The organism is Nocardia sp. NBC_00416 (assembly GCF_036032445.1).
Taxonomy (GTDB): domain Bacteria; phylum Actinomycetota; class Actinomycetes; order Mycobacteriales; family Mycobacteriaceae; genus Nocardia.
In genome coordinates this window covers 5,755,020-6,216,392 of the sequence record NZ_CP107932.1, presented here as the reverse complement: position 1 = coordinate 6,216,392, position 461,373 = coordinate 5,755,020, and the positions used below count along the sequence as shown (strand labels likewise).

Genomic DNA, 461,373 nt, shown 5'->3' with positions numbered 1-461,373 from the left:
CCTGCGATCCGGCCAATCCGTACGGCGCCGCCCTGCCCTGGCCGAAGACCGCGGGCGAAGCCGGCCACCGTCCGGGGCGCAAGGCAGGCGCCCTGGTCGTGCTGGTCGACGGCGATCTGGTCCTGTATTTGGAACGCGGCGGGAAAACGCTGCTCACCTGCACCGAGGATCCCACCGCCCGGCAGGCCGCGGCCGGGGCGCTGGCCGGGTTGGTCCGCACCGGCCGGATGGACTCGCTGGTCATCGACCGGGTCGACGGCGAATCCGTGCACGGCAATACCTTCGCCGCCTTCCTCACCGAAGCCGGGTTCGCCTCCACCCCGCAGGGCCTGCGCCTGCGCCGTCGCCCATGACCCTTTCCCCGCACACCGCATGGAGCGCCGACGTGGAGACCCGGGGTCACCAGGGCCCCGACCGGGCGAAAGCGAGGCCACAGACACATGCCCGAAGGTGATGTCGTCTTCCTCGCCGCCGGCCGGTTACGGGCCGCGCTCGACGGCACGACCCTCACCCGCAGCGACTTCCGCGTGCCCCGGTACGCGACCGTCGACCTGCGCGGCCAGGTCGTGGACAGTGTGGGCAGCTACGGCAAGCATCTGTTCATCCGCACCGACACGGTCAGCGTGCATACGCATCTGAAGATGGAGGGCAGCTGGCGGGTGTTCCACTGCGGCCAGCGCTGGACCAAGCCGCGGGTCGCCGCGCGGGTCGTGCTCGGAACCGCCGAGACCGAGGCGGTGGGGTTCGACCTCGGGCTGGTGGAGGTGCTGCGTCGCGCCGATGAGCACACCGCCATCGACCATCTGGGCCCCGACCTGCTGGGCGCCGGTTGGGACCCGGCAGCGGCCGTGGACCGGCTCATCCGCGACCCGGACCTGCCGATCGGGCTGGCCCTGCTCGATCAACGAAATCTCGCCGGGATCGGCAATATCTACCGCAGTGAGATCTGCTACCTGCGTCGCATCCACCCGGCACGCCCGGTCGGCGAGGTCGCCGATCTCCTGGCACTCGTGCACGAGGCGCATCGGGTATTGCACCGGGCCGCGCATCAACCGCCGTGGCGACCGCTCGTCTACGGCCGTGCCCGGCTCCCGTGCCAGCGCTGCGGCACCACGCTGCGGGTCGACCTGCTGGGTGAGACCGCCCCGCGCCACGACCGGGTGAGCCGCCGGGAACGCGGAATCTACTACTGCCCGAAATGCCAGGTCCCACCAGCGTGAACGCCTACGCTGTCGCAGGTGGGCCGCCGCCTTCTCTGTGACGGCCGCCATGGGCGTGGTAATGATCGGCCGCTTTCCGACGACACACGGGTACCGCACTGGAAGCAGGTCCCATGAACACCCGAACCGTCCACTTGGCCGCCGTCACCGGCAAGCTGCTCTCCGCAGTGCTGGCCATAGTGGCCACCGTGGTGTTCTGCTATTTCCTCCTGCACCCCGCGGCGACACGGCAGGCGCCGGCGCCGGCGCAGCTCGGACCGGCCGCCACTACCGCACCGCCGCACCTTCCGGCCGCACACTGAGCGGCCGGTCGGCGGGCCCGCAGCGTCAGCCGCCGGGCGGGACCGGTTCCAGGATCTCGGGCCGCGGCTCGGGAGCGGCGATGCGCAGCGCGTCGGCGGCGGCGTCGTCCGGCTGGGTCTGCGAACGGACCTCGGCGTCCACCCGAGCCAGATAGGTCCCGATCTCGCGATCGGTCTCCGCATCGCTCCAGCCGAGTACCGGGGCGATGAGGCGGGCGACCTCCTCGGCGCATTCGGCGCCGCGGTGCGGGTACTCGATGGAGATCCGGGTGCGCCGCGCGAGGACGTCGTCCAGATGTAGCGCGCCTTCGGCGGCCACCGCGTACACCGCCTCCACCCGCAGGTAGGACGGCGCGGCGCCGATCGGCTGCCGCAGATCGGGACGGTCGGCGGCCAGGGCCATGACCTCGTCGATCAGCGAGCCGTACCGGTCCAGCAGATGCTTCACCCGGTACGGGTGCACCCCGTACTCTTCGGCGAGCGTCACGGTCTGGTTGACCAGCGCGAAATACCCGTCGGCGCCGAGCAGCGGGACTTTCTCGGTGATGGAGGGCGAGACGCGGACCGGGATGTCCTGTGCGGCCTCGTCCACCGCGTCGTAGGCCATCACCCGGTAGGTCGTGTACTTGCCGCCGGCGATCGCCACCAGTCCGGGCGCGATCCGCGCTACCGCGTGCTCCCGCGACAGCTTCGAGGTCTCATCGCTCTCCCCGGCCAGTAGTGGCCGCAGGCCCGCGTACACACCGTCGATATCGGCATGGGTCAACGGGGTGACCAGCACTTCGTTCACCCGGTCCAGCAGGTAGTCGATATCGGCTTTGGTGGCGGCCGGGTGGGCCAGATCGAGATTCCAATCGGTATCGGTGGTGCCGACGATCCAATGCGCGCCCCACGGGATCACGAACAGCACCGAGGTGGTGGTGCGCAGGATGATCGCGGCGTCGCTGATGATCCGGTCGCGGGGAACGACGATGTGCACGCCTTTGGACGCCCGCACATGGAACCGGCCCCGCTGCTGCGACAGCGCCTGCACCTCGTCGGTCCACACGCCCGCCGCGTTGATCACCACATGCCCGCGGACCTCGCCGGTGGTTCCGTCCTCACTGTCGCGTATCTGCACCCCGACCACCCGGTCGGCTTCCCGCAGGAAACCCACGACCTGGGTGGAGGTGCGGATCACCGCGCCGTAGTGGGCGGCGGTGCGGGCCACGGTCATGGTGTGACGGGCGTCGTCCACCACTGTGTCGTAGTAGCTGATCCCGCCGATCAGCGAATTTCCGCGCAGACCGGGCGCCAGCCGCAATGCGCCGTGACGCGACAGATGGCGTTGTCCCGGAACGGATTTGGCCCCACCCATGGTGTCGTAGAGGAACAGTCCCGCCGCGACATAGGGCCGTTCCCAGGCGCGCCGGGTGAGCGGGTAGAGGAAGCGAAGCGGCTTCACCAGGTGGGGCGCCAGCCGCGACATCGACAGTTCGCGTTCCTTCAACGCCTCGCGCACCAACCCGAATTCGAGCTGTTCGAGATACCGCAGGCCGCCGTGGAACATCTTCGACGACCGGCTGGAGGTACCCGAGGCGAGGTCCCGCGCTTCCACCAGCGCCACTTTCAGCCCGCGGGTGGCGGCGTCGAGCGCGATCCCGGCGCCCACGACACCGCCGCCCACCACGATCACATCGAAATGGTCCTTGCCCAGACGGTCCCATGCGGCTCGACGCTGATCGGGTCCGAGAAACTGCGATCCCGGCTGTATGGTCACTTTCCCTCCTCGCGAGCAGGTACATGCGGTTCGCGGAGGCCGAAGCGAAGGCGGAGGCATCGCATCATCGGTTCCGACTCCTGGAGTACGTCATCGATCGGGTCAGCTGTGGGTTTGCGCGTTCGATCTACAGCCTAAGGGGAATCACCCGGCAAACGTCGGCAGGGAGACACCCGTCACGGGACCACGGAATTACGTTAGCCTCCTGCCATGCGCTATGTGGCCGCCGTCGACCAGGGCACGACCTCGAGCAGGTGCATCCTGTTCGACCGGCAGGGACAGATCGCGGGCGTGGCCCAGCGGGAACACCAGCAGATCTTCCCGAAGCCGGGCTGGGTCGAACACGATCCGGAAATGCTGTGGCGCAATACCGAATTCGTGCTCGGCGCGGTATTGGACGAAGCCGGGCTCACCGCGGCCGATATCGCGGCGGTCGGGGTCACCAATCAGCGCGAGACCACCATCGTGTGGGAGCGCGATACCGGTCGTCCGATCCACAACGCCGTCGTCTGGCAGGACACCCGCACCGACCGCCTGTGCACCGAACTCGCCGGGACTCACGGCGCCGACCGGTACGCCGACCGCACCGGCCTTCCCCTGTCCACCTATTTCTCCGGGCCGAAAGTGCGCTGGATCCTGGATACCGTGCCCGGCGCGCGGGAGCGCGCCGAGGCCGGGGAACTGTGTTTCGGCACCGTGGACAGCTGGCTGCTGTGGAAACTGACCGGCCGGCACATCACCGATGTCACCAACGCCTCCCGCACCCTGCTCATGGATCTGCGCACCCTCGAATGGGACGAACAGATCTGCGGGGAGATCGGTGTGCCGACCGCCGTCCTCCCGCAGATCCGGAGCTCCTCGGAGGTGTACGGGGAGATCAGCGCGGGACCGCTGGCGGGAGTGGCGGTAGCGGGAATCCTCGGCGATCAGCAGGCCGCGATGTTCGGCCAGGCCTGCCTGGCGCCCGGCGAGGCCAAGAACACCTACGGCACGGGCAACTTCATGCTGCTCAACACCGGCACCACTCCGGTCTTCAGCGAACACGGCCTGCTCACCACGGTGTGCTATCGGCTCGGCGACCAGCCGCCCGTCTACGCGCTGGAGGGATCGATCGCCGTGACCGGGGCCCTGGTCCAGTGGTTCCGCGACAATCTCGGCATCATCTCCGCGGCGCCGGAGATCGAAGACCTGGCGCGCACGGTCGACGACAACGGCGGCGCCTATATCGTCCCGGCGTTCTCCGGACTGTTCGCCCCGCGCTGGCGGCCCGACGCCCGCGGAGTGATCGCGGGCCTGACCCGATTCGTCACCAAGGCCCATCTCGCCCGCGCGATCCTGGAATCGACCGCCTTCCAGACCCGCGAGGTGATGGATGCCATGCGCGCCGACGCCGAAGCCCGGTCACTGGATCTGGCGGCGACGGCGCTCAAGGTCGACGGCGGGATGGTCGCCAACGATCTGCTCATGCAGTTCCAGGCCGATATCCTCGATCTCCCGGTCGTGCGCCCGATGGTCAACGAGACCACCGCGCTCGGCGCCGCCTACGCGGCGGGCTTGGCGGTCGGTTACTGGCCGAGCACCGACGATATCCGGGCCAACTGGACCGCGGACAAGACCTGGACGCCCACCATGTCCGCCGCTGATCGCGAGTCCCGGCTGGGCGACTGGAACAAGGCGGTGGAACGCACCTACGACTGGGCCGAATGAACCGGGGTCAGGTCCGCGGCTCGGGCCAGGCGCGTCATCGCCTCGGCGAGGACCTCCGGGGCGGCGGTGGTGAAACACATCCGCATGGCCCGCTCATACGGGTTGCTCACCGCGAAAGCCCGTCCCGGTACGAAGGCGACACCCGCGTCCAGCGCCCGGGGCAACAGTTCGGAGGTGTCGGTATCGTCGGTGAACTCCGCCCAGACGAACATTCCCCCGGACGCTTCCGAACACCGCAACCGGTCACCGAAGTGGGTGCGCGCCGCGTCGACCAGGGCCGCGGCTCGGGTCGCGTAGACACCACGGACCGTGTCGAGATGACCGGTGAGCCAGGCGGTATCGGCGAGTAGCTCGGCGGCGATCTGCTGGGTGAGTGCCGAACCACACAGGTCGGCACCCTGCTTCAGCAGTTCAACGGCCCGGCACACCCGCTCCGGGGCCACCATCCAGCCCACCCGCAGGGTCGGCGCGATGATCTTCGATGCCGAGGACAGCCGGATCACCGCGCGCGAATACGACGCCACCGGTAGCGGTGCGGGCCGGTCGAAGAACAGGTCGCCGTAGGGATCGTCCTCGATCACCCAGAACCCGTGCTCCTCGGCCAGCGCCGCGAGTGCCTGCCGCCGGCGCGGGCTCATGGTCACACCGCCGGGATTGTGGAAATTGCTCACCGTGTGCACGACGGCCGGCCGCTCCCCACGGGCGATCGATTCCGCGAGCAGATCGACCCGCATGCCCTCATCGTCCAGCGGCACCGCGGCAATGCGCGCACCGGCGGCCCGGAAGACCTGCAGTGCGCCGACATAAGCCGGGTCCCAGCGCGCCGGGGTCCAGTAGCACGTCCGCGAGCAGCGATAGCGCCTGCTGCGACCCGTGGGTCACGAAAACCTCCGAGACCCCGACGGCCCGGCCCAGCCGGGCCGATTCCCGCTGTGCGAGCACCTCGCGCAGCGGACCCCACCCCGGCGATTCGGTGTACTGCAATACCGTGTGGGCGCCCAGGGCCGCCTCGGCCGCGGCGGCGATCCGCGCGCCGGGCATGAGTGCGGCGTCGGGCAGACCGCCGGCCAGACTGACGATATTCGGGTCGGCGGTGAGTTTCAGCAGGTCGCGAATGGCCGAGCTGGTGAGGCCGGCCAGCTTGCCGGCCAGCGGCGGTTCGTGATGGGACATGAGGCCTCCGGGGATATCACCTGGTAGTTATCCCGATCATCCCATGAATTACCACGATATGGCATTGTGATTTCACATTGTGAGATCAGCCCCGGTCCGCGATCACCCACAGCACGGTCTTGCCGTCCCGATCCACCGTGGTCACCGTCTGCTTGTACACCGTCTTCTTGCCGCTCGGCTGCAACTCGATGAGGTCCACATCGAAGGAGGCGGGGGCACGTTCGGTGATCCGGACACAATGCTCGGTCCCCGCCGGGATATGCGTATCGATTGCGTCCTGAATCGTCTCCGCCGAGGAAATCGCCGGCGAATCCGCCGCGACGTACTCACGGGCACCGACACCGCTGCGCTCCACATAGAACTCGTGCTGGAATCCGAGGATCGCCCCCGGACCGTTGGCCGTATCCCCGACGCCGTCGCCCACGGTCACCCCGCCGTCCTGACTCGCCGGACAGCTCAGCGCGGAACTCGGGTCGGCGGCCGGTGCCGCCGACGGCCCGTCGTCACTGCTGCTGACCACGACGATGGCGACCCCGACGGCGATGAAAGCGACCAGCACCGCCGCCACCGTGACGATCCGGCCGACCGGGACACTGCGGCGCGGTTTCGCCGACAATGCGCCCGCCACGGACTGCGGAGTGAGTTTCTGCGCGATCGGATCGCTGTCCCAGGACAATCCCCCGGCCCGGGGCCGCGGCGCCGTCTGGTCGGCGCCACCGGACTGGTTCGGCGCCGACCAGCGCGGGGGTTCCGGCGTGGTCGCGTGCCGGACCGTGGTCTGATCCGATTCCGGGGCGCGTTCGGCTCCGGGTGTCTTGCGCGGCACCGGGTCCGGCGGGATCTGATGCCGGACCGTGGTCGAGTCGGTCTCCGGTGCCGCCGGGGCCGGCCGCACCAACGGGCGGGAGGGCGGTGCCGGACGAGAGACCGGAGTGGAACTTTCCGGCGCCCGGTACTGGGGCGGCGGCGGAGGCACCGGCGGCGACTCCGCAGGTGCGGGGCCCGATCCGCCCGCCGGGCGCCAGGTCAGCCCCGAATCCTGCGGGCGCGGCTCCGGTTTCCAGCCCGATACCGGTAATTCGCCCGTCGGCGGGCCGAACCCGGACACCGGTGGTCCGAACTCCCCGGTGGGGGGTCCGAAATCCGCCCGATCGGGTTCGCGCTCTCTACCTTCACCCTCGCCGGTCACAGCCCATCCCTTCCGAGACACGCGGGTGGGGCGGCCGTGTTCGACCGCCCCACCCGGCAAGATTTCACTCGTGTCAGTACTGGAGTGAACCACCCCACTGGGTGTTGACACCAGCGAGATTGATCGTCTGCTCCGGGTAGTTGCCCGGCGGCAGCAGCGGCGGCGGAGGCTGAATCTTGGACGCGGCGTCCAGAGCGGCGGCGCCGCCCGGCTGCTGGGCGATCCAGTGTTCGACAGCCGCTTTCGCCGTGTTCACCGGTGTCGTATCAATTGTGTGATCGAGCCGGTTGTCCGGCAACCCGTTCCCACCGGTGAAGGTCGAAACGTTGATGGTGTTCTCGTCGACGAACTCCACCGAGATACCGGCCTCGCCCGTACCGGTCGGGGTACGGAAACCGGCGGTACCGACATATCCCGACTGGTTGGAGAAGTGGTGGGTGTTGGCGAAGCTCCCCGGAGCCAGCGACCCGCCGTCGAGCGCGGCGCCGATCTCCATATGCGGGCCCTGCATCTCGACGACCGGCGCCACGGGCGCCTCGTCCAGACTCGGCGCCTGCCACTGCGGGGTCTGCGGCTCGATCAGGGTATCGGTTTGCGGTTCACCGGGCTGCGCGTCGCCCCCGGCGGCCGGCGGCGGCGCGGGCTTGTCACCCGGCTGCGCGGGCGGCTGCGGGCCCTGGGGCGTATTCGGCGAGATCGCCGGCTGCGCCGGTGCGGGCTGACCCGGCACGGGCAGCGGCGCCACGCGCGGCGTGGTGACACCCGGCTGCGTGGGACCCGTCAGTCCTTGTTCGCCCTGGCCACCCTGCTCCGGGGTGGTGACACCGGGCTGGCTCGGGCTCGGCGTGGGGCTGGCGCCCGGCTGATCCTCGTTGTTCTGCACACCCGGCTGACTCGGAGTGGTCTCCGGTCCGCCCTGGTTCTCGTTCGTACCCGGCTGCGAAGGCGCAGGCGCAGGCGTCGTCGGCGTGGCCGGCTGATCGGTCGGAACGGCCCCCGCCGGCGACGCGAAAATGGCCATGGCCGCAGCAGTCGCAAGAGGCAGCGAAGTGCTCGCCACCGCCCGGCCCGCCCGGTTCGGCTTACGATGTTTCACTATTCGCCCAATCCCTTTCCCAGATGCGGCGCCACCTGCGGTCCGCGTCCAGTTCTGTCTCATCCGAGACACGAACTCCAGCGGGTGACCCGAATGGGCCGTTCGCTGTCCGAGTCCGAAAGGACGAACCCCCCGGCACCAAACCTCGCGACCGCCCGCCGATCGCATCTCTGCCTGGGAAGTGAACCATACTCGAGCAGTTCCGGCAATGTGACGAAAACTCACCACCGGCAGGAACACTCAGGGGTGAAACACGAATGAAAAAGCAGTGACGCGATCAGGAACTCCGGCTCGATTCCAGCGAGGCAATTCCTCCACGAAAACCTTCTCCGGATAACCGGCATCCCCGGTCGAAGCCCGCCCGGTCCCGGAACAAGATTTCGAAAGCCACCGACCGACAGGAATAACAACCCCGACCCTCCGAATGATCACCCCCGAGGCCGGGGTTGACAAGGGCTCCGACCGACCCGCCGAAGGCGGGGCAAACAAACACGGTCGGGGCCCGCCCCGGTTCTGGAGCGACCAGAGGGAGGGAGCGCAGCGACCGACCGGCGGGAGTGAAGAACCGGGGTTGACGAGGGCCCCGACCCGCGCCGCCGCAGGCGGCGCAAATAAACACAGACCTTCACGAGCTGGTCAATCTCCCACCTCCACCGCTAGGCCGCGTTTCATAAGCCCGATGGTGTGGGATGGAACCCGTTGTCCGGGTTGAGAAGTTGGTGATGTGGCGAGGTCTCCGGTAGTTGGTTGAACGACCAAGCACAACCGGAAACCAACCGGAGACCTCGTGAACAGCGTAACGGCAACGTGCCGTGCGGATCTGACTGATGCTCAGTGGGCGAAACTGAAACCGCTACTACCTGCTGGTATGAAGCCGGGTCGGCCACCGCGGTGGTCGAAACGCCGGTTGATCGACGGGATCCGGTGGCGGATCCGGACCGGCAGCCCGTGGCGTGATATTCCGACAACGTATGGGCCGTGGCAGACGGTGTACGGGTTGTTCCGCCGCTGGCAGCGTGACGGCACGTGGGAATCGATACTGACCGCGCTGCAAGCCCACGCCGACGCGGGCGGCGAGATCGAGTGGACGGTGAGCGTGGACTCCACGATCGCCCGTGCGCACCAGCATGCGGCGGGTGCCCGCCGCGACTTCGACGGTCAGGTCGAACCGGCGGGTGGTTTCGACGACGAACCCGCTGACCACGGTCTGGGACGGTCGCGGGGTGGGTTCACCACGAAGCTGCATCTGGCCGCCGACCAGGGCCAGCGGCCGTTGGCTCTGGTGATCACACCTGGTCAGTGGGCCGATTGCCCGCAGTTCACGACGGTGCTCGGCGAAATACGGGTGCCGCGACTCGGGGTCGGTGGCACCCGGTCGCGACCGGATCGGGTCCTGGCCGACAAAGCCTATTCCTCGGCGGCCAACCGTGCTTACCTGCGGCAACGCGGGATCAAGGCAACCATCCCGATCAAGGCGGACCAGGCAGCGCATCGCGTGGCCAAAGGAAACGCTGGCGGCCGGCCGCCAGCGTTCGACCCGAACCTCTACAAACTGCGCCACGCCGTGGAATGCACGATCAGCCGCCTCAAACAGCACCGCGCAGTCGCCACCCGCTATGACAAACTCGCTGTCCGCTACCTGGCCACGGTCCGCGTCGCCGCAATCAACCTGTGGTTATCCGGCCACGACTTATGAAACGCGGCCTAGGGCCACGACGAGTCGGCACCGACAACGCAGCAGTGCCGTTCGATGCCTGCACGACTTGCGCCCGCAAATCCCGTTTCTTCCGGACGGCCGGTGCGCCCCGGTTCCGGAGCAACACCGCAACCGCCCCTGTCAGATGGTCGGCCTATGTGGTCGGGGCCCGCCCCGGTTCTGGAGCGACAGAGCGAAGGAGCGCAGCGACTGAGCGCAGGAGTGAAGAACCGGGGTTGACAAGGGCCCCGACCCGCCCCGCCGAAGGCGGGGCAAACAAACACAGTCGGGGCCCGCCCCGGTTCTGGAGCGACAGAGCGAAGGAGCGCAGCGACTGAGCGCAGGAGTGAAGAACCGGGGTTAACGAGGGCCCCGACCCGCCCCGCCGAAGGCGGGGCAATATATACAGCTCACCCCAGATCGTCGTGGCGCATGAGCTGGCGGGCCGCCTCCATGACCGAGCCGGTGAGCGACGGGTACACCGAGAACGTCTGCGCCAGATCGTTCACCGTCAGGTTGTTCTGCACCGCGAGCGCGATCGGCAGGATCAGCTCCGAGGCGATCGGGGCGACCACCACTCCGCCGATCACCACACCGGTCGCCGGCCGGCAGAAGATCTTCACGAAACCCCGGCGCAGGCCCGACATCTTCGCTCGCGGATTGGTGTTCAACGGCAGCATCACCGTGCGCGCCGGGACCTCGCCGTTGTCGATGGCGGTCTGACTCACTCCCACCGTCGCGATCTCCGGGCGAGTGAACACCGCTGACGCGACCGTTTTGAGCCGGATCGGGCTGACCCCTTCTCCCAGCGCGTGGTACATGGCGATCCGGCCCTGCATGGCGGCCACGGACGCCAACGGCAGCAGACCCGTGCAATCGCCGGCGGCATAGATACCGGGGACCGCTGTCCGTGAGACACGATCGACCCGCAGATAGCCGCCGCGGTCGAGTTCGACACCGGCTCGATCCAGGCCGAGGTCACCGGTGTTCGGCGTCGATCCGACGGTCATCAGCGCGTGCGACCCGGATACGGTGCGGCCGTCGGACAGGGTCACCAGCACCCCGTCGTCCGTGCGCTCCACTTTGTCTGCGCGCGCGTGCTTCACCAATTCCACCCCGCGTTCGGCGAACGCGTCCTCGAGCACGAGCGCGGCGTCGGCGTCCTCCCCCGGCAGCACCCGATCCCGGCTGGACACGAGGATCACCCGCACGCCCATTTCCGTGTACGCGGAGACGAATTCGGCACCGGTCACACCGGAACCGACCACTACCAGGGTCTCGGGGAGTTCCGCGAGATCGTAGAGTTGACGCCAGTTGAGGATCCGCTCTCCGTCCGGCTCGGCCCCGGGCAGGACCCGCGGTGACGCGCCGGTCGCGAGCAGCACTACTTCGGCCTCGACGATCTCCTCGGCTGCATCGGGAAACGACACCTCGACCCGATGTGTCGACCGCCCCGATCCCGGTCCGGCCAATCGGCCCCGGCCCGGCAGTACGCGGACCCCTGCCGCCTGCAACTTGGATCGGATATCGGAGGACTGCGCCAACGCCAGCGCCTTCACCCGCTCGTTGACCTCGGGCAACCGCACCTCGGCCTGGCTCGGGTCGAGCGTTATCCCGAGGTTGCGCGCGCGCCGCAGGTCGGTCCGCACACCGGTCGAGGCGATGAAGGTCTTCGACGGCACACAGTCCCAGAGCACACACGCTCCGCCGATGCCGTCGGAGTCGATCAGCACGACCTGCGCCCCGTGCTGGGCCGCGACCAGCGCCGCCTCGTAACCTGCGGGTCCGCCACCGATGATCGCAATGCGGGTCATACGTTCCCCTGTCCTAATCACCCGCGCCCGGCGCGGCAGCTACGCGGCCCTCACTCGCCGCGTCAAGCCTAATAGGTGCTGCTGGGCGCAGCCCATCCGCAGTCCGCGCATGGCCGGAGCGAAGGCGGAGGTACGCACTATCGGCACAGCCGGGCGCAGCCCGATCCACAGTCGCGCATGGCCGGAGCGAAGGCGGAGGTACGCACTATCGGCACAGCCGGGCGCAGCCCGATCCACAGTCGCGCATGGCCGGAGCGAAGGCGGAGGTACGCCTAATAGGTGCTGCTGGGCGCAGCCCATCCGCAGTCCGCGCCCGCCCGCAACAGCGCGTCGACCGCGCCGAAGCGCATCCCTGAACGCGTTTTACGACGCCCCGTACCGGTGAGAGCCGCCACACAACTAAGCTGCCGGTGTGCCGATCTACGCTGCCTACGGGTCCAATATGGATTCGACCCAGATGCTCGAGCGCTGTCCGCACTCCCCCATGTCCGGGACGGGCTGGCTGGAGGGCTGGCGCCTCACGTTCAGCGGGGACGACATCGGGTGGGAAGGTCCGCTCGCCACCGTCGTGGAAGAACCCGGATCCCGGGTCTTCGTCGTGCTCTACGACGTCTCCACCGAGGACGAGCAGCGGCTGGACCGTTGGGAGGGCTCGGATTTCGGCATCCACCGCAAGATCCGCCTCCGCGTCACCCCCAGTCCCGGCAGCGGCACCCAGCCGATCCTCGCCTGGCTGTACGTATTGGACGCCTACGAAGGCGGCCTCCCCTCGGCGCGATATCTGGGCGTGATGGCGGACGCGGCGGAGAAAGCCGGGGCCCCAGAGGAGTACGTGCACGCGCTGCGCACCCGCAACAGCCGCAATGTAGGACCCGGGAACAACTTCAGCTGAGCGGGCGGGTCGCGTCCGGGGGCCGATCCCGGACGCCGCCGTTCAGGACAGTTGCTGCCCCGCCTGCAACACGATGTTGGTGAATGTCCGCACCCCCACCGCCAGCGCGCGTTCGTCGATATCGAACGTCGGCTGGTGCAGGTCCAGCTGGGGCCCTTCTCCCGACCAGACCCCCAGCCGGGCCATCGCGCCGGGTATCTCTTCCAGGTACCAGGAGAAGTCTTCGCCGCCGCCGGACTGTGGGGTGTCGGCCAGGGCATCGGCGCCCACGGCGCGTACGGCGTCGCTGAACATCCGTACCGAGTGCTCGTCGTTGACTACCGGCGGTACACCGCGCCGATAGTCGAGTTGGTAGCGGACACCGGTCGGGGCGAGCAGGCTGCCGACGATTTCCCGGACCAGCGGTTCGAGCAGCGCCCAGGTGGCGTGGTCGCCGGTGCGGACGGTGCCGGTGAGCATGCCGGTCTGCGGGATCGCGTTGGGTGCTTTGCCCGCGCTGACCGCTCCCCACACCATGACCGTGCTGGTGCGCGGATCGATCCGGCGGGTCAGCAGTCCGGGCAGGCCGGTGATGACAGTGCCGATGGCGTAGACGAGATCGCTGGTCAGATGCGGGCGTGAGGTGTGCCCGCCGGGCGAGTCCAGGACCAGTTCCACGGTATCGGCGGCCGAGGTGATGGCGCCGACCCGGATCCCGACCCGGCCCGCTTCCAGCCGCGGGTCGCAGTGCAGGGCGAACACCCGGTCCACATCGGTCACCGCGCCGGCGGCGACCATGTCCAGGGCGCCGCCGGGCATGACTTCCTCGGCGTGCTGGAAGATCAGCCGCACCCCGACCGGCAGGTCGAGGTCGGCCAGCGCGAGCGCGGTGCCCAGCAGGATGGACGTATGCGCGTCGTGACCGCAGGCGTGCGAGACGCCGGGCACCGTGGAGGTGAAGGGGCGGCCGGTGAACTCCTGCAACGCCAGCGCGTCCATATCGGCGCGCAAGGCGATACGCGGCGCGTCGTCCGGACCGAAATCGCAGATCAAACCGGTACCGCTGGGCAGCACCCGGAACGACAGACCTGCCTTCGTCAGCCAGGTGCCGACGAACTCGGTGGTCGCGAACTCGGTGCGGGACAGTTCCGGGTTGGCATGGATATGCCGCCGCCAATTAACGAGATCGACCGTGTGCTCGGCCAGCCACGCCGTCACCGCGTCCTGTCCGTCTCGCACCGAACGGCCGGATGTGCTCACCGAATGTCCTCCTGTCGTAGAACGAGCAGCTGTCAACCACTTATCTCCACGTGCGCGGGTCACCTGTACACGTAATCGTCCGCGACTGTCGTCGCGGTACATGCCGGCGGTTCCGCTCGACCCGGGGGGAACGGCCGTAACCTCCAGTTTCGCACCGTGGCCGGATCTGTGCGCGACGGCGTCCGCGCGACGCGCCCACGTCTCGGTCCGCGGTGCGGGTATCGCGGACCTCGCCCGCCCGGTCCGCGCCGCTAGTTCGCGGCGAACGCCAGGTTATCGGGAGTGGTCGGCACCGCCAGTCCGGCCAGGACCGGGGCGTGCAGGGACCGTTTGATCGCGGGCAAGCTGGGGGTCCGGTTGACGGCCAGCGCCGCCGCCCGCTCCACCGCGGCGCCGCGCAGCGCTGCGGCGTCCACGGTGTCGTCGACGATTCCGGCGGCCAGGGCCTCGGGACCGCCGAATCGGTGTCCGGTGGTCATCGCGGCGACCGCGACCTGGTTGGTCAGCCGACCGCTCAGCAGGGCGTTCATCCCGGTGGTGAACGGCATGCCCAGGTGCACTTCGGGTAGGCACCAGAACCCGCGGTCGGCGCGCATCACCCGGAAATCGTGCGCGGTCGCCAGCATGGCGCCGGCGCCGAACGCGTGCCCGTTGATCGCGGCGACGGTGGGCAGCGGAAAGGCCAGGATCCGGCTGAACACGGTGTGCACGCGATCGAGGTAGCCGTGCATCCGGTCGAGGTTGGCGAACAGCCAGTCGGTGTCGAGACCGTTGCTGAAGAACTTCCCGGTGGCGGTCGTGACCAGCGCGGCGGGCCCCTCGCTCGCCTCCACGGTGTCCAGCAGCGCGTGTGTCTCGTCTATCCACTCGTGGCTGAAGCGGTTCTCGCTGTCGGTCTGGCCCTCATTGCCCAGCGACAGCACGAATACGTTCCCATCACGTTCCAGGTACGGCATCACTGCAGCGTATCGACTGCGCGCGGGCCCGGTGTCGGCGGCAGCCGCCGGAGCCGCCGACGGCGCAGGCGGTTCGGGCGGGCCTGGGGCGCGGGAGGCCATACACTGACCGCCATGCTTGCCGAAGAGGCCGCTGCGGAGATCGCGGCCCGGACGTCAGTGGATCGACACCGGGTCGCGGTGGTGCTGGGTTCGGGCTGGCAGGACGCCGCCGCCGAACTCGGGACCCCGAACGCCGAGATACCCATGCCGGAGCTGCCCGGTTTCGCCGCGCCCACCGCCCAGGGCCATATCGGGAGGGTGTTGTCGGTGTCGGTCGGCGATACCGATGCCCTCGTGCTGATGGGGCGCCAGCATCTCTATGAGGGGCACACGCCCGACGAGGTGGTGCATCCGGTGCGCACCGCGGTGGCCGCCGGTGCGCGGACGGTGATCCTGACCAACGCCGCCGGCGGTATCCGGCCGGGCCTGCGGGTCGGCGAAGCGGTGCTGGTGCGCGATCATCTGAATCTCACCGGCACGACCCCGTTGAGCGGGCCCTCCTTCGTCGACCTGGTGGACGCCTGGGATCCGGAGTTGCGCCGGCTCGCCCAGCAGATCGATCCCGAACTCACCGAGGGTGTGTACGCCGGGCTCACCGGCCCCCAGTACGAGACGCCCGCCGAGATCCGCATGCTGGCCACCATCGGCGCCGACCTGGTCGGGATGTCCACGGTGCTCGAGGCCATCGCCGCCCGCGCACTCGGGGCCCGGCTGCTCGGTGTCTCACTGGTCACCAATCTGGCGGCCGGGGTCACGGGGGCGCCGCTGACGCATGCCGAAGTGCTGGCCGAGGGGCGCGCGGCCGCGCCGCGTCTGGGCAAACTGCTGCGCGGACTGCTGGAGCAGCTGTAGATGCTGACTTTCGGGACGGCGGGACTGCGCGGGCCGCTGGGCCCCGGCCCGGACGAGATGAACGTGACCACGGTGGCTCGGGCCACCGCCGGACTCGCGGCCTGGCTGCGGGATCGGTGTCTGGGCGGCGGCCGGGTGGTGGTGGGGCGCGACGCCCGGCACGGATCGGCGGAGTTCGCCGAGGTCACCGCGGAGGTGCTGGCCGCGGCCGGGTTCGTGGTGATCCGGTTGCCCGAACCGCTGCCGACTCCGGTGACCGCCTACGCCGTCCGCGCGCTGGACGCGGTGGCGGGCGTCCAGATCACCGCCTCCCACAACCCGCCCGCCGATAACGGCTACAAGGTGTACGTCGACGGTGGCGCGCAACTGCTGGCCCCGGCGGATACCGAGATCGAGCAGCGGATCGCGGCGAGCACCGAGCCGATTCCGCGCACACCCGTGGAAACGTCGGGCGGCGATGTCCTGTCGCGCTATCTGGCCCGGGTCGCCCAGTTACCCCAGCTGTTGGGCGGATCCGGCGAGCGCGCCGATATCCGGATCGCGTTCACTCCGCTGCACGGTGTCGGCGGCGCGACCGCTGTGCACGCGCTCGGCGCCGCCGGTTTCTCCGATATCCACGCGGTCGCCGAACAATTCGCGCCCGACCCCGATTTCCCGACGACCCCCTTCCCGAACCCCGAGGAACCGGGCGCCGCGGATCTGCTGTTGCGGCTGGCCGAGCAGGTGGACGCGGACCTGGCGATCGCGCTGGATCCCGACGCCGACCGGTGCGCTCTGGGCGTCCCCACACCCGAGGGATGGCGCATGCTGCGCGGCGACGAAACCGGGGTGCTGCTGGCCGATCACGTGTTGCGCACCGCCCCGGCCGACGCGCTGGTGGCCACCACGATCGTCTCCTCGCGACTGCTCTCCCGGCTCGCGCCGGCCCGGGGCGCCCGCTACGCCGAAACCCTTACCGGCTTCAAATGGCTGGCCAGAGCGGGCGACGGTCTGGTCTACGCGTACGAGGAGGCCATCGGGCACTGCGTGGACCCGGCGACCGTACGCGACAAGGACGGTATCTCCGCGGCCGTGCTGGCCGCGGATCTGGTGTCACAGCTGCGCGCCCGCGGCCGTACCTTGATCGACGAGCTCGACGAGCTGGCGATCCGTTTCGGCGTGCACCTGACCGACCAGGTCTCGCTACGACTGCCGGATCAGCGGGCGGCGGCCGAGGTGGTGAACGCACTACGCGCCGCGCCGCCCGCGGAACTGGCCGCGACACCTGTCGACTACGTCGATATGTCCGCGCTCCGGGGCCGGATGCGCACCGACGCCCTCGTCTTCACCGGTGACGGTGTGCGGCTGGTCATCCGGCCCTCGGGCACCGAACCGAAGCTCAAATGCTATCTGGAGGCAGTGCAACCGGTTTCCGGCCCGTCCGGTCTCGCCGCCGCCGGAAAGGCTGCGGAGGAAAGGCTTTCGGAGCTGCGCGACTACTGCCGGACTCTGGCCGGCTGACCGTTCAGCGCGGCCCGAACTGCCGGTCCCCCGCGTCCCCGAGTCCGGGCACGATATAGGCGTCGGCGTTGAGCCGGTCGTCGATCACGGCCGTCACCAGCCGCACCGGGTATCCCGAACCCGCCAGCGCGGCGATACCTTCGGGCGCCGCCACCACACATACCGCGGTGATGTCGGTCGCGCCGCGGCCGGCCAGCAGCCCCAGTGTGTGCAGCATGGATCCGCCGGTGGCCAGCATCGGGTCCAGCACCATGACGGGGGTCGAAGACAGGTCGTCGGGCAGCGATTCCAGATAGGGCACCGGCTGATGTGTCCGCTCGTCGCGCGCGACACCGACGAATCCCACCTGCGAGTCCGGGATGAGGTCGGTGGCGGCGTCCACCATGCCCAGTCCGGCCCGCAGCACCGGCACCAGCAGCGGTGGACGGGCCAAGCGCACGCCCTGGGTGGGCGCGACCGGGGTGGTGATGTCGAAATGCTCCACCGCAGCGTCGCGCAGCGCCTCGTAGACCAGCAGCCTGGACAGATCACGCAGGGCGGCCCGGAAAGCCGGGTCGGGTGTGCGCTCGTCGCGGAGCGCGGTGAGCAGTATCGCCACGAGCGGATGATCCAGGGTGTGCGTGCGCATGAGGGAACGATAAAGTCGACCATGCGTATACCGCCGCCTCGCCGGGACTTTTCGCGAGTTCGATTTTCGCGGAACCGTGTGCGAAGCCGGTGCGTCGAAACCGGTAGATGACATACTCTGCCCGTTAACGAAGTCGATGGGGGAACCACTGATGGTGAACATCTCAGCCGATGCCGACGGCATCGCGGCCTACGGCGCCACCGCCGGAGTAATGGCCGCCGAACTCGCGGCGGCGGGGACGGGAGCATCCGGTGCCGGGCCCGCGATCCTGGGACCGATATTCGGTCTGGTCGGCGGTGATTTCCTGGCGGCCTACACTGCCGCGCACGCCGGTCATCTGGCGACGATCGGGCAACTGTCCGCGGTGCTGGGCACGATGGGCGGGGCGGCGGGCGTCGCCGCGGTGAGTTACGCCGAGGCCGATATCAGCACCGCGGCCGCCCTGCGCGGTGCCGCCGGGGAGTGACCCGGTGATCGATATCAAATCGCTGGCCGAGCCGATTCTCGAGCTGCTGGCCAGCTTCGGTACCGGAGTGCTGGCGACCGGCGGCCCCGGTGATTCGCTGCGCGCGGCCTCCACCGCCATCGACCAGGTGCACGCGCTGGGGCGCACGGGCATCAATCAGATGAACACCGCGTGGGACGGAACCGGCGCGGATGCCGCGACCTCCAAGGCCCTGCGGGTGCAGACCTCGGCCGCGAGCATCTCCGATCGCGGCAACGAGATGGCCACGGTGATGGGCCAGGCCGCGGCTCATGTCGAGACCGGCAACAAGGATCTGACCGCGATCGCGCAGTCGTTCGTGAACACCGCGACCGCCGCGGCGCCCACACTGGGCACGCCGGCGGGCCTGTCGCTGCTGGTCGGGTCCGCGATCGACCATCTGGGGCAGGCGCTGGGCGTCGTCGGCAGGGTGCAGAACGACCTGCAGACCCAGACCGCGTCGATGAACGAACTGACCCCGCCGCCGCCCACTCCCGCCGCGGCGAGTACCGCGCCGGTGAGTACCCAGGCCATTTCGACCGTGACCTCCGGCCTCAGCAATGTCGCCGGCGTGGCCGGTTCGATGATGAGCACCGCGATGTCGAGCCCGAGCGGCGCCACGACCAAGACGAGCGCGGGAACCCCCAGCAAAACGTCGACCTCGACCGGCGCCGCGGAGGGCGAGGGCGTGAAGGTCACCCTGCCGGACGGCAGTGTGGTGGAGGCGCCGAACGAGAAGGCAGCCACCGCGGTGAAGGCGGCGATAGGAACCCTCGGCACGCCGTATGTCTGGGGCGGCAACAGCCCCGGTTCCGGGTTGGACTGCAGCGGGATGACGAAGTACGCCTACGGCGAGGCCGGTGTGGAACTGCCCAGGCTGGCCCACGAACAGGCCAACGGCGCCACCCCGGTATCGCCCGGTGATCTGATGCCCGGCGATCTGGCCGTATGGGACGGCCATGTGGCCATGGTCGTCGGCAACGGACAGTTGATCGAAGCCGGCGATCCGGTGCAGATCAGTTCGGTGCGGACCGAGAACAGCGGGATGGAGTTCCTCGGGTTCTACCGGCCGACGGAATGAACCGTCCGTACCCGCCGGCACCCGCAGCGGGAGCCATCCGATCATGACGAGTGGACAGAATATGAGTGAGCAGCAGGTTCCCGAGGTGCCGAATGTCACGATGGCGGCGAGCCGCAATCGGGCCGGCACCCTATCGGTACGCGCCACCGACCAGGGCATGCCGGTGGAGATCAAATTCGAGCGCAGCGAATACCGTTACGGCGCTCGCGCACTCGCCGACGAGATCCTGCGGTTGACCCACCGCTCCACCATCGCGGCCAAGGCCAAACGCCGGGAAATGCTGGCGGAGAACGGAATGCCCGAGGACATCCTCGACCAACTGGGCCTGCCGACCCGCCGCCAAGCCGTGGACGAACTGGACCGAATGGACGATGACGACACCGGCCCGACGAGCTGGATGAGGCCGGTATGAGTCGCCGGCCCTCGCGGCACCGATACGACGCACACCCGCTCGGATCCAGGAGGCACGCATGAGCGCGGAAATGGACGCCCTGGTCGCCGGGGCCACGCAGAAACTGGAGGCGCTCGAAGCGGCGCTGTACGGACTCAAGCAGGTCCGTGGCCGGTTCACCACCGAAGACGGAATGGTGAGCGCCGAGGTGAACAGCGACGGCGCGCTGGTGAGTCTGCAGCTCACCGAGGCCGTGACGACGCTGCCTCCCGCCGAAACGGCGCAGCTCATCATCTGGGCCTGCCGGCAGGCCGCCGAAGACGCCGGGGGTCAGCGCTCGGAGGTCGTTGCCGCACTGAACGAATCGTTCGCCCCGGCGCAGGAGGCAGGGGCGGGAAGTGGGCCGGACGGCGCCTGATCGCGAAACGCATCAGGCGTAGATCGGCCGGACCCGCGGCTGCGTGTGGATTGCAGCCGGGCGTACCTCCGCCTCCGCTCCGGCCATGCGCGAACTGCGTACCTCAACCCCCGCTCCGGCCATGCGCGAACTGCGTACCTCAACCCCCGCTCCGGCCACGCGCGAACTGCCTACCTCAACCCCCGCTCCGGCCGCACGCGAACTGCCTACCTCAACCCCCGCTCCGGCCATGCGCGAACTGCCTACCTCAACCCCTGCTCCGGCCGCGCGCCAAATGCCTACCTCAACCTCCGCCACGACCGTGCGCGGACCAGGGGTAGGCCCTGCCGTGCTGGACATATTAGGCTTCCCCATATGGCTTCTGGAGACATCGTCCCGATCGAGCTCGGTTTGACCGACGGCGATCTTGTCACCCTGTGGGCACCGCGCTGGCGTGACGGTGACGACGAGTGGGAGGCGTTCCTAGGACACGAGGACGCCCTCTACGGCTTCGAGTCGGTGGCCGAGCTAGCGGCCTTCATCCGGACCGACTCCGATAACGACCTGGTCGAGCATCCGGCCTGGAAGGTCGTCGCGGGTTTGTCGGCCGCCGAACTCGAGCCCGACGACAACTACTCGTTCGATCTTGTCGGGGTGCCGGAACTGGCCGCCGGTGATCCGGATGTGGACACCATCGCCGAGCTGGAAGACACCCTGGCCATGGTGCGCAATATCGGCGAGGTCTGCGAGCTCGAGACGGTCACCAAGTTCTTCGGCTCACACCCGTCGCTCAGCGCGCTGGCCGGTGGCACCCATATGTTCGCGGGCCGCGAGGGTCTGGAGCTGTGGGATCGGATCGGCGCCGCGGTCGCCAAGAGCTGGGACGACGTCCTCGACGCCATCGATTCGGTGGTGCGCGTCCCGGAGGTCGACGCCGCAGCGGTCGCGCTGGCCGAAGCCGAGTTGCTGGCCGCCGAGGAGAACGAGGTCGACGCCGACGACGCGGCCGATACCGACGACGACAGTGATTTCGAGCCCGTCGACCTGGACGAGGACGACGACTCCGAAGACGACGACGACGCGGAACTCACCTTCTGGGAGGAGGTCGGGATCGACCCTGTCAAGATCGTGACGGCCGATACCGAATACTTCACCCTGCGCTGCTATCTCGACGACGAGCCGATCTTCCTCGGGGCCACGAAGGCCATCTCGGTTTTCGGCAGCGAACGCGCGCTGGCACGCTACCTCGCCGACGATCACGAACACGATCTCGCCCGGGTGAGCACCTTCGCCGAAGTGCAGACCGCGGCCATCGACGGATCGCTCGAGGTCGAGGTCACCGAGGAGAACGTCTACGTCCTGCCCGGCCTGGCCGATGATCTGGCGACGGGGCCGGAAGCGGTCGACACCGAGCAGCTCGATCTGGTTCTGGAACTTTTCTCCGATGCCGCCGACTACGCCGACGACAACGCGGTGGAACAGGCGCTGGCCAAATCGACACCCCTCGGCTGGTACATCTCGTACCTGCTGAACCCGGACCCGACCCGGATGGCGCCCAATCCGCCGTTCGATGCCGAGTCACGCGCCTGGCGGGAACTCGAACGCAATTTCGAATCCCGGCTCACTCCGCGCTGACCTCGCAACCCGCTCCGATACCGCACCGGCGGCAGTGAACGGGCTCGTCCCTGGCGCGCCAGGTCTCGATGTGGACACACCGCGCACATTTTGTCGATAAACCGGCACCGACTGGGCAAACTGTCTGGCCAGCGGGGTTTGTCGTTGCGCAGCCGCTGCCGGTTCATCCCGCATGGGGTGACACGCCGCCGCACCCGGCGGATGTACGAAGGAGGACGCATGCCGACCGTGCGGATCGATCTGGACCAGGACCTGCTGGCGGCCGCCGGCGCCATCATGGGTACCGCGAACAGTAAGGCGACCATTCACGAGGCGCTGCGCCGGATCGTGGTGCACGAGCGGCAGCTGCGGCATTTCGAGCGTCTCGCCGCGTCTGCGCTGACTCGTTCCCCGCAGCCCGCGGTCGTCGACGGCTGACCCCGCCGGAATTCTCGGGAGTCGCCCGGCCGGGCCGGACCCACCGACACTGTCGGTACCGACTGGCATGATCCGGACGCACGGAGTCTGGAGGGGGAGCCATGCCGGTACCGATCACCGATCTGCCCGTGGCACAGCGGCCGCGAGAACGGCTGCGAGCGCTCGGACCGCAGGCGCTGAGCGACGGTGAGTTGCTCGCGCTGTTACTCGGTCAGGGCCGCCGCGGGGAGAGCGCCCTGGAACTCGCCTTTGCCCTGCTCACCGAGTTCGGCGGGGTGGCCGGTCTGGCGTCGGCCCGGCCGGAGGAGTTGCTGCGACAGTCCGGGGTGGGTGTGGCCAAGGCGGCGTCGATCACCGCCGCGTTCCAGCTCGCCGCCCGGTCCCGCGTCAGCACACAGACTGCGGCGCCACTGTTGCGGGCCGAGGATGTGGCGCGCGCGGCGGGCCCGCTGTTCGCCGGGGCGCGGGTGGAGCGGCTGCTGGTACTGGTCTGCGACGCCCGCAATCGGCCGCGACAGCGGGTCTTCGTCGCCGAGGGCGCGATCGACGAGGTCGCCGTGCCGGTCCGCGAGATCTTGAATACGGTATTGCGCCACGACGGCCGCGCCTTCGCGCTCGCCCACAATCACCCGTCCGGCGACCCGACTCCCAGCCCGGACGACCGTCGCGCCAGTACCCTGCTCGCCGCGGCGGCGCGAACCGTCGGGCTGCGGTTCCTGGACCATGTAGTGCTCGCGGGCGAGAGTTGGCGGCGGGCCGCCCCATGGGAGGAGATGCTGCTGTGAATGCGCCGCCGCTCAGCGCGGTTCGGCGGCCGCCTCGGGAGCGATCGCGGACCCGTCCCGCCCGCGGCGCCGGACAGCGGCGAGGCGGGAACCGATCAGACCCTGCCTGGGCGCGAACAGATAGACCACGGTGAACACGACACCCTGGGCCAGCACGATGGTCGCGCCGGAAGCGGTGTCGGCGTAATAGCTCACGTACAGACCGATGACCGCGCAGACCGCCGAGAGGGTCGGGGCTATCACCAGCATCCGCCCGAAACGCTCGGTGAGCAGGTAGGCGGTCGCGCCGGGAATGATCAGCATCGCCACCACGAGGATCACGCCCACCGCTTGCAGGGCCACCACCGAGGTGAGCGCGAGCAGGCCGAGCAGCGTCGCGCCCAGCACCCGGGGATTGAGACCGAGAGCGTAGGCGTGGACGGGGTCGAACGCGTAGAGGGTGAAGTCGCGTCGTTTGAGCACGAGTGCGAGGAAGACCAGTGCGGCCAGCCCGGCGATCTGGATCAGCTCTTCGCGGCTCACACCCAGCAGGTTGCCGAAGATGATGTGGTTGAGGTCGGTATTGCTGGGTGTCACCGAGATGAGAACCAGGCCGAAGGCGAACAGCGTCGTGAACACGATGCCGATCGCGGCATCCTCTTTCACCCGGCTGGTATCCCGGACCAACCCGATCAACGCGACGGCCAAGAACCCGAAGACCACCGCGCCGACCGCGAACGGCACCCCGGCGATATAGGCGAGCACCACGCCCGGCAGCACCGCGTGGGAGACCGCGTCCCCCATCAGGGACCATCCCACCAGCACCAGCCAGCAGGACAGCAGACCGCACACGGTCGCCGCGACGACGCTGGCGGTCAGGGCCCGCACCATGAAGGCGTAGCGCATCGGTTCGAGAAGGAATTCGAGCAGGTCCATCGGATTCACCGCTGTCCGATCACGTCGAGCCCGAAGGCGAGCGCGAGATTCTCCGGCCGCAGCGCCTCCTCGGGAGCCGCGTGCACGAGAACCCGGCGCATCAGCAGTACGGCCTCGTCGGCCAGTCCGGGCAGCGCGTGCAGGTCGTGGGTGGAGATCAGCACGGTCGCGCCGTCGGCGGCCAGCTCCCGCAACAGCCCGGTGATCGTCGCCTCGGAGCGTTTGTCGACCCCGGCGAACGGCTCGTCGAGCAGCAGGATCCGGGCGCCCTGCGCGATCCCCCGGGCGACGAACGTACGTTTGCGCTGGCCGCCGGAGAGCCGCCCGATCTGGCGGTCGGCCAGATCGGTCAGGTCGACCCGTTCCAGCGCCTCGTCCACCGCGGCGCGGTCGGCGCGGCTCGGCCGGCGGGTGAACCCCATCCGGCCGTAGCGACCGGTGGTCACCACATCGCGCACCGAGAGCGGGAACGACCAGTCGACGGCTTCGTTCTGCGGCACATACCCGACCGCCCCGGCCTTGCGGGCGACCACCGGTTTGTCTCCGCCGATCCGGACCGTGCCGCGGTCCGGGGTGATCATGCCCATGAGGGTTTTGAACAGGGTCGATTTCCCGGACCCGTTCATTCCGATCAGCGCGCAGACCCGCCCGGCGTCGACGGTCAGCCGGACCTGGTCGAGTGCCTGTACTTCGCCGTAGTAGACGCTGACGCCGTCGACGTCGATCGCGGGGACTGTCATGGCCTGCTCCCGGTGAGTGCTGCGGCTATGGTCTCGGCATCGTGCCGGATCAGGTCCAGATAGGTCGGCACCGGACCGTCGGACGCGGACAGCGAGTCGACGTAGAGCACACCGCCGAAGCGCGCGCCGGTGGCTTCGACGACCCGCTGCATCGGGGCGTCGGAGACGGTGGATTCACAGAACACCGCCGGAACCTCGTGGTCACGGACATATTCGATCACGCGGGTGATCTGCTGCGGGGTGGCCTGCTGTTCGGCGTTCACGGGCCAGATGTAGTACTCCGAGAGCCCGGCGTCGCGAGCCAGGTAGGAGAAGGCGCCCTCGCAGGTCACCAGGGCGCGCTGGCGGCGCGGCAGGGCACTCAGATCGGCGACGAGTTCGTCGTGGACCAGCTGCAGACGTTGTTTGTAGTGTTCCCCGTTCGCCCGGAACGCCGCGGCGTGTTCGGGAGCGAGCCGGGTGAAGGCGGCGACCATATTGTCCACATAGGTCCGCACGTTCAGCGGTGACATCCAGGCGTGTGGATTCGGTGTGCCCGCGTAGGCGTCGGAGGTGATCGGCACCGATGCGACACCGTCGCTGACAGTGACGTGCTCCGCGTCGATATCGGCGACGAACTGGCCGAACCAGGCCTCCAGGTTCATCCCGTTGTCGAGGATGAGATCGGCTTTGGCGGCCCGTTTGATATCGCCCGGGGTCGGTTCGTATCCGTGGATCTCGGCGCCCGGTTTGGTCAGCGACTGCACGTCGAGGTGCGCACCGGCGATGTTCGACGCGATATCGGCGAGCACGGTGAAGGTGGTGACCACCACCGGCTTGCCGTCGCGCGGAAGATGGAACGACGCGCAGGCGTTCAGCGCCACGGCCGTCACACAGACCGCGAACACGGCGGCGACCCGGAGAAACACCCGCATTCCGAACCACCGCCTTCCAGTCAGAATCGTAAGTTCGGTTACCCGAATTATCAAGTTCGTGTGATGGAACCCAAATAACCGGGAAAACAAAACCGCCCCCGTGCCGGGCACGGGGGCGGTGCTGTGGACGACTACGGACTCAGCGCGCGAACAGCAGCGCCCGCTTGACTTCCTGGATGGCCTTGGTGACCTCGATCCCGCGGGGGCAGGCATCGGTGCAGTTGAAGGTGGTGCGGCAGCGCCACACACCGTCGACCTCGTTGAGGATGTCCAGGCGCTCCCGGGCGGCTTCGTCACGGCTGTCGAAGATGAAGCGGTGCGCGTTCACGATCGCGGCCGGGCCGAAGTAGCTGCCGTCGGTCCAGTACACCGGGCACGACGTGGTGCAGCAGGCGCACAGAATGCACTTGGTGGTGTCGTCGAACCGAGCGCGGTCGGCCTGGCTCTGGATCCGCTCGTAGGTCGGCTCGTTACCGGAGGTGATCAGGTAGGGCTTCACCGCCCGGAACGCGTCGAAGAACGGCTCCATATCCACAACCAGGTCCTTCTCGACCGGCAGGCCGCGAATGGGCTCGACGGTGATGGTGACCGGCTTGCCGTTCTTCGGCAGCATGTCCTTCATCAAGACCTTGCAGGCCAGCCGGTTCACCCCGTTGATCCGCATCGCGTCGGACCCGCACACACCGTGCGCGCACGAGCGACGGAAGGTGAGAGTGCCGTCCAGGTAGGACTTGATGTAGATGAGGATGTTCAGGAACCGGTCCGTCGACAGGGCCGGCACCTGGAACGACTCCCAGCGCTGCCCCTCACCGTCCTCCGGGTTGAACCGGGCCACCTTGACGGTGATCATGGTCGAGCCCTCGGGAACCGGCGCCGGGTTCGCGGCCGACGCTGCGGGATTCTCGGCTACAGCGGTCATCAGTACTTACGCTCCATCGGCTCGTAACGGGTCTGCACCACCGGCTTGAAGTCGAGCCGGATATCCGAGAGGAGATCCGCGCCTTCCTTGTAGGCCATCGTGTGCCGCATGAAGTTCACGTCGTCGCGATCCGGGTAGTCCTCGCGGGCGTGGCCGCCGCGCGACTCCTTGCGGTTGAGCGCGCCGACCACCGTGACTTCGGCCAGTTCCAGCAGGAAGCCCAGCTCCAGGGCCTCGAGCAGATCGCTGTTGTAGCGTTTGCCCTTGTCCTGCACCGTGATCCGCGCGTAGCGCTCCTTGAGCGCGTGCACGTCGGTGAGGGCCTGCTTGAGGGTGTCCTCGGTGCGGAACACCGAGGCGTTGTTGTCCATCGACCGCTGCAGTTCGGTGCGGATATCGGCGACCCGCTCGTTGCCGTGGTCGGACAGGATCAGCGACAGCCACTCCTGCACCATCTGAGCCGGGGTCTCCGGCATATCGACGAATTCGGCGCGCAGGGCGTACTCCGCGGCGGCGATGCCGGCGCGGCGGCCGAACACATTGATATCGAGCAGCGAGTTGGTGCCGAGCCGGTTCGCGCCGTGCACGGAGACACAGGCGCACTCACCGGCGGCGTACAAACCGGGCACGACATCGGTGTTGTCCTTGAGCACCTCGCCGTGGATACGGGTGGGGATACCGCCCATCACGTAGTGGCAGGTCGGGAACACCGGCACCAATTCCTTCACCGGATCCACACCGAGGTAGGTGCGGGCGAACTCGGTGATATCGGGCAGTTTCTCCTCGAGCACGTCCGCGCCGAGGTGGGTCACGTCGATGTAGACGTAATCCTTGTTCGGACCGGCGCCGCGACCCTCGAGCACCTCGAGCACCATCGAGCGGGCGACGATATCGCGTGGCGCCAGGTCCTTGATGGTGGGCGCGTAGCGCTCCATGAATCGTTCGCCGTCGGCATTGCGCAGGATTCCGCCCTCACCGCGCACGGCCTCGGAGATGAGGATGCCGAGTCCGGCCAGGCCCGTCGGATGGAACTGGTGGAATTCCATGTCCTCGAGCGGCAGCCCCTTGCGGAACACGATCGCCATACCGTCGCCGGTCAGCGTGTGCGCATTGGAGGTGGTCTTGTACATCCGGCCCGAACCGCCGGTCGCGAAGACGATCGACTTGGCGTGGAAGACGTGCAGCTCGCCGGTGGCCAGCTCGTAGGCGACGACACCGGTCGCGACCTGTCCGCGGTCGGTGTCGGTGAGCACCAGGTCCAGCACGTAGAACTCGTTGTAGAACTCGACGTCGTGCTTGACGCAGTTCTGGTAGAGCGTCTGCAGGATCATGTGACCGGTACGGTCGGCGGCATAGCAGGCGCGCCGCACCGGAGCCTTGCCGTGGTCGCGAGTGTGACCGCCGAACCGGCGCTGGTCGATCTTGCCCTCGGGCGTCCGGTTGAACGGCAGGCCCATCTTCTCCAGGTCGAGCACCGCGTCGATGGCCTCTTTGGCCATGATCTCCGCCGCGTCCTGATCGACCAGGTAGTCACCGCCTTTGACCGTGTCGAAGGTGTGCCACTCCCAGTTGTCCTCTTCGACGTTGGCCAGGGCCGCACACATGCCGCCCTGGGCCGCGCCGGTATGGCTGCGGGTGGGGTACAGCTTGGTCAGCACCGCCGTCCGCGCCCGGGGGCCGGCCTCGATAGCCGCACGCATACCCGCACCGCCGGCGCCGACGATCACGACGTCGTAGCGGTGTTCCTGAACAGGTCGAGACTCGACTGCGCCGCTGCGTTCACTGTTCTCACCTGCGGCGTCGGTTCGTTCGCTGCGCTCACTCATGCGAGGGGGCCCGTTCCTAACTGATATTGGGGTCGAAGGTGAAGATGACGTAGGTGCCCACGCCCATGATCAGGATCATCGACAGCACCAGCAGGGTGTTCAGCCAGAACCGGGTCGAATCCTTGCGCGAGTAGTCGGCGATCACGGTGCGCACACCGTTGCCGCCGTGCAGCTGCGCCAGCCACAGCATGGCCAGATCCCAGATCTGCCAGAACGGGCTGGACCAGCGGCCGGCGACGAAGGCGAAGTTCAGCCGTTTCACGCCGCCGTCGAGCAGCAGCATGATCGCCATATGGCCGAAGACCAGCACGATGAGCGCGAGGCCGGAGAACCGCATGAACAGCCAGGCGTACTTCTCGAAGTTGCCGCTGGAGTGCGAACGCGGGGAGCGTGGAAGGTCCAGGCTCGCCGGGCGGTCGTGGGACTTGCCGAGAACAGGTGCGGTCATGGTCTCAGTGCTCCGTCAACAGTAGGTAGAACATACGGCCGATCGAGGGCACCAGGAGCACGACCAGGAGCCCGATGATGCCCCAGAGCATCTGCTTCTGATAGCGGGGCCCGTTGGACCAGAAGTCCACCAGGATGACTCGCACACCGTTGAGCGCGTGGAACAGCACGCAGAAGACCAGGGCCATTTCCATGAGCGCGACGATCGGGGTCTTGTAGATCGCGATCGCGTCGTCGTACATTTCCGGGCTGACCCGTACGAGCGCGGTGTCCAGGACGTGCACGAAAAGGAAGAAGAAAACCGTGACACCGGTGATCCGGTGCAGGGCCCAGGACCACATTCCGGGGTCGCCTCGGTACAGCGTTTTGCGCTTCGGCTGAGCCGGAGCTTCTATCGTGGCCATAGAGTTTCGGTGCCTCCAACATCGTTGATGGACCCGGTCACAGATCCCGGCACCGGTGTGGCGGGCCGGAAATTCGGTGGCGCACCAACCCGCGGCCGACAAGGACCTACTCCGGGGCCGCTGTCGATGGGCTCGCCGCCGCCGAACCTGAACCGATCTGTTCTGGACTCTAATCCTCTGACAATCGGGGAACTAATTCGGCGTGCCGCGCGTTTCGCCCAGATCACACAGGTTAGGTTTACCTTTGTAGGGCCGCGGAGGGCTTGTGCGGCGGGTCCGTCGCGCCCTCTGCCACCCTCCGATAGAACACCGCCGGGGAGTGCGCTTGTTCCGCAAACCTTTGCCGTGCAGCGCATTTCACAATCTCGACGGGAGACCTACGCATGGCGCGCGAATTAGCCCGGGCACGCGGACCCTCCCTGCCGAAGTCGCCATTGTGCGCGGCGGCAATGTGCAAAATGTCTCAGTCCACGAGGCCAAGTTACTCCAGAGTAGCCGAGAGATCGCCTCCGGACGAAAGAGTTTCCGGTGATATCCCGGAATTCCCGGAGGCGCCCCGTTGTCCGCCCATCTCGTGGCGACCCCGAGGCCGCCGATCCACCGGGTCGCCGGACAGCTCCGAACCACCCGGCGAGCGCTGCGACCCGCCACGATGGAACGGACGGGGATCAGTCGCCTTCGTGGATCGACTCGACCCGCAGGCGCACGGCTTCGTAGTTGAAGACCGTCTCGACGATATCGCCGGTCACCCGACCGAGCAGGGCCTGGCTCGCCAGCGCGCTCTGGGGGTATTCGCCGACCGCGGGATCGGCCTCGTGGTCGGGCACGATCTGGTACTCCAGCCGCACCTCGACCTCGTCGTACGCGTTGAGCTTGGACAAGAGCAGTTTCGAATACACCATGACGATGAGGAACTTCGGAAGCGTCATTCGGCACCTTCCTGGTGGCTGATACCCGGGCCGGAGGGCCGGGCACCCTACATATCTCCGGGTGGAGCGACGTGTTTCACATTGTTCGGAGACGACCGCGCGGACCGAGGCGCGCCGGGCGGGTCCGTACGCGAAGCTGGGGCCGGAACAGATCGGGCCGATCACCGACAGCGGGAGCATGTATGGATATCGACTGGAACCTACTTCGCACCAGCGCACATGAGGCGATGCGGCGAGCCTACGCCCCGTACTCGCGTTTTCCGGTAGGTGCGGCGGGTTGGGACGGGCGGTCGATCTCGGTCGGCTGCAATGTGGAGAACGTGTCCTACGGGCTGGGGTTGTGCGCGGAATGCGTACTGGTCGGCAACAACCGATCCGCGGGCGGCGGGCGCCTCATCGCGGTTTCGGTCTGTGATTCGCGCGGGGAGGTCCTGCTGCCCTGCGGTCGCTGCCGCCAGGTGCTCTACGAGTTCGGCGGAAAGGAACTGCTGGTGGACCATCCCGGCGGGCCGAGGCCACTGAGCCGGCTGCTGGCCGACGCCTTCGGGCCGGACGACCTCGCCGCCGGCCGGACCTGACGGCCGCGCCTCGCGCCGCCGTCCGTGCTGCGAGCAGCGCACGGTCGTCCGGCGAGGACGTCCGGCGCCGCGTCCGAGCGGACGGTCGCCGTGCCGGTGCGACGACCCATGGAATCCCGGCGCCGTCCGGCGGGTTGGTCCGGGTATGACAGTTCCCCTCTCCGTCCTGGACCTGGCCGCCGTCGCCGCCGACGGTTCACACCGGCAGGCCCTCGCCGACACCCTGACCGTCGCCCGCGAAGCCGAGCGACTGGGGTACCACCGGTTCTGGGTGGCGGAGCACCACGGCATGCCGGGGATCGCGAGTTCGGCGCCGCCGGTGCTGATCGCCGCGGTCGCGGCCGCGACCGAGCGGATCCGGGTCGGGTCCGGCGGGGTGATGCTGCCCAACCATTCCGCGCTGGTGGTGGCCGAACAGTTCGGCACCCTGGTGGCACTCTACGGAGACCGGATCGACCTGGGCCTGGGCCGGGCGGCCGGCACCGACCCGCTCATCTCGGCCACCATCCGGCGCGGCGCCGCGGCCGAGGCGGTCGAGGATTTCCCCAAGCAGGTGGTGGAACTGCTCGCCTATTTCGGGACCATCCCGCCCTTGCGCGGCGGTCAGGGGGACCGGATCCAGGCCGTGCCCGGCCACGGCGACTCCCCCGACATGTGGCTGCTCGGATCCAGTGACTTCAGCGCCCGGCTGGCCGCCATGATGGGGCTGCCGTTCGCATTCGCCCATCATTTCGCGGGTGGCCGCAACACCCCGCTGGTATTCGACCTGTACCGGAGCGAGTTCCGGCCGTCGGAAGTATTGCAGGAGCCGCGCTCGATGCTGGCCGTGGCGACCGTGATCGCCGATACCGCCGAGGAGGCCCGTCGCCGGACTCTTCCGCAGAGTCTGGTCCAGCTGTGGATGCGCACCGGCCAGCTTCCGCGGCGAATCCCGACGCTCGCCGAGGCGGAGGCCTACCAGTGGACCGACGCGGAGAACGCCTTCGTCGACGACCGCAACGCCGACCAGGCGATCGGCACGCGCGACCAGGTACGGGACCGGCTCGACACCCTGGTGAAGGACACCGGGGCGGACGAGATCATCGTCGCCCCCACGGGCCCGACGGTGCAGCATCGCCTCGACACCCTGCGCGCCCTGCAGGATTGAGCCCCGGGCCACCGTGAACCGGATCCCCGGGCCACTCGTGTAGCCCCGGGTGATCAGCGCATGCGCGCTCCCGCACCGCCCGGGCAGGGCGGGCGGGCCGGGACACGCCGGGTCCGGCGACCGACGGAGGACGGCACGGCCCGCCGAAACCGTCACGGCGGGCGCAACGCTGCGAGACTGGGGGCGTGAGGGCATACGACGCGGTATCGATCATCGGGGCGAAGCGGGACGGCGACGAACTGTCCGACGAGCAGATCGATTGGGCCATAGCCGCTTTCACCCGGGGCGAGATGGCCGACGAACAGATGGCGGCGCTGGCCATGGCGATCGTGCTGCGCGGGATGAACCGCCGCGAGACCGCGCGCTGGACCCGCGCCATGATCGATTCGGGCCGGCGGCTGGACTTCACGGATCTGCCCCGCCCGACAGTCGACAAACATTCGACCGGCGGTATCGGCGACAAGATCACCCTGCCGCTGGCCCCGCTGGTCGCCGCCTGCGGCGCGGCGGTGCCGCAGCTGTCCGGCCGCGGACTGGGCTACACCGGTGGAACGCTGGACAAATTGGAGTCGATCCCCGGGTGGCGGGCCGATATCGCACCCGCCCGGATGCGGGAGATCCTCACCGACCCCGCCGCGGGCGCCGTGGTCTGTGCCGCGGGGGCCGATCTGGCGCCCGCCGACAAACGCCTGTACGCGCTGCGCGACACCACCGGCACCGTCGAATCGATCCCGCTGATCGCGAGTTCGATCATGAGCAAAAAGATCGCCGAGGGCACCGCCGCCCTGGTGCTCGACGTGAAGGTCGGTTCGGGCGCCTTCATGCGCACCCGCGAGGAGGCGCACGCGCTCGCCACCGCCATGGTGGATCTGGGCGCCGACGCGGGCGTGGACACCGTCGCGCTGCTCACCGCCATGGACACCCCTCTGGGCCGTACCGCGGGCAATGCGCTCGAGGTCGCCGAGGCGGTCGAAGTGCTCGCCGGCGGCGGACCGGCCGATGTAGTGGAACTGACTCTCGCGCTGGCCCGCGAAATGGTCGTGCTGGCCGGTCTGGACACCGATCCCGCCGACGCGCTCGCCGACGGCCGCGCCATGGACCATTGGCGGGCCATGATCCGCGCCCAGGGCGGCGACCCCGGCGCGGCGCTGCCCATCGCCGCGCACACCGAGACCCTGTCCGCGCCCGTCTCCGGCACGCTCAGCCGTCTCGATGCGCGGGGGGTCGGTATCGCCGCCTGGCGGCTGGGCGCGGGCCGGGCCCGCCAGGGCGACCCGGTGCAGGCCGCCGCCGGGATCCGGATCCACGCCGTCCCGGGCGACCGGGTCACCGCCGGCGCGCCGTTGCTCACCCTGTACACCGACACTCCGGAGGCTTTTCCCGGGGCGTTCGAGGCCTTGGCGGACGCGGTCGCCGTCGGCACGGAGCCCGACGCCCTGCCCGCCGCCCGGCCGCTGATCCTCGATCGGATCGGCACGCAACGGCACCGGGACCGGTCTCGCGCCGAACTCCCGTGGACCCCGCACGGGCATTCCGGGCACCCGGCCGCCGGGTCTCACCACCACGCGCACCACCCGCATCCAGCCGCTGACCACGGGAAGAATTCGGGGTGAGCGGCAGCGGAAGAGGTGGAACCTTTCCGGGCGTCCGGCTGACCGGCGCGACATTCGGCGATACCGTCGATACATGACCGGACCCTTGCCGCTTGATCTCGCCACACTGCGCCGGGCGCCGAAGGCTCTGCTGCACGACCACCTCGACGGCGGGCTACGTCCCGCCACCGTGCTCGAGCTGGCCGCGGACTGCGGTTACGACCGGCTGCCCGCGGCCGACGCCGAATCGCTGGCGCGGTGGTTCCGGGACGCGGCCGACAGCGGATCGCTGGAACGCTATCTGGAGACCTTCACCCATACCGTCGCGGTGATGCAGACTGCGGCGGGTCTGCGTCGGGTCGCCCGCGAATGCGCCGAGGACCTCGCTGCGGACGGCGTGGTCTACGCCGAGGTGCGCTTCGCCCCCGAACAGCATCTGGAACAGGACCTCACCCTCGACGAAGTGGTCGAACACGTACTCGCCGGCTTCGCGGCGGGTGAGGCGGCGGCCGCCGCGGCCGGGACGCCGATCGTCGTGCGCTGTCTGCTGACGGCCATGCGGCACGCCGCGCGGTCCCGGGAGATCGCCGAGCTGGCGGTCCGCTTCCGCGATCGAGGTGTCTGCGGGTTCGATATCGCGGGCGCGGAGGCCGGTTACCCGCCCAGCCGGCATCTGGACGCTTTCGAGTACATGCGGGTCAACAACGCGCATTTCACGATTCACGCGGGTGAGGCGTTCGGTCTGCCGTCGATTCACGAGGCGCTGGCCTTCTGCGGTTGCGAACGGCTCGGCCACGGGGTGCGCATCGTCGACGATATCGAGGTGCCCGGCGCGATCGAGGAAGCCCGGCTGGGCACCCTGGCCGCCTACGTCCGCGATACCCGGGTGCCGCTCGAGCTGTGTCCATCGTCGAATGTCCAGACCGGTGCGGTGCCCTCGCTCGACAAACATCCCTTCGACCTGCTGGCGCGGCTGCGGTTCCGGGTGACCGTGAACACCGACAACCGGCTCATGAGCGATACCACCATGAGCCGGGAGATGCTGAAACTGCACCAGACCTTCGGGTACGGCTTGAGCGACCTGGAGCGCTTCACCATCAACGCGATGAAGTCGGCGTTCATCCCGTTCCCGGAGCGCCTGCGGATCATCGACGACATCATCAAACCGGGATACGCCGTGCTCCTGGGCTGAACCGACGGAACGATCCAGGAAACCGGTCGGTCCGTAAACCGCCGGTGGGAGCACTGTGGCGCACGTCTCGCGGGCCGGGATTCTAGGCTCGGCGTCGATGTACAAGAGGGACCTACACCAGCGCACCGCCCATCGTCTCGGCTCGGTGCTCACCGCCGTGGTCGTCGCGGCCGTGCCGTTCACCGTCTGCGGGCTCGCGACAGCGCAGCCCCCGCCGCCCACCACGACTCCGTTCGCCACCCCGGTCACCGACAGCTGCCCGCAGAAGGCGCTGCCGCCGCCGGCGATCGATGCCTCCGAGGTTCCCGAACCGGGTGCGGCCGCTCCGGCCGCGCTACCCGTCCCCGATGCCCCGGTCGGCGGCAAACGGCTCGCCGAATGCGGTGTGGTGCTGCCGACCGGCGCCCCCGCGCTGCCCGCGGATATCTCCGCGACCGCCTGGATGGTCTCGGATCTGGACACCGGCGCGGTGGTCGCCACCAAGGATCCGCACGGACGCTACCGCCCCGCGAGCACGATCAAGGTGCTGCTGTCGATCGTCGCGCTGCGCACGCTGGACCTGGACAAGGTCGTCGTGGGCACCCAGGCCGACGCCGATGTGGAGGGCACCCGGGTCGGCATCGGCCCGGGCGGTCGCTACACCAACAACCAACTGCTGCACGCCTTGGTCATGGCATCCGGTAACGACGCCGCGCACGCGCTGGCCGCACAACTCGGCGGAGACGAGGCCGCGATCGCGAAGATGAACGATCTCGCCGCGGCGCTGCACGCCTACGACACCCGGGCGGCCACCCCCTCCGGGCTCGACGGCCCGGGGATGAGCATCTCGGCCTATGACCTGTCGCTGCTGTTCCGCGAGGCCATGTCGATACCGCTGTTCGCGGAGATGATCGGCACCGAGCAATTCGACTTCCCCGGCTTTCCACCCGACCCGAAGGTGCCCGGCGATCCGGATCATCCGGGGTTCCCGATCGCCAATGACAACGGCCTGCTCTACAACTATCCGGGCGCGCTGGGCGGAAAAACCGGCTACACCGACGACGCCCGGCAGACCTTCGTCGCCGCCGCCCAACGCGACGGACGCAGGCTCGCGGTGACCCTGCTGCAGGCCGACGTGCTGCCGATCCGGCCCTGGGAGCAGGCCGCGCGCCTGCTCGACTACGGTTTCGCGCTGGGCCCGAGCGCCGCGGTCGGCGAAATACCCGGTGACGACTCGGAATCCGCGCTCGGCGCAGCGGAATTGGCGGCGCCACCGCAGGACGCCGTCGCATATTCGGCCCAGTCGCAGGGCAGCGGCCAGTTCGAGGACCTCTGGATGCTGCTCATGGTCGGCGGGCTGATCCTGGTCCCGATCCTGCTGGTGAGCACCTGGCATATGCGCACCCGTCACCGCTGACCGGTGTTCCGTTCCGCCGCTGTGGTGGGGCGCACCCGGAACCCGGGCGCCCCACCCGGTCAGACCGGGACGAAGAAGTCGCCGACCCGCTTACGGACTTCGGCGCACCGGAAATCCAATTCGTCGGCACTGTCCGCCGTGACGAAAACCAGTCCCAGCGCCACCGAATCCATCATGGATCGTGTGGTCGGGTACGTCCTGCCCGGCTCCGCCGCCATCCGCACCTGGAGCACGCCGGGAAGGCCCGCCATCTCCGCGTCGGCTCCACCCAGATACCGGGCCTGCCGATCGATGCTCAGCAACACCAGTGCACCGTGCCCGGCCAACGAATAGCCCACGCCGCGCCCCGGCACCTCGGCGCGCAACCCGAAGCGTTCCGCGATGTATTCGCACTCGCGGTGGACCTGCGAGTTCCCGGTGAGCGAAAAGGTGTGCTGCGGATGGCCTATCCCGTGCGCGCGCGCCCCGAAATCGATCAGGCGCGGGCCCAGCGTGCCGGACATGATCTCCATATGCGCGGGCCCGACCCACACCCCCAGGGCATCGAGCACCCGCGTCGCGTAATCGGCCAACTCACCCACCACCGGGTCGTCGTGGCCGATCCAGCGACCACGGTCGTAGACGAAATCACCGGAATCCGATACCCATTTGTCGTAGACGCTGACGCACAGGAGTTCGTGACCGCTGGGAGTGGAGAAGGTGTCCACCGCGTATTCCACTCGCGGAGCCGGGTACATCTGCTGGATCAGCGCGGCCGAGGCGCCCCCGAAAAGTCCGGCGCTGTCGGTGATCGCGCACACGGCGTCGGTCAGCCGTTCCGGGGCATCCACCAGCCGGACGCCGACAGAGGCCGCACCCCGTGCGGGTTTGACCACCAACTTCCGGCCCGCACGCAGTTCCGCCACCGCTTCCGCCGGTACCGCGCGGTGTCCCACCGGGACGGCCCTGGTCGTCAAGGTGGGAACCCCGGCAGCCGCCAGAGCTTCGAACATGTACTGCTTATCCCATCTTCGCATCGGCAGGGCCGTATCCCCGGCGGGGCAGTCCGGGATATCGGCGCGCAGCCGATCGCACAACTCCACGCCGGGTTCGGAGCCGGCGATGACATACTTCACCGAACGCTCCACACACATTCGGAGTAGCAGCTCGTAGGAAGATCCGAAATCAGTGGCGAAATCGAGTGCGCCCGGGGTTGGCGTCGGGCGGAATCCCGATACCAGCGCCTGATCGGTGTCCAAGAGGATCGTCTCGATCCCGTACTGTTCGAGCACCGGGGGATACAGCTTTCCCGAACTCACGGGATCTACGATCAAGACCGAATTATCCGACACGATCCGGACTCCTATCCTTGGCCATTCCTGCCACTACCGCCACCGCGCCCGCGGCGAACGAGATCTGGATGACGAGCGTCCAGTACAGCGCACTGTCGTGCAGGGCCCCGAAAGCTCCGATTCCCGGCCCCACCGCGAACCCGATCGACTGGGCGGCCGAAAGATATCCCTGATACCTGGGGTTTTCCGACGGGGTCGATATATTCGCTATCGACGCGCTCGCCTGCGGGATGAAGATCGCCTCCCCCAAAGAGAACAGCACGAAGCCGAAAATACATATGGTCCAGCTGGCTCCCGCACCGCATACGGCGAGCCCGAGACCGGCGACGAATATGCCGAGCCCCAGCGCATAATTCCATTTCAGCTTTGCCGTCACGGAACTTATCGGCAACTCGAAGAAGATAATGAAAATCGAATTGACGACGAGCAGCAGACTGTAGAGCTTCCCGCCGTCGGATATCCGCTCGACCGACAGCGGGATCCCGCTCATACTCTGCGCATAGATTCCCATCGCCGTCCCGAAGACGATGACGACTGCCCAGAGCCGGGACGTGCGGGAGCCGCCGTATTCGGCGGCCGGGGCGAGATCGGCGGCGAGATCCGTCGTCGATACCGCGTGCTCCCGGACCGCCGCGCGCGACTCGGCGGCACGGAGCCGCGGGCGCTCGGTCAGCAGGAACGCGGCGGTACCCAGCGACCCGAGCGCGGACAGGGAGAACAGCATCGGGAAGTTGTTCTCTCCCACCGCCGCCACCGCGATCGGAGCGATCGTGACGCCACTGCTGAGGAAGATGCGGTGAAAGGCGACCACTGTCACGGTGTTGCCCTCGTAGCTCGACCCCGTGACCAAGGCCGCCGCCGGCCCGGAGAACGACTGCGTCAGCGCGACGCTGAACGACGCCAGCGCGATCGCCGGCACGGGGTCCGCGGCCGACATTCCGAGCAGGTACAGCAGCGGCGCATTGAGCACGGAACCGGCGATGAGCACATCGGTCGATCCGAACCGGGTGGCGAACCATCCACCGGCGACCGATCCGAGCACGCCGGCGAAACCGGCCGAGAACAACGCCAGGGAGAGCGCCGAGGCGCTCAGCCCCATGGATTTGTAGAACAGCGTGGAGAACAGCGCCAGGAAACCCACGGATCTACTCAGGAAGGTGGTGATGGAGATGATCCACACTTCCGCGGGAAACGATAGCGGTCTCCGCTTGTCGATTACCGCGACGGCCAATGGATACACCGCCCCGCACAGGCGATTCTGCGCACTGCCGCCAGTACAGGGCACCGGGTCGATGCCACGGATTCCACCGGTCCTCCTCTACCGGCAGCGTGCGAATGCTTCGTACCCGGTCCATCTCCGGTATCGGCTGCCGTGGTTCGGACCATAAGGGAGGGAGTGACAGCCGAACATCCGTCATTTCGAACTGAAACATCCGTATTCGGCCGGATTCACGAAAATCGATATGTGCTTGCGCGACAGCGCGTTCGGATTCCCGAAAGCAATAATTCACCCTGCGTCAATTCGCCAGCATATCGCAGTCCGAGCCGGTCGGTGAGCCCCCGCGTATACCCCCGCCCGCGTCCGCGGCCTGGAGTGCCGGCCCGCCCAAATCCGACTGCCGTGGGAACAACTATTCGCGCCGACGCCCGCGCCGACGCGTGATTCCCAGCGCGACGAGGGCACCCGCACCGAACAACGCCGCCGCGGTCCCCGCCCCCGGCCGCGCGGCGGTCTGTATTCGCGGCCGGATCACCGCCGGCCCGGGTACCGGCACCGAGAGCAACTGCTCGTTCTCCCGCGCGGTCGCCGCCCAGGCGGTGGCGAACAGGATGATCCGGTACACCACGTAACTGAACACCATGATGCCGATCACGGATCCGAAGGCCGCGCCCGCCGGACTGCTCAGCACCGACCGCATATAGAAACCGGCGATGTTCTTGAAAACCTCGAATGCCAGTGCGGCCAGCGCCGCGGCCCTGGCCGCACTGCGCAGGGTGACCGGTTCCCGCGGCAACCGGGCGATGATCCAGGCGAACAGCGCCCACGACGCGGCCAGCGCGAGCACGGTGGACAGCAGCCACAGCAGCCATCGCACCCCGGGCATCTCCTCGAGCCCCAGCCGTTCGAGCAGTTGCACCCCGAGCCGGCTGGAGGCCAGCGCCGAAAGCCCCAGCGAGACCACCAGCGCCAGGAAAAGCCCCAGCAGCGCACCCAGATCCGACAGCTTCGTGCGCAGCCAGTTGTCCCCGCCGGAGGGCTGCTCCCACTGCTCGGTCAGCGCCTTGCGCAGGTTCGCCATCCAGCCGAGTCCCGAATACAGTCCGGTGAGCAGACCCAGCACACCCACGGTCCCGCGGGAGCGCACCGCGGAATCGATCAGGTCGTTGAGCTGATCACCCATCTCGCCGGGAATGTTCTCGACGACCTTGTCCTGCAGTTCACCCAGCAGTTCGGCATTGCCCGCGAGGACGAAACCGGCGATCGCGAAGGCGATCATCAACAGCGGGAACAGCGACAGCACAGTGAAATACGTGATCCCCGCGGCGAAGTAGTCACCGCCCTGGCTCTGATATCTACCGCCCGCCCGCACCATATGGTCGAGCCAGGGCCGCCGTCCGATCATGCGCTGGACGGCGGCTTTGCCATTGTCGATCACCTGCACGGTTCGCGCCCCTCATCGCCACGCGCACGGCTGAGCGACCGGTGTCAGCGAGTCAGGAAACCGACCCGGTCGTAAACCTGTGCGAGAGTGTTGCCGGCGATCTCGCGCGCACGCTCGGCTCCCGTGGCGAGAATGCGATCGAGTTCACCCTGATCCGCCATGTACTCTTCCACTTTCGCACGCAATGGCGTGACAAATCCGGTCAGTGCGTCGGCGACGTCGGCTTTCAGATCTCCGTAGCCGCGGCCCGCGTAATCCTTCTCCAGCGTCACGATCGGGGTCTCGGTGAGCGCGGACAGGATCACCAGCAGGTTGCTGACACCCGGTTTCGCGTCCACGTCGTAGCGGATCTCGCGTTCGGTGTCGGTGACCGCCGAGCGCACCTTCTTCGCCGTCACCTTGGGGTCGTCGAGGAGGTTGATCAGGCCCGCGTCCGAGCTGGCCGATTTGCTCATCTTCGCGGTCGGGTCCTGCAGGTCGTAGATCTTCGCGGTGCCCTTCACGATATGGGCCTCCGGCACCACGAAGGTTTTCTTGAACCGCGTATTGAACCGTTGGGCGAGGTTGCGGGTGAGCTCCAGATGCTGGCGCTGATCCTCCCCCACCGGCACCTGATTCGGCCGGTACAGCAGGATATCGGCGGCCATCAGCACCGGATAGGTGAACAGGCCGACGGTGGTGTTCTCGGCGCCCTGCTTCACCGATTTGTCCTTGAACTGCGTCATCCGGCTCGCCTCGCCGAACCCGGTGATGCAGTTCAGCACCCAGGTCAGTTCGGCGTGCTCGGGCACCTGCGACTGCACGAACAGGGTGGACCGCTGCGGGTCGATGCCCAGGGCGAGCAGCTGCGCCGCGGCGGCCCGGGTGCGGTGCCGCAGTTCCTTCGGATCCTGCGCGACCGTGATCGCGTGCATATTGGGGATGAAGTACAGCGCGTCGTAATCGTCCTGCATGGTGACCCAGTACTGCAGAGCACCGAGATAGTTCCCGAGGTGGAACGAGGCACTGGTCGGCTGGATACCGGAGAGCACCCGTTGTCTACGCTCCCCGGCGGCCGGGGTCTGGGCAGGACTGGACATGCCCCGATTTTCGCATGCGGTTCAAGCCGAATTTCGCTCCGCCCACTTGCGCGGATCGATTCCGGGCATACTGCGCTTCCCGTCGCGGGCGAGGCGCTGCTCCTGCTCGGTGATCAGCCGGTACACCGGCGCGCTCGGTCCGTTCAACGCGGTTTTCACCGGCCGCGGTACCAGTATCGACGGCACACCGTGCGCGTTCCGCACCGATACCGCCAGCCCGCGATAGGCGAGCTCGTCGGTACGCTTCCAGTCGATCCCGTACATCCGGCGGATCCGCGCCGGCAGACTGCCCTGCACCAGCAGGTAGTACGCCGAACTGACCTGTCGCGCCGGCGGGCGTTGCGGGTAGGGGACCTCGTGCCCGCACAGATAATTGCCCACCTTGCGCGCCTCGTCGGTGAGGAACAGCTCTCCGGAGGCGAGGTAGCTGTCGAAGTACGCGCGGAACGTCTGGTAGTCCGCGGGCGCGGCCCGGCGCGGCATCCCGAACAGCTCGCCCCAGCGCACGTAGTCCTGGTAGAGGTCCTCACGCTCGGTATCGCTGAGCCGGTGGACCAGCAGGTCGTACATGACCTCGGCCGATTCGAAGGTGAACGCCATGGTCATGAAGCTCAGATGCGGGTCGTAGGCCGAGTAGGCCGTACCCGCCGGGTGCCGCGCCCCTGCGTCCTCCGGCAGCCGCCCCACCACCTTCGCGTGCTTCTTGCCGGTGAACTCCAGCGCCCGGTCGGCTTCGGCCCGGGTCCCGAAGAACACGGCCTCGAACAGCTTCCCGGTGAGCGCCAGCCGGGTGTAGGGCGTGTCCCGGTGCTGGGTGGATTCGGCCGTTCCCACGTACAGCAGCGGGTTGACCGCGCCGATCACCAGGGCGCGCAGCCCGTAGGTCAGGCCGACCGCGCGCTTGCGCATCACCCGCCGGATCATCGAATCGTCGGAGAAGTATCCGGTGTCCACGGCCATGGCAGCCTCCTGGTCCAGCTCCACATCGAGCACTGCGCACCCGACGCATCTGGCAATAGCATCCACCAGTTGCCTAATTCTGGCAAGACGGACCATCCAATTCGCCCAGGCGGCGCGCCGAGCCGGCATTTCTGTGTCGTTGCTCAGCAAGATCGAGATCGGGGATCGGACGTTGAGCCAGGGAGTTGCGGCGTCCCTTGCCCAGGCCATGGGCACAACCCTCGACGAGGTACTGGGCAGTGCAACGATAAAGCGAGCTGATGAGGCCGTGCTGGGCGATCTGCGTTCGGCCATCCGGCGCTTCGATCTCCCGGATGGTGCCGCTGTCGAACGTCACTCGCAGCCCTTCCGTTGCGGATGCCTTCGGAGAATGTGCTACCCGCCTGCGCTGGTTCTGCACATCCGCTGTGCAAGAACTGTGCAAGTTCTTGTGCGTGTCGCCGAAGGCCTGCGCAGCCAGATCAGCAGCGAGCAGCCCTTTCGGCCACAACACGAAATAGATGGCATCATCGCCCGATACCGCGCCGCCCACCCGGAGTCGCGGGATGCGCACTGACTCCGAGTGCCTGCGGCATGCACAACCCTGGGTCCCGATCACCGCACTCATGATCACTCGCCACGCCGACAGCGAACTGGTGGTCCGCTGCCCCGAATCACTGCACTGTCTGCGCGGCGCACCCGTCACCGACGGGCAGATCGCACCGCACTTCCGCAATGTGCCCGGTCTCTGCCCCTGGATCGGCGTCCGCGTCCACACCACCGCGCCCAGGTGCGGATGCCGTCCCTTCATCACCACCCGCCAATTGCGCATTGTCCTGCGCGGCGGAAGACCATGGGGCCCGATGTCCTCGATCGGCTGCCCCGGCGGATGCCACGTGTTCGCGCCGATCCAGGCCGGGCGTATCGGACCGCACAGCTACCGGCCTTGCCCATGGATCGGCATCGGAGTCGTCGACAAGGGACTTCACCCACCGATCCTGGACCCGCAGGACTACCGATGAGCCGGACCGGAAACGGCCCCGAGCATCTACTCGTCCGCGCTGGTCGAGCCCAGTCGGCCGTAGGGAACCAGGTAAGAGGTATCGGCGTGGCTCTGCCAACCGCGCTCCGTCGGCTTCAAATCGGTTGTGCGCGACGCCGCCGGGTCCCGCGGCCACGGCTCCCGCAGGTGCATCTGGATATCGCCCTGGATGATCTGCGCCAACTCCATCGCGAACCCCTCGGCGGTGACGCTGCCGGGTTCGGTGGGATCGAGCGCCGCGCTGGTGCCCGCCTCGGGGACACTGATCCGCACCCACCCGCTCGGCTCGGGACGGCCCAGCAGGTCACGCAGCGTCGGCCAGGAGCCCTGGTATTCCGTGCTGATCTCGACTGTGACACCGAGGGAACGCTCGATGTCGGAAGCGAGTAGACGCGCCCCGCGAACTGCTTCGTCAACATCCATCTCTGCATCCTGGCAGCTTCGTCACGGCACCACACATTGATTCAGTGGCGTGATGTAGATCGTCCCATCAGGGGCGGTGTGCAGCGCATCGACGTGCAGAACGTCACCGCTGTTGTAGATGTTCTTCCCGTTGATATAGCGGGGCTGGCCGAAATGCAGCATGTCGTCTTTGTTCTGTTGCTGAATTTTCGTGACAGGTGAGCCGTTGACGAACAACTGCCATTCATATTCTCCCGGCCGATGACTCAGGTCGGTGATGAACCACCACCATGTGTAGTAGCCGATGGGGTCACCGTTGTAGGGCCTCACCTCCGATTCGATCGTCCCGTACCCGGTGCCGATCTGATAATCGAGGCAGGTCGGCGGGCTCGCATCAGCTGTACCCGGAGCCGAGAGAGAACCGACCAGCGCACAGGCCGCCACGATCGCTACCAGCAAGAATCTCTGGAGACCGACGGTAAAACCTTGCCGGGGCCCGGCAGCGGTCCACGGCGGCCTCGTCCGATCCGCAGCGGGCTTCACCGCGTACGCGGCCGGCGAGCCCGCCGCCTGCCGAACTGGTTCGCTGAACGATCGGAGCAAATCATCGGACTTCGTTCTTCGATCCCTGGAACGCATAATCGTCACCCCTGTTGAAGAGCAGCGGAAGCTGCTCGATCCCCGTACTCCCCGCTATCGGCTCCTGTGAAGCCGTACAGAACCGGAAGTTGCTCTGTCACAGGTCTTTGACGCGCGGTTGCCAGGGCAGGTTCCGCGGATCGCGAAGAAATCGCAGGTGACCGGTGCGCACGCCGAACCGAGGAAACACCGCGCGCCGTGGGCAACCACTGACACCATGCGGGAAACTGTAAGGCTCCCCCATGCACGGGTTCGGCCGGCACACTGCGATCATCGACGGATGGCAGCGCAGCGCACCTATGGCGGGATGTCGGCGGAGGAACGGCGCGCCCAGCGACGTTCCGCATTGCTCGACGCGGCGTTGGAAATCATCGGCACGCAGGGCTCGAGCAAGCTCACCGTGTCCGGGATGTGCACCGAGGCAGGTCTCAACGAGCGGTATTACTACGAGAGCTTCGCCGGCCGCGACGATGTGCTCACCGCGCTGATCGACGGGATCGCCGAGGAACTGGTGGTCGCGATCGCCGCCGCCCTGCAGACCGCCGGCAAGGACTCCCGGGCCAAGGCGCACGCCGCGATCACCGCGGGTATTCAGCTGCTCACCGACGACCCCCGCAAGACCGAGGTCACCATGGTCGCCGCGATGGCGACGCCGGAACTGCGGGCGCGGACCACCGAAACCATTCGCGTGTTCGCCCGGCTGGTGGCCAGCCAGGGGATCGAGTTCTACGGGGTCACCGATCCCGCGCCCGACCCGGTGATCGATTTCCGGGCGACCTACCTGGTGGGTGGGCTGGTGCAGACCCTGACCGGCTGGGTGCGCGGGGATCTGCCGATCAGCCGCGAGAAGCTGATCGAATACACCACCGATGTCTTCGTGCTATTGGGTGAGGATTTCGCGCGGCGCGGCGACTGATTCCGCCCACGCCGTGCACGTCCGCTGCCACCGAAGCACGCCAGCATCTATTCGCCGGTTACAGCTGGACGGGCACAGGGGTCAACCCGTCCGGGGCGCCCTGCAGCACCACCCGGAACACCACCTCGCGCGTCACCCAGAACTGCGCGTATTCGCCGACCACGGTGTCGAACCATTCGCGTTCCTCGGGCGCGTCCGCGAGCAACTGCTCCGCGTCGCGGACGGCCACGACATAGCCCGGCGCCTCCCCCAGCAGTTCCTCGAGGTCGAACAGGCATTCGTCGAACGAGTCCTTGTTCGGCCGGAAGTAGTACGGGAACTGCAGCGCGGCGGCGAACTCGTCGAACAGCGCGGACAACGTCCGCATCCGGCTGCCCCGCAGCTCGCGCACCTGATACTCGGCCGGCGCCTCGAAGCGGACCCGGCTGAACTCCGCCGCGTCCACGTCCGCCGCCGCGATGGCGGGGAAGGGCCCCTCGTAGGCGATGATGTCGGTGTAGAGCGGAAGGGCCAGGAAATCGCCGAGTTCGACGGGTTCGGGCATCAGCGCATCCTCGTGAAAGTGTCGTAGTGGTCGCCGGTGTACCAGGCCGAACCGTCGCTACCGGTGACGATCCGTTCGGCGTCGCGGGACTGTCCCTGTTTCTTCGGGTTCACATCCCACTCCTGGTATCGGATCGTCTTACCCGAACCGTCCGCGGCAGGCAGCCTACCCTCACGGTTTCCGAACGTGATCCCGCCCTTGGTTCCGGGTGCGTTCGCCGAATCCGGCCAGCGCCCCGCGTCGATCTCGGCGAGCGTCGTGTACGCCCGGTCGGGCACCCCGGAAACCTTCGAGACCACCGGAGCGTCGGTCGCGGTTGTCCGGCCCGGAGCAGGCTTTCCGGTGATCGTCGTGGAAGTGACGGCTGTCCCCGATACCGGCGCCGCGACGGCGGCACTCCCGTCCTCGCCACCCTGGGTACTCAGCAGCGCGATCACGATCGCCACCACGACGGCGCCCACTGCCGAGAGGATCTTCAGAACTTTCGCACGCACGCGCTTCCCCTTCATCGATACTGGACGGTCACCGGAGCGTGGTCGGACCACCGTTGCGCATAGGTCGCGGCACGCTCGGCCACCGCCTGCTTCGCCCGCTCGGCGGCCGCCGGTGTCGCCAGCTGGTAATCGATCCGCCACCCGGTGTCGGTGTCGAACGCGCGCCCACGATAGGACCACCAGCTGAACGGACCATCCCCCTCCGGGTGCAGACCGCGCACCACATCCACATATCCGGCGGCCAGCTGCCGGTCCAGCCAGGCCCGTTCGGCAGGCAGGAACCCGGACTTCTTCAGATTGCCCTTCCAGTTCTTCAGGTCTCGTTCGGTGTGCGCGATATTCCAGTCCCCCGCGATGACGAAAGCACCGGTGCGGGTGGCCATCCGGGCGGCGAGTTCGTCTAGGAACCGGTACTTCTCGGCCTGCCGGGGCGTATCCGCCTCGCCGGTATGGACATACACGCTCGCCACGGTGACCTCGTCGAACTCGACCTCGATATACCGCCCCGTCGCGATGAATTCGCTGTCCGGGTCGACACCGATCCGCACCGATCGCATCGGCCGCCGGGACAGCACTCCGACCCCCGCCCGGCCCTTCGACCCGGGTTCGGCGTGCGCCAGCTCCCAGCCCTGCTCCAGCGCCGGCGCGAGCGCGGCCGCGACCTGGGCGTCGTCGGCCCGCGTTTCCTGGAGGCAGACGATATCGGCCTCGGTCCGGGCCAGCCAGGCCAGCAGACCTTTGCCGGCGGCGGCCCGGACGCCGTTGACGTTGACGGTGGAGAGGATGTACGGCACGAACCGACCGTACAATGACGTGTCACCGCCACATGCCAGGAAGGGGTGACGACACCGATGTCAGGCACCTCCGCAGCCACACCACCGGAGCCGGTCGCGGCTCTGCATCTCGGATCGGGCGCTCCGCTGCTGTTACTCCACGGTGTGATGCTCTCGCCGCATTGTTGGGAGCGAACCGCCGTGCGGCTGGCCGCCCGCTGCGAGGTCTTCGCGCCCGCTCTCGCCGGGCACTGGGGCGGACCGGAATTCGTGCGGGACCGCTATTCGGCCCACACCCTCGCCGACCATCTCGAAGCCCAGCTCGACGATCTCGGTTGGCGCACCTGCCATATCGCCGGCAACTCGCTGGGCGGCTGGCTCGGCTTCGAATTGGCGCGCCGTGGCCGGGCCCGCACTCTCACTGCCATCGCGCCGGCCGGCGGCTGGAAAACCCCGTCCCCGACGCAGATCCTCGCGGGAGCGAAGATCATGCCGATGATCCCGATCCTCGAGATCGCCCGCCGGCTGGGCGATTCGCCGGTGCGGAGCCGAATCGTCCGGTGGGCCATGGCCCATCTGCTGACGAAGAACACCCGGGCGGTGCCGCCCGCGGAGGTCTCGGCCGTGATCCTGGCGGCACTGCACTGTCCGGCGCTGACCGACCTGACCTTGGGAACCCTTCGCGGACCGTCGTTGGCGGATATGTCGGACCTGACGACCCCGATCCGGTTGATCCTCGCCGATTCCGATCGCGTCCTCCCTCCGGCCGTGCACGGCCGGAGGTTCCTGCGCGAACTACCCGCCGGGGCGGATCGGATCATGCTGAACCGAGCGGGCCATGTACCCATGCTGGAGGATCCCGAGCGGGTCGCGAATCTCATCGCCGAACACATCTACGCCAGCCGAGATCATCTGCGAGCGGTCTGACGACGGCTCGCTCCGGAGCGGGCCGGGCGATCGCACCCGCTCCGGACGGCGCGCCCTCAGCCGCCGAGGATCCCCTTCGCCACATGGGTCACCTGGATCTCGTTGCTGCCCGCGTAGATCATCAGTGATTTCGCGTCCCGGGCCAGCTGCTCGACCCGGTATTCCGACATGTACCCGTTGCCGCCGAACAGCTGCACCGCCTCCATCGCCACCTCGGTCGCGACCTCCGACGAATACAACTTCACCGCCGAGGCCTCCGAAAGACTCAGCGGTTTTCCGGCCTTCCCGCGTTCGATGATGTTGAAGACCATGTTCTGCACGTTGATCCGGGCGACCTCCATCTTCGCCAGTTTGAGCTGGATGAGCTGGAACCGGCCGATCTCCTGACCCCACAGTCTGCGGTTGCGGGCATAGTCGGTGCACAGTCGCAGGCATTCGTTGATCACGCCGAGAGCCATGAACCCGATGCCGACCCGTTCGGCCACGAAACTGGACCGGGCGCTCTCCCGTCCGTCGCCGCCGCGGTGCTCCTCGGTTTCGCCGAGCAGGCGGTCGCGGCCGAGCCGGATGTTGTCGAAGAACAGTTCCCCGGTCGGTGAGGCGTGCAGGCCCATCTTCTTGAACGGTTTGCCCTGGGTGAGACCCGGCATGTCCTTGTCGAGCACGAAGGTGAGTACTTTGCGGTCGCGGGCCGGGGTCCCGTCGCCCTCGTCCAGTTTCGCGTAGACCACCAGGGTGTCGGCGAACGGCCCGTTGGTGATGAACGTCTTCTGGCCGTTGAGGATGTACTCGTCGCCGTCTCGGCGGACACAGGTCTTCATCCCGCCGAACGCGTCGGACCCCGAATCCGGTTCGGTGATCGCCCAGCAGGCGATCGTGCGGAGGCTGAAGATATCGGGCACCCAGCGTTCCTGCTGGGCGAGGGTGCCGCGGGACAGGATGGTGGCGCCCCCGAGCCCGGTGCTCACCCCGAGTGAACTGCACAGTCCCATGCAGACACCGGAGAGTTCGCTGGTCACCACAGCCATCATCGACTGCTGGTCGAATGCGCCGCCGGACCGGTCCTTGCCCTCCGCGGCCGGCTTCTCGCCTCCTTCCGCGGCCGCCCGCTTGGCGGCCAACTGCTTGTTCAGGCTCTCCTCGGCCAGGGCGCCGATACCGAAATCCGCGTAGAGCTTGCGCAGGATCGGATAGGGCAGCATCTCCCCGCTGTCCAGCGCGTCCAGGTTGGGACGCACTTCCTTATCGATGAACGTCCGCACCGCGTCGCGGACCATCAGGTCGGTATCGGACCATTCGAACATCGTCGTCCTCCGGTATCACCAGCTGTATTACGGCGTAAACCACCGAGCGAGCGCTCTGCCGCACCCACCTTGTCGACACCCTGCCAGCTCTTCGCGCACCGCGCTGGAATCCAGCGAAATCCCGCTCGCCGAACTCGGGCCCGGCACCCTTCCCCGGCTCGGAGATCCACCATCGAGGAGGACCACCCGACCGAGGGTCTACTCGACCCGCGGGCGCTCCGGCGGCCGCCGAAGACGGCAGGCCCATGGCGGCGACCTGGACGAACGTGCGATCCCGGGCTTTCGCGGACCCCGACCGTTGCCCGCGATCCGACCAGCACTCGCCGAGCCGATCAGGCCGGATGGGGCTCATGGACACGGAAGGTGCGCCGGTACTCGGCCGGTGTCACGCCGATGATCGCACCGAAGTGGCGGCGCAGATTGGTCGCCGTGCCCAGCCCGGTCCGCTCGGCGATCCGCTCGATTCCGAGATCGGTCGACTCCAGCAGCGACTGCGCATGAGCGAGCCGCTGATTGAGCAACCACCGCATCGGAGTGACACCGGTGGTCTCCCGCATCCTGCGGTGCAACGTGCGCGGACTCATCTTCGCCTCGGTCGCGAGCACCTCGACGGTGAGCGGCTGCTCCAGGTTCGCGGTCGCCCACTGCAGAACCTGCCCGAGATCGTCCTCGCCGCGGGCGGGTACCGCCAACTCCACGAATTGCGCCTGTCCGCCCGAGCGGTGCGGCGGGATCACCATCCGGCGGGCCAACCGGTTGGCGACGGTGGCGCCGAGATCATTGCGGACCAGGTGCAGGCACAGATCCACGGCGGCTGTCATCCCGGCGCTGGTGAGGACGTCCCCGTCGTCGACGTAGAGAACAGAGTCGTCGACGACGACGCCCGGATAGCGCTCGGCGATCGCCGCCGCGTGCTCCCAGTGCGCGGCGACCCGGCGCCCGGTGAGGATTCCCGCCGCCGCCAGCGCGAAGATCCCGTCACACAACCCCACCATGCGGGCCCCGCCGGCGTGTGCCGCGGCCAGGACTTCGACCAGTTCGGCGGGGATCGGGTGACCCGTGGCGACGTGGTCGTGCGCCACCGACGGCACGATGACGGTATCGGCGGCGAGCAGTTCGGCGCGACCGTGCTCGGCCCGCAGGAAGGTACCGAAACCCATTTCGTGAGTGCGCGGTTCGGCGGTCACCGAGCAGACCTGCAGCGTGTACCAGTTATCGGCGAGATCGGGTTGCGCAGTGCCGAAGATCGAGACGGCGACACCCAGTTCGTAGAGATCCCACGGATGCAGATAGCCAGGGGACACGGCCAGCGCGACGGTGTGTGCGGTCACGAGCCGAGTGTATGGCAGTAATCGTTCGCCAGTAGGCAGCCCTGCCACTCGCTGTGGCGATCCCGGCGACACGGCTCGATGCCGCAACGAGCACCCGGCCACCGCGGAACGGCTCCACCGGCCGATATCGGCCCACCGGCCGGCGGTCCCGACTTCCCGGTCCTGGTGAGCGGACACAGCCGAAGACGCGATACTGGAGGGCATGCTACGCGGCGACGGACCCCGATGAAGCCCAAAGGCTACTGGGAAGTAGAACTCGAACCACCCGCGGGTGCGAGGTTGTGGTTGCGGGCCGTCGTCGCCGCCGCCGATCAAGCCATTCAGAACTGCGCCGACCTCCTGGCCACCGGTAACGCCGACAAAGCCGAAAAAACCGAGAACATGCTCGATATGTTCAACAAAGAGGGACTCGTCAAGTCGAGCGACCATTCCGTAATGGCCGAGCAATACGAGACAAAGGCGTCAGATATCGATGGCGTGCGGAAAGATCTGGAAAAACAGCACGATGAAGTGAACCTCACGGCCAATACCACGTACAACACGTCCAGCGCCGCTTTCGGAGCCATCAAGCAGGACGTGAACGACCTCAAAACAGAGTTGGAACGCGTCTATCCACTGAACGAGGACGGACTCATATCGAGCACCACCGAGTTCGGCCTGTCCGGACTCGTACTCGATACAGTGGACAACGTCTACGGCGAAATGGAGACCGCGCTGGACCAGGTCGACGAGCAGGCGCGCCAGATCGACACCAGCACGCCGTCCCCGGGGCCCGGCGCAGGATACACGTCGCCCGGTGGATACTCACCGGCGTCGTACGCGAGCTCGGGCGGTGGCGACTCCCAATACGCGGGCACGGCCACGGACGAGGACTACGCCCGCTACACCGGCAACTCGACTGTGGACGCGGCTATCGAGGGCGCACTGGACGCGCTGGGAATTCAGGACCCGGAGGCGCGGGAGAAATGGAAGAACGGATATCTCGTATTGATCGAGCGAGAGTCCAGCAACGATCCCAACTCCATCAATAATTGGGACGATAACGCCGCCAAGGGACAGAGTTCGCGTGGCCTGACCCACACCATCCCGGCGACTTTCGAGGCTTATCACGTCGCCGGTACGTCGAGCAATATTTACGACCCCGTCGCGAATGTCGCGGCGAGCATGAATTATGTGATGGACGTCTACGGCGTGACCGCGGACGGCAGCAATCTCCAGCAAGAGGTACAGCAGGCCGATCCGAAACGAGATCCGAAGGGCTACTGAGGCACACAACCGACGCGGGTTCGACGACTATGCAGGACACAATTCCCGGAGACGGGAAAAGCGTCGGCAGTCGGCCGCCGGGATACCGGTTACGGTGCCGAATCGGCGGGCGCGGATCGACGAGGACGCCGAAGCCACAATGATCGGCAATCCGCTGGGTATCTGTATCGACCGATTGCGGCAGCGGCCGCGCGGCGGCCCATCGACTGTTGAGCAACCGCACCCGAGGACGAGCCTCGCACACAGGAAAGCGCCGGAGCGCATTTCCTGAGCGCGAGGCCACACGGTCTCGGACGCGTCGCCCGTCACCCCTCGGAGCGGGCGGCGGAGCCGCGGTCCCGAGAGCTGAAAGGCGACGCCGCGGGCCGGACCCCACGATGCCGAAGCGGCGCGACTATTTCAGCGCGCGCGCCAGGTTCGCGTCGAGCGCCGCGAGGAACTCCTCGGTGGTCAGGTAACCCTGATCCCCACCGACCAGCGCCGCGAGGTCCTTGGTCATCTGACCGCCTTCGACCGTCTTGATGACGACATCCTCGAGCGTCTGCGAGAAACCGATCACCTCGGGGGTGTTGTCCAGCTTGCCCCGGTGTTCGAGGCCGCGGGTCCAGGCGAAGATCGACGCGATCGGGTTGGTCGAGGTCGGCTTGCCCTGCTGGTGTTGGCGGAAGTGCCGGGTGACCGTGCCGTGCGCGGCCTCGGCCTCACAGGTCCGGCCGTCCGGGGTGAGCAGCACCGAGGTCATCAGACCGAGCGAGCCGAAGCCCTGCGCGACCGTATCGGACTGCACGTCGCCGTCGTAGTTCTTGCAGGCCCAGACGTAGCCGCCCTCCCATTTCATGGAGGAGGCGACCATATCGTCGATCAGCCGGTGCTCGTAGGTGAGACCGGCCGCTTCGAACTGGGTCTTGAACTCGGCCTCGAAGACTTCCTCGAAGGTGTCCTTGAACATGCCGTCGTAGGCCTTCAGGATGGTGTTCTTCGTCGACATGTAGACGGGGTAGTTCTGCTGCAGCCCGTAGTTGAACGAGGCGCGGGCGAAGTCCTCGATGGACTTCTTGAAGTTGTACATGCCCATCACGACGCCGCCGTCTTCCGGCATCTGCACGACCTCGTGCACGATCGGCTCGCTGCCGTCCTCCGGGGTGAAGGTGAGGGTGACGGTGCCGGCCTCGAAGACCTTGAAGTCGGTGGCGCGGTACTGGTCGCCGAAGGCGTGGCGGCCGATGATGATCGGCTTGGTCCAGCCGGGGACCAGGCGTGGAACGTTGGAGATGATGATCGGCGCACGGAAGATGGTGCCGCCGAGAATGTTGCGGATGGTGCCGTTGGGTGAACGCCACATCTTCTTGAGACCGAACTCTTCGACGCGGGCCTCGTCCGGGGTGATCGTCGCGCATTTGACGCCCACGCCGTGCTCTTTGATGGCATTGGCGGCGTCGACGGTCACCTGGTCGTCGGTTTTGTCGCGGTACTCGATGCCGAGGTCGTAGTACTCGAGGTTCACGTCGAGGTACGGGTGGATCAGCTTGTCCTTGATGAACTGCCAGATGATCCGAGTCATCTCGTCGCCGTCGAGTTCTACGACGGTACCTTCAACCTTGATCTTGGACATGGATCTTCGTGTCCTCCTAAGACTGGTGCCCTCATTGCACGGCCAGGCGAACACGCTTGTGAGCGGACCCCAGCTGTCCAACAGACAACGTATACATCTCGCGTTGTCCACGAGACGTCTGGTGTAACCAAGACGAGCGTACTGCTTGGGGTGGTCCCGCGGTGCAGCCAGCCCCGGTGGTGAGATCTCACACGGTGAACCGCGCCACAAGATTACCCGGTACCGGCATATACCGATTTCTATCCCTCGCGACCGCCCCGCTACCATGTTGAGCAGGTCATGAGCGCCAGCGCCAAGCCCCGGCTCGCTGGACGGCAACCCTCCTGATGCGGTGGGGTGCTCCGGGTGATGACCGGGCCCCCGAAAGCCGGGAGCAAGCGCACGTCAGGAGGTCATCGATTGTGCCGGTTTCCGGCCGCGGTGATCGCGGCGTTCTCACGATTCGACGAGAAACCCCCCATTCTCTGGAGCACGATATGACCGATGGCAGTACCCCCGGCCCGACCGATGTCCGAGCGACCGGCCGCAGACCGATGGTCGCCGTCGGCGGCGCCGTTTCTCGCCCAGCCGGGTCCTCGGCGGCGATTCATACGCTCCGGGTATCACGACGCAACCCGGTAGGCGCGACGGAAATCATCGCGTGAAGGTGGGCACCGAACGAACCACGACCCGGTCGGTGGCGCAGTTACCACCACCCGACGGCACTCTCGGCGTCATCGATATCGGCGGTCTGACCCTGGAGAACGGCGCCCGGCTGCCGGAGGTCCGGCTGGCGGTACAGCGCTGGGGGGAGCTGTCACCCGCCCTGGACAATGTGGTGCTGATCGAGCACGCGTTGACCGGGGACTCGCATGTCATGGGCCGGGCCGACGCCGACCATCCGCAACCCGGGTGGTGGAACGGGATGGTCGGGCCGGGAGCGCCGATCGACACCGACGAATGGTGCGTCGTCGCGACCAATGTGCTCGGCGGCTGCCAGGGCAGCACCGGTCCGGCGTCCCGGGCGCCGGACGGCGCGACGTGGGGCTCACGGTTTCCCGACATCTCGATCCGCGACCAGGTGAACGCCGAGCTGAAGCTGTTCGACGTGCTCGGTATCGACCGCCTGTCCGCAGCGATCGGCGGGTCCATGGGCGGCATGCGCGTACTGGAGTGGATGCTGCTCGCACCCGAGCGTCTGGCCGCCGCGTTGATCCTCGCGGTCGGCGCGCGCGCCACCGCCGACCAGATCGGCACCCAGACCACCCAGATCGCGGCGATCACCAGCGACCCGGACTGGCAGGGCGGCGACTACCACGGCACCGGCCGGGTTCCGCGGGCCGGTATGGGCATCGCGCGGCGGATCGCCCATCTCACCTACCGCACCGAGGTCGAACTGGACAGCCGGTTCGCGAACAGTCCGCAGGACGGTGAGGACCCCTGGGACGGCGGCCGGTACGCGGTGCAGAGCTACCTGGAATACCAGGCCGAGAAGCTGAGCCGGCGTTTCGACCCGGCCACCTATGTGCTGCTGAGCGAGGCGATGAACCGGCACGACATCGGCCGCGGCCGCGGTGGTGTCGATGCGGCGATGAGCTCCACCGCGGTGCCGTGCATCGTGGGCGGTATCGATTCCGACCGCCTGTACCCCCTGCACACACAGCGGGAACTGGCCGAGGGACTGCCCGGCTGCCGGCATTTCGAGGTCATCGCCTCCCGGGACGGCCACGACGCGTTCCTCACCGAGGCCGCGGCGATCGGAAAATTGCTCACCCAGACGATGAACCTGGCCCGCGCCGACCACTGACGCCGCACCACCACCGTCGCGGCAGCGCGGTCAGCCCACGCCGAGGGTGTTGATGGTCGCCGCGAGGAACACGATCGAGCCGCCCAGCAGCGTCAGCGCGCCGACATCGAACGGCCTGCTGCGCACCGCGAGCAGACCGACCCGCACGGTCGGCAGGCACAACCGGAACGCAGCCGCGATCAGAGTCGCGCCGCCGAAGAACAACGCGCCACGGCGCCAGCGGTCCTGAGCGACGAAGACCACCGCGATCAGCACCACCACGGCCACCACGACCATCGGCAGGTGGCAGCGGAGGAAACCGGCCCAACGGCTGCCGGTGCCGGGATCGTCGGCGGTCGTAGTCTCGGCGTCGGTCACGGTGGCGATTGTTCCAGATCCTGCCCGCCCCGGTAGCGCTGGTCCCGGACGACACCGCGAGGCCGGCTACGCGTCGGCGCTGACGGCGCCGCCCGGGACGGAACCGATCCGATCAGCGCAGCGCGGCCAGTTCGGCTTGCACCTTGTCCCGGTGCTGGGCGCGCAATGCCTCATGATGCGGGCTGCGCCGCACCACCAGGTAGGCGATGCCCAGCACAGCGAACCAGATCGGGGTCACCAGCAGGGCCTGCAATGTGTCGGTCTCCTGGGTGAGCGCCCAGACCAGGAACACGAAGAACGCGAGCACCGCCCAGACCATCGGGACTCCACCGGGGAGTTTGAACGTCGACGCGGCATGCAGCTGCGGCCGGCGCTTCCGGTAGACCAGATAGCTGACCAGGATCATCGTCCACACGAACATGAAGCACAGCGACGAGATGGTGGTGACCACCGTGAAAGCCTCGACGATCGACTGCCCGGCGTAGAGCAGCACCACCCCGATCAGCAGGAACGCGCACGAGAAGCGCAGCGCGTTGGCCGGGACGCGGCGCGGGGACAGCTTCCCGAACAACGCGGGAGCGTCACCGTCACCGGCCAGGCCGTACACCATCCGCGAGGTCGAGTAGATACCCGAGTTCGCGCTGGAGGTGGCGCTGGTCAACACGACGAAATTGACCACGCTCGCCGCGATGCCGAGCCCGGCCAGCGAGAACATCGCCACGAACGGGCTGGCATCGGCCGACACCTCCCGCCACGGGGTCACCGCGCAGATCACGATCAGCGCACCGACGTAGAACAGCAGCACCCGGACCGGGATCGAGTTGATCGCGCGGGGCAGCGTGCGCTGCGGCTCCTTGGCCTCGGCGGCGGTGGTACCCACCAGTTCGATGCCGACGAAGGCGAAGACCGCGATCTGGAAGCCGGCCACGAATCCCATGGGTCCGGTCGGGAAGAAACCGCCGTCGTTCCACAAGTTGGCCAGCGCGGCCGTGCTCCCGTTATCGCCGGTGAAGCCGGTGATCACCATGACCAGACCGGTCACGATCAGCGCGCCGATGGCGATCACCTTGATCAGCGCGAACCAGAACTCGGTCTCACCGAACGCCTTCACCGTCGGCAGGTTCAGCACCAGCAGGACGGCGATGCAGACCAGCGCGGGAATCCACAGCGGCAGGTCCGCCCACCAGTACGAGACGTATCCGGCGATCGCCACCACATCGGCGATACCGGTGACCACCCAGCAGAACCAGTAGGTCCAGCCGGTGAAGAACCCGGCCCACGGGCCGAGCAGGTCACCGGCGAAATCACTGAACGATTTGTACCCGGAGTTCGACAGCAGCAACTCCCCCATCGCCCGCATGACGAAGAAGAGGAAGAAGCCGATGATCATGTAGACGAGGATCACCGAGGGACCGGCCAGCGAGATCGTCTTACCCGACCCCATGAACAGGCCGGTGCCGATGGCTCCGCCGATCGCGATCAGCTGGATATGTCGATTCGCCAGCTGACGGCTCAGTTCCTCCGGGCCGCCGCCGGGACCGCCCACTCCGGACGCGTCGTCGCCTGAACCCCCTTGGCCTTGCAGCACGGCCATATTTCTCCCTCCGGAACCAATCGGACAGCCCATTCGACCATCAACCGGGGATCGGTGCAGAGTGGGCGGGCCTACGGTACGCCGGACCAGGCGCGGGCCCTGCAGGCCGTCGCGTTGCAACTGGTCGTCACCGACCCACCGGAGGAAGCAGCGGGCGAACCGGCGGGCAAACGACGTCGGCATCTCTCTTTCGCCGGTGTCATGCACGCCGAACGCAATCTCGCTGAACGGTCGGAAGAACTACTACGCGAGGAACGTGGTATTCAAGCCGTCGGTCGGTGACCGCGCCTCTTCGGGCACCTGATTGACTGGTCCGCTGTGTTCCGATTGATGTTCCATGAGCCTCGCATACCGGGCAATACCGGCAATGCCATTCGGCTCGCCGCCGGGACCGGCAGTGAGCTGCATCTGATCGAACCGCTGGGCTTCGACATGTCGGAGGCCAAGCTGCGCCGGGCGGGGCTGGACTATCACGACCTCGCCTCGGTGACCGTGCACCCCGACCTGCCCACGGCGTGGGAGCTGTTGCGGCCCGAGCGGGTGTTCGCGTTCACCACCCGGGCCACCACCTCCATGACGGAGATCTCCTACTTGCCCGGCGACGTGTTGTTGTTCGGCGCGGAACCCTCCGGGCTGCCCGCGCACGTACTCGCCGACGAGCACATCAGCGGCGAGGTGCGCATCCCGATGCTGCCGGGGCGGCGGTCGATGAATCTGGCCAACGCGGCCTCGGTCGCGGTGTACGAGGCGTGGCGGCAGCACGGGTTCCCGGGCGCGGTCTGACCGCGGCGCGATGCTCGCCACCCACAGCCGCAGGGCGTCGTCGGCAGAGTGCCGACCAGCGGGCCTTTCCGGCTGTTCGGCTCGATCACCGCGTGAACCGTGGTGGGCACGGCTCAGTGCTGGTCGGCGGCCGGCCCGTCCGGCTCGCCTGCCGATTCGGCACCGGACCCTGCGGGCTCGCTCTCCGTCTCCACAGACTTGCTCTCCTTCTGCACAGGCTCGCTGACGGCGCTCGCGGTCGTGTCCTCGGCGTCAGCGGTCGTGTCCTCGGCGTCAGCGGTCGTGTTCCCGGCGTTCACGGACGTGTCTCCGGCGCGCACGGTTGCATACCTGGCCCCAGGAGACTCGTCGCCGGCCGCCACGGTCTTGTTCTCGGATCCCGCACCCCGCGAGGCGCGACGGCGGAACAGTCCGACGACCGCCCCCACGATTGCCCCCAGGATCGCGAGAAACGCCAGCCACGGCAGCGCCCGGCCCACGAACACGACCGCGTCCTGCAGCCAGTCGAACAGCGAATTCCAGCCGTCCACGATGCCGTCCCAGAAGTTGGACGGGCCGGTGTCGCCGGTGACCTCGGCCGGGCTGCTGATATCGATGGTCAAGGTGGACAGGGAGATCTGGTCGTCGAGGTAGCGGCGCTGCCCGGTCAGGCTGTCGAGTTCGGCCTGCCGGTCGGCGAGAGCTCCCTCGGCGGCGATCAGATCGGCGGTGTTCACGGCCCGGGCCATGAGATCGCGGAGCCGGTCCACCGAAGCACGCAGGGCGGTGATGCGGGCGTCGAGATCCTGCCACTGCAGAGTGACATCGTCACGGTTGGTGCTGATCTGGGTCAGTTCGCCGAGATCGGCGAGACCGTCGATGAACGCGTCGGTATCGGCGGCGGGGATGCGAATGATGAGATCGGCGTGCGGTTCGGTGTCGGCGGTGCCGGGATTCTCGGTGCGCTGATCGATCCGACCGTCGAGATCGGACACCCGGTCGGCGAGGGTCTGCGCGGCGGCGACAGGGTCGGCGGCGGTGAGATCGACAGTGCCGGTGACGACTTCCTTGCGGGCGATGGCCTGGTCGGCGGTATCCGGCGCGGGCGAGGGAGCCTGTTCGCGGCTCGGCGCCTTCTGGACCCGGATACCCGGGGCGGTGGCGGGAGCGGGTGCGCCGCCCTCGAAGGACATCGAGTGATCCCCCGAGGCGGAGCGGGAATCGTCCCCGCATCCGGCGAGCAGAACCGATCCGCACACAACCACGAACAACACGCCGAGCTTTCGCATGCTGGCAGCGTAATGGTCGATTTCGGGATCAGTAACCCGAATGCTCGTGTTTTCGGCGCGCCTGAAACACAGGCCGTTTCCCCAGTGGTCCCCTCCGAGGTTCGCAGAACTCGCATCCGCAGGTCGCTGCTCTTTCCGGATGGTCAGCATTCATGGTCGGGGCCCGCCCCGGTTCTGGAGCGACCAGAGAGAGGGAGCGCAGCGACCGACCGCCGGGAGTGAAGAACCGGGGTTGACAAGGGCCCCGAACCGCGACGCCGAAGGCGGCGCAAACAAACACAGTCGGGGCCCGCCCCGGTTCTGGAGCGACCAGAGAGAGGGAGCGCAGCGACCGACCGGCGGGAGTGAAGAACCGGGGTTAACGAGGGCCCCGACCCGCGACGCCGAAGGCGGCGCAAATAAACACAGACCTTCACGAGCAGGCTCCTCCTTGTCTTTTTGTCCGAGGGCCCGCACCGAGTCGTCTGAAGGCCCGCGCCGAGTCGGCACCGTTTCGCAGCGGTCCAGCCGAGTCTGCAACACTTGCTTCCGCAATTCCTGCTTCCGGATGGCCAGCATTCACGGTCGGGGCCCGCCCCGGTTCTGGAGCGACCAGAGAGAGGGAGCGCAGCGACCGACCGGCGGGAGTGAAGAACCGGGGTTGACAAGGGCCCCGACCCGCGACGCCGAAGGCGGCGCAATAGATACAGCTCAACGGAAGTCGCGGGAGCGGGAGCCGATGCGCATGTCCAGGCGGCGCAGGTGTTCGGCGTAGATGCTCACCGCGCCTTCCGCGTTCTGCACCCGGCCGCGGATCAGCAGGGCCGAGGCGCCCTGGGCCGTCCGCCGGTAGCGGGTCCACAGCCCGGCCGAGCACACCACGTTCACCATGCCGGTTTCGTCTTCCAGGTTCAAGAAGGTGACCCCGGCCGCCGTGGCGGGACGCTGCCGGTGGGTGACCGCCCCGCCGACCAGTACCCGGGTGCCGTCGGGCACCGAGAGCAGACCGGCCGCCGGGATCACTCCGAGCGCGTCCAGTCGCGGCCGGAGGAATTGGGTGGGGTAGCTGCCCGGCGAGACCCCGGTCGCCCAGACGTCCGCTGCGGCGTGTTCCAGTTCGCTCATACCGGGCAGCACGGGCGTGGTGGTCGAGGCGCCGGTTCCGGGCAGCCGATCGGATCGTTCGCCCGCGGCCGCTCCGGCCGCCCACAGCGCTTCGCGCCGCGAATAACCCAGGCAGCCGAGCGCACCCGCCGTGGCCAGGGATTCCGCTTGCGGGACGGTCATCTCCACCCGACCGGTGAGGTCGAGGAAGGAGGTGTAGGGCCCGGCTTCGTCCCGGGCCGCCACGATCTTGTCCGCGAGGTCGGCGCCGATGGCGCGCACCGCAGCCAATCCCAGCCGCACCTCGGTGCCCCGCTGCTCCAGGGTGGCCTCGGCCGCGCTGGCGTTGATATCGGGGCCGTGCACCGTGACTCCGTGCCGGCGTGCGTCGGCGACCAGTGACTGCGGTGAATAGAACCCCATGGGTTGCGCCCGCAGCAGTCCGGCGCAGAACGCCGCCGGATAGTGCAGTTTGAACCACGCGGAATAGAACACCAGCGATGCGAAGCTCTGCGAATGACTCTCCGGGAAACCGAAATTCGCGAAGGCGCGCAGTTTCTCGTAGATACGTTCGGCCAGTTCACCGGTTATGCCGTGCAGATCCCGCATTCCCTGGTACAGCCGGCCGCGTAGCCGTTCCATCTTCTCGGGGGACCGTTTCGAGCCCATCGCCCGTCGCAGCTGATCCGCTTCGGCGGCGGTGAATCCCGCGACGTCCACTGCCATCTGCATGAGCTGTTCCTGGAACAGCGGCACTCCGAGCGTGCGTTCGAGCGAATTCCGCAGCGCTTCGTGATCGAAGGTGACCTCTTCCAGTTCGTTTCGGCGGCGGATATACGGGTGGACCGAACCGCCCTGGATGGGGCCGGGCCGGATCAGCGCCACCTCGACTACCAGATCGAAGAATTTCCGCGGTTTGAGCCGCGGCAGTGTCGCCATCTGCGCACGCGATTCCACCTGGAAGACTCCCACCGAATCCGCCCGGGACAGCATCTCGTAGACGGCGGGTTCGGTGAGGTCCAGGGTGTGCAGTTCGACCGTCACGCCGATGTGTGCACGGACCAGGTCGATCATGTAGTGCAAGGCGGACAGCATGCCCAGGCCCAGCAGGTCGAATTTCACCAGTCCCGCTGCCGCGCAATCGTCCTTGTCCCACTGCAGCACACTGCGCCCGGGCATCCGCGCCCATTCCACCGGGCACACATCGGCGATGGGCCGGTCGCAGATCACCATTCCACCGGAGTGGATGCCCAGATGCCTCGGCAGACCTTCGATATCGGCGGCCAGCGCCAATACCGGTTCGGGGATATCGGTGCCGGTTTCCGATCCGACCCCCGTCCATCGGCTCACCTGACGACTCCAGGCGTCCTGCTGGCCGGGTGCGAAACCCAGTGCGCGGGCGGCGTCGCGGACCGCGGATTTCCCGCGATAGGTGATCACATTCGCTACCTGCGCCGCGTTCTCCCGACCGTATCTGCGGTAGACGTACTGGATCGCTTCTTCGCGGCGATCGGATTCGATATCGACATCGATATCGGGCGGGCCGTCGCGTTCCGGGGAGAGGAACCGTTCGAACAGTAATTTGTTGCCGACCGGGTCCACATTGGTGATGCCGATGGCGTAGCAGACCGCGGAGTTGGCGGCCGATCCCCGCCCCTGGCACAGGATGTCGTGCTCGCGGCAGAAGCGCACGATATCGTGCACCACCAGGAAATATCCCGGAAAACCGAGCTGCGCGACGATCGCGAGTTCGTGCTCGATCTGGCGGTAGGCCGCCGGATTCGCGGGTGGCGGGCCGTAACGATCGGCGGCGCCGCGATAGGTCAGTTCCCGCAACCAGGAGTTCTCGTCGTGTCCCTCGGGCACATCGAACGGCGGCAGGCTCGGCGCTATCAGCCGCAGATCGAACGCGCATTCGCGGGCCAGCAGCACCGAATTCGATACGGCTTCCGGGAATTCCGCGAACAGCCGGGCCATCTCCGTGCCCGAGCGCAGATATCCGCCGCCGGCCGGGGCGAGCCAGCCGGCGATATCGTCGAGACTGCGCCGGGCCCGGATAGCGGCCAGGGCGGCGGCGCGTCGCCCGCGGTCCGGGGTCGCGAAATGCGCGGCGGTGGTCGCGACCACCGGCACTCCGGCCCGTTCCGCTATCGCGGCCAGCGCGGTGTTGCACTCGTCGTCGACCGGAAGACCGTGCCGGGTGAGTTCCACGGCCACCCGGTCCGGCCCGAATCGCTCGCACAATTCCCGCAGTGCCGCCTCGGCGCGCAGGGGGCGGCAGCCGGCGCGCAGATCCTGTTCCAGTGCCCGCCGCACCCGCCCTTTGCGGCAGCCGGTGAGTATCTGCCAGTGCCCGGCCGCGGCGGCGGCGAGCGTATCGAGGTCGTAGCGCAGGATCCCTTTCTCGCCGGCCGCCATATGCGCCGCCGCGAGTTGCCGGGACAGCCGTCGATAGCCTTCCTGCCCGCGCGCCAGCACCAGCAGATGTTCGCCGTCCGGATCGGGTTCACCCGTGCGGGGCGCCGAATCGGTGTGCCGGGAGCCGGTTTCCACGAGGGTGAGTTCTGCCCCGTACACGGCGGCGATCCCGTGTTCGGCGGCCGCTTCGGCGAAGCGCACCACTCCGTAGTAGCCGTTGTGATCGGTGAGTGCGATCGCCGACAATCCGAGCCGCGCGGCTTCGGCGACCATTTCCTCCGGTTGCGAGGCCCCGTCCAGGAAACTGAACGCCGAATGCGCGTGCAGTTCCGCGTAGGGCACGACCGGACCGGTCGGCGGGTCCACCGGTTCGGGCGTGTACTCTCCGCGGCTGTTGCTCCAGGCCGGGGCGTCACCGCCGTCGCCGGGGTGTTGTCCGGGCGCGGGCCGCCCGGACAGTACCCGCTCCATCTCGGCCCAACTCGGTGGGCCGTTGCTCCATCCCATCCGCCGAGTCAGCAGGCCACCCGCTCGGTGGACTGGGCGTCCAGCAGTATCGCCACATGGTCCACCCCGGCGCGGATCACTCGCCCGTAGGCGTCGTCGGCGAGTACGTTCGCGTGTCCGCGGGCCAGCGCCAGCTGCATCCGCGCCGCGTCGAAGTCGCCCACCAGTCGATGACTGTCGGCCAGACTCAGGTACAGCGACGGCAGGAACCCCAATAACCCTTCCCCCAGCGGAATGCCGGGTACGAAGGCCGAGTCGAGCGCCCGGGTGTCCCAGAGCAGCGCGTCCTCGGCCGTGTCCTGGATATCGGCCAGATGGTGGGCGACCACACTCCGGTAGAGCGGTTCCCCGTCCGTTCCGAGCTGGTCCCACAGTAGGTGCAGCGCTTGCCGCGCCGCCTCCCGATTCGCGCCGCCGAGCCGCACCGCGGCATAGATATCCGCCATCCGATCGTCCGTCATGGGCCAAGTATCGCACATATGTTCGAATATCGAGAGGCGGAATCGAACCTGTTTTCGAACACGAAACGACCCTGGCGCCGTTTCTTACTTTGGAGTAAGTTCGGGCCAGAAGACCTGCACAAAGGGGCTGTTCATGAGCGAATCCGGGACCAAGCGCGACCTCACCGGGCGGCACGTCCTCATCACCGGCGCCTCCTCCGGTATCGGTAGAGCCGCGGCGCTGGCGGTGGCGGACAAGGGCGCGGTGGTGTTCCTGCTCGCCCGGCGCGAGGACGAACTCACCGCGGTCGTCGAGGAGATCCGGGCCGCGGGAGGTACCGCCCACGGTTACCCCTGCGATATCACCGACTCCGAGTCGGTAGAGATCACGCTCGGCAAGCTGCTGGGCGAACACGACCGGGTGGACATGTTGGTGAACAATGCCGGCCGCTCCATCCGCCGGGCCATCCACCGCTCCACCGACCGGCTGCACGATTACGAACGCACCATGGCCGTGAACTACTTCGGCGCACTGCGGCTCACCCTGGCGCTGCTACCGCAGATGCGGGAGCGGAAATTCGGCCATATCGTCAATATCAGCAGCGCGGGCGTGCAGGTCGCCACGCCGCGCTACTCCGCCTACCTGGCCAGCAAGGCGGCGCTGGACAAGTTCGCCGAGGTCGCCGCCGTCGAGACCATGGCCGACGGCGTCACCTTCACCACCATCCACATGCCGCTGGTGCGCACCCCGATGATCGCCCCCACCGGGAACCAGGGCCGGGCCGAGTCGCCGGAATGGGCGGCCGCGACGATCGTCCGGGCGCTTACCGAACGCCCCCGGCGCATCGATGTCCCGGTCGGCACCCTGGGCGAATTCGGCGCGCTGTTCGCCCCCCGGCTGCGCGACCTGGTCCTGCACCGCTACTACCGGATGATCCCCGATTCCGCCGCCGCCCGCGGCGAACGGGCCGAGCCGGACGTGGCGCCGCACCTCACCGTGGTCGGCGATGCCGAGCCGGCACCCGATGACGACACCGGCGAATACGACACCCGGCCGCGGCGCGACACCTCCGCCGCGCGGCGCTCCGGCCCGCTGCCCCGCGCGGGAGCACGCGCGATCCGCGGCACCGGAACAGTACTGCGCCGCGCCGCCCGCTGGGTTCCGGCGACGCATTGGTGAGCCCGGACGATTCTCGAACAGAGGCGATTTCGATCGTGCGCAATGAGCAGGACGCCGTACTGGACGCCGTACTCGAACTGGTCGCGTCCCGCGGCGTCACCGAAACGACGCCGCGCCGCGTGGCCGACCGGTCCGGAGTCGACGGGAAAACGTTGCGCCGCGACTACGGCAGCCAGTACGGCCTCCTCATGGCGGCGGCCAAAGCGCTCGAACTACGCCGGGATCGCCGTCTCACGGCGGTCACCGCGGATCGCGAACCCGTCTCCGTGGCCGACCGGCGCGCCTATCTGGAGGATGTGTCGCGCGCGCTTCTCGAACCGGTCGATCACCGGGAACTGCTGGTGGGCACCGAACTGGTGTCCGGCGCCCGCCTGGTCCACGGCATGGAGGCCGAGGCGGCCGGCGCCGGGGCGCAGCGCCGCGCAATCGTCGCCGCGGCCCTCGCGCGGGTAGGGGTGACCGAGCTCGAAATAGAAACGGAACGCCTGGTCACCCTGCTCAGCGGCCTGGCCTTCGAGCTGGTCTATCCGCACGGCGGCGGGAGCGATACGGCCGATCGCGTACTGCGGCACCATATCGCCACCCTCGTGACCTGACGCGCGGATCGGCTCAGAGGTCGAAGACCCGGTCGCCCGGCGGCAGCGGCCGGAACGCCGTGGAGATCTGCTCGACCAGCTGCCAGGGGCGATCGCCGTCCAGCGAGGACTTCCCATTGGTCAGGATCGCCCCGCTGAGACCGCGCGCGGGGTCGGCCCAGCCGTACTGTGTGGTGAAACCGCTACGCCCGAAATGCGACTCGGTATCGCGCCCGAATTTCGAACGGTGCCCGCCCAACTCGTACCCGGCGCGGCTCACGTGCCCCGCCACACCCGGCGCGCGCGGCGCGGGCCGCACGGCATCGCGCAAGGTGTCGGTGCGCATGATCCGGACCCCGTCGAGTTCTCCGCCGCGCGCGAGTATCTCGTAGAACCGGGAGAGCTCGGCGGCGGTCGTCACCAGATTTCCCGACGGCAGCTCGGCGGTGAGGAAGGCCCGGTTCGAATCCCGGTTCACCGCGTCGGGGGCGAACCCGCCGCCCAACGCCCTACCCGCGAGGAACGATGCGATCTTCGACGGCGGCGGCCCGGTCTTCACGCTCGGCACCACCGCGTCCACCTCCTCGGGCCGGACCCCGAGATTCGTCCACCGGAACCCCAGCGGCCCGAGCACCCGTTCGGCGAGGTGATCCCGGATCCGTTTCCCGGTGGCCCGCCGCACCAACTCCCGCTGGATCAACCCGCTGGTCAGCGCGTGATACACGCGGAAGCGTCCGGGCGGATAGCTCGGTTTCAGGTCGGCCAGACCGCGCAGACAGAGTTCCTCGTCGAACACCATCTCGTGCCCGCGGTAGGGCCGGGTGACGAACGGGACGCCGGCGGAGTGGGTGAGTACCTGGCCGATGGTGATGGCGGCCTTCCCGTTGGCGGCGAATTCCGGGATGTAGTCGCTGACCGGATCGTCGAAACCGAACGCGCCGTCTTCGATCAGCATGTACATCACCGCCGCGGAAACACCTTTCGCGGTAGAGAATCCGCAGAACGGCGACTCCGTGGTCACCGGAATGCGCTCGGCCTCCGGATCGTCGCCGGGCGCGTTCCCCCAGCCGTGGCCGATCGCCCGGTTCAGCACGACCTTCCCGTTGCGGCGTAGGCAGACCTGGATGGCCGGGGTGGCGCCCACCCGGTACCACTCCCGCACCGACGCCCAGATCGATTCGATGTCCGCCCCGGTCGGTCCGTGGTCCACGGGATCGTCCTCCGGACCGACAGAGGTGATGTCGTCCAGTTCGGCGGCGACCGGGACCAGGAGCGCGGTATCTGCCTTCATCAGCCCCAGGGTAGCTACGCCGCCGCGGTGGCGACGGCGAGCGAACCCGCCCGGCGCGACCGGCGGACCCCGCCCGGCGCGCCGACCACGCACCGCCCGTGACCAGGCAGTCCGATGCCGCCCGCGCATCGTGACCGAGATCACCGACCGTCCGGCCTGCGAATTATGCTCTGATCGATGCGAAGCAACTGCTTGTTCCTTCGTCGAGAGGTGGCCATGACATCGATGACCACGCGCCTGTCCCGGGCCCATATCTGGCTGTTGGCTCTCTCGTCGATGGCGGTCGCGCTGGTCATCGCCGCCATGGCCGCGCTGTACACGGCTCTCCCCGAGATCGCCGCCGATACCGGCGCCACCCAGCAGCAGCTCACCTGGGTGGTCGACGGCTACACCCTGGCCCTGGCCTGCCTGGTCCTGTTCTCCGGAGCTCTGGGCGACCGGTTCGGCCGCCGGATCATGATGGTGCTCGGACTGGTGGTGTTCGCGATCGCGTCCGCGCTGCCGCTGCTGCTGGACTCGCCCGACTGGATCATCGGCTCGCGTGCCGTCGCCGGCGTCGGCGCGGCGCTGGTCATGCCGTCCACGCTCTCTCTGCTGACCGGCGGATTCCCGGCCGAACGACGTGGAGTGGCAGTCGGATTGTGGGCGGGCGTGGTCAGCGGCGGCGCCGTGCTGGGAATCCTCGGATCCGGCCTGCTGCTGCAGATCTGGTCCTGGCAGGCGATCTTCCTGGCGATGACGGTGGCCGGGGTGGTGCTGGCGATCGCGGGCTGCACGGTTCCGGAATCCATGGACGACACCCGGCCGCCGCTGGACTTCTGGGGCGGCATCACGGCCTCCATCGCCGTCGGCGCCATCGTGGTCGGGGCCATCGAGGCGCCGGTGCGCGGCTGGACCGATCCGCTGGTGCTGGGCCTTTTCGGCGGCGGTGTCCTGGCCGCGGTCGGGTTCGCGACGGTCGAGCTGCGGGTGCCGAATCCGCTGCTGGACGTACGGCTGTTCGCCGACCGCGGGTTCGGTAGCGGCGCGGTGAGCGTGGGCGTGCAGTTCCTGGTCGCCTTCGGTTATTTCCTGCTGTTCGTCCAGTACATGCAGCTGATCTTCGGATATTCGCCGCTCATGTCGGCGATCGCGATGGCGCCGATGATCGCACCGCTCATCGGCATCTCGGTCGTCGCCCCGCGGCTGGCCGAACGATTCGGTCTGCGCCTGCCGACTTTCATCGGCCTGGCGTGCGTCGGCAGCGCGTTGATCCTGGTTTCCCGGATCGCGGTGGACAGCACCTATATAGATGTGCTCTGGCCGCTGCTGATCCTGAGCACCGGCCTCGGTCTGTGCACCGCCCCCGCGACCGCCGCGATCATCAACGGCACACCGCCGGAGAAGCACGGGGTGGCGTCCGCGGTGAACGACGCGTCCCGCGAAGTGGGCGCGGCCATCGGCATCGCCATCTCCGGCAGCATTCTGGCCGTGGGCTACGCGGACCGGATCGCGCCCGCGCTGCCCAGCCTCCCCGAAGCCGCCCGGGGCCCGGTCGGCGATTCGCTGGCCGCGGCGCTGCAGGTCGCCGAGCGGGCCGGCCCAGCCGCCGACCCGCTGGCCGATTTCGCCAAGGAAGCCTTCGTGCACGGCGCCCAGCAATCCGCGCTAGCCCTGGGCATCCTGACCGTGGTGATGGCCTTCGTCCTGGGCGCGTGGGCACCCGGCCGCAAACCCGCATCCGATCGGTCTGCCGACACCGATTCCGCGCTGATGAACCGATAGGGTCCATCACCATGCCGACCCCGAACATGTTCATCGTGTACGTCGCCGACGCGACCGCCTCGGCCCGTTTCTACTCGGATCTGTTCGATATGTCGCCGAAGTTCGAATCTCCCCGGTTCATCACCTTCGACCTGGGCGGCGGCGTGGACCTGGCACTGTGGAGCGGCCACGCCGAACAGCAGTCCCCGGCCGATGCCCGCACCAGCGAGGTCTGCCTGAACGTGCCCGGCGGCCCGGCGGCGATCGACCAGCGGTTCGACGAGTGGGTGGGCCGGGGTGTGAAGGTGGTCCTGGAACCGCACGACGCCGTGTTCGGACGCACATTCCTGGTCGCCGACCCGGACGGAAATCTGATCCGCGTCGCACCCGTGGACTGACCGCACCTGAAGACGCCCGCCCGCCGGACCTGAAGTCCGGGCGGCCGGGCGTTGTCCCCTCATCCGGTGGTACCGCACAGCGAAGCGGAACCGGGTGGTCGGCGGCTATCCGGCCGGTACCTGCACCGTATCCGCCGAACCCTCGTCGGCGGCGTCGGACCGCGCGGGTTCGGTGGCGGTTTCGGCGGCGTCCGCCACCGTGCTGTCGGCGGGTTCCGCCGCGGCTTCAGCGGCGGCCACCCGGGATTTGCGCCAGGCGAACACGGTCAGCGCGACCGCTACCACCGCGATCACCACATAGCCGATCGTCCGGGGCGCGCCCTCGATATCGAAGTATTTGAACAGCGTGCGGGCGTTGGTGAGCACGAGCAGGCCGCCGACGCCGGTGCCGAGCACCCCGGGGGTCACCCGGCTCACCAGCCACGCGGCAACGGGAGCGGCGATCACGCCGCCGAGCGCCAGTCCCGCGATGATCAGCAGGTTGTCGAAGAAGTCCGAGCCGAGCCCGAGCAGGAAGCCGACGCTGGCCGCCGCCGAGACGATGAACTCCGAGGCGCTCACCGAGCCGATCACCGTGCGCGGCGCGCTCCGCCCGGTGGTCAGCAGAGTGCTGGTGGTGACGGGGCCCCAGCCGCCGCCACCGCTGGCGTCGATGAAGCCGCCGAACAGCCCGAGCGGGGTCAGGAATTTCGCGGAGTGCGCGGTCTTCTCCGAGGCTTTGAATTCCACCGGCGGCCGTGACGAGAACCGGACCACCAGGAAGACACCGATCGCGAGCAGGATTCCGGCGGTGACCGGTGCGGCCGCTTCGGTGGAGATCCGGGACAGCACCGTCGCGCCGAGGAAGGCGCCGACACCGCCGGGCACACCGAGCCGGAGCACCACCTTCCAGTCGATGTTCCCGAACTTCCAGTGCGACGCCCCGGACGCCAGCGTGGTGGCGACCTCCGCGAAGTGGACGGCGGCACTAGCGTGCGCGGCGCTGGTACCGCTGAGGACGAGCAGGGTGGTGGCGGTGACGCCGAAGGCCATACCGAGCGTGCCGTCGACGATCTGTGCGCCGAGACCCACGAGGGTGAAAATCAGTAACTTGATCATGACGGTGTGCTCCCGAACCTGGACCGGAGTTCGAGGCTACGACGCGATCGCCGATTCGACACGGGTTGCGATCACCGTGAACGCAATACTCCCGGCCTGCCGGACAGCAGGTCGGTGGCGCGGAAATGAGGCGACACGGGCCCTTCGGTGGTGAACATCGGCCGCCATGACCGACCGGACTTTCCGTCAGATCGTTCTCCGCGAGCGACCGGCCGCCGACGCCTTTGCCGAAGACATTAGACCCTTCCCTGTATTGGCAAACGGTGCGGCCCTGGTGGAGGTGGTGTGGCTCGGTATCGACGCCACCCAGCGGACCCGTACACCGTGGCCCGCCACAGCGGGTCGTTCGGCGTGAATCCGGCTTCTACAACCACCACACGGAGTTCCCGACCGCGCTCACCCAGCTGGCGGGTTGGGTGGCGGCGGGCGAGCTGTGTTGGGCAGCGGACATCGTCGAAGGTCTCGCCGATGCCCCCGCCGCCCTGCAACAGTTGTTCACGGGGCCGACCTCGGCAAGCAGCTCGTCCGGGTGCGCCCGGACGAGCGGTAACCCGGCCGCATCCTCAGTGCCCGATTCTCACTGCCCGGCGCCCGGTTCCGGCCCGGGCACAGCCGGATTCAGTACTGCGACTGCGGACGCCGGATGATCGCCCCGGACCCGACCCCGCCGAGCAGCGACATGATGCACAGGCCCGCGATCAGGTTGATCACGGCTGTGGCGATCTTGGCGTCCAGTCCGGCGACCAGGGTGAACGGCAACAGTGTCGCCAGCGCGGTGACCAGCCCGGTGATCCAGTAGAAGAACTGCATCGGACTGGGCATCAGCGCCAGCAGCAGATTGAGCAGCCCGGTCGCCGCGATCGCGGCCGCGCCGCCGGCCAGGGCATACGACGTGGTCGACACGGTTCCGTAAGCGCCCGCACCCTCGGGCGAGAGAACCGAGATGTTCAAGATGCCGCGAACCAGCATGATCAGGACCACGATCACCAGCGCGACGACCACGGCCGTGCCGACCCCGCCCGCCCACAGCCGACCGAGGTTGATCTTCGGCTCGTTCGACTGCCGATCCGGCTGGTCGGCTTGGTGCCCGTACTCCACCTGGTGCCCGTATTCCGGCTGATGCCCGTACTCCGGTGGCTGCCCGTACTCCGGCGGCTGCGATCGACCACTCTGCTGCCGGGGATAAGCCTCCGTCCGGGGGTATTGCCGGTGAGGGTCCTGGCGCCCGTAGTTGTGCGGCGGTTCCGTCATAGGCCGAAAGTACCCCGTATAGGCGAGCCGACCCACCCGAATCGAACGCGCATGTCGCCCACCGGGAGATTCGGACCAGGTCTGTGGTCGATGCGGCCGCTATCAACGTTCTTTCCACACATTCACCGTGAGTTGCGGCCCGCCATCGGGTGGGCTAACCGACGGCGACGGGATCCGTGCAATTGATTCGCTTGTGATCGGAGCCGTCGACCGTGCACAGCTGCAGGGTGACGTAGTTGGCCGACCACTCGCGGACGAAGGTAAGGGAAGCACCCGCGCCACCCCCGACGTACTTATCTTCCACGATGCCGCCGTTCGACTTCTTGCGGATGTAGCCCATGACCCCGTACCCGTCCTTCTTGGCGTCTTCGATATGGAATTCGTATCGCCCCGTGCCCACTTTGCGCCAATAGCTCCCCTCGCAGCCCCCGCCGCAGGCCCAGCTGGCATTCGCATAACCAGCGGTGCCGACCAATGCCACCGCAGTGAGTGCACACACTATTGCGCCTCCGAACATATTCCGCTTCATGATCAGATACCGTTCCTCTGCCCGGAATTGCCAATACTTATGGACGACAATATTGTTCGCCGCAACGCTCATATATTGCTGTGACAGGCTAACAATCTGCCGTTACGAGTACCCCGAATACCACCGGGAATTGACAGTCCGTTGATCATTGCCTCGACACCCGTCACAGAACTGGAAGCCCAGGCAGACGACCTGCTCCGAGGAAGTCATCGATGTCCGGCCCATGTCGTAGCGACAGGCGGGGCAACAGGCTCGGCGATGGATTGCGGCACGAGTAGTTCAAAACTGGTCAGTCTCCGTAGGCGATCAGCCGCCTATTGGTTCCCGCCGACCCCGTGGTTCAGCCGATGTAACATTCAGCGGCTCGTGCCCGAAGATCAATTGACACAGAGGGAGTTCCATGAGAAACACTGTTTTTGCCGCCGCACGAGTCGCCGCCGCCGGCTTGGCGGGCCTGTCGGCCGTAGCGATCATCGGTTCCGGCGCCGCCCAGGCGGCGCCGCAGGATTGCACCGTCCAGCGAGATATTTTCGGTGCGTCGGCGACGTGCCGACCCGACGGGGGAAGCAACTACGTCTTGCACGTCGACTGCGTCGGTCTCTATGCCAGCGGCCCGTTCCCGATGTACGGTGTCGGCCCCTATCCTGTTCTCAGCTACCCGTTCACACCCGAAGGCCAGCGCATAACCACCGGCTGCACTGGTGTGGGTCCCGGCGTCGTCGCCATAGCCACCAATGCTTACGTCGAGATCTATCGCGGCTAGGAATCGGGCACCGAAGTCGTCACCTCCTGAACCTGACCGATGGCCGGCTTGTCCGGTCGCCGGTCGGTTCCGCCGGTGATTGCACAGAACCGTAGTACCGCACACCCCCGTAACCTGTGCGCCACCACAGCTGTCCTGGCCGCGACACGGCGAGCCGACCACTGGTCGTGAGCCGCGCCGGGAGCGAGTCCACGGTGACAGCCCACGACCAGTGGTCGATACGCGCCTGGGGTGATTTACTTCTCGATCAGCGAATCCACCCTCGACCCGACGCCGAACTCACGCATGGACCCCGCGTCTATCCCGACAGGCTGTTGACGAAGCACCACAGGCCGATGATTTCGTTAGCGTTGCAGAGGCTGTCGGAAACCGGCTCGGACGCAGCCGGAGCAGGCGACTCCAATACCAGGGGGCGGCCGTGGCGGCACCGCCGCCGATAAGCGTCGCGGTGCCGATCAGGGCGCCGACGAAGATTCCACGCAATGCGGACATTTGAAACTCCTAAGAGGTGGTTGGTGAATGCATTCCGGTGACGCGGGCTGACCTTCTTCGCAGAAGGGCGTGGCACTGCGCGCCGAGTTGGGGGGCAGCGATCAGAAAGTGCATTCGGTCTGCCGGCCTGCCCAGCCGCCCTTCAAAAATCTGACGACTACGCAGAACACATCTGCCGACGAGGAACCCACCGAGGTCGCGGACGACGTCGCAGCAACAGGTGCGGCCACGGATTCCGCGGCGGCCGAACCCACCGGCGCGACACATCCCGCGAACATCAAGGCGCCGAAGGTGATACGAGAAACTCGAGGCATTTTTTAACGCGACTTCCGCAGAAGGATGCAGGCCCGCCGCTACGGACCCGCTGTCTCATCGACAGCTGCGTGCGACGTGTTGCACACTCACCTTTCATTTCCCGAAGGCTGAATCCGTTCGCCGCGCATGCGACTCGACCAGCGGACCCCGCGCGGTCATACAAGTTCTCCACGGCAGTTCCAGCTGCCCGGCCGAAACCGTGTCTCAGGCCTGACCACGATCGCACAGACCGTCATCCAGATCGGACATATCGAGGACAAAGCGATAGCGGACATCGTTACGCAGGAGGCGGTCGAGCGCCTCGTTCACGCGGGCAGAGGGCAGCAGTTCGATATCGGCGGCGATGCCCTGGGCGGCGCAGAATTCCAGCATGGCGGCCGTCGCGGGTCTGCCACCGCTGCCCGCGGAACTGAGCCTCTTGCGGCCGATGAGAAGGTCGATGACCTCCACGGTGATCGAGCCGAGGTGGCCGAGGTGACTCAGTGTCCCGTCCATAGCGACCGAGCGCAGATAAGGGCTGAGGTCGTGCGGGGCCGAGATCGTGTCGATGACGACATCGAACCGATCGCGCACGCCGGCAAGCTGTTCCGGGTCCGTGGAGACGATGAGATCGTGGGCACCGAGGGCCCGGGCGTCGTCCATCTTGTCCGGTGAACGGCTGAAGACCGACGTTTCGGCGCCACGCGCCACTGCCATTTTCACCGCGAGATGCCCGAGACCGCCCAACCCGGCCACGGCGACACGGGCCCCCGGGCCCACTCCGAGCGCGTTCAGGGGTTCCCAGACGGTGATCCCGGCGCACAGCAGCGGAGCCGCACCAGCGGGTTCGAGGCCGGCAGGCAGATGGTAGGCGAACCGGTCGCGGACGACGTACTCGCGCGAGTAGCCGCCCACCGTCGTGGAACCGTCTCTCGCGTCGACTCCGCCATAGGTCAGGGTCGGAAAGGCGTGGCAGAAGTTCTCCTGACCGGCCCGGCACATGGCGCAGTCACCACACGAGTCGACGATATTGCCCACCGCCACCGAGTCGCCCACGGTGAACTCGGTGACCGCCGGGCCGATCTCGGTGACGACACCGGTGAACTCGTGCCCCGGCACCAGGGGCGCGCCACCGGCCCCGTCGTGCTCGCGGACCGCGTGCAGATCGGTATGACATACACCGCAATAGTCCACGCGGACCGCGAGATCGTCGGGACGCAGGTCGCGTCGTTCCAAGAGCGTGCGCCGCAGCGCCGTCGGCGACCCCATCGCCTGCCAACCGAACGTTGTTCGCATAACCACTCCTCCAAACAGACTGTTCTGTCTATATCCAGGGTAGGGGCGCGCATACGAATCGGCAAACTAACTGTTCCGTTTGCTAGGTTGGACACCATGCCCGAGCAGCCCCAGACATCGCGCGGCGCGGCGACGCACCAGCGCATCCTCGAGGTGGCCACCCAGGAATTCGCCGAGCACGGGATCGCCGGCGCCCGTATCGAACGAATCATCACCGGCGCTCGGACGAACAAGGCGCAGCTGTACGCCTACTTCGGCAGCAAAGAACGGCTTTTCGACGCCATCTTCTTCGGCTCGCTGGAACGGATAGTGAACGTCGTCCCGATCGACGCCGCCGACCTGGCCGACTGGGCAGTTCGCCTCTACGACGAGTACCTCGAGCGCCCGGACCTCATCCGTCTCGCCACCTGGGCTCGGCTGGAGCGACGCCCGACCGGTCACCTCGTCGACGAACCCGACCGCCTCGACGACAACAAACTGCGGGCGATCGCCGACGCGCAAGCGGCCGGACTGGTGCGCCGGGGCGACCCGTTCGACATCATGGCCATGGTCATCGCCATGTCCATGGCATGGTCACCGGTCAGCAACGTCTACGCGGCCACCGCGCAGGAACCCCCGGAACTACATGAGCAGCGGCGCGCCCTGCTCCGCCACAGTGTCCAACGCGCCATGACGCCCGACTAGGCACCGGATTCGGCGGCATCGCCGCGCCGCTCAGTCGCGCCGCCCGAAGCGGAGCAGGTTGTTGTTCGGATCCATGAGCGCGAATTCCCTGATAGGTCGAAAGAAGGCCGATGTGGCCCCGCGCACCGCCATCACGCCACCAATGGGAGGTGCGCAGGCCCGCGTACGCTCCAATCGGGGCCCGACCGGACCGCAGATGCGATCGTCGACTGCGTCGGTGAACAGAGCCAGGACGGTAGCGCCATCGGCTCCTGCCCGACGCGTGAGTCCGGCATCACTCAATCATCGAGCGGAGGCGGACGGTTGTATGCGTCTATAGCCGCCTTCGCAGTCGAAGACTCCTGCATCACCAGTTCCCACGGACCGGTATTGATCTCGAAATTCTTGCCGAACCCCACCCATTTCCCGGCCATCCGGTTGCCGGTCAGCTCCACCAGCAATTGGATGGAGCCGTGATAGCGCGCGCCCCGGTAATAGCCCTGTGGGGCAGTGCGCTCGCTCCAAACACCTGTGGCGATATGCCCGTCCACGGTCAGATCCATTTCCAACGACGAGGGTGAGGACCCCGGCAGGCTGCGAACGGTGAGACGGTCGTCGTGCTGCAGGATGACGATGTAGTGGGCCGCAGTGAACGTCGCGTCCCGGCCGCTCGAGTAGTACTCGTACCGCGACAGCCACACCCCGGCGTAGTTTCCCGGTGGGCGCGGGCGGACCCCACCCGCGCTCGCGTACTGGTCCAAGGACACTTCTCCTATAACTGATTCGACCTCCCGTCCGCCGTCATCGGCTACCGAAAGGCTGCGGCCCGCCATGACCGCACCGAAGCCGAGCGTCTCGATCGGCAACCCCATCACCTTTTCCAGCGCCCGAGCGTGCACGGGACGCGGATTGGCGGTATGGCCGGCTTCCCACCGCTGCACCAATCGCTTGGTCGCACTGACACAACCCGCCTCGCGTAGCGCGCGAGCCAGATCGTCCTGACTCATCAGCCGGGCGTTCCTGGCTGCTCGCAACGCCGTGTTGGGTCCCGTCCTCATGCGCAAACGATAACGGTTCAGACGCCTAAATGTCGCCCCCTTTCGGAACCTGATCGACGCCCCTTTCGACGTCGTTTTCCAAGGCCCCGAACGTCAAGCTTCAGGTGCCCGCCGACGAGATGCGCCGTATACCCGGCTTCCTCGGCGTCGGGTTCATTCCGGGCAATCGAGCGAAGGAGCGAGAACGCAGTGGAACGACAAGAGCTTCGCGGGCCGAACAGCGGGCCGTGGATGGATATTCAGGCGCCGGGCACACCTGTGGAGGACCGGTCGTGAAGCGGGCGGTGGCGCTGCTGCATACCGCCCACGCCCCAGCCGAGTTCGAAGCACTGGTCCAGCAGAACAGCTTGCAGATCGTCTACACGGTGAGAACAGATGCCCGGGCCGCGCTGGCAGCCCTGATCGCTGTCCAGTACGCGCTGGAACGCGTCGCCGAGGCGGTGGTGATTCCGCACCTGGGGTCACTCGAGCCCGACGCGCCTTGGTGGGTGATAACGGGAGTAGCCGAACTGATCACCGGAGCACGGACGTATCCGAGGACGACTCCGCGCACCGCGTTCGGAGCCGAGTCGTGATCTGGAGTCCGCCCCTGGCCGTGCTGGCGGCCCTCGGAATCGTCGTCTTCGTGATGGCGGTGACCCTGCCCAGACCTCCGGACTGACCGCGATCGCCCCAACGCAGCCTGCTCCGGACTCAGGACGCCGGAGCGGGCTGCTGCGTGCCCACTGTCGAACCGTCCGCGCTCCCGACCCGGCCCCGCCACCTGAAACAGCCCCTACCTGCGGCATAGCAGTGCCCCTAGTGGGACTCGAACCCACACTGGCGGATTCAAGGTCACTGAGCCGAATAGTCGCATTTCACTGGATCATTGGTGGTTGTTGGCATCGCGGCGCGACCTGCGGACCCACCCGTCGCTGACGTTGCGCTGGCTAGTTGGACTTGTCATGGCTGCGAACTCGTTGCGGGCTGGAGCTGTTCGCGTTCGATCAGTTCCGCGCATGCGTGTTCCACTCCAGTCATGCCGGTAGGTTGTATCTCCGTGCGCCCCCGTCTTCTTCAGGAGATGTCGTGATGACGAACTTCGCTGGTTTGATCAAGCAGTTGACCAGCCAGCCTGTCGAGCGAGAGTGGTTGGAGTTCAAGTCCAATCTCGCCGATCCGGAACAGATCGGCCAGTACATCTCCGCCTTGTCGAATGCTGCGGCACTTCATGCCGTGTCCAAGGCGTACCTGGTTTGGGGCATCGAAGACAAGACACACACAGTGATCGGCACGTCCTTCGACCTGGAGTCGGCCACGAAGGGCAACCAGTCCCTCCATCTCTGGCTGATTGGTGGACTGTCACCAGATCCTGGGGTCAAGTACATGTCTGGAGAAGTAGACGGGAAGAAGGTCGCGGTCCTCGAAATTCCGCCAGCATGTCAGTACCCAGTTCAGTTCCTTGGCACCGCGTACATTCGAATCGGCAGTCACAAGAAGAAGCTGAACGATCACCCGGCCCAGGCCAAACAGCTATACCAGGCGCTCGAGGCCACACCGTTCGAAGGCAGGCTGGCGGCGGAGGGACTGACAGACGAACAGGTACTGGCGTTATTCGACCATGACGTCTATTTTCGGCTGCAGCTGAAGGACGTACCCGCACGGCGGGATCAGATCATGTACGCCCTCGAGGTCGACAAGCTCGTCGTCCAGGATGGCACTGGTCTGTTCAGTATCACCAACCTCGGCGCCCTATTGTTCGCCAAGCGTTTGTCGGACTTCCCATCCCTCGCCCGCAAAGCGCCTCGCGTCATCAAGTACAAGGGGAAGAGCAAGGTCAATGCGGAGCGGGAGCTGGAAGGCGGCCGGGGATACGCGTGCGGCTTTGAGGGCGTGACGGAATTTATCGACAACCTGCTGCCAACCAATGAGGTGATCGAGCAAGCCTTGAGGCAAGAGGTCAGCATCTACCCTGATGTAGCGATACGGGAGATCCTTGCCAACGCACTAGTTCATCAGGACTTCTCTGTCACCGGAGCCGGACCGATGGTCGAGGTCTACGACGATCGGATCGAGATCACAAACCCCGGCGAGCCCCTCATTGATCCGGTGAGGTTCATCGATGCTCCACCCAGGTCTCGAAACGAGCAGCTCGCGCGCATGATGCGACGCTGCCACCTGTGCGAAGAACGCGGGAGCGGATGGGATCGCATCGCGTTCCATATTGAGGTCTACCAGCTTCCCGCCCCCCTGATCCGGGTGACCGAAGGTCACACCTCAGTCACGATGTTCGCTCACCGGCCGGTCAAGAAGATGAGCCGCGACGAGCGAATACGAGCAACCTACCTGCATGCCTGCCTTCGGTCGGTTCAGTCCGAGCGTCTGACGAACAAGAGCTTGCGCGAGCGGTTCGGGCTACCTGAGCGTGCTGTCAGCACAGTCACCAGCTACATTCGCGAGGCTGTTGAGGCAGGGGTTATCGTGCCGTTCAATCCCTCCGCCGGGAAGAAGAACATGCAGTACGTCCCTCTCTGGGCGGCGGCCGAAACGGACAGTGACAGCTAGTCAGCATGCACCTCTGGACTCTATTTCAGGAACCTTACGCACCTACCGCAGATCTGACCCCTGACCTGGGGGTTTCTTTTTCAGATCTAAACCGCGTCACGCAAAGTGAGCCATGGTCCTGCTGGATGGTGGCCTGCGCACACCCGGGCTATCTCCCCCGACCATCGCGGGTCCGAAGCGGGTGGCGCCAGAGTGCCGCCGACGCGCCGGTATGCCGGTCCCAACGAGCCTGCGAGGAGGGGCGTTGCGTCGTAGCGTGGCGGCGGCACGCATGCGCCGCCGCTCTCGAGGTGCGGAGGCTGGCGTTAGCGGCAGGACGGTTTCAAACGCTGGTGTTTGTGCTGGCCTACACCGCAATCAGGTTCGCGAAGTCGTTCAGCGGATGCTCGGGCACAGGTCGGCAACTCTGACGCTCGATCTGTACGGCCATCTTTTCGACGACGATCTCGGCCCGGTGGCGGACTCGATGCATCGGGGCGCTCTGGCTGCCGCGGACTCGCTGCGGACCGAGCAGGGCTCAGACGCCGACACGACGGAAGAAACAGCCCCCTACCTGCGGCATAGCAGTGCCCCCAGTGGGACTCGAACCCACACTTGGCGGATTTTAAGTCCGCTGCCTCTGCCAATTGGGCTATGGGGGCGTGCGGACCACACACTACCGACTCGTACACCCGTACCGGAATACCCGTGAGTGGGAGTCACACCGTGGGGTCTGTCTGAATAGCCTGGCAGGCCTCGACGAGCACATCCGCCGCGAGCAGTCCGGATTCCTCCGCCGCCTCCCGGACCTCGTCGGAGAGGTCGTAGTCGGTGGTCACCGCCAGCAGTGCCAGTTGCAGCGCCTCCCCCAGCTGGCCGAGACGGCGGGCGATCGCCGCCTCGTCCATCTCGGTGCCCATGTTCTCCCAGCCCACCGGCTGTACCCCGTGGATGCGGTAGCGGCGCAGCGTGTCCTCCCCGAGGACCTTCATGAAGTCGACCGCAGAGGCCATGCAGCGGTTGTTCGCGACCCGGTATTCGGTGCGGTCGGCGATCTTCTCGATCAGCACCGCGACGATGGTCGCCGCGGTGAACATGCCGTCGCACACCCGGGCGGGCGCGGCTTCGGGCGGGCCGGGCGGGGCGGTGGCCAGGCCGGTGGTCACCGCGTCGATCCACTCCACCACCAGGTCGGTACCCGACGCGTCCGGCGCGGGTCCGCGGAGGAGCGGGTCCTCCCGGCGCCGGAACCACCGCCACGATAGAGGCATCGCGATCACTCCTGTTCGGAAACGGACCTACCGACCAGCGAATGCCGTCGGCCGTATGCGAAGTACATCACCAAACCGAGCAGCATCCAGACTACGAAACGCAGCCATGTCTCTACCGAGAGGTTCACCATCAGCCACAGGCAGGAAAGGACCGCCAGAATCGGCACGAACGGGACGAACGGGACGCGGAAACCACGCGGCAGGTCCGGGCGGGTGCGGCGGAGTACGACGACGCCGATGGAGACCAGCAGGAAGGCGAACAACGTGCCGATATTGACCATTTCCTCGAGGGTGCCGAACTCGACGAAACCGGCCAGCAGCGCGCACACCACGCCGACGATCACAGTGATCCGCACCGGCGTGCCGCGCTTGCCGGTCCGGGCGAGCACCCGGGGGGCGAGGCCGTCACGGGACATGGCGAACAACACCCGGGTCTGACCGAGCAGCATCACCATGACGACGGTGGTCAAGCCGGCCAGCGCGCCGATGGAGATGATGTTCTTGGCCCAGGTCGCGCCGTTCAGCGCGAAGGCGGTGGCCAGGGTGGCGTCCTCGCCGGCGAGGTCGGTGTAGGGGACCATGCCGGTGAGCACGATCGAGACGGCGACATAGAGGATGGTGACCACGATCAGCGAGCCCAGGATGCCGCGCGGCAGGTCCCGCTGCGGATTCTTGGTCTCCTCGGCGGCGGTCGCGACCACATCGAACCCGATGAACGCGAAGAAGACGAGGCTGGCCGCGGCCAGCAGGCCGTACCAGCCGAAGTCGCTGCTACCGGCACCGGTCGCCCAGGAGAACAGCGATTGCGTGATCCCCGGGTCTTCCGATCCGGGCACCGATTCCGGGATGAACGGCGTCAGGTTGTCGGAATCGAAGAAGGTCAGGCCGACGACGATCACCAGCAGGATCACCCCGACCTTGATCGCCACCGCGATCATCGAGACACGGGAGGACAGTTTGGTGCCGAGCGCCAGCAGGGTGGTGAGCACCGCGATCAGCAGCACCGCGCCCCAGTCGAACGTGACCGCGCCGCCGATCTCCACCACGGCCGCACCGCGGTCGAACACCTGGCCGAGATACTGCGACCAGCCTTTGGACACCACGGCGGCCGCGAGTGCGAACTCGAGCAGGAGGTCCCATCCGATGATCCAGGCGACCAACTCACCGAAGGTCGCGTAGGAGAAGGTGTAGGCGCTGCCGGCGACCGGGACGGTGGAGGCGAATTCCGCGTAGCACAGCGCCGTGAGACCGCAGGCGATCGCGGCGAACACGAACGCCAGCGATACCGCGGGCCCGGCGACGTTACCCGCGGTGCGGGCGGTGAGAGTGAAGATACCGGCGCCGATGACGACGGCTACACCGAAAATCGCCAGATCCCACGAGGTGAGTTCTTTGCGCAGTTTCGTTCCGGGTTCGTCGGTGTCGCGGATCGATTGCTCGACGGATTTGGTGCGGAACAATGAGCTGCGTCTGGTCGGGCTCGTCACTGCGGCCTCCTCGTGATTCCGGCGCGAGTACCGGGAACGCTAGTGCACTCCCGACATATAACGGGTTATCCACGACGACAGCGCCGCAATCACCGCGCCCGCCACGATCGCCACCAGACCGGTGATCCCGAAGTAGGCGAACTCGTCGTCCGCCGAGTAGAAACGCGCCAGCACACCGGACAGCGTCGTACCCAACGCGATCGACAAGAAATAGAGCGCCATCATCTGCGCCCGGAAATGCTCGGGCGCGAGCTGGGTGCTGACCGCGAGGCCGATCGGGGAGATCAGCAGTTCCGAGATCGCGAACACCGCCATGATGACCAGCACCGCGAGGGCGGGCACCGATCGGCCGGTGCTCCCCGACAACGGTACGAACAGCAGGAACGCGATGCCCATGCCGGCGACACCGAGGGCGAACTTGCGCGGTGTGGTCGGCGCCCGATCGCCCAGCCTGGTCCACATCAGCGCGAACAGCGGCGAGAGCGCGATGATCCACACCGGTTCCACCGAGCCGATCCAGTTCGACGGCGCCGTCCAGCCGAAGATGTTCCAGTCCATCCGCTCATCGGAATACACCGCGAGCACGGTGAAGATCTGCTGGAACAGCGCCCAGAACACGACGTTCGCCAGGAACAGCGGAAGGAACGCCCACACCCGGCTGCGCTCGATGCTGGTCACCCTGCGGTGGGTGAGCATAACGGCGAAGTAGGCGGCCGCGGCGAGGATGATCAGGCCGGTGGTCACATCGGGCAGGTTGTCCACGGTGACCAGCCCGGTCACCACCACCAGCACGATCACCGCGACCGCGGCCACCAGCAGTCCGACGAGTGGCCCGGCAGCCTTACGAGGCAGCGGATCGGGCACCTCGCGACCGGCGGTGCCGAGGTTGCGCCGGAACACCACGTACTGGGTCAGGCCGAGCGCCATCCCGACCGCGGCCGCGCCGAAGCCCGCGTGGAAACCCCAGCTCTCCTGGAGCAGACCGGTGAGCAGCGGTCCGACGAACGAGCCGAGATTGATCCCGAGATAGAACAGCGTGAACCCGCCGTCGACCCGCGGGTCGCCCTTCGGGTACAGCGTGCCCAGTAACGCGGACGCGTTCGATTTCAACGCACCGCTGCCCAGCGCGACCAGGACCAGCCCCACACCCACCCCGGACAGTCCCGGGAGCAGCGCGAGCGCGATATGCCCGGCCATCACGACGACGCCGCCGTAGAAGACGGTCCGTTCCATCCCGATCAGCCGGTCCGAAACCCAGCCCCCGATGATCGTGCAGAGATAGACCAGGCCGCCATAGGCCCCCACCAGGCCGATCGCGACGTCCTTATCCAGTCCCAGACCGCCATCGGTGGTCTCGTAGTACAGGTAGTAGCCGAGAATGGTGAGCATCCCGTAGAAGGAGAAACGCTCCCACAGTTCGACGCCGAACAGGTTGACGAGTCCGATCGGGTGACCGAAGAAAGTCCGGTCGGCGACGTCTGATGCTTCGGACATGATCAGACTGTGCCACGGGCCCGGCCCGGCGCGTGGCATCCCGCACCGAACCGATACCGGGCGTTCAGGAACAGCCGGACCTCGGTAACGGCCTCGTCGCGGCAGGCCCGGTCAGGCGATCGACAGGGCGATTCCGTCCAGGATGTCGTGTTCGCTGACGACCAGTTCGGTGATGCCGGCCCGCCGCGCCAACTCCGCCGCCAGTACCTCGGTGATCACCGCGCCGCCGCCGATGACATCGACCCGGCCCGGATGCATGGGGCCCAGCGCGGCGCGCTCGTCGTGGTTCATTCCGATCAGCCGGTCGCATACCGCGTTCAGTTCCGGCAAGCCGATGCGCGCGAGATGCGTTTTCGCCGAATCGTATTCCGGCAGGTCCAGTGCGACGGCAGCGAGCGTGGTCATAGTGCCCGCCACCCCGACCCAGGTGTGCGCGCTGTCCACCGGCACGTGGGTGAAGGCCTCGCCGAGCCGTTCGGCCGCGAATTCGCGGGCCGCGCCGACCTGCGCGGCGTCGGGCGGATTCCCCTGCAGGCATCGTTCGGTCACCCGCACACAGCCGATATCGGCGGAGAACGCCGCCCGCACGCCGTCCCCGTCGCCGACCACGAGTTCGGTGGAACCGCCCCCCAGGTCGACCACGACGAACGGCCCGTCCGCCGCGGACAGCTCACCGACCGCACCGGCGAAGGACAGCCGGGCCTCCTCGTCACCGGTGATCACCTCGGCCTCGGCTCCCGGCACCACTTTTCCGAGTTCGGCCCTGGTCATCGCGAAGAAATCCGCCCGGTTCGAGGCGTCCCGGGTCGCGGAGGTGGCGACCATCCGCACCCGGCGCACCCCGTGCTCGGCCATGAGGGCCGCGTAGTCGGCCAGCGCGACCCGGGTGCGTTCGATCGCCTCCGGATTCAGCCGCCCCGTCGCGTCCACGCCCTTGCCGAGGCGCACGATCCGCATCTCCCGATGCACATCGGTCAACGTCGCATCCGCGCCGATATCGGCGATCAGCAGGCGTATCGAATTGGTGCCGCAATCCACGGCAGCGACCCTGTCCGTCAAAGCGCCTCCTTCGAAGAAGGTAGATGTGGTCCGCGAAGGCGGCGGAACAGATTCACGATTCCGCTTCCGTCGCCGCGTATTCCGGCCAGTCCGCCGGGATCGCGCTCCCCCGCAGCCCGTTCGCGGCCGCCAGTGCGACCGCCTCGTCACCGAGTGGATTGACCCCCGGCCCCTTGGCCAGCGCGTGCGCGATCAGCACGTGCAGACATTTCACCCGGTCCGGCATACCGCCGCCGGTGAAATCGGTGCCCAGCGATTCGATCTCGTCCCGTTCGGCCAGATAACTCTCGTGCGCCGCGCGGTAGGCGGCGGCGAGTTCGGTGTCCCGGGCGAGCCGGTCGGTCATCCCCTTCATCACCCCCGCGGACTCCAACCGGCTGGCCTCCGCGGTCAGCCGTGGATCGGTGAGGTAGTAGAGGGTGGGAAAGGGTGTGCCGTCGGGCAGTTTCGGCGCGGTCTTGACGACCGCCGGGAGACCGTCCGGGGTCCGGTAGGCGATGGCGAGCACCCCGCGCGGGGCGCGGCCCAGTTGTTCGGCGACGATCTCCAGATCTCGGTCGTCGGGTGTACTCACCTGGGTCCTTCCGGTTGCGGCGCGGGCTGTTCGGAGTTCGGGGGCGGCGCAGAAATGCTGCGCCACAGATCCGTGTACCACGGATCGGGTTCGTGCTCGGGCGCCTGCGGATCGGGGACGGCGGGCACCTCGATCCCCGGGACCTGCACGATATAAGGGGTTTCGCCCGGCATCACCAGCCGCAACCGGTCCCGGGCCTCGGACCGGATGTAGGCCGGGTCCTCCTGCTGGGAGCGGCGGTCCTTCAGCCGGGCGATATCGTCCACGAGCGTCCGGCGCTCGGCGGCCAGCTGATCGGCCTCGGCGCGCTGCGTGAAATAGGTCCGCATCGGGACGGCCAGGGTCATCGCCAGCGCGCACACCACCATCGCGAGGATGATCGCCTTACCCGCGGAGAGCCCGAGAATGGTCCGCTCCGACCAGTCCCGCACGCCGTCGGACCGGACCTTGGGACGACGGGCGGTGCGCCGCACCCGTTCCGCACCACCCTGCACTTCGGCGGCGGGGCGCCGGGTCGGCTCGCGCGACGTGCGGCGGTTGCCCCGTCCAGCGGGACTGGTACCGCGCGCACGCCGCTCCGACATCGACCTCAGTCCTCGAAGGTGAACCGCGGGAAGGCCACATCCCCGGCGTAGCGGGCCGAATCGCCGAGTGCGTCCTCGATCCGCAGCAGCTGGTTGTACTTCGCCACCCGCTCGCTGCGGGCCGGGGCCCCGGTCTTGATCTGTCCGCTGCCCACGGCGACCGCCAGATCCGCGATCGTGGTGTCCTCGGTTTCACCCGACCGGTGCGACATCATGGTCTTGTACCCGTTGCGGTGCGCCAGTTCGACGGCGTCCAAGGTCTCGGTGAGCGTGCCGATCTGGTTCACCTTCACCAGCAGCGCATTCGCCGCGCCCTTGGCGATACCGTCCTCCAGCCGTTCGGGGTTGGTGACGAACAGGTCGTCGCCGACCAGCTGCACCTTGTCACCGATCTCATCGGTGAGCGCCACCCAGCCGTCCCAGTCGTCCTCCGACAGCGGGTCCTCGATGGACACCAGCGGGTACGCGGCCCGCAGCTCGGCGTAGAACTTCGTCATCTCCGAAGCCGACCGCGCGGACCCCTCGAACTGATAGGCGCCGTTGGAGTAGAACTCGGTGGCGGCGACGTCGAGCGCCAGCGCGACGTCGCGGCCCAGTTTCAGCCCGGTCTTGGCGACTGCCACGCTGATCAGGTCCAGCGCCTCGCGCGTGCCGGCGACGTCGGGCGCGAACCCGCCCTCGTCACCGAGACCGGTGGCCAGGCCCTTCTCTTTCAGGACCGCCTTGAGCGCGTGGTAGACCTCCGCGCCCCAGCGCAGCGATTCCTTGAACGTCGGCGCACCGATCGGCGCGACCATGAACTCCTGCACATCCACCCCGGTGTCGGCGTGCGCGCCGCCGTTGAGGATGTTCATCATGGGCACCGGCAGCACATGCGCGTTCGGACCGCCGAGGTAGCGGAACAGCTCCAGACCCGACGACTCCGCGGCCGCCCGCGCCACCGCGAGGGAAACCCCCAGCAGCGCGTTCGCGCCGAGGCGCGATTTGTCCGGCGTGCCGTCGAGGTCGAGCAGCGCCTGGTCTACTGTGCGCTGTTCGACGGCGTCCAAGCCGATGACCGCCGGGGCGATCTCGTCGAGGACCCCCTCGACGGCCTTCTGTACACCCTTGCCGTTGTAGCGCTCTCCGCCGTCGCGGAGTTCCACGGCCTCGTGCTCGCCGGTGGACGCGCCGGAAGGCACCGCGGCGCGGGTCAGGGTGCCGTCGTCGAGGGCGATCTCGACCTCGACGGTGGGGTTACCCCGAGAATCCAGGATCTCGCGAGCTCCGACCTGTTCGATGATGGCCACGAAAACAACACTCCTTCGGCTGCTGGCACGGAAGTGATCAGGGAAGAGCCGTGCGGTTGCGAGCCTAATAGGCGCGCTCGCACCCAGTCCATCCGCCGCCCCGGAGCGTGCCCGCGGTTCCCGGCCGATCAGGCGCGCCGGCCGACGCTGTAGGCGGCGGCACGGTCGCGGACCACCTTCATATAGCTCTCCGACCTGTTGTAGGTGAACAAGGCCCGACTCCACCCATCGGCGGTGCGCAGCGATCCCCCGCTCACGCACAGATACCTGGCCGCGGTCAGCGCGGCGTCGTCGATACTGTGCGGATCCGCGACACCGTCCCCGTTGGCGTCCACGCCCCATTTGCGCCAGGTCTCGGGAATGAACTGCATCGGCCCCACCGCCCGATCGAATACCGGGTCACCGTCGAGCCGGCCGCCGTCGGTATCGCGGATCTCCGCGACCCCCGGCGACCCGTCCAGCGGAATCCCGATGATCGACGGTTCCACCAGACCGTCGTCGCGCACCTCGGCCCCGCGATGGCGGCCGTGGTCGCTCTCCACGCTCCCGATACCCGCCAGCGTGGTCCAGCCGATCCCGCAGTCGGGTCGCGACCGCGCCATCACCGCCGCCGCGTACCCGTACGCCTCCAGCGCCGCTACCGGTATCTCCAGCGCATCGGCGTGATCGGAGGCCCACCCGTTCAACTGGGCGGCGGCCCGGCCGGGGGCGTCGATATCGATCACCGGGACAGGCGAACCAGGACCGGGCGGTATCCCTTCGGGTATGGGCACCAGATCCTCGCCACCCCCACACCCGGTGAGCAGTAACGCGACGATCGAAGCGACGAGGACGCCGAACCTGCGGGAACGCACGTCTTCCATCATCCAGACCCGCGCCGCGACGTCCGGCTCGATGGCCCGCGAAACGGGCCGGATCCGCCCGCGCGACAGCCCTGGTCAGCGGTTACCGCCCCACGCTCGGCACTGGCGCGAGGTCGTGGTTGCAGTACGATTCCGCCAGATCGCAATCACGAGGGGGCCGCAATGCGCCGACCGGAACCCGGTGTGCTGCGCGGGATCCGCGCCACGCTGGCAGCGGCACTCGTCTTGTCGAGCGTCGCGGGCTGCGGGTCGGTGGTGTCCGGTGCGGCGGTCCGCGCCGAACCGGACCTGTCGGGACTCGATGTGGGGAACTACCCGACGGAACCGGTCGATTTCGGGGCGGCCGCGGACCACGAGTCGGCGCGATACCGCGAGGGCCAGCGGCTCGGCGATTTCGCGGCCCTCCCGTTCGAAATCGATCCGGGCTATGTGAACCGCAACACGGGAACGGGCGGGCCCGTGGTGTTGGACCGCCGGGATATGGAAGCCCTGGTCGTCAACGACACTTTCGACCAGGTCGCCGCGGATCTGGTCGCGGGCTGGGTTCACACCTGGTCGACCGCCGGCGACCCGGGAAGCAGACAACAGCTCAGTGTCGCGGTGTTGATGTTTCCCGACACCGCGCGCGCCGAATCCGTCGCCGCGGGGCTCGAACACGACGATTTCACGTTCAATACCGACAACCGGCCCGTGCGGCTGCCGAAATACCCGCAGTCGAAAGCGCATCGGCGGCCCGGGCACGCCTCGCTGGGCAGCTGGACCCCGCACGATCGCTATGTCGTCTTCGTCGAATACGACGATGGGTCCGGGAAGACCGAGCTGCCGGGCATGGTGCAGCGCACCGAATCCCTGCTCGATGTCCAGCTGCCCCTGCTCGACCAGTTCGAGCCCACACCGGCCGAACAGCTGGACGAGATCGCGCTCGACCCCGACGGACTGCTGGCGCTGACCCTTCCGAAGAGCGCGCGAACGATCGCGATGTACGGCCCGCCGGACGCGTTTCGCGGCCGGGGCGCGGTGTACGCGTTGAACGGGACAACGAACCTGGAGTTCCTCGGCACCGGCCGGGTCACCGGCATCGCCCTCGGCGAATCGGTGGTCATGCGCAGCGAGACGGTCCAGGGAGCACAGGCGCTGTGGGAGAACTTCCGTCCCGTCGCCGACGAGCCGGCCGCGAGCCGGGTGATCGAGTCGCCCGCGGGAATCGACGGGAAGGTCGAGTGCTTCAGCAGGAAAGTCCCCGCGTACGAGAGCCCGTCGACTTTCTGCCTACTCCAGACGGGACGATACTTCGCGCAGGTGGAGGGCGGACAGATCCAGGATCTCCAGCAGAAGACCTCGGCGCAGTACGCCCTGCTGCTGCACGGCTAGGGGAAGCGGAATTGCGGACAGCGCAAACCCTCGGACCCACCGCGCCGGGCAAGCGAATACTCCTCCTATTTCTGGTGATCGCCGCAGCCGTAGCCGGCACCGCGTGCGGTGACACGGTCACCGGCCGCGCCGCGCCCGGGATGACACCGGTGGATCCGAGCGCACTCGATGTCGGGCTGTTCGCCACCGAACCCGCCGCGTTCGCCATGGAGATCGACACCACCGCCGATGTCTACTCGCTCGAGGCGCGGCGGATGCTCGAATTCCTGACCTCACCGCACGAAGTCGACCCGGATCTGCGCTATCTGAACGAGACCCAGCTGATCGTCCACGGCACCAGCGCCTCCCTGCTACCGGAGGAGTTCACACCGATCTCCGAGCAGAACTATCTCGTCGCCGGTGTGATCACTTCCCGGGAGAACCTCAGCCCGCGAAACCCGAAGGCGGGCCTGGTCGCCCTGCTGAGGTTCGGCAACGAGGACTACGCCCGCGCGGCCGCCGCCGGATACAACGCGGTCTCCGACCAACACTCCCCCGGCCGGGAGAAACTGGCGATAGCGGGCCATGACGACGCCTTGGCGGCCAGGGTGGCGACCCGCGATCGCGGGCAGGTCTTCGCCGTGCAGGGCCCCTACGTCGTGGCCGCGACCTTCTCGGCGCCCGCCGATCAGGCGGACCTGATGGCCGATCGGATGAAGGCGCTGCTCGATCTGCAGCTTCGGGCCGTGCGAGACCTCACGCCGACACCGCCCGATGACATCCTCGACCTGCCCACCGACCCCGAAGGGATCATGAGCACAGCGTTGCAGCCGGAGTATCCGGGCAGCGCCGCATTCAACGATCTGGCCGGCGCCTACTCCCCCGCGGCGCATCTCCATTTCGAGTTCGACGGGGGAGTCGTCGCGGACTACACGAGATACGGGGTGGATCTGGTGGCCCGGAACGAAGCCACGGTCTATCGCGCCGCGTCCACCGAGCAGGCATTCGCGTTGCAGGCGACGCTGTCCCGTCCGGCCGAGTACGACGAGGAGATCCCCGGGCCACCGGGTATCGCCGATGCCCGATGCGTCCAACGGGCGGCCTCCTCGAATATGCACGACCGGTTCTACTGCGTGCTCGTGTACGAGCGCTACGTGGGCTTCGTCGACTCCTACGGGATCGGCGATCTACCGTCGCCGGAGTTGTACCAGGCCGCGGCCGCCCAGTACGCCGTGCTCGCGAACAGCAGGCCGTCCGGATGATCGCGCCACATACGGCCGAGACGAGGCCCTCGACACGGGCGGGGCGTACCGCACCCGTGGGCCGCTACGACGACGGCTCGCCCGCCGGGCGGTCGCATGGACGAGGAGGAACGAATGGCGTTGCCGTCCGGTGCCGTTGTCGGCGGCTACCGACTGATCCGGCTGCTCGGCAGCGGCGGTATGGGTGCGGTGTATCTCGGCCAGCATCCGAGTCTGCCGCGCCAGGACGCGATCAAGATCCTCGACGAGGACCTGTCCGGCGATCCGGAGTTCCGGGCACGATTCGAGCGTGAGGGAGATCTGGCCGCGGGCCTGGATCATCCCAATATCGTCCCGGTCTACAACCGCGGCGAGGAGGACGGGCGGCTCTGGATCGCGATGAAATTCGTACCGGGCACCGATGCGTCCGAGGAAGCCCAGAAGGGCCCGGCGATCATGCCGCCGCGCCGCGCCCTGCACATCATCTCGGAGGTCGGCAAGGGCCTCGACTACGCCCATCGCCGGCGCCTCCTGCACCGTGACATCAAACCCGCGAACTTCCTGCTGTCCAACGCCCCGGACGACGATGAGGAACGGGTGCTGCTGACCGATTTCGGTGTGGCGAAATCGGTCGAGGACAGTCAGCACCTCACGGCCACCGGAAAATTCATGGCGACCGTGGCCTACGCGTCACCGGAGCAGTTGCTCGGCGGCCAGGTCGACCACCGCTCCGATATCTACAGTCTCGGATGCTCGTTGTATCGGCTGCTCGCCGGACAGAACCCCTATCCCTCCACGGTGCCGGCCGTGGTCATGATGGGGCACCTGAACGAACCACCACCCCAGATCTCGGCGATCCGCCCGGACCTGCCGCGGGCACTGGACCATACCTTCGCCCGGGTGCTGGCGAAGAACCCCCGCGAACGCTATGGCACCTGCCGCGAATTCGTCGCCGACGCGGCGGCCGCCATGACCGGCCGGAGCCGGTATCCCGGGTTCGGCGCGACCACGCCGGTGGTCGCGGCTCCGCCGACGACCTCCACCGGCTATTCACCCCCCGGTCCGAACCCACCGCCCGACCAGGAGACTGTTGTCACGCAACCTCGTGACGGTTACCCGGCCACCGGACCGAGAGCACAGGGTCCGAAGCGCAAGCGCCGACGCGGGATGCTGATGTCGGCATCGAGCGCGGTGGTCGTCCTGCTGGCCGTAGCCGCCGGGGCATACCTGGTATCCAACTCCGGCGGCGCCGCACCCGGCGGTCCCGACCTCGCTCGTGTCCGCTCCGCGCACCCCGAGTTCGCCGGAAAGACCGTCGCCGCCTTCAACTACGGAAATTCACTGTTCTCGGTCGCCCTGGACGGTTCGCCGCAGGCAAATTTCCTGCGCGACATAGGGTTCCGCTACAGCGACGGATTCGCGCCGCTACGAAATGAAGAATCGCCGCGCAAACTTTCGCGGACGAGCTTCCCGCTACCGGATGTACTGGACGTCGTCATTATCGCCCGGGCCGACAGCGGCGCCGGAAACGGCGGGCTAGGGGGTCTGCCCACCCCGTTTCTGAATACGACGGCGAAGATCGTCGTCCTCGACGATGTATCCACCGTCCAGGCATTCCAGGTGTGGACCGAACAATCACCGAACACTGTGACCGAAAATATGGTGCCCGCGATATCGAAGGTTGTGAGTTGACCACGAGGGGAATCCGATGAGGCGGATGCCGAGATACTTGTCGAGCGCCGTTTGCGTCATGGCCGCTCTCCTGGCTGTGAGCTGCGGAATCGGCGGCGAAGAAAACGCCGGAGAGCCCGGGATCGACGTCGCGGCGCTGCAGACGGGCAATTACCGGACGACCCCGCGGACGCCGGAACAGCTGCGCACTCCGGCGAATATCGATATCCAGGAGGCGCTGCGACTGGGCGAACACGTACCGCTGATAATGGACACCAGTCCCACACTCGTCTTCACCCGGGTGAAGTATCAGAAGAAACACTTCACCCGATTCGATCCGCCCGATCTCGTACCGGATTTCGCCACCGCGGCAACGGGTTTCGTCGCGGGCTGGGAGACGATAGGGCAGCGCCGGGAAGACGAACTCCAAGGCCGCGCCGTCGATCTGACGGTTATGCGATTCGCGACACCGGCTCAGGCCTCTGGAGCGGCGAAAGCCCTCGCCGACGGAATATGGCACAGCCGATATCCGCCCGTCGGTACGATTCCGATTCCCGGTTACGCCGACGCGTACGGTCAGGCACGCCAGTACGGTGCGATATCCGCCGCGGCGGCGCGCGACGAGTTCGTGCTGTGGGCCTATATCGGTGCCGGCGTGGACATTCCCCCGAATCCCGCCGATCTCACCGGGCTCGCCGCCGAGGTTTTCGATTCCCAGTTCGCGAGTCTGCGGGACTACGCGCCGACTCCGGAAGCGGAACTCGCCGATCTCCCGGTCGACCGGGACGGAATCCTGACCTATGCGCTGCCCCCATCGGACGGGGTCGCCGAAGCGGTGATGAGCCCGCGTACCGCGCTGCACCTGATCCAACGGCCCGATCTCACCGGGCGAGCGTTCGAAGACGCACGGGTGGACCTCGTCGTACACGGCGAGACGGAGATCTATCGAGCCGGCGACGCACGGGCAGCGGACCGATTGCACGCCTACTTCGTTTCACAACTCGGTTCCGAATACCGACCTGTGGACAACCCGCCCGGACTGCCGGACGCCCACTGCGTCGATGACCCCGATACGACCGCATCGTTGAAATGCCTCTTCACCGTCGGCCGCTACTCGGTGATCGTCGCGGGCACGCAGATCCAAGATCTGCATCAGCGGGTTTCGGCGCAGTACAAGCTACTCGATCTCGCGCACTGATACGGAAAAAGTTGTGCCCCAAGCAGTCTGCTCGCTTGGGGCACAACCGGGGAAGTCGGTGGAACGAGGAGGCCCGGCAGGCCGAGAACCTCTCGCGCCCCGGTTCACATCCAGCGGCTGGCGTTCGTCTTATCGGTCGTGGTCATATCGATCGCACCGTCCCGGACGATATCGGACAGGCGCTGCATGATGTCCAAGAGGGCGACATGCGCATCGTCCCAGCGCTTCTGCTTCGCGAGGTAGGCCGTCTGAGCGTCGCCGCCCCAGCTCGCGACCAGACCGTTGACGTAACCCTGCAGTTCGTCATGAGTTTCCTGCAGCCGGCCCCGCGAGGTGCCGAGATCGCCCGACAGGGTCATCAGCTGGGCTTCGGAATAAGAAATAGGCGCGTCTGACATTATTTCTCCTTGTCGATATAGGTCGGTAGGCGGTGCCTAGATCTTCAGGCTGGAGCCCGAACCCAGGTCGGCGGAAGCGCCCGCGGAGTTGAGTGCATCCTGGTTCGCCTGCTCGGTCGCCGTGTAGCCCTTACCGTTCTCACGGATCAGGACGGCGATTTCCGCCAGCACATCGTGCAACTGCTTCGACTGGAGGTCGTAGTCGTCCATGACCTTCCGGAAGGTGCCGGCCGCTGAGCCCTTCCAGTTCCCCTGTGTGCCCGCAACCAGATTGCGGACATTTCCGAGCTCGCTGGCCAGCGCGCCGTTCACGGTCTCGACATGCTTGGCCGCGGTCTCCATCGCCGCAAAATCGGTAGTGACTTCGCCCGCCATGGGTCCTCCTTCTCGACTGTTCGGATCCGGACCCCCTGCGTCCGCAAACGGTCCGAACTTGCCTTCATGATGATTGGACGCGATTCCCGCCCAATCGGTTCCATAGGATTTCGGAAATATCCCGGCCGGAGGTCATCGCGTGACATCCAGCGAGTTCGCGAGGTCTTCACAGATATGTGAAATCGAGTCTTGCCCCCCTGTCTGGTACTGGCATCCGATACTGATCTGGATGCTGTGCTCGACGATAACATGCCAGTCAACGGTCGATCCGTCGTCCGGATGCTCGGAATAGGCCAGGCCGGGGCGGCCGGCGAAGACCACATCGCGGCGGATCGGAGAGACCGATCCAGCTGGGCGCCCAGCGATTTGAGCCTCCAGTGTGGCGGCGATCCGGTCGTAGCCGACATCGGGAGCCACGGGCTGCTGGGTCACCGTGATACGCGCGCGCAAACCCATGTCCGGGACCAATTCCAGGCGCCGGTCGGTGGCGGCGGACGGATCCTTCACCCGCCAGCCTTCCGGAACGGTGAGCTGGAGGGCACCGAAAGTCGATGGGCCCGAACCGGGCTCGGGGAGCTGCGCATCCGCGGGCCCGGCGGTAGTGGTCGGTGCGGAAGCGACGGCCTCGGCATCGTCGCCCGAGAGCCGGGCGATTCCGATACCACCGGCGATCAGCACAGCGACGGCGAGCACCGCCGCGGCCCCGATATAGAGCGGAGTCCTGGAGCGCGGCGGCCGGGAGGCGGCGGCGCGTTCGCGCAGTGGCTGTAGCCATTCGGCGTCCGATTCGGCCGGTGGCAGGGTGGGCCGTTGCGCGGCAGTTTCGTGCTGGCGCACCCGCACCAGATCGGTACCGGCCACCACCAGCAACTCGGCGTTACCGCACCGATCGGCGACGACGGCCGCGATCAGATTGAGGAAATCGGCATCGGTCCGGCCGACGACGATCACCGAGTTCACCCGGCCGCCGTGACGGAGCCGGTCGAGCAACGCGCCGAAAGCCGTCACTCCGTCGTCACCGGCACTGATCTCGGCGGCGGCGAGAGCGGGTTCGTGCTCGCAGTACTCCAGGCGCGGCCCGTTCTCCGCGGGAACCACCGTGGACGCGGTGGTCGACAACGGACCGAACTCCAGAACCACCGTACGCACATCGCGAATCCGCTGACTCACTGTGACCGCCCGGACTGCCGTGGTCTGTAACGTCACGTGACTGCTGTACCGGAGGGCTGCGGATTCGAGAACTGCCAGCCGATGCTGATCCCATTCGGTCGGGTGCACGACCGCAAGAGCCGCACACGGCGCGGTGATTCGCAGCTGATCGAGGGTATGGCCGACTACCGCTGCCAGCGCGTCCCCCGGTGTCGGCAGCGCGGGGTCGTAGGCGATGCGGTCCGCGGTGATGAGCTGGACCGGGGATACCGCGATCGACGGCGGCGCGAGCGGTTCACCCACCACGAGACTGCGGCCGTCACCGCTCGGCACCACCGAGGGCGTGAGGTCGGTGTGTGTATTCGCGCTCCACGCCCACAGCCGGGTTTCGGTCAGCGCGATCTCGACGGACGACATTATTGTGTCGGCATCCACGAGGTCTGGATGAGCTCGTTGCCCGAACGACCGACCAGGGTGCCGCGACCCGGCGGCATCGCACTCGCGCGGACATTCCCGAGCAGACCGCCCTCCTCACGGCTACCGCTCATGATCAGACCAGGTGTGGCCAGGTCGCGCATGCGGGAGATCACCGGCTCGTACAACGCCCGTCCCGCACCGCCGGAACGGCGCGAGATGATCAGGTGCAGGCCGATGTCCTTGGCGTGCGCGAGATAGTCGAGGATCTGTGCGAGCGGGTTGCCGCTCGATCCGCTGGACACCAGGTCGTAGTCGTCGACGATCACGAACAGATCCGGACCGGTCCACCAAGAGCGATCGCGCAGTTCCTGCGGGGTGACGTTCGGACCGGGCATCCGGGTCCGCAGCAGCGCGGCGAGATCACGCATATTCGTGGTCAGGCCCTCGGCGCCGGTCGCGTAGGCGGCCAGCCGATCCTGATCGAAGTAGCCGAGCATGGTGCGCCGGAAATCGACCAGGATGAGCGCCGCCTTGTCCCGGGCGTTCGATTCGACGATGCCGCTGACGATATTGCGCAGCAGTGTCGATTTACCGGATTCGGTGTCGCCGAAGATCAAGAAGTGCGGGTTGTCGTCGAAGTTGAGGAAGACCGGAGCCAGCTCGGATTCGTTGATACCGATCGGGATCGCGACATTGCGGCGGTCCGCCGGGCCCTGCCAGGGACCGATAGCGCGGACGAATTGTTCGCGATCGAGCTGTTCGGGCAGCATCCGGACCTGCGGGGCGGGACGACCGGGTGTCATCTGCTGGAGTCGCGCGACCGCGTCGGCGACACCACGACTGATGTCCTCGGGATCCGAGGACCCGTCGACGCGCGGGAGCGCGGTGAGCATGTGCAGGCTCTCCGGGGTCATACCCCGGCCCGGGCGGCCCTGCGGGACCAGCGCCGCGACCTTACGGCCGAACTCGGAGTCGGCCGGATCGCCGAGTCGCAGTTCGAGACGGGTGCCGATCTGATCCTTGAGCTGGGGGCGGGCCTCCATCCAGCGGGAGAGCGCGATCACCACGTGGACGCCGTAGGACAGCCCCTGGACCGCGAGGTTCATGATCGCCTGTTCGAGCGGTTCGAAATCCTGGCGGATCGAACCGAATCCGTCGATCACCAGGAAGACGTCGCCGAAGGGGTCCTCGTGGGCGCCGGTAGCGGCCTGGCTGGCCGCCGGATCGCCGGCACGCAGCCGCCGGAACTCCGACATGGACTCGATACCGAGCTGCCGAAACCGCAGTTCGCGGGTGCGCACAATGGTGGTCATCTCGGCGATGGTGCGGCGCACCTGGTCGTGGTCCAACCGGCCCGCCACCGATCCGACATGCGGCAGGCCCTGGAGACTGGAGAGAGTACCGCCGCCGAAGTCCAGGCAGTAGAACTGCACCTGCTCTGCGGTGTGGGTCAGCGACATCGCCATGATCAACGTGCGCAGCATGGTCGATTTACCCGACTGCGGACCGCCGACCACCGCCACATTGCCCCGTGCACCGGACAGATCCACCACCAATGGATCACGCCGCTGGTCATACGGACGGTCGACGATGCCGATCGGCGCGCGCAGGCTGGCCTGGGCATTGTATTCGCCGGTGAGGATCGACCGCGGGACGAGCTGATCCAGCGGCGGCGCGGAATCCAGGGGCGGCAGCCAGATCTCGTGGGCCGGGCGGCCGTGCCCCCGGATGCGGGCGACCAGCATGCCGATATTGGAGATCTGTTCGCCGTCCTCCACCAGGGGTTCGGGATCGTGCAGCGGCTCGGGGGCCAGCGCGACCCGGTCCACAGCGCGGAATTCGACGTGCTTGGCCAGGAAAGGGCGTGCGGTGATATCGATTTCACCGGCTCTGGTCGCGACCGCGATATCCCGCTGGGGACCCCCGCCGACGTAGGGCCCCGAGACATAGGACGCCTGGAAGCGCTGGATCTCGCCGGAATCGGATTTCAGATAACCGCCGCCGGGGTTGTTGGGGAGGTTGTACGCATCCGGTACACCGAGCACCTGACGGGACTCGTTGGCGGAGAACGTCTTCAGGCCGATCCGGTAGGAGAGATGGGATTCCAGGCCTTTGAGCTTGCCCTCCTCCAGACGCTGCGACGCGAGCAGCAGATGGACATGCAGCGAACGACCGAGCCGGCCGATCATCACGAACAGTTCCGCGAAATCGGGGTGCTGGGTGAGAAGTTCGGAGAATTCGTCGAGGACCACGAACAAGGCCGGCAGCGGATCCAGATCGGCGCCGGCGGCCCGCGCCTTCTCGTATTCGGAGACGTTCGCGAAGTTCCCGGCCTGGCGCAGGACCTCCTGGCGCCGGTTCATCTCACCGGCCAGGGCGTCGCGCATACGATCGACGAGGTCGGCCTCCTCTTCCAGGTTGGTAATGACGGCCGCGACATGCGGCACACCGTCCAGACCCAGGAAGGTCGCACCACCTTTGAAGTCCACCAGTACCAGGTTGAGCTGGTCCGGCGAATGTGTGGCGAGCAGGCTCAACACCAGGGTGCGCAGAAATTCGGATTTACCGGAACCGGTCGCGCCGATGCACAGACCGTGCGGACCCATGCCGGCTTCGGCGGCCTCCTTGATATCGAGAACGACGGGCAGGCCGTCGGCGCCGACGCCGAAGGGGACTCGCAGGCGCTCCCGGCCGTAGCGGGGCCGCCACGCGCTCTCCGGATTGAACGAGCCGATATCGCCCAGGCTCATCAACTGAGCCCAGGTGTTGATGGTCTCCCCCTCGGTGACCTCGACATCGCTGCTGCGCTGGGTGGCCGCGCGATACGGGGCGAGCCGACGCGACACCTGCTGGGCCTGTTCCCGGCTGATCCGGTCGATGACCGCGAAACGCTCCTGGTTGCCGGTGGCGCCACGCCCGAGGCATTCGCCGTTGCGGATTGTGAGGCCGATACCGCGGGAGACCGCCAACCGGGGCGCGTAACCGCAGAGGTCGATAACGGTGACCCCTTCGTATCCGGATTCGCGCAGCTGATCGTCCTCGGCCTCGAGCAGGCCGCCGTCCACCACGATCACCACGTGCACCATGGCGGAGTTGGTGGGCTGGTTACGGGAGTAGCGGACCCGGTTGCCGAGAATCGGGGCCAGCCCGGCCATCGCCTCCCGGATCGATCCGAAGAACATGCGCTGGGTGCCGACACCGTCCTGTGCGTCCGGATGCTGGGTATGCGGCAGCCATTTGGTCCACTCCCACTCCGGGCTGGTGTCGGGTCCGCAGACGATCGCGGTGAGCACCTGATCCGGCCCGTGGAACATGGCCAGCTGGACCAGCATCGCGCGCGCCATATCCCGGGCCTGGGCCCGGTCGCCGTCGAGCGCGATGGTGGCGAAACCCTTCACCGCGATCGCGGTGGGCAGATCCGGCACCGTGGAATGAGCACGGACGAAGCGGCGTAGCGAGACCGCGGCGATCGGTTCGAGTTCCTCCACCGGTCCGGTCTCCGGCGCGACCAGGCGGGTGGCCAGCCGCTGTCCGCCGATGCCGATGCGGACATGACAGAAGTCCTTGTCGGAGGGACGGCGCTCCCACATCCGGGACGTGCCGGCGAGCATCCAGACCAGCCCCGGTTCCGGATGACTCCACTCCACCGCGGACCGCTGCTCGGCCGCCGTCACGCCGACATCCTTCCGGACCTGGTCGAGATAGCGCAGATAGTCCTTACGGTCCTCGTTGGCCTCGGCGGCCTTGGCGCCCTTGCCGTTGCCCTGCCCGGCGAACATGCCGACCATCGAGACCATCATCATCATCGGGAACATCAGCGACATCGGGTTCGACGCGATACCACCGCCCTGGGTGAACATCAGCGCCATCATCCCGACCATGCCGAGGATCATCACCACCGGCATGAGCTTGGCCAGCAGATTTCCGGGGGTTACGCGGGGGATCTCGGGGGGCGGTTGCAGGCTGACCTCGCCGCCGGGAGTTCGCGGAAGCTCGCGACGCGCACGCCGCTGGAACCGGACAGTGGTCATCGAGCGAGATCCCCCTTGTGGCAATGCGATGTTCGGGCTCAGTGTAGAGGCAAGCTCGAACATGTCGTACAGTTCGACCTGCATTCTGCTGGCCGTGACGGGGGCACGCAACCCGCGATCTGCTTGGGAGAATGCGGGAAACCAGCAGGGTAGCGAAGAACTTGGGGGAAGCGTGACGCATGCGCGACTCGACCATATGGAGGAAGATTCCTCGCGGGGTATAGTCCGCGCACCGGATCTCACCAGGGTCACCATTCTGGCCAAACACACCCAGGTCGATATGGCCATTCCGGTCGATGTCCCGGTTGCCCTGGTCATTCCGAGCGTCGTCGACATGATCGCCGCCCACAGCCGGACCAACGACTTCGATAATCAGGGCGAACGCTACGAGCCCGCGGATTGGGTACTGGCCCGGATCGGCCAGCCACCGCTGTCGAACTCACTCAGCCTGGGGGAACAGGGTGTGCGCGACGGCGAACTGCTGATGCTGGAGAACTCCGCGAACACGGCGCCGACTCCGCTGTTCGACGACATCATGTACAACGTCGCCGTCGCCGACTCCGAACATTTCCGCGGTTGGAATCCCGAGACGGCGCGGATCACCGGATCGGTCCTGGCGGCGCTCACCGTGCTCGCGGGCTGCACCGGACTGCTGGCCGCGCCGGACGCGATGCCCGGCTGGATCACCGGAGCGATCGCACTGGGTGTGGCGGTGTTGTTCGTAGTCGCGGCGATGGTACTGAGCCGGGTGTACGGGGATCCGAAGACTTCGCTGGTGCTGGGCGGTTGCGCCCTGCCGCTGGCATTCACCGGCGGCATGCTGATCGTGCCGGACCACTACGACTGGGCCCACCTACTGCTCGGCGCCACCCTGCTCGGCGCCACGGCGATCCTGGCCTGGCGGGTCACCGGGGTGGGCCTCGGCCTGTTCATCGGCGCGGGCACCGTCGCGCTCTTCGCGATCCCCTCCGCACTGGTCGGACTGCTCGCCGCGCAACCGATGAAAGCCGTCGGCGCTGTGGTGGCGGCCGTCGGACTCGGCGCGCTGTCGCTGGCGCCGCGAATCTCTATGGCATTGGCGAAACTTCCGCTGCCGCCGGTGCCCTCCCCGGGTACGCCGATCGACCCCACCGAGGACGATCCCGACGACCACCGGGCCCTCCCGACCCTGGACGCCCTGCACGCGAAGTCCGCCCGGGCGCGCACCTATTTGAGTGGGTTGGTCACGGCGACAGCGCTTGTCACGGTGGTGGGCGCGCTGCTGGCCGCGGATCCGTCCTACGGCGGGTTCTACTGGCAGGGCATCGCGCTGGCGCTGGTGTGCGCAGCGGTTCTCATGTTCCGCAGCCGCACCTATGCCGGTGCCGAACAGGCGGTGATCCTGATCGTGGGCGGGGCCGCGATCCTACTGGCCATGCTGGTGGCGATGGCTTTCGTCGCCGACCTCCCGCTGGCCGCGTTCGGGGTTGCCATGGTCATGCTGATCGCGGCGCTGATCCTCGGCATCATCATCCCCAATCAGTCGGCGACCCCACCGATGCGGCGGGCCGCCGAACTGATCGAATACGGCTTCGTGGCCGCCGTGCTGCCGCTCGTGTTCTGGGTGACCGACCTCTACTCTCTCGTCCGCGGACTGTGAACCGGGGGGTCCGCGCCGCGGCGATGGCCGCGGCGCTCGGTATGAGCGCGTCGCTGGGGTTGGGATATCCGGTCGCGTATGCCGACCGGCCCGCACCCGTGGACCCCGGTCAACTCCCGGCGGGCGATCCGGCGAAACCCGCTCAGGCGACGGAACGCAAGGCCAATACCGCCTGCAACAACACTGTCGCCGGCGGCGGCGGACCGACGGTGCCGCCCGCCCAGGCGGGCCTCGATCTCACTCGGGCATGGCAGTTCTCCGAGGGCGCGGGGCAGGTGGTCGCGGTGATCGACACCGGCGTCGCCCGCCACCCGCGGCTGCCCGGTCTGCGCCCCGGCGGGGATTTCGTGGCCAACAGCGGTGACGGCACCGAGGACTGCGATGCGCACGGAACCATCGTGGCCGGCATCATCGGGGCCAGCCGACTGCCGGACGAAGGGTTTTCCGGAGTCGCCCCGGCGGCGACCGTTCTCACCATCCGGCAGACCAGCGATAAATATGTGAAGGCCGGCAGCAACAGCACCAAATCGCCGGAAGACCTCTCCAAAGAGGGATACGGCAATGTCGCCACCATGGCGCAGGCCGTTCGCCGAGCCGCCGACCTGGGGGCGACCGTTATCAACATCTCCGAGGTCGCCTGCAGTTCCAGCCCGATCTCCGACAGTTCGCTCGGCGCCGCGCTGGACTACGCGGTCCATCAGAAGAACGCGGTGGTGGTCACCTCGGCGGGCAATACCGATAACGACAATTGCAAGGGCAACACCGCGATCCAGGATCCGCTGCACCCCGCGGCCGACCCGTGGGGCAACGCCACCGTCAATGTCACTCCGGCCCGCTACGACGATCTCGTCCTGTCGGTCGGCTCGATCAACGCCAACGGCGCGCCCTCGGAGTTCACCGTGCCCGGGCCCTGGCTGAGTGTCGCCGCGCCGGGTGAGAACATCGTCTCCCTGGATGTGCACAGCGGCGGAGTCATCAACGGCACGGTCAATGCCCAAGGCGCACAGCAGACGATCAACGGCACCAGCTTCGCGGCCCCCTACGTTTCCGGGGTGGTCGCGCTGGTCCGCTCCCGGTTCCCCGAACTCTCCGCGGTCGAGGTCATGAAGCGGATCCAGGCCACCGCGCACGCGCCCGCCGAAGGCTGGAACTCGTATGTGGGATACGGCGCCGTCGATCCCATCGCGGCCCTGACCAACGAGGTTCCCGACGAACTGCGACCCAAGCAGCCGAATCCGGCGATCAGCAAACAGCTCGCTGTCCCCGCGCCGCCCACCCCGCCGGACCATACGGCGCGCAATGTGGCGCTCATCGGAAGCGGAATCATCGGCGGCAGCCTGATTCTCGGCTATCTGGCTTCGTTCCCCGCCCGCCGCCGCTTCGGAGTCGGCGAAGACGACGCCTGATCGGGCGATCCGAACCGCACAACCGGGAAGTCCGGCCGCGACCGGCCGGGCGAGGCTACTTCGAAGCCACCGGTTGCGCGGCCGGTGCCGGGTCCGGCGCGACCCCGTCGTGCGCTACTAGTGCTTCTTCCCGCCCCAGACTCGGTCCGGACGCCAGGAGGCCGACTATCGGCCAGGGCGCGGGCTCGGCTTTCTCCGGCATCCCCAGCGCCTTCGCGGCGTCGGCGTTCTTGATGCCGTAGCGCACGCCGGTATCGGCTATATAGAAGACGCTGTCCTTACGCTGGCTGTCCGGCTCGATACCGGTGGTCTGCACATACGCGCCCGTACCGGGCGCCAGGTACGCGGAGTCCACATTCTGTCCCGAGCCGTCCGCCTGCGCCAGCGGAACCAGTTTCGCTTTATCCGCCATCGGCAGGCTCACCCCGGTGATCACCTGCAGTTCCGCACGGGTACCGGTGTTCTCCCCGGCCTCGGGGATCGGCTTCCAGGACAGGCAGCTCACCGGCTGATCCTTGGCTTCGAGAACGCTGGGCGCGGTCTGCGGGTAGGTCTGCACGTGCAGGACGTCCAACAGTTTCGCCCCGGTCCGCTCGGACTGGTCGATCGCGTAATCGGTGGAGGACTGCGGGGTCGAGTTGCGGATGATCTCGGCGGTCAACGGGGAGATCTCCTGCAAACCGTCGGCGAGTACCACGTAGTTCACGGTGGTCGAGCCGCCCACCTGCACAACGTCACCGATGCGGTGACCGCTGATCTCGTACCCGGGCGTGCCGCCGGGATCGGCGAAGGTCTGCCGTTCGATGGCCGGCACCTCGGGAATCGAATTGATCAGGCCCTCGCTCACCGGCCGCGGTGCGACACCGGTGATGTCGAGGGCGTCGGTAACCGCGCGGTCGTTCATATCGACGCGGGCGCGTTTCCTGTCGTAGATCAGGTAGGTGTGGTGCTCGCCCTGCACCAGCAGGGCCTTGCCCGGCTCCATGACCGACGCCTTCGCGCCCAGCTCGAGACCGCCCGCCAGTACCGAGGTGGTCCGGTCCTGGCTACCGTCGATCTTCATATCGTCGCAGATGGTCCACTGCCGGCCGCCGCCCGCGGCGTCGAAGTGGATCGAGCCGGGCGCACCCGGAATACCGATCAGCTGGCCCCTGGCCTTCTTGCCGATCTCGGCTTCCTTCACGATCGAGGCGTCCGGGGCCTCCCCCGCGGCCAGCCGGGCCGAGGCCAGATTCAACGCCGGATGCACCACGTCGTTCAGCACCACATAGACAGCGCCGGATTCCTTGCCGATGAGGATCGTATTCTTGTCGATCTTGTCCTGCGGCCGCAGCAACGCCAGCACCCCACAACCCGCGAGAACCACCACGGCCAGCACCAACCCCACCACATAGGCGCGCACCTGGGAACGCATGGGATCGTGGAGCATCCGCACGTCCCGCCGCACCAGCGCATGCTCCATGCGGCGGACCAGAAAGTTGTAACCGCTGATCTGCCACCTGGTTGTGGGCTTTGAAGGCATCGTCTTCCCCCGAACTGTGCTGGTGCTCGCCGAACACAGTACAGTTCCCGGGGACGTAGTTCAGCTCGGCCGCCGATAATCGGCCGACACCGGGTACCTGGGGGCTCAGATGGCCGTTGCCGCTGCTGTGGGGCGCAGGCGCAGCCTGCTTTTCGGGCGTATCTCGATGCGTAATCTACTCGTCGCACAGGTATTCGCGCTCGTCACAGGCACTGTCGCGCTCATCGCCGGGACGAACGCGTGGATCGCGCTGGGGGTCGCGCTCGTCGCCGGGGCGATCCCGCTGATCCCGATAGGCCGCCGGGTACTGCTGGATTGGGTCGGCACCTGGTGGAACTACCGGGCGCGTCGCGAGTACAGCATCGGTGACAGCAACGACTTCCGCGGACCCGACGACCGATCGCTCGGTCTCTACTGGGACGAGAGCCGCGTCGTCGCGGTCGTCGAGGTGCTGCCGCCGCGCGGCGGGCTGACCCGGATCGACCGCGCCGCGGTGCACGCGTCCCACCTGCTGCCCATGGCCGAACTGGCGGTCTGCCTGGCCCAGCACGATATTCTGCTCAGCGGTATCGACATCATCAGTCACGGCCATCGCAGCCGCTCCGGAACTCCGGCCGGCGCCATCTACGAATCCTTGCTGGGACCACTGCCGGCCACGGCGCATCGCACGGTCTGGCTGGCGATCGGATTCGATATGGTCGACTGCCCCGGCGCCGCGAATCGCCGTGGTGGAGGCGACGAGGGAGCCGCGCGTTCGGTGACCATCGCGACCCAGCGGATCGTGCGGACTCTCGACGACGCCGGTTGCGGTTCCCGCGTGCTGACCGCGTCGGAGATCCGGTCGGCCGTGCGGCAGGTGATCCACGGATCCGACGCGCGTGAACTCACCCATCGCTGGCGGCACGCCGAACTCGGCAACAGTGTGAACATCGGCGCCGCCATCGACCCGAAACAGCTGGGCTCGGAGATCCTTTCGCAACTGTGGGTGGCCGAATCCCGCGGGACCACGGTCGCGGTGCGGCTGCGTCCCGGGAGCACGGCCGACACCGTGCACGTCGGCGCGGCCTGGCGGTCGACCCTGCGGGAACTTCCGGAGAAGACGAAAACCAAGGGCATGGTGTCGATGCACGGCCGGCACCGCGACGCGCTGCTCGCGCATCTGCCGATCGGCGTGCCCGATGTCGAGGATATGGTGCCGACCGCCGAATACCCGATCGAGGTGCTGGACGCACTGGCCCTGCCGTCGTCGGGATGCGGCCAGCTGATCGGCTCGGACGACGAAGGCAACGGGGTGGCCCTGCGACTCGTCGGCGCCGGGGTCTCGGCGGTGTACGTCGCGGGCGAACTGTATCTCGCACAGCAACTGGTCTTCCGGGCGCTGGCGGTGGGCGAACGGATCCTGGTGCGCACCGACCGGCCGCAGGCCTGGTACCAGCTGATCGAAACGATCGGAAATCCGGAACGGCTGATGCTGGCCGTGGAAATGCACCAGTCGGACGCCATGTTCACCGCGACGGTGGTGGACGGGGTGCTCGCACCGGCGCCACACGCCGGTATCACCACGATCTATGTCACGGGGGACCCGATGGGCTGGCCGGCCACCAAACCGGACCTGTCCATCCAGCAACCGGGGGCGATCGGCAACCGGGTGGTGCTGCGCACGGCCACCACCCAGATCCCACTCAATCTGGTCTCGATTCCCCGGGAGCACACCTACATCGGCGAACCGCGGACACGGCAGCAGGCCGCGCCACCGGCCGGGCCGGCGCAGGGTCAGGTTCGCCAGCCTCAGCGGTGACGGTCGCTCCCCCGCACCTCAGCCCGGGTAGGGGTCGGCTGTGCGTGCCGTGCGCAGCGCCCGTCCCCACCAATCCAGCTGGGTGAGCATGCGCTCGGCGGCATCGATGGCAGCGCCGTCGCCGGTGTTCCCGTTCGCGTCGAATTGTTTGCGCGCGCGGTGGAAACTCACCGATTCGCGCACCGAGACCATGTGGATCTCGGCCACCACCTGACGCAATTGCTCCACGGCCCGAAGCCCGCCGGCGAGCCCACCGTAGGAGACGAAACCGATGGGCTTGGCACGCCATTCGTGTTTCGCGCTGTCGAGCGCGGTTTTCAGCGACGCCGGATATCCGTGGTTGTATTCCGAGGTCACCACGGCGAAAGCGTCCGCGGCGGCCAGCCGGTCCCGGAACCGGGCGGTTTCCGGTGTTTCGGTGAGGTCCGGCGGGAGCGCACTGTCCAGCAGGTCGAGCACGCCGGTGTCGAATTCGGGACGAGCACGGGCGGCGCGTACGAACCAGTCGGCGACCACGGGTGCGAACCGTTCGGGCCGGACGCTGGCGACGATCACCTCGAGTCGGAGCGGCGTATCCACCGCACGAGACTAGCCCGCGGCCGGGCCGCGGGCCGGCGTCACGGCAGGTCGAAGGGCAGGGCGACCCCGGCGTGGACTCGGCAGTGGGCGCAGGTCTCGGCATCGGGGATCGCGGCGACCGCATTGTGGACGAGTTCCTTGAAGGGCCCGATATTGCGTTCGAACTCGGCGAACACCTCCGCGGCGCGCACGCCTTCGCCTTCGGTGACGCCGGCATCCAGGTCGGTGACCAGGGCGATCGCGGCGTAACACATCTCCAGTTCGCGGGCGAGTACCGCTTCCGGGTAGCCGGTCATATTGACCAGCTCCCAGCCCTGGGCGGCGAACCACCGGCTCTCGGCCCGGGTGGAGAAGCGCGGCCCCTGGATCACGGCCATGGTGCCGTGTGGATGAACGTGGACGGCGCTGTCCGCGGATTTGATCGCGACGGCGCGCAGGTCGGTGCAGTAGGGGTCGGCGAAGGAGACGTGGATGCCGTTGCTGTCGAAGTAGGTCTGGGCGCGGCCGGAGGTCCGGTCGACGAGTTGGTCGGGGATGACCACGGTGCCCGGCCCCCAGTCCGGGCGGAGACTGCCGACGGCGCACGGCGCGAAGATCCGGCGGACGCCGAGCGAGCGCAGGGCCCACATATTCGCCTGGTAGGGCACGGTATGCGGGGAGTATTCGTGGCGTGTCCCGTGTCGCGGCAGAAAGGCGACCGGGCGGCCCTCGACGGTTCCGACGGCGATCGGCGCGCTCGGGTCGCCGTACGGGGTGCGTACCGTGACCGAGTCCGTCGCGCCGTCGAAGAAGTCGTAGAATCCACTACCGCCGATAACAGCCAGCGCGGGCCGCTCCTGGGAAGTCATGGGGCCGATTCTTCCGCGTCCGGCCCGTGATCGCACAGGCGAGGGGTCGTACCTGACAAGCGGCGCCGTCCCATGTACCCTCGGGGGGTATGAACGGTCCTCTCGACCGGTGCAGAGGAGACAAGCGGTGACTTCCAACCCCACCCCGGCGCAACCCGGCGGCACGCCAGCGGCCGGCGAGACGGGCCACGATCACGCAAGCCACGGCTACATCACCGCGAAGGACGACTACCTCAAACGCCTGCGCCGGATCGAGGGCCAATCGCGCGGCCTGCAGCGGATGGTCGAAGAGGAGAAGTACTGCATCGATATCCTCACCCAGGTCGCCGCCATGACCAAGGCGTTGCAGGCGGTCGCCATGGGACTGCTCGAGGATCATCTGAGCCACTGTGTGGTCGACGCGGCGGCCGCCGGCGGCCCGGAGGCCGAGGCCAAGATCAAGGAAGCGACGGACGCGATCGCGCGCCTCGTCCGCTCCTGACCTCGGCCCGGCCGCCTTCCCGACCGGCCCTAGACCAAGGGCCGGAATTCAGGACCGCGCGATGAGCAGCGGCGCCAGCGCACGCAGTGCGGCGAGATAGTCATCGCCCAGCGCCTGGAGGGCGAGATGGTCGGCGCCCGCTTCGATATGAGCGCGGGCCTGTGTGGCGACCTGCTCGGCGCTCCCGTGGACGGCCAGCGCGTCCAGCAGGCGGTCGCTGCCCGGTTTCGCGAGATCCTCGTCGGTGTAGCCGAGACGCCGCAGGTTGGTGGTGTAGTTGCGCAGGCCGAGGTACATCTCCACCACGCCGCGACCGGTGGCGCGGGCGCTTTCCGGATCGGTGTCCACGACCAGCTTCTGCTCGGGGACCAGCAGTGCGTCACCGACGATCTCGCGCGCCTGCGCGGTGTGTTCCGGTGTGGTGAGGTAGGGCAGCGCGCCCGCGGTGCGGTCCGCGGCCAGTTTCAGCACCTTCGGCCCCAGCGCGGCGAGCATCCGGCCCGATACCGGGACCTTCGCCTCGTCCAGCTCGTCGAGGTATTCGACGAGCGCCTCGTACGGAGAACGGTAGGGGGCGTTGGATTCGGGATGGCCGGCGCCGATACCGAGCACGAAACGCCCCGGGAAGCGCCGCTCGATCCGGTGGAAGGATTCCGCGACCTCCGCGGCGGGCGCGGTCCAGATATTGACGATACTGGTCCCCACCTTCAGCGTTTCGGTGGCGGCCAGCAGATCCTCCACGACCGGGAGTTCGGACTCGGGGGACCCGCCGAGCCAGAGCGCGCCGTAGCCGAGCCGCTCGAGTTCCGCGGCCGCGTCAGGAGTGAACAACTTGTAGTAGCGCCATACGCCGTACTTTCCGAGTTCGATCGTCATGACTACCGCAACCTTGTCGTCGGGGGATATTGTTCCGGCACCGACCATATCCCCGGCCGGGCGCCGAACCGGGCAGCCGCCGCGCCCCCGACCTGTATTCCGCTATCCCCCACAGCAGTCACCGGCGGGGACGGACCGCACTTCCCGGGTCTGCGCGTTGCGCGCAGCGAGCTCCGATTCGGCCGGATAGTCGACCGCGACGAGGCTGAGCCCGTGTGCCGGCGCCACCGTGACCGAACTCGATCGGGTTCGCTCCCCGAGCAGCCCCGCGACCCACTCCGGCGTCCGCCGCCCCTCCCCCACCGCGAGTACGGCGCCCACCAGGCTGCGCACCATCGACCAGCAGAACGCGTCCGCGCTCACATACGCGTCGAGACGATCGCCCTCGCGCACCCAGTCGTAGCGCTGGAGTTCGCGAATTGTGGTCGCGCCCTCCCGGCGGCGGCAGAAGGCCGCGAAATCGTGCAGACCCAGCAGGGCGTGCGACGCCACCCGCATCGCTTCGAGATCGACCGGGCGGCAGCCCACCACGCTGCTGGCGGACAGCGGATCCGCGCCGTAGGGAGCCGTCGTGAGGCGGTAGACGTAATGGCGGCGTACCGCCGAGAAACGCGCGTCGAATTCCCCGGGAGCCGTTCGGATTCCAGTGATCCGCACATCCTTGGGCAGGAATTTCGCCATTCGATGGACCAGTTTGTCCGCGTCCACCTCCGCCGCGGTATCGAAATGGGCGACCTGCCCCTCGGCGTGCACGCCGGCATCGGTGCGCCCCGCGACCGTCAACTGCACCGTTTCCCGCAGCACCTTCCCCAGCGACTCTTCCAGCACCCCCTGGACGGTGCGGAATCCCGGCTGCCGGGCCCATCCCTGGAACTCGGTGCCGTCATAGGAGATATCCAGCCGCAACCGTGACGTCGGCGGGTCCGGCTCCGGACGCATCCCCGATTCGGCGGCAGACCCGGCCGAATCGGCCGTCCCGGCGGTCGCGCCGCGTTCATGTTCGCTCACCAGATACTCCTCCGGAAATGGGGCGAGCCCGCACGCCCCGGAGGGCGGCGGGCTCGTCGACGAACCGTGGACACGGTGACCGGGTCCACGGCAGGCGGATTACGCCTTGTCGTCGGCCTTCTCTTCGGCCGCGGCTTCCTCGGCCGGAGCCTCCGCCGTCTCGGCGGCGGTCTCGGTCTCGGCCTCGGCGGCGGTCTCGGTCTCGGCCTCGGGGGCCTGCTCCTCGACCTTCTGCGACGCGGCCACCCGGCGAGCGCGATCGGCCTCGCTGGTCACGGTCTGTTCCCGGACCAGCTCGATGATCGCCATGGGCGCGTTGTCACCCTTGCGGGGCAGGGTCTTGACGATCCGGGTGTAGCCGCCGCTGCGGCCCTCGAACGACGGACCGATCTCGGCGAAGAGATCGTGGACGACGTCCTTGTTCCGGATCACCTTGAGTACCTCGCGGCGGTCGGCCAGCGTACCGGCCTTGGCCTTGGTGACCAGTTTCTCGGCGTAGGGGCGCAGCGCCTTGGCCTTGGCCTCGGTGGTCGTGATCCGACCGTGCTCGAAGAGCGCCGTGGCCAGATTGGCGAAGATCGCCTTCTGGTGCGACGCCGACCCGCCGAAGCGAGCACCCTTCTTGGGCTTGGGCATTGTGGGTTCTCCTTGATTAAGGCCGTTCCGGGGCGCCTACCCCGCCGGGCCTAGAGCTGTTCGGTTTCGGCGTAGTCCTGCTCGCCGCCGTCGTTATCGCTGAAAGTGCCGCTGTCGGACCAGGTTCCGGTGCTCGCGTCGTAGCCGACCACGCTCGACGGATCGAACGAGGCGGGGCTGTCCTTGAGCGAGAGGCCGAGCGCGTGCAGCTTGACCTTGACCTCGTCGATGGACTTCTGGCCGAAGTTGCGGATATCCAGCAGATCCGATTCGGTACGCGCCACCAGCTCGCCGACGGTGTGCACACCCTCGCGCTTCAGGCAGTTGTAGGAGCGGACCGTCAGGTCCAGGTCCTCGATCGGCAGCCCGAAGGAGGCGATGTGATCCGCCTCGGCCGGGGAGGGGCCGATCTCGATGCCTTCGGCCTCGACGTTCAGCTCACGGGCCAGGCCGAACAGCTCGACCAGGGTCTTGCCCGCCGAAGCGAGCGCGTCCCGCGCACTGATGGAGTTCTTGGTCTCCACGTCCAGGATGAGCCGGTCGAAGTCGGTGCGCTGTTCGACACGGGTGGCCTCGACCTTGTAGGTCACCTTGAGCACCGGCGAGTAGATCGAATCCACCGGGATCCGGCCGATTTCCGCACCGGTCGCCTTGTTCTGCACCGCCGGGACATAACCGCGACCGCGTTCGACGACGAGCTCGATCTCGAGCTTGCCCTTGTCGTTCAGGGTGGCGATATGCATATCCGGGTTGTGCACGACCACGCCCGACGGCGGCACGATGTCATCGGCGGTGACGGCCCCCGGGCCCTGCTTGCGCAGGTACATGGTGACCGGCTCGTCCTCCTCCGAGGACACGACCAGGCCCTTGAGGTTCAGGATGATGTCGGTGACATCCTCCTTCACCCCGGGCACGGTGGTGAACTCGTGCAGAACGCCGTCGATGCGGATGCTGGTCACCGCGGCCCCCGGGATCGAGGACAGCAGGGTGCGCCGCAGCGAGTTACCGAGGGTGTACCCGAAACCCGGCTCGAGCGGTTCGATGGTGAACTTCGACCGGTTGTCGGCGACGACCTCTTCGGTGAGGGTCGGACGCTGGGAAATCAGCATAGGATCAATCCTCCTGTTTTGGGCGCCCGCTATTTGACGCCTCGTCTAGGGGTTGTGCGGGCCGTCGCGGATCGGCGGCCCGCACCAGCGGCGCAACTTCACGCCGAGTAGAACTCGAAATTACTTCGAGTAGTACTCGACGATCAGCTGTTCCTGCAGCGGTACATCGATCTGAGCGCGCTCCGGCACGGAGTGCACCAGGATGCGCAGCCGGCCCGGAAGAACCTGCAGCCAGCCGGGGACCGGGCGGTCGCCCACGGTCTCCCGCGCGACCTGGAACGGCAGGGTCGCCAGCGACTTCTCCTTGACATCGATGATGTCGTACTGGGTCACCTGGAACGAAGGCACGTTGACCTTCTTGTTGTTCACCAGGAAGTGGCCGTGGCTGACCAGCTGGCGGGCCTGCCGGCGGGTACGGGCCAGACCGGCGCGGTACACGACGTTGTCCAGCCGGGTCTCGAGCAGGCGCAGCAGGTTGTCACCCGTCTTGCCCTTGAGGCGGTTGGCTTCCTCGTAGTACCGGCGGAACTGCCGCTCCATGACGCCGTAGGAGAAGCGGGCCTTCTGCTTCTCCTGCAGCTGGAGCAGGTACTCGCTCTCCTTGATGCGCGCGCGGCCGTGCTGGCCGGGCGGGTAGGGGCGACGCTCGAAAGCCTGGTCACCGCCTACCAGGTCGACGCGCAGGCGACGCGATTTGCGGGTGATGGGTCCGGTGTAACGGGCCATTGTGCTCTACCTTCCTTCCCGCTTAGACGCGACGCCGCTTGGGCGGACGGCAGCCGTTGTGCGGCTGCGGAGTGACATCGGAGATCGTGCCGACCTCCAGGCCGGCGGCCTGGAGCGAACGGATCGCGGTCTCGCGGCCCGAACCCGGGCCCTTGACGAATACGTCGACCTTCTTCACACCGTTCTCCTGCGCCTTGCGGGCCGCGTTCTCGGCGGCCAGCTGCGCGGCGAACGGGGTCGACTTGCGCGAACCCTTGAACCCGACGTGACCGGAGGACGCCCAGGAGATGACGTTGCCGGCCGGGTCGGTGATGGACACGATCGTGTTGTTGAACGTGCTCTTGATATGCGCGTGACCGTGCGGGACGTTCTTCTTTTCCCTGCGGCGCGACTTCTGGCTCTTCTTCGGGCCGGAGGCCCGTGACTTCGGAGGCATCGCTTATCCCCTACTTCTTCTTGCCGGCGACGGTGCGCTTGGGACCCTTACGGGTACGCGCGTTGGTCTTGGTGCGCTGGCCGTGTACAGGCAGGCCACGACGGTGGCGCAGACCCTGGTAGCAGCCGATCTCGATCTTGCGACGAATATCGGCCTGGACCTCACGACGCAGGTCGCCTTCGACCTTGAGGGACGAGCCCTCGATGTAGTCACGCAGCTGCGAGACCTGCTCGTCGGTGAGATCCTTCGAGCGCAGATCCGGGCTGACGCCGGTGGCGGCCAGGATCTCCTTGGAGCGGGTACGACCGACGCCGTAGATGTAGGTCAGTGCGATCTCCATGCGCTTCTCGCGCGGGAGGTCGACGCCCATGAGACGTGCCATCTGGCATTTCCTTAATTGTTGCGGAGGTCTGCTCCCTGTCCGTCCCCTCGTCTGGTGGGGCCCCGGCCTCCGTTCCGGGGGTAGGCACGCACACTTTCCGGAGAGATCCCGGATGAATCCTCAGTGTGCGGCTGGAGCTGGGAGTTCTTCTGTGTGCCAGTCCGAACCGCGTTCGGTGCTCGGCGCCGGTGTCAGCCCTGCCGCTGCTTGTGCCGCAGGTTGTCGCAGATCACCATGACCCGGCCGTTACGCCGGATCACCTTGCACTTTTCGCAGATCTTCTTGACGCTCGGCTGAACCTTCACGTCCGTCCAATCTTTCGTGTGGTCCACACCACGGGGGTGTGAACACAGTTGACCCCGGTCGGGTACGACCGGGGAAATCTCGGAGAGCGAGCCGGGGCCCACTCGTTCACTTGTAGCGGTAGACGATCCGACCGCGGGACAGGTCGTACGGTGACAACTCGACGACGACCCGGTCCTCCGGCAGGATACGGATGTAGTGCTGCCGCATCTTGCCGCTGATATGCGCGAGGACCTTGTGCCCGTTCTCGAGTTCGATCCGGAACATCGCATTCGGCAACGGCTCGACAACCCGCCCCTCGACCTCGATGGCCCCGTCTTTCTTCGCCATATCCTCCGCGATCCCGGTTACACTCAACCTGGTCTGATTGCCTGGTACTGCCCGGTGCACCGGCCGAAGCACGCGAGTGCTCACCGCAGGACGGCCCACACTGCACTGCAGTGATGACCACAACCGATCGCACACGAACAGGCGGCGCTTTGATACACCGCCTGGCCAGCTTACCGGTAGGTATGGGATCGGGCAAAAAGGGGTACTCCGCGCGACGCGTCACGCGGCCCCGGCCCGAGTCCCGGCGCTGAGTCGAATGGGACTTGTCGCGTAAACTGGCCGCTGACCGAGGACGACCATTCCAGGAGGGGACCGGTGAGCCGCAGTAACGACGGCCTCCCCATGCTGCCACCGTGGCTGGCCGATACCGAAGTCACCGGGGTCGGCCAGGGGAATTTCCGCAATTACGAGCCGCCGCCCGTCCAGAACCTCCCCCAGGACGAGGTCATCCCCGAGACCCCGGAGCCGCCGGACGGTTTCTTCAGCCGTCGCGGCCGCGACGAGGAGCGCGCCTCCGACGACGACAGGAAAAAGGGTAAGGGTTGGTTCCGCAACAAGAACAGGGACCAGCCCTCGCTCGAAGATCGCGTCGGGGAACTGCTGCCGAACAGCAACGGCCCGCGGCCGTCGCAGCGCAACGACTGGGCCGAGGGGACCCAGCGGCACGAATGGGCGACGCCACCCGCTGATACGCCCGATGCCGCCGAACCGGCCCGGCAACCGGATCCGTTCCAGCAGGAAGTTCGCGGCGTCCCGCCCGGGCAGTTCCCGCCCGGTGACCGGTCGGGCCCCATGGTTCCCCCGCCACCCGCACCGACCGGGCCCGCCCCGGCCCCGCAGTGGGGTCCGGACGGAGGTCCCCATCCGGGCCCGCAGTGGGGTCCCGGCGGAGATCCCGGGCAACCGAACCTCCAGGAACAGCAGCGCCCCGGACCGGATCCGAGCCGGCAATCGAGCCCTCGTTTCGACGACGTCGGCGGGTACACCGGCCAGCCGGCTCCGGCGCCCGGCCTCCCGGATCTGCCCGTACGGCATCCGGCCGACCCGGGGCCGGAATTCGACCGGCTGCGCCCCCACCATTCGATCCCGCCGCAGCCCGGCCCCGAGCCGGCGGCGAACACCTCCGATTCGATCCCGCCGCAACCCGGCCCCGAGCCGGCGACGAACACCTCCGACGTGCCCGCGTGGATGAACGCGCCGGTCGAAGGCGCCGCCACCACGTCCCCCGCTCGGCCGCCCCTCCTGCCACCGCCGCCACCGCTGCCGGACGCGCCGCCCACCGGCGGCTCGGACACCGGCGCCACGGGTACCGACGCGAACCCGACCGCCCAGCAGCCGCTGCGACGCCTGCCCGATCTGCCGCCGGCGCCGACGGAATTCCCGGCCGCCACCGAAGCCGCCGGCCCCGACGCCTCGGCGCCGCCGGCCACTCCCCCGCCCGCTCCCGTCACGACTCCGGCTCCCGGCCCGGCCGACGCTCCCGATCCCTTCGTCGCACCGGTGAGCGGCCCCCCTGCCACCGCGCCGGAGAGTGCGCCCCCGGCGCACCCCGAGCCCGGGCCGCCGGAGAGCATGCGCGCGCCGGAGAGTGCTCCGCACTCGTACGACAGCTTTTCGACCGGCGTCGGCGACTCGGTACCGCCCGACTTCCACGCCCCGGCTCCCCACGACGGCGGCCCCCGGCGGCAGGCGCCGGAAGCCGCGCCCCCGGCCCCTGCCGAGGGCGCGCCGGGGCAGCAGTGGCGGGCGCCCGAGCAGGAACGGCCCCAGCCGCCAGGTCCCCAGTACCCCGGACAGCAGCAGTCGTGGCAACAGCCCCCGGGGCCGGCGGGTCCGTTCCGCGGGCCGGCGGGTCACGGCGGGCCCGGCCCCGGTCAGCCGCCCCCGAACAACCCCGCTGGGCCGCAGTGGCAGAACCAGCCGCTCACCCCGCCACAGCAGCAGGCCGGCGCGCCCCCGGCCTGGCAGCAGCAGGGCAGGCCGCCCGGGCAGCAGTGGCAGCAGAACCCGGGGCAGTTCGGCGCGGCGGGCCCCGGCGGCGGACCGTCGCTCGACGATGTCTCGGTACGACGCGCGAAGAAGGCATCCGGCCAGGGCTGGCGCAAGGTGGTGCACCACGCGTCCGGCGGCCGGATAAATCCGGGCATATCCGCCGAGGAGCGGCGGCTGCAGGAGTTGGTGGCGCGGATCCGGCAACCGGTGCGCGGCGACTACCGGATCGCGGTGCTGTCGCTGAAGGGCGGTGTCGGCAAGACCACCACCACGATCGGGCTCGGCTCGACCTTCGCGTCCGTGCGTGGTGACCGGGTGATCGCGGTGGACGCGAACCCCGACTTCGGCACGCTGTCGCAACGGGTTCCGCTGCAGACTCGGTCCACGGTGCGCGATCTGCTGCTCGATCCGGCTATCGAGCGCTATTCGGATGTGCGGCGGCACACCTCGCAGGGGACCAGCCGGCTGGAAGTACTTGCCAGCGAGCGGGATCCGGCCGCGTCGGAAGCATTCAACGAGGACGAGTACCGGGCGGTGGCCCGGATCTTGCAGCGGTTCTACAACATCATCCTCACCGACTGCGGTACCGGTCTGATGCATTCGGCGATGGCCGGGGTACTGCAACTGGCGCATTCGCTGGTGCTCATCTCGCCGACCGCGATCGACGGTGCGCAGAGCGCGTCGGCCACGCTGGACTGGCTTTCGCTGCACGGCTACCACCATCTGGTGCAGAACGCCGTGGTGGTGATCAACTCGCCGCGCGACGGCTCGCCGAATATCGATGTGCAGCAGTTGCGGCAGTACTTCCTGTCCCGCTGCCGGGCCGTGCACATGATCCCGTTCGACCCGCATATGTCCGAGGGCGCGGAGATCGATCTGGTGCGGTTGAAGAAAGAGACCAAGCGCGCGTACGTGGAATTGGCGGCGACCGTGGCCGACGATTTCACGCAGAGCTACCGGCCACACCAGGGCGGGTGAATCCCGCGCTCGTATCGGGCGCGGGTAGCGGACCCCGTGGCCGGCCGTGGCGGCGGCCGGTCACGGGGTGCTCACCACTCCGGCAGTCGTCGCCTTCCAGCCAGTACGTCGCCGACCAGCGCGTCGTAGGCATCGGCCAGTTCGGCCAGATGATGCCAGGCGCCGTGCAGGAGTTCGTCGTCCGCGTCCAGGGTCATCAACGCGTGGTGGGCGCGGACCGCGGATTCGGCCAGCCGATCGATGATCGCGCCGACGGTCTCGGTGTGCAGGGTGACACCGAGCCGGTGCTGCGGAACATTGCGTCCCACCCAATCATCGATCGCCAGCACCAATTCCATCCGGCGCCGTTCGATCTCGACCAATCGGTCGGGATCGGTGACAATCGATCCGCCGCGGCCCACCAGCCTTCGCTCGTGGAGTACGGCCAGATCACGGGCATACCAGAGCAGCTGACCCCCGACGACCCGGTGGCCGCGCGCCGCGCGCACCAGTAAGTCCGAATTCGGCAGCGGACCGGGAGACCCGGTCTGCGCCAAGGGATCAGCGACGCGCTGGGCGCCGGGAAGAGCCATTACGACTGTTGTATCCGAACCTGTCACGGTTGCCTCGCCGTTCATCGCCGCACAACACCGGGTCAGTACGTTGATTACAATAAACCGCGAAAGGCTACTGTCAAGCGATAAAGGCCCCCCTGGACACGAAAAGCGTACACTTCGTTATCTGGAGACCACCCGAGGAGCACGATGGCGGACGGTCCGACGTATCGGCGGATCGCGGACCACCTCCGCGAGGAGATACGAGCAGGCAAGTGGCAGCCGGGGAATCGCTTGCCCAGCCACACCGAACTCGCCGAGCAGATGAAGGTTTCGCTCACCACGGCACGCAACGCGATCCAGGTGCTGGTCGCCGAGAATCTCGTCTATACGGCCACTTCCCGGGGCACCATCGTCCGCAGCCGGGAAGTGCTGGAATCCGTGGTCACCGACCATATCCGCCCGGATCGACCGCGGGCCGGCCACGATATCTTCGAGGAGATCGCGCGCGCCGCGGGCCGCGTGCCGACCAAGGAATTCAGCGCGCGGATGGAACCTGCGGACCAGCGTGTCGCGCAATGGCTGGGCATCCCGGTGGATTCGTGGGTACTGGCCCGGACCGTCGTACAGTTCCTGGACAACGAGCCGTGGTCGTGGGAGGTGAGTTTCTATCCGCGAGATCTGGCCGAGGCCACCGGGATCGATTCACCGCACGATATCGCCGAGGGAACGACACGCCGCCTCGCCGACCGCGGTCAGGGCGAGACCGCGTACCGCGACTCGCTCGTCGCACGTCCGGCCGGCGCGGAGGAGGCGGCGATACTCGGCGTCGCCATCGGCACCATCCTGCTGGACCACCTGCGGGTCGGCGCCAACCACCAGCGCGTCACCCGGGTGACGCGCCATCGCTCCATCGCGGCCAGTAACCGGCTGGCCTACGAACTCGGTGATTCCGGCGGAACAGCGGTGATCCGAGGTGTGCTGGATCAGACCGATCGGTCCGAGATATGGTTTTAGCTCATGACGGTGCAGATTCGTCCGGCCGCCTGCCATGACCTGGACCTGATCTGCCGCCTGCGGCTCCAACGCTCCTCGTGGCTGGCCGCCCGCGGCTCGGACCAGTGGTCGACGGCGGCTTCCGGGCTCTCGATCGACTATTTCGCGTGCGCCGTGCGCCGAGCCGTATCCGACTGGGAAACCTGGATCGCCGAGGTGAACGGGGAACCCGCCGGGACCATCACCATCAACGACCGCGCGGACCGGGAGTTGTGGACCATGGCCGAACTGGCCGATTCGCTGATCGTGCACTATCTCATCGTGGATCTGCGCTACGCGGGACACAGTGTCGGACAGCATCTGCTGGCCCATGCGGCGGCACTGGCGCGCGCGCACGGACGGCACTGGGTGCGGCTGGACGCCTGGACCACCAACTACGAACTGCACGCCTACTATCAGCGCGCCGGGTTCCGGCTCGCCCGGATCGCCGACCCGGACAACCGGAGTCCCTCGTGTGCGCTGTTCGAACGGCATGTCGACCGGTGGCTGGTGGACGACGGCGGTGTCGGCGGGTTCCCGATGACGCCGCTCGCGCGCTACCCGATCGTCCTGCCCGCGCTCGGCTGAGCGCGGGCGCCACCGCACCGGAGGGTCACAGCGGATCCAGATGAGCGATATGCACCATCTCGATACCGCGGCTGCGCGATACCAGGGTGCCGCGACCGGGCGGCAGTTTGCCGGGGCGCACATCCCCGATCAGTTTACCCTCGTCCTTGGATCCGCTCATGATCAGCGTTTCCACGGACATGTTCTTCATGGTGCCCAGGATCGGGTCGTACAGGGCGCGTGACACCCCGCCGATCCGCCGGGTGACCACGAGGTGCATACCGATATCGCGGGCCTGCGGCAGGAACTCGATCAACGGCTGGAACGGGTTGGTGCTGCCGGCGGCGACCATATCGTAGTCGTCGACCACGATGTAGATCTCCGGTCCGCTCCACCAGCTGCGATCCCGCAACTGCTGCGGAGTGATATCGGATCCGGGAATGCGCTTGGCCAGGTAGGCGGCGACTTCTTTGATCATCGGAGCACAGGTCTGCGAGGAGGTGGAATATCCGGCCAGCTGGTCGCCCTCGATGACCCCGAGCATGGTGCGGCGGTAGTCGATCATGATCACCCGGGCCGTTTCGGCGGTCGAGTTCTCGGTGATGCCCATGACGATATTGCGCAGCAGGGTGGTCTTACCGCATTCGACATCGGCGAACGCCATGAAATGCGGTTCGGCGTTGAAATCCATGACCAACGGCTGCAGTTCGGACTCGCCCAGACCCACCACGATCCGGGTCGCACTGGATTCGATGCCCTGCGCGCGCGCCTGGTCGAGCAGGTCGGCCCGCTCGAACTTCAGCGGCAGCATCCGGACCTCGGGCGCGCGGCGGTTCGCGTACAACTGCGCCAATTCGGTGCGCGCCCCGGTCACCCCCTCCGCGACATTGCCGGCATCGGAGTTGGAGTCCAGCCTGGGCAGTGCGATGAGCATGTGCAGATGGTCGGCGGTGAGGCCCCGGCCCGGCCGCCCCACCGGCACCTGATGGGCTACCCGGCGGCCCATTTCCGAATCGGTGGGGTCGCCGAGACGCAATTCGATCCGGGTGCCGATCTGATCCTTGATCACCGGCCGGATCTCGGCCCAGCGCGAAGCGCCGATCAGCAGGTGGATGCCGAACGAAAGACCCTGCCCGGCAATGGCATTGATCTGCGGCTCCAGGACGTCGAATTCCTCCCGCATCGCCATCCAGCCGTCGATCACCAGGAACACATCGCCGAACGCGTCCTCGGGGAACGGGTCGGTGATGCCCTGTTGCAGAGCGGCGAACTTCCGGCGGCGATATTCGGCCATGGACTCGATGCCGTGCTCGGCGAACCGCTCTTCACGCTGACGCATGAGCGAGGTGAGTTCGGCGATGGTCCGGCGGACCCGGTCGCCGTCGAGCCGCCCGGCCACCGAACCGACATGGGGAATCCCGACGAGACCGGTCATACTGCCGCCACCGAAATCCAGGCAGTAGATCTGTACTTGTTCGGGGGTGTGCGTGGCGGCGGCCGCCATGATGATGGCCCGCAGCGTCGTCGACTTACCTGACTGCGGACCGCCCACCACCGCGACATTGCCCTGCGAACCGGCCAGATTGATGGTGAGCACATCGCGGCGCTGCTCGTACGGTTTGTCGATGACGCCGATCGGCATCCACAACTGGCCGTGCCGATTGACCGGCGACCGCCAATCGGGCTCCGGCAGCAGCATATCCACCGTGGGCGACTCGTCCAGCGGCGGCAGCCACACCTCGTGGGCGGGCCGGCCGTGCCCGGTCAGCCGCTTCACGACGACGTCGAGCAGGGAGTCCGGTACGCCCTCGCCCTCCAGGGCGGCGGCCGACATCTGCGAGGGCGGTGGCGGCAGTTCGAGCAGCGGATTCCCCGCGGCCGGCGACGCCTGGTCGTCCACCGGGATCTCGGGCAACTCGACCGGCGCCGCGGTGAACATCGCCGGGCGCTGCCGGGCGAGCGGGCTGCCGTCCTCCCCGGTGACCGTCCCGTGGGGCGCCTCGTACTGACCGGAAACATAGCTGGCGTTGAAACGCAACGGGTCGGAGGCGTCGCTCTTCAGGTAGCCCGAGCCGGGGACACTGGGCAGATGGTAAGCGTCGGTGATACCCAGCACGGCCCGCGACTCGTTGGCCGAGAAGGTACGCAGGCCGATCCGGTACGACAGATGGGATTCCAGGCCGCGGAGTTTGTTCTCCTCGAGTCGCTGCGAGGCCAACAACAGATGGACGTGCAGCGACCGGCCGAGGCGGCCGATCATCACGAACAGTTCCGCGAAATCCGGTTTCTGTGACAGCAGTTCGGAGAACTCGTCGACGACGACGAACAGGGCCGGTAGCGGGTCCAGCGGAACACCGGCGGCGCGCGCTTTCTCGTAATCGGTCACATTGGCGTAGTTGCCGGAGGACCGCAGCAGTTCCTGGCGGCGGTTCATCTCACCGGCCAACGCGTCTTTCATACGGTCGACCAGGGAGAGTTCCTCTTCCAGGTTGGTGATCACCGCCGCGACATGCGGCAGCGGATCGAGACCCAGGAAGGTCGCGCCGCCCTTGAAGTCGACCAGGACCAGGTTCAGCGCGTCGGGAGAATGGGTCGCCACCAGCGAGAGCACCAGCGTGCGCAGGAATTCCGATTTACCCGAACCGGTCGCGCCGATGCACAGACCGTGCGGACCCATACCGTTCTCCGCGGACTCCTTGATATCGATCTCGACCGGTGTGCCGTCGGGAGTGATGCCGATCGGCACTCGCAACCGTTCCCGGGCGGTACGCGGACGCCACACCCGGGCCGGGTCGATCTGCGCGGCGTCGGAGATCTTCAGCAAGGCCATCAGTCCGGGGTCGGCGGTGGTGCCCTCGCCCAGACTCACGATCTGCGCCGCGGTCGCCAACCGGTATCGGGCCAGCGCCCGCGAAAACGATTCGGCCTCGGCGGTGCTCACCTCGTCGGCCGTGGCGAAACGCTCCACCCCGGCCGCGCTCTTCGCCGAGACCTCGGCGTCCGCACAGACCAGTTGCAGGCCGCGCCGCGCCGCCAGACCGGTCTCGGGGGCGGTGAGATCCAGTACGGTCACCGAGTCCAGGCCCGATTCGGCGACCAGCCGCTCATTGCCGCTGACGTAGCCGTCGTCGATCACGACAACCAGGTGCAGCCGCCCCTGGGTCGGCTGCGGGTTGCGCATGAAGCGGCCCCGCTCGATCAGTTCGGCCGAGAGCGCGGTCTCCAGCTCACCCAGCGACTGGTACATCATCCGCACCGTGCCCATACCGTCGCGCTGGGTCGGATGCTGCAGATGGGGCAGCCATTTCGCCCAGGACCAGATCGGTGCGTCGGGGTCGCTGCAGACCACCGCGATGGCCAGGTGGTCCGGGCCGTGGAACGTCGCCAGTTCCATGAGCATGGCACGCACCAGGGTGTGCGATTCGCCGGGATCGCCACCGATGTTGATAGCCGGGAAGGCGCGCAGCGACACCGCGGTCGGCAACCGGTGCACCACCGAGTGGGTACGTACGAACCGGCGCAGCGCCACCGTGGACACCGGCTCCAGATCCTCGAGCGGGCCGGTTTCCGGGCGGGCGAGTTTGGTGGCGAGGCGGTGACTGCCCACCCCGACCCGGACATGACCGAAATCGGGGTCGTTGGGGCGGCGCTCCCACATCCGGCGAGTACCCACCAGCGACGGCAGGTCGGCGGGTTCGGGGTGGCTCCACTCGAGCGATTCGAGCTGTTTGCCGCCGGTGCGGCGCACATCCCGGCGGACCTGGTCCAGATACCGGAAGTAGTCCTTACGTTCCTCGTTGAGTTCGACCGCGCGTTTGCCCCCACCGCCGCGGAAGCCCGCCATCATGCCCACCATCGACATGATCATCATCATCGGGAACATCATCATGAAGGGGTTGGCGAGCAGGTTCCGGCCCATCATGGCCATCATCCCGATCATCCCGACCACCATGACCACCATGACCACCGGCATGATCTTCGTCATCAGTGGCGCCGGGACGGCGCGCGGAACCTCCGGGGGCGCGGTCAACGCCACCTCACCGCCGGGAGCCCGGGGCGGGGCGATACGGGGGCGGCGCACGAAGCCTTCGGTAGCCATGGTTCCTTCTTCGATCGGCGACGAACGGTGGGTGCGGGGCCGCGCTAGGGGTCCAATTCCCCGCCCAGTTCACGCCGCGGCCGCCGGAACGGATACGCCACCGCGGCGCCGATGGCGAGGCCGGACAGGCAGATCACCGACCCGGCGATCGCGATCCAGCGCTGGCGCGGATCGGGACCGGGCGGATGGACGGGGGCCGCGATCGGTGCGGCCGCTGCTGCACCGACACCGACCGGTTCGACCGGGAGTTCGGCGGTCAGCGCGGCCAGCGGATCGATCAGCCCGTGCCCGATCCGGTCGTCGCGGCCGGTGCCCGGACCGTGCGCGGTGCGGGTGATCCGGTCCATGACCTGACCGGCGGTGAGCTCGGGAAAACGCGAACGGACCAGCGCCGCCAAGCCGGCCACATAGGGCGCGGCGAAACTGGTGCCCTCCACGGAGCGGATCCCCTCGGTGGTCTGCACGCCGTTGACCAGCCCGGTAGCACCCGGTTTGCTGTCCAGCGAGACGATATCGCGGCCGATGGCGGCCACCTGCACCCACGGTCCGTTCAGGGAGAGTTCGGAGACCTGGCCGGTCGGGTCCACCGACCCCACCGCCAGCACATACGGCGAGAACCAGGCCGGACTGGCCACCGTGGAGACCGCGCCCCAACCCGAACCCGAGTTCTGGCTGCGGCAGGCGCCGTCGCTCTGCAGGTTTCCGGCCGCGGCCACCACCACCACATTGCGGTCGAACGCGTATTTCACCGCGGCCCCCAGGGTGCCGTCGGCGGTATCGAGTCCGGCCTGGGTACAGGCCACTTCGGAGATATTGATGACGGTGGCGCCCATATCCACGGCCCGGACCACCGCGCCGGCCAAGGTGAAGACCGTGCCGTACCCCTCGGGGCTGATCTTGCCGGGCGCGTCGCGGTTGTTGTTGTCCTTCTTCTCGTACGCCAGGCTCAGCTGGCGGATCGCCAGGATCTCGGCATCGGGCGCGACCCCGGAGAAAGCATCGCCGGGAGCCGGCTGCCCGCCGATGATCCCGGCGACCAGAGTGCCGTGCCCGTCGCAGTCGACGGTGCCGTCGGTATCGGAGACATAGTCACCGCCCGCCTGCAGCCGAGGCAACCGGGGATGCCGGTTCACCCCGGTATCGATAACGGCGACCTTCTGCCCGGCGCCGCGGCTGAACTGCCACGCGGCCGGCAGGTCGAGGACCTGCTGGGCCATCGGCGGTTCGGACGGCGGCGCACCGGTGAGCAGGGGTTCGGCGCAGATCGCCCGTTGTTCGGTGGGTTCGAGCGGGGCGGGCCTGCCGCTGATCGCCTGCGCCGCCCCCAGCGCACCCGGGTCGATCGCGGGCTGCGGTACGGCCGAGACGACCGGACCGGGCAGCACGGCCGTCGCGCCGAGCACTCCGGCGGCGCACACCAGCCGCAACAGTCCACGACGCAGCGGGCGAGCACTCATATGCTCAGGTTCCTGGCCATACCGTAGACGCCCATCACCCAGAGCACCAGCGGGATCACCGCCACGATCAGCGCATATTCGAAGAGTTCGATCCCCCGCCGAACCACCGGAGTCACCTCGATATGCGGCCCGATCACGCCGAATCCGATCACGCCGAGAGTGAAGGCCAGCAGAATCGCCGCGCAGCCCAGGATGAGATCGCTGTCGCCGAGGGACAACCCGACGATCAGCGCCACGAGGGTCACGCACGCGCCGCCGATCAGGGTGGCGGCTTGAGTGATATCGGCGAAGGAGCGACCGCGCAGCGACAAGATGACCGCGGTGATGACCGCCAGCGCGATGCCCTGCCAGCGGTAGGAGCCCAGCGGATCGGCGACCCCGAATGCACCGATGACCGTGCTCGCGGTGCAGGCGACGATCAGGCCGGTCTGGAATCGATTGGCCGCGCGGGCACGTTCGCCGAGGCCGGCGGCCGAGGGCAGCGCGGTGGCGCCGATCGCGCCGATACCTTCGATGGTCGGACGCGGTTCGTGATCCGCCGGATCGATGGCGGCGCCGGCGGTCGGCACAGGCGGGATCGGCAACCGGGCCGCGAGGGCGGCCAGCCGCGGCACCGCCGACAGGAGCATGATCCCGGCCACCAGCAGTCCGGCCGCCACCTTCGGTAGGCCCGGATGCCAGATCAGGTAGATCACCGCGGTGGTCAACGCGATCACGGCAGCGGCCGCGGCGCCGGAGAACAGGGTCGCGGCCACGCCGGTGAGCCGATAGCCCAGGATCGCCGCCACCAGCACGACCGAACTGCCCAGCAGCAGATGCGGACTGCCCAGGGCGCCCGGCACCAGCAGCCCGGCGCCGCCGAACAAGAGCATCAACCCATCGGCCGAAAGCCAGGAGGCGGTGAGTTCGTCGCGGTACCTGCGGGCGGTGATCCCGGCCGCGACCAGCGCGGCGAGTCCCGAGCCGAGCAGCGCGAAAGCCGGTGTGAGCGGGTCGCCGGACCCACGCGATACGGCCAGCACCAAGAGCGTGGTGAGAACGGTGAGCGCCGAGGCCACCAAACCCATCCAGCGGGCGGCGTTCCCGGACCAGCCGGTGAACTCCTCGGCGGTCAGCCGGGACACCGCGTCGATCACATCGTCGAACAGCGCGGGCGCTTCCTTGGCGCTCACCGACCGCAGGACCAGCAGTTCACCGTCGTAGACCTCGGCCTCGGTGAGGGTGCGACTCGGCGCGATCGCCTCCCGGCCCAGCCGGGCCAGGGTCCAGTGCTGGGCAGCGAGCGGACCCGAGTCCTCGTCCTCGTCCGGTAGGTTCGGGCTGCGCGATTCGATCAACGCCACCAGGTCGCCGATGAAACCGGCGATCGGAACCGTCGCGGGCAGGCCCACATCGACCTGGGTGTTCCCGCCGATGACCGATACCCTGCACAATTCCGGTTCCTGCGCTCGACTCGCGCTGAACGAATCGACCGGTGTACTCATCGCCGCACCCACATCCCGATCAGCTTTTCCGGCCCTGGTTGCCGACTATCCATCTATCCGCCACACACTTTTCATATTCCGACAAGCAGGGAACCGCGGAACACGGTCTGCGTGAACAACTTCAGCACTGGTCGTGAACTCTCGCTCGGAGGACTTCGTGTCGCGGTCTCCCGACAACTCCCACCCAATGTAACGGAGCGCCGAGGCAGGCGCGATCGGTAGTCTGGTATCCAGATAACGTTCTCTTTCGGCCGACCCAAGAATTCGGGGAGCGACTGCAATGACCGGCAACCGCCAAGCCCAACGCGCATTCGACGCCGGAGTTCTGTCGCTCGGATTGTCCATCGAAGGCCAGGAGTCCGCGCGCGACCTCGAGTACGCCAAGCTGGCGTTCCAGCGGGCCACCGAATGGGATCCGGGGATGTGCGACGCGTGGCTGGGCCGGGCGGCCGCCGGCGAACTCACCAAAGACGTCCTGTTCAATCTGTACAAGACCAGTGACAGCACCATCTACCGCGAGCAGCGCCGGGTGGGCCTGCGCCCCCGGGAGCTCGCGGGCCGATTCCAGCCGGGGCTCTACATCGATTACCCGCTGTCCAGTAAGACCGAGATCTCGCTGGCCTGGGCCGCTCAGCTCATCGCCGACAAGGATTTCGACGAGGCCGAGCGCGCGCTGGACCACGCGGACGAATACCGGAAAGGCCAGCTCAGCGACCCGGAACGCGAGTCCGACAACCGGATCGCCGCCTATGTGCGCGGGGTGTTGCACTACACCACGCAGCGCTGGCCCGATGTGATGACGGTGCTCGCTGCCTCCGCGGACTGGGACGACCCCTATCTGGCGGCCGGCGCGCATGTCATGGTCGGCACCGCCTGTGCCCAACTGGGCCTGTTCGCCGAATCGATCCGCCGCATGCAGGCCGCCGAACAGGGACCGATTCCGGCGGCCCGCTCCACCGCCATGTTCTGCCGCGGGCTGTGCCTACGCGAAACCGGCAGCGAAGCCGAGGCCCAGGCGCTGTTCGAGAAGGTGTACTCGCAGGCCCCGGATTTCGACGCCAACGCTTCGGCGATGCGCGACCGCACATTCCGGGTCACGGTCACCAATCGCGAAGTGATCGCGGCGCGCACCGATAAATGGGACCCTGCCTCCTCGCCGACGATGGAGCAGATGAACCGGGCCGAAGTGCAGGACCGGGCCAAGGAGACGCTGACCGATGCCCGGGCCGAGCTGGATGCCCAGATCGGGCTGGCCTCGGTGAAAACCCAGGTCGCCAAACTGCAGTCCACCGCGCAGCTGGCCAAGATCCGGGCCGGGAAGGGTATGGCCAGTGCGCCGCGCGGCCAGCATCTGGCGTTCACCGGACCTCCCGGCACCGGTAAGACCACCATCGCCCGGGTGGTCGCCAAGATCTACTGCGGCCTGGGCCTGCTGCGAACCGAGAAGATGATCGAGGCCAAACGCGCGGATTTCGTCGGGGAACATCTGGGCAGCACCGCCATCAAGACCGGCAAGCTGATCGACAGCGCGATGGACGGCGTGCTCTTCATCGACGAGGCCTACACCCTGATCCAGACCGGTCTCTCGGGCGGCGACGCATTCGGCCGGGAAGCAGTCGATACGCTGCTGGCCCGGATGGAGAACGACCGTGACCGCCTGGTGGTCATCATCGCCGGATACGACGGTGAGATCGACCGGCTGCTGACCGCCAACGACGGCTTGGCCTCCCGGTTCGCCAAGCGTCTGCAGTTCCCCTCCTACAGCGCCACCGAACTGGGACAGATCGCCGAGGTCATCGCGAAGAAACGCGATTCGGATGTGTCCGAGGAAGCACTGAAAGTGCTGATCCGAGCGTGCGATCACCTGTACGCGATGGAGAGCACCGACCAGAGCGGGCAACCCCGCCGCGGGGTGGATATGGCCGGTAACGGCCGGTTCATCCGCAATGTGATCGAGGCGGCCGAGGAGGAACGGGAGTTCCGGCTGGCCAACGACGAATCACTGGATCTCACCGAGATCGACGAAGCGGTGCTGCGGCGTATCGAGGAACCGGATATGCGGCTCGCGCTGGGGACCGTTCTGGATTCGCTGAACATCGGCTGGACCGAGCAATAGTTTCGGCGCCGCCCGTCGGCGCCGCCCGTCGGCGCCGCCCGTCGGCGCCGCCCGTCGGCGCGGCGGGTCCGCGTGCGGTCCGGAATCAGCCTTCGGTCAGCGAATCGTGGCTGACCAGGGCTTCCTTCGAATCCAGGTTGGGCCCGGGGACGAGCTGACCGACGATCGCCCAGGGCGCCAGATGTGGTGTGCTGCCCAGTCCCAGCACCTCCGCGGTAGCCGGGTCCGGTACGCCGTAGCGGATCCCGTTGTCCGCGACGTAGAAGAGGCTGCCGCGCCGTGGGCTCCCGGGCTCCAGGCCGGTGATCTGCACATACTCACCATGTGTGGGCGCGAGATACACCTGGTCGACCCGGTCGCCGCTGCTGTCGGCGGTGGCCAGGCGCACCGGTGCGGCGGACTCCGCGATCGGCAACCGGCTTCCGATGAGCAGCCCGGCGGTGGCCCGCTCCGCCGGACTCTCGCCGGCTCCCTTCCCGGCCGGCGCGGTACCGGGCGATTTCGCCCAGGTGATGCAGGTGACCGGTCCGTCCTCCGGTTCGACCACCTGCGGGATCTGCGACGGGAAATCGTCGATCGGCAGGCGGCGCACCACCGGAACCTGGTCGAGCACATCCGGCGGGACTACCGCGACCTGACTCATACCGTGTGAGTCGGCGTAGCGGATCACCTCGGCGGCGAAGGGGGATACCGGTTGCACGCCGTCGGTGAGGACGACATACATCTCGGGTCCGGCGTCCTCGGCCATCCCGGCCACCGAGATGATGCCGCCGATCGGAACATCGGCCAGCGGCCCGGGGCCCGGCTCCCCCGCCCGATCGATGGGCGGCGCCTGCAGTGCGGGCACCTGGGTGGTGGCGCCGAGGAATCCGGTTCCGACCGGTCGCGGCCGATGGGCGGGCAGGTCGAGCGCACGCGACAGCACCGAATCGTTCGGATCGACTTCCGCGCGTTTGCCGTCGTAGATCAGATAGGTTTTGTCGTCCCGGCGCACCAGCAGCGCTTCGGAGGGATCGGCGGCGCGGATACGGTCGGTCAGTTCGGGCCGGCCCGCGACCACCGTGGTGGTGGCCCCGGCGGCCGAGGCCGCGCTACCGCCCGCGGACAGCTCGATCGTCTCGCACAGCGACCAGTGCGAATCCGAGCCCTGCGCCGAACCCGGCAGGGCGGCGGGCGCACCCGGGATTCCGAGCAGGGGGCCGCGGGGCAGGCTGCCCAGTTTGTCGTCCTGCACCGCGTGCGGTTCGGCGTTGCTGCCCGTGATCAGCCGCGCGGAGGCCAGGTTGAGCACCGGGTGCAGGGTCTGGCTGCCGTCTTCTTTGTTCACCACGACGTAGAGCGCGCCACTGGATTTTCCGGAGACGATGAGCGCATCGCCGATCGCGCCCTGGGGGCGCAGGAGCGCCAGAATGGCGGAACCGGCGACGATCAAGATGCCCAGCACCAGCCCGACCAGCAGCGAGCGGATCTGGGATCGCATGGGATCGTGCAACATCCGCACATCGCGCCGGACCAGCGCGTGGTCGAGACGACGCAACAGAAAACGGTACCCGTTGACCTGGGCACGGGTGGTCAGCTGTGCTGGCACTCAGGACTCCATGAGCTATCGACCGCGATCTCTTTCGACACGGTACCGTAATTCCCGATGGTTACGTCGGCCCGAATCGGTGGAATCCCTGGTGGCTCACCGATGAGCGCATGCCACCGAGGCAGGGACAAACAGTTGTGAACGAGACTATGCACGCCGGACCGGACGTCGCCGAATTCCCAGAACCGACGGTTTCTCAGGATTTGACAAATGTTCGCCGATCGGCCTACGACACATTGCGGGATCCGGAATTCTGGTTGTTCCGGATTTTTCCACTCCGGATCGTCGTTCCGGGAATTCTGTTCGCGGCGTTCGTCGCCTGGATCGTCCTCGTGTTCAGCGATTCTGTCTGGTACTCGCTCGGGGCCGGCGCCGCAGTCGGGGCGATCGCCCTGATACCGATCGGCGGCCGCACCCTCGCCGCGCGGATCGCCGGCGGCCTCGGCCGCCGCGGGAAGATCACCGCGGAGCGGCTGGAACAGGCCGCGGCCTTCGATGTACCGCTGCCCGAGGGCGGCGGTTACGGAGTGCGCTGGGACGGCGACCTGCTGCTCACCATGCTGCGCATCGATCCGCCGCCGGACACTCTCACCCTGCTGCGCCCCGGCTCGCTCGATACCCAGCAGCTCCTGCCGCTGCCGGAGATCGCGCGCTGCCTGGATCAATTCGACCTGACGCTCGCGGGCATCGATGTGGTGAGCACCGGCGCCCGCACCGCCGGCACCGGTGTCGCCGCCCACCTCTACGACCGAATTCTCGGTCCGCTGCCGGCCATCGCACATCGCACCTGCTGGCTGGTACTGCGATTGGATCCGCTGGCCAACGCCGAGGCGGTGGACAACCGCGGTGGCGGTGGCACGGGGGCGCTGCGCGCGGCCATCATCGCCACCCGCCGGGTCGCCAATCGCCTGGCCGCGCACGATATCGCGGCATCGGTGCTCACTGCGGCGGAGATGAACACCGCGGTTCGTGACCTCACCCACGGTTTCGCCGTGGACCAGCTCACCGAAACCCCGAAATGGCTGGAAGCCCAGGGGCGGCATCTGTCGCAGTACCAGATCGGGGCCGATATGGTGGGCCCGCGCGGGCTGGCGGATGTCTGGGCCGTGCCCAGCCTTTCCACCACCGTGACCCTGCGGCTGCGGCCCGGTATCAACCGCAACGATCCGCACACCGAACTCGCCGATACCGTCGTGCTGAACGCGGTGGTCCGGTTCGACACCGTCGAACCCCCCGAACAGCCGCCGCTGGCCGGCCTGCGCGAGCTCTACGGGAACCAGCTGCGCATCCTGCTCGATACGCTGCCGGTCGGCTATACCGGCCGCTGGGGCCGGGAGGTCGCCTACCGCGGCACCCTGGCCGCGCTCACCGAGTTCACCGTTCCCACCGCCGGGTGCGGGCAGCTCATCGGCGCCGACGACGAAGGCCAGGGCATCGCGGTACCGCTGATCGGCGAGGGGACCCGGCAACTCGAAGTGATCGGCACACTCGACCTGGCCCAGCAGGTGATCCTGCGGGCCACCGGTCTCGGCGCGCACGCCATCGTGCACACCGCCCGCCCCGAGGCCTGGCAGACCATGGTCCGCAATCTCGACGCCCCGCAGATCCTCTCCATCGCGCCGCGCGCCGCGGGCGCCAGCTACCACCCGCCCGGTCCGCCGCCCATGCCGACCGCGCCGTATCCGAGTACCACCGTGCTGGTATTCGACGGCGTCCCACCGGTTTCCCACGCAGGCGGCGCGACCATCGTGCACGTACGGCAGCCCCACGACCCGCCCGGATCGGTCGACGCGGATGTATCGCTCATCCAGGACCCGACGGCGCCGAACCGGGTCACCGTCCGCACACCGGCCGTGACGACAACGGTGAACATGGTCACCACCCGGGAAGAGATGCACTACATCGGGGAATCGCTCGCCGCTCGGTGAACGAGCTGTCGCGGACCGCCACCCGCGCCGGGCCGCGAACCGTCCCGCGTGACCGCGGACCGCACCCGGACGATCGAAACGGCCGGCTGGATCCTCATCCGATCCAGCCGGCCGTTCGCCGAATTGCGCGATCCGGGCCGTCAGCCGAAGGCCGCGAAGCCGTCGCCGATCTTCTTATCGGTCTCGAGCGCGCGATGCAGCGCGTTCTCCACCGCGGCGGCGAAAAATATCGCTTGCCCTTCGCCGCTGCCCGGAACCCCACCCGGCCCGGTCGCCACCGAGATCGCCGGGAACCCGCGCCGAAACATCGGCATATACGCCGAATTCCCTGCTCGTGCCGATAATCTGGCGTGCGTGTACGAACCGACGGGGAACCCCGCGATGACGCGGATCGACCTGAACCAGGACCCCACATCGGTCAGCGCGGATCTGCGCCTGGAATACGCCGGTAGACCGTTCACCGGCGAGGCGGTCGAAGAACTCGCCCCGGGACAGCTGCTCTCCCAGGAGTTCTACGTCGACGGCATCCGGCACGGCAGCAGTCGGGAATGGTGGCCCGACGGCCGGTTGAAATCGGAAGGCGAGATCTGTCGCGGGCGACCGCACGGCGTATTCCGCCGATGGCACCCCAACGGACAGCTCGCCGAAACGTGCCTCTTCGACGACGACGGACAGCTCGAGGCCGTCCGAGCCTGGGACCCCGCCGGCCGTCCTCGGTGAACCCGGCTGCCGGTCATATCCGCTGCTGTTCGTCCCTGATCACCCGGATCATCTGTGCGATCTTCGAATTGACAGTCCCACCAACACTGTCGCGTCCGCAGCGGAGGCGACCGGTACCTGCTGCTCGCGCAGCACATACCGGCCGTCGTCCGCCTCCCCCGCATCAGCGAATCGGTTGAACTCGACCAGGGCAGCCCGGAACGAATCCGGCCTGATGGAGATGTGAACAGGGTCTTCCCCGCTGGTAGCGAGCGAGAACCTCCGCGGTGCGACGGCGGCCGCGCCAGCGACGTGCCGCCACCGCCCGAGCGATGCGCCCCCGGCCCGGGGTGCGATCGAACCTCAGGGCAGGATCGACCGGTATGCGAGCCCTGCTTCAGCGCGTGACCTCGGCCCGGGTGACCGTCGACGGCGAGATCGTCGGCCGGATCGATCCGGCCGGCAGCGGAGTTCGGCACGGTCTGCTGGCCCTCGTCGGTGTCACCCACACCGATACCGAGACGATCGCCCGCGCCATGGCCGAGAAGATCTGGCGGCTGCGCATTCTCGAGGGCGAGCGCAGCGCCGCGGACCTGTCGGCCCCGATCTTGGTGGTCAGCCAGTTCACCCTCTACGCCGACACCCGCAAGGGCCGGCGCCCTTCGTGGTCCGCGGCCGCACCGGGGCCGGTCGCGGAACCGCTGGTCGACCTCGTCGCCGAAACCCTGCGACAGTCCGGCGCCACCGTCGCGGGCGGTCGGTTCGGGGCGCAGATGGAGGTCGAACTGACCAACGACGGCCCCGTGACGATCCTGTTGGAACTATGAGATCGACCGTCGACGGATCGGGCTACGGTTGATCGAGGTGGCCGACGTCGCCGCGCAGCCGGCCGCAGGGGACCGGGAATCGGTGCGCCGTGCCCCCCGGACTCCGAACACGACTTCCGGACCGTTGTCTCAGTCGTCGAATTCGGGCGCGGGTCGACCATAGGCGACGGGCCCGACAGCCGGGCGTTCGTGGCGCAGTCGATCCGTTGACCGGACTACTCGGAACGCAGGGTGAGGATCCGCGGTCCGTCCTCGGTCACCGCGACGGTGTGCTCCCAGTGCGCCGCCCGGGTACCGTCGGCGGTCACCACGGTCCAGTCGTCGTCGAGCACCTCGGTCTCGTGCGTACCCAGGGTGAGCATCGGCTCGATGGCCAGAACCGACCCGACCACCAGACGCGGCCCCTTGCCCGGCTGTCCCTCGTTCGGCAGGAACGGATCGAGATGCATCTCCCGGCCGATCCCGTGCCCGCCGTATCCGTCGACGATGCCGTAGGAGCGCCCGTGCTCGGATTCGGCCGCCCGGGTACCGAGCTCGATGGCATGCGAGATGTCGGTGAGCCGGTTGTCCGCGACCATGGCCGCGATACCGGCCACCATGGATTTCTCGGTGGCCTCGCTCAGCAGCCGGTCGGCCTCGGACAGTTCGCCGACGCCGAAGGTCCACGCGGAATCGCCGTGCCAGCCGTCCAGGATGGCGCCGCAGTCGATCGACACCAGGTCGCCGGTGGCCAGCAGTTCCTTCTCGGTCGGGATCCCGTGCACCACACGGTCGTTCACCGACGCGCAGATGGAGCCGGGAAACCCGTGATAACCCTTGAACGACGGGACCGCGCCCGCACCCCGGATCACCTCTTCGGCGACCCGGTCCAGTTCGAGGGTGGACACCCCGGGCGCGGCGGCCGCGCGCACCGCGACCAACGCACGGCCTACGATCGCACCGGCCGCGGCCATGGCGTCGAGTTCACCGGCAGTGCGGAACGGTACGACCTTTTTGCTCTTGCGACCGAAAACCATATCGGGTCAGCCCTCCATCGCCGAAGGATTACCGACGGACCCGGATGCGGGACTATCCGGTCGTGGCATTACGGCCCAACGCCTCCAGGGCACGCGCATTGACTTCTTCGACCTCGCCGATTCCGTCCACCGAGACGACCAGGCCGTCGTAGTAGTTCAGCAGTGGTTCGGTCTCGTCGCGGTAGATCCGCAGCCGGGTCCGGATGGTCTCCTCGTTGTCGTCGGAGCGGCCGCGGGCCAGCATCCGGTCGACCACGGTGTCCTCGGCGACGACGAAGCACAGCACGGCGTCGAGTTCGCTACCCAGATCCTGGAGGATCTTGGCCAGCGCGTCGGCCTGATCCACGGTGCGCGGATAGCCGTCGAGTACGAACCCGCGCGAGGCGTCGGGTTCGGCGACCCGGGACCGGACCATGCGGTTGGTGACATCGCTGGGCACGAGCTCGCCCGCGTCCATATAGCGTTTCGCTTCGAGGCCGAGCGGGGTCTGCTCGCTGATGTTCGCGCGGAAGAGATCGCCCGTGGAGATATGCGGTACGCCCAGCTTCTCCGACAGCAAGACGGCTTGAGTGCCCTTGCCCGCTCCCGGCGGTCCGAGTAGTACGACTCTCACTTGAGGAACCCTTCGTAATTGCGATTCATGAGTTGACTTTCGATCTGCTTCACGGTATCCAGGCCGACGCTCACCATGATGAGGACGGCGGTGCCACCGAACGGCAGATTCTGCGCCCCGCCCGACGATCCGATATCGAGGAACAGATTCGGCAGTACAGCGACCAGACCGAGATAGATGGAGCCGGGCAGGGTGATCCGGCTCAGCACATAGGTCAGGTGATCGGCCGTCGGCTTACCGGGGCGGTAGCCCGGGATGAAGCCGCCGAACTTCTTCATCTCGTCGGCGCGTTCCTCCGGGTTGAAGGTGATCGCGACGTAGAAGTAGGTGAAGAAGACGATAAGGCTGAAGTAGATCGCGATGTACACCGGGTTACCGGGATTCACCAGGTACTTCTGGATCGCTTCCTGCCACCAGCTGGGATCCTGAGCGGTGCTCGACCCGGTGAGCTGGGCGATCAGGTTCGGCAGATACAGCAGTGAGGACGCGAAGATCACCGGGATGACACCGGCCTGGTTGACCTTCAACGGTAGGTAGGTCGACGATCCGCCGTACATCTTGCGGCCGACGACCCGTTTGGCGTATTGCACAGGGATCCGGCGCTGACCCTGTTCGACGAAGATGACCGCCATGATGATCAGCAGCGCGGCCACGCACACCAGGCCGAAGACCAGGCCGCCGCGGCTGTCCAGGATCGATTTGCCCTCGCCCGGGATGCGGGCGGCGATACCGGAGAAGATCAGCAGCGACATACCGTTGCCGACGCCGCGCTCGGTGATCTGCTCGCCGAACCACATGACCAGGGCGGCGCCCGCGGTCATCACCAGGACGATGATGACCATCCCGAAAATGCTGGTGTCGGCGAGAATATCCTTCTGGCACCCCTGCAGCAGCTGGCCGCGCGCGGCCAGCGCCACCAGGCCCGTCGCCTGCAGAATCGCCAGCGCGACCGACAGGTAGCGCGTGTACTGCGTCATCTTGGTCTGGCCGGCTTGGCCTTCCTTGCGCAGTTCCTCGAACCGCGGGATGACGACGGTCAGCAGCTGGACGATGATGCTCGCTGTGATGTACGGCATAATGCCGATTGCGAACACCGACAGCTGGAGCAGCGCACCACCGGAGAACAGGTTGATGAGCTGGTAGATGCCGGCGGAATCACCACCGGAGACCAGGTCGATGCACTCTTGTACCGCCCTGTAGTCGACCCCGGGCGACGGTAGCGCGGCACCGAGGCGGTACAACGCGACCAGCCCCAGCGTGAAGAGAATCTTCCGCCGCAAGTCCGTAGTCCGGAAGGCCGTAACGAAGGCGGAAAGCACAGATCCTCCTGGCGAACGACATGGTCAGGCCATGGAATTTTTCAGCGTGTCCCGGTCGGAAATCGCCGAACCCATGACGGGTCTTGGCAGACAACACTTGAACTCTAACAGTGACGCCGGACGAGCCTGCACTCGTCCGGCGCCGCTGTCGTCGAAATCGGCGAACGTCAGCCCAGTTCGGTGGCGGTGCCACCGGCGGCTGTGATCTTCTCCTTGGCGGAGCCGGAGAACTTGTCCGCGCTGATCTGAACGGCGACGGAGATCTCCCCCTCGCCGAGCACCTTGACCAGCTGGTTCTTGCGGACAGCGCCCGCCTCGACCAGTTCGGCCTTACCGATGGTGCCCCCCTGCGGGAACAGCTCGGCGATGGCGCCCACGTTCACGACCTGGTATTCGACCCGGAACGGGTTGTTGAAGCCCTTGAGCTTCGGCAGCCGCATATGGAGGGGCATCTGCCCGCCCTCGAACGAGGCAGGCACGTTCTTACGCGCCTTGGTGCCCTTGGTGCCGCGACCCGCGGTCTTACCCTTGGAACCCTCACCACGACCCACGCGGGTCTTATCGGTCTTGGCCCCGGGTGCGGGACGCAGGTGATGCAATTTGATGGTCATGTCAGACCTCCTCAACTGTTACGAGGTGGCGCACGACATTGATCAGCCCACGGTTCTGGGCAGTGTCCTGACGGACCACCGACTTGCGGATGCCCCGCAGGCCGAGAGTGCGCAGACTGTCCCGCTGATTCTGCTTGGCGCCGATCGAACTCTTGATCTGGGTCACCTTGAGATCTGCCATCGTCAGACTCCTTGTCCGGCACGGGCACGCAGCATGCCCGCGGGAGCGACGTCCTCGAGCGGCAGACCACGACGGGCCGCGACCTCTTCGGGACGCTGCAGCATCTTGAGCGCGGCAACGGTCGCGTGCACGACGTTGATCGCGTTGTCGCTACCGAGCGACTTGGCCAGGATGTCGTGGATGCCCGCGCATTCCAGCACCGCACGCGCGGCGCCACCGGCGATCACACCGGTACCCGGGGAGGCCGGACGCAGCATGACCACACCGGCCGCCGCTTCGCCCTGTACCGGGTGGACGATGGTGGAGCCGATCATCGGGACGCGGAAGAAGCCCTTGCGCGCTTCCTCGACACCCTTCTGGATGGCCGCGGGAACTTCCTTGGCCTTGCCGTAGCCGACGCCGACCAGACCGTTGCCGTCACCCACGATGACCAGAGCGGTGAAGCTGAAGCGCCGACCACCCTTGACCACCTTGGAGACACGGTTGATGGCGACTACGCGCTCGAGCTGGTTCTTCTCGGCCGCGTCGTTACGGCGGTCGCCGCCCCGGCGGTCGCCACCGCCCCGGCGGTCACCGCGTCCCCCGTCGGGGGCGTTGGAGTTCTGTCCGGCGGGTCCGTTTCCGCCGTGGCCGCGCTGACGTCCCGGCATCAGACGTTCCTTCCGTTCACACAGGTATGTGCAGTCATGGTGGTCATCAGAACTTCAACCCGCCTTCCCGAGCGGCATCGGCGAGCGCCGCGATACGACCGTGGTAGTCGTGGCCACCGCGGTCGAACACCACGGCCTCCACACCGGCGGCCTTGGCGCGCTCGGCGATCAGTTCGCCGACCTTCTTGCCCTTGGCGGTCTTATCGCCCTCCAGCGCCCGCACATCGGCCTCGATGGTCGACGCCGAAGCGAGGGTACGACCGGCGGAATCGTCGATGAGCTGCACGTGCAGGTGCCGCGAGGAGCGGTGCACGATCAGCCGCGGACGTGCGGTGGTGCCTTCGATCTTCTTGCGCAGGCGGAAGTGGCGACGCGTCTTCGACAGCCGCCGGCGAGTGGAAGCATCCTTGCCCAGCGGAATACGCTTGGCCTTCTGATTCTCGGTTTGCGCCATGATCACTTACCCGTCTTTCCGACCTTGCGGCGAACGATCTCGCCGGCGTAGCGGATGCCCTTGCCCTTGTACGGGTCGGGTTTGCGCAGGCCGTGGATAACCGCCGAAATCTGGCCGACCTTCTGCTTGTCGATCCCGGATACGGAGAATTTGGTGGGCGTTTCCACCGCAAACGTGATGCCCTCGGGCGCCTCGATCGGCACCGGGTGGCTGTAGCCGAGGGCGAACTCGAGGTTGCTGCCCTTCTGCTGCACGCGGTAGCCGACGCCGAAGATTTCCATCTTCTTCTCGTAGCCCTGGGTGACACCGGTGACCATATTGGCGATCAGGGTCCGGGTCAGGCCGTGCAGCGAGCGGCTGCGCCGTTCGTCGTCGGGGCGGGAGAGCACCAGGCGGCCGTCTTCCTGCGCGACGCTGATGGGCTCGGCGAGGGTCAGCGACAGCTGGCCCTTGGGGCCCTTCACCGCGATGTCCTGCCCGTTGATGGTCACTTCCACGCCCGCGGGAACCGCGACGGGATCTTTACCGATACGCGACATTGTCCGTACCTCCCCTTACCAGACGTAGGCGAGGACTTCCCCGCCCACTCCCTGCTTGGCCGCCTGGCGGTCGGTGAGCAGGCCGGTCGACGTGGAGATGATCGCCACGCCGAGGCCGCCCAGGACCTTGGGCAGGTTGGTGGATTTCGCGTACACGCGCAGACCCGGCTTCGAGACGCGCCGCAGACCCTGCAGGCTGCGTTCCCGGCTGGGCCCGTACTTGAGGTCGACGACGAGGGCCTTGCCCACGGTGGCGTCCTCGGTGCGGTAATCGGCGATGTAACCCTCACGCTTCAGGATCTCGGCGATATTCGCCTTGATCTTCGAATGCGGGGCCTTCACCTGATCGTGGTACGCCGAGTTGGCGTTGCGCAGACGCGTCAGAAAGTCTGCGATCGGATCGGTCATGGTCATAGTTCGACCTCGACACCTTTCTCGCTGCGGTTCCCATGCAACACCCATGCCACTCCGGCGTGGGCCGTGGGCCTACAGCAATTCGGCTGGTCCGGACGGCAGTCGCCGCCGGATGAGTTCGTATCGCCGGGCCGCCCGCGCAGGGGGCCCACGGGCACAGAAGTGCCCTGGCAACCGGTCTAGTGTAGGAGCTGGCCCGGACTGGACCAAATCGGGGTCGGCGCGAGCCGCCCGGCGAGGTATTCCGGCCCGTCACGAGCACCGGCGTCCGGCGCCCCGGACGTGAACAGGGACCCGAGCCGAAGCTCGGGTCCCTGTTCACGTCAGCGCCCGGAAGGGCTCACCAGGAGCTCTTGTGCACCTCCGGCAGCTCGTCGAGAGCTTCCTCGGGTTCCGGGACGCGTACTTCGGCGGTACCGCCGATCCCGTCGGCGGTGAGCTCCATGTCGATACCGTCGATGTCCTTCTCTCCCACCCGCACCTGGGCACTGGTCGGCGCGTAACCGGTCGCCACCACGGTGTAGGTGCCCTCGTCCAGGTTCCCGAAGGCGTAGGACCCGTCGGGTCCGGTGGACAGCGTCTCGACGACATTGCCCAGTGAATCGGTCAGTGTGACCCGGGCCGCGGCCAGTGGCCGGCCACCGCCGCTCACCACGCCCGCGACTCGCACACCCGGGCGCAGCAGCACTTCGAGGCGTGCCGTTTCACGGGTGGTGACCTGCACCGATACCGCGGTCGGATGGTAACCGGACGCGCTCACGGCGACCGTGAACTCACCTTCGGGCAGACCGGCCAGACCGAAGCCGCCGGACAGATCGGACTCGCCGGCGGCCAGTACCTCACCCCGCATGTCCAGGGCGGTGACCGTCGCGCCCACGACGGGCGTGCCGTCACCGGTCCGCGAGACCGTGCCCATGAGACTGGCCAGTGTGCTGAGCGTGACGTCGTAGGACACCGGGTTGCTGCCCAGAACGGCGGTCGAGGCGTCGGGGCGCCGGCCTTCGGCGGAGGCGATGAGCACATAGGTGCCGGGAGCGGGCGCGGCCAGTTCGTAGAACCCGTCCGTGCCCGAGAGCGCCCGGCCCAACTGCTGTCCGGTGGGCGAGATCAGCGTCAACGTCGCTCCGGCGACCTGCACCCCACGGGCATCTGACACCCGGCCGAACAGGATCGAACCGCTGCCGGCGGGCTGCGGGGTCGGGGTGGCCCGCCCATTGCGTTCTGCCGCGGCGAACGTCGCGGTCGCCGGGGCGGACCGCGGTTCCGGCACACCACCGGTAACCGGTGTCGCGGCTTCGTCCACCACCCGCTCGGCTTCCACCGAAAGGCCCGCGGGCGCGGCCGGTGCTGCTTCGGCCCTGGCGTGCGCCGCGGCCTTCGCGGCCTCGGGCTGCCCGCTCGCGACGGCCGCCGCCGCGGCGCGCTTTGCCGTGGGGATGGTGAGCGCAATGATCGCGGCCGCGGCGGCGACACCGCATCCGATCAGGATGCCGGTACGGAATCCGTTCTCCGTAGGGATGGTGATGCCGCCGCCGAAGGAAGTGCTCATCTGTGCGAGAACCGCGCCGATGGCGGCCGAGGCCACCGAGGTGCCGATGGAGCGCATCAACGTGTTGAAGCTGTTGGCGGCCGATGTCTCGGTGATCGGCACCGCACCCATGATCAGTGCGGGCATGGCGCCGTAGGCGAAACCGACACCGAGGCTGATGATGATGGCACCGATCATCAGGCCCCAGGGCTCGCCCATCAGCGGTACCGATGTGCCGTATCCGGCCGCGATGATGACCGCGCCCAAGATCAGGGTGACTTTGGGCCCGGCCACCGCGGACAGTTTCGCGCTCAACGGCGAAGCGAGCATCATCGTCAGCCCGCCCGGCGCCATCCACAGGCCCATCGCCACCATCGACTGACCGAGACCGTAACCGGTGGCATCCGGCAACTGCAGCAGCTGGGGGAAGATGAGCGCCTGCGAGAACATCGACATACCGATGACGATCGAGGCCGCGTTGGTCAGCAACACCCGGGGACGGGCGGTGACCCGTAGATCGACCAGCGGATCCCGCGAACGCAGCTCCCATACACCCCACAGCAGCAGCACCACGACCGCGGCGACGAACAGCGAGATCGTGGTGGCACTGGTCCAGCCCCAGGTCGCACCCTTGGAGACGGCGAGCAACAGGCAGATCAGTGCGGCACCCAGGCCGAGTGCTCCGAGTGCGTCGAACCGTCCGCGTTCGGCGCGCGGCGGGGTCGACGGGATGATCATGAAGATCAGCACGCCCGCCACCGTCGCGAGCACCGCGACACCCCAGAACAGGTAGCGCCAGCTGCTGTATTCGACGACCGCGGCCGCCAGCGGCAGACCCAGCGCACCGCCGACACCGAGTGACGAACTGATCAGCGCGATGCCCGAACCGAGCTTGGCCGGTGGCAGCAGATCGCGCAAGGCGGCGATACCGACCGGAATCAGGCCCACACCCATCCCCTGCAGACCGCGGCCGATCAGCATCGGCCACAGCGACGAGGACATGGCACAGATCACCGAGCCGATCACGAGTGGGACTACCGATCCCACCAGAACAGGCCGCTTACCGAGCAGGTCACCGAGCCGGCCCGCGACCGGGGTGGTGACTGCGCCGGCCAGCAGGCTCGCGGTCACCACCCAGGTCGCGTTCGAGGGTGCGGTGTCCAGAATCTCCGGCAGCTGCCCGAGCAACGGCATCACCAGGGTCTGCGTCAACGACGCCACGATCCCGGCGAATGCGAGCACCGCCAGTACCGCCGCGGGGCGGACGACGGGTTCGGGTTTGGTCACGAGCGTGCTCCTCGATAAGTGAACGATCGACCGATGTGCATAATACACATAACATGCATGATGCAATCTAACCAATTCGTGGGTGTAAACATTCCGCGGCGCGACATCGATCCGGGGGACTTGCGCGAGCTCGCCGGATCGCCGAGGTCGGCCGGATAGCCGAGGTCGGCCGGATAGCCGAGGTCGGCCGGATAGCTCGGGCACGGATGTAAGTCGACCTGCGAGGCAACGGCGTGGGCCCACTCGTCAAGGCGAGAAGTGAACTCACTCGCGAAGGTACAAGGGTGAGCCTGCTCGCGAAAATGAGTAGTGATCGTGCTCGCGAAGGTCTGTGTTTTCGGCGCCGCCTGCGGCGTCGCGGGTCGGCCTCGCTGGACTCGACACAGGGGTGGTGCGGCCGCTCGCGGAAGGAAACTATTCACGGGCCCGCCGGTGCGGACCAGAGTGCCGAGGGTCCGCGAGGCTGTGCGGTCCCTCGACGGAAGGGCTCCAGCATTTTGCTGGTCAGCGGCTGTGCGCGAGGTCGGTCGCTTGCTGGTGGCCGGTGCGGGGGCGGGGGTACAGCGTCACCGCCGCGGCAAGAGCTATGGCACCGGCGGAGAGGGTGGTGAGGGCGAGCCAGCCGAACCAGCCGACGGCGGCGGCGCCGAAGGCGGTGCCCAGACTGCCCCCGATGAAGTACACGACCATGTAGGCGCTGTTGAAACGGGCCGGGGCGGCGGGGTCGAGGGCGAGCACCGTGCTCTGGTTCGCCACCTGGGCCGCGAAGAGTCCCGCGTCGAAGAGACCGAGACAGACGAGCGTCAGGACGGCATGCGACAGACCGGAGCCCAGGGCCGCCACCGCGGCGAAGGCCAGGGCGAGGCCGACCAGGAGAACTCGGCGTGCACCGACGCGATCGGTCCAGATTCCCGCGATCCTGGTCGCGACGACGCCGAGCAGGCCGGCGAACGCGTACAAACCGATCCGCTCGGGTGAATACGAGAACGGCGGCTGGGAAAGCGCCACCGCCAGACCTGCCCAGACCGCGCAGAACGCGAAGAACCACAGGGCGCCGCGACCGGCCGCCGACCGCAGCACCGGAAACCGCGTGAACAGTCCGGGGATTCCGCGCAACGTGGCGAGATAGCTGCCGGCCGCCGGTTTCCCGCCGGCAGGTAGCGCAAAGCGAGCGATACTCGCCACCGCGGCGCACGCCACCGCGAAGACCAGCAGCATGGCGCGCCAGCCGATCGAGTCCGTCAGCCACCCGCCGACGATCCGTCCCGCGAGGATCCCGGCCGAGATACCGGCGGTCACGACGCCCAGAACTGTGGCCTGCCGCCGGGGTTCCGCGAAACGCCCGGCGACCGCACTCAATTGCGCACCGACCGCGGACCCGGCCCCGATCGCCGCGACGACTGGTCCGAGCAACCAGGGCGAACCCACCACAGCACCGGCGGCCAACGTGACTGTCAGCGAGCCGAATTGGGCCGGGACTACGATCCGCGGCGCGAACCGGTCGACCAGCGGCACCAGCAGCGCCAGCCCCACCAGATACCCGATCGGCCCGCAGGCCAGCGCGGTGCCGATCACCGCAGGCGAGGTGTGCAGCGAATCCGCCACCTCCGCGATTGCGGGGTGCAGCGGGTAGAGGCTCGCCGTGCCGAGCGCGGCCGCGAGCGCCATGAACCACACAACGGGCGCGCGCAGCACCGTGCTCCGGTCGTCGGTTGTCAGTTCGGTTTCCATCGCACCGACGGTAGGAAGATCGAGCCCCCGATTCCGGCGGAAACCGGACACCACCGTCGCGGCCCCCGCCCGGATCTTCAGCTCGCAGACTTCGGTTCCGCTCCGGCCGGCCGACCTCGCCGGAGGTTCTCGGTGAACCTGCGGATGTTCTCGTGCATCTCCGGGTCCGCGTCCGGATGCGGAGCTTCCGCATCGACAACTTCCGCAATGCCGTGAAGTGCCTCGACTACCAACTCGTGAGCCGAGCGCACACCCCAACCCGCGATCTCCGCCACCAGATGGTCTCGGGTGAGTGCCGCGTGCCTGTACTCGCGGCCGATCGACATGGCCATGCGCCCATCGACACCGTGTAGGTGGGTGTGTGGGACAACGTCGTACGCGGGTGCCAATCGCACTGAACCGCTCGGGGAATGGATCAGGCCCACGTTCTTCGCATGCATATCGAGGTTCCCGAGCGCGCCCGCCGGGTACCGTCGGGTCACGATCGAAACGCTCGATGACCAGGGCAGGAGTTCCCGCAAAGTCTGCAATCCAGGTGTCGTGCGACGACAGTCCGAGGACATGAGACAGCCGGGTGCCGTATTCCTCGTCGTAGATGAGGGTCGGATGTTGCTGCACAACCGGCTTCAGAATGTGCGTGGACGGTGCGCCCCCGATCGCTTGCGCCCATCCATCGGAGGTGTGAGCCAGCACGATCTTCGGCTGGACGCCCGCAAGCGAGGTGCTTGGCTTTTGCGCGGTTCGGCTTCGGCGTCAACGGTATGGCGGCGGACAGAACGCGACTGTTGGCTCCATAACGTTCCATCGCGCCAGGAGCGGCCCTGAAGTCGAAGGTCTCTCAGTGGACATGATCGCTATTTCGCGATTCAGAAACGGCCGCCGCCCATACCGCCGCGCAGCATGCTGTTGATCAGGATCCCGCCCAGATCGCGCCGCGCTGCCCCGAACCAGCCAGCGCCCGGCGACCCTCCCAGGTCCGGACGCGGCTTCTACCGCGCGGGACGGCGGGGCACCGGTCGCTCCGGTGCCGAAATGCGAGTGTCGCCGCCCGGGCTTGCCAAGCGACGCTCCAGAGCGGTGAACGCACTTATCACTTCGGGGGACTCGAATACCCGATTCCGGCGGCCGACTGACAGCTGGCGCAGAATTCCCGCTGCTACCAGCCGCTCAACGGCAGTGTTCGCGGCAGGAAAACTACGATCGGTCAGCGACGCCGCCGTGGAGACCGTGAGAATCGGGGCGCCCACCAGTTTGCCCAGCAATAGGTCCAGCGCGGAGTTCGCACGGACCGGCGCCAGCCGGGCCCGCCACGACTGTTCCAGCTCCATGGCTTTCGCCTCGAACAAGGTCGCGTCCCCGGCCGCGCGGGCACATGCTGCGGCAAACCGGGCGACCCAAGTGTTCAAGTCGTCGACAGCCTGCCTCGAATCGGCTCGACCTATATGCCTGAAGCGATTCAGGCCGTCGATATAGCTGTCGCTCCACGTAGCCAGGATCAGCGATACAGGGGCAACCACCCGTTCCACCGCGCCGCGCCTGCGAAGGACGACATGGATCAACGCCCTGCCGGTTCGCCCGTTGCCATCGGCGAATGGGTGGATGGTCTCGAATTGAGCATGGGCTATCGCTGCCTGCGCAACGGCCGGCAGATCGTCTCTGTTGCAGAAATCGATCAGGTCCCGCATCAATTCGGGCACATATTCCGGTGGCGGCGGAACGAATTCGGCCGAGCAGGGATTGAAGGAGCTGCCCCCGATCCAGTTCTGCTCCTCGCGCAGTTGTCCGGCATGTTGCGCAAGCCTGGTGCCGGTCAGCAAGCGCCGATGGATTTCGAGCAGCGCATCTTCGGTGACGGCCTCCCCAGGACCGTTCGCGCTGGTGGCCACCGCCATGGCATCGATATTCGCCAGCACCTCGGCAGCCGTCACATCGGAAGGCTCGCCCTCCAGCTCACGCGCCGCCTCGGCACGCAGCAGTCGGCGCGCCCCGATTTCGAGGCCCTCGATTCGCGACGAGGCGATGGCCTCGGCGCGTAGCAGGAGGCGAGACAGCGTCTCCGTTTCGACCAGCGCCTTCGCCTCTGCGTCGAGGCGAGCGATCGCCACTTCGGCGTCGGCGACATCAGCGGCGGTTTCACTCGCGAGCATGATCGGGCGACCGGCCAATGGGTCGGGCAGATAGGCGCGGTAAACACCGGAGCCGCGGTCGCGCCGCGAGAGTGCGCCACCATCCACGTTGCCGACCCAGCGCTGTTGCAAAAGCTTGGCCATATCACCTCCTTATTAAGGATAATAATACAACCTTTAATAAGGATCGCACCTGTTCAAACTTCCGACGGATGCGACCGGGCAGCGCTCACGGAACTCGATTCAGAAACGGCCGCCGCGGCTGATCCGCCGGGAACCACCCGACCCGCCGAAGGACCCGGCCCGATATCCACCACGGTGACCGGGACCGCCGCCCATTCCGCCGCGCAGCATGCTGTCGATCAGGATGCCGCCCAGGATCGCGCCGGCCTGCGCCGAACCGGCCGGCGCCCGGCGACCCTCCCAGGTCCGGACGCCGGCCTGCGCCTCCTGAAGTGCGCGACCGGCGAGATCGGCGGCGGCGCGGGCGTGGGTGAGCGCGGCGGCCGGGTCGTCGGTGCGCAGCCGCTGCGCCTCGTCGAGGTTGCGCTGGGCTTCCGACAGGCGGGTGCGAGGCGTCGCGTCCACGGCGCCCCGACGGGTGCTGATGAAATCGGCGGCGGTGCGGACCCGAGTGGCCGCGTCACCGACTGCTTGATCCAGACGGCGGGCCAGATCCTCGGCGGCGAGTTTGCGGTCGCCGGCCGCGGCCAGCGCGCGGTCCAGGTCGCCGTCGGCGGCGACCGCGTCGTGGAAGGCGCCCAGCGGGTCGGTTTCGGCGGTACTGCCCGCGCTGTCCAAGACGGTTCGCGCCGCGGCGGCGGCCGTCGCGAGTTCGGGGCCGCCGTGTTCGGCGAGTCCGGCGGCGGCGCGCAGATCACCGCGCAACTCGTCCAGGACCGCGGGCAGACCGGCCCGTGCCTGCTGAATGTTCGCCGCCGCGCCCAGGACGGCGTCGAGCAGGGTGCGGGCCTGTCCGATAGCGCCTTCGGCGGCCCGGATATCGGCGACCGCACCGCCCTGCTCCCCCACCGGTCGGGCGAGTTCCCGGCGACCTTCGCCGACGCATTCGTCGGCGAAGGCGATACGTTCCCGGGCCATGCCGACGTTGTCGCGGATCGGTTCGAGCACCCCGGCCGGATGCGTGGCCGACAGCCGGGTCAGTTCGGCGTCCGCGTCCGGGACCCGGCCGGTGAGATCGACGATATCGCGGGTCAGGGCGTCCAGTCGGGACGAGGCGTTGATCAGCAGATCGCGCATGGCGTCGAATTCGGTGACGCGCGCGTCGAGTTCGGCGTCGGCGTGCCCTGCGGTGGCGATCAGATCGATCAGCAGCGTCCGCTGCTCGTCGGGTGTTTCCGGGATGGCGTCGTCGAGACGCTGCCGAATCGCGAAAGCTTTCGCGGTGGCGGCTTTCGCGTTGTCGAGCGCGGTGCGGAAGGGCAGCACCGCGGTATCCCCGAATTCCCCCGCGGCCAGGTCGAGTTCCTCGGCACTGGTCCGGACCGCATTGTCGATTTCGACGAGGATCTCGTGCGAACGGGCGTGCAACGCCGCCAGCGGTAGCGCGGCGAGCGCGGCGGTGTCGGTGGGGTCGGTCGCCCGGGCCCGGTCGAGTTCGGCCCGGTCGCGGCCGCGCCGGCGGTAACGCTGGTAGAGCAGCAGCCCCGCCAGTGCGAGCACGATCAGCGCGCCGATGAGCAGTACCGGGCCGACGCTCACCCCGCCGCCGCTCATGGCCGAGCCGATACCCACGGCCGCCGCCACACCCGCATCGGCCCATCGGTTGTCGCGCAACGCGGGTTCGACCTGGTCGACGAGTATCCGGTCGACATCGGATTCGCTCACCCCGTCGGGACGCTCACCTTCGAAGGCGTAGGCGCGATCCCGGGTGGCGACGGCGAGCAACAGGTCCCGGTCGCCGAATCCGGATTGCCGGGCGGTCTGCGCGGCCCAATCCTGTGGGCTGTAGCCGGCGAAGTCGCCTACGTAGACCACCCAGAGACGCACCCGGTGATCGGCGTAGAGGGACTCGACGGCCGCGCGCACCCGGTCGGCGTCCGCGCGGGCGAGGACGGCGGCCGAATCGACGACATAGGTGTCGAGCCGGGCGGGCGGTTCCGCCGCGACGCTCGGCGCCCCCGATACACCGGCGAACAACAGTCCGAGCACGAACCACGCGACCCGGCGGAGCGGATACCTCGACGTCGGCATGCCACGAATGTAGCGTGCGCGCGCCTCGGGTACGGCGCAGTCGGACTACCGGAGGCAGCCCTGTTTCCGTCCGGCGAACTGCGCGGATGATCCGCCCGCAAGTTCCCGTCCGCCGCCGGACGGGTGTTTCGTCACAGAATCGCCGTGCACAGCCACCGACACGAATAAGAAACACATTGGAAATTTTGTCTCGATAGCTTCCGGACGCTTGCCCAGATAGCCCCCGGAGGTACCCATGACCGATTTCCTCGCACGCGAAGCAGCCGAGACCCTGACGCGCGCCCTGGGCAGGCGGAGCTTCCTCCGCGCGGCCGCGGCCGTGGGCGCAGTGGGCGCGGCGGCGGCCGCGACCGCCTGCACGGCGGAAACCCCCGCGAACACCGTCTCGACTTCGTCGCCCGCGCTGCCGTTCAGCGGCGGTGTCCCGACCTTGCAACCCGGGCAGGGCGAGATCCCCGGCGACCATTATCTGCGCTCCGAGGTCGATCAAGTCCTGTGGGGTTATGTCCCGAATGTGCACAGCAGCGAAGTGCTGCGGATGAAGTCGGGTGAGACCGTCACCATCGACGCCGTGTCACACGAGGGGATCCTGGAGGACCAGGGTCGCGATCCGGTGGAGTACTTCGGCTCGAAGGGGGTCGCGAAGAACGATGTACTCGCCGACGCGGTCGCCATCGCCGAGAGCTACGACCGCACACCACGCGATTTCGACAAGGACGGCCCGCACGTCGTCACCGGACCGGTGTTCGTGGAGGGTGCGCGACCGGGTGACGTGCTGAAGATCGAGACCCTCGCGGCGGTCCCCCGGGTGCCCTACGGCGTGGTGTCGAGCCGGCACGGCAAGGGCGCACTGGCCCGGACGGCGAACGGCGAAGCACCGGCCGGCATCTCGCTGGCGGAGGTGATGCCACCCGTCGCCGCCGATCGGCGCCCGACCGGCGATCCGCGCGACTACGGCAATGTCTCCACCTTCACCGCCATCGAAGAAGGCTTGGGCGTGATGCCGTTCGGCGACGCGAAGGTGCGCTTCCCACTGCGTCCCTTCATGGGCATGATGGGAGTGGCGTTCTCGCCGGACACCGATCCGAAAGCGGCCGCCGCCAACTCGATTCCACCCACCCGCGGCGGCGGCAATATCGATATCCGGCTGCTCGGCGCCGGTTCCGCGTTCTATCTGCCGGTTTTCGCCGAAGGCGCCCTGTTCTACGTCGGCGACCCGCATATGGCGATGGGCGACGGCGAAGCCGCCCTCACCGCGATGGAGGGCTCACTGCGCGGCACTTTCCGGCTGACCGTCTGCAAACCGGGTTCCGGGGATGCGCCGGAGGTCGCCTACAAGTATCCGTTCGGCGAAACCGACGACGCCTGGATCCCCATCGGCCTCTCCGATCCGGACGGTTCGCAGAACGGCCAGTCGAGCGATCTGAATATCGCCATGCGCCGCGCGGTGGTCAACGCTCTCGACTTCCTGGAACAGGAGAAGGGGATGGACCGCGCCACCGCCTACGCCTACCTCTCCGCCGCGGCGGATTTCACGGTCTCCCAGGTGGTGGACCGCACGGTCGGTGTCCACGGGCAGATCTACAAGAGCCACTTCGCCTGACCGGCGGGGGCCGCGAGCGCCCGCGAACCGGACCTCACCGCACCGGGTCGGCGTGCTGCCGCGCTCCGGTGCCGAGATCGGCCGCCTCGAGCAGGATCCGCAGTAGCTCCGCCGGCGCGTCGCGCATCAGATTGTGGCCTCCCGCCAAGGCGTGGGTGGTCCAGCCGGGGTCCGCGCGCAGCCGTTCATAGGCCGCGGTGAAAGGGGACGGTGTCGCCCAACCGGCGGCGTACACATAGGTCCGGTCACGGATATGGGCGAGGTCGCCGGCCAGCCGCAGGGGCTGGAGCACCGAAGCGAGCGGGTGGGAGGTGGCGCGGGGATCGAAGAACGGGAGCGGGCGAATGGCATCGCCGGATTCCACGACGTCGAGGTACCAGCGATGCTCCTGTTCGGAAGCGAGGTCCCAGCAGGACTCGCCGTTCCCGGGGACCATCGCGTCGACATAGATCAGCGATTTCACGCGGTCCGGTGCGCGATCGGCGGCGCCCGTGATCACCATCCCGCCGTAGCTGTGGCCGACCAGCACGGCGTCGTGGATGTTCTCCGCGGACAGCACGGCGGTGACGTCTTCGATATGGGTGTCCAGGTTCGCTCCGGCGTGCCGGAGGTGGCTGCGCTCACCGACCCCGGTCAGCGTCAGCGGCACTACGCGGTGACCGTGCCCGCGCAGGCGCTCGGTGATTTCCTCGAAGCACCAGCCACCGTGGCACATACCGGGAATCAGTACGAAGGTCGTCATGGTCGTTCTCCTCGTCGCTGTGAGCGGGAATCGATTGCGCTGTCGCGATCACCGACCCGGTCGCGCACAGGAGCACGGTCCAGAGCAGCGGCGCGGTGGTAGCGGTGTGGTCGGCGAGCAGGCCGGCGAGCCAGGGGCCCACGGTCTGCCCGGCGGCGAAAACGGTGGTGCAGGCGGCCAGTGTGGCGGTCCAGTCGGCGGGCGGCGTGTTGTTCTTGACGAGGGCGGTGACCAGCGCGGGAACAGTCATGAAGGTCGCCCCGTAGACGGCCGCCGAGGCCAACATCGCCGGAACGGCCGCGGACCAGAGCGCCAGCGCCGCGCTGCCCGCGAGGAGAGCGAGTACGAGAGCGAGCACCCGGTCGAGCGGTCGGCGGGATATCGGCCGGCTCCAGATGATCGGGCCGGCCAGCACTGCGAGACCCATTGTCGCCCAGGCGATCACGACTTGCACTGTTCCGGCGGCATGCGCGGCGAGGTGCGCGGAGAGGAAGGTTATGTAGGTGATGTAACCGGCCGCGAACAAGAGGTAGGCCAGCACCGTCGGGCGCAGCGGGCGCAGGCGCGCCCGGCCCGACCGGGGCGAAATCGTCTCGTCGTCGCGGGCGGCATGCCAGGAGATCGCCGCCGCCAGGCCCGCGGCGACGCCCGAGCCGAACCACGCCGTTTGCCAATGGTCACCCAGCATCGGCAGTGCGACACCGCTCAGGACGATGCCCAGCCCGGTACCCGCGAAATACACGGTGATCGGGGATCCGGATGCCGCGCGCGCCGCCATCCGCGCGGCGATCACCCCGCCGCTGATGAAGACGGCCGCGCCGGATATCCCGGCGACGGCGCGTAGGGCGAGGAGGAACCGATAGTCGCCGCTGACACCGGTGGCGGCGAGCGAGACGGCGGTGAGGACCATTCCCCACCGGAAGGTTCGCGCGGAGCCGATCCGCCGCGCGACCCGGGTGGTGGCCAGCGCCCCGATCAGGTACCCGAAGCCGTTGGCGGTGGCGAGCACCCCCGCCGCGCTCAGGCTCCACCCGAGATCCTCTCGCATGACAGGTAGCAGCAGTCCATAGGCGAACCTGCCCAACCCCAGTGCCGAAACCGTGCCGAAGGCCAGGCACACGGCCTGCGGAATCGGCCGCGCCACCGCAGTTACACCGGCACTCGCCATGACACTCCTAGATGGAACCGATCAGTTCTATCGAACGATAGCAGTTCATGGAACCAATCGGTACCATCTATTCCATGCCAGTAGCCAAGGGCTCCACGATCGACCCGGCCCGTACCCGTGCCGCCGTGATCGAAGCCGCGACCCCCCTGCTCTACGCCCGCGGGATCGACGGCGTCGGCGTAGCCGAACTCTCGACGCGGCTGGGCATTTCGAAAGAGACGCTGTATCGGCATTTCGGCACCAAGGACGGGCTCGTCCGGGCCGTGCTGGAGGCCCGCAGCGACAAGGTCGTCACCTGGCTGACCGAGGCGGCCGCCGCGGCCGGCGAGGATCCGGCCGCGCGCCTGACCGCGGTTTTCCGGGCACTGGGTGAGTGGTACCGCGAGCCCGCGTTCCGCGGTTGCGCGATGGTCAATGCCGCGTCCCAGCACTACGACCACGCGGTGCGCGCAATCACGGCGCGGCATCTGGACCGCTGCCTGGAGTTGTTCATCGATATCGCCGCCCGGGCCGGTTCTGCCCACCCCGACGTATTGGGCCGCCAGTTGCTCATCCTGATGGAAGGCGCGACGACCCTGGCCGCCTACCAGGGCCCGGACCAGGTCCGCGAGCAGACATGTGACGCCGCGCTTTCCCTGCTCGCCGCCACCGGCCGGGCAGATCCCGCCTGACCGCACCGCGGCGGGATTTCGAACTCGCCGAACTCGTCGAGCGCTCGATCGACGACGCACCTGGATCGCCGCGAAACCCACAGGGGTCCGAGCTGGGCGGACATCCGTTCACGATGATCTCGCTCCGGGTCCGAGCGAGGGAAGTGCCGAGCGGGTCCGCTCGGCACCGCTCGACCCGCGACAATCGATTTCGCCGGTCGAGCGGTGACCCGATCCAGCGGATCAGCGAGTGACGGTCACCCCGACGCCCGCGGGCGCGGCGATCGGTTCATCGATGATGACCGACAGCGTCGAGCCCGGTGTCGCGGCGGCCCGCTCGGCGTACTCGGCGATGTTCTCGCCGAGGCGCTGCTTGGCCTCCGCCGTGAAATTGGGCGGAATCGCCCCCAGGACCGGCCCGAGATTCAGGACGGCGATCGCCCGCGCCTCCACATCGGTGAAGTTCACGGTGACCGCCTGGGACGACGGCTCCACCGACAGCGCGGCGGCCGGCCCGGCGCCGAGACCGAGACAGCCGAGCGTGGCGGCGGCGATCAGCGGGAAATGAAGTCTCACGGAAATGCTCCTTTACGGAATTCGATAGCTCTGCGTAACTCGAACATTCGTCACCCACGGGATGCGGGCGACACATTTCTGGAAGAGATTCGACTCGCTGCATTCAGCGCTTCGAACTCTACGTATCTGTGCACTTGTTCGGTTCGGTGCGTCCTTTCTGCGAATTCCGACGCCGGACGAACGCTCTTTTCCGGATGCGTCGACGACGTCAACCGGATGCGTCGACGACGTCAACCGGATGGGTGGGCGCGGAGTTCCGGCGCCGCGAACAGAACCGCCTCGAATTGCGGGCGGTGGGCGTGATCAGCGATGCCCGGGAAGCGGCTCACTCGACGGTGAATCGATCGGTGAACGGCGAACAGGCCGTGACGGCGCGGGCACGACTCCGGTGCCCGGCCCCGGGAGTATCAGGCAGCGGCGAGTGACGACTCGACGCTCGAATGCCGGATCATCGCGCTAGCGAACCGGTTCCGCGCTCCGCGACCTCGGTCGGGACAGCTACCGATCGAGGTCGGCGCCCGTCGACACGACGGCCGCCCATCACCGTCGGCAGACGCAGATGCTCAGCAGAATTTCTCCCCCGGTGGGCGCTGCCCCACCTGCCGGCAGGGGCACACGCGGCCGCCACCCCGGTAGCCCGAGCAGCCCCACCAGGAGACCGGCGAGGAACAGCGCCACCAACCAGATATCGTCCACCCGCGGGCGCAGCGCGGGCGCGCGAACACCGGCGGCGAGACGATGCACGATGGACGCGTTCGACTCCGCCGACGGTTCGCCTTCGGCAATGACCGAATCCGGCAACGCGGCGGGAGCGGACAGAATCGAGACCTGCGCCGCCCCACGTGGGTCCAGGGCCTGGCCGTCGCGGATCTCGAGCGTCAGCGCCATCACGGCGAGCACCAGCACGAGCAGCCGCACCAACTCCGGTGCCCGCGCGATATGCCTCACAGCCGCGATACTAAACGACGACGAGCCCGCCACGCCCGGTCACCTCTGTTCAGCGCCGGGAACCAATTCGACTACGCCACAACGGCTGCCGCTGTCGGTCCGGAGCCAGATCGTCAGCCCCGGCAGGTCGTTCCCCGGACCTGGAGCCCAGGTCGGGACTCGGCAATCGCGGGATTGCGTCGATACCGCGTGCGCGACCGGTCGCCCCGGAACCATCCGCCGCGACGGAGCACACCGCCGTCGTCCGGCGCAGAGTCCGGGCGCGCGATAGCGCTGACCACCCGTCGGCGCGAGCCTGCATCCCTTCCGCCGATCCCTCTTGTCCCGGTCCGCTCAGAGATAGGACAACGAACGGTACAACTCACCCATAGACATGCATGCCGAATGTATGTAAGTATTGGAGAAATCGACCAGGGAGGAACAATGTCGAACAGCAACGAGCTCGGCCGCAGCGAGGTCGCGGAACTGACCGGCGCCACCATCCGGTACCGCGACACCGGGAGCGGCCCACCGGTGGTCTTCGTGCACGGACTGCTCGTCAACGCGGATCTGTGGCGGCATGTGGTCCCCGCGGTGGCCGCGGCCGGTTACCGCTGCCTCGCCCCGGACTGGCCGCTCGGTTCACATTCGATCCCGGTGCCGGACGCGGATCTCACTCCGACCGGGGTAGCCGACCTCATCGCCGAATTCCTCGAGCACCTCGGCCTCACCGATGTCACGATCGTCGCCAACGACACCGGCGGCGCGATCACCCAGGTACTGCTCGCCCGCAACCCGCAACGGATCGGCCGCGTCGTACTCGCCGCGGCGGACTCCTACGAGAGCTTCCTGCCGCAGCCGTTCACCCTGCTGCCACAGTTCGCCCGTTTCCGCGGGTCGGCCCGGCTCATGACCGAACTGCTGCGCTACCGCGTGATTCAGCGGCTACCGATCGCGCTGGGCTGGTTGTCCAAACGCCCGGTCCCGGCCGCGACGGTCGACTCCTATCTACGGCCCAGCCGCGACTCGGCCGCCATCCGCGCCGATCTGCGGCGTTTCCTGCTGCACGCGCATCGCCGCTACACCCTGGACGCCGCAACCCGATTCGCCTCGGTGACCGTGCCGGTGCTGGCCGTGTGGGCCCGGGAGGACAAATTGTTCCCGGTGTCGTTCGCCGAACGACTCGTCCGCGATCTACCCGACGCCGCCCTCGAGCTGATCGACGATTCCTACACATTGATCCCGGAGGACCAGCCCGAGTTGCTCACCCAGCGGATTCTGGAGTTCACTCGGCTGCATGCCACGCCGTAGCCAGGAGGATCGCTCCCGAACGACCCGGACCGCGCTCGAACAAGCCGGACGCCGGCTGTTCACCGAGCGCGGGTTCGCGGGCACCTCCGCGGAGCAGTTGGTGATCGAGGCCGGGGTCACCAGGGGTGCGTTGCAACATCACTACGGCGACAAACGCGGCCTGTTCCTGGCAGTGCTGGAACAGCTCGAAACCGAGATCACCGCCGAAATCGAGCGCGCTCTGCAAGCGGTGGATCCCGCGGACATCCTCACCGCGACGGCCGTCAGCCTGAACGCCTTCCTCGAGATATGCCAGCGGCCGGAAATGGTCCAGATCGCGCTGTTCGACGCGCCCGCGGTGCTCGGCTGGCAGGCGTGGCGCGAACTCGAGGCCCGCCACGGGCTCGGCCTCATCACCACCGAACTGGAACGCGCCCGCGACGCCGGCCTGATCACCGACACCGCCGTACCGGTCCTGGCCCAACTCGTGCTGAGCGCCGTCTCCGAGGCGGGTCTCATCGTCGCGCACGCCGCGGACAAGGAAGCCGCGCGCACACAGACGCAGCAATCGCTACTGCTCCTCGTCGGCGGTCTGCTCCGCACGTAAGTGGCTCGGGTCTTTGTTTCACACTGTGCGCAACAACGATCACGATCCGGCCGGCGTTGTCCGCGGTTGGGTCGGGATGCTGCCCCCAGGTTCGTACTTGGTGCTGACCCACCTCTACGACGCAGGCCCAGACGACGCCTTGACCCGTATACGAGCGCGTTCCAGGACCGGTATCTGCGAACATTTGGCTCGGGTTAGTTCCGGAGCCGCGAACAGATCACCGGATTCCTCGATTGACCCCGCATCCGGTCGGAGCCATCCCGGAACTGGTCCAACCGGACGAGCGGTGGCCGTGCGGTCCACCTGTGCGGTTCAAGTCGGTGGCAGAGCACCTGATACTGGCCGGCATGCGCCGAAGCCTGGACCCCCGGAGATGAGATAAGGCGGCAACCCCCAGCGGGGGCCGCTAGCGTGACGACCGATCGCGCAGGCCGCGTTACCAGAGGAGCACAGCCCCCCCGGGGGGAGCTTCAGTCTTCCGAGAGCGTCAGCTGTCCTCAAGGGCCCATTTCTGGGCGAAGGTCTCCATCTGTTTGAGGACGAGGCCGAGGGCCTCAAGTTCACCCTCGGGCGGATAGTCGAATTTGGCGAGGACGCGGCGGATCCGGGTGCGAAGTTTTGCGCGGACGGGTTCGCGGGTGAGCCAGTCGATGGAACGGTGTTTGTTGAGATCCTTGACGAGCGCGCGGGCTATTTCAGCCAGGGTGGTGTCGCCGCCTTTGATGAGCTTCTGCATGTCGTTGTTGGCAACGGCGTCGTAGAAGGCGAGTTCGGCTTCGTTCAGGGGCGGGTCGAAGCGTTCGCCACGGCGGGCCTCGGCGAGGATATCCTTGGCAATCGCGGCGATGCGGGCAATCATCTCGGCACTGTCGAGTTGCTGCCGCATATAGTTGTCCATCAGGCCCTCGAGGCGCTTGGCGAAACTGTCGTGCCGGATGACGTTGTGTTTGGTGACCTCGCGCATTTTCTGCTGGATCAGTCGGCGCAGTGCCTCGATCACCAGGTGCGGGGTATCGGATTGCGCGAGTTTCCGGAGCTGGGATTCGTTGAGGTCGGTGATATCGACCCGTCCGATCCCGGCCTGCTCGTAGAGGTCGGTGATGTCGTCGGCGTCAACCACCGAAGCAGCCAGCTGCTGCAGGTAGAGGCGGATCTCGGCGGTGACCGGCCGGCCGGTCGCTTCCCGGTCGGCGGCGTCGAGTTTGATCATCCAGGCCCGGACTTCGCTGAAGAAGGCGATATCGCGGCGCCAGTTGCCGAGGTCCTCGCAGCGTTGGGCGATCTCGCGGCTCGACGCGCAGATGCGGTAGTAGCGGTCGAGACGGGTGGCACTTTCCTTGAAGCGGGTGGACAGGGGTTTGGTGCCGGGGTCGACCTGATTGCCGGGGGTAGCTGGGCTGCGTAGATAGTTCGAGACGATGCGCAGGGTGCGCCGACGGGGTTCGGGAACGGTGGTGTCGGCGAGGAGCTTCTCCCAGTTGCTGGGTCGCAATAGGCCCTTGATGGTGTCGAGTTCGTTCTTGACTTCCGTAATAGCGCGGTCGATTTCGGCGCCGAGGGTTTTGTCCTCACGGTCACTGGCGGAGTATTCGGCCAGGGCCTTGGTGAGGTTCGCGGTGAGCGGGGCGTAGCCGACGAGCAAGCCGTCTTCCTTGCCTCGGAAGCGGCGGTTCACGCGGGCCAGGGCCTGCATGAGATTGGCGCCCTTCATGGGGCGGTCCATGTAGAGGGTATGGATGGGGGGTGCATCGTAGCCGGTGAGCAGCATCGAATGGACGATGAGGAGTTCGAGTTCGTCGTCGGGATCCTTGGCGCGTGCCTGGATGACCTTCTGCTGAGACTTGCGCAGGGCGTGCACCCGCAGATGCTCGGGGTCGGCGAGGTCACCCGAGTAGATGATCTTCATGACGCCCTTGTCGACCTCCTTGTTCACCCACGTCGGCCGCCGCTCGGCCAGTGCGTCGAACAGCCGGACGCAGATTTCGCGCGTCGCGCAGACGATCATCGCTTTGCCTGGTCCGCCGATCTGCGGGCGCATGAGTTCCCGGCGCCGCTCCCAGTGCTCGATCAGATCATCGGCGAGGGTGGCGATGCGTTCCGGGGCGCCGTAGATGGTGTTCATGGTGGCGGCGTAGTGCATGGCACGACGGCGCTCGGCGTCGTCCATCTCCGCGGTGAGGGCATTGGCCTTCTCGTCGATGGTCTCGGGGTCGACGTCGGGCGGGAGGGAGACGTCGATGACGCGGGGTTCGTGATAGACACGGACGGTGGCTTCGTCATCGACGGCGCGTTTGAGGTCGTAGGTGTCGATCTCGTCGCCGAAGACCTCGTAGGTGTTGGCCTCCGCCCGGGTTATCGGGGTTCCGGTGAACGCGATGAAAGTGGCGTAAGGGAGGGCGTCGCGCAGGTGGCGGGCGTAACCGTCGAGGTTGTCGTAGTGGGAGCGGTGCGCTTCGTCGACGATGACCACGATATTGCGGCGATCCGAGAGCCGGGGATGGTCCTTGCCGGCGTCGCGTTCTTCTTTGGTGCGCCCGAACTTCTGCAGGGTCGTGAAATAGATGCCGCCGACACGGTTGTTGGCGAGTTCGGTGCGGAGTTCCTCGCGAGTCGCGACCTGGCGAGGCGCCTGGCCGAGCAGCGTCTGACTGTCCTGGAAGGTGTCGTAGAGCTGATCGTCGAGGTCGTTGCGGTCGGTGATGACGACGATGGTCGGGTTGTTCAGCGACGGATGGCGGGAGACCTGGGCCGCGGTTTCCACCATTTCCTCGGACTTACCGGCGCCCTGAGTGTGCCAGACCACGCCGGCCTGGCCGGTGGAGCGTGAAGCCTCGACGATCGCCTCGACCGCGGCGGTGACGGCGAAGAACTGGTGTGGCTTGGCGATGCGTTTCGTCCTGGTAGTGAAATTGACGAAATTCGCTGTCAGGGAGAGGAAGCGCTCGCGCTCGAACAGGCCGTGGAGCGCAAGAATCAGGGCATCCTGGCCGTCGTAATCGGGAGAGTTGGTGTCGACGCGGCGGCCTTCGTCGTCGACATTCCACGGGGCGAAATGCTCGTACGGGGTGAAAGTAGTGCCGTATTTGGCGGTGATGCCGTCGGAGAGCAGGCACAGGACGTTGTAGCGGAAGGCGAGAGGAAACTCGGCGACGTACGTGGCGAGCTGCGCGTGGGCGTCTTTGAGCGTCGCGTGTTCATCCGCGGCGCTCTTGAGTTCGATGACGACCATCGGTAAGCCGTTGACGTACAAGACGATATCGAAGCGACGGCTGTAGTCACGGTCCATGATGGTGACCTGGTCGACCGCGTGATAGGTGTTCTCGGCCGGCTCGGTGAATTGGACCAGGCGGACCGTGGGGGTTTGTTCGGCGCCGAAATCGTCTGTGTAGGTGAGGCGGATACCGGAGACGAGATGGGCATGGGCCTGCTTGTTCTCGGGGAATGCCTCGGTGGACGACGGGTCGGTGGCGATACGGAGGGCCTCGTCGACTGCGCTCGGAGGGAGGTCGGGGTTCAGGCGCTCGATGGCGGCGCGGAGTTCGTCATGCAGGATCAGATCGTCCCAGGACTTGCGGTACCCGGAGCCGGGCGCGATACCCTTGCCGTTCAAGCACCTCCAGGAGAGTTCCATGAGCTCGTCGAGAGCGAGAAACTCCCAGGTTGACTCGGTCATCTTGTCGCCGATACCGAAGGGGGTATTGCTGGTCATGTCGATGACTCCACGATTCGCTCCGCGTCACGAACGCGCAGCTTGCCGGACATGAGTTGAGGGAGAAGGGTGTCGCGCAATTCTGCCAGCGTGCACGATTCGCGAATTGCTGCGCCGCCTCGCTCTTCCAGGGCGTCGAGCTTTGCTCGTAACGCGGGCCGGTGAGATATTGTGGGGAGAGAAACTTCCAAATTTTCCAATTGCACTCGCCGGAGTTCGGTCTGGCCGGTGCTCCCCTGACCCAAGGCTTCAATGTTTCGCTGTGCGCGCAAGACTGAAAAACCGGCGCAAACCTGGTCAACCTTATCCTGGTCGAATCGAACGATAGTGATGTGCGTGTCGACAGTGGCCTCTTCAGTTCGTGTCCAGAGGGCGACACGACCCAATGTGCCAACGCCGGTCGAATTTATCAGCACATCGTGGCGATTCAGGCGTTTCACAGGGCTCGCCTTTTCTCTCAAAGTCCTCCTAGCAGGCGCCATATTAACCCGCCCATCCCGGATACATTTTTGGTTCAACACGATCAGATCATCGTCAGAGTCGGAATATTTTGGTGCAATACCTCGGGTGATTTTAGATGCAATCTCACGGAGCAGCACCGTCTCTGTTTCATCTTGACCAAGTACGTACTCGAACTCGGCCTCGTTGATCTCACGTGCCGTGGCTGCGATGCGCTCGTTGACCGCGATCTTGTCATCCAGCGCGCATAGCATATCTGAAACTGCACGCTGAGTATAGAAAGGAGGAAGGGCTATCTCCTCAGTCTCTGCGAATCTTGTGTATTGAAATCGAGCTACACCAGTATGTTGGACCTGATGGCGCCACATTGCTCCACTGTTGTACAGGTTCTGCAGGTACCAATATATGTAACGCGGATCAGCCTTGCTTGGGTCGACTCTCAAGAATCGGGCAAAACTTGCGCAACTAGCCTTTCCAGGCAGGCGGGCAAGAATTTCCTCGGTGACAAGCATCGTTCGCCCTGTGGGGCGATCGCGAGATCCACCTGCTGTTTCGATTAGTATGTCATTTGGTTCCAATATTCGCCGGTGCGCAGTTCGCTTTGAGAAAAACCGCACCGGGACAGTGATGTTATTCCCTGTGCGCACCCGAGGGAAATCGGTTCCGCGGATAACATGCACTTCAACGTGGTCGTCTGAGGGTTCTGCTTGACCCCAATCTCCGTCCTTTGTGTCTCGCAGCAATTCCTTCAATAGTACGAAATTTTCCCTAGACATTGATCCTCGCCAGCTGTTCACGCACCAATGCATCCAGCCTTGAGGACTCATCGAAAAGTCCGCTAAGCTCATCCGTTAACCGTGCAAGGCGTTTCTCCACCGGTTCCGCGTCGGGATCCTCCTCCACTTTGACTGTGCCGACATAGGTTCCTGGCGTAAGCACATAGTCGTTCTTAGCGATCTCTTCCAAAGACGCAGTACTACAGAAACCAGGGACGTCTTCGTATGAAAGATGTTTCTCCTTCGCTGACCTTGTACCGCGCCACGCGTGGTATACATCGGAGATCTTTTCGAGGTCCGCATCGGTGAAGACCCGCTCAGTCCGGTCGAGCATGGTGCCCACCGCTCGGGCATCAATGAACAGGACTTCATTGCGGCGGTCTTGGAGCGCCTTAGCCCCCTGTGGCGACTTGTCTTTCGCCATGAACCACAAGCACGCCGGGATAGTTGTGGTCCGAAACAGGTTGCCCGGCAAAGCGACCATGCAAGCTACGAGGTCGGCATCGACCATCGCGGCTCGAATCTCTCCTTCTCCGGACAGTTTGCTGGTCATCGAGCCGTTGGACAGCACCACACCAGCAGATCCACGGTCGCCCAGTTTTGACACGATATGTTGCAGCCAGGCGTAGTTATCACTGGACTTTGGCGGTACACCGAAGCGCCATTTCAGATCACTTGGGCTAGGATTCCAGTTATTGTCGTTGAACGGCGGATTGGCCATGACGAAGTCTGCCCTGAGATCAGGATGTTTGTCGTCCACATTGGTAAACGCCCAGTGGTCGCCGATCCCTTTCGGGTCCAGCCCGTGAATTGCGAGATTCATTTTCGCGAGCCGCCACGTCCGTTCATTTGATTCTTGACCGTATATTGCAAGATCGTGAATGTGGTCTCGCCCTTGACGTTGAAGTACAAATTTTTCTGCTTGCACGAACATACCGCCGGAACCGCAGCATGGATCGTAGACGCGTCCCTTATACGGTTCCAATACTTCGACGATGAGGCGGACTACGCTCGCGGGCGTATAAAACTCGCCGGCTCGTTTCCCTTCCGCGCGGGCGAACCGCTCGAGAAAGTATTCGTAGACCTCGCCGAGCACATCCTGCGCCGGCCGATCACCGTGACCCGTGAAGCGCGCGTCACTAATCAGGTCGACCAGTTCCTTGAGACGCTTTTGGTCGACGTTGTCGCGGTTGAAGATCTTCGGCAGCACACCAGTGAGCGCCTTGTTGGCCTTCATCACCTGGTTCATGGCGTCGTCGATGAGTTTGCCGACGCCTTCCGCGGCGCTGCCGGCGTTCTCGGCGATGTAGTCCCAGCGGGCGGTCGGGGGCACCCAGAAGACATTCTTCTCCGCGTATTCGTCACGCTCCTCGAGGAAGTCCTCGCGGCGGTGCGCGGGGATCTCGGCGAGTTCGGGGTCGGCAGCGAGTTCGGCGCGGCGTTCGGCGAACGCGTCGGAGACGTACTTCAGGAAGACCAGGCCGAGGACGAATTCCTTGTACTGGGCGGCGTCCATCGATCCGCGGAGCTTGTCGGCGGCCTTCCAGAGGATGTCCTGGATTTCCTTGGTGCTGGAAATACCGGGCAGTTCGGCTTGGCCGGTGGCGCGTTTACGCGGGGGCATTGCTCCTTCTTCCTGGGTGTTCGGTGGTGATGGTCGGGTCGATGGTGAGGGTGCCGTCGGCGAGTCCGGCGACGGTGAGCCGGCGCACCTCGGCGAGTACCTCGGCTTGCGCGCGGAGCAGTTGCTCACGCTGTTCGATCTCGGCCAGTACGGCGTCGAAACGCCGCACGTCGTCGGGGCTCAGATCGGGCAGCAGGTAGTCCTCGATGCGGCGGGCCGGACGGACCGCACTCGGACTACGGGCCGTGCCGCGGGCCGCGCCGAGCAAGGCGGCGAGGACACGGGGGGTCAGGGGGGCTCGGGCCTCCGGATTCACCCGCAGCACCCGGGCAGGGAAAGCGGCAATGCGGAAACCGTCGTCCACGAGAAGACCGAGTTCCGGGGCGGTGGTGTAGACGATATCGCCGGGTTCGGTGAGCGTGACGTGCTCGTAGTGGGTGACGAGGGTGATTCGGTCGAGCCGTCGGGCGCCGAGGGGAGTTCGGCCGGTGATCTCGTCCGGGCCGATCACGTAATGGTGCCCGTCCGGGCCGGTGTGCTCCGCGGCGATGCGATGGCCCTTGACCTTGGTCACTCGGCCCTGGGCGATGAGCTTCCCGAGGGTTGTCGGGTCGGGGCGCGGGGTCGCGCGGTGGACCACATGGCCGCGATATCGGCCGTGCGACTCCTCGTGCGTGCGGGCTTGGACGGTGGCCTGCTCCAGTCGGATTTCGGCGTCCGCGATCAGGGCGGGCCGCTCGCGAACATGCCGCGCCAGGATCTCCGAAGTGGGCGGTGCAGTCGGGGTGAGTGGCGCTCCGAAAGCACGATCGAGTTTCTCGATTTCCACGGCCCGTCCGTAGCGCGGGTCGTGTCCGTCCAACCTGCGGGAACCTTCCGCGCGCCAGAGCAGGACATCCTCGGTGAGGCGGGTGCGGACCGGCTCGGTGAGGGGCTCGGAGCTGATATCGATCAGTAGGGCATAGCCTTTCGTCGCGACAACAGGTTCCCGAGTGAGAGTCCAGATCGCGGGACGATATCCGGGCCGGTACGGGAGTAGGCCGCCGGGTAGTGCGATGACCGATTCCACAACCTCGGCCCGCAGCAGCTTGGCGCGGGCCTGTGCTTCGCTGGTACCACGCAGCGCTTCCACCAGGGCGTCGGCCGGGCCCAGTACCACGGCAGTGCAGCCCGGTCCGAGGAGGACAGCGATACGGTCCAGCTCCTGGAGGGCGGTGAGAGCCTTACGACTTTCGCCAGGACGATACGGGAGTTGGGTGACGAGGATATCGGGGTAACCGATGTCCTCGTCGAGGTCGCGACCGATCTGGACGTCGAGCGACACCTCATCGACTCCGGCGAGCAGCAGGCGGCGCCGGGTGACCCGGGCGAGACGCTCGTCGGGTTCTGCGGCAAGGACGGTGATTTCACCGGCATCGTCTGTGCCGCGGATTAAACCGGCCAACAGGTCGCCGGTCCGGGCGTGTGGATCTGCGAGGGTTATCGAGTCGTCGCGTTCTATCCGGGCCGGGAGCTCTGCGAGGTCGATGAGCAACCGCAACAGTTCGGGAACGACAGCGTCGGCGGTGAGATCAGGGAGCTCAAGGCGGGCGCGGTGGGCGAGCAGCCATTCGTAGGCGCCGTGCTCGCTGTAGGCAGCTTCGACCATGTCCTCCGCGAGCACGGCCAGCGGTGCGGTCTGCTCGCCGGCGGCGCGGAGTTCCCGCAGGAGGAACTCGTCCTCGGGGTCCATGCGTTCGGCCCGGCGCAGTAGGCGGTCCGCAGACTGCCGGCGCGTACCGTCCACCGTGTTGTCACACAGTGGTTTCTCATCGAGGTGACGGAGGCAGAGCAAAGCGCCGAGGATCTCGACCGAGTGGAATCGACCGGCCGCCATACTGTGCTGTACTGCGGCAATTCCGTACAGCACGAGTTCGGTGCGCAGCTGTTCGGCGTCGGCATTGCCCAGGCCGGTGGAGGTGAGCCACCGGGCGATCTGTTCGCCGTCGAAGAAAAGACGGTCACCCTGCCCGGTGGCCGGTGCCGGGAAATCGCGGTGCCGGCGCCGCCAAGTGGACACCACCGGCCGCCGAACCCGGGCCATCGCGGCGATCTCGGACATGGACACCAGGACGCGTGTGCCGGCATCCCCGGAGGTTGCATGCTGTCCGCCTGTCATGGTGTCCTGCCCTCCTTTCATGTGCCGATGCTGAGAATACCGCCCTTCAGGTGGTGACAAAGTCCACTACGCTGATAACCCCCTATATCAGATTCTACTAACCCCAACCAGCTGGCTCAGTTCTGCATATGGTCGGTAGCAGCTGATTCGATCAGTTCCGGACTGCGGAAGGACCGCGTCAGCCGGTCGCTCTGCCGCAGTTCCGGAAGATCTTTCTCCACGAGTTTCAGATCTTGGAACTTGCGCGCAGTCACCAGGACCCTGCTCTCCATCGAGCCGACTGCGTCGTTGTATGCCTTCACGGAACTGTCGAGAGCAGTGCCGAGGGTCTCCAGGTGCTTACCCATCGTCGCCAGACGGTTGTAGATCAACGTGCCGAGTTCCTGGATCTCGCGCATATTCGCGTGCAATGCCTCCTGCTTCCAGCCGAATGCGATCGCCCGCAGGGCTGCGATCAGCGTCACCGGAGTGGCGATGAGCACCTGCTTGGCGGCAGCATGTTCGAGGAGATCCCGGTGGTGCTCGAGCGCAGGTGCCAGGAAGGACTCACTCGGCACGAACAGGATCACGAACTCGGGCGAACGCTCGAACTTCGCGTGATAGCCCTTCCCGGACAACGCGTCCACATGTTTCCGCAGCTGTTTTCCGTGCTCGATCCACAACCGCTGCGCTTCGTCCTCGTCGGCGGCCTCGGTAGCGGCGACGAACGCCTCCATCGGCACCTTCGAATCCACGATCGCGTCCTTGCCGCCGGCCATCCTGATCACCATATCGGGACGCTGTGCGGATTCCTCGCCCACAACCGTCACCTGAAGGTCGAAATCGCAGTGTTCGACCATGCCCGCCAATTCGACCGCGCGCTTGAGTTGCATCTCGCCCCACTGTCCGCGGGTCTGCGGCCGCTTCAGCGCCTGCACCAGGGTGCTGGTCTGCATCCGGTTGCGAACACTTTCCTCGGCCAGGCCTTTGATCTCTTGCTGCAATCGCGATTCGATCGAAGTCCGGCTGACTTCGAAATCCTTGAGCTGACGACCCATCTGGGCCAACCCTTCGTGTACCGGTTTGCTGATCGCAGCCAGCTTGGACTCGGCGGCGGAGACCAGCGTTTCCTGCGAACGCGTCAGCAGCTGATTACCCAGGGCCTCGAATGCTTCCTTCTGCATCTGCAGGTTCTGCTCGCTCATCTCCTCGATCTGCTTCCGGAGCGCCTGCTGTGTTGTGGAATCTTCTCGGAGGGAACGGATTTCCGTACGCAAGGCGGTGAGTTCGTTGTCCATCTCCTGGATCCGCACCCGCAGCTGTTCCTCGACGGCGTGCAGGGCTGTCGCCCGCTGCTCGGAATCGCGCAAAGCACGCCGGGTTTCGTCCGCGGCGGGCCCAGCCGATGCGAGTTCGGCGCGCAAACGTTCGACTTCCCCTTCCGCGCGATGCAGTTCGGCGCGCGTGGAACTCAACTCGGACCGCAACTGGCCGAGCTGCTCGTCGAGGCCCTGGCGCCCGGCGGTCATCGTTGCGTTCTCACGCTCCAACCGCTCCGCGCGTTCGGTGGCGCGGTTGCGTTCGGCGCGCAGATCGTCGGCGCGACGTCCGGCTGCACGACTCTGCTCTTCGGCAAGCGTTCGCGCCGTCTCGTTTTCGGCTCGCCGTCTACCGTGCCGGGCGCCGGCGATCAGGTATCCGACGGCGGCGAACAGGACGGCGCCGACCAAAGCGGTAACGATCGAAACGGTGGTGGTCATCAGTGCTCCTCAGAGGGTTTTCAAGTCGAGCTGGTGGCTGTGCGGTGGATCGCGTCGCCGTGACCTGGTTCCCGTGCTTCGAAGGTCGTGACGACAGGCGGAACTGTAGGCAATCAGTTATGGGATTTAGCAAAGAGTACTGATATCAGGGGTTATCAAAGATTTTTCTTGAAACTTCATGAAGTCTGGGCCATCCTCTTCTCAGCGTCACGCTGGCTCCCACACTCGGCGGGGTCCGCTCCCGAAACCCTTAGGAATTCCGATGATTCGAAGACTCGGTGTCGCCCTGCTGGCCATCGGCTGCACTGGAGCGTTCGTTACCGGTCAGGCATCCGCGAACCGCGCGACTCGCTCGTCGACGGCACCCCGGTCGTCGGCGACGACGTGCGACCGGGCTTGTACGTCACCGATGGACCCGGCACCGACGACTACGGGTTCTGCTTCATCGAATGGCTCCCTTACAAGGGCGCCCGCTCCTCCGGGCTCCTCGATATCCAGTCGTACGAGGGGCCGTCCTATGTGCAGCTGAATGCCGGTGATGTCGTCACCGTCGACGGATGCAACTGGACGCTCCAGAGCTGACTTCCACGAGATGCTGCCGGCAATCGGCCAGCAGGCCGGGCGCATTTATTCGGCCGCCCGTCCCGAGTGCGCCCTCGGGACCGATCCCCCACGGACACCTGTCCGGTGTCCGGCCAACCACGTCAGGAGATGAAATATGACCACGAACGTTATGGGAATCCAGGAACACGACGGGCTCGACATCGCGCTCGAAGCCGCCTCGAAGGACGCGGCCGCGTCCGGGGCCCGGGTATTCCCGTGCACCGTGTTCGAACAAGGGAAGCGGACGATGATCTCGACCTCGTTCCCCTTCTCGTTCCTCGCCCGTCAGGTCGTCGCGGAATCCGTGCAGAAAGGCGGCGATCCCAGCAACAAGACCAACCGCCCCCTGATGGCCGATCATGTGAAGACGATCAACGCCTATGTGCGGGAGAACCCCGATGATTACATACTGCCACCGGTCACCCTCAATGCCCGCGAACTGCCCGCGCTGCACATCCCACGTGGAAATATGAAGAATCGCTTGGGGTTCATGGTGATCGACGACAACGTCGTCTTCAATGTCACGGATGGACAGCATCGGATCGCCGCGATCAAGGGTATGGGTTCGGGACGGTCCTCGGTGCCTGGGCTCGTCGATTTGAATGCGGGTTTCGAGGCGCACAGTCTTGCGGTGCTGATCGTCGTCGAATCGGACATTCGCCGCATCCACCAGGACTTTGCGGATGCCGCACAGACCAAGGCAATCCCTTCCAGCCTGCTGGCGGTGTACAACACGCGCGAACCGATCAACGGCGTCCTCGCCGATATCATCGACGGCACCCGCCTCTTCCGTGGCCGCATCGATTCGACCTCCTCGGCGCTGCCGAAGGCGTCGAATGCGGTGTTCCTGCTGAACCAGGTCCGGCAGTTCGTCAAGGAACTGATGTTCGCCGACTATGCGTTGTCGGAGGTCTCGGTGGGCAAGCAGAGTAGCCAGATCATCGGCGAGAAGGCGGCCCGGGACGAATTCGTCGCGGATGCAGTCGCTTTGATCGAGACTCTGTCCGAACACATGGACCCGTGGCGTGAGATCTGCGAGTTGCCCACCACCGGCGGTCCGGCAAACCGCGTCGCGGACTTCCGAACGCATTACATCAACATGACCGCCACCGGCCTCAATGTGATCGGCCGGGTCGCCTACGAGATCCGGAAGAGCCCTGATCTGGAATTGCGCCAGCGGGAATACCAGAGGCTCGCCTCCGAAATCGATTGGCGGCGCCAGGCAACGATCTGGCAGGGCAACATCGTCACCGCGGACGGCAAAGTCGTGACCAACCGTCAGCCGGTCCGTACTGCCGCCGACAAGGTGAAGGCTCAGCTCGGGCTGCCCCCCCCAGTCGTAGTAACCAACGCCGACGTCCCGCGGATATACAGTCGCCGACGCGAAACACGTAATCGGGTCGGTGCCCAATGACCACCCTCGGCACTCTTCGAAACCGGCGGTCCCCGGTCCTTTCGGTCTGGATCGGGGACCCGCTCGGCGAATCGATATCGATGCGACCGGAGCCTGCCCATGCTGGTCCGTGGGTCGGGTCGTCAGACTGCAGGAGCCATAACGTGGACGATGACCGGCTGGTCGTGACCGCCGTTATCGGCGGTCGCCAATCGAAAGATCCCGCCTTCCTTCCACCGGACTACCAGGACGCCGAGAAGTTCGTGCGACGCTACCGACGGGCGAGATTCTTCTGTGGAATCTACCTCGGTGGCTGCGGTTGGCCGCTGGCACACAAGGTGTGCGCGACCAAGAAATCGCACTGGGCGCACCACCCCGGCGGCCCGGTGTGCAATCGCAGCGGACGGGAGGATTCCGCCGACCACCTGTACATCCGCGCGGGCCTGATCAGATTGCTCGGCAAGGGCGGCGACGAGAAGATCACGGAAGAAATCGTGATGGACGGCAAGCAGTGCTCCTACACCCAGATCTCTCGCGGAAAGACGGTGCTCCGGATCCAGTACGCGAATCTTCGCGAAGACCAGTGGGGTTTGGAACATCGCGCGTTGCGGCGGCGCTTCACCAATGTCCATTGGGTGATCGGCCCGAGCGCGTCCAGCACTGCGGAGTTCATCGAAGTACGCAAGGGATGGGTGCTACGAGCGGACTGTCGCACCCGCGGAGGGACTCGGCAAGTACTCGTACGACTCGATGGGAGCGCGGGCAAGCAGGAATGGATACTCCTCTCGGAGTGCGTAATCGATGCGAATGGCCGAGTGACCGGGCCAACGCTTTGGGAGCAACGTGCGTTGCACCAGAAGAAGTTCGAATCGCGGCGGCTTGATCGATCCGCCCCCGTACCTGCCCCGGAGTCGCCGCAAGAGCCGTTGATTCGTGCAGCCTCTGCCGATCAGCCGAACGATGCGACTCTCGCGGAGTCGGTGCGTCCATTTCTGGACCATATGGAAGCGGCGATCGCGCGAGACGATCTCACCAACCTCGAATCCCATCTGGAGGTTCGCAAGCGCGAACTGGAATGGCTCCGCCACAGCGGCCTCACAGCGGAACAAGCGCGACTGAACCGGATAACGACCTGGCGCGTGAATCATTACAACAATGCGATCAGGCAGGCACCCGCTGCGGCAAAACCCGATGCCCGATCAACTCACCCAGCCCAACCCACTCAGTCCATGACTCGGTCCGCTTCGAACCGATGGTCGCCGCCGCCCCCACGTGAACGCACTAACAAGCCCGGAAATCGAAGAGGGAAGGTTGTCCAGGCCACGCCCGCTCCGGGACTGAGCAGACAGCGTGGAACGTCCGGCGAGCAGAACAGGAACAGGAAGCACAGCGAGGCCGGGGTGAAAAGCCAGCCTCCGCTGACTGGTCTCGCGGCAAAGCTCGAGCCGCTGCTGCGGGAGGCCGCGCGCGCCGGCCGCACAGTGCCCTGGGGCGATCTTCCACACCCCGCCGGGCAGAAACACCAGGACATGGCCCGCGCTCTGGCCCGGATGGAACGCCACAATCGCCCAGGAAGCCCACTGCTCACCGCCCTGATCGTCGGCGGCGGAAACAAGGTCCACCGAATTTTCGGCGACGTTTTGGTGAACCTGGGCTACACCCGCATCACCAACGATCTAGGTCTCGACCTCGCGGGTGAAACAGAGCGGGATCGGGTGCATGCATACCATGCCCAACCTCCTCGTCAGCTCCCCAATAGCAGACTGCCGAGGATGAGAGAGTAGCCCGCCCGGGGCTACGGAGGAGGAAGCCACACCGGATTTCTTGCTCACTCATCGACAGGCCTCGGACTCGCTCGGCGCCTGTGCATAGCGTTGTTTGCGCGAATCTGATCACACCCGCCGACGAACACGCAAGAGCACGGACTGGTGAAGTCCGTGCCCTCGCGTGTTGTTCAGTTGAAGACGCTCAGCCCGAGCGTCAGCTCACCAGGAGCTCTTGTGCACGCCCGGCAGCTCGCCGCGGTGCGCCATTTCGCGCAGGCACACACGGCACAGGCCGAACTTGCGGTACACCGCGTGCGGCCGGCCGCAGCGCTGGCAGCGGGTGTAGGCGCGGACGGCGAACTTCGGCTTGCGGTTGGCCTTGTTGACCAGTGCTTTCTTAGCCATGTGCTCAGTTCTCCTTGAACGGGAAGCCGAGGTGCTTGAGCAGGGCACGGCCTTCATCGTTGTTGGTCGCGGTGGTGACAACCGTGATGTCCATACCGCGCGGGCGGTCGATCTTGTCCACATCGATCTCGTGGAACATCGACTGCTCGCTCAGACCGAACGTGTAGTTGCCGTTGCCGTCGAACTGCTTGGGCGACAGACCGCGGAAGTCACGGATACGGGGCAGGGCGATCGAAACCAGCCGGTCCAGGAACTCCCACATCCGGTCGCCACGCAGGGTGACCTTGGCGCCGATCGGCATGCCCTCACGCAGTTTGAACTGCGCGATGGATTTGGTGGCCTTGCGGATCTGCGGCTTCTGACCGGTGATCAGGGCCAGGTCCTCGACCGCACCGTTGATCAGCTTCGCGTCCCGGGCGGCGTCGCCGACACCCATGTTCACCACGACCTTGACCACGCCGGGGATCTGCATGACGTTCGGGTAGTTGAACTCGGTGTTCAGCGCGTCCTTGATTTCCTCGCGGTAGCGCTGCTTCAGCCGAGGCTGCACTTTCTCGGTGGTGGTCATATCAGATGTCCTTCCCGTTCTTACGGGAGATCCGAACCCGCTTGCCGGTTTCTTCGTCGGTGCGGTAGCCGATCCGGGTCGGGTTACCGTCCGAGTCGACGACCATCACGTTGGACACGTGGATGGGGGCTTCCTGGGTAACGATGCCACCCGAGGACGCGCCACGCAGGTTCGCGGAGTTCGCGACGTGTTTCTTGATCCGGTTCACGCCCTCGACCAGGATCCGGTTCTGCTGCGGGAAGGCCTGGATGACCTTGCCCTTGGCGCCCTTGTCCTTGCCCGAGACGACGAGCACGGTATCGCCCTTGTGCACCTTCATGTCAGAGCACCTCCGGGGCCAGCGAAACGATCTTCATGAACTTCTTGTCGCGCAGCTCGCGCCCGACCGGGCCGAAGATGCGGGTGCCGCGCGGATCGTTGTCCGGCTTGATGAGCACGGCGGCGTTCTCGTCGAAACGGATGTAGGAACCATCCGGACGGCGCCGTTCCTTGGTGGTGCGCACCACGACGGCCTTCACGACGTCACCCCGTTTGACGTTGCCGCCCGGGATGGCTTCTTTCACAGTGGCGACGATGACATCGCCGATACCGGCATAGCGGCGCGACGAACCACCGAGAACGCGGATGCAGAGAATCTCCTTGGCACCCGTGTTGTCGGCGACGCGCAGCCGCGACTCCTGCTGAATCACTTCAGCCTCCTAGACCTGGACGTAAAGCACGCCGGATTGCCGACCCGACGGGCATGGTCTGTCACCATCCGAACGCGCGCCTACCAGCGGTTTCATCTGATCGCGTGGATCAACCACCGGGGGTTCGCGGCCGAAACGCGGGCACAGGTCCCGCAGGCAACCGGTCAAGGATAGCGAATCCGCAGTTCGGACCGAAATCGGGGGGCTCGGGGCCCGCCGCGGCGGCGCGGGGCGGACGCCGCGAAGCTCTCGTTCGCAAGTCGACCGTACCGGGTGCCGCGCCTCTCCCGGCGCGACGCCGCGAGAGGGCGCCGGTAGCCTCATGGGGCTGGTTCGCCTACGTGAGGTGCGGGTCCCGCATCGGGGAGAGGTTTCGTTGAAATCGTCGGATCGTCGGTTCGTGCTCGATCGCCGTGGATTCCTGGTCGCCCTGGGGCTGGCGCCCGCCGCCGCATGGCTGGCCTCGTGCGCCGACGCGGAGTCGAAAAAGCTGATCACGGTCGATATGAGCGGTTCCGATCCGGCGATCCGGCCACAGGACGATCTGTACCGGTACGTCAACGGGAAATGGCTGCGTGAATACCAGCTGCCACCGGACAAGACCTCCTACGGCGCGTTCAGCGAGGCCGGCGAACGGACCCAGCAGCAGTTGCGGGAGATCATCGAGGGCATCAGCGACCCGGAGGACGGGTCCGAGGCCCAGCAGATCCGCGACCTCTACGACGCCCGGATGAACCTGGACGAGATCGAACAGCTCGGCCTGACCCCGCTCGATTCGATGTTCGCCGAGATCGACGACGCCAAGGACAAGCCCGCGCTCGCCGAGGTGATGGGCCGGCTGCCGATCGGCGGACTGATCGGCATCGGGGTGAGTATCGATCAGAAGGACTCCACGGCCTACATCCCTTCGATAGGGCAGTCCGGAATCGGTCTGGACGAGCAGTACTACCGCGATCCGCAGTTCGCCGAGGAACTCGCCGGCTACCGCACCTACCTGGAACGGCTGGCCAAGGGCGCGGATCTGCCCGACCCGGCCGGTATCGCGGGGCGGCAGCTGGCGCTGGAGACCCGGATCGCCGCCGCGCACTGGGACAACGTGCGCAACCGCGACGCCGAGGCCACCTATAACGTGTTCGACTGGGACAAGGCCACCGCGCTGGCACCGGAATACGACTGGGCCCCCTGGCTGCGCGGTATCACCGACCGGCCCCGGGACCTGTTCACGAAGGTCGTGGTGAACCAGCCGTCGTTCGTCACCGAGGCGGGCAAGATCTGGGCCGCGACCGATATCGCGATCTGGCGGGACTATCTGAAGCTGGCGGTGCTCACGGCGTATGCCAACGTCTTGCCCAAGGAGATCTCCGACGCCAATTTCGATTTCAACGGCCGGCTCATGTCCGGGCTGAAGCAGCGGCCGGAGCTGTGGAAATCGGCCGTCGGTTCGGTGGACGGCAATCTGAGCGAACAGCTGGGCAAGCTGTACGTGGACAAGCATTTCCCGCCCGAGGCCAAGGAACGGGTCCAGGCGATGGTCGACGATCTGCGAGCCGCCTACCGGGAGAACTTCGCCGCTTCGAGCTGGATGTCGCCCGAGACCCGGAAAGCCTCGATCGAGAAACTGGACAAGATCGGCCTCAAACTCGGCTACCCGGACAAGTGGGTGGACTACTCCACCCTGAAGGTGACCCGCGGCAAGATCATCGAATCACTGCGTGCCATCAACGATTTCGAGGTGAAGCGATCGTTCGACCGGCTGGGGAAGCCGGTGGACAAGACCGAGTGGAGCGCCTCACCGCAGACGGTGAACGCCTACTACTCCGCCACCGGCAACGAGATCGTCTTCCCGGCCGCGTTCCTGCAGCCGCCGTTCTTCGACAAGGACGCCGAGATCGCGGTCAACTACGGCGGGGTCGGTGCGGTGATCGGACACGAGATCGGGCACGGGTTCGACGACCAGGGCTCGAAATTCGACGGCGACGGCAACCAGCGCGACTGGTGGACCCCCGCCGACCGCGCCGCCTTCGACGCCAAATCCCAGCAGCTCATCGACCAGTACAACGCGCTGGTCCCCGAGGGGCTGGCCCCGGAGCAGCATGTGAACGGCGCCCTCACCGTCGGCGAGAACCTCGCCGACCTGCGCGGATTGCAGATCGCCCTGGCCGCCTACCGGATCGCCGAGCAGCGAGGCGGTGTCACGAATCCCGACTACCAGACCATGTTCCGGTCCTATTCGCGGATCTGGCGTTCCAAGATGACGCCGGAGGTCACCGAGCGGCTGCTGGCCGGTGACACCCATGCTCCCGACGAGTTCCGGGTGAACCAGGTGGTGCGCAATATCGCCGAGTTCTACCGGACCTTCGGCGTGGCCGAGAACGACGCGCTCTTCCTTCCGGAGGACCAACGCGTCGGGTTGTGACCCGCCCGCACACCCGAGTAGCGCCGGCGCAGGATGCCGGTACGCACCCAACTTAGCCAAGCCTGTCCTATGCTAGGGCTGCCGCCGCGGATTGCCGAGGTGGCAGCCCTTGCTGAGGAGGATTGTCGACGATGAAGACGGTGCGAATGTCCCGCGGTCGGACACGAGCTGTGTTCGTCGCACTCGCCGGGGTGCTCACCCTGGCACTGGCCGGCTGCGGCGGGTCGAGCGACGGGTCCTCCGGCGAGGGTGTCACCATCGCCCACGCGTACGGCGAGACGGTGATCGAGGGCACCCCGACCAAGATCGTCGCGCTGGGCAACCAGTGGCTCGACACCGTGCAGTCCTTCGGTATCGTCCCGGCCGGCTATATCGACAATGTCGCGACTTTCGCGCGCAAGTCCCCGGCCTGGGAGCCGGAGTCGTTGCAGCAGGCCGAGGCCCTGAACACCGGCGGCGATATCGCCGAGGCGGTCGCGGCGGTGGAGCCCGATCTCATCCTGGCCGATCCGTTCATCGCCGACCGGGGCATGTACGAGAAGCTGTCCAAGATCGCGCCCACCCTGCCCGCGCTCTCCGACAAAGCGGGCGCCCCCTGGACCGACCAGGTGACCGCGCTGGGCAAGGCGCTCGGCCGGGAAGGCGACGCCGACAAGATCATCGCGGACGTCTGGGCCAAGGTCGACGCCGTCGGCACGGCGAACCCCGGCCTGAAGGGCAAGACCTTCCTGAGCACCTGGCTGGCCGGCCCCACTCAGCTCATGGTGCTCAACGATCCCGCGGACGGTTCGGGCGCGCTGTTCAACCGGCTGGGAATGACCATTCCGCAGCACATCCAGGAGCTGCCCGGGTCCAGCGGACGGGTCTCGCTGTCGCCCGAACGGGTCGGCGAACTGACCTCCGATCTGTTGATCGCCGGATACTCGGTGAACCAGGACGCGGCATACCGGCAGCTGCCGGGTTACGCCGATCTGCCCGCGGTCCGCAAGAACTCGGTGGTGTTCCTGGACAACGCCGATATCGGCGCCATCAACCAGCCGACTCCGCTGTCACTGCCCTACATCGTCGACAAACTCGGGCCCGTGCTGGCCAACGCGGCGAAATAGCCCCGCACACCGGTATTCCCGCGGTTCGATCGATACGGAGAAGTGGTTTGTCCACCCTCGTCCACGAGCGTCTCCGGTACGCCCTGCGCACCGGAGTCACCTGTCTGACCATGCCCAACGGGGCGGTACTGCTGAACCCGCCGCACAACAAGAAACTGACCGGCCTGCCTGCGGCGAGTCGCGACGCGCTGAAGACGCTGAACCGGGGCCCGGCACTGTTGTCGCAGCTCGCGACCGACCCGGCCGGCGATGTGGCCGTACTACTGGGCCAGCTCGCCGCCGAGGGCTGGCTGGCGGTCACCGTCGTCGACGGCGACCGCGACCTCTACACCCTCGACCCCTTCACCACGCCCCGGGCCCGGCCCGCGGGCGCGGCACCGGCGCCCGGCGCACTGTCGAAATTCACGATATTGCGCCGGGACACCACCGGTTTCGTGCTCGAACACCCGCTTTCCTGGTGTGATCTGCGGATCGCCGATCCGCGGATCATCGCCGTGCTCGGCGGGCAGGACGCGGCCGAATCGGGCCTCGCGCCCGAAGTCCTCGAACGGCTCGCCGACGACCTGCACTGGGGCGGGTTCACCGCGAACCCGGTCGACGAGCGGGACCGGTTCACGACCCGCAGCTGGAGCGCACCCGATCTGTGGTTCCACCGGCGCAGCACCCTGGGCCCCCGCACGATCACCTGGGAGCATTTCGGCCCCACGAAATGGGCCAAGGACAGCTTTCCGCAACCCGACGCCCGCAAGCCCGCGTATCCGGGCACACCTGTCGCGCTACCGGCGCCCGACCTCGCGGCCCTGCGGACAGCCGACCCCAGCCTGACCACGGTCCTGGAGGATCGCCACTCCTGCCGCGAATACGACGACAGCGCGCCGATCACCCTGGACCAGCTGGCCGAACTGCTGTATCGGACCGCCCGGACCCGGGAGGTGAAACCGGTCGGCCCCGGCGAGGAGCTGCTGTCGCGGCCCTACCCGTCGGGCGGCGGGGTCTACGAGATCGAGGTGTACCCGATCGTGCGCACGGTCGACGGGCTGGACGCCGGTATGTACCACTACAACTCGTTCGAGCACACCCTGCACCGGATCGCCGAGCCGGACTCCGCCGAAGTACGCCAACTCGTGCGATCCACCTCGGCGACACTGGTCGGCGGCGCCGAACCACAAGTGGTGCTCCTGCTGGCGGCCCGCGCGGGACGAGTGATGTGGACCTACGAGCAGGTCGCCTACGCGAGCATCCTCAAACATGTCGGGGTGCTGATGCAGACCGTGTATCTGGCGGGAACCGCGATGGGTCTCGGGGTCTGCGCCCAGGGTTTCAGCGATACGGCCGCGTTCGTGGCGGCCGCCGGGGTGGACGAACTCGAGGAATGTGGGGTCGGCAGCATCATCGTCGGCACGCCGGCCCGGAGCTGACCGGGAATCCCAGCGGGGGCACACTCAGCGGCTCAGCGGCTCAGCGGCTCGCGCGACGGTGGCCGATCCGCCCGGCGCGCGATCCCGAGCCGCCGACGCTCTCGACCGCTCCACCCCGGTGCAGAGCCGATCCGACGGGCTCGGAATCAGCGGCGTTCGGAGACAGCGCGTCCGGAAGGCTGACGCGACCGGAAGGCGTCCGACTTCTATCCGCCGCAACCGATTCGACCGGCTACGTCCGCGGGCACGCCGTTGCTGTGCACGCAATCGAGAGCGGAGCCTCCATCGATCACACGCCAGTGCAGGTGCCCGTCTTGCTCGACGTAGTGAAATAGGTACATGCTCGGCTGGGTCTCACCGTCCGGCACGCTCCGGGCTGTGGCGTACTCGCCGCTGCACCTCGGTTGTTCGAGATCGGCCAGCGGAAATCGCGGACCACCCGTCATGCGCAGCGTGGTTATCAGGTACTCGCGGTCCACGACGGCGCAGGGGTCGGCCGCCGGCACCGCGACCGGAGGATCGGGTACCGCAGGTGGGGGTGCGGGCGCCGCAACCGGAGGCTCGGGCGCACTCGGAGGCTCGGGCGGACTCGGGAGTTCAGGCGCACTCGGAGGCTCGGGCGCAGCCGGGGGTTCAGGCGCACTCGGAGCATCGGGCGGCGCAGGAAGAGCCGGTTCGGTGCTCCCGGCAGCGGGTGTCGAGGCCCGAGCACTTGCGGGGGCGGTGCTCGATGCCGCGGGACCGGAATCCGATGCGCCCGTATCGCTACAAGCCGTGAGAAGCGCGGCGGCGGCAGCAGCCGCCGCGAGAAGGGCAAGCCTGGTCATGGTTTCCTCCCGTACGGGCCGCCCGCGGCAACCCACTACAGGATCATCTCTGCGCGTGTGGTTTTCGTTTCGCCGTCGCCTGCGCCGCGGTCGCCCGGTGAACACCCGTCCACCGGACGACCGCCGCTATCAGTTCCGCGCGGACCAGGCGCTCTGCAGATTCTTCAGGGCATCGGCATCGAGCCCCGAAGCGGCCATCGGGGCCAGATGCTGCTGCTCGGCCCCGGCACCGGACTCCTCTTCCGGCTCCGGTGGATTCGCGACGATCTCGTCCACCGCCGCGGCCAGATCTGCGATGGTGAAGTATTCGAACAGCAACTGCGGCGCGAGCGGCAATCCCGCCTCCCCCGCGCGGGCGGAGAGCTGAATCGCGATAACGCTGTCGCCGCCGAGGGCGAAGAAGCCGTCCTCGCGCCCGACCTCGTCGATCTCGAGGAGTTCGGCCAGCAGGGTGGCGATGGTTCGCTCGGTATCGGTGAGCAGGGTCGCGCCGGTACCGCCGACCGCCGCCACGGGCGCGACCGGCACCCCGTGCCGGATCACCACCTGGCCGGTGTCCCAATCCTCGGGCACCACGCGCAGGTCCGCGACCGAGCGGTCCGGGGCGGTGGCGAAAGCCTCGACCACCCCGGCGAGTGCGTCGGCGAACACCGCGCCGGTGGCCGGTTCGTAGAGATCGGTGTTCACCACCACACGGGTGGTGAGGTCACCGTTGCTCTCCACTGTGTAGTCGAAATGGATATCCATGAACGACACTTCGTAGTGCTTGGCGATACCGGTCATCGTCGTGGTGCCGTCGGCCGTGAAATCCACCGCCTGCGGGCGGTTCCGGAAATGCATCACCACCTGGAACAACGGGTTGCGCGACAGGGTGCGCGGCGGGTTGATCGTCTCCACCAGCCGCTCGAACGGCACCCCCTGCCGGGTGATCGCGTCCAGCGCGGCGTCCCGGACGCGGGCCAGCACTGCGCGCGGTGTCGGGTCACCGGACAGATCGTTGCGCAGGACGACCATGTTCGCGAACAGGCCGATCATCTGGTCGGTCTGCTCGTCGAGCCGGTTGGCGACCGCCGCGCCGATCGGCAGATCGTCACCGGCCCCGAGCGCGTGCAAGGTCACGGCGCTCATCGCTTGGCACAGCATGAAATCGGTGACGCCCGCGCCCTCGGCGTACTGCCTGGCCGCCTGCCAGGTGGTCGCGGGAACCACCCGGGTCGCGCTCACACCGTTGCGGGCGAGCACCGCCGGACGCGGGCGGTCGTGCGCGATCGCGATCTCGTCCGGTATTCCTTTCAGCGTCGCACACCAGTAGTCCAGCAGCTCCTGACCGTAAGCGCTCACCGCGCCCTGTCCGGGAGCCCGATCGAAGACCTCGCGCTGCCAGATGGCGAAATCGGCGAACTGGATGCCCAGTTCCGGCCAGTCCGGCGCCTTCCCGGCCAACCGCGCCCGATAGGCCCGGGTGAGATCGTCGACGAAGATATCGCAGGATTGCCGGTCGGCGATGATGTGATGCATCAGGATCGACAGCACACTGGTGGTGTCGTCGAGCACCAGCAGCCGCACCCGCAACTGGATCTCGGTCCGCAGATCGAAGATGTAGGCGGCATCCCGCGCCAGTTCGTGTTCCAGCCGCTCGGCGGGATCCTCGGCTCCCCCGCGCAGATCCACGACCGGCATCGGCACCGGAGCCGGCGGGGCGATGTGCTGATACGGGGTGCCCTCGTGCTCAGGAAAGGTCGTGCGCAGCGAATCGTGCCGGGCGGCCACATCGGCGACCGCGGCCCGCAGCGCTTCCACGTCCACGGGTCCGTCGAAACGCACCGGGTAGGTGACGTTCTCGCCGTCGATCGCGCCTTCCATCCGGCGCTGCAGCCAGTACATTCGCTGCGAATAGTTGAGCGGAATGTGGTCGGGATGTTCCCGGCGTACCAGGGCGGGCCGCACCACGGATCTGGACGCGGCGGTATCCGGCGCCGGGGAGTCCGATTCGGACCCGGTCTCGTCGAATTCGGCCATATCGTCGATATCGATTCCGAATTCGCGCTGGAACTCCGCGACGATATGCGCGGCCAGACCACCGACGGTCGGAGTGTCGAACGGCACCCGCATATCGATCTCGAGGCCGAACTCCGCCCGGATCATCGAGATGAGCCGCGCCGCGAGCAGCGAATGACCGCCGAGTTCGAAGAACGAATCATCGGCGCCGATCCGCGGCCGGTCGAACAACCGGCCGTACAGTTCGGCGATGCGGCGCTCGGTGGGGGTGCGCGGCTCCCGGAACTCCCGTTCCAGGGCGAGTTCCGGTTCGGGCAGCGCCCGGCGGTCGAGTTTGCCGTGGGTGGTCAGCGGAATCCGGTCGATCACCGTGAACGCCGCGGGCACCATGTATTCGGGCAGCCGGGCGGTGACCCTTTCACGCAGTGCGTCCAGGTCCAGTTCCGCGCCGGGCACGGGCACCGGATAGGCGGCCAGGAACTGACCCAGCGACGGATGGTCGGTGACCACCACCACCGAATGCGCGACATCGGGATGGTTGTTGATCGCGGCTTCGACCTCGCCCAGCTCGATCCGGTGACCGCGAACCTTGACCTGTTCATCGGTGCGGCCGATGAATTCGATCATGCCGTCGATACCGCGCCGGCCCAGATCGCCCGTGCGGTAGAGCCGCTGCCCGGACCGGAACGGATCGGCGACGAAACGCTCGGCGCTGAGACCGGACCGGTTCAGGTAGCCGCGGGCCAGCTGATCACCGCCCAGATAGATCTCACCGACCACGCCGTCGGGCACGAGTTGCAGGGCGTCGTCGAGCAGGTAGAGGTGGACGTTCTGATTCGGGGCGCCGATGGGGACGATCCCGGTGCCCTGCGGGCCCTCGACCGGCATATGGGTGGAGCACACCACCGCCTCGGTCGGCCCGTAGTGGTTGCGCAGACGCGCTTCGAACCGGGCGGTGAACCGATCCGCCACCTCGCCCGGCAAGGCCTCACCGCCCACCGGCAGATGCCGCAACGTGGTCCAGTTGTTGATCTCGGGGAGCATCAGGAAGGTGGCCAGCATCGACGGAACCATGTGCAGCACCGAGACGCCCTGCCGGCTCACCAGATCCGCGACATAGGGAATATCGCGGTAGGCGTTGGGTTTCGGGATCACCACGCACGCGCCGACGTATTGCGTCACGAAGATGTCCATCAGGGAGGCGTCGAAGCTGACCGAGGTGGACTGCAGTACCCGGTCCGCGGGGGTGAGCTCCCATTCGGCGGCGAAACTCGCCAGATGATCGGCGATCGCCGCGTGCGGAACCGGTACGCCCTTCGGACGCCCGGTGGAACCGGACGTGTAGATGACGTAGGCGATATTCGCGGGATGCAGCGGGGCGACCCGGTCGCTGTCGGCCGGATCCGTATCCGGCAGTTGCGCGGCGGCCGCGACGGCGGCGGCATAGGCGCTCTCGGTGAACAGCAGCCGCGGCCGGGCGTCGTCGAGCAGATACTCGATCCGCTCGGCGGGATAGCCCGGGTCGATGGGCAGATAGGCCGCCCCGGATTTGAGGATCGCCCAGGCCGCGATCACGAAGTCCACCGATGTGGCCAGGCTCAGCGCGACGATGTCCTCCGGCCCGACGCCGCTGCCGATCAGCCAGTGCGCCAGCCGGTTGGCCCGCGCGTTGAGCTCGGCATAGCTGAGTTCGATCTCGTCGGACACCACCGCGGGACTGCCGGGTGTCGCGGCGACCCGCGCCTGCAGTTGCGTGACGAGCGTGGTGGGCACGGTCTCGGCGAGCGGCCCGTGCGAAACCTCGAGGACCGCGGCGCGATCCGCGCCCAGGATATCGAGTTCGGAAAGGCGGCGATCGGGGCTCGCCAGTGCGCTGTCGAGGAGCTGGATGTAGTGGTCGAGCAGTTGGTCGACGGTGCGCTCCTCCAGCCGGTCGACCAGGTAGGTCGCCTCGACCCGGGTGCCCGAGTCGTCGGCGACCACCATCAGCCCCAGCTCTTCCTGCGCCACCGCACTGGCGAGCGGGAGTTCCACGGACTCCACCCCGGGCAGGTCGAAACCGTTGACGGTGCCGCGCATGCCGAAGCTGAGCTGGACCAGTTGCGCCAGACCGTCGCGACCGGCCACCCGATCCGGGCCGACCGCGTGCACCACCTGATCGACACCGGCGCCCTGATGCGCGAACGCTCCGGTACAGGCCGCAACCGTGGATTCGAGGAGGGTCGCGAAGGTCGCGTCGCGGTCGGCGGCGGCTCGGATCATCACCGCGTTGCCGAAGTATCCGAGCAGCGCGTCGGCACCGCGGCCGGACCGATTGGTCACCGGTACCGAGATCAGGAAGTCGGCGGCCGCGGTGTAGCGCCGGACCAGTGCCTGGAAACCGGCCAGCAGCACCATGAACGGGGTCGCCGAGCACGGTCGGCCCACGGCGGTGACACGGCCCATGAGGTCGTCGGGCAGCGCCCGCGACCGCGTCCGGGCGTCGCGGCTGTATACCGCGGACGCGGCGCGGCCCGGAAGTTCGAGACGGCCGGGCAACGGGGTGAGCACACCACGCCAGTAGTCGAGGTCGGCGGCCTCGGTCTCGGCGTTGCGCGGACGGACCGCGTCGACGTCGACGTACTGGAATTTCAACTCCGACAGCGCCGCGCCCCGATAGGCCGCATTGACCTCGGCGAAGAAGACCGGCCAGGAATCGTCGTCCCACCCGATGTGGTGCACGGTCAAAATCAGCACATGGTCGTTCTCGCCCGTGCGCGCCAGGCTCGCCCGCAGCGGCGAATCCTGAGTCAGATCGAAGGGCCGGGCGAACTCCCGGCGGGCGAGCACCTCCACCCGGCGCTGCCGCCCCGCCTCGGGAAGTCCGGTGAGATCGTGTTCCTGCCAGGATAATTCGTGATCGGCCCGGGAGACCTGATACGGCTCGCCCGCGTCGTCGACGTGGTAGGTGGTGCGCAGGATCTCGTGCCGGGCGACCACCGTGGCCAAGGCCGAACGCAGCCGCCCGGCATCCAGGTCGCCGCCGAGCCGGTAGGCGACACAGATGTTGAGGGTGGTGTCCTCTGGATCGAGCCGCTGGACGAACCACATCCGGCGCTGCGCATCCGACAGCGGGCCGGGGTCCTCGCCGCGCCGGGCCGGAGCCACCGGCTCGGCGGCCGTTATCGCCTGTTCCTCGAGCCGCTGCTGCAGTAGGCGTTTGCGGCGCTCGAGAATATCGTCTGCCATGGCTTTCCTTCGGAATCAGCGTGAGTGGATGTTCGGATCGGGTCAGGCGCCGACCGAGTCGGCGGCCCGCAGATCGACCGGGGCGAGCGCGTGGATCAACGCCGTCATCACGTCCTGCCAGATCTCGACCAGCCGATCGATCTCGGATTCGGCGAACAGTGCTTCGCTCCAACGCAGTAGCGTCACCAATTGGGGCCCGTCCGGAGTCGGGCCGATGCCCGCGAGCACGTCCACGGCGCAACGCAGACCGAAATCGGGCTCCGGGGCCAGCGGCAGATGCTCGACCAGTCCGGCCTCCGACGCCGGCGTCCACTCGGTGCTGGAGCCCGTCATATCGACCCGGCCGAGGTAGTCGAACAGGATCTGCGGCGCCGGGGCCGCCGTCACAGCGGGATCCTCGGTCAGATACCGCAGCACCCCGTAGTCCAGCCCGTTGTTGGGGATCGCGGCGACCTCGGCGGCCACCGCCTCCAGCAGTGCCCGGACCCGGTCCGGATCCTCGCGTACCGCGGCCAGATCGACCGGTTCGACACCGGCCCCGAAACGGGCGGGGAACATACTGGTGAACCACCCGACCGTATGGGACGTGTCGATATCGGGGCCGAGTATCGCGTCCTCGCGGCCGTGGGCCTCCATCGCGACATAGGCCCCGCCGGACGGGTCCTGACCGCGTTCGGTCCGCCAGGTCGCCAGGGTGACCACCAAGGTCGCGAGCAGGAATTCGCGCACCCCGGCCACCGCGGCGGGGGATTCCAGCAACGCCGCGGTGGTCGCGGCCGGTGTATCGAATCGGAGCGCGCGGTAGGAGCCCCAGCCGTCGGCCGACGGATCGGGGCGGCGGCTGCCGAGCACCGGATCGGGCAGCGCCGACTGTCGTTGCCAGTACGCACGCTGCGCGAGAACTTCCGGCAGCGAAGCGCGCTCACGCAACGCCGCCGCGTATTCGCGGTAGCCGGTGTGCTCGACCGGCGGGCGGAGCGCGGGAACCCGATCCGGCCGCGCCGCCGGATCGGCGGTCAACTCGGCCCAGCTCGCGGCCAGGTCGGCGCTGATCACGTACCAGGACACCGGGTCCACGGCGAGATGGTGCACGGTGAGCAGCAGCAGATCGGTCGTCGCGGGCCGGACGATCCGGGTCGCGCGCACCAGGTTCCCGGCCGGCGGATCGAGCAGTTCAGCGTCGGCCCGGGCCCGGGCGGCCACCGTCGCGGGGAGATCCGCGCCGCCGTCGCACGTGATGAGTATCTCCGCCGCGGAGATCACTCCGGGCTCCCGGGTGTAGAGCTCGTAACCGGTCGCGGTCTCGGTGAACCGGGCGCGCAGCAGATCGTGTCCGTCGAGCAGCGCCTGGAGTACGGCGACCAGCTGCGCGGCACCGATACCGGCGGGCAGTACGAGCAGTGCGCTCAGCGAGAACCGCCGATAACCACCGTATTCGTGCATCCAGGACAGGATCGGGACCGCGCCGACCGCACCGTATTCGGCGACCGCCGACCGGTGTTCGGCGGTATCGCCGCTGTCGATGCGGGCGGCGAGCTCGGCGATGGTGCCCACGCTCAGGATGGTGCGCGGAGTCGTCGCGATGCCTGCCCGGCGCAGCCCGTTCACCAGGGAGAGGGCGACGATGCTGTCGAGACCGAGCTCGATCAGATCGTCGTCGACGCCCGGCCGGGGGCCACCGGTCAGTTCGGCGATCACGGCGCAGATCGCGCGTTCGGTGTCGGTGCGGGCGGCGCCGCCCGCCTCACCGCGGAAAGCTTCGGCCGCGAGCGCCTCGAGCCGCCGCACATCGAGTTTGCCGTTACCGGTCACCGGCAGGGCGTCCACCGCCAGCACCCGCTGCGGCACCATGTACGCGGGAAGGCTTCCGGCGAGCCGTGCGCGCAGATCCCCGGCGTCGAAGTCCGGCCCGGCGCCGATCACGAAACCGACGAGCACCGCACCGCTGGGCCGGCGATACGGCAGCACCGCCGCCGAACGCACACCGGGCAGCGCCGCCAGCGCTGTCTCGACCTCGCCGAGTTCGATCCGGTAGCCGCGGATCTTCACCTGACCGTCGGCGCGACCGAGATAGGCCAGCTCGCCGGACGCCGAGCGCCGCACCAGATCACCCGTGCGATACATACGAGCGCCGAGTTGGTAGGGGTCGGCGACGAAACGCTCCGCGGTACCGCCCGGGCGGCCGATGTACCCGCGAGCCAGTTGCGCGCCCGCGAGATACAGCTCGCCCACCACACCGTTCGGCACCGCCCGCAGCCGGGAGTCGAGGACATAACCGGCCGTGCCGGTCGTGGGGGCGCCGATCACCGGCACGCCGTTCGGGTCGGTCACGGCGGCGACCACCGCCTCGACGGTGGTCTCGGTGGGGCCGTAGCAGTTGTGCACGGCGGTCCCCGACAGCGCCGCGAGTTGCCGCCACAGCGGTGCGCCGATCGCCTCGCCGCCCAGCGCGAGAACCGCGAGCGGCACGTTCCCGTACTCGTCGACCAGTCCGGCCGCCGCCAACTGCGCGAACATCGACGGCGTCGTATCGATCATGTCGAGTTCGTGCCGCCGGATCCCGGCGACCAGCTCTCCCGCGTCACGCATCTCTGCCTGCCCGAACAGATGGATCGCGTGACCGTCGAACAATCCGATCAACGGCTGCCACGAGGCGTCGAAACTCAGTGACCACGCGTGCGCGATCCGCAGCGGCCGGCCCAGCCGGGTGACGGCCGGGCGGTAGACGCGTTCGCGGTGGTCGGCGAAATATGCCGCGAGAGCCCGGTGCGTGCCGACGACTCCCTTGGGTTCTCCGGTGGACCCGGAGGTGAAGATCAGATAGGCGCGTTGGTCCGGATGGACCGGAACCGGGAACGCGGTATCGCCGGGATCGGCTACCGCCGCCGTGGCCATATCGAGCAGATCCGGCAGCTCGCCTATCTCATCGAGCACCTCCACTCCGGCGGTGGTGAGGACCACCCTCGGTGCGGCCTGACGCAGGATCGATTCGATACGCGCGGCGGGGAGTTCGATATCCAGCGGTACGTACGCCGCTCCGGCCGCGAGCACACCCAGCACCGCGATCACGGATTCGGCCGACCGCGGCAGGGCCAGCGCTACCACGTCTTCCGCACCGACACCGCGGGCGATGAGCGCCGCCGCCACCCGCTGCGCGGCCGCGGCCAGTTCGCGATAGGTGAACCGCTGGTCCGCGGTGCTCAGCGCGAGCGCGTCCGGCGTCGCCGCCGCACAGCGCGCGAACAGTTCGGCCACTCCCCCACCGAGGATTTCGGCGGCCGGTTCGACCGGCGGCCGCGGCTGTTCACCTGGGAGGAGCACATCCAGGTCCGCCGAGCGGGCGGTACCGAGATCGGGTAGCCGCCGCAACACTTGTGCCAGCCGTTCGGGCAGGTCGGCGGGTGCGAGATGGCCCAGTAGCGCGGGTACCGCTTCGACGCCGATCGAGAGTTCGCCCTCCAGCAGATAGGAGACGACGGCCAGCGGATAGTGGGTGAGACCCTGCGATTCGATCACCGACCACTCGGTGCCGTCGGCCAGGTTCACCGGTCGCAGCACATCTCCGACCGGCACGTTCTCGAAAACGAACAGGGTGTCGAACAGGCCGCCGCGCCCGGCCGCCCGCTGGATCTCGGACAGACTGAGATAACCGGCGCCGCGCATGGCGACCGCCTCCCGCTGGAGGCGGCGGCACGCGGCGACCACACCGTCTCCCCCGCCGTCGGCGGTATCGAGCCGTACCCGCACGGGAATCGTATTGATGAACAGGCCGATCATCGTCTCGACGCCGGTCAGCTCATCGGGCCGGCCGGAGACGGTGGTGCCGAACACCACATCGTCGCGGTCGGTGAGCCGGCCGAGCACCACCGACCAGGCGTATTGCACCGCGGTGTTCAGCGTGAGGCCGCTGGTTCCGGCCCAGGCCCGCAACCTTTCGGTCTCGGTCTCGGTCAGTTTCAGCACATGCACTTCGGGCACGATGGTGTTGATCGCCGAATCCGCACGCTCGCCGAGGATCAGCGGTTCGGCACCCGCCAGGTACTCGGTCCATCTGGACAGGTCGGCGGCGGGGTCGCGGGCGGTGAGCCAGCCGATGTAGTCCCGGTACGGCCGCGGCGCGGGCAGGCCCCCGGCCGATCCGCCGGCCTGGTAGATCGCGTACATCTCGCGGAAGAACACGCCCAGCGACCACCCGTCCATCAGCAGGTGGTGGGCGGTCAGGATCATCCGGTGCGTTCCGTCGGGAAGGGATACGAACACCACCCGCAGCGCCGGTCCGCGGGCCAGGTCGAAACCGGTGCGCGCCTCCGATTCGGCCAGCGCCTCGTATTCGCGGTGGTCGGCGGTGCGCTCGAACCAGGGCAGCACCACCGAACTCGGCACGATCTGCACGGGTTTGGGCAGGTCCTGATCCCAGAAGGCCGCCCGGAGGTTGGGGTGGCGGATCAGGATCGCTTCGATACTGCGCCGCAGCAGGTCGCCGTCGACCGGACCGGTGATGTGCAGCGCGAACTGCATTGTGTAGAGATCGCCTGCGCCGGCCAGCCGGGCCAGGGAGAACAGCCCCTCCTGCAGCGGACTGAGGGCGAGCACATCTTCGATCTGTGGAACCGGATCGCTCTCGGCCGATTGGATTTTCGTCTTCTCCGACATGAAGGCGACTCCTCAGCCGTTGTCCCGGGAAGCTGCATCTCGCGCAGTTTCGCTCACGCTAGCGACTTAGGTTAGCCTATGCAAAACATCGGTGCCAGCAGTTCTGAAGCACCGGAAGTTCCCACTGCTGACTTCCCACTATCAGGGCCCGATAAATTACGGTAGCCTTACCTAACTCATCAGGCGCCCGGCACAGCGAAGGACGAGTCGCCGTCGCGGACCGCCCCTGACGAGACCTCGCTGCCCGCCGCCTGACACCGAGCGAGCAGATGATGTGGAGGAGCACCATGCCACCCGGACCACGCTGGATCAGGCAGTTTCACAAGCCGAGTTCCCCCGGCAGCCCCCTGTTGCTGATATTCCCGCACGCCGGTGCGGGGGCGTCGGCCTATCGCGCATTCTCCAAAGCCTTCAGCGCGCACTACGAGGTTCTCGTGTTCCAGTACCCGGGCCGCCAGGACCGCGTCCACGAACCCGCACCGGCGACCCTGCCCGAATTCGCGGCCGGCGCCTTCACGGAATTCAGTGATACGGACCGCTACCGCGATGTGCCGATCACGACATTCGGCCACAGCATGGGCGCGGTCGTCTCGTTCGAATTCGTCCGGCTCGCCGAAGCCGCGGGCGTCGGCATCGACCGGGCCTATATATCGGCCGCGGTCGCCCCGCATATCGCGGAAACCAAAGAGCCCGCACCCAAGGACGACGAAGCCCTGCTCGACCATCTCACCCGGCTCGAGGGCACCACCGGCGATGTGATGACCAACCGGGATCTGATGCGGATGACACTGCCCGTCGTCAAACAGGATCATGCCGCCTCCGAGCGCTACTCCTGCACCGACGACGTCCGAATCCAGGCGCCGATCCACGCGATCGGCGGGGACAACGATCCGATCGTCACCCTCGCCGAACTCAACGGCTGGCGCAAACACAGCGCCGAGGTCGATATCACCGTCTTCGAAGGCGGCCATTTCTACCTGAACGACTATGTCGACGAATTGGCTGAATTAATCACGCCCAGAGCGTGATCCATCCACACCACCGCGAGGATCAGAATGACATCGACGGCCGGCCCGGACCGCGATCACATTGTAATTTCCGGAATGGCCGTGGAGGCCCCCGGCGGAATCGATACCCTGAGTTCGTATTGGTCGGCCCTGGCGAATTCACGCGAATTGATCGGCCCCTTCCCCCGTGACCGCGGCTGGCCGATCGAGGAACTGCTGTCACTCGGCGACCGGGAAGGCTGGGGACAGGTCGGCGACGCGGGCGGATTCCTGGACCGGGTCGCGGAATTCGATCCCTCGTTCTTCGGCATCTCCCAGCGCGAGGCCCTGGCCTCCGATCCGCAGCAGCGGGTGGGGTTGCGGGTGGCGTGGCGCGCACTGGAGAACGCCGGGGTCAACCCCGGTGCGCTCGCGGGAGAGGACGCGGGCTGCTATATCGGCGCCTCCCCGATGGAGTACGGGCCCAGCGCCAGCGAAATCAACGAGCACTCCGGTTTCCGGACCGTGGGTTACGGCCAACTGGGTGTGGCCGGGCGGATATCGCATTCCCTGGGCCTGACCGGACCCTCGATGTGCATCGATTCGGCCTGCGCCTCCTCACTGACCGCGCTGCATCTGGCGGTTTCCGCGCTCCGCAACGGCGAATGCGACTGGGCCATCGCGGGCGCGGTCTGCGTGATGAGTTCCCCGATGGGGTTCTACGAATTCGCCAAGAACGGCGCGCTTTCCTCGGACGGGCACTGCCGGGCCTATTCCGACGATGCCTCGGGCACTCTGTGGGGCGAGGGCGCCGTCGCACTGCTGGTCGAACCGGAAGCACGGGCCCGGCGCCTCGGGCATCCGGTGTACGGGCGCGTGCTGGCCAGCTACACCAACCACAACGGCAAAGGCCGTCCGATTCTGGTGCCGCGCGCGCACGCACAGGAGAAACTGGTCCGGCGGACCGTCGAGATGTCCGGGATCGACCCCGCCGATATCGGCATGATCGAAGGCCACGGCACCGCCACCCGCGCCGGTGACGTCGCCGAACTCACCGCACTGCAGAACACCTACGGCGCCGCAGGCGGCGATCCGGTGCTGGGATCGGTGAAATCCAATGCCGGGCACGCGCAGGCGGCGGCGGGAATGCTCGGGCTCGGCAAACTCCTGTTGGCCGGCCGGCACGGCGAAATACCGCCGACTCTCTACGCGGACAATCCCACCACCAAGGTCGACTGGAGCCGATCGAGTCTGCGGCTGGCCACGAAAACGCAACCGTGGCAGCCGAAAGACGATATCCGCTACGGCGCCGTGTCCTCGTTCGGCGCGGGGGGCGCCAATGCCCACGCCATCATCGCCATTCCCGCGCACGAGGAGAACGACAATTTCTGAGTACCAGCTCCCCGACGGGACCGTCCCGGTTCTCGTGTCGGCGCCGACCCCCGCCCTGCTGGCCGCCGAGGCCGCCGATCTGCTCGCCTACCTCGAAACCCGGCCCGGTGTCCCGGTCCAGCGGATCGCGGAGATGATCTTCCGGACCCGGGTGGCCCGCCGCGATCGCGCCCTGGCCATGGTGACCGATACCGCCGGACTGACCGAGGCCCTGCGGGCCGTCGCCGCCGGCGGCGAACATCGCGCCGTCGTCCGCTCCACCGCGCCCGGCCGCGGGATCGCGTTCGTCTTCCCCGGTCAGGGCGGACAGCGACCGGGAATGGGTCGCCTGTTCTACGACCGGGCGCCGGCCTACCGCGCCGAAGTCGATCGCTGCGACACGGTTTTCCGCGAACTGTTCGGCGAATCGCCACTGCACTACCTGCTCGACGAGAACGCGCCCGCCGACGACAGCGCGCGCGTCGTGCAACCGGCACTGTTCGCGCAGATGGCCGGGATCGCGGCCATGTGGCGCGCCGCGGGTGCGGAGCCGGCGGCCGTCATCGGGCACAGTCAAGGCGAGATCGCCGCCGCTTACGTATCGGGCCTGATGACCCTCGCCGATGCCGCGCTCGTAGTCGGCACCCGGGCCCGCGCGGTGGACACCATCTCCTCCGACGACTACGCGATGGCCGTCGTCGCGGCCGACCGGGAAACCTGTGAAGAACTGCTCACCCAGCGTTCCGGCTGGGCGCAGGTCTCGGTGGTGAACTCCCCCACCATGACCGCGCTGTCCGGAGCGCGCGACACCGTCGCCGAGGTGGTGGACGCCTGCACCGAACAGGGCGTCTTCGCGCGGGTGATCCGGGTCAGGTACCCGGCGCATACCAGCATGGTCAACGAATTCCGCGACGAGATCCACAACGCGATCGAGAAACGGCTGGAGAACAGGCACTTCACCCCGGGGAAGATCGCTTGTTTCGGCGCGACCCTCGGCGCGGAGATCACCGCCGATCTGCCGATCGGCGAGTACTGGTTCTGGAATCTGCGCAACCCGGTCCGCTTCGACAAGGCCGTCGCCGCCGCTGCCGCGCGCGAGATCGGGACCTTCGTCGAAATCGCCGAACATCCGACCCTGCAGCTCGCCGTCGAGGAGAACGTGACGGCACTGTCCGACACCGGCGCGCGCGTACTGGGCACCTCACACCGGACCGCCGCCGATCTGAGCGAATTCACCCGCAATCTGGCGGCTCTCGCGGTCGACGCACCGGACTATCGGTGGGAGAGCCTGCGGGTCGGGACCGATACCGCGCCGACGCTGCCGCTGCGGGACTTCCCGCATGTCCGGATGAACGAAGTGCGGTTGTGGCTGCCGTACAACTCGGGTTCGCGGGATCGCGCGACCACCCCGGCCGCGACCGTTCCCACGGCGATCGAGCGCACACCCGAGGCATCGGTCGACCGCACGCCCGAGGTATTCCGGCCGGAACTGGTCGTCGAGCACTGGGTTCGGCTGACCCGCCGGACCATGGCGGCGCCGCGGCGGCTGGGCATCATCGACCATACGGGCGCCCAGGCCGAGCTGGCGGCGGCGCTGTGCGCCGAGGCCGCGAATCACGGCGCCACCGCGCAGGTCGTCGACCCGGCCGCCGGCTGCGGCGATGTCGACACTCTCGTGGTGCTACTGCCCGAGTATCCGGAGCTGACCGCGACGGCCGCCGCGACCGCGACCGCGGATTTCTTCGGCGGCCGCGCCTGGTGGCCCGGACTGTCCGACGCGATCACCGCCTGCTGGCTGGTCACCACCGCCGGTGAGAAGGTCCGCGACGACGATCCGGCGCCACATCCGGTTCCCGCGGCCGCCAGCGCCGGTTTCCGGTGCGCGGGCACCGAATTCCCCGGGGTCGCCTTCGGTCATCTGGACCTCGCCCCCGGCACCGCGGCGGGCGCGATCCTGACCGCGCTGCACACCGCCGGCGAGACCGAACTCGCGCTGCGCGACGGCGGCCTGTACGCGAAACGCTTGCACACCGGCGAATCCGCCGGGGCCGATATCGCACCGGCGAATATCGTCGTCACCGGCGGCACCGGCAGTCTGGGCAGGCAGATCTGCGAGCATTTCGCCCGAGCCGGCGCCACCCGCATCACCCTGGTGAGCCGAACCGGTGAGACCGCCGAGATCACCGCCGCGCTCGCTCCGATCCGGCAGTCGAGTTCCACGCTGATCCGCGTGCGCGCCTGCGATATCGGCGACCCCGCGGCGGTGGCACTGCTGGCCGAGCAGCTCCGCGACGAACCCGTCGATCTGGTGCTGCACGCCGCCGCCGACTACGCCGGTGTGACCGAACTGGAACTCGAGGCGATCACCGCCGAGCAGGTACGGCGAGTGCTGCACGGCAAGGTGATCGGCGTCGAGAACCTGCTGAACGCACTGCCCACGGCCCCGGACTGCCACACGGTGCTGTTCTCTTCGTTCGCGGCCACGCTCGGCGGTCGCGGCAAGATCATCTATGCCGCCGCCAACCGGATGCTCGACGCCTTCGCCCACCGGGCCCGCGCCGCCGGACAGCACTGCGTATCCGTCCAGTGGGGCCAGTGGGCGGCCTATCGCGGACAGAACGACACCGACTCCGCCCAGCTCGCCGCCGTCGGTTATCTACCGATGGCGGCCACGGAAGCCATCGCGCTCGGGCTGAACGGTTTGACCCACAACGCGATCGTCGCCGCCTTCGACTGGGACCGCGGCCGCTCCGTGCTCGACGCCTACGGTTACGGCCCGGTGCTCTCCGAACTGAGCACCCCCGCGCCCGCCGCCCCCGCAGTACCGGTGGCGACTGCCCCGGCCGCCGCGGTGGATATCGGACGCCGCGTCACCGAGGTGCTCACCGAGGTCCTGGGCGCCGAGGACAGCGATGGACTCGACACCACTCGGTCACTGGTGGCACTGGGTCTGGATTCCCTGCAGGCGCTGGAGTTCCGGCGCCGCATCGACAGCGAGTTCGGCTACGATCTGCCGGTCGCCGATCTGCTCGGCGGGGCGACAGTCGATTCCATCTCGAGCAGTCTGGGCGCCCGGCCGAAAGCGGCGTCGACACGGCCTGCCGCACCCACCGCCCCGGCGCGGAGCGTGCAGACCACGGCGGCCCGGCCGGTGAGCCGCCCCGTCAGTGGCACGGAACCCGCCGAGATCGCCGCCACCGCCCGGCAGACCGCCGAACAGGCCGTCCCCCGCAACCTGGACCCGCGTGCCCTGCGCACCGCCCGCCGCGATCTCGATATCGCCGGAATGCGAGCCATGCTGACAACGCTGGCGCCCGCGCTGGACGACGGCGGATTCCACACCGCGGACGAGATCGCCGCCCAGGTGCAGTTCGCCGAGCGGCACCATTGGCTGCTGCGCCGCTGGCTCGACGAGCTGACCGGTGAGGGCTGCCTGGAATACGACCCGTCGCGCGGTTACCGTTCGGCCGCCGCACCGTCCGAACCGGGCAGCGCCGATCTCTACCGGATCTGCGCCGATCTCGGTTACTCACCGCAATTCGCGGACTTCCTGCGGAGTTCGGCCGATAACCTCACCGGTCTGGCCCAGGACCGCGTCCGCGTTCAGGAGCTGCTGTTCCCCGGCGGCGATATGCTCACCGCCGAGGGGGCCTACCGCGAGAACATCATCAGCCACTATCTCAATCTGGCCGCGCGGGAAGCAGTCGCCGGGGTGGCCGCGCGCATCGCCGGGGACCGCGCACCGGTGCGCATCCTGGAGTTGGGCGCCGGCATCGGCGGCACCACCGACGAGGTGATCACCGGATTGTCCGGACTGCCGGTGGATTACCACTTCACCGATCTGTCCACATTCTTCCTCAACGCCGCCCGGGAACGTTTCGCCGCGCATCCCTGGATGCGCTACGGGATCATGGACATGAACGCGGACCTGCGCGGCGCCACCGACCGCTACGACATCGTGATCGGCGCGAATGTCCTGCACAACGCCCTGCATATCGGCGATATGCTGCGCGACCTGCACGATCTGCTGAATCCCGGTGGGGCGGTGGTCTTCGTCGAGGCGTGCAAGGCGAACTACCCGCTGTTGACGTCGATGAAGTTCCTGATGTCGGCGGCCCCCGGCGCCACCCATCCGGGCAAGGACGATATCCGGCAGGGCGCCCGTATCTTCCTGACCGAGGACGAATGGTGTGATCAACTCCGGGCGGCCGGTTTCACCCCGATGCTGGTGTTGCCCGAACGGGATCACCCGATGTTCCTGCTCGATCAGCGGGTGTTCGCCGCTCTCCGCGACTAGCTGATCGCCCGGTCGGTCCGGCGGGCACCGCGACAGCGGCCCGCCGGACCGACCGGGCAGAAGTCGTCCACGGTGGACCAGCAAACCGGCCGGCCGCGGCGGATGACGGGCTGCGCCGGGTCGCGCAGCCTCACGATAGGCACCGGACCGGTACGCGGACCAGGTCCCAGGGGACGGACCGACTAGCGTGCGGCCGAATTCCCCCGGGCCCGCGCCGAGGTCGAGCGGATCCGTTCCGGCTCCGGCCCCAGAATCCGATCCGAAAGCTGCCCGAGGCAGCTCAGATTCGGGAAACCCGGACCCTGCGCCAGACCGGCCAGATTGGGGAGATAGAGCTTGGTGTCCAAGCCCGATATCGCCAGATCGTGCCCGATCGACGATTCCAGACGACGCTGGGTGATCGGACCGCCGAGGGCCAGTTCCACCAGGTCGGCGGCATCGGTGTCGAACATGTCCATGAACCACAGCGGCTGGCCGCCGGTCGCGTCCACCACCAGATCGAAGGTGTGCACCCGGTCCGGCCGGTTCTCGTTGCGCAGGGTGAGGGCGACACCCCCGTCCTGATCGGCCACCTGCACAACGCGCCCCTGCAGATGGTGGACCCGGGCGTCACCCAGCAGATTCTCCTGGACCCGGACCGAGAAGACGCCCCGGTCGGTGCGCCGGACCACATCGCGGCGCTCCTCGATGCTCAAGCCCCGCCATTTGGCCGGGTCGCTGAACAGCGAATTCTCGAAATAGCTCTCACCCCGGGTGTAGATCGTGGCCGCCGGGGAGATCACCGAAACTGTCAGCACATCGTGGCGGACCAGTTCGTCCATGGCCGAGGCGGCGGTCTCGCCGCCGCCGATCACCGCGGCCCGCGACGACACCGGCAACTGCCGCCGGCCGACCAGGTCCCAGAAATCGGCGATGCTCAGCATCTTCGGATGATCGGCCATGGCCCGGCGGCTGTTGCCGGGACCGGTGATCATCAAACGTTCGGCTTCGATATCGGTCGCGAGTCCGTCGGCGTCCACCACCGAGACCAGCCAGCCCTCGGCGCCCGCCGACACCGTGCGGACAGCGCCGGCGATCAGTTCGACATCGGTCTTGTCCGCGACCCACTGCAGGTATTTGGCCCAGAGATGATGCTGCGGACTGGGCCGCCCGCGATCGACCCATTCCGCATAGGTTCCGCGCTCCACCAGGAAAGACGTCCAGCTGAACGCCAGCATGGCCTCGTCGATCTCCCGGTGGCGATTACGCGCCCACACCGAGTGATACGGAAAGCCGATGTCCTTCTCCGGGCTGGTGCCCAGCCGATGCTGACCGTTGGTCCAGCCACCACTGGGCAGCCAATTCCCGCCCACGGCATGTGCTTCCACCACGATCACCTGCGGCGCGGGCATACCCAGCTGACGCAGTACATGCGCTTTCGCCGCCACCGCCATGGCTTTCGGTCCCGCGCCCAGTACCAGAAGTCTGTCCACCGGTTCTCCCATCTCTCACTCCCGCGCCGCCGAGCCGACACCCGGCCGCGGCCCTCTAGGTTTGCGCCAGCACTTCGTCGTCGCTCATCCCCGCGACCTCGAGGTAGACCCGCGAGACCTGCGCCAGCCGGCCGGGCCGCGGATCCGACGCGGTCAATCGCTGCGCCAGCGCCGCGATCGTGCGCGCGGCGAAAATATCGGCGACCAGGGCGTGATCGGCGTCCAGCCAGTCCCGGATCCGCGCGATAGCGGTGGTGGCCAGTACCGAATCTCCGCCCAGCTGGAAGAAGTCGTCGTGCACGCCGATCCCGTCCCCGCCCAGGACACCGGCGACGATATCGAGCAGCGCGGTTTCCACGTCATTGCGCGGCGCACTGTCGACCACGGTCCCGGAGTCCGATTCCAGCAGGGCGAGAACGGCCCGGCGATCCAGTTTGCCGTTGCCGGTCAGCGGCATGGCGTCCAGGATCTCGATCCGCGCCGGAACCATGTAGCCGGGCAGCCGATCCGAGATCGCGGCGACGATATCGGCCGGGTCGCCCTGCGCGCCGACCACCGCGGCCACGAGTTGGGGCGCGTTCGAACCCACCACCGCGGCCACCGCGTGCCGGACACCGGGCGCGGTCCGCAGCGCGGTCTCGACCTCACCGAGTTCCACCCGGTAGCCGCGGATCTGCACCTGATGGTCGGCGCGACCGAGGAATTCGATCGTCCCGTCGGGCCAGTAACGAGCCATATCGCCGGTCTTGTACCAGCGCAGACCGTCGTGTTCGACGAAACGCTGGGCGGTGCGTTCGGGGTCGTTGCGGTAACCCGCGGCGATATTCGCCCCGCCCACCCAGAATTCACCTGGCACCCAGTCCGGGCAGTCGCGGCCGGCAGCCGAGACCACCCGGCATCGCACATTGCGCAGCGGTACCCCGAACGGCACCGTGGACCAGTGCGGCGGCGGATCCGCGACCTCACAGATGGTGTTGTGGACAGCGGTTTCGGTAGCGCCGCCCAGACCGGAGAACCGGCAGCCGGGCACCTGACGGGCCAGGCGGCGCGCCAGATCCGCGCCCACCCAGTCGCCGCCGAGGGTGACCGCGCGCAGCGAATCGCCGAGTCCGTCGCCGCCGATCGCCAGGATCATATCGAGCATGGCGGGCACACAGTTCAGGATCGAAACCCGGTGCCGGCGCAGCAGGTCCACCCAGGAGGTGGCCTCGGCGCGCTGACCGGCGTCCACCGCCACGATCGAGCCCCCGGCGGAGAACATGCCGAAGATGTCGTAGACCGAGGCGTCGAACTCCAGGGCGGACAGCGCGAGTACGCGATCGGCCCGGCCGACCCCGAACCAGTCGTTCACGGCGTCGATGGTGTTCATCGCGGCGGCGTGCGGAATCTCGACACCTTTGGGCACTCCGGTGGAGCCCGACGTGAAGATGATGTAGGCGAGCGCGGTCGGGTCCATGGCGACCGGGGCGGTCAACGGATCCGGGTACCGCGCCGCCGTGGCGAGCGGCAGACAGCGCACCACCGCGTCGCCCATATCGGCGCCGGGCGCGGTCAGCGCCACCGTGATGTCGCCGGTGCGCAGTATCTCGGCACGGCGACCCACCGGCTGGTCGAACCCGATCGGCACATAGGCGCCCCCGGCGGCCAGTACGCCCAGTACCGCGACGATCTGATCGGGACCTTTGGGCAGTTGCACGGCGACAGTGGTGCCGGCGGTCACTCCGGCGGCACGCAGCGCGCCCGCCACCGCCAACGCCCGGTCCGACAGCTCACCGTAGGTCAGGCCGCCGTCGACGCCGTCGCGTGTCCAGACCACCGCGGGCAGTGCCGGATCCGTGCGGGCGAGATCGAAGAACCCCTGGTGCAGACAGCGACCGCTCACCGGCCCGTCGGTGGCATTGACCTTGGCTCGCACCTGGGCCTGCGCCACGGGCAGGCGCACCGGCGCCTCGGCCTCCCAGCCCGCGGCGCCGTCACACAGCCGCGTCACCGCGTCGGTGTACCGCGCGAACATCACGTCGATCATTCCGGCCGGGAACTCCGATTCACGGACGTCCCAGTTGAGCAGTAGTCCACCGCTCACCTCGGTGACCTGTGCGTCCAGTAGCACCTGCGGCCCCTGCGAGATGATCCACACGGGTTCACCGAAGGTTTCGGTGACGGTGCCGGCGAAGAGTTCGCCGAGATTGAGAGCGCTGGTGTAGACGATGGGAGCCAGTACCGGCTCGCCGCGGTGCCGCCCCAGGTCGCGCAGCACTTCCAGACCCGAATAGGCGGTATGAGCGCCGCTTTCGTGCATCGTGCGTTGCAGGGCGCGGGCACGCTCGGCGACGGTCACGTTCTCGGTGACGTCGACTTCGAGCATGATGGAGGAGCTGAAATCGCCCACCACGCGATCGACGCCCGGGTGGACGGGCTCCCGGTGGAACAGCGGCACATTGAGCAGGAACCGGCTCTGCGCCGACCAGCCGCCGACCGTCTCGGCGAACACGGCGGCCAGGGCCATAGCGGGGGTGAGCCCGCGCTCGTGCGCCGCGGCCAGCAGCCGCTGCCGTCCTTCGGGGGCGAGCCAGTGGTTGTAGCGAACCGTGCGGCGCTCGTCGGAGCGGGTACCCGCCGGTGCGGCCGGAAGTTCCGGTGCGCCGGGCAGGGTGGGCAGCCGGTCCCGCCACCACTGCCGATCCCGTTCCCGGGCCACCGGATCGACGGCGCGCTCGGTGCGGTAGCGCCGGTAACTGTAGGTCTGTTCGGGAACCGCACGCCCGTGATAGAGCTCGGCCAGATCGGCGACCAGGATGCGGTAGCTCATCGCGTCGCCGGCGATCATGTCGACGTCCAGATGCAGTCGGCTCCGGCCGTCCGGCCGCAGGCTGAGTACGACCTCGAACATCTGGCCGGCGTCGATCGCCAGCCGCTGGTGGGTCATCCGGTCGCGGACGCGCGCCAACTCGGCGTCGGCCGCACCGGCGGATTCCTCCCGTAGGTCCACGACGGTGAACACCGGCAGCACGGGCGCGGGCAAGGTCTGCTGGGTACCGTCGGGCAGCACCCGAGTGCGCAGCATCGGATGCGCCGCGACCAGTTCCGACACCGCCCGGCCGAGCCGCTCCGGATCGACCCCGCCGCCGTCGAATTCGACGTACAGATGCGCCGCGACCCCGCCGAGTTCCTGTTCCTCGGAGCGCCCGATCCAGTACGCGTGCTGCATGGGACCGAGCGGGAAGGGTTCGAATTCCGTCGCGGGCTCCGGCTGCCCCGCCGCCTCGGCGGGATCCGGCACCGGCACAGCGGTTTCGGACCGTGGGCTGGTGTCAGCGTCCGTTTCCGGCCGCGGCGGGGTGGCGAGCAGGCGGTACCAGTCCGATACGGTCGGGGCCGCCACCAGCTCGGCGAAATTGATGTCGTAGCCCCGTTTACGCCACCGGCCCGCGAGTTTCATGGTGCGAATGGAGTCCAGTCCCAGCTGGATGAGGTCCGCGTCGGCGGCGACGTCGTCCACGGTGACGCCCAATTGTTCGGCGACCGCGGCCCGGACCTCGTCGACATCCACCGCCGAGACTTGCTGCCCTGACTCCACCACCGCTGCCACTCCTGTCGTCTTCCGCGGAAATGCCGCGCAAGCAGCGTAACCCATTTACATAGGGTTGCCTAACCTTATGTAAATGATCTCGGAGGCGACTGCGGCGTACCGGGCGGGATCGCCCGGCACGCACGATCGTCCGCGTCCACGAACGGACGCGAGCGATCGCAACCCATAGCTACCGGCTACAGAGCGACCGGAACCGTCACTCGGGAGCGTCGGTCAGATACCCGCCGCGCCGGAAGAATTCGGCGCCACTGTGTTCGACACCCTCGGCATCGCGAACCCGGGTGATCAACAATCCGTGGTTCCCGCCGCGATGGGCGTCCGGGCCGCAGACCACGACGCCGCCGCCCTCCTGCACGATGACCCGGCCCGGCGTCCCGCCGTAGCACGCGGACGACACACTGGATTCCAGCACTTCGATCCGCCCGCCCCGGTAGTACCCGAACGCCCGCGGGTACGGCGCGGACAGAGCCCGTACGAACCGCTCCAGATCGGATGCGTGGGTGCGCCAGTCGATCCGGCTGTCGCGCTCGGACCGCTTGTGGAAATAGGTGCGGGCCGCTTTGTCCTGCGGCCGCCATTGCGCGGTGCCCGAGTCGAGCGCGGCCAGCGCCTCGCGGACGGCGCCGGGAATGAGTTCCATACCGGCGAGCACCAATTCGGTACCGGTGGCCGTGGGGCCGATCGGCAGCGAATGCTGCACGAGGATATCGCCGGTGTCGAGCTGCTCGTCCATCCGGTGCACCGTCAACCCGAACTCGGCGGCCCCGCTGATCAGCGCCCACAGCACCGGCGAGAAACCGGTGAACTTCGGCAGCAGTGAATCGTGCAGGTTGATCGTGCCGTGGGTGGGCATGGTGTACAGCTCCGGCGGCATCCAGGTGTACCAGCTGTTCACCACGATGACGTCCGGCTCGGCGCGCTTGACCAGGTCGATCGTCGCGGCGTCGGCGCGTTCGGTCAGATGTACCGGAATCCCGTTCTCGCGGGCCAGCTCCTCCACCGAATCCGACCAGATCCCCTTGTAGGAATCCTCACTGGCGGGATGGGTGACGGCGAGTACCACCTCGTGTTCGGAATCGATCAGTGCCTGCAAAGTCTTGCGCCCCCAGGTCTGGAACCCGAACGAGACGATACGCATGAAGAAACCCCATCTGTGGATATCTGGTCGGACAACAGTGCCGGCGCACCGGAGAAGTTTCGATCGATCGGCGATCCCGGCGATCGCCGGAGCTGTGCAGCTCCGGCCTCACGACTCGATGATCAGCCGGCCTTCCGGAGTCCACCAGCCGCGCCGCGCGGTCCGGAAGAGCCGCGCGCCGGATTCATAGGGATCCCGCACGAACCGTTCCCGCTCCCGGCCGTCGGTCAGTTCGGCGGCCAGCGCCCGGCCGCCCACGTACACATCGCCGACGACTCCGGGCGGCACCAGCCGGCCCTCGTCGAGAAGCAGGACCTTCGCGCCCGGCACCGGCCTGGTCCAGCCGGTGGGCGACAGCGGTCCGCGGGCGAGGGCGCCGAGATAGGCGGGCGAGTGGAACGCCACGGTGGCCACGGCCTCCGGCGACAAGCACCGCACGGCCTCGGTCAGCGCCGACCCGCCGTAGGTGCCGACGAGGTCCCAGCGAGCCACGGTCGGCAGCTGGTCGATTCCCTCGGCCATCAGCAGCACCGGCAGTTCGGCGTCCGCGACCACCTGTGTGACCCCGTGCGTTTCGATCAGCCCGGCCAGCAGCGCCGGGTCACGGCGCTGCGTTTCGGTCGGCACCACCACGGAGGCGCCGGCCGACCAGGCCGCCAGCAGGTCCACCGCGTTCTGCGGATCGCCCCACGGCAGGGCCAGCAGACGGACATCCGCGGGCCGCAGCGCGGGATCGTTGCGGCGCAGGCGACGATCGGCGGCGACGCAGCGGCGGTCGGCGACGGCCACCGCCAGGGCATCGGCCCCGAGCAGCAGTCCGTACGCGCCGAACCGGCCGACGCCCACTCGGGAAGCGGTGATGAATTCGGCGTGCAGGGCGATGACGCCCGTCGCGGTGGGGAGGGCGGACGTGCGGTGCACACCCTGGATGCGGTCGCGGCCGCCGAAGAGATCGCCGTAGGTGACCAGTTCGTCCGCGCAACGCGCCGCCACCCGGCCCTCCGGGACCATCTGGCCGTGTCTGATCACGGTGACCAGCGCGGAGACGTCATAGGGCTCGACCCCGGTCGCCCACTCGCCCAGGATCCGTTCGCGCTCGACGGCCGTCGGTCCGGGCAGAACCAGTGGGTCGACACCCCTGATATCGTCGACGACGGTCATCAGTCACCTCCTGCTACGGGCAGCGGAACCGGCGTCGGCCACGAACGGATCGACCACCGGTTCTCCTTCACTGCTCGGTACGGCCGTGGCCGAACCAGTATCACGCCTGTACTTAGGCTTACCTTACATTGCGAGAGGGCGATTCTCCAGAACCGCACTCGGGCGCTCCGGAATGAATTGCTTAGGCTAAGCTAACACACCGGCACCGCGGTGATACAGGGAACCGGAGCGGGAACGCGCCCAGTGACCCGGCAACATCCCCGCTCCCGGAATTCCGCTATCCGACAGACTGTTCCAATCGCCAGCCACCGGCCCGCGACCGCTCGTTCCAGAAGTCCGCGTAGCGGCCGCCGAGTTCCAGAAGTTCGGCATGGGTGCCGCGCTCGACGATACGACCTCCGTCGAGGAACAGGATCTGATCGGCGTGCGCGATGGTGGCCAGCCGATGCGCCACCACGATCACCGTCTTGCCCCGGGTCAGCTCGTGGATGCCCCGGACGACCGAGGCCTCGCTGTGCGGGTCCAGCGCACTGGTCGCCTCGTCCAGCAGCACGATCGGTGCGTCCTTGAGCAACGCCCGGGCGATCGAAACCCGCTGCCGCTCGCCACCGGACAGCAGCGCGCCGCCCTCGCCGACCGAAGATTCGTATCCGTCGGGCAGCCGCTGCGCGATCTCGTCCACCCGGGCCGCTTCCGCCGCCCGCCGCACCTCGTCGTCGGTGGCGTCGAGCCGGCCGATCCGGATGTTCTCGGCCACCGACCGGTTGAACAGGTAGACGTTCTGGAACACCAGCGACAGCTGGTTCAGCAATGTCTCCGATGGCTGCGCGCGCACATCGTGCCCGCTCACCGCCACCCGGCCGGACTCCGCGTCGTAGAACCGCGCGACCAGCCGCAGCAACGTGGTCTTGCCCGCGCCACTGGGACCGACCACCGCGGTGGTGCTCCCGGGCGCCACGCTGAAGGTCAGCCCGGACAGCACTGGTTCGCCGGTGCGATAGGAGAAGCCGACATTCTCGAACTCGACGCCCGGCGCACCCGGTGTGACCGGTTCCGGATATTCGGGCAGGGTCGGCTCGTTCAGCAACTCGGTCACCCGGTCGACCGCCGCGGCCCCGCCCCGCAGGCCGTTACCCAGTTGCGCGGCCAGGTTGAGCGGTTCGATGAACCGCGCGCTCACCGCGATCAGCGCGATCGCCGCCGGAACCGAGATCGAGCCACCGGTCGCCCGGCTCACCACGATATAGGCGAGAACCAGGAACACCGCCTGGATGCACAGCGAGAAGACGATGAGCCCCGGTACCGACGCGAACACCAGTTTCGTCGACGCCGACCGCTGCTCCGCCAGCGCACCGTCCAGCGCGCGGTTCCCGGCCCCGACCGCGCCCAGCGAACGCAGCACCGGCTGGGCCTGCGCGAACTCCACGACGCGCGCGTCGGCTTCGCCCGCCGCCGCATGCGCCCGTGCGTCCGAGGCGGCATAGGACCGGGCCGCCAGATTGTTCACCAGGAACAGCACCGGCGCGGACAACAACATGGCCAGCGAGATCCGCCAGTCCACGAACAGCATCCCCACCGCGACCGCGATCGGCACCACGATGCTGTTGAGCACCTTGGCCACCAGATAGGCCAGCGCCTGCTGGATCTCGCGCACGTTCTCCACGGTCAACCGCGACAGCGGCCCGGCGCCGTGGGTTTCGAACCAGCCCAGCGGAAGCGCATTGAGATGGTCGCCGATCCGGGTCTGCAGGCCACGCTGCATCCCGACTGCGATACGCAGCCCGAAAACCGTCTGCAGGTAGCCGAACGCGGCCACCGCCGCGACCGCCACCAGCATCAGCAGCGCCCAGAACCAGGCCCGCGCCATATCGTCGCCGAACAGCGCCTCCAGCACCGGAACCAGCAGCAGGTACGCCAGCGCCTGACTCAGCGCCTGCGCGAGGATCGCCGCGAAAAGCTTCGGCGTGAGCGGGGCGTATTCGCCGGGAACCAGCGCGAGCAACTTCTTGATCATCGAATATCCCCGCTCTGCGCCGTCGTGACCGCGCCGAGGGCGGCCTCGTTGATCTCCCACAGCCGCTGGTAGGTCCCGCCCGAGGTGCTCAACCGGGCGTGATCGCCCTGTTCGACCAGGGTCCCGTTCTCCAGCACCACGATCCGGTCGACCCCGGTGATGGTGTGCAGCCGATGCGCGATCACCAGCACGGTGCGACCGGCCACCAGCCGGGCCAGCGCGTCCTGTACCGCGGCCTCGGATTCGGGATCGGCGAAGGCCGTCGCCTCGTCGAGGACCAGTACCGGAGTATCGGCCAGCAGCGAACGCGCGATCGAAAGACGTTGCGCCTCACCGCCGGACAGGCTGGCATCCACGCCGATCTCGGAGTCGTAGCCGCGCGGCAGCGCGATGATGCGGTCGTGGATCTGCGCCGCCCGCGCGGCCGCCTCCAGGGTCTCGGTATCCGCGTCGGGGCGAGCCAGCAGCAGATTCTCCCGGATGGTTCCGCGGATCAGCCGGACGTCCTGGAAGACGAACCCGACTGTGCGGTACAGCTCGTCGGAGGCGAAGTCGCGGACATCGCGTCCGCCGATGGTGATGCGGCCGGCGTCGACGTCGTAGAACCGGGGCAGCAATTTGGCCAGCGTGGATTTACCCGATCCACTCGGGCCGACCAGCGCGGTGAGTGTGCCGGGGCGCAGTTCCAGGTCGATATCACGCAGCACCTGGTGGTCGTCGCGATATCCGAACGCCACCCCCTCGAACCGAACCAAGCCGGGCTCCCCGGCGGTCGGCTCCACCGCCGCCGGATCCGGCACTCCCGCCCGGAGTTCCGGGGTCTGCTGCAGTTCGTACAACCGGACCGCGGCCGCACCCGCTTCGCGCAGCGCCTGCCCGCCGTAGCCCAGGCCCAGCAGCGAACTGCCCAGACCGAGCCCGACCAGCAGGAAGGGCAGCAGATCCAGCGGTTGCGCCCAGTCCAGGCCCACCGCCCCCAGTCCGGCGAGCACGATCACCAGCATCACGAACACCGGCGCCACCGTGATGTCGGAGAAAGCCTGCAACCGGATCATCGGAGTCTTCCAACGGGTGAACGCCGCGGTCTGCCCGTCCACCGCGGCCTGGAACTCGTGATGCGCCTTACCGGCCTGGCCGAAGGCGCGCACGACCTGGATCCCGTCGACGAATTCGATGGTCGCCGCCTGCACCCGACGCTCCCAGCGGCTGTACACCGCGAGCCGGTCCCGGCTGGTCTGATCCATCATCCGGCTCAGCGATACGGCGTAGGCCAGCAACGGGATCAGCAGTACCAGGGTGAGCCGCCAGTCCACCGTGAACAGATAGACCAGGGTCGCCACTGGGACCACCACACCGCCCACGAAGTCCAGCCGGGCATGGGCCACCAGATAGTGGAGCGCCTCGACATCGTCCTGCAGGTACTTCTTGACATCGCCGGAGGTGCGTTCGGAGAACCAGCCCAGCGGAACCCGGGTGAGCTTATCGGCCAGCGAGCGCCGCACGGCCAGCTGGAAACCGCCGTCCACATGATGCGACCAGCTCAGCGCGACCGCCTGCAGCAGACCTCGTACGACCAGCACGAGCACCGCGGCCCACAGCAGCGTCCACACCCGGTCGGTATCGATCCGGTCGGCCAGTAGTTCCCGGCAGGCTTCCACGATCAGCACGAACGGCACGACATTGGCGATCGAGGCCACCGCGACGAGGAGACTCGCCACCGTGAGCGCCCCGCGCACCGGCGCCAGGATCTCTTTGCGCGCCTGCGCTTCTCGCTGCTTGTGCGCCTTCTGCTGTGCGCGCGGGGGCCGATTCCCCGTATCCGCCGCAGACAGCGGCGCGGCCTCCACCGTCATGTCCTCGCCCTTCGGCCGTTGTGCTGAATCGCGATCATCTTCACACAGCGAACGACAAAAAGATAGGTAAGGCTAACTTGTCCAATTTTCGCTCCGCCCGCCGTCGAAGGGCCGAAGCAAACCCTGATCCGCAGGCACACTTAGGTTAAGCTAACCTGCATGGGTAGAGGCAGTAATGGCGTAATCATGAAGGTGTGGCGGGCCGAGGATTACCGGCTGACCGTCACCTCCACCGAGCGGATCACCGATAAATTCGTCCGCATCGGCTTCACGGCCGGGGGGCTGCTCGCCGACCATCCGGTCCATCCCACACAGTTCATCCGGCTGTGGATTCCGGATGCCGAAACCGACAAACTGCACCACCGCGGCTACACCCTGATCGACCAGGATCCCGACAACGACCACTTCCACATCGAATTCGCCGTGCACAACGGACCGGCCAGCCAGTGGGCCGAACGCGCGCAGGTCGGCGAGGTGATCGAAACCTCGGTGCTCGGCTCGAAGTTCGAGCTGCCCGCGACCGCGCCCGGCGAATACGTGCTCTTCGGTGACAGCGCTTCCCTCCCCGCGGTGAACACGCTGCTCAAGGCGATCGGCGACGCCCCGGCCAGGATCTGGCTGGAATGGCAGTACGAATCGGACACCACCCTGCCCGTCCGCAACAAGCCGCACCACACGGTGACCTGGATCCAGCGGATCGATGACGGCCGCGGAATGCGCGAACAGGCCGAACAGCTCACCGTCGGACGGGACGCGTTCGCCTGGGTCGCCTGTGACACCGCCACCACCCGCGCCGTGGTGAAAAGTCTGCGGACCACCCATTCACTGCCGAAGGCGCAGATCAAAGCCCAGGGCTACTGGAAGTAACCGACCGCGGACGGACCGGGCGCGCCGACTAAGCTGCGACCGGTGAGAAGAAGGCAGCAACCTCCGCTGCCCAAGCGGTACGGGCTGGACCCGGCCCGGCTGCGGCTGCCCGAGGACGGCGACTGGCCGACCGTACGCGACCACCTGGTCCACCGGCTCCCCCGCGTCGCGCCCGCGCGGATCGACGAGATGCTGCGCGCGGGTGAGATCGTGGACCTGGACGGCCCCCTCACACCGGACGCGCCCTACGTCCCCGGCGGGGCGATCTGGTTCCACCGCGATCTCCCCGACGAGAAGCCGGTCCCGTTCGACATACCGATCGTGTACCGCGACAACACCATCCTGGTCGCCGACAAACCGCACTTCCTGGCCACCATTCCACGCGGACGCCATATCCTGCAGACGGCTCTGGTCCGGCTGCGACGCGAACTCGACCTCCCCGACCTGGTGCCCGCGCACCGGCTCGACCGCGCCACCGCCGGCCTCGTCCTGTTCGTGATCGATCCCGGGCTGCGCGGCGCCTATCAGATGCTGTTCCAGCGGCAGCGGGTCCGTAAACAGTACGAAGCCGTCGCCGGATATCGGGCCGAGCTCGATTTCCCGGTCGATCTGGAGAGCCGGATCATCAAGGAGAAACACGTCCTCGCCGCACAGCAGGTGCCGGGTCCGCCCAACGCACGCACCCGGATCGAACTGGTCGAGCGCCGCGGCGACCGCGCACGCTATCGGCTCCGGCCCGAAACCGGGCGCACCCATCAACTCCGACTGCACATGAACTCGCTGGGCATCCCGATCCTGGGCGACGACTTCTATCCCACGATCACCGACAAACCCATCGAGGACTTCACCCGGCCGCTGCAGTTACTCGCCGCCGAACTCGAGTTCACCGATCCCGTGACCGGTGAACTCCGGCGATTCGACACCGGCCGGACATTGCAGGCGTGGCACTCGCCGGACAGCTGGGCCGCCGAACCCGCCACCGGTCACTGAACCGGGCGGTCCGGACGGCATTCGATATCGGTGAGCGGTAGCCGTCCGTCCCGGAAATACCCGTTGATCGCGTCGCCGACGCACGCGCTCAGCCCTGGACGGAAGGTGAGATGAATCCGGGTATCTCGCAGGGTCACCAACCGCGACGCGGTGAGCTTCCGATGTAAGCCCACCGCATGGGAGTACGGGGTCCGCGGATCACCGGCGGCCTGCGTGATGAGCACCGGGACCGCGTTCCGGACCACCGTCGGGGGTTCCACAGGCCGCGGCCAGAACGCGCACGGCTGAATATTGCCGGCCAGCGCACCGAACACCGGCTGGGCGCCGCGGGTCTCCTCGATCCGGCGCCGGTACCACTCGGGATCGGCCGGGGCGGCGACATCCCCGCACGCGATCACCATCAACGCGGAGTTCTCGCCGGTGTGCAATTCCGCCAGCACGTCCCGCAGACCGGACTCGGGCGAACTCGTCGAATCCCCTGCGACGGCGTCCCGGATATCCCGGACGGTCGCCGCGAGCGTCTCGTTCACCTGAAAGCTACGGAGCAGATTGTGCAGCAGAAACGGCAACACCCGGTCGTCCACCGGGTAGCCGTCGACCACGACGGGTGCCGCCGCGACGCGCTGATACAGACCCTCGACCGTGCCGCGCACCTCCGGCCCCGTCCGCCCGAGCCGGTAGGTCGAGTCCCGGGCCGCGGCCCAGCTCGCCCAGTCGTCCAGCGCGGTCTCGTCGGCCGGGCCCCAATCCTGCACCAAACCGGTCCAGTACCGGTCCGGGTCGACAGCACTGTCGAGCACCATCCGGTCGGTGCGGTCGGGGAACATCTGGGTGAACACCGCACCGAGGTACGTGCCATAGGACAAACCGAAGAAACTCAGTTCCTCCTCCCCCAGGACCGCACGGATCAGATCCATATCGCGGGCCGTATTGCGCGTGGTCAGGAAACGCAGTTTCGCCGGGTCGGTATCGAGGCAGGCCGCGGCCGATTCGGCCGCCAGCCCGGCCTCCTGCTCGAAACCGGCGTCGGACCGCCCCGCCGAACGAATCGCCTCCCCCACCCGCCAGCCACACAGCGGCGGCGCATCCGAGGCGCCCACACCCCGCGGGTCCATTCCGATCAGGTCGTACTGCGCCCGCACCTGCGGATCGAGCACATCGCCCAGCAGGCCGAGGCTGTCCAATCCCGATGCCCCCGGCCCACCCGGGTTGGACAGCAGAATGCCCCGCCGCCGAGCGGGGTCGGTAGCCGGTGCCCGGGAGATCGCCACCGTCAGGGTGCGGCCGTCGGGGTCGCCATAGTCGAGCGGTACCAGCAGGTTCGCACATTCCGTGCCCGGCGTGGTGACCGTTTCCGCCGGGCAAGGCGCCCAGTGCAACTCCTGGCCGTAGAAGGGGACGCGCACACCGTCGCCGCGCAGCACGGGCACACTCAGCAGCAGCACCCCCAGCCCGAGCAGCCACCGGCCCGCCTGCCGCGATCTCCGCACCACCCGCGGCTCGGCGGACACGCCGGTCGACATCGCAACCTACTTTCCTGGCCACCCGCGGATCACCGCGCAGGGTCGGCCGGACACCGCGCGCGGCACAGCGTAGTCGAGTCGGTGCGGCCTCGCCCGGTGCAGACATCGCGGCCCGCGCCCACCCCGGCCGCCTTTCCCGTCATCCGTACACTTGGCCCAATGCTCCACCCGGTTCCCGAGAAAACCGCTGCTCCGCGGCCCAGAATCCATGCCTACGCCGATGTGGCGGTGGTGGTGGCCGTGCTCGTCTGCACCAACCTGATCGCGCATTTCACCACCGCGTGGGCGAATATCGTCAGCGTCCCGATCGCCGCGTTGGTGCTGCTGGGGCTCATGCGCCGGCGCGGACTGCGCTGGGCCGAGTTCGGCCTCTCGCCGCGTCACTGGCGGACCGGGACCAAGTACGCGCTCGCCGCGGTCGGGGTGGTGCTGGCGGCGGTCGCCATCGGCGCCGCGCTACCGCTGACCCGACCGTTCTTCCTCGCCGACCGTTACGCCACCATCTCCGGCGCCCTCATCGCCTCGATGATCGTGATCCCACTGCAGACCGTGATCCCGGAGGAACTCGCGTTTCGCGGGGTGCTGCACGGCACGCTCGACCGGGCGTGGGGCGCCCGCGGCGTGTTCGCGGCCGGATCGCTGCTCTTCGGACTCTGGCATATCGCCTCGTCCTTCGGCCTCACCGCGGGCAACCGCGGCCTCACCGAGGTGATCGGCGGCGGCCCGTTCGCTCAGCTCGCCGGTGTGCTGATCGCCGTGGCCGCGACCGCGGCGGCCGCGGTCGTGTTCACCTGGCTGCGGCACCGCAGCGGCAGCCTGCTGGCGCCCATCGCCCTGCACTGGGCGGTCAACGGCGCCGGCGCCCTCACGGCCGCGCTCCTCTGGCATACGACGCTGGCCTGAGGTCGCTCGGCCCGAGATTCAGCAGTGCTCGCAGATGCCGGTGGCCGGGAGCTGGATGAAACAGCTGGAACAGACCACCGTGCGCGCCCCGGTATCCGATTTGGCCGCGGCCTGACGGGTCGCGGCGGCGGCCTGCCGGGCGGTGCCGCCGCGCGGGATCAGCGGCGGCGTACCGCCGTCGGCGGGCACATCGGCGCCGTAGGCCGCATAGCAGGCCCAGCGGGCGTAGGCGGCGTGCGTCTCGATATCGGCGGGCACCGGTAGTGCGGCCAGTTCGAGCACGTACTTGTAGCTGTCGCCGACCTTCAGATTGCGTTTGACGCACAATGCCGTCAACGGCGGCTCACCCGCGTTGTGGCAGCGTCGGGCCACTTTGCGCAGAATCGCGTCCATCCAGGTGCGAGTCGGGGCGTCGGTACGCACCCCTGACATCTCCTGCACCCGGTCGGCCAGTTCCTGCACGGTGACGTAATACCCGTATTCCGTCGCGGTCTCGCCCAGCGCCTCGTACGCGGCCATAGCCCAGCCTGCCGCGGCATCGCGGAAGGTCACCGCCATACCGTCGTCGCTCCGCCAGGCCCCCGAAATCGTTGTCGCAGCGTCCCTCATAGCCCGTACACCCTAGCGCCGAGGGACCCCCATACGTCAACCGCCCTCCCCTATATCACATTTCGGGACTCGGATACGACGACGGTCACACCCCCGGACGAACTCGCCGCTCCGCCTGCGTGCGCGCCTGTCGGAGCACAGGCCGGGCGCCATCGCGCGCTTGCGCCCACCGATCAGACATCTTCGAAGACGGGCTCGGCGGGCACCGGATCCTCCTCGGCCGACGTATCAGTGTGGGACACCTGCTGGTCTACGCCGCGCCGGGACGCCGAATTCCTGATGAGGCCGGGCAGCGACGGGAAGAGCCCCGGCTGACCGTTGTCCGAATCGACGCTCCTGACCACCCCACCGGCGACCTGGACGACCGAAGCGGGGTCGCGTGCACCGAGCTCGGTACCGGTACCGGCGGGAACCGTTTCCTCGGTCGTGCCCGGGCCTGCTTCACCATCCTTCTCCGGCAGCCCCCGCACGCTCCGCATACTGGCCAGCGACGCGGCAGCCATGGGTAGCGCGGCCAGTCCCGCCAGGATCGGCGCCGACCCGGCGCCGGCGCCGAGACCGCTGAAGGCCTCTGCCGGGATCCCCAATACGGCAGCACCGCTGTCACCGGAACCGCCGGCGAGCTGGGTATTCCTGTCCGAGGTATTCGCCACCTGCTCGTAGACCAGTTCCACCGCGTGCGCGACGACCTCCGTCAGCGCCGTGTTCTCTGCCGTCGTCAAGATGCGGCCCTGCGCCGCCGCGAGATTCGCCTTCAGATCGTCGACGATCTCCATGATCTTGCGCAGCGCGGACTGCTGCTGATCGGCGACCACGGACAAGGTTCCGGCGACCTGATCGTCCATACCCAGCAGCGAATCGTACTGTCCACGGGCATTGTTAGCTATGTCCTGGTACACCGGACCGATGGCGCCGCTACCGAGCTGCTGGTGAGTGATCGTTGTCGACGGGCACTCGGGCGTCGGAAGTGGCAGCGGCGCCCCACCGGCGAGGAGATCGACCGCATTCCGGATGGCGATCTCCGCGCCGTGGATGAAATCTCGAACAGCTTCGGAAGCACCGGACGGGCAATCCAGATTCACGACCGGGCACCGGCCCTGGGCAGGTGGGATCAGGTTCTCATCGTGGCAACGCTGCTTCGGCTCTTCGGGTTTCGGCTCTCCAACAGGCCTTTCCCGGCTCGTCTCGGAATCACCGCCCGCGGAACCGGACCCGGCCGGGCTCGTGGTGTCATCGCCGCCCCCGGGACCGCCCCCGGTACCGGGCCCGGTCGGAGGCCCAGAGGAGTCGTCCAGCTCACCAGGATCCCGGACACCTCCTTCTTCGTGCCGGGCATTTCCTTCTTCGTGCCGGGTACGTCCCGCTTCCCGCCGCCCGGCAGTCACTTCTTCCGGGGGAATACTTACGCCGCCGGCGCCGCCAGGGATATCCATGTCATCCTCGTTGCTGTCGTGAGTCGCTCTCTGCATCATGCGGGAGGTCTGCCTGCCCGAATGAGCCCACGACTCCGACATTTACGACTTGCTAGGCTTCCCCGATCCCGGCGGTGAACCGACTTCCATTGCGCCGTCACCACCTACAGATACGCAAAGGCCCGCTTCCCGAACCGGGAAGCGGGCCTTACGTTTACGACTCGTCAGCCGAGGAGCAGGCCTACTTGGCCTTCTCCAGGACCTCGACCAGCCGCCACCGCTTGGTGGCCGACGTCGGCCGGGTCTCCATCAGCTGCACGCGATCGCCGACACCGGCGGTCTCGTTCTCGTCGTGCGCCTTCACCTTGGAGGTGGTGCGAATGATCTTGCCGTAGAGCTTGTGCCGGTGACGGTCTTCCAGCTCGACGACGATCGTCTTGTTCATCTTGTCGGAGACAACGTAGCCGACCCGCACTTTGCGAGTGCCGCGCTGCTCCTCCACCTGCTCGCTCATGCCGCATCTCCCTTGTCAGCGGGTCCGGTGGTCAAACCGAGCTCGCGCTCACGCATGACCGTGTAGATGCGCGCGATCTCGTGACGCACCACACGCAGCCGGCGATTGTTGGTCAGCTGACCGGTCGCCATCTGGAAGCGCAGATTGAACAGCTCTTCCTTCGACTCGCGCAGGCGGGAGACGAGCTCCTCTTCGGTCAGCTCGCGGAGCTCTGGGGCCGGAGTGCCGGTTGCCATCAGAACTGCTCCTCCCTCGTCACGATCCTGCACTTCATCGGGAGCTTGTGCATCGCGCGGCGCAGGGCCTCACGAGCGGTCTCCTCGTTCGGGTAACTCATCTCGAACATCACCCGACCCGGCTTGACGTTCGCGATCCACCACTCCGGCGAACCCTTACCGGAACCCATGCGGGTCTCGGCGGGCTTCTTGGTGAGCGGGCGATCCGGGTAGATGTTGATCCAGATCTTGCCGCCACGCTTGATGTGGCGGGTCATCGCGATACGAGCCGACTCGATCTGCCGGTTGGTCACGTACGCCGGCTCCAGTGCCTGGATGCCGAACTCACCGAACGACACCGAGGTGCCGCCCTTGGCGAGACCGCTGCGGCTCGGGTGATGCTGCTTGCGGAACTTGACCTTGCGGGGCATCAGCATTGGTCAGCCCTCCTGCTTTTCTGCCGGGGGCTCGGCCACTGCGGTAGCGGCGCGCCCGGCCTCGGTGCTGGTCGCGGTGGTGCCGGAGGAACCGGAACGACGCGGACGGTTCGGGCGCTCCCGGCGCGGGCGATCCCCGGCCGGCGCGCTCGGGGTGGCCAGCTCACGCTTGCCGCCGACGATATCGCCCTTGTAGATCCAGACCTTGACACCGATACGACCGAAGGTGGTCTTGGCCTCGTACAGGCCGTAATCGATATCGGCACGCAGCGTGTGCAGCGGGACGCGGCCTTCGCGGTAGAACTCCGAGCGCGACATTTCGGCGCCGCCGAGACGGCCCGAGCACTGCACGCGGATGCCCTTGACGTTCGGCGAACGCATGGCCGACTGAATGGCCTTACGCATCGCACGACGGAACGCCACGCGGTTGGAGAGCTGCTCGGCCACACCCTGGGCGACCAGCTGGGCATCCGATTCGGGGTTCTTGACCTCGAGGATGTTCAGCTGGACCTGCTTCTTGGTGAGCTTCTCCAGCTCGGCGCGGATCCGGTCGGCCTCCGCGCCGCGGCGGCCGATGACGATGCCCGGACGCGCGGTGTGGATATCGACGCGAACCCGGTCACGGGTGCGTTCGATCTCCACCTTGGAGATGCCGGCACGTTCCATACCGGTGCTCAGCAGCTTGCGGATGGCGACGTCTTCCTTGACGTAATCCGCGTACTGCTTGTCGGCGTACCAACGGGACTTCCAGTCGGTGGTGATACCGAGGCGGAAGCCATGGGGGTTGATTTTCTGTCCCATTTACTTTGCCCCTCCCTTCCGGCGGCCACGAGTGCCACCGGCGGTGGGGACGCTCTCGACCTCGATGGTGATGTGGCTGGTGCGCTTGCGGATCCGGAACGCGCGGCCCTGGGCACGCGGCTGGAAACGCTTCATGGTCGCGCCCTCGTCGACATACGCCGTCGAGATGACCAGGGTGTCGGGGTTGAGGCCGAGGTTGTTCTCGGCGTTCGCCGCGGCACTGGCCACGACCTTGGCGACCGGTTCGCTGGCGGCCTGCGGGGCGAAGCGCAGCAGGTCGAGCGCGTCGGAGACGCGCTTACCGCGGACCAGGTCCACCACTCGGCGGGCCTTCATCGGGGTCACGCGCACGTGCTTGGCGGTCGCGCGCGCAGTCGGATTCTGAGTTTCTGTGCTCATCGCCGCTTGCTCTTCCGATCTTCCTTGACGTGGCTGCGGAACGTCCTCGTCGGCGCGAACTCACCGAGCTTGTGCCCGACCATGTTCTCCGAGACGAACACCGGCACGTGCTTGCGACCGTCGTGGACGGCGAAGGTGTGACCGATGAAATCGGGGGTGATGGTCGAACGACGCGACCAGGTCTTGATGACCTGCTTGCTGCCCTTGTCGTTCTGCACGTCCACCTTCGCTTGGAGGTGGTCGTCGACGAACGGGCCCTTCTTGAGGCTGCGTGGCATTTCTTACCTCCTCCTTAGCGCTTGTTCTTGCCGGTGCGACGGCGACGGACGATGAGCTTGTCGCTCGGGCGGTTCGGCTTACGGGTGCGGCCTTCCGGCTGACCCCACGGCGAGACCGGGTGGCGACCACCGGAGGTCTTGCCTTCACCACCGCCGTGCGGGTGGTCGACCGGGTTCATGACGACACCACGGACGGTGGGTCGGCGACCCTTCCACCGCATACGACCGGCCTTGCCCCAGTTGATGTTCGACTGTTCGGCATTGCCGACCTCGCCGACGGTGGCGCGGCAGCGCACGTCGACACGGCGGATTTCACCGGAGGGCATACGCAGCGTGGCGTAGGGGCCTTCCTTGCCCAGCAGCTGGATGCTGGCGCCGGCCGAGCGGGCCATCTTGGCGCCGCCGCCGGGTCGCAGCTCCACCGCGTGGATGGTGGTACCGGTCGGGATATTGCGCAGCGGCAGGTTGTTGCCGGGCTTGATATCCGCGGTCGGACCGGACTCGATCTTCGTGCCCTGCGCGATGCCCTTGGGCGCGATGATGTAGCGCTTCTCGCCGTCCAGGTAGTGCAGCAGCGCGATATTGGCGGTGCGGTTGGGGTCGTACTCGATATGAGCGACCTTGGCCGGCACGCCGTCCTTGTCGAGCCGGCGGAAGTCGATCAGCCGGTAGGCACGCTTGTGACCGCCACCGCGATGCCGGGTGGTGATCCGGCCGTGCGCGTTGCGGCCGCCGCTCTTGCTCAGCGGGCGGACGAGCGACTTCTCGGGGGTGGTCCGGGTGATCTCGGCGAAGTCCGAGACGGACGACCCGCGGCGGCCCGGGGTAGTCGGCTTGTACTTACGGATTGCCATGAGTTCTTCTCTGCTTTCTGGATTCCCCGCCGCCTACGCGACCGGGCCTCCGAAGATCTCGATGGGCTTGCTGTCGGCCGAGATGGTCACGAGCGCGCGCTTGGTGTTCTTGCGCTTGCCGTAACCGAAGCGGGTCCGCTTGCGCTTGCCCTGACGGTTGGCGGTGTTGACGCTGGTGACCGTTACCCCGAAGACCTTCTCGACCGCGATCTTGATCTGGGTCTTGTTCGAGTCCGGGTGAACCAGGAAGGTGTAGGTGCCTTCCTCGATCAGCCCGTAGGACTTCTCCGAGATGACCGGCGCCAGCAGGATGTCGCGCGGATCGGCGATGGTGCTCACTTGCTCTCCTCCTGTGCAGCCTCAGCCGGGCCGTGCACGAAGGCGTTGAGCGCCTCGACGCTGAACACGACTACGTCGCTGTCCAGAACGTCATAGGTGTTCAGCTGGTCCGGTGCGATGGTGTGCACGTATTCCAGGTTGCGGGCACTCTTCCAGGCGGCGATGTCATCGCGGCCGACGACCAGCAGGAACTTCTTGCGATCCGAGAGCTCGGACAGGAAGATCTTCGCGGTCTTGGTCGAGGGGTCCTGGCCCGCGACGAGTTCGCTGATCACGTGGATCCGCTCGTTACGCGCCCGATCCGACAGCGCACCACGCAGGGCGGCCTGGATCATCTTCTTGGGGGTGCGCTGGCTGTAGTCACGCGGCTTGGGGCCGTGCACGATGCCACCACCGGCGAACTGCGGGGCGCGGGTCGAACCCTGGCGGGCGCGGCCGGTGCCCTTCTGGCGGTACGGCTTCTTACCACCGCCGCGGACTTCACCGCGGGTCTTGGTGGAATGCGTGCCCTGGCGAGCGGCGGCCTGCTGGGCCACGACCACCTGGTGCATCAGCGCGATATTGGCGGTCACGTCGAAGATCTCCGCGGGGAGATCGACGGTGCCGTTGGTCTTACCGCCCAGTTCCTTCACCGGCAGGGTGAGGTTGGCGGATTTCTTCTCCGTACTCACAGCGGAGCTGCTCATGCGTGCGCACCACCCTTCACGGCGCTCTTGACGATCACGACGCCGCCTTTGCGACCCGGGATCGCACCCTTGATCAGCAGCAGGCCGTTCTCGGCGTCCACCTTGTGAACCGACAGGTTCTGCGTGGTGACGCGGTCGTTACCCATCCGGCCCGACATCCGCATGCCCTTGAACACGCGGCCGGGGGTGGCGCAGCCACCGATGGAACCCGGGCGGCGGTGCACGGCCTGCGCACCGTGGGAGGCGCCCTGACCCTTGAAGCCGTGACGCTTCATGGTGCCGGCGAAACCCTTGCCCTTGCTGGTGCCGGTCACATCGACGTAGCCGCCCTCTTCGAAGGACTCGGCCGAGATCTCCTGGCCGACTTCGAAAGTGGACGCGTCCGCGACGCGGATCTCGGCGACGTGCCGGCGCGGCGTGACGCCCGCCTTGGAGAACTGGCCGGATTCCGGCTTGTTCACCTTGCGGGGGTCGATGGCGCCGAAGGCGACCTGCACGGCGCTGTAGCCGTCGCGCTCGACGGTGCGGATCTGGGTGACCACATTGGGTCCGGCCTTGACGACGGTGACCGGGACGACCCGGTTCTTGTCGTCGAACACCTGGGTCATGCCCAATTTGGTGCCCAGGATGCCGGCCACGGGCCTGCTCTTGTTGTCAGTCATGTCTCGAGTCCCCGTCACTGGATATTGACGTCGACGCTGGCCGGCAGGTCGATGCGCATGAGCGCGTCCACCGTCTTCGGCGTCGGGTCGAGGATGTCGATCAGCCGCTTGTGCGTACGCATCTCGAAGTGCTCGCGCGAGTCCTTGTACTTGTGCGGCGAACGGATGACGCAGTACACGTTCTTCTCGGTCGGCAACGGCACCGGCCCGACGACCCGGGCCCCGGTGCGGGTCACCGTTTCGACGATCTTGCGCGCAGACGCGTCGATCGCCTCGTGGTCATAGGCCTTGAGCCTGATGCGGATCTTCTGTCCCGCCACGCTAAGTGTCCTTTTCTCCGCTTTCGTCCGTGATCCGGAAACCGGCGACGGCTCCGTACCACCTTCATTTGCACAGCCCGAACACACGATGACGTCTCAGTGGAGACCACGACCGGGCACCGCCCAGTCCTCGCCGCTGTTCATCTGTCATGGTTCTCCGGTCCACGCGGTCGGGCGTGTCGCCCCTCCGCTCATTCCTCGGCCCCGGAAGAAAACTTCGATCGCGGCCTTCGGAACTGTGTCCCGGACGCACCCACACCACAAAAGGTGGGGTACTCGCTGGTTTTGCTCACCCCGCCCGGCCTGGTCGTTTCACAGAAACAACCGCCACCCGGGGCAAGGCAACCCGAACAGTATGCACGAGCCCCCCGAGCCGTTTCAAATCGGGGTCGGCCGAGGTCGGGCACTCGCTGAACCATAGCAGCGCACCACTATCTTACCGATGAGTAAGATAGTGGTATGACCAACGAGACCGGCACCTACCGCGGCTGGCGAAAACTGCCGGACAACCCCCTGGGCCACGGCCTCTTCTCCCTGTCGATGGTGGCCCGCGTGCCGTACTTCGCCACCGTGCTACCCCGCGTGATCCGGCTGGAACCGGGCTTGTGCGAGGTCAGAGCACCGAAATGGTTCGGCGTCCACAACCATCTGGGCACCTTCCACGCAATCGCCGCCTGCAACCTGGCCGAGATCGCGATGGGCATGCTGAGCGAGGCGACGGTACCCACCACACACCGCTGGATCCCCAAAGGGATGCAGGTCCAGTACCTGACGAAAGCGACGACGGGCCTGCGGGCGGTGGCCGAACTCACCGAGATCCCGGACTTCACGGCGATCACCGAGGGGCAGGACGTGACGGTCCCGGTCGCGATCTATGACAAGACCGGGCGGGAAGTCGTGCATGCGCAGATCACGACCTGGGTTACTCCGAAGAACTGAATACCGAGGCCGGGGGCGAGCAGTGGTGGGTCGTGCCGGGATATCGGAGGTTCACCAGCGGCGATCGGGCTGCCGGAGGCCACGCTTATTGCTCTCCTCGGGATCAGGCCGTTGAATGCATTACATGGCAGACAGCGCGGTCCGGGAGTTCGATATCTGTGTCGTCGGGCTGGGCCCGTCGGGGCGCGCCCTCGCTCACCGCGCCACGGTGGCGGGCCTTCGGGTGGCCGCCGTCGACCCCCGCCCGGACCGTTTGTGGCCGCCGACCTTCTCCTGCTGGATCGATGAGCTCCCGGAGTGGTTGCCGCCCAGTGTGATCGCGAGCCGGATCCCGGCGCCGGTGGTCTGGACGACTTCCGAGATCAAGGTCGAACGCCCCTATTGCGTGCTGTCGAAGCCGCGGCTGCGCGACGCGCTGCCGCTCGACGACGCCCGGGTGTACACGGGCCGCGCGACGCGGGTGGACGCCCATGAGGTCGAACTCGCCGACGGCACGATAATCGGCGCGGCGGTGGTGGTCGATTCGCGCGGTATGCCGCCGCTCGGCGACCGCCGCGCCGCCAGCGCGCACGGGATCTTCGTCGCCGCCGAAACGGCCGCCCCCATGGTCGGCGACGGTGAGGGGCTGCTGCTGGATTGGCGGCCGGAGAACGGGGCCGGACCGGATGAGCCGCCGTCGTTCCTGTACTCGGTGCCGCTCGGCGACGGGACCGTGATCTTCGAGGAGACCAGCCTGGGATTGCGCGGAGGCATGCCGCAGCACGAACTCCGTAAACGCACGCTCAGCCGCCTCGCCGCGCACGGGATCGTGCTGACCGGCGAGGAGCCGAGCGAGGCCGCCCACTATCCGCTCGACACCCCGCCGCCCCGCAAGGGCGTCGGCCGGGTGGTGCCGTTCGGTTCGCGGGGCGGGATGATGCATCCGTGTACCGGCTACAGCGTCGCCGACTCCTTCGCGCTGGCCGATACCGCGGTCGAGGCGATCCGGGCCGGCGAGGACGCCGTCGCCGCGTTGTGGCCGTGGCGGGCCCGGCTCACCTATTGGATGCGGATGCGCGGACTGTGGGGTCTGGGCCGGCTGACCACCGAGCAGTCCGTCGCCATGTTCGATTCCTTCTTCTCCGCGTCGCCGCGCGGCCGGCACGCCCTGCTCTCGGCGCACGACGACTACGCGGCGCTGGGCGCCGTCCTGTTCAACACGGTCTCCCGCACCTGGCCGTTCCACTGGCGCTACGACCTCGTCGGCTGGACCCACCGCGACCGCTGGGTCGGCTACCCGTTCGCACCGGCTACTTCCGAGACCCGGGCGACCGGCTCCCGGAAGTAACCGCCCCGGATCAGCCGCCGGTTTCGGCGGCCTTCCGGTAGCCGCGGACCGCGGGATAGCCGAACACCAGGAGTACGCCGCCGACCCACAGCAGGGTGTCGACGAGCGGTTCGGCGACCGGGCCGCCGAAGGACAGACCCTTCATCGCCTCGATGGCGCAGCTCATCGGCTGGTTCTCCACCGTGGACCGCAACCAGGTCGGGTAGGCGAAGACCGGTACGAAACCGGAGTTGAAGAAGAGCAGCAGGTTGGTGACGATCCCGACGGCCTGGACGAGCAGCGCGCCTTCGGTGAAGGTGGCGATCGCGGTGATGAACACCGCGAAACCGATGCCGAACAGGATCGGGATACCGATGAGCCCGAGCGCGGCCAACAACCCCTGTTCGAATCGGAAACCGAGACAGTAGCCCACCGCGAGCACGATCAGCGTGGTGATCAGCACCCGGATCGCCTCGGCGAGCAGCCGGCCGGTCAGGCCCGCCGCCCGATGGATCGGCATGGTCCAGAACCGGCCGAGCAGCCCGGTGACCTTCTCGGCTTTGAACCCCAGCGCACTCACCACCGCGCCGGTCATCGCCGCGACGAGGGTGATCATCGGGACGGTGCCGTAGATGGCGGGCCGGCCGGTGAAACTGGAGATGGAATCGTCGAGCACGATCCAGAACATGACCAGGGTCAGCGCCGGGTACACGATCGTCTGGATGGTCGTCGCCGGATCGCGCAGCCAGGCCGTCAACAGCCGCTTGCACTGGATCGAACTGTGCACCGCCCAGGTCACCGGCGATTTCTCGGGCCGCGGGTCGACCTTCGGGAACTCGATCGCGGTGCCGTGCGCTACCCGGCCGCCCGCTTCGGTGGCCGCGGACGTATCGATGACACTCATGCTCGCCTCACACTCGCCCAGATCGCGAACGGCGTGAACACCGCGGCCGCCGCGAACAGCCACAGCAATCCCACCCGCAGCACCTCCCAGGTCACGCCGTCACCGGCCATATCCCGCAGCGTGTAAGCCCACTGGGTGATGGGTTGGTTGCGCACGAACGGCCGGACCCATTCCGGGAATCCGGTCTCGGGAACGAAACCGCACGACATCATGCCGAAGATCAAGGTCGGCAGGGTGAGGGCCTGACTCAGTGATTCCGGGCTCTTGGTCAGGCTGCCCAGCCCGTCGGCTCCGATCGCCAGGAAGGTTCCGACGGCGATCGCGAAGGCACAGAACCCGACCGTCTGTCCCCACCCGGCGGTGAATTCGAAACCGATGAGGTGGCCGTAGATCAGGGCCGCGGTGAGGGAGACGACCGAGCGGACCAATCCGGCGGCGATCCGCGAGGCCAGCGGCACGAGTAGCCCGATCGGCATGGTCTGCAGCCGGGTACTGAATCCGGTGAGCGCCTCGAAGGCGGCCAGCTGCGCATTCGACATCATGGTGAACGCCATGGTCTGCAACACCACGATCGGCATGACGAACTGCGCGTAATCGATGCCCTGGAACTGCATGACATAGCGCAGCGGCAGATAGAAACCGACGGTGAAGACCAGCGGCGTCAGAATCGCGGCGATCAGTTCGCCCTTGGTGGCCATGGTCCAGACGATGCGGCCGGTCAGCGCCCGCCACTGCGCGAACGAGGACACCCGCGTCGGCGGGAGTTCGGCGAACAGGTCGGCACGGGACACGGCGGGAGCGCTCACGCCGGGTCACCCGGCTCGTCGGCCTGGCCCGAGTGGCCGGTGATGGACAGGAACACATCGTCGAGCGAGGGCCGGCGCAGCCCGATATCGGCCAGCGCGATACCGGCGGCGTCCAGGCGACGCAGCGCCTCGGCCAGTGTCGCGGCGCCGTCCGGGGCGGGGATGGACAGCCGTTCGGCACCGGCCGAGTCGGCCGATACCGTGGGCGGAACCAGATCGCCGAGGGCGGCGGCGGCGAGACTCAACTTGGTCGGGTCCAGCGGTACGACCTCGCAGTAGCTGCCGCCGGTCTTCTCCTTGAGTTCGTCGGCGGTGCCCTCCGCGATCACGGTGCCCTTGTCGATCACGATGATGTTGTCCGACAGCACATCGGCTTCTTCGAGGTACTGGGTGGTCAGCAGGACGGTGATCCCCTGTTCCTTCAGCGCGCTCACCAGATCCCACACGCCCTGGCGGCTGCGCGGGTCGAGACCGGTGGTCGGTTCGTCGAGGAACACCACCTCCGGCCGGACCACCAGGCCGCAGGCGATATCCACCCGCCGCCGCATACCGCCGGAATACTGGCGCACCGGGCGGCGACCGGAGGCGACCAGGTCGAATTCGGCGAGCAACGCGTCGGCGCGCTTACGCGCCGCGGACTTGCTCAGACCCATCAGCCGGCCGAACAGTTCGAGGTTCTCCCGTCCCGACAGATTCTCGTCGAGGGCGGCGTACTGACCGGTCATCATGATCGACCGGCGCACCCCCGCCGGGTCCTGCCGGATATCGCGACCGGCCACGACCGCGGTCCCGGAGTCGGGACGCAGCAGGGTGGACAGAATCTTGACGCTGGTGGTCTTGCCCGCGCCGTTGGGGCCCAGGATCCCGAGCACGCTGCCGCGCGCGGCCGAGAAGCTGATACCGCGCAACGCGTGCACATCGCCGAAGGATTTGGTGATGTCCTCGACCCGGACGGCATCCGCGGACGCGGTCGCGGCGGGCGCGATGCCGTTGGTGTGGATCTGTCCGGCGGCCGCCTCGGCACCGCCGGTCCCGGACTTCGATGGATCGACACCGGGCGGGCGGGAATCCACCGACCGAGTCGGCGGGGCATTCTCGCCGGCGGCTGTCCCGGCTTCGTTCGAACTCGGCATCAACTCTCCACTATCGGCCGGACTGGCTGCGGGGTAACCGGCGCATCGGTATCCCGCTGGATGATCCCTGGCGCAGGGCGCGATGTTACCGGCTGGGTTATCGCGCACCGGAGCGCCGCCCTTACCCCGAGCCGGCCCGAATCAATTGTGCCTTTGCTCACAGCAGCGCCGTGGCCGGTCATCCACGCTGGTCGGCGGTGCAAGGACAGTCCATTGGCAGTGTCGGTGTCTTGTCGGCGCTACGCCACCACCATAATCTGACTTTCATGGCCGATACCGCGCAGCCCGAGGTGGCGGCGCGTTCGGGAGGATCCGGCCGACCGAGCGTGCTCACATCCCACGACCCCCGTACCGGCGAGGTCGTGGGCAGTTATGCCGTTGCCGGCCCCAGCGAACTCGAACGCGCGGTGCATGCCGCGCGAACCGTCGAGAACTGGTGGTCGACAGCTGGTTTCGGAACCCGCAAGCGACTGCTGCTGGAGTGGAAACGGATCATCACGCGCCGAGCCGCTCAACTGGTGGACATCCTGCGCGACGAAACGGGTAAGCCCGAGGCCGACGCCGCGATCGAGGTGATGCTCGCCGTCGAGAACCTGGAGTGGGCGGCCCGCAACGCCAGCCGGGCGCTGAGCAGGCGCACGCTGGCCTCGAACTGGCTGACCCGCAACCAGCGGGCCTCGGTGGGGTATCTCCCACTGGGGGTGATCGGCGTTATCGGCCCCTGGCAGAACCCGGTTTTCACGCCCATGGGTTCGATCGCCTACGCCATGGCCGCGGGAAACTCGGTGATCTTCAAACCGCACGAGGTGACCAGCGGCACCGGACTGTGGCTGGCCGATACGTGGCGTGAGATCGCCCCCGACCGGCCCGTCCTCGCGGCCGTCACCGGCGACGATTCCACCGCCGCCGCGCTGTGCCGGGCCGGCGTCGACAAGATCGCGTACGCGGGGCCGGAGGCCGACGGCCGCGAGGTGATCTCACTGTGCGCCCAGACCTTGACGCCGGTGGTGGTCGAGAACTCCGGCAAGGGCGCGATGATCGTGCACGTCGACGCGAAGCTCGACGACGCCGCCGACGCCGCGGTTTTCGGGGCGATGGCCAACGCGGGCCAGAACGCGACCGGCGTCCAGCGCGCCTACGTCGCCGCCTCGGTCTACGACCAGTTCCTGAATCTGGTGGTCAGCCGGGCGAAAGCGTTGCGCCCGGGAGCGGACCGGCGCTCGTCCTACGGGCCGATGATCCTGGAATCGCAGACCGAGGTGGTGCGCAAACAGGTCCGCGACGCGCTGGCACGGGGCGGACGCGCGGTGGTCGGCGGACTGGATTCGATTCGTGAACCCTACGTCGAGCCCATCGTGCTGGTCGATGTGCCGGAGGAGAGCATCGCGATCACCGAGGAGGGCATCGGTCCGGTCCTCATCGTGAACAAGGTGCGCGATCTGGACGACGCGGTCACCCGCATCAACGACGCCGGACGAGGTATCGCGGTATCGGTGTTCACCCGCGATATCGCCGAGGTCGAAATCTACGCCGAACGGCTGCGGGCCGGGGTGGTCACGGTCAATACGGCCACCACCTACGCCAGCATCCCGGCGCTGCCGTTCGGCGGGCTCGGCGAATACGGTCAGGGGCACAGCCACGGCGTGCACGGTCTGCGCGAATTCAGCCGGACCCTGTCCATCGCCCGCAACCGGTACGGCGAACCGCTGGGCCTGTCCAGTTTCAACCGGAATGTGCGGCGACTGCGGTTGGCGCGCACGGTTTTCCGATTCCGGCACGGGTAACGCACCCGGTTCCGGACGGGATGCCGGCCTCAGCCGACAGAGTTGCGCGCGAGACCCGTCAGCCGATCCCACGCGGGTGAGGTGACGCCGACAGAGTCGGTCACCAGGCGGAGCAGTTCCGGGTCCAGCGCCGGGGTCGTCCGGCCCGCTCCACCGGCTCTGCCCGCCAGCCACCGTGCGGTGCGGTCCGCGAGTTCCGGCAGTCGCGGGTCGGCGGCCGGCCAGTCGAACGCGGCGTCGTAGTCGAGGTACAGGGCGGCGAACTCCGGATCGTCCAGGGCATCCAATTTGTCGGCGACCCAGCCCGCCGCCTGCTCCGGGGCGACCGATTGCAGCAGTATCCAGATATCGCGCTCCATCCGGGCGGCCCGCGCGCTCGCGCCGAGCCGCCGCAGACGCTGCAGGTACTCGGCGACCTCGCCGGATACGAAGAGCCGGTCGCCGCCATCCAGCTCGGCTATCCGCTCGCGGGTTCGCCGGATCTCCGCGGCGCGTTCGACGAGCGCGGAATCGATCTCGGCGACCGCCGCCGCGAAGTCGTCCGGATCGGCGGCCAGCAACTCCTTGATACGCGCCAGCGGCACCCCCGCCCGGGCCAGCGTCTTGATCTTGACCAGTTCGACCGCGTCTTCGGCACTGTAGCGCCGATACCCGGAGGAGTCGCGCGACGGCTCGGGAAGTAGCCCGCGCTCGTGATAGACGCGCACGGCCTTGGTCGTGACGCCCGCGTACCGCGCGAGCTGACCGATGGTGATCACGGATGTTCCCTTCCGACGAGTCGGTGCCACGCGACGCACTCGTCACCGGGCCCGGTTGAACAACCGGCCGGCGAGGTCGATTCCCACCACACCGCCGGACTCGTCCCGGGTAAAGTACCCGCGCTGTCCCACCAGGCCACCGGCGGTCACGATGTATTCGTCGGCGTCGCCGGGCAGCAGGCCGAGGGCCGCGGGCGGCAGGTCGGGCGGCAGCTCGGTCTCCGCCGCGGCCCGGACCTCCGGTTTGATGGCGCATCCGATCGTCACACCGGAACCGTCGGTTTCGAGGGTGAGTCGCATCATCTCGTTCTCGTAATCCCCGAGGATCTCCGCCGCGCGCGCCGCGTCGTAGGGCAACGGCTCCGGATCGTGTTCCACCACACCGAGATAACGCGCCAACGCCCACCGCACCACACCGCGATCGAATTCGAGGCCCGCGTCCGGGCCCGCGTTGGACATCACGATCACGGCGAAATTCCGTTCGGGCACGATCAGCAGATCGGCGAACTGGCCGTTGCCCGACCCGCCGTGCCCGATGATCGCGACACCGTCCACCTCCCGCAGGAACCAGCAGATGCCGAACGCATCGCCCAGTGTGCTGCCACGCAGTTCCACCGTCTCGACCCGCATACGGCGCAGGAGTTCGGCGGACAGCATCCGTTCGCCCTCGGCGGTGCGTCCGTCGCCGAGGTGGAAACGCGCCCACCGGAGCAGGTCGCCGACCGAGGACACCACACCGCCACCGGGATTGTTGGAGCGGTTGTCCTTCCACTGCGTGGCGACCGCGAGCGCACCCGTGTCGTCCGCGTTGTGTCCCACCGCGAACCGGCGGGTCATCACGTCGTTGAGCGCGTAGTCACTGTCCGCCAGACCGAGGGGCTCGAACAGTAGGGTGCGGACGGCTTGTTCGAAGGTCCGGCCGGTGACGTTCTCGATGATCCGGCCCGCCAGGTTGAAACCGGCCTGGCTGTAGGACGGGCGGGTACCCGGTTCCGCGACCAACGGGGCCGCCGCGAGCAGCTCCGCGTGCCGGGCGAGCGCGTCCTCCCCTTCTCCGGTATCGGCGCTCAACTTCCATTCCAAACCGGCGGTGTGGTTGAGCAGCTGCGACACCGTGACCTCGTGCGCCGCGACGGCGGGCCCGGCGAATTCCGGAACATAGCGTCGCACCGGCGCGTCCAGCTCCACGAGCCCTTGATCGACGAGCCGCATGAGCGCGGTCGCGGTGAACGTCTTGCTCACCGACCCGATGACGAACCCGGTGTCCCGATCGACCGGGAGCGGATTCCGCACACTCGTCACCCCGTGGCATACGATGTGCTCCCGCCCATCGGCCCAGATCCCCACCGCCACACCCGGCACACCCAGTTCTACCGCCGCGGCCGAAACGAATTCCGCCAGTTCCTTGTCCATCTCGTTCATGACTCAATGGTCGAACCTTGCCCCTGGGGCAAGGTCAAGCCCTTATCCGAGACAGTGCGATCGAGCCTGGTCAGGCATGGATTCGACGACCGCCGTCGGGCGACGGTCCGAGCAGGACCGCCATCATCAGCGCATGCACCCGGGCCAGGTGCTGCGGCCGGGAATCGAAACGGATCAACCGGCCCACATCGATGACCTGACCGATCGCCGAATGCACCCGGAAGCGAGCTTCGGTCGGATCGCCGTCGAGCAGATTCGCCCACTCGTGCACGTTCTGCCGTTGGATCGCGCGCAGTTTGTGCTGTTCGGCCGGTGGCAGATTCGGGAACTCCGCGTAGTACACCGGCATGATCTCGGGCATGGTGAAACTGAGCCGGACATAGCGATCGGCGATCTTGTCCACCGCGTCGGGGCGGCCACTGGCCTCGGCGAGCGCCTCGGTGATGGCGAACGCCAAGCGGTCACCGGTGCGATGGAAGGCCGCGGCCAGCAGATCGGATTTGCTGCTGAAGTACCGGTAGACACTGGAGGCGTTGATCCCGACGGCCGCGCCGATCTCTTCGATACTGGCCTCGTGATAGCCCCGGCGGCCGAAGATCCGGATCGCCTCGGTGAGCAGCTGTTCCCGCTTCGAGGTCACCGGAAGACCGCGCGGCGCATTGTCCGCCTCGCCCGCGCCGGGGGCGGGCGGCAGTTCGGCGCGCACGATCGACCACGCCATATCGCGTAGCAACGGATGGAGTTTGGTGCTCGACAGGGCGGTGCGGTGCGCCGAGATGCTGCCGATCACGCTGAGCACGGCGGCGGCCAGCAGGGCGATGTCCTCGGGCGGGGCGTCCGGACGGAGTTGTTCGATCGGCGCGGCGAAGGCGCTGTTGATCTCGTTGTACAGGGTGCGGATCCGGGCGCGGTCGGGCTGCTCCAGGTAGCGGCCCTCCCACCGGTACAGGCCGGCCTCACGCCGGATATCGATGGTGTGCTCGGCGACAGCCTTGATCAAGCCGTCGAGGCGTTCGCCGGGGGCCGCCCCTGGGTCGTCCGCGGCCCGCGCGGCTTCGAGCAGTTGCCGCGCGCCTTCCTCCGCCGCGGCGACCAGCAGGGCGTACTTGTTGGCGAAATGGCGGTACAGGGCAGGACCGGAGATCCCGACCTCGGCCGCGATCTCGTCCACGCCGACCGGGTAGTAGCCGCGTTCGCTGAAAGCCCGGGCCGCGGCCCTCATGATCTGGACCTTGCGGTCCTTGGGCCGACGCCGCCCGCCCTGGCCGTTGCCACGGTCGGCCGGACGCACGCGCACCGGGTCCACCCGGCTGCTATCCGCGACCATGCATTCTCCGTTCCGTCGGCGGCGCCGCCGGTGTTGACAGCGCCCGACAAGTCAACCTAAGTTAACCACAATTCGCAACGTTAACCGCTATTCGCCACCCGGTTGGCACCGGACCGCACCCGATGGAGCGCGCATGGTCAACACAGATTCCCCGACTTCCCCCACCGAACGGCCGACGGGTTTCTCCGCCGTGCGAGACGGCCGTGTGCTGCGGGTGACGCTCACCAAGCCCAAACGCAAGAATGCCCTCGACTACGACTCCATGGTGGCACTGGGCGAGACCTTCCTCGCCGCCGCACAGGACAAATCCGTGCGGGTGGTCGTACTCACCGGTGAAGGCGGAGATTTCTGCACCGGCGCCGACCTCGCCGCCAGCGCCGAAGAGGGCGCCCGCGGCATCACCGCGGATATGGTGATGGACGCCGCCAACCGGCTCGTCCGCGCCATCGTCGACCTACCGGTACCGGTGATCGTGCGCCTCCGCGGCGCGACCGCCGGCGTCGGCGTCGGCATCGCGCTGGCCGCCGACCTCGTGTACGCCGAAGCCGACTCCTACCTGCTGCTGGCGTTCATCAATATCGGCCTGATGCCCGACGGCGGCGCCGCGGCCCTGGTCGCCGCGGCCGCGGGCCGCCCGCTGGCGGCACGGATGGCACTGCTCGGCGAACGTCTCCCCGCCCCCGCCGCTCACGCCGAGGGCCTGTTCACCGACGTACTCGCGGGCACCGAGGAACTGGACGCGGCCGTCGAGGCCGCGGCCGAGAAGATCTCGCACGGCCCCCGCCGCGCCCTCGAACTGACCAAGAAGGCGCTCAACCGCGCCACTCTGACCGCCCTCGATACGGCACTGGCCGACGAGAAGGCCGGGCAGGCCGAACTGCTGCAGTCCCCCGACTTCTTCGAAGGCGCGGGCGCGATGCTGGGCAAGCGCAAGGCGGTCTTCGCGGAGTAGGGGTCTACGACGCTGGACCAACTCCGTGCACCGCACGGGAAGGTGCTGAAGGGGGCTCACTCGCCTCTCACCTTCGCGGTCCTGGTCACCCGAACCCGCGTCCCGAAACGCGAGTAGCGCGCCGGAGCACCGGCGCGCTACTCGATTCGCTGTGTGGAATTACAGTCCGAGACCACCCGCGAGGACCGGCCAGGAAGCCAGGAACTCGTCTTCCCAGTAGCCCCACGAGTGGGTGCCGGTGTCGCGGAAGTTGAAGGTGGCCGGGATGCCCAGGGAGTCCAGCCGGTTCTTCAGGTTGTGCGTGCAGTAGTTGGTGCCCGCTTCGATGACGCCGCCGACCAGGATCTGGTTGGCGAGCCCGTAGGAGCCGGGCAGGGTGTGCGGGCCGTTCAGCGTGTCCCAGCGGCCGGGCAGGCCGTTACCGGTGGAAACGTAGAGATCGACGCCGCGGAGTTTCTCGGCGTTCACGTAGGGATCGTTCTCGACCCAGGCCGGCGAACCGTCCGGACCGTACATGTTGTCGGTGTTGCCACCGCCCCACACGTTGACGGTGAGCTTCACGAATTCCGAGCCGACCGGGTCACTGGTCTGGGCGCAACCGCTGTAGGCGGCAGCCGCCTTGTAGAGCCCGGGCTTGGCGATCGGCAGGGCCAGCACGGTGGTGCCCGAAGTGGACAGGCCGGCGATCGCGTTGACGCCGTTGGTGCCCAGCGCGCCGTCGACCAGCGGCGGGAGCTCTTCGGTGAAGAACGTCTTCCACTTGTTGCGGCCGAGCGCCGGATCGTCCTTGATCCAGTCGGTGTAGTAGCTCCAGCTACCGCCGATGGGCTGGATGACGTTGACGTTCTTGTCGGCCAGGAAGCCGAGGGTGTTGGTCTGGGCCTGCCAGGACGCCGAGTCCTCGCCGCCACCTGCGCCGTTGAGCAGATAGAGCGTCGGCCGCGGCTCCGAGGCGTCGGCCGGGCGCTGAACATCGACGACGATGTCCTTGTCCATCGCCGTGGAGTGCACGTAGAGGCGCAGGTTCCGATCGTCCTTGTACTCGGCCTTCACGATGCGCGACCCGTCGGGCGCGGTGGGATCGGCCAGCAGAGTCTTGGATTCGATGATCGGGTCCGCCGTGGCGGTACTACCGCCGAGGCCCGTCATCACTCCGGTGAGCACTGCCGTGGCCGCGACCATCGCCGCGGCGCGCCTACCGCCACGCCGGGTGAGTCGACGTATCAATTTCGCACCTTCGCTTCGTCTCGAATTTTCATTCGGGCCTTCCGCACCGCAACAACCGGCTCCCGGACCCGAACGCCTCACAGTAACCGGGCAGGAATCACCCACCCCGGGGGTTCTGCCCGTGTAGTCGTACTTCGCGGACATATCGTTACCGTAGCGTTGCCCGAATATCTCGTCCCGGTCGAGCGGACTGTGTGGAGTCGGTACGAACGGGGATTCGCCGCTATGACTCGCAACACTTCGGGCCGGATCAATCATGCCCGCCGCGGCGGGAGCCGCTCAGCAGCGACCCGCCGACGCGTTCGACCCGCCCGAGGTATTCCAGGACGCCGTCGCGACGGCGAACGAGATCTCCCGTTCGATACAGCCGGCCCCCGCCACCGGTGGCGACGAACCGGGCAGCCGTCTCCGCGGGTGCGTCGTAGTAGCCCCGAGCCAGCTGCGGACCGCCGATGTACATCTCCCCGACCGTCCCGGGCGGTACCGGACGCAATCGCTCGTCCAGCAGGTACACCCGGTCATTGGTGACGGGACGCCCGCCGACCGAACCCACGGTGATCACACCGGTCTCGTTGTGGCCGTACCAGATGACCAGCTCGGCGCCGGGCAGCAGCGTCATGAACCGTTCGACGCCGCCGGGCGGCAGCGCCGCACCGTCCACGACGACCCGGCGCAGGCTGGGATGCGCGGCACGGCCGCCGCCGTCGGTCACCGAATCGAGGAACCGGTCGAGCAGCGCCGGGACGACGTGCACGATCGTCACCCTGTGCGCGGCGATCGACCGGGACAGGTCGGCGGCCCGGCCGGGATGGTCGGGCATCAGGATCTGCGCACCGTGGTGCAGCGGCCGGAACAACTCCCACAGAGTGATATCGCTCACGACCGGCGCCGCGTGCAGCACCAGATCGGCCGAATCGTACGGGTGACTACGCTGCGCCCGGCGCAGCCGCTCGACCAGCTGCCGGTGGGTGCTCGTGACCCCCGGCGACCCGCCGGGGGCATACCGGACGTCGGCGCGGTCGTCGGCGACGACCGGCGGATCAGCGGCCGGGTCGGTGGGCAGGTCCAGGTAGAGCAGATCGATGGCGACGACCGAGATACCGCTGCTCGTGCTGACACCGTCGTCGGAGGTGCTCAGCACACAGATCGGGGCGGCCGCCGCCAGCAATTCGTCGAACTCCGCGGCCGGACAGCCGGGGTCGACGGGCACATAGCCGCCACCGGCGCGCAACACCGCGCAGACCGCGACCACCAGGTCGATACCGGGACGCATGGCCACGGCGACCAGGGTCTGCGCACCCACCCCGAAGCGGACCAGTTCCACGGCCAGCGCCCGGGACTTGCGGTCCAGTTCGCTGTAGCTGAGCACCCGCGCACCTTGCCGCACGGCCGGAACCGAAGGAGTGCGCGACGCCTGTTCGTCGAACAGCGACAGCAGGGTGCTCTGATCGTCGTGCGATCCGAGGTCGACCACCGGCGACATGTAGGCGGTGGTCTCCACATCGGCGATCGGGCGCAGGAACGTGGTGGGTTCCGGATCGGCGGTGAGTTCGGGCTCCGGCGCGGCCGGGGGCTTCGCCGGAGCCGGGGGCTCCGAGCGCTTCAGGGTCCATCCGCGGGGTTCGTCCGACGCCGTCTCGTCCCGGAGGGGTTTCGGCCGGCGCTGCGGCAGAGCCGGCGCGGGCGCCGGTTCCGGCTCCGCGGTGCTCCGGGCCCCGCGCTGCGGCAGCGGATCAGGTGCGGTGTCGGTCGACAGGCCGTCGAGTTCCACCGTGGCGCGGGCTTTGCGTCGCGGCAGCGCGGGCGCCCCCACCGACTCCGCGCCGGTGGACTCGAACTGCGCGTCGGGCTCGGCGGAACGCTGCGGCAGCGAAGGCGATACGGGCTCGACCGCGGCCGCCGTGGGCTCGGGATCACGCTGCGCACCGGGTCGCGGCCGACGCTGCGGCAACGAAACCTGCGCAGGCTCGGACTTCTCCTCCGATACCGGCTCCGCGACAGACCCACCGTCATTGCTGGACCGGCGCTGCGGCAACGAACCCCGCACCGAATCCGAGACTTCCGCCGACACCGACTCGGCAACAGACCCACCATCGGTCCGAGACCGGCGCTGGGGCAACGAGCCTCGCGTCGGATCCGACAGCTGCGCCGACCCCGACTCCCCGACAGACCCACCGTCATAACGAGACCGACGCTGCGGCAACGAGACCTGGGCCGAATCCGAGACTTCCGCCGACACCGACTCCGCGACAGACTCGCTGTCGAACCGAGACGGGCGCTGCGGCAGTGCGCCGCTCGCCGAGCCCGACAGCTGCGCAGACTCCGGCTCCGCGACGGACTCACTGTCCTGCCGAGGCCGGCGCCGCGGCAGCGGTGCGGGCGACTCGGCGCGCGAGTCGGCGAGGGCCGACTGCGGTTCGGCTCCGGTCCGACGCCGGGGCAGCGAAACCGGACCTGGATCGGCGGGATCCGAATCCGGGCGTGGGCGGCGCTGCGGCAGCGATAGCGGCGACTGTGCCGCGTTCGAGGTGGCCTCGCCCGAATCGCCTTCGGCGTTTGCCGGGTTCGGGGTATCGCGCCGTGGGAGCGGTGCCGATTCGGGCCGCGACCGCGAGTCCGGTTCCGCGTCCGCACCGTCGGCGGGTCGGCGCCGCGGTAGCCCGGCGGCACCGGTATTCGTGTCCGAGAGGGCGGGCGAATCCTGTTCGGCAGCCCGGCTGCGGCGCCGGGGCAATCCGCTCGCGGCGGGCGCGCCCGCCGGGTCCGGAGACAGGCCCCCGGCGGTCGCCGGGTCATCGGCGGGCTGTGCACGACGCTGCGGTAGCACGCCGCGACCCGGCTCGGACGCGGTGGAACCCGGTGCGTCGGTGATCGGGCGAAGCAGCGAAGTGACCTCCGCGTCCGGCAGCGAACCCCAAGCAGGCTCGGGCTCCGGCGCCGGGTCTTCGTGGCCGGTGTCCGGCCGCAACCCGTGTTCGGCGAGACCGCCCAGGGCGCGGACCCAGTGCTCGGCGAAGGTCTTCACCTCTTCGCCCGCGAAGATCTCGGTCGCGTAGTCGAATCGGCACAGCAGGCCGTCATCGGTCGCGTCGACCGTGAGTGCCAGCGGTACGCCGTCGGCCGGACCGTCGGTGTGCACCCGGGCGGGGCGCAGATCCCGGTAGCGCAGCGTGAACCGGCCCGATTCGGCCGCGGCGAATTCGGCCGTGGTCTCCGGGTTGAGGTGGCGCAGTAGCGCGTAACCCGCACCACCGTCGGGCACCGAACGGTAGAGGTCGCGGACCTGAGTGAGAGCGGCTCCCGCGGCGGGCCCGCCGACCAGCGCCTCGGCGGTATCGATATCGGTGATCCGGACCGACAGCGGGAACTCGGTGGCGAACCCGCCGACGAGATCACCGGCTCCGCTCGCGAAGGAACGCGCGTCGGCGTCGCAGCGCACCAGCGACCCGATCGCCCGGGCCACCGTGCCCTGTCCCCCGGTGCGCAGCGCGATGGCGACAGCGGTCAGCAGCACCTCGGGCACGGTGGCCCGGTAAGCGTCGGCCGCGGCGGTCACGGCGGCGGTGCCCTCGGCGGTGATGGCCAGCGAGACCCGGCGCCGGGCCCGGAGATCGGCCGAATCGAGCGGGGCCACGAGCTGCGCACCGGCCAGGTTGCGCCGCCACCACCCGGACTCGTCCAGCAGTTCGATGGATCGGGCGCGCGCGTCCAGCGCACGCACCAATTGCGGCAGTTTGCTCTCCGGCGCGGCCGCGGCCGGATCGGCGGCGGCCCATCCGGCGAGCAGTTCGTCCAGGACGATCCGCCAGGAGCGGTCGTCGACGGCGAGCCCGTTGGCCACCACCACGAGTCGGCGGTCCGGTTCGGTTCCGGTGACGACGAAATGGATATTGCGGCCGGTCACCGGGTCGAGGGCGTCGGCCGCCGCCTGCACCACGTCGTCGGTGGCGACCGTGTTCTCACCGGATTCGGGCCCGAGCCACCAGTACTGGCGCTCCCCGCGCTGTTCCCGCGGCGGAATCCACAGCGTGGGCGTCCCGTCGCCGGATTCGAGCCGGGCGGACAGCATCGGATGCCGGGCCATCACAGACCGCACCGCGGCCTCGGTTCGGCTCAGCGGCCGGTCGGCGGGCAGATCGAGGACGACCGACCGTACCTCGACGCCGGGGACCGGATTGTCCAGCAGTCGGGCGGCGGTGGGTGTCGCCGGAAGTTCGCCGGTGGTCTCCGGCGCGCCGGGAACCACGATCGGATCCACCGCCGCAGCGGTGGGAACACCGTCCGAGGAAGGATCGGCCACGGACCGGGCGGTGTCCGGGTCATCGACGGGGTGGCCGCTCGCAGCGAGCGCCGCCGCGGACCACGGCCCCGGATCCGGCGGAAGGGGCGCGACGCCGTCGGGGTCCGGTAGCAGTGCGCGGTCGGGTTCGCCGGTGCCGGTCAGCGGGATCCGCTCGACCACCTGGAACGCCGACGGCACCAGCCGCACCGGTAGCGACTGCGCCAGCGCGGCGCGGAACCGGGCGGGGTCCGGCTCTTCCCCGGCCTGCTCGGGCACCACATACGCGACCAGACGCGCGCCGGGCCGCGCCGCGGAGGACACCGCCGGTCCGGTGGCACGGGTGAGTACCGCGGCCTCGGCGATACCGGGCAGGGCGCGCAATGCCGCCGCGATCGCGGCGGGCCGGATCCGGTGACCCCGGAATCCGAACTGTTCGTCGGTGCGGCCCAGATAGTCCAACCGCTGCGGCGTGCTGACGGTGGCGTCACGCCACCGCACCATGTCCCCGGTGCGGTACATCCGCTGGCCGTATCCGAACGGGTTGGCCACGAATCGGTCCGCGGTCGCGCCCGGCCGGCGGGTGTATCCGCGGGCCAGCTGGTCACCGGCCAGGTACAGCTCGCCGGGCACCCCCGGCGGTACCGGCCGCAGCCGCGAATCCAGTACATACACCCGGGTGTTCCACTGCGGCAGTCCGATCGGCACCGACCGTTCCGCCGAACCCGCGGCCGGCCAAGAGGTCGCCGAGACGGTGGTTTCGCAGGTCCCGTACAGGTTCTGCGCCCGCGCGCCGCACCGCTCCCGGACCGCCGCGGCCGTCTCCGGCGCCAACGGTCCCCCGGTCACGAACACCTCGCGCAGGCTGCGCACCCGGCCCGGATCGGCCCGTTCGGTGAACGTGGCGAGTTCGTCCGGTCCGAAATCGGTGACCGTCACCGCGCGCGCGGCGATCGCCTCGGCGATCCGTTCCGGATCGTCGGCCCCGGCCGGAGCCAGGGCCAGCTCGGCGCCCGCGCGCAGCGGCAGGAAACAACCCCACAGCGAGGTGTCGCAGGTCGCGGGGTTCTGCTGGAGATAGACGTCCGTGAAGCCCATCGGATATTGGGCGAGCATCAGCGTGACCTGGTTGTTGATCGCGCTGTGCGAGAGCACGGCCAGTTCCGGCCCGTTCGGCGAGACCGATGCGCAGAGCAGATAGGCCGCATTGCCCGGCCGCACCGGCCGGATCAGTTCCTCCGGGCGCACGGGCTCGGCGGAGTACCCGGTGAGATCCGCGCCGCCGACCACGAGAAGCGGTATCGCGGTCTGCGCTCCGATCGTTTTCAGGGCCGCGGCCAGTCGCGATTCGTCCGCCGGGGCCACCAGCACGCAGGCCGGTCCGGCGATATCGATGACCTGCGAATTCCATCCGGCCGGATCGTCCGGGTCCAGCGGCAGGCAGGCCCCGCCGGCGGTCAGCACCGCATAGATCGCCACCAGCAGGTCCGGAGAGTTCCGGATCGCCACGCCCACCCGCGTTTCCGCTCCGACCCCGGACTCGATCAACTGTCGCGCCAACCGGTTGACCCGGTCGTCGAATTCCTGATAGGTCAGCTCGGATTCCGCGTCGGCCACCGCCACCGTATCGGGGCGGGTGGTGACCGTACGGCGGTAACCGTCGAGCAGCAGGTCGGGCGCCACCGGGTACCTGGTGTCGTTCCAGACCACCAGCAATCGGTCGAGATCGGCCCGCGACAGCAGGTCGATATCTCCGATGGGACCGTCCGGATCACCACCCGCGACGGTGAGCACCCGCTGCAACCGGCCCGCGAACTCGGCGACGGTGGCGGCGTCGAACCGATCGGCGGCGTAGTGGAACGCGGCCGCGATCCCGTCCGGCGACCCGTCGGGTGCGCGATGCGGGTCGATGACCAGCCGCAACCGGCACTCCGACGACGAGTTCGCGATATCGATCGGCTCGGTCGACAGGCTCGGCATCTCCAGTCGCGGCACATCGTTGTGCCGCAGCGAGATCGCCATATCGAACAGCGGCTGCCCGGCGCCCAGTGTCGCGTCCAGGATTTCGAAGGGCAGATCGGCGTGGGAGAACGCCGCGCGATCGGATTCCGCGACCCGGGCGACCAGGTCGAGGAAGGACTCCGCTGGATCGATACGGGTGCGCAGGACGACGGTGTTGGCGTAGGGCCCGATCGCGTCGTCCAGTTCGTGCTCGTCGTGTCCGCGGACCGAGCTGCCGAGCACGATATCGGTGACCGCGGCCGAGCGGGCCAGCAGCACCGCGAACGCCGCACGGACCACGATGAATTCGGAGACCTCGCCGCGGCGTGCGATATCGGCGATCCGCCGATGGGTCCGGGTGCTCATCTCGAAACCGTGCACGCCGTAGCTCGCGGTCCCGGGACGCGCGCCGGCGGCCGGGATCTCCAGCCGCGGCGGCAGTCCGGCCAGGTATTCCCGCCAGAATGTCAGCCGCGCCGCGGCGAGCGAGCCCGGATCGGTGATATCGCCGAGTTCGGCCTGCCGGCTCAGGAAATAGTCGAGGTACTGCACCGACAGCGGCTGCCACAGCGGCCGCGACCGGTTGCGCCGCCCCAGGAACGCGCGCAGCAGATCCCGCAGCAACAGTCCGACCGAGACCTCGTCGGCGAGAATACGGTGCACGACCACCGCGACCACGTGTTCGCGCGGGCTCAGTTCGGCCAGCGCGAACCGCACCGGCACCTGATCCGGGTCGGCGGCGTCGAAATCGGTCCGCGACAGCGCCTCGAGCCAGTCCGCCAGCAAGGCGGGGGCGAGCGGTTCGGCCGCCACTTCCGGTACCGCGCGTTCCCGCGGCAGGACCACCTGATGCGGCGTGCCACCGACTTCCGGATAGACGGTGCGCAAGGTCTCGTGCCGGTCGACCACATCGGCGACGGCGGCCTGCATGGCAGTCGCGTCCAAGGTGCCGGCCAGGGTCATCGCGGCGATGACGGTGTCGGTGGACTCTTCGGGTGTGAACTGGTTGCGCTCCCACAACCGCACCTGACCCGGCGAGAGCGGGATGAGCTCGGGCCGGGGCACCGCGACCGGACTCTCGTTCCGCGCCGGGATCGATTCCGGCGCCGGGGACCGGGCACCGGAGCCGAGCGAAGCGCCGGTGGCGCTCGGCCACAGCGGACTCGGGGCGTTCGTATCCCGCGCGCCGAACGGGAAATCCGGGGTTCGGGCCGGCTCCGGAATCGCGGCGGCCGCGCTCGGCGCGCGATTCGCCGCCGCGGCGGGCTCGCCCGGGCTCTCCGGCGGGTTCTCGTAGAACGACAGCGCGTCACCGGCGGTCGGGAACGAGCCGCCGCGGACGGTCTGTGCGTCGCCCGGGGACGGCAGCTGATATCCGCTGCTCAGCCACGAGTCGGCGGCCGGATCGTCGGACCACGTGGACTCCGCGGCGGGCACCGGTGGATCCAGTGATTCCGCGGACCGGGAGCCGCGCCTGCCGAGGGGTTGCTGGCGGTCGGGCATGTCCAGATAGCCGCGACCGGGTAGATCCATATCACGCTGCTCGGAGGCGAGCCTGCTGTCGGTTCCGGGGCCGGAGCGCGCGGGAACCTCGGGTGCGGGATCCGGGCGACCGGCATCCTGATGGGACAGACCGTAGCCATATCCGGAGAAGGCATGGTCGCGGACCGGCGACTCCGGTTCGGCGGCACGCAGACCCGGCACCTCGTACGAAGCCGGGGTTTCGCGGATCGGCAGACTCTGCTCGAAATCGATCGGCGGGGTGGCGGGCCGATCCGTCGGCTCCACGGCGGACTCCGGCTGATCGACGAGTGCGCTCGCGGCGCTGAAGGCGGTTTCGGCCGGCTGCGCCGGGGGCAGCTCGACTCGGCCCACGTATTCCATCTCACCGTCGGCGGTCCGGCGCACCAGATCACCGGTGCGATAGAGCCGGGCGCCGTCGTCGGCGTACGGGTCGGCGACCAGCAGTTGCGCCGTCCGGCCGGGGCGGCGATGGTAGCCGCGGGCCAGTTGCGCCCCGCCGATGTACAGCTCGCCCACCGCGCCGTCGGGCACCTGCCCGAGCTGTTCGTCCAGGATGTAGGCCGTCACCCCGCGGATCGGCGCACCGATGGTCGGCGGGCGGCCGGGCGACAGCGCGGTACTGATACTGGTCATGGTCGTGGCCTCGGCCGGCCCGTAACCCTGATAGAGGACCCTGGTCGGGCCGCCCGCAACGGGAATCGCCCAGCGCGATACCAGTTCGGGCGGGCACGGCCGGCGGCCGGTGACCACGACACCCAGCTCGTCGAGCCCCGCCGGATCGATCACCTGCAACGCGTCCGAGGTCAGGTAGGCGTGGGTGACGCCGGTGCGGCGCAGCAGTTCGGTCAGTTCGTCCGCCGTGGACACCAGCGGGGACACCACCACCATGGTCGCGGCGCCGCCGAGCGCGAGCAGCAGTTCCAGTACGGCCGAATCCGAGGGGAGCGGCGCGAAGTTCAGCGTGCGGTCCTCGGGTTCGACCCGGTAGCGGCCCTGCTGTTCGGAGCACAGACCGGACAGACCGGCCTGGGTCACCACCACCCCGTCCGGGGAGGTCTCGCCATCGCTGACGTAGCTGACATAGGCGGGATGTTCGGCCCGCAGCGGACGGATCCGATCGGCATAGGTGACGGGGTCGGAGGAGAACTGTTCCAGCGCACGGGCGGCACCGACCGTATCGACCTGCAGCCATTCGATCTCGTCCGGGAGTTCGTTGCGGACCCAGGACACCGCCAGACCGTAGACCGCGCCGACGTCGACCAGCAGATGCGCGACCCAGCTCGGCGGGTAGGCGGGATCGATCGGTACGAAACCGGCGCCGGTCTTGGCGACCGCCCACACCGCCAGCACCGCGTCCAGCGAACGCGGGATGGCCACGGCCACCAGGTCCTCCGGACCGATACCGCGCGCCATGAGCGATCGGGCCAACCGGCTGGACCAGGCGTCCAGATCGGCGTAGCTGACCTGTTCCAGCGGACCGGTGCCGTCGGCGAGGACGAGCGCCGCACCGTCGGGGTTGGTCTCGACAGCGTTCGCGATCAGCTGCGGAAGGGTTGTCACGCGGGGCCGCCGGGTTCGGTGGGGCCGGGTCCGGACTGGCCGCGTCATACCGCCTTCGCCCTCCGGAGGTGGTCACACCGCTGACCGACTACCGCATCCATCTGTCCGCCTCGCCTGCCTATCGCACTTCACCGCTGCGCCCTACCGTGGCCCAGCTTGGACAGCAGCCTGCCACAATGCGCCGGTACCCGGTATGGCACCCGGCAGGTTACCGCTACTGACCGCCGTTCGACCATCCACTGCGCGAGATCGGTCGCCCGCCGCGGCGAATCGCCCGGTTCGGCCGGGTTCAGCGGTCGCCGGGCGCATCACCCAGACGGGCGGCCAACCACGGACCGATCACCGCCAGCGCCGCGGGTGTGGTCATCCCGTCGTGGGTGGCCGGAACGGGATGGTCGACGACCACACCGGATACGTACGGCTCCCAGTCCTGCGCCGATCCCGCCTCGGGATTGTCCAGCGCCCGGAACAGCTGCAGTTGACCGCGGAACACCGGCGGCCGGTGCGCCCCGGCGAATTCGACACTGCGCACGGCAGTATCGATGAGGCGGCGCAACCGGTCGCGGGTCAGCACATCGGACAGCTGCGGCGGGATCGCCGCGTGCAGGGTGTCCAGCACGACGTCGTCGATCGCCCACAGGCTGTCCGCGTCGGGTACCGCGGCATCGGGAATTCCGAGGGCGGCGAACGCCTCGCGGATCTCCGCACGGAACCGGCGCACATCGGTATCGGGATAGGCGTCCATGACACCCAGCAGTTCGATCCGCTCCCCCTCGGACTGCAACCGCACCGCGACCGCCTGGGCCACGGTGCCGCCCAGTGACCAGCCCAGGAAACGATACGGACCCACCGGCTGGACCGCCCGGATCTCGCGCAGGTAGCGCTCGGCCAGTTCGTCGAGGGAACCGGGCGCGTAATCCGCCTCGGTCAGGGCCGGGGTCTGCAGCCCCAGGATCGGCTGCTCGGCCGGGAGATACCGGGCCAGTCCCGCGAAACCCCAGGCCATCCCGGACATCGGATGGAAGCAGAACAGCGGGCGGCGACCGCTGCCCGGCCGGATCGGGAGCATCACCGCCGTGGCCGCGTGCGTCCCCTGATCGTCGCCGCCACGCTCGGCGACGGCCGCGAGGTGCCGGGCCAGGCCCTGCACGGCCGGGCTGCCGAAGAGCGCCGCGACCTGGATCCGGGTACCGGTCAGTTTGGCCAGCCGACTCACCACCTGGGTGGCCGACAGCGAGTTACCGCCGAGGGCGAAGAAATCGGCGTCGAGTCCGACATTCTCGGTGCCGAGCACCTCCGCGAAAGCGGTCGCGACGGCGTGTTCGTGCGGTGTCACCGGCGGCCGGAACTCCGGTGCGGTGAACTCCGGTTCCGGCAGCGCGCGCCGGTCGATCTTGCCGTTGACGTTCAACGGCAGCCGATCCAGCACCACGAACGCGGCGGGCACCATATAAGAGGGAAGCGCTTGTGCCAGCTCGGATCTCACCTGCTCCACATCGATCGCCGCGGCGCCGGTCACATAGGCGACCAGTGAATCACCCAGCCGGGGATGACTCCTCGCCACCACGACGGCCTGGTCGACCACGGGCAACGCGAGCAGAGCCGCCTCGATCTCCCCGAGTTCGATCCGGAATCCGCGCAGTTTCACCTGGAAGTCCGTGCGCCCCCGGTAGTCCAGTACCGCACTCGGGCGACCCTGCGCGTCCCGGACGGTCTGCCAGGCGGCGAGATCGCCGGTCCGATACATCCGTTCGCCGGGCCGGAACGGATCGGCCACGAACCGGTCGGCGGTGAGATCGGGGCGGCTGTGATAGCCGCGCGCCAACTGGTCGCCCGCGAGGTACAGCTCACCGGCGACACCGTCGGGAACCGGGTGCAACCGTGCATCGAGCACGTACACCCGACTGTTCCACTGCGGGACGCCGACCGGCACCGACGCCGAATCCGCAGGTGTGACCCGGTGTGTGGTGATCGACACCGCGGCCTCGGTCGGGCCGTACATATTGAACAGGTCGGTGCGCGGGCAGTCGGCCAGTAGCCGCTGCGCGGTGCTGCCGGGCAGCGCCTCGCCGATGGCGAAAACGCGCTGCAGCGAGTCGGGTAGGCCGTCGGCCAGCAGGGCGTCCAGCATGGAGGGCACCACGTGCAGGGTGGTCGGCGACTCGCGGCGGATGAGTTCGTTCAGGTACGCCGGGTCCCGGTGCCCGTCCGGCGCGGCGATCACCATCGCGCCGCCGCAACCGACGGCCGACCAGAACTCCCACACCGACATATCGAAGGTCGCGGCGGTCTTGAGCAGGACGGAGTCCGTGGGTTTCATCCCGAATTCGTCGACCATATAACGCAACTGGTTGACCACCGCCGCATGCGGAACCGCGACGCCCTTCGGCCGGCCGGTGGACCCGGAGGTGAACAGGACATACGCGAGGTGCTCCGGGCGCAACGCGGCGATCCGGTCGGCGTCGGCGACCGGATCGGCGCTGAGGGCGGAGAGGTCGAGTTCGGCCGGCCGGAGCACGGGCACCCCGGCGGCGACCGGCACCGGAGCACCGTCGGTGAGCACGCAGACCGGCGCCGCGGCGGACAGGATGAAACCGTTGCGTTCCGCGGGCTGATCCGGATCGATCGGCACATAGGTGCCACCGGCGACGGTCACCGCGTACATGGCCACCACCAGATCCACCGAACGGCGCAGCGCCAGCACCACCCGGGAATCCGGACCGACGCCGAGCCCGATCAGATGGCGGGCCAGGCGGTTCACCCGCGCGTCGAGTTCGGCGTAGGAGACCCGGGTGCCGTCGGCGGCGATCAGCGCGACCGCGTCGGACCGGCCCGCCACGGCATCGGCCAGCAGCGTCGCCAGAGTCGCCGACGGGTCCGTCGCGCGCGCCGTATCGTTACGGCCCGCGACGATCGACTCGCGTTCGGCGACCGCGAGAATGTCCAGATCCCCGACCGGGGTGCCCGGGTCGGCGGCCACCGCGCGCAACAGCATCAGCAACCGGTCCACGAAACCCTGCGCGGTGGCGTGCTCGAACAGATCTTTCGCATACGCCAGGTCACCGGCGAGACCACCCGCGGCGCCGGTCTCGTCGTACATATCGGCGAGGGTCAGATGCAGATCGAATTGCGACCGCTCGGTGTCGAAGTCCACTTCGGCCACGGTGAGCCCGGGCAGTTCCAGCGTGGTGGGGGCCAGGTTCTGGAACGACAGGCACACCTGGAACAGCGGATGCCGCGCGGTGGAACGCACCGGATTCTGGATCTCGACCAGACGCTCGAACGGCACGTCGGCGTTCGCGAAAGCCTGGAGATCGTCCTCTTTCTGGCGAGCCAGCAGATCGCGGAAGGATTCGCCGCGATCGACCCGGGTCCGGAAAACGAGCGTGTTGACGAACATTCCGATCAGATCGTCGAGGGCGGCCTCACCGCGCCCGGCCAGCGGCACGCCGACCGAGATGTCATCGGTGCCCGACAGCTGCGCCAGCAACACCGCGAAGGCCGACTGCATCACCATGAACAGTGTCGCGTTGGGGCCCTGGGCCAGGTCGAGCAGCGCGCGGTGCAGATCGGCGTCGATCCGGAACTGCACTCGTCCACCGGCGAAGGACTGCACCGCCGGGCGCGGCCGGTCCAGCGGCAGTTCCAGCTGATCGGGCAGCCCGGCCAGCGTCGAACGCCAGTACGCGATCTGCTGCGCGCCCAGCGACTCCGGATCCGATTCCGACCCCAGCAGGCCGCGCTGCCAGATGCTGTAATCCGCGTACTGCACCGGCAGCGGCGCCCACTGCGGCGCGGCGCCACCGCTGCGGGCCGCGTAGGCGACCATCAGATCGCGGGTCAACGGCCCGAACGACGAACCGTCCGCGGCGATATGGTGCACCACGAGCGCCAGCACGTACTCGTCCGCGGCGCCCTCGACCAGCAGCAGCGCCACCCGCAGCGGCACCTCCGTGGTGATGTCGAACAGCGTGGACATCAGGTCGAGCATGGCGGCCGGAATCCCGCTCTCGGTCACGGTGTGCACCGCGAGGCCCGGGATCGCCCGCGCCGGATCCAGCACCACCTGTTCGGGGCCCGCGTCGGTCTCCGGGTAGACGGTGCGCAGCACTTCGTGCCGTTCGACCAGGTCGGCGATTGCTCCGCGCAGCGCCGAGATATCCAGCCGCCCGGACAGCCGGACCGCGACGGGCACGTTGTAGGCCGCCGATTCGGTATCGAACCGGTTCAGGAACCACATCCGCTGCTGCGCCGGGGACAACGGGATCCGCTCCGGCCGGGTCTGCCTGCTCAGCAGCGGCCGTCCGCTGCCCCGCAGTTCGTCGAGTCGTACCGCCAGCGCGCTCACGGTCGACGCTTCGAAGATCGCCCGAGCGGGCACCCGGGCGTCCACGACCGCGCCCAGCCGGCCCGCGACCTGGGTCGCGATCAGCGAATTACCACCGAGGTCGAAGAAATCGTCATCGGCGCCGACCGGGTCGGCCGGGTTCAGCAGGTCCGCGAATACCGCTGCCACCTGCTGCTCCAGTTCCGTTTCCGGAGCGCGGAAAGTTCTGGTGCGCAGCTGCGGCGCCGGCAGCGCCCGCCGGTCCAGCTTCCCGACCGGAGTCAGCGGGATCTCGTCGAGCACGGTGATACCGGCCGGAACCATATGTGCGGGCAGCCGGCTCGCCGCCAGCGCACTCAGCTCATCGATATCGATCCGGGCGCCCGCCACCGGATGCACGTAGGCGGCGAGAATCGTCGCGCCGCTGTCGAGTTCGTGGCCGACCGTGACGGCGAAATCCACCGACGCGTGCTCGGCCAGTACCGCGTCGATCTCCCCCAGCTCGATCCGGAACCCGCGAATCTTGACCTGGAAGTCGTTGCGGCCCAAGTATTCCAGCGTGCCGTCGGACAGCCAGCGCACCAGGTCACCGGTGCGGTAGAGCCGGGCGGCGCCGTCCCCGAACGGATTCGCGACGAAGCGCGCCGCGGTGAGACCGGGCCGCGCGTGGTAGCCGCGGGCCTGCTGCGCACCGGTGATGTACAGCTCCCCGGTCACCCCGGTGGGCACCTGGGCCAGCCGTTCGTCCAGTACGTATTCGGTGATCCCCCGGGTCGGCGCACCGATGGTCACCGTCGCGCCGGGGACCAGCGGATCGCTGATATTGGTCATGATGGTGGTCTCGGTGGGGCCGTAGCCGTTGAAGAATTCACGGGGGCGGCCGTCGCCCAGCAGGCCCGCCCAGCGGCGCACCAGATCCGGCGGGCAGGCCTCGCCGCCGGCCACCACCACCCGGAACTCGTCCAGACCGGCCGGGTCGAGCGAAGCCAGCGCGGCCGGGGTGATGAAGGCGTGCGTCACCCGCTCCCGCTTCAGCAGCCCGGCCAATTCGTCACCGCCGTACACCGTGGGCGCGGCCACCACCATGGTCGCGGCACCGCCCAGCGCGAGCAGCAGTTCCAGCACCGAGGCGTCGAACGAGGGCGAGGCGAAATGCAGAGTCCGCGAGGTGGTGTCCACCCGGTAGCGGTCCCGCTGCTCCGCACAGAACCCGGCCAGCCCGGCCTGGGTCACCACCACGCCTTTCGGGAGGCCGGTGGAACCCGAGGTGTAGATGACATATGCGGGGTGTTCGGCGCGCAACGGACGGACCCGGTCGGCGAAGGTCACCGGATCGGCGGATTCGTCGGCGAGCCGCTGCGCGGCCTCGGCGGAATCGATGCGCAGCCACTGGACCCGGTCGGGCAGCTCGTCGCCGGACTCGGCCACCGACAGCCCGAACACCGCACCGGAATCGGTGACCATGTGCCGGACCCGGTCGGCCGGATAACGGGGATCCACCGGCACGTACCCGGCGCCGGTCTTCGCGACCGCCCACACCGCGACCACCGAGTCCAGCGAGCGCGGGATACCGATGGCGACCAGATCCTCCGGACCGATACCGCGGGCGATGAGCAGCCGGGCCAGCCGGTTGGAGCGCGCGTCGAGTTCGGCGTAGGTCAGGGTGGCGAGCGTTGCGGCGGCATCCGCGTGGACGACCGCGGTACCGGACGGGTTGCTTTCCACCGCGGTCGCCATGAGCTGCGGCAGTGTGGTGAGCCGGGGCCCGCGGGTGCGGGTCGGCCGGGTGCGGGTCGGGCGGGTCATACCTGCCTCATTCCCCGGACGTGCTCACACCGCTGTCCCACTACCGAACCCATCTACCTGCCCTCGTCTGCTCTGTCGCCATCGCGGCGCACCCGGCGCGGTACAGCGCCACCGCGGTACTCGCGTCGTTCCTCGCTCGCCGTGTTCATCACTCGCGTCGCCATCATTGCATCGGTCCGGTCCGGGAAAGCCGTTACCGGCCGCCCCGGACCGCGCTTCAGCCCAGCAGCGTGGGCAGATCCAGCACCGTCTCGATATCCGACCAGGCCGCGCCCGGCTGTTGCGCCTCGTCCAAAACGAGCGCGATGAGATCCTCCAGCGCCGCCGGGTCGAGAACGTCCAGGCCGGCGCTGTCGGTCCACAGATGGGTGACCCATTCACCGGCCGGAGTCACACTCTCCTGGTCCCGCGGAACCAGCACCAGCGAGGCTCCCGCGGCGCCCGCGGCCACGGTTTCCAGCACCGCCGCCGGGCTGTCGCCGCGGCCGTGCCGATAGGTCCGGGCCTCATAGGTGAGATCCGCGGCGGTGTGCACCCGGGTCACGGCGGCGGCCAGCTGGTCGTAACTCACCCGGCGGCCGGTGGCGTCCACCACGACCAGGTCGCCGCCGCGCAACGGCTGCGCCCGGTGCGCGTAGGTGACCGGTCGCGGCGATTCGGCGGCGATCTCGCCGGCCACCGCGGGATCATCGAGCAGCAGCCACTTCACGCCGGGCAGCACCGGGGCCTGTCCCACGGCCAGACCCGCCGCTACTACCAGGTCCGCGGACGCCGCGATCGCCAGGGCATCGGCCGGCACCAGTGTGGCGCCCGCCTTGAGGACCGCCCAGATCGCCACCGCCGCGTCGACACCGCGTTCCAGCGCGCTCACCACGCCGGTGCCGGGGCCCAACCCGCGGGCGATCAGCACCCGCGCCAGCCGCGAGGACCTGGCGTCGAGATCGCGATAGGTCACCGCTTCCTCACCCCACACCACAGCGGGACCGTCCGGATCGTCCTCCACCGACGCGCTCAGGGTCTGCGCCAGCGCGGTTCCCGCCGTGGCGACCGGTACGGCCTGATCGACGACGGTGACGGTGCCCCGGTTCCGCTCGGATTCGTCGAGGATGTCGATATCGCCCACCGGCACGCCGGGGTCGGCGGCGACAGCGGTGAGGATCCGCTCCAGCCGGCGCCCGAACGACCGCGCCGTCTCCTCGTCGAACAGATCGGTGGCGTAGGTCAGCGCGGCGTGCAGGTCGCCGGGGGTCCCGGCGGCGGTGCGACCGGGATCGACGTCGATCTGCAGATCGAATTTGGCGGCGAGCGCGCCCTGCCCCAGCGACCGCACGGTCAACCCGGGCAGGTTCAAGGTGGCCTGTTCGTTGTTCTGGAACGACAGCACCACAGTGAACAGCGGATTGTGCGCGGTGGCCCGGCCCGGCACCACGACCTCGACGACCCGCTCGAACGGGATATCGGCATTGGCGAACGCCGACAGGTCGGTTTCGCGGGCCGTATCGACCAGTTCGGCGAACGGCTGTGCCGGATCGACCCGGGTGCGCAGCGCGAGCGTATTGACGAACATGCCGACCAGATCGTCGAGCGCCTGTTCGCCGCGACCGGCGATCGGGGTGCCCACGGCGATATCGTCGGATCCGGTCAGCCGGTGCAGCAGCACGCTCACCGCGGCGTGCAGCACCATGAACAGGGTCGCGCCACGGTCGCGCGCCAGCCGGTCCAGCGCCTCGTGCACCTCGGCGGCGACCGCGAAACCGGTGGTGCCGCCGCGCATCGAGGGCAGGGCCGGGCGCGGCCGATCCAGCGGGAGTTCCAGCTCCCCGGAAAGGCCCCGCAGCTGTTCCCGCCAGTACCCCAATTGCTCTGCCGCGATGGAGGTCTCGTCGGTGTCCACCCCGACGACCGCCCGCTGCCAGATCGCGTAGTCCGCGTATTGCACCGGCAGCGGCGACCAACGCGGCGATTCCCCGCCGACCCGGGCCAGATACGCGGTCATCAGATCCCGCGCCAGCGGCGCGAGCGAGGCGCCGTCGGCGGCGATGTGGTGCACGACCAGCGCCAGCACGTGTTCGTCGGTGCCGGTGGTGAGCAGCAGTCCGCGGATCGGCGGCTGCGTGGTGACCTCGAAACCGGCCGACATCAGATCGCCGATCCGGCCGATCGCGTCGTCGGTGGTCGCGGATTCCAGTCCGCCGCGCAGCACCTGGGCCACCGGCAGGATCTCCTGGTACGGCAGCCCGTCCGGACCCACCGGATAGCGGGTGCGCAGCGCCTCGTGCCGTTCCAGTACATCCGACAGGGCGTAGCGCAGCGCGGACGTGTCGAGCGCGCCGGTGAGTCCGATGGCCAGCGGAATGTTGTAGGCGGCCGACTCCGGATCGAACTGGTTGAGCAGCCACATCCGATGCTGGGCCAGCGACAGCGGAATCCGGTCCGGCCGGTCGACCCGGGCCAGCGCCGGACGCTCCGCGCGGGTTCCCACGCCGGGTACCACCCGGGCGGCCAGCGCCGCGACGGTGGGCGCCTCGAACAACGCGCGCACCGCGATATCGGCCGACAGCGCCTCGTTGATGCGGGCCACCGCGCGGGTCGCCACCAGCGAGTTACCGCCGAGTGCGAAGAAATCGTCGCCGCCGCCGACACGTTCGGCGCCGAGCAGGTCCGCGAAGACCGCGGCCACCACCGTTTCCACCTCGCCGACCGGCGCGCTGTAGGGCACCCGGCTGATCACGGCCGAATCGGGCAGCGCGCGACGATCGAGTTTGCCGTTGGGAGTCAGCGGCAGCGCATCGAGCACCACGACCGCGTCCGGCACCATGTAGTCGGTCAGGAATTCCGCCACCTGCTCGCGCAGCCGCACGGGGTCGAGCGCCGCATCCTGGTCCGCGGCCGGCACCACATAGCCGAGGAGCCGGTCCCCGGCCGCGCCGCCGGTACGCACCAGCGCGACCGCCTGACCCACGCCCGGGCAGCGCAGCAGCGCCGCCTCGATTTCGCCGAGCTCGATCCGGAAACCGCGCAATTGCACCTGCGCGTCCCCACGACCGGCGTATTCCAGATTGGCGCGGCCACCGAAACCGGCCCACCGGCCGATATCGCCGGACCGGTACATCCGCGAACCCGGCGCGCCGAACGGGTCGGCCACGAACCGCGTCGCGGTCAGGCCCGGACGGCCCAGGTAGCCGCGGGTCAGCTGTTCGCCCGCCACATAGATCTCACCCGGCACGCCGACCGGCGCGGGGTGCAGCCGGTCGTCGAGCACGAACGCGTCCAGCCCCGGCAGCGCACGGCCGATCACACTGGCCGGGTTGTCCACCAGCTGTTCGTCCAGGGCCAGGAACGAGACGTGCACCGTGGTCTCGGTGATGCCGTACATGTTCACCAGCCACGGCGAATCCGTTTCGGTGCCACCCGGTCCGCCGTGCCGTTCGTACCAGCGCTGCAGCTGGCGCAGGTCCAGCGCTTCGCCGCCGAACACCACATACCGCAGGGCCAGCGTGCCCGCACCGTCACCGTGGGCGACCCGATCGGCCTCGGCCAGCTGGTAGAACGCGGACGGCGTCTGGTTGAGGACCGTGACCTGTTCGCGGATCAGCAGTTCACGGAACTGTTCCGGCGAGCGGGAGGTCAGGTAGTCGACCACCACCACCGAACCGCCGCTGGCGAGCGCGCACCACAGTTCCCAGACCGAGAAGTCGAAGGCGAACGAATGGAACAGGGTCCAGACATCGGCGTCGTCGAATTCGAACAGCAGCTGAGTGTTGGCGAACAGTTCCACCACATTCCGGTGCGCCACGCCCACACCCTTGGGGACGCCGGTGGAGCCGGAGGTGTAGATGACATAGGCCAGGTTGCCGGGACGCAGCGGCCCCCGGCGCTCGGCGTCGGCGATGGGTGCGCCGGAATGGGTCGCGGTGTCCTCGAACAGGACCACCGGCACCGCACCGGCGGGCACCGCGTCGCGTTCGGTCGCGGTGGTGAGGACAGCGGCCGGGTGGGCGTCGGAGAGGATGAACTCCAGTCGCTGCTTCGGATAGGTGGTGTCGACGGGCAGGTAGCCCGCGCCGGACAGCAGGACGCCGAGCAGCGCGACCGGCAGTTCCGCGGAACGCGGCAGTGCCACCGCCACCAGGGTTTCCGGGCCCGCGCCGACCGCGATCAGCCCGCGCGCCACCCGATAGGCGCGGTTCAGCAGTTCGGCGAAGGTCAGGGTGGTCCCGTCGAATCGTACGGCGGGCGCCTGCGGACGCAGCCGCGCCTGGGATTCGATGAGGTCGACCAGCGTCACCGCCGGTACCGAGACTCCCGCGCTGTTCCATTCCCGCAGCACCAGATCGCGTTCCCCGGGCGCGAGCAGATCGATATCGCCGACGATCCGGGTGGGATCGGCGGCGACGGCGGCGAGTACCCGCAGCAGCCGGTCGGCATGGTCGCCGATGGTGGGGGCGTCGAACAGGTCGCGGCGGTAGGTGAAGGTCAGTGCCACGCCGGTGTCGGTGTCGGAGAGGTCCACTCGGAGATCGAGGGTGTCGGGCAGTTCGGCGGGCGCGTTGCCGGCGGCCAGCAGTACCCGGAACGGCGGCTGCCCGGCTGCCGTGCGCACGGTGTCGATCAGGTAGCCGAGCCGTTCGGCACCCTGGCCCGCGGTACCGAAGGGCGCTCCCCCGGCGGCACGTGCGGTGTCGAGCAGGGCGTCGAAGCGCAGCGCCGGATCCACATCCGTGTGCAGTACTGCCAGACCGGCGGCGGCATCGTGGGTGGTGAAGGCGCCGACCGCGATGTCCCGGGTCCCCGAGAGCCGGGCCAGCAAGATCGCCAACGCCGCCTGGACCACGGTGAAGGACGTCGTATCCCGCTGAACCGCGACATCTTCCAGCGCGATCTCGATTTCGGGAGTCAGCTCCCTGCTCACCTGGCCGCTTCGCGCCGACGAGGTGGCCGGACGCGGCCGGTCCGCCGGGAATTCGCCGCGGCCGCCGAGCGCACCGGGCGCCCGCCACCAGTCCGGAGCCGGGGCCGGCGCGACCGCGCCGGGCACCGCCAGCAGCTGACCGACGAGCGCGTGCAGCAACCCCGACAGGGTCTGCGCGGCGGGTTCGGCGACGGTATCGCGCCGGTACCACAGCCGCAGCAGCAGCCGGTCGGCCGCTTCGACCACCAGGGTCACCGGGTAGTGGGTGAAGGTCTGCGAGGTCAGGTCCACGACCTCGAGGCCGTCGATGCCGCCACCGGCCGCGCGCAGCCCTTCGGCGTCCACCGGGTAGGACTCGTAGGCCAGCAATGTATCGAACAGTCCGGCCGTGCCCGGCGAGATATCAGCCAGTCCCAGGTAATGGTGTTCGAGCAGGGTCGCCTGTTCGGACTGGATCCGGGTGAGCAGATCCCGCACCGTCCATTCGGTCTCGAAGCGGACGCGCACCGGAATCGTGTTGGTGAACAGTCCGGCCATATCGTCCACGCCGGGCAGCTCCGGCGGGCGACCGGAGACCACCGCGCCGAACACGATGTCCTCGCGTCCGGTGAGTCCCGCCAGCAGCAGCGCCCAGAGTGCCTGCACCACCGTGTTGACGGTGACTCCGGCCGCGGCCGCGTACGCCGTCATCGCGGAGGTCTCGGCATCGCTGAGCGCGAGATCGAGTTCTCCGATACCCGATTCCGGCTGCGCGGGCGGAGCGAGCACCGCGGCCAGTTCGGTCGGCTGCGCGCCGCGCAGGACCTCGGTCCAGCGGGTCCGGGTGGCGTCGGCGTCCTGCCGCGACAGCCACCGCAGATAGTCCCGGTAGGCCGGGACCGGCGGCAGCGCCGACCGGTCGCCGTGCAGGGCGTAGAGGGTCAGCAGGTCCTTCATCAGGACCGGCATCGACCAGCCGTCGAACAGCAGGTGGTGAGCGGCCAGTACGAAATGGGTGCGGCCGGAGACCGTGCGGTACACCGTGATCCGCAGCAGCGGCGCGGTGTCGAGGGCGAACCGGGTGAGCCGCTGGTTCTCCAGCAGTTCCGGTATCTCGTAGTCACCGACACTGTCGACCACCTGCCACGGCACCTCGACCGTCTCGGTGACCAACTGAACCGGCGACCCGTCCGCCGCGGTCACGAACGCGGTGCGCAGCACCGGATGCCGATCCACGAGACCCTGTGCCGCGACGTGCAAACGCTCCAGATCGATTGTGCCGCCGAGCTCGAGCGCGAACAGCATCACATAGTCGTCCGGCCCGCCCGTGGTGAGCTGGGAATGGAAGAACAGTCCGGCGCCCAGCGGCGACAGCGGCAGCACCTCCGCCAGTCCCGGATAGCCGGTACGCCAGGTGTCCAGTTCGGGCTGTTCGACCCGGACCAGCGGCAGATCCGAGGGAGTGAGGCCGCCCGCGGCCGGGTCGGCGGTGTGCCGGGCGATCGCGTTCACCGCGGCCAGCCATTCGTCGGCCAGTTCGCGGACCGCGGCCTCGTCGACGATATCGGCCACGTAGGCGAACGACACCGTGATCCCGCCGCCGGCGCGAGCGATCGCGTTGATATCGATCACCATCTCAGCCGGCATATCGCTGTCGAATTCGGCCTCGAACTCACCGAGCTCACCGGTGGGCAACCAGGCCGTATCGTCGATTCCGGCCGGCACGTCGCCTGCGGAGACGCGGCCGAGATAGTTGAAACCGATCTGCGCGACGGTGCCGTCGAGTTCGGCGGCTGTCCCCGGCGCGAGCCGGCGCAGCAGTCCGAAGCCGATTCCGTGTTCGGGCACGGCGAAAAGCTGTTCCTTCACCGAACGCAACAGCGCCGCGGTGGCCGGACCCGCTGCCAGCGCCGCGAGCGGATCGATGGCGGACAGGTCGAGGGCCACCGGGTAGGCGGTGGTGAACCAGCCGACGGTGCGGGTGAGATCCGCGCCGGGAACGACGGATTCCTCGCGTCCGTGCCCCTCCAACCGGATCCGGGTGGTCGCGCAGTCCACACCGCGCCGGGAGCGCCAGTTCCGCACGGCCAGGGCCAGCGCGGCCAGCAGCGGATCGTTGGCGCCGGTCCGGTACAGCGCGGGTACTTCGGTGAGCACCACCGCGGCGACCTCGGCGGGCACCTCGACGGCGAACCGCCGCACCGCGGCGTGCGAATCGGTCGTGGGATCTATCGCGCGGGCGCCCAGCAGCGGGTCCGGCGTCGCCAGCGCCTTACGCCAGTAGGCGATTTCGGCCTCGCGCGCCGGTTCGGCGGCGACTTCGCCGAGTGCGTGGGCCCAACGCCGGAACGAGGTGGCCACCGACGGGAGCTCGGTGCGCTGACCGTTGGACACCTGTGCCCAGGCCAGCACCAGATCGGAGACGATGATGCGCCAGGACACCCCGTCGACCACATAATGGTGGACGGCCAGCAACAGCGCGTCACGCGCGTCGGGGCGGCGCAACCAGGTCGCGGCGACCATCCGGCCGCCCAGCGGATCCAATTGCGCCACCGTCGAACTCATGGCCGCACCGGCGAGTTCGGCGAGTTCGGCCGGACCGCTGCCCGCCGGAACCTCGACCTCGGAGACCAGGGCGGCGGCCTCCCCCGGCCGGGGCTCGGGAACCTCGAGACGATATCGGCCGTCCTCGGCGGCCAACTGTGCGCGCAACATATCGTGGCGTCCCACGACCGCGCCCAGCGTCGCGGCCAGGCCCGCGCGGTCGATGCCCTCCGGCAGCCCCAGCACCATGCTCTGCGCGAACCCCGAATGCACGCCGCCGGCCAGGTACTCGGCCAGGATCGGGGTCAGCGGGATATCGCCGAGGCCGCCGCCGGGCAGTTCCGCCAGACGCTGAACCACCGCGTCGGCTCCGGAAACCGCGACCTTGGCGAGTTCGGCGACCGTACGGTATTCGAATACGTCCTGCGGGGTGAACAGGATTCCCGCGTTGCGGGCCCGCGACACCAGCTGGATCGACAGGATGCTGTCGCCGCCGAGCGCGAAGAACGGGTCGTCGGCCCCGACCTGGTCCAGCCCGAGCACCTGCGCGAACAGCGTGGCCAGCCGGACCTCCATCTCGCCGGCGGGAGCACGGGAACCGGCCGATTCGAACACCGGTTCCGGCAGGGCCTTGCGATCGAGTTTGCCGACCGGGGTCAGCGGGATCTCGTCGAGCACCACGAAGGCGGCCGGGATCATGTACGAGGGCAGAGTTTCGGCGAGGAACGCGGCCAGTTCGTCGGTGCTCACCGCGCTGTCCCGGTGCGGCAGCACGTAGGCCACCAGCGCCGTCGATCCCGACGGCAGGGTCTTGCCCATGGTGATCGCGTAGTCCACGGCGGGATGCCGGGTCAGGGCGTTGTCGATCTCGCCGAGTTCGATGCGGAATCCGCGCACCTTCACCTGGAAATCGGTGCGGCCCAGGTATTCGATCTCTTCGCCGCGCGGCGTCTCGATCCGGCGCACCAGATCGCCGGTGCGGTACATCCGGGTTCCCGGCTGCCCGAGGTCCGCGCCGAAGGGCCCGGCGACGAACCGTTCCGCGGTCAGCGCGCGCCGGTTCAGATAGCCGTGCGCCAGCGGCGGACCGGAAAGATAGAGTTCGCCCACCACACCGGTCGGCACCGGCCGCAATCGCGCGTCGAGGACGAACACCCCGAACCCGTTCAGGGCGGTGCCGATGGTGATGGTCTCCCCGGCGATCATCGCCTCGGTGCTGGTCGCGAGGATGGTGGCCTCGGTCGGGCCGTAGGAGTTGAGGAATCGGTGATCGTGGGCCCAGCGGCCGACCAGTTCGGGGCCGAACTTGTCGCCGATCGCGACGACGCACAGCAGGTCGGTGATCCCGGCCGGATCCACCGATTCCAAGGCCGCCGGGGTGGTGATCATATGGGTCACCCGTTCGCGGATCAGCAGATCGGCGACCTCCTGCCCGCCGAGCACACCCGCGGGCACGATCACCAGCGTCGCGCCCGTGGTGAAGGTGAGCAGCAACTCCAGCACCGAGACGTCGAAGTTCGGGGAGCACACATGGGTCACCCGGGAGTCGCTGGTGATGCCGTAATGGTCGTTGGACGCCGCCACCACCAGGGCCAGCCCGCTGTGCGAGACCACCACGCCCTTGGGTTTCCCGGTGGAGCCGGAGGTGTAGATGACGTAGGCGGGGTGCCGCTCGTCGAGCAGCCGGACCCGGTCCGCGTAGGAGATCGGGTGCCGCGGCCGCTGCGCGATCCGTTCGGCCTGGACCGGGTCGTCGAGTTCCACCCAGTAGAGGGACCGGCCGAGCGCGGAACGGTGTTTCGAGGTGGTCAGACCGAGTACCGCACCGGAGTCGGTGGCCATATGGTCGATCCGGTCGCTGGGGTAGCTCGGATCGATCGGCACGTAGGCCGCGCCGGTTTTCGCGATGGCCCAGACGGCGAGCACCGACTCGAGGCTGCGGGCGATCCCGATCGCCACCACATCGCCCGGTCCGATACCGCGTTCGATCAGATCCCGCGCGAGCTGCGAGGACGCCTCGTCGAGCTCCTGATAGGTCATTTCCCGCTGATCGGCAGGTTCACCCGTCGGGTTGTAGCGGATCGCCACCTCGGAGGCGGCGGATTCGACGGCAGCGGTCAGCAGCTGTGCGAACAGCGGGCTGCCCGAACGGCGCCGTCGGCTACCACGAGAAGAACGACGGGCGGTTTCCATTCGAGTGCATTCACCTCTCGGATCGAGCCAGGACCCGGCCCCCTACGTGCCCGTAGGGCAAAAGGACATCTCTACCGGGGCCAGCGCGGTCTGGCCATCATATCGGGAGCGCCCGCAGTCGCCGCCCGGGGAACGAGAACGACGGACGCCGCCCACCACCCTCTCAGGAGGGCTGCCGCCGGATAGTTCCCGGGGGCTACATCGGCTTGATCGGGCCGGGCGTTGCAGCCCCGGCCCGACGAGTGAATCAGCTCACAACCAGCCGCGCCGGATCGCCTGCACACCGGCTTGGAAGCGGGTGCTGGCGCCGAGCCGCTCCAGCAGCCGGGCGGTCCGCCGGACCACGGTGCGGCGGGACATGCCGAGCCGGCGCGCGATCGTATCGTCGGTCGCGCCCATCCCCATCATGGTGAGGATGGCCCGGTCGCGTTCGTCGAGTTCGTCGGCTTCGGGCTGCACCGAGATCGGTGCGGACAGCGTCCACAGCACATCGAAACTACGGATCAACATATCCAGCAGCGGTGACCCGTTGATCCGCAGCGCCATCGGGTCGGGCCGACGTTCATCGGTGTGCAGGACCAGACTGGCGCGCTGGTCGTCGGCGACGATGAGTTTGAACGGCGGATCGGGCAGCGTACGCGCCTGCGCGCCCTTGGCATTGGTGGCCAGAGCGTGCCGCAACCGGTCCGCGTCCTGATAGATCGTGTCCTGGTAGAGGATCCGGTAACGCACCCCTTCGGCGATCCGGGCCTGTTTCAGTTCGGCGATGCGGTTATCGCGTTCGGGGTCGCTCAGATGCGGGCTGCGTTCGACCATCTTCACCGAGTAGTCGGCGTTGGCGTGCAGCGCCTCGAAATCGGCGAGCAGTTCGGCCCGCTCGAACACCGGTGTCACCACACCGTTCCAGCCCTGCGAGCGCCGCACGGAGCGGAAGGTCTCGCTGAGCCGGGCCGCGGCCGCGTGCATGGTGCTGATCTCCTGGCGACGCCGCCGCGCCTCGGCCTCGGACAGCGATTCGGGCGCGTGCGCGTCCCAGCGCGGGGTGCCGTCGGCATCGGCGAGCCGGACCACGGCACGCAGGCCGCAGAGATCGTCGAGTGCGGCGTCGACGACGGTTTCGGGCAGCCCCGTATGCCGAGCGATATCGGCAGGGCTGGACCTCGGTCGATGCACCAGGGCCGCGTAGACGCGGCCGTGGGTCGAGTCGGGTTCGAATATATCGGCCAGTTCGGTCACGCCGGGCGTTCGCAGTTCTCCCTGCAACTCCATGGGAGTGGCAAGGATCGGACGGAGCGATTCTGTCGTACTCAGTGCGAGGGACCCCACTCCAGTGGCACCCCCTTGGACACCATCCAGGTCATCGGATCGATCTTGTTGCCACCTTGATCCCAGATCTCCAGATGCAGATGCGGGCCGGTGGAGTTGCCGCGGTTGCCGACGGTGGCGATCACGTCACCGGCGTTCACCCGCTGCCCCTGGGTGACATAGATATCGTTCACATGCCCGTAGACACCGGTGGTGCCGTCGTCGTGCAGCACCCGGACCCACATTCCGAACCCGGAGGCGGGGCCGGCCTCGACCACGGTGCCGCTGGCGACCGACTGGATCGGGGCGCCGAGGGAATCGGCGAAGTCGATGCCGTTGTGCATGGTGCCCCACCGGCTGCCGTAGGTGGAGCTGATGACTCCGGCCACCGGGCGAACCGCCGTGGCGGGAGCGAACTGCTGGTGCAGCTGTTTGAGGGTCTGCTCGGCCTGGGTGAGCGGGACGGCGACCTCGGGCGGCAGATTGCTCAGCCCGAACGGCGCGGCCACCGGAGCGGCGATCGGGGCGGCCTGGACGGGCGCGGGCCGGGGCGCGGCGACCGGGGCGGCCTGCGCCATGTGCTCGGCCTCGGATACGACCGCTTCCGGTGCGGGCGTGGCCGGTTCGGCCTCGATCGCGTCGTCGTGGCCGCCACCGGGGAGCAGCGGCGAGGCGTAGGCGATTGCCGGAGCGACCTGGGAGGCGGTGCCGATCAGCGCGCCGGCCGCGACCGCGGCGCCGGCGGCGGCGCGGACCTTCTCGCCGGTGGTGACGTCGGCACGGTGACGGCGCGGGCTGACGCGGACATCCTCGCCGACAAGGCTCATAACGGTGATGGAACTGGGGCCTAGTCGATGGTGCGCCAAAGTCCGTCCTCGCTATCCGATCATGATGGTCACGAACGCCGTATACGGATCCAGGCTGCTTCAGCCGGGTAAACGTAACGTTTCGGCATCCGTTGTGACGGTAACTCTACCGGCCCGTGACCATATCGCAACCTTTTCGGTGAACGTGCAGGTCAGATCGATTTATCGACCCGCCGACCTCGCGAGATCCAGTGCCCCTTTCGTAACATTTCCGGACCCCGATTCCCACGCCGCGAGGCATCGAAAGCTCGGCAGCAACCGCAGTCCCTCGCGCGCCGTCACCCGCGACTCCGCCCGTGAACCGAGGTGGCCGCGGCGTGCCGGCCCCGAATGATCGAGCCGGGGCAATGGCTTCGCTATTTCTGAAAAGCTGCGCCTTCTAACGACTTTCACAGCCAATCCACCGCTATTGACAACCAATTTCGATTAGACTCGGCCCGGCAGATCTGCCGCGGGTTTCCGCATCATCAGCCGAAGACGAGTTGACCTCAGGAGGTCGCCGTGTCCCTAGATGTCCCCACCGCCTTACTGGAACGCGCTGAACGCGGTGATGTCACCGACGCCGAATTCGTCGAATGCGTCCGCAACTCCCTGCCCTACGCCTGGGAGGTCGTGAGTCGCGTCGCCGGCGAATTGGAGTCCGGCACCGCGGAATTCGCCGACAACGAAGTCCCCCCGCCCGACGAGACAGCACGCGGCCAACTGCTGCGCGCCCTCGCCTCCGACGCCATCCGTGGCGGCCTGGAACGGCATTTCGGCGTGAAGCTGGCCTTCCAGAACTGCCACCGGGTCGCGGCGTTCCCGCTCGCCGCGGTCGGCGGCGAAACGTACAGCCGGTTCATCAGTCCCCGCAACCAGTTGCTCAACCAGAGCCCGGAACTGCGGAACTGCTGAGCCCGACAGGTCCCCGGCGCGAATTCGCGCCGGGGACCGCTCATCCGGGCGGCGGGAACCCCACGATCAGGCGGAAGCGTCAGCGAACGGTCGTGACGGTCAGCTCGCCGTCCGCATGCTGCGCCCGCAGTCGTTTCTTGTCGAACTTGCCGACACTGGTCTTGGGCACCTCGGTGATGAACGTCCAGTACTCCGGCAGTTGCCATTTGGCGAACCGATCCGCCAGGAATTCGCGCAGTTCCGCCGGTTCCACCGTCGCGCCCTCGGCCGGCACGATCGCCACCAGCGGGCGCTCGTCCCACTTCTCGTCGGGGATGCCGATCACCGCCGCCTCCGCCACGGCGGGATGCCCCATCACCGCGTTCTCCAGGTCGACCGAGGAGATCCACTCACCGCCGGACTTGATCACATCCTTGGACCGGTCGACCAGCGTCAGATAGCCGTCCGGGCTGATCTTGCCTACATCACCGGTGCGCAACCAGCCGTCGTCGAACTTGCTCGGGTCGACCTCCACCCCGTCGGGCGAGTAATAGGACCCGGTGATCCACGGACCGCGCACCTCGACCTCGCCCAGGGAACTGCCGTCGTTGGGCAGCACTTTTCCGTCGTCGCCGACCAGCCGGGCGCTGACCCCGGCCGGGAACCGCCCCTGGGTGACCCGGTAGGCCCAGGCCTCCTCCTCGGTCACGCCCTGCGGCGGCTGCGCCACACTGCCCAGCGGTGAGGTCTCGGTCATTCCCCAGGCGTGGACCACCGGCACCCCGTGCTTCTGCTCGAACGCCTTCATCATCGCCGGCGGCGCGGCCGCACCGCCCACCACCACCGAACGCAGATGGCTGATGTCCTGCGGGTTCGCGTTCAGCGCGGCCAGCACCCCGCCCCAGATCGTCGGCACCGCCGCGGCGAACGTGGGTTTCACCTTCGCCATCATCTCCAGCAGCGGCGCCGGCTGCAGGAACCGGTCCGGCATCAGCAGATTCGCGCCGGTCAGCAGCGCTGTGTAGGGCAGCCCCCAGGCGTTCGCGTGGAACAGCGGCACGATGGCGAGCATGGTGTCGTCGTTGCGTGTCCCCATCGACGAGGGCGTGGTGGCCTGCATGGCGTGCAGCCAGTTCGACCGATGGGAGTAGACGACGCCCTTCGGATCTCCGGTGGTGCCGGACGTGTAGCACATCGACGACGCCGTGCGCTCGTCCAGCACCGGAAAGTCGAATTCGGCAGGGTATTTCGCCAAGAGCTCGGCGTAATCGTGCACGGCGACACCCTCGGGTGCGGTCAGTGCCGCCGCGTCTCCGTTCACCACGATCACGTGCCGGACCGTTTTCAGATGCGGCAGGTACTGGGCGAACATCGGCACCAGGCTGCCGTCCACGAGCACCACCTGGTCTTCGGCGTGGTTGGCCACGAAGATCAGCTGCTCGGCCGACAACCGGATGTTCAGCGCGTGCAGCACCGCGCCCATGGCCGGGATCGCGATATAGGCCAGGAAATGCTCGTTGTTGTTCCACATGAAGGTGCCGACCCGGTCGCCCTGCTCGATCCCGAGTTCGGTCAGCGCGTTGGCCAGCCGCGCCGAATCGGCGCCCACCTCGCGGAAGGTCATGGTGCGGACTCCGTCACCGGTCCAGGTGGACACCGTGGAATCGCCGACGAAGGTGGACGCGTAGCGCAACAGCGTGGCCAACGACAGCTGGTCGTCCATCATGGTGCTCAGCATCGGAAATACCCCTAACTCATCTGGGTGGCGGGACGGCGTGCCGTGAGCCCGTCGCACTCTGTGAGACACAGGAACGAACATGACTCACATCACACCGCCGCACACTACCGTGGAGTAGCCGAGCGTGGGGAAGGTCGCGGGAAACGGGGAACTCCACCGCCACCGCTGGTCAGCACGGGAAGGAAGGCGGCGCGGCGGCCGGCGCCGGACAGCGGGATGAGACGCAATGCCCGCGACGCCCCCTGCGGGCCACCGGCACTGCGCCATCGCCGCCGAGCACATGACTGTGATAGCCGGGAATCCGGCCCGATGCCAAGTCAGATAACGAAATGACATCGAAACGAGACACGTCCCCACTCCGTGCCCCATTGATGGGATGAATACCTCAGCTCCGGAGCCCCGCGACCACCCGTTATTCCGATCGTGAACAAGTGATCAGAAATAACGCCGAGTCGCTTACAGATGCACGCGCACGGCCTTTTCGGCCCCCGAATCGTGGCCGAAAATGTTGATTCGATGTCCGTCGTTCTCTTCGAACGCACCGTCGCCCGCCCCTACCCTTGGACCATGACATCGCCGTCGATCATCATCATCGGGGCCGGGTTCGGTGGGCTCGGTATGGGACTCGAGCTCCTACGCTCCGGCACCGACGATTTCCTCATCGTGGAACGCGCCCAGGACTTCGGCGGCGTATGGCGCGAGAACACCTACCCCGGCGCGGCCTGCGATGTGCCGTCCCCCCTCTACTCCTGGTCCTTCGAACCGCGCTCCGATTGGCCCCGGCGCTTCTCCGAACAGGCCGATATCCACGACTACATGCGACGCGTGGTCGGCAAATACGATCTCGAACGCAAGATCCGCTTCGGCACCGAGATCAGCGACGCCGAATACGACGAGACCACCGCCAAGTGGCAGATCCGCACCACCGCCGGCGATCAGCTCACCGCCGACGTCCTGATCTCCGCCGTCGGCCAGCTCTCCCGCCCGGCCCTGCCCAACATTCCCGGTATCGACACCTTCACCGGACCCGCGTTCCACTCCGCCGAATGGGACCACTCCGTCGACCTCACCGGCAAACGCGTCGCCTGTATCGGCACCGGCGCCAGCGCCATTCAATACATCCCCCGCATCCAGCCGCGCACCGAACACCTCACCCTGTTCCAGCGCTCCGCCGCCTGGGTGCTGCCCAAAGCCGACGCCGCCTACGAGCCCCGCCACCACGCCGTCTTCAAATACGTGCCCCCGGCCCGCTGGGCCGAACGCTTCGGCTGGTGGATGTTCTTCGAAGTGATGGCGCTGGCCCTCACCGATATCCAGGGCATCCAGAAACCCGTGGTGAAGGTCGCCGACGGTCACCGCGCCCGCCAGGTCCCCGACCCGATCCTGCGCGAGAAGCTCACCCCCGACTACGCACCCGGCTGCAAACGCGCCCTCTTCTCCAACGACTACTTCCCCGCCCTCACCCGGCCCAACGTCACGGTGGAGACCAACCCCATCACCGAGATCACCCCCACCGGCGTGCGCACCGCCGACGGAATCGACCACGAAGTCGACGTCATCATCTACGGCACCGGCTTCAAGGGCACCGAATTCCTCGCCCCCATGAACATCTACGGCGCCGGCGGCCGCAAACTCGCCGACACCTGGGCCGCCGAAGGCGCCCGCGCCTACCTCGGCGTCTCGGTCCCCCAGTTCCCCAACCTGTTCATGATGTACGGCCCCAACACCAACGTCGGCTCCGGCTCCATCGTCTACATGCTCGAAGCCCAGGCCCGCTACATCCGCCAGGGAATCGAATACCTCCGCCAGAACCCCGGCCGCGGCCTGTCCGCCCGCCCCGACACCGAACAACGCTGGGACAACTGGCTCCAGAAACGCCTGAAGGACACCCCTTGGAACTTCTGCTCCAGCTGGTACCGCAACGCCTCGGGCCGCATCACCAACAACTGGCCGGGCGCCACGGTCCTCTACCGCTGGAAAACCCGCCGCTTCGACCCCGCCGACTACGAAGAATCCCGCGCGGCCTGACACCCCGCCGGGGCCGCTCCCCACGATGCGGCCCCGCGGCGGGTGACCCGGTAGACTCCAGCGCACCGGTCACGACCCGGCCCTCGTAGCTCAGGGGATAGAGCACCGCTCTCCTAAAGCGGGTGTCGCAGGTTCGAATCCTGCCGAGGGCACAAACCCGCGAAGTGTTTCCGCAGCTCAACGGGCTTTTCGGATAATCCCCGAATGGTCTATCCCACGAAGTCCCGGGTCAGATGCAGTCCACCTGTGTGCCTGTAGGGCACATCGAAGATGGGAACACACCTGGGCAGTGCGACACCCACACCGACAACCGGCCCGACCCAGGCAGTTATGGGCACCCTATTCGATCAAGGGCGCATAGACACGCTCAACTTTTTGCAACACAACAGTATTCAGCGTGTCCCGATCCTATCGCCGACAGCACTCTCGACCGTTACCGATCACGCGCTCAGCGGCCTGCACGGGCGCTCGGGGACATGACCGTGTTTGTTCCGTGGCGGTGACAGACTGTGCTGATGACTGAGTCGATGCGGCGCCGGGGTCGGCCGGCCAGACTGTCCCGCGAGGCGGTTGTCGCGGCCGCAGAACAGATTGTGCAGTCCGAAGGTATCGACGCGTTGACCATGCGCCGCGTCGCGGATCGGCTGTCGAGCTCTCCCACGGCGATCTACCGGCACGTACGCGACAAGGACGAGATGCTGCTTGCGCTGCTGGACGACGTTGCGGGCGAACTCGGGCGGCCCGATCTGCCCGAAGACCCGCGGCAGCGACTGGTGGTGTTGTGGCGGCTGCTGTACGACACTCTTGCCACGCGCCCCTGGGTGGTGGGTGTCCTGGTCGGCAGGGATCTTGCCAGCCGGGCGATCTTATGGGTGGTCGAGGAGATCTTGCAGGCATTTTTGGCCTGCGGCCTGGACCGCGAGCAAGCGGCGTCCGCATACCGCGCGGTGTGGCAGTTCACGGTCGGCGTCCTCACCATCCGGAGCGGGTCCGATCGAGCCCGGTCCGACCCGAACCAGCCCGGCCAGGCGCGCATGATCATGGAAGCCGATTCGGAACTGACTCCCACAATCGCGGCGCTGGCCGCCGACTGGCCGCATCCCTGGGAGAACTACGACTACGGACTCACCGTTTTGCTCAACGGTGTGATCGAACGATCTTGACACTCCATATCTATTTGTTAACGTGTTAACAAATAGATATGGAGGACTCGTGGAAGACGTGGATGTTGTAGTGATCGGTTCGGGTGCAGCCGGCCTGGCTGCCGCACTCGCGGCCGCGGACGGTGGGGCCCAGGTCGCAATGCTGGAGGCGTCCTCGCGGTGGGGCGGCTCGACGGCGGTCTCGGGTGGGCAGATCTGGGCGCCGGCCAATCATCGAATGCGTGAAGCAGGCTGCCCCGACTCCGCCGAGAATGCCCTGGCCTATTGCCGCAACGCGGCACCCGGGCGTGAGGACGACCTGGTCGAGACATTCGTACAGGCGATACCGGAGACCGTGCGATTCCTCGAGGAACGCACCCCGATCGAGTTCTCCGTGGTCACGGCATATCCCGACACGTTCGCCGAGCTGCCGGGCGGCCATTCGTCGCGCCATCTCGAGGTTCGCCCGGTAGCCCTCGGCGATCTGGGCTCCATCGAGGAACTGGTGTGGCCGGCGTCGCTTTTCGCACCGGTACTCACCAACCAAGAAGTGTTCGAGCACAGTCTCTTCGCTGGCGGGCAACCGCCACTGGAACTGATCGCGCAACGCAGCGCGGACGATGTGGTGACCCTGGGAGCAGGCTTGGTCGCCGGACTGCTGCACGGCTGCCGCGCCATGGGAGTCGTTTCCGTGCGCGGATGCCGGGTGGTCGAACTACTCCGCGCCGACAACGGCCGGATCGCGGGTGCGCGGGCCGAACAGGACGGTGCCGCGGGCACGGTGCGTGCCCGGCGAGGCGTCATTCTGGCCACCGGGGGATTCGAACACGACGCCGAATTGCGTGCGCAATTGCTGTCCGGGCCGCTCACACACCCGGTAACCCCGCCGGTGCAACACGGAGACGGCCTGCGGTTGGCCGGACGGGTCGGTGCGGCGATGGCGTATCCGGGTGAGTACTGGTCCTGGCCCGCCTACCAGGCCCCCGGCACGGTCTGGCCCGACCCGCAAGCGACACCTCAGGCGCAATTGGTGCTGCCGGAACGGTCACTGCCACACGTGCTCTGGGTCAACGCCGCCGGGCACCGGTTCGTCAACGAGTCCAGCCACAACTGCGCCGCTGCCTTCGCCGAACTCGACCCCAACACCCACCGGCCCAGAAACCTGCCGGCCTGGGCGATCGGCGACGCTCAATTCCGGGTCAAGTACTCGGTCGCAGGCATCCCCGCAGGCTCGCAGGCACCGGATTGGCTGATCCAAGCGGACAGCATCCACGATCTCGCCGCCCGTCTCGGTATCGACCCGGACGCCTTGGCGGCCACCGTCTCCCGATTCAACACCATGGCCGCGACCGGTCGCGACGAGGATTTCGGCCGCGGACGCTCCCGCTACGAGCACGCTTTCGGAGACCCGGCCGCCGCGCATCCGAACCTCGGCCCAGTGACCGAGCCCCCGTTCTTCGCCCTCCCTGTACACCCGGGAACAGTCGGCACCAAGGGTGGAGCCCGTATCGACCGGCAAGCCCGCGTCCTCGATTGGACAGGCCATCCGATCCCCGGCCTCTACGCCGCGGGGAATGCCGCCGCGGCCGTCTTCGGGCCCGGCACCATCGCCGGGGGACTGACGATCGCTTCTGCCCTCGCCTGGGGCCGCATCGCCGGCCGCGACGCGGCGCGAAGCCACTGAACTACTTTCCAACCGACAAGGAGTACCCGCATGTTTTTGATCACGGCAGCTACTGGAAACGTAGGCCGAGCCCTCGTCGAGCGGCTCTGCGCCACAGGCGCCGACGTCACAGCCCTCACTCGCAACCCCGCCGCGGCTGGCCTGCCTCCAGGCATCGATACCGTATCGGCGCTGGACGGACGGTTTCCGCTCGACGGGGTCGCCACGGTGTTCCTCAACGCCGCCGCGGTGCACGGCACCGCCGAGCAGTTCCTGTCTCAAGCGGTCGCGCACGGAGTGCGGCGCATCGTGCTGCTGTCCTCCTCATCGGTGCTCGACGACCATCCCGACAATCACACCGGTATCGCACACCGCGAACTCGAACGCCGCATCGAACAGACCGGCATGGAATGGGTATTCCTGCGCTCCGGCATGTTCGCCACCAACACCGTGTGGTGGGCACCCACGATTCGTGCACACAGCGTCGTTCGCGCCGCCCACGCGAAGGCTCGCATCGCTCCGATCCACGAGCAAGACCTTGCCGCCGCAGCGGCCGCCGCGATGCTGAAAGACAGTCTCGCCGGGACTGCGCCCGTGCTCACCGGACCGGAGCTGATCACCCAAGCCGGACAAGCGGAGTTGATCGGTGAAGCCCTCGGCCAACCGGTCCGGTTCGAAGAAGTCTCGCCCGCCATCGGCCACCGACTGCTGACCGAGCAGCACGCCCCGCCCCACATCGCCGACTCACTGCTGCGGTACTACCACCGCGCCATCCTGCACCCGATCGAACCGACCCCCATTTCGACGATCCTGCCCTCGGAACAGCCACGCACCTATCGACAGTGGATCCACGACCACCGCGCGGATTTCGCCGCGCCGTAGCGAACGCCCGCGATCGACCACATCAACGAGGTTCATCCGCCTTCGGGATCCGGCCAACGGAGCACGGCGGCCGACGCAGCCAAACCGCCGGACCTACCTCACAGTCGAGCCATACCTCTCCGACCGGCAACCACGACGAATCAACAAACCGGAAGCAGACTTCCACATCACCTTTCACAACGGAGCCGAGAAAGAGCCCAGCTGTTATGGGCCAGCGTGTAACGAATATTGTTCTCCAGCAGGGGAAAGGGGCGGGCAGCTCGCCGGTCGTCTCGTCGGAGAAACACAGCATGTTCAGCAGTCCGCCGGGTTTGGTGGCACGGCGCAGGGCGCGTATATATTGCACGCGTCACCGTTCGGTCGGGCAGTGGTAGAGCGTGCTGTCCAGTACGGTGTCGAACCGGCCCTCGAAGCCGGTGGGGCTGGTGGCGTCGGCGACGACGTATTCCACGTCCACCCCGCGCGCCGCCGCGCGTTGCCCTCGAGGTTCGAGGTGCCAGCTCACCCGGCCGAATCGGAGGCCACCAGCCACCGAGCCCATATTCGCGGGTTCCGTCACCGGATACGGTCAGATGATGGAAACTGTCACTCTCGATGACCTCGATCGAGGACTGGCGCATGCGCTGCAGATCGATGGGCGGGCGCCGTTCAGCCGGATCGCCGAGGTACTCGGCACTTCCGAAAACACCGTCGCACGCCGATATCGGCGACTGCGGGCGGCCGGAGCTGTGCGGCTGGTCGGAATCGACCGTGCGCCGGCGGGTGGAACATCTTCGGCACACAGGCGTGCTCGGGTTTCAGGTCTATGTAGTGCCCGAGGCGTTGGGCTATCACGCCGCAGCTCGGCTGTGGCTGTCAGTGCGGAACTCCGCGCTGACTGCGGTCGGGCAGACACTGGCCGAGCACCCCGAGATCCAGTTCGCCGCCGTCACCACCGGTCCGACCAATATGCTCGCCGGGGTCGTCTGCCGAGACCCTCACGACCTGTACCGGTACTCGAGTGACCGAATCGGGCCGCTGAACGCCGCCAGACATCTGGAAACGGCACCAGTGGTGCGGACCCTCGAACGCACCGGAACGCTGTCACCAGCGTGGCCGTAAAACCGCTAGGTGGCACCACGTTCGCCGAGCAGACGCGGGACCACACTCGAAAATCGGCATTACCGCGCGTTTCGGCGTGCCTCAGCTAATTACCTACCGAACGTTGCACGGCACGGCACGGCACGGCACGGCACTAGAGATCATCGGGCAACAGGCGGAACGCGGCATGGCCAGTGAGCGGGGTAACTGCACGGAAATCACGTCGGTCGAGCGTCAACACCTCCACAGTTTCGTATCTTTCCGCCAATGAAACATTGGTGGCGTCTGTGAGATCCAGGCGCAAGGCCAGGTATCTGTTCTGTACCCTGCGCGCGACCCGCAACAAGTCCGCCGATACCGTGGGTACTTCGATGCGTCCGGTGCGCTCTTGCGCCAACAACCAATCATTCACCGCATAGGCGGCTCGACGATCGAGATTTCGGGTGGTGATATGTTCGACTTCGAGCAACACAAGCGGAGAGACGATGGTCAGCGCTGCCTGCTGCAGCGCTGCGCGCGCGCAGACGTGCTCAGGATCCGCGGAGTTGAAAGCGGCGACCAGACCTGAGGTGTCGCCGATCACGATCATCCAGCATCGGCTTCGGTGTTGGTGATCGCTTCTCGCACAGTGCTATCGATTTCGTCGGCCGACACCGCATGCCCGTAGTCGAGTACGGGGATATCCCACTCCTCATCCCATCGGCGTGTGCGTAACGCGGCCAGATGAAAAGCTTCACGAAAATACTCGGACTCCGGCCGCCCTTCACGTGCCGCGGCCATCTTCACCAGCTCGAGGTCGGCCTCGTCGACCATGACCGTCGTCTTCTTCAGACCCATAAGGTTATGGTACCCGCACCATAACTTTAGGGCGAGCGAAACTTATCACCCGCGCTGCTCAGATCCGGCATAATCCCACGATGACCAGGTGTTTTCTGGTTGCCCATGTTTTGCGTGTCCTGCCGAGGGCACAAAGAATGTGCAGTTCAGAGACCTCATTTCCGTGTGGTGACTCCGGATCGCCCTCGGTACGCAGTTAGTACGCAGTAGCACACGGCACGTGCGACGACCACCCTGAACGCCCGTAACAGCCTCGCCTGCTTCTATGCGTCGGGCCGGACCGCCCAAGCGATCGAACTGCTGCCGGTCACGCAAACGGGAGGGTGGTCGAGCAGTCGATGATGTCGAGCATTTCGTTGGCAGCACGACGAGTCCAGGAACCGCCGTCGACGGCGGGAGCGGCGGGTGTACACACCCGGCCGACCGGATAGGGCCCGCAGGCCGACAGCGGGAACTCCGGAATCTCCGGCCGGCGGGCATGTTCGGTTGCACCGACCAGCACAAGTCCACGCCGACAGGCCTACCCACCCGATTGACTAACCAGATAGTTACTGACTACGGTCGAGGAAAGTAACCATCTAGTTAGTTAGGAAGTGGCGTTGATGCCCTACTCGATAGATAAGTTGTTCATCAACGGTCGCTGGGTGGACAGCCACGGCAACGGCGGGCGCCACGGCGCGGCCACCGCGATGAACAACGCGGGAACCACGAACGAAGCAATGCTTCAGGTCCTCGACCCCGCGACCGGAAAAACGTTCGCAACGGCGCCCTCGGGATCGCGACTCGACGCCGAATCGGCAGTGCTGGCAGCACGCCTGGCATTCGATGAAGGGCCATGGGGCCGGACTACTCCACGCGCGCGAGCGGCGAACCTGCTGCGGCTGGCGGCGGCGATCGAGGTCAGGCGCGAGCGGTTGGTCGACCTGATAGTGCGGGAGGGGGGCTTTCCGATTGCCTTCGCCGACCGGGTACACGTACAGACCTCGATCGACACCCTGCGCGATGTGGCCGAGCGGATCCTGCCGGGCTTCGCCTTTCAGCATCCGCTGAATCCGCACTTCGGGACGGCGATGACCGGCACCACCCAGGCCACGCAGGGCGTAGTCGCCCGTGAGCCGATCGGCGTGGCATCCCTGATCGTTCCATTCAACGCCCCGTTCGCGCTCGCCGTGCACAAGCTGGCCTGGGCGCTGGCGGCCGGGTGCACCACGGTCGTCAAGCCGTCGCCGTATACGCCGCTACAGGTACTGCTGCTGGGCGAGATGATCGACGAAGCCGGATTTCCGCCGGGAGTCGTCAACATCGTCACCGGAGGAGACGATGTCGCCATCGAGCTGACCACACATCCCGCGGTCGATATCATCAGCTTCACCGGCTCCGATGCCGTGGGCCGCAAGGTGATGGCGCAGGCATCCGGCACACTCAAGAAGACCGTCCTCGAGCTCGGCGGAAAGTCGGCCAATATCGTGTTCGCCGATGCCGACCTCGATCGGGCTGCCGTCGAAGTAATTGGCAACATGATCGGCAACTGCGGACAGGGCTGCCTACTGCTCACCCGCACCCTCGTCGAGGACGCGGTACACGATGAATTGGTCGACAAGGTGCTGGCACTCCTGCCGTCGGTCGTCATCGGGAGTCCAGCCGACCCGAGTTCGATGCTGGGGCCTCTGATCCGGGACAAGGAGCGACTGCGTGTCGAGCACATGATCCGACAGGGCGAGGCAGAAGGCGCGACCGTGGCATGGGGCGGCGGGCGCCCGACCGGGCTCGATGAGGGATTCTTCCTCGAGCCGACCCTGTTCGTGGACGTGCAGAACACGATGAGCGTGGCACGGAAGGAGTTCTTCGGCCCGGTCGGTGCGATTATCCCGTTCCACGGGGAGGACGAGGCGGTGCGGTTCGCCAACGACAGCGACTTCGGCCTCAACTCCGGAGTGTTCACCTCGGATTTCGGTCGCGCCTTCGCCGTCGCGAGGCGGATCCGCAGCGGCAACGTGAACATCAACTCTTCCTTCGGCGTCAACCCCGACGCTCCATTCGGCGGCTACAAACAGAGCGGGCTCGGCAGGGAAGGCGGCTCGTATGGGATCGCCGAATTCCTCGAGGAGAAGTTCATCTCCTGGCCAGTCGGGTAATTGCGTGATCAGCGGTTAGTATCCTGTGGCCATGTCGCGCGCAGATGCCACGAAGGCTCGGATACTGCAGGCCGCCACGGCCGAGTTCGGCAGATACGGCATCGCCGGAGCACGGGTCGATCGTATTGCCGCGACGGCAGCAGCCAACAAGAATCTGATCTACGTCTATTTCGGCAGCAAGGACCGGCTCTTCGACGCAGTCTTCGATGAGTATGTGGCGCACGGCCTGGAAGCGGTCCCCTTCACAGCGGACGATCTACCGGGTTATGCCGGCGCGCTCTACGATTACTGCCGCACGCATCCCGATGTGCTCCGGCTGGCGACATGGCATCGGCTCGAACGCGGCTCGAACCCGGACAACACCATCGTGAACACGGGATCGACCTACGACGCCAAGACCAAGGCCCTGCGGGCGGCGCAGCGCAGCGGTTCGGTCGGAAAGACATTCTCGGTTTCCGATCTGCTGACGCTGGTCATCGCGATCGCCACAGCGTGGGGGCCGTCCAATGTCGCCGCGATCCCGCGCCACGGAAGGCCGGACGCGGGGCGCCGGGCGGCCGTCGAGGCCGTCCGGCGCCTGATAGCGCAGTAGTGGCAGCTGGGATTCGAACTTGGAACGGTCGACCGGCAGGGACAGGCTGACCATTATCGTCAAACCGGGTGCACACCTACGATGACCAGCCGCTTTCCGGTTGTTCATGTTTTGCGTTCCTGCCGAGGGCACAGAGAACACGCAGGTCAGATGCCCTGTTTCCGAGTTGCTGTTCACTCTGAATCGCCCTCGATACGCAGAGAATACGCAGTGGCAAAACCGGCGCGTGCGGAGTCCAGCCGCGTTGCAACCTCGTCGAGGTCGTCGTCGAACAGATCCGAGTAGACATCCAACGTCGAGCTGGCTTGTCGTGGCCGAGCATCCGCTGGACAGCCAGTACCGACGCGCCCTGCGAGACCGCGAGCGACGCAGCCGTATGACGCATCTCGTGTGGGGTCGAGCCCTCCAGCCCAGCTTCGGCGGCCGTGATGTCCCACCAGTCTCGACGCATATTCCGTACCCGCAGGATGCCCCCGCGGGTCGAGGTGAATACCTCGTCCTCGCTGCGCCTGCTCCGCTCGATCTGAAACCGGCTCCGCGGTATTCGAGTTCATGGTTAATAGCCGACCGCGCCAACGTGTTTCGGGGCGATCGTGTGGATGTCATTGATTCAGAGCCTTGTCTCGCCGCATGCGACATGTCGCGTCTATTTGCCGCCCCCAGTAGAGGTCCGACGCCAGGACGGGACGAGGTTCGAAAGGGCTTCACTCAGGGCAGATGACAATCGTGCTGACCGTCCCATTACCCCAGAGGGTGGTGCTCATCAGCACGCGCCTATCAAGAGACAACACCCAGAACTCAGGCGCGAATCGCGAGGTGAAGCGCACCCCGCGGTGTTCGGCTTCGCCGCCGGCGATATCCCACTCCTCCAGGAGCCGGACCCGGACCCACTCCCGTTCCGGAGCGGAGACAGGGTCCTCCGAGTAATCGACGCTGATCAGGAACTCGCGTCGTTCGTCGAAGAGTCCGAACTCGACGGCCATCCGAAGCCAGCCTGCGTTGATCTTGGCGACGAGGTCGGGATGGTCGACATCGACGACCTCATCGGGCCTTGCGTCGAACCGTCCGTCCTCCGGACCGGAGCTCGCCGGCGACCTGTCGGGCTTCAGCGGCAGCCTGACGTCATCCTCTTCACGCTCAATGAACAGAAGCCCCGCAGGGGCCAGTGCGGCGGCGATATCGGCATCGGTCAAAGACACCCGGACACGATAGTCAAACCGGACGGAGTTCGATACCACCGCCGCAACCTGGGCTGCGACGTCCCCCGATCCAGGGTGACCGGTGGTTCGTAGTCGAAAACCCCAGGCCGGACACTGTCCTCCGGTGCGCCCCTTCTACATCCGCATCGCCAAGACCATCAATCCGCAGCGCTACGGTGACCACACCCCACCAACAACAGGCATCGAGGTACGCGACACGGCCGCGGTGCCCGATGACGAGTAGCCATCCCGGGTCGGCTCGGCGGGATCGGTTCCCGAGTGGATAACGGTGTCGTCGCTGCCTGTGCGCCCATCGGCGGGCAACCCGGGGACAGCTTTCCGCACCTGACGGGTAGCTGACGAATGATCGTCGTCGATGTCGGCGTCACGGTGACGGCATTCGCCGGACCGTCCGATCGCGCGCCGGCCGCGCGATCGGACCTGTTCGCGGACGACGAACGGGCCGGAGCCCCGCGAGTCCGTCGGCAGTCGTCCCTCAGCCCAGCGGACTCGAAACTGCCGCGGGCAGCGCATCCTGTGCGGCGGCAGCGAGTTTCTCCGGCTGTTCGGATTCACGCAGGCCGAAGCGGTCGTGGAAGCGGCGCAGCGGGCCGGGTGCCCACCAGTTCGCATCGCCCGCGAGTCGCATGAGGGCGGGGGCGAGGACGCCGCGGACCACGGTGGCGTCGATGGCCACGGTGAGCGCCATGCCGATACCGAGCTGCTGCAGGAAGGCGACGCCACCGGTGGCGTACACGGCGAACGAAGCGGCCAGGATCAACGCGGCGGCGGTGATCAGTGGCGCGGAGCGGGCGATACCGCGCGGGACAGAGCCGATCGGGTCGCCGGTGCGGTCGTAGTCCTCCTTGATTCGGGTGAGCAGGAAGACTTCGTAGTCCATGGACAGGCCGTAGGCGATGCAGAACATCAGGATGGGGATACTCGGCTCGATGACGCCGGTCGGGGTGAAGCCGAGCAGACCGGCCAGCGCACCGTTCTGGAACCCCCACACCAGTACGCCGAACATGATCGTCATCGACAGCAGGTTCAGCACCGACGCTTTCAGTGGCGCGAGCACGCTGCCGGTCATCAGGAACAGCACGGCGAAAGTGACGAGCATGATGAGCGCGGCGACCAGCGGGAGCCGCGCCACGACGCCGTCGCGATAGTCGACGAGTTCGGCCGGATAGCCGCCCACCAGGACATCGAAAGGTGCGGCAGTGCTGCGCACTTCGCGTACGAGCCCACCGGGGTCGTCGGCCAGCCGCTCACCGGTCGGCACCACACGCAACCATGTACTGTCGCCGCTCACGAAACGTGCGGGATCAGGACTCGCCCTGCCGGGTGCACCCGCTCCGAATACACCGCCCGCCGAATCCACCCGCAGCACACCGGGCAGCGCCGACAGCCGTTCGGCGTACGCCGCGATCTCGGCGATATCGGCCTGCGGGGCCACCACATGCACCGCATCGGCTTCCTCGGTGGCGAAGTCGGCGCGAATCGTGTCGTACATGACGCGCACGGGCTGTTCGGCGCCGACCACCCGATCATCCGGCGGGCCGAAGTTCACGCCGAGCGCGGGCGCGCCGAGCAGCAGCAGAACCAGCAGCGCCGAACCGCCGGCCAGTACCGGCTTGCGCATCACGTAGTCGGCGGTGCGGAACCAGAAGCCTTGTTCGGGAGCGAGCGCCGGTCGCTTCGGCAGCGCGCGGCGGCCGAGCAGCATCAGCGCGGCGGGCAGGATCAGCACCGATCCGATCACCGCCGTCACCGCGACCGCGATCCCCGCGTAGGCGAACGACGACAGGAACGGGAACGGGAAGGCCAACAGCACGGCAAGGCTGGTGCCCACGGTCGCGGCGCTGAACGCCACGGCGCGTCCCGCGCTCGCCACCGTCCGGCGCACCGCGGCGGGTACGTCGTGACCGGCGGTGAGTTCCTCCCGGAACCGATAGATCACGAACAGCCCGTAATCGACGCCGAGACCGATGCCCATGACCAGCGCGATATTCGCGGCGAATGTCGACACCTCGGCGAAACCGGTCACCATCCGCAGCGCGGCCAGGGTGCCGACCACGCAGAACAGCCCGATGCCGACGGTGATCAGCGCCAGCGCGATGCGCCGCAGCACCAACGCCAGCAGCGCGAAGACCAGGGGCAGCACGATCAGTTCGGCGCGCAGGAAATCCGCCGACGCCTGCGCGGCGACATCGCGAAAGACCCCGTCGGCGCCGCCCAGCGTGAGTGTCACCGCGGGATCGGTGACGGCATCGACGATCTGTTCCTCGATGCCGGGCAGAATCTGTGCGCGCACCTGGTCGGCGTCGCCGGGCACCCACGCCAGCACCAGCGCGTGCCGGAAGTCCGTGCCGGCCAGGGTGTCCGGGGCGTCTGCCTGCCAGAACGACGACACATCGCCCACGCCCGGGTACCGGGCCAGGTCGTCGGTGAGCTGCCTGCCGACCGCGACCACATCGGCATCGCGCACATCGCCGCCCGTGGCGGTGACCAGGATCGCGACGTTGGCCGTTCCGGTGCCGAACAGCTCGGCCAGTTCCGCGGCGGCGGCGGCTGATTCGGCGTTCGGATCTGCGAACCTGTTCAGCGACAGCGCGTTCATCGCACCGCTGGCGACCCCCGCGAACAGCAGGAATACCGCCAGCGCGACGGCGATCAGTGCGCGGGGATGGTTGGTGACCGACCGTCCGATCATGGGTCGCCCCTCTGATAATCTTTCGACGTATACGAGCGAATGCTCGTAAGTTGAGCCAAGAATACGAGTGAATACTCGCATTTTCAAGAGGAGTCGCATGGCCGAGGTGCGCCGCCAGGAGCGAGGCCGCCGCCGCATCGAACAGATCCTGCTCGCGGCAGCGGAGGTCTTCGCCGAACGCGGCTACGAGAACGCGACCACCAACGCGATCGCCGCCGCCGCGGGCATCTCACCGGGCTCGCTGTACCAGTACTTCCGCAACAAGGAGGAAATGGCCGCCGCCCTGGCCGAGCTCTACCGTGAGCGACTCGTGGCTTTCCGCGGCACGTTCGAGGCCGGGGACGACCCGGCCGATCTGGACGTGCTGCTGAACCGGATCCTCGGCCCCCTGGTCGAATTCAACCTGGCGAACCCGGGCTTCAAAGCGCTGTTCGCGCGCACCGATATGCCCGCCGCCCTGCGCGTGGCCGTCACCCCCGCGCACCAGGCCATCCATCGTCAGGTGGAAGGCCTCATCGGCGCGATCTTCCCCGAACTCGCCCCCGTGGACCGCTCCCGCACCACCGCGGTCGCCATCCAGACGCTGCGCGGCATGATGCCGATGATCGTCGACGCACCCGAATCCGACCGCCCCGCTCTGGTCGATGAACTCCGCCTCGTCCTGCGCTCCTACCTGCTGGCCCGCGCAGGCCGCTGAAGTCGGCTGCGCCACTCTCGTGGCGCCATGCCGTGGGTTCGCCCGAACAGTCGCGTGAAATAGCCGGGGTCGGGCATGCCGACGCGACGAGCGATCTCGGCGATGGGCAGGTCGGTATCGGCGAGAAGGGCGCGAGCCCCGGCCATGCGGCGTTCGATAATCCAGTCCTGGACGGTGCGCCCGGTTCGACGGCGCACCAGGGTGGTCAAGTGTCCTGGCGTCATGCTGACCGCGCGGGCGACGTCGCGCAGCGACAGGGGCCGGCCGTAGCGTCGTTCGATGATGTCGAACACCGCGGCCAGCAGGGGCTCGTCGCTGCGTCGCAGGTCTGCGACAACGTCGACGGCCATGCGGGCGATATCGATCAGCAGAACCGTCAGATGGGCCTGCGCCGCCTGCCGATAGCCGACCTGGCGTTGCGTCATCTCCTGATCGATCGCCGTGATCGTGTCCTGCCACAGTCCGCGACGATCCACGGGCACCCGCAGCCGCAGCATTCCGCCGGCGGTTCCGTGGACGAATGGGAACAGCAGCGGGTGTGTGCGCCATGCGGGCCAGGGTGCTCGTCCGTCATCGCCCAACGCCGCGGGGTCGAAGAACACCACGAACGCCTCGTCCACGGCGGCGACCGTGGCGCCGTCGACGACTTGGCCGGTGCCCACCACGCAGACCTCGCCGGATCGGTGGAGATACAACAGCGCCGGGAAGTCGTGGATATGCGGACCGATATCGCGGGGCAGGTGGTGCGCGGCGAACCGCCACACCGATACCGGCGGGGTGGCCGGATCGGTCCGGTATCCGTGCACCGGCACTCCGGCCCGGTACCGCACCGGACGGGATACCTGAGGAATGGCGCCGACGACCTCGGACATGTCACCGAAGATAGTCCTGTTCTCGCCGATAATCCGCCAATTATGGTGGTGAGCTGGTGACGATCATGGCAGGTATGACCGAATATCCTCCACATGACATCCCCCGAGCCGTTCCCCAACGACCCGATTACCTGCCCGCCGCGGGCCTGCACGCGCTACTGCCGGGTTACGACCTGTTCTCGCGACTGTTCGGCACCCCGCGAATGCACGACAGGCTCATTACCCAGGCCGACCTTCGCGACGGCCACCGTGTTCTGGAAATCGGCTGCGGAACAGGCAATCTCACCATCAAGGCCAAACACGCCTGCCCCGGTATCGACATCGTCGGCTCCGATCCCGACCCACGGGCACTGGCCCGCGCACAACGAAAGGCGAACGAGCCGAGCGGACTCCGTTTCGAGATCGGCTATGCCCAGCAGCTGCCCTGTTCCGACGGCGAGTTCGACCGGGTGCTCTCGGCGTTGATGCTGCACCACCTGGAGACCGACGTGAAGGCCGGGACCGCGGCCGAGGTGTGGCGGGTGCTGCGCCCCGGCGGGCAACTGCACCTGCTCGACGTGGGCGGCACCTCGACAGAGGGGGACGGCTTCGCGGCCCCGAAGAAGCTGCTGACGCGCCTCGTCCCGGACAACTTCGACGGCACCATCCCCCGGCTCCTGCGCTCGGCGGGGTTCATCTGTGACGAGATGGCTACCCAGCACCATCGCCTCGTCGGCCGGGTCACCTACTACCGCGCCACCCGCCCCAGCTGACCGAGCGACCACGTGCGGCCGGCCCGACGCCGCCCGATATGACCGGCCGGATCTTCCGGTTCCCCCGACTGGGTCGTCCGCCCTCCCGCTCCGACGGCTGCGCTGATGCGCGTCGCCCCGGACGAGCCGGGGAAACGTTCATCCGCGTTCGCGACGTCAGTGCGAATAGTCCCGGAACGTCATGACGCCGCCGACCAGGACAGCCAACACCGTGACGATATAGACCGTGACACGCAACCAGGCCGGCCCGTAGTAACTGACCGCTATCGACGCACCGAGCGCAGCGAGAATCAGCACTATCCCGTAGAAGGGGGTGCGTTGCTCCCTGTCGACCATTCCCCCAGTGTCCTCCGGTGGCACCACGGGTGCCAATGCCGCCGATCGCGCCGGTGCCGCCGCCGGCGGCTCGACGATCATCCGGTTCCGGCCCACGGCGTGTGTTCGAGGGTGTCGCTCGAAACGGCCCTGTTGCCTGATGGTGGGACTGCTCTTCGGGACACGCGGGTCGGATTCGACGTGGGTCGCGTTCGTGGGGACCTGCCGCCGCGACGAGGTCTCGGAGGGGCAGGGGCAACGGTATGCGGCGATCACCGGCCCGGAGAGCCACACCGGCACCACGCCGGTGCCGGAGGGCGGGGGTCGTTGCGTCCCGACTGGACGGATCGACCAGATATCGAAAGGTGTTGGGGCGGTAATGTAGCGGTGTGGCTCTGGAGTGGGTGGCAGTAGTCGGGACGCTGGGCGGAGCACTCCTGGGGGCGGCCTCCACCATGATGATGGAGACCATCCGGGCCCGCCGGGAGCGAACGGAGCGAACCGAGGACACCCGACGTCAGGTCTACGTGAAGTATTTGACGGCGCTCACTCAGACCGACAGCGCGATCCAGGCCCTCGCCATCGAAGGGCCTACCCCGCTGAACCGCACGGAGGTCACCGCGGCATTCCGGTCCAACCACCTCGTCGCGGTGATCTACGAACTCGAACTGGTCGCGCCGCAAGCTGTGTGCGACGACGCCTGGTCGGCCTACGAGCGGCTGCGCGATATTCGGGAAGCCCTGATCGCGCACAGCGTGGTGGTCGAGCGAGCCGGCGCCGGTTCGCCGGAGTGGCGGGCAGTCCACGAACCTTTCCTGGCCGCGCTGAAGCAGCTGCGCGCGTCCATGCGAGGGCAGCAGGGTGGTCTCGCGCTGGAAGCGGGAATCCGGCAGCAGCGCCCGGTGTAGGCGTACATCACGGAACCCGGGTGCTGTCCGCATGAGTGCGGCGCGTTCGCGCTACCGCGCCACGAATTCCTCGACGCGGTCGCCGGGGATTTCGATCACGTTGATGAAGGTGACTCCCTGATCGGTCATGTTCCGGTCCTTTCGGTGTCGGTCGTCGCTGGATCGAAGGTGTCAGGTGACGGAGCCGGGCCGGACGATCATGAGCACGACCACGGCTGCCCAGATCAGGTTGTAGATGCCGGTGACAGCAACACATGGTTCAAGGACCCACTCCATTCATCCTTCAATAAGGCTGAAGGTTAGCAGGTAGCTTCAGTCGAACTGAAGGATGATGGAGTGGGTCAACCGATAGGCGGACCGAACCCGCTGAGAGGCACCCGGCGAGGTTGGTCAGGCGCCGGGCCGAAATCCGGCGAACGCGTCCAGGATGGCCCCGCCCACCTGCTGTTGGATCGGGTCCGCCGCCGGGCCGAACATGATGTCGTCGACCGTGGACACGGCTTCTTTCGCTTCGGCGAGCAGACGGGATCCCTTGGTGGTGAGTTCGATCGTCGACGCCGAACCCGCTCGCGCCGTCCGGTCACGGACGAGCCCCGCGTCGACCAGGGACTTCACCGCCGTGTGCACGCTCTGAACGCTGATGCCCGACATTCGCGCCAAATCGCTGAACGAGGCCCCCGGCACGCCGGAGATATGGCCGAGCAGGCCGAGCCGGCGGACCGTCAGATCCAGCGGCGCGAGCGCGGCGCCGAGTTCGCTCTCGATCCGCCGCGCGAGGGTCAGCACGATGATCGATGCGCTGGTCACGGGCGCGGCGGGTCGGGCATCGTCGGTGGTCACGGATACATTCTCGCGCACCGCCCGTTGCCGATCGGACCGGCCGGACGCGTGCCATAGCGCACGGCCTTTCGTCCGACAGGCTGCCGGACGCGCCGGGGAGTGGTGGACAAGGCGGCCGACGGCGGAATTCTTCGATAGCCGTTCATCGGACGAGTGGAAGACACCACAATCGGGCGGATCTGGAAGGTTCGGATCTCCGGGTGAGAACGCTGGGGACGGGTTCGTTCGAGGTCGTGCGGCCGGCCGGCGAAAGTAGGGGTCAGACCGTCCAGCCCTGCGACATCATGACATGTTCGGCCAGGTCTTCGATCCGCATCATCTCCGGATGGCTGTAATAGATCAGCTCGAACCGGCGCTGCCGCCAAGAGGTGGGGTCCAGCCGGCCCTCATGGCTCGTATCGCACAGTGATTCGAGCCGACCCAGGTCGAACGGTTCCTTGCCACGTGCATGCGCATCCGCCTTGACGGCGGCCAAACGTTCGGACCGCGTCGTATTCGCGCTGCCCCACACCCGCGCCGCGAACTGGCGCGCGTCCTCGAGCTCCACTGACGCTCCCTACCTGCCCGGGTAACCCGGCCCGGCCGACCGCTGGTTTATCCACGAGAAGTTCCGGGTACTAATCTACCCCCCTACGCCCGGGCCCGTATTGCCTACCGCACACCCGAGCTGTAGGGATACTTTGCGCTGTTCAGGGCGCGGCGCCCGACCAGGATGCGGGGCCGCCCAGCGCTCGTCCCGACGCCATTGCGCCACCGCGATTTCCGGGACGATCTCGCATACCGCCTCGAGCGCAGCCGCGCACCGATACGACGGGAACCGGATCCTTGCCGTACTCAACAGGTTTGACCGCACCGAGGCTGCGGGACGCCGGATCGCACGGCACACGCCGACGCCGACCTGCGCGTCAGGCGTTCCATCGCGGTTCGCCGTCCCACGTTGTCGGCCCAACTCCGAGAGTGGGGACGTCGCACGATGCGACCGCGCGCGCGACCGCACCGATATTGACAGGCAAGCATCTACTTGCCTATTGTCGGCCCATGGGCGATATCTTCAAGGCCCTCGCCGATCCCACTCGGCGGACGATTCTCGATGAACTGGCCGAGCACGACGGCCAGACCCTGTTCGAGATCTGCGTCCGCCTGACCACCCGGCATCAGCTGAGCCTGACCCGCCAAGCCGTATCCCAGCATCTGGCGGTGCTGGAGGAGGCCGAGTTGATCACCACGCGCAAGCAGGGGCGGTACAAGTTCCACCATCTCGACACCACTCCGCTGGCCGCCATCGCCGAACGGTGGCCGGCCACCACGAAAGGACAGGCACCGTGAAAATCCACCGGACCAGCGTGTTCGTCGACGACCAGCAGAAAGCCCTCGACTTCTACGGCCGCGTACTCGGCTTCATCAAGAAGAACGACATCCCGCTGGGCGCGGACCGGTGGCTGACGCTCGTCTCACCGGAGGACCCCGAGGGCACCGAGCTGCTGCTCGAACCGGACCGGCATCCCGTGGTCAAGTCCTACAAGGAAGGGCTGGCGGCCGAAGGCATTCCGGGTACCGCGTTCGAGGTCGCCGATGTGCGGGCGGAATACGAGCGGCTGCACGGTCTGGGGGTGACGTTCACGCAGGAACCGATGGAGACGGGACCGGTCACCACGGCGGTATTCGACGATACCTGCGGAAACCTGATCCAGATCATCACCCCGGCCTGACCGCGGCTCGGCGGGTTCAGCGGGTCGGCGACAGGAACCCATCGCGGTCGACCACCGCGACCCCGTCCTTGATCACCAGCAGGATCTTGGCGGGATCTCCCAGCGAATCGATATCGTCGAGCGGATTACCCTCGGCCACAACGATATCGGCGATCTTTCCGGTCTCGACGGTACCGAGATGATCGTCCAGACCGCACAGTCGAGCCGACGTCCGGGTACCGGCGACGATGGCCTCCGCGCGGGTGAGTCCGCCGAACTTCACGCCCGCCTCGACCGCCGCCTCGATTCCCGCGTAGCCGATGGCGTGCGCGGCAACCGGCTCACCGCCGTAGGCGATGCCCTCTTCGACCGCGTCGCGGATCAATTCGGTTCGCATACCGAGCCATTCGGGCTGGTCGTTCGGGCTGGTGACGCCGCCACTGGACGCCACCTCGAGCCACATCCGCGCCCACGGCGATCAGCCGGCGCACGGCCTTGCGTATCTCGTCGACGCTGTCGACGCGATACGGGGGCGCCTCGGGGGCGGCGAGATACGGGGTCGGATCGAAACCGGAGCGGAGCGAGATCGGCGTGGCCGGCCGACTGACTCAGCATATTGATCGCCACCAGCAGCCGGGGCCCTCGATGAGGCCGCCGGCGATCGCGTCACGGTATCCGGTGTCGAGACCCATGAGGTCGCGAGCCGTGGTGACGCCGTTGTGCAGCGTCACCCGCAGGCGTTCCACCACAGCCAGGGTGCGGTAGGAGGCGGGTTGGGCGAGACCGTCGTAGAGGGTGCCTTCGCACCCGGAGCGCGAAATGCACGTGGCAGTCGAAGAATCCGGGGCAGATGGTGTTGCCGCGCAGATCGATCCGCGGCTCCGCGCCGACATCGGGTTCCGCACCGCGCGGCCCGACCCAGGCGAACCGGCCGTCGCGGACGAGGACCGCCGCGTCCGGTAGCGGGTCGCCGCCGCGTCCGTCGATGAGCCGCGCATTGTGCAACAGCACGTCAGGCTCGTTCACCGAAGTATCGGCTCAGCACAGTGGTCACACTCTCCTCCGATCCTCGCGGGACGATCCGAACTCGGTCGGCGGCTCAGGCCGGTGGGGCCGGCAGGCGTAGCGACGCGCCGGAACCGAGATCCAGCCAGGTGCCGGTGGGCGTCTCGGTGATCCGCAACAGCACGCGAGCACACTGCGAGCAGCGCGCCACCCGGCCGGGACAGTGGGTGTAGACCATGGCCGAGGCCAGCGGGCCGGTGCGACCGCAGTGCCCGCAGCGGCAATCGCAGAGGGTGATATCGGCGACGAACACTTCCGACAGCGGGCCGGCCAGCGCATTGCCGTCGACGTGGTCGTCGCCGAAAGCGCGAGATCGTGAGGTCGTCATTTCATCCTCCGCTCGGACCGAACCGCTCGGTGCGCACGACGCCCGGCGCGTACCCCGCGCCCACCAGCAGTTCCGCGGCCGCCTCGACGAAACCCGTTGGGCCACAGACGTAACAGGTGACGCCGGACGACGGCGGTCCAGTGTGATCGGCGAGGTCGGCGGCGGTGAGCCGGCCGACGGGCCGCGGGAAACCGGCCGGGGCGCGCCGGGTGTACAGGAGATCCACCCGCGTCCGCCCTTCGCCGGGCTGGTCCAGTTCGTCGCGGTAGTACCGTCCGCCGGGCTCGCGCACGGAATAGATCAGGCGCAGCGGCGCGGCGCAACCCGCGCCCCGGTGTGCCCGGACCATCGCCATCAGCGGGACGATGCCGGCGCCTCCGCCCACCAGGAACACCGGCGATTCGGAAGGTTCCCAGACGAACCAGCCGCCGACGGGTCCGCGTATCTCGATGAACGCGCCCAACGGGAGCGTGTCCACCAGGTAAGGCGACACTTCGCCGCCGGGCACCCGTTGCACCGTCAACTGCACCAGGTCGCCGGCGGCGGGAGCGGCCAGGGAGTAGCTGCGCTCGGCGTGATAACCGTCGGGCGCGGTGAGCCGCACGTCGACGTGCTGACCGGGCAGATGCCCCGGCCATCCCGGTATGCGCAGGGTGAGAGTGCGCGCGCCGGGTGCCTCCGGGCGCGCTCGCACGAGCTCTGCCGCCAGCCACCGCGCCACCTCAATCGTCCCGGTAGCGTTGCTCGCGCCACGGGTCGCCGTAGTCGTGGTATCCGGCGGACTCCCAGAAACCGGGGATCTCCTCATCGAGGAGCTGGATCCGGGTGACCCATTTGGCCGATTTCCAGAAGTACAGATGCGGAATGAGCAGGCGGGCCGGGCCGCCGTGTTCCGGATCGAGATCGCGGCCACCGAAACTGTGCACGATCCAGGCCCGGCCGTCGGTGAGATCCTCGAGCGGGACATTGGTCGTGTAGCCGCCGTACGACTCGATCAGCGCGTAGTCCGCCTGGGTCTCGACTTCTTCGAGCAAGGTGTCGAAGGAGACGCCCGTCCAGTCGGTGTCGAGCTTCGACCAGCGGGTGACGCAGTGGATATCGACGTGCGGAGATTCCTGCGGCAGTCCCTGGAATCGGTCCCGATCCCAGACGGTTTTCGCACCGCTCTCGGCGACAATGGTGAGAGTCCAGTTCTCCGGATGGACCACCGGCGTCGGGCCGGCCGAGAGCACCGGGAAATCCTCGGTCGAGTACTGGCCGGGCGGCAGACGGGTGTCGGTGTCGGCGGTGGGCCGGCGACCGGAGAATCCCGGTGAGAAAAGCGGCATCCTTCTCTCCCGTCCAGGAGCGGAGCGTTTGCACGGCACACGACGATCGGTGAATAACCGAATAGTAGCCAATATTCAGCGCACGGTCCGCAGCTGTGGCGAATCAGGGAGATTGCAGAAGAGAAACGGCCGATATCTACCTGCAGGATCACCGGCAGCATCGAAGGTGCTGAATAATAGCCGGATGCCTCGCCAAGCGGGCGCTCGACCTCGGCGCGCAGTTCCCTGAGCTCCCGGTGCAGCGCCTGGAGGCAGACGAGCGCCGCACCGCCGGCGTCGCCCGCGTAGATGACTTCCTCGTCGTCGCCGAGCGCTGACGCGGCCATGAAATCCTCGGCCATCGGGCCCAGTGGCGGACGTGGGCGGGTTCCCGTTCACAGCGCCGACCGCAACACACTTTCAGAACATCGGCCGCGGCTTCTCGGAATATCCGCATCCGGCGGTCAGCGCCCTGATCCGGCGGTCATCCGGCCCAGCTGTGGCACCGCGATACACGGTCCGATATGGGCAGGTGCGGATATTCCGGTCCCATTCGGCGGATGTCCCGGAACCGCGCTTCCCATAACTTCTCGACAAGAGCCGCAGGAAAAGGAGACCTCCGTTGGCTACCGTACCCACGTTCGACATTCAGCTCACGGAAGCCGACCTGCGCGATCAGTTGCGGACGGATGTGCTGTGGGGTTTGACCGGCAGCCGGAAATGGCTTCCGCCCAAATGGTTCTACGACGCGCGCGGTAGCAAACTCTTCAACCTCATCACCGGCCTGCCGGAGTACTACCCCAGCCGCACCGAACGGGCGTTGCTGCGCACCGCCGCCGAGGATATCGCCGACCTCGCGTACGGCGCGACCGAACTGGTCGAACTCGGTTCGGGGTCGTCGGAGAAGACGCGCCTGCTGCTCAACGCGCTCAGCCGACGCGGGTCACTGTGCTCCTACGTACCGCAGGATGTGTCCGAAAGCGCGCTGCGCTCGGCCATCGATTGGATCGGCGAGGAATTCCCGCAATTGTCGATCCACGGAATCGTCAGCGATTTCACCACCATGCTGCCCGCACTGCCGCACGGTGGCCGGCGCCTGGTCGCGCTGCTCGGCGGGACGCTGGGCAATCTCCCGCCCCGGGAACGCGCCGCATTCCTCGGCGAATTGCATCGGGTGCTCGTCCCCGGTGAACAGGTGCTCTTCGGGATAGGTCTGGTGACCGACCCCGCCGTGATGATTCCCGCCTACGCTGACGCCGCCGGTGTGACAGCGGAATTCAACCGGAATGTGCTGCGGGTGCTCAACGATCGTCTCGGCGCCGATTTCGATCCGTTCGCATTCGACCATCTCGCGGTATGGGATCGCGACCTCGAATGGATCGAAATGCGTTTGGTCGCCACCGAGCCCATGCGGGTCACGATCCCCGAACTGGATCTCGTCGTCGAATTCGCCGCCGGAGAACAGATGCGCACCGAGATCTCGGCGAAGTTCCGGCTGCCCGGTTTCCGCGCGGAACTGGCGGCGGCCGGCTTCGCGATGCGGCAGACCTGGACCGATCCCGCCCACCGATTCGCGCTGGTGCTGGCCGAGAGATGAGTCCGGTTCCGGCCGGCGCCGCGGCGGCGGGTGGGATCCACCCGGTGTCGGGTGAACTCCGCCGGACCTGGCGCGGTTAGCGCCGGGTCGCGCACGTCGGGCCGGGCTACCGGAACAGCGTCAGGTGGTCGGCGACCCATTCGGCATACGTACGCGGCGCACGACCGGTGAACTGCTGTAACGCATCCGAAATCGCAATGGGTTCACTGCCCGCGTACTCGAAGGAACGCAGCAGTCCGTCCACAGCCCATTCCGCGGCCCCCGCGTCCAGGAGTTCCCGGCGCACGACGGCAGGCGGCACTTCGTCGAAGGCGATATCGGTGCCGAGGAGCCCGGCGATGATCGCGACCAGTTCGCGGGGTGTCAGCCGCTCGGGCCCGGTCAGGAGGTGATCCGACCGTCCCGGCCGGGCCGCGCGCAGCAGCGCCGCGGTGATCGCGTCCGCGACATCGCGTTCGTCGATCGGCGCTATCGCCACGTCGGCGTAAGGGGCGCCCGCGGATCGGGCCTGCTGGATACCGGCCGCCCACCAGTGCGCGGTATTCGACGCGAACAGGGTGGGCCGCAGGACCGTGACATTGCCGGTGAACTGTTCGATCCGATTCTCGAGCGGACGGTACCCGGCCCCGATCGGGCTGTCCGGGTCCAGCGCGGACGCCGACGACAGCAATACGAGCCGGGTGGTCCCGTGTGCATGGGCCGCGGCTACCAGTTCGTCGAGCCGCCGGACGGGGTCGACGGCCGGATCACCGAGCCCCAGCGCGGTGACATTGACAAGAGCGGCGTGCATGCCTGCCAGCAGATCACCGAACGGCTGTTGCGCGGCAACGCATTCGACATCGCTGGGCAACCCGGCCGTGGACGGGTCCCGGCTCACCGCCCGGACCTCCGCGCCGCCGGCGGCCAGCCCGTCGACCACTCGCCGCCCGACCGCACCGGTCGCGCCGGTGACCAGGACCGCCGTCCTCATACCGATGCCGCCGAAGCGGTGGGCAACGCGACCCCACGCCCTGATCCGAGCCCGAAGACCGATATTCGAATGCTCCCGACTGACATGGCCACATGGTATTCCCGACCGGGCGGTCGAGTGGACGACACGTGCGTGAGCGCACCGGGCTCGGGAATCGCGGAGATCGTCCGCAACACTGGGCACGCGAACTGCGGCAACAGCCCATCCGGTCGGGTCATGCCCCGGAATCGGTGTACCGGATCGCCCACCCGCCCTCCCAGCTCGCATCGGGGTCGAGCCAGCGCAGCCCCTGTCCGGAATTCAGGGCATCGGGCGGGGCGGTCATCGGCTCCAGCGCGATCGCGAGCCCCCGGCCCGGCGGCCGCGGGAATTCGCGAGCCGTGAACACCTGGAGATAGCGCCAGTCCGCACCCTGGACGAGTTCGACGGTCGCGCCGTCCGCGGCGGTGAGCCGGGCGGCGGCGCCGGGCACGATTCCGCCGAACGGGGTATCGAGGTCCAGATCCCCCACCCGGACCCCGGCGCGCAGATCGAAGCGGGTACCCGCGACCGGCCGTTCGGCAGTCGGATTCATTCGCTCGTCGACCTCGAAATAGCTGCTCGCGGCCACGGTAAGGGTGAGATCTTCGATCGAGGCGTCGCCGATCCGGAAGTACGGATGCGCCCCCACCGCATACGGTGCGGACCGGTCAGCGTGGTTCATCACCCCGTGAGTCACGCTCAGTCCGTCGGGACGCAGTTGGTAACGGACCCAGGTGTCGAGCAGGAACGGCCAGCCGTGCTGCGGTGGTACCAGCGCCCCGAGAGTCACCGCGCCGGCGGACTGTTCGCGCACCTCGTACTCGGTATTGCGGAGCAGCCCGTGGATCGCGTTGGATCGCGACACCTCGGTGATATCGAGTTGCTGCGCTGTGCCGTCGAGATCCCAGCGGGCGGCACGTACGCGATTCGGCCACGGCGCCAGCACGATACCGGCGGCCATCGGCGGCGGGGAATCGGCCGGAACCGATTCGGTGAGCGCGACACCACCGACGGTGAGTCCGCGCAGCACGGCGGCCACCGTCCCGATCTCGGCGCGCACACCCGGCATCTCGAGGACGATCGATCGGCCTGTCGCAGTGCGATCGGATGTGTTCACCCGATCAGCCTAGGTTCCGCGCGCGTCGGCGCCACCGAGCGCGCGGTTTCACCCGTATCGGATGAAGCGGACGAGGCGGCCCGGGCCACAGGATCGAGGACATGACGAACGACCGCCTCGGCCCTGTGGAGCTGGCCGTGCTGACCTTTCCCGCGGACCGCGTCGCACCGACGGTGGTGGACGCGCTGCGGGAGGTGGTCGATCACGGTGCCGCGACGATCATCGATCTGATCTACCTGGCGAAGACCTCCGACGGCGATATCGTCCAGCTCGAGGTGGACGAACCGCTGGACGACGTCGGACTGGGCGGGTTGTCCGTCGATCCGCGCGGCCTGGTCAGCGACACCGATCTGGACGTGGTGCGCGAAACCCTCGAGCCGGGGATGTCGGCCGTGGTGGTGGTGTACGAGCAGACCTGGGCCCGCGAACTGGGCGCCACCGTCGCCGCGGCGGGCGGTGAACTGGCATTGCACGTCCAGATCCCGCGCGACGCCGTGGACGCGGCGCTCGCCGCCTCGTGAGAAGGGAAGCGACATGGTGTTCAGAGGAGGGCGAGTAGGCCGGCCGGGGCTGCTGGGCACCGTTGCCCGCACCGCGGTGGTGGCCGGGACCGCCCGCGCGACCTCCAATGCCGTCGACCGGCGCGCGCAGCGGCGGGCGGGTGAGCAGCAGGCGTACGCGCAGCAGCAGCAGGCCTACGAGCAGCCGCCGGCGCAGTACGCGCCGCCGCCGCCCGAGCAGTCCGAGGACGACCTGGTCGCCAAGCTGGAGCGTCTCGGCCGGCTACGTGATGCCGGCACGCTGTCGGATCAGGAGTTCGCGGCCGCCAAGGCCCAGCTGCTGCGGTAGCGGGCTCAGAGCCCGTTGACGATCACCGCGTTGCAGTCGGCCGCCGCCTGCCGCAGCGGGACAGCGGCCTGGTACTCCTCGGATTCGTACCAGGCACGGGCGGCCGCGGTGGACTCGAACTCCAGCACCACCGTCTGGGTGGCGGGCCACTCCCCCTCGAGGACCTCGAACTCGGTATCGATCGCCAGGATCTTCACACCGTCCGACATCGCCTTGGCGGCGGCTTTGCCGTATTCGGCCATACCGGCCGGGTCCTTGATCAGCTCGGTGACGATGACATAGCCCTTGGCCATCCTGGATCTCCTTTTCACGCGCGAGCCGAGATCGACTCCTCGACGACCCTACCCAAAGGTTTATTTACGTTGTCAGAAATCTCGTATTCTCAAATCAAGAGTCTTGATCACGCAGGTCAGTGTGATGATTTTCCATTGCGCCGGAGCAGATGTGGCCGCAGCCGGTTGAACCCCCGGACCCGGACGCTGCGCAACTGCCGGACGCTGAACTCCGCCTCCCCGTCCAGTTCCGGCGCGAGACCGTCGTCCACCAGGATCGTGCCGGGGCGGGCGACGCCGGTGAGCCGGGCGGCGATGTTCACCACCGACCCGTACAGGTCGCCGAAACGCTGCAGCACCGGACCATAGGCGAGCGCGACCCGCAGTTCCGGTGTGGTGCCGACGGTCATGGTGGACTCCTGCAGGGCCAACGCGATCCGCGCCGCCGCCAGCGGCGATTCGGCCGCGAACATCACTTCGTCGCCGACATTCTTGATCACCCAGCCGCCGTTCTCGGAGATCGCCTCGGTGGTGGTGGATTCGAACGCCTCCAGCAGGGTGGACAGTTCGTCGGGGTGCAGGTGGCGGGTGAGCCGGGTGTAGCCGACCATATCCGCGAACCCGACGGCCAGCACCCGGGTCGAGTCCGCGGCGACCGTGGTCTCCCCGAGATTCCGGGCGAGCGCGGCGTCGAGATGACGCCGCCAGGCATAGGACAGCAGACTCTCCAGCAACTCCACCGTCTCGGCGGTGGCCGCGCGGGTGATCCGGTCCGGGTCCGCGCCCGGTCCGGCCGCGGCGACCCGGCGATCGATCTCGTCCAGCACCAGGTCGACCTGCCATTCGGCGAGGCGGGCCATGGTCTGGCCGATAGTGCGAGCCGTCGCGGCCTGCTGCCGGGCGTCCGCGCCGGCCAGGATGCCGACCTCCCGGAACCGCTGGATGGCCGCGATATCGGCATCGGTGTAATCGCGCGCGCTGTCGTCCTCGCTCGCCGGAAAACCCAGCGATACCCACAGGCGCCGCGCCAGATCAGGCGTTACCTCGGCCTTCTCGGCCACCTCGTTGCGGTTGTAGCGGCGGCTGCCCGCGAGCAGGCTCGCCTCGGCCGCCGCTCGCACCAGATCGGCTCTCTCCTGCGACACCATGGGCGAAACCTTACGACGCGACGACCGACGCGCAGCCGGACCCGGCGAATCGGACGGTGATCTGCGTCATGGTCCGGTACCGGTCAGTTGCCGGCGACCCGCGGCTGTCCGGTGGTGGTGACCGGGCCCGTGGTCGGCACCGGGATTTCGGGTGCGGCCGGCCCGGTGGTTTCTTCCGGGACCTGGGCCTGCCGCGGTGCTACCGGTGGCTGCGCCGGGGGCGCGGCCGGGACGGCCCGCGGCGCCGGAGCGGGCGGGGTCGTGGGATATGCCGGCGGGACCTGGGCCTGCGCGGGCTGTGAGGTGGGGGCCGGAACCTGGTGGGGTGTGGTGGTGGGAACGGTCGGCGGGGTGGGCGCCTGGGCCGGACGCGGCGCCGGCACCTGCTGCGAAGTCGGCGCTACGGCCGACCTCGGGGCGGCCTGGGCCGGTTGGTCCGGGGAGACGAACAGGGGCCGGTCGGTGGGGAGGTTGACGAAACTCGGCGCGGCCGGGTCCAGCGCCAGATGTTGGGGCTTGAGTTCGGTGTTGTTGAGCATGGGCCGGAAGGCCAGCGCCTTGGGCGAATTCCCGGCGAAGACATCGAGGCGCAACCGATGGCCGGGTTCGAGCGCGGCCTGGATCGGAATGACCGCGATATCCAGCGCGACCGGCTGACCGGGCACCACCTGCTGCACGCTGTCGAGGGTGAGCGGGTTGTGCGGTGCGGTGAGGTCGCCGTTCGGTGAGCGGGTGCTACGAGCTTCGTCGATCGCCCGCATCGAGGCGGTGAGCTGCCCGGTGCTCAGCACGGTCGACGTGCCGTCGGGCGCCACATCGTTGACGGTCACGTTCCAGTAGCCGTCCTCGGCGTCGTGCACGGTGTTGAGATGCACATTGATCGGGCCGGACAGAACCGTGCGCTCGGCGATCGTATCGCTGGTGAAGGTGAGCCCGTTGCGTTCGGCGATACGAGAATCCTTGGCGCACATGTCCAGTGCCCCGGTGATCCCCGCCGAGCCCTGCGCCGCGTCCCGTGAGCACAGATTGGTCAGGCCGGGAGCGACCGTGAGCTGGTCCGCGGCGCCCGGGTGCTCGGTCAGCGATCCGTCGTGCACGCTGTCGGAGGTGGTGCCGCTGGGAGCGCTCGACAGGTACACCCGCCGGTGGGTCATCCCCCGCTGCGGGAACTGGTCGAGGACCACCCAGGCGCCGCCCTGTTCCCACACGATCACCGGCCCGTAGTCGGTGATGCCGTTGTCGATGTCCTTGAGCCAGTGGTCGAACCACGCGCGCTGCAGGACGTCCAGTCGCGGTGGGGCCCCGGTCGTTCCGGTCCCGGCACCGGGATTGGCGTGGTAGGTGTCGCCCACGATGAGCTGTTTGCGACCCGGCGGCAACGGAATGTCGTTGTAGAGGGTGGTCGCGCTGTTGGCGAAGATATCGTGCCAGCCGCCGTAGACGAAGGTCGGGACGGTGATCTTCTCCGGATGCCCCATGATGCCCTGCCGGAACGCGCTCTTCTCGTCCAGCGCGTCGGCCAATGCCGGCGGCATATTGCGCAGCGACGGCGTGAGCAGCGCCTGGGCCAGCAGATCGTAATTCGTGGCGGGATCGGCCATCCGGTCGCTGAGCCACTGCCAGTCGAAGGTGCCGTTGAGCATGGCCTGCACATCCGGCATGAGTTTCGCCTGGTTCACCTGGTTCAGCCACAGCGGCAGGAAGGTCACGCCCACACCGCCGCCCGGCGCGACCACATCGCGCATGAGGTCGCTGCCCGGTTCGACCGGGAAAATGGCCTGCAGCGGTTTCGGCGCGTTCTCGGCGGCACGCAACTGGTTGATCCCGGCATAGGAACCACCGCTCATCGCGACCCGCCCGTTGGACCACGGCTGCCGCGCCGACCATTCGATCACTTCCCGGGTGTCGAGTTGTTCGCGCTCGCCCAGGGTGTCCCACAGTCCCTGCGACTGGCCGGTGCCGCGCACATCCACCGAGACCACTGTGTACCCGGCGCGTACGAGCTGACTGTCGAGCCCGAGCACGGTCGCCACGGTGCCGCCGTCCAGGGCGTGCAACAGATCCTCGAAGCCGCTGATCGGGGTCCCGGACAGGTTGATCCGGCGCACCAGGTCCATCGTCCACTGCCGCACTTCGGGATTGCCCATGGCCGAATCGATGAGGCTCGACATCATCTTCGAATACGGCGTCATGGTGACGATCGTGGGCAGCGGGCGGGTCTCCGCCTGACCGCCCGCCGCCGCGGGCCGGTACACATCGGCTTTCAGCACCACACCGTCGCTCATACTGATGAGCACGTCTTTGTCGATCTGCGTCTCGGGATAAGGCTGCGGACCGTCGTGTAGCGCGGTCCACTGCTCGCCCAGTTCGGCCGCCGATACGGCGGGGGCGGTGTCGCGGTCGACGTGGTGACGCGCGGATTGCGCCATCACCACCAGGATCACGGTCAGGACGACGACCACGGTGGCGGCCGCGGCCGCGAGTCCGTGAACCCGGTACAGCCGCATGAACAACCCTCCACCTCGTGGTTCCGGTTTCCGCGCACAGGTGCCGCCGACGATAGCAATCAGCTCTCGCCGAATCGGGTTACGACGCGCGGTCTCGGCCGGATTACGGGATAACGGTGGGAAGGTATCGGCGCGGACGCTTCGCGGTTACGGGCCCGACGGCCGCGAAGCGCCCGCGATCAGGGTTCAGCCCGCGCGCCGCACCCGCAGGACGAGGTCCTTGATCTGATGCCCGGCCGCCGGACGATTGCGGTCGCGCACATCGTCCACCTCGACGGTCCATTCGTCGTCGAGCAGTGCGACGATCTCGGCGGGCTGGTAGTAGGCGTAGGGATCGAAGTGGTGCTGGTGATCCTGCGGTTCGGGGAATTCGGTGGGATCGTGCGAGACGAACAGCAGCGCACCGCCCGGCGCCACCGCGTCGAGCACACCGCGCAGGGTGGCGTGATCGGGTTCGTGCGCGATCGGGAAATAGTGCGCCGAGACCAGATCGAACGACCTCGCCGGCAGCGGCGTCACCGTGATGTCGGCCCGCTGCCAGGAGATCTCCGGATGCCCGGCGGCCGCCCGGTCCAGCGCCACCTGCGAGATATCCACAGCTGTCACCTTCCAGCCCTGTTCGGCCAGCCAGTACGCGTCCGCGCCCTCGCCGCAGCCCAGGTCCAGGACCTGGCCGGGCTCTACTCCGGTCACCTCGGTGACCAGGGCGTCATTGGGCAGCCCGCTGAACCGCTGCTCGCTCTCGCCGTACATCTCGTCCCAGAACTGCTGGTCCATGCGTCTCTCCTGCTCTCCTGTACCGGTCGACCCCAGCATCCACACCATCGAGCGACTTGACAAATTTATTTGCCATAACTGCAATAGAGGCATGCTTCAGGAGTTCGGCGATGTCATCGATGCGATCGGGCCGCGGCTGCGCGAACTGCGCCGCCGCAACGGCACCACACTGGCCGCTCTGTCGGAGGTCACCGGCATCCCGGTGAGCACCCTCTCACGGCTGGAGTCCGGGCAGCGCAAACCCAGCCTCGAGCTGCTGCTCCCCCTCGCCAAGGCCCATCACGTTCCGCTCGACGAACTGGTCGACGCACCGGAGACCGGCGACCCGCGAGTACACGCCCGCCCGGTGACCCGGCACGGCCAGACCTTCATCCCACTGACCCGCAAGCCCGGCGGCCTCCAGGCCTACAAACAGATCCTGTCCGGCCGCGCGGCCGCCGAACCCGACCTGCGCACCCACGAGGGCTACCACTGGCTCTACGTACTCAACGGCAAATTGCGGCTGATCCTGGGCGATCGGGACATGGTCCTGACACCCGGCGAGGTCGCCGAATTCGATACGCACCTCCCGCATTGGTTCGGCAATGCCGACGAGCATCCCGTCGAGTACCTGAGCATCTACGGCCCCCAGGGCGAACGGTTCCACATCAAGGCGAGCTATCGGCCGTCGTAATTTTCCGGACGGCCTCTACGCTGCGGGAACGTAGATAGTTATCGTTTCGTTATCCATCTTGTCCGTGTCGTTTCCGAATCAGCGGCCGATACGGCGAAACATGACTCCCCGGGTTTGCAGGACCGACATATAGCTGTGGTGTATTTCCAACGCTGTTCGAGAAGTCGGTGAATCGCTCGCCGCGCACTTTGCGGTGAAAGTTGTTGTGATCCACCGGCTCTCGACCTGAGCACGGAGGACCGCAATTATGGAGTCAGTACCGCTAGTCCGAAAACACGTGGCCGTCCTGGCCACCCTCGCTGCCGCGGCCGGCGCCTTTCTCTGCACGGCCGCTCCCGCCGAAGCTCGACCGGTCGCAGTTCCCGGTCTCGGCATATTCGAAGTTCCCGATCAGATTCCCCTACCGGCCGGAATCCCCGGCATCGGTTCGCCGCCATGGGCGCCCCAGTTCGCGCCCGCCCCGCCCGTCGGCGATATCGCGGTGGCGGCGGCGCGCAGCAAGCTCGGCGCCCCGTACGTATCCGGCGGCACCGGCCCGAACACCTTCGACTGTTCAGGGCTGGTGAAGTGGGCCTACCAGCAAGCAGGCGTGGACGTGCCGCGCACCAGCTGGTCCCAACTATCCGCCGGCACCCCGGTACCGCTCGACCAGCTACGCGTCGGCGATGTGCTCTCCTACAGCGGCGGTGGACATTCCGCGTTGTACGCCGGTGACGGCCTGGTGATCCACGCGGCGACCTCGACAGTCGAGGTGTCGCCCATGTCGTATTCGCCCGTGGTCGGAGCACGTCGCTTCTGACCCGGGCCGCGCCGCGGTCCCGGAAGTCCGGTGGCAAGCCCGAACCACAGCCCGGGCCCGCGGCGCATCACCACCGAATACCCCGCTGCGGGCCGACGGCCCGGGCGGCGATCGAGAACCGGCCGAGTCAGAGCCGCTCGATGATGGTGGCGTTCGCCAGACCGCCCGCCTCACACATGGTCTGCAAGGCGTAGCGTCCGCCGGTCTGCTCGAGATGGTTGACCAACGTGGCGAGGATCCGCACACCCGAGGCGCCGAGCGGATGACCGAGGGCGATCGCCCCGCCGCGCGGATTGAGCTTCGCCGGGTCGGCCTTCAGCTCGTGCTGCCAGACCAGCGGCACGGGCGCGAACGCCTCGTTCACCTCGTAGGCGTCTATATCGTCGATTCCGAGCCCGGCCCGCTCCAGCACCTTCTTCGACGCGGGCACCACCGCGGTGAGCATGAGCAGCGGATCGTCGCCCACCACCGAGAACGAGTGGAAACGGGCCCGCGCCCGCAGCCCCAGCTTCGCGGCCATCCGCTCGCTCATGATGAGCGCCGCCGAAGCGCCGTCGGTGAGCGGCGAGGAGTTGCCCGGCGTGATGGACCAGTCGATCTCCGGAAACCGCCGCGTGTACTGCTCGTCGGCGAACGCCGGTTTCAGCCCCGCGAGCTTTTCGGGGGTGGACCCGGCGCGAATGGTTTCGTCGGCGGTCAGCTCGCCGGCGGCGACAAGTTCCCGGTCGAATCCGCCGGCCGCAGCGGTCTCGGCCGCCAGCCGATGCGACCGCGCGGCGAATTCGTCGAGGGCGGCCCGATCGAAGTTCCAACGGGCGGCCAGGATCTCGGCCGCCACGCCCTGCTGCACCAGACCTTCCGGATACCGGTGCGCGATCGGCCCGCGATTGGCGTCCTGCCCCTGCGCGTTGGAGAACATCGGCACCCGGCTCATCGACTCCACACCGCAGGCGATGGCGATGTCGTACGCACCCGAGATCACGCCCTGCGCCGCGAAATGCGCGGCCTGCTGGCTGGAACCGCACTGCCGGTCCACGGTGGTGGCCGGCACCGATTCGGGGAACCCGGCCGCGAGTACGGCGGTGCGGGAGATATTGAACGCCTGCTCCCCGCTCTGGGTCACGCAGCCGCCGATCACATCGTCGACCAGGGCGGGATCCAGATCATTACGGGCGATCAGCTCACCGAGCACCCCGGCCAGCAGGGTCGCGGGATGCACCCCGGACAACCCGCCGCCCACCTTGCCCTTCCCGGACGGCGTACGAACCACATCGACGATGACGGCGGACTGCATAGTCGCTCCTGAGATGCTCGTTCCAGCTGATCAAGTTAATGACCGTTCGAAGCTAAGTTAACACGGATTCGCATCGGCCGACCAGGGCCCGCGGCGGCGGCCCGGCCCGCGGCACACCTGCGCGGGACAGGTCGATCCCCGCGATCCGTACCGAAACCGGAAATCCCCGCGGTAAATATTTCGTTAACCGGACCCCCGCAATACCGAGAATCCGCGCATTCCCCGCCTGCGGGAAACCGTGCGGTCGGCTATTAGTTATTTCGAATACTACTGTGACGCCGTGACACTCACTCCCGCAGTAAGTCCCGCCCTATCGAGCGTGTCAGGACGTGGACAGCGAACCCGGAGCATGCCGGCTCCGGTGCTCGTAATCGCCGCGATGATATGCATTCATCTCGGCTCGGCCGTGGCCAAAAATCTGATAGAAATAGCCGGAGCGCATACAACCGTCTGCCTGCGTATCGCACTCGCCGGAATCATGGCGCTCCTCATTTGGCGGCCCTCTTTCCGAATCAGCCCGCGCGCTGTCCCCGGCATTGTGGCGCTCGGCATCGCTATAGCGGTGATGAATCTCAGCTTCTACGCCGCCATCGAACGCATCCCGCTCGGGATGGCGGTCACCATCGAATTCCTCGGCCCGCTGTGCGTCAGCCTTTTCACGTCCTGGCGCCCGGCCAATCTGATACTCGCCGCGGCCGCGGGCGCCGGGGTGCTGTTCCTCACCGATTTCGGGAGCACGGCCTCCTGGACCGGGATCGCCTTCGCAGTGCTCTCCGGCCTCGGCTGGGCCGGCTACATCGTGTTCGGCAAGGCGGTGGCCCGCTACACCGCGACCAACGACGCCCTCGCGCTCGCCCTCGGGCTCGGCACCCTGGTCGCCGTGCCGATGCTGCTGACCGGAGCCGCGGATCTCCGGCTCGACCCCTGGTTCCTGGCGGGGGCCGTCGCGATCGCCGTCCTCACTTCACTCGTCCCGCACGCGATCGAACTGAACGCGCTGCGCAAGATGGATGTCTCGACCTTCGGCGTGATGATGAGCATGGGCCCCGCCGTCGCCGCGCTCGTCGGGCTGCTGCTGCTCGGCGAGGGCCTGCAGCCGCTGCAATGGACGGGCATCGCCCTGGTGGTCCTCGCGAGCGCCGGTGCGACCCTCGCCGACGCCCGCCCATCCGTCCCATCCGAAATCGCGTCGCTGCCCCCGGAAGAGCCTGCCGCGCTGCGGCAGCAGTGACAGTCAGCCGACGACGTAGGGATCGCTCAACGTCGTCGGCGTCCGCGCGACCTCCGACACCGACTCGGGAAACCGCGCACCCGCGACATAGAAGCGGGCGCGAGTGCGCCCCACCGGTTCCAGAATCTCTCTACGCACGAGCTCACGCAGGTCCCGGAGGTTCAGGTTCTCGTAGGCGGTCAGATTGAACCGGATCCACTCCGAGACATCTTGATCCGGCCGGTACTCGCTGCCGCGACGCTTCAGAACCTGGTAGTACTCCCAGGTATTGCCGGGTCGGCCGAGCCATGCCTCGATCGCGGAGAACTCCGGCGCCAGCACGCCCTCCCGCGCGATCATCAACGTCTGCAATGAGCGCGACATCCGGCCATTTCCGTCGGCCCAAGGATGTATGGATACGAGATGCAGGTGCGCCATCGCGGCCCGAACCAGCGGATGCGACGCTTCCGCTGCGTCGAGCCAGTCCACCAATTCGGCCATGAGGTCGGACACCGCCACCGCGTCCGGAGCGGTATACGCGGCGATATGTCGGAGCAGCTGACTACTGTCACGAGCGCAATCGAGCCGTCCGAGGAGAACAGATGAACACCAGACCGCAGGCGACACCGATCCTTTTCCTCAGCGGTGCCGGGCTTCCAGCCTGGATCTGGGACGACGTTCGCGCGTCCCTGCCCGTCGAATCGGTGGTCGCCGCCTATCCGAAGCGCGACGGCGCGACCCTCCACGACTACGCCGACACCGCTCTGGCACAAGCACCCGACGGGCCGTTCACCATCGTGGCGCACTCCATCGGCGGCGTCGTGGCCGGCGAGATCACGGCGATGGCACCCGATCGCGTCGACGGCCTGCTCGGCATCGCCGCGTCGATCCCCGCCGCCGGAACGTCATTCCTCGGCGCACTGCCCACGCCACAACGCTTTGTCGTCGGCGCGATCATGCGGCTCGCCGGAACCCGGCCTCCCGAGAAAGTGATTCGCTCCGGGCTGTGCGCGGGGCTCGGCGACGCCGAGATCGCGCGCGTCGTCGCGGAGTTCGAACCGGAATCGCAGCGCCTCTACCGGGACGGCGTATCGCCGCGCACATTTCCGGCCCGCAGCGGATACGTCACGACCACGATCGACCGGGAGATCCCCCTCGCGTCGCAACGAAAGCATGCCGCCGAGCTCAACCCGGATTTCCGCCGCGAGATGCCGACGGGACACCTGCCGATGCTGCAGGACTCGGCGTCGCTGACGCGGATCCTCCAAGAGTTCGCGGCCGGGGCCTGAACCCGACCGCAAACCCGGTCACTGCATTCGAGAATGCATGCCGCATCGAAGCTCTCGAGGCATCTGAAGATCGGCCGATCCGATCGGTCTGGCAACGGGCCCATGATTTCGGCAAAGCCATCGGACGGTTTCCAGCACGAGCATCAGAGGAGTATCTCGGTTCATTGCAAGTTTGGTCGTGCACCGCTCGCGGCTTCTCTGCGCCGGAGGGATGAGGTCCCGCCCAAGGGAAGCACCGCGAGGTCGGTCCAGCGATATGCCCGTCCTTCGCGCCTCAGCTCGACCAGGTCGACACTGTCCACACGGACCGTCACCGGCGGCAATGCTCGCAACGCAGCGACGTCACCGATCACGGATGCGACGTCGAGAGTCCGGCTGATGTATCCGATCCCGAGGTGAGGTCGAAAGTCTGCGGTTTCGGCGAGCCTGCGGGCACGCTGGGAACCAGCAGTCGCTGCGCGCAACATGTGATGCAATTCGAGCAGCGGATCCCACGGAGTGACGGAAAAGCGCAGCGCACTGCGAGATCCGGTCAGCGGCCCGACCGCGAGCTCGAACGGAGCAAGCGTGGACAGTCGTGCGCTCGCCTCGGCGGTGATCTGTGCGAGCTGTTCATCGGAGACTTGGTCGGCACGACCGAGGCCGAGCAAAGTGACGTGCAGGCCATCCCGGGGAACGAGGTCGATACCGTCGTGTTCCAGACGTTTCTGACACTGCTGTGTGAGGTCGGCCAACGCGGGATCGTGGAAGGTCAGATACCAGTAGTAGCCGGTTCGGCCGGGAGCCCACGCCTTGGTCGTCCAATGATCGGACAGAAATTCGAGGTCGCGGAAGGCCGCCCAGTCGTTCGCACGAATCGCCGCGGCTTCGGCCGTCGAGGAAGGGCGACCGAGCGGAAACGGATGCTTCGCATTCATACAGGCTCCCGCCGTGCTGCGCCCGGATCGACCACGACGGTGAGTTTACGTAATCGAGCAACACCCGCTCGCGGCTTCTCGCACCACTGAGCCCGGCAGTTACCGACCCTGGCGAGCCCGCCGTGCGAGCGTCTACCGGATCCGCTCCCACCCCCGCCGCTCCGGCCGCGACCTCGGCTCGGGATCGCGGCTGCGGTAGACGATGTAGGGCCGGGTCAGATACCCGATCGGCATGGAGAACACGTGCACCAGCCGGGTGAACGGCCAGAAGGCGAACAGCAGCCAGGCCGCGAGGACGTGCAGTTGGAAGCCGATCGGTGCGGCGAGGATGAGATCGGTGTCCGGGCGGAAGGAGAGGATGGAACGGAACCACGGGGAGACCGTCTGGCGGTAGTCGTGCGGGTGGTTGGTGGCGTTGTTGACGACCGTGGTGCCGAAGCCCAGCAGCAGCGTGCCGATCAACAGCACGTACATGATCTTGTCGTTGCCGGTGGTCGACGAGAACACCGGTCCCGTGGTGCGGCGGCGGTAGATCAGAATGGCGGCGCCCGCGAGAGTGGCGGCGCCGGCGAGGATGCCGAGAGCGGCGGACAACGCCTGATAGACGGATTCGCCGACGCCGACCGACTCGGTCCAGCCCTCGGGAATGAGCAGGCCGACGATATGGCCCAGGATCACCAGCAGGATTCCGTAGTGGAACAGCGGGCTGCCCAACCGCAGCAGCCGGTTCTCGTAGAGCTGCGAGGAGCGGGTGGTCCAGCCGAATTTGTCGTAGCGGTAACGCCAGTAGTGGCCCACCAGGAAGATCGCGATAGCGGCGTAGGGCAGCGCGACCCACAGGATGACGTCGAAGGCGCTGACGTCACCGGCTGCGGCGGCATGCAGCGGGGCAATCACCGGCGTGCCCGAGTGTTCATGGCCCCGTCTCCGGCGGGGCCGGGCCGGGCTACGACCGGATCGGGGAGATACTGCGGTGGGGTGAAGGGAGCCAGTCCCACGGCTTCCTCGGGTGGGCCTTCGGCGATGAGCCGGGCTACCGCCTCGTCTTCGGAGCCGACCAGAGCGGGCAAGGTCGCGGTGACCGATTCGAGCACGTCCGCCCAGGGTGAGCCGGTATTCCGCAGTCCCCGGCGCATCACCTCCAGGCCCGCGCGATGCTCGGCGAGCAACCGCAACCCGGCCTCAGCATTGCCCGACGCGGCGAACTCGAGCACCACGGACAGGTGATCGGGCAGCTCGTCCTCCGTCAGCTTCAGTCCGGCGGCCTGGTACGCCTGTTTGAAACGCAGCAGCGCGACCCCGCGTTTGCGGGTATCGCCGTACGCGAAGTAGGTGAGATAAGGGCTGAAACGCTTGCGATGGTCGAAGGTCGCCACATAGTCGGCGGCGAGTTCGAAGACCGAACTGGTACGGACGTGGCCGAGGAATCGGGTCAGCGGGGCGCCGACCGGCGGGGGCAGCGACGCGGCCACCCTCCCCAGCAGTCCGAGATTGCGCCGCAAGGATTCGTCGGGATACCCGAGCAGCAGGGATTGTGCCTGCCAGGCGGCGGCCCGGGTGGCCGGGTCCAGGGGCTTCGCCTTTTTCACAGCCGTTCACCCGCTTCACCGGCAGCCGGATCGTCCTGGGCCGGTGGGAAAAGCCTGTCCGGGACTTTGCCGTCCCAGTTGAGCAGATTCACCCGGCCGTGCCCGCCGACGCTGGTCGCGGTATCGGCGGTCTGCCGGTTGCGCAGCATGCGGAAGTTCTCCACGGCGATGGGCGATACCCCGCCTGAACTCTCGCCGAACGGCCCTGAACCGGTCATTCCCGGACCGCCTTCGTAATCCAGGCTGCATTCGGTGGCGAGTTCTTCCAGGCCGTGCGCCGATTCGGCGTGTGCCGGCGGAATGACGTAGCGCTCATCGTATTTGGCCAGGGCGAGCAGCCGGAACATATCGTAGATCTGTTCCCCGGTCATACCGGCCGCTTCCGCGATGCTCTCCCGCGGCGCCCGGCCCAGATTGATATCGCGCATATAGCTGCGCATGGCGGCCAAACGACGCAGCACGTCGGTGACCGGACCCGGATCTCCGGCGGTGAACAGTTGGGCGAGATAGTCCACCGGAATTCGCAGGGCCTCGATCGCGGCGAAGAGGTTGCCGTGGTCCTCCGCGTCGTGACCCGTATCGCGGACGATATCGACTACCGGCGACAGCGGCGGGATGTACCAGACCATCGGCAGCGTGCGGTATTCCGGATGCAGCGGTAGCGCGACCTTGTACGTGTTGATCAGGGCATAGATCGGCGAGCGGTCGGCGGCTTCCACCCAGTCCCAGGGGATGCCGGCCCGCTCGGCTCCGCGGCGCACTTCGGGATCGGCCGGGTCCAGGAAGACGTCGCGCTGAGCTTCGTAGAGCCCGTGCTCGTCCGGTGTGGCGGCGGCCTCCAGCACTTTGTCCGCGTCGTAGAGAACAAGGCCTATGTATCGCAACCGGCCCACGCAGGTCTCCGCGCACACCGTCGGCATGCCGACCTCCACTCGCGGGAAACAGAAGGTGCACTTCTCGGCTTTGCCGGTGCGGTGATTGAAATAGATCTTCTTGTAGGGACACCCGGAAACGCACATCCGCCAGCCGCGGCAGCGGTCCTGATCGACCAGCACGATCCCGTCCTCGCTGCGTTTGTAGATCGCGCCCGAGGGGCAGGACGCGGCGCAGGACGGATTCAGGCAGTGCTCGCAGATACGGGGCAGATAGAACATGAAGGTCTGTTCGAATTCGAACCGGACCTGCTCGGCGAGTTTGCGCAGCAGCGGGTCCCGGTCGCCGAATTCGGGGGCGCCGCCGAGATCGTCGTCCCAGTTCGCCGACCATTCGATTTTCGTATCCCGGCCGGTGATGAGCGATTTCGGCCGGGCGACCGGGGTCTGCCGCTGGGCGGGCGCCGTGGTGAGGTTCTCGTAGTCGTAGGTCCAGGGTTCGTAGTAGTCGCTCAGTCCGGGCATTATCGGATTGCTGAAGATGCTGAACAACTTCCGCAATCGGCCGCCGCCTTTGAGCTTCAGGTTGCCCTTGCGGTTCAGTTCCCACCCGCCCCGCCAGATGTCCTGATCCTCATAGGTACGCGGATAGCCCTGCCCCGGGCGGGTTTCCACATTGTTGAACCACACGTATTCGACGCCCGACCGATTCGTCCACGCCTGCTTGCACGTGACCGAACAGGTATGGCACCCGATGCATTTGTCGAGGTTCATGACCATGGCCATCTGCGCCATCACCCGCATCAGTAGCTCACCTCCTGGCTGCGACGGCGGATCACCGTCACCTCGTCGCGCTGATTACCGGTCGGACCGAGATAGTTGAACGCGAAAGTGAGCTGGGCGTAACCGCCGATGAGGTGGCTGGGTTTGATGAGCAGCCTGGTCAGCGAATTGTGGATCCCGCCGCGGTGACCGGAGGTCTCACTGATCGGCACATCGATGAGCCGGTCCTGCGCGTGGTACATGTACACCGTGCCGGCGGGCATCCGGTGCGAGACCACGGCCCGCGCCACCACCACGCCGTTGCGGTTGACCGCCTCGACCCACTCGTTGTCGGCGACACCGATCTTCGCCGCGTCCTGGGGCGCCATCCAGATCGTCGGCCCGCCCCGGGACAGACTCAGCATGAACAGGTTGTCCTGGTATTCGGAATGGATGGACCATTTGCTGTGCGGGGTGAGGTAGCGGACGGTGACCCCGAGTTCGCCCACCGAGCCCAGCCCCGGTTCCCCGAACAGCGCGGCCATGTTCAGCGGCGGCCGATATACCGGCAGCCCCTCCCCGAGTTCGGTCATCCAGTCGTGATCCAGATAGAAATGCTGGCGGCCGGTGAGCGTATGCCAGGGTTTGCGGCGTTCGACATTGATGGTGAACGGCGAATACCGGCGGCCGCCCGTTTCCGAGCCCGACCATTCCGGCGAGGTGATCACCGGCACCGGCGCGGCCTGGGTATCGGCGAAGGTGATCCGTTTGCCCTCGTGCGCGGCGGCCAGATCGGCCAGTTCCACCCCGGTGCGCTGTTCCAGGGCACGGAAACCCTGGGTGGCCAGGCGACCGTTGGTGGTACCGGACAATGCCAGGATCGCCTCGCAAGCCTGGATGCCGCGGCGCAGCGAGGGCCGCCCGTCGGCCGGGCCGCCGCGGACCACGCCGTTCTTGTGCCGCAGATACTCGACTTCGGGACCGAAGTCGTAGGTAACGCCCTTGGTGGTGCCGCCCAGCTTTTCCGCGAGCGGGCCGAGCGCGCCCATCTGCGCCGCGACCGCCCCGTAATCGCGTTCCACCACCACCAGTTTCGGCATGGTGACTCCCGGCACCGGCTCGGCGTCCCCGGTCTTCCAGTCCACGACCCGGCCGTGCGGCGTGGCCAGCTCGTCGGGGGTGTCGTGCAACAGCGGAACCGCGACCACATCCTGACGGACCCCGAGGCGGGGGCCGGCGAGCTCGCTGAACTTGTCCGCGATGGCGAGGAAGGCGTCCCAGTCGGTGCGGGTCTGCCACGGCGGCGCGATGGCCGGATTGAACGAGTGCACGAACGGGTGCATATCGGTGGTGTTCAGATCGTGCTTCTCGTACCAGGTGGCGGCGGGCAGCACGATATCGGAGAACAGCGTGGTGCTGGTCATCCGGAAGTCCAGGGTGAGCAGCAGATCGAGTTTGCCCCGCGGGGCGTCCGGTCGCCATTCCACGTCCCGCGGGCGCGCTCCGGCCGGGGTCGGCGAGGCCCGCAACGAGGATTCGGCGCCCAGCAGATGTTCGAGGAAGTATTCGTTTCCCTTGGCGGAAGATCCGAGCAGGTTGGCCCGCCACACACTCAGCACCCGCGGATAGTTCTCGGGTGCGTCCGGATCCTCGCACGCAAAGCGCATACGACCGGAACGTAATTCGGACACCACATACCCGGCCAGGGACCCTCCCGCGGCCGCGGCCGCTTCGACGAGGTCCAGCGGGTTGCGATCGAAGGTCGGATACGACGGCATCCAGCCCAGCCGCGACGCCTGCGCGATCACATCGGCCGTGCTCATTCCCGCCAGCCGGCCACCGCTCCCGGCCGCCGACAGGGTGTCGGCGTCGAACCAGTCGTAGCGGAACTGGTCGGAATGCAGGTACCAGAAGGCGGTCTGGATCATCTGCCGCGGCGGCCGCGCCCAGTCCAGGGCGGAAGCCAGCTGTGCCCAACCGGTGATCGGCCGGCATTTCTCCTGTCCCACGTAGTGCGCCCAACCGCCGCCGTTCACCCCCTGGCAGCCCGTGAGCGTGGTGAGGGTGAGGAAGGCGCGGTAGATCGTGTCGGAATGGAACCAGTGGTTGGTGCCGGCGCCCATGATGATCATCGAGCGGCCGTGACTCTCCTCGGCATTGGTCGCGAACTCACGCGCGATCCGCAATACCGCCGCGGCCGGGACGCCGGTGATCGATTCCTGCCAGGCCGGGGTGTACGGCTCGGCCGGGTCGTCGTAGTCGACCGGCCACACACCGGGCAGCCCCGCCCGCTGCACGCCGTACTGCGCCAGCATGAGATCGAAGACGGTGGTGACCAGATGGCCGTCCACCCGGCGCACCGGTACGCCGCGCCGGACCGTCGCGCCCGCGACGTCGAACCTGGGCAGCCGCACCGGGACCGAATCCGCGCCGAGCAGCGTCAGTTGCGGCAGCACGCCTTCGAGGTCGAGATTCCAGTTCCCGGCGCCGGCCTCGCCGTAGCGGTGCCCGACCGATCCGTTCGGCACGACCGGACGGCCGTCCGCGTCGAGCACCACGGTTTTGAACGCCGCGTTCTCCGCGCCCGCATGCCCGTCGAGATCGGCCGCGGTCAGGAACTTGCCCGCCGCGTAACCGTCGTCGCTCTCCTCCAGACGGACCAGGAACGGCAGATCGGTGAACTGGCGGACATAGCTGGTGAAATACGGGACCTCCCGCTCGACGAAGTACTCGCGCAGCACCACCTGTCCCATCGCCATGGCCAGCGCGCCGTCGGTGCCGGGATGCGGAGCCAGCCATTCGTCGGCGAATTTCACGTTGTCGGCGTAATCCGGGGAGACCGCGACGACCTTCTGCCCCCGGTAGCGCGCCTCGGTCATCCAGTGTGCGTCCGGGGTACGCGTCACCGGGAGGTTCGACCCCCACATGATCAGGTAGCCGGCATCCCACCAGTCGCCCGATTCCGGGACGTCGGTCTGGTCGCCGAACACCTGAGGGGAAGCCACCGGCAGGTCCGCGTACCAGTCGTAGAAGGACAGCATCGTGCCGCCCACCAGCGAGACGAACCGGGAGCCCGAGGCGTGCGAGACCATCGACATCGCCGGAACGGGCGAGAATCCGGCGATCCGGTCCGGCCCGTAGCGGGCGATGGTGTGGATATGTGCGGCCGCGATGATCTCGGTCGCCTCGTCCCAGGTCGCGCGGACGAGCCCGCCCTTGCCGCGGGCCGACTTGTACCGCCGCGCCGATTCGGGATCCTCGACGATCGTCTCCCACGCGGTGACCGGATCGCCGGTGGCCGCCTTGGCCGCCCGGTACATCTCCAGCAGCACACCCCGGATATAGGGGTAACGCACCCGGGTCGGCGAATAGGTGTACCAGGAGAACGCGGCCCCGCGGGGGCAGCCGCGGGGTTCGTACTCGGGCTTGTCCGGGCCCACCGAGGGATAGTCGGTCTGCTGGGTCTCCCAGGTGATGATCCCGTCCTTGACGTAGATCTTCCAGGAACACGACCCGGTGCAGTTCACGCCGTGCGTGGAGCGCACCACCCTGTCGTGACTCCAGCGGTCCCGGTAGAACTCGTCGGCCCGGCGGCCGCCGACCTCGTACATCGCCCGCCGGTCCGGGGAGATCTCGGCCCGGGTGAAGAACCGCCGGGCGCCCACCAGGGCATCGGTCAGTTCGTCGTCGAGTCGCGCGCCACCCGAACCGTGGCGGGAATCGCTCAACGCGCCTCCTTCGAAGCAGGTACCTGCGGTCCGCGGCGGACGCGGCGGTGCGTAGAGTCGCCGGACCCGGCACGGTCGGCGGCGCGCGGAGTCGAAGAGGCCACCAGTACTCCCTCGGGAAGTCGGTCCGGCATGCTCTCGCGCCCGGTGGGCCCGCGGCCCACGACGAACCCGCTCGACGGGCGTTTCGATGGTCGAACGCGGTCGGGGCGCGAGCGCGCGTCCCGGACCGCCGTACTGCGCTATCACTGGCTCACGGCCGTACGGTCGTCATTGTGCCTCCACCGGCCCGGGCCAGCGGTCCATCCCGGATTCCGGGAGTTTCGCGCTCGCCGGCCGCCGTGACCTGCTCGACCCCGCCGTGGGCCGGACTCCTACGCTCGACCGGTGGATATCGACTGGCCCGAGCTGCGTGCCCGGCACCGCCTCATCGAGGACGAGGCGATTCTCGCCCTGAACAAACCGGCCGGGATCTCCGTCACCGGAGAACGGCACGATATCGATATCGTCGCCGCCGCCGAGAGCGCGGGCGAGAAGCTGTATCCGGTGCACCGGATCGACAAGGTCACCTCGGGCCTGATCCTGTTCGCCCGGCAATTGTCGGCGCACGGGCCGCTGACCCGCCAGTTCAACAAGCAGACCGCCGAGAAGGTCTATCTGGCGATCGTGGCCGCCGGCGCGGACCCGCTGCCGGAGACCGGGACGATCGAACTCCCGTTGAGCGTCGGCCGCAAGAACCGCGTGCGCGTCGCCGCCCCCCGGGAGACCATTCAGCGCGCCGGTGACCGCTGGTTCGTCGCCGATGCGGACCTGCTGGATACGAAAAACTACCCGTCGCGCACCGAGTTCAGTGTGCTGGCCCGCGACCCCGACCACACCGTTCTCGTCCTGCGCCCGATCACCGGCCGGCGCCACCAGCTGCGAGTCCACCTGGCCTGGGTCGGGCACCCCATACTCGGCGATCCACTGTTCGACCGTTCGGGCACGACGCCGCGAACCCACCTGCACTCCTGGCGGCTGACCTTGGAAGCCGACTGGCGGCCCGACGCGCGGCTGGCCCTGGAAGCACCACCCGACGACGACTTCTGGGCGCCGCTGCCCGGCCCGCCGCCCGGTCTCCCCCCAACCCGGTGATCTCACGCCGTTCCGGCCACCGGGCCGCCGAACGCGCTGGTTCTTCGGCGTAGACGGTGCCGCCCGCGGAGGCCTTGCCGAGGTAACGCCCGACACCCGTATGCCGGATCCGAACGCCGGTGGGCTGCCTCATACCCGTGGTATCAGTGCTGGCCATCTGCCCTAAACTGGCGAATAGGGCGGGTTCGATCGGCTCGGAACCCACCCGGCGCCGAGTTCTACGAGGCCCTCGGGTTGCGTCCCGACCCCGCCACCGCGCATAAGTCGTGCGCGAGTCTCCGGGCGGCGGGACCGAGCGGCCTCGACGCCGCGCGCGACGCCGCGCAGAAAGCAGAGGTACCGGATGATCCTGGTGGCTCAGGTCAGCGATACGCATTTCGATCTCGGCACCCGTAATGCCGAACGTGCGCAGCGGGTCATGGCCTATCTGGCGGATCTGCGACGACGGCCCGATGTGATCGTGGTGACCGGGGACATCACCGATTCCGGGAAACCCGATCAGTACGCCGAGGCCCGGATGGCACTCGAGGCCGATATACCGGTGCTCATGATTCCCGGGAATCACGACGAGCGCGCCGCGTTCCGCGAGGTCCTGCTCGGCGGCCCCCCGCTCGACGATCCGATCAACCACGTACACCGCGTCGGCGGACTCACCCTGATCCTGCTGGATTCCAGTGTTCCCGGACAGTCCAGCGGACGGCTCACCGACGAAACCCACGACTGGTTGCGCGATACGCTCGCCGACACACCGGCCGAGGCCGCCGTCCTGCTGGCGCTGCACCACCCGCCGGTTTTCCTGCACAGCCCCATCGTGGACCCGATCGCGCTGGCCGGCCCCGAACGCCTGGCCGCGGTGATCTCCGGTGACGAGCGGATCATCGGGACGCTGGCCGGGCACGCGCACACCGCCGCGGTCAGCACATTCGCCGGTCGGCCGCTGCTCATGGGGCCCAGCACCGCGTCGGTGTTGGGCGGCGAATGGGAGCTGGCGCCGCCCGAGCGGGTGATGGACTACGCACCCGATCCGGCGATAGCGCTGCACGTGGTCGACGACGACCACCGGCTGATCACGCATTTCCGCAGTGTGCCGATGGGCGGCTGGATCGGCACACCGTTCTGAACCGGTTCAGTACCGTCCGGCGCGCGCACGACGGTAGGCGGCGGGGGTGCCGCCGGTCCAGCGCCGGAACGCGTAGATGAAAGTCGAGGCCTCCGCATAGCCGAGCCGGATCGCCACATCACTCACCGACAGCGGTGTGGCGGTCAGCATTTCCTCCGCCAGGGCCTGGCGCACCTCGTCCAGTAGTGCGCGATAGCTGGTGCCGGCCGCGTCGAGGTGACGACGCAGGGTGCGGGTGCTCATATTGAGGTCGGCGGCCACCGTGTCGATACCGGGCGGCGCGGTGAGTCCGTCCGTACCGCCGCGCGGCACCAGCCGCGCCCGCACCTCCGCCGCGATCCCGGTGCGCGCCCGACGCCGGTGCACCAGGTCACGGCATTGCGCCAGACAGATGGCCAGCGTGTGCTCATTGGCCTGCGGGAGCGGCTGGTCCAGGATCGCCGGATCGATGGCGACCAGAGTGTGCGGCTGCCCGAACCGCGGCCGGGCCACCGTCACATCGGCTATCAGATCGGCGTACGACGGTTCGGGGAACCGGAATTCGGCCCGGACGAGGGCGAGGTGGCGCCCCAGTAGATCGCTCATCACCTGATGCATGGCCGTCACATCGCGTTCCACCAGGAACTGGCGGACGTCGGCGGGCACCGATTCGTCATGGATCCGGCCGATGAACTCGCCGTTCTCCCACTGGGTCACCGGCAGACAGAAGGTGAAACTCAGTTCCAGGTAACGCAGCGCGAAGTCGATCGCCTCGGCCAGGGTGGGGCTGCTGACGCACGCGAAACCGAATATCCCGAAGGTGGTGATGCGATAGCGCCGGCCGAGTTCGACCCCCATCCCCGGCCGGTCGAGCGCGCGCACCAGATTGCGCACCACCGCGAGTTCGGTGTGGGCGTCGATCTGGGCGTCGGGGTCGTGCAGCCGGGCTTCGGTGAGGTCGGTGCCGCGCAGCAGTAGTGCGGCGGGGACACCGTGCTCGGCGCCGTATCCGGCCATGAGCGCGACGCTGGCGACACCACGCGGGAAATCCCAGTCCCGGATCGACGGACGCTGCACCATGCCGCCATTATGGCCGAATATCTCGATTGCCCCGGACGGGGCTACCAGGACAACTCGGCGCAGCGCCGGGCGGTGTCGGTGGACTCGACCTGCAGGGTGGCGTGATGGATATGGAATCGGTCGGCCAGCAACCGCTGCGCCGCGCGCAGGATCTCGTCGCCGGAATCGGATGCCGCGGTGGTGATGTGGGCGGAGGCGACCTCCATTCCCGAGGTCAGCGTCCACACATGCAGATCGTGCACATCGCAGACGCCGGGTACCGCGGCCAGTTCGGCCGCCACCTTCTCGACATCGAGCTCTTCGGGGCTGTGTTGGAACAGGATGCGCAAGGAACGCCGCGCCAGCAGGTAGGTGCGGGGCAGGACCCAGACCCCGATCGCGACACCGACGATCATATCCGCGTAGAGCCAGCCGGTGGTGAGCGTGATCGCCGCGGACAGCAGCACCCCGAAGGAGCCGACCATATCGGCCAGTACTTCCAGGTAGGCGCCCCGGACGTTGAGGCTCTCCGCTGCGCCGCGGCGCAGCAGCAGGAAGGCCGTGATATTCGCGACGAGGCCGATCGCGCCGACGACGAGTACTGGGCCGCCGGGCACCTCAGGGGGTTCGCCGAATCGGCGCACGGCCTCGATCAGCACGTACCCGGCGACCGCGAAGAGCAGCACCGCGTTGGCCAGGGCCGCGATCACCTCGGCCCGGTAATAGCCGAAGGTGCGGGTGAAACTGGGGCGGGTGTTGCGCGCCAGCACGATCGCCGACAGCGCCATGGCGATGCCGACCACATCGGTGAGCATGTGCGCGGCGTCCGACAGCAGCGCCAGCGACCCGGTGGCCAGCGCGACCACCAGCTCGATCAGCATGAACCCCACCCCGATGGCGAGCGCCAGGGCCAGTCGGCCGACGTATTTCCCGGAGGCGCTCTCGGGTGATACCTGATGCGTATGATCATGTCCCACCCGAACAACATATGCGTCAATGCGCATGCTTGCAACACCTTCGATTCGCGCCCCGCCGCCCAGCTGGCAGACTTGAGTTCGTGAGTGACCAGTTCGCAGCCACCCGTCCCGGCGAACCGGACCAACGCGCCGGCGGCCCCGGGGGCGACGCTTCGCCGCCGAGCGGGCGCGGCGCGGCATTGCGCCCGATCGAACTGGCCACCGGCGCGGTACTCGGCGGAGTCACCGTCGGCCTGGTCACCGTCGGCGCCGTCATCCCGTTCGCGGCCGCGCTCCAACTCGTCGCGGCGGTCCCCATGGGCCTGCTCGCGCACCGCTACCGATTCCGGACGGTCCTCACCGCGTCGGTCTCGGCCGCCCTGGTCACCTTCGTGGCCGCCGGGCTCACCGCCGCCATCGCGATGGTCGCCACCGCCACCATCGGCGGCATCGTCGGCACCGTCAAACGCCGCCACGGCGGCATCATCGCGGTCACCGGACTATCGATCCTGGCCGGCGCCGCCTGGGGCGCCTTCTCGATCGGTTTCCTGCTGGCCTTCTCCGCGACCCGCAACTTGCTCTTCGACACCGCCCGCAACACCGCCACCGGTCTGGCGAACCTCACTTCCCGCCAGCAGCAACTCGAACCCCTCGGCCGCGGTGTCCTGAACCTCACCGAAGTGGTGCTGCAGTGGTGGTGGCTGTACATCGGCGGGACCGTCATGGCCGGGACCGTGGTCACCGCCCTGGTGTCCTGGTTCGTCCTCGGTTCCGTACTGGACCGCCTCGACTGGCTCCCCGGCACCGACCGCCTCGACGCGCCCGCCGACGATCGCCCTATCGCGCCCCTGCCGGTCACCCTGCGCACCGCCGGATACCGCTATCCCGGCGCCCCCGCGGACGCGCTCACCGCTATCGACCTCCGAGTGGAGATCGGCGAATTCGTCGCGGTGGTCGGGCACAACGGGTCCGGTAAATCCACGCTCACCCGGCTACTGGCCGGCCTGCCACCCAGCACGGGCACGGTCGACCGCCCCGGCTCGGCCGGCCTGGGCCATCTGGGCGGCACCGCGCTGGTACTGCAGCGACCGGAGAGCCAGACCCTCGGCGTCCTGGTCGCCGACGACGTCGTGTGGGGACTGCCCACCGAACTCGCGGTCGAGGTCGATATCGACGGCCTGCTGCACGAGGTCGGACTGGACGGCATGGGCGACCGGGAGACCGCGGCCCTGTCCGGCGGACAACAGCAACGGCTGGCCGTCGCCGCGGCCCTGGCCCGCCGACCGGCGTTGCTCATCGCCGACGAAGCCACCTCGATGATCGACCCGGAAGGCCGCCGCGAACTGGTCGCACTGCTGGCCGAACTCCCGAAACGACACACCATGGCCGTGGTACTGGTCACCCACCACGAAGCCGACGCCGCCGCCGCCGACCGCGTGGTGCACCTGGCGGCCGGCCGGATGGTCGGCCATCTGCCGGCCTGGCCGAAACCGGCCCGCGCGCAGCGCCGTCGGCCCATGGGCGAGGCGATACTGGAACTGCGCGGAGTCCGCCACACCTACAACCGGGGCACGCCCTGGGAGGCGCCGGCACTGCACGGGGTAGATCTCACGGTGCGGCGCGGCGAAGCGCTGCTGGTGGTCGGGGGGAACGGCTCCGGTAAATCGACCCTGGCCTGGATCATGGCCGGGCTCATCGCGCCCAGTACCGGCCGCTGCGAACTGGCCGGCAAACCCGTCAGCAAACAGATCGGCCGGGTAGAACTGGCCTTTCAGCATTCCCGGCTGCAACTACAGCGCCACACCGTCGGCGAGGAGATCGCCGACTGGGGCGGCGAGGGCACCGGGTCCGGCACTGTGGGCAGAGCGCTGGACGCGGTCGGCCTGGACCGGTCACTGACCACGCGTTCTATCGAAGAACTCAGCGGCGGCCAGGCGAAACGAGTGGTGCTGGCGGCCATCGTCGCCGCCCACCCCCAGGTGGTGGTCCTGGACGAACCGCTGGCCGGACTCGACCCCGAGGGCCGCGCCGATATCGTCGAACTCCTGGCCCGGCTGCGCGATTCCGGGCTGACCCTGATCGTCATCTCGCACGACGTCGAGGATGTGGCGGCCATCTGCGACCGCACCGTGCATCTGCGCGCCGGGCAGATCCCGGAGGCCGCGGCCGAGCAACTCCCGCTACCCGCGCCGGAAGCCGATACCGCCGCCGGTCCGCCCGTCCGGCCACCCGGACCGGCCCACCCGGGCGCGGCCTGGCGCCCGCGCGCGGGCGACGCCCACGGCATCGATCACGGAGGCACGTCATGAGCACCGTCCTGCTCCGCCGGGTTCCGGTGGCCAGCCCGGTACACAACCTGTGGGCCGGAACGAAGATGATCGCCGCGTTCCTGATCAGCCTGCTGCTGATGGTCCTGCCGAGCTGGCCGGTCCTCGGCATCATGATCGTGTTCCTGATCGCCATCGGAGTCGTGGCGCGGCTCCCGCTGGGCGTCCTGCCGCGGCTGCCACTGCTGTTCTGGCTCCTGATAGGCCTCGGCGCGGTGGTCAACCTACCCGTCGGCGGGACGGCACTACTGCGCTACGCCCAGGTGGTCGTATTCGGGCTGATCCTGGTCGCGGCCTCGATGCTGATCGCCTGGACCACCCCCATGAGCGATATCGCCCCGGCCCTGGCCACCCTCGGCCGCCCACTACGCCGATTCCGGGTTCCGGTGGACGAACTGGCGGTGGTGGTGGCGTTGACCCTGCGCGGGCTCCCGCTGCTGCTCGAGGAGATCCGCATCCTGCGCGCCGCGCGACGGCTGCGTCCCAAACCCGATCTGCTGCACCGCACCACGGACCCGGTCATCGATATCCTCACCGCCGCCATGGCCGTATCGACACGGCGTGCCGGGGAACTGGGCGAGGCGATCACGGCGCGCGGCGGCACCGGGCAACTCACCGCGCGACCGGCCTCCCCGGGTCGCAATGACGTGTTCGCGCTGGTCGTGGTGGTAGCGGTATGCGCGGGAGCGTTGGTGGTCGAAATCCTGCTGTGAGGGTTTCGCCCGGCCCGACGCCTCTGCGTCGCGGCGGGAAACCCTGGTGGGTCTCGCGCACCCCGCGCGCCGCAAACCCCTACTTCTTCTGGTCGCGCACAGCCTTTCGCGCTGCTTCCTGGGCTTTGTCGACCTGTCCCGCGTACTTGCCGCCCGTCTTCTTGTCCACGGCGTCCCCCACCTTCTCGATCAGCGGATCCACCTTGTCGGCGTTCTTGCGCGCCAAACCCAGAGCCTTGTCGGCCAAGCCCTTGAAATCCATCGTCTGCTCCTCGCTCGAACTCGCTGAGATCCAACATTACCCAGCGAATTCGACATGCGGGCCGGTTCATCGGCCACCTGGGCGGTCACAGCTCGCCCAGCCATGCCGGATGCCAGAATCGGCCGGCGTCGGTCCAATCCATGTATCGCACAGTGCCTTCGATCTTCGGTGTCACCCAGATCGCGTCCCGGCGTTCATCGACCGACATCTCGTTGGTGAACGGGCTGGTCTTACGTTCCAGCCGGTGCAGCCGCGCGGCCAGTTCACGCATCTCCGCGTCGCCGAACCCGGTTCCGACCCGGCCCGCGTACACCAGACCGTCCGGCCCGGGGATCCCGACCAGCAGCGAGGCGAACGGCCGGGCCCGGCTGCGCCGCAACCCGCCCACCACGACCTGCTGGGTCCGCCAGTTGCGCTGCTTCACCCAGGCATGGCCGCGGGCTCCGGGCAGGTACACCGAATCCCGTCGCTTGGCGACCACGCCCTCCACGCCGTCGCGTTCACTCTGCCGGACCGCGTCCGCCCCGCTCCCCTCGTAGGGCGACGGCACGTTCAGCGCGGGCGCCGTCGCGGCCAGCGCCTCCAGGACCCGGCGGCGGTCGCGGTGGCGTTTGCGCAGCAGTGAGGTGCCGTCGAGGTAGAGCAGGTCGAAGGCCATGAACTCCGCGCGCCGCGGATTCGCGTTCAGCAGAGCCACATTCACGGCGCCATCCGGGCCACGGACGACGATCTCCCCGTCCAGCACCACCTGATGGCCGGCCAGCTGCCCGGCCAGCGCCGCGAGTTGCGGATAGCGGGCGGTGACGTCGTTACCCGCGCGGCTGCGCAAGCGGAGTTCTCCCGCGTCGATTTCCACGATGAGCCGGAAACCGTCCCATTTCCGTTCGAAGACCCACTCCGATTCGGGCAGGCCGGCCACGTCCCCGCTCGTGGCCAGCATGGGCCGCAGCCCGCGCGGCAGTTCGGCCGCGACGGGCGGCTGGTCCTTCATGAGGTGCATGAGCCACTGGTCGCCCGCGGTGCGGATCAGCGCGTACCGCCCGTCGAGCCGGTCGCCGCGCAGCACCACGATCACCTCGTCGTCCCGCCATTTCTCGGTCCGGTAGGTGCCGGCATCCCAGACCGACATCTCCCCGCCGCCGTATTCGCCGGCCGGGATCGTGCCGTGGAAATCCAGGTATTCCAGCGGATGGTCCTCGGTGTGCACGGCCAGGCGATTCTGGTTCGGACTGTCCGGCGGCCCCTTGGGCACCGCCCAGGAGACGAGCACGCCGTCCCGTTCCAGCCGGACGTCCCAGTGCAACCGCCGGGCGTGGTGTTCGTGGACCACGAACCGGTCGCCGGGGCCGGTCCGCGGCGCCGGGCGGTCGGGTACCGGTTCCGGTGTCCGCGCCGGATCCCGCAGGGAACGGTATTTCACCAGGGCGTCGTCGAGCGGCGGATCCAATGCGGCGAGCAGATCGCCGTCGGACCGGTACCTGCGCAGCACCTCGTCGAAGCGCAGCTGCCGCAACTCGCCGGTGTCCTCGATCTCGTCCCAGGTGCGCGGCGCCGCGGCGTTCGGCTCTTCGCGGCCGCGCAGCGAATAGGGCGCGATCGTGGTCTTCGACGGGTTGTTCTGACTCCAGTCCAGGAACACCTTGCCGGCGCGGACCTTTTTCGCCATGGTGGCGGTCACCAGATCGGGCAGTAACTTCTCCAGGTTCGCCGCCACCTGTTTGGCCACCGTCGACGCTCCGCCCGGGCTCAGCGCCCGATCCAGCGGAACATAGAGGTGGATGCCCTTGCTTCCGCTGGTCACCGGGTAGGCACGCATCCCGATCTCGGCGACCATATCCCGGATTCCGAGCGCCACCCGCGCGCATTCGGCGAGCCCCGCACCCGGACCGGGATCCAGATCGAACACCAGCCGGGTCGCGGGGCCGCGCTCGTCGCCGGCGAAGCGCCATTGCGGCACATGTATCTCCAGCGCGGCCTGCTGACCCAGCCACACCAATCCGGCCTGCGAGGAAACCACCGGATAGGTTACGTCGCGGTCGGAATGACGTTGGGTACGCCGCGGAACCCAGGACGGTGTGCCGGCGCCGAGGTTCTTCTCGAAGAACGAGGGCGCCGCCACACCGTCGGGCCAGCGTTTACGGGTGACGGGCCGCCCGGCGATATGCGGCAGCATGGCCGGGGCGATCTCGGCGTAGTAGTCGATCACCGCGCCCTTGGTGGTGCCGGTCGCCGGATAGAGCACCTTGTCCGGGTTGCTCAGCCGCACCTCGATATCGGACTGCCCCGGTTCACCACCGAAACTCCGGCGCACCCCGGATCACCTCCGCCGGCGGGCAACCCCGTTCGGCGAGCGGCGACGGTTCACGGACGCGGATCCGTGCCGGGGGCTCCGGGCGGCTGGCCGGGACCACCCTGCTGGTCCGGCGGGACCACCTTGCGGGCGGCTTCCTTGCCCTTCTGGATTTTGTCCGAATACTTGCCCTTGGTCTTCTGGTCGAGGAAATCCCCGGCCTTGTCGACCGCCTGATTGATCTTGTCCGAATTCTTTGCCGCGGTCTCCTGGCCTTTGCCGACCAGGTTCTTCAGGTTGTCCATCAAGCTCATGCCGATTCCTTCCTGTCACCGTGCGGAAGTGTTCACCCCATATCCTCCCACCAGGAGCGCCCCGGCGGGAGGTCACGGAGATCGAGCCGCTGACCGGGCACCGGCACCGCGATCTCGGTACCGGCCGCCGCGGCCGCGTCCACCAACCGGTGGACGGGCTCGGCCCACGGGTGCGGGGCCAGGTTGAACGTCGCCCAGTGGATCGGCACCAGTACACCGTGTGCCGGTTCACCCAGGCAGAGATCGGCGTGCGCGCGCACCGCCTCCTCCGGGTTCATATGGATGTCGGCCCAGTGCGGGTCGTAGGCGCCGATCGGCAGCAGGGTCAGATCGAAGGGCCCCCATTGCGCGCCCGTCGTCGCGAACGCCTTGGTGAACCCGGTGTCCCCACCGAAGTAGGCCCGATGGTCGGGGCCGACGAGCGCCCAGCCCGCCCACAGCGTGGTGTTGCGGACCAGCCCGCGACCCGAGAAATGCCGGGCCTCGGCGCAGACGATCGTCAGTTCACGACGCGCACCGTCCGGGTCGGTCAGCGAATACGAACAACCCCAGTCCAATTCGACGATCCGGCCCTCGGGCACACCCCAGTGCCGCAGATGCGACCCGACTCCGATCGGTACCACGAAGACCGCCTGCTGCGTGGTCACCAGGGTGGCGATGGTGTCGGCGTCCAGATGGTCGTAGTGGTCGTGCGAGATGACCACCGCGTCCACCGGTGGCAGATCGGCGAGTGCCACCGGGGCAGGATGGATCCGGGACGGCCCGACCAAGCGGGACGGCGAGACCCGCTCGCTCCACACCGGATCGGTGAGCACGCGATAACCGTCGATCTCGATCAGTGCACTGGCGTGTCCGTACCAGGTGACCGCGAGATCCGCGGGCGCCGCCGGTTGTTCGGGCTCGGCCAGCGGGATCGACCCCTTCGGCCGCCCCTCCCGCATACCGGCGATCATCGACAACAGCCCGGACGGGTTGTCGCGCACGACGATCGGTGCGGCGGGTTCGGTGTTGTGGAACTGCCGGTCGCGGTAGCTACGGGCGCCCGTGGCGGTCGGCGCGATCGCCGATACCGAGGCGCCCAGCGACGCCGGAAGCCCGTCCAGTGCGCGCAGCACCCAGCCGAGAACCGTCATTCCGGCCAGTCCGCCCGCCGCGGCGGCGAGGGTGCGGGGTCGCATCACCGGCCCACGAACTTCGCGGTCCGCTTTTCCTGCCTGGCCTGCCTGCCTTCTTCCGCGTCCGCACTCGACCATGCCGCCTCCAACGCCGCCTGTTGTTCTTTGGTCGCCGGCTCACGGGTGCCGTCGTCGTTGAGTTCCAGTTTCAGATGCCGCAACGACAGCGGCGCCAGTTCGGCGATGGATTTGGCCCAGCCCTGGGCGTCTGCCAGGGTGCCGAGGCGATTGGCGAACCCGAACGTGTACGCGTCGGCGGCCGAGATCGGCTCGGCGCCGAGCAGCACGGTGCGCGCCGGGCCGCCGCCGATCAACGACACGAGCCGTCGAGTGGTCCAGCGATCCACGGAGATACCGAGTTTCGCGGCCGGTATGGCGAGGTAGGAGTCCGGCGTCATCACTCGCAGATCCGCCGCCATCGCCAACTGCACGCCCGCGCCCAGCGCGGGACCGTTCAGCGCGGCGATCACCGGCACGGGCATGGCCTCGACCTCGTGCAGCATTTCCAGCAGCGGGTCGAGGAACTCGGTCGAGTACACACCGTCCAGATCCGCTCCGGCGCTGAACACCGGCCCACGGCCGGTGATCACGACGACCCGGGAATCGCGGCGAGCGTTGGACAGCGCCTCCCGGAGCCGGGTGACCAGGTCCAGGTTCAGCGCGTTACGCCGGTCTTCGCGCTGCAGTTCGATAGTGACGACGTCGCCGTCGCGGCTGACCCCGAGCATGTGTGTCCTTCCCCGCTGAACGAATACCGATACACCAGCCAATGAGGATGCGTTACCGCCCACTCTGCCACAGGACAGATCCGCGTCCGGGGAAGGCGACGCGGGTCACGGCACGCCCTGCCGCGTGCCCGACGGAAGGGCGGACCGGCACCGCGACGGGTGTCGAGGAGAAGCCCGGGGCGGCCGGCTCAGCTCTCGAGACCCATCGCGAAAGTGTCCGGGTTCGCGCCGGTACGGGTTCCGTCGTCGAGGCCGGATATCGCCTTTACCTGCTCGTTCGACAATTCGAAACCGAAGACGTCGAAATTCTCGGCGATACGTGCGGGCGTGACCGATTTCGGGATGACCACATTGCCGAGTTGCAGATGCCAGCGGATGATCACCTGAGCGGGCGAGCGGTCGAGATCCGCGGCTATTGCGGTGATCACCGGATCGTCGAGCAGCGTGCCCTGGCCGAGCGGACTCCACGCCTCGGTAGCGATGGCGTGTTCGGCGTGGTATTCCCGGAGTTCGCGCTGGGCCAGCCTCGGGTGCAGCTCGATCTGGTTGACCGACGGCGTCTCCCCGGTTTCGGCGATCAATCGATCCAGATCGGCGATCCGGAAATTCGAGACGCCGATGGACCGGACCCGGCCGTCGGCCTTCAGTCGCTGGAACGCCCGGAAGGTGTCCACGAAACGGTTCGCCGAGGGCACCGGCCAGTGGATGAGATACAGGTCCAGGTAGTCCAGGCCCAGCCGCTGCAGGCTCGCGTCGAAAGCGCGCAGGGTGGAGTCGTAGCCCTGGTCGGCATTCCACAGTTTCGTCGTGACGAAGACCTCGTCGCGGGGCAGTCCGAAGTGCCGGATGGCATGTCCGGTTCCCTTTTCGTTCTCGTAGACCGCCGCGGTATCGATACTGCGGTAGCCGGCTTGCAGCGCGGCGGTGACGGTATCGAATACCTGGTCCGCCGGAACCTGGAACACCCCGAACCCGAGCTGTGGTATCAGGCTCCCGTCGTTCAACACGATCGGAGGAACTACACCGGCCTCACGTCTAGTGGTCACCGCCTCGACGGTAGGAGCGGTTCGGCGGCAGGTCAACGAACTACCGCGCCGTGTCCAGTCCAGACCTAGATATGCAACTACTTGACATATCGTTGTGTTTTTACAACACTTCCTTAGGTGAGTCCAGTGAGACGCGGGGAAACCCTGCCGATATTCAACCGGATCGCAGTACTGCGGGCGGAACATCGGATGTCGCGGGCCGCCCTGGCCGACGCGGTGAACGTCAACCCTCAGACGATCGGCGCCCTCGAACGCGGCAACCACTATCCGAGCCTGGACCTGGCCCTGCGGATCTGCGAGGTGTTCCGGCTCCCGGTGGAGGCGGTGTTCTCCCGAACCGAATTCACGCCCCTGTCGGCCGAGGTGTACTCCCGAGAGAAAGGACAGCAGCCATGACCGCTGCCACCGAACCAACCACCCCGCTCGACCGCTACCGGGCCTACCGAGTCCGGCGCTGGCTCGTCCGGGAGAAGCAACTCACCACGATGCTGCCGGGCTGGCGCACGAAGCGGCGCCGCCGCGCCCTGGTGATCACGGTGATCGTCGCGCTCGCCGCACTCTTCGTCACCGGCGTGCTGTGCGCGTTCGGGTTGCAATGGGCCGCGCTGTTCGCCGGACTCAGCGCGCTGGTCTTCCTGCCTTCCTGGACCATGGTGCGAATCGTCTCGCAGGCCCAGGACAACGCACCGGCGGAGACCCTGGACGAAATGGAATTCGCCGAGCGCGAGACCGCCCGGTCGTTCGGCCTGACCGTCACCCAAGCCCTGACCGTGCTGCCGGTGATGTACCTGGTCTGGAGCGGTGCCCTGTTCCCGGAGGCCGACGCCTCCCGCACCGCCTACGCCGGCGGTGTGATGATCCTGGCGACCCTACTGGCCGGTGGTTGCGCGCCCGCCATGATCCTGGCCTGGACCAGGCCGGACCCCGAACCGGAGAACTGACAGTCGCCAGGACGCGCCCGGCCCCTTACCGAGGGCCGGACTCCGACGGCCGCTCGTCCCGGCCCGGCACTCCCAGCCGGCGGTAACGACGCTGCCGGGTCGCCCGCAGCTCCGCGGGCGAACGTGTGCTCAGCAGGGTGAGCTCCGCGGCGATCGCCGCGACCGTGCGGCGGGTGAACTCGACCGGCTCGTCCGCGGCATCGGGGTACTCGGGCACGATACGGTCCACGATTCCGTCGGCCAGCAGATCCGCGGCCCTGATACGTTGCGCCACAGCCATTTTCGAAGCATGTCCGGTATCCCGATGGACGATGGCGCTCGCCCCCTCCGGCGGCAGCGGCGCGAGCCAGCCGTGTGCGGCCGCCAACACCCGGTCCGCGGGCAGCAGCGCGAGCGCGCCGCCCCCGGTTCCCTGGCCGAGCAGTACCGAGACCGTGGGGGTGTCCAGCGTCACCAGATCGGCCAGACACCGGGCGATCTCAGGGGCCAGACCACGCTCCTCGGCCTCTTTGGACAGCGCGGCGCCGATCGTATCGATCACCAGCACCAGCGGTAACCGGAGTTCGGCCGCGAGCTGCATACTGCGGCGCGCTTCGCGGAGCGCGGCCGGGCCCATCGTGCGCTCGGGATCCTGATCGGCGCGATCGTGACCGAACACCACACACGGTCGGCCGTGGAACCGGGCCAGGGCCAGCACCACGGTTCGATCCGCTTCCCCCTGACCGGTGCCGCTGAGCAGAACCCGCTGCGTGGTGCGGCGCAGGAGTTCGCGCAGTCCCGGCCGATCCGAGCGCCGGGAGGCCAGCACCGACGTCCAGGCGTCGGCGCCCGCGCCGGTATCCCGGACCTCTTGGGCGGCAACCGTTATCGCTTCGTCGGGCTGTCGTACGACTCCGCTGAACACACTCAGCGCGCGATGCGCGATGCGCCGGAACACGGTGACCTCGACGACCCCGTCGATCACCCCGTTGTGGTAGAGGTTCTCCGCGGTCTGCACCCCTTCGGGAAACGGATGACCGTAGAGCGCCTCGTACACCCGTGGCCCGAGAAATCCGATCAGCGCGCCCGGCTCGGCGAAGGTGATGTGCCCGAGCGACCCCCACGAGGCGAACACACCACCCATGGTCGGGTTGCGCAGATACACCACATAGGGGTGACCGGCCGATTTGTGCGCGGCCACCGCACCGGCGACCTTCACCATCTGCACGAAGGCGAGAGTGCCCTCCTGCATCCTGGTGCCGCCCGAGGTAGGCGAGGCGACCAGCGGCAACCCCAGTTCGGTAGCACGCTCGACCGCCGTGACGATCCGCTCGGCGGCGGCGACCCCTACCGAACCGGCCAGAAATCCGAACTCGCACGCGATGACCGCGACGCGCCGCCCGCGTAGCAGGCCCTCACCGGTGAGCACCGACTCGTCGGTTCCCGCCGCGGCGCCCGCCCGTGCGAGCGCGGACCGGTAGGTACCGGTCCGCGCCACGTCCAACGGCGGAGAATCCCAGCTCACGAAGGAGCCCGGATCCAGTAGTTGCCCGAGCAGTTGCCGAGCGCCGACCCGCGACCGCGTCATCCGGGCCGCCCCGGGCCGTCCGGCACCGCATCTGTCCACACCGGCACATCGACCAGTATGACGGGCAGCCGGGTCAGTAGCCCCGGGTGACCTTCTGCAGCGCGTACTCGGTCAGTCGCACCAGCGCCTCCTTGGCCGGTTCCCGGCGCCGCGCGTCGATCGGCATGATCGGCACATCGGCGGGAACGGCCAGGGCCTGACGGATGTCCTCGATCGGATACATCGGGGCATCGTCGAACTGGTTGAGCGCCACGAGGAACGGCAGATTGCGCGCCTCGAAGTAGTCGACCGCCGCGAAACTGTCCTCCAGCCGCCGGGTGTCGATCAGCACCACCGCGCCGATCGCACCGCGGATGAGGTCGTCCCACATGAACCAGAACCGGTACTGGCCCGGGGTGCCGAACAGGTACAGCACCAGATCCTCGGCCAGGCTGATCCGGCCGAAGTCCATTGCAACCGTGGTGGTGGATTTGCTCTCGATACCCGCGAGACTGTCGATCCCGGCACTGGCGTTCGTCACCAGAGCCTCGGTTCTCAACGGGACGATTTCCGAAACTGCCCCCACCAGCGTCGTTTTGCCCACGCCGAACCCGCCTGCGACCACGATCTTCGCCGAGGTCGGCTTGGTGTGGCGGGTATCGACCTGTGCCGTCGAATCATATACGCCGGAGTCCACTGAGAACCCTTTCGATCAGCTCGCGACGTTCATCGTCGCTGGAATCGTCTTTCAATGTCGCCGAAACGCGGACATGCCCGGCTTCGATCAGGTCCGCTACAAGTACACGCGCCACCCCGATCGGTATACCCAGTCGAGCCGCTAGTTCGGCGACCGACGGCGACTCTCTGCACAGCTCGACTATCGAGTTTTCGATATTGCTCAGTTCGTACTGGCGTTCGAGCGAAATGGGATGGGACGCGACGAGAGCCTCGAGCGCCAACTCCACCTTCGGTCGGGTACGACCGGCGGTCAGCGAGTACGGGCGCACGAGACTGGGCTCGGAGCCTCCCACGCGGTGATCCTCTATGTCCATCCCACCATCAGGAACCCATCGTGACGCGCGGAGTGGCCTGAACAGTCTGGCCCACGCGTTCGACCAACAAAGCCATCTCGTAGCCGACCTGTCCGATATCACAGGACGTATTGGTCAGCACCGCGAGATAGGACCCGTCGCCCACCGCCATCAGCAGCAGGTAGCCGTGTTCCATTTCGACGACGGACTGCAGTACTGTGCCGCCTTCGAACAGATTGGACACACCCACCGAGAGACTTGCCAGGCCGGCCGTGACCGCCGAGAGCTGCTCGGCCCGATCGACCGGTAGTTGGGCACTCGCCGCCATCAGCAGGCCGTCGGCCGAGACCAGAACGGCATGGGCTACGCCAGGAACCTCGCCTGCGAAGTTCGAAACCAGCCAATCCAACTGACGGTTCGTACCACCTAGTTCGGGGTTCATCGGTCTCCTTTGTCTCCGGTTAGGTTCATTGCTCTCATTGCACGGCCATCCCGAACACCTTGCTGGTGCCGACTCAAACTAGACCGGATCGTGTCGGGATTGCGACTCGGCGTACGCTCCTGTGCGCCGTTGACGGCGCCGGGTACCAACCGGCCGCCCGGATTACGCTGCGGCAGACCGGCCGCGGTACGGGTCTCGGGCTCGGCCTCGCTGGCCTTTCGGGCCGCCGTCCAGCCCTCGTCGCCCGGTGAATCGAAGGACGCGACGGCCTGGGAGCGATCGGTATCCGAATCCGACAGCCATGCCGACATCATCTCCGCGAAGATGGGCGTCCCACCCAGGATGCTGTCGGTCTCCTCGGCCGGTTGCAGCCGGGTCTGGAAGAACGACGCGGTCTTCGCCGGGTTGGACTTGTAGCTGTGCCGACCGGGTTCCCGCGCGGCGGCGGGTCCCTCGGCGGATTCGGTCTCACGCGGCAGCGCGACACCCGGCGGGTTGTCGAACCGCTCGGCGGTGTACCCGCCCGGCTCCCGCCGCGGCAGACCGCCCGTCTCGCCGAGCTGGGGCTGCCGGCGCGGCGCCGGGATATCCCGCTGCGGCAACGAGTTCGGGGCTTCGCGGGTCGGCAGGCCGTTCTCCGCCGCAGCCGGGGTGCCGCGCTGCGGCAGACCGCTACCGGCCGGCGTGCGCTGCGGCAGACCGTTGCCCGTGGTTTCGCGCCGCGACGGCAGACCACCGGCCGCGCGACCCCGCTGGGCCGGCAGTTCGCCGGAGGACTCCCGCGACGGCAGTCCCGTCGCCGGTCCCCGCTGGGCGGGCAGTTCACCAGAGGAATCACGCGACGGCAAACCACCGGGCTCACGTGCGGGCAGACCGTTCGAGCCGGGCTCACGTGCGGGCAGACCGTTCGAGCCGGGCTCGCGCCGGGTGGGCAGACCACCGGAGGCGGTATCGGACGGTCGCGGCTCCGGCTCCCGGCGCGGCGATCCGCCCGCGGCGGGACCGCGCTGCGGCAGACCCGAGGCGCCCTTGTCGCGAGTCGGAGCACCGTTGGCGCCCGGATCCCGTTGGGGCAGCGCGCTCGGCCGCTGATGCTGGCCCGGCTGGCGGGTCGGCAGCGATCCGGTCGGGCGTGGAGGCGCGGCCGATTCCGACGCGCTCTCGGTGGGACGCTCCTCGTCCGGTCGCGACGGGGTCGCCTCGCGACGGCCGCCGGGCGCGCCGTTGACACCGGGCTGACGCCGGGGCAGTCCACCCGAACCCGCCTGCGGTGCGCCACCGGCGCCGGGCTGGCGCTGCGGTAGCCCGCCGGCGCCCGGTTCGGTGTCTCGCGGCGGGGGGCCGCCCGCGGTCGATTCACTGGGGGTACGTGGGGGCAGCGTCGGCGTGGCGCCACCGGCGCCGCCCGGACCGAGATTGCGTTTGGGCAGGTTGGCCGCGGCGAGTTTGCCGCGTTGCGGCACACTGCCCGCGCTGGCCTGCCGGAGACTCGTGGTTCCCTGTTCGCCTTCGCGCAGTCCCCCGGCCATGGCGGTACCCGGGTTGCGCTGCGGCAGCCCGCCCGTGCCCGCCGCGGGAGCACTCGGGCGCTCCGGCGGTTTGGGACGCTCGACGGCCGGAAGCGGCCCGCTCATCCCCGGGTCGACGGTGACCATCATGTTGCCCGCGGCGGTACGGCTGATCCCGCGGGTCTGCATCGACGGGCCGCCGGGGGTGCCGCGCAACGCCGCCGCGGCGGCCTCGTCCGGCGATTCGTCCTTCGACTTCTTACCGGCATCGTTGGAAACGACCGGCTGCGGTCCGGATCCGGTGGCCAGCGGCAGGATCTGGGTTTCCCCGGCGACGATGAGGCTCATCGGCACGTGCACCGTGACGGTGACGCCCGGATCGCGCGCGGTATCGAAGGTCGGGCGCAGCCGCACGTTCAGGCCGTGCCGTTCGGCGAGTCGGCCGACCACGAACAGACCCATGTGACGCGCGGTATCCGGGCCGGGTTCGGCGGTGTTCTCGAGCCGGCGGTTGATCTCGGCCATCTCGCCCGGCGGCATACCGATACCGCGGTCGGCGACCTCGATGAGCAGGCCCTGATCGTGTGCCTGCGCGAAGGTGAACTTCACGTCCGTTTCCGGCGGTGAAGCGCGCAGAGCGTTGTCCAGGAGTTCGGCGAACAGATGCGCCATATCGGAGGCGGCCGGTTCGATCAGCGCACCGCGCGGCGTGGCGCCGAGTTTGACGCGCTCGTAGTCCTCGACCTCGGAGATCGCGGCGCGCAACACGTCGGCGATCTCGACCGGCGCGGATTTGGCGCGACGCTGTTTGGTGCCGGCGAGAATCAGCAGGTTGTCGCCGTTTCGGCGCATACGCGCGGCGAGATGGTCCAGCCGGAAGAGGTTCTCCAGCAGTCGCGGATCCTTTTCGTCGTACTCCATCGCCTCGATCAAGCTGAGCTGATGGTCGACGAGCGATTTACTGCGCCGGGCCAGGGTCTCGAACATATCGTTGACCTGGGAACGCATCTGCGCCTGATCACTGGCCAGGCGCAGCGCCTGACCGTGGATATCGTCGATGGCGCGGGCGAGCTGACCGATCTCCTCCTCGGAGCGGATCGGCATCGGCTCGAGTGGCACTTCCTCCGGGGAGGCGCCGGTGCGGAGCTGGGCGACCTCGTCGGGCAGATCGCTCTCGGCGACCCGCAGGGCGGCCAGGCGCAGGCGGTGCAGGGGCACGATCATGGACCGGGCGACGAATACGGCCAGCAGCAGGGCGGCCAGGATCGTCAGCAGTACGACGATCGAGTAGACGACGGCGTCGGACAGGGCCTTGTCGGCCATCGCCCGCACCCCGTCGTCGATCGACTGGGTGGCCTCGCCGATGAGCTTGTCGGTGGTCGCGGTGCTGTCCAGCAGGGACTGCCGGGCTTCGCCCAGCGGCAGCCGGCCCGCCTGGGCCTCCGGCGATTCGAGCAGTCCCGCGCGGGTGTCGATGCCCTGGCGCAGGATTGCGATATCGGGATCTTCTTCGTTGTAGCGCTGGCTGAGGATGTTCAGCAGCGCGCGCTCGGTATTGGTCGCGGTCCGGTAGGCCTGCTCGCCACTTTCCTGATTACGCAGCAGCTCCGCCGCGGCGGTGATCTCACCGACCATGGTGGACCGCAGGTTGAGCGCGTCGACGAGGCGGAGTTTGGCCGGGTCGATCGAGGCGTCGCCGATCTCGCCGAGGATGGCTTCGACGGCCCGCACACCCGCGTTACGGGCGGTGTCCAGTACCGCGACAGCCTGGTTCGGCGGCAGGTTCGACGGCGCGGTGCCCCCGGCGCGTACGTCCTTGGCCTGACTGATCATGTCCGAGAGCGCGTCGTGCGCGGCCGGCAGATCGTCCAGTTCGGTGAGCGCGCTCTCGGCGGCGGCGATGGACTTGTCGAGACCGGCCAGGTTGTCGTCGGTGACCATCGACCGGTTCGGCGCGATCGCGATGACCTGCGAGCCCGCGACAGTCGAGGTGGCCGAGCTGAGATCGAGTACGGACGGAACGATGCTGACGTTCTCCGAGGCCGAGCCCAGCCGGTTCGCGTTACTCCATTCGGCCGAAATCCTGGACACGCCGAGTCCGACCGCGACCGCCAACGGCACGGCCAGGACGGCCGTAACCTTCCAGCGAAGGTCCCAGTTACTCAGCGCCCAGCGCTTAGTGCCGGACCTAGCGGCGTCACGCATTCCCACTCACTTTCCAACCTGGCCCCAGCCATGCACCATCAGCGGAACTCCACACTCGCATAGTGGCTCGACGGGTGGAGCTGCCCGTGGGTCGCGGCTGGCCGAGAAATTGCGTCTACGACGGACCGAATTTGTGTCATCAGATTCTAACGGATCAATAACTTCTTGGTGTACTCAGCCTGGGTTCACGCACATTGACCAGCCGGTTACAGGCATAAGCCATGGTCGCGACACCCGATGGGGGGTCGCGTGAAGTCTGCCACAATCGTGCTGATCTATCGAGGCGAGGATTGCTGCGAGGCTAGGGAGCACGGGTGAACGCGAGGAACGAGTATCGACCGGTCTATCAGACCAGTCTGGTCGATCCGGCCGAGTTCTGGACCCGGGCAGCTTCTGCCGTCGATTGGGATATACCGCCCGAACAGGCGATCGATACCGGTCGGCGAACCTCCCGATGGTTTCCCGGCGCGCGACTCAATACTTGCTACAACGCACTCGATCGACATATCTCCGCCGGCCGGGCCGACCACACCGCACTGATCTACGACTCGGCGATGACCGGCGCGAAACAGACGTTCAGCTACGCCGAACTCTTGGACGAAGTGGCCCGATTCGCGGGCGCCATGCGCGACCTCGGCGTGACCGCCGGTGACCGGGTCGTGATCTACCTGCCGATGATTCCCGAGGCGGTGATCGCGATGCTGGCCTGCGCGCGGATCGGCGCCGTGCACTCGGTGGTGTTCGGCGGGTTCGCCGCACCGGAGCTGGCCGCCCGGATCGACGACGCCGAACCGGTCCTGATCCTCACCGCGTCGGGCGGACTCGAACCGGCCCGGACCATCGACTATCCGCCGATCGTGGCCGAAGCGCTCGAACTGGCCGAAACCGCGGCGCCGCACACCGTCCTGGTGAAACAGCGTCCGGAGTTCGCCGCGCACAACTACGACGGCGACCCGGTCGCCACCGGAACGGCCCGCTGGATCGACTGGGATACCGCGGTGAACGGCGCCGAACCCGCCGATCCGGTCTCCCTAGCCGCGACCGATCCGCTGTACGTGCTCTACACCTCGGGCACCACCGGCAAGCCGAAGGGCGTGGTCCGCGACAACGGCGGCCACGCTGTCGCGCTGACCTGGTCGATGCGCAATATCTACGACGTCGGACCGGGCCAGATCATCTGGGCCGCCTCCGATGTGGGCTGGGTCGTCGGCCACTCCTACATCGTGTACGCGCCGCTGCTGGCGGGTGCCACGACACTGCTCTACGAAGGCAAACCGGTGGGCACCCCGGACGCGGGCGCCTTCTGGCGCATAGTGGCCGAATACGGGGTGCACACGCTGTTCACCGCGCCGACCGCCCTGCGCGCCATCCGCCGCGCCGACCCCGAGGCCGTACTGGCTCGCGAATACGACCTCACCGGGCTGCGCTCCTTGTTCTGCGCGGGCGAACGGCTCGACCCTGCCACCTACCGATGGGCCGCGGAAACCCTCCTGGACGGCCGCACGGACTGCCCGGTCGTGGATCACTGGTGGCAGACCGAAACCGGTTGGCCCATCTGCGCCAACCCGCTCGGGTTGCAACGGCTGCCGATCAAGCCCGGCTCGGCCTCGGTACCGGTGCCCGGCTACCGATTACGCGTCCTGGACTCCTCCGGCAACCCGGTAGCGGCCGGGGCCGAGGGGACCATCGTCATAGGCCTCCCGCTGCCTCCGGGCGCCCTCACCGGTCTGTGGCACGACGAAGAACGCTACAAACGCTCCTATCTGTCGGCCTATCCCGGCCATTTCCTCACCGGCGACTCCGGCTATTTCGACGAGGACGGCTACCTTTTCGTTCTCGGCCGCAGCGACGACGTGATCAATATGGCCGGACACCGACTTTCCGCGGGCAGTATCGAAGCCGCCGTCGCCGGACACGACGCCGTAGCCGAGTGCGCGGTTATCGGTCTGCCCGATGAACTCAAGGGGCAACGTCCCATCGCCTATGTCGTCCTGAAAGCAGCCGCCGTGGTCGACCCCGAAACACTGCGCGACGAATTGAGCGAACGCGTCCGGAAACAGATAGGTCCGGTCGCCGGTCTCTACGACGCCGTCATAGTTCCCACCCTGCCCAAAACCCGTTCCGGCAAGATCCTGCGCAAAACCATGCGCCAGATGACCGCGGGCGAAAACTACGAAATCCCGTCCACCATCGAAGATCCCACCGTCCTGGACGAACTCGCCCGAATCGTCGGACCACAACAAAACTCAAAGTCCTCTTAAGAAAACCTCAGAGGGCGGCCATCACCGCCCAATACGGTCTGAGTCAGTCCACGAGCTCTCGGCTCGACACCACACGGCAGGAGGCACTGATCACATGGCACACTCCACGACCCGGTTCCGCGGCAAGCTCGGCCTCGCCACGCTCACGCTGGGTGCGACCGCGGCGGTGACCGCGTTCCTCAGCCCTGCCGTCGCCTCGGCAGGCCCGGTCGAAATGGCCGAACCACTGCTGACCAGTGACTGCTCCTTCGCCCAGGTCGACGCGGCTCTGCACGACCAGGCCCCGGAAATGGCCGCGATGCTGGACAACAACCCGGAGCTGAAAGCCCAGCTGCAGAGCAAGTTCGATCAGCCGGTCGAACAGCGTCGTGCGGAACTGCAGCAGTACATCGAACAGAACCCGGAAGCGGCGCAGCAGGCCCAGAACGACCCCCGAGCACAAGAGCTGCGGGCGACCATGCAGGGCGTAGCGGACACCTGTCACAACTACTGAGCTGTGTTTATCGGCGCCGCCTGCGGCGTCGCGGGGTTGAGGCCCCCTTGGTCCCGGCGTTCAGCCCTCGAGACTCGAGGCTTCGCCTCATGCGCTTTCGAGGGCTGAACGCCGGGACGGGCCTCAACCCATTAAGTGCCTCGCTGGACTCGGCGCCGAGCGGTTACGTCGCATACGGACCTCCCGGACCATCGCCGACCCGTCCGCACAGGCAGACCTTGTCACCGACCCTGTTGTCCAGGGGCCGCACAGCGCACCCTGGTCCGCACGGGCACACCCTCGAATGATCTCCCTTCCGCGAACTGCCACACCCCACCCTGCGCCGAATCCAGCAAGGCCCACAAAGGTTGCGGCCCGCAGGCGACCACCCCCACCTTCGCGAGCAGGTCCACCCTCACCCCACGAGCACCTCACCCCTCACCTTCACGAGCAAGCCCACCCCTCATTCCTCCCGGATGGTCAACTCCCACGGTCGGGGCCCGCCCCGGTTCTGGAGCGACGGAGCGAAGGAGCGCAGCGACTGAGCGGAGGAGTGAAGAACCGGGGTTGACAAGGGCCCCGACCCGCGACGCCGCAGGCGGCGCAAATAAACACAGACCTTCACAAGCGACCCCACCCCTCACCTTTATAGGTAGGCCCACTTCCCCACCCTCACGAGCCAGCCCCACCCCCCACCATCACGAGTAGACCCATTTCCCCACCCTCACGAGCACCCCCACCATCACAACCAACCCACCCCACACCTTTACGACCGACCCACCCCTCACCTCACGAACCACCCGCCCACCTCCGCGCGTGACATGCACCCGACCGCTCCAGTCGGCGCACACCACGCCATTCCCACAGCTCGCGGTTGGGCGGTTCCAGCGGAGTAGGTAGGCAGAATGGACGATGTGACAGAGCGGACCAGCAAACCGGCGGTACTGGTTGTCGACGACGACGAGGATGTACTCGCGTCGGTCGAGCGGGGTTTGCGGCTGTCGGGGTTCCGGGTGAGCATCGCCCGGGACGGTGCGGCGGCGTTGCGTTCGGTCGCCGAGCAGGCGCCGGACGCGATCGTGCTCGATATGAACATGCCGGTGCTCGACGGCGCGGGGGTGGTGACGGCGCTGCGAGCCATGGGCAACGAGGTGCCGATTTGTGTGCTGAGCGCGCGGAGTTCGGTCGGTGACCGGATCGCGGGGCTGGAATCGGGAGCCGACGACTATCTCATCAAGCCGTTCGTGCTGGCCGAGTTGGTGGCCCGGATCAAAGCGCTGTTGCGGCGGCGCACCGATACGGCCACACCGCCGGGCACACCCGACACCATCACGGTCGGACCGTTGCAGGTGGACACGGCTGGGTACCGGGCCCTCGTGAACGGCCAGGAGATCGAGTTGACCAAACGAGAGTTCGAGCTGTTGTCGACCCTGGCCCGGAACGCAGGGGTGGTGCTGAGCCGGGAGCGGCTGCTGGAACTGGTGTGGGGCTACGATTTCGCCGCCGATACCAATGTTGTCGATGTGTTCGTCGGCTATCTGCGCCGAAAACTGGAGTCCGACGGTACGCCGCGGCTGCTGCACACCATCCGCGGTGTCGGGTTCGTGCTGCGGGAGAGCCGATGAACCGGGATTTCGCGTGAGCGAACGATCCCGTGGTCGGCGCCGCCGTCGCCGGTCCTATTCGCTGCGTACCAGGGTCGCCGGGGCGGCCGCCGCCGGGTCGGTGCTCATTGTCGCGCTGGTGAGCGCTATCGCGGTGCCCGCCATCGAGCACAACAATCTCCAGCAGACCGACCAGCAGTTGCGGATCGCTTCGCGGCTCGTGCTGATAGAGCCGGTCGTGGCGGTCGGGGTGGTGAACCTGCTGGGTCCCGACCGGGATATGGCGCTCACCGTCCGGGACGACGGCCGGGTCCTCGCCTCCAGTTCGATCGAGCTGCCGGAGCTGGATACGGGCGCCAGAACCGTGAACGTGGGTGGAACGCCGTATCGCGTGCTCACCACGACCGAGAACCAGCCCGCGGGCCGCTCGGTCTCGCTGGGCATTCCGGCCGAGGAGGCGGCCGAGATGACCGCCGAGCAACAACGCTGGGTGCTACTGGGCGGTCTGCTCGCGATCGCGGCCTCGGCCGGGCTGGGCTGGTTGTTCGGCGGGCGCGCGGTACGGCCCATCGTGGTGCTGACCCGTCAGGTCGGGGCCCGCACCGGCTATCGTGACGCGGCCCCGGAACCCGTCGACAGTTCCGGCGTGCTGGAAGCCGAACAGCTGGCCGACGCCGTGAACACGATGCTGCGCCGAGTGGACGAGGCGCAGACCGATACGGCCGCCGCTTTGGAGACCGCCCGGGATTTCGCCGCGGTCTCGGCGCACGAACTGCGTACCCCGCTCACCGCCATGCGCACTGATCTGGAGGTTCTGGCGACCCTCGATCTCGACGAGGCGCAACGCACCGAGATCCTCGGCGATCTCCAGCGCAGTCAGGGTCGCGTCGAGACCACGCTGGCCGCGCTCGAGCGGTTGGCGTCGGGTGACCTCAGCACCGAACGCGACCATATCGACACCGATATCGCCGAGTTGTGCGATCAGGCCGCCCACGACGCCATGCGCCACTACCCCGGCCTGACCGTCCGCATCGATACCGACGCCGAGCTGGTCACTCGCGGCCTGCCCGCGGGATTGCGTTTGGCGGTGGACAATGCCTTGAAGAATTCGGTGAAGCACGGCGGCGCGACCGAGGCGCTGCTCTCGGCCCATCGGGCCGCCGACGGCACCATTGTCGTGTCGGTCGACGACAACGGCCACGGTCTCCCCGCCGACGAACGCGAGGCCGTGTTCGCTCGTTTCGTCCGCGGCAGCCGAGCCCACAAGGGCGGCTCCGGTCTGGGTCTCGCCCTGGTGGCGCAGCAGGCGCAGCTCCACGGCGGCCGCGCCTATTTCGACGACGGCATCCTCGGCGGAGTCCGGTTGGTCGTGGTTCTCCCCCAACGCGACTGACCCGGGACCGAGGGCACCGACCGCGCTCCTCTCGGCACAGCGGCCGGACCACCGATGCAGCGCACCTCCGCGGGTCTCGACTTGTGCGGACGTGCCCGCGACGCAAACGAACCGGCGCCCCGGCACCGTTCGGTACCGGGGCGCCGTAAAGGCAGTTCTTGTTACTTCGCGTCGAGCAGATCGATGACGAAGACCAGCGTCTTGCCCGACAGTTTCTGCCCGCCGCCGGCCGGGCCGTAGGCCAGCTCCGGCGGAATCGTCAGCTGCCGGCGACCGCCCACTTTCATGCCCGGGATACCGTCCTGCCAGCCCTGGATCAGGCCGCGCAGCGGGAAGGTAATCGATTCACCACGGTTCCACGACGAGTCGAATTCCTCGCCGGAATCGAATTCCACGCCGACGTAGTGCACTTCGACGGTACCGCCGGGGACGGCTTCCGCGCCTTCACCGACCGTGATGTCCTTGATGACCAGTTCGGTGGGCGCGGGCCCCGCCTGGAATTCGATCTCCGGTTTACTCATGCCTTGAATCCCCTTCGATTCAATCGGTTTCAGCGATTGGCGATTTCGTTGTAGTCACGCGCACCGTAGCCGGTGTAGATCTGCCGCGGGCGGCCGATCTTGATAGCTTCGCTGTGCATTTCCCGCCAGTGCGCGATCCAGCCCGGGAGCCGGCCCATCGCGAACAGTACCGTGAACATTCGTGTCGGGAAGCCCATGGCCTTGTAGATGACACCGGTGTAGAAGTCGACGTTCGGGTACAGCTTGCGTTCGACGAAGTACTCGTCGGTGAGCGCGGCCTCTTCCAGGGCCTGGGCGATATCGAACAGCGGATCGCTACCGAGTTTGCTCAGAATGGTGTCGGCGTGTTTCTTGGCGATGGCGGCGCGCGGATCGTAGTTGCGGTAGACCCGGTGCCCGAAGCCCATGAGCTTCACACCGTCTTCTTTGGCCTTGACCTTACGGATGAATTCCTTGACATCCCCGCCGTCGGCGAGGATACCGTCCAGCATTTCCAGCACCGCCTGGTTCGCGCCGCCGTGCAGCGGGCCCCACAGTGCGTTGATACCACCGGATACCGAGGTGAACAGGTTGGCGTCGGAGGAGCCGACCAGCCGGACCGTGGAGGTGGAGCAGTTCTGCTCGTGGTCGGCGTGCAGGATCAGCAGCATATCCAGTGCCGAGGCGATTTCCGGGTCCACCTGGTAGGGCTCGGCCGGGAAGCCGAAGGTCATCCGCAGGAAGTTCTCCACCAGCGACAGCGAGTTGTCCGGGTAGAGGAACGGCTGGCCCACCGACTTCTTGTACGAGTACGCGGCGATGGTGGGCAATTTGGCCAGCAGCCGGATGGTGGAGAGTTCGACCTGTTCGGGGTCGCGGGGGTCCAGCGAGTCCTGGTAGTAGGCCGAGAGTGCGTTGACCGCGGACGACAGCACCGGCATCGGGTGCGCGTTCCGGGGAAAGCCGTCGAAGAAGCGCTTCAGGTCCTCGTGCAGCAGGGTGTGCCGACGGATCTTGTCGGTGAAATCCTCGAGCTGGTCCTGAGTGGGTAGCTCACCGTAGATGAGCAGATAGCTGACCTCGATGAAAGTCGAGTTGTCCGCGAGCTGCTCGATCGGGTAGCCGCGGTAGCGCAGAATGCCTTCTTCACCGTCGATATAGGTGATGGCCGATTTGGTCGACGCGGTGTTGACGAAACCCGGGTCATAGGTCGTATATCCCGTGCTGGCCAGCAGCTTGCCGAGGTCGATACCGTCGTTACCTTCGGCCGCCTCGGCGATCGTCATTGGGTATTCGCCACCCGGATAGGTGAGAACCGGTTTGGCGTCATTGATGTGATTCTCGGGCACGGAAGGTTCCCTCTCAGGCTTATGACCGTCGGCATCGTGTGCGGACAACACACGGTGCGTTACCGCTAGACGCTAGTCCTTGCTCCGGCGGGACCGGTGGGGAGGGTACCCGCGCGTCGATCTCACAATCGGCCCGCGAACGCGTGAGATTTCCTGGTTCATCTACCGACCGGTAGCGCTGTGACCGGGTAAATCGCCGACGCGGACCGGGTCCGGCCGACTGCGGGCAATACCCGCGCACACAGCTCCGGACGATCCCTCCGCGACCGCGTAGTGAACCATACCCACCACCCCGGAATCGAAACCGTGCCGAACATCACCGGAAGCCCGGGCGACGAGGCATAATGCCGCAGGCAGCGGCTCCGGGTACCGGTTTCCGCTCACGGCTGGAGGCGCCGCGCCGTCATCCCCGAGTCGTCGATCCGGACCACGATCCGGTTGTGCAGGCGGCCGCGCTGCCCCTGCCAGAACTCCACCTCGTCCGGGCGCAGCAGGTACCCACCCCAATGCGGTGGCACCGGTATCTCGGCCGTCGCGGCGAACCGGGCCGTGGTCCGTACCAACTGCTGGTCCAGTTCGGCGCGGGAAGCGATCGACTCCGACTGCCGCGAGGCCCACGCTCCGAGTTGGGATTCCCGGGGCCGCGACTCCCAGTAGAGCTCGGTCACCTCCGCGGGGACCTTCTCGACCAGGCCGCGCACATGGGCCTGGCGGGCCAACTGCGGCCACAGGAAGGTCGCCGACGCATACGGCGTCTCGGCCAGTTGCGCACCCTTGGCCGAGTCGTAGTTCGTATAGAAGACGACGCCGTCCGGCGAGAGGCCTTTACACAGCACCGTGCGGGTCACCGGGCGGGCGGCCGATCCGGCCCCGCGCACGGTCCCGAGCACCATGGCGTTGGGCTCGGCGATACCGGACACCGTCGCCTGCTCTATCCACAGCCGCAGCAGAGGCTCCCAGCCGCCCGCCACCGAGTTCTCGTCGAGTTCCGTGTCGTGCACACCGAGCACCGGACCCGTTTCGGACGAACCCGGATGCGCCGCACCGTATTCGGCCCGCATCGCCCAGAGATCGTCGCCGGTCGCCTCCACCTCAGCCATGGGCCAGACGTTACTCCCGAGTAGGTCGGCGCTAGAGTTCTGGTGAAAGGAGAGTCTCGTATGACCACCAATTCCGCGGTATCCGCAGTACCGGACGATTTCGTCAGCGGCCTGGAGGGGGTGGTCGCGTTCACCACCGAGATCGCCGAACCGGACAAGGACGGCGGTGCGTTGCGCTACCGCGGGGTGGACATCGAGGACCTGGTCCGCAACCGCGTCACCTTCGGTGACGTCTGGGCCCTGCTGGTCGACGGCGAATTCGGCCACGGACTCCCCCCGGCCGAACCCTTCCCGCTCCCGGTGCACACCGGCGATGTCCGGGTCGATGTACAGGCCGGCCTGGCCATGCTCGCCCCCATCTGGGGTTATCAACCGCTCCTGGACATCGACAACCCCACCGCCCGGGAGAACCTGGCCCGCGCTTCGGTGATGGCCCTGTCCTACGTCGCGCAATCCGCGCGCGGTATCTATCAGCCGGCCGTACCGCAGCGCCGCATCGACGAATGCACCACGGTCACCGAGCGGTTCATGACGCGCTGGAAGGGCGACCCCGACCCGCGGCACACCGAAGCCATCGACGCCTACTGGGTGTCGGCCGCCGAACACGGCATGAACGCCTCCACCTTCACCTCCCGGGTCATCGCCTCGACCGGCGCCGACGTGGCCGCCGCGCTCTCCGGCGCGATCGGCGCCATGTCCGGGCCGCTGCACGGTGGAGCGCCCGCCCGCGTCCTGCCCATGATCGAAGAGGTGGAGCGCACCGGCGACGCGCGCGCCTTGGTCAAGGGGATCCTGGACCGCAAGGAAAAGCTCATGGGCTTCGGCCACCGGGTCTACCGGGCGCAGGACCCGCGAGCCCGGGTACTGCGCGATACAGCCGCCCGCCTGGCCGCCCCGCGTTACGAAGTGGCGGCGGCCCTCGAACAAGCGGCCCTGGCCGAACTACGCGAACGCCGCCCCGATCGCGCCATCGAAACCAACGTCGAATTCTGGGCCGCCGTGATCCTGGACTTCGCCGGAGTACCGGCGCATATGATGCCGGCGATGTTCACCTGCGGCCGCACGGCCGGCTGGTGCGCGCACATCATGGAGCAGAAGAAACTGGGCAAACTGGTACGCCCGGCGGCCATCTACACGGGCCCGGAACCGAGGAGTCCCCGAGACGTGGCGGGCTGGAGCGAGGTCTACCGGACGCCGTCGGCCCAGTAGGAAGCCGCGAGTCGTTCAGGCCCGCTCGGGCTCGGCTTCCCAGTCGATGGCCACCGACTCCCCCCGGTCCACCGCGAAGAACGCCGCCTCCAGTTTCGCGCCCAGGTCGAGCAGGCCGATGGCCGCCAGCGGCACCGACTGAACAACCCGGACCCGCCACGGGGCGGGTTCGTCCCAGGCCCGCAGTTCCAGGTCCAGTCGCAGGACCGGGTCGTCGCAGCCGCAGTAGTCGGCGTCGACGGCTACCACGGCCAGCACCGTAGCGGTGGCCCGGCGGCCCTCGGCCAGGATCTTCACCAGGCCGGCGCGGCCGGGATCGGCATCGCCGGGCAGATACAACACCATCCGGTCGCGATCGTCGGGGTCGACCCGGCAACAGACCAGATCACCCGGCCGCATCCGGTCCAGTTCGGCGCCGGACACCCGCTGCCGCACCTGGGTTTCGTACGGGGACACCCCGGGCAGGCGGACGCGTACCCGGAAGGTGTAGCCGGGCTCGGTCCGGCGGGTCCGGGTCGCCAGCACCGTGGCCGACCCGGCGGTGCCGGTGGCCAGCAGATCGCGCCGGGCCGGGCCGGTAGGCGATTCGCCCCGGCGCCGGAAACGCCGCGGGAGCAGGTCACGTATGCGCGCGAGGGGGCCGGTCGCCCCCGGAACCGCACCCCCGCCATGCGCACGGCTGTTACCGGAACCGCCTCCGGCAGCGCCCCTCGACGACCGCATGCTCATCCCTGCCACGTTAGTCGGACTGTGGTACGCGGCACAGCAACGGCGCGGTTACGCTGTTCGCCATGACCAGTACGTTCCCGACCATTCCTGAAGACCTCAAGCCCGCCGACGGTCGTTTCGGCTGCGGCCCGTCCAAGGTTCGCCCGGAGCAGCTGCAGTCCCTGGTGGAGGTGGGCGCCTCGGTGTTCGGCACCAGCCACCGGCAGAAACCGGTCAAGGACGTGGTGGCCCGGGTGCGGTCCGGGTTACGGGACCTGTTCGCCCTGCCCGAGGGTTACGAGGTGATCCTCGGTAACGGCGGCACCACCGCCTTCTGGGATGCCGCCGCGTTCGGCCTGGTCCGCGAACGCTCGTTGCACCTCACCTACGGCGAGTTCAGCGCCAAGTTCGCCAGTGTCACCAAGAAGAACCCGTTCCTCGGCGACCCGATCGTCATCTCCGCCGACCCGGGCAGCGCGCCGGAACCGGCCGCCGATCCGGCTGCCGACCTGATCGCCTGGGCACACAACGAGACCTCCACCGGTGTCGCCGTGCCCGTGCAGCGGCCGCTGGGATCGGACGGTTCGCTCGTCGCCATCGACGCCACCTCGGGCGCGGGCGGGCTGCCGGTGAACATCACCGACGCCGATGTCTACTACTTCGCTCCGCAGAAGTGCTTCGCCGCCGACGGCGGACTGTGGATCGCGCTCATGAGTCCGGCCGCGCTGGCCCGGGTGCAGGAGATCAAGGATTCGGGTCGCTGGACCCCGGACTTCCTGTCGCTGCCCATCGCCATCGAGAACAGCCTCAAGGACCAGACCTACAACACTCCGGCACTGGCCACACTGCTGCTGTTCGCCGACCAGATCGAGTGGCTGAACCGCAACGGCGGCCTGGACTGGGCGGTCAAGCGCACGCTGGATTCGTCGTCCCGGCTGTACTCGTGGGCCGAGGCCAGCGAATTCGCCACCCCGTTCGTCACCGATCCGGCACACCGTTCCCAGGTGGTCGGCACCATCGACTTCGCCGATTCGGTGGACGCCGCCGCGGTGGCCAAGACTCTGCGAGCCAACGGGATCGTCGATACCGAGCCCTACCGCAAACTGGGGCGCAATCAACTGCGGGTCGGAATGTTCCCCGCGATCGATCCCGAGGATGTCGGTCAGCTGACCCGCTGCATCGACTGGGTGGTCGGCAACCTCGGCTGATCCGAGTTCACCTGCGAGTTCGGGCCCGTCGCGCGTGTTGCGCGGCGGGCCCGCCGGTGTTATAAGACCCCTGCGGGGAATCAACTTGATACACAAGGGAATAGAGAAGATTAGCGGTAGACGACGGCCACAGGGTACATTTCGGTGCCGCGTGTCTTGCCACACGAATCCCAGAAGTGCACTACTGTTCCAGAACGTGGGCGGTATCGCGAGCGACGCGATAAGGAGGTAACGGTGCGTGAACTTCGAGTGATCGGGGTGACGCCCGACTCCGCTCATATCGTGTGCGTCGACACTGAAAGTGGCCAGAAATTCCGGCTTCCCGCCGACGACAAACTCCGTGCCGCGGCCCGCGGCGACCTTGCCCGATTCGGCCAGATCGAGATCGAAATGGAAGCAACTATGCGTCCTCGCGATATCCAGGCTCGAATCCGCGCCGGCGCGTCCGTGGAACAGGTGACGCAAGAATCCGGTATGCCGACGAGCCGCGTGGAGCGGTTCGCCTATCCGGTGCTCCTGGAACGGGCGCGCGCCGCCGAACTGGCGCAGAAAGCGCATCCGATCCGGCCGGACGGCCCGGCCGTCGAGATCCTGATCGATGTGGTGACCGCCGCCTTCACCGCGCGCGGCCATACCCTCGACAATGCCGAATGGGATGCCTGGAAGGACGAGAAGGGCTTCTGGGTCGCCCAATTGCAGTGGCAGAACGGCCGTTCGGAGATCGCCGCGCACTGGCGTTACCAGCCGGACGCGCACGGCGGCAGCGTATCCCCGCTCGACGACCCCGCCACCGATCTCATCGATCCCGATTTCGGACGCGCGCTACGCGGACTCGCTTCGATCCTGCCGGTCGAATCGGAAGCCCCGGCCGCCCCCGAGCCGGTGGCCGAACCCCGGCGTGAACCCGCCCGGCCGGCCGCGGTGGACGACTACTACGGCCAGCACGCGATCGCCGCCGGCGGCACGACACCGCTGCCCGCCACCCCTACTCCACTCTCCCCCGGCGGCAGCCGACCCAACGGCGCCGCCGCGCTGCCCCCGGGGGCAGCTACGGCGAGCGCCCCTGCCGAGACCTACCGGCCGCCGGCGGAAACCTACCGCCCCCCTGCCGAGACCTACCGGCCGCCGGCGGAAACCTACCGCCCCCCTGCGGAAACCTACCGGCCGCCGGTCGAAACCCATCCGGTCGCACCGGAACCGGCTCGGCCGCCGGTCGCCCACCCAGCTCCCGCTGCCGCGCAGACACCCACCGCGCCGCAGCCCCAGGAACCCGCCCAGGTGCCGGAAGTGCCGCCCACCCCTGCCGAATCCGGCGCGGCGGTTCCGCAGGTCGCGGTTCCGCAGGCCGTACCCGCTGCGGCCGAACCCGCTCCGGCCGCGGTAGCCCCGCCCGAGCCTGCTCCCGCAGCGGCGCCGATCGCGGCCCAGGCTCAGCACGACCAGCCCCGGGCCGTCACCGCCGAGGCCGCCGCGCCAGTTGGTGAGACCGCGCCCGAAGCTGCCGCGGCACCGGCCGAATCCCCTGCCGCGCCGATCGTCGCCGCGCCCGTGGCCCCTCCGGCCCCGGCGGAGGCCGAGACCCCCGCGGAACAGCCCGCCGCGCAACCGGAAGCCGAGGCTCCCGAGCCCGCCACCGCGCCCGCGGCGAAGCCGGCGGCCAAGAAGGCACCGGCGAAAGCCACGAAATCGACCGGCCGGACCAAGCGCGGCAAGGCGCCGATGCCTTCCTGGGAAGACGTGCTGCTCGGTGTCCGGAGTTCGGGTAACTGACGCCGGTCGGCCCGGCGTGTTACCCCGCGCAACCGCCGGAATCACCTGATTCGCCTAGTAAATTCCCCAGTACGGCGACGCGGTCCGATGACTCCGGCCCTGTCCGGACGACGACAGCAACGGTGCGCGCCGAGAAGTTCGCGACCTGGTTTCGTGCGCTATCGGAGGTGGACCGATGCTGTCCAAGGTTTCATCGGTGTGGTACGTCGATACCCCCGACCCGCTCGCTGTCCTGCGCGCCGATCCCGACCCGGATCCGGCCGCGGCCTACGCGCTGGCCAGGCAACTCCATCCGGACCTCGAGGTGGAGCCGACGGTCGCCCGCACGCTCGGCGATGTCGAAGGCCCGGAATCCGATGAGCTCTATATCGGCTGTTTCCCCGGACTCACCCTGCTGTGCAGTTCCTACGCGGCGCGGGTCCAGCCGACCGCCATCCCGGATCTGCTGGTGCGGCCGCTCGCCGAAGAGCACACCTATCTGGTGGCCTTCGATCTCGAATACGGCTGGGGTTCGTTCGCGCACTGGGAACGCGGCGAACTGCGCCGGGCGTTCAGTTCCACCCGGCTGAACATTCTGCAGGATCAGGGTCTGCCACATCCCTGGGAGCGGCCGCACTGGGCGGGTGAGCATCCGATTCTGTGGCGCGTCGGCGAACTGGCGGATCCACTGGTCCTGCCTTTCGACCCGCCGGGTTTCGCGGATACGGCCAATCGGGAATGGGTGGGTTTCCAGTACTTCCCGGAAGCCGTGGCCGCCGCGAGCGATACGGCGGAACTGGACGGCTTCGGCGAGGAGACGCGCCCGATCACACCGAAGGACATCCGGGTCTGTGGTTTCCGGCTGTATCCCAGCGGGCATGCCGACGAGGATTCGGCGCCGCCGCCACCGCCGAACCGGGTCGCACACGAGCGCAAAGGTCTGCTGTCCTGGCTGCGCGGCCACGACACGACCGCCCTGAGCGCCGAACTCTAGGCCACGCCGAGGCCGCCGGTTCACGCGGTGAACAGCAACCCGATCCAGGCGAGTACCACCCCGGCACTCGCCCCGGCGAGCACCCAGCGGGTCACCGGACGGGTACGCCAGCGCCATACCGTCGGCGCGACACCTCCCACCGCGACGAGGTTCACCGCCAGCGACAGCAGCGGGTGGACCTGGGTCAGCGCGGCCCCGAACGCGTAGACGCCGACCGTGGTGAGCGCCGCTACCAGAGCCGCTACGGTGATGCCCGCCGCCCACGGTGTGGGCTCGGCGGGCGGGCAGGATGTCCTGCCGGAACCGGACCGGTCCAGTGCCGGGGTCACGACGCCCGCACCCGTTCGTAGAAGGCCATCGCCGCGGCGGTCGCCACATTCAGCGAATCGGTGCCCGCCGACATCGGGATCCGCGCCCGCACATCCGCCGCGGCCATGGTCTCCTCGGTGAGGCCTGGCCCTTCGGCGCCGAGCAGCAGGGCGACCCGGTCACCGGTCAGCGCGGCGGCCAGCGTGGGCGCCGCGGGATCGGGACTCAGGGCGATCACCTGGAAACCGCGCCGCCGCAAACGGTCGAGCCCGGCCGGCCACTCCGGCACCCGGGCGAACGGCACCCGCAGCACATGACCCATCGAAACCCGCACGGACCGACGGTACAGCGGATCGGCGCAGCGGTCGCCGAAGAGCACCGCGTCGACCCCCAGACCGGCCGCGTTGCGGAACATCGCCCCCAGGTTCTCGTGATCGTTGACCCCCTCGAGGACCGCCACCGTCGCGGCGTGCGCGACGACCTCGTCGAAATCACGTTCGGGTGGGCGGTACGCCACCGCCAGCACACCGCGGTTCAAGTGGAAACCGACGACCTCGGCCATCACCTCGGCCGAGGCCCGGTAGAACGGGATGTCCAGGCCGCCGAGCTCGGGGGCGAGTTCCCGCCACCGCTTGTCCACCCCGAGCAGGGCGTGCGGGCGGAACGGCGAATCCAGCATCCGGCGCACCACCACGGTTCCCTCCGCGATGACCAGACCCTTCCCGCCGGGACGGTCGGGTCTGCGGTCCGCCGCCTTCAGATCCCGGAAATCGTCGACCCGCGGATCACCGACACTGTCCACTTCGAGCACCACGGCCACGGCGCCCATCCTGCCAACACCGCGCCGGACCCTCCTCTGTGGGTGCGCCCGGGACCGCGCTCGGGCATGCTGGAGGTATGAAGCCGATCCAGCTCTTGCTCAATATCCTGTGGCTGATCTTCGCAGGGTTCTGGATGGCGCTGGGATATTTCGTAGCCGCGCTGATCTGCTTCGTTCTCATCATCACGATCCCGTTCGGGATCGCCGCGCTGCGCAACGGTGTCTACATGCTGTGGCCGTTCGGCCGCACCACCGTCGAGAAGCCGGGCGCCGGCGCCGGCGCGCTGCTGGGCAACATCATCTGGTTCGTGGTGGCGGGCTGGTGGCTGGCATTGGGTCATCTCGGCACCAGCATCGTGCTGGCCTGCACGATCATCGGGATCCCGTTCGCGTGGGCCAATCTCAAACTGATCCCGCTCGCGCTCTTCCCGCTGGGTCGCGAAATCGTGGACAGCGACCAACCTTTCGCGGCGAGCTACCGCTGACGCACCGATCCGCGACGCGACCGGAGCGGCCGCGCGTTCACTCCGAGTCGGCGACGACCTGGTTCATGATGGCCACCGCACGCTCGAGCACCTCGAGCTGGTCGGGCGCCAGGCCCGCGAGCTGTGCGCTCATCCAGGCTTCCCGCGCGCTGCGCTCGTCGGCCAGCAGTGCGTGACCTGCCGGGGACAGCGAAACGATGATCTGCCGGCCGTCGGTCGGATGCGGATTACGCGCCACCAGACCGAGATCGGTGAGCGAGGCGATCACCCGGGTCATCGACGGGGGCTGCACCCGCTCTTTGGCCGCCAGCGCACCGGGCGTCATCGCGCCCTCGTTGCCCAGCGTGGCCAGGACCGAGAGCTGGGTGAGCGATATCTGCGATTCCCCGCGCCGCCCCCGCAGATGCCGCGTCAAGCGCACCACCGCCAGCGAGAGGTCGCTGGCCAACGCCCGCACATCCGAGTGGGTATTCACAATGTGAACCATACGTGACACACGTCGGATCGGCGCGCGTACAGCGGTTATCCTGATCGAATGAACGCGCAGCTCCCGCAGTTCCCGGCACGGCTGACCGACCCTCGTCCGGTCCTGGCCGTCGGCTGCGCGCTGTTCGCCGTCGCCACCGCCGTGGTCTGGCTCAGCGGGCATCGCTGGGAATCCGCGCGCCCGATCTGCCTGATGGGTCTGGCGGTCGGCCTGCTCGGTTACCTGATCTTCGCCGTGCAGCGCCGCGGCGCGCGCCGCGGCGATAAGGGCGCCCAGACCGGACTGTGACCGGCGGACCCGAATAGTCCGAGGCAGCGGGGCCGCGGGCCAGCGGGGCGCCCGGGTGCTCAGCGGCCGCCGCCGGGAATTGACTGTTCGAGTCCATCAGGCCAAACTCGCTCAGGTGTCCACCCGATTGAGCGTCGAAGAACGACGGGCCCACCTTATCGAGGCCGCGATCGGCCTTGCCGAGAAAAAGGGAGTCGCGGGGGTGACCACCCGCGATGTCGCCCAAGCCGCGGGCGTCTCACTAGGCGTGGTGCACTACTGCTTCGAGAACAAGGACGCGCTGATGACCGAGTTGGTCAAGGCGCTATCGATGGAGCTGCGCGATTCGGTGGACGCCAACGAATCGGTCTGGCAGGAAGCGGGCAGCGGCAATACGGCTCTGCGCGATCTGCTGCGCTCCGGGCTGGAACTGATGTGGCTGAACATCGAGGCCACCCCCGAACGCCAGCTGCTCACCTACGAGACCACCACCTACGCGCTGCGCGAAGGCGAACAGACCCCCGCCAAACTGGCGATCGCCCGGGAGCAGTACAGCTTCAACGATTCCACGGTCGCCGATATCCTCGATCACGCCCGCGACGCCACCGGCAGCACCTGGAAGGTGCCGGTGCATCAGCTTTCCCGGTTCACGCTCAGCGTGATCGACGGCATCGTACTGCGCTGGCTGGTCGACAACGACAGCGAAAGCGTTCGGACACAACTGGATCTGCTCGCCCACGCGCTGGCCGGACACGCGGAGTAGACCGGCGCGGCGGTCAGTCGGGGCGGCCCGGCCGCAGAATATGGGTCGTGGCGCCGTCGCGCCACCAGGGGACGGTGATCGTGCGCGTGACCGCACCCGTCAGCCGGACGCGCAGCTCGTCGTGCACGATCAGCGGACCGTCCTGCGGAGGCAATGCGAACAACCGGCGGACCACCACGCCCAGCGGCTCGTCCGCCCAGCCGGTTTCTTCCCCGTCGCCTTGGACCTGCGCGTCGACCTGTTCGGAAACCAGCGGAAGATCCAGCAGTACGGCCAGATCGCGCGCGGTCGCCGGATCCGCGACCACCAGCCGATCCGGTGGCACGGCCAGGCCGAACCAGGGCTGATCCAGCACCAGCGCGTCCCCGGCATCGATCACCGCACCGGATAGTGCCCGCACCCGGTCCGGCGGGTCGAGCGCGGTGAGGTCCAGCCGCGGGACGGCCGCACCCAGCCGGGCGTGCACCAGCGAGACCGTTTCGGGTGCCGGGGTCTTCCCGCTGTCGGCCAGAGCTTCCAGGAGAGCTTCGGTGAGCGCGAGATCCATTGCGGCGCCGTCGGCCAGACAGCCGCGCAACGCGTCGAGATCGGCGCGGGACAAACCGGTGATCGGAAGTTCCGGCAGCAGCCCGGCGAAATCGGTGTCCGCCGGGTGCCGGTAGCCGCCCAGCGCGATACCGTCGATCCGCGCGTATCGGCGCAGCCACCACGCGGTGTAGCCGGCCGTGTCACCGAGCAGCGGCCGGGTCCGTTGCGTGGACAGCAACCGCCACAGCGCCTCCGGCCAGGCCGCGTCGTCCACCAGGTCCAGATCGCGTACCGCGACCATCTCCGCGGGGTCGTCGGAAAGCCCGGCCCACCAGGTTTCCTCCTCGTCGAGATCATGGTCGGGACCGGTGGGGTCGCTTTCGGCCACCAGTCCGAAATCCCAGCCGACCCCGATCGCCCGCAGGGCCGCGGCCCCGTACTCGGCCACCGTCTCCTCGGCGACGACCCCGAACGGCGAATCCGGAACCAGTAGTTCGATCAGCGGAGCGTCGGGGAGGAGCAGTTCGTCCGCCGGCCGCACGCCGCCGGTGCCCTCCGGTAGTTCGAGCATGCCGAGCCAGGGCGGCAGTTCGGCCGAATCGGCCAGCGCCGCCAGCCGCAGGACCGCCTCGATCGTCTCCGGATCGTCCGGGTGTTCGGTCAGTTCGGCCTGTAGCGCGGGATCCGACAGCAGGTCCGGCGCACTCGCCCGCTGCGCGCCGAGCCGGGCCAGCAACGGATGCGCCGCCGCGGGGTGCACCAGCCGCGCCCAGTGCACGGGCACCTCCGCGGGCAGGGCCGCGAGTTCGTCGTCCAGCACCACCGTGCGCGGGCCGGTCACCAGTCGCCCGTCGGCCGTCGGTACCGCCAGGGCGCCGAGCTCTTCGACCACCAGATGGTCGACGACGAACGGTTCCAGCGCGGAATACAGAGCGAACCACCACGACGGCGACCGATCCAGACCGCCGGACAACTCGGCCAGCCGCGCCGGTCCGAGCCGGTGGACCTCCAGGACCGCCAGCGCCTCGGCGAACCGCGCCCCGGACAGATCCGGTGACACCAGCGGATCGAGTACGCCGCCCAGCAGATCGGCCAGTTCGGGAGTGAGGTCGGGGAAAACGCTCGCCCGGGTGGGCACCGCGACCCGGTCGAGAGCCGCCGTTCCGGCGACTCCGGAGGTGTCGTCCGCGGGCGGGGCGACCACCGGCAGCCACGGGGCGTTCCGTAGTTCACGCAGCAGCGCCTCCCGCAGCAGGCCGTCGGTCTCACTGCGCGCGAACCCCGGAGCCGGGACGAGCACCAGGCGCGACCGCGGGGGCAGCGCCCGGGCGAAATCGGCGTATCCGGCCGCCAGTTCGGCGAGCCGGGCCCCGGGTAGCACGCGGCGGCGATCCGGTTGCATCGCGATATCGGCGACGAGGACCGCCGGCAGGGACAATTCCTCGTCCGAGCGGGTCGGCGCGCGCAGCACATCCGGTCCGGCGGGCACCGCGACGCCGTCCCGTACCGGGACAAGCCAGCGCGCCCGCGCGGCCCGGAACTGCCACCACAACTGCTCGGTTCCGGCGCCACGGATCCACAGCTCACTCACCCCGGGAAGCCCCGACTCCCGGGTCTCGGAGCGCACCGTATGGTCCTCGATCCGGACCTCACGCAGGGCCGGCAGCTCCAGCAGCAGATCGGCCGCCTCGGACCGCATGGATTCCAGCAGCGCCGCCGGGTCGATCCCGTCGCGCAGCGTGAGCACGATCTCGGTGTCCGCACCGGCGCACGGCAGCGCGGCGGTCGGCCAGGCCAGTCGCAGTATCGGCGGGGCGTACTCGGTCCCGGTCTCGGGAACTACCACCCCGGCCGTGGTCAGCGCCGCCGCCGTGAGTTGCCGGGAGAAACGCAGAGACCCGCTGGTCGAACGGAACTCGATATCTTCGCTCACGGTCAGCACCGCGGTGAACCCGACGCCGAACCGCCCGGTTTCGCCGCCGCCTCCGGATTTTCCGGACGCGCGCAGGGCGGTCAGTGCGTGCACCCCGGAAACATCCAGTGGCGCCCCGGTATTGGCCACCGACAAGGTCCGGCCCGCACACCGCACGGTGATCCGTCCCGGCACCCCGGCCTTCACCGCCGCGTCCGCGGCGTTCTGCGCCAATTCGGTCAGCAGCCGATCGCGGTAGCCGGCCCGCACCAGATCCGCCTCGGTCGCCGTGTCCTCACGCAACCGGGTCGGCGAATCCCGCCACGCCGCCAGCACCGCGGCGCGCAGTCCCGCGGTATCGAAGGGATCCGTGGTGCCGGTACCTGTTTCCGCTGGTCCGAACGTATTGCCCACCGCACCGGTCTCACTCACCCGAGTCAGCGTACGTGTCCGGACACGCCGACCGGCCGGACGCCTTCCGGCGCCCACGTCGTCACCCGATCACCCCGCGAACGCACTCGGACGGTCGCGGATCACAGTCTTGCGCCACTGGAGTCCGGCGTACGGCCCCGGGGCCGGCCCGTCAGTCCTCGGCCGGCTTCGGCTCTCGAACATCGGACGCGGGTTCCGGCGGGCTATCGGTTCCGGAATCCCGAAGGTCGTCCGTGCCGCCCGCGGTCTGCGCCGCGGTGTGGTCCGGTGCCGCCGTCTGCTCCGCGGTGTCCGCGGATCGATCCGGCTCGACGCCGGCCACTACGCCCGTGGCGGAATCGTCCGCGGCGGCCCGGGCGTCCGGCTCCGGGCGGGCGGCATCGGTGCGCCCCGGCTCTTCGGACTCGGACGGCGGGGCGGGCGGCGCAACCCCGCCTGCCTCCGAAGTGCCGGCTTCCGCGTCGCGCTCCGCCGAACCGGGCTCCGCGGCTCCCGGCTTCGGCGCGATCGAATAGACCTCGATCGCCGCATCGTCGAAGGCCTGGTAGAGCGGCGACCCCGCGCCGGTCGGCAGCTCGGTATCCGAATGCGCACCGCATCCGTAACCCATGTGCACCACGTGACCGTCCGCGCCCATCGGATTCGCGCAGACCCCGAAACAGGCCCGCAGCGCACCCGCCAGCGGCAGGTAGAAGCCACAGCTCGCGCAGGCGCCAGGGGCGGCCTTGGCCATCTCGGTATCGGGGCCGTAATCGGCGAACCACCGCTCGGCGGCATCGGCCCGGCCCGCACGGCTGAGTACCTGTTTGCGGCCGAGACCGATCTGGCGGGCCTCGTCGTCGACCTCGGGATCGCCGGTCGCCGTATAGCCGGGTGCCAGGCGTGGGTCGTCGACGGGCGACGCCAGGAGATCCCCCGGCGCCAGATCGCCGGGCCGGATGCGCTGGTCCCAGGGCACGAAGTCCGGTGCGATCAGCGCTTCGGGGCCGGGCAGCAACGCGGATTCGCTCACGGTCACCCGGTCGGTATCGGGCGCGGCGGCAACCACCACCTCCCACTGCCAGCCGTGGTAGCCGGGAAGGGTGGCCTCGAAACGATGCGTCGCCGAACAGTCGTCCTCGGCGTGGACTCCCAGATGTGCTCCGACCCCGGTCGGCTCCAGGTCCGAGAGCGCACTGCGCGCCAAGTCGACGGCCCCGGCCAGGATCGTCCGCACTTCGGTGTCCGAAACAGATACTGCGCTCACGGTCTACATTTTGCCGTATGAAGCACACTCGGCGTACCTGGGTCGGTGCCGCGCTGGTCTGCCTGCTCGCCGCGGCGGCCTGCCGAGACGCCGATGACGCGGTCCCGCGCCTCACCGCCGACGTGCTGGCGACCCATCCGCACGATCTCGGCGCGTTCACCCAGGGCCTGGAAATCGACGGTGACGTGCTGTACGAGAGCACCGGGATGGTCGGGTTCTCCGGCATCCGGACAACCGACCGCAATACCGGCGCCGAACTGGCCCGCACGGAACTTCCGCCACCTTTTTTCGGCGAGGGCGTCACGCTCGCCGGCGACACGCTGTGGCAGATCACCTGGCAAGAAGGGGTCGCGTTCGCTCGCGACCCACAGACCCTCGCCGAGAAGCACCGGGTCCGGTATCCGGGTGAGGGCTGGGGATTGTGCACCAGGAACGGACAGCTGGTCATGAGCGACGGGTCGGCCGGACTCACTTTCCGCGACCCGGTCACCTTCGCCCCGACCGGTTCGGTCGCGCTGACCAGCCATACCTCCGCCCGCCTGAACGAACTCGAATGCGCCGAGGACGGCTCGGTCTACGCCAACTCCTGGCCCACCGATCAGATCCTGCGGATCGATCCGGAGTCCGGGCGTGTCCTGGCTGTCATCGATACCGCCGGACTGCTGTCCGCCGCGGAGCGCGCACAGACCGATGTCCTGAACGGGATCGCCCAGATCCCGGGCACCGACCGGTTCCTCATCACCGGAAAGTACTGGCCCACGGTGTTCGAGGTCCGTTTCGTCCCGTCCTGAGAGGTCCGGCGTAGAGCGATACAGCTCACTTTCCGGTCACCGTGAGCAGGGCGGGGTTTGCGGCGCCGCGCGGTGGGCCAGAATTGAGGATGTGCCCACTTCCCGCGAGCCCTCCGATTCCGATCGCGGTCAGTGGCCCGCCGGCGAGTCTCCGCCGCCCCAGCGGCATCCAGGTTTCGACCGCTACCCCCCGCCGAACGTGCCACACCGCAATCGCGAACCGGATCCCGGCAACACCCGTCCCGCCCCGCCGCCGACCCGCCCGCTGCCCTTCGGTGAATCCGATACGGCCCGGCCGGACGATCGCGCGGCGGCGGCGCAGCGCAGCGGTCACCGGGTCCGGCCGGTCACCGACGCCGCTGCCCGATCGCCGGAGCGGATCGGGCGTTTCGCCCGGGTCTTCGGGGCGCTGGGCGGGTCACGTGGAGCGGCGGACGGCGAACCCTCGACGCGCGAGGTGACCGCGCCCGGTCCCGGTCGGCTTGACGCCCGGGTGGAGCAGGTCGGCGACCCGCGTCCGAACCCCTCCGCCCGCCGGATCGGCGACGCGAACGGCATCCCCCGCGCACCGGATAGCGGACGCCCGGGCTCCGGGGCGGGGCGCCCCACGCCGGGTGGATTCGGCCCAGCGCCCGGCCGCGGTCTCCGGCCGGAAGCGGGTGGGGACGGCCGGCACCGCCCGGACCTCCCTTCGCCGCCGGGTGCGCAGCGCGAACCGCGCGCCGACCGGACCGCCGGTCACCCGACGCCCCGCCCCGAACCCCGCGCCCCCGAATCCCGCGCCCCTGGGCCGAGTGGAGCCGGGCCGAGTGGAGCCGGGCCGCAGGACCGGACCGAACGCGCCGGCACCGACGATCGGCCCGGCGGCGGCGAATCCGGCGAACCCGCGGCGACCAAGGAGTACCCGAGCACCGAACCCGGTACCGAATACGACGACGAGAGCCGCCGCTCACCCCGCAAGCTCACCGTCACCCGGGTCGCGGCGATGCGCGGCCGGGAACTCACCGAGAAAGGTATCGCCACCTTCCGGCGAGCGGCCGAAGCCGACGGCGCGGACAAATCCGGGCTGACCGCGCTCACCTACGCCACCATGGCGAACTTCGCCCTGGACGCCGCGATCGCGGTCGCGCTCGCCAACACCCTGTTCTTCGCCAGCGCGACCGCGGAGAGCAAATCCAAGGTCGCGCTCTATCTGCTGATCACCATCGCCCCGTTCGCGATCATCGCGCCCCTCATCGGCCCCGCCCTCGACCGGCTCCAGCGCGGCCGCCGGCTGGCCCTGGCCAGTTCGTTCGCCGTCCGGGCCGTCCTGGCCGTGGTGCTGATCTTCAGTTTCGACAGTTGGGTGCTGTACCCGCTGGCGCTGTGCATGATGGTGCTGAGCAAATCGTTCGCGGTGCTCAAGAGCGCGGTGACACCGCGGGTGCTACCACCCGATATCGACCTGGTCCGCACGAATTCCCGTCTTACTGTGTTCGGTCTGGTGGGCGGCACGCTGGGCGCCGGCGGGATCGCCGGGGTCACCGCGGCGATCACGGGCTCCACCGGCGTGCTGATTCTGGCCACGGGTATCGCCGTCGGCGGCGCCTATCTGAGTTGGCGTATGCCGCGCTGGGTGGAGATCACCGAGGGTGAGGTCCCCACAACCCTCGGCTACCACCGGCACGATGCGCCGACCGAACTACTCGAAACCGCCGACGAATCGGCCGTGCCGCCGCGCAAACGCCGGCAGCCGCTCGGGCGAGCGGTGGTCACCGGACTGTGGGGCAACGGCAGCATCCGCGTGCTGACCGGATTCCTGACCTTCTATATAGCGTTCGTCGCCAAAGCGACCGAGCATCGGCCCGTCCAGCAGGCCGCGATGCTCGGCCTGGTGGGCGCGGCGGCCGCCGTCGGCAATTTCGCCGGCAACGCCTCCGGAGCCCGGATCCAGCTCGGCCGGCCCTCGCTGATCGTGGTGAACTGCACGATCGGATGCACGGCCGTCGCGGTCCTCGCCCTGGTGCTGGACAACCTGTTCGGCGCGGCACTGGCCGCGCTGGTCGCCTCCGGTGCGAGCGCGCTGGCCAAGGTCTCGCTGGACGCGGCCATCCAGGACGATCTGCCCCCGGAGTCGATCGCGTCCGGCTTCGGCCGCTCGGAGACGGTGCTGCAGCTGAGCTGGGTGATCGGCGGCGCGGGCGGGGTACTGCTGCCGACCGATTATTGGAAAGGCTTCGCGGTGGTCAGTGCACTGCTGGCCGGGGGGCTCGTCCAGACTGTGCTGAGCTATCGCGGGTTCAGCCTGCTGCCGGGTCTCGGCGGTCGCCGACCGCTGCACGCCGAGCAGGAAGTTCCGCACTACGACCCCCCACGAGGAGAAGCCGCCCGGTGAGTACCAACAAAGTCCGCACGACGCTCGCGCTGGCCCTGGCCGGGATCCTGGTGCTGGTGGTCGCGACCGCCGGCGTGGTCTGGCTGCTGGCGCGGGACGCCGAACCGCAGGATCCGGAACTCACCGCATACGCGCACGGCACCACGGTGACCGTCCCGCCGTTCCGCTACTGCACAGTGAAGATGCAGGACTGCCGACAGGGCGAGACCGTGTTCCTGGAGGTGCCGGCCGGTGATCCCCTGCAGATCTCGCTCCCGGACCAGATCGTGGGCACGCCGTGGGAGTTGCTGCCGCTCTACGCCCGTCCGGACGGCGAGGTGGTCGAGCGGCCCAGCTCCTACCGTGACCATCCCGAGAACGCCCGCGCCCTGACGGTCCCGTCACGACCCGAACCGGGGCTGGAGCTGATCGGCGTGGAGTTGCAGGTGATGATCATCGCGATCGACGAGACCGGCAACCAGTTCCCCATCCCGCACGCCGTGTGGTCGATCAAGACCGCCTGAGACGACTGTGGGCCGGCCCGGATGCCCCGGCCGGCCCACGAGAACGTGCTGTTCGGATCAGCTGTCGAGTTCGCGCGCCACGGCGCGCACCACCTCCGAGATCCGCTGCGCGGTCTTGCGATCCGGGTAGCGCCCCTTGCGCAGATCCGGCTGGACCTTCGCTTCCAGCAGCGTGATCATGTCCTCGACCATGCCGTGCAGTTCGTCCGGACTGTGCTTACGCGCGATCGGCTCCTTGCGGGCGTTGCGCTCCTGGTTCTGCCGGACCGACGGCGGCGCCTCGACCAGCTTCAGACTCAGCGCCTGCGGCCCACGCCGCCCGGCCGCCATCCCGAACTCGACCCGCTGGCCGGGCTTGAGCGTTTCCACGCCCTGGGGCAGCGCGGACGAGCGGACATAGACGTCCTCCCCCTCGTCCTGGGAAAGGAACCCGAAGCCCTTTTCCACGTCGTACCACTTCACCTTGCCGGTCGGCACTGCGCTCACCCGTTCGTCTGTTCGGCGCCCGGCCCACCGGGCCCGCGCACACATGTCTGCTGAAAACCCGCTGGTGGCGGGTTCTGCCGCTTACTCGAAAAACGCGCCCCACAAGCATGCAGGACGCGAGATCGCTCAGAGTCTACCCCGGTGGGCACGGCACCAGCACATCAGTTTTACCGTCGAAAGGTGACGAATCCTGCCGATCCCAAGCCCTCCGGCTCACCGTCCGGGCGTACCCCCGGCAACTGGCTGCTGCAATTGGCCCTTGGCCTGTTCACCCTCGGGCTGCTGTCCGTGGTGGCGATCTTCCTCACCCCGATCCTCACCGACAGCGAGCCGGGGCTGTGGTTGTACCTGGGCGCCATGCTGGCGCCGATCGGCTTCGTCGCGGCGCTGATCTTCGCGCTGCGCTCCGGTCGCCGATCCAGGTGACAACTGTCTAGTACCCGGCCCGAACGCGACCGAAGCGTTATGTGATGATAATCACATAACGGCATGATAACGAGGCAGCGTGTCCTGTCACCGTTCTGCGATACGGACCCACTAGCTGCGCAGAGTCCCTACGGGCCGACCGTGACCGCACCGCAACCCATTCGCACACGCCGGTTACCAAATAGTGATTTTTCGGCGCGAACGTCGTACCGTCTACCGCAGCCGGGCAATCCGGCCCACCGGCCCGCCGCACCGAACCTCGCCCCGCGGGTACCGGACCCCGACGGAAACCACAGGGGCGAGGGCGGGACGGGCACCCTCTCAGCCTGGACCCGAGCGAATACCTCGCAGGTGCGTACGAGAGGAAGACGAACGCGAATGAGTGGACGCCATCGCAAGCCCACCAATACCGGTCGCACTGTGGCCAAGGTCGCCGTCACCGGCGCCATGATCAGCGGTGCGGGCGTTGCCCTTGCCGGTACAGCCAGCGCGGCACCCGACGCCGACTGGGATCGACTCGCTCAGTGCGAAGCCGGCGGTAACTGGGGCATCAACACCGGCAACGGCTATCACGGTGGACTGCAGTTCTCGGAGAGCACCTGGCAGGCCAACGGCGGCGGGAACTACGCGCCGACCGCGAACCAGGCCAGCCGCGAACAGCAGATCACGGTCGCCGAGAAGGTACTCGCCTCGCAGGGCTGGGGCGCCTGGCCCTCCTGCTCGTCCTCGCTGGGCCTGAGCAGCGGCTCGACCCCGCGTGAAACCCCCGCCGACACCCCGGCTGTGCAGACCGAGACCGAGACCCCCAGCGCGCACGCCGCGCCGAGTGCGCCTCAGTCCCAGGCTCCGGCCCAGTCCCAGACTCAGACCCAAGAGGTCTACACCGCGGTGGATCGTGCGCTCGCCGCCGTGCAGGCGCAGGGCATCCAGGTCCCGCAGCCCGCACTCGATCTTTTCGAGGCCGTCAAGGCCGGCAACCCCCAGCTGGATTCCGGGCTCCTCGGCGCCTACGAAGCCAACAAGGGCCTGCTGCCTTCCTGAGCGGCAACACCGACTACGAAAGAACCCCGCCTCACCTACCGGTGACGCGGGGTTCTTTCGTTTCGTCCGCTCAGCGGTTGATCACTGTGCGCGGGTGCAGATACGGCAGCTGCTCGGCAGCCACCGGGAACTCGGTGTCCTCACCGAAGGGCGAGAGATTACCGGAGCGAGCCGACGACAACTCGGTGACAGCATGATCGCCGTCGGCCACCTCGGGCCAGCCGTTGTCGACGTAGGGTTTCTTCGATTTGTTCACCACGCCCTCATTCTGGCACGTCCCTGCCGGCGGCCGGTACGACTACCACGTCGAACGACCACCACGGATACCGGACGAGCGCTCCCGGCCGTGCGATCCGACGGCCACCCGCCCGCACCCCGCCGCATTCCCGGTCCACAGCTAGTCTGGACCGGATGACCGGCCAAGACTCGTACACCGCCTGGCTCGGCGCCCGATCCGACGCGCAGTTGGTCGCTCTGCTCGAACGCCGGCCCGATCTCGCGGTGCCACTACCTTCTTCGATGGCGGTGCTCGCCGGCCGCGCCGAACAACGCGCCTCGGTGCTGCGGGCGGCCGACGACCTGAACACGGTGGCTTTCGGAGTCGTCGAGGCGCTCGCCGTCCATACCGCGGCCGGTGGCGAACCCCTGACGCGCACGGAGTTGAAGCGGGCGCTGCGCGGCCGCGCCAAGGCCGCGACGGTGGACGCTACCGTCACCGAACTGGCCGACCGGGCGCTGCTCTGGTTCGAGGGCGACCGGATCCGGCTGGTGCCCGCCACTGCCGAGGCCCTGCCGTGGTCGCTGGGCAGCGGAGCGGAATCTGCCGATGCGCTCACCGAACCCGAGATCGCCACCGCCCTCGCCGACCTCTCCGCCGCCGAACGCGCGCTGCTCGACAAGCTCGCCGAGACCGGGCCGCGGGGGCGCACCCGCGACGCCGCGCCCGACGCGCCGGCCGACCGGCCGGTGCCCCAGCTGCTGGTGCGACGGCTGCTGCGCCGGATCGACGACGAGACGGTGGAACTGCCGCCGGCCGTCGGCCAACTGCTGCGTTCGGAACCGGTCACCGATCCATATCAACTCACGCCACCCGAACCGGTGGCCACCGCACACCAGCTAGCCGAGGTGAACGGGGTCGGCGCCGGTGAGGTGGGGGAACTGCTCCGGCATTGCGCCGCGATCCTCGAGGTGCTGGGCCAGTTACCCGCACCGGCCCTGCGTGCCGGCGGTCTCGGAGTGCGGGAAATGCGGCGGATAGCCAAGGCCGCCGGTGTCGACGAGACACGAGCCGGACTCCTGGTGGAGCTGCTCGCCGCGGCGAAACTCATCGAGAAGGGCTTCCCTGATCCACCTCCCGAAGCCGACGCCGACGATTTCTGGGCGCCCACTCCCGCCGCTGATTCGTGGCTGGAGGCGCCGCCGGCGCGACGCTGGATCCCACTGGCGCACGCCTGGCTGGAATTGGACCGCAACCCCTGGATGATCGGGCTGCGCGACGCCGCCGACAAGCCGCTGGCGGCGCTCGCACACGAACTCCGGATCCCCTACGCCGTGCGGGACCGCCGGACCGTACTCGAGGTACTCGCCGAGCAACCGCCCGGCACCGAACTCGATCCCGCCGGCCTCGCCCGCCTGTTGGCCTGGCGTACGCCCCGGCGGCGCCGGCATTTCCGGGGCCGAGTGGTGGACAACACGCTGCACGAGGCCGCCGCGCTGGGGCTGGTCGGCCGCGGCGCGCTCACCGCGGCCGCGCGGATGCTACTGCGCGGTACGGCTGCCGCCGCCGAGGCGGAACTCGAGGCCGCCCTACCCGACCCCGTCGATCATGTCCTGGTCCAGGCCGATCTGACGGTGGTGGCCCCCGGCCCGCTCACCGCCGATCTGCAGCGCCGGATCGAACTGGTCGCCGATGTGGAATCGGCGGGAGCGGCGACGGTCTACCGGCTCGGTGAATCCTCGCTGCGCCGCGCGCTCGACGCCGGATTCACCGCCGCGGAACTGCACAGCCTCTTCGACCGTCACTCCCGCACCCCGGTTCCGCAGACTCTCAGCTATCTCATCGACGATGTGGCGCGACGGCACGGTCGTCTGCGGGCCGGGATGGCGCAGTCGTTCGTGCGCAGCGAGGATCCCGTGCTGCTCGCGCAGGTGCTGGCCGCACCGGTCGCCGAAGCCCTCGCGCTGCGCGCGATCGCGCCGACCGTGGCGATATCGCAGGCGCCGCTGGGCGAACTGTTCGAGCAGTTGCGCGGCGCGGGTTTCGCGCCCGCCGGTGAGGACGCGTCCGGCGCGATCGTGGATCTCCGTCAGCGGGGGGCGCGGATCAATGTGCGGCCGCTGGCCCGGCAGCCGTACCGCCCCTCCCCGCCGACCGCCGAGCAGCTGGAGTTGCTGGTCACCGAACTCCGGGCCGGTGACCGGGCCGCCACCGCCGCGTCCGGGCAGGCGGTCCGCAGCGACGGCAGCCGCACCAGCACGGCCGCCGCCCTTGCCCTGCTGCAATTGGCGGCGCGGGTGCGACGGCAGGTGCACATCGGCTACGTCGATGCCAAAGGGACGGCGATCCAGCGTGTCGTCGAGCCGGTGCGGGTCGGCAACGGCCAACTCGACGCCATGGACCCGGTCACCGGAACGGTCCGCCAGTTCACCCTGCACCGGATCTCGTCGGTCGCGTTGCTCGAATAGCGGCGCGGGCCGGTTCGTTTCATTCAGCCGCGCAAAGACCCCGGATAGAGGTACTGCTCCGGCGGCGGCGTGGTACCGCGCAACCAGGCATCGAGGAATCCGGTGAGGTCGGTCGATGATTTCGACTGGATGAACGCCCGGAACTCCGGCATCGACGCGTGACCATAGGCGTGCGCTGTCATGAACTCCCGCAACGCCCCGAAGAATACGGTGTCCCCCAGCTGTTTACGCAGCGCGTGCATGAACAGCGGTCCCTTGTAGTACACCGAGGTGAACAGCTTGTCCGCCCCGGGATCCTCCAGCGGCACTTCCCAGAAACTCGGCTTCGCCAGCGCCTTCCGGATCCTGTCGCGGTACCGGGCATCGATATCGACGCCCTCTTTGCGCTCCGGCCACAAGAAGTCGGCGGTATAGCTGGCGATGCATTCGTTGAGACAGATATCGGACCAGCTGTGTACCGAGACCGAATCACCCCACCACTGGTGAGCCACCTCGTGCACCACAGTGTTCAGGTCGGCCCACGCCGCGTAGGTGGGCCGGGTCTGAGTTTCCAGGGAGAACGGGATCTCGGCGGCCAGATAGATACCGCCGGCGGCGTCGAACGGATACGGGCCGTAGAGGCTTTCGGCGAAATCGAGGATCTCCGGCAGGCGTTCTTCGTGTTCGCGCAGGTTCCCGACCCCGGGGGCGAACGCGCTCAGCAAGGGGGTGCCGTTCGCGCGGCGCTGCTCGAGATAGTCGAACCGGTCGATGGCGACGGTGGTGAGGTATCCGATCACCGGTTGGCGCTGTTCCCAGCTGACCGTCCGAAAACCGCCGCGTACCTCGTCGCGCGTCCGCACCCCGCCCGACATCACTTCCCATTCGGCGGGCACGGTCGCGTGCAGGGTGAAGGTGGCCTTGTCCCGCGGGGAGTCGTTGAGCGGATACCAGGTGGAGGCCGAATGTGGTTCTCCCGCTGCGAATGCGCCGCCGGTCGGCGAGTAGGTCCAGCCCTCGCCGCGGGTATCGGCGGCCGTGCCCGCGTAGTCGACCGTCACAGTGAACGGCAGTCCCGGCAGCAGCGGCAGCGGCGGATGAACGACCAGTTCGTGCGGTTTCCGCCATTCGAAGTCGGCGGGCAGATCGTTCACCCGTACCGCCCGCACCTGAGGACCGGTGTAGTCGAGATCGAACGAAGTGAGCGGCTGGGTGGCATTCGCATCGATCCGGGTCGACCCGGTGAGCTGGTGGCCGGCCGGATCGTAACCGAGCGTCACGTCGTAGTGCTCGACGTCGTAGCCGCCGTTGCCGTCCAGCGGAAAGTACGGATCGCCCAAACCCTGCGCGCCCGCCAACGGCCCGGACGGCGCCTGCGCCGCGGCAGGCGTCAAAGTCGGACTCGACAGCACAACCACCCCGGCGATCAGCCAGCGGGTGAGTCTCATGCGGTTCCACCTTCCGTGATCGGCGTGCGCTCGCTGCGGTGACCCGCTCGACGACGTTAGTCGCAATCCACCCCGGATGGCGGTACCCCCGAACACACGGCGCGCGACCAGGTCCCGGTCCGCGGGTTTGCGCGGCGGGCGGATTCAGGCGCCGAGACCCTCCGGCAGCCGGCCCGGATCGAGCAGCAACCGCTTGGCCGCACTGCGCTGCACTTCTTCGGCGCGAGCGAGATTATCAGCGAGCAAACGCCATTCGATCTCGGCGATGGACGCACGGGCCCGGTCGATCACCGCGGTATCCGATGTCCCCCAGGCGATCGGCATCGCGTCGACCGGTAACCAGCGTTCCCCGATCGACCGAGTGGTCCGGTCTGCGCGGACCGCGATCGCCGGCACCCGCTCGCCTTCGGCCACCCGATGGCCCGGAAGCTGCCGCACCGTCTTGGTGACCAGCGCGTACCGCGATTCTCCGTTGTCACGACGCGCCACATTGACCAGTGCGAGCAGTACCGCACCCCGAGGCTGGATCAGCGAGACCACCGCCGGAACCAGTTCGCCTTCGGCGTAGAGCCGAACGATTCCGGTGCGACGCGGCGCCCATAGCGCCACCCAGAGGGCGGTGACCGCGCCCAGCGCGCAGGCCAGGGCCAGCGGATAGGACCAGGGATGTCCCAGCCACACCAGATAGGCGGTGGCGGCCGCGGCGAGCAGGGCGGCGGGGACCGCGGCGAGCCGCACCCGGCGCCGCCCCGCGACTACTTCGTTGACAGCGTGGGCATGTCGGCGGTCCACCGCGAATTCGAAGCGTCGCACGTCGCCCTTCCTAACACAGGTCGTCGGGTTCGGAACGCCTTTATTGGTCGCTGGGCCCGATCGCGGGGCCCAGCAGATCGTCGGCGTCGGTTATCCGATAGGCATAACCCTGCTCGGCGAGGAAACGTTGCCGATGCGCCGCATAATCGGCGTCCAGCGTGTCGCGCGCCACCACCGAATAGAAATGGGCCTGACCGCCGTCCTGTTTGGGCCGCAGCAACCGGCCCAACCGCTGAGCCTCCTCCTGCCGTGAACCGAACGTCCCGGAAACCTGCACCGCCACCGATGCCTCCGGCAGATCGATCGAGAAGTTCGCGACCTTGCTGACCACGAGTACCGGAATCTCGCCGCGCCGGAATGCGTCGAAGAGCGCCTCGCGCTCCTTGTTCTTGGTGGAGCCCTGGATCACGGGGGCATCCAATGCGGCGCCCAGTTCTTCCAGCTGGTCCAGATAGGCGCCGATCACCAGGGTGGGCGCCCCGGTGTGCCGGGCGAGGATGGATTTCACCACCGCGATCTTGGTGTGCGCGGTGGAGCAGAGTTTGTAGCGTTCCTCGGGTTCGGCGGTCGCGTAGGACATCCGCTCGGCGTCGGTCAGCGTGACCCGGACCTCGATGCATTCGGCCGGCGCGATCCAGCCCTGGGCCTCGATATCCTTCCACGGCGCGTCATAACGTTTGGGCCCGATCAGCGAGAACACATCACCCTCGCGACCGTCCTCACGCACCAGGGTCGCGGTGAGGCCGAGCCGGCGCCGGGACTGCAGATCGGCCGTCATCCGGAACACGGGGGCGGGCAGCAGATGCACTTCGTCGTAGATCACCAGGCCCCAGTCGCGGCTGTCGAAGAGCTCCAGATGTTTGTACTCGCCCTTCGATTTCCGGGTGATGACCTGGTAGGTGGCGATGGTGACCGGCCGGATCTCCTTGCGCTCCCCGGAGTACTCACCGATCTCCTCCTCGGTGAGCGAGGTCCGCGCGAGCAGCTCACGCCGCCACTGCCGGCCGGCGACCGTATTTGTCACCAGGATCAGAGTGGTTGCCTTCGCGCGTGCCATCGCGGCCGCGCCGACCATCGTCTTACCGGCCCCGCAGGGCAGTACCACCACACCCGACCCACCGGCCCAGAACGAATCGGCGGCCATCTCCTGATAGTCGCGCAACTGCCAGGCGGCGCCCTGGAAGTCCAGATCGATGGCATGGGCTTCACCGTCGACGTAGCCGGCCAGGTCCTCGGCCGGCCAGCCGATCTTGAGCAGTTGCTGTTTGATGTGCCCGCGCTCGGACGGGTGCACGATCACCGTGTCGTCGTCGATCCGCTCGCCCAGCATCGGCGCGATCTTCTTGTGCCGCAGCACCTCGGCGAGCACCGCGCGGTCCAGACTCACCAGGGTGAGCCCGTGCGCCGGATGCTTGACCAGCTGCAATCGCCCGTAGCGGGCCATCGTCTCGACGATATCGACGAGCAGCGGCTGGGGTACCGGGAAGCGCGAATGGCCGACCAGCGCGTCCACCACCTGCTCCGCGTCGTGGCCGGCCGCGCGTGCGTTCCACAGGGCCAACGGTGTGACCCGATAGGTGTGCACGTGTTCGGGAGCCCGCTCCAGCTCGGCGAACGGGGCGATCGCCTGGCGCGCCACATTCGCGAGTTCGTGATCGACCTCCAACAGGACTGTTTTATCGCTCTGCACGATCAGCGGCCCGTCCGCCACGGGACACCTCCCTCACCTCGGCTGCCGCCCATTGTCCCCGATAGCACCGACAGCGCCCCGGGCGGCGACGGGAAAAGCCCATATCGGGGCGCGGGGGCGGCCGGAACCGGACGAGCGCCGACGCGCGGCGGCTCACGGTCGGCGCCGGGACCGCTGCCCGGTCCCGGGCAGACCGGCCCTCCCCTGAGCGGGACCAGCAGGGCCAGCGGCTGCCAACTGGCCCGAGACACGATCGTCCGATGTATCCAGTATGGGAACCATGATCGAGATCTCGGCGCTGGCCGGAGTGGCGGTTGCGGCTCTCGGACTGGTGCTCACGCCCGGCCCGAACATGATGTACCTGGTCTCCCGGACCATCTCGCAGGGCAGGCGGGCCGGGATGATCTCACTGGCCGGGGTCGCTGCGGGGTTCGGCGTGTACCTCACGGCCGCCGCCACCGGGATCACCGCGGTATTCACACTGGTCCCAGAGCTGTACGCGGGACTCAAGATCGCCGGCGCCTGCTATCTGCTGTGGTTGGCCTGGCAGGCCGTCAGGCCGGGCGGTGTCTCGGCGTTCGCACCGCAGACGCTCCCCCGCGATCCGGCCCGGCGGCTGTTCGCCATGGGCCTGGTGACCAATCTGCTGAACCCGAAGATCGCCGTCATGTACCTGGCGCTGATCCCGCAGTTCGTCTCGCCCGGCGCCGGCCCGGTGTGGTCGCAGAGCCTGATCCTGGGCGCGGTGCAGATCGCGGTCGCGCTGCTGGTGAACGCCCTCATCGTGGGCACGGCCGGTACCGTCGCCACCTTCCTGGGCGGGCGGCCGGTGTGGTTGCGCGTGCAGCGGCTGCTGATGGGAACCGTCCTGGGAACGATGGCCGCCCTGCTGCTCACCGACCGCACCCGGCCCGCGTCCGTCTAGGAGTTTCGCCCCGAGCCGGGGGCGTCACACCCTGACCGGGTGGACGCGGGCTCGACCCGCAGCCCGGTCAGCGCAATCGGACACCGCGTAGTTTCGCCGGATTCGCATGGTCGTAGGCGCCCCGGATCATGCCGTCCTCGACGGCGAACCCGATGACCCGGGAAGCGAATCCGGGATAGACCTCGTCGCCCGCCCGGCCGTGGATCAGCAGACCGAGCTGCCCGTTGACCCGGACGAACTCCACATCCTCGGACACGAAATCCACCCCGGGCCGATCCAGTCCGTAGCGGTGCAGGAGACCGAGGAACAGGCGGGCCACCTTGTCCGGCCCGGAGATCATCTTGCGCGCGGTCTGGGTCGTGCCGCCGGAATCGCCGATCATCACCGCGTCCGGGTGCAGAACCGCGGCGACGGCCTGCGCGTCACCGGTGCCCAATGCCACCAGTAACTTCTGCACCGCGGCGTCGTGGACGCCGTCGGCGGCCGGTTGCGGGGTCTGATCGCGTACCGCTCGACGGGCCCGGGCGGCCAGCTGCCGGGCCGCCTCCGGGGTGATATCGAGGATTCCGGCGATCTCGCCGTAGGGCACGTCCAGTCCCTCGTGCAGTACGAACGCGACCCGCTGCGGCGGGGTGAGCTGATCCAGCACCACCAGCGCGGCCATCCGGAACTCCTGGCGCAGCACCACCGATGCGAGCGGGTCGGGTCCCGGGGCGCTCGCCAACGGCGCCACCACCGGTTCCGGAAGCCACTGGCCCACGTAGCTCTCCCGGCGTACCGCCGCGCTGCGTAATCGGTCCAGGCACAGTCGGGAGACCACCGTCGTCAGCCAGGCCCGCAGATCTTCGATCTCCGATTGCGAGGTTCCGGCCAGTCGCAGCCAACTCTCCTGCACCGCGTCCTCAGCATCGGCCACGCTGCCGGTCAGCCGGTAGGCCACCGCCAGCAGATGCCCGCGGTGGGACTCGAATTGGTCGGCGAGAAGCGCGGCTACCACCGTCCGGATTCTACGGCGCGCGAACCTACCCAACGGCGGCGCCCCGCAGCGCGGACCGGGAAATACAGATGCCGGAAAGCTGTCCGGCTGCCACCATGAATCGGGTGGAAGAGCGCACTTTGACAGATGGCGTCATCTGGCTGAGCCGGCCGGTGGAGTCCGATATCGAGGCGATCACCGACTGCTGCCAGGATCCGGCGATCGCTGAATGGGTGACCGTCCCGACCCCCTACAGCCGGGCCGACGCCGAGGATTTCGTCGGCAACACCGTCGCCGAGGGCTGGGCCGCCACCAGCCCCATCTGGGGTATCCGGCTCGCCGAGGACGGTCGGCTGATCGGCACGGTGAGCCTGGGCATGCGACCCCGCGACGACACCGCCGCCGAGATCGGCTTCTGGCTCGCGGCCGAACACCGCAAGCAGGGACTCGTCTCGCGGGCGGTCACCTTGGCCTGCGACTTCGGCTTCGATCCGGACGAAATGGGACTTGTCCGCATCTATTGGCGCGCGTTCGCCGGAAACCACGCCTCCGCCGCCGTCGCTCGCACACACGGCTTCCGCTACGAAGGGCTGGCCCGGCTCGGCAGCGAGCATCGGGGAATCCGGCGGGACCACTGGGTGGCCGCCCGCCTGAACACCGACCCGCCCGGTCCGGCGGACGGCTGGCCTGCGGAAGTCTGACGCGCGGCGGCCGGTCCGGCCCGCTGAGCACCGGGTCGGCGCACGGTCGGGCCGACTGATCGGGGTCGCCCGCCGCGGCGCCGGTGCCGGACGGCGCGACGACCGGGCGCTCAGCCCCGGCGCTGCTGGACGGCGTCGGCGAGCCGGTTCAGCTGGGCGGCGGTGGTGTCCCAATCCATGCAGGCGTCCGTGATCGACTGGCCGTAGGTGAGATCATCGGCTCGACCCAGCGTGAGGTCCTGCCGGCCCTCGACCAGGAAGCTCTCCAACATCACTCCGACCACACCGGATTCTCCGGCGGCCAGCCGGTCGGCGATATCGGCGACGACGACGGGCTGGCGCCGGTGGTCCTTATTGCTGTTGCCGTGACTTGCGTCGACCACGATCCGCTGCGGCAGTGCGGACTTCTCCAGGCGCGCACACGCGTCGGCCACCGATGCCGCGTCGTAGTTCGTGCCGTTGGACCCGCCGCGCAGGATCACATGGCAGTCCTCGTTGCCTGCGGTCCGGATGAGGGCGGACCGACCGTCGAGATCGGTGCCCGGGAAGACGTGGCTGGCCGCGGCCGCCCGGACCCCGTCCACCGCGACCTGGACATCGCCGTCGGTGCCGTTCTTGATCCCGACCGGCATGGACAGGGCGCTGCTCAGCTGCCGGTGCACCTGACTCGCGGCGGTGCGGGCCCCGATCGCGCCGTAGGAGACCAGGTCCGAGATGTACTGCGGGGTGATGGGATCGAGGAATTCGCAGGCCACCGGCAGTCCCAGCGCCGTGATGTCGAGCAGCAGCTGGCGACCGATCCCCAGACCGGTGTTGACGTCGAAACTGCCGTTGAGGTGCGGGTCGTTGATCAGGCCCTTCCACCCCAGGGTGGTGCGCGGCTTCTCGAAATACACCCGCATGACCAGGTGCAACCGGTCGGAGAGTTCGGCCTGGGCGGCGCTCAGGCGACGCGCGTAGTCCAGCGCGGCGGCGGGATCGTGCACCGAGCACGGGCCGACGACCACCATGAGGCGGTCGTCTACGCCGTTCAGCACGTCCACGGTGGATTTGCGTCCGGTACGGACGATGGCGGCCAGATCGTCGGTGATGGCGTGTACCCGGCGTACCTCGGCCGGGGAACGCAGCGGACTCACGCTGAGGGTGCGTTGATCGTCCAGATCAGAATGATGGGCATCGATATCGACTGCGGTGGTCATCGCGGGTGGTGTCCTTCTCGTTCGGGCCGACCCGCGGAAACTGCCCCGTCGAGCCGGTTGTCATCCGGCTCGGGGTGAAATGGTCAGCGCGCGTGGTAGCCGCAGACCGACCCGCCCCGGGCCGGCTTGCTAAACCAGAAATACACGCGCTGCACGATTGGTCACGGTACCAGCGGTTAACCACGGATGTGGATCCGGGGCGGAATAGCCCGAAAGAAAGTGATACTTAACACAATCCGCCCCGGCGCCGATCAGAACTGCCCGGGCTCGTAGCTTCCGGCCGGGGTGTGCGCGATGGCGTTCATGCGATTCCAGGCGTTGATCGTGGCGATCCCGGCGATCAATCCGCCGATCTGCTCGTCATCGTAGTGTTTGCGCACCCGCTGCCAGATCTCCTCGTCGATCCCACCGCCGTCGGCCAGCCGGGTGGCGGCTTCGGCGAGTTCCAGCGCTGCGCGTTCGGGTTCGGTGAACACCGTCGCCTCACGCCAGGCCGCGACCAGATTGATCCGTACCGAGGATTCGCCGGCGTGAGCTGCATCCTTCGTATGCATATCCACGCAGAAGGAGCAGCCGTTGATCTGACTCACCCGGATCTTCACCAGTTCGTGGGTGGCCGCCGGCAGGCCCGAGTCGTCGACGACCTTTCCGGCGGTGATCAGCCGCTTGCTGTAGCTCGCGGTCACCTTGTTCGCAAAGAGGTTCAGGCGGTGTTCCATGTCCGGATTCCTTTCGTTCTGCGGTCTCACAAGGAAGACGACGCACCAGACCCGGGTGTGACATCGCACAGAAAGACATTCCGCCAACTCGCGCCGCCATGCCCCACCGGGGCCGGTGGATACCGCAGGTCAGGCGGTGAAATCGAATTTCACACCGGTGAGCCGCTCCGAAAGGTCCCAGAGTGAGCGGGCGGTGAGCTGATCCTTCGCCCGTTTCGAGCAGCCCGACCGGCCCGGGTGACCGCGCATACCGCCCAGACCGGAGGGGCCGTAGTACGCCCCCGGTTCGACCGGGGCGGTGGCGGCGAAAAGTTCCGGCAGTGCGCCCATTTCGGCGCTCTGCGCGAACAGCTTGTTGCCGAGGGCCATCACCGAGTCCAGTGCGGTCTCGGTATGTGACTGCAGGTCGGTGGACGCGTAGCCCGGGTGCGCCGCCAGCGCGAGTTTCGCCGATCCGGCCGCCGTGAGCCGACGCTGCAGTTCGAAGGAGAACAGCAGATTCGCCAGCTTCGACTGCCCGTATGCCGACCAGCGCTTGTAGGGTCTGCGCTCCCAGTTGAGATCCTCGATATCGATCGCGCCGGCATTGTGGGCGCCGCTGGACATCGTGACGATCCGATCGCTGATCTTTCCCAGCAGCAACCCGGTGAGCGCGAAATGGCCCAGGTGGTTGGTGCCGATCTGCATTTCGAAGCCGTCGGCGGTACGTCGCAGCGGAACCGCCATCACGCCGGCATTGTTGATCAGCACATGCGCGCTCTCCACCCCGGCCGCGAACTCCCGGACCGAGGCGAGATCGGCCAGGTCCAGATGGCGCACCAGCGCTCGCTCGCCGATCTCGTCGGCGACGGCCTGCCCTTTGCCGATATTGCGGCAGGCCAGGATCACCTGCGCCCCGGCGCCGGCCAGCGCCCGCGCGGCGACCGCGCCGAGTCCGCTGTTCGCACCGGTGACGATGACGGTCCGGCCCTGCTGATCGGGGATGTCCCCGACGCCCCAACCACTCATGTGGCGAGTCTAATGCGCGGCGGCGGCCCGCACGGGACACAACTCGGGGCCGTCGCACAACCCGGGACGGACTCGGCGTCCACGGCCCGTACCTGCACGGTTAACACCCACCCTTTCCAAACGAGATAGGTTTGCCTAACCTATTAACGGACCGGAAACGCGCCGCACACGCTTTCCACTCCCTTTCCCTATGAGGCATATCGTGACCACCACCGCCGCCGGCACCCACCGTGACGGTTTCGTTCCCTTCCCCGACGCGCTGGCCGACTCCTACCGTGCCGCCGGCTTCTGGACCGGCGCCACCGTGGGCGATCTGCTCCGGGACACCGCGCGCCGCCGCCCGGAGAGCCCGGCCCTGCTGGGCGACCGGACGCTGACCTACGCCGAATTGGACGCGGCGGCCGACCGGATGGCCTACGGCTTGCTCGCCCTCGGGATCACTCCCGGCGATCGAGTCGTCGTCCAACTGCTCAATACGCCCGATTTCGCGATCGTGCTGTTCGGTTTGTTGCGCGCCGGCATCATCCCGGTGCTCACCCTGCCCGCCCACCGCCGGGCCGAGATCGAGCATCTGGCCCGCCTCTCCGGCGCCGTGGCGTACCTGGTCGCCGACCGGCACGGCGATTTCGACTACCGGGAACTGGCGGCCGCACTTCTCGAAACCGTCGCAACACTGCGCCACGTACTGGTTTCGGGCGAGCCCGGTGAGTTCACCGACCTCATGTCCATCGCCCGCGACACCGGATCGCTGCCCACCGTCGATCCGAGCGATATCGCCGTCATGCTGGTCTCCGGCGGCACCACCGGCCTTCCGAAACTCATCGCGCGCACCCACGACGACTACGTCTACAACGCGACCGCCAGCGCCGCCGTATGCGAACTCGGCGACGAGGACGTCTACCTGGCCGCCCTGCCCGCGGCACATAATTTCCCGCTGGCCTGCCCCGGCATCCTCGGCACGGTGGCAACCGGCGGCGCGCTGGCCTTCGTCGCCGATCCCAGCCCGGAGAGCGCCTTCGCGGTGATCGAAAGATATGGGGTCACCGTCACCGCGGTGGTTCCGCCACTGGCACAGCTGTGGTCGGCCGCCGTCGAATGGGAGGACGCCGATATCTCCTCGTTGCGACTGCTGCAGGTCGGCGGCGCGAAGCTGGCCGAAGTGAACGCACGGGAGGTCGAGCCCGCGCTGAACGTAGGACTGCAACAGGTCTTCGGCATGGCGGAAGGGTTGCTGAACTTCACCCGGCTCGACGACGACCCGGACCTCATCTGCACCACCCAGGGCCGCCCGCTGTGCCCGGCGGATGAGATCAGAGTGGTCGACGAGGAGGGTGCCGATGTCGCACCGGGCGCGGAAGGCGAACTGCTCACCCGCGGCCCGTACACCTTGCGCGGGTACTACCGCGCCCCCGAGCACAACGCGCGCGCGTTCACGCCCGACGGCTACTACCGCAGCGGCGACCTCGTACGACAGCTGCCCAGTGGCCATCTGGTGGTATCGGGCCGGATCAAAGACGTGATCAACCGGGGCGGCGAGAACATCTCCTGTGACGAACTGGAGGAGCATCTGCTCGCCCATCCGGCGGTCCGGCACGCGGCCGCGCTGGGCCTGCCCGATCCAAGCCTCGGCGAAAAGGTGTGCGCGGTCCTGGTCGTCACCGACGAGATGCCCACCCTGGCCGAGATCAAGGAGTTCCTCACGGGTCGCGGTCTGGCCACCTACAAACTGCCCGATGCACTGCGCCGGGCGGATTCGTTGCCGATCACCGCGGTAGGCAAGATCGACAAGAAGGCCCTGCGCGCCCAGGGGTAGTCCGCCGCGGCGCCGGTCCGGGAGTCGTCCCCGGACCGGCGCCGTACGCCTACGCCTTCACCACGTAAGGCGCCACACTGCCCAGCTTTTCGCAGGTCTCCTCGAATTCGCGTTCGGGCCGCGACTGTGCCACCACACCCGCGCCCGCGCGCAGCCAGGCGCCCCCGCTGTCCTGGTACACCGCGCGCAATACCAGGGCCGCCTCCAGAGCCCCGGTGGGCGAGACCGTCAGCACCGCGCCGGAGTACAGGCCCCGCGAAAGATCATGCCGGAAGACCGAATCCACACCGGCCCGCTTCGGGATACCCGATGCCGTCACCGACGGGAAGATGGAGTCCAGCGCGTCCCAGGCCGTGCGACCGGCCGCGAGACGGCCGCGCACGGTCGAGGCCAGGTGCTGCACGCTGCCCCGTTCGCGCACGGCCATGAAATCCGATACCGCGGTGCTGCCGGGTTCTGCCACCGTGCCGACCTCGGTGAAACAGGTCTGCACGGACAAGGCGTGTTCGACGATCTCCTTGGGATCGGTGACCAGATCCGCCCGGGCCGCACTGTCCAGTTCGGCGCCCAGCCCGAAGGCGCGAGTCCCGGCGAGGGGCTCGGTATTGACCATCCGGTCCTCGTCCACCGAGAGCACCAGCTCCGGGCTGAACCCGGCCGCCTCCAACCCGCCGAGTTTGAGCAGGAACGACCGCGCGGGGGTGTTGTGCGCCCGGCCGAGACGGTAGGTGGCGGGAATGTCCACCGCGAACGGCAGGTCGACCTTCCGCGAGAGAATGACCTTCTGATACTGCCCGGACTTGATCTCATCGATCGCCCGGGCGACCCGATCGTGATAGCCGGAGGTATCGATCCGCACATCGACCGGATACGGCTGCGGGAGCCCGCAGTCCTGGGAGCGCGCGATGGTTCGGGTGAGGGTCGCGGTCTCCGCCGGCCCCGCCCCGGTGATCCATACCGCACCGGAAGGGTCGATCCGCACCTCGACGCGGGGCACCATCAGGTGGGCCAGCACGGTGCCGGGATTCAGATGGCCGGTGGCGCCCAACGACCAAGCGCAGAATTCGAATCCGATCCAGCCGTAGGCGTTGTATCCGGTCATCGGCAGTTCGGCCAGCGCCGAGTTCATCACCTGGGCCGGTGTTCCGGCCCAGGGACCGGCGGTTGTCTCGGCGGCCCAGGTTATCCGCAACTCGTCGGTATCGAGCTCGACCGTGCCGATCGGATCCGCGGCGAAGACCCATTCGCCGCCGCGCTCGTACACCACGTACTCACCGAAATGGTCTTCGGCGGCCAAGCGGGACATCGCCGCCGCCGGGTCGGTCACATACTCGGCGCGTAAACGTTCGTCCGTGGTCGACAACGATCCTCCAAGGCTAACCGGCCCAAACTAGAAAGTAAGGTTAGCATTACCTCTTCTATGAGGCGTGGGGGAAAGTCACCGGGAAACAGCCGGAACAAACCCCAACGGCGTGAGAGCCGTCCATAGTGGTGGACAACGAGTAACTTCTACAGCCGACGGTCATCCGGGCTCTGCCGAAGGAGTCGCGCGGAGTTCGCACAGACGCGGGGTAACAATCACCCCCCTCCGACGCAGAGGATCCACACACCATGATCGAGCACCGCGCCGGCGCCCCCACCGCATCCGACCATCCGCCGCAATCAGTGGTAGCCCTGGTCGATTCGGCCTCGAGCACCGAACGCGAACTCATCGGGCGCTGGATCGCCGACGGTGGACTGGCCGCCGAACTGGGCGTGGGCGCCCCGGTGACCCAGCTCGATCTGGATTCCGGCGCCGTGGCCGACCGACTCACCGGCCGCACCGACGACCCGCTGGTGGTGCCGATCCGGGTACTGTGGCTGCCCCCCGAACGCGACGGCGTCCGGCGGGTGACCTTCAGCGATCTGGCCCTGCTCACCAACCCCCGCCGGCCCAACCGGCTCGCGCAGCGCCGTCTGGTCGCGCGTTCCCCGGACCGGCATCTGGTCCTCACCGGCAGCCCGGCCCGGCTCAGCGAGCTGCGGGCCAACAATCCAGAGGCGGCGGCGCTGCATCACACCGGTGCGACCGAACCGTTCGCGCGCGCGGTGGTGCGCGCCGCGGTGGTCGCGCTCGAACGCGCCGAACGCACTGTGATCGGCGACCGGTACAAAGTGCCGCGACTGGTCACCGAGGAGATCCTGGACTCCCCGGAGTTCCTGCGCCGGCTCGAACTGATCGCCGACGAATCCGGGACGGACCCGCAGGAGGTACACAGGCGGGCCGAGAGAGCGCTGAACGAACTGGTCGCCGCACAGAGCCGGACGGTCTCGGACCTGTTCACCCAGGCCATGCGTCCCGTCCACGCGTCGACCTGGAAGGTGGACTGCGACGAATCCGGCCTGGCCGCGCTGCGCGAACTCAACCGGCGCTACCCGCTGGTGTTCCTGCCCTCGCATCGCTCCTACGTGGACGCGTTCGTGCTGGGCGATGTGCTGGCCCGCAACGATTTCCCGCCCAACCACGTCGTCGGCGGTGCGAATCTGCGGTTCTGGCCGATGGGTCCGATCGCCCGGCGCACCGGGACCATCTTCATCCGGCGCAGCTTCGGCGGCGACACCGTGTACCAGGCAGTGGTCGAAGAGTATTTCGGTTACCTGATGTCGCGGCGGTTCAACCTCGAATGGTATTTCGAGGGGGGCCGCACCCGCACCGGAAAACTCCGCCCGCCGCGCTACGGCCTGCTCAACTATCTCGCCGCGGCCGTACGGCAGGAACGGATCGCCGACGCGCTCCTCGTCCCGGTGTCGATCACCTACGAACGGCTCAACGAGCTCGGCGCGATCGCCGACGAGCAGGTGGGCGGTCGCAAGAAATCCGAGGGTCTGGCCTGGCTGGCGCGCTATGTCCGCAACCAGCAGCATTCGGCCGGGCATGTCTACGTGCGATTCGGGGCGCCGCTCTCGGCGCGGGAAAGGCTCGCCGCGCACGGCGACCCCCTCGCCGTCCGTCCGGTCCGCATCCCGCTGCACCGTACGGACACCACCGGCCGGCCCCCGGCGGCGGCGGAGCTCGAACCCCTGAGCGGCGACGTCGGTGAGAAGGAACGCGCGGCCGTCCAGAAACTCGCGTTCGATGTGGCGGTGGGAATCAACCGGGTCACGCCGATCACAGTCAACGCCCTGGTCTCGCTGGCCCTGTTGGGCGTGCACCAGCGCGCATTGACCCGGGACGAAGTACAGGAAGTCCTCGCACCGGTGCTGGATTATGTCGAGCAGCGCGATCTGCCGCGCGGCGAGATCGCGAAGCTGCGCGATGAGCAGAGCCTGGCCGTCGCGCTGGAGCAGTTATCGCTCGCGAAGGTCGTCACCATCTATCGCAGCGGCGTGGAGCCGGTGTACGCGATCGAACCCGGCGCCCACCTGGAAGCCGCCTTCTACCGCAACAGCGCGGTGCACTGGTTCGTGAACCGGGCGATCCTGGAGCTGGCGATCCTGGCCGCGGTCGACGCGGTCCCCGACGATCCGGCCGATAAGGCCGTCGGGCCGGATTCCGACGCCCTGAGTATCGCCTGGGACGAAGCCTTCGATCTGCGCGACCTGCTCAAGTTCGAGTTCTTCTTCCCGGATCGGTCCGAATTCGCCGAACGGATCACCGCGGAGATGCTGCTGGTCGACCCCAGCTGGCGAACCCGGCCCCGGGATACCCTCGGCAGCGAGATCCTGGCCGCCCTCACCGACACCGGTTTCGTGATGGCCCACCGAGTGCTGCGCTCCTTCTTCGACGCGCAACTCGTGGTCGCCGAACGGCTGGCCGCGCGGGAACCGACCGCCGAGATCGATAAGAAGGAATTCGTGGACGAATGCGTCTCGGTCGGCAGGCAGATGCTGCTCCAGCAGCGGCTGCACAGTACGGAGTCGGTATCCACCGAACTCTTCGGCAGCGCGTGGAAACTCGCCGGCAATCGCGGACTCCTCGAGCCCGCCGACCCGGCATCGGAGCAGTCCGCGGCCGATCTGGCCGAGCGCCGTCGTGAGTTCGCCGAACGCCTGCGCACCATCGGCATCCGCATCTCCCGCGCCGCGGCCCTGGACCCCTCGAATCTCGCGGCAGGACGAACACGATGAGCGAAACCGGAACCGAGAGCTCGCACGGTGAACGCACGGTCCCCCCGGTGCCCGGAAGCACCGATATGGACACAGCGGTCGCGGCGATCCGATCCGGGCCACGCGGCGCGGAAATCGGCGCCGTCTTCGATCTGACGGCGATCGCGGAGCTGGAATCGGCGCCTGCGCGGCGGTTCCGCGGCGCCGATCGCCACTTGACCGAAGCCCTGTTCGACCAACTGCGTCACAGCGGCGCGAGCGCCGCGGCCGATATGCTCGAGCGCGCCGCCGGTGCCAGCGCCGAGCGCACCCCGGCCGAAATGGCCGCGCTGGGTGAAAGGCTGTTCAAACGAAGCTGGTACGACCGGCTGCGGCCGGAACTGTGGCGCCTGGTCCAGGAACATATCGCCGCTGGGCACACAGTGGTGCTCACCGGAACCGCAGCGGAATACCAGCTGCGGCCCGCGGCGACGGCGCTGGGAATCCCCCATGTGCTCGGCACGCGCTTCGCGGTCGCCGCCGACCGGCTGACCGGGCAGATCGAGGGCGAAGTGCTGTACGGCCCCGAAAAGGCCGCGGCGGTATCCGAATTCGCGGCGACCCACGGGATCGACCTCGGCCGCTCCCACATCTATTCCGGTAGCGCCACCGATCTCCCGTTGCTGTCGCGCGCGGGAAAACCGACGCCGATAGCGCCCGACCCCGTTCTCGCCGCGGCGGCAGCCGAATACGGCTGGGCGGTGCCCCCGGTCGGCCCGCGCACGACCCCGCGCCCCGCCGACTTCCTGAGAACACTGCTCGGGTTGGGCGCGCTGCTCGGTGGCGCGCTGTTCGGCATCCTGCGCAAGTCCTACACACGCGACCGCCGGGCCATGGCCGACGCGCTCATGAGATACGGCGCCGGCTGGCCGCTGCGGCTGTGCGGAATCCGGCTGCGGGTCACCGGCGCGGAGCACGCCCGGAGCCCACGGCCCGCGGTGTTCCTCTTCAACCATCAGAGTCAGTTCGATGTCCTGATCGTGCCCACCGTCCTCGGCGCGGGCGTCACCGGTGTCGGCAAGAAGGAACTCATCCGGCACCCGATCTTCGGCCCGCTCATGCGATTCGTCGGCGTCACCTTCATCGACCGTTCGAACACCGACCGCGCCAAAGCCTCGCTGGCTCCGGTGGTGGACACCCTGCGCGCGGGCCTGTCCATCGCGATCGCCCCGGAGGGCACCCGCTCCTACACCGCGCAACCGGGCGGGTTCAAGAAGGGCGCCTTCCATATCGCCGCACAGGCGGGAGTACCCGTGATCCCGGTAGTGATCCGCAATGCCGCCGATATCGGCCGCCGCGATTCGATGATCGCCCGGCCCGGCATAGTCGACGTGGCGATCCTGCCGCCCATCGATATCAGTGCGTGGGATCCGTCCGGCATGGACGATCTGGTCGCGAAGGTCCGGCAGCAGTACCTGGAGACACTGCGCGACTGGCCCGCGTGAACCGGGTCAGAGCGTACGCCCGAACAGCAGCTTCCACGGCATCAGCGCCGATTCCAGCTGCACCCGCAGACTCATCTTGGAGGCGCCCAGCGTGCGTTCCTCGAATCGGATGGGCACCTCGGCGATACCGATGCTCTGCTTCTTCGCTCGATAGTTCATCTCGACCTGGAACGAGTAGCCGTTGCTGCGGATCGTGCCGATATCGATGGCGCGCAACGTATCGGCTTCCCACGCCTTGAAACCGGCGGTGGCGTCTTTGATCCCGAGCCGCAGGATGCCGTTCACGTAGAAGTTGGCCCAGGCCGAAAGGGCCTTGCGGTACCACTTCCATTCCGAGGCGGTCGAGCCGCCGGGCACGTAGCGGGATCCGAGCACCACTCCCGTCCCCGGCCGGGTCAGTTCCTCCAGCATGGCGGGGATCACCTCGGCGGGATGGGACAGATCGGCGTCCATCTGGACGACCACATCCGCGCCCTCGTCGAGGGCCTGGGTGATGCCGGCGATGTAGGCGCGCCCCAGACCGTCCTTCTCGGTCCGGTGCAGGACCGAAACGACGTTCGGCAGGTCGACGGCCAGCTTGTCGGCCACCTCACCCGTGCCGTCCGGGGAGTTGTCGTCCACCACCAGTATGTGCAGATCGGGCACGGGCAGCGCCGTCAGCCGCTCCACCGCCACCGGCAGATTTTCCCGCTCGTTGTAGGTCGGCACAACAACGGTAACCCTCAAGGGTCGCCCTCCCTGTTTACCTGGTCTCGCCCCACAGCCGGTCAAGCGGGCCGCGAGCGTCGCTACGTATTACCCGTGAACGGTAGCCCAACCGCCCACCAGGGAATGCAGCGCACCGGTCATAGCGTCCAGATGCAGGACAATCCGCCGTTTTCGGGCGAGATTCAGTCGCCCTCGCGCCAAGTCCGGTCCGCCGCATCTTGGGTAGCGTTGCGCTGCCGCACGATCTCGAGGGCGCGTTCGGCGGTGGCTCGATCCGGATAGGGCCCCATCCGGTCCCGGAACCAGCACTGACGCCCCCGCTCGGCGCGCTGATGCTTCAAGCAGTAGTACCACCGTTCGGCCATGACCCCAGCATCGCATCCGCACCGGGTCCAGACGAGCAGAAACCCCCCGATCTCGATGATCAGGGGGTTGATTGTGGCCAGGGCCGGGATCGAACCGGCGACCTTTCGCTTTTCAGGCGAACGCTCGTACCAACTGAGCTACCTGGCCGCAGGCACCCGGAACGAATGCCATCCGATGAATGCCGGATCACTCCGGCATTCACTGGCGACCCTGACGGGACTCGAACCCGCGACCTCCGCCGTGACAGGGCGGCGCGCTAACCAACTGCGCCACAGGGCCTTGCTGTGTGCCACCCACTTTCGTGAGTGGTACCCCCTACGGGATTCGAACCCGCGCTACCGCCTTGAAAGGGCGGCGTCCTAGGCCGCTAGACGAAGGGGGCTCGTCCCGGATTTCTCCGGACCGGCTTTCAACGGCTGTCCGTTGGGAGCTCGCATAGCTTATGACAGGGTACGCACAATTCCCAAATCTGCTGGTCAGGTGGGCGAACCCAGTTCTTCCAGGCGCGCGCTCGCGCGCCACCCCGAACGCACGAAACCCGTCGCCCATTCCGTGGTGCAGGTGGCCTGCACCACGACTTCCAGCGCCTCCCGAAACCGGGTCCGCAGATCCGGATCACCGCCGTGGGCATCGGCGATATAGACCTGGCCGATGAGAGCACCGGCGAGGGTACGGGTGAAACGGTCCGGGTCGGTATCCGGGCGCAGCTGGCCCTGCTCGATCGCCCCGACGGTCAGGTTCCGGATGGTCGAGGACAACATCCGGCAGCCGCCGTGACCCTGCCGACGAAAACCGGGATCGATGACGAGCCGGAATTCTGCTTGGACAATGATGTCGTGCACGAGCCGCAGCGCGATCTCGTCGAAGACGCCGTGCAGAATATCGAGCGGCCCCAGGTCTACGCGCACGAGCCAGCGGTCGATTGTGGTGCTGTATCGCTCGATGGCCGAATCGAGCACGGCCCGCGCCAGGTCTTCCTTCGAGTCGAAATGGAAGTACATGGCGCCCTTGGTCGCTCGCGACCCTTCCAATATGCGGTTGAGCGAAGCCGCGGCATAGCCGCTCTTCCCGAACTCAACGGCGGCGGACCGGATAATTGCTGCCCGTGTCCGACGGGCCCGCTCTTGCTGCCGTGCCATGCTCGAAACGCCTCCGAAGCCTTGTGCAATCCGCCGGATTTCCACCCACGGAATGCCCGCGACCGTGCAGCTGCTTTTGTAGAGCGGGCCGACGTCGCGAACTTATCCTGTTGTATCCCGACCTTTGGTCGGTTTATTGACCTATATCGAACTTTTGGTACGGAACCTAGGCGGAGGTAGAAACACACCGGCTGGTATAGTTTGTGAGCCCGGGTGCGCCGCAGGGGGTGCGCATCCGGGCTTTCTGTTGCGCTGTACGTCGTCCCCGATCCGCCTCCCACAGCGTCGACCCAAGTCACACCCCGAATTCGCTGACCCGTAACGCTACTCGGAATCGAGTACCGACATGCGGCAAACCGATGGAGCGAGTTACCATTCCAGCACTCGGATTTCGTGCACGCACCACGATTCGCGACTACCGTCTGGCCGCTCGAATCCCCTGGTAACGCAGGATGTTCGACCACTCGGACAGGGTCCGGACCGATACTCAGCCGGCCACTCCGACCCCTCGATGCATACCGTCTCGCCCCCGGGCGCCGAGCGGCCCGCGACACTCCGGGACGCGAGCCCCCGGACCCCACAATTGCGAGAACTCTGCCTTTACCGATCCAAAGGCATTGGTATCCAACATATTTGGATCGTATCGTGCTACCCGTTGTATCAACAATGCGGCCGGTACCGTGTTTCGGAACCCCTGGGTATGGTTTCGGTCCGCCGAACCATGCGGGACCGGGCCACGAGACGCCCCGACCTCCCCCCGCCGGCCGCTCGGCGCCCCACCCGGACGGCCGGGGCGGGTGACGGAAAGCACCAGCGTAACCGCCCGATTACGAGAAAACCGGACCCTCCCATTACACTTGCCCGCGCGCCCCTATAGCTCAGTTGGTAGAGCTACGGACTTTTAATCCGCAGGTCCCAGGTTCGAGCCCTGGTGGGGGCACCTCGGGCGCCCGGTCACGAACCGGGCGCCCGGAATCGTCACACCGCCGGGTCGGAGCTGTGAGTTCGCCCAGTCCTGCCCTCGCGACCGCTGTGACCGGCGCTGATCCGTTCGATCTTGATCTGGCGCGGTGCCACCGGTTCCTCGCGCGCACATTCCCACAGAAAAGAATGTCGTGATCAGCCCCCTCCCGCCTCGTACCGATCGCGGTCCACACCCGCCGACCCCTCCTCGATGTGCCATTTCCCACCGCGGCTAACACCCTCGGTTCCCAGGTCGATAGCCACATGACCGAGTTTTGGGTCATACACTCGGTAGTGACCGCCCGTGGCAGAAACACGTGCGCCAACGTGCACTCTTTCTCGGTCGGATGCGTTTCGCATCACACCTACGGTGCCGTAAGGTAGGGCCGCATCGGCAACGGTCTGAACAGGTGACCCGCACGAACGCGACAGATGAAGGGCTTGATTACATGGCTAGGGATCTGACTCAACTCGAGCTGCTCACAGAGTTGGAGCCGGTTGCCGAGCAGAACGTCAACCGGCACCTCTCCTTGGCAAAAGAGTGGCATCCGCACGACTACGTGCCCTGGGACGAAGGCCGCAATTTCGCCGCGATGGGCGGACAGGACTGGGACCCCGAGCAATCCAAGCTCAGCGAAGTCGCCAAAGCCGCCATGATCACCAACCTGCTCACCGAGGACAACCTGCCCTCCTACCACCGCGAGATCGCCGAGAACTTCTCCCAGGACGGCGCCTGGGGCACCTGGGTCGGACGCTGGACCGCCGAGGAGAACCGCCACGGCATCGCCATGCGCGACTACCTGGTGGTGACCCGCGGCGTCGACCCGGTCGCGCTGGAGCAGGCCCGCATGATCCACATGACCAACGGGTTCGCCTCGCCCGCCGAGGCCGACGCCGGTTTCCTGCATTCGGTCGCCTACGTGACCTTCCAGGAGCTGGCCACGCGCGTCTCGCACCGGAATACCGGCAAAGTCTGCGACGACGCCATCGCCGACCGGATGCTGCAGCGCATCGCCGCCGACGAGAACCTGCACATGATCTTCTACCGCAATATGTGCGGCGCGGCCCTGGACCTGTGCCCGGATCAGGCGCTGGACGCGATCACACTGATTCTGGAGAATTTCCAGATGCCGGGTGCCGGAATGCCGAATTTCCGCCGCAACGGTGTGCTCATGGCCAAGCACGGTATCTACGATCTGCGCCAGCACCTCGAAGAGGTCGTGCAGCCCGTTCTCAAGAAATGGGATGTGTTCGGCCGTACCGACTTCACCGCCCACGGCGAACAGACCCGGGAACGGCTCGCCGATTTCCTGGAGAAATTGTCCGGCGACGTCGTCAAGTTCGAAGAACAGCGCGACCGGATGCTCGCCCGCGAGGCAGCGAAACGCGAGAAGGCCTTCGCCACCGCGAACAGCTGAGGCTCCGAAACACCCGAAGAACGAGACCGCCGGGGTAATCCGGCGGTCTCGTTCTGTTCGCGGAGGAAACCATACAAATGCACCTCCACCCACACCCCTGGTCCACCTCGTATGGTCCACCCTCGAGGTCGGGGCCCGCCCCGGTTCTGGAGCGACAGAGCGCCGGAGCGAAGAACCGGGGTTGACAAGGGCCCCGACCCGCGGCGCCACAGGCGACGCAATCAGACACAGCTCACTTCATCGGTAGGGCGCCGTCGACTCCGCCTACATCCGTGATCTGCCAGCCGGAGTTCTCGTCGACGGTCACGGTGTAGGTGACCGTCGTCTGCGTGCCGGCCGGATTCTGCGCGTTGGTCGAGGTCACGTCGACGAACACGTTCACTTTGTAGATGCCGTCCTGCTCGGACATGAGCTTCGCCGTGATCGGCTGGGCGGTCGAGGTCCACTGCAGCGGCACCAGGATCTGTTCCAGTTTCGGCGCGGTCTCATCGAATTTGCCCGCCAGCTGCGGGCTGGTGTTCTTCTTGAGGCCCGTGATCCAGGCGTCGAGATCCTTGAAGTTCACGGTGGCGGCGCCTACCGCGTAGTCGGTGGCCAGCTGTTCGGCACGGCTGTCGTCGGCCGCGCGCTGATCTCTCTCGGCCAGTTCGCCGCGTGCGGTGAAGTAGAGGACGGCGAAGACCACGGCCGCCACCGCGAGTACCGCGACGAGCACGGCGCGGACCAGGCTGGACACCCTGATCGATACGGTGCCGGGGCGTCCGCCGGGCGCCGCCGGTTTCTCGGTGGCGGGGTCGGTTCCGGTGTCGTCGGTGTGCTCGGCCATAGGTGATCGCGTCCTTTTTCGATTGCTCCCGATCCGGGGTGCGGGCCCGGGCGGTGTATCCAGCGGAAATCGGGCGGCCGGCGGGTCCGGCGACACGAGGCTAACGCCCGTCCGCGCCGCGCCCGGCCGGCACCTGCCCGCAACGCTTCGCAGATCACAGTGCGGGCGACTCACGACCCGGGTAAATGGGCTCGGGGGCCGGGTGCTCGCCATGAGTCGGCGGCGGTGAGGCACCCGACAGTGACCGGACCGGACGCTCCAGGGAAAATAGGACACTGTGCAAACACAGCTGGCGCAGGAGACACGTTTGCGGATCGGCCCCTACCCGGTGGATCCGCCGGTTGTCCTCGCCCCGATGGCAGGCATCACCAACCTGGCTTTCCGCAAGCTCTGCCGGGAGTTCGGCAGCCCGACCGCGATCTACGTCTGCGAGATGATCACCGCCCGCGCGGTGGTGGAACGCAACGAGAAAACGCTGCACATGATGTCGTTCGACGAGGGTGAATCGCCCCGGTCGATGCAGTTGTACGGGGTGGACCCGGCGACCCTGGGCGAGGCGGTCCGGATCATCGTCGGCGAGGGCTGGGCCGATCACATCGATATGAATCTCGGCTGCCCGGTCCCCAAGGTGACCCGGCTCGGCGGCGGGGCCGCCCTGCCGTACAAGCGGAACCTGTTCGCGGCGATCGTCCGGGAAATGGTGCGGGCCGCCGAGCCGGCGGGTGTGCCGGTGACCATGAAGTTCCGTATCGGGATCGACGACGACCACCAGACCTATCTGGATACCGGCCGCATCGCCGAGAGCGAGGGCGCCGCCGCCGTCGCGCTGCATGCTCGCACTGCCGCGCAGCGCTATTCCGGTACTGCCGACTGGTCCGCCATCGCGCGTCTGAAAGAGGCCGTCACCACCATTCCGGTACTGGGCAACGGGGATATTTTCAGCGCCGCGGACGCGGTCGCGATGATGGCGCGGACCGGGTGCGACGGGGTTGTGGTGGGGCGCGGCTGCCTGGGCCGGCCCTGGTTGTTCGGCGAGCTGAGCGCCGCCCTGCGCGGACAGCCCGCGCCGACCCTGCCGACGCTCGGTGAAGTCGGCGCGATCCTGGCACGCCACGCCGGGCTGCTCGCCGAACACCATGGTGAGGACAAGGGGATGCGGGACCTGCGCAAACATATGGCCTGGTACTTCATGGGGTTCCCGCTCGGCGCCGACCTGCGGCGCAGTTTCGCCACCGTGTCCACGCTGGCCGAGCTCGACACCCTGGTCGCGCAGCTCGATCCCACCGTCCCGTTCCCCAAGGACGCCGAAGGACCGCGGGGCCGGCAGGGGTCTCCCGGGAAGGTCGCGCTCCCGCACGGCTGGCTGGACGATCCCGGCGATCGGACCGTGCCGGCGGGCGCCGATGTGATGCACAGCGGCGGCTGACCCGAGTCGACACGCCGACGCCTCCGGCAGCCGAACCGGCCGCGCGCCGCATGGAAACATGACCTCGGGCAACTTTCCAGCATTAATCCTGTTTGCTGCCCGCTCGTAATGTCCGAGTGGCTCTCAGAGGCGAAATCGTTATCATTGCGGAATCCCGCGCAGCCTTTCGAGCACGGCTGTGGCGGCAGCGAGTTGCGGAAAAGCGAGGTTCATTGGTGGGTGACGATCGGCACGGGCGTTCACCACGGCCCGGAGGTCGCGCACCGTGGGAGCGGAATCCCACGGGAGAGTCCCCCGAAATGGAAGGCTCGAGAGGGGCTCGTCGGCCACGGCAGCCGGAGCCGCCGGCCAATCCCGGACCGCTGACGGTTCAGGATCTGGTCGACCGGGTGGACAGCGAACGAGACAGCGAACGAACCGTCCGGCGACGCGAGGGCGACGCGCCCCGGCATGGCGCGCCCACGGGACCGCCTGCCGAACGCCCCGCGCGTCCGGCGGCTCCAGGACCGAGGCCGAACGCCGAACATCGGCCCCGGCCGGAACAGCCCGGTCCAGAGGGCCCGCCCCCCGGGCGACCGAACCGCCCGACCCCGCCCCCGGCACGAGGTGGTGCGCCCGCGTCGGCTCGCCCGCCCACCGGATCCTCGCCCGTGGCCCAGCCGGGTCCGGCGGATCGTCCGGCCGGCGGTCCCGCCCCACGGCGGCCCGACCGACCACCGCAACCCCCTGCCGCCCGGAACCAGCAACCCGCGCCCCCGCAGCGACCCGGTCCGGATCAGCCCGGCCCGGCGCGGCCACCCGGCCGGCCCACCGAACCGCGTCCCCGTCCCGGCGGGGAGCTGCCGCCCGGCCCGAACGCGGCCCGTCCGGCGACCGACGGCCGGCCGGCGGTGCCGCCGCCCCCGAAATCCGGACCGGATCCGTCGAAACGCCCACCGACTGGACAGCGTCCCGCGGCGTCGCCGGTGGAATCGGGCGAGCCGACCACCGCGGTTCCGCAGCAGCCGGACCCCACCCGAGGCGGCCCCCGGCCGGGTAGCGAAGCCGCGCCGAAACGTTCCCGGCAACCATCGGGCACACCCCGGCGGAGCAAAGCCGGCAAAGCGGCGCCTGCGGAGCGCCCCGAGACGGTCACCGATGTACTGGCCCCGCTCGACGAGAACGACTCCCGTATCAACGGCCGGACCGATACCGGCGGTTGGCCCACCTCCGAGCCCGCCGCCCCGGAAACGGTCGGGAAGCCGAAACGGCGGCACACCCCCGAGAGCCGGCGCAGCAGGCGGCTGCGGATCGCAAGCCGCGCCACGGTGGCCTTCTTCTCTGTCCTCGCGCTGCTGATCACCGGTGGTGGTTGGAGCTACCTGCGTGCGACCAACAACAGCTTCACCCAGGTCTCGGCGCTCTCCGACAACGACGACGATGTCATCGACGCGAACGCCCAGCTGGGCGACGAGAACTACTTGATCGTCGGCGCCGATACCCGAGCAGGCGCCAATGGTGAGATCGGCGCGGGCACCGTGGAAGATGCCGAGGGCGCCCGCGCGGACACCACGATGCTGGTGCACATTCCGCAGAATCGCCAGCGCGTGGTGATCGTGTCGTTCCCGCGTGACCTGGACGTGACGCATCCGGAGTGCCACGGCTGGGACAACGACAAACGCGACTACACCGAAGAGGTCTACGACTCGGCCATGGGCGGCAAGCTCAACGCCGTGTACGCGCTGGGCGGACCTCAGTGCCTGCTCTCCACGGTCCAGCGTCTCACCGGAAGCACGATCAACCATTTCATCGGTATCGACTTCGCCGGATTCGAACAAATGGTCGAAAAGCTGGGCGGCGTGGAAGTGTGCGCCACCGGCCCGCTGGAGGACGAGATGCTGGGCACCATTCTTCCGGAGGCGGGGACGCACCGGATCAACGGCGCAACCGCATTGAATTATGTGCGTGCTCGCCATGTCTACGGCGAAGAACGCAGCGACTACGACCGCATCAACCGACAGCAGAAGTTCTTGGCGTCGCTGCTGCGGGGCGCCCTCTCCGGGCGGATATTGCTGGACCCGGGCAAACTGAACGGGTTCATCCAGGCGTTCAGCAAAGCGACGTTCGTCGACCACGTGGATCCGAACGACCTCCTGATGCTGGGCAAATCGTTGCAGGACCTTCGTTCCGGTGCGGTCACTTTCCTGACCGTCCCGACCGCGGGCACCACCTCCTACGGCAACGAGATCCCCCGGACCGCGGATATCCAGGCCATCTTCCGCGCGATCCGCGATGATCAGCCGCTGCCCGGCGAGAAGACCGCCCCCGCGCCGCCACCGACCTCGGCGCCCCCGGTTCCGCCGTCCCTCACCGCGGTCGATCCCAGCACCCTTTCGCTGCTGGTCTCCAATGGTTCAGGTATCTCCGGGCTGGCGAACGAGACGGCCAGCCAACTGGCCAACGTCGGTTTCGGGATCTACAAACCGGATAACTACACCAACGGCACCTCCGCGGAAACGAAGGTTCGCTACTCCACCGGGCACGAGGCCGAAGCCGCTACGGTAGCGAGCTCCATCCCCGGCGCCGTCATGGAACTGGACGAGGAACTGGGCACTATCGTCGAGCTGGTCCTGGGCGAGAACTACCAGCAGACCGTCAACGAGCCGACACCGGTCGGTGACCCGATCACCAACATCTCGACGACCAGCTCCGCGCCGGTGGAGCTGCCGTCCGATCTGGAACATGTCAACGCGGCGGACGACGGCTGCGCATAGAGGTCGCCGTCGCGGCCGACGAATGCATTTCACCCGCTGTTGGTGACGTAGTCAGCACATCGAACTAGTCTTCTGTTTCATGCGTGTCATCTACAACGAGCAAATGGCCGATCTCGCCCACCTGTTGGGCGAGATGGCCGGTATCGCCGGTTCGGCCATGGATCGCGCCACGCAAGCCCTGCTCCAGGCCGACCTGACCCTGGCCGAGCAGGTCATCGGCGAGGGTGACCGGATCGCCGAGATGATCGCCGATGCCGAGGAGAAGTCGTTCGCCCTGCTCGCGCTGCAGGCGCCGGTCGCGGGCGACCTCCGGCAGGTGGTGAGCGCGATCCAGATCGTCAACGACGTCAATCGGATGGGCACCCTCGCCTTGCACGTGGCCAAGGTTGCCCGGCGCCGGCATCCGAACCACACGCTGCCCGAGGCCGTCAACGGCTACTTCGCGGAGATGGGCCGTATCGCGGTGAGTATGGGCGGCGGCGCCAAGGAGGTGCTCGAAACCCGCGATCCCGAACGCGCGGCGCAACTGAACCAGGACGACGAAGCGATGGACGATCTGCACCGTCACCTGTTCACCCTGCTCATGGACCGCGAATGGAAGTACGGGGTCGCCGCGGCCGTCGATATCACGCTACTGGGCCGCTATTACGAACGTTTCGCCGATCACGCGGTGGAGATCGGCCGCCGGGTGATCTTCCTGGTCACCGGCGTGCTGCCGCCGGACGAGGATACCGAGTCCTGAATCCGGTGGCTCGAGCCCCGACCGGAGGTTCGAGAACAGCGTCTGGAATCAGTAGGAACGGCCGGTCTCTCGATAAAGAAAAGGCCCGCACGGAAACGTGCGGGCCTTTTCGGATCTTCGCCCGATCAGCCGAAGCGACCGGAGATGTAATCCTCGGTGGCCTTTTCGCCCGGGTTGGAGAAGATCTTCTCCGTATCGTCGATCTCGACCAATTTACCCGGCTTTCCCTGGGCCTCCAGATTGAAGAAACCGGTCTTATCGCTCACCCGCGCGGCCTGCTGCATATTGTGGGTGACGATAACGATCGTGTACTCCTTCTTCAGTTCGGTGATCAGATCTTCGATCGCCAGCGTGGAAATCGGGTCCAATGCCGAACAGGGCTCGTCCATCAGGAGTACGTCCGGCGAGACCGCGATGGCGCGGGCGATGCACAGCCGCTGCTGCTGACCGCCGGAGAGCCCGCCGCCGGGTTTGTCCAGGCGATCCTTCACCTCGTTCCACAGGTTCGCGCCCCGCAGTGAGCGTTCGGCGACCTCGTCGAGTTCCCCTTTGTTGCGCACCCCCTGCAGCTTCAGGCCGGCCACCACATTGTCGCGAATGGACATGGTGGGGAACGGGTTCGGCCGCTGGAACACCATGCCGATGGTGCGCCGCACGCCGACCGGATCTACTTGGGAAGCGTAGATGTCCTCGCCGTCGAGCATGACCGCACCCGAGACGCTGGCGTTGGGGGTCACCTCGTGCATCCGGTTCAGCGACCGCAGCACAGTGGATTTACCGCAGCCGGACGGACCGATGAAGGCGGTCACGCTGCGCGGCAAGACGTTGAGCGAGACATCGGCGACGGCGTGGAACTTGCCGTAGAAGATGTTCAGGTCTTTGATGTCGATGCGCTTGGCCATCAGTTTTCCGTTTCCGCCCTTATCGGTTCCGCGTGAGGAACTTGTTGACAGCCGCCGCCGCCAGGTACAGCGCCGCGATCATCAGGATCAGCGTCAGCGCCGCGCCCCAGACGCGCTGCCGGCCCGCGTCCTCGGCGCTCTTCAGTTCCTGGAAGATCAGCAGCGGCAGCGAAGCCATATTGCCGTCGAAGATGTTCATGTTGATCGCTTTGCTGTAGCCGACCAGCACCAGCACCGGCGCGGTCTCGCCCATCACTCGCGCCAGCGCGAGCAGGATCCCGGAGATCATGCCGGGCAGGGCGGTCGGGATGACGATCCGCACGATCGTCTTCCACTTCGGGATGCCGAGGGCGTAGGAGGCTTCGCGTAGCTCGTCCGGAACGAGTTTGAGCATCTCCTCGGTATTGCGCACGACCACCGGCAGCATCAGCAGCACGAGGGCGAGGGCCACCGCGAACGAGCTCTGCGGGAATCCCAGGGTCGCGATCCACAGGGCGAAGATGAACAGGGCCGCGACGATCGAGGGAACACCGGCCAGGATATCGACCATGAAGGTCGTGACCTTGGCGAAGCGACCGGTGCCGTATTCGATCAGATACACGGCGGCCATGATCCCGAGCGGTACCGCGATGACCGCGGCCACCGCCGACTGGACGACGGTGCCGTAGATGGCGTGGTAGACACCGCCACCGGTCTGATCGGGCAAGACGCCCTTCTGCGAGTTCTGCCACCACTCGGCCGACAGGATGATGCCGATACCGTTGCTGACCACCATCCAGAGCACCCAGGTCAGCGGGATGAGAGCGATGAGGAAGCACAGCGCGAACACCACGGTCGCGAGGTTGTTCTTGATCCGGCGGGCGGTACTCACGTTCCGGAAGGTCGGTGCCTTGACCGGCTTGTTGAGGCTGGTCATGGTGGTCATCAGCCGTTCACCTTTCCGCCCGCCGCGAGCCTGGCCAGCGCGTTGACGACGAAGGTCAGCGCGAAGAGCACGAAGCCCGCCGCGATATATGCGCCCGTGGGCAGTGGCGCGCTGAACTCGGCCGCCGCCGAGGCGATCTTGGACGCGAAGGTGAAGCCACCGTCGAACAGCGACCAGGCGCCGGGGCTCGACGAGATCTTCAGGATGAGCAGTACCGCGATGGTCTCACCGAGCGCGCGGCCCAGACCGAGCATCGAACCGGCGATGACACCGCTGCGGCCATAGGGCAGGACGGTCATCCGCACGACTTCCCATTTGGTGGCGCCCAGCGCCTGAGCCGCCTCGATATGCGCCAGCGGGGTCAGCGCGAAGACCTCACGCGACACCGAGGTGATGATCGGCAGGATCATCACCGCCAGCACCACGCCGGCCGTGAAGATCGTGCCGCCGCCACCGATGGAGACATTGCCGTCGGCGAACAGGAAGAACCAACCCAGGTTCTGGTTGAGGAACTCCTGGAACGGTTTCAGATACTCCGCCAGCACCAGCAGACCCCACAGGCCGTACACGATCGACGGCACCGCGGCCAGCAGATCGGTCAGCATGGAGAACGGCTTGGCGAGCCGCTTGGGTGCGTAGCGGGTGAGGAACAAAGCGATACCGACGCCGATCGGCACCGCGATGACCAGCGCGAACGCGGAGCTCAATACCGTCACCATGAACAGGTCACGGATACCGAAGCGGAGATTGTCCGCGTCACCGGTGTTGAACTCCGCGCTGGTGAAGAAGTTCACCTGGTCAGCCCGCAGCGATGGCACCGCACGGATCAGCAGGAACAGTGCGATCAGCGCGATCGATGCCACGATGATCGCAGCCGCGGTGGTCGCCAGCGATTTGAAGATCAGTTCGGCTCGCTGGCTGTTGCCGCCGCTCTTGTTGCGCGACGGCGCTTTCTCGGGGTCGCTCGACATGGGTGCAGTGTCTCCGACCTTCCGCGGACTCGTCACTGCTGACGAGCCCGCGGCGGCTACCTCTGGGTTGACTGTCATATTCGCGCTATCAGGAGATGGCGTTGATCGCCGTGGTCAGCTTGGTCTTGAACTCCTCCGGGATCGGCACGTAACCGTTGTCCGCCAGACCGTCCTGGCCGTTGGTGACGGCGGAGGTCAGGAATGCCTTGACAGCGGTCGCGGTCGCCCCGTCGGCGTACTTCGAGCACACGATCTCATAGGTCGGCAGGATGATCGGGTAGGCGCCGGTTTCGGTCGGCTTGTAGAACGACGAGGTGTCGAGCACCAGGTCGTTGCCCTCGCCCTTGATCTTCACACCGTTGATCGCCTTGGCGGCGGTCGCGGAGGTCAGCTCGACCGGAGCGGGTCCGGCGGAGGTGACGATCCGGGTCACCGACAGGTTCTGCGATTTGGCGAACGACCACTCGTTGTAGGAGATGGAGTTCTTGGTGCTCTTCACCGCGGCCGAGGTGCCCTCGTTGCCCTGAGTGCCCTCGCCGACGCCGCCGTTGAAGACCTTGCCGGCGCCCTTGCCCCAGGCGCCTTCGGAAGCGGCGTCCAGGTAGAGCTGGAAGTTGTCGGTGGTACCGGACTCGTCGGACCGGTAGACGACCTTGATCGGCTCAGCGGGCAGCTGCTTGCCCTCGTTGAGCGCCTTGATCTCGGGAGCGTCCCAAGTCTTGATGCTGCCGTTGAAGATCTTCGCCAGGGTCGGGCCGTCGAGCGCGAGATCGGTGACGCCGTCGATGTTGTAGGTGATGGCGATCGGGCCGAAGACGGTCGGCAGATTCCACGCGGGCGAAGCGCAGCGCTGCGCGGCCGCGGCGGGCTCGCCCTTCTTCTCGCTGAGCGGGGAGTCGCTGCCGGCGAAATCGGTCTGGCCGCCGAGGAATTCCTTGACACCCGCGCCGGAACCGCTCGAGGTGTAGTTGAGGGTCTGGCCGTCGCAGTTGGTCTCGAAGGCGGCGGTGAAACGCTCCACGGCGTTCTTCTGCGCCGACGACCCACTCGCCTTGAGTGCTTCCTCGCCACCGCAGGTGACATCGGCGTTGGCCTCGACACCGGTCGCGGACGCGTTGTCGTCGCTGCCGCAGGCGGCCAGCGGCAGGGTCACCGCCGCGATCACACCGACGAGGGCGCTGCTGCGCTTGAACTTCACTCCAGTCCTCCGGATACGTCCTACTCGCCCGGTCCCTCACCGGCCCGGGCGCGTGTTTCGGTGCGTCCGTTCGCGGGGAACTTGCACACCGGGCGACCTACTGGCGCCCAGAATCAACCTAGGTCGCGTCGATGGACAGCTGGACCAGGGCAAGTGAACGGAAGGTGAACAGCCCGGCGCTAACCCGTCCGAAATGTGTGATGTTTGCCGCGTCGTTACTCCACGCCCACCCGGGAGCGGTTTCGGCCGCCTCGACAGGACATCGAGTCACCCGGCGGTCACAGCCCGGAAAGCTCGCCGGACCTCAACCGGGCAACGAATACGCGATATCGATATGGGCCGGTTCGAATCCCAGCCCGCGATAGGTGCGGACCGCGGCGGTGTTGTCAGCCTCGGTATACAGCAGGACCTCTCCCAGTCCGGCGTCGCGCAGATGGCGCAGCCCGACCAACGTGAGCAGCCGGCCGAGCCCGCGCCCCTGCGCGGCCGGGTCGATCCCGACCACGTACACCTCACCGGCGGGAGGGTTCTCGTCCCGATGGACCTTGGTCCAGTGGAATCCGAGCAATCGCTCCGGCTGCTCGGCATCGACGGCCAGAAACAGCCCGGCCGGGTCGAACCAGTCCTCCGCGCGGCGCTGCGCCAGCTCGTCGCCGGTCCAGCCGCCCTGCTCAGGGTGCCAATCGAAGGCCGAGTTGTTGACCCGCAACAGTTCGGCGTCATCGGCCGGGCCGGCGTAAGTGCGGAGGACGACACCGTCGGGCACCTCGACATCAGGTAGCTCCGGCGTTGCCAGCGGGCGTCGCATCTGCCAGAGTTCGCGCGCCACGACCAGCCCCAACCGGTCTGCCACCGCCTGTGCCGCGGGCAACTTTCCGTGGGCCCAGATACGCGCACCGGGACCTCCCGCGGCGAGCGCCGCCGATACCACTTCGCGCCCGAGACCCCGGCCACGATACTGCGGCGCCACCGCCGCTTCCGCCATCGCTGGATGCTCGCCGTGGCCGGGCGTCAGGTTCGCGTAGCCGGCCACCGTATCCCCGGTCAGTGCGAGCAGATGACGGGCCGTGGATTCACGGCGCAGCCCGAGCACAGCCTGCTCGGACACCGGCGCGACACCGTCGGCCGCCGCCGCGGCGTCCAGCAGTGCGCGCACCCGGTCGGCGCGATCTCCCAGAGAGCGCTCGCTCCACGCCAGTTCGAACTCGGTCATCTCCGCCGGGCTCACTGGACAGTGCCGTTGACCGGCGCCATCGAATCCGTCTCCGCCCCCTCGGACTCCCCGTTCGCCGACCGGGAATCGGGATCGTTCTTGTTCGACGACCGAGCGGGCCGTACCGCCTTGTAACCCACATTGCGTACGGTGCCGATCAGCGATTCGTATTCACTGCCCAGCTTCGCGCGCAACCGTCTGACATGCACGTCCACGGTCCGGGTACCGCCGAAGAAGTCGTAGCCCCAGACCTCCTGCAGCAGCTGAGCGCGGGTGAAGACCCGGCCCGCGTGCTGCGCGAGATACTTCAACAGCTCGAATTCCTTGTAGGTCAGATCGAGCGGACGCCCGCGCAACCGCGCGGTGTAGGTGCCCTCGTCGATCACCAGCTCGCCCAGGGTGATCTTTCCGGAGTTCTCCGGGCTGGCCGCACCCCCGGTGCGGCCGACGAGCAGCCGGAGCCGGGCGTCCAGCTCCGCGGGCCCGGTACTGGGCAGCAGAATATCGTCGAGACCCCAGTCTGCGTTCACCGCGACCAGACCGCCTTCGGTGAGTACGGCGACCACCGGCACCGACGACCCGGTGCTGCCGAGCAGCCGGCACAGCCCGCGGGCGGCCGCCAGATCGGAACGCGCGTCCACCAACGCGATATCCGCGGTACCCGCCTCCAGCAACGACGCCACCTCGGTCGGCGCGGGCCGCACATTGTGTGCGAGCAGCGATAACGAGGGCAGAACCGATTCGGGGTCGGGGTCGGAGGTCAGCAGGAGCAGCTCCACAAGCACTCCTCCCATCTCGTAGCTACGCGAAAGCCAGCTTCGTCGCCGTCGCCACGTTGCTCATCCACAAAGTAATCGCTGCAAGATTAGCGCGTCGGACCCGATGACCTCGTATTCCGGGTAGATCGGAGCACGATGATGCCCGCCGACCGGTGCGTGGGCCCGCTCCGGCGCGTCCACTAGGGTGCATGCCATGCGGAAGCTGATCATCGGACTGCTGTGCCTCGCGGGATTGGCAGTGGTCGTCGATTTCGGCGCGGCCGCATATTCGGAATACCGCGTGTCCCGGTCACTGAAAGTCGGCGCCGACCTGAGCGCCGACCCGGAAGTCACCTTCCACGGTTTCCCCTTCCTGCGGCAGGCGCTCGACGGCCGCTACGACAATATCGAGATCAAAGCCGACAGCGTCCGGCCCGACATACCCGGTGAGATAGGTCTCGAGGCCACCCTCCACGGGATGAAACTGCCGCTGAGCGATCTGGTCGACGGCCGGGTGCGCAGCGTGCCGGTGGACCGGGTGGACGTCCGGATGCGTGTCGCGCCGACCGAACTCGGCCGTCTATTCGGCATCCCCGATCTGGAGGTCCATTCGCGGCCCGCGGACAAATCAGACGGCACCGGCGGTTCGGGCGGATCAGGGATGACCACGGCGGGCGCGCTGGTACTGACCGGGACGCTGCCCTCGGCGCCGAGCGGACAGCAGGGCGCGAGTTTCGCCGGGGAACGGGTCAGCGTGGCGGCCGACCTGCTGCTCGACGGCGACCAGGTGCGGATCGTGGCCACCGGCCTGTACTCCGAGGAGATCTCACCGGTCCCCTCGGAACCCGTGGTCGACGAAGTCGACATCCCGGCAGTGCTGGCGATGTTCACCCGTACCATCGATACCAAGGAACTCCCGTTCGGTATCCGGCCCACCGAGGTCACCGCCCTGGGCGGCCATATCGTGGTCGAGGGCCGGGGTGAAGATGTGACGATCGACCTGAACAGATTGCGGCGCCCATGATCGAGATCACCATTCTGGCGGTAATGCTGCTGGCCGGGCTGGCTGTAGGCCTCTACCTGCGTCGGCGCGAAGGCGCGCTGCGCTCCGCCCCGGCCACCCTGGAACGCGATACCGGTACGCGCGACGATCTGCTCGTCGCCGCCGGAGTCACCGGGTCCGGGCCGGCCGTACTGCACTTCTCCGCCGACTGGTGCGGTCCGTGCGCCGCCGTGCGCCGAGTGGTCGCCGACGCCACCCGGGACCTGGCAGATTCGCCGCAGCCGCCGCGCGATATCGAGATCGATATCGACGCCGATCCGGCGCTGGCCAGAGAGCTCAACGTCCTGTCACTCCCGACCACCTTCGTATTCGACGCCGAGGGACGGGAGCGGTTCCGCATCTCCGGCGTCCCCAAGACCAGTGACCTGCGCAGCGCGCTCGGCCCGCTGACGGCCGGTTCGGCTGCCGGCTGAGCTGTATCTATTGCCCCGCCTTCGGCGGGGCAGGGTCGGGGCCCTTGTCAACCCCGGTTCTTCACTCCGCCGCTCAGTCGCTGCGCTCCTTCGCTCTGTCGCTCCAGAACCGGGGCGGGCCCCGACCATGAATGCCGACCATCCGACAGAAAAGAACACGACGCGAGGGGAATCCCAGCGATCCCCAACCCTCACCTCCCTGCGCTCAGTCGCTGAACCCCTTCGCTCGGTCGCTCCAGAACCGGGGCGGGCCCCGACCACTTTGCGAAGCCCGCCGTGACAAGGCCCCTGACCAGCTGATCACCCCCTACCCATTCGGCACGCGCCGACATTGGGTAGACTGCCCGTTGTGCAAAACCACCACGAGCTGATGCTCACCCGTCGCCGCACAGTCGACCTGTGCCGCCTCGGTGGTTGTTGCTGCCTGTGCCGTTAGCGGTCGGGTCTTCTTCCTGACGCCGACCACGGTTCGTCCGCGCGAGCGATTCTCATCCCCCGGCGAACCGGCCGAATTCCGCCGAACAGTTCGAGCGCAGGAGTTTCGTTCATGTCCTCTATCACCACAATCCCCGACCGGGTCGATATCCGTGGTCCTCGTTTCGTGGCTTGGGTGACCACGGCCGTCCTGGTACTCGTGTTGTTGCTCGCGGCGGTCTCACCGGTCGCCGCCGGAGTACTGATCGCCGTCCAGACCGTCGTATTCGCGCTCGGCGCATGGCTCGGGCCGAAACGACACCCCTACGGGCTCGCCTATGCCGCGCTGGTCGCGCCACGGCTGGGCCCGGTCACCGAGACCGAACCGACGGCGCCGCTACGATTCGCCCAGCTGCTCGGTTTCGCGTTCGCCGCCGTGAGTCTGTTGGGTTTCGCACTCGGCGCCTCCGCTGTGGGCGCGGTGTTCGCCGGGTTCGCCCTGTTCGCGGCTTTCCTGAACGCCGCGTTCGGGATCTGCCTCGGTTGCAAGCTGTACCCGCTGCTCACCCGGCTGCGTTCGAACACCACCTCCGAATCCCCCGTATCGAACTGAACTGAATCGCTGTCACCACTGAAAGGGAAAACATGGCTCGCTCCGATGTCCTGGTCTCCGTCGACTGGGCCGAAGAGAACCTCAAGACCCCCGGCGTCGTCTTCGTCGAGGTCGACGAGGACACCACCGCTTACGAAGGCGGACACATCGAGGGCGCCGTCCGGCTCGACTGGAAGAAGGACCTGCAGGATCAGGTTCGTCGTGACTTCGTGAACCAGGAGCAGTTCTCCACGCTGCTCTCGGAGCGCGGTATCGCCAACGACGACGAGGTCATCCTGTACGGCGGCAACAACAACTGGTTCGCCGCCTACGCCTACTGGTACTTCAAGCTGTACGGTCACAACAACGTCAAACTGCTCGACGGCGGCCGCAAGAAGTGGGAGCTCGACGGGCGCCCCCTCTCGAGTGACGACGTCAGCCGTCCGGCCACCCAGTACAAGGCGGCCGAGCCCGACAACACCATCCGCGCCTTCCGCGACGAGGTCATCGCCGCGATCGGGACCAAGAACCTGGTCGACGTGCGCTCCCCCGACGAGTTCTCCGGCAAGATCCTGGCCCCCGCGCATCTGCCGCAGGAACAGAGCCAGCGTCCGGGCCACATTCCCGGCGCGATCAACGTGCCGTGGAGCAAGGCCGCGAACGAGGACGGCACCTTCCGCTCCGATGCCGATCTCACCGAGATCTACGGAACGGCCGGTCTGGACGGCAACAAGGAGACCATCGCCTACTGCCGTATCGGCGAGCGCTCCTCGCACACCTGGTTCGTGCTGCAGGAGCTGCTCGGCCACCAGAACGTCAAGAACTACGACGGCAGCTGGACCGAATACGGTTCGCTGGTCGGCGCACCTATCGAGTTGGGAGAGTAACCACCAATGTGTGCAGCACCTACGCAGGGCCAGGCCATCCCGGCCGGGGTCGATGTCGAGAAGGAAACGGTGATCACCGGCCGTGTGCTCGGCGGCGACGCCGAGCCGGTCGGCGGCGCGTTCGTCCGTCTGCTCGACGGCAACGGTGATTTCACCGCCGAGGTCGTGGCCTCGGGTACGGGAGACTTCCGTTTCTTCGCGGCGCCGGGCACGTGGACGCTGCGGGCGCTCTCGTCGGCGGGGAACGGCACCGCCGAACTCCGTCCCGGCACCCCCGGTATCCACAACGTGGACGTCACTGTCTCGAAGTAGGAGACACGCAACGGCCCAGGCCGGCCCCCAGCGGGCCGTCCTGGGCCGTTCTGCGTTCCATGATCCCGCCCCCGCTCATCGAGGGTGTTTCCGGGCACCGCGTCTCAGCGGTCGGGGTCCGGCCTCACGAAGCGCGGAGTGCAGCGACCGAGTGCCGGAGTGAAGAACCGGGGTTGATTGGGCCCGGACTCGCGGCGCCGGAGGCGACGCAATCCAACACAACCCCCGGCCCCGCGGCGCCGGAGGCGACGCAATAAACTTCAGCTGTGGTCCTCTTCTTCGAGATTCTGCTGATCGCCGTTTCGATCCTCATCGGATGGTTCGGCCTGTACGTCTTCTACCGGCTGTTCACCGAGTCATGAGCGATCTCGCTAGCGAGGGTTCCGATCCGGCCGAGCGAGCGAGCGACAACACCAACGGGAAGCTCCCGGCCGATTCCGCCGGGCCCGGTGACCCGTCGGCCGAGGATCACTCGACGCTGAGCGGCGATCGGGCGGTGGCTCACGCAGCTGAGCGCGCCAAAGCGACCGGCAGCCGCAATATCCCCGTTCTCCCCGACCTCCCGCTCCCCGAAGACACGGCGAATCTGCGACTCGGCCCGGACCTGAATCCGGCCATGCTGGCGCTGCTGCCGATGGTCGGCGTCTGGCGCGGCGAGGGTGAGGGGAACAACCCCGAACGCGGCGATTACCGCTTCGGACAGCAGATCGTGGTTTCTCATGACGGGGGGGACTACCTGAGCTGGGATTCGCGCTCCTGGTTCGTGGAGTCCGACGGCAGCTACGGTGGTCCCGACCTGCGCGAGCACGGGTTCTGGCGGGTCGGGGTCGACGGCAGCGACGAGGTATTGGAGTTGCTGCTCACCCACAGCACCGGAATCGTCGAACTGTTCTACGGCACCGCGCTCACGCAGTCGTCCTGGGAGTTGGCCACCGATGTGGTGATCCGCAGTCAGACCGGTGTGGTGGTCGGCGGCGCCAAACGCCTGTACGGGATCGTCGAGGGCGGGGATCTGGCCTATGTGGAAGAGCGCGTGGTGGCCGACGGACCGCTGCAACCACGGCTTTCCGCACGGCTGCAGCGCTATATCGGCTGATTTCGCGGCCGGTTGATCCCGGACACGGAACGACCCCCGAGCCGTATCGGCGCGGACCCGGGTGTGAACACCGCGGGTTACCGCATCCGATCCCGATCGGACGGACCGGGGACTCGGGGGCCGGGTGGCTACCGTGGATTCGCTGAGCGCCGTAGCGGTCGGAATCCGTAGGAGCCGGCTACAGCGTCAGCTGGTAGCCACCTCACTCGTCCTAAGAATTTCCATTCCTGGGATCACCTCCTTCCTTGTGTACTGACGAATCTAGCCACGACCGGCCGGGCTCGGCAACGGAATTTCGTCGAGGGCGTAACGAGTGGCGATCGCCTCCGGTAAAGCCGCCCGTACCTGGCCGGATTCATCGACGGTGACGACCAGGCCGGCGCGGTGCGCGTCGGGGAGTTGATGGGTGACCACCACCACATCACGCTCCGGCCCGACCAGCCCGCTGTCGATATCGAGTAGTGCGCGCAACAGTTCGGCGCCGTCCGCCGCGTCCAGGTGTTCGGTGGGTTCGTCGAGCAGCAGTACCCGGGCGGACGAGATCAGGGCGCGGGCCAGCAGGATCCGCCGACGCTGGCCGCCCGAGACGGCGGCAGCGCCGCCGGTGAGGTCGGTGTGGACACCGTCGGGAAGCGCGTCCAGCCAATCTCCGAGGCCGACCGCGCGCAAGGATTCCTCGGCCGTCCCGGCGTCGAGGTCGCCGCGGGCCACTCGCAGGTTCTCCAGCACACTGGTGCCGAAGAGGTGTGCGTCCTCGGCGAAGAATCGCACATCCGCATCCGGAGTGTCGAACAATCCGGCCCAAGCCATCAGCAGGGTCGTCTTGCCGGCCCCGCTCGGACCGACCACCACTATCCGGGGCGCCCGTGGGCGTTCGGGGATCTGCCACTGCCCGTCGCCCACCCAGCCGATCACCACGCCGTCCGCGCGACTGTCGGCATAGGGGAACGGATGCGGGTGACCGCCGGTGCCGATTCGTTTCCGGGTATCGACCGTCGCCACTCCGGCGCCGATCCGGTCGGCGATGCCGGCGGCCGGCTCGGCGCTGTCCGGACGGTGGTCCGGCGAGACCACGCGTAGCCGGTGCAGGGCCGCACGCGCCACCGTCAGCGCCTGCGCGGCCGCCGGTAGTGGGACGGTGGCCTCGAAGGACGACAGCGGCAGCAGCACGAGGACGGCCAGCGCCATCGGCGTCGTCGCGCCCGGCGTCCCGCCGCCGGGACCGTAGACGACGATCCCGATCAACAGAGCGGCGAGCACCGTCACTCCGGTGGCCAGCGGGATCGCGGCCGCCGCCCAGGCGTTGCGGCCGGCCGCGCTGTCCTCGGCGGCGAGCACCCGCTGGTTCGCCGCGGTCGCGGTTTTCAGGGCGTCGTCCAGTTTTCCGGCGACCCGGAGTTCGGCGGCGTGGTCGAGCACGGTCACCGCGTGCGCGGTGAATTCGGCACGGTCCGCGCGCGCCGACCGTTCGGCGCCGGCCGCGGCCCGGGCGGACAGCCAGGGTGCGACGATCCCGGAGAAGGCCAGCGCCACGGCCAGTACCGCTGCGGCCGCGGCGGAGATAAGGGCCAGTGCGCCGATCGCCGCGAGCGCCAGCACCGCCGCGACCGCGATCGGCACGAAGGTCCGGACCACCACGGCGCCGAGATCGTCGATATCGGTGCCCACTCGCACCAGCACATCGCCGCGCCGCAGCCGGCCGAATGCCCCGGGGCCGCCCGGGGTCGGCGGAGCTTCGGCCCCCGCGGCCGCCCCGGGCAATGCGATGCCGGACCGGCGGGTGAGCCACAGCGGTGCCCGGACCAGCGCGCGGTAGACCGAGGTGCGGGCGGCCGTCATCGAGCGCAGGGCGACATCGTGGGTGGCGAGCCGCTCCAGGTACCGGCACAGGCCGCGGGAGATCCCCAGCGCTCGCACGGCGACCACCGCGACCGTGAGGTCGAGCACCGGCGGCATCTGCCAGGCGCGGGCGATCAGCCAGGCGGCCAGCGCCGCCAGGCCCAGCGCGCTGCCCAGCGCCAGCACGCCCCACCCGATCGCGACCGCCAGGCGCCATCGAGGTATCTCCAGCAGCGTCCACATCTGGCGGATATCGCGCAGTGACAGCCGCCATCGGGCCCAGCGGCGGCCCGCACGGGCCGGGTGCGCGGGGCGGGTGCGCCGAGTGGTTTCGATTCGGGAGCTCATCGCGACATTCGTGGGGAGATCATCGGCACCGCGACGATCTCGTCGGCGGCGGAGAGCAGGGCGGGACGGTGAGCGACCACCACTACGGTCGCGCCGGTGCGCGCCAGCGTAGTGAGCGCCGCGGCCACCGCGACTTCGCTGTCGCGGTCCAGATGGGCGGTCGGTTCGTCCAGCAACAGGATCGGGCGATCCGCGGCCAATACGCGGGTCAGGGCGAGCCGCTGGCGTTGGCCCAGCGACAGCCCGATCCCCCCGGACCCGACCACGGTATCCCATCCGGCGGGCAGCGCGTCCAGCACAGCGTCGAAACCGGTGACAGCGCAGGCGGCGTCCAACTCGCTGAGTACCCGGGCCGCGCCCCGGCGGGCGGGACCGGCCGCGGTGGCGCCGAGCAGTTCGAGGTTCTCCCGGAGTGTGCCCGGGACCAGAACCGGACGCTGCGGGAGCCAGGCCAGCCGCGACCACCACTGCGGCGCGGCGATCTCCCGGATATCCACCCCGTCGGCCAGTACGGCGCCCCGGGTGGGTTCGATCAATCCCAGGATCGCCTGTAGCGCGGTAGATTTGCCGCTGCCGTTGGGGCCGGTGAGAGCGGTAACCGAGCCCGGCCGGAAGACGGCGTGCAGACCGTCGGGCGCGGTGCCGTCTCTGGAATCGACTGTCAGATCCAGGAGTTCGACAGTTCCCGGTAACCGGCCGCCGACGCCCATGGACCGGATGCCGGCGGACGCCGGATTCGCAGCCCGGGGTCCGGTCTCGCATCCGATGTCGACCGCGTCGTCGCCTCCGGTCCTCGGCGACCGGCGCCGGTCGCCACCGGCGGATGCGCGGTCGATCGTGCGCGGCCCGCCGGACGACGCGACCTCTCCGGCGCTCGCCGCGTCGGCGGGGACCGGGTCGAGAATCGCGAAAGCCTTGTCCGCGGCCGCCATCCCGTCCTGCGCGGCATGGAAACGCTCGCCCACCGAGCGCAGCGGCAGATAGACCTCCGGGGCCAGCACCAGGGCCACGATCCCCGCGTACAGGCTCATATCGCCGTGTACCAGGCGCATTCCGATCGCGACCGCGACCAACGCGACCGACAGCGTGGCCAGCAGTTCGAGCACCATCGAGGAGAGGAATGCGATCCGCAGCGCGCCCATGGTGCGGCGGTGCAGCGTCTCCCCCAACTCCCGCACCCGTCCGCCCATACTCCGCCCGGGGACCTCCGGCCCGGTCGCGGTCTCCCGGCCGAGCGCGCGCAGCGTGGGCATCCCGGCGAACAAGTCCAACAGTTGATCGGACAGCTGGGTGGCGGCGTCGAGGGTGGCGCGCGCACGTCCCTCGGTGAGCAGTCCGATGAGGACCATGAAAAGCGGGATCAGCGGCAGCGTGACGACCACGACGAGTGCCGAGGTGAGATCGTGTGCCGCGATCACTGCCAGCACCACCGGCGGCACCAGGACCGCGAGCAGCAGGGCTGGTACGTAGCCGGTCAGATAGCCGCGCAGCCCGTTCAGGCCGCTGCCCACCACGACGGCGAGTTCGGTGCGTCGTACCTCCAATTCCCGGGGCGGGAGCCCGGCGGCGGTGGCGAGGACCGACTCTTCCAGTTCGGCGACGACCCGGGCCCCGGCCCGGTGCGCGATCCGGGACTGCCACCAGGCGGCCAGCACCCGGCCGCCGAGCGCGAGAGCGAGGAATATCAGTTCCGCGGTCCACGACCCGATCGAGCGCCGGGCGGGATCGGTGACGACACCGGCCAGCACCCGCCCCAGCAGTACGGCGGCGACCGCGATGGTCACCGTGGTCACCAGCGAGAGGCCGACGCTCAGCGCGAGATAACGGCGGGCCGAGCGCGCATACCGCCACAGCCGTGGATCCACGGGCGGTCGGGCCATGGGGTCACTCCTCGGTTGCGACGCGGGGCGGAAGTCCGATTCCGGGCGGGATGTGCTCGACACTGATCCGCTTCCGGAACACCCAGTACGTCCAGGCCTGATAACCGAGCACCACCGGCGTCACGATCACCGCCGCCCAACTCATGACCTTCAGTGTGTACGGGGTGGACGAGGCATTGTCCACCGTCAAGCTGAAGGCCGGGTCGATCGTGGAGGGCAGCACATCCGGGAACAGCGCGCCGAACAGCAACCCGGAGGCGGCCAGCACGGTGAGCGCGGTCCCGGCGAAGGACCAGCCGTCGCGGCCCGCGAGCAGGGCCGCGGCCCCGACGATCAGCCCGAACACCGCCAGCACCACCGGGATCCAGGTCCAGCCGGACCCGTAGGCGAACTGTGTCCACAGCCCGAAACCGGCGACGGCCGACGCCGTCGGCACCAGCAGCAGCCGGGCCGTGCGGACCGAATCGTCGCGGACCTCGCCGTCGGTCTTGAGGGTCAGGAACACCGCGCCGTGCAGCGCGAAGAGCAGTCCGGTGGTGAGTGCGCCCAGGAGTGCGTAGGGACTGAACAGTCCGCCGAACGCGCTGGTGAACTGTTTGTCGGCGTCCAGCGGCACCCCACGCACGATATTGGCGAAAACCCAGCCCCAGGCCAGCGCGGGCACCCAGGAACCGATGCCGATCCCGATATCGCAGCGGGCCCGCCAGCGCGGATCGTCGATCTTGCCGCGGTATTCGATGGCGCAGATCCGCAGGATCAACGCCACCAGGAGCAGCAGCAGCGGGAAGTAGAAACCCGAGAACATGCTCGCGTACCACTCCGGAAAGGCCGCGAACAGCGCGCCGCCTGCGGTGATGAGCCAGACCTCGTTGCCGTCCCACACCGGCCCGATGGTGTTGAGCACCACGCGCCGGCGGGCATCGGACCCTCGCCCGAGGATCGGCATGAGCATGCCGACCCCGAAATCGAAGCCCTCGAGGACGAAGTACCCGGTGAACAGCACACCGATCAGTACGAACCAGAATTCCTGCAGTTCCATCCCGGACTCCTAGTAGGCGAACGAAAGCTGTTCGGTGGCAGGCTTCTCCGCCGACCCGTCGGCGGGGCCGCCGGATGGTCGTTCCGGGCCTTCGAGCACGTACCGCCGCATCAGGTAGAACCACACGACGGCGAGCAGGCCGTAGAGCAGAGTGAAGGTGACGAGGGAGATCCAGACGGTCGCGGTCGCGTGATCGGACACTCCTTGCTGCACCATCAGCCGCAGGTTCTGGTCGCCCGTGGGGTTGGGTACGACCACCCACGGCTGCCGGCCCATCTCCGTGAACACCCAGCCGGCCGAATTGGCGAGGAAAGGGGTCGGAATGACCAGCAGGCTCAGCCAGGAGAACCAGCGCTGATCGGGTACCCGGCCGCGCCGGGTTACCCAGAAACCTACGAAGACCAGCAGCGCCGATCCGGCGGCGAGGCCGATCATGGCACGGAACGACCAGTAGGTGACGAAAAGATTGGGCCGGTAGTCGCCCGGTCCGAATTTCTCGTTGTAGGCCTGCTGGAGGTCGACCACGCCGGCGAGTTCCACGTCGGTGAACCGGCCTTCGGCAAGCCACGGCAGGACGTAGGGCACCTCGAGAACGTGGGTCACGCTGTCGCAGTTGTTGTGGGTGCCGACGGTGAGGATCGAGAAGTCCGGATCGAGCTGGGTGTGGCACAACGATTCCGCCGACGCCATCTTCATCGGCTGCTGGTCGAACATCAGCTTGCCCTGGACGTCACCGGTGTACACCAGGGCGATACCGGAGACCACCGCCACCAGCAGTGAGACCCGAGCTACCGGACGCCACATCGTGCGCGCCTCGGCGAGCTTTCCCGGATCACCGCCGCGCGCGTGACGCACCATCCACCAGCCGGCGATCCCGGCGACGAAGGTGGCCGCCGTGAGGAAGGACCCGGCTACGACGTGCGGAAAGGCCGCCAGTGCGGTGTTGTTGGTGAGAAGTTCGACGATGCTGGTCAATTCGGCGCGCCCGGTTTCCGGGTTGTACCGGGCGCCCACCGGGTGCTGCATGAAGGAATTGGCCGCGATGATGAAGTAGGCCGAGGCGTTGACACCGATCGCCACCATCCAGATGGTTCCCAGATGTACGAGTTTGGGCAGCCGCGACCAGCCGAATATCCATAGTCCGATGAAGGTGGATTCCATGAAGAACGCCACCAGACCCTCGAGCGCCAACGGCGCCCCGAATACGTCGCCGACGAATCGGGAGTACTCGCTCCAGTTCATCCCGAACTGGAATTCCTGCACGATTCCGGTGGCGACACCGAGCGCGAAGTTGATCAGGAAAAGTTTCCCGAAGAATTTGGTGAGCCGGTACCAATGCTCCTTGCCCGTGACGACCCAGGCCGTCTGCATCCCGGCGACGAGCGGTGCGAGGCCGATCGTCAAGGGTACGAACAAGAAGTGGTAGACGGTCGTGATGCCGAACTGCCATCGCGAGACATCCAGGGCGTCCACACCGAGCCTCCTGTTACTACGACGTGTCGTAGAGTCAGCCTACGCGGCGAGAGCGCCGGAGCAATGTGTCGGCGGACACGACATGCCGAGCGAACCGCACACGATCGGGCAACAGATCCCGCCCGGTGCGCCACGGGCCGGTCACGCGGAAGCGCGCCGAGGTCACCAATCGGCGATGGTCCCGGTCCTTTCGATGCCCCGATCGACCATGTCGACGATCTCGGCGGCCGAGTCCGTCGCCGACATCCTTACGCCGTCCAGCGAATTCACCCGTGCGGCGAGCGTCACACTGCTGAGCATCCAGATGCTGTCGCAGTCGAACAGGTCCGCGGAGAACAGCGGTTCGTAACGGCAGTCGTACCCCTTGCGTTCGGCCTGGGCGAACAACGCCCGCTGCGTAATACCCGGCAGCACGCCGTTTTTCGCCGGCGGGGTGATCAGCTGCTTGCCCCGGGCGATCACCACCGACGAGCGCGGCCCCTCGAGAACCCGATGCTCGGTACTGGTGAAGATGACGTCATCGGCGCCCATCCGGGCCGCGAAGCGCAGCGCGGCCATATTGGTCGCGTAGGAAAGGGTTTTCGCACCGAGCAGTTGCCAGGGCGCCGCCTGCGCGAGATCGATCGAGATCCCACGGGTCAAGGTGACCACCGCGACGCCCTCGGATCTCGCCGCGGCCACTCTCTCGTGCAGTCCGGTGACCATGACGAAGGTCGTGGGCACCGGAACCGCCTCGGACAGCTCACCGGAACGCACCGCCGCATTGGGGTTGCCGAGCGCGCTCTCCCGGCCGCGGGTCAGCACCAGGCGCATGACCCCCTCCTCCTCGGAGCCCCATTCCTTGGCCGCGGTCTCGATCGCGTTGCGCCACCGGGCCAGATCGGGTTCGGGTAGATCGAGCGCTTGCGCGGAGCGCCGTAGCCGCGCCAGATGGAAATCGAGCGCGCAGACGGTGCCGCCGCGGACCAGTGCCGTCTCGAAAATCCCGTCGCCGCGCAGGACACCGATATCGTCGGCATACAACAACGGCTGGTCCGCGTCGCGGACTTCGCCGTCGAGTGTTACAAGAACTCGATCCACCATGCGCACGAGCGTAGGCCAACACCGGCTGCCATGAGGGCCGGAAATCCGGGCAGTCCCGACAACGGCGGTGGAATTCGCCGCCCCCGATACCGCGGCGAAGGTTCGGAATCCACCATTTCGATCGAGCTGGTTCCGGTGGCTAAGGTCGGGCAATGGCGCGACGGACCGAAATCGACCCGGGCGTGGTGCGCGCGGCGGTGACCGCGGTGCGCGACTGGCTGCTCGACGAAACCCATCCGGCTCCGACACGCGCCGAGCTGGCCGCGGCGGTGCGTGGCACGGCCCGGGCTCTCGCGGCCACGGCACCCGGACATTCCGTCGAGGTACGGGTTCCGCCGTTCGTCGCCGTGCAATGTGTCGAAGGTCCCCGGCACACTCGCGGCACACCGCCGAATGTCGTGGAAACCGATCCACGGACCTGGCTGCTGCTCGCGACCGGCCTGCGTGATTTCGCGACGGCCGTCGCCGCGGGCGCCGTGGACGCCTCCGGCAGCCGGGCCGCGGAGATCACCCGCTGGCTGCCGCTGGTCCCGGTCCGGCCCGGCCCGGATTGACCCGGGCCGCGCACGGCGACCCGGCCGGACGGTGTCGATACGACCCGAACCGCCTGGTCAACCCCCCGCTGATGCGCGAACCGGTGATCAGCTCCTAAAGTGGAGGCCGTGTCCGTGCTCGCCGCACCCAGTCCTGTCCTCGCTGTACCGGGAGCCGTCGCTGCCCCGCCCGGCTCGCCGGACGCCGCGGTCGCCTGGCATTACGGCGATCCGCTCGGTGAGCAGCGCGCCGCCGCCGAACGGGTCGCGATCGTGGACCGCTCCCACCGCTTCGTGCTCACTGTCACCGGAGCCGAACGGCTCAGCTGGTTGCACACCATCACCAGTCAGCACATCGCCGAACTGGGCGACGGCCGCTCCGCGGAGAACCTGGACCTCGATCTCAACGGCCGGGTCCAGCACCATTTCGTCCTCACCGAGCTCGACGCGACCGTCTGGATCGATACAGAGGGCGACCGTGGCCCCGGCCTGCTGGACTTCCTGTCCAAAATGGTGTTCTGGGCCGACGCACAGCCGCGGGTGGCCGACTACGCGGTGCTGAGCATTCTGGGTCCGCGCGCGCACACGCTCATCGGTGTCCTCGGCGCCGACCGGCTGCCCGACACGTATGAGGCCGTGGCCGTGCCGGGCGGCGGATTCCTCCGCCGGATGCCCTGGCCGACCGCCGACTCCTTCGATCTGATCCTCCCCCGCGACCAGCTGATGGCGCGCTGGAACGAACTCACCGCCGCCGGCGCCGAACCGGCCGGATCGTGGGCGTACGAAGCCCTGCGGGTGGCGGCCGGACGCCCTCGGATCGGCCTCGACACCGACGACCGCACCATTCCGCACGAAGTGAACTGGATCGGCGGCCCCGCCGAATACGGCGCCGTGCACCTGGACAAAGGCTGCTATCGCGGTCAGGAGACCGTCGCCCGGGTGCACAACCTCGGTAAACCGCCACGGCGGCTGGTGCTGCTGCATCTGGACGGCTCGGCCGACGACCGGCCCGTCGCGGGCGACCAGGTCACCGCGGGCACACGCGCGGTGGGCGTACTCGGGACGTCGATCGACCACTACGAGCTCGGTCCGATCGCGCTCGCGCTCATCAAACGATCCGTCCCCGCCGACACCCAGCTCACCGTGGGAGCCACGGCCGCCGCCATCGATCCCGATTCGGTGATCGACGACAACACTCCGCAGGCCGGGCGCCGCGCGATCGAACGGCTCCGGGGCCGCTGACCCGCATCGAATCGATCCGATCATGATCCGAGAGGAGTTCGCGCCGATGCGGATTGGTGATACCGGCCGAGTCCTGGCCGTCTGCACCGTGCACGCCGAGCTGCCGGTCCCCGGCCGGGTGGGGCGCACCGCGATCGACAAGCGCCCGGTGACCGGCCGGATCCGGGCCGAGCGGCTGGGTCTCGACGGTGACCATGTGTGCAATACCCGCGACCACGGCGGCATCCATCAGGCCGTGTACGGCTACGCAGACGAAGACGCCGCGGCCTGGTCGGCCGAACTCGGGCGCGAACTCGCACCGGGCTGGTTCGGTGAGAACCTGCGCGTCACCGGGCTCCTGCTCAGCGACGCGGTGGTGGGCGCCCGATGCACCATCGGCGACGCGCTGTTCGAGGTGAGCGCGCCCAGGGTGCCGTGCGCAACCTTCGGGCATTGGTCGGGCGAACGGCAATGGGTGCGCCGGTTCACCCTCCAGGCGAACACCGGCTGCTATTTCCGGGTCCTGACCGAGGGCGCGGTGGGCGCCGGCGACCCGGTCGAGTTCGTGCACGTACCCGAGCACGGCATCACCGTCCGCGATGTCCTCACCGGCGCCGACCCCCACCGGCTGGAACGACTCCTCATCGCGGAGCCCTCCCTCTCCGACGACATCCGCGCGCAGGTGGCCCGCCACGTGAAACGTGGAAAGGGGCCCGTCACGGCGGGCAACGATCCGGAAGCGGAGGCGATCCGATGAGCGTCGACCTGGTCGAAGTGGTGCGTTCCGGTTTCCGGGAATGCGTGCACCGCGGATCGGTAGTGATCGTCGGCCCCGACGGCGAGCCGACTTTCGAAGCCGGCTCCGTCCACGTACCCATCTACCCGCGGTCCACCAACAAACCGATGCAGGCCCTCACACTGCTCAAACTCGGCTTCACCCCGGTCGACGACGCCGAGCTCGCCATCGCGACCGCCTCGCACACCGGCGAACCCGAGCACATCGAATTGGTCGAAAGACTGCTCCACCGTTTCGGTTTCGCCGAGGACGATCTGGCCTGTCCGCCCGACCTGCCGATGGACGAGCAAGCCAGGGCCGGCGTCCTGTACCGAGGGGAGAAACCCGCGAAGCGGTATATGAACTGTTCCGGCAAACATGCCGCGATGCTGGCGACCTGTGTGGTGAACGGCTGGCCCACCGACGGCTACTTCGAAACCGCCCACCCGCTACAACGGGCCGTGCTGGCCCAGGTGATCGAACTGACCGGCGAGCCCGAAACCGACCTGGGCATCGACGGCTGCGGACTACCCATCGTCCCGGTGTCGCTGACGAATCTGGCCCGCGCCTTCGCGGTTCTGGCCACCGCCGCCGAGGGCACCCCGGAACGCCGTATCGCCACCGCTCTGCGCGCGCATCCGCGGGTGATTTCGGGCACCAACGGACCAGATCTGCTGACCATGAACGCGGTGCCCGAACTGATCTGCAAGATCGGAGCAGACGGCGTGCACGCGGGCGCGCTACCGGACGGCCACGCTTTCGCGTACAAAATCGACGACGGCGCCGACCGCGCCAGAATCCCGCTGACCATGGCGGTTCTGCAGCGTATGGGAGTTCCGTGGTCGGATGAACTGGCGGTTCTGGCCGCACCGGCGGTCCTGGGCGGCGGAACCCGAGTGGGTGTGATCCGCGCCATACCTGGATCCATTCCGACTGGCGACTGAGCGGCGAAACATCGGCAAACCGGGCGGCGGAACGGGCGGATAGCCCACTCGTGGGAGCGCGACGGCCGGACACGCGCTAAAGTGTCTGTCAGGAAGATATTAATTCGAACGGGGCCGCCACCAATCCCCAGGCCGCCCCGCTGTGACGCGAGGGGGTCAGCCATGGGCCGTGGCCGGGCTAAGGCAAAGCAGACCAAGGTTGCACGCGAGCTGAAGTACAGCTCGCCGTCGACCGACTTCACGAGCCTTCAGCGCGAGCTTTCCGGTAGCGACAACGCCCCGCGTGGTGGCGTGCTGTCGGATGAGCACGACGCGGACGACTCGTTGTCCCCCAAGTGGGACGAGGACGACGACTACGACAGCTGGCGCCGCTGACCAAGGTGCATACGCTCGGGGGAGGCCGCAGGCCTCTCCTTCGGTCGTTTACGCCGGTTCGCGCCGTTTCCCGCCGAGTTCTCAGGCGGTGGACGACGTGAACCGGCGATACGGCCCGGACAGCATCTGAAGTTCAGCGGCGGCTCCGGACAGAGGAGTGGGCGCCTATCCGCGCCCCTCTTACTGGATGCCGTGCCCGAGTAGCGGGTGATTTGCGCGCTACTGGTTCGAGTATGGCTGTGCGCTCCAGGAATTCGATAACCCACGCCGATCGGCACACAGAATCGGTACCAGCGCGCGTTCACAGTCCCCACACGGTCGGACGCCTTCGCCGCGCGAAAACATCCGACCGCCGGACAACAGCGTGGACCGGATCAGAAACGCGGATGATCGCCGAGCAGTACCGCCCGCGGCGCATCCACATCCTTGGCCTTCTTCACACTGCCCAATGTCCAGCATTCGATATGGCGGGCGGTCAGCACGGCCAGCGCGCGATCGACATCCTCGGGCGCGACGACGGCGACCATCCCCACGCCCATATTGAAGGTCTTCTCCATCTCCACCCGCTCCACCCGGCCGCGCTGGGCGATCATTTTGAAAACGGGGGCCGGATTCCAGGTTCCGCGATCGAGTTCGGCGACCAGCCCCGCGGGCAACACCCGCGCCAGATTCGCAGCCAGACCACCGCCGGTGATGTGCGCGAACGTACGGACATCGGTCTCGGCGATCAACGCCAGGCAATCCTTGGCATAGATCTTCGTCGGCTCCAGCAACTCCTCCCCGAGCGTGCGGCCGAACTCCTCCACATGCCCGGTCAAGGACATCCGGTCGATCTCCAGCAGCACCTTGCGCGCCAGACTGTAGCCGTTGGAATGCAACCCGGAGGAGCCCATGGCGATCACCACATCACCTGGGCGCACCCGATCCGGTCCGAGCAATTCGTCGGCCTCGACCACGCCGACACCCGTGGCCGACAAGTCGTAGTCCTGGGCACCCATCATCCCCGGATGCTCGGCCGTCTCACCGCCCAGCAGCGCACAGCCGGCCCGGACACATCCCTCGGCGATACCGGCCACCAACTCGGCGACCCGCTCCGGAACCACTTTGCCGACGGCGATGTAATCCTGCAGGAACAACGGCTCCGCGCCACACACCACCAGATCGTCGACAACCATGGCAACCAGATCCAGCCCCAGGGTGTCGTGCTTGTCCAGCGCCTGCGCGACCGCGATCTTGGTGCCGACACCGTCGGTCGACGAAGCCAGCAGCGGCTCACGGTAGCTCTTCTTCAACGCGAACAATCCGGCGAAACCACCGATGCCGCCCTGAACCTCCGGACGGCTGGCTTTCCGCGCCAGCGGGGCGAACAACTCGACAGCCCGGTCACCGGCCTCGATGTCCACTCCAGCTGCGGCATAGGACGCACCGGCACCGGTGGGGTTCTGCTCAGTCATTGTCGGGGAAAGCTCCAAACCGAATCCGCGGATAATTGCCTGCTCAGAGTTTATTGCCCCGTCTCCGGCGAGGTGGGTCGGGGGCTGTGTTTATCGGCGCCGCCTGCGGCGGCGCGGGGTCGGGGCCCTTGTCAACCCCGGTTCTTCACTCCTACGCTCAGTCGCTGCGCTCCTTCGCTTCGTCGCTCCAGAACCGGGGCGGGCCCCGACCACGAACGCAGACCATCCGGAAAGCAGGAACTACGGACGCAAGTCTTGCAGACCTCGGGCGGGACCGCTGCGGAAACGACGCCGACTCGGCGCGGGCCCTCCGCTGACTCGGCGCGGACCCTCGGACGAAGAGGAAGAGCGAGCCTGCTCGTGAAGGTCTGTGTTTATTTGCGCCGCCTTCGGCGTCGCGGGTCGGGGCCCTCGTTGACCCCGGTTCTTCACTCCTACGCTCAGTCGCTGCGCTCCTTCGCTTCGTCGCTCCAGAACCGGGGCGGGCCCCGGCCACGAATGCTGACCATCCGGAAAGAGCAACGACCTGCGGGCACAAGTCCTGCGAACCTCGGATGGGACGGCTGCGGGAAACGACGCCGACTCGGCGGGGCCCGAGACTCGCGCCTGCGGCGCATGCGCTTCGGGCGCTGAACAGCGGACCGGGCCGCAACCTTCGAGGGCCTCGCTGGACTCGGCGCAGGGAGGGTGCGGCGGTTCGCGGAAGGGGATCGTGTGGGCGTTCACCGGTGTGACCCAGCGCTGCGGCCGGGTGGGCTGTGCGGCCGTTGCGGTGTGGGCTCCGCGCCGATCGGTACGGCTCAGGGTCGGCTGAGGGCGCTGGCGTTCGCGTTGTCGGTGAGCAGGCGGGTCTGGGAGCGGCCGCCGAACTCCAGGAGGTTCTTCCCGATCGATGCCTCGGTGGGCAGCGGGATCGGGTAGTTCCCGTCGAAGCACGCGCAGCACAGCCGGGAACGCGGCTGTTCGGTGGCGGCGACCATTCCCTCGAGCGAGATATAACCGAGGGTGTCGGCGCCGATGGAGCGGCGGACGCCCTCCACCATGTCGCGCACCGCGTCGGGGTCGGTGGACAGTCCGGTGGGGCCGTCCGGATCGGTGCCGGCGTTGTTGGCGACGAGTTCGGCGCGTGAGGCGAAGTCGATTCCGTAGAAGCACGGCCACTTGACCGGAGGCGAGGCGATCCGGACGTGGATCTCCAGGGCGCCGGCTTCGCGCAGCATCCGGATCAGGGCCCGCTGGGTGTTGCCGCGCACGATCGAATCATCCACCACGATGAGCCGCTTACCGCGGATGACCTCGCGCAGGGGGTTCAGCTTCAACCGGATGCCGAGCTGGCGGATGGTCTGGCTGGGCTGAATGAAGGTGCGCCCGACGTAGGCGTTCTTCATCAGGCCCTGCCCGTAGGGCAGCCCCGATCCCTGGGCGTAGCCGACCGCGGCCGGGGTGCCCGACTCCGGGACCGGGATCACCAGGTCGGCATCGATCGGGTGCTCGGCGGCTAGGCGACGGCCGATATCGACGCGAGTCGCGTGCACCGAACGTCCGGAGATGGCGCTGTCGGGTCGGGCCAGATACACGTATTCGAAGACGCAGCCCTTGGGTTCGGGATTGGCGAACCGCGACGAGCGGACGCCGTCGGCGTCGATGGCGAGCAGTTCGCCGGGTTCGATCTCGCGGACGAAGGAGGCGCCGACGATATCGAGAGCGGCCGTTTCGCTGGCCACCACCCAGCCGCGTTCCAGCCGGCCGAGTACGAGCGGCCGGACTCCGTGCGGATCGCGGGCGGCATACAACGTGTGCTCGTCCATGAAGGTCAGGCAGAAGGCGCCTTGGACCGTCGGCAGCAACTCCATGGCGGCCTGCTCGATGCTCGAATCCGCGGAGGCGTGCGCGAGCAACGCGGTCATCACATCGGAATCGGAGGTCGCCGAGACCGCGCCCGGGCGGCCCGGACCGGCGACCAGGCCGAGCTCACGCGCCCGGTCCGCCAGGTCGGCGGTGTTGACCAGATTGCCGTTGTGCCCGAGCGCCAGCCCGGAGCCGACGGCGGTGGTGCGGAAGATCGGCTGCGCGTTCTCCCAGGTGGTGGCTCCGGTGGTGGAGTAGCGACAGTGCCCGATGGCGACATGTCCCGGCATTGCGGCGAGGGTCTGCTCATCGAATACCTGGCTGACCAGCCCGAGATCCTTGAAGACCAGCACCTGCGAGCCGTCGGAGACCGCGATGCCCGCGGCTTCCTGTCCACGGTGTTGCAGGGCATAGAGGCCGTAGTAGGTGAGTTTGGCCACGTCCTCCCCAGGAGCCCAGACTCCGAAGACTCCGCACTCCTCACGGGGCGGGTTCTCCGTCTCGTCGGTTGCGGTGGGATTGCTGACAGCCGGTTGGTCGGCGTGGGTCACCGTGCGCTCCCTGGTCGGGCGGGTGTGGGGGGCACTCGACAGTCTACGGGTGCACCGCTCGCGCGTGTCACCGGATCAGCACCCCGATAGCAAGCGATCGGAGACCGGACGCGAACCCGCGCTACAGCGGCCCCACTCACCCGGTGCCACCCTGTTCAGCAAATCTCCACATTCAGTTAACACCCCTTTCACCTGCCGAAACAGCCTGTCCGGCGGGCCGGCTGCGGCGGTGCGGTCAGCCGATGCGCCACCGGGCCACCGGGCTGGTTCGCGAACCGGCCATAAGCCCGCACCGGTCCGGGCGCAACGTGGGCGATATCACCCGATGCCTCGGTCGGCACGCAACCGCCGGGCACACTCACCTGACACGGCTGAGCAGGGGGCCGCCCGGAGGTAGATAACCGTCCACTTCCGCACCGAGATCCTTGGCCGCGGTAGCGAGATCGGCCGGAGAGAGCCGCGCCGTGACGACAAACGGCGACCCCGCGGTGGCGCGGCGGTTCCAGGGCGGCGAGAACTCCAGATCCAGGCCGATCTCCACCTCGACCGCACCGGCGGCCCGGGACGCGGTGAAACTCAGGTTCGGCTCGGTGAAATCCAGCCGGGCGGGACCCCCGACGGGCTCACCGCTGGGCTCGGCTTCGGCGGCGATACGTCGTAGCCAGTCGGCCAGCTCGACCGCGTCGTCGAGCGTCAACGCCTGCCAACGGAAGGACCAGTTCCCCTCGGGGCAATTCGCGGCGCCGGCTATCACCAGCCAGCTGTACCGGATCCGCGGATCGATATGGTCCGGAAACTGGTATCCGGCAACAGAGAGCTCCACACCGTATCCATCGCTGTCGATCAATCTCACCGGCGAAGTGTGCCATCCTCGGGCCGATCGCGCCCGGGGTCGGCGCCGATGACGCGTGCTCGGCCGCGAATTGCCTTGCCGCCGAGGGTTTCGGCGACCTCGCCGACAGCGCGGTCGTCCGGCCCGCACCTCGGCTCCCGCGCCGCCGTCAGCCGATCGACACGGGCCCGGCGGGACAGCACCGCGCCGCCCGCATTCACCGCCCAGTGCAGCAGCGCGGGCGCGGCGGCACTGCCCGTGCGCCGGTTCAGCGCGCCGAAGATCAGACCGACGACGGTGGTGAACGCGACGGCGCCCCAGACGTTGTCCCGCGCGGCGCGAGCGGGGTGGAGATGCCAGAGCCCGAAGACCGTCGCACCGGCCACCCCGCCGGCCGCCGTTCCGAATTCCCTGTCCAGCAAGGGGTCCAAGGTGGCTCGGAAGACGAGTTCCTCGGCGTAGACAGTGCCGAAAGTGATGTGCACGGCGACCCATTCCGCGGTGCTCACATCCGGTGCGCGATCGCCCGAGTCGCCGAGCCCGCGGCGTATCGGAGGAATCAGCAAGGCCACCGCATACCCTGCCGCGACGATACCGGCGCACGTTGCTCCACAACGGAGGCCGCGGGCGGAGGTCCAGTGCGGGCGGCCTTCGAACACCAGGGCGTATCCGGTGGCGGCCACGACATTGGCGGCGGTGCGGCCGCGGCGGTCGAGCCGCAGACGCGGCAGCAGCCAGTTGTTCCAGAACAGCGGCGCGGCGACCGCGGCAAGGGTCCGGGCCTTCACTTCACTTCCCGCTCGTAGGCTTCGTAGGCTTCGATCTCGAGCCTGATCCGCTCCGCCAGTTCGGGATTCCAGTCCGGCGGGCGGGTGACCGCGGCCCAGCCGTCGAGCACCAGGCTGCCGTACCGGTGACCGTGTCCGTCGCGGACGCCCTGCGCATTGGTGAGATCCGCGGTGACCTGCCAGAAGGTGACCAGCGGCACCCAGCGCATCCGCGGTGAGACATCGGAGCCGCGTGGTTCGGACAGCCAATCCGGTTGGGAGAAGATGAGATCCGGAGACCACCAGACGATCGGGTCGGAGGGGTGCTGCAGGTAGGCGATCCGGGGCGCCCGCCATTCCGGTCCAGGGCGAGCCAGGTCGTCCTGATCCCCGGCGAAACGGATCACCAGGCCGTCCGCGTAGACCGGTTCGATCTCCAGGGAACCCGGGTCACGCCGGTTCACGAACTGCTGCCACAAGCGGTTGGAGTTCGGCGGCCCCACCCAGAGCGCGCCGTCGACCTTCTCGCGCAGATCGGCCAGCCCGTCGAACGCGGCCTCGGACCCTTGCGAGCCGAGGCTCTCCCCGTACACCAGCAGTTTCGGACGTTCCGCGGCCGGGCGGGTGAGCATATGGCGGTACACCGCGTCGAACAGTTCCCGGCCGGACGCGGCGACCTTGTCTCGGTCGGCGAGGAACGAGAGCGCGCTGGGGAGATACGAGTACTGGGTAGCCACGAGGGCCGAATCACCCCCGTACATGTATTCGATCGCGTTGGCGGCCATGGAATTCACCCATCCGGTGCCGGTGGTGTTGACCACGACCAGTACCTGACGATCGAAGGCGCCCGTTCGTTCCAGTTCGGCGACCGCCAGCTCGGCCTGGGAAAGGCCGGTGCCCACAACCGATTCGAGGCCGACATAGGCCCGGATCGGTTCTCGCGCGGGACGGCCGGTGACCCAGGAGATACGTTGTGCGCTCGGTCCGTGCGAAACGAACCAGCGGCCTTCGAAACCGAGGGTGTCCCAGGCCGCCAGGGACTGCGGACTACCCGAGCGTTCGGGGAGTTCTGGGCGCACCGCGTATTCCGAGGTGTGGTCGTTGCGCACGCTGAACGCCGAATTGGCCACGGCGAAGAACGCGCGGGTGGCGACTCCGTTGAACAGGGTGACCAGCACCAGCACCAGCACCAGGAAACCGGCCGCCGGCGCCAGCTCCCGGGGTATGCGCACCCAACGGTTGAGTTCGCGGGCCAGGAACAGGATCAGTTCGCGCACCGTGCGGTAAGCGGCGACCACGAGTACGCCGATGGTGAGGCTGAGTCCGCCGGTGCGCAGGTAGGCGGGAGTCGTGGTGCCCTCCATCCCCATCAGCGCGGTGATCTCGCGCTGCCAATTGGCGGACTGCACGAGCATGTAACCGGCGCTCAGCACCGCGGTGATCAGCACCGCGGATTTCAGCGCGTACCTGGTCCAGGTGGGCGGCGACGGTATCCGGGTCAGCCGGGGGCGGACCCACAAGCGGAACAGCCATTCCAGCAGACAGCCCACCCCGTACCCGATGGCCGCGTTGATGCCGCTGATCAGCCCCTGGAACATCCAGTCACGCGGGAGCAGCGACGGCGACACCGATAACGCGAAGAACACCGTCGCGACCACCAGACCCACGTAGTTCAGGTCGATGATCCGCTCGGTCCGCCGGACCACCGCGACACAACGTCTCCGCAATCTGGTCACGGAGTCGGCGGTTTCCAGCACCCATCCAGTATGGCGGGCCGAGCCGACGCCGGAAGGTGGCCCGGGTCACCTCCGGCGCGGCATGTCCGCCGAACGGATCAGGCGTGGCCGCCGAAGAGCGCCGGCAGGGTTCCCTCGTAGGCGGTCCGCAGCTCGGCCATGGTGACCGAGAACTGACCCTGCACCTCGACCGAATCCGAGCCCTGGTCCACGACCCCGATCCGCACCCAGGGCAGCTCGCGGGCGGTGCACATCCGGGTGAACCGGGTCTCCTCCGACCGCGGCACCGCGACCATTACCCGGCCCGCCGATTCGGAGAAGAGCATGACGAACGGATCGGCGTCCTCGGGCAGCAGGACCCGGCAGCCGGTCTCGCCGGCCAGGGCCGCCTCGACCACCGTCTGCGCGAGACCGCCCTCGGAGAGGTCGTGCGCGGCGCTGATCATGCCGTCGCGGGAACCCGCGGTGAGCACGTCGGCGAGCAGCTTCTCGCGGGCGAGATCGACCTGCGGCGGCAGCCCGCCCAGATGCCCGTGCGCCACCTGCGACCACACCGAACCACCGAATTCGTCGCGGGTATCGCCCAGCAGGATGAGGGACTCCCCCGGTTCCAGGCCGAGCCCGGTGGGGATGCGGCGGTGCACATCGTCGATCACGCCGAGGACACCGACCACCGGGGTCGGAAGGATGGCGTTCTCGCCGGTCTGGTTGTAGAAGCTGACGTTGCCGCCGGTCACCGGGATACCGAGTTCCGCACAGCCGTCCGCGAGACCGCGCACGGCCTGCTGGAACTGCCACATCACGCCCGGATCCTCCGGGGAGCCGAAGTTCAGGCAGTTGGTGACGGCCTTCGGGGTGGCGCCGGTGGTGGCCACATTTCGGTATGCCTCGGCCAGCGCCAGCCGGGCACCGGTGTACGGGTCGAGCTTGGTGTAGTGGCCGGACGCGTCGGTGGCCAGTGCGATACCCCGGCCGGTCCGTTCGTCCACCCGGATCACGCCCGCGTCGGCGTGCTCGGCGAGGACGGTGTTACCGCGCACGTAGCGGTCGTACTGCTCGGTGATCCACCGGCGGCTGCACAGCTGCGGGCTGGCCACCATTTTCAGCAGTGTCTCGCGCAGTTCCTCGGCCGTTTTGGGCCGGGGCAGGGTGTCCGGGGTGTCGGCGTTGAGGGCGTCCTGGTCGGCGGGGCGCGCGACCGGGCGCTCGTACACCGGCCCCTGGTGCGCGACCGTGCGCGGCGGCACGTCCACCACTGTCTCGCCGTGCCAGGTGATCTCCAGATGTTCGCCGTCGGTGACCTCACCGATCACCGTGGCCAGCACATCCCATTTCGCGCAGACCGCCAGGAAGGCGTCCACGTTCTCCGGAGTGACGACCGCGCACATCCGCTCCTGCGATTCACTCGACAGGACCTCGGCGGGAGTCATATCGGCCGCCCGCAGCGGGACCCGGTCGAGCTCGATCCGCATCCCGCCGTCGCCGGCCGCGGCCAGTTCGGAGGTCGCGCAGGACAGCCCGGCGCCGCCGAGGTCTTGGATACCCACGACCAGCCCGGCGTGGTAGAGCTCCAGGCAGCATTCGATCAGGACCTTCTCGGTGAACGGGTCGCCGACCTGGACACTCGGCAGCTTCTTGCGGCCGGACCCGGAATCGTCACCGGAGAAGGTGTCCGAGGCGAGGACCGAAACGCCGCCGATCCCGTCGAGGCCGGTGCGCGCACCGAAAAGAATGATCTTGTTACCCGCGCCCGACGCGAAGGCCAGATGCAGGTCCTCCACCCGCATAACCCCCGCACACAGCGCGTTGACCAGCGGATTTCCCTGATAGGACGCATCGAATACGGTTTCGCCGCCGATATTCGGCAAGCCCAGGGAGTTCCCGTATCCCCCGACCCCGCGCACCACCCCGTCGACCACCCGGCGGGTGTCGGCGGCATCGGCGGCGCCGAAACGCAGCTGGTCCATCACCGCGATGGGCCGCGCGCCCATCGCCATGATGTCGCGCACGATCCCGCCCACACCGGTCGCGGCCCCCTGATACGGCTCCACGTACGACGGATGATTGTGGCTCTCCACTTTGAAGGTGACCGCCCACCCGTCACCGATATCGACCACGCCCGCGTTCTCGCCGATACCGGCGAGCATCGAGGCACGCATCTCCTCGGTGGTGGTCTCCCCGAAATAGCGCAGATGCACCTTCGAGGATTTGTAGGAACAGTGCTCGCTCCACATCACCGAATACATGGCGAGCTCGGCATCGGTGGGCCGGCGTCCGAGAATATCCCTGATCCGGGCGTATTCGTCGGCCTTGAGGCCGAGCTCGGCGTACGGCTGCGGCGTATCCGGGGTGGCGGCGGCGGTGGCGACCGTATCGACCTGCTCAGTCACGGGGATCCAGGATCCTTTCGTAGGTTGGCGCGCCGGCGCGCGCGGGCTCCGGCCCCTCGGGTCCGGCACCGCACCCCGCGACTGGTGTTCGGCATCGGCGCCGCGGGATATCGGAAACACGGTTCGGGTCGGAACGGAGGCCTCGACGGCGGGGCCCCGACAGGGTTGATCCAGCACGAATCTTACGTTCACCAGCGCTGCGCCGATTGCCGACCCCACCGGGACAAACCCACCCGCCCGCGGGCCGGCCCGAAGCTCGTGACTCAGCTCTCCGGCGCGAGGAACGAGGCCAGCGCCGCCGCGTAGGCGGTGATATCGGCGGCGCCCATCATTTCCCGCGCCGAATGCATGGCCAGCTGCGGCGCTCCGACATCCACGGTCGGCATTCCGGTGCGGGCGGCCGTCATCGGGCCGATCGTGGACCCGCACGGCAGATCGGCACGGTGCACATAGCGCTGCATCGGCACCCCCGCCCGATCGCACGCCAGCGCGAACGCACCCGCGCCGGTCGCGTCGGTGGCATAGCGCAGATTCTGGTTGACCTTGAGCACCGGGCCGCCGTTGACCGCGATACCGTGCGAGGGTTCGTGCCGCTCCGGATAATTCGGGTGGGTGGCGTGCGCCATATCGCCGGACGCGCACACCGAACCCGCGATCGCGGCCAGGAAATCGGCCCGGCCGCCGCCGCGCGCCAGCACGATCCGCTCCAGCACCGTGGGCAGCAGTTCGGACTGCGCGCCCCGGTCGGATTGACTGCCGACCTCCTCGTGGTCGAACACCGCGAGCACCGGAACCGCGGCCCCCGGGTTCTCCACAGCCGCACGGAAAGCCCGCAGACCCGCGTAGCAGGTGGCCTGATTGTCGAGCCGTGGCGCGCTGACGAGGTCGCGGCCGACACCGATCACCCGGCTCGGCGCCAGATCGTGGGTCATCAGTTCCCAGCCGAGCACCGCCGCCGGATCCACCCCCGCCGATTCGGCCACATATCGGAGAAAAGACACGGGGTCGCTGCCCACCCCCCAGATCGCGTTCACATGCCGCTGCGGATCCAGCGTGACCCCGCGCCGATCCTCGGACAGATGAATGGCCAGCTGCGGCACCCGCAGAATCGGTTCATCGATCCGCACCAGCCGCTCCCCCAGCCCGGACCCTTTCCGAACACTCAGCCGCCCGGATATCCCCAGCTCACGATCCAGCCACGAGTTCAACCAGGCGCCGCCGTACGGCTCCAGCCGCACCAGCTGCCAGCCCGCCACCGTCAGGTCGGGATGCTGCTTGACCCGCAGATTCGGGCTGTCGGTATGCGCCCCCACCACCCGGAAAGGACCGGCCTGCGCGGGATCGGCCCAGGCGACCAGTGATCCCCCACGCACGATGTAGTACCGCCCGCCGGTGCCGGGCCAGGACCGGGTCTCGTCGAGGCGAGTGAAACCGTGCGCGTCGAGATCCTCGGCGATGGTCCGGCAGACATGGAACGGCGACGGCGACGCGTCGATGAACTCACACAACCCGGCGGCCGAAGCCGCTGCAGCAGAACTCGGCATGAGGTGACAGTAGGCGTCGGGGCAAGCGGGGGTCGAGATCGCCTCCGAGAAGGAGGACCAGCGACAGAGCCCACCTGCCCGGGCAAGCCCGGCCCGCATCTGCTCGGACCGGGCTCATACCTCAGGAAGCGACCAGCGCGTCCAGCACCGACAGGATCAGCCCGAGCCCGTCGTCACTCGGCCCGGTCAGCGGTTCGGTCGCGTGTTCGGGATGCGGCATGAGTCCCACCACCCGTTTGTTCGCCGAGGCGATACCCGCGATCGAGCGCTGCGACCCGTTCGGGTTGTCTCCCGCGTAGCGGAACACCACCCGGCCTTCGCCTTCGAGTTCGTCGAGCACCGACTGCGAGGCCTGGTAGCGGCCCTCACCGGATTTCAGCGGGACCAGGATCTGCGCACCCGGTTCGTAGCGGGAGGTCCATGCCGTATCGGTGGCTTCGACGCGCAACCACTGGTCGCGGCAGATGAAGTGCAGGCCCTCGTTGCGGGTGAGTGCGCCGGGCAGCAGGCCCGCCTCGCACAGCACCTGGAACCCGTTGCAGATCCCGAGGACCGGCAGACCGTTGCCGGCTGCCTCGATCACCGAACCCATCACGGGAGCGAAGCGGGCGATGGCGCCGCAGCGCAGGTAGTCGCCGTAGGAGAATCCGCCGGGCACGACGACCGCGTCCACCCCCTTGAGGTCGGCGTCGGCATGCCAGAGGCTGACGGCTTCGGCGCCGGCCAGCCGGACCGCGCGAGCGGCGTCCACATCGTCGAGGGTGCCGGGGAACGTGATGACCCCGATCCGGGCGGTCACGGGACGCGCACCACTTTCCAGTCCTCGATCACAGTGTTGGCCAGCAGCGATTCGGCGATCGAGGCGAGCTCGTCGTCGCTGACGTCGTCACCGACCTCGAGTTCGAAGCGCTTGCCCTGCCGGACATCGGTGACGCCCTCGAATCCCAGGCGCGGCAGGGCGCCGACTATGGCCTGCCCCTGCGGATCCAGGATCTCGGTCTTCGGCATCACCTCGACCACGACACGTGCCACGGGTTGCTCCTCACAAAGGGGGTGAGCTGCGCCCGGCGCCGACGCCGGAACGCGGATGGGGGTTACCTGAGCAGCCTAATTGCCGGGTGACCGGACGGCCGCGGCGGGTGACCGAACATCTGCGGTACTAGCCTTGCGTGCATGCATGTAGCCCATTTCGGTCACTCCTGCGTACTCGTCGAACTGCACGGGAGGAAGGTGCTCTTCGATCCCGGCGCGTTCTCCCACGGCTTCGAAGGCCTCACCGGACTGGATGCCATCGCGGTCACCCATCAGCACGCCGACCATATCGATCCGAGCCGGATCGAGGCGCTGGTCGAGGCCAACCCGGGCGCCCGGCTGCTGAGCGACCCGCAGACGGCCGCGATCCAGGGCGGGTCCTGGGAAGCCGTGCACGCCGGAAATGTTCTCGAGCTGGACGGTCTGCGGATCACCGGCGGCGGCGGGCGGCACGCGGTGATCCACCCCGAAATGCCGGTTGTCGACAACACCGTCTTCCAGCTCGGTACCGCCGAGAACCCGACCCAGTTCGTTCATCCGGGCGATTCGCTCTGGGTGCCGTCCACCCCGGTCGATGTGCTGGCGGTTCCCGCCGCGGCGCCGTGGATGAAGATCAGCGAAGCGGTGGACTACCTGCGGTCGGTGGCGCCGCGCCTGGCCTTCCCCATTCACTACGGGATCATCGCCGAGCAGGCGTGGGGCGTGTATTTCAGCCGGCTCGACGAGATGCGCAAGGCGGATACCGAGTTCACCATCCTGCGACCGGAGAACGACGCCGACCTGTGAGCGCGGCCGACCGCTGAGCCGGCGCGTCGATGCGGAACCGCCGCCCCGTTATCGCCGAACCGGGGCGGCGGAGTCTCAGGCCGCGCGGATCGCGGTCGCCGGTTCCCAGCGATATACCTCGCCGCGCGCCCCGTGATAGAGCGCCAGATCGACGGCGTCCAGCGCGGCCTGCCGTGGACCGGGCCGGCCGAGCTGCGCCGCGGAGACCGCCAGTCGCAGCACTCCCCCGCGCCGCGCGGTACGAGCCGCCCCGAGCACCAGCGCCCGGCACCACCAGGGTTCGGCCCGGAAGCCCTCCCCTATCCCGTACACCCGCGCCTTCTGCACCGAGTTGCGCTCCAGATCGTGGATACCGGTCAGGCCCAGCGACAACCGGAACCCGAGTTCGGGCAGCGCGGCCATCGCCCCCGACGAGGCGTCCCAGCGCGGAGCCGCGAACAACCGGGTGCGCAGTCCGGCCTGTTCCATCGCCCGATCGGCCGCGGTGAGCCGCAGCAGGGCCTCGTGTCTGGGCAGCGTGGCGAATTCCGCGCGCCGGCGTTCGGTGGCGGCCTGGTCGTAGCCGTGCAGCACGATGGCGTCACCGCGACCGCGGCGGCTGCGCAGCCAGATCTGCGTGGTGGGATCGTCGGCCAACCGGTATTTGCCCTTCAGGCGGGGCGCCACCAGCAGTGACAGCCGCACGCCGCGCTGATCCATCTCCGCGGCGAACCCGATCGCCGCGTCCCGGGTGACGTCGCGGACCCCCGACACCGATACGAGCAGCTCAGCGTTCATGTATCAACGATGGCAGCGGCAGGTGTCGGCCGCGTGCAGCCACGATGGCCTGCGCGTGCAGCCCTGATGACCAGCCTGTGGAGTGGATATGGCCGGGCGGCGAACATCCGGACACGGTCCGGTCGCCGCCCGGCGTGGCTACCGGTCGCCGGCGCCGACGATGTCCAGCACCCAGGCGTACTCGAACGCGACTTCCCGCCACTTCTCGTACCGCCCGCTGACACCGCCGTGCCCGGCGCTCATCTCAGTTTTGAGCAGCAGCGGCGAATCACCGGTCTTGGTGGCGCGCAGCTTCGCGACCCATTTCGCCGGTTCCACGTACAGCACGCGAGTGTCGTTGATGCTGGTGATCGCCAGAATCGCCGGATAATCCTGCGCCGCGACGTTCTCGTAGGGCGAATACGATTTCATGTATTCGTAGACTTCGCTGTCCGCCAGCGGATTTCCCCACTCGTCCCATTCGATCACCGTCAGCGGCAGCGAGGGGTCGAGGATGGAGGTGAGCGGGTCGACGAACGGCACGTTGGCCAGCACCCCGGCGAAAAGTTCCGGCGCCATATTCGTCACCGCGCCGACCAGCAGACCGCCCGCGCTGCCGCCGTCGGCGACCATCCGGTCCGGCGCGGTGGCCCCGCTGTCCACGAGATGTCGTGCGCAGGCGACGAAATCGGTGAAGGTGTTCTTCTTGGTCAGGGTTTTCCCGTTCTCGTACCAGAGCCGGCCCATTTCGCCGCCCCCGCGAACGTGCGCGATCGCGAACACCACACCGCGATCGAGCAGCGACAGCCGCGCCACCGAGAAACCCGGATCCATACTCGCCTCGTAGGAGCCGTACCCGTACAGCAGCAGCGGCTTCGGGCCCGCGACCCGATCGGCATCGCGGCGGGCGACGACCGAGATCGGGATCCGGGTGCCGTCCGCGGCGACCGCCCAATCCCGGTGCTGCACATAATCGTCCGCGTCGTAGCCGCCCAGAACCGGCTGCTCCTTGCGCAGCAACAGCGCGCCGGTCTCCACCACGTAGTCGAAGACCTGGGTCGGGGTGATGAACGAGGTGAGACCGAGCCGCAGGGTGGGCTGATCCCATTCCGGGCAGGAGCCGAGTCCGGCGGTGTAGAGCTCCAGATCGAATTCGAGTTCGCGCAACTCGCCGTATCCGTCCGGGCCCAACGGCCAGACCGCGACCCGGGTCAGCGCCTCCCGGCGATAGCTGAGCACCAACTGGCCGGCGAAGGCGTCGATATCCTCGAGCCGCACGTCGTCGCGATGCCCGATCAGTGTGCGCAACTGGGCCGGATCGTCGGCCGGGGCCTCGGCGAGCACGAAATTCTCGGCTTTGACCCCGTCGACCACATCGTTGTGCAGGATCAGGAACCGGTCCTGCCCCGCCACCACCGCGTGCTCCGCCGAATACTCCACCCCTTCGCGCCGGGGCAGCAGCACCCGGAACTCACCGGTCGGGTTATCCGATTCCAGTACCCAGCCCTCGGTGGTGATCTTGGACCCCACCCAGATCATCAGATACTTCTCCGACCTGGTGCCCCCGACACTCACCCAGTACCGCTCGTCGGGCTCGTGGAAGACCTGCACGTCCGAGGCCGACGTATCACCGAGCTGGTGCCGCCAGACCGTATCGGGCCGCCAGGATTCGTCGACCGTCTGATAGAAGACGTGACTGCCGTCCAGCGACCAGGTGGCGCCGGGCGCGGTCCGCGGGATCTCGTCGCCGAGCAGTTCGCCCGAACGCAGATCCAGGAACCGGAGTGTGTAGCGCTCGTCACCGGCCGTATCCACCGAGAATGCCAGCAGATTCCCGTCATGGCTCACCGAGAACGCGCCGAGCGCGAAGAAATCGTGTCCCTCGGCGAGCAGATTGCTGTCGAGCAGGACCTGTTCGCCGGGGATCTCGGTACCTACCTCCAGCTGCGGCGGCGTCCAGGCGTCCACACCGGCGGCGGTCGCGTCGATCGGGCACCGGCAGTGCACGCCGTACTGTTTGCCCTCGAAACTGCGCGAGTAGTACCAATGGTCGCCCAGCCGGGTCGGCACCGAGAGATCGGTCTCCTGGGTGCGGGATTTGATCTCGTCGAAGATCTTCGCGCGCAGTGGCGCCAGATGCGCGGTCCGCGCCTCCGTATGGGCGTTCTCGGCCTCGAGATGGGCGATGACCTCCGGGTTGTCCTTGTCCCGGAGCCATTCGTATTCGTCGATGAACCGATCGCCGTGGTGCACCCGTTCGAACGGAACCGTTTTCGCCGTGGGCGCCACCGCCACAGGCGCCTCGCCGGTTATCGGACTACCACTGTCAGCCATGGCCACCACCGTAGCGGCCGCACCCGGCTACCAGGGAACGCCACCGACTCCGCGCCTGGACCGACCGTGCGGTCAAGCCCCGATCGCGTTGCCGATGGTCGGCCAGGACGCCTTCAAATGGTCGTTCCAATACGACCAGGAATGGGTGCCGACCGGACTGTAGTCGACCTGGATCGGGAGACCCGCCGCGCGCACCCGCCGCTCGAAGGCGATCACACAGGTGTCCACCCCGAACTCGATCGGTCCGCCGAGCACGATGTTCTCCGGAAGCTGCGGTTTCAATTCCAGCTCGTGCGGGCCGGGCAGACCCGTACCGGTGGACAGGAACAGCGTTTTGCCGCGCAGCCGATCCAGCATGAGCGCCGGATCGTGCGCCGCCCACTCCGGGCTCCCACCGGGACCCCACATATTGTCCGGATTGCCGCCCCGGGTGAGGATCGAGAACTGCACCGCGCCGGTGGCCAGCGCGGTGTCCGGGCAGGCGCTGTACCCGGCGACCGCCGTGTACAGCGCCGGATGCCGGGCGGCGAGAATATAGGCCGCGTGCCCGCCCATGGACAGCCCGCCGATGGCGTTCACCCCGTTGCCGGAGAAATGATCGTCGATGATCGGCGGCAACTCCTCGGTCAGGAACGTCTCCCACTGGTAATGGCCGAGTACCGGATCGTCGCGTCGCCAGTTGGTGAAGTAGCTGGCCTTGCCGCCGACGGGCAGCACGACGTTCACGTTCCGGCCCTGGAAGAAGCGTTCGGCGTCGGTGGCGTTGGTCCAGGTGCTCTGCCCCACGCCCGGATCGAGGCCGTCGAGCAGGTAGTAGCTGGGGCGGGAGCCGCCGCCGGCCGGATGGAGAACTTGCACCTGCACGACCTGGTTCATCGCCGGGGAGGCGATGAACACCGCGGACCTGGTCGGACTCAGGTCGTCGATACCGACGACCTCGGCCGCGGCTGCCGGCGCGGGCCGGAGGACGGGCAACCCGGCAGCCAAACCGATCACCCCCAGCATCAGTACAGCTATCCGAAAATACCGCACGTTCGCACCTCCCTAGCCCACCCCGGAAACTAGCTCATGCCCATGCTCACCAATTCTGACCCGGCGACAGCGCACACACAGCACATTCGCAGCAAATATGCCGATTCGATCGAGTCATGATCTTACGTGGCCGTTCCGGTCCTATCCGCAGATCCGGCCCGCACCTGGGAAACCGCTGATCACCGGGCGCGGTCGAGCGCGCCACGGATGGAACCGGCGAGATAATCCAGATCCGCCCGCGCCGGGGTGCGCGGCCGGGCCCGCAGCCCGAATCCGTCCCCCGGGGTGCGCGGGATGACGTGCAGATGGACGTGGAAGACCTCCTGACCAGCGGTCACCCCGTCGGCCAGGAAGAAGTTGACCCCGTCGCAGGCCACCTCGCTGTCCCGCAACGCGGCCGCCAGGAGTTGCCCGACCTGGAAGAGCTTTCCACCGAGCACCGGATCCAACTCGGCGAGTTCGCGCGCGGGTTTTTTCGGCACCACCAGCAGATGCCCGGGCGTCACCGGCCGGATATCCAGGAAAGCCAGCACGTCGTCGTCCTCGTACACCTGGCTGGACGGGGCCCGCCCGGCGATGATGTCGGCAAAAATCGTGTACGGATCCATAGGGCTATGGTGGCTCATTCATGAAGGTGAGGTGCGGGTTTGCCGACGCGGACCAGGGTGCCGGTGGGGTGTGCGGCCGCTCCGGTCGGCTCAGAGGATCGGTGACGGTGTGTACCGCGCGGCCTCGGGGAAGGCGTCCGCCAGTTTGCCCACCTGCGCGACCACTTCGGCCACCTGGGCGTCGGCCGCGCCGATGAAGGCCGATTTGTCCGCCAGCGCCGCGTCCAGGGCCGCCCGATCCAGCGGCATCCGGTCGTCTCCGGCGAGCCGGTCCAGCAGATCGGGTTCGCGGCCCTGCTCCCGCATGGCCAGCGCGACCGCCACCGCGTGCTCCTTGATCACCTCGTGCGCCGACTCCCGTCCGACCCCGGCGCGCACCGCGGCCATCAGAATACGAGTGGTGGCCAGGAACGGCAGGTAGCGTTCGAGCTCCCGCGCGATCACCGCCGGGTAGGCCCCGAACTCGGCGAGCACGGTCAGGAAGGTCTCGGTCAGGCCGTCGAGAGCGAAGAACGCGTCCGGCAGCGCGACCCGGCGCACCACCGAGCAGAACACGTCGCCTTCGTTCCACTGCGCGCCCGCGAGTTCGGCGGCCATCGACCCGTACCCGCGCAGCACCACCTGCAGCCCGTTGACCCGTTCGCAGGACCGGGTGTTCATCTTGTGCGGCATGGCCGAACTGCCGACCTGCCCCGGCTGGAATCCCTCGGTCACCAGTTCGTGGCCCGCCATCAGCCGGATGGTGTGGGCCAGCGAGGACTGTGCGGCGCCGATCTGCACCAGCGCGGAGAGCACATCGTGGTCGAGCGAGCGCGGGTAGACCTGTCCGACGCTGGTCAGCACGCTGGTGAAGCCCAGATGCCGGGCCACCTGCTGCTCCAGCGCCGACAGTTTCGCGGCGTCACCGCCGAGCAGGTCCAGCATGTCCTGCGAGGTGCCCATCGGGCCCTTGATCCCGCGCAGCGGATAGCGGTCGATGAGTTCGCGCAGCCGGGTGAGGCCGATGAGGAGTTCGTCGGCGGCCGAAGCGAAGCGTTTGCCCAGGGTGGTGGCCTGCGCGGCGACATTGTGCGACCGCCCGGCCATCACCAGCGTCTGATATTCGGCGGCCCGTTCGGCCAGCCGGGCCGCGACCGCGACCCCGTGCGCGTGGATATGTTCCAGCGACAACCGGATCTGCAGTTGCTCCACGTTCTCCGTGAGATCGCGGCTGGTCATGCCCTTGTGAACGTGTTCGTGTCCGGCGAGCGCGTTGAATTCCTCGATGCGGGCCTTCACATCGTGGCGGGTCACTCGCTCCCGCTCGGCGATGGACGCCAGATCCACCTGGTCGATCACCCGCTGATAGTCCTCCACCACGCCGGAGGGCACCTCGATACCGAGATCGGCCTGGGCGCGCAGCACCTCGAGCCACAGCCGTCGCTCCAGCACGATCTTGTGCTCGGGAGACCACAGATGCACCAGTTGCGGGCTGGCGTAGCGGGTGGCGAGGACGTTCGGGATCAGGTCGGAGGTCACGTCCGGTCAGTCTAATGGCCGGTATCGGTCGATCGGCTGGTGCGTCGCGGGAGCGACGATATCGATGACCTCCAGCAGGGCGCCGCGGGCCAGACGCCGGGGTTGCGGATCGGATTCGCTGAGGGCGGCGACGACGGCGCCGTCGACCACCGCGACCAGCCTGCGCAGTTGTTCGGGCCGCACGATCCGGTCGGACCTGCGCAGCACATCGGAGAGCAGCTCGTCAAGCTGCCCGCGTAGTCGGAGCTGGACCTCGCGTAGCTCCGGGTGCCGGGCCGAGGCGACGGTGCGTTCGTATCGGGCGATCAGCCGGCCACGCGCACCCTCGTCCACCCCTTCGGGTCCGATCAGCAGATCGAGCACCAGATCGACGGTCGCGTCCGCGCCCCGGCGGCGATGGGTCACCTCGCCGATCCGCCGCCGCATGGCCTCGAGTTCGGCATTGCCGCTGAACTCGACCGCCCGCGCGATCAGATCCTCGAGCGATTCGAAGTAGTAGGTCGTGGAGGCCAGCGGCAGCTCGGCGCGGGTCGCGACCGAACGATGCCGTACCGCGTCGAAACCGCCTTCGAGCAGTAACTCGGCAGCAGCAGCCACCAGCGCCTGGCGACGCCGTTCACCCTTCGGAGTCGTCGCGGTTATCACCGTGCCATCGTGCCAGTCGTCATCAGTACATCCGTGCGAAATCAGGGAAAGGGGAAACAACCATCGATGTTTCTACCGCATCCGCGCAGTGATGTTGTCGTACTGTGCAAAGTTATTGCTGTGCACAGTCTTTGTGCGGAGCCCCCGGGCGCAGGTATTCCCGGAGCCGGACCAGCGCCGCCTCGATCTCGGTGGTGGCGCCCGCGAAGGAGATGCGGATGGTCCGGTGCCCGTTCACGGTATCGAAATCCAGGCCCGGGGCCAGCGCCACCCCGGTATGGGCCAGTACATCGGCGCACCAGGCCATCGAATCGTGGGTGAGATGGCCGATATCGGCGTAGGCGTAGAAGGCGCCGTCGGCGGGCGCGAGATCGGTTATCCCCAGCCCGGCCAGTCCCTCCAGCAGAATCGTGCGGTTGATCGCATACCGGTGCACATGGGCGTCGAGTTCGGCCCTGGCCTCGTCGCCGAACGCATGCAGTGCCGCGTACTGCGAGATCGCCGGCGGGCAGACGGTCATATTCGACGCCAGCCGCTGCAGTGCCGGCCGCAGTTCCGGTGGAGTCAGCATCCAGCCCAGCCGCCAGCCGGTCATGGAGAAGTACTTGGAGACCGATCCGATCACCACCCCCGCGCGTGAGGTCTCCCAGGCCGACGCGGTGCGCTCGCCGCCGTAGGTGATGCCGTGGTAGATCTCGTCGGAGATCAGCAGGGTGTCGTGCGCATCGCACCAGCGGGTCACCGCGGCGAGCTCGTCCGGGTCGATCATCGTGCCGGTGGGGTTGGCCGGACTGGCCACGATCAGACCGCGCGGCGGTTCCGGCAGGCTCTCGAGCATGGCGACGGTCGGCTGGAACCGGGTCTCCGCGCGGCAGTCCAATTCGACGACCCGGCAGCCGAGCGCGGTCAGCGTGTTGCGGTAGGCCGGATAACCCGGGCGGGCGAGCACCACGGTGTCACCGGGATCGAAGGCCGCCAGGAAGATCAGGGTGAACGCGCCGGACGAGCCGGTGGTGACCACGACATCGTCGGGGTCCACCGGGTAGCCGTAGGTCCGGTGGTGATGTCCGGCGATCGCCTGGCGGAGCGGCAGAATGCCGAAAGTCTCCGTGTAGCCGAACAACTCGGCGTCGATGGCGGTCCTGGTGGCGCGCAGCACCGGTGCGGGTGCCGGTGTCGAGGGCTGCCCGGCCGCCAGACTGAGCACATCACCGTGCGTTCTGGCGCGTTCGGCGGCGGCTTTCCAGACATCCATCACGTAGAAAGGTGGGATGGTCGAGCGCCGAGATTCAGTGGACACCCGACCGACGGTAGAACACCGCTTCGGGCGGTTCGACAGCTATGGTCTGCTCTGATGCTCGACAAGGCCAGCCGGCCGCCCGCCGGCCCGCCCGCACAGGACCCCGGGTTCACCGCGTCCGGCCGCGGTACCGGGTTCCTCCGCCGACGCTGGAATCGAGCGGTGCGCCCGGTTTCCGGGGCGGTGCGCCGGGGCGCGCGGCCGCACGGATCGACTTCCACCGAGCCCGGCCGAGCGGCGGTCGAGGCGCACGGCAGCGGCGACCGCTCCGATCCGCGGCCACCGACACGCCCGGGGCCGGATTCCGAATCCGAGCACTTGTCCCCGGGAGCCGGAACCCGGCGGGAAGCCGATACCCCGGTCCCGCTCGCCGATATCGGCAGCGACTCGCCCGAGCGCATGGACGAAGAAGACGACCGGCGTATCTCCCTGGATCACGCCGCGTCGGTCGGTGGCGGGCTGGTCATCGCACCGGGCTGGCGGGAACGCGCCGCCCGCGTATCGGCTCCTCGTACCGCGGGCCGTCCGGTGGCCGCGGCCTACCAACTGATCCGGCAATCCGCCGGGGAGCTCCTGCAATACCGCCCGACCCGGGCGGAGCTGACCGAACTTCTCGCCCGGCGGCCGTCGGCCGAGCAGCTGAGGGCCGCCGCCCGGCGGCATCGCTATCTCATCGGCGGACTCGTCCTCACGCTGTGTCTGGCGGCCGGCGACGGAACGGCGAGCATCGTGCTCACCGACCGAGCGCCCGCTCCGGGCACCGGGTATCGGGTCGCGGTCGCCCATCCCTTGCTGCTCTCGGCGCCGATCCCCTCGGTCCGCCGCTATCTCGACGCCATCGACAACGGTGAACACCTCCGCGAACAGGCCGTGGTGGCCGCCGCCGCCCGGACCACGCTCGAACGCGCCAAAGCCGAGGCCGCGGCCGCGGTAGCGGGTCAGGCGCAGCCGTGGATCGACAGCGCACCGGCCCCGGGCGCGCTGGAGGGCGGGGTGATTCCGCCCGGCGCCGTACCGCCCGGCGCGGGCGGCTACGTCCTGCCCGCCCCCGGCACGTTCACCTCCGGTTTCGGCAGCCGGTGGGGCACTCTCCATCAAGGCATCGATATCGCGGGCCCGATCGGAACCCCCATCTACGCCGTCGCCAACGGCACCGTGATCGACGCCGGACCGGCTTCCGGCTTCGGTTTGTGGGTGCGGATACGGCACGACGACGGCGCCATCTCCGTCTATGGCCATATGTACGACTTCTTCGTTTCTGTCGGCGAACGCGTGCCCGCCGGCATGCAGATCGCCCGAATGGGTAATCGCGGCGACTCCACCGGTCCGCATCTGCATTTCGAGATCATCCTGAACGGCCAGCACGTCGATCCACAGCGCTGGCTCGCCCTGCACGGACTCACCTACAAATGATCATCGATCATTGTGGCAAATACGCAGTATTCGAGATGATCGAGCGAATCCCGAGTGCGGAAATGTGATCGATACCGCATAAAAGCCTGCTCCCGAGGTTTTTCTCAGGACAATAGAACCTTCGATTCACCACTAGTTCACCTGTTGTTAATCTTCTGCAATCAATCTGTGATTCGCCAGAAAACAGACCGCAAGCCTGTTTGCCGCCCGGATATCGACCTTTCTCCGAATTATCCGCCGCGACAGCGTCGCCTCTGGCGTCGGCCCCCGGCCGGCGCGCGACGCACCGCGCCAGTGTGCGCGGACAACTGAATCTCCCGATTCCACAACGCAAGTCACAACAGAAACAGCGCAAAGACACCGCCGGTGGCCACGATACGCGGCGGCGTGGTACCCGCGCGCTGTCCGGAGCCCTCCATGAATTTACGAAAACTGTTGCCCCTCATCGCCGTTGCCGCCGTGATCGCCGTACCCGCGCAGGCATTCGCCGACGCCCCGATCGACGGAGTGCCCCCGGAGTTGCAGGAACCCGCCAGGCAGGCCCAGCAGCAGGCCCGCCAGTGGCAGCAGCAGCTGCCCCAACCACAGCAGGACCAACTGCAGCAATTCGTCCAGCCGCTGCCGCAGCCGCTGCCGCAACTGTTGCTGCCGCCGATCTTCTCCAACGATCTGGACGGCTGGATCAACAACGCGCTGCGCATCCTCGGACAGCGCGGCATCCCGGCCAGCTACGAGGGCATCCACCGCAACGCCCTGCGCGAGTCCGGCGGTAACCCGAACGCGATCAACCTGTGGGATTCCAACGCCGCGGCGGGCATCCCGTCCAAGGGGCTCATGCAGGTCATCGATCCCACCTTCGCCGCCTATCACGTGGACGGCACCTCGTGGGATATCTACGACCCGGTCGCCAATATCGCCGCGGCCTGCAATTACGCCGCGCATCGCTACGGCTCCATCGACAACGTCTTCGGGGCGTACTGATCCGTCGACTCGCTCGGCGAACGGTCCCGGCCGCGGCGGCGCCGATACAGGTGCCGCCGCGGCCGGGACGGTTCAGAAGCTGATCCGGCCCTCGACCGCGGCGTGGCCGATATCGGAGCGGTAGTGGCCGCCGGTCAATTTGATCCCGGCCAGCCGGTCGTAGGCGGCCGCCCGGGCCGCGGTCAGGTCCACCCCGGTGCCGACGACGTTCAGCACCCGGCCGCCCGCGGACACCAGTGCGCCGTCCTCGCGCAACGCCGTACCGGCGTGCAGTACGGTCGCCGCGTCGTCGGTCCCCGCCTCACCGGCGCCGGTGATGACATCACCGCTGCGAGGGTGAGCCGGATAGTGCTCGGCGGCCAGCACCACGGTGACCGCGGCGCCGCCGTGCCAGCGCGGCGCGGGCGCCTCGGCCAAGGTCCCGGTTGCGGTGGCGTACAACAGTTCCCCGAGCGGACTCTCCAGCAGGGCCAGCACCGCCTGCGTCTCCGGATCACCGAACCGGCAGTTGAACTCCACCACCGCGGGCCCGGCCGCACCCATCGCCAACCCGGCGTACAGCAGTCCGTTGAAAGGGTTTCCGCGGCGCACGAGTTCCGCGGCGACCGGCGCCACCACCTCGTCGACGATCTGCCCGACCATCGCCTCCGGCAACCACGGCAGCGGGGTGTAGGCGCCCATACCCCCGGTGTTGGGCCCGGTATCGCCGTCGCCTACCCGTTTGTGGTCCTGCGCCGGCAGCAACGGGACCACGGTCTCCCCGTCGACCAGGCAGAAAAGCGATACCTCCGGACCGTCCAGGAACGATTCCAGCAGCACCGGATGCCCCAGTTCGAGCAACTCCGCGGCATGCCCGCGCGCCGCCAACCGGTCGGTGGTCACCACGACTCCCTTGCCCGCGGCGAGCCCGTCGTCCTTCACCACCCAGGTGGGGCCGAATCGATCCAGCGCCGCATCGAGTTCCGCGGGATTGTCGACCACTTCGCTGTGCGCCGTACGCACCTCGGCCGCGGCCATCACATCCTTGGCGAACGCCTTCGACCCCTCGATCCGCGCCGCGGCGGCCGACGGACCGAAACACGCGATCCCGGCCGCGCGCACCGCGTCGGCCACACCCAGCACCAACGGCACCTCGGGTCCGATCACCACCAGATCGGCGGCGACATCGCGAGCGAGCGCCACCACCGCCGCGGCGGACCCGGCGTCGACCGGGCGCACTTGCACCTGCTGTGCGATACCGGCATTGCCCGGTGCGGCGACGATCGCGCTCACCGCCGGATCGCGGCGCAGCGCAAGGACGAGGGCGTGTTCACGGGCTCCGGAACCGATGACGAGTACTCGCACCCGGACAGCTTATAGGTGCGCTGTCCGGCGCCAGCGGGGCAGGTTGGCCCCTGCCCGGCCCGGTACCAGCAGGTTCACTCGAGCCACGGCCGGTCCGGTCCGGACTGTGGATGATGGTGGAAACACCCGGAACGGGTGGGCAACCCGCGCATCGGATTCCGGCCGGGATCCGATACGCGCGTACGGGAGGATTTACGCGATGGGTCTCATGGACGGAATCATGGGTAATGCCGGCCAGGTGGAGCCGGCCCGGGCCCAACAGGAATACCAGCGGCTACTGGGCAACGGCGAACAGATCTACTCGGCCTACATACTGGTGCGCGACGCCATGCTGTTCACCAATCGGCGGCTGATCCTCGTCGACAAGCAGGGCCTGTCCGGCCGGAAGGTGAGCTACCACAGCATCCCGTACCGTTCGATCACCCATTTCGCGGTCGAAACAGCCGGCACCTTCGATCTGGACGCGGAACTGGTGCTGTGGATCTCCGGCAGTGACACGCCGTTGCAGAAGAAGTTCAACCGGCAGGTCGACATCTACGAAGTGCAGGGAATCCTGTCCCATTTCGTCGGGGTGTGAGTTCCCGGCCGCCGCGTCGCCGGAGCGAGGCGCCCCGGGCTCCGCCCGGTGAACATCCGGACCTTGCCCTCGGTGAACAGTGCCCCTCGCCCCGGGCCGGGTCCAGCGAGCCCCACCAGGTTGCGCCCCGCCGCCCCGGCGTTCGACACCCGAAGCGAAGGAGCGCAGCGACCGAGCGCATGCGCACCGCCGACCATAGATCGGCGACCATCGAGCACTGGCAGGGTCGTGAACCTACCCACGCAGGCCAAGGAGCACGTCCGCCCCCACCTCTCGCCCCGTCCGGATGGTCCACCTCCGAGGTCGGGGCCCGCCCCGGTTCTGGAGCGACGAAGCGAAGGAGCGCAGCGACTGAGCGTAGGAGTGAAGAACCGGGGTTGACGAGGGCCCCGACCCGCCCCGCCGAAGGCGGGGCAATATATACAGCATGGCTTCTGTCTTCAGTGCGATCATCGCCGGTGACCTGCCGGGCCGGTTCGTCTGGGAGGACGACGAATTCGTCGGGTTCCTCACCATCGCCCCGGTGACCCCCGGCCACACTCTGGTGGTGCCGCGCAAGGAAATCGATCAGTGGCAGGACCTCGAGCCCGAGGTGTTCGCCCGACTCAACGGAGTCGCGCAGCAGGTCGGGCAGGCCGTGCGTGCGGCGTGGGACGCGCCTCGGGCGGGCTTGTTGATCGCCGGGCTCGAGGTTCCGCACCTGCATGTTCATGTGTTTCCGGCGTTCACCATGGGCAATTTCGATATTTCCGGCGCCGATCCCGATCCGTCGCCGGAATCGCTCGACGACGCGCAGGCCCGGATCAAGCAGGCGCTGCGCGACCTCGGTTACGGCGCCCACGTGCCCGCCTGATCACGGATCGCCCGGGCCGTCCGCCGCATCGGCGGCGGACGGTATCGGCCGGTCGCGCGGTAGACGGACGGTGAAGGTCGTCCCCGCGCCGGGCTCGCTGGTCACTTCCACGGCGCCGCCGTGCGCGGTGACCAGCGCCTGCACGATCGACAGGCCCAGGCCGGTCCCGCCGCTGCCTCGGCTGCGGGAGTCGTCTGCGCGATAGAACCGTTCGAATACCCGCGACGCCTGTTCGGGGAGCATCCCCGGACCGGTGTCGGCCACTTCCAGCCGGACCTCGTCCCGGTCGGGTGTGAGCCGCACGGTCACGGTGGCATCTACCGGCGTGTGCACCAGCGCGTTGTTGAGCAGGTTCGCCAGCACTTGGCGTAGCCGGGCGGCGTCGCCCGGGATTTCGGCGGTGCCGGTACCCGGCCGTACCTCGAAACCGATCGACCGGTCGCCCCGGCCCTGTGCCGCGGCGACCGCGCGCGCACTGTGCACGGCGTCGCTGGTCAGCGCCAGCAGATCGACCGGCGCGTGCTCGACGGGGCGTTCCGCGTCGAGCCGGGCGAGCATCAGCAGATCTTCCACCAGCAGGCCCATCCGTTTGGACTCGCGTTCGATCCGGTCGAGCAGCATATCCGTATCTCCGGTGGCGCCCTGCCGGTACAGCTCCGCGAAACCCTTGATGGTGGTCAACGGTGTGCGCAACTCGTGGCTGGCGTCGGCGACGAACCGGCGCATCTTCTCCTCGGACCGCCGTGCGGCTTCCTCCGACGCTTCGGTCGCGGCGAAACCACGCTGGATCTGCGCGAGCATGGCATTCAGCGACTGGGCCAGCCGGTCCACCTCGGTGTTCGTGCCGCGCATGGGTACCCGGCGATGCAGGTCCCCCGCCGCGATATCGGCGGCGGTCTCTTCCACCTGCACCAGCCGTCGCAAACTACGTCTGATCACGAAATACGCGGCCACCGCCAGCACCGCAAGCACTACTGCGCCGATCACCAGTTGCAGCACGACCAGCCGTTCGACGATCGCCTCGGTCTCGTCCAGCGGCAGCGCCACGACACTGGTGCCTTCGCGGTTCACGGTGTAGCGGACCCGCCAGTTCTCCGAATCCCCGCCGACCGAGCCGGTGGTGAACGTGCCGGGCTGCATGTTCGCGGGCAGATCAGGGGCTCCGTCGCGGCCGAGATCGGACTGCAGGTACAGCTTGCCGGACGTGTCCTCGACCCGCGCGTAGTACAGCACGGGCGGGCGCTCCCGGCCCGGCTCCCCCGGCAGCGGCACGAACCGCGGTGCGCCGGGACGGGCCCAGCCGCGAGCCTGATCGTCGAGTTGCTGATCCACTCGATCGATCAACGCGGTGCGCAGTGCCGACGTCACCGCAACCCCCGACGCCAGCAGCCCGGCCGCGGCGAGCGCGACCAGGGCCAGCACCAAGGTGACCCGCAGTGGAACAGCCGCGATCCGATCCGCCAACCGCCGCCGGTCCGGACCCGGCGCCGTCGCGGCGGAGGTTTCCTCGGTTCTCACGACCGGCCGGCTGATTCGCGCATCACGTAACCGACGCCGCGCAAGGTGTGGATGAGCCGTTTCGGACCGGTGTCGACCTTCTTGCGCAGATACGACACATAGGTCTCCACCACCCCGACCTCACCGCCGAAGTCGTAGCGCCAGACATGGTCCAGAATCCGCGGTTTACTCAGCACCGTCCCCGCGTTCACCATGAAATAGCGCAGCAGCGTGAACTCGGTGGGCGATAACGCCACCGGTTCACCGGCCTTGAAGACTTCGTGCGTATCGTCGTCCAGTTCGATGTCGGCGAACCGCAGCCGGGATCGCTCCCGCGTCGGCGCGGCGCCCCCGGCCCGCCGCAGGATCACCCGCAGTCGCGCGACCACTTCCTCCAAACTGAAGGGTTTGGTGACATAGTCGTCGGCGCCCAGCGTCAAACCGGTCACCTTGTCCTGGACGTCGTCACGGGCGGTCAGGAACAGGACCGGCGCGTCGATACCGTCGGCACGCAGTCGCCGCAACAGACCGAATCCGTCCATCCCGGGCATCATCACATCGACGATCAACGCGTCGGGCCGAAACCCGCGGGCCACGTCCAATGCCTGGGCCCCATCGGCGGCGGAAGCCACCTCGAAACCCTGGAACCGCAGACTCACGGTCAGCAACTCGACGATCATCGCCTCATCGTCGACCACCAGCACCCGGGCCTCGGGTGCTCCACCCTGCGCACCACTCATACCCCTATCCTGACCCAACCCGCTGGCACCCGCCTGCGCACTCGCTGTGAACCAGCTGTGTTGAATGTGCGCCGCGCTCCCGTGGGCGGCCGGGGCACGGGCCGGGGGCACGACCCCGGCAAGAAGTGGATGATCACGAAGCGAGAGGTCGGCTCACTCGCGAAGGTCTGTGTTTATTTGCGCCGCCTTCGGCGTCGCGGGTCGGGGCCCTCGTCAACCCCGGTTCTTCACTCCTACGCTCAGTCGCTGCGCTCCTTCGCTTCGTCGCTCCAGAACCGGGGCGGGCCCCGACCTCGGAGGTGGACCATCCGGCCGGGGCGAGAGGTGGGGGCGGACGTGCTTTTTGGCCTGCGTGGGTAGGTTCACGACCCTGTCAGTGCTCGATGGTCGCCGATCTATGGACGGCGGTGCACACGCGATCAGTCGCTCCAGAACCGGGGCGGGCCTCGGCCATGGGAGCCGACCATCCGGCAGAAACGATCAGAGCGCGGGACGAAGGCGTGGGCGATCCGGGCCTTCAACCGCAGGCCGGCCGCGCGCTTCGTCGCTCCAGAACCGGGGCGGGCCCCGACCTCGGAGGTGGACCATCCGGACGGGGCGAGAGGTGCGGGCGGACATGCTCCTTGGCCAGCGCGGGTAGGTTCACGACTCTTCGGTGCGACCGTTCGTTGGTCGGTGGCCGGTCGAACTGGGAAAGTCCGGTACCGGGCCGCCGGTCAGTCCCGATAGTCCTGGGACCCTTCCGCCATCAGCGCCTTGCCCGCAACCTGGCCCTGTGCCAGCGCGTCGAGGAACGCCCGGGCCCAGCGATCCACATCGTGGGCCAGGACCTGCCGGCGCAGCGACCGCATCCGGCGGCGGCGGGTTTCACGGTCGTCGGTCAGCGCGTCGACGATGGCGTCTTTCACACTGTCCAGGTCGTGGGGGTTGCACAGGTAGGACTGGCGTAGTTCGGCCGCCGCGCCGGTGAACTCGCTGAGCACCAGGGTGCCGTTGAGTCCGCTGTGGCAGGCCACGTATTCCTTGGCGACCAGATTCATTCCGTCACGCAACGGGGTCACCAGCATGACGTCGGCCGCGACGAAGAACGAGATGAGTTCCTCGCGCGCGATCGGCCGGTGCAGATAGTGCACCACCGGGTACCCGACCCGGGCGAACTCGCCGTTGATCCGGCCCACCTGCCGTTCGATATCACCGCGCATCTGGATATAACTCTCCACGCGCTCCCGGCTGGGGGTGGCCAGCTGCACCATCACCGTTTCCGCCGGGTCGACCCGGCCCTCGGCCAGGAGTTCTTCGAGCGCGTTGAGCCTGATGTCGATGCCCTTGGTGTAGTCGAGGCGGTCGACGCCGAGCAGGATGTTCTTGGGGCTGCCGAGTTCGGCGCGGATTCGGGCGGCGCGTTCGCGCACCGAACGCCGTCGCGAGTGTTCGTCGAGGCCGGCCGAGTCGATGGAGATCGGGAAGGCGCCCACCCGGACCGTTCGGAACCCGACCTGCACAACGCCCATTTTCGACCGGACCCCGATGGTGCCGCGGGAGGTCGGCTGGCCGGCCAGGCGCCGCGCCAGGTACAGGAAGTTCTGGGCGCCGCCGGGGAGGTGGAAACCGATCAGGTCGGCGCCGAGCAGGCCTTCCACGATCTCGGTGCGCCACGGCATCTGCATGAACAGTTCCACCGGCGGGAACGGGATGTGCAGGAAGAACCCGATGGTGAGGTCGGGGCGCAGCATCCGCAGCATCTTCGGCACCAGCTGCAGTTGATAGTCCTGCACCCATACGGTGGCGCCCTCGGCCGCGACCTTCGCGGTTTCTTCGGCGAATCGCCGGTTCACCTGCACGTAGGCCGACCACCAGGCCCGGTTGTACTCCGGGCGGACGATCACGTCGTGGTAGAGCGGCCACAGGGTGGCGTTGGAGAACCCCTCGTAGTAATCGGCGACTTCCCGCGCCGACAGCGGCACCGGGAAGAGTTCCAGCCCGTCTTCGACGATCGGTTCGACGTCGACGTCGGGCACACCGGCCCACCCCACCCAGGCGCCCCTGTTGCTGCGCAGCACCGGCTCCAACGCGGTTACCAGACCGCCCGGGCTGCGCTTCCAGCGAGTGCTGCCGTCGGGCAGTTTCTCCAGGTCGACGGGCAGCCGGTTGGCGACGACGACGAAACCGGAGCCGGCTCCGAGTTCGCGCAGCGGCTCCGCGTCCACCGCCTCGGGTACTGCTTCGGCGGGGTCGATCGGACTGGCGCCCGGCCCGGAACCATTTCGGCCGGCGGGCAGACCCGCGGACACGGCGGTTTCATCCTCGGAGGTGGAATCACTGGACGGCTGATCGATCATCTGGTCCACTCACGCATCCTTTGCGGGGCGCTGGCACGCCATGTAGTTGTGTGGATCCGCCGACGTCGCCGTTGGCGCCGACAGCCGCACGACCGGCGCCCAGAGGCGGTAGCTTGCGTGACCACGCGGGGCGCCCGGTCATGTGGATACGGACACAGCTTATTCGGTGCGAGCTCCGGGGTTGATCCCCAGCATCGACAGGAGCATCCGGCATTCGTCGGCGTCGGCGGCGTAGGCGGCCACGACCCGCTGCGCCTGACGAGCGGTCTCGTCGGCGAGGGGTTCCAGTTCGTCGTCGGCGATACCGTTGGCGCTGCTCTTCGCGGCCATCTCAGTCCTCCCGGCAGGTGCGCGTGTATGTGAAATGTCAATGGTATCTGTCCCGTGAAGTGGTCGCTCCCGCCGCGGTGACACAACGGGGCCCGCGGGGGCGATACCGTTGGCAACAGAAACGATGAGGAAGGGGCCTGCAGCATGCCGTTGGCCACGGTGAACGGAATATCGATCAACTATCAGGTCAAGGGAGACCGTTCCCGGGGCACCGACGTCAAAGGCGGCGGCCCGCTGGTGGTGTTGATCATGGGCACCGGTAGTCCGGGCCGGGTGTGGGAGCTGCACCAGGTGCCGGCCCTGCTCGCCGCCGGATACCGGGTCTGCACCTTCGACAACCGGGGAATCGCTCCCACCTATGAGGCCCCGGGCGGGATGACGATCCATGAGATGGTGGCCGATACGGCCGCGCTGATCGAGTTCCTGGACGAGGGCCCGGCGCTCGTCGTCGGTACCTCGATGGGGGCGCGGGTAGCGCAGGAACTCGCCCTCGCCCGGCCCGAGCTGGTGCGTAAGGCGGTCTTCCTCGCCGGGCACGGCCGGTTGGACCAGTTCCAGAAGACGCTGTCGCTCGGTGAGCACGAGATGGATGACAGCGGCGTGCAGCTGCCGGCGAAGTACGAGGCCGCGCTCACCGCGGTGATGAACCTGTCGCCGGCCACCATGGCCGATACGAACACCGCCCGGGACTGGCTGGACCTGTTCGAGTTCACCGGCGGGAAGGTGCCGCCGGGAATCCGGGCGCAGCGCCGGATGGACCACGATTTCGACCGCCTGCACGCCTACCGCGGTATCCGTGTGCCGTGTTTGGCCGTGGGTTTCGCGGACGACCGGATGATCCCGCCGTACCTGGCCAGGGAGGTCGCCGAGGCCATCCCGGGCGGCCGCTACCAGGAGGTTCCCGATGCCGGGCATTACGGTTACCTGGAACGTCCGGACGTCGTGAACAAGATCTTGCTGGAATTCTTCGCCTCGTGAGGGGAGAGCCCACAGGTAACGCCGACCTTGCTAGTGTCGACACATCGTTGGGTTCGCGACGCGGTAGCCGGAGATCAGTCCCGGGCCGTCGTGCCGGGCCCACGCCGTTCCGAAGCCAACCCGCGAGCACCCCAGTGAGGTGAAATGAGCACCAACCCGTTCGACGACGAGGACGGCCGCTTCTTCGTTCTGGTCAACGACGAAGAACAGCACTCCCTGTGGCCGGCCTTCGCCGAAGTACCGGCCGGCTGGCGGGTGGTCTTCGGCGAGGACAGCCGTGCCGCCTGTGTGGAGTACGTGGAGCAGAACTGGACCGATATGCGGCCCAAGAGCCTGCGTGACGCCATGGCGGCGGACGAGGCGGCCCGCAAGTAGTCCGACTCCCCACGAGCCCGGCCGTCGCAGGCTCCGCACTTCTCGTGCGACACCCCTGGTGGGTGACGCACCGTGGAGCTCGGGTGGCCGGGTTTCTACATTTCGCGAACTCCGGAGCGGCACCGTATGATCGGCTGCCGTGCGGCTGCAACTCCGGCTGCTCCGCCGCCTTGGCGCAACTGGCAGCGCAACGTACTTGTAATGCGTAGGTTGTGGGTTCGAGTCCCACAGGCGGCTCCGTTTCGGGTCCACCGACATGTCGGTGGACCCGACTAGCTTTCGGGCCATGAGGCAATGCCAGGGGTGCTCCGCGCTACTGATCAAGCGCAGCCAGAAGCTGTATTGCACGACCAGATGCCAGCAAGCCGCGCAGCGCGCAGTGAAGACTCTGCATTGGCTGACCACCGGAGAGGCCGACGTGGGCAGCTAGCAAGGTCACTACATACGTGACTATCTCGCGCGGGCGCAGCAGAACTGCTGCGCAATGTGCGGGATCGGGAACGAATGGCACGGACAATCGCTCGTATTCGTGCTCGACCACATCGACGGTGACTCGACCGACAATCGGCGGGAGAACCTGCGGCTCATATGCCCGAACTGCGATTCGCAGCTGCCGACCTACAAGAGCCGTAATCGTGGCCGAGGCCGACACCTGCGAAGGGCCCGCTACGCGCGCGGCCAGTCTTACTGACCCGATTCGACCGAGCGCCGCGCGAATCCGGGACCGGAGGTCAGATCGGGGTGACCGCGGCGACGAGCCACCGATCGTCGGATTTGTCCAGCGCGACCCGCACCCGGCTGCCCGTGGTGGTGCCCTGCGGGCTCTCCTTGCTGGTGGTCACCTGATTCAGGAACAGCAGCACCACGGCATGACCCCGGTCCGCGGAGACGACCCCGCCGGCCTGAGTGCTCGCCTTGACCGTCAGTTCCTTCTCCTTGGCCCCCGGCACGATTGCCTTATCGATCAACTCGAGATAGTCGGCCTTGAAATCCGGAGCCAGGTTGTCGGCGGTTTTGGGCAGTTCCTTGTCCACCGTCTGGAATTCGTAGCTGAACATGGCGGACACCGTTCGGGTCGCCGCGGCCACGGCATCGGTGCGCGACTGCTCCGACTGCCGGTAATCCCAGTAGCGGTAACCGCCAATTCCGGCCACCACCGCCGCCGCGACCACCACCACCGCGGTGAGGCCGAGCAGGATCTTGTTGCGCACGCTCATCTTCTGTCCTCTCGGCGCGACCGGCTGTGCTGAGTTCGGCGTGCCGGTCATGCCACGAACTTCACGTCCGAGGCGGTCAAAGTACCGTCGTCGGCGCGCTGCACGGTCACCCGGAATCGGTAGAACCGCTGCTGCTGCTCCTGTGATCCCGCATTGGTGAGGGTCTGCTTGGCCGCGATCAGGATCACCGCCGACTTCTCGTCGTCCCGTTCCACGGCGGCCTCGACGACCTCGCCGGTGGAGACGACCTTGGCTTGTTTGACGATCTCGGTGAAGGGGTCGATCCGGCCGTCGAACTCGGTTTTGAAATCACCGGAGGCCATGGTGAGGATGCGGTCGATATCCTCTTTGGCGGTATCGGCGCGAATGGTGGTGAGGTTGAGGACGGTCTGCCGCGCGGTCGCCACATATTCGGAACGGCGTTCGTCGCGCTGCTGGGTGGACTGCACAGCCAGCGTCGACACCACGGCGGCGCCGACCAGCCCGATCACCAGCACCGCCGCGGCGGCGACAGCGACGATCCGCTTCCACGACCGGCCGGACCGGGTCTCGGCGGTTTCCGCTACGTCCGTCTCGGCATCGTCGGCATCGGGTTCCGCCGCTGCGGACTCGCCGACCGTGCCGGGCTTGGTCAATCGCACGGTTTCCGCCGGGCCGCCAGTCTCCGTGGGCTCGGATCCGGCCCCGGTGGTTTCCGCGGTCGCGGCAGTGTTTTTCTCGGTCTTCGCGGCGGCGGCCGTCTTCGCGGCGGGAGCCTCCGTCTTCTCGGTGCGAGCCTCGACCCGGTCAGCGGTATCGGCCGCCTGCTGGGCCGACTCGGGAACGACGACGCCGGTCTCGAGTTCCTCGGCCGGGGGTGGGCCGGCCGTCCGGCTGGCCCGCCTGCGGGTACGGCGGGGGTCCTTGGTCTCGCTCATTGTTGCTGCTCCTCGAACATTGCCTGCCAATCCGCGGGTACGGTGCCCGAACCGCCGGGTGAGATATCACCCTGACGGTAGCTGCGTCCATCGGTGCCGGTGTAGACCCCGCTGGCCGGATCGTACGAGAGCGCGGCGGCTGGGGTGCTTGCGCCCGAGAAACTAGCAGGTACCGGGGGTACTCCCGCAACACCGGGCCCCGGGTCGGGCGCGGCGGCCGGCGCCACCGGCGCCGGAGGCTCGGTCGGCGCGACGGGTTGCGGCGGTCCGAACGGTGGGTTGGTGCCCAGCGGAACGTACCCGGTGCGGCACAGTTCGGGCGTCGGAGCGCGGCGGCCGGGGTATTCCATGCACGGAGTGTTGCGGATACCGCGGACGGCGGTCTTATCGTCCTGCGGCACCTTGCAGTAGAGGCCCTTCGGGGTGTCCGGGGTGTCCAGCGCGGTCGGTTCACGACGCTGATCGGGCGGCAGGAAGCCGGTGGTGCACGGCGGCGGATCGTTGAGCACCGTCATGAAGTCGACCAGCGCGCCGTATTCCATCGGGCCGCGCACCGCGGTGAGCAGTGCGGCGATCAGCGGCGGGTAGACCACCAGGATCTGTTCCAGACCGGAGTGGTAGGTGACGCCGACCTGGCCCAGACTCACCAGGTTGTTCAGCAGCAGCGGCAGAGTCGGCCGCAGATCCTCGAACTGCCTGGTCACCCGCTCTACCGCGGACGGACCGTTGGTGAGGATGCTGCGCAGCGCCGGATCGTGCGCACGCAGCTGGTCGGTCACCACCGCGAGGTCGCGAGTCCACGAACGGATCGCCGCGTCGGAGTTCACCTGGGTGTCCAGCAGCGGACCGACCTGCTCGATCAGCTGTTTGGTCGGTTCCACGTTGTCGTTGGCCTCCTGCACGAGCAGCGAGGCGGAGTCGAGGAACCGCTGCAGATCCGGCCCGGCGCCGTTGAAGGCCCGGAAGGCCTCGTCGATGACCTGTCGCAGCCGGGTGTCCGCGACACTGGCCAGCAGACGATCGGCCTGGTCCAGCAGTGTTCCCACATCCTGCGGCAGCTGGGTGCGGTCGACCGGGATCACGCTGCCGTCATAAAGGTTCGCGTCACCGGGATCCGCCGGGGGCACGAGGTCGACGTACTGCTCGCCGATCGCCGACACGCTGCGGACCAGCGCCGAGGAATCGGCGGGAATCTTGTAATCGCTGTCGACCGACAGCTTCGCCTCGACTCCTTCGTCGGTGAGCCGCACCTCGCGCACCACGCCGACATTCGTCCCGCGGAAGGCGACATTGGCGTTCTGGTAGAGCCCGCCGGTGGCGGCCAGTTCCAAGGTGACCTCGTACCGGCCGATGCCGAGCAGGGCGGGCACACCCACGTAGGTGCCGCCCATGATGGTCAGGCCGACCACGGTGAGGATCGCGAAGATCGTCAGCTGGATTCGAACGAATCGGGTGAGCGTCACCGGCCCTCGCCCCCTTGCGCTTGCGGCTGCGGGCCGGGCAGCGGCACCGTCAGCCCGGGGATGGCGGGCAGGCCGGGAATCGGCGGCAGCCCGGGAATTGTCGGTTGCGGCTGGTCGGTGGGCGTTCCGGGCGGCGGCGCCAGCGGGGTCGCGAGCGGGTTGCCCTGCTGCCCGGCCGCTCCGGCGACCTGGCCGAGTGCGACCTCCACGCCGCCGAATGTGCCGCCGAGACCGGTGCCGGTGAGGAAGTTGGAGTCCAGGCGGGCGCCGGTGAGGTCGAGGGTCATGAACAGGTTCAGGTAGTCGCCCTTGATCGCCCGGTCCAGGTTCTTCAGCGGGAAGGGGAAGGAGGCGATGATCTTCAACGATTCGGTGAGATCGGATCCCGTATCGGCCAGCGTTTGCAGAACCGGCGCCAGGTTGGCCAGATTCGCTTTCAGATCGTCACCGCTGGCGGCGATCAGCCGGTTCACCACATCACTGAGGTCACCCAGTTCGGTGATCGTGGTGGTGATGTTCTGCCGCCGGTCGGCCAGTACGGTCAGCGCGGGATGGATCTCCTCGATCGCCTTGGCCACCACATCGGTCTGCTCGACGAACTTGCCGCTCACCCGGTCCAGCCCCGCCATCGCGGCGATGATGTCGTCGCGCTGGGCGTTGAGGTTGCCGATCAGGTCGTTCATCTGCGGGATCAGATCCCGTACTTCGTCCTCGTTGCCGACCAGTGCGCTGTTCAGTTCGCGGGTGATGTTCTCCAGCTGCGAGATACCGCCGCCGTTGAGCACCACCGACAGCGAGGACAGCACCTGCTCGGTGGTCGGGTAGACACCGGCGCGGTCCAGCGGGATGAGATCGCCCGCGACGAGCCGCCCCTGCGGCGGTACATCGGTCGGTGGCGCCAGTTCGACATGGTTGCTGCCCAGCAGGCTCGTCTGACCGATCTTGGCGGTGGCGTTGGCGGGCAGCACCACATCGCGGTTCAGCGAAACCGTCACGAGCGCGTGCCAGTCCTCGACCTCGATATCGGTTACCGCGCCGACCGCCACGTCGTCGACCCGCACCGGCGAATTCCGGGTCAGCGTGGTCACGTTCGGCATCTGGATGCGGACCTCGAAGGAGCCCTCCCCGGTGCCTTCGGTACCGGGCATCGGCAGCGAGTTGAGCCCGTCGTACTGGCAGCCCGTCGCGGACAGCGCCAGCGCCAGCCCGACGGCCACCGCCGCCACCCGGTGCGCGGCGCTCGGTGCACGCAGCTTCAGCCGGCGCATCATCGTCCTCCTCCGGACAGACCCGGAATTCCGGGAAGTTGGACACCCGGGACAGCCAGCCCCGCCACACCGGCCGGAACCGAGATCACCGGGGGCGCGGGCGCGGCCGGCGGACCGACCTTCTGCGGGTCCACCCGGCCCGCCAGATCCGGGGTCGTGTACTGGAGCTGGTTCGGGAACGCCGTCACACCCGTGGCCGGGTTGGTCATGATGGGCAGGTAGTTCATCGCCAGCGAACTGAGCACCGGGGCGAGATACTGGGCGCACAGATCCGCGCTGGTATCGCTCTCGTGCTGTTCGAGCGCACGCACCGAACCGCACATGAAGCTGACCGGGTCGGCGAAGTTGTTCAGTGAGATCGCACCGGTGAGCGTGCCCTGCGCGGGCTTGTAGATCTGGTAGAAGTTCACCAGCGCGGTCGGTCCCGAATGCAGCGCCTGCTCCAGTTCCGGTCGCTTGTCGACCAAGATCTGGGTGACATCGGCGAGCCGCTGCACGCCTTCGGTGAGTTCGGCGCCGCTCCCGTCCAGGAAACGATGCACATCGTCGAGTGCGATGTCCAGGTTGTCCAAACCGGCGCCCAGATCCTGCGACACCCCGGCCAGCACACCCGACACCGAAGCCAGCCGACCGCCGAATTCCACGATCTGATCGTTGCTCTTGGACAGCACGTCCACGAATTTCTGCAGATTGCGGATGGTGCCGAACAGATCGGTACGGCCGTCGGACAGCGTGGTCAGGGTGGCCGAGAGTTCGTGCAGGGTGGTGCGGAACGCGTCACCGTTGCCGTCGAGGTTGTCGGCCGCGGTGTCGACGAATCGGCCGAAGGAACCCTGGGGGTCGTCGCCCACCGGCCCGAGCGCGGTGGACAGCTTGTTCAGTTCGGTCTTGATGTCGTCCCATTCGACCGGCACCGCGGTGCGTTCGATCGGGATCTCGGCGCCGTCGCCCAGTGTGTCGCCGCCGGTATAGGCCGGGGCGATCTGGATGAACCGGGCCGACACCAGCGACGGGGCGATGATCACCGCGCGCGCGTCGGCGGGCAGGTCGACACCGCTGTCCACCGACATCGTGACCTTCACCTGATCTTTGCCCGGCTCGATGGCGTCGATCCGGCCGATCGGCACGCCGAGTACGCGTACCTCGTCGCCCGCGTACAGGCCACTGGTGGAGGTGAAGTAGGCGGTGATCTCGTTCTTGCTGATCCGCTGGTAGGCGGTGTAGCCACCGACCGCGACCAGTGCCACGACGACAACCCCGGCGACGATCGCCACCCATTTCCCGGGTATTGCCCGAACCTTGTCCCGCAAAGTATTCATGAGCTTCTCCTCCGAGCGGGTTCATGCGGTCCGCGGAGCCCGCAGCGGAGCCAAGGGTTTCGCAGTGTCGCGCCTCCTCCGAGCGAGGACATGCCGTCCGCGGAGGCCACAGCGGAGGATCGCATCATCGCGGCGGCTCCTGTACGGACGGACCGATCTTGGGACCGGGCTCGAACATATAGGCGCGCAGCGACTCGGGCAGATGCTGCGGCCAGACCAGCGCGTCCACCAGCGGGTGCAGCGTCTCGCTGCTGGCGTTGACGACGTAGGCGTTGAAGTAGGGCCCGCTGCCGACCTGTTCGCCGAGCGCCGCGGAGAACGGTCCCAAGCCGTCGAGTGCGCCGTTGATGTTGTCCCGATTGCGCTGGAGCAGGTCCAGGACCGAGTTCAATTTGTCCAGCGCCGGTTTCAGCTGCGCTTCGTTGTCGTGCACCAACCCGGAGAGCTGCTGGGCGAGCGCGTTGACGTAGACGATCATCTGCTGGATCGCCGTGCGCCGCCGATCCAGCTCACCGAGCAGCTGATTGCCGTCCACCAGCAGCGCGTTGATGGCATCGGACCGGTCGGCCAGGATCTTGGTGACGTTCTGGGCGCGGGTCAGCAGATCCGACAGCGCCTGGTCGCGGGCGTTGATGGTCCGCGACAGCGCGGTGACCCCGTCCAGCGCCGAGCGCAGCGGCGCGGGGGTGTCGGCGAAGGCGGAGGACAGCGCGTCGAGTGTCTGGTCCACCTTCTGCAGATCCAGGTCCTGCACCGTACCGGCCAGATCGCCGAGCGCCTCGTTGAGCGAGTACGGCGAGGTGGTGCGGGCGAGCGGGATGGTGTCGGTGACCTTCAGCGCGCCGTCGCCGTCCGGGCTCACGGACAACGATTTGCGCCCCAGCACCGTATTGGTCTTGATGGCGGCCGCGGTCTTGTCGCCGAGCACGATCGATTCGTCGAGGCTGAACCGCACCAGCACCTGGGCGCCGTCCAGGCTGACGTCTTCGACCTTGCCCGACCGGACACCCGCGACCTCCACATCGTCGCCGGTCACCAGACCGCCGGCGTCGGCGAAGTACGCGGTGTACGTCGCGCCGCCGCGGATGAACGGCAGTCGTTCGAATTGCAGGGCCGACAAGGCGACGGCCGCGGCCAGCACCAAGCCGACGATGCCGATGGTCACCGCGCGTGATTGCTCTCTCATCTACTCGCTGCACCTTCCGGTCGCCTGCTCACCGGGTAGTTCGACCAGCAACGGTTTCCCGTCCGGACCGTCGACCAGCATGTTCGTCCGGCACACGTACAGCTGCAGGAACGAACCGTAGGAACCGATCCGGATCAGCTTCCGATAGGTCTCCGGTAATTTGTCGAGCACCCACTGCACGGTGTCCGAACCGTTGTCGAGATTGGTGGCGAGCCGGCCGGTCTGCGCGATGGTGGCCGCGAGGTCGGGCCGGGCCTGCGCCAGCAGGTCGGTGGTCGCGGCGGTGGCGTCGGCGATCTTGGGCAGCGCGGCGCCGATCGGGTCGCGGTCGGCCGCCAGACCGCTCACCAGACGATGCAGTTCGTCGATGGTGGTGGCGAACTGGTCGCCGCGATCGTCGATCGTTTTCAGCACCGAGTTCAGATTGTCGATGACACTGCCGATGAGCGCGTCCCGGTCGGCCAGCGTTCTGGTGAACGACCCGCCGCTGTTGAGCAGTTCGACGAGTGTGCCGCCCTGCCCCTGGAAGATCTGCAGCAGCGCGTTGGTCAGGTCGTTGACCTGACCCGGGTCCAGACCGCGCAGCAGCGGTTTGAATCCGCCGAGCAGCATGTCCAAATCCAGCGCGGGTGCGGTCTTGTCCAGCCCGATGGTGCCGCCCTTGTGCAGGGTGGTGGCGTCGCCGGGCCCCTCCAGCAGTTCCAGGTAGCGGTCGCCGACCAGGTTCTCGTAGCGGATCGTGGCCCGGGTGCTGGTCAGCACCCGATATTTGGTGTCGACGTCGAATTCGACGTGGGCGTGATAGTCGTCGTCGACCTTCACCTTGGCGATCGACCCCACCGGCACCCCGGCGATCCGCACCTTGTCACCCGGCAGCATGCCCGACGCACTGGTGAAGACCGCGTTGTATCCGGTCTCGCTGGAGAACCGCACCTGCGAGAAAACCACTGCCAGACCGGCGAAGACCAGGGTCATCACCAGTGTGAAGATGGCGAGCTTGACGGTGGTGGCGGTGTTCTTCACGGCTGACCCACCCCCGGAAGTCCACCGAACAGCACCTCGAAAACCTTGGGCGCGTTCAGATTCAATGTGGTCGACGGCGTATACGGATGACCTTCGGAGGTATCGGTGACGACATAGTTGGAATGGCTGTCCGGCACTCGGTCGAGCAGGCCGCCGCACTGGGGTCCACCGGTCGCGTTCACCTTGGGCAGATCGTTCGGATAGGTGTAAGGGGGGGTCCCGTACATGAATCCCGTGTTCAGGGCGACACCTTCCTGTCCGCCGCCGAAGACCGCCTCACCGAGTGGCAGCGCCTTGGCGCTACCGCCGATCAGGCAGAACAGCGCGTCTTTGTAGCCGTTCAGCAGCTCACCGGTCGGGCGGAGCAGGTCCAGCGCGGTACCGATCTGCGCCTCGTTATCGCGCAGCACCGCGCCCGTGGTATCGGCGAGGCCGGTGAGATTCGCCAGCAGGGAGTCGACATCGGATTCGGATTCGGTGATCGTCCGGCTGCTGGCCGTCGCGTTGTCGGCGGTGCGCAGCAGATCACCGGAGACGTCCGCGTAGAGATTGCCGACCGCGGCCGTGGTGTTCAGGTCGCGCTGGAGTGTGGGCAGCATCGGGTTGATCTGCCGGAGGTACGCGTCACTGTTCACGAGCAGCTCGCCCAGGGTCTGGCCCCTGCCTTGCAGGGCGGTGCCCAGCGCGGTCATCGTGGCGTTCAACTTCTCCGGTTGCACATCGGCCAGCACATCGCTGAGATGCTGGAACAGCGTGTTGAACTCGACGGTGACATGATCGGCCGCCAGCAGCGCGCCCGGTTGCAGTGATTTCAGGTCGGGCTGCTGCGGGATCACGAAGTTGATGTATTTGGCGCCGAAGACCGTGGTCGACCGGATATCGACGGTGGCGTTGGCCGGGACCAGATGAAGCAGGTCCGGATTCAGCGCCAGCCGCAGGCTGGTGCCCTCGGCGTTGCGGTCGAGACCGGCGACCCGGCCGATCTGCACACCGCGCACCTTGACCTTCGCGTCGGGGTCCAGCACCAGCCCGCTACGCGGGGAGACGACCGTGACGGTGACGCTCGGCGTGAAACCGCCGAAGAACATGGTCAGCGAGACCACCACGGCCGCCACCGCGGCCAGCACCATGGCCACACCGGCCAGTTTGAGTCCGGCTGTCGCGCGCAAGGCCGTCCACCGGTTCGCTCCTACGGGTGCCCAGGGGTCTTCGCCACCGCGGGACGACCCCCCCGCGGTTTCGTTCGACGCCCCGAGCGTCTTCTTGTTCGGTCGCATCAGTTCCGTCATGGCGCCTATCCGGAAAGGTTGAAGTTGCCGGAGGTGCCGTAGACGGCCAGCGAGATCAGCAGGGTCACCGTGACCACCGCGACCAGCGAGGACCGCACCGCCTTACCCACGGCGATACCGACCCCGACCGGGCCGCCCGCCGCGTTGTAGCCGTAATACGTATGGATCATCATCACCGCCAACGCCATGAAGATGGCCTGGGCGAACGACCACAGAATGTCGCTCGGAATCAAGAACGTGGAGAAGTAGTGGTCGTAGACGCCGGCGGACTGCCCGTAGATCACCACGGTGGCGAACCGGCTCGCGACGAACGAGGCGATCACCGCGAGTGCGTACAGGGGCACGATCGCGATCATGCCCGCGAGCACGCGGGTACCGACCAGGTACGGGACCGGCCGAATGGCCATGGATTCCAGGGCGTCGATCTCCTCGGCCACCCGCATGGCGCCCAATTGGGCGGTGGAACCCGCGCCGATGGTCGCGGCCAGGCCGATCCCGGAGATCACCGGTGCCGCGATGCGGACGTTGAGGAAGGCGGCGAAGAATCCGGTCAGCGCCTCGACGCCGATATTGCCGAGCGAGCTGTAGCCCTGCACGGCGATGGTGCCACCGGAGAACAGCGTCAGGAAGCCGACGATCACGACCGTGCCGCCGATCACCGCGAGCGCACCGCTGCCCATGCTGATCTCGGCGATGAGGCGGACGGTCTCGGTGCGGTAGTGCGTGAGCGCGCGCGGCATGGAGCCGATGGCCTTGCCGTAGAACACGGCCTGTTTGCCGAGTTCGTCCAGCGAGGTGGAGAAGCGGCGGATACGGCGCGTGATCTTCGGGAAGCGGGATTGAATGATCACCGAAGCGGACATCGTGTCACCGCACCGAGAATTTGATGCCGACGGTGGTGACCACGACGTTCACCACGAACAGCGCCATGAAGGCGAACACCACTGTCTGGTTCACCGCATCACCGACACTCTTGGGACCACCTTTGACGTTCAAACCCAGATAACAGGCGACCAGCCCCGCGATCAGGCCGAACAGGCCCGCTTTGACTTCGGAGATGATCAGTTCGGGCAGGTGGGTCAGCAGCGTGATGCCGTTGACGAACGCACCCGGGTTGACATCCTGCAGATAGACCGAGAAGAGGAACCCGCCCACGATGCCGATGGTGCACACCAGGCTGTTCAGCAGCAGCGCGACGAACATCGACGCCAGCACTCGGGGTACCACCAGCCGGTGGATGGGGTCGATGCCGAGCACCTTCATGGCGTCGATCTCTTCCCGGATGGTCCGAGCTCCGAGATCCGCGCAGATGGCGGTGGCGCCGGCCCCGGCCACGATGAGCACGGTGACGATCGGACCGACCTGGGTCACCGCACCGAAGGCCGCACCGGCGCCGCTGAGGTCGGCGGCGCCGATTTCGCGCAACAGGATGTTCAGCGTGAAGCTGACCAGCACGGTGAAGGGTATGGCCACCAGAAGTGTCGGCATGATGGACACCCGCGCGACGAACCACGACTGGTCGATGAATTCGCGCATCTGGAACGGCCGGCGGAAACTCGCCCGGGCCACCGATGCGGTGAGTTCGAAAAATCCGCCGACGGCCCGCAAAGGCACGGTAAGGACCTCGTTCATCCCGATCCTCCTTGCCTGACTACTGGTCCCGCTGGCGACAGCCTGGGAGACACCCCGGCGCACGCCCCGATAAGTAGAACACGTTCATTTCCTTTGGGGGCCATTTTTGAGGCTTCTGAACTGGAAACTTGCCACAATCCCAGACAGCGGGATTGAAACACGATTCATACGCCTTGAGCATCATTATGTGAGGCCGGGCACATGACGACCCCTCTGTTTACCAATGACTGGACGGTTGTTCAACTCTCACCGAGCGAGTTCCGGGCACGAGATCCCGGCACCCGCCCCGACAGGACTACTCAACCCAGTTCGTGCAGCGCCGTTGCAGAGAAGGTACGGCCTTCTTCGCGTTCGGCGAAGTAACCGGTCAGCGTGGTGGCCAGATCGTCACCTGACCATTGCGCGCCCACCGCGTCGAACCGCTCCTCGACCACCGGCGCCGCCATCAAGGCCACCATCGGGCCGTACACCACGAAGACCTGGCCGTTCACCCGGTCGGCAGCCGGGCTCGACAGATAGGCCACCAACCGTGCCACATGGTCGGGCGAGAGGGGGTCGACCTCCCCTTCGGGGGCCGCGCTGAACACCTGTTCGGTCATGGCGGTGCGCGCCCGCGGGCAGATGGCATTGACCCGGACACCGAAACGATTCAGTGCTCGCGAGGCCGAAAGAGTGAGGGCCGTGATCCCGGCTTTGGCCGCCGCGTAGTTGGCCTGCCCCTCCGGACCGAGCAGACCGGCTTCGGAAGAGGTGTTGACGATCCGGCCGTATACCGGCTCGCCGGCTTCCTTGGCTTTCGCTCGCCAATAGGCGCCGGCGTTGCGGGTCAGCAGGAAATGACCGCGCAGATGTACCGCGACGACCGCATCCCAGTCCTCGTCGGAGAGATTGAACAGCATCTTGTCCCGCGTGATACCCGCGTTGTTGACCACGACGTCCAGGCCACCGAAGGATTCGGTGGCAGCGCTGATCAACGCGTCGGCGGTGGACCGCTCGGCGACACTTCCGGCCACGAACTCGGCCTTCGCGCCGAGCGCCCGCACCTGTTCCAGCGTCTCGGCGACGGCGTCGGACTCGGCCAGGTCGTTGATCACGACCGAGGCCCCGGCTGCGGCCAGGGCGAGCGCTTCGGCTCTGCCGAGGCCCGCACCCGCTCCGGTCACGATCGCAACTCGCCCGGCAAGGCCGGTATCTATATCGCTCACCGGGCCGACTCTAGAACGTGTTCTTATTCACGGCAAGAGCCGATTCACAGCAACCGCAATGCCGCTTTCGGGCATTGCGCCACCGCCTCGGCGACTTGCGACTCCTGATCGGGCGCGACCTCGCCCTCGGCGACGTGCAGCATGTCCTCGTCATCGAGTTCAAAGACGTCGGGAGCGATTCCCGCGCAGATTCCATTCGCTTCGCACTGATCGAAGTCAACGCTGACCTTCATCGAAACTCCTTTTTCCGCCCAGTGACCGAAGCCTAACAAGCGACGGCCGCCGACACGGGCGACATGGGCTGATTACCCTTCAATACTGGAACATGTTTCAGTGCATATGCAATGATCGGAGCAAGGTATCGGTGATCCATTCCGCGCTCCGAGAGGGTGAGCGCGGCGCGATCCGACGTCCAGCCCATCTCCAACCCCGTAGAACGAAGGCTCGAGGTACCGCTATGCGCATTGCGTATACCCCGGAACATGAACAGCTACGCGCCGAGTTGCGTGAATACTTCGCTCGTCTGATCACCCCCGAACGGCGGGCGGCGCTCAGCTCGCAGACCGGCGAGTACGGCCAGGGCAATGTGTACCGCGAGGTCGTCGCGGAAATGGGCCGCGACGGCTGGCTGGCCCTGGGCTGGCCCGAGGAGTTCGGCGGCCAGAACCGGCCCATGCTGGATCAGCTGATCTTCACCGACGAAGCCGCCATCGCGGGCGCTCCGGTGCCGTTCCTGACCGTCAACTCGGTGGCGCCCACGATCATGCACTACGGCAGTGCGGAGCAGAAGAAATTCTTCCTGCCCAAGATCGCCGCCGGTGAGCTGCACTTCGCCATCGGTTACTCCGAACCCGGCGCGGGTACCGACCTGGCCAGTCTGCGCACCACCGCGGTCCGCGACGGCGACGACTATGTGATCAACGGCCAGAAGATGTGGACCAGTCTCATCGCCTACGCCGACTACGTCTGGCTGGCGGTGCGCACCGACCCCACCGCCAAGAAACACAAGGGCATCAGCATGCTGATCGTGCCCACCACGGCCGAGGGCTTCTCCTGGACCCCGGTGCACACCATGGCCGGCCCGGATACCAGCGCCACCTACTACCAGGACGTACGGGTCCCGGTGACCTCGCTCGTGGGTCCGGAGAACGGCGGCTGGCCGCTGGTCACCAACCAGCTCAACCACGAGCGCGTCGCCCTGACCTCCGCCGCCGCACTCCAGCTGGCACTGGCCCAGACGACCGCGTGGGCGAAGGCGACGAAGGCCGCGGACGGGGCCCGGATCTTCGATCGCGAATGGGTCCAGCTGAACCTGGCGCGGGTGCACGCCAAGGTCGAATATCTGAAGCTCATGAACTGGGAGATCGCCAGCCGGGCCGATGCCGGGGGCGACGCCGCGCCCCGGCCGTGGGACGCGTCGGCGTGCAAGGTGTACGGGACCGAACTGTCGACCGAGGCCTACCGCCTGCTCATGGAGGTGCTCGGACCGCAGGCCTCGCTGCGGCAGGACTCCCCCGGTTCGGTGCTGCGCGGCCGGCTCGAGCGGATGCACCGCGCGGCCCTGATCCTCACCTTCGGCGGCGGCACCAACGAGGTGCAGCGCGACATCATCGCCATGACCGCCCTGAAGCAGCCCGCCTCCGGCCGCTGACCTCAGCCCGATTCCAGGAGTTCATCATGGATTTCACCCCCACCGAAGCCCAGTCGGACCTGGCCCGGCTCACCGGCGAGGTCTGCGACAAATTGGTCACCGCCGATCGCCTGCGCGAACTGGACGGCGGGACGGCCAAGTTCGACGAACCGCTGTGGAAATCGCTCAGCGAGACCGGCGTGCTCGCCGCCGCCCTGTCCGAGGACGTAGGCGGGAACGGTTTCGGCTCGCTCGAACAGACCGCGATCCTGCGCGAACTCGGCAAAGCTGTCGCGGCGGTGCCCTACCTGTGGTCGATCGTGCTGGGTGCGGGCGCGCTGGCCGAGTTCGGGTCGGCAGAACAGAAGAAGCTCGCGGCCGACGCCGGTGCGGGATCGGCGATCCTGACCGTGGCGCTGGCCGAGGAACACAACTGGGAACCGGCCCGCCCCACCACGACCGCCACCGAAGCGGGCGGCGGCTGGCGGGTCAACGGCACCAAAACCACCGTCCCGGTGGCCGAACGCGCCGCACGAATCCTGGTGCCCGCCTCGGTATCCGGAGTCACGGCGATCTTCCTGGTCGACCCCTCGGCCGAATCCGTCACTGTGACCGCCCAGCAGGTGACCGACCGCAGCGCGGAATCCCTCGTCGAATTCACCGACGCCCCGGCCGAACTGCTCGGCACCGTCGACGACGGCGCCCGGATCCTGAACTGGTTGCTCGACCGCGCCTGGCTCGGCCTGGCCGCCTTCCAGCTGGGCACCCTGGAACGGTCGCTGGACCTGGTCGCCGGTTATGCCCGCGAGCGTGAACAGTTCGGCCGCGCGGTCGGCAGCTTCCAGGCAGTGGCCCAGCGGCTGTCCGACAGCTACATCAGCCTCCAGGGTCTGCGACTGACAGTCACCCAGGCCGCCTGGCAGCTCGCCGAAGGCCTGGACGCGACCGGGGCGGTGCACACGGCGAAGTTCTGGGCCGCGGACGCGGGCCACCAGGTCGCCCACACGCTGGTTCACGTGCACGGCGGCGTAGGGATCGACCGCGACCATATCGTGCACAACTATTTCACCGCCGCCACACGCAACGAGTTCGCCCTCGGCGGGGCCACGAACCACCTACTCCCCCTGGCGCAGTTCGTGCCCGAATCGGCCTAGATTCCCGGTGTCGGTCGGCGGACTTCACCTGCCGGCCGGCACTGGTGGCCCATCTCGGCGGCGGAAATCCTGCCGGACGTGGACCGGTCGGCCATGGCGGTTGAGCCCTCGAGGGGATTTCACTGTGTCGCCTCCACCGGCAAGCACGCATCTCAGGGACGCGCTGCCAACAGGTCCGCGGTGAGTTCGGCGAGGCGGCGGGCGGCGCCCTGGTCGAGAGTGGGCAACGACAAGTCCAGCGAGCGGCCACGATCGATCGCGCTCAATGGTTGCGTGGGTGGCGCGTCCACGAAATCGTGGATCGGGCGGATCGACGCGCTCACGGGTCGCGCGGCGATCGCGGCGAGCGACCGGATGACATTCCTGGCGAGGAAATTCAGCGGAGACAGATCGCCGCTCTTGGTGAACCCCGGGTGGTACAGAACGAACCTGATCTCCCCACCGTGCTGTTCGGCAAAGGACACCCCCAGCAGGTCATTGGCGCGCCCGGCCTGCAACTGGGCGCCAACCATGCTGTAGCCGTGAGTCAGCTGCGGGTCCGCCCAGTCGATCGCGCCTTTCGTGACGCCGACCCCCGCCACACTCACGATCACCGGCCGCACACTGCGTTCCAGCAGCGGCACCAGCCCGTGCGAGAGCAGATACCGGCTCAGATAGTAGAGCGCGAAGGTGTGCTCGAAGCCTTCCGCGGTCTGTCTCCGCTTCGGGAGGGTCCGGTTGGCGAACAGCAGCAGGGCGTCCACGGCCCGATGGGATCCCGCGATCTCACCGACCACCCGCTCCACCTCCGCGACCGAGCTCAGATCGGCGCGCAAGAAGTGCAGTCGATCCACGTCCGACCCGGCGGCGGCCTGCAACAAATCACCCTTTGCCGGATTGCTGCCTATCGCCACGACCCGATCGCCCCGGACGAGCCGCTCCAGCGCGAACGCCCGCCCCATACCATCGGTAGCGCCACTGACAACAATGGTTCTCGACATCGCACCTCCGTTTGATCTGCCTGTCGTCTCCATCCTCGGCAGCGGCAATGGAACCCGAAAGAAGGCACTTCTATGTTCCTGGCCCCCACCCAGGTGCCCTCCTTCGCCACGGCGGATCTCCCCGCCCCGGTACCCAGCGCGGAATACCGGGCCTGCCCGGTAACCGATATCGTCCGGCTCCTCGGCGATAAATGGACCCTGCTGGTGCTCGCGCTGCTGGCCCGGCGGCGCTACCACTACAACGAGTTGCACCGCGCGATCGAGGGCATCAGCCGCCGTATGCTGACCCGCACCCTGCGCTCCCTGGAGTCCGACGGCCTGATCGACCGCACGGTTCATCCGACCGTCCCGCCCGTCGTCGAATACGGCCTCACTCCCCTGGGCGAAACCCTGCTGGATCCGCTCTCGGCCCTGGCCGGGTGGGCCGTGGACAATGCCGGAGATATCGCCACCGCCCGCCGCACCTTCGCCGACGCCCACGACAACCAGGCCCCGCGATAGACCGATCGACCGACAGACCGTACCCGCCCGAGTCGTCAGGTCCGCCTATTCAAGGCGGCGCCACTGCTCGAACTTTGTCAGCTGTGCCGCGATGTTCGGCAGTCGATCCGTCCTCGACCCGGAATCTGCCTGATCTGTGACTTCGCCGAGCAGTAGAATCACCGTGCGTAGTATTACGTAGTACACGTATTACGTATGACAGGAGCAGTCCGTGATACTCAACAGCAAAGGCCAGGTCACCATCCCCTCGTCGTTACGCGCGAAGTTCAATCTCCGCGAAGGAGACGACGTCGAGGTGATCGAGGTCGATGGTGCGCTTCGGATCGTTCGCAGCGATAACGCCCCCACTCGCGGCCAGAGACTGGTCGATCGAATGCGTGGCACGGCCGACAGCAAAGAGATCGAGGGTATGAGCACCGACGAAATCATGGAATTGCTTCGTGGCGACTAACTTGCGCCCGATCGGAGGTCCGACGACCCTGGTCGACTCCTGCGTTCTGCTCGACATACTGACCGATGACAAGAACTGGTCGCAGTGGTCGGCCGAAAGACTCAGCGAGGCAGTCGACTCCGGCCGCGTAGTGATCAATCCGATCGTGTACGCCGAAGTATCGGTCGGATACGAAACAGTCGAAGTGCTGGACAGTTTGCTTCCGACCGGGGATTTCGTCCGGGAGCCACTTCCCTACCGGGCCGGCTTCCTGGCCGGCAAGGCCTATCAACGCTATCGGCGAAACGATGGTACGAAACGCTCACCCATGCCCGACTTCTATATCGGTGCGCACGCGGCCATAGCAGGCTACCGGCTGCTGACTCGGGACGAGCAACGCTTCAAGGGTTACTTCCCCACCGTGGACCTGATCGTTCCGAAGCGGTGAGCGAAGACCGTACAGCGCTCAGGCGAGCCTTCGATTCAGCTCGGCACTGACCGCCAGAACATGATCAGCCGCCCGATCGAACAGCCGCGAGCGCTCGTCTGCAGTATTCGGCACCGCGTCTTGGGTCAGCACCGGACGCAGTCGTCCGGAGAAGCGCCCGCCCGTGGTCGCGTGGAGACTTCCCGATGCAATCAGAATTTTTGTACGTATTTCTATCTGATCCGTACAATCCTCCGTATGACTGCATTGCCCGAATCCGATCCCTGGGAACTACCGGTCAGCGAGGCCCGCGAAAAACTCGCTGAGGTGATCGCGGCGGCCGAAGGCGGGCGGGTCGTTCACCTCACCCGTCATGGCCGGCGGGTCGCGGCAGTCGTCCCCGAAGCAATGGCCGAGACGGCAGACCACCAGGTCCGTGAGTTGTCGAAACGGTTCACCACCAGACACCGCGCACTGCTCGACAGATTGGCCGAATAGTGGACGGCCTCTACTACCTGTCCGCGGCCGATCTGCGCGCGATTGCCGCAGATGTGGCCCCCGGTTTCAAAGTCCGAGATCCCGGGCTTCTCGAATCGGCCGCCGCTCGGCCCCGCACTACCGTGTTCGGCGTCGACGCGTATCCGACTATCTGGGAGAAGGCCGCCGCGTTACTGCACTCGGTGGCCAAGAACCACCCGTTGATCGACGGCAACAAGCGGCTCGCAATAGCCGCCGCGGCAATTTTCCTGGCACGTAACGGCGTGGACATCGACGGTCTGGACGAAGATCTCGCGTACGACCTCATGATCGCCGTAGCGACGAGTGAGCTCGACGAAGTCCCGGATATCGCGGAGCAGCTCGGAAAAGCCGTCGGCAGATCGCCTGCGGAATCGACTGAATAGGCCCGAACTCGGATACGGCACACGCGCGTGACCGAGGGCCTGCCGGTTTCCACGACGGCAGGCCCTCGGATGCCGGATCTGTCAGGAAGCGTTACCCGTCGACCCGTGTTCGTCGGCGTCGCGCTCCTCGGTCTGCGCCTTGGCCCACTTGTAGTCGGGCTTACCCGCCGGCGACCGCTTGATCTCGTCGACGAACCACAGGCTGCGCGGCAGCTTGTAGGAGGAGATCTCCTGGGTCAGCACCGGACGCAGTTCCTCCAGGGTGGGACGGTTCGCGCCGCGACACTGCACCACGGCCGCCACCCGCTGACCCCAGCGCTCGTCCGGGACGCCGACCACCAGCGCGTCGAAGACCTCGGGATGGCATTTCAGGGCCCCCTCGACCTCTTCGGGGTAGATCTTCTCGCCGCCGCTGTTGATGCTCACCGAACCGCGCCCGAGCATGGTGACGGTGCCGTCCTCCTCGACCCGCGCCCAGTCGCCGGGGATGGAGTAGCGGACGCCGTCGTATTCCTTGAATGTCGCCGCGGTTTTCACCGGGTCGTTGTAGTACCCGATCGGGATATGACCCTTGCGCGCGAGCACACCGGTCCGACCGGAGCCCGGGACGACCGGCTTTCCGTCCTCGTCGATGACCGCGGTGGAGGCGTCGATCTTCACCCGGGGACCGCCGGTGTGGGTGGCGCCCTTGGCGGCGATCGAGATGCCGCCGAAACCGGTTTCCGACGATCCGATGGAATCGGTGATGACGGTGTTGGGCAGGAGATCGATGAACTCGTCCTTGAGCGTCGGCGAGAACAGCGCGGCGCTGCTGGCCATCGCCCACAGGTTCGCGTGCTGGTAGGGCTCCCCGGTTTCGGGGTTACCGGCCTTGAGCGCGTCCATCATGGGCCGGGCCATGGCGTCACCGGTGATGAAGATCAGGTTGATGGCGTGGCGGTCGATGGCCTGCCACACACCGTCCCCGCTGAATTCCGGGAGCATGACGGTCTTTCCACCGTCGAACAGGCCGTGGAAGACCGCCGTTTGCGAACCGCCGTGGATCAGCGGCGGAATCGGGTAACGCACCATTTGCCCGCCGGCCGCACCCGTCTTGGCCTGCTGCCATTCGTCCTGGACGTATTCGCCGGTCATGAAGTTGATACCGCCGCCGAGAACCCGCCACCAGTCCTCGTGCCGCCACATCACGCCCTTGGGCAGTCCGGTGGTGCCGCCGGTGTAGAGCATGAAGACGTCGTCGTTGGACCGATCGCCGAAATCGCGCTCGCCCGACGATTCCGCCAGTGCCGCTTCGTAATCCACCGCATCCGCGGGCGTGGCGGTGTCGGTACCGTCGTCGACGATCAGCACCGCTTTCAGATGCGGAACCCTGGACCGGATGTTCACCACCTTGTCGGTGTAGCGGCGCTCGTGGATGAGCGCCACCATGTCCGAATTTTCGAAGATGTACTGCAACTCGTTCTCGACGTAGCGGAAGTTGACGTTGACCATCACCGCCCGCGCTTTGAAGACCGCCACCATGGCCTCCACGGCCTCGATGGTGTTGCGCGAGTAGATACCCACCTTGTCACCCGGCTGGACACCGTGTTCCAGCAGGTAGTGCGCCAGCCGGTTCGCTCGGTCCTCCAACTGGGCGAAGGTGATCGAGCGGTGGTCGTCAGCCAGCGCAACCCGGTCCGGCACAAGGTCGATAGTGTGTTCGACGAGGTCGGCTATGTTGTACGTCACAAGGTCAAAAATAGAACGTGTTACTGTTTCTTGCAAGGGTCCGAGTAACAGGAGAAACAACGATGCCTCAATGCCTCGTCGAGAAGCGCGGCCATGTCCTCATCGTCACCATGAACCGCCCCGAGGCGCGCAACGCGCTCTCTGCCGAGATGATGGCGATCATGCGCGACGCGTGGGATCAGGTCGACAGTGATCCGGAAATCCGGGTCGCGATTCTGACCGGGGCGGGCGGGGCCTTCTGCGCCGGCGCCGACCTCAAGGGCATGACCCAGCAGCATCCTGGTGATTCGTTCGCGGGCGGCGGCTGGGATCTGTCCAAGATCGAGGCGCTGCTCAAGGGCCGGCGGCTCACCAAACCGCTGATCGCGGCCGTCGAGGGCGCGGCCATCGCCGGCGGAACCGAGATCCTGCAGGGCACCGATATCCGGGTCGCGGGCGAAAGCGCCAAGTTCGGGGTGTCCGAGGCACGCTGGGGACTCTTCCCGCTGGGCGGTTCCGCGGTCCGGCTGGTCCGTCAGGTCCCCTACACCGTCGCCGCCGATATTCTGCTGACCGGCCGGCATCTGAGCGCCGCCGAGGCCAAGGACATCGGTCTCATCGGCCATGTGGTGCCAGACGGCCAGGCACTCGACAAGGCCCTCGAACTCGCCGACCTCATCGCGGCCAACGGCCCGCTCGCGGTGCAGGCGATCCTGCAGACCATCCGCGACAGCGAATGCGTCCCCGAGGAAGAGGCCTTTCAGATCGACGCCAAACTCGGTATGGCGGTTTTTCAGTCCGCCGATGCCAAGGAGGGCCCGAAGGCATTCAAGGAGAAGCGCAAGCCGAACTTCAGCGGCAAATAGGAGACGGATTCGGCGGGTGGCGCGTCCGGTACGCCCCGTTCGGCAATGGCGAGCCCGGTGGGGGCATCCGGCCGTACCACCCCCGAAGCCACGAAAGCCCCGGTCGGCGATCTCGAAGTTCCGATGATCGCCGACCGGGGTTTTCGCGTAGGTTCGGTGCGCCTACGCGCCGGGGTAATTCATGTAGAACGGCTCCCACTGGTGCCCGTCGGGGTCCAGGAAGGTCCGGCCGTGCATCCCGACCTGCGCCTCCTGTGCCTGCTTATCGTTATTGATCTCCTCGGTACCACCCGCGGCGACCGCGGCCGCGGTCAGCCGGTCGACTTCCTCGGCACTACCCAGCGACAGCGCGTAGGCGGCGCCGGTGGCGGCCCGGGTATCGGCGATCGGGCGTCGGCTGAAAACACCGAAATGCTCGTGGGTGAGCAGCATCAGGCAGATATTGTCGTCGACCACGATGCAGGCGGCGTTGTCGTCGGTGAAATCGTCGTTGACCTTCCAACCGAGCGCCTCGTAGAAATTCTTGGAACGTCCCAGGTCGGTGACGGGTAGGTTCACGAAAATCATCTTGCTGCTCACGGTCTCGGTCCTCTCGAAGTGGTGGTCTGTGTTCGCCGGCTGCAAACGTTCAGACGCGGACCGAGCCGGGAAATCATCGGTGGGTGGCCGAATCCCCCGGACCACCGCGACGACGGTTAGGGCTGAGCTGGTCGAACCTCGCTCGCTTTCGCGTATTTTCCGTGACTGCCTTCACCGATGCGCCACTTCACCGGCATGCCGGGGGTGATCAGCTGTTCGTCGCCCTGGAACTGCCAGAGGGAAAACCATACGTCGCCGGACCTGCTCGCGATCAGGCCGTCGTAGCTGTGCGGGAGCCACCACCGGACCACACCGTCGAGATCTGGATCGGGATCCTTTGCCTTCTCGACCTGCCCGTACGGGATCGAACCGCCCGGCCCCTGCCATCCGCCTTCGGTAGGGAGCAACGGTTGGTCCCCACCCGCCGGGTCCGCGGGCCAGATCTTTCCGCTACGGGCCAGGATGTCGTCGTGGATGTCCCGGGCCAGTGCCCACGCCACACTGCTCGGGGTGTGCCCACCAGAGGTGCAGCCGAAGAGGATGTTCAAGGCGGGGACGGTGAATTCAATTCTCCACGCCGGTGGGGAAGGTAGTCGGAGAAGGTGCTCGGGGACGGTTTCGTCGATGTGCACCTCGAAGCCGAGAGCCGACTCGATATCGGCCGCCAGTAGGTCGGCGCCCCGCCTCGACATCTCCTGATTCATGTACCTATTCTGCCGAGCGCAGCCACTTCGGAATGCGTCCTCACCGCGCGCCATCGCTCCCGTCTACTCCCCTGCCGAACGGGACCGACAATGTGACTTCTGGGCCTGGTGAGAAACCTGTGCCGCCGAGGCGAAAACAACGTGTTTCATCCTCTGTTCACGTGTCGGTGCGCTGTGCCACAGTGGCACCCATGAGCGAGCAGACCGGCACCGTCGATGCCGATGTCCTGAGATCTTTCGAGGCGCACAGACGCGAACTCTGCGCCTACGCCTACCGCATGCTGGGGTCGTCCTTCGAAGCCGAGGACGCCGTCCAGGATGCGTTCACCCGCGCCTGGAAGTCCTACGACTCCTTCGAGGGCAGGGCCAGCCTGCGGTCCTGGCTCTACAAGATCACCACCAATATCTGCCTCGATATGCTCGACGGCCCGCAGCGCCGCGCCCGGCCGATGGATCTGTCCGGCGCCTCCACTCCGGACAGACCGCTGCCGCCCCCTCAGCCGGATTACGTCTGGGTTGAGCCCATCCCCAATTCGCTCGCCTTCGGCGCCGATCCCGCCGAGCATGCCAGCGCGAAGGATTCCCTGCGCCTGGCCTTCGTCGCCGCCTGCCAGCATCTGCCCGCCACGCAGCGCGCCATTCTGATCATGCGCGAGGTACTGCGCTTCTCGGCCAACGAAACCGCCGAAGCCCTCACCATGAGCACCGCGTCGGTGAACAGCGCCCTGCAGCGGGCCCGCGCCACCATGAGCAAGGTCAAACCCGCCGAGACCGACAGCTTCGACGAGGCCGACGAAGAGCAGCGCAAGCTCGTCGCGGACTTCGTGACGGCATTCGAGTCCTACGATATGGACGCGCTCACCACGCTGCTGAAAAGCGACGTGGCGCTGTCCATGCCGCCCTTCGATCTCTGGATCTCCGGCCCGGAGAACGTCGCGGCCTTCATGCTGGGTACGGGTGCGGCCTGCCGCGATTCCCGGCTGGTCCCGCTCTCCGGCGCCAACGGACATCCTGCGTTCGGCCATTACAAGCCGAGCGGCGAACCCGGCCGCTGGGTCCCGTGGTCCATCACGGTGCTGGAAATGCAGGACGGCGTGATCGCGGGCCTGAACTTCTTCCTGGACACCGAGCGGCTTTTCCCGCTGTTCGATCTGCCGCCGGAATGGATAGAGGAGCCGGTAGGCGAACCGGCCTGAAAGGCTCAGGCCGGCGGTATCGATCGCCGGCTGGGCGGGGAATCGGAGCTTCTGGCCGTAACCCACAGTCGATCGTGACACCACAATGCAATCATTGCTAGCATTGATTGCGTGGCAACGATAACGATCCGCGACTTGGACAAGGACGTCAAGGAACGCCTGCGCAGACGAGCGGCCGCGCATGGACGAAGCATGGAGGCCGAAGCCCGGGACATACTCGCCGCAGCGGTGCGCCCGAAACGGCTGTTGCACGAGCTCTACGAGCGCAGTCGGCCCTACGCAGCCGAGCTGGACATCCCGGAGCAGCCCGAGGCGGGGGCTGCACAGCTGTGATCATCGCCGATACCAATGTCGTGTCCGAGCTGTTCAAGCCCACGCCCGACAACCACGTGCTCACCTGGCTGGAGGAATCCGACGACATCACGATCAGCACAGTGACCATCGGCGAGATCTGGGCAGGCATCGAGAATCTACCGGAGGGATCCCGCAGGGCGGGCCTGGCCACCTTGGCGACGGACCTGTTCGACGAATTCGGTGACGAGGTCGAACCCTACGATTTCCGTGCCGCACGTATCTACGGTCGGATTGTCGCCGAACGTCGTCGCCGAGGCCGGCCGATCGGGTATGCGGATGCACAGATTGCCGCGATCTGCCTCGCTAACGACTGCCCGGTAGCAACCCAGAACGTCAAGGATTTCACCGATCTGGGTCTCGCCATCCTCAATCCCTGGGAAACGACCGAGGCTCACTGAATCGGCGTCGAACGTTCGAAGTGCGGGTGGAGTCGGCGTGCCC

391 protein-coding genes, 7 tRNA genes, 9 pseudogenes and 1 riboswitch (1 of these 408 cut by a window edge) are annotated in these 461,373 nt (G+C 67.8%); of the genes and pseudogenes, 158 read left to right on the top strand and 249 right to left on the bottom strand.

Features of this window, described 5'->3' with window-relative positions; all coding sequences use genetic code 11:
* The 3 genes and pseudogenes from OG804_RS26905 to OG804_RS26895 all read left to right on the top strand — a co-directional run.
* A pseudogene (locus OG804_RS26905) lies at positions 1-353 on the top strand (Lhr family ATP-dependent helicase); its annotated part reaches 3,469 nt to the left of the window's first position; the annotation flags it as partial.
* 87 nt (positions 354-440) lie between these two features.
* Positions 441-1,220: a DNA-formamidopyrimidine glycosylase family protein gene (locus OG804_RS26900; protein ID WP_328391143.1), complete on the top strand. Its 780-nt coding sequence runs from the start codon at positions 441-443 to the stop codon at positions 1,218-1,220.
* 113 nt (positions 1,221-1,333) lie between these two features.
* Complete coding sequence (locus OG804_RS26895; protein ID WP_328391141.1) at positions 1,334-1,522, top strand: hypothetical protein; 189 nt, start codon at positions 1,334-1,336, stop codon at positions 1,520-1,522.
* Positions 1,523-1,547: 25 nt separating this feature from the next.
* Here OG804_RS26895 and glpD read toward each other — a convergent pair whose 3' ends face one another.
* On the bottom strand, positions 1,548-3,281 hold the full coding sequence (gene glpD / locus OG804_RS26890) for a glycerol-3-phosphate dehydrogenase (protein ID WP_328391139.1): 1,734 nt from the start codon (positions 3,279-3,281) through the stop codon (positions 1,548-1,550).
* A 210-nt stretch (positions 3,282-3,491) separates the two neighbouring features.
* Here glpD and glpK point away from each other — a divergent pair, with 210 nt between their 5' ends.
* The gene (glpK, locus tag OG804_RS26885) at positions 3,492-4,988 is read left to right on the top strand and encodes a glycerol kinase GlpK (RefSeq protein ID WP_328391137.1); all 1,497 of its coding nucleotides are present in this window, start codon (positions 3,492-3,494) and stop codon (positions 4,986-4,988) included.
* On the opposite strand, the pseudogene OG804_RS26880 reads toward glpK, so the two are convergent.
* The 3 genes and pseudogenes from OG804_RS26880 to OG804_RS26870 form a co-directional block, all read right to left on the bottom strand.
* Positions 4,970-6,161: pseudogene (locus tag OG804_RS26880) on the bottom strand (aminotransferase-like domain-containing protein). The gene glpK and the pseudogene OG804_RS26880 overlap by 19 nt on opposite strands.
* 85 nt (positions 6,162-6,246) lie before the next feature.
* Positions 6,247-6,987, bottom strand: coding sequence for a hypothetical protein (locus OG804_RS26875; RefSeq protein ID WP_328391135.1), 741 nt, complete (start codon positions 6,985-6,987; stop codon positions 6,247-6,249).
* Positions 6,988-7,423: 436 nt separating this feature from the next.
* Complete coding sequence (locus tag OG804_RS26870) at positions 7,424-8,233, bottom strand: hypothetical protein (protein WP_328391133.1); 810 nt, start codon at positions 8,231-8,233, stop codon at positions 7,424-7,426.
* 1,000 nt (positions 8,234-9,233) lie between these two features.
* On the opposite strand from OG804_RS26870, the gene OG804_RS26865 reads away from it, so the two are divergent.
* On the top strand, positions 9,234-10,142 hold the full coding sequence (locus OG804_RS26865; protein ID WP_328391131.1) for an IS5 family transposase: 909 nt from the start codon (positions 9,234-9,236) through the stop codon (positions 10,140-10,142).
* Positions 10,143-10,552: 410 nt separating this feature from the next.
* Here OG804_RS26865 and OG804_RS26860 read toward each other — a convergent pair whose 3' ends face one another.
* Positions 10,553-11,956, bottom strand: coding sequence for an NAD(P)H-quinone dehydrogenase (locus tag OG804_RS26860; RefSeq protein WP_328391126.1), 1,404 nt, complete (start codon positions 11,954-11,956; stop codon positions 10,553-10,555).
* Between the two features lie 412 nt (positions 11,957-12,368).
* Between OG804_RS26860 and OG804_RS26855 the strand changes: the two genes are divergently transcribed.
* Positions 12,369-12,848 (top strand): gamma-glutamylcyclotransferase, encoded by a 480-nt coding sequence (locus OG804_RS26855; protein ID WP_328391124.1) that lies wholly within the window; start codon positions 12,369-12,371, stop codon positions 12,846-12,848.
* 42 nt (positions 12,849-12,890) lie between these two features.
* On the opposite strand, the gene OG804_RS26850 is transcribed toward OG804_RS26855, so the two are convergent.
* Both OG804_RS26850 and OG804_RS26845 read right to left on the bottom strand, forming a co-directional pair.
* Positions 12,891-14,087, bottom strand: coding sequence for a M20 family metallopeptidase (locus OG804_RS26850; protein ID WP_328391122.1), 1,197 nt, complete (start codon positions 14,085-14,087; stop codon positions 12,891-12,893).
* Positions 14,088-14,338: 251 nt separating this feature from the next.
* The gene (locus OG804_RS26845) at positions 14,339-15,043 is read right to left on the bottom strand and encodes an enoyl-CoA hydratase/isomerase family protein (protein ID WP_328391120.1); all 705 of its coding nucleotides are present in this window, start codon (positions 15,041-15,043) and stop codon (positions 14,339-14,341) included.
* A 114-nt stretch (positions 15,044-15,157) separates the two neighbouring features.
* Between OG804_RS26845 and OG804_RS26840 the strand changes: the two genes are divergently transcribed.
* Together OG804_RS26840 and OG804_RS26835 are read left to right on the top strand one after the other, a co-directional pair.
* Entirely contained in the window at positions 15,158-15,937 is a 780-nt protein-coding gene (locus OG804_RS26840; RefSeq protein WP_328391118.1) for a purine-nucleoside phosphorylase, read from the top strand.
* Positions 15,938-17,437, top strand: coding sequence for a phospho-sugar mutase (locus OG804_RS26835; protein WP_328391116.1), 1,500 nt, complete (start codon positions 15,938-15,940; stop codon positions 17,435-17,437).
* A 4-nt stretch (positions 17,438-17,441) separates the two neighbouring features.
* On the opposite strand, the gene upp is transcribed toward OG804_RS26835, so the two are convergent.
* On the bottom strand, positions 17,442-18,065 hold the full coding sequence (gene upp / locus OG804_RS26830) for a uracil phosphoribosyltransferase (RefSeq protein ID WP_328391114.1): 624 nt from the start codon (positions 18,063-18,065) through the stop codon (positions 17,442-17,444).
* A gap of 151 nt (positions 18,066-18,216) precedes the next feature.
* Between upp and OG804_RS26825 the strand changes: the two genes are divergently transcribed.
* From OG804_RS26825 to OG804_RS26795, 7 genes are all read left to right on the top strand, one after another.
* Entirely contained in the window at positions 18,217-18,531 is a 315-nt protein-coding gene (locus OG804_RS26825; RefSeq protein ID WP_328391112.1) for a hypothetical protein, read from the top strand.
* A gap of 4 nt (positions 18,532-18,535) precedes the next feature.
* A complete protein-coding gene (locus OG804_RS26820) occupies positions 18,536-19,630 on the top strand; it encodes a C40 family peptidase (RefSeq protein ID WP_328391110.1) in 1,095 nt (364 codons plus the stop codon).
* Between the two features lie 61 nt (positions 19,631-19,691).
* Entirely contained in the window at positions 19,692-20,042 is a 351-nt protein-coding gene (locus OG804_RS26815) for a hypothetical protein (protein WP_328391108.1), read from the top strand.
* Between the two features lie 58 nt (positions 20,043-20,100).
* Positions 20,101-20,439, top strand: a complete 339-nt coding sequence (locus OG804_RS26810) for a YbaB/EbfC family nucleoid-associated protein (RefSeq protein WP_328391106.1) — start codon at positions 20,101-20,103, stop codon at positions 20,437-20,439.
* 354 nt (positions 20,440-20,793) lie between these two features.
* Positions 20,794-22,053: a primosomal protein gene (locus tag OG804_RS26805; protein ID WP_328391104.1), complete on the top strand. Its 1,260-nt coding sequence runs from the start codon at positions 20,794-20,796 to the stop codon at positions 22,051-22,053.
* Positions 22,054-22,272: 219 nt separating this feature from the next.
* Positions 22,273-22,470 carry a type II toxin-antitoxin system VapB family antitoxin gene (locus OG804_RS26800; protein ID WP_328391102.1) on the top strand — a complete coding sequence of 66 codons (198 nt, stop codon included), beginning with the start codon at positions 22,273-22,275 and terminating at the stop codon, positions 22,468-22,470.
* A gap of 101 nt (positions 22,471-22,571) precedes the next feature.
* Positions 22,572-23,255 (top strand): JAB domain-containing protein, encoded by a 684-nt coding sequence (locus OG804_RS26795; protein ID WP_328391100.1) that lies wholly within the window; start codon positions 22,572-22,574, stop codon positions 23,253-23,255.
* A 12-nt stretch (positions 23,256-23,267) separates the two neighbouring features.
* Here OG804_RS26795 and OG804_RS26790 read toward each other — a convergent pair whose 3' ends face one another.
* From OG804_RS26790 to OG804_RS26755, 8 genes are all read right to left on the bottom strand, one after another.
* Positions 23,268-24,170: a metal ABC transporter permease gene (locus tag OG804_RS26790; RefSeq protein ID WP_328391098.1), complete on the bottom strand. Its 903-nt coding sequence runs from the start codon at positions 24,168-24,170 to the stop codon at positions 23,268-23,270.
* A 5-nt stretch (positions 24,171-24,175) separates the two neighbouring features.
* A complete protein-coding gene (locus OG804_RS26785) occupies positions 24,176-24,910 on the bottom strand; it encodes a metal ABC transporter ATP-binding protein (RefSeq protein WP_328391096.1) in 735 nt (244 codons plus the stop codon).
* Positions 24,907-25,824: a metal ABC transporter substrate-binding protein gene (locus tag OG804_RS26780; protein WP_328391094.1), complete on the bottom strand. Its 918-nt coding sequence runs from the start codon at positions 25,822-25,824 to the stop codon at positions 24,907-24,909. Before OG804_RS26780 ends, OG804_RS26785 begins: the two co-directional genes overlap by 4 nt.
* Before the next feature lie 139 nt (positions 25,825-25,963).
* Entirely contained in the window at positions 25,964-26,743 is a 780-nt protein-coding gene (locus OG804_RS26775) for a succinate dehydrogenase iron-sulfur subunit (protein ID WP_328391092.1), read from the bottom strand.
* Positions 26,743-28,569 (bottom strand): succinate dehydrogenase flavoprotein subunit, encoded by a 1,827-nt coding sequence (sdhA, locus tag OG804_RS26770; RefSeq protein WP_328391090.1) that lies wholly within the window; start codon positions 28,567-28,569, stop codon positions 26,743-26,745. Before sdhA ends, OG804_RS26775 begins: the two co-directional genes overlap by 1 nt.
* Before the next feature lie 16 nt (positions 28,570-28,585).
* The gene (locus OG804_RS26765; protein WP_328391088.1) at positions 28,586-29,017 is read right to left on the bottom strand and encodes a succinate dehydrogenase hydrophobic membrane anchor subunit; all 432 of its coding nucleotides are present in this window, start codon (positions 29,015-29,017) and stop codon (positions 28,586-28,588) included.
* 4 nt (positions 29,018-29,021) lie between these two features.
* The gene (gene sdhC / locus OG804_RS26760) at positions 29,022-29,420 is read right to left on the bottom strand and encodes a succinate dehydrogenase, cytochrome b556 subunit (protein ID WP_328391086.1); all 399 of its coding nucleotides are present in this window, start codon (positions 29,418-29,420) and stop codon (positions 29,022-29,024) included.
* A gap of 668 nt (positions 29,421-30,088) precedes the next feature.
* Positions 30,089-30,349 (bottom strand): hypothetical protein, encoded by a 261-nt coding sequence (locus OG804_RS26755; protein ID WP_328391084.1) that lies wholly within the window; start codon positions 30,347-30,349, stop codon positions 30,089-30,091.
* A gap of 182 nt (positions 30,350-30,531) precedes the next feature.
* On the opposite strand from OG804_RS26755, the gene OG804_RS26750 reads away from it, so the two are divergent.
* From OG804_RS26750 to OG804_RS26730, 5 genes are all read left to right on the top strand, one after another.
* Positions 30,532-30,927, top strand: coding sequence for a cytidine deaminase (locus OG804_RS26750; protein WP_328391082.1), 396 nt, complete (start codon positions 30,532-30,534; stop codon positions 30,925-30,927).
* Between the two features lie 145 nt (positions 30,928-31,072).
* Entirely contained in the window at positions 31,073-32,074 is a 1,002-nt protein-coding gene (locus OG804_RS26745) for an LLM class flavin-dependent oxidoreductase (RefSeq protein ID WP_328391080.1), read from the top strand.
* 185 nt (positions 32,075-32,259) lie between these two features.
* Complete coding sequence (locus tag OG804_RS26740) at positions 32,260-33,687, top strand: thymidine phosphorylase (RefSeq protein ID WP_328391078.1); 1,428 nt, start codon at positions 32,260-32,262, stop codon at positions 33,685-33,687.
* A 73-nt stretch (positions 33,688-33,760) separates the two neighbouring features.
* Entirely contained in the window at positions 33,761-34,858 is a 1,098-nt protein-coding gene (locus OG804_RS26735; protein WP_328391076.1) for an adenosine deaminase, read from the top strand.
* A gap of 97 nt (positions 34,859-34,955) precedes the next feature.
* On the top strand, positions 34,956-36,254 hold the full coding sequence (locus tag OG804_RS26730; RefSeq protein WP_328391074.1) for a D-alanyl-D-alanine carboxypeptidase family protein: 1,299 nt from the start codon (positions 34,956-34,958) through the stop codon (positions 36,252-36,254).
* Positions 36,255-36,313: 59 nt separating this feature from the next.
* On the opposite strand, the gene OG804_RS26725 is transcribed toward OG804_RS26730, so the two are convergent.
* From OG804_RS26725 to OG804_RS26705, 5 genes are all read right to left on the bottom strand, one after another.
* Positions 36,314-37,567 (bottom strand): ATP-grasp domain-containing protein, encoded by a 1,254-nt coding sequence (locus OG804_RS26725; RefSeq protein WP_328391072.1) that lies wholly within the window; start codon positions 37,565-37,567, stop codon positions 36,314-36,316.
* A 7-nt stretch (positions 37,568-37,574) separates the two neighbouring features.
* Positions 37,575-38,816: an MFS transporter gene (locus OG804_RS26720; RefSeq protein ID WP_328391070.1), complete on the bottom strand. Its 1,242-nt coding sequence runs from the start codon at positions 38,814-38,816 to the stop codon at positions 37,575-37,577.
* A gap of 400 nt (positions 38,817-39,216) precedes the next feature.
* A complete protein-coding gene (gene yhjD / locus OG804_RS26715; RefSeq protein WP_328391068.1) occupies positions 39,217-40,248 on the bottom strand; it encodes an inner membrane protein YhjD in 1,032 nt (343 codons plus the stop codon).
* A 44-nt stretch (positions 40,249-40,292) separates the two neighbouring features.
* Positions 40,293-41,327 carry a tryptophan--tRNA ligase gene (gene trpS / locus OG804_RS26710; RefSeq protein WP_328391066.1) on the bottom strand — a complete coding sequence of 345 codons (1,035 nt, stop codon included), beginning with the start codon at positions 41,325-41,327 and terminating at the stop codon, positions 40,293-40,295.
* Positions 41,328-41,348: 21 nt separating this feature from the next.
* Entirely contained in the window at positions 41,349-42,320 is a 972-nt protein-coding gene (locus tag OG804_RS26705; RefSeq protein WP_328391064.1) for an oxygenase MpaB family protein, read from the bottom strand.
* Between OG804_RS26705 and OG804_RS32425 the strand changes: the two genes are divergently transcribed.
* On the top strand, positions 42,286-42,843 hold the full coding sequence (locus OG804_RS32425) for a helix-turn-helix domain-containing protein (protein WP_442941642.1): 558 nt from the start codon (positions 42,286-42,288) through the stop codon (positions 42,841-42,843). The genes OG804_RS26705 and OG804_RS32425 overlap by 35 nt on opposite strands.
* On the top strand, positions 42,833-43,288 hold the full coding sequence (locus OG804_RS26695; protein WP_328391060.1) for a hypothetical protein: 456 nt from the start codon (positions 42,833-42,835) through the stop codon (positions 43,286-43,288). Before OG804_RS32425 ends, OG804_RS26695 begins: the two co-directional genes overlap by 11 nt.
* A 26-nt stretch (positions 43,289-43,314) precedes the next feature.
* Here the strand turns inward: OG804_RS26695 and OG804_RS26690 are convergent, their stop codons facing one another.
* Both OG804_RS26690 and OG804_RS26685 read right to left on the bottom strand, forming a co-directional pair.
* Positions 43,315-43,731, bottom strand: a complete 417-nt coding sequence (locus OG804_RS26690; protein ID WP_328391058.1) for a hypothetical protein — start codon at positions 43,729-43,731, stop codon at positions 43,315-43,317.
* Between the two features lie 21 nt (positions 43,732-43,752).
* The gene (locus tag OG804_RS26685; RefSeq protein ID WP_328391056.1) at positions 43,753-44,169 is read right to left on the bottom strand and encodes a hypothetical protein; all 417 of its coding nucleotides are present in this window, start codon (positions 44,167-44,169) and stop codon (positions 43,753-43,755) included.
* A 460-nt stretch (positions 44,170-44,629) separates the two neighbouring features.
* Between OG804_RS26685 and OG804_RS26680 the strand changes: the two genes are divergently transcribed.
* A complete protein-coding gene (locus OG804_RS26680; protein ID WP_328391054.1) occupies positions 44,630-45,265 on the top strand; it encodes a TetR/AcrR family transcriptional regulator in 636 nt (211 codons plus the stop codon).
* Positions 45,266-45,323: 58 nt separating this feature from the next.
* On the opposite strand, the gene OG804_RS26675 is transcribed toward OG804_RS26680, so the two are convergent.
* From OG804_RS26675 to OG804_RS26665, 3 genes are read right to left on the bottom strand one after another with little or no spacing between them, the layout of a single operon-like run.
* Complete coding sequence (locus OG804_RS26675) at positions 45,324-45,809, bottom strand: barstar family protein (RefSeq protein ID WP_328391052.1); 486 nt, start codon at positions 45,807-45,809, stop codon at positions 45,324-45,326.
* Positions 45,809-46,303 (bottom strand): ribonuclease domain-containing protein, encoded by a 495-nt coding sequence (locus OG804_RS26670; RefSeq protein ID WP_442941641.1) that lies wholly within the window; start codon positions 46,301-46,303, stop codon positions 45,809-45,811. Before OG804_RS26670 ends, OG804_RS26675 begins: the two co-directional genes overlap by 1 nt.
* Before the next feature lie 11 nt (positions 46,304-46,314).
* Positions 46,315-47,097, bottom strand: a complete 783-nt coding sequence (locus OG804_RS26665; protein WP_328391048.1) for an exodeoxyribonuclease III — start codon at positions 47,095-47,097, stop codon at positions 46,315-46,317.
* Between the two features lie 57 nt (positions 47,098-47,154).
* Between OG804_RS26665 and OG804_RS26660 the strand changes: the two genes are divergently transcribed.
* Positions 47,155-48,003, top strand: coding sequence for an alpha/beta fold hydrolase (locus tag OG804_RS26660; RefSeq protein WP_328391046.1), 849 nt, complete (start codon positions 47,155-47,157; stop codon positions 48,001-48,003).
* A 56-nt stretch (positions 48,004-48,059) separates the two neighbouring features.
* Here OG804_RS26660 and OG804_RS26655 read toward each other — a convergent pair whose 3' ends face one another.
* Together OG804_RS26655 and OG804_RS26650 are read right to left on the bottom strand one after the other, a co-directional pair.
* The gene (locus OG804_RS26655; RefSeq protein ID WP_328391044.1) at positions 48,060-49,307 is read right to left on the bottom strand and encodes an acyl-CoA dehydrogenase family protein; all 1,248 of its coding nucleotides are present in this window, start codon (positions 49,305-49,307) and stop codon (positions 48,060-48,062) included.
* Positions 49,308-49,639: 332 nt separating this feature from the next.
* Entirely contained in the window at positions 49,640-50,638 is a 999-nt protein-coding gene (locus OG804_RS26650) for a helix-turn-helix domain-containing protein (protein WP_328391042.1), read from the bottom strand.
* A gap of 225 nt (positions 50,639-50,863) precedes the next feature.
* Here OG804_RS26650 and OG804_RS26645 point away from each other — a divergent pair, with 225 nt between their 5' ends.
* Positions 50,864-51,904, top strand: a complete 1,041-nt coding sequence (locus tag OG804_RS26645) for a transglycosylase SLT domain-containing protein (RefSeq protein ID WP_328391040.1) — start codon at positions 50,864-50,866, stop codon at positions 51,902-51,904.
* 394 nt (positions 51,905-52,298) lie between these two features.
* Here OG804_RS26645 and OG804_RS26640 read toward each other — a convergent pair whose 3' ends face one another.
* A complete protein-coding gene (locus tag OG804_RS26640) occupies positions 52,299-53,516 on the bottom strand; it encodes an NADP-dependent isocitrate dehydrogenase (RefSeq protein WP_328391038.1) in 1,218 nt (405 codons plus the stop codon).
* Positions 53,517-53,791: 275 nt separating this feature from the next.
* A riboswitch (SAM riboswitch) is annotated at positions 53,792-53,902 on the top strand.
* A 254-nt stretch (positions 53,903-54,156) separates the two neighbouring features.
* Here OG804_RS26640 and metX point away from each other — a divergent pair.
* Positions 54,157-55,302, top strand: a complete 1,146-nt coding sequence (metX, locus tag OG804_RS26635; RefSeq protein ID WP_328391036.1) for a homoserine O-acetyltransferase MetX — start codon at positions 54,157-54,159, stop codon at positions 55,300-55,302.
* 30 nt (positions 55,303-55,332) lie between these two features.
* Here the strand turns inward: metX and OG804_RS26630 are convergent, their stop codons facing one another.
* Together OG804_RS26630 and cycA are read right to left on the bottom strand one after the other, a co-directional pair.
* Positions 55,333-55,578, bottom strand: a complete 246-nt coding sequence (locus tag OG804_RS26630) for a DUF3017 domain-containing protein (RefSeq protein ID WP_328398765.1) — start codon at positions 55,576-55,578, stop codon at positions 55,333-55,335.
* A gap of 193 nt (positions 55,579-55,771) precedes the next feature.
* A complete protein-coding gene (gene cycA, locus OG804_RS26625) occupies positions 55,772-57,253 on the bottom strand; it encodes a D-serine/D-alanine/glycine transporter (protein ID WP_328391034.1) in 1,482 nt (493 codons plus the stop codon).
* 54 nt (positions 57,254-57,307) lie between these two features.
* Between cycA and OG804_RS26620 the strand changes: the two genes are divergently transcribed.
* Together OG804_RS26620 and OG804_RS26615 are read left to right on the top strand one after the other, a co-directional pair.
* Positions 57,308-57,535, top strand: a complete 228-nt coding sequence (locus tag OG804_RS26620; protein ID WP_328391032.1) for a hypothetical protein — start codon at positions 57,308-57,310, stop codon at positions 57,533-57,535.
* Positions 57,536-57,571: 36 nt separating this feature from the next.
* A complete protein-coding gene (locus OG804_RS26615; protein WP_328391030.1) occupies positions 57,572-58,036 on the top strand; it encodes a tRNA (cytidine(34)-2'-O)-methyltransferase in 465 nt (154 codons plus the stop codon).
* Between the two features lie 113 nt (positions 58,037-58,149).
* Here OG804_RS26615 and OG804_RS26610 read toward each other — a convergent pair whose 3' ends face one another.
* From OG804_RS26610 to OG804_RS26600, 3 genes are all read right to left on the bottom strand, one after another.
* Positions 58,150-59,304 carry a DUF4349 domain-containing protein gene (locus OG804_RS26610; protein WP_328391027.1) on the bottom strand — a complete coding sequence of 385 codons (1,155 nt, stop codon included), beginning with the start codon at positions 59,302-59,304 and terminating at the stop codon, positions 58,150-58,152.
* 690 nt (positions 59,305-59,994) lie between these two features.
* Positions 59,995-63,312 carry an error-prone DNA polymerase gene (locus tag OG804_RS26605; RefSeq protein WP_328391025.1) on the bottom strand — a complete coding sequence of 1,106 codons (3,318 nt, stop codon included), beginning with the start codon at positions 63,310-63,312 and terminating at the stop codon, positions 59,995-59,997.
* An 8-nt stretch (positions 63,313-63,320) separates the two neighbouring features.
* Positions 63,321-63,773 (bottom strand): hypothetical protein, encoded by a 453-nt coding sequence (locus OG804_RS26600; protein WP_328391023.1) that lies wholly within the window; start codon positions 63,771-63,773, stop codon positions 63,321-63,323.
* 133 nt (positions 63,774-63,906) lie between these two features.
* Between OG804_RS26600 and OG804_RS26595 the strand changes: the two genes are divergently transcribed.
* Positions 63,907-64,932, top strand: coding sequence for an SDR family NAD(P)-dependent oxidoreductase (locus OG804_RS26595; protein ID WP_328391021.1), 1,026 nt, complete (start codon positions 63,907-63,909; stop codon positions 64,930-64,932).
* A gap of 35 nt (positions 64,933-64,967) precedes the next feature.
* Positions 64,968-65,528, top strand: a complete 561-nt coding sequence (locus OG804_RS26590) for a hypothetical protein (protein ID WP_328391019.1) — start codon at positions 64,968-64,970, stop codon at positions 65,526-65,528.
* 13 nt (positions 65,529-65,541) lie between these two features.
* Here the strand turns inward: OG804_RS26590 and OG804_RS26585 are convergent, their stop codons facing one another.
* Complete coding sequence (locus OG804_RS26585; RefSeq protein ID WP_328391018.1) at positions 65,542-66,798, bottom strand: serine hydrolase; 1,257 nt, start codon at positions 66,796-66,798, stop codon at positions 65,542-65,544.
* A gap of 225 nt (positions 66,799-67,023) precedes the next feature.
* Here OG804_RS26585 and OG804_RS26580 point away from each other — a divergent pair, with 225 nt between their 5' ends.
* Both OG804_RS26580 and OG804_RS26575 read left to right on the top strand, forming a co-directional pair.
* The gene (locus OG804_RS26580) at positions 67,024-68,562 is read left to right on the top strand and encodes an MFS transporter (RefSeq protein ID WP_328391017.1); all 1,539 of its coding nucleotides are present in this window, start codon (positions 67,024-67,026) and stop codon (positions 68,560-68,562) included.
* Positions 68,563-68,573: 11 nt separating this feature from the next.
* Positions 68,574-68,939, top strand: a complete 366-nt coding sequence (locus tag OG804_RS26575; RefSeq protein ID WP_328391016.1) for a VOC family protein — start codon at positions 68,574-68,576, stop codon at positions 68,937-68,939.
* A 105-nt stretch (positions 68,940-69,044) separates the two neighbouring features.
* On the opposite strand, the gene OG804_RS26570 is transcribed toward OG804_RS26575, so the two are convergent.
* From OG804_RS26570 to OG804_RS26560, 3 genes are all read right to left on the bottom strand, one after another.
* A complete protein-coding gene (locus OG804_RS26570) occupies positions 69,045-70,037 on the bottom strand; it encodes a sulfite exporter TauE/SafE family protein (RefSeq protein ID WP_328391013.1) in 993 nt (330 codons plus the stop codon).
* A 618-nt stretch (positions 70,038-70,655) separates the two neighbouring features.
* On the bottom strand, positions 70,656-71,288 hold the full coding sequence (locus OG804_RS26565; RefSeq protein WP_328391011.1) for a DUF6069 family protein: 633 nt from the start codon (positions 71,286-71,288) through the stop codon (positions 70,656-70,658).
* 154 nt (positions 71,289-71,442) lie between these two features.
* Positions 71,443-71,787: a hypothetical protein gene (locus OG804_RS26560; protein WP_328391009.1), complete on the bottom strand. Its 345-nt coding sequence runs from the start codon at positions 71,785-71,787 to the stop codon at positions 71,443-71,445.
* 430 nt (positions 71,788-72,217) lie between these two features.
* Here OG804_RS26560 and OG804_RS26555 point away from each other — a divergent pair, with 430 nt between their 5' ends.
* A complete protein-coding gene (locus OG804_RS26555; protein WP_328391007.1) occupies positions 72,218-72,580 on the top strand; it encodes a hypothetical protein in 363 nt (120 codons plus the stop codon).
* 1,011 nt (positions 72,581-73,591) lie between these two features.
* Here the strand turns inward: OG804_RS26555 and OG804_RS26550 are convergent.
* The gene (locus OG804_RS26550) at positions 73,592-74,662 is read right to left on the bottom strand and encodes an NAD(P)-dependent alcohol dehydrogenase (protein ID WP_328391005.1); all 1,071 of its coding nucleotides are present in this window, start codon (positions 74,660-74,662) and stop codon (positions 73,592-73,594) included.
* 96 nt (positions 74,663-74,758) lie between these two features.
* On the opposite strand from OG804_RS26550, the gene OG804_RS26545 reads away from it, so the two are divergent.
* Entirely contained in the window at positions 74,759-75,346 is a 588-nt protein-coding gene (locus OG804_RS26545; RefSeq protein WP_328391003.1) for a TetR family transcriptional regulator, read from the top strand.
* A gap of 278 nt (positions 75,347-75,624) precedes the next feature.
* On the opposite strand, the gene OG804_RS26540 is transcribed toward OG804_RS26545, so the two are convergent.
* Positions 75,625-76,383: a helix-turn-helix domain-containing protein gene (locus OG804_RS26540; protein WP_328391001.1), complete on the bottom strand. Its 759-nt coding sequence runs from the start codon at positions 76,381-76,383 to the stop codon at positions 75,625-75,627.
* A gap of 272 nt (positions 76,384-76,655) precedes the next feature.
* Between OG804_RS26540 and OG804_RS26535 the strand changes: the two genes are divergently transcribed.
* Together OG804_RS26535 and OG804_RS26530 are read left to right on the top strand one after the other, a co-directional pair.
* Entirely contained in the window at positions 76,656-76,958 is a 303-nt protein-coding gene (locus OG804_RS26535; protein ID WP_328390999.1) for a hypothetical protein, read from the top strand.
* A gap of 496 nt (positions 76,959-77,454) precedes the next feature.
* Positions 77,455-78,927 carry an ATP-binding protein gene (locus OG804_RS26530; RefSeq protein WP_328398763.1) on the top strand — a complete coding sequence of 491 codons (1,473 nt, stop codon included), beginning with the start codon at positions 77,455-77,457 and terminating at the stop codon, positions 78,925-78,927.
* 567 nt (positions 78,928-79,494) lie between these two features.
* Here OG804_RS26530 and OG804_RS26525 read toward each other — a convergent pair.
* From OG804_RS26525 to OG804_RS26485, 9 genes are all read right to left on the bottom strand, one after another.
* Positions 79,495-79,568, bottom strand: a tRNA-Leu gene (locus OG804_RS26525).
* Positions 79,569-79,625: 57 nt separating this feature from the next.
* Positions 79,626-80,177: a hypothetical protein gene (locus OG804_RS26520; RefSeq protein WP_328390997.1), complete on the bottom strand. Its 552-nt coding sequence runs from the start codon at positions 80,175-80,177 to the stop codon at positions 79,626-79,628.
* 5 nt (positions 80,178-80,182) lie between these two features.
* Entirely contained in the window at positions 80,183-81,664 is a 1,482-nt protein-coding gene (locus OG804_RS26515; protein WP_328390995.1) for an amino acid permease, read from the bottom strand.
* Positions 81,665-81,703: 39 nt separating this feature from the next.
* Positions 81,704-83,158 carry a peptide MFS transporter gene (locus OG804_RS26510; protein WP_328390993.1) on the bottom strand — a complete coding sequence of 485 codons (1,455 nt, stop codon included), beginning with the start codon at positions 83,156-83,158 and terminating at the stop codon, positions 81,704-81,706.
* 111 nt (positions 83,159-83,269) lie between these two features.
* Entirely contained in the window at positions 83,270-84,217 is a 948-nt protein-coding gene (locus tag OG804_RS26505) for a Ppx/GppA phosphatase family protein (protein WP_328390991.1), read from the bottom strand.
* Between the two features lie 52 nt (positions 84,218-84,269).
* A complete protein-coding gene (locus OG804_RS26500) occupies positions 84,270-84,791 on the bottom strand; it encodes a DUF501 domain-containing protein (protein ID WP_328390989.1) in 522 nt (173 codons plus the stop codon).
* Positions 84,788-85,375, bottom strand: coding sequence for an FtsB family cell division protein (locus OG804_RS26495; RefSeq protein WP_328390987.1), 588 nt, complete (start codon positions 85,373-85,375; stop codon positions 84,788-84,790). Before OG804_RS26495 ends, OG804_RS26500 begins: the two co-directional genes overlap by 4 nt.
* Before the next feature lie 5 nt (positions 85,376-85,380).
* Positions 85,381-86,664 carry a phosphopyruvate hydratase gene (gene eno, locus OG804_RS26490; protein ID WP_328390985.1) on the bottom strand — a complete coding sequence of 428 codons (1,284 nt, stop codon included), beginning with the start codon at positions 86,662-86,664 and terminating at the stop codon, positions 85,381-85,383.
* A 128-nt stretch (positions 86,665-86,792) separates the two neighbouring features.
* Positions 86,793-87,527, bottom strand: coding sequence for a lytic transglycosylase domain-containing protein (locus OG804_RS26485; protein ID WP_328398761.1), 735 nt, complete (start codon positions 87,525-87,527; stop codon positions 86,793-86,795).
* Positions 87,528-87,689: 162 nt separating this feature from the next.
* Here OG804_RS26485 and OG804_RS26480 point away from each other — a divergent pair, with 162 nt between their 5' ends.
* The 4 genes from OG804_RS26480 to OG804_RS26465 all read left to right on the top strand — a co-directional run bounded on the left by OG804_RS26480 (position 87,690) and on the right by OG804_RS26465 (position 92,987).
* Positions 87,690-88,898, top strand: a complete 1,209-nt coding sequence (locus OG804_RS26480) for a DUF7373 family lipoprotein (protein ID WP_328390983.1) — start codon at positions 87,690-87,692, stop codon at positions 88,896-88,898.
* 11 nt (positions 88,899-88,909) lie between these two features.
* Positions 88,910-90,139, top strand: coding sequence for a DUF7373 family lipoprotein (locus OG804_RS26475; RefSeq protein WP_328390981.1), 1,230 nt, complete (start codon positions 88,910-88,912; stop codon positions 90,137-90,139).
* A 114-nt stretch (positions 90,140-90,253) separates the two neighbouring features.
* The gene (locus OG804_RS26470; protein ID WP_328390979.1) at positions 90,254-91,810 is read left to right on the top strand and encodes a serine/threonine-protein kinase; all 1,557 of its coding nucleotides are present in this window, start codon (positions 90,254-90,256) and stop codon (positions 91,808-91,810) included.
* Between the two features lie 58 nt (positions 91,811-91,868).
* Entirely contained in the window at positions 91,869-92,987 is a 1,119-nt protein-coding gene (locus OG804_RS26465) for a DUF7373 family lipoprotein (protein ID WP_328390976.1), read from the top strand.
* Positions 92,988-93,091: 104 nt separating this feature from the next.
* On the opposite strand, the gene OG804_RS26460 is transcribed toward OG804_RS26465, so the two are convergent.
* The 4 genes from OG804_RS26460 to eccCa (OG804_RS26445) form a co-directional block, all read right to left on the bottom strand.
* The gene (locus OG804_RS26460) at positions 93,092-93,385 is read right to left on the bottom strand and encodes a WXG100 family type VII secretion target (RefSeq protein WP_328390974.1); all 294 of its coding nucleotides are present in this window, start codon (positions 93,383-93,385) and stop codon (positions 93,092-93,094) included.
* A 36-nt stretch (positions 93,386-93,421) separates the two neighbouring features.
* Positions 93,422-93,760, bottom strand: coding sequence for a WXG100 family type VII secretion target (locus OG804_RS26455; protein ID WP_328390972.1), 339 nt, complete (start codon positions 93,758-93,760; stop codon positions 93,422-93,424).
* Between the two features lie 132 nt (positions 93,761-93,892).
* Positions 93,893-95,326, bottom strand: coding sequence for a type VII secretion-associated protein (locus OG804_RS26450; protein WP_328390970.1), 1,434 nt, complete (start codon positions 95,324-95,326; stop codon positions 93,893-93,895).
* Positions 95,326-99,357: a type VII secretion protein EccCa gene (gene eccCa, locus OG804_RS26445; protein ID WP_328390968.1), complete on the bottom strand. Its 4,032-nt coding sequence runs from the start codon at positions 99,355-99,357 to the stop codon at positions 95,326-95,328. The genes OG804_RS26450 and eccCa (OG804_RS26445) overlap by 1 nt, the downstream gene beginning before the upstream one ends.
* A gap of 172 nt (positions 99,358-99,529) precedes the next feature.
* On the opposite strand from eccCa (OG804_RS26445), the gene eccD (OG804_RS26440) reads away from it, so the two are divergent.
* A complete protein-coding gene (gene eccD / locus OG804_RS26440) occupies positions 99,530-100,996 on the top strand; it encodes a type VII secretion integral membrane protein EccD (protein ID WP_328390966.1) in 1,467 nt (488 codons plus the stop codon).
* A 41-nt stretch (positions 100,997-101,037) separates the two neighbouring features.
* Positions 101,038-102,402, top strand: a complete 1,365-nt coding sequence (gene mycP / locus OG804_RS26435) for a type VII secretion-associated serine protease mycosin (RefSeq protein ID WP_442941909.1) — start codon at positions 101,038-101,040, stop codon at positions 102,400-102,402.
* Positions 102,403-102,457: 55 nt separating this feature from the next.
* Here mycP (OG804_RS26435) and eccB (OG804_RS26430) read toward each other — a convergent pair whose 3' ends face one another.
* Complete coding sequence (gene eccB, locus OG804_RS26430) at positions 102,458-103,924, bottom strand: type VII secretion protein EccB (RefSeq protein WP_328390962.1); 1,467 nt, start codon at positions 103,922-103,924, stop codon at positions 102,458-102,460.
* Between the two features lie 166 nt (positions 103,925-104,090).
* On the opposite strand from eccB (OG804_RS26430), the gene eccE (OG804_RS26425) reads away from it, so the two are divergent.
* Positions 104,091-105,722, top strand: a complete 1,632-nt coding sequence (gene eccE, locus OG804_RS26425) for a type VII secretion protein EccE (protein ID WP_328390960.1) — start codon at positions 104,091-104,093, stop codon at positions 105,720-105,722.
* Between the two features lie 18 nt (positions 105,723-105,740).
* Here the strand turns inward: eccE (OG804_RS26425) and OG804_RS26420 are convergent, their stop codons facing one another.
* Together OG804_RS26420 and OG804_RS26415 are read right to left on the bottom strand one after the other, a co-directional pair.
* Positions 105,741-106,301: an NADPH-dependent FMN reductase gene (locus OG804_RS26420; RefSeq protein WP_328390958.1), complete on the bottom strand. Its 561-nt coding sequence runs from the start codon at positions 106,299-106,301 to the stop codon at positions 105,741-105,743.
* A 38-nt stretch (positions 106,302-106,339) separates the two neighbouring features.
* Complete coding sequence (locus OG804_RS26415) at positions 106,340-107,149, bottom strand: S-methyl-5'-thioadenosine phosphorylase (RefSeq protein WP_328390956.1); 810 nt, start codon at positions 107,147-107,149, stop codon at positions 106,340-106,342.
* Between the two features lie 127 nt (positions 107,150-107,276).
* On the opposite strand from OG804_RS26415, the gene OG804_RS26410 reads away from it, so the two are divergent.
* Entirely contained in the window at positions 107,277-107,630 is a 354-nt protein-coding gene (locus OG804_RS26410; protein WP_328390954.1) for a metal-sensitive transcriptional regulator, read from the top strand.
* Positions 107,631-107,678: 48 nt separating this feature from the next.
* Here the strand turns inward: OG804_RS26410 and OG804_RS26405 are convergent, their stop codons facing one another.
* From OG804_RS26405 to infA, 9 genes are all read right to left on the bottom strand, one after another.
* The gene (locus OG804_RS26405; protein WP_328390952.1) at positions 107,679-108,506 is read right to left on the bottom strand and encodes an LLM class F420-dependent oxidoreductase; all 828 of its coding nucleotides are present in this window, start codon (positions 108,504-108,506) and stop codon (positions 107,679-107,681) included.
* Between the two features lie 102 nt (positions 108,507-108,608).
* Positions 108,609-109,445 carry a tRNA pseudouridine(38-40) synthase TruA gene (gene truA, locus OG804_RS26400; protein WP_328398759.1) on the bottom strand — a complete coding sequence of 279 codons (837 nt, stop codon included), beginning with the start codon at positions 109,443-109,445 and terminating at the stop codon, positions 108,609-108,611.
* Positions 109,446-109,613: 168 nt separating this feature from the next.
* Positions 109,614-110,150: a 50S ribosomal protein L17 gene (gene rplQ, locus OG804_RS26395; protein WP_328390950.1), complete on the bottom strand. Its 537-nt coding sequence runs from the start codon at positions 110,148-110,150 to the stop codon at positions 109,614-109,616.
* Positions 110,151-110,200: 50 nt separating this feature from the next.
* Positions 110,201-111,259, bottom strand: a complete 1,059-nt coding sequence (locus OG804_RS26390; RefSeq protein ID WP_328390948.1) for a DNA-directed RNA polymerase subunit alpha — start codon at positions 111,257-111,259, stop codon at positions 110,201-110,203.
* 120 nt (positions 111,260-111,379) lie between these two features.
* Positions 111,380-111,985 (bottom strand): 30S ribosomal protein S4, encoded by a 606-nt coding sequence (gene rpsD, locus OG804_RS26385; RefSeq protein WP_328390946.1) that lies wholly within the window; start codon positions 111,983-111,985, stop codon positions 111,380-111,382.
* 22 nt (positions 111,986-112,007) lie between these two features.
* Positions 112,008-112,421 carry a 30S ribosomal protein S11 gene (gene rpsK / locus OG804_RS26380; RefSeq protein WP_328390944.1) on the bottom strand — a complete coding sequence of 138 codons (414 nt, stop codon included), beginning with the start codon at positions 112,419-112,421 and terminating at the stop codon, positions 112,008-112,010.
* A 10-nt stretch (positions 112,422-112,431) separates the two neighbouring features.
* Positions 112,432-112,803 carry a 30S ribosomal protein S13 gene (rpsM, locus tag OG804_RS26375; protein WP_328390942.1) on the bottom strand — a complete coding sequence of 124 codons (372 nt, stop codon included), beginning with the start codon at positions 112,801-112,803 and terminating at the stop codon, positions 112,432-112,434.
* A 191-nt stretch (positions 112,804-112,994) separates the two neighbouring features.
* Complete coding sequence (rpmJ, locus tag OG804_RS26370) at positions 112,995-113,108, bottom strand: 50S ribosomal protein L36 (RefSeq protein WP_025347279.1); 114 nt, start codon at positions 113,106-113,108, stop codon at positions 112,995-112,997.
* 106 nt (positions 113,109-113,214) lie between these two features.
* Complete coding sequence (infA, locus tag OG804_RS26365; protein ID WP_003418601.1) at positions 113,215-113,436, bottom strand: translation initiation factor IF-1; 222 nt, start codon at positions 113,434-113,436, stop codon at positions 113,215-113,217.
* 792 nt (positions 113,437-114,228) lie between these two features.
* Here infA and OG804_RS32420 point away from each other — a divergent pair.
* Complete coding sequence (locus tag OG804_RS32420) at positions 114,229-116,406, top strand: nucleotide-binding protein (protein WP_442941908.1); 2,178 nt, start codon at positions 114,229-114,231, stop codon at positions 116,404-116,406.
* Between the two features lie 71 nt (positions 116,407-116,477).
* Here the strand turns inward: OG804_RS32420 and OG804_RS26355 are convergent, their stop codons facing one another.
* Positions 116,478-116,978: a DUF4254 domain-containing protein gene (locus tag OG804_RS26355; protein ID WP_328390937.1), complete on the bottom strand. Its 501-nt coding sequence runs from the start codon at positions 116,976-116,978 to the stop codon at positions 116,478-116,480.
* Positions 116,979-117,149: 171 nt separating this feature from the next.
* Here OG804_RS26355 and OG804_RS26350 point away from each other — a divergent pair, with 171 nt between their 5' ends.
* Both OG804_RS26350 and OG804_RS26345 read left to right on the top strand, forming a co-directional pair.
* Positions 117,150-117,956 carry a GntR family transcriptional regulator gene (locus tag OG804_RS26350; protein ID WP_328390935.1) on the top strand — a complete coding sequence of 269 codons (807 nt, stop codon included), beginning with the start codon at positions 117,150-117,152 and terminating at the stop codon, positions 117,954-117,956.
* Positions 117,957-117,959: 3 nt separating this feature from the next.
* Positions 117,960-118,562 carry a GNAT family N-acetyltransferase gene (locus tag OG804_RS26345; protein WP_328390933.1) on the top strand — a complete coding sequence of 201 codons (603 nt, stop codon included), beginning with the start codon at positions 117,960-117,962 and terminating at the stop codon, positions 118,560-118,562.
* Positions 118,563-118,587: 25 nt separating this feature from the next.
* On the opposite strand, the gene eccCa (OG804_RS26340) is transcribed toward OG804_RS26345, so the two are convergent.
* Genes eccCa (OG804_RS26340) through eccD (OG804_RS26330) form a run of 3 tightly spaced genes read right to left on the bottom strand, consistent with a single transcriptional unit; the run spans position 118,588 to position 125,581 of the window.
* Complete coding sequence (gene eccCa, locus OG804_RS26340; RefSeq protein ID WP_328390931.1) at positions 118,588-122,640, bottom strand: type VII secretion protein EccCa; 4,053 nt, start codon at positions 122,638-122,640, stop codon at positions 118,588-118,590.
* 44 nt (positions 122,641-122,684) lie between these two features.
* Positions 122,685-124,097: a type VII secretion-associated serine protease mycosin gene (gene mycP / locus OG804_RS26335; protein ID WP_328390929.1), complete on the bottom strand. Its 1,413-nt coding sequence runs from the start codon at positions 124,095-124,097 to the stop codon at positions 122,685-122,687.
* Positions 124,094-125,581, bottom strand: coding sequence for a type VII secretion integral membrane protein EccD (eccD, locus tag OG804_RS26330; protein WP_328390927.1), 1,488 nt, complete (start codon positions 125,579-125,581; stop codon positions 124,094-124,096). The genes mycP (OG804_RS26335) and eccD (OG804_RS26330) overlap by 4 nt, the downstream gene beginning before the upstream one ends.
* A gap of 280 nt (positions 125,582-125,861) precedes the next feature.
* Here eccD (OG804_RS26330) and eccA point away from each other — a divergent pair, with 280 nt between their 5' ends.
* Positions 125,862-127,697 carry a type VII secretion AAA-ATPase EccA gene (gene eccA / locus OG804_RS26325; RefSeq protein ID WP_328390925.1) on the top strand — a complete coding sequence of 612 codons (1,836 nt, stop codon included), beginning with the start codon at positions 125,862-125,864 and terminating at the stop codon, positions 127,695-127,697.
* Positions 127,698-127,782: 85 nt separating this feature from the next.
* On the opposite strand, the gene eccB (OG804_RS26320) is transcribed toward eccA, so the two are convergent.
* The gene (gene eccB / locus OG804_RS26320) at positions 127,783-129,285 is read right to left on the bottom strand and encodes a type VII secretion protein EccB (RefSeq protein WP_328390923.1); all 1,503 of its coding nucleotides are present in this window, start codon (positions 129,283-129,285) and stop codon (positions 127,783-127,785) included.
* 203 nt (positions 129,286-129,488) lie between these two features.
* Here eccB (OG804_RS26320) and eccE (OG804_RS26315) point away from each other — a divergent pair, with 203 nt between their 5' ends.
* A complete protein-coding gene (eccE, locus tag OG804_RS26315; RefSeq protein ID WP_328390921.1) occupies positions 129,489-131,213 on the top strand; it encodes a type VII secretion protein EccE in 1,725 nt (574 codons plus the stop codon).
* Between the two features lie 140 nt (positions 131,214-131,353).
* On the opposite strand, the gene OG804_RS26310 is transcribed toward eccE (OG804_RS26315), so the two are convergent.
* Positions 131,354-131,527: a hypothetical protein gene (locus OG804_RS26310; RefSeq protein WP_328390919.1), complete on the bottom strand. Its 174-nt coding sequence runs from the start codon at positions 131,525-131,527 to the stop codon at positions 131,354-131,356.
* Between the two features lie 40 nt (positions 131,528-131,567).
* Here OG804_RS26310 and OG804_RS26305 point away from each other — a divergent pair, with 40 nt between their 5' ends.
* Positions 131,568-131,933: a toxin-antitoxin system YwqK family antitoxin gene (locus OG804_RS26305; protein WP_328390917.1), complete on the top strand. Its 366-nt coding sequence runs from the start codon at positions 131,568-131,570 to the stop codon at positions 131,931-131,933.
* A 362-nt stretch (positions 131,934-132,295) separates the two neighbouring features.
* A complete protein-coding gene (gene dtd, locus OG804_RS26300) occupies positions 132,296-132,739 on the top strand; it encodes a D-aminoacyl-tRNA deacylase (protein WP_328390915.1) in 444 nt (147 codons plus the stop codon).
* A 215-nt stretch (positions 132,740-132,954) separates the two neighbouring features.
* Here the strand turns inward: dtd and map are convergent, their stop codons facing one another.
* From map to OG804_RS26230, 16 genes and pseudogenes are all read right to left on the bottom strand, one after another.
* Positions 132,955-133,755: a type I methionyl aminopeptidase gene (map, locus tag OG804_RS26295; RefSeq protein ID WP_328390914.1), complete on the bottom strand. Its 801-nt coding sequence runs from the start codon at positions 133,753-133,755 to the stop codon at positions 132,955-132,957.
* Positions 133,756-133,807: 52 nt separating this feature from the next.
* A complete protein-coding gene (locus OG804_RS26290; RefSeq protein ID WP_328390912.1) occupies positions 133,808-134,368 on the bottom strand; it encodes an adenylate kinase in 561 nt (186 codons plus the stop codon).
* The gene (secY, locus tag OG804_RS26285; protein ID WP_328390910.1) at positions 134,365-135,687 is read right to left on the bottom strand and encodes a preprotein translocase subunit SecY; all 1,323 of its coding nucleotides are present in this window, start codon (positions 135,685-135,687) and stop codon (positions 134,365-134,367) included. Before secY ends, OG804_RS26290 begins: the two co-directional genes overlap by 4 nt.
* Positions 135,688-135,854: 167 nt before the next feature.
* Positions 135,855-136,298, bottom strand: a complete 444-nt coding sequence (gene rplO, locus OG804_RS26280; RefSeq protein WP_328390908.1) for a 50S ribosomal protein L15 — start codon at positions 136,296-136,298, stop codon at positions 135,855-135,857.
* A gap of 1 nt (position 136,299) precedes the next feature.
* On the bottom strand, positions 136,300-136,479 hold the full coding sequence (gene rpmD / locus OG804_RS26275) for a 50S ribosomal protein L30 (protein ID WP_328390906.1): 180 nt from the start codon (positions 136,477-136,479) through the stop codon (positions 136,300-136,302).
* A 2-nt stretch (positions 136,480-136,481) separates the two neighbouring features.
* Complete coding sequence (gene rpsE / locus OG804_RS26270) at positions 136,482-137,129, bottom strand: 30S ribosomal protein S5 (RefSeq protein WP_328390904.1); 648 nt, start codon at positions 137,127-137,129, stop codon at positions 136,482-136,484.
* Between the two features lie 46 nt (positions 137,130-137,175).
* The gene (gene rplR, locus OG804_RS26265; protein WP_328390902.1) at positions 137,176-137,583 is read right to left on the bottom strand and encodes a 50S ribosomal protein L18; all 408 of its coding nucleotides are present in this window, start codon (positions 137,581-137,583) and stop codon (positions 137,176-137,178) included.
* Between the two features lie 2 nt (positions 137,584-137,585).
* Positions 137,586-138,122: a 50S ribosomal protein L6 gene (gene rplF, locus OG804_RS26260; RefSeq protein ID WP_328390900.1), complete on the bottom strand. Its 537-nt coding sequence runs from the start codon at positions 138,120-138,122 to the stop codon at positions 137,586-137,588.
* Between the two features lie 15 nt (positions 138,123-138,137).
* The gene (rpsH, locus tag OG804_RS26255; RefSeq protein ID WP_302871664.1) at positions 138,138-138,536 is read right to left on the bottom strand and encodes a 30S ribosomal protein S8; all 399 of its coding nucleotides are present in this window, start codon (positions 138,534-138,536) and stop codon (positions 138,138-138,140) included.
* Positions 138,537-138,876: 340 nt separating this feature from the next.
* Positions 138,877-139,692 (bottom strand): MSCRAMM family protein, encoded by an 816-nt coding sequence (locus tag OG804_RS26250; protein WP_328398757.1) that lies wholly within the window; start codon positions 139,690-139,692, stop codon positions 138,877-138,879.
* Between the two features lie 216 nt (positions 139,693-139,908).
* A pseudogene (locus OG804_RS26245) lies at positions 139,909-141,351 on the bottom strand (MFS transporter); the annotation flags it as partial.
* A 504-nt stretch (positions 141,352-141,855) separates the two neighbouring features.
* Complete coding sequence (locus OG804_RS26240) at positions 141,856-143,082, bottom strand: MFS transporter (protein ID WP_328390893.1); 1,227 nt, start codon at positions 143,080-143,082, stop codon at positions 141,856-141,858.
* 77 nt (positions 143,083-143,159) lie between these two features.
* Positions 143,160-143,645 carry a HipA domain-containing protein gene (locus tag OG804_RS32415; protein WP_442941638.1) on the bottom strand — a complete coding sequence of 162 codons (486 nt, stop codon included), beginning with the start codon at positions 143,643-143,645 and terminating at the stop codon, positions 143,160-143,162.
* Positions 143,569-143,793: pseudogene (locus OG804_RS32410) on the bottom strand (HipA domain-containing protein); the annotation flags it as partial. The pseudogene OG804_RS32410 and the gene OG804_RS32415, both read right to left, overlap by 77 nt.
* 278 nt (positions 143,794-144,071) lie before the next feature.
* Positions 144,072-145,352: a Fic family protein gene (locus OG804_RS26235; RefSeq protein ID WP_328390891.1), complete on the bottom strand. Its 1,281-nt coding sequence runs from the start codon at positions 145,350-145,352 to the stop codon at positions 144,072-144,074.
* A gap of 99 nt (positions 145,353-145,451) precedes the next feature.
* Entirely contained in the window at positions 145,452-147,422 is a 1,971-nt protein-coding gene (locus OG804_RS26230; protein ID WP_328390889.1) for a TPM domain-containing protein, read from the bottom strand.
* A 235-nt stretch (positions 147,423-147,657) separates the two neighbouring features.
* Between OG804_RS26230 and OG804_RS26225 the strand changes: the two genes are divergently transcribed.
* The gene (locus OG804_RS26225) at positions 147,658-149,025 is read left to right on the top strand and encodes an acetamidase/formamidase family protein (RefSeq protein WP_328390887.1); all 1,368 of its coding nucleotides are present in this window, start codon (positions 147,658-147,660) and stop codon (positions 149,023-149,025) included.
* Between the two features lie 34 nt (positions 149,026-149,059).
* Here the strand turns inward: OG804_RS26225 and OG804_RS26220 are convergent, their stop codons facing one another.
* Positions 149,060-149,740, bottom strand: coding sequence for an alpha/beta fold hydrolase (locus tag OG804_RS26220; protein WP_328398755.1), 681 nt, complete (start codon positions 149,738-149,740; stop codon positions 149,060-149,062).
* Positions 149,646-150,935, bottom strand: a complete 1,290-nt coding sequence (locus tag OG804_RS26215) for a YbfB/YjiJ family MFS transporter (RefSeq protein ID WP_328390886.1) — start codon at positions 150,933-150,935, stop codon at positions 149,646-149,648. The genes OG804_RS26220 and OG804_RS26215 overlap by 95 nt, the downstream gene beginning before the upstream one ends.
* A gap of 74 nt (positions 150,936-151,009) precedes the next feature.
* Here OG804_RS26215 and OG804_RS26210 point away from each other — a divergent pair, with 74 nt between their 5' ends.
* Positions 151,010-151,606, top strand: coding sequence for a TetR/AcrR family transcriptional regulator (locus OG804_RS26210; protein ID WP_328390884.1), 597 nt, complete (start codon positions 151,010-151,012; stop codon positions 151,604-151,606).
* Between the two features lie 222 nt (positions 151,607-151,828).
* On the opposite strand, the gene OG804_RS26205 is transcribed toward OG804_RS26210, so the two are convergent.
* Together OG804_RS26205 and OG804_RS26200 are read right to left on the bottom strand one after the other, a co-directional pair.
* Positions 151,829-152,161, bottom strand: coding sequence for a hypothetical protein (locus OG804_RS26205; RefSeq protein ID WP_328390882.1), 333 nt, complete (start codon positions 152,159-152,161; stop codon positions 151,829-151,831).
* 540 nt (positions 152,162-152,701) lie between these two features.
* Positions 152,702-153,109 (bottom strand): hypothetical protein, encoded by a 408-nt coding sequence (locus OG804_RS26200; RefSeq protein WP_328390880.1) that lies wholly within the window; start codon positions 153,107-153,109, stop codon positions 152,702-152,704.
* Between the two features lie 423 nt (positions 153,110-153,532).
* Here OG804_RS26200 and OG804_RS26195 point away from each other — a divergent pair, with 423 nt between their 5' ends.
* Both OG804_RS26195 and OG804_RS26190 read left to right on the top strand, forming a co-directional pair.
* On the top strand, positions 153,533-154,399 hold the full coding sequence (locus OG804_RS26195; RefSeq protein WP_328390878.1) for an alpha/beta fold hydrolase: 867 nt from the start codon (positions 153,533-153,535) through the stop codon (positions 154,397-154,399).
* A complete protein-coding gene (locus tag OG804_RS26190; RefSeq protein WP_328390876.1) occupies positions 154,386-154,985 on the top strand; it encodes a TetR/AcrR family transcriptional regulator in 600 nt (199 codons plus the stop codon). Before OG804_RS26195 ends, OG804_RS26190 begins: the two co-directional genes overlap by 14 nt.
* A 487-nt stretch (positions 154,986-155,472) precedes the next feature.
* Here the strand turns inward: OG804_RS26190 and OG804_RS26185 are convergent, their stop codons facing one another.
* The 5 genes from OG804_RS26185 to rmuC form a co-directional block, all read right to left on the bottom strand.
* Positions 155,473-158,694: a type I restriction endonuclease subunit R gene (locus OG804_RS26185; RefSeq protein ID WP_328390874.1), complete on the bottom strand. Its 3,222-nt coding sequence runs from the start codon at positions 158,692-158,694 to the stop codon at positions 155,473-155,475.
* Positions 158,691-159,665, bottom strand: coding sequence for a hypothetical protein (locus OG804_RS26180; protein WP_328390872.1), 975 nt, complete (start codon positions 159,663-159,665; stop codon positions 158,691-158,693). The genes OG804_RS26185 and OG804_RS26180 overlap by 4 nt, the downstream gene beginning before the upstream one ends.
* A 256-nt stretch (positions 159,666-159,921) precedes the next feature.
* The gene (locus tag OG804_RS26175) at positions 159,922-161,553 is read right to left on the bottom strand and encodes a type I restriction-modification system subunit M (protein ID WP_328390870.1); all 1,632 of its coding nucleotides are present in this window, start codon (positions 161,551-161,553) and stop codon (positions 159,922-159,924) included.
* Entirely contained in the window at positions 161,540-163,711 is a 2,172-nt protein-coding gene (locus OG804_RS26170; RefSeq protein ID WP_328390868.1) for a hypothetical protein, read from the bottom strand. The genes OG804_RS26175 and OG804_RS26170 overlap by 14 nt, the downstream gene beginning before the upstream one ends.
* Before the next feature lie 116 nt (positions 163,712-163,827).
* The gene (gene rmuC, locus OG804_RS26165; RefSeq protein WP_328390866.1) at positions 163,828-165,450 is read right to left on the bottom strand and encodes a DNA recombination protein RmuC; all 1,623 of its coding nucleotides are present in this window, start codon (positions 165,448-165,450) and stop codon (positions 163,828-163,830) included.
* A 384-nt stretch (positions 165,451-165,834) separates the two neighbouring features.
* On the opposite strand from rmuC, the gene OG804_RS26160 reads away from it, so the two are divergent.
* The 3 genes from OG804_RS26160 (at position 165,835) to OG804_RS26150 (ending at position 169,230) form a co-directional block, all read left to right on the top strand.
* Positions 165,835-166,032, top strand: a complete 198-nt coding sequence (locus tag OG804_RS26160; RefSeq protein ID WP_328390864.1) for a hypothetical protein — start codon at positions 165,835-165,837, stop codon at positions 166,030-166,032.
* Between the two features lie 136 nt (positions 166,033-166,168).
* The gene (locus tag OG804_RS26155) at positions 166,169-167,467 is read left to right on the top strand and encodes a DNA sulfur modification protein DndB (protein WP_328390862.1); all 1,299 of its coding nucleotides are present in this window, start codon (positions 166,169-166,171) and stop codon (positions 167,465-167,467) included.
* A gap of 143 nt (positions 167,468-167,610) precedes the next feature.
* On the top strand, positions 167,611-169,230 hold the full coding sequence (locus OG804_RS26150; protein ID WP_328390861.1) for a hypothetical protein: 1,620 nt from the start codon (positions 167,611-167,613) through the stop codon (positions 169,228-169,230).
* Positions 169,231-169,431: 201 nt separating this feature from the next.
* Here the strand turns inward: OG804_RS26150 and OG804_RS26145 are convergent, their stop codons facing one another.
* Genes OG804_RS26145 through rplN form a run of 4 tightly spaced genes read right to left on the bottom strand, consistent with a single transcriptional unit; the run spans position 169,432 to position 170,874 of the window.
* The gene (locus OG804_RS26145; protein ID WP_014349101.1) at positions 169,432-169,617 is read right to left on the bottom strand and encodes a type Z 30S ribosomal protein S14; all 186 of its coding nucleotides are present in this window, start codon (positions 169,615-169,617) and stop codon (positions 169,432-169,434) included.
* 4 nt (positions 169,618-169,621) lie between these two features.
* Positions 169,622-170,185, bottom strand: a complete 564-nt coding sequence (rplE, locus tag OG804_RS26140) for a 50S ribosomal protein L5 (RefSeq protein WP_328390859.1) — start codon at positions 170,183-170,185, stop codon at positions 169,622-169,624.
* A 1-nt stretch (position 170,186) separates the two neighbouring features.
* Complete coding sequence (rplX, locus tag OG804_RS26135; protein ID WP_033244256.1) at positions 170,187-170,504, bottom strand: 50S ribosomal protein L24; 318 nt, start codon at positions 170,502-170,504, stop codon at positions 170,187-170,189.
* 1 nt (position 170,505) lies between these two features.
* Entirely contained in the window at positions 170,506-170,874 is a 369-nt protein-coding gene (rplN, locus tag OG804_RS26130; protein ID WP_058857048.1) for a 50S ribosomal protein L14, read from the bottom strand.
* Between the two features lie 400 nt (positions 170,875-171,274).
* Between rplN and OG804_RS26125 the strand changes: the two genes are divergently transcribed.
* From OG804_RS26125 to OG804_RS26115, 3 genes are all read left to right on the top strand, one after another.
* Entirely contained in the window at positions 171,275-173,290 is a 2,016-nt protein-coding gene (locus OG804_RS26125) for a M13 family metallopeptidase (RefSeq protein ID WP_328390853.1), read from the top strand.
* Between the two features lie 131 nt (positions 173,291-173,421).
* Positions 173,422-174,396: an ABC transporter substrate-binding protein gene (locus OG804_RS26120; protein WP_328390851.1), complete on the top strand. Its 975-nt coding sequence runs from the start codon at positions 173,422-173,424 to the stop codon at positions 174,394-174,396.
* A 47-nt stretch (positions 174,397-174,443) separates the two neighbouring features.
* On the top strand, positions 174,444-175,814 hold the full coding sequence (locus tag OG804_RS26115) for a SagB family peptide dehydrogenase (protein ID WP_328390849.1): 1,371 nt from the start codon (positions 174,444-174,446) through the stop codon (positions 175,812-175,814).
* 956 nt (positions 175,815-176,770) lie between these two features.
* Here OG804_RS26115 and OG804_RS26110 read toward each other — a convergent pair.
* Both OG804_RS26110 and OG804_RS26105 read right to left on the bottom strand, forming a co-directional pair.
* Positions 176,771-181,867 (bottom strand): non-ribosomal peptide synthetase, encoded by a 5,097-nt coding sequence (locus tag OG804_RS26110; protein ID WP_328390847.1) that lies wholly within the window; start codon positions 181,865-181,867, stop codon positions 176,771-176,773.
* Positions 181,868-181,909: 42 nt separating this feature from the next.
* Positions 181,910-186,520 (bottom strand): non-ribosomal peptide synthetase, encoded by a 4,611-nt coding sequence (locus tag OG804_RS26105; RefSeq protein WP_328390845.1) that lies wholly within the window; start codon positions 186,518-186,520, stop codon positions 181,910-181,912.
* Positions 186,521-186,807: 287 nt separating this feature from the next.
* On the opposite strand from OG804_RS26105, the gene OG804_RS26100 reads away from it, so the two are divergent.
* The 4 genes and pseudogenes from OG804_RS26100 to OG804_RS26085 all read left to right on the top strand — a co-directional run bounded on the left by OG804_RS26100 (position 186,808) and on the right by OG804_RS26085 (position 193,174).
* Complete coding sequence (locus OG804_RS26100; RefSeq protein WP_328390843.1) at positions 186,808-187,548, top strand: thioesterase II family protein; 741 nt, start codon at positions 186,808-186,810, stop codon at positions 187,546-187,548.
* A 27-nt stretch (positions 187,549-187,575) separates the two neighbouring features.
* Entirely contained in the window at positions 187,576-188,898 is a 1,323-nt protein-coding gene (locus OG804_RS26095) for a beta-ketoacyl [acyl carrier protein] synthase domain-containing protein (RefSeq protein WP_328390841.1), read from the top strand.
* Between the two features lie 55 nt (positions 188,899-188,953).
* Positions 188,954-191,959 (top strand): annotated as a pseudogene (gene nbtC / locus OG804_RS26090) (nocobactin polyketide synthase NbtC); the annotation flags it as partial.
* 204 nt (positions 191,960-192,163) lie between these two features.
* Positions 192,164-193,174 (top strand): class I SAM-dependent methyltransferase, encoded by a 1,011-nt coding sequence (locus OG804_RS26085; protein ID WP_328398753.1) that lies wholly within the window; start codon positions 192,164-192,166, stop codon positions 193,172-193,174.
* 182 nt (positions 193,175-193,356) lie between these two features.
* On the opposite strand, the gene OG804_RS26080 is transcribed toward OG804_RS26085, so the two are convergent.
* The 6 genes from OG804_RS26080 to OG804_RS26055 form a co-directional block, all read right to left on the bottom strand.
* On the bottom strand, positions 193,357-194,658 hold the full coding sequence (locus OG804_RS26080; RefSeq protein ID WP_328390839.1) for a SidA/IucD/PvdA family monooxygenase: 1,302 nt from the start codon (positions 194,656-194,658) through the stop codon (positions 193,357-193,359).
* A gap of 43 nt (positions 194,659-194,701) precedes the next feature.
* A complete protein-coding gene (locus OG804_RS26075) occupies positions 194,702-198,223 on the bottom strand; it encodes a non-ribosomal peptide synthetase (protein ID WP_328398751.1) in 3,522 nt (1,173 codons plus the stop codon).
* Between the two features lie 208 nt (positions 198,224-198,431).
* Positions 198,432-199,373, bottom strand: coding sequence for a methionyl-tRNA formyltransferase (locus tag OG804_RS26070; protein ID WP_328390837.1), 942 nt, complete (start codon positions 199,371-199,373; stop codon positions 198,432-198,434).
* Between the two features lie 108 nt (positions 199,374-199,481).
* Positions 199,482-200,534, bottom strand: a complete 1,053-nt coding sequence (locus OG804_RS26065) for an AMP-binding protein (protein ID WP_328390835.1) — start codon at positions 200,532-200,534, stop codon at positions 199,482-199,484.
* Positions 200,535-200,811: 277 nt separating this feature from the next.
* Positions 200,812-202,548 carry an ABC transporter ATP-binding protein gene (locus OG804_RS26060; protein ID WP_328390833.1) on the bottom strand — a complete coding sequence of 579 codons (1,737 nt, stop codon included), beginning with the start codon at positions 202,546-202,548 and terminating at the stop codon, positions 200,812-200,814.
* On the bottom strand, positions 202,545-204,401 hold the full coding sequence (locus tag OG804_RS26055) for an ABC transporter ATP-binding protein (RefSeq protein WP_328390831.1): 1,857 nt from the start codon (positions 204,399-204,401) through the stop codon (positions 202,545-202,547). The genes OG804_RS26060 and OG804_RS26055 overlap by 4 nt, the downstream gene beginning before the upstream one ends.
* Positions 204,402-204,560: 159 nt before the next feature.
* Here OG804_RS26055 and OG804_RS26050 point away from each other — a divergent pair, with 159 nt between their 5' ends.
* Together OG804_RS26050 and OG804_RS26045 are read left to right on the top strand one after the other, a co-directional pair.
* Positions 204,561-205,268, top strand: coding sequence for a siderophore-interacting protein (locus tag OG804_RS26050; RefSeq protein WP_328390829.1), 708 nt, complete (start codon positions 204,561-204,563; stop codon positions 205,266-205,268).
* Positions 205,269-205,310: 42 nt separating this feature from the next.
* Positions 205,311-206,258 (top strand): pseudouridine synthase, encoded by a 948-nt coding sequence (locus tag OG804_RS26045; protein ID WP_328390827.1) that lies wholly within the window; start codon positions 205,311-205,313, stop codon positions 206,256-206,258.
* Here OG804_RS26045 and OG804_RS26040 read toward each other — a convergent pair.
* Entirely contained in the window at positions 206,252-207,781 is a 1,530-nt protein-coding gene (locus OG804_RS26040; protein WP_328390825.1) for an alpha/beta fold hydrolase, read from the bottom strand. The genes OG804_RS26045 and OG804_RS26040 overlap by 7 nt on opposite strands.
* 159 nt (positions 207,782-207,940) lie before the next feature.
* On the opposite strand from OG804_RS26040, the gene OG804_RS26035 reads away from it, so the two are divergent.
* On the top strand, positions 207,941-208,684 hold the full coding sequence (locus OG804_RS26035) for a CPBP family intramembrane glutamic endopeptidase (protein ID WP_328390823.1): 744 nt from the start codon (positions 207,941-207,943) through the stop codon (positions 208,682-208,684).
* 18 nt (positions 208,685-208,702) lie between these two features.
* On the opposite strand, the gene OG804_RS26030 is transcribed toward OG804_RS26035, so the two are convergent.
* The 13 genes from OG804_RS26030 to rpsJ form a co-directional block, all read right to left on the bottom strand.
* A complete protein-coding gene (locus OG804_RS26030) occupies positions 208,703-209,293 on the bottom strand; it encodes a hypothetical protein (RefSeq protein ID WP_328390821.1) in 591 nt (196 codons plus the stop codon).
* A gap of 173 nt (positions 209,294-209,466) precedes the next feature.
* Complete coding sequence (locus OG804_RS26025) at positions 209,467-210,375, bottom strand: hypothetical protein (RefSeq protein WP_328390819.1); 909 nt, start codon at positions 210,373-210,375, stop codon at positions 209,467-209,469.
* A gap of 571 nt (positions 210,376-210,946) precedes the next feature.
* Positions 210,947-211,219, bottom strand: a complete 273-nt coding sequence (rpsQ, locus tag OG804_RS26020) for a 30S ribosomal protein S17 (RefSeq protein WP_328390817.1) — start codon at positions 211,217-211,219, stop codon at positions 210,947-210,949.
* Positions 211,216-211,455 (bottom strand): 50S ribosomal protein L29, encoded by a 240-nt coding sequence (gene rpmC / locus OG804_RS26015; protein WP_328390814.1) that lies wholly within the window; start codon positions 211,453-211,455, stop codon positions 211,216-211,218. Before rpmC ends, rpsQ begins: the two co-directional genes overlap by 4 nt.
* Entirely contained in the window at positions 211,455-211,871 is a 417-nt protein-coding gene (rplP, locus tag OG804_RS26010; RefSeq protein WP_328390812.1) for a 50S ribosomal protein L16, read from the bottom strand. Before rplP ends, rpmC begins: the two co-directional genes overlap by 1 nt.
* A 3-nt stretch (positions 211,872-211,874) precedes the next feature.
* Positions 211,875-212,672 (bottom strand): 30S ribosomal protein S3, encoded by a 798-nt coding sequence (gene rpsC / locus OG804_RS26005; protein WP_328390810.1) that lies wholly within the window; start codon positions 212,670-212,672, stop codon positions 211,875-211,877.
* Positions 212,673-213,071 (bottom strand): 50S ribosomal protein L22, encoded by a 399-nt coding sequence (gene rplV, locus OG804_RS26000; RefSeq protein WP_030522694.1) that lies wholly within the window; start codon positions 213,069-213,071, stop codon positions 212,673-212,675.
* Positions 213,068-213,349 carry a 30S ribosomal protein S19 gene (gene rpsS / locus OG804_RS25995; protein ID WP_328390806.1) on the bottom strand — a complete coding sequence of 94 codons (282 nt, stop codon included), beginning with the start codon at positions 213,347-213,349 and terminating at the stop codon, positions 213,068-213,070. Before rpsS ends, rplV begins: the two co-directional genes overlap by 4 nt.
* A 14-nt stretch (positions 213,350-213,363) precedes the next feature.
* Positions 213,364-214,203, bottom strand: a complete 840-nt coding sequence (rplB, locus tag OG804_RS25990; RefSeq protein WP_328390804.1) for a 50S ribosomal protein L2 — start codon at positions 214,201-214,203, stop codon at positions 213,364-213,366.
* 33 nt (positions 214,204-214,236) lie between these two features.
* On the bottom strand, positions 214,237-214,542 hold the full coding sequence (rplW, locus tag OG804_RS25985) for a 50S ribosomal protein L23 (RefSeq protein WP_280397800.1): 306 nt from the start codon (positions 214,540-214,542) through the stop codon (positions 214,237-214,239).
* Positions 214,539-215,228 carry a 50S ribosomal protein L4 gene (gene rplD / locus OG804_RS25980; protein ID WP_328390800.1) on the bottom strand — a complete coding sequence of 230 codons (690 nt, stop codon included), beginning with the start codon at positions 215,226-215,228 and terminating at the stop codon, positions 214,539-214,541. Before rplD ends, rplW begins: the two co-directional genes overlap by 4 nt.
* A complete protein-coding gene (gene rplC / locus OG804_RS25975) occupies positions 215,225-215,890 on the bottom strand; it encodes a 50S ribosomal protein L3 (RefSeq protein WP_328390798.1) in 666 nt (221 codons plus the stop codon). The genes rplD and rplC overlap by 4 nt, the downstream gene beginning before the upstream one ends.
* 14 nt (positions 215,891-215,904) lie before the next feature.
* Entirely contained in the window at positions 215,905-216,210 is a 306-nt protein-coding gene (gene rpsJ / locus OG804_RS25970; RefSeq protein WP_003938093.1) for a 30S ribosomal protein S10, read from the bottom strand.
* A 459-nt stretch (positions 216,211-216,669) separates the two neighbouring features.
* Between rpsJ and OG804_RS25965 the strand changes: the two genes are divergently transcribed.
* Entirely contained in the window at positions 216,670-217,149 is a 480-nt protein-coding gene (locus OG804_RS25965; protein WP_328390795.1) for a hotdog fold domain-containing protein, read from the top strand.
* A 124-nt stretch (positions 217,150-217,273) separates the two neighbouring features.
* On the top strand, positions 217,274-218,476 hold the full coding sequence (locus OG804_RS25960) for a lycopene cyclase family protein (RefSeq protein ID WP_328390793.1): 1,203 nt from the start codon (positions 217,274-217,276) through the stop codon (positions 218,474-218,476).
* Between the two features lie 10 nt (positions 218,477-218,486).
* On the opposite strand, the gene OG804_RS25955 is transcribed toward OG804_RS25960, so the two are convergent.
* From OG804_RS25955 to OG804_RS25945, 3 genes are read right to left on the bottom strand one after another with little or no spacing between them, the layout of a single operon-like run.
* Positions 218,487-219,359, bottom strand: a complete 873-nt coding sequence (locus OG804_RS25955) for an ABC transporter permease (RefSeq protein ID WP_328390791.1) — start codon at positions 219,357-219,359, stop codon at positions 218,487-218,489.
* A complete protein-coding gene (locus OG804_RS25950) occupies positions 219,356-220,165 on the bottom strand; it encodes an ABC transporter permease (protein WP_328390789.1) in 810 nt (269 codons plus the stop codon). Before OG804_RS25950 ends, OG804_RS25955 begins: the two co-directional genes overlap by 4 nt.
* The gene (locus tag OG804_RS25945) at positions 220,162-221,298 is read right to left on the bottom strand and encodes an ATP-binding cassette domain-containing protein (RefSeq protein ID WP_328390787.1); all 1,137 of its coding nucleotides are present in this window, start codon (positions 221,296-221,298) and stop codon (positions 220,162-220,164) included. Before OG804_RS25945 ends, OG804_RS25950 begins: the two co-directional genes overlap by 4 nt.
* Positions 221,299-221,564: 266 nt before the next feature.
* Between OG804_RS25945 and OG804_RS25940 the strand changes: the two genes are divergently transcribed.
* A complete protein-coding gene (locus OG804_RS25940; RefSeq protein ID WP_328390785.1) occupies positions 221,565-223,082 on the top strand; it encodes an aldehyde dehydrogenase family protein in 1,518 nt (505 codons plus the stop codon).
* 29 nt (positions 223,083-223,111) lie between these two features.
* Here OG804_RS25940 and OG804_RS25935 read toward each other — a convergent pair whose 3' ends face one another.
* The 3 genes from OG804_RS25935 to OG804_RS25925 form a co-directional block, all read right to left on the bottom strand.
* Positions 223,112-223,840 carry a MerR family transcriptional regulator gene (locus OG804_RS25935; RefSeq protein WP_328390783.1) on the bottom strand — a complete coding sequence of 243 codons (729 nt, stop codon included), beginning with the start codon at positions 223,838-223,840 and terminating at the stop codon, positions 223,112-223,114.
* Positions 223,841-223,882: 42 nt separating this feature from the next.
* Positions 223,883-225,262 carry a serine hydrolase domain-containing protein gene (locus OG804_RS25930; protein ID WP_328390781.1) on the bottom strand — a complete coding sequence of 460 codons (1,380 nt, stop codon included), beginning with the start codon at positions 225,260-225,262 and terminating at the stop codon, positions 223,883-223,885.
* A 70-nt stretch (positions 225,263-225,332) separates the two neighbouring features.
* Positions 225,333-226,589 (bottom strand): TetR/AcrR family transcriptional regulator, encoded by a 1,257-nt coding sequence (locus OG804_RS25925; protein ID WP_328390779.1) that lies wholly within the window; start codon positions 226,587-226,589, stop codon positions 225,333-225,335.
* A 133-nt stretch (positions 226,590-226,722) separates the two neighbouring features.
* Between OG804_RS25925 and OG804_RS25920 the strand changes: the two genes are divergently transcribed.
* On the top strand, positions 226,723-227,541 hold the full coding sequence (locus OG804_RS25920) for an enoyl-CoA hydratase-related protein (RefSeq protein WP_328390777.1): 819 nt from the start codon (positions 226,723-226,725) through the stop codon (positions 227,539-227,541).
* 159 nt (positions 227,542-227,700) lie between these two features.
* Here OG804_RS25920 and OG804_RS25915 read toward each other — a convergent pair whose 3' ends face one another.
* The 6 genes and pseudogenes from OG804_RS25915 to OG804_RS25890 form a co-directional block, all read right to left on the bottom strand.
* The gene (locus OG804_RS25915) at positions 227,701-228,723 is read right to left on the bottom strand and encodes an alpha/beta hydrolase (RefSeq protein ID WP_328398749.1); all 1,023 of its coding nucleotides are present in this window, start codon (positions 228,721-228,723) and stop codon (positions 227,701-227,703) included.
* Between the two features lie 295 nt (positions 228,724-229,018).
* Entirely contained in the window at positions 229,019-238,180 is a 9,162-nt protein-coding gene (locus OG804_RS25910; RefSeq protein ID WP_442941636.1) for an AMP-binding protein, read from the bottom strand.
* Positions 238,181-238,421: 241 nt separating this feature from the next.
* A pseudogene (locus OG804_RS25905) lies at positions 238,422-244,211 on the bottom strand (amino acid adenylation domain-containing protein); the annotation flags it as partial.
* A 271-nt stretch (positions 244,212-244,482) separates the two neighbouring features.
* On the bottom strand, positions 244,483-253,893 hold the full coding sequence (locus OG804_RS25900; protein WP_328390771.1) for a non-ribosomal peptide synthetase: 9,411 nt from the start codon (positions 253,891-253,893) through the stop codon (positions 244,483-244,485).
* A 252-nt stretch (positions 253,894-254,145) separates the two neighbouring features.
* Positions 254,146-255,162 (bottom strand): LuxR C-terminal-related transcriptional regulator, encoded by a 1,017-nt coding sequence (locus tag OG804_RS25895; RefSeq protein ID WP_328390769.1) that lies wholly within the window; start codon positions 255,160-255,162, stop codon positions 254,146-254,148.
* A gap of 38 nt (positions 255,163-255,200) precedes the next feature.
* On the bottom strand, positions 255,201-256,025 hold the full coding sequence (locus tag OG804_RS25890; RefSeq protein WP_328390767.1) for a M23 family metallopeptidase: 825 nt from the start codon (positions 256,023-256,025) through the stop codon (positions 255,201-255,203).
* Positions 256,026-256,565: 540 nt separating this feature from the next.
* Between OG804_RS25890 and OG804_RS25885 the strand changes: the two genes are divergently transcribed.
* Positions 256,566-256,958, top strand: coding sequence for an SCO5389 family protein (locus tag OG804_RS25885; RefSeq protein WP_328390765.1), 393 nt, complete (start codon positions 256,566-256,568; stop codon positions 256,956-256,958).
* Positions 256,959-257,037: 79 nt separating this feature from the next.
* Here the strand turns inward: OG804_RS25885 and OG804_RS25880 are convergent, their stop codons facing one another.
* Positions 257,038-258,675, bottom strand: coding sequence for a long-chain fatty acid--CoA ligase (locus tag OG804_RS25880; RefSeq protein WP_328390763.1), 1,638 nt, complete (start codon positions 258,673-258,675; stop codon positions 257,038-257,040).
* Positions 258,676-259,242: 567 nt separating this feature from the next.
* On the opposite strand from OG804_RS25880, the gene OG804_RS25875 reads away from it, so the two are divergent.
* The 5 genes from OG804_RS25875 (at position 259,243) to OG804_RS25855 (ending at position 264,390) form a co-directional block, all read left to right on the top strand.
* On the top strand, positions 259,243-260,703 hold the full coding sequence (locus tag OG804_RS25875; protein WP_328390761.1) for a flavin-containing monooxygenase: 1,461 nt from the start codon (positions 259,243-259,245) through the stop codon (positions 260,701-260,703).
* A gap of 79 nt (positions 260,704-260,782) precedes the next feature.
* Positions 260,783-260,855: transfer RNA gene (locus OG804_RS25870), tRNA-Arg, on the top strand.
* A 363-nt stretch (positions 260,856-261,218) separates the two neighbouring features.
* Positions 261,219-261,866 carry a TetR/AcrR family transcriptional regulator gene (locus OG804_RS25865; protein WP_328390759.1) on the top strand — a complete coding sequence of 216 codons (648 nt, stop codon included), beginning with the start codon at positions 261,219-261,221 and terminating at the stop codon, positions 261,864-261,866.
* Between the two features lie 49 nt (positions 261,867-261,915).
* Positions 261,916-263,529, top strand: a complete 1,614-nt coding sequence (locus tag OG804_RS25860) for an FAD-dependent oxidoreductase (protein WP_328390757.1) — start codon at positions 261,916-261,918, stop codon at positions 263,527-263,529.
* Positions 263,530-263,559: 30 nt separating this feature from the next.
* Positions 263,560-264,390 carry an SDR family oxidoreductase gene (locus OG804_RS25855; protein ID WP_328390755.1) on the top strand — a complete coding sequence of 277 codons (831 nt, stop codon included), beginning with the start codon at positions 263,560-263,562 and terminating at the stop codon, positions 264,388-264,390.
* A gap of 349 nt (positions 264,391-264,739) precedes the next feature.
* On the opposite strand, the gene OG804_RS25850 is transcribed toward OG804_RS25855, so the two are convergent.
* A complete protein-coding gene (locus tag OG804_RS25850) occupies positions 264,740-264,922 on the bottom strand; it encodes a class I SAM-dependent methyltransferase (RefSeq protein ID WP_328390753.1) in 183 nt (60 codons plus the stop codon).
* Positions 264,923-264,962: 40 nt separating this feature from the next.
* On the opposite strand from OG804_RS25850, the pseudogene OG804_RS25845 reads away from it, so the two are divergent.
* Both OG804_RS25845 and OG804_RS25840 read left to right on the top strand, forming a co-directional pair.
* Positions 264,963-265,061, top strand: a pseudogene (locus OG804_RS25845) (AsnC family protein); the annotation flags it as partial.
* Between the two features lie 139 nt (positions 265,062-265,200).
* Positions 265,201-265,491, top strand: coding sequence for an Lrp/AsnC family transcriptional regulator (locus OG804_RS25840; protein ID WP_328390751.1), 291 nt, complete (start codon positions 265,201-265,203; stop codon positions 265,489-265,491).
* A gap of 133 nt (positions 265,492-265,624) precedes the next feature.
* Here the strand turns inward: OG804_RS25840 and OG804_RS25835 are convergent, their stop codons facing one another.
* Together OG804_RS25835 and OG804_RS25830 are read right to left on the bottom strand one after the other, a co-directional pair.
* Positions 265,625-266,059: a PIN domain-containing protein gene (locus tag OG804_RS25835; RefSeq protein WP_328390749.1), complete on the bottom strand. Its 435-nt coding sequence runs from the start codon at positions 266,057-266,059 to the stop codon at positions 265,625-265,627.
* Positions 266,056-266,307 carry a CopG family transcriptional regulator gene (locus OG804_RS25830; protein ID WP_328390747.1) on the bottom strand — a complete coding sequence of 84 codons (252 nt, stop codon included), beginning with the start codon at positions 266,305-266,307 and terminating at the stop codon, positions 266,056-266,058. The genes OG804_RS25835 and OG804_RS25830 overlap by 4 nt, the downstream gene beginning before the upstream one ends.
* Before the next feature lie 602 nt (positions 266,308-266,909).
* On the opposite strand from OG804_RS25830, the gene OG804_RS25825 reads away from it, so the two are divergent.
* Entirely contained in the window at positions 266,910-268,442 is a 1,533-nt protein-coding gene (locus OG804_RS25825) for an aldehyde dehydrogenase family protein (RefSeq protein ID WP_328390745.1), read from the top strand.
* Between the two features lie 31 nt (positions 268,443-268,473).
* Positions 268,474-269,034, top strand: coding sequence for a TetR/AcrR family transcriptional regulator (locus OG804_RS25820; RefSeq protein ID WP_328390743.1), 561 nt, complete (start codon positions 268,474-268,476; stop codon positions 269,032-269,034).
* Between the two features lie 76 nt (positions 269,035-269,110).
* Here OG804_RS25820 and OG804_RS25815 read toward each other — a convergent pair whose 3' ends face one another.
* From OG804_RS25815 to OG804_RS25805, 3 genes are all read right to left on the bottom strand, one after another.
* On the bottom strand, positions 269,111-269,485 hold the full coding sequence (locus OG804_RS25815; RefSeq protein WP_328390741.1) for a hypothetical protein: 375 nt from the start codon (positions 269,483-269,485) through the stop codon (positions 269,111-269,113).
* 253 nt (positions 269,486-269,738) lie between these two features.
* The gene (locus tag OG804_RS25810) at positions 269,739-270,233 is read right to left on the bottom strand and encodes a hypothetical protein (RefSeq protein ID WP_328390739.1); all 495 of its coding nucleotides are present in this window, start codon (positions 270,231-270,233) and stop codon (positions 269,739-269,741) included.
* Between the two features lie 496 nt (positions 270,234-270,729).
* Entirely contained in the window at positions 270,730-272,946 is a 2,217-nt protein-coding gene (locus tag OG804_RS25805) for an MMPL family transporter (protein ID WP_328390737.1), read from the bottom strand.
* A gap of 97 nt (positions 272,947-273,043) precedes the next feature.
* On the opposite strand from OG804_RS25805, the gene OG804_RS25800 reads away from it, so the two are divergent.
* Positions 273,044-273,643 (top strand): TetR/AcrR family transcriptional regulator, encoded by a 600-nt coding sequence (locus tag OG804_RS25800; protein WP_328390735.1) that lies wholly within the window; start codon positions 273,044-273,046, stop codon positions 273,641-273,643.
* Here OG804_RS25800 and OG804_RS25795 read toward each other — a convergent pair.
* Complete coding sequence (locus OG804_RS25795) at positions 273,616-274,494, bottom strand: helix-turn-helix transcriptional regulator (RefSeq protein WP_328398747.1); 879 nt, start codon at positions 274,492-274,494, stop codon at positions 273,616-273,618. The genes OG804_RS25800 and OG804_RS25795 overlap by 28 nt on opposite strands.
* 95 nt (positions 274,495-274,589) lie before the next feature.
* Between OG804_RS25795 and OG804_RS25790 the strand changes: the two genes are divergently transcribed.
* Positions 274,590-275,267 carry a class I SAM-dependent methyltransferase gene (locus tag OG804_RS25790; protein WP_328390733.1) on the top strand — a complete coding sequence of 226 codons (678 nt, stop codon included), beginning with the start codon at positions 274,590-274,592 and terminating at the stop codon, positions 275,265-275,267.
* Positions 275,268-275,423: 156 nt separating this feature from the next.
* Here OG804_RS25790 and OG804_RS25785 read toward each other — a convergent pair whose 3' ends face one another.
* On the bottom strand, positions 275,424-275,603 hold the full coding sequence (locus OG804_RS25785) for a hypothetical protein (protein ID WP_328390731.1): 180 nt from the start codon (positions 275,601-275,603) through the stop codon (positions 275,424-275,426).
* 368 nt (positions 275,604-275,971) lie between these two features.
* On the opposite strand from OG804_RS25785, the gene OG804_RS25780 reads away from it, so the two are divergent.
* Positions 275,972-276,490, top strand: coding sequence for a hypothetical protein (locus tag OG804_RS25780; protein ID WP_328390729.1), 519 nt, complete (start codon positions 275,972-275,974; stop codon positions 276,488-276,490).
* Positions 276,491-276,880: 390 nt separating this feature from the next.
* Here OG804_RS25780 and OG804_RS25775 read toward each other — a convergent pair whose 3' ends face one another.
* On the bottom strand, positions 276,881-277,330 hold the full coding sequence (locus OG804_RS25775) for a MarR family winged helix-turn-helix transcriptional regulator (protein ID WP_328390727.1): 450 nt from the start codon (positions 277,328-277,330) through the stop codon (positions 276,881-276,883).
* 259 nt (positions 277,331-277,589) lie between these two features.
* Positions 277,590-277,877, bottom strand: a complete 288-nt coding sequence (locus OG804_RS25770) for a hypothetical protein (RefSeq protein WP_328390725.1) — start codon at positions 277,875-277,877, stop codon at positions 277,590-277,592.
* A 491-nt stretch (positions 277,878-278,368) separates the two neighbouring features.
* Between OG804_RS25770 and OG804_RS25765 the strand changes: the two genes are divergently transcribed.
* Together OG804_RS25765 and OG804_RS25760 are read left to right on the top strand one after the other, a co-directional pair.
* Positions 278,369-278,656, top strand: coding sequence for an ArsR/SmtB family transcription factor (locus tag OG804_RS25765; RefSeq protein WP_328390723.1), 288 nt, complete (start codon positions 278,369-278,371; stop codon positions 278,654-278,656).
* A complete protein-coding gene (locus tag OG804_RS25760; RefSeq protein WP_328390721.1) occupies positions 278,653-279,039 on the top strand; it encodes a VOC family protein in 387 nt (128 codons plus the stop codon). The genes OG804_RS25765 and OG804_RS25760 overlap by 4 nt, the downstream gene beginning before the upstream one ends.
* 16 nt (positions 279,040-279,055) lie before the next feature.
* Here the strand turns inward: OG804_RS25760 and OG804_RS25755 are convergent.
* The 4 genes and pseudogenes from OG804_RS25755 to OG804_RS25740 form a co-directional block, all read right to left on the bottom strand.
* Positions 279,056-280,026: pseudogene (locus OG804_RS25755) on the bottom strand (amidohydrolase family protein).
* 91 nt (positions 280,027-280,117) lie between these two features.
* Complete coding sequence (locus tag OG804_RS25750) at positions 280,118-280,411, bottom strand: DUF6510 family protein (RefSeq protein ID WP_328390719.1); 294 nt, start codon at positions 280,409-280,411, stop codon at positions 280,118-280,120.
* 1 nt (position 280,412) lies between these two features.
* Positions 280,413-281,132: a ferredoxin reductase gene (locus tag OG804_RS25745; protein ID WP_328390717.1), complete on the bottom strand. Its 720-nt coding sequence runs from the start codon at positions 281,130-281,132 to the stop codon at positions 280,413-280,415.
* Between the two features lies 1 nt (position 281,133).
* Positions 281,134-281,739, bottom strand: a complete 606-nt coding sequence (locus OG804_RS25740) for a molybdopterin-dependent oxidoreductase (RefSeq protein ID WP_328390715.1) — start codon at positions 281,737-281,739, stop codon at positions 281,134-281,136.
* Between the two features lie 601 nt (positions 281,740-282,340).
* Between OG804_RS25740 and egtD the strand changes: the two genes are divergently transcribed.
* Positions 282,341-283,315, top strand: a complete 975-nt coding sequence (gene egtD, locus OG804_RS25735) for an L-histidine N(alpha)-methyltransferase (RefSeq protein ID WP_442941634.1) — start codon at positions 282,341-282,343, stop codon at positions 283,313-283,315.
* A gap of 106 nt (positions 283,316-283,421) precedes the next feature.
* Here egtD and OG804_RS25730 read toward each other — a convergent pair whose 3' ends face one another.
* Positions 283,422-284,285 carry an SDR family oxidoreductase gene (locus OG804_RS25730; protein ID WP_328390713.1) on the bottom strand — a complete coding sequence of 288 codons (864 nt, stop codon included), beginning with the start codon at positions 284,283-284,285 and terminating at the stop codon, positions 283,422-283,424.
* 214 nt (positions 284,286-284,499) lie between these two features.
* A complete protein-coding gene (locus OG804_RS25725) occupies positions 284,500-285,423 on the bottom strand; it encodes an aldose 1-epimerase family protein (protein ID WP_328390711.1) in 924 nt (307 codons plus the stop codon).
* A gap of 101 nt (positions 285,424-285,524) precedes the next feature.
* Here OG804_RS25725 and OG804_RS25720 point away from each other — a divergent pair, with 101 nt between their 5' ends.
* Together OG804_RS25720 and OG804_RS25715 are read left to right on the top strand one after the other, a co-directional pair.
* Positions 285,525-285,944: a DUF6325 family protein gene (locus tag OG804_RS25720; RefSeq protein WP_328390708.1), complete on the top strand. Its 420-nt coding sequence runs from the start codon at positions 285,525-285,527 to the stop codon at positions 285,942-285,944.
* Between the two features lie 13 nt (positions 285,945-285,957).
* Positions 285,958-286,272: an SHOCT domain-containing protein gene (locus OG804_RS25715; protein WP_328390706.1), complete on the top strand. Its 315-nt coding sequence runs from the start codon at positions 285,958-285,960 to the stop codon at positions 286,270-286,272.
* 5 nt (positions 286,273-286,277) lie between these two features.
* Here OG804_RS25715 and OG804_RS25710 read toward each other — a convergent pair whose 3' ends face one another.
* The 4 genes from OG804_RS25710 to OG804_RS25695 all read right to left on the bottom strand — a co-directional run bounded on the left by OG804_RS25710 (position 286,278) and on the right by OG804_RS25695 (position 290,976).
* Positions 286,278-286,565, bottom strand: a complete 288-nt coding sequence (locus tag OG804_RS25710) for a DUF1330 domain-containing protein (protein ID WP_328390704.1) — start codon at positions 286,563-286,565, stop codon at positions 286,278-286,280.
* Between the two features lie 116 nt (positions 286,566-286,681).
* Positions 286,682-287,692 carry an adenylate/guanylate cyclase domain-containing protein gene (locus tag OG804_RS25705; RefSeq protein WP_328390702.1) on the bottom strand — a complete coding sequence of 337 codons (1,011 nt, stop codon included), beginning with the start codon at positions 287,690-287,692 and terminating at the stop codon, positions 286,682-286,684.
* Between the two features lie 83 nt (positions 287,693-287,775).
* Entirely contained in the window at positions 287,776-290,199 is a 2,424-nt protein-coding gene (locus OG804_RS25700) for a CocE/NonD family hydrolase (protein WP_328390700.1), read from the bottom strand.
* A gap of 186 nt (positions 290,200-290,385) precedes the next feature.
* The gene (locus OG804_RS25695) at positions 290,386-290,976 is read right to left on the bottom strand and encodes a class I SAM-dependent methyltransferase (RefSeq protein WP_328390698.1); all 591 of its coding nucleotides are present in this window, start codon (positions 290,974-290,976) and stop codon (positions 290,386-290,388) included.
* A 91-nt stretch (positions 290,977-291,067) separates the two neighbouring features.
* Here OG804_RS25695 and OG804_RS25690 point away from each other — a divergent pair, with 91 nt between their 5' ends.
* Together OG804_RS25690 and OG804_RS25685 are read left to right on the top strand one after the other, a co-directional pair.
* Positions 291,068-291,649: a helix-turn-helix domain-containing protein gene (locus tag OG804_RS25690; protein ID WP_328390695.1), complete on the top strand. Its 582-nt coding sequence runs from the start codon at positions 291,068-291,070 to the stop codon at positions 291,647-291,649.
* Positions 291,650-291,896: 247 nt separating this feature from the next.
* Positions 291,897-292,448 (top strand): C40 family peptidase, encoded by a 552-nt coding sequence (locus OG804_RS25685; RefSeq protein ID WP_328390693.1) that lies wholly within the window; start codon positions 291,897-291,899, stop codon positions 292,446-292,448.
* Positions 292,449-292,575: 127 nt separating this feature from the next.
* Here OG804_RS25685 and OG804_RS25680 read toward each other — a convergent pair whose 3' ends face one another.
* Positions 292,576-293,742: a thiolase family protein gene (locus OG804_RS25680; protein ID WP_328390691.1), complete on the bottom strand. Its 1,167-nt coding sequence runs from the start codon at positions 293,740-293,742 to the stop codon at positions 292,576-292,578.
* A 565-nt stretch (positions 293,743-294,307) separates the two neighbouring features.
* Between OG804_RS25680 and OG804_RS25675 the strand changes: the two genes are divergently transcribed.
* Positions 294,308-294,973, top strand: coding sequence for an EamA family transporter (locus OG804_RS25675; RefSeq protein ID WP_328390689.1), 666 nt, complete (start codon positions 294,308-294,310; stop codon positions 294,971-294,973).
* A 3-nt stretch (positions 294,974-294,976) separates the two neighbouring features.
* Here the strand turns inward: OG804_RS25675 and OG804_RS25670 are convergent, their stop codons facing one another.
* The gene (locus OG804_RS25670) at positions 294,977-295,579 is read right to left on the bottom strand and encodes a Fic family protein (protein WP_328390687.1); all 603 of its coding nucleotides are present in this window, start codon (positions 295,577-295,579) and stop codon (positions 294,977-294,979) included.
* Between OG804_RS25670 and OG804_RS25665 the strand changes: the two genes are divergently transcribed.
* Complete coding sequence (locus OG804_RS25665) at positions 295,555-296,241, top strand: alpha/beta fold hydrolase (RefSeq protein ID WP_328390685.1); 687 nt, start codon at positions 295,555-295,557, stop codon at positions 296,239-296,241. The genes OG804_RS25670 and OG804_RS25665 overlap by 25 nt on opposite strands.
* Before the next feature lie 161 nt (positions 296,242-296,402).
* Here the strand turns inward: OG804_RS25665 and OG804_RS25660 are convergent, their stop codons facing one another.
* From OG804_RS25660 to OG804_RS25640, 5 genes are all read right to left on the bottom strand, one after another.
* Positions 296,403-297,158 (bottom strand): 2'-5' RNA ligase family protein, encoded by a 756-nt coding sequence (locus tag OG804_RS25660; protein ID WP_328390683.1) that lies wholly within the window; start codon positions 297,156-297,158, stop codon positions 296,403-296,405.
* Between the two features lie 132 nt (positions 297,159-297,290).
* The gene (narI, locus tag OG804_RS25655; protein WP_442941632.1) at positions 297,291-298,055 is read right to left on the bottom strand and encodes a respiratory nitrate reductase subunit gamma; all 765 of its coding nucleotides are present in this window, start codon (positions 298,053-298,055) and stop codon (positions 297,291-297,293) included.
* Positions 298,052-298,747, bottom strand: a complete 696-nt coding sequence (gene narJ, locus OG804_RS25650; RefSeq protein WP_328390681.1) for a nitrate reductase molybdenum cofactor assembly chaperone — start codon at positions 298,745-298,747, stop codon at positions 298,052-298,054. Before narJ ends, narI begins: the two co-directional genes overlap by 4 nt.
* Positions 298,744-300,423, bottom strand: coding sequence for a nitrate reductase subunit beta (narH, locus tag OG804_RS25645; protein WP_328390679.1), 1,680 nt, complete (start codon positions 300,421-300,423; stop codon positions 298,744-298,746). Before narH ends, narJ begins: the two co-directional genes overlap by 4 nt.
* Positions 300,423-304,109 carry a nitrate reductase subunit alpha gene (locus OG804_RS25640; RefSeq protein ID WP_328390677.1) on the bottom strand — a complete coding sequence of 1,229 codons (3,687 nt, stop codon included), beginning with the start codon at positions 304,107-304,109 and terminating at the stop codon, positions 300,423-300,425. Before OG804_RS25640 ends, narH begins: the two co-directional genes overlap by 1 nt.
* Before the next feature lie 387 nt (positions 304,110-304,496).
* On the opposite strand from OG804_RS25640, the gene OG804_RS25635 reads away from it, so the two are divergent.
* Positions 304,497-305,243, top strand: coding sequence for an RluA family pseudouridine synthase (locus OG804_RS25635; RefSeq protein ID WP_328390675.1), 747 nt, complete (start codon positions 304,497-304,499; stop codon positions 305,241-305,243).
* Between the two features lie 343 nt (positions 305,244-305,586).
* On the top strand, positions 305,587-306,363 hold the full coding sequence (locus OG804_RS25630) for a metallophosphoesterase (protein ID WP_328390673.1): 777 nt from the start codon (positions 305,587-305,589) through the stop codon (positions 306,361-306,363).
* A 6-nt stretch (positions 306,364-306,369) separates the two neighbouring features.
* On the opposite strand, the gene OG804_RS25625 is transcribed toward OG804_RS25630, so the two are convergent.
* On the bottom strand, positions 306,370-307,422 hold the full coding sequence (locus OG804_RS25625) for an AraC family transcriptional regulator (RefSeq protein ID WP_328390671.1): 1,053 nt from the start codon (positions 307,420-307,422) through the stop codon (positions 306,370-306,372).
* Between the two features lie 41 nt (positions 307,423-307,463).
* Complete coding sequence (locus OG804_RS25620) at positions 307,464-308,378, bottom strand: cation diffusion facilitator family transporter (RefSeq protein ID WP_328390669.1); 915 nt, start codon at positions 308,376-308,378, stop codon at positions 307,464-307,466.
* An 80-nt stretch (positions 308,379-308,458) separates the two neighbouring features.
* Here OG804_RS25620 and OG804_RS25615 point away from each other — a divergent pair, with 80 nt between their 5' ends.
* Together OG804_RS25615 and OG804_RS25610 are read left to right on the top strand one after the other, a co-directional pair.
* Positions 308,459-310,666: an ATP-binding cassette domain-containing protein gene (locus OG804_RS25615; protein WP_442941630.1), complete on the top strand. Its 2,208-nt coding sequence runs from the start codon at positions 308,459-308,461 to the stop codon at positions 310,664-310,666.
* On the top strand, positions 310,663-311,397 hold the full coding sequence (locus OG804_RS25610) for an energy-coupling factor transporter transmembrane component T (protein WP_328390667.1): 735 nt from the start codon (positions 310,663-310,665) through the stop codon (positions 311,395-311,397). The genes OG804_RS25615 and OG804_RS25610 overlap by 4 nt, the downstream gene beginning before the upstream one ends.
* Before the next feature lie 79 nt (positions 311,398-311,476).
* On the opposite strand, the gene OG804_RS25605 is transcribed toward OG804_RS25610, so the two are convergent.
* The 6 genes from OG804_RS25605 to OG804_RS25580 all read right to left on the bottom strand — a co-directional run bounded on the left by OG804_RS25605 (position 311,477) and on the right by OG804_RS25580 (position 317,212).
* A complete protein-coding gene (locus OG804_RS25605) occupies positions 311,477-311,659 on the bottom strand; it encodes an antitoxin (RefSeq protein WP_328390666.1) in 183 nt (60 codons plus the stop codon).
* Positions 311,660-311,744: 85 nt separating this feature from the next.
* Positions 311,745-313,970: an ATP-dependent DNA ligase gene (locus OG804_RS25600; protein WP_328390664.1), complete on the bottom strand. Its 2,226-nt coding sequence runs from the start codon at positions 313,968-313,970 to the stop codon at positions 311,745-311,747.
* A gap of 50 nt (positions 313,971-314,020) precedes the next feature.
* Complete coding sequence (locus OG804_RS25595) at positions 314,021-314,263, bottom strand: antitoxin (protein ID WP_328390662.1); 243 nt, start codon at positions 314,261-314,263, stop codon at positions 314,021-314,023.
* 32 nt (positions 314,264-314,295) lie between these two features.
* The gene (locus tag OG804_RS25590; RefSeq protein ID WP_328390660.1) at positions 314,296-315,441 is read right to left on the bottom strand and encodes an MBL fold metallo-hydrolase; all 1,146 of its coding nucleotides are present in this window, start codon (positions 315,439-315,441) and stop codon (positions 314,296-314,298) included.
* Complete coding sequence (locus tag OG804_RS25585) at positions 315,441-316,166, bottom strand: enoyl-CoA hydratase (protein WP_328390658.1); 726 nt, start codon at positions 316,164-316,166, stop codon at positions 315,441-315,443. The genes OG804_RS25590 and OG804_RS25585 overlap by 1 nt, the downstream gene beginning before the upstream one ends.
* Positions 316,167-316,354: 188 nt before the next feature.
* Entirely contained in the window at positions 316,355-317,212 is an 858-nt protein-coding gene (locus OG804_RS25580; protein WP_328390656.1) for an aldo/keto reductase, read from the bottom strand.
* Between the two features lie 117 nt (positions 317,213-317,329).
* Between OG804_RS25580 and OG804_RS25575 the strand changes: the two genes are divergently transcribed.
* Both OG804_RS25575 and OG804_RS25570 read left to right on the top strand, forming a co-directional pair.
* Complete coding sequence (locus OG804_RS25575) at positions 317,330-317,608, top strand: helix-turn-helix transcriptional regulator (RefSeq protein ID WP_084480478.1); 279 nt, start codon at positions 317,330-317,332, stop codon at positions 317,606-317,608.
* Positions 317,605-318,153, top strand: a complete 549-nt coding sequence (locus tag OG804_RS25570; RefSeq protein ID WP_328390654.1) for a hypothetical protein — start codon at positions 317,605-317,607, stop codon at positions 318,151-318,153. The genes OG804_RS25575 and OG804_RS25570 overlap by 4 nt, the downstream gene beginning before the upstream one ends.
* A gap of 25 nt (positions 318,154-318,178) precedes the next feature.
* Here the strand turns inward: OG804_RS25570 and OG804_RS25565 are convergent, their stop codons facing one another.
* The 5 genes from OG804_RS25565 to OG804_RS25545 form a co-directional block, all read right to left on the bottom strand.
* The gene (locus OG804_RS25565; protein WP_328390652.1) at positions 318,179-319,720 is read right to left on the bottom strand and encodes a carboxyl transferase domain-containing protein; all 1,542 of its coding nucleotides are present in this window, start codon (positions 319,718-319,720) and stop codon (positions 318,179-318,181) included.
* A gap of 73 nt (positions 319,721-319,793) precedes the next feature.
* Positions 319,794-320,396: a GTP-binding protein gene (locus OG804_RS25560; protein WP_328390650.1), complete on the bottom strand. Its 603-nt coding sequence runs from the start codon at positions 320,394-320,396 to the stop codon at positions 319,794-319,796.
* A complete protein-coding gene (locus OG804_RS25555) occupies positions 320,377-320,751 on the bottom strand; it encodes a DUF742 domain-containing protein (protein WP_030522783.1) in 375 nt (124 codons plus the stop codon). The genes OG804_RS25560 and OG804_RS25555 overlap by 20 nt, the downstream gene beginning before the upstream one ends.
* 7 nt (positions 320,752-320,758) lie before the next feature.
* The gene (locus OG804_RS25550) at positions 320,759-321,172 is read right to left on the bottom strand and encodes a roadblock/LC7 domain-containing protein (RefSeq protein ID WP_030522784.1); all 414 of its coding nucleotides are present in this window, start codon (positions 321,170-321,172) and stop codon (positions 320,759-320,761) included.
* A complete protein-coding gene (locus OG804_RS25545) occupies positions 321,169-324,885 on the bottom strand; it encodes a sensor histidine kinase (RefSeq protein WP_328390647.1) in 3,717 nt (1,238 codons plus the stop codon). The genes OG804_RS25550 and OG804_RS25545 overlap by 4 nt, the downstream gene beginning before the upstream one ends.
* Positions 324,886-325,199: 314 nt before the next feature.
* Between OG804_RS25545 and OG804_RS25540 the strand changes: the two genes are divergently transcribed.
* The 4 genes from OG804_RS25540 (at position 325,200) to OG804_RS25525 (ending at position 330,615) form a co-directional block, all read left to right on the top strand.
* Entirely contained in the window at positions 325,200-327,146 is a 1,947-nt protein-coding gene (locus OG804_RS25540) for an AMP-binding protein (RefSeq protein WP_328390645.1), read from the top strand.
* A gap of 94 nt (positions 327,147-327,240) precedes the next feature.
* Positions 327,241-327,639 carry a hemophore-related protein gene (locus OG804_RS25535; protein WP_328390643.1) on the top strand — a complete coding sequence of 133 codons (399 nt, stop codon included), beginning with the start codon at positions 327,241-327,243 and terminating at the stop codon, positions 327,637-327,639.
* Between the two features lie 884 nt (positions 327,640-328,523).
* Entirely contained in the window at positions 328,524-329,243 is a 720-nt protein-coding gene (locus OG804_RS25530) for a response regulator transcription factor (RefSeq protein ID WP_328390641.1), read from the top strand.
* Positions 329,244-329,256: 13 nt separating this feature from the next.
* The gene (locus OG804_RS25525; protein ID WP_328390639.1) at positions 329,257-330,615 is read left to right on the top strand and encodes a sensor histidine kinase; all 1,359 of its coding nucleotides are present in this window, start codon (positions 329,257-329,259) and stop codon (positions 330,613-330,615) included.
* Positions 330,616-330,776: 161 nt separating this feature from the next.
* Here OG804_RS25525 and OG804_RS25520 read toward each other — a convergent pair whose 3' ends face one another.
* The 3 genes from OG804_RS25520 to pdxH all read right to left on the bottom strand — a co-directional run bounded on the left by OG804_RS25520 (position 330,777) and on the right by pdxH (position 333,564).
* Complete coding sequence (locus OG804_RS25520; protein ID WP_328390637.1) at positions 330,777-331,136, bottom strand: FKBP-type peptidyl-prolyl cis-trans isomerase; 360 nt, start codon at positions 331,134-331,136, stop codon at positions 330,777-330,779.
* Between the two features lie 29 nt (positions 331,137-331,165).
* Positions 331,166-332,464: a citrate synthase gene (locus OG804_RS25515; RefSeq protein WP_328390635.1), complete on the bottom strand. Its 1,299-nt coding sequence runs from the start codon at positions 332,462-332,464 to the stop codon at positions 331,166-331,168.
* A 380-nt stretch (positions 332,465-332,844) separates the two neighbouring features.
* A complete protein-coding gene (gene pdxH / locus OG804_RS25510) occupies positions 332,845-333,564 on the bottom strand; it encodes a pyridoxamine 5'-phosphate oxidase (RefSeq protein ID WP_328390633.1) in 720 nt (239 codons plus the stop codon).
* Positions 333,565-333,624: 60 nt separating this feature from the next.
* On the opposite strand from pdxH, the gene OG804_RS25505 reads away from it, so the two are divergent.
* Positions 333,625-334,773, top strand: a complete 1,149-nt coding sequence (locus OG804_RS25505; RefSeq protein ID WP_328390631.1) for a citrate synthase 2 — start codon at positions 333,625-333,627, stop codon at positions 334,771-334,773.
* A gap of 15 nt (positions 334,774-334,788) precedes the next feature.
* On the opposite strand, the gene OG804_RS25500 is transcribed toward OG804_RS25505, so the two are convergent.
* On the bottom strand, positions 334,789-335,502 hold the full coding sequence (locus tag OG804_RS25500; protein WP_328390629.1) for a hypothetical protein: 714 nt from the start codon (positions 335,500-335,502) through the stop codon (positions 334,789-334,791).
* Between the two features lie 62 nt (positions 335,503-335,564).
* Here OG804_RS25500 and serC point away from each other — a divergent pair, with 62 nt between their 5' ends.
* From serC to OG804_RS25485, 3 genes are all read left to right on the top strand, one after another.
* On the top strand, positions 335,565-336,689 hold the full coding sequence (serC, locus tag OG804_RS25495; protein ID WP_328390627.1) for a phosphoserine transaminase: 1,125 nt from the start codon (positions 335,565-335,567) through the stop codon (positions 336,687-336,689).
* A gap of 234 nt (positions 336,690-336,923) precedes the next feature.
* On the top strand, positions 336,924-338,459 hold the full coding sequence (gene sepH, locus OG804_RS25490) for a septation protein SepH (protein ID WP_328390625.1): 1,536 nt from the start codon (positions 336,924-336,926) through the stop codon (positions 338,457-338,459).
* Between the two features lie 175 nt (positions 338,460-338,634).
* Complete coding sequence (locus OG804_RS25485) at positions 338,635-339,432, top strand: DUF6928 family protein (protein ID WP_328390623.1); 798 nt, start codon at positions 338,635-338,637, stop codon at positions 339,430-339,432.
* Between the two features lie 20 nt (positions 339,433-339,452).
* On the opposite strand, the gene OG804_RS25480 is transcribed toward OG804_RS25485, so the two are convergent.
* Together OG804_RS25480 and OG804_RS25475 are read right to left on the bottom strand one after the other, a co-directional pair.
* Positions 339,453-339,761: a DUF2537 domain-containing protein gene (locus OG804_RS25480; protein ID WP_328390621.1), complete on the bottom strand. Its 309-nt coding sequence runs from the start codon at positions 339,759-339,761 to the stop codon at positions 339,453-339,455.
* Positions 339,758-340,570 carry a TrmH family RNA methyltransferase gene (locus OG804_RS25475; RefSeq protein ID WP_442941629.1) on the bottom strand — a complete coding sequence of 271 codons (813 nt, stop codon included), beginning with the start codon at positions 340,568-340,570 and terminating at the stop codon, positions 339,758-339,760. The genes OG804_RS25480 and OG804_RS25475 overlap by 4 nt, the downstream gene beginning before the upstream one ends.
* A 68-nt stretch (positions 340,571-340,638) precedes the next feature.
* Between OG804_RS25475 and OG804_RS25470 the strand changes: the two genes are divergently transcribed.
* Positions 340,639-341,046, top strand: coding sequence for a YccF domain-containing protein (locus tag OG804_RS25470; protein WP_328390619.1), 408 nt, complete (start codon positions 340,639-340,641; stop codon positions 341,044-341,046).
* A 37-nt stretch (positions 341,047-341,083) separates the two neighbouring features.
* On the opposite strand, the gene OG804_RS25465 is transcribed toward OG804_RS25470, so the two are convergent.
* Positions 341,084-341,533: a MarR family winged helix-turn-helix transcriptional regulator gene (locus OG804_RS25465; protein ID WP_328390617.1), complete on the bottom strand. Its 450-nt coding sequence runs from the start codon at positions 341,531-341,533 to the stop codon at positions 341,084-341,086.
* A gap of 48 nt (positions 341,534-341,581) precedes the next feature.
* On the opposite strand from OG804_RS25465, the gene OG804_RS25460 reads away from it, so the two are divergent.
* Together OG804_RS25460 and OG804_RS25455 are read left to right on the top strand one after the other, a co-directional pair.
* The gene (locus OG804_RS25460) at positions 341,582-341,821 is read left to right on the top strand and encodes a DUF2530 domain-containing protein (protein WP_328390615.1); all 240 of its coding nucleotides are present in this window, start codon (positions 341,582-341,584) and stop codon (positions 341,819-341,821) included.
* Between the two features lie 115 nt (positions 341,822-341,936).
* Entirely contained in the window at positions 341,937-342,563 is a 627-nt protein-coding gene (locus OG804_RS25455) for a TetR/AcrR family transcriptional regulator (protein WP_328390613.1), read from the top strand.
* Between the two features lie 13 nt (positions 342,564-342,576).
* Here the strand turns inward: OG804_RS25455 and OG804_RS25450 are convergent, their stop codons facing one another.
* Together OG804_RS25450 and OG804_RS25445 are read right to left on the bottom strand one after the other, a co-directional pair.
* On the bottom strand, positions 342,577-345,339 hold the full coding sequence (locus OG804_RS25450; protein WP_328398737.1) for a sacsin N-terminal ATP-binding-like domain-containing protein: 2,763 nt from the start codon (positions 345,337-345,339) through the stop codon (positions 342,577-342,579).
* 247 nt (positions 345,340-345,586) lie between these two features.
* Positions 345,587-346,681: a DUF3027 domain-containing protein gene (locus OG804_RS25445; RefSeq protein WP_328390611.1), complete on the bottom strand. Its 1,095-nt coding sequence runs from the start codon at positions 346,679-346,681 to the stop codon at positions 345,587-345,589.
* Between the two features lie 17 nt (positions 346,682-346,698).
* Here OG804_RS25445 and OG804_RS25440 point away from each other — a divergent pair, with 17 nt between their 5' ends.
* From OG804_RS25440 to OG804_RS25430, 3 genes are all read left to right on the top strand, one after another.
* A complete protein-coding gene (locus tag OG804_RS25440; RefSeq protein ID WP_328390609.1) occupies positions 346,699-347,472 on the top strand; it encodes a glutaminyl-peptide cyclotransferase in 774 nt (257 codons plus the stop codon).
* Between the two features lie 556 nt (positions 347,473-348,028).
* A complete protein-coding gene (locus tag OG804_RS25435; protein WP_442941907.1) occupies positions 348,029-349,846 on the top strand; it encodes an MFS transporter in 1,818 nt (605 codons plus the stop codon).
* Positions 349,843-350,349, top strand: a complete 507-nt coding sequence (locus tag OG804_RS25430) for a DUF2771 domain-containing protein (RefSeq protein ID WP_328390607.1) — start codon at positions 349,843-349,845, stop codon at positions 350,347-350,349. The genes OG804_RS25435 and OG804_RS25430 overlap by 4 nt, the downstream gene beginning before the upstream one ends.
* 57 nt (positions 350,350-350,406) lie before the next feature.
* Here the strand turns inward: OG804_RS25430 and OG804_RS25425 are convergent, their stop codons facing one another.
* A complete protein-coding gene (locus OG804_RS25425) occupies positions 350,407-350,826 on the bottom strand; it encodes a cold-shock protein (RefSeq protein ID WP_328390605.1) in 420 nt (139 codons plus the stop codon).
* A gap of 189 nt (positions 350,827-351,015) precedes the next feature.
* Between OG804_RS25425 and OG804_RS25420 the strand changes: the two genes are divergently transcribed.
* Positions 351,016-351,261, top strand: coding sequence for a hypothetical protein (locus OG804_RS25420; RefSeq protein WP_328390603.1), 246 nt, complete (start codon positions 351,016-351,018; stop codon positions 351,259-351,261).
* A gap of 378 nt (positions 351,262-351,639) precedes the next feature.
* On the top strand, positions 351,640-352,302 hold the full coding sequence (locus OG804_RS25415) for a transglycosylase family protein (protein ID WP_328390601.1): 663 nt from the start codon (positions 351,640-351,642) through the stop codon (positions 352,300-352,302).
* 70 nt (positions 352,303-352,372) lie between these two features.
* On the opposite strand, the gene OG804_RS25410 is transcribed toward OG804_RS25415, so the two are convergent.
* The gene (locus OG804_RS25410; protein WP_328390599.1) at positions 352,373-352,561 is read right to left on the bottom strand and encodes a hypothetical protein; all 189 of its coding nucleotides are present in this window, start codon (positions 352,559-352,561) and stop codon (positions 352,373-352,375) included.
* Positions 352,562-352,713: 152 nt separating this feature from the next.
* On the opposite strand from OG804_RS25410, the gene OG804_RS25405 reads away from it, so the two are divergent.
* Positions 352,714-354,987 (top strand): helicase-associated domain-containing protein, encoded by a 2,274-nt coding sequence (locus OG804_RS25405; RefSeq protein WP_328390597.1) that lies wholly within the window; start codon positions 352,714-352,716, stop codon positions 354,985-354,987.
* A 23-nt stretch (positions 354,988-355,010) separates the two neighbouring features.
* On the opposite strand, the gene OG804_RS25400 is transcribed toward OG804_RS25405, so the two are convergent.
* The 3 genes from OG804_RS25400 to OG804_RS25390 all read right to left on the bottom strand — a co-directional run bounded on the left by OG804_RS25400 (position 355,011) and on the right by OG804_RS25390 (position 358,938).
* A complete protein-coding gene (locus tag OG804_RS25400; protein WP_328390595.1) occupies positions 355,011-356,414 on the bottom strand; it encodes a M1 family metallopeptidase in 1,404 nt (467 codons plus the stop codon).
* Positions 356,415-356,558: 144 nt separating this feature from the next.
* Positions 356,559-357,227, bottom strand: coding sequence for a DUF3239 domain-containing protein (locus OG804_RS25395; protein WP_328390593.1), 669 nt, complete (start codon positions 357,225-357,227; stop codon positions 356,559-356,561).
* A 40-nt stretch (positions 357,228-357,267) separates the two neighbouring features.
* Positions 357,268-358,938, bottom strand: a complete 1,671-nt coding sequence (locus OG804_RS25390; protein ID WP_328390591.1) for a DNA repair helicase XPB — start codon at positions 358,936-358,938, stop codon at positions 357,268-357,270.
* A 259-nt stretch (positions 358,939-359,197) separates the two neighbouring features.
* Between OG804_RS25390 and OG804_RS25385 the strand changes: the two genes are divergently transcribed.
* A complete protein-coding gene (locus tag OG804_RS25385) occupies positions 359,198-359,842 on the top strand; it encodes a LysE family translocator (RefSeq protein ID WP_328390589.1) in 645 nt (214 codons plus the stop codon).
* A gap of 67 nt (positions 359,843-359,909) precedes the next feature.
* Here the strand turns inward: OG804_RS25385 and sigJ are convergent, their stop codons facing one another.
* Positions 359,910-360,839 (bottom strand): RNA polymerase sigma factor SigJ, encoded by a 930-nt coding sequence (sigJ, locus tag OG804_RS25380; RefSeq protein WP_328390587.1) that lies wholly within the window; start codon positions 360,837-360,839, stop codon positions 359,910-359,912.
* A 119-nt stretch (positions 360,840-360,958) separates the two neighbouring features.
* On the opposite strand from sigJ, the gene OG804_RS25375 reads away from it, so the two are divergent.
* Positions 360,959-361,519 (top strand): GNAT family N-acetyltransferase, encoded by a 561-nt coding sequence (locus tag OG804_RS25375; protein WP_328390585.1) that lies wholly within the window; start codon positions 360,959-360,961, stop codon positions 361,517-361,519.
* 110 nt (positions 361,520-361,629) lie between these two features.
* On the opposite strand, the gene OG804_RS25370 is transcribed toward OG804_RS25375, so the two are convergent.
* The 3 genes from OG804_RS25370 to OG804_RS25360 all read right to left on the bottom strand — a co-directional run bounded on the left by OG804_RS25370 (position 361,630) and on the right by OG804_RS25360 (position 364,445).
* Positions 361,630-362,718 (bottom strand): 3-deoxy-7-phosphoheptulonate synthase, encoded by a 1,089-nt coding sequence (locus OG804_RS25370; protein ID WP_328390583.1) that lies wholly within the window; start codon positions 362,716-362,718, stop codon positions 361,630-361,632.
* Between the two features lie 251 nt (positions 362,719-362,969).
* The gene (locus OG804_RS25365; RefSeq protein WP_328390581.1) at positions 362,970-363,437 is read right to left on the bottom strand and encodes a carboxymuconolactone decarboxylase family protein; all 468 of its coding nucleotides are present in this window, start codon (positions 363,435-363,437) and stop codon (positions 362,970-362,972) included.
* 129 nt (positions 363,438-363,566) lie between these two features.
* The gene (locus tag OG804_RS25360) at positions 363,567-364,445 is read right to left on the bottom strand and encodes an oxidoreductase (protein ID WP_328390579.1); all 879 of its coding nucleotides are present in this window, start codon (positions 364,443-364,445) and stop codon (positions 363,567-363,569) included.
* A 190-nt stretch (positions 364,446-364,635) separates the two neighbouring features.
* Here OG804_RS25360 and OG804_RS25355 point away from each other — a divergent pair, with 190 nt between their 5' ends.
* Positions 364,636-366,258 carry a (2,3-dihydroxybenzoyl)adenylate synthase gene (locus tag OG804_RS25355; RefSeq protein ID WP_442941628.1) on the top strand — a complete coding sequence of 541 codons (1,623 nt, stop codon included), beginning with the start codon at positions 364,636-364,638 and terminating at the stop codon, positions 366,256-366,258.
* Between the two features lie 49 nt (positions 366,259-366,307).
* Here OG804_RS25355 and OG804_RS25350 read toward each other — a convergent pair whose 3' ends face one another.
* Positions 366,308-367,621, bottom strand: coding sequence for a salicylate synthase (locus OG804_RS25350; protein ID WP_328390575.1), 1,314 nt, complete (start codon positions 367,619-367,621; stop codon positions 366,308-366,310).
* Between the two features lie 248 nt (positions 367,622-367,869).
* Here OG804_RS25350 and OG804_RS25345 point away from each other — a divergent pair, with 248 nt between their 5' ends.
* Complete coding sequence (locus tag OG804_RS25345) at positions 367,870-370,365, top strand: glycerol-3-phosphate 1-O-acyltransferase (RefSeq protein WP_328390573.1); 2,496 nt, start codon at positions 367,870-367,872, stop codon at positions 370,363-370,365.
* The gene (locus tag OG804_RS25340) at positions 370,362-371,828 is read left to right on the top strand and encodes an HAD-IB family hydrolase (protein WP_328390570.1); all 1,467 of its coding nucleotides are present in this window, start codon (positions 370,362-370,364) and stop codon (positions 371,826-371,828) included. Before OG804_RS25345 ends, OG804_RS25340 begins: the two co-directional genes overlap by 4 nt.
* A gap of 6 nt (positions 371,829-371,834) precedes the next feature.
* Here OG804_RS25340 and OG804_RS25335 read toward each other — a convergent pair whose 3' ends face one another.
* The 6 genes from OG804_RS25335 to OG804_RS25310 form a co-directional block, all read right to left on the bottom strand.
* Positions 371,835-372,554 (bottom strand): polyprenol monophosphomannose synthase, encoded by a 720-nt coding sequence (locus OG804_RS25335; protein WP_328390568.1) that lies wholly within the window; start codon positions 372,552-372,554, stop codon positions 371,835-371,837.
* Positions 372,555-372,718: 164 nt separating this feature from the next.
* Entirely contained in the window at positions 372,719-372,901 is a 183-nt protein-coding gene (locus OG804_RS25330) for a hypothetical protein (RefSeq protein ID WP_328390566.1), read from the bottom strand.
* 74 nt (positions 372,902-372,975) lie between these two features.
* Positions 372,976-373,049: transfer RNA gene (locus tag OG804_RS25325), tRNA-Phe, on the bottom strand.
* Positions 373,050-373,104: 55 nt separating this feature from the next.
* Positions 373,105-373,181: transfer RNA gene (locus tag OG804_RS25320), tRNA-Asp, on the bottom strand.
* Between the two features lie 27 nt (positions 373,182-373,208).
* Positions 373,209-373,284 (bottom strand) — tRNA-Glu (locus tag OG804_RS25315).
* Between the two features lie 94 nt (positions 373,285-373,378).
* A complete protein-coding gene (locus OG804_RS25310) occupies positions 373,379-374,041 on the bottom strand; it encodes a TetR/AcrR family transcriptional regulator (protein ID WP_328390564.1) in 663 nt (220 codons plus the stop codon).
* 867 nt (positions 374,042-374,908) lie between these two features.
* Here OG804_RS25310 and OG804_RS25305 point away from each other — a divergent pair.
* Positions 374,909-374,981: transfer RNA gene (locus OG804_RS25305), tRNA-Lys, on the top strand.
* A gap of 472 nt (positions 374,982-375,453) precedes the next feature.
* Positions 375,454-376,422 carry an acyl-ACP desaturase gene (locus OG804_RS25300; RefSeq protein WP_328390562.1) on the top strand — a complete coding sequence of 323 codons (969 nt, stop codon included), beginning with the start codon at positions 375,454-375,456 and terminating at the stop codon, positions 376,420-376,422.
* A gap of 232 nt (positions 376,423-376,654) precedes the next feature.
* On the opposite strand, the gene OG804_RS25295 is transcribed toward OG804_RS25300, so the two are convergent.
* On the bottom strand, positions 376,655-377,248 hold the full coding sequence (locus OG804_RS25295) for a hypothetical protein (protein ID WP_328390560.1): 594 nt from the start codon (positions 377,246-377,248) through the stop codon (positions 376,655-376,657).
* A gap of 277 nt (positions 377,249-377,525) precedes the next feature.
* On the opposite strand from OG804_RS25295, the gene dusB reads away from it, so the two are divergent.
* The 3 genes from dusB to phoU all read left to right on the top strand — a co-directional run bounded on the left by dusB (position 377,526) and on the right by phoU (position 382,169).
* On the top strand, positions 377,526-378,674 hold the full coding sequence (gene dusB / locus OG804_RS25290; protein WP_328390558.1) for a tRNA dihydrouridine synthase DusB: 1,149 nt from the start codon (positions 377,526-377,528) through the stop codon (positions 378,672-378,674).
* A 965-nt stretch (positions 378,675-379,639) separates the two neighbouring features.
* Positions 379,640-381,427: an LCP family protein gene (locus tag OG804_RS25285; protein ID WP_328390556.1), complete on the top strand. Its 1,788-nt coding sequence runs from the start codon at positions 379,640-379,642 to the stop codon at positions 381,425-381,427.
* Positions 381,428-381,506: 79 nt separating this feature from the next.
* Positions 381,507-382,169 (top strand): phosphate signaling complex protein PhoU, encoded by a 663-nt coding sequence (gene phoU, locus OG804_RS25280; RefSeq protein ID WP_328390554.1) that lies wholly within the window; start codon positions 381,507-381,509, stop codon positions 382,167-382,169.
* 125 nt (positions 382,170-382,294) lie between these two features.
* Here the strand turns inward: phoU and pstB are convergent, their stop codons facing one another.
* The 6 genes from pstB to OG804_RS25250 form a co-directional block, all read right to left on the bottom strand.
* Positions 382,295-383,071: a phosphate ABC transporter ATP-binding protein PstB gene (gene pstB / locus OG804_RS25275; protein ID WP_328390552.1), complete on the bottom strand. Its 777-nt coding sequence runs from the start codon at positions 383,069-383,071 to the stop codon at positions 382,295-382,297.
* Between the two features lie 19 nt (positions 383,072-383,090).
* Complete coding sequence (gene pstA / locus OG804_RS25270) at positions 383,091-383,987, bottom strand: phosphate ABC transporter permease PstA (RefSeq protein WP_328398735.1); 897 nt, start codon at positions 383,985-383,987, stop codon at positions 383,091-383,093.
* Between the two features lie 8 nt (positions 383,988-383,995).
* Positions 383,996-384,967, bottom strand: coding sequence for a phosphate ABC transporter permease subunit PstC (pstC, locus tag OG804_RS25265; protein WP_328390550.1), 972 nt, complete (start codon positions 384,965-384,967; stop codon positions 383,996-383,998).
* A gap of 88 nt (positions 384,968-385,055) precedes the next feature.
* Positions 385,056-386,165: a phosphate ABC transporter substrate-binding protein PstS gene (gene pstS / locus OG804_RS25260; protein ID WP_328390548.1), complete on the bottom strand. Its 1,110-nt coding sequence runs from the start codon at positions 386,163-386,165 to the stop codon at positions 385,056-385,058.
* Positions 386,166-386,469: 304 nt separating this feature from the next.
* Entirely contained in the window at positions 386,470-387,378 is a 909-nt protein-coding gene (gene mshD / locus OG804_RS25255) for a mycothiol synthase (RefSeq protein WP_328390546.1), read from the bottom strand.
* An 11-nt stretch (positions 387,379-387,389) separates the two neighbouring features.
* Positions 387,390-388,157 (bottom strand): winged helix-turn-helix transcriptional regulator, encoded by a 768-nt coding sequence (locus OG804_RS25250; RefSeq protein WP_328390544.1) that lies wholly within the window; start codon positions 388,155-388,157, stop codon positions 387,390-387,392.
* 193 nt (positions 388,158-388,350) lie between these two features.
* On the opposite strand from OG804_RS25250, the gene OG804_RS25245 reads away from it, so the two are divergent.
* The 6 genes from OG804_RS25245 to OG804_RS25220 all read left to right on the top strand — a co-directional run bounded on the left by OG804_RS25245 (position 388,351) and on the right by OG804_RS25220 (position 392,913).
* Positions 388,351-389,160 carry an LmeA family phospholipid-binding protein gene (locus tag OG804_RS25245; RefSeq protein ID WP_328390542.1) on the top strand — a complete coding sequence of 270 codons (810 nt, stop codon included), beginning with the start codon at positions 388,351-388,353 and terminating at the stop codon, positions 389,158-389,160.
* Positions 389,157-389,612 carry a thioredoxin family protein gene (locus tag OG804_RS25240; protein WP_328390540.1) on the top strand — a complete coding sequence of 152 codons (456 nt, stop codon included), beginning with the start codon at positions 389,157-389,159 and terminating at the stop codon, positions 389,610-389,612. Before OG804_RS25245 ends, OG804_RS25240 begins: the two co-directional genes overlap by 4 nt.
* Before the next feature lie 547 nt (positions 389,613-390,159).
* Positions 390,160-390,639, top strand: coding sequence for a DUF4395 domain-containing protein (locus tag OG804_RS25235; RefSeq protein ID WP_328390538.1), 480 nt, complete (start codon positions 390,160-390,162; stop codon positions 390,637-390,639).
* 32 nt (positions 390,640-390,671) lie between these two features.
* A complete protein-coding gene (locus OG804_RS25230) occupies positions 390,672-391,505 on the top strand; it encodes a sulfurtransferase (protein ID WP_328390536.1) in 834 nt (277 codons plus the stop codon).
* A gap of 6 nt (positions 391,506-391,511) precedes the next feature.
* Entirely contained in the window at positions 391,512-391,817 is a 306-nt protein-coding gene (locus tag OG804_RS25225; protein WP_328390534.1) for a DUF1416 domain-containing protein, read from the top strand.
* A 358-nt stretch (positions 391,818-392,175) separates the two neighbouring features.
* The gene (locus tag OG804_RS25220; RefSeq protein WP_328390532.1) at positions 392,176-392,913 is read left to right on the top strand and encodes an FABP family protein; all 738 of its coding nucleotides are present in this window, start codon (positions 392,176-392,178) and stop codon (positions 392,911-392,913) included.
* 261 nt (positions 392,914-393,174) lie between these two features.
* On the opposite strand, the gene cydC is transcribed toward OG804_RS25220, so the two are convergent.
* The 5 genes from cydC to OG804_RS25195 form a co-directional block, all read right to left on the bottom strand.
* Complete coding sequence (cydC, locus tag OG804_RS25215; RefSeq protein ID WP_328398733.1) at positions 393,175-394,995, bottom strand: thiol reductant ABC exporter subunit CydC; 1,821 nt, start codon at positions 394,993-394,995, stop codon at positions 393,175-393,177.
* Positions 394,996-395,096: 101 nt separating this feature from the next.
* A complete protein-coding gene (cydD, locus tag OG804_RS25210; RefSeq protein WP_328390530.1) occupies positions 395,097-396,980 on the bottom strand; it encodes a thiol reductant ABC exporter subunit CydD in 1,884 nt (627 codons plus the stop codon).
* 4 nt (positions 396,981-396,984) lie between these two features.
* Complete coding sequence (cydB, locus tag OG804_RS25205; protein ID WP_328390528.1) at positions 396,985-398,019, bottom strand: cytochrome d ubiquinol oxidase subunit II; 1,035 nt, start codon at positions 398,017-398,019, stop codon at positions 396,985-396,987.
* 9 nt (positions 398,020-398,028) lie between these two features.
* The gene (locus tag OG804_RS25200; protein ID WP_328390526.1) at positions 398,029-399,492 is read right to left on the bottom strand and encodes a cytochrome ubiquinol oxidase subunit I; all 1,464 of its coding nucleotides are present in this window, start codon (positions 399,490-399,492) and stop codon (positions 398,029-398,031) included.
* A gap of 162 nt (positions 399,493-399,654) precedes the next feature.
* Positions 399,655-400,575, bottom strand: a complete 921-nt coding sequence (locus tag OG804_RS25195) for an aminodeoxychorismate lyase (RefSeq protein ID WP_328390524.1) — start codon at positions 400,573-400,575, stop codon at positions 399,655-399,657.
* A gap of 152 nt (positions 400,576-400,727) precedes the next feature.
* Between OG804_RS25195 and OG804_RS25190 the strand changes: the two genes are divergently transcribed.
* The 5 genes from OG804_RS25190 to OG804_RS25170 all read left to right on the top strand — a co-directional run bounded on the left by OG804_RS25190 (position 400,728) and on the right by OG804_RS25170 (position 404,423).
* On the top strand, positions 400,728-401,129 hold the full coding sequence (locus OG804_RS25190; protein WP_328390522.1) for a sterol carrier family protein: 402 nt from the start codon (positions 400,728-400,730) through the stop codon (positions 401,127-401,129).
* A gap of 108 nt (positions 401,130-401,237) precedes the next feature.
* On the top strand, positions 401,238-402,350 hold the full coding sequence (gene ygfZ / locus OG804_RS25185) for a CAF17-like 4Fe-4S cluster assembly/insertion protein YgfZ (protein ID WP_328390520.1): 1,113 nt from the start codon (positions 401,238-401,240) through the stop codon (positions 402,348-402,350).
* Between the two features lie 46 nt (positions 402,351-402,396).
* Positions 402,397-403,086: an MOSC domain-containing protein gene (locus tag OG804_RS25180; protein ID WP_328390518.1), complete on the top strand. Its 690-nt coding sequence runs from the start codon at positions 402,397-402,399 to the stop codon at positions 403,084-403,086.
* Complete coding sequence (locus tag OG804_RS25175) at positions 403,083-404,048, top strand: asparaginase (protein ID WP_328390516.1); 966 nt, start codon at positions 403,083-403,085, stop codon at positions 404,046-404,048. Before OG804_RS25180 ends, OG804_RS25175 begins: the two co-directional genes overlap by 4 nt.
* A gap of 162 nt (positions 404,049-404,210) precedes the next feature.
* Complete coding sequence (locus tag OG804_RS25170) at positions 404,211-404,423, top strand: DUF3073 domain-containing protein (protein ID WP_328390514.1); 213 nt, start codon at positions 404,211-404,213, stop codon at positions 404,421-404,423.
* A 374-nt stretch (positions 404,424-404,797) separates the two neighbouring features.
* Here OG804_RS25170 and purM read toward each other — a convergent pair whose 3' ends face one another.
* From purM to purS, 9 genes are all read right to left on the bottom strand, one after another.
* The gene (gene purM / locus OG804_RS25165; RefSeq protein ID WP_328390512.1) at positions 404,798-405,877 is read right to left on the bottom strand and encodes a phosphoribosylformylglycinamidine cyclo-ligase; all 1,080 of its coding nucleotides are present in this window, start codon (positions 405,875-405,877) and stop codon (positions 404,798-404,800) included.
* An 800-nt stretch (positions 405,878-406,677) separates the two neighbouring features.
* Positions 406,678-408,276 carry an amidophosphoribosyltransferase gene (purF, locus tag OG804_RS25160; RefSeq protein ID WP_328390510.1) on the bottom strand — a complete coding sequence of 533 codons (1,599 nt, stop codon included), beginning with the start codon at positions 408,274-408,276 and terminating at the stop codon, positions 406,678-406,680.
* 358 nt (positions 408,277-408,634) lie between these two features.
* Positions 408,635-409,129 (bottom strand): WapI family immunity protein, encoded by a 495-nt coding sequence (locus OG804_RS25155; RefSeq protein ID WP_442941626.1) that lies wholly within the window; start codon positions 409,127-409,129, stop codon positions 408,635-408,637.
* Positions 409,126-409,896, bottom strand: coding sequence for a CPBP family intramembrane glutamic endopeptidase (locus tag OG804_RS25150; protein ID WP_328390506.1), 771 nt, complete (start codon positions 409,894-409,896; stop codon positions 409,126-409,128). The genes OG804_RS25155 and OG804_RS25150 overlap by 4 nt, the downstream gene beginning before the upstream one ends.
* A complete protein-coding gene (locus OG804_RS25145; RefSeq protein WP_328390504.1) occupies positions 409,893-411,632 on the bottom strand; it encodes an alpha/beta hydrolase in 1,740 nt (579 codons plus the stop codon). Before OG804_RS25145 ends, OG804_RS25150 begins: the two co-directional genes overlap by 4 nt.
* A 77-nt stretch (positions 411,633-411,709) precedes the next feature.
* Positions 411,710-414,001 (bottom strand): phosphoribosylformylglycinamidine synthase subunit PurL, encoded by a 2,292-nt coding sequence (purL, locus tag OG804_RS25140; protein ID WP_328390502.1) that lies wholly within the window; start codon positions 413,999-414,001, stop codon positions 411,710-411,712.
* 263 nt (positions 414,002-414,264) lie between these two features.
* Positions 414,265-415,545, bottom strand: coding sequence for a M18 family aminopeptidase (locus tag OG804_RS25135; protein ID WP_328390500.1), 1,281 nt, complete (start codon positions 415,543-415,545; stop codon positions 414,265-414,267).
* Between the two features lie 121 nt (positions 415,546-415,666).
* Positions 415,667-416,344, bottom strand: a complete 678-nt coding sequence (gene purQ, locus OG804_RS25130) for a phosphoribosylformylglycinamidine synthase subunit PurQ (protein WP_328390498.1) — start codon at positions 416,342-416,344, stop codon at positions 415,667-415,669.
* The gene (purS, locus tag OG804_RS25125; RefSeq protein ID WP_328390496.1) at positions 416,341-416,577 is read right to left on the bottom strand and encodes a phosphoribosylformylglycinamidine synthase subunit PurS; all 237 of its coding nucleotides are present in this window, start codon (positions 416,575-416,577) and stop codon (positions 416,341-416,343) included. Before purS ends, purQ begins: the two co-directional genes overlap by 4 nt.
* Before the next feature lie 141 nt (positions 416,578-416,718).
* Here purS and OG804_RS25120 point away from each other — a divergent pair, with 141 nt between their 5' ends.
* Positions 416,719-417,363 carry an MBL fold metallo-hydrolase gene (locus OG804_RS25120; RefSeq protein WP_328390494.1) on the top strand — a complete coding sequence of 215 codons (645 nt, stop codon included), beginning with the start codon at positions 416,719-416,721 and terminating at the stop codon, positions 417,361-417,363.
* Positions 417,364-417,438: 75 nt separating this feature from the next.
* On the opposite strand, the gene OG804_RS25115 is transcribed toward OG804_RS25120, so the two are convergent.
* From OG804_RS25115 to OG804_RS25085, 7 genes are all read right to left on the bottom strand, one after another.
* Positions 417,439-418,140, bottom strand: coding sequence for a DUF2334 domain-containing protein (locus tag OG804_RS25115; protein ID WP_328390492.1), 702 nt, complete (start codon positions 418,138-418,140; stop codon positions 417,439-417,441).
* A 138-nt stretch (positions 418,141-418,278) separates the two neighbouring features.
* Positions 418,279-420,453, bottom strand: a complete 2,175-nt coding sequence (locus OG804_RS25110) for a S9 family peptidase (protein ID WP_328390490.1) — start codon at positions 420,451-420,453, stop codon at positions 418,279-418,281.
* Positions 420,454-420,525: 72 nt separating this feature from the next.
* Complete coding sequence (locus OG804_RS25105; protein ID WP_328398731.1) at positions 420,526-421,458, bottom strand: alpha/beta hydrolase; 933 nt, start codon at positions 421,456-421,458, stop codon at positions 420,526-420,528.
* Positions 421,459-421,664: 206 nt separating this feature from the next.
* Complete coding sequence (locus OG804_RS25100) at positions 421,665-422,093, bottom strand: HIT family protein (RefSeq protein WP_328390488.1); 429 nt, start codon at positions 422,091-422,093, stop codon at positions 421,665-421,667.
* A gap of 90 nt (positions 422,094-422,183) precedes the next feature.
* Positions 422,184-423,611, bottom strand: a complete 1,428-nt coding sequence (gene purB / locus OG804_RS25095; RefSeq protein WP_328390486.1) for an adenylosuccinate lyase — start codon at positions 423,609-423,611, stop codon at positions 422,184-422,186.
* Positions 423,612-423,617: 6 nt separating this feature from the next.
* Positions 423,618-424,256: a TetR/AcrR family transcriptional regulator gene (locus tag OG804_RS25090; protein ID WP_328390484.1), complete on the bottom strand. Its 639-nt coding sequence runs from the start codon at positions 424,254-424,256 to the stop codon at positions 423,618-423,620.
* Positions 424,257-424,368: 112 nt separating this feature from the next.
* Positions 424,369-425,511, bottom strand: a complete 1,143-nt coding sequence (locus OG804_RS25085) for a pyridoxal phosphate-dependent aminotransferase (RefSeq protein ID WP_442941906.1) — start codon at positions 425,509-425,511, stop codon at positions 424,369-424,371.
* 444 nt (positions 425,512-425,955) lie between these two features.
* Here OG804_RS25085 and OG804_RS25080 point away from each other — a divergent pair, with 444 nt between their 5' ends.
* A complete protein-coding gene (locus OG804_RS25080) occupies positions 425,956-426,969 on the top strand; it encodes a M23 family metallopeptidase (protein ID WP_328398728.1) in 1,014 nt (337 codons plus the stop codon).
* Between the two features lie 417 nt (positions 426,970-427,386).
* Positions 427,387-427,950: a transglycosylase SLT domain-containing protein gene (locus tag OG804_RS25075; RefSeq protein WP_328390480.1), complete on the top strand. Its 564-nt coding sequence runs from the start codon at positions 427,387-427,389 to the stop codon at positions 427,948-427,950.
* 72 nt (positions 427,951-428,022) lie between these two features.
* Here the strand turns inward: OG804_RS25075 and purD are convergent, their stop codons facing one another.
* Positions 428,023-429,294, bottom strand: a complete 1,272-nt coding sequence (gene purD, locus OG804_RS25070; protein ID WP_328390478.1) for a phosphoribosylamine--glycine ligase — start codon at positions 429,292-429,294, stop codon at positions 428,023-428,025.
* A 199-nt stretch (positions 429,295-429,493) separates the two neighbouring features.
* Between purD and OG804_RS25065 the strand changes: the two genes are divergently transcribed.
* Both OG804_RS25065 and OG804_RS25060 read left to right on the top strand, forming a co-directional pair.
* The gene (locus OG804_RS25065) at positions 429,494-429,871 is read left to right on the top strand and encodes a PH domain-containing protein (protein ID WP_328390476.1); all 378 of its coding nucleotides are present in this window, start codon (positions 429,494-429,496) and stop codon (positions 429,869-429,871) included.
* Between the two features lie 427 nt (positions 429,872-430,298).
* On the top strand, positions 430,299-430,724 hold the full coding sequence (locus OG804_RS25060) for an HIT family protein (protein WP_328390474.1): 426 nt from the start codon (positions 430,299-430,301) through the stop codon (positions 430,722-430,724).
* Here OG804_RS25060 and OG804_RS25055 read toward each other — a convergent pair whose 3' ends face one another.
* The 4 genes from OG804_RS25055 to OG804_RS25040 all read right to left on the bottom strand — a co-directional run bounded on the left by OG804_RS25055 (position 430,725) and on the right by OG804_RS25040 (position 435,630).
* Positions 430,725-432,242: a sensor histidine kinase gene (locus tag OG804_RS25055; RefSeq protein WP_442941625.1), complete on the bottom strand. Its 1,518-nt coding sequence runs from the start codon at positions 432,240-432,242 to the stop codon at positions 430,725-430,727.
* A complete protein-coding gene (locus OG804_RS25050; protein WP_328390472.1) occupies positions 432,239-432,961 on the bottom strand; it encodes a response regulator transcription factor in 723 nt (240 codons plus the stop codon). The genes OG804_RS25055 and OG804_RS25050 overlap by 4 nt, the downstream gene beginning before the upstream one ends.
* A 716-nt stretch (positions 432,962-433,677) precedes the next feature.
* Entirely contained in the window at positions 433,678-435,300 is a 1,623-nt protein-coding gene (locus tag OG804_RS25045) for an alpha,alpha-trehalose-phosphate synthase (UDP-forming) (RefSeq protein WP_328398725.1), read from the bottom strand.
* A gap of 159 nt (positions 435,301-435,459) precedes the next feature.
* Positions 435,460-435,630 (bottom strand): hypothetical protein, encoded by a 171-nt coding sequence (locus tag OG804_RS25040; RefSeq protein WP_328390470.1) that lies wholly within the window; start codon positions 435,628-435,630, stop codon positions 435,460-435,462.
* 144 nt (positions 435,631-435,774) lie between these two features.
* Here OG804_RS25040 and OG804_RS25035 point away from each other — a divergent pair, with 144 nt between their 5' ends.
* From OG804_RS25035 to OG804_RS25020, 4 genes and pseudogenes are all read left to right on the top strand, one after another.
* A complete protein-coding gene (locus OG804_RS25035) occupies positions 435,775-436,608 on the top strand; it encodes an alpha/beta fold hydrolase (protein ID WP_328390468.1) in 834 nt (277 codons plus the stop codon).
* A 144-nt stretch (positions 436,609-436,752) separates the two neighbouring features.
* On the top strand, positions 436,753-436,983 hold the full coding sequence (locus OG804_RS25030; RefSeq protein WP_030522889.1) for an MbtH family protein: 231 nt from the start codon (positions 436,753-436,755) through the stop codon (positions 436,981-436,983).
* A 164-nt stretch (positions 436,984-437,147) separates the two neighbouring features.
* A tRNA-Thr gene (locus OG804_RS25025) sits at positions 437,148-437,220 on the top strand.
* Positions 437,221-437,269: 49 nt separating this feature from the next.
* Positions 437,270-437,674 (top strand): annotated as a pseudogene (locus tag OG804_RS25020) (HNH endonuclease).
* A gap of 40 nt (positions 437,675-437,714) precedes the next feature.
* Here the strand turns inward: OG804_RS25020 and OG804_RS25015 are convergent.
* The 12 genes from OG804_RS25015 to OG804_RS24960 form a co-directional block, all read right to left on the bottom strand.
* Positions 437,715-438,200, bottom strand: coding sequence for a h domain protein (locus OG804_RS25015; protein WP_328390465.1), 486 nt, complete (start codon positions 438,198-438,200; stop codon positions 437,715-437,717).
* A 47-nt stretch (positions 438,201-438,247) separates the two neighbouring features.
* On the bottom strand, positions 438,248-439,117 hold the full coding sequence (locus OG804_RS25010) for a hypothetical protein (protein WP_328390463.1): 870 nt from the start codon (positions 439,115-439,117) through the stop codon (positions 438,248-438,250).
* Positions 439,114-440,580, bottom strand: coding sequence for an MlaD family protein (locus OG804_RS25005; RefSeq protein WP_328390461.1), 1,467 nt, complete (start codon positions 440,578-440,580; stop codon positions 439,114-439,116). Before OG804_RS25005 ends, OG804_RS25010 begins: the two co-directional genes overlap by 4 nt.
* A complete protein-coding gene (locus tag OG804_RS25000; RefSeq protein WP_328390459.1) occupies positions 440,577-441,851 on the bottom strand; it encodes an MCE family protein in 1,275 nt (424 codons plus the stop codon). The genes OG804_RS25005 and OG804_RS25000 overlap by 4 nt, the downstream gene beginning before the upstream one ends.
* A complete protein-coding gene (locus OG804_RS24995) occupies positions 441,848-443,167 on the bottom strand; it encodes an MCE family protein (RefSeq protein ID WP_328390457.1) in 1,320 nt (439 codons plus the stop codon). Before OG804_RS24995 ends, OG804_RS25000 begins: the two co-directional genes overlap by 4 nt.
* A 124-nt stretch (positions 443,168-443,291) precedes the next feature.
* Positions 443,292-444,353 (bottom strand): MCE family protein, encoded by a 1,062-nt coding sequence (locus tag OG804_RS24990; RefSeq protein WP_328390455.1) that lies wholly within the window; start codon positions 444,351-444,353, stop codon positions 443,292-443,294.
* Positions 444,354-445,376, bottom strand: coding sequence for an MCE family protein (locus tag OG804_RS24985; protein WP_328390453.1), 1,023 nt, complete (start codon positions 445,374-445,376; stop codon positions 444,354-444,356).
* Positions 445,373-446,665 (bottom strand): MCE family protein, encoded by a 1,293-nt coding sequence (locus OG804_RS24980; protein WP_328390451.1) that lies wholly within the window; start codon positions 446,663-446,665, stop codon positions 445,373-445,375. Before OG804_RS24980 ends, OG804_RS24985 begins: the two co-directional genes overlap by 4 nt.
* A 5-nt stretch (positions 446,666-446,670) precedes the next feature.
* Complete coding sequence (locus OG804_RS24975) at positions 446,671-447,528, bottom strand: MlaE family ABC transporter permease (RefSeq protein ID WP_328390449.1); 858 nt, start codon at positions 447,526-447,528, stop codon at positions 446,671-446,673.
* A 4-nt stretch (positions 447,529-447,532) separates the two neighbouring features.
* A complete protein-coding gene (locus OG804_RS24970) occupies positions 447,533-448,297 on the bottom strand; it encodes an MlaE family ABC transporter permease (protein ID WP_328390447.1) in 765 nt (254 codons plus the stop codon).
* Between the two features lie 299 nt (positions 448,298-448,596).
* On the bottom strand, positions 448,597-449,502 hold the full coding sequence (locus OG804_RS24965) for a 3-oxoacyl-ACP reductase (RefSeq protein WP_328390445.1): 906 nt from the start codon (positions 449,500-449,502) through the stop codon (positions 448,597-448,599).
* Positions 449,503-449,546: 44 nt separating this feature from the next.
* Positions 449,547-449,735 (bottom strand): ferredoxin, encoded by a 189-nt coding sequence (locus tag OG804_RS24960; protein WP_030522901.1) that lies wholly within the window; start codon positions 449,733-449,735, stop codon positions 449,547-449,549.
* Positions 449,736-449,959: 224 nt separating this feature from the next.
* Here OG804_RS24960 and OG804_RS24955 point away from each other — a divergent pair, with 224 nt between their 5' ends.
* Both OG804_RS24955 and OG804_RS24950 read left to right on the top strand, forming a co-directional pair.
* Complete coding sequence (locus OG804_RS24955) at positions 449,960-451,153, top strand: acyl-CoA dehydrogenase family protein (protein ID WP_328390442.1); 1,194 nt, start codon at positions 449,960-449,962, stop codon at positions 451,151-451,153.
* Between the two features lie 26 nt (positions 451,154-451,179).
* Positions 451,180-452,286 carry an acyl-CoA dehydrogenase family protein gene (locus OG804_RS24950; protein ID WP_328390440.1) on the top strand — a complete coding sequence of 369 codons (1,107 nt, stop codon included), beginning with the start codon at positions 451,180-451,182 and terminating at the stop codon, positions 452,284-452,286.
* A gap of 152 nt (positions 452,287-452,438) precedes the next feature.
* Here the strand turns inward: OG804_RS24950 and OG804_RS24945 are convergent, their stop codons facing one another.
* The gene (locus OG804_RS24945; protein WP_328390438.1) at positions 452,439-453,266 is read right to left on the bottom strand and encodes an SDR family NAD(P)-dependent oxidoreductase; all 828 of its coding nucleotides are present in this window, start codon (positions 453,264-453,266) and stop codon (positions 452,439-452,441) included.
* A 72-nt stretch (positions 453,267-453,338) separates the two neighbouring features.
* Here OG804_RS24945 and OG804_RS24940 point away from each other — a divergent pair, with 72 nt between their 5' ends.
* From OG804_RS24940 to OG804_RS24920, 5 genes are all read left to right on the top strand, one after another.
* The gene (locus tag OG804_RS24940; RefSeq protein WP_328390436.1) at positions 453,339-453,767 is read left to right on the top strand and encodes a winged helix-turn-helix transcriptional regulator; all 429 of its coding nucleotides are present in this window, start codon (positions 453,339-453,341) and stop codon (positions 453,765-453,767) included.
* A 211-nt stretch (positions 453,768-453,978) separates the two neighbouring features.
* Positions 453,979-454,218, top strand: a complete 240-nt coding sequence (locus OG804_RS24935; RefSeq protein ID WP_327148618.1) for an AbrB/MazE/SpoVT family DNA-binding domain-containing protein — start codon at positions 453,979-453,981, stop codon at positions 454,216-454,218.
* On the top strand, positions 454,208-454,645 hold the full coding sequence (locus tag OG804_RS24930; RefSeq protein WP_328390433.1) for a type II toxin-antitoxin system VapC family toxin: 438 nt from the start codon (positions 454,208-454,210) through the stop codon (positions 454,643-454,645). The genes OG804_RS24935 and OG804_RS24930 overlap by 11 nt, the downstream gene beginning before the upstream one ends.
* A 237-nt stretch (positions 454,646-454,882) precedes the next feature.
* Positions 454,883-455,122, top strand: a complete 240-nt coding sequence (locus OG804_RS24925; protein WP_328390431.1) for a type II toxin-antitoxin system Phd/YefM family antitoxin — start codon at positions 454,883-454,885, stop codon at positions 455,120-455,122.
* Positions 455,122-455,526 (top strand): type II toxin-antitoxin system death-on-curing family toxin, encoded by a 405-nt coding sequence (locus OG804_RS24920; RefSeq protein ID WP_442941624.1) that lies wholly within the window; start codon positions 455,122-455,124, stop codon positions 455,524-455,526. Before OG804_RS24925 ends, OG804_RS24920 begins: the two co-directional genes overlap by 1 nt.
* 81 nt (positions 455,527-455,607) lie before the next feature.
* On the opposite strand, the gene OG804_RS24915 is transcribed toward OG804_RS24920, so the two are convergent.
* Positions 455,608-457,254 (bottom strand): acyl-CoA synthetase, encoded by a 1,647-nt coding sequence (locus OG804_RS24915; RefSeq protein ID WP_328390429.1) that lies wholly within the window; start codon positions 457,252-457,254, stop codon positions 455,608-455,610.
* A gap of 62 nt (positions 457,255-457,316) precedes the next feature.
* Between OG804_RS24915 and OG804_RS24910 the strand changes: the two genes are divergently transcribed.
* On the top strand, positions 457,317-458,099 hold the full coding sequence (locus tag OG804_RS24910; RefSeq protein WP_328390427.1) for a crotonase/enoyl-CoA hydratase family protein: 783 nt from the start codon (positions 457,317-457,319) through the stop codon (positions 458,097-458,099).
* Between the two features lie 162 nt (positions 458,100-458,261).
* Here the strand turns inward: OG804_RS24910 and OG804_RS24905 are convergent, their stop codons facing one another.
* Together OG804_RS24905 and OG804_RS24900 are read right to left on the bottom strand one after the other, a co-directional pair.
* Positions 458,262-458,678, bottom strand: coding sequence for a VOC family protein (locus OG804_RS24905; RefSeq protein WP_328390425.1), 417 nt, complete (start codon positions 458,676-458,678; stop codon positions 458,262-458,264).
* Between the two features lie 116 nt (positions 458,679-458,794).
* Positions 458,795-459,382, bottom strand: coding sequence for a hypothetical protein (locus OG804_RS24900; protein ID WP_328390423.1), 588 nt, complete (start codon positions 459,380-459,382; stop codon positions 458,795-458,797).
* A gap of 191 nt (positions 459,383-459,573) precedes the next feature.
* Between OG804_RS24900 and OG804_RS24895 the strand changes: the two genes are divergently transcribed.
* The 3 genes from OG804_RS24895 (at position 459,574) to OG804_RS24885 (ending at position 461,330) form a co-directional block, all read left to right on the top strand.
* Positions 459,574-460,578: a sigma-70 family RNA polymerase sigma factor gene (locus OG804_RS24895; protein ID WP_328390421.1), complete on the top strand. Its 1,005-nt coding sequence runs from the start codon at positions 459,574-459,576 to the stop codon at positions 460,576-460,578.
* Positions 460,579-460,689: 111 nt separating this feature from the next.
* Positions 460,690-460,911 (top strand): FitA-like ribbon-helix-helix domain-containing protein, encoded by a 222-nt coding sequence (locus OG804_RS24890; RefSeq protein ID WP_328390419.1) that lies wholly within the window; start codon positions 460,690-460,692, stop codon positions 460,909-460,911.
* Positions 460,908-461,330 carry a type II toxin-antitoxin system VapC family toxin gene (locus OG804_RS24885; RefSeq protein ID WP_328390416.1) on the top strand — a complete coding sequence of 141 codons (423 nt, stop codon included), beginning with the start codon at positions 460,908-460,910 and terminating at the stop codon, positions 461,328-461,330. Before OG804_RS24890 ends, OG804_RS24885 begins: the two co-directional genes overlap by 4 nt.
* Positions 461,331-461,373 lie beyond the last annotated feature (43 nt).

Coding starts and splice junctions, on each gene's coding strand:
- OG804_RS26900 (WP_328391143.1), top strand. CDS start 441: ATGCCCGAAGGTGATGTCGTCTTCCTCGCCGCCGGCCGGTTACGGGCC.
- OG804_RS26895 (WP_328391141.1), top strand. CDS start 1,334: ATGAACACCCGAACCGTCCACTTGGCCGCCGTCACCGGCAAGCTGCTC.
- glpK (WP_328391137.1), top strand. CDS start 3,492: ATGCGCTATGTGGCCGCCGTCGACCAGGGCACGACCTCGAGCAGGTGC.
- OG804_RS26860 (WP_328391126.1), bottom strand. CDS start 11,956: ATGACCCGCATTGCGATCATCGGTGGCGGACCCGCAGGTTACGAGGCG.
- OG804_RS26845 (WP_328391120.1), bottom strand. CDS start 15,043: ATGCCGTACCTGGAACGTGATGGGAACGTATTCGTGCTGTCGCTGGGC.
- OG804_RS26840 (WP_328391118.1), top strand. CDS start 15,158: ATGCTTGCCGAAGAGGCCGCTGCGGAGATCGCGGCCCGGACGTCAGTG.
- OG804_RS26835 (WP_328391116.1), top strand. CDS start 15,938: ATGCTGACTTTCGGGACGGCGGGACTGCGCGGGCCGCTGGGCCCCGGC.
- upp (WP_328391114.1), bottom strand. CDS start 18,065: ATGCGCACGCACACCCTGGATCATCCGCTCGTGGCGATACTGCTCACC.
- OG804_RS26825 (WP_328391112.1), top strand. CDS start 18,217: ATGGTGAACATCTCAGCCGATGCCGACGGCATCGCGGCCTACGGCGCC.
- OG804_RS26815 (WP_328391108.1), top strand. CDS start 19,692: ATGAGTGAGCAGCAGGTTCCCGAGGTGCCGAATGTCACGATGGCGGCG.
- OG804_RS26810 (WP_328391106.1), top strand. CDS start 20,101: ATGAGCGCGGAAATGGACGCCCTGGTCGCCGGGGCCACGCAGAAACTG.
- OG804_RS26805 (WP_328391104.1), top strand. CDS start 20,794: ATGGCTTCTGGAGACATCGTCCCGATCGAGCTCGGTTTGACCGACGGC.
- OG804_RS26800 (WP_328391102.1), top strand. CDS start 22,273: ATGCCGACCGTGCGGATCGATCTGGACCAGGACCTGCTGGCGGCCGCC.
- OG804_RS26795 (WP_328391100.1), top strand. CDS start 22,572: ATGCCGGTACCGATCACCGATCTGCCCGTGGCACAGCGGCCGCGAGAA.
- OG804_RS26790 (WP_328391098.1), bottom strand. CDS start 24,170: ATGGACCTGCTCGAATTCCTTCTCGAACCGATGCGCTACGCCTTCATG.
- OG804_RS26785 (WP_328391096.1), bottom strand. CDS start 24,910: ATGACAGTCCCCGCGATCGACGTCGACGGCGTCAGCGTCTACTACGGC.
- OG804_RS26780 (WP_328391094.1), bottom strand. CDS start 25,824: ATGCGGGTGTTTCTCCGGGTCGCCGCCGTGTTCGCGGTCTGTGTGACG.
- OG804_RS26775 (WP_328391092.1), bottom strand. CDS start 26,743: ATGACCGCTGTAGCCGAGAATCCCGCAGCGTCGGCCGCGAACCCGGCG.
- sdhA (WP_328391090.1), bottom strand. CDS start 28,569: ATGAGTGAGCGCAGCGAACGAACCGACGCCGCAGGTGAGAACAGTGAA.
- OG804_RS26765 (WP_328391088.1), bottom strand. CDS start 29,017: ATGACCGCACCTGTTCTCGGCAAGTCCCACGACCGCCCGGCGAGCCTG.
- sdhC (WP_328391086.1), bottom strand. CDS start 29,420: ATGGCCACGATAGAAGCTCCGGCTCAGCCGAAGCGCAAAACGCTGTAC.
- OG804_RS26755 (WP_328391084.1), bottom strand. CDS start 30,349: ATGACGCTTCCGAAGTTCCTCATCGTCATGGTGTATTCGAAACTGCTC.
- OG804_RS26750 (WP_328391082.1), top strand. CDS start 30,532: ATGGATATCGACTGGAACCTACTTCGCACCAGCGCACATGAGGCGATG.
- OG804_RS26745 (WP_328391080.1), top strand. CDS start 31,073: ATGACAGTTCCCCTCTCCGTCCTGGACCTGGCCGCCGTCGCCGCCGAC.
- OG804_RS26735 (WP_328391076.1), top strand. CDS start 33,761: ATGACCGGACCCTTGCCGCTTGATCTCGCCACACTGCGCCGGGCGCCG.
- OG804_RS26730 (WP_328391074.1), top strand. CDS start 34,956: ATGTACAAGAGGGACCTACACCAGCGCACCGCCCATCGTCTCGGCTCG.
- trpS (WP_328391066.1), bottom strand. CDS start 41,327: ATGTCCAGTCCTGCCCAGACCCCGGCCGCCGGGGAGCGTAGACAACGG.
- OG804_RS32425 (WP_442941642.1), top strand. CDS start 42,286: ATGGCAGCCTCCTGGTCCAGCTCCACATCGAGCACTGCGCACCCGACG.
- OG804_RS26695 (WP_328391060.1), top strand. CDS start 42,833: ATGCGCACTGACTCCGAGTGCCTGCGGCATGCACAACCCTGGGTCCCG.
- OG804_RS26690 (WP_328391058.1), bottom strand. CDS start 43,731: ATGGATGTTGACGAAGCAGTTCGCGGGGCGCGTCTACTCGCTTCCGAC.
- OG804_RS26680 (WP_328391054.1), top strand. CDS start 44,630: ATGGCAGCGCAGCGCACCTATGGCGGGATGTCGGCGGAGGAACGGCGC.
- OG804_RS26675 (WP_328391052.1), bottom strand. CDS start 45,809: ATGCCCGAACCCGTCGAACTCGGCGATTTCCTGGCCCTTCCGCTCTAC.
- OG804_RS26660 (WP_328391046.1), top strand. CDS start 47,155: ATGTCAGGCACCTCCGCAGCCACACCACCGGAGCCGGTCGCGGCTCTG.
- OG804_RS26655 (WP_328391044.1), bottom strand. CDS start 49,307: ATGTTCGAATGGTCCGATACCGACCTGATGGTCCGCGACGCGGTGCGG.
- OG804_RS26645 (WP_328391040.1), top strand. CDS start 50,864: ATGAAGCCCAAAGGCTACTGGGAAGTAGAACTCGAACCACCCGCGGGT.
- OG804_RS26640 (WP_328391038.1), bottom strand. CDS start 53,516: ATGTCCAAGATCAAGGTTGAAGGTACCGTCGTAGAACTCGACGGCGAC.
- OG804_RS26630 (WP_328398765.1), bottom strand. CDS start 55,578: ATGGTCGTGGTGGCCGTGGTGGTGCTGATCGCGGTGGTCTTCGTCGCT.
- cycA (WP_328391034.1), bottom strand. CDS start 57,253: ATGGCCGTGCTGCAAGGCCAAGGGGGTTCAGGCGACGACGCGTCCGGA.
- OG804_RS26610 (WP_328391027.1), bottom strand. CDS start 59,304: ATGCGAAAGCTCGGCGTGTTGTTCGTGGTTGTGTGCGGATCGGTTCTG.
- OG804_RS26605 (WP_328391025.1), bottom strand. CDS start 63,312: ATGGGATGGAGCAACGGCCCACCGAGTTGGGCCGAGATGGAGCGGGTA.
- OG804_RS26600 (WP_328391023.1), bottom strand. CDS start 63,773: ATGACGGACGATCGGATGGCGGATATCTATGCCGCGGTGCGGCTCGGC.
- OG804_RS26595 (WP_328391021.1), top strand. CDS start 63,907: ATGAGCGAATCCGGGACCAAGCGCGACCTCACCGGGCGGCACGTCCTC.
- OG804_RS26585 (WP_328391018.1), bottom strand. CDS start 66,798: ATGAAGGCAGATACCGCGCTCCTGGTCCCGGTCGCCGCCGAACTGGAC.
- OG804_RS26580 (WP_328391017.1), top strand. CDS start 67,024: ATGACCACGCGCCTGTCCCGGGCCCATATCTGGCTGTTGGCTCTCTCG.
- OG804_RS26575 (WP_328391016.1), top strand. CDS start 68,574: ATGCCGACCCCGAACATGTTCATCGTGTACGTCGCCGACGCGACCGCC.
- OG804_RS26570 (WP_328391013.1), bottom strand. CDS start 70,037: ATGATCAAGTTACTGATTTTCACCCTCGTGGGTCTCGGCGCACAGATC.
- OG804_RS26565 (WP_328391011.1), bottom strand. CDS start 71,288: ATGACGGAACCGCCGCACAACTACGGGCGCCAGGACCCTCACCGGCAA.
- OG804_RS26555 (WP_328391007.1), top strand. CDS start 72,218: ATGAGAAACACTGTTTTTGCCGCCGCACGAGTCGCCGCCGCCGGCTTG.
- OG804_RS26550 (WP_328391005.1), bottom strand. CDS start 74,662: ATGCGAACAACGTTCGGTTGGCAGGCGATGGGGTCGCCGACGGCGCTG.
- OG804_RS26545 (WP_328391003.1), top strand. CDS start 74,759: ATGCCCGAGCAGCCCCAGACATCGCGCGGCGCGGCGACGCACCAGCGC.
- OG804_RS26540 (WP_328391001.1), bottom strand. CDS start 76,383: ATGAGGACGGGACCCAACACGGCGTTGCGAGCAGCCAGGAACGCCCGG.
- OG804_RS26530 (WP_328398763.1), top strand. CDS start 77,455: ATGACGAACTTCGCTGGTTTGATCAAGCAGTTGACCAGCCAGCCTGTC.
- OG804_RS26520 (WP_328390997.1), bottom strand. CDS start 80,177: ATGCCTCTATCGTGGCGGTGGTTCCGGCGCCGGGAGGACCCGCTCCTC.
- OG804_RS26510 (WP_328390993.1), bottom strand. CDS start 83,158: ATGTCCGAAGCATCAGACGTCGCCGACCGGACTTTCTTCGGTCACCCG.
- OG804_RS26495 (WP_328390987.1), bottom strand. CDS start 85,375: ATGTCGGAGCGGCGTGCGCGCGGTACCAGTCCCGCTGGACGGGGCAAC.
- OG804_RS26485 (WP_328398761.1), bottom strand. CDS start 87,527: ATGGAAGACGTGCGTTCCCGCAGGTTCGGCGTCCTCGTCGCTTCGATC.
- OG804_RS26480 (WP_328390983.1), top strand. CDS start 87,690: ATGCGCCGACCGGAACCCGGTGTGCTGCGCGGGATCCGCGCCACGCTG.
- OG804_RS26470 (WP_328390979.1), top strand. CDS start 90,254: ATGGCGTTGCCGTCCGGTGCCGTTGTCGGCGGCTACCGACTGATCCGG.
- OG804_RS26465 (WP_328390976.1), top strand. CDS start 91,869: ATGGCCGCTCTCCTGGCTGTGAGCTGCGGAATCGGCGGCGAAGAAAAC.
- OG804_RS26460 (WP_328390974.1), bottom strand. CDS start 93,385: ATGTCAGACGCGCCTATTTCTTATTCCGAAGCCCAGCTGATGACCCTG.
- OG804_RS26455 (WP_328390972.1), bottom strand. CDS start 93,760: ATGGCGGGCGAAGTCACTACCGATTTTGCGGCGATGGAGACCGCGGCC.
- OG804_RS26450 (WP_328390970.1), bottom strand. CDS start 95,326: ATGTCGTCCGTCGAGATCGCGCTGACCGAAACCCGGCTGTGGGCGTGG.
- eccCa (WP_328390968.1), bottom strand. CDS start 99,357: ATGACCACTGTCCGGTTCCAGCGGCGTGCGCGTCGCGAGCTTCCGCGA.
- mycP (WP_442941909.1), top strand. CDS start 101,038: ATGAGCGCGTCGCTGGGGTTGGGATATCCGGTCGCGTATGCCGACCGG.
- eccB (WP_328390962.1), bottom strand. CDS start 103,924: ATGCCTTCAAAGCCCACAACCAGGTGGCAGATCAGCGGTTACAACTTT.
- eccE (WP_328390960.1), top strand. CDS start 104,091: ATGCGTAATCTACTCGTCGCACAGGTATTCGCGCTCGTCACAGGCACT.
- OG804_RS26415 (WP_328390956.1), bottom strand. CDS start 107,149: ATGACTTCCCAGGAGCGGCCCGCGCTGGCTGTTATCGGCGGTAGTGGA.
- OG804_RS26405 (WP_328390952.1), bottom strand. CDS start 108,506: ATGACGATCGAACTCGGAAAGTACGGCGTATGGCGCTACTACAAGTTG.
- truA (WP_328398759.1), bottom strand. CDS start 109,445: ATGCGTCCGGAGCCGGACCCGCCGACGTCACGGTTGCGGCTGGATATC.
- rplQ (WP_328390950.1), bottom strand. CDS start 110,150: ATGCCCAAGCCCAAGAAGGGTGCTCGCTTCGGCGGGTCGGCGTCGCAC.
- OG804_RS26390 (WP_328390948.1), bottom strand. CDS start 111,259: ATGCTGATTTCCCAGCGTCCGACCCTCACCGAAGAGGTCGTCGCCGAC.
- rpsD (WP_328390946.1), bottom strand. CDS start 111,985: ATGGCCCGTTACACCGGACCCATCACCCGCAAATCGCGTCGCCTGCGC.
- rpsK (WP_328390944.1), bottom strand. CDS start 112,421: ATGCCTCCGAAGTCACGGGCCTCCGGCCCGAAGAAGAGCCAGAAGTCG.
- rpsM (WP_328390942.1), bottom strand. CDS start 112,803: ATGGCACGTCTCATGGGCGTCGACCTCCCGCGCGAGAAGCGCATGGAG.
- infA (WP_003418601.1), bottom strand. CDS start 113,436: ATGGCGAAGAAAGACGGGGCCATCGAGGTCGAGGGGCGGGTTGTCGAG.
- OG804_RS32420 (WP_442941908.1), top strand. CDS start 114,229: ATGGTTCCCCCGCCACCCGCACCGACCGGGCCCGCCCCGGCCCCGCAG.
- OG804_RS26355 (WP_328390937.1), bottom strand. CDS start 116,978: ATGGCTCTTCCCGGCGCCCAGCGCGTCGCTGATCCCTTGGCGCAGACC.
- OG804_RS26350 (WP_328390935.1), top strand. CDS start 117,150: ATGGCGGACGGTCCGACGTATCGGCGGATCGCGGACCACCTCCGCGAG.
- OG804_RS26345 (WP_328390933.1), top strand. CDS start 117,960: ATGACGGTGCAGATTCGTCCGGCCGCCTGCCATGACCTGGACCTGATC.
- eccCa (WP_328390931.1), bottom strand. CDS start 122,640: ATGGCTACCGAAGGCTTCGTGCGCCGCCCCCGTATCGCCCCGCCCCGG.
- mycP (WP_328390929.1), bottom strand. CDS start 124,097: ATGAGTGCTCGCCCGCTGCGTCGTGGACTGTTGCGGCTGGTGTGCGCC.
- eccD (WP_328390927.1), bottom strand. CDS start 125,581: ATGAGTACACCGGTCGATTCGTTCAGCGCGAGTCGAGCGCAGGAACCG.
- eccA (WP_328390925.1), top strand. CDS start 125,862: ATGACCGGCAACCGCCAAGCCCAACGCGCATTCGACGCCGGAGTTCTG.
- OG804_RS26310 (WP_328390919.1), bottom strand. CDS start 131,527: ATGCCGATGTTTCGGCGCGGGTTCCCGGCGATCTCGGTGGCGACCGGG.
- dtd (WP_328390915.1), top strand. CDS start 132,296: ATGCGAGCCCTGCTTCAGCGCGTGACCTCGGCCCGGGTGACCGTCGAC.
- map (WP_328390914.1), bottom strand. CDS start 133,755: ATGGTTTTCGGTCGCAAGAGCAAAAAGGTCGTACCGTTCCGCACTGCC.
- rplO (WP_328390908.1), bottom strand. CDS start 136,298: ATGACCATCAAATTGCATCACCTGCGTCCCGCACCCGGGGCCAAGACC.
- rpmD (WP_328390906.1), bottom strand. CDS start 136,479: ATGGCAGATCTCAAGGTGACCCAGATCAAGAGTTCGATCGGCGCCAAG.
- rpsE (WP_328390904.1), bottom strand. CDS start 137,129: ATGCCGGGACGTCAGCGCGGCCACGGCGGAAACGGACCCGCCGGACAG.
- rplR (WP_328390902.1), bottom strand. CDS start 137,583: ATGGCGCAAACCGAGAATCAGAAGGCCAAGCGTATTCCGCTGGGCAAG.
- rplF (WP_328390900.1), bottom strand. CDS start 138,122: ATGTCGCGTATCGGTAAAGATCCCGTCGCGGTTCCCGCGGGCGTGGAA.
- rpsH (WP_302871664.1), bottom strand. CDS start 138,536: ATGACCATGACCGATCCGATCGCAGACTTTCTGACGCGTCTGCGCAAC.
- OG804_RS26240 (WP_328390893.1), bottom strand. CDS start 143,082: ATGGAAACCGAACTGACAACCGACGACCGGAGCACGGTGCTGCGCGCG.
- OG804_RS32415 (WP_442941638.1), bottom strand. CDS start 143,645: ATGTCCTCGGACTGTCGTCGCACGACACCTGGATTGCAGACTTTGCGG.
- OG804_RS26235 (WP_328390891.1), bottom strand. CDS start 145,352: ATGGCCAAGCTTTTGCAACAGCGCTGGGTCGGCAACGTGGATGGTGGC.
- OG804_RS26230 (WP_328390889.1), bottom strand. CDS start 147,422: ATGCCGACGTCGAGGTATCCGCTCCGCCGGGTCGCGTGGTTCGTGCTC.
- OG804_RS26225 (WP_328390887.1), top strand. CDS start 147,658: ATGACCGATTTCCTCGCACGCGAAGCAGCCGAGACCCTGACGCGCGCC.
- OG804_RS26220 (WP_328398755.1), bottom strand. CDS start 149,740: ATGTGCCACGGTGGCTGGTGCTTCGAGGAAATCACCGAGCGCCTGCGC.
- OG804_RS26215 (WP_328390886.1), bottom strand. CDS start 150,935: ATGGCGAGTGCCGGTGTAACTGCGGTGGCGCGGCCGATTCCGCAGGCC.
- OG804_RS26210 (WP_328390884.1), top strand. CDS start 151,010: ATGCCAGTAGCCAAGGGCTCCACGATCGACCCGGCCCGTACCCGTGCC.
- OG804_RS26195 (WP_328390878.1), top strand. CDS start 153,533: ATGTCGAACAGCAACGAGCTCGGCCGCAGCGAGGTCGCGGAACTGACC.
- OG804_RS26190 (WP_328390876.1), top strand. CDS start 154,386: ATGCCACGCCGTAGCCAGGAGGATCGCTCCCGAACGACCCGGACCGCG.
- OG804_RS26185 (WP_328390874.1), bottom strand. CDS start 158,694: ATGACCAGCAATACCCCCTTCGGTATCGGCGACAAGATGACCGAGTCA.
- OG804_RS26180 (WP_328390872.1), bottom strand. CDS start 159,665: ATGCTTGTCACCGAGGAAATTCTTGCCCGCCTGCCTGGAAAGGCTAGT.
- OG804_RS26175 (WP_328390870.1), bottom strand. CDS start 161,553: ATGCCCCCGCGTAAACGCGCCACCGGCCAAGCCGAACTGCCCGGTATT.
- OG804_RS26170 (WP_328390868.1), bottom strand. CDS start 163,711: ATGACAGGCGGACAGCATGCAACCTCCGGGGATGCCGGCACACGCGTC.
- rmuC (WP_328390866.1), bottom strand. CDS start 165,450: ATGACCACCACCGTTTCGATCGTTACCGCTTTGGTCGGCGCCGTCCTG.
- OG804_RS26155 (WP_328390862.1), top strand. CDS start 166,169: ATGACCACGAACGTTATGGGAATCCAGGAACACGACGGGCTCGACATC.
- OG804_RS26145 (WP_014349101.1), bottom strand. CDS start 169,617: ATGGCTAAGAAAGCACTGGTCAACAAGGCCAACCGCAAGCCGAAGTTC.
- rplE (WP_328390859.1), bottom strand. CDS start 170,185: ATGACCACCACCGAGAAAGTGCAGCCTCGGCTGAAGCAGCGCTACCGC.
- rplX (WP_033244256.1), bottom strand. CDS start 170,504: ATGAAGGTGCACAAGGGCGATACCGTGCTCGTCGTCTCGGGCAAGGAC.
- OG804_RS26120 (WP_328390851.1), top strand. CDS start 173,422: ATGAAGACGGTGCGAATGTCCCGCGGTCGGACACGAGCTGTGTTCGTC.
- OG804_RS26110 (WP_328390847.1), bottom strand. CDS start 181,867: ATGGCAGACGATATTCTCGAGCGCCGCAAACGCCTACTGCAGCAGCGG.
- OG804_RS26105 (WP_328390845.1), bottom strand. CDS start 186,520: ATGTCGGAGAAGACGAAAATCCAATCGGCCGAGAGCGATCCGGTTCCA.
- OG804_RS26100 (WP_328390843.1), top strand. CDS start 186,808: ATGCCACCCGGACCACGCTGGATCAGGCAGTTTCACAAGCCGAGTTCC.
- OG804_RS26095 (WP_328390841.1), top strand. CDS start 187,576: ATGACATCGACGGCCGGCCCGGACCGCGATCACATTGTAATTTCCGGA.
- OG804_RS26085 (WP_328398753.1), top strand. CDS start 192,164: ATGCGAGCCATGCTGACAACGCTGGCGCCCGCGCTGGACGACGGCGGA.
- OG804_RS26080 (WP_328390839.1), bottom strand. CDS start 194,658: ATGGGAGAACCGGTGGACAGACTTCTGGTACTGGGCGCGGGACCGAAA.
- OG804_RS26070 (WP_328390837.1), bottom strand. CDS start 199,373: ATGCGTATCGTCTCGTTCGGGTTCCAGACCTGGGGGCGCAAGACTTTG.
- OG804_RS26065 (WP_328390835.1), bottom strand. CDS start 200,534: ATGACCGTCGTCGACGATATCAGGGGTGTCGACCCACTGGTTCTGCCC.
- OG804_RS26060 (WP_328390833.1), bottom strand. CDS start 202,548: ATGATCAAGAAGTTGCTCGCGCTGGTTCCCGGCGAATACGCCCCGCTC.
- OG804_RS26055 (WP_328390831.1), bottom strand. CDS start 204,401: ATGACGGTGGAGGCCGCGCCGCTGTCTGCGGCGGATACGGGGAATCGG.
- OG804_RS26050 (WP_328390829.1), top strand. CDS start 204,561: ATGGGTAGAGGCAGTAATGGCGTAATCATGAAGGTGTGGCGGGCCGAG.
- OG804_RS26040 (WP_328390825.1), bottom strand. CDS start 207,781: ATGTCGACCGGCGTGTCCGCCGAGCCGCGGGTGGTGCGGAGATCGCGG.
- OG804_RS26035 (WP_328390823.1), top strand. CDS start 207,941: ATGCTCCACCCGGTTCCCGAGAAAACCGCTGCTCCGCGGCCCAGAATC.
- OG804_RS26030 (WP_328390821.1), bottom strand. CDS start 209,293: ATGAGGGACGCTGCGACAACGATTTCGGGGGCCTGGCGGAGCGACGAC.
- rpsQ (WP_328390817.1), bottom strand. CDS start 211,219: ATGAGCGAGCAGGTGGAGGAGCAGCGCGGCACTCGCAAAGTGCGGGTC.
- rpmC (WP_328390814.1), bottom strand. CDS start 211,455: ATGGCAACCGGCACTCCGGCCCCAGAGCTCCGCGAGCTGACCGAAGAG.
- rplP (WP_328390812.1), bottom strand. CDS start 211,871: ATGCTGATGCCCCGCAAGGTCAAGTTCCGCAAGCAGCATCACCCGAGC.
- rpsC (WP_328390810.1), bottom strand. CDS start 212,672: ATGGGACAGAAAATCAACCCCCATGGCTTCCGCCTCGGTATCACCACC.
- rplV (WP_030522694.1), bottom strand. CDS start 213,071: ATGAGCACAGAAACTCAGAATCCGACTGCGCGCGCGACCGCCAAGCAC.
- rpsS (WP_328390806.1), bottom strand. CDS start 213,349: ATGCCACGCAGCCTCAAGAAGGGCCCGTTCGTCGACGACCACCTCCAA.
- rplB (WP_328390804.1), bottom strand. CDS start 214,203: ATGGCAATCCGTAAGTACAAGCCGACTACCCCGGGCCGCCGCGGGTCG.
- rplD (WP_328390800.1), bottom strand. CDS start 215,228: ATGAGCAGCTCCGCTGTGAGTACGGAGAAGAAATCCGCCAACCTCACC.
- rplC (WP_328390798.1), bottom strand. CDS start 215,890: ATGACTGACAACAAGAGCAGGCCCGTGGCCGGCATCCTGGGCACCAAA.
- OG804_RS25965 (WP_328390795.1), top strand. CDS start 216,670: ATGACCAACGAGACCGGCACCTACCGCGGCTGGCGAAAACTGCCGGAC.
- OG804_RS25960 (WP_328390793.1), top strand. CDS start 217,274: ATGGCAGACAGCGCGGTCCGGGAGTTCGATATCTGTGTCGTCGGGCTG.
- OG804_RS25955 (WP_328390791.1), bottom strand. CDS start 219,359: ATGAGTGTCATCGATACGTCCGCGGCCACCGAAGCGGGCGGCCGGGTA.
- OG804_RS25945 (WP_328390787.1), bottom strand. CDS start 221,298: ATGCCGAGTTCGAACGAAGCCGGGACAGCCGCCGGCGAGAATGCCCCG.
- OG804_RS25940 (WP_328390785.1), top strand. CDS start 221,565: ATGGCCGATACCGCGCAGCCCGAGGTGGCGGCGCGTTCGGGAGGATCC.
- OG804_RS25930 (WP_328390781.1), bottom strand. CDS start 225,262: ATGAACGAGATGGACAAGGAACTGGCGGAATTCGTTTCGGCCGCGGCG.
- OG804_RS25925 (WP_328390779.1), bottom strand. CDS start 226,589: ATGGTCGCGGATAGCAGCCGGGTGGACCCGGTGCGCGTGCGTCCGGCC.
- OG804_RS25920 (WP_328390777.1), top strand. CDS start 226,723: ATGGTCAACACAGATTCCCCGACTTCCCCCACCGAACGGCCGACGGGT.
- OG804_RS25915 (WP_328398749.1), bottom strand. CDS start 228,723: ATGGTCGCGGCCACGGCAGTGCTCACCGGAGTGATGACGGGCCTCGGC.
- OG804_RS25910 (WP_442941636.1), bottom strand. CDS start 238,180: ATGACGCGGCCAGTCCGGACCCGGCCCCACCGAACCCGGCGGCCCCGC.
- OG804_RS25900 (WP_328390771.1), bottom strand. CDS start 253,893: ATGGAAACCGCCCGTCGTTCTTCTCGTGGTAGCCGACGGCGCCGTTCG.
- OG804_RS25895 (WP_328390769.1), bottom strand. CDS start 255,162: ATGGAGTTGCAGGGAGAACTGCGAACGCCCGGCGTGACCGAACTGGCC.
- OG804_RS25890 (WP_328390767.1), bottom strand. CDS start 256,025: ATGAGCCTTGTCGGCGAGGATGTCCGCGTCAGCCCGCGCCGTCACCGT.
- OG804_RS25880 (WP_328390763.1), bottom strand. CDS start 258,675: ATGCTGAGCACCATGATGGACGACCAGCTGTCGTTGGCCACGCTGTTG.
- OG804_RS25875 (WP_328390761.1), top strand. CDS start 259,243: ATGACATCGCCGTCGATCATCATCATCGGGGCCGGGTTCGGTGGGCTC.
- OG804_RS25865 (WP_328390759.1), top strand. CDS start 261,219: ATGACTGAGTCGATGCGGCGCCGGGGTCGGCCGGCCAGACTGTCCCGC.
- OG804_RS25855 (WP_328390755.1), top strand. CDS start 263,560: ATGTTTTTGATCACGGCAGCTACTGGAAACGTAGGCCGAGCCCTCGTC.
- OG804_RS25835 (WP_328390749.1), bottom strand. CDS start 266,059: ATGATCGTGATCGGCGACACCTCAGGTCTGGTCGCCGCTTTCAACTCC.
- OG804_RS25830 (WP_328390747.1), bottom strand. CDS start 266,307: ATGGGTCTGAAGAAGACGACGGTCATGGTCGACGAGGCCGACCTCGAG.
- OG804_RS25825 (WP_328390745.1), top strand. CDS start 266,910: ATGCCCTACTCGATAGATAAGTTGTTCATCAACGGTCGCTGGGTGGAC.
- OG804_RS25820 (WP_328390743.1), top strand. CDS start 268,474: ATGTCGCGCGCAGATGCCACGAAGGCTCGGATACTGCAGGCCGCCACG.
- OG804_RS25815 (WP_328390741.1), bottom strand. CDS start 269,485: ATGCGTCGAGACTGGTGGGACATCACGGCCGCCGAAGCTGGGCTGGAG.
- OG804_RS25805 (WP_328390737.1), bottom strand. CDS start 272,946: ATGATCGGACGGTCGGTCACCAACCATCCCCGCGCACTGATCGCCGTC.
- OG804_RS25800 (WP_328390735.1), top strand. CDS start 273,044: ATGGCCGAGGTGCGCCGCCAGGAGCGAGGCCGCCGCCGCATCGAACAG.
- OG804_RS25790 (WP_328390733.1), top strand. CDS start 274,590: ATGACCGAATATCCTCCACATGACATCCCCCGAGCCGTTCCCCAACGA.
- OG804_RS25785 (WP_328390731.1), bottom strand. CDS start 275,603: ATGGTCGACAGGGAGCAACGCACCCCCTTCTACGGGATAGTGCTGATT.
- OG804_RS25765 (WP_328390723.1), top strand. CDS start 278,369: ATGGGCGATATCTTCAAGGCCCTCGCCGATCCCACTCGGCGGACGATT.
- OG804_RS25750 (WP_328390719.1), bottom strand. CDS start 280,411: ATGACGACCTCACGATCTCGCGCTTTCGGCGACGACCACGTCGACGGC.
- OG804_RS25740 (WP_328390715.1), bottom strand. CDS start 281,739: ATGCCGCTTTTCTCACCGGGATTCTCCGGTCGCCGGCCCACCGCCGAC.
- OG804_RS25730 (WP_328390713.1), bottom strand. CDS start 284,285: ATGAGGACGGCGGTCCTGGTCACCGGCGCGACCGGTGCGGTCGGGCGG.
- OG804_RS25720 (WP_328390708.1), top strand. CDS start 285,525: ATGACGAACGACCGCCTCGGCCCTGTGGAGCTGGCCGTGCTGACCTTT.
- OG804_RS25715 (WP_328390706.1), top strand. CDS start 285,958: ATGGTGTTCAGAGGAGGGCGAGTAGGCCGGCCGGGGCTGCTGGGCACC.
- OG804_RS25710 (WP_328390704.1), bottom strand. CDS start 286,565: ATGGCCAAGGGCTATGTCATCGTCACCGAGCTGATCAAGGACCCGGCC.
- OG804_RS25705 (WP_328390702.1), bottom strand. CDS start 287,692: ATGGTGTCGCAGGAGAGAGCCGATCTGGTGCGAGCGGCGGCCGAGGCG.
- OG804_RS25700 (WP_328390700.1), bottom strand. CDS start 290,199: ATGCGGCTGTACCGGGTTCACGGACTCGCGGCCGCGGCCGCCACCGTG.
- OG804_RS25695 (WP_328390698.1), bottom strand. CDS start 290,976: ATGGACCAGCAGTTCTGGGACGAGATGTACGGCGAGAGCGAGCAGCGG.
- OG804_RS25690 (WP_328390695.1), top strand. CDS start 291,068: ATGCTTCAGGAGTTCGGCGATGTCATCGATGCGATCGGGCCGCGGCTG.
- OG804_RS25685 (WP_328390693.1), top strand. CDS start 291,897: ATGGAGTCAGTACCGCTAGTCCGAAAACACGTGGCCGTCCTGGCCACC.
- OG804_RS25680 (WP_328390691.1), bottom strand. CDS start 293,742: ATGCAGTCCGCCGTCATCGTCGATGTGGTTCGTACGCCGTCCGGGAAG.
- OG804_RS25675 (WP_328390689.1), top strand. CDS start 294,308: ATGAATCTCAGCTTCTACGCCGCCATCGAACGCATCCCGCTCGGGATG.
- OG804_RS25665 (WP_328390685.1), top strand. CDS start 295,555: ATGAACACCAGACCGCAGGCGACACCGATCCTTTTCCTCAGCGGTGCC.
- OG804_RS25660 (WP_328390683.1), bottom strand. CDS start 297,158: ATGAATGCGAAGCATCCGTTTCCGCTCGGTCGCCCTTCCTCGACGGCC.
- narH (WP_328390679.1), bottom strand. CDS start 300,423: ATGCGGGTGATGGCGCAGATGGCCATGGTCATGAACCTCGACAAATGC.
- OG804_RS25630 (WP_328390673.1), top strand. CDS start 305,587: ATGATCCTGGTGGCTCAGGTCAGCGATACGCATTTCGATCTCGGCACC.
- OG804_RS25625 (WP_328390671.1), bottom strand. CDS start 307,422: ATGGTGCAGCGTCCGTCGATCCGGGACTGGGATTTCCCGCGTGGTGTC.
- OG804_RS25610 (WP_328390667.1), top strand. CDS start 310,663: ATGAGCACCGTCCTGCTCCGCCGGGTTCCGGTGGCCAGCCCGGTACAC.
- OG804_RS25605 (WP_328390666.1), bottom strand. CDS start 311,659: ATGGATTTCAAGGGCTTGGCCGACAAGGCTCTGGGTTTGGCGCGCAAG.
- OG804_RS25595 (WP_328390662.1), bottom strand. CDS start 314,263: ATGAGCTTGATGGACAACCTGAAGAACCTGGTCGGCAAAGGCCAGGAG.
- OG804_RS25590 (WP_328390660.1), bottom strand. CDS start 315,441: ATGCGACCCCGCACCCTCGCCGCCGCGGCGGGCGGACTGGCCGGAATG.
- OG804_RS25585 (WP_328390658.1), bottom strand. CDS start 316,166: ATGCTCGGGGTCAGCCGCGACGGCGACGTCGTCACTATCGAACTGCAG.
- OG804_RS25570 (WP_328390654.1), top strand. CDS start 317,605: ATGACCGCTGCCACCGAACCAACCACCCCGCTCGACCGCTACCGGGCC.
- OG804_RS25565 (WP_328390652.1), bottom strand. CDS start 319,720: ATGACGCGGTCGCGGGTCGGCGCTCGGCAACTGCTCGGGCAACTACTG.
- OG804_RS25555 (WP_030522783.1), bottom strand. CDS start 320,751: ATGGACATAGAGGATCACCGCGTGGGAGGCTCCGAGCCCAGTCTCGTG.
- OG804_RS25550 (WP_030522784.1), bottom strand. CDS start 321,172: ATGAACCCCGAACTAGGTGGTACGAACCGTCAGTTGGATTGGCTGGTT.
- OG804_RS25545 (WP_328390647.1), bottom strand. CDS start 324,885: ATGCGTGACGCCGCTAGGTCCGGCACTAAGCGCTGGGCGCTGAGTAAC.
- OG804_RS25535 (WP_328390643.1), top strand. CDS start 327,241: ATGGCACACTCCACGACCCGGTTCCGCGGCAAGCTCGGCCTCGCCACG.
- OG804_RS25530 (WP_328390641.1), top strand. CDS start 328,524: ATGGACGATGTGACAGAGCGGACCAGCAAACCGGCGGTACTGGTTGTC.
- OG804_RS25520 (WP_328390637.1), bottom strand. CDS start 331,136: ATGAGTAAACCGGAGATCGAATTCCAGGCGGGGCCCGCGCCCACCGAA.
- pdxH (WP_328390633.1), bottom strand. CDS start 333,564: ATGGCTGAGGTGGAGGCGACCGGCGACGATCTCTGGGCGATGCGGGCC.
- OG804_RS25505 (WP_328390631.1), top strand. CDS start 333,625: ATGACCACCAATTCCGCGGTATCCGCAGTACCGGACGATTTCGTCAGC.
- OG804_RS25500 (WP_328390629.1), bottom strand. CDS start 335,502: ATGAGCATGCGGTCGTCGAGGGGCGCTGCCGGAGGCGGTTCCGGTAAC.
- serC (WP_328390627.1), top strand. CDS start 335,565: ATGACCAGTACGTTCCCGACCATTCCTGAAGACCTCAAGCCCGCCGAC.
- OG804_RS25485 (WP_328390623.1), top strand. CDS start 338,635: ATGCTGTCCAAGGTTTCATCGGTGTGGTACGTCGATACCCCCGACCCG.
- OG804_RS25475 (WP_442941629.1), bottom strand. CDS start 340,570: ATGGGCGCCGTGGCCGTGGTGCTCGAAGTGGACAGTGTCGGTGATCCG.
- OG804_RS25470 (WP_328390619.1), top strand. CDS start 340,639: ATGAAGCCGATCCAGCTCTTGCTCAATATCCTGTGGCTGATCTTCGCA.
- OG804_RS25465 (WP_328390617.1), bottom strand. CDS start 341,533: ATGGTTCACATTGTGAATACCCACTCGGATGTGCGGGCGTTGGCCAGC.
- OG804_RS25460 (WP_328390615.1), top strand. CDS start 341,582: ATGAACGCGCAGCTCCCGCAGTTCCCGGCACGGCTGACCGACCCTCGT.
- OG804_RS25440 (WP_328390609.1), top strand. CDS start 346,699: ATGAAGCACACTCGGCGTACCTGGGTCGGTGCCGCGCTGGTCTGCCTG.
- OG804_RS25415 (WP_328390601.1), top strand. CDS start 351,640: ATGAGTGGACGCCATCGCAAGCCCACCAATACCGGTCGCACTGTGGCC.
- OG804_RS25405 (WP_328390597.1), top strand. CDS start 352,714: ATGACCGGCCAAGACTCGTACACCGCCTGGCTCGGCGCCCGATCCGAC.
- OG804_RS25400 (WP_328390595.1), bottom strand. CDS start 356,414: ATGAGACTCACCCGCTGGCTGATCGCCGGGGTGGTTGTGCTGTCGAGT.
- OG804_RS25385 (WP_328390589.1), top strand. CDS start 359,198: ATGATCGAGATCTCGGCGCTGGCCGGAGTGGCGGTTGCGGCTCTCGGA.
- OG804_RS25370 (WP_328390583.1), bottom strand. CDS start 362,718: ATGACCACCGCAGTCGATATCGATGCCCATCATTCTGATCTGGACGAT.
- OG804_RS25365 (WP_328390581.1), bottom strand. CDS start 363,437: ATGGAACACCGCCTGAACCTCTTTGCGAACAAGGTGACCGCGAGCTAC.
- OG804_RS25360 (WP_328390579.1), bottom strand. CDS start 364,445: ATGAGTGGTTGGGGCGTCGGGGACATCCCCGATCAGCAGGGCCGGACC.
- OG804_RS25355 (WP_442941628.1), top strand. CDS start 364,636: ATGAGGCATATCGTGACCACCACCGCCGCCGGCACCCACCGTGACGGT.
- OG804_RS25345 (WP_328390573.1), top strand. CDS start 367,870: ATGATCGAGCACCGCGCCGGCGCCCCCACCGCATCCGACCATCCGCCG.
- OG804_RS25340 (WP_328390570.1), top strand. CDS start 370,362: ATGAGCGAAACCGGAACCGAGAGCTCGCACGGTGAACGCACGGTCCCC.
- OG804_RS25330 (WP_328390566.1), bottom strand. CDS start 372,901: ATGGCCGAACGGTGGTACTACTGCTTGAAGCATCAGCGCGCCGAGCGG.
- OG804_RS25310 (WP_328390564.1), bottom strand. CDS start 374,041: ATGGCACGGCAGCAAGAGCGGGCCCGTCGGACACGGGCAGCAATTATC.
- OG804_RS25300 (WP_328390562.1), top strand. CDS start 375,454: ATGGCTAGGGATCTGACTCAACTCGAGCTGCTCACAGAGTTGGAGCCG.
- OG804_RS25295 (WP_328390560.1), bottom strand. CDS start 377,248: ATGGCCGAGCACACCGACGACACCGGAACCGACCCCGCCACCGAGAAA.
- phoU (WP_328390554.1), top strand. CDS start 381,507: ATGCGTGTCATCTACAACGAGCAAATGGCCGATCTCGCCCACCTGTTG.
- pstB (WP_328390552.1), bottom strand. CDS start 383,071: ATGGCCAAGCGCATCGACATCAAAGACCTGAACATCTTCTACGGCAAG.
- pstA (WP_328398735.1), bottom strand. CDS start 383,987: ATGACCAGCCTCAACAAGCCGGTCAAGGCACCGACCTTCCGGAACGTG.
- pstC (WP_328390550.1), bottom strand. CDS start 384,967: ATGTCGAGCGACCCCGAGAAAGCGCCGTCGCGCAACAAGAGCGGCGGC.
- mshD (WP_328390546.1), bottom strand. CDS start 387,378: ATGACCGAGTTCGAACTGGCGTGGAGCGAGCGCTCTCTGGGAGATCGC.
- OG804_RS25245 (WP_328390542.1), top strand. CDS start 388,351: ATGCGGAAGCTGATCATCGGACTGCTGTGCCTCGCGGGATTGGCAGTG.
- OG804_RS25240 (WP_328390540.1), top strand. CDS start 389,157: ATGATCGAGATCACCATTCTGGCGGTAATGCTGCTGGCCGGGCTGGCT.
- OG804_RS25235 (WP_328390538.1), top strand. CDS start 390,160: ATGTCCTCTATCACCACAATCCCCGACCGGGTCGATATCCGTGGTCCT.
- OG804_RS25230 (WP_328390536.1), top strand. CDS start 390,672: ATGGCTCGCTCCGATGTCCTGGTCTCCGTCGACTGGGCCGAAGAGAAC.
- OG804_RS25225 (WP_328390534.1), top strand. CDS start 391,512: ATGTGTGCAGCACCTACGCAGGGCCAGGCCATCCCGGCCGGGGTCGAT.
- OG804_RS25220 (WP_328390532.1), top strand. CDS start 392,176: ATGAGCGATCTCGCTAGCGAGGGTTCCGATCCGGCCGAGCGAGCGAGC.
- cydC (WP_328398733.1), bottom strand. CDS start 394,995: ATGTGGACGCTGCTGGAGATACCTCGATGGCGCCTGGCGGTCGCGATC.
- cydD (WP_328390530.1), bottom strand. CDS start 396,980: ATGGCCCGACCGCCCGTGGATCCACGGCTGTGGCGGTATGCGCGCTCG.
- cydB (WP_328390528.1), bottom strand. CDS start 398,019: ATGGAACTGCAGGAATTCTGGTTCGTACTGATCGGTGTGCTGTTCACC.
- OG804_RS25195 (WP_328390524.1), bottom strand. CDS start 400,575: ATGGTGGATCGAGTTCTTGTAACACTCGACGGCGAAGTCCGCGACGCG.
- OG804_RS25190 (WP_328390522.1), top strand. CDS start 400,728: ATGGCGCGACGGACCGAAATCGACCCGGGCGTGGTGCGCGCGGCGGTG.
- OG804_RS25180 (WP_328390518.1), top strand. CDS start 402,397: ATGCGGATTGGTGATACCGGCCGAGTCCTGGCCGTCTGCACCGTGCAC.
- OG804_RS25175 (WP_328390516.1), top strand. CDS start 403,083: ATGAGCGTCGACCTGGTCGAAGTGGTGCGTTCCGGTTTCCGGGAATGC.
- OG804_RS25170 (WP_328390514.1), top strand. CDS start 404,211: ATGGGCCGTGGCCGGGCTAAGGCAAAGCAGACCAAGGTTGCACGCGAG.
- purM (WP_328390512.1), bottom strand. CDS start 405,877: ATGACTGAGCAGAACCCCACCGGTGCCGGTGCGTCCTATGCCGCAGCT.
- OG804_RS25135 (WP_328390500.1), bottom strand. CDS start 415,545: ATGCCGAGTTCTGCTGCAGCGGCTTCGGCCGCCGGGTTGTGTGAGTTC.
- OG804_RS25120 (WP_328390494.1), top strand. CDS start 416,719: ATGCATGTAGCCCATTTCGGTCACTCCTGCGTACTCGTCGAACTGCAC.
- OG804_RS25115 (WP_328390492.1), bottom strand. CDS start 418,140: ATGAACGCTGAGCTGCTCGTATCGGTGTCGGGGGTCCGCGACGTCACC.
- OG804_RS25110 (WP_328390490.1), bottom strand. CDS start 420,453: ATGGCTGACAGTGGTAGTCCGATAACCGGCGAGGCGCCTGTGGCGGTG.
- OG804_RS25105 (WP_328398731.1), bottom strand. CDS start 421,458: ATGCTGGGGGTGATCGGTTTGGCTGCCGGGTTGCCCGTCCTCCGGCCC.
- OG804_RS25100 (WP_328390488.1), bottom strand. CDS start 422,093: ATGGATCCGTACACGATTTTTGCCGACATCATCGCCGGGCGGGCCCCG.
- OG804_RS25085 (WP_442941906.1), bottom strand. CDS start 425,511: ATGGATGTCTGGAAAGCCGCCGCCGAACGCGCCAGAACGCACGGTGAT.
- OG804_RS25080 (WP_328398728.1), top strand. CDS start 425,956: ATGGACGAAGAAGACGACCGGCGTATCTCCCTGGATCACGCCGCGTCG.
- OG804_RS25075 (WP_328390480.1), top strand. CDS start 427,387: ATGAATTTACGAAAACTGTTGCCCCTCATCGCCGTTGCCGCCGTGATC.
- OG804_RS25065 (WP_328390476.1), top strand. CDS start 429,494: ATGGGTCTCATGGACGGAATCATGGGTAATGCCGGCCAGGTGGAGCCG.
- OG804_RS25060 (WP_328390474.1), top strand. CDS start 430,299: ATGGCTTCTGTCTTCAGTGCGATCATCGCCGGTGACCTGCCGGGCCGG.
- OG804_RS25050 (WP_328390472.1), bottom strand. CDS start 432,961: ATGAGTGGTGCGCAGGGTGGAGCACCCGAGGCCCGGGTGCTGGTGGTC.
- OG804_RS25045 (WP_328398725.1), bottom strand. CDS start 435,300: ATGATCGATCAGCCGTCCAGTGATTCCACCTCCGAGGATGAAACCGCC.
- OG804_RS25040 (WP_328390470.1), bottom strand. CDS start 435,630: ATGGCCGCGAAGAGCAGCGCCAACGGTATCGCCGACGACGAACTGGAA.
- OG804_RS25035 (WP_328390468.1), top strand. CDS start 435,775: ATGCCGTTGGCCACGGTGAACGGAATATCGATCAACTATCAGGTCAAG.
- OG804_RS25030 (WP_030522889.1), top strand. CDS start 436,753: ATGAGCACCAACCCGTTCGACGACGAGGACGGCCGCTTCTTCGTTCTG.
- OG804_RS25015 (WP_328390465.1), bottom strand. CDS start 438,200: ATGAGCGTGCGCAACAAGATCCTGCTCGGCCTCACCGCGGTGGTGGTG.
- OG804_RS25010 (WP_328390463.1), bottom strand. CDS start 439,117: ATGAGCGAGACCAAGGACCCCCGCCGTACCCGCAGGCGGGCCAGCCGG.
- OG804_RS25000 (WP_328390459.1), bottom strand. CDS start 441,851: ATGATGCGCCGGCTGAAGCTGCGTGCACCGAGCGCCGCGCACCGGGTG.
- OG804_RS24995 (WP_328390457.1), bottom strand. CDS start 443,167: ATGAATACTTTGCGGGACAAGGTTCGGGCAATACCCGGGAAATGGGTG.
- OG804_RS24990 (WP_328390455.1), bottom strand. CDS start 444,353: ATGAGAGAGCAATCACGCGCGGTGACCATCGGCATCGTCGGCTTGGTG.
- OG804_RS24980 (WP_328390451.1), bottom strand. CDS start 446,665: ATGACGGAACTGATGCGACCGAACAAGAAGACGCTCGGGGCGTCGAAC.
- OG804_RS24975 (WP_328390449.1), bottom strand. CDS start 447,528: ATGTCCGCTTCGGTGATCATTCAATCCCGCTTCCCGAAGATCACGCGC.
- OG804_RS24970 (WP_328390447.1), bottom strand. CDS start 448,297: ATGAACGAGGTCCTTACCGTGCCTTTGCGGGCCGTCGGCGGATTTTTC.
- OG804_RS24960 (WP_030522901.1), bottom strand. CDS start 449,735: ATGAAGGTCAGCGTTGACTTCGATCAGTGCGAAGCGAATGGAATCTGC.
- OG804_RS24955 (WP_328390442.1), top strand. CDS start 449,960: ATGCGCATTGCGTATACCCCGGAACATGAACAGCTACGCGCCGAGTTG.
- OG804_RS24950 (WP_328390440.1), top strand. CDS start 451,180: ATGGATTTCACCCCCACCGAAGCCCAGTCGGACCTGGCCCGGCTCACC.
- OG804_RS24945 (WP_328390438.1), bottom strand. CDS start 453,266: ATGTCGAGAACCATTGTTGTCAGTGGCGCTACCGATGGTATGGGGCGG.
- OG804_RS24940 (WP_328390436.1), top strand. CDS start 453,339: ATGTTCCTGGCCCCCACCCAGGTGCCCTCCTTCGCCACGGCGGATCTC.
- OG804_RS24925 (WP_328390431.1), top strand. CDS start 454,883: ATGACTGCATTGCCCGAATCCGATCCCTGGGAACTACCGGTCAGCGAG.
- OG804_RS24910 (WP_328390427.1), top strand. CDS start 457,317: ATGCCTCAATGCCTCGTCGAGAAGCGCGGCCATGTCCTCATCGTCACC.
- OG804_RS24900 (WP_328390423.1), bottom strand. CDS start 459,382: ATGAATCAGGAGATGTCGAGGCGGGGCGCCGACCTACTGGCGGCCGAT.
- OG804_RS24895 (WP_328390421.1), top strand. CDS start 459,574: ATGAGCGAGCAGACCGGCACCGTCGATGCCGATGTCCTGAGATCTTTC.